Annotated in this window: 409 protein-coding genes, 9 tRNA genes, 6 rRNA genes, 1 other RNA gene, 43 pseudogenes, 1 CRISPR repeat array and 1 riboswitch (2 of these 470 cut by a window edge); of the genes and pseudogenes, 270 read left to right on the top strand and 198 right to left on the bottom strand. The window is 37.6% G+C overall.

All coding sequences use genetic code 11. From position 1 onward, the window contains the following. Positions 1-503, top strand: partial view of a UDP-N-acetylmuramate dehydrogenase gene (murB, locus tag ArsFIN_RS19195; protein WP_026823930.1) — the final stretch only. 538 nt of this gene lie to the left of the window's left edge; the window shows 503 of its 1,041 coding nt (coding positions 539-1,041); its start codon lies beyond the left edge, outside the window; its stop codon occupies positions 501-503. After that, positions 500-1,462 (top strand): bifunctional biotin--[acetyl-CoA-carboxylase] ligase/biotin operon repressor BirA, encoded by a 963-nt coding sequence (birA, locus tag ArsFIN_RS19190; RefSeq protein ID WP_026823929.1) that lies wholly within the window; start codon positions 500-502, stop codon positions 1,460-1,462. Before murB ends, birA begins: the two co-directional genes overlap by 4 nt. Before the next feature lie 41 nt (positions 1,463-1,503). On the opposite strand, the gene coaA is transcribed toward birA, so the two are convergent. Continuing rightward, a complete protein-coding gene (gene coaA, locus ArsFIN_RS19185; protein ID WP_026823928.1) occupies positions 1,504-2,457 on the bottom strand; it encodes a type I pantothenate kinase in 954 nt (317 codons plus the stop codon). A gap of 394 nt (positions 2,458-2,851) precedes the next feature. Here coaA and ArsFIN_RS19180 point away from each other — a divergent pair. The 6 genes from ArsFIN_RS19180 (at position 2,852) to bfd (ending at position 4,973) form a co-directional block, all read left to right on the top strand. Then, positions 2,852-2,927, top strand: a tRNA-Thr gene (locus ArsFIN_RS19180). Positions 2,928-2,951: 24 nt separating this feature from the next. Further along, positions 2,952-3,036 (top strand) — tRNA-Tyr (locus tag ArsFIN_RS19175). A 98-nt stretch (positions 3,037-3,134) separates the two neighbouring features. Next, a tRNA-Gly gene (locus tag ArsFIN_RS19170) sits at positions 3,135-3,209 on the top strand. Between the two features lie 6 nt (positions 3,210-3,215). Further along, positions 3,216-3,291 (top strand) — tRNA-Thr (locus ArsFIN_RS19165). A gap of 128 nt (positions 3,292-3,419) precedes the next feature. Further along, on the top strand, positions 3,420-4,604 hold the full coding sequence (gene tuf / locus ArsFIN_RS19160; protein ID WP_135678127.1) for an elongation factor Tu: 1,185 nt from the start codon (positions 3,420-3,422) through the stop codon (positions 4,602-4,604). A 165-nt stretch (positions 4,605-4,769) separates the two neighbouring features. After that, positions 4,770-4,973, top strand: coding sequence for a bacterioferritin-associated ferredoxin (bfd, locus tag ArsFIN_RS19155; RefSeq protein ID WP_135678125.1), 204 nt, complete (start codon positions 4,770-4,772; stop codon positions 4,971-4,973). Positions 4,974-5,239: 266 nt separating this feature from the next. Here the strand turns inward: bfd and istB (ArsFIN_RS19150) are convergent, their stop codons facing one another. Continuing rightward, positions 5,240-6,001: an IS21-like element helper ATPase IstB gene (gene istB / locus ArsFIN_RS19150; protein WP_135677409.1), complete on the bottom strand. Its 762-nt coding sequence runs from the start codon at positions 5,999-6,001 to the stop codon at positions 5,240-5,242. Beyond that, positions 5,988-7,028: an IS21 family transposase gene (gene istA, locus ArsFIN_RS19145; protein ID WP_135677417.1), complete on the bottom strand. Its 1,041-nt coding sequence runs from the start codon at positions 7,026-7,028 to the stop codon at positions 5,988-5,990. The genes istB (ArsFIN_RS19150) and istA (ArsFIN_RS19145) overlap by 14 nt, the downstream gene beginning before the upstream one ends. 75 nt (positions 7,029-7,103) lie before the next feature. On the opposite strand from istA (ArsFIN_RS19145), the gene bfr reads away from it, so the two are divergent. The 31 genes and pseudogenes from bfr (at position 7,104) to arfA (ending at position 22,312) form a co-directional block, all read left to right on the top strand. After that, positions 7,104-7,547 carry a bacterioferritin gene (gene bfr / locus ArsFIN_RS19140; protein ID WP_034249783.1) on the top strand — a complete coding sequence of 148 codons (444 nt, stop codon included), beginning with the start codon at positions 7,104-7,106 and terminating at the stop codon, positions 7,545-7,547. A gap of 288 nt (positions 7,548-7,835) precedes the next feature. After that, complete coding sequence (rpsJ, locus tag ArsFIN_RS19135) at positions 7,836-8,147, top strand: 30S ribosomal protein S10 (protein WP_001181005.1); 312 nt, start codon at positions 7,836-7,838, stop codon at positions 8,145-8,147. Positions 8,148-8,179: 32 nt separating this feature from the next. After that, complete coding sequence (gene rplC / locus ArsFIN_RS19130; RefSeq protein WP_026823180.1) at positions 8,180-8,809, top strand: 50S ribosomal protein L3; 630 nt, start codon at positions 8,180-8,182, stop codon at positions 8,807-8,809. A 16-nt stretch (positions 8,810-8,825) separates the two neighbouring features. Further along, positions 8,826-9,431, top strand: coding sequence for a 50S ribosomal protein L4 (gene rplD, locus ArsFIN_RS19125; protein ID WP_026823179.1), 606 nt, complete (start codon positions 8,826-8,828; stop codon positions 9,429-9,431). Next, complete coding sequence (rplW, locus tag ArsFIN_RS19120) at positions 9,428-9,730, top strand: 50S ribosomal protein L23 (protein ID WP_026823178.1); 303 nt, start codon at positions 9,428-9,430, stop codon at positions 9,728-9,730. The genes rplD and rplW overlap by 4 nt, the downstream gene beginning before the upstream one ends. Positions 9,731-9,749: 19 nt before the next feature. Continuing rightward, on the top strand, positions 9,750-10,574 hold the full coding sequence (gene rplB / locus ArsFIN_RS19115; protein ID WP_026823177.1) for a 50S ribosomal protein L2: 825 nt from the start codon (positions 9,750-9,752) through the stop codon (positions 10,572-10,574). Positions 10,575-10,588: 14 nt separating this feature from the next. Then, the gene (rpsS, locus tag ArsFIN_RS19110) at positions 10,589-10,867 is read left to right on the top strand and encodes a 30S ribosomal protein S19 (RefSeq protein WP_026823176.1); all 279 of its coding nucleotides are present in this window, start codon (positions 10,589-10,591) and stop codon (positions 10,865-10,867) included. Positions 10,868-10,881: 14 nt separating this feature from the next. Beyond that, positions 10,882-11,214, top strand: coding sequence for a 50S ribosomal protein L22 (rplV, locus tag ArsFIN_RS19105; protein WP_026823175.1), 333 nt, complete (start codon positions 10,882-10,884; stop codon positions 11,212-11,214). Between the two features lie 17 nt (positions 11,215-11,231). Further along, positions 11,232-11,942: a 30S ribosomal protein S3 gene (rpsC, locus tag ArsFIN_RS19100; RefSeq protein ID WP_026823174.1), complete on the top strand. Its 711-nt coding sequence runs from the start codon at positions 11,232-11,234 to the stop codon at positions 11,940-11,942. Further along, positions 11,942-12,352 carry a 50S ribosomal protein L16 gene (gene rplP, locus ArsFIN_RS19095; protein ID WP_026823173.1) on the top strand — a complete coding sequence of 137 codons (411 nt, stop codon included), beginning with the start codon at positions 11,942-11,944 and terminating at the stop codon, positions 12,350-12,352. Before rpsC ends, rplP begins: the two co-directional genes overlap by 1 nt. Then, positions 12,352-12,543 carry a 50S ribosomal protein L29 gene (gene rpmC, locus ArsFIN_RS19090; protein ID WP_026823172.1) on the top strand — a complete coding sequence of 64 codons (192 nt, stop codon included), beginning with the start codon at positions 12,352-12,354 and terminating at the stop codon, positions 12,541-12,543. Before rplP ends, rpmC begins: the two co-directional genes overlap by 1 nt. After that, entirely contained in the window at positions 12,543-12,797 is a 255-nt protein-coding gene (gene rpsQ / locus ArsFIN_RS19085) for a 30S ribosomal protein S17 (protein ID WP_026823171.1), read from the top strand. The genes rpmC and rpsQ overlap by 1 nt, the downstream gene beginning before the upstream one ends. 179 nt (positions 12,798-12,976) lie before the next feature. Further along, positions 12,977-13,348 (top strand): 50S ribosomal protein L14, encoded by a 372-nt coding sequence (gene rplN / locus ArsFIN_RS19080; protein ID WP_026823170.1) that lies wholly within the window; start codon positions 12,977-12,979, stop codon positions 13,346-13,348. A 12-nt stretch (positions 13,349-13,360) separates the two neighbouring features. After that, entirely contained in the window at positions 13,361-13,675 is a 315-nt protein-coding gene (rplX, locus tag ArsFIN_RS19075) for a 50S ribosomal protein L24 (RefSeq protein WP_026823169.1), read from the top strand. Between the two features lie 15 nt (positions 13,676-13,690). After that, complete coding sequence (rplE, locus tag ArsFIN_RS19070; protein WP_026823168.1) at positions 13,691-14,230, top strand: 50S ribosomal protein L5; 540 nt, start codon at positions 13,691-13,693, stop codon at positions 14,228-14,230. 12 nt (positions 14,231-14,242) lie between these two features. Then, positions 14,243-14,548 (top strand): 30S ribosomal protein S14, encoded by a 306-nt coding sequence (gene rpsN, locus ArsFIN_RS19065; protein ID WP_026823167.1) that lies wholly within the window; start codon positions 14,243-14,245, stop codon positions 14,546-14,548. 33 nt (positions 14,549-14,581) lie between these two features. Continuing rightward, positions 14,582-14,974, top strand: a complete 393-nt coding sequence (gene rpsH / locus ArsFIN_RS19060; protein ID WP_026823166.1) for a 30S ribosomal protein S8 — start codon at positions 14,582-14,584, stop codon at positions 14,972-14,974. Between the two features lie 14 nt (positions 14,975-14,988). Next, complete coding sequence (gene rplF / locus ArsFIN_RS19055) at positions 14,989-15,522, top strand: 50S ribosomal protein L6 (RefSeq protein ID WP_026823165.1); 534 nt, start codon at positions 14,989-14,991, stop codon at positions 15,520-15,522. Positions 15,523-15,531: 9 nt separating this feature from the next. Then, positions 15,532-15,885 carry a 50S ribosomal protein L18 gene (rplR, locus tag ArsFIN_RS19050; protein ID WP_026823164.1) on the top strand — a complete coding sequence of 118 codons (354 nt, stop codon included), beginning with the start codon at positions 15,532-15,534 and terminating at the stop codon, positions 15,883-15,885. A gap of 14 nt (positions 15,886-15,899) precedes the next feature. Beyond that, positions 15,900-16,400 carry a 30S ribosomal protein S5 gene (gene rpsE / locus ArsFIN_RS19045; protein WP_026823163.1) on the top strand — a complete coding sequence of 167 codons (501 nt, stop codon included), beginning with the start codon at positions 15,900-15,902 and terminating at the stop codon, positions 16,398-16,400. 6 nt (positions 16,401-16,406) lie between these two features. Next, a complete protein-coding gene (rpmD, locus tag ArsFIN_RS19040; RefSeq protein ID WP_026823162.1) occupies positions 16,407-16,586 on the top strand; it encodes a 50S ribosomal protein L30 in 180 nt (59 codons plus the stop codon). Positions 16,587-16,589: 3 nt separating this feature from the next. Beyond that, positions 16,590-17,024, top strand: coding sequence for a 50S ribosomal protein L15 (gene rplO / locus ArsFIN_RS19035; RefSeq protein ID WP_026823161.1), 435 nt, complete (start codon positions 16,590-16,592; stop codon positions 17,022-17,024). A gap of 7 nt (positions 17,025-17,031) precedes the next feature. Next, positions 17,032-18,357 (top strand): preprotein translocase subunit SecY, encoded by a 1,326-nt coding sequence (gene secY, locus ArsFIN_RS19030; protein ID WP_026823160.1) that lies wholly within the window; start codon positions 17,032-17,034, stop codon positions 18,355-18,357. 43 nt (positions 18,358-18,400) lie between these two features. Beyond that, the gene (rpmJ, locus tag ArsFIN_RS19025; protein WP_026823159.1) at positions 18,401-18,517 is read left to right on the top strand and encodes a 50S ribosomal protein L36; all 117 of its coding nucleotides are present in this window, start codon (positions 18,401-18,403) and stop codon (positions 18,515-18,517) included. Positions 18,518-18,664: 147 nt separating this feature from the next. Beyond that, entirely contained in the window at positions 18,665-19,021 is a 357-nt protein-coding gene (rpsM, locus tag ArsFIN_RS19020) for a 30S ribosomal protein S13 (protein WP_026823158.1), read from the top strand. Positions 19,022-19,037: 16 nt separating this feature from the next. After that, positions 19,038-19,427, top strand: a complete 390-nt coding sequence (gene rpsK, locus ArsFIN_RS19015; protein WP_002919257.1) for a 30S ribosomal protein S11 — start codon at positions 19,038-19,040, stop codon at positions 19,425-19,427. A gap of 35 nt (positions 19,428-19,462) precedes the next feature. After that, a complete protein-coding gene (gene rpsD, locus ArsFIN_RS19010; RefSeq protein ID WP_026823157.1) occupies positions 19,463-20,083 on the top strand; it encodes a 30S ribosomal protein S4 in 621 nt (206 codons plus the stop codon). A gap of 25 nt (positions 20,084-20,108) precedes the next feature. Continuing rightward, complete coding sequence (locus tag ArsFIN_RS19005) at positions 20,109-21,098, top strand: DNA-directed RNA polymerase subunit alpha (RefSeq protein WP_026823156.1); 990 nt, start codon at positions 20,109-20,111, stop codon at positions 21,096-21,098. 37 nt (positions 21,099-21,135) lie between these two features. After that, entirely contained in the window at positions 21,136-21,525 is a 390-nt protein-coding gene (gene rplQ / locus ArsFIN_RS19000) for a 50S ribosomal protein L17 (protein ID WP_026823155.1), read from the top strand. Between the two features lie 122 nt (positions 21,526-21,647). Further along, a complete protein-coding gene (gene zntR, locus ArsFIN_RS18995; protein WP_026823154.1) occupies positions 21,648-22,061 on the top strand; it encodes a Zn(2+)-responsive transcriptional regulator in 414 nt (137 codons plus the stop codon). Between the two features lie 78 nt (positions 22,062-22,139). Next, a pseudogene (gene arfA, locus ArsFIN_RS18990) lies at positions 22,140-22,312 on the top strand (alternative ribosome rescue factor ArfA). A gap of 14 nt (positions 22,313-22,326) precedes the next feature. On the opposite strand, the pseudogene mscL reads toward arfA, so the two are convergent. The 5 genes and pseudogenes from mscL to def form a co-directional block, all read right to left on the bottom strand. Continuing rightward, positions 22,327-22,743 (bottom strand): annotated as a pseudogene (mscL, locus tag ArsFIN_RS18985) (large-conductance mechanosensitive channel protein MscL). Between the two features lie 88 nt (positions 22,744-22,831). Then, a complete protein-coding gene (gene trkA / locus ArsFIN_RS18980) occupies positions 22,832-24,208 on the bottom strand; it encodes a Trk system potassium transporter TrkA (protein WP_026823153.1) in 1,377 nt (458 codons plus the stop codon). A gap of 49 nt (positions 24,209-24,257) precedes the next feature. Further along, complete coding sequence (gene rsmB, locus ArsFIN_RS18975; RefSeq protein ID WP_026823152.1) at positions 24,258-25,538, bottom strand: 16S rRNA (cytosine(967)-C(5))-methyltransferase RsmB; 1,281 nt, start codon at positions 25,536-25,538, stop codon at positions 24,258-24,260. Positions 25,539-25,588: 50 nt separating this feature from the next. Next, complete coding sequence (gene fmt / locus ArsFIN_RS18970) at positions 25,589-26,560, bottom strand: methionyl-tRNA formyltransferase (RefSeq protein WP_026823151.1); 972 nt, start codon at positions 26,558-26,560, stop codon at positions 25,589-25,591. A gap of 32 nt (positions 26,561-26,592) precedes the next feature. Further along, complete coding sequence (def, locus tag ArsFIN_RS18965; RefSeq protein WP_026823150.1) at positions 26,593-27,108, bottom strand: peptide deformylase; 516 nt, start codon at positions 27,106-27,108, stop codon at positions 26,593-26,595. A 125-nt stretch (positions 27,109-27,233) separates the two neighbouring features. Here def and dprA point away from each other — a divergent pair, with 125 nt between their 5' ends. Genes dprA through aroE form a run of 4 tightly spaced genes read left to right on the top strand, consistent with a single transcriptional unit; the run spans position 27,234 to position 30,286 of the window. Beyond that, a complete protein-coding gene (gene dprA, locus ArsFIN_RS18960; RefSeq protein WP_026823149.1) occupies positions 27,234-28,307 on the top strand; it encodes a DNA-processing protein DprA in 1,074 nt (357 codons plus the stop codon). A gap of 10 nt (positions 28,308-28,317) precedes the next feature. Continuing rightward, positions 28,318-28,866 carry a DNA topoisomerase family protein gene (locus tag ArsFIN_RS18955; protein WP_051297049.1) on the top strand — a complete coding sequence of 183 codons (549 nt, stop codon included), beginning with the start codon at positions 28,318-28,320 and terminating at the stop codon, positions 28,864-28,866. Positions 28,867-28,889: 23 nt separating this feature from the next. After that, positions 28,890-29,459: a Sua5/YciO/YrdC/YwlC family protein gene (locus ArsFIN_RS18950; RefSeq protein ID WP_026823147.1), complete on the top strand. Its 570-nt coding sequence runs from the start codon at positions 28,890-28,892 to the stop codon at positions 29,457-29,459. A 5-nt stretch (positions 29,460-29,464) separates the two neighbouring features. After that, entirely contained in the window at positions 29,465-30,286 is an 822-nt protein-coding gene (gene aroE / locus ArsFIN_RS18945; RefSeq protein ID WP_026823146.1) for a shikimate dehydrogenase, read from the top strand. A gap of 70 nt (positions 30,287-30,356) precedes the next feature. On the opposite strand, the gene ArsFIN_RS18940 is transcribed toward aroE, so the two are convergent. Next, on the bottom strand, positions 30,357-30,887 hold the full coding sequence (locus ArsFIN_RS18940) for a gamma carbonic anhydrase family protein (RefSeq protein WP_026823145.1): 531 nt from the start codon (positions 30,885-30,887) through the stop codon (positions 30,357-30,359). Between the two features lie 610 nt (positions 30,888-31,497). On the opposite strand from ArsFIN_RS18940, the gene ArsFIN_RS18935 reads away from it, so the two are divergent. The 14 genes and pseudogenes from ArsFIN_RS18935 to aceK all read left to right on the top strand — a co-directional run bounded on the left by ArsFIN_RS18935 (position 31,498) and on the right by aceK (position 46,114). After that, positions 31,498-33,014 (top strand): 16S ribosomal RNA (locus ArsFIN_RS18935). Between the two features lie 87 nt (positions 33,015-33,101). Continuing rightward, a tRNA-Glu gene (locus ArsFIN_RS18930) sits at positions 33,102-33,174 on the top strand. Between the two features lie 395 nt (positions 33,175-33,569). After that, positions 33,570-36,633 (top strand): 23S ribosomal RNA (locus ArsFIN_RS18925). 189 nt (positions 36,634-36,822) lie between these two features. Further along, positions 36,823-36,938 (top strand): 5S ribosomal RNA (gene rrf, locus ArsFIN_RS18920). Together the 16S, 23S and 5S rRNA genes with 1 tRNA gene alongside form the textbook arrangement of a ribosomal RNA operon. Positions 36,939-37,334: 396 nt before the next feature. Beyond that, on the top strand, positions 37,335-37,643 hold the full coding sequence (locus ArsFIN_RS18915; RefSeq protein WP_135678123.1) for a hypothetical protein: 309 nt from the start codon (positions 37,335-37,337) through the stop codon (positions 37,641-37,643). A gap of 54 nt (positions 37,644-37,697) precedes the next feature. Continuing rightward, a pseudogene (locus ArsFIN_RS18910) lies at positions 37,698-38,098 on the top strand (transposase); the annotation flags it as partial. A gap of 114 nt (positions 38,099-38,212) precedes the next feature. After that, complete coding sequence (gene istA, locus ArsFIN_RS18905; RefSeq protein ID WP_246067295.1) at positions 38,213-38,770, top strand: IS21 family transposase; 558 nt, start codon at positions 38,213-38,215, stop codon at positions 38,768-38,770. 62 nt (positions 38,771-38,832) lie between these two features. Next, positions 38,833-39,992, top strand: a protein-coding gene (locus ArsFIN_RS18900; RefSeq protein WP_135678034.1) for an IS3 family transposase whose coding sequence is annotated in 2 segments (ribosomal slippage) — positions 38,833-39,112 and positions 39,112-39,992 — 1,161 coding nt in all. Because the reading frame shifts where the segments join, the coding sequence is not laid out codon by codon here. A gap of 14 nt (positions 39,993-40,006) precedes the next feature. Further along, positions 40,007-40,441 carry a DDE-type integrase/transposase/recombinase gene (locus ArsFIN_RS18895; protein ID WP_135678120.1) on the top strand — a complete coding sequence of 145 codons (435 nt, stop codon included), beginning with the start codon at positions 40,007-40,009 and terminating at the stop codon, positions 40,439-40,441. 56 nt (positions 40,442-40,497) lie between these two features. Next, positions 40,498-41,256, top strand: a pseudogene (gene istB, locus ArsFIN_RS18890) (IS21-like element helper ATPase IstB). Positions 41,257-41,344: 88 nt separating this feature from the next. Further along, positions 41,345-42,061 (top strand): annotated as a pseudogene (locus ArsFIN_RS18885) (IS3 family transposase); the annotation flags it as partial. Positions 42,062-42,085: 24 nt separating this feature from the next. After that, positions 42,086-42,943, top strand: a pseudogene (locus ArsFIN_RS18880) (malate synthase); the annotation flags it as partial. A 56-nt stretch (positions 42,944-42,999) separates the two neighbouring features. After that, positions 43,000-44,313 carry an isocitrate lyase gene (gene aceA / locus ArsFIN_RS18875; RefSeq protein ID WP_026823064.1) on the top strand — a complete coding sequence of 438 codons (1,314 nt, stop codon included), beginning with the start codon at positions 43,000-43,002 and terminating at the stop codon, positions 44,311-44,313. A gap of 76 nt (positions 44,314-44,389) precedes the next feature. Further along, positions 44,390-46,114: a bifunctional isocitrate dehydrogenase kinase/phosphatase gene (gene aceK / locus ArsFIN_RS18870; RefSeq protein WP_026823063.1), complete on the top strand. Its 1,725-nt coding sequence runs from the start codon at positions 44,390-44,392 to the stop codon at positions 46,112-46,114. A 90-nt stretch (positions 46,115-46,204) separates the two neighbouring features. On the opposite strand, the gene iclR is transcribed toward aceK, so the two are convergent. Continuing rightward, entirely contained in the window at positions 46,205-47,035 is an 831-nt protein-coding gene (iclR, locus tag ArsFIN_RS18865) for a glyoxylate bypass operon transcriptional repressor IclR (protein ID WP_026823062.1), read from the bottom strand. Between the two features lie 390 nt (positions 47,036-47,425). On the opposite strand from iclR, the gene ArsFIN_RS18860 reads away from it, so the two are divergent. The 3 genes from ArsFIN_RS18860 to ArsFIN_RS18850 all read left to right on the top strand — a co-directional run bounded on the left by ArsFIN_RS18860 (position 47,426) and on the right by ArsFIN_RS18850 (position 51,558). Beyond that, a complete protein-coding gene (locus ArsFIN_RS18860; RefSeq protein ID WP_026823061.1) occupies positions 47,426-48,193 on the top strand; it encodes a hypothetical protein in 768 nt (255 codons plus the stop codon). 412 nt (positions 48,194-48,605) lie between these two features. After that, positions 48,606-49,478, top strand: coding sequence for a hypothetical protein (locus ArsFIN_RS18855; RefSeq protein WP_026823060.1), 873 nt, complete (start codon positions 48,606-48,608; stop codon positions 49,476-49,478). 697 nt (positions 49,479-50,175) lie between these two features. Further along, positions 50,176-51,558 carry a tetratricopeptide repeat protein gene (locus ArsFIN_RS18850; RefSeq protein ID WP_167876713.1) on the top strand — a complete coding sequence of 461 codons (1,383 nt, stop codon included), beginning with the start codon at positions 50,176-50,178 and terminating at the stop codon, positions 51,556-51,558. 68 nt (positions 51,559-51,626) lie between these two features. On the opposite strand, the gene lysC is transcribed toward ArsFIN_RS18850, so the two are convergent. Further along, positions 51,627-53,006: a lysine-sensitive aspartokinase 3 gene (lysC, locus tag ArsFIN_RS18845; RefSeq protein WP_026823059.1), complete on the bottom strand. Its 1,380-nt coding sequence runs from the start codon at positions 53,004-53,006 to the stop codon at positions 51,627-51,629. Between the two features lie 269 nt (positions 53,007-53,275). On the opposite strand from lysC, the gene pgi reads away from it, so the two are divergent. The 3 genes from pgi to ubiA all read left to right on the top strand — a co-directional run bounded on the left by pgi (position 53,276) and on the right by ubiA (position 56,559). Continuing rightward, entirely contained in the window at positions 53,276-54,925 is a 1,650-nt protein-coding gene (gene pgi / locus ArsFIN_RS18840) for a glucose-6-phosphate isomerase (RefSeq protein ID WP_026823058.1), read from the top strand. Between the two features lie 211 nt (positions 54,926-55,136). Continuing rightward, complete coding sequence (gene ubiC, locus ArsFIN_RS18835; protein ID WP_034249744.1) at positions 55,137-55,670, top strand: chorismate lyase; 534 nt, start codon at positions 55,137-55,139, stop codon at positions 55,668-55,670. A gap of 28 nt (positions 55,671-55,698) precedes the next feature. Then, positions 55,699-56,559, top strand: coding sequence for a 4-hydroxybenzoate octaprenyltransferase (gene ubiA, locus ArsFIN_RS18830; RefSeq protein ID WP_135678246.1), 861 nt, complete (start codon positions 55,699-55,701; stop codon positions 56,557-56,559). A 96-nt stretch (positions 56,560-56,655) separates the two neighbouring features. Here ubiA and plsB read toward each other — a convergent pair whose 3' ends face one another. Next, on the bottom strand, positions 56,656-59,106 hold the full coding sequence (plsB, locus tag ArsFIN_RS18825; protein ID WP_026823055.1) for a glycerol-3-phosphate 1-O-acyltransferase PlsB: 2,451 nt from the start codon (positions 59,104-59,106) through the stop codon (positions 56,656-56,658). 123 nt (positions 59,107-59,229) lie between these two features. Here plsB and ArsFIN_RS18820 point away from each other — a divergent pair, with 123 nt between their 5' ends. Beyond that, on the top strand, positions 59,230-59,604 hold the full coding sequence (locus ArsFIN_RS18820) for a diacylglycerol kinase (protein WP_026823054.1): 375 nt from the start codon (positions 59,230-59,232) through the stop codon (positions 59,602-59,604). 100 nt (positions 59,605-59,704) lie between these two features. Beyond that, positions 59,705-60,319, top strand: coding sequence for a transcriptional repressor LexA (gene lexA, locus ArsFIN_RS18815; RefSeq protein ID WP_026823053.1), 615 nt, complete (start codon positions 59,705-59,707; stop codon positions 60,317-60,319). A gap of 197 nt (positions 60,320-60,516) precedes the next feature. Here the strand turns inward: lexA and zur are convergent, their stop codons facing one another. After that, positions 60,517-60,981: a zinc uptake transcriptional repressor Zur gene (gene zur / locus ArsFIN_RS18810; protein ID WP_034249745.1), complete on the bottom strand. Its 465-nt coding sequence runs from the start codon at positions 60,979-60,981 to the stop codon at positions 60,517-60,519. Between the two features lie 386 nt (positions 60,982-61,367). On the opposite strand from zur, the pseudogene gntK reads away from it, so the two are divergent. Both gntK and gntU read left to right on the top strand, forming a co-directional pair. Further along, a pseudogene (gene gntK, locus ArsFIN_RS18805) lies at positions 61,368-61,911 on the top strand (gluconokinase). Continuing rightward, positions 61,908-63,269 (top strand): gluconate transporter, encoded by a 1,362-nt coding sequence (gene gntU, locus ArsFIN_RS18800; protein ID WP_026823052.1) that lies wholly within the window; start codon positions 61,908-61,910, stop codon positions 63,267-63,269. Before gntK ends, gntU begins: the two are co-directional and overlap by 4 nt. A gap of 132 nt (positions 63,270-63,401) precedes the next feature. On the opposite strand, the gene ArsFIN_RS18795 is transcribed toward gntU, so the two are convergent. The 4 genes and pseudogenes from ArsFIN_RS18795 to ArsFIN_RS18780 form a co-directional block, all read right to left on the bottom strand. Continuing rightward, positions 63,402-64,199 carry a protein bax gene (locus ArsFIN_RS18795; RefSeq protein WP_026823051.1) on the bottom strand — a complete coding sequence of 266 codons (798 nt, stop codon included), beginning with the start codon at positions 64,197-64,199 and terminating at the stop codon, positions 63,402-63,404. A 241-nt stretch (positions 64,200-64,440) separates the two neighbouring features. Beyond that, positions 64,441-65,583 (bottom strand): annotated as a pseudogene (locus tag ArsFIN_RS18790) (DUF4056 domain-containing protein). A 118-nt stretch (positions 65,584-65,701) separates the two neighbouring features. After that, positions 65,702-66,692, bottom strand: a pseudogene (locus ArsFIN_RS18785) (hypothetical protein). A 967-nt stretch (positions 66,693-67,659) separates the two neighbouring features. After that, a complete protein-coding gene (locus tag ArsFIN_RS18780) occupies positions 67,660-68,442 on the bottom strand; it encodes a DUF1460 domain-containing protein (protein ID WP_026823050.1) in 783 nt (260 codons plus the stop codon). A gap of 960 nt (positions 68,443-69,402) precedes the next feature. Between ArsFIN_RS18780 and ArsFIN_RS18775 the strand changes: the two genes are divergently transcribed. The 12 genes from ArsFIN_RS18775 to ArsFIN_RS18725 all read left to right on the top strand — a co-directional run bounded on the left by ArsFIN_RS18775 (position 69,403) and on the right by ArsFIN_RS18725 (position 83,944). Further along, positions 69,403-69,693: a helix-turn-helix domain-containing protein gene (locus ArsFIN_RS18775; protein ID WP_026823049.1), complete on the top strand. Its 291-nt coding sequence runs from the start codon at positions 69,403-69,405 to the stop codon at positions 69,691-69,693. Between the two features lie 1,024 nt (positions 69,694-70,717). After that, positions 70,718-71,413 carry a hypothetical protein gene (locus ArsFIN_RS18770; protein WP_135678115.1) on the top strand — a complete coding sequence of 232 codons (696 nt, stop codon included), beginning with the start codon at positions 70,718-70,720 and terminating at the stop codon, positions 71,411-71,413. Between the two features lie 45 nt (positions 71,414-71,458). Beyond that, a protein-coding gene (locus ArsFIN_RS18765) for an IS5 family transposase (RefSeq protein WP_135677415.1) occupies positions 71,459-72,303 on the top strand; the annotation gives its coding sequence in 2 pieces (ribosomal slippage) (positions 71,459-71,804 and positions 71,804-72,303; 846 coding nt in all). 702 nt (positions 72,304-73,005) lie between these two features. Then, the gene (locus ArsFIN_RS26570) at positions 73,006-74,160 is read left to right on the top strand and encodes a hypothetical protein (protein ID WP_167876712.1); all 1,155 of its coding nucleotides are present in this window, start codon (positions 73,006-73,008) and stop codon (positions 74,158-74,160) included. A gap of 258 nt (positions 74,161-74,418) precedes the next feature. Beyond that, complete coding sequence (locus tag ArsFIN_RS18755; RefSeq protein ID WP_135678113.1) at positions 74,419-74,757, top strand: hypothetical protein; 339 nt, start codon at positions 74,419-74,421, stop codon at positions 74,755-74,757. Positions 74,758-75,156: 399 nt separating this feature from the next. Further along, positions 75,157-75,303, top strand: coding sequence for a hypothetical protein (locus tag ArsFIN_RS26565; protein ID WP_167876711.1), 147 nt, complete (start codon positions 75,157-75,159; stop codon positions 75,301-75,303). 453 nt (positions 75,304-75,756) lie between these two features. Further along, positions 75,757-76,662, top strand: a complete 906-nt coding sequence (locus ArsFIN_RS26560) for a hypothetical protein (protein WP_026823689.1) — start codon at positions 75,757-75,759, stop codon at positions 76,660-76,662. A gap of 1,132 nt (positions 76,663-77,794) precedes the next feature. Continuing rightward, positions 77,795-78,331, top strand: a complete 537-nt coding sequence (locus ArsFIN_RS18745; RefSeq protein ID WP_026823690.1) for a fimbrial protein — start codon at positions 77,795-77,797, stop codon at positions 78,329-78,331. 110 nt (positions 78,332-78,441) lie between these two features. Next, positions 78,442-79,215 carry a fimbrial biogenesis chaperone gene (locus ArsFIN_RS18740; protein WP_081700696.1) on the top strand — a complete coding sequence of 258 codons (774 nt, stop codon included), beginning with the start codon at positions 78,442-78,444 and terminating at the stop codon, positions 79,213-79,215. Positions 79,216-79,446: 231 nt separating this feature from the next. Further along, positions 79,447-81,855: a fimbria/pilus outer membrane usher protein gene (locus ArsFIN_RS18735; protein ID WP_167876710.1), complete on the top strand. Its 2,409-nt coding sequence runs from the start codon at positions 79,447-79,449 to the stop codon at positions 81,853-81,855. A 20-nt stretch (positions 81,856-81,875) separates the two neighbouring features. Beyond that, the gene (locus ArsFIN_RS18730) at positions 81,876-83,213 is read left to right on the top strand and encodes a fimbrial protein (RefSeq protein ID WP_026823693.1); all 1,338 of its coding nucleotides are present in this window, start codon (positions 81,876-81,878) and stop codon (positions 83,211-83,213) included. Between the two features lie 74 nt (positions 83,214-83,287). Then, on the top strand, positions 83,288-83,944 hold the full coding sequence (locus ArsFIN_RS18725) for a fimbrial biogenesis chaperone (RefSeq protein ID WP_167876709.1): 657 nt from the start codon (positions 83,288-83,290) through the stop codon (positions 83,942-83,944). Positions 83,945-84,007: 63 nt separating this feature from the next. On the opposite strand, the gene ArsFIN_RS18720 is transcribed toward ArsFIN_RS18725, so the two are convergent. From ArsFIN_RS18720 to ArsFIN_RS27730, 3 genes and pseudogenes are all read right to left on the bottom strand, one after another. Beyond that, complete coding sequence (locus ArsFIN_RS18720; protein WP_051297130.1) at positions 84,008-85,381, bottom strand: malate:quinone oxidoreductase; 1,374 nt, start codon at positions 85,379-85,381, stop codon at positions 84,008-84,010. A gap of 154 nt (positions 85,382-85,535) precedes the next feature. Continuing rightward, positions 85,536-86,734 (bottom strand): annotated as a pseudogene (locus tag ArsFIN_RS28915) (IS91 family transposase). An 83-nt stretch (positions 86,735-86,817) separates the two neighbouring features. Continuing rightward, positions 86,818-87,021: pseudogene (locus ArsFIN_RS27730) on the bottom strand (malate:quinone oxidoreductase); the annotation flags it as partial. A gap of 533 nt (positions 87,022-87,554) precedes the next feature. Here ArsFIN_RS27730 and dcuC point away from each other — a divergent pair. Together dcuC and ArsFIN_RS18700 are read left to right on the top strand one after the other, a co-directional pair. Continuing rightward, on the top strand, positions 87,555-88,916 hold the full coding sequence (gene dcuC / locus ArsFIN_RS18705) for an anaerobic C4-dicarboxylate transporter DcuC (RefSeq protein WP_026823801.1): 1,362 nt from the start codon (positions 87,555-87,557) through the stop codon (positions 88,914-88,916). Between the two features lie 175 nt (positions 88,917-89,091). Beyond that, positions 89,092-89,883 (top strand): sulfite exporter TauE/SafE family protein, encoded by a 792-nt coding sequence (locus tag ArsFIN_RS18700; RefSeq protein ID WP_026823800.1) that lies wholly within the window; start codon positions 89,092-89,094, stop codon positions 89,881-89,883. Here ArsFIN_RS18700 and ArsFIN_RS18695 read toward each other — a convergent pair. From ArsFIN_RS18695 to ArsFIN_RS18685, 3 genes are all read right to left on the bottom strand, one after another. Next, the gene (locus tag ArsFIN_RS18695) at positions 89,880-90,884 is read right to left on the bottom strand and encodes a nickel/cobalt transporter (RefSeq protein ID WP_026823799.1); all 1,005 of its coding nucleotides are present in this window, start codon (positions 90,882-90,884) and stop codon (positions 89,880-89,882) included. The genes ArsFIN_RS18700 and ArsFIN_RS18695 overlap by 4 nt on opposite strands. Further along, complete coding sequence (locus ArsFIN_RS18690; protein WP_026823798.1) at positions 90,875-91,540, bottom strand: DUF1007 family protein; 666 nt, start codon at positions 91,538-91,540, stop codon at positions 90,875-90,877. Before ArsFIN_RS18690 ends, ArsFIN_RS18695 begins: the two co-directional genes overlap by 10 nt. Positions 91,541-92,047: 507 nt before the next feature. Beyond that, a complete protein-coding gene (locus ArsFIN_RS18685; RefSeq protein ID WP_026823797.1) occupies positions 92,048-92,506 on the bottom strand; it encodes a nuclear transport factor 2 family protein in 459 nt (152 codons plus the stop codon). Between the two features lie 273 nt (positions 92,507-92,779). Here ArsFIN_RS18685 and ArsFIN_RS18680 point away from each other — a divergent pair, with 273 nt between their 5' ends. After that, on the top strand, positions 92,780-93,991 hold the full coding sequence (locus ArsFIN_RS18680; protein ID WP_135678107.1) for a tyrosine-type recombinase/integrase: 1,212 nt from the start codon (positions 92,780-92,782) through the stop codon (positions 93,989-93,991). Here the strand turns inward: ArsFIN_RS18680 and ArsFIN_RS18675 are convergent. The 13 genes and pseudogenes from ArsFIN_RS18675 to ArsFIN_RS18615 form a co-directional block, all read right to left on the bottom strand. Next, on the bottom strand, positions 93,957-94,151 hold the full coding sequence (locus ArsFIN_RS18675; RefSeq protein WP_135677566.1) for a hypothetical protein: 195 nt from the start codon (positions 94,149-94,151) through the stop codon (positions 93,957-93,959). The two genes, ArsFIN_RS18680 and ArsFIN_RS18675, sit on opposite strands and share 35 nt — an antisense overlap. An 85-nt stretch (positions 94,152-94,236) precedes the next feature. Next, entirely contained in the window at positions 94,237-94,482 is a 246-nt protein-coding gene (locus tag ArsFIN_RS18670; RefSeq protein WP_135678106.1) for a hypothetical protein, read from the bottom strand. Positions 94,483-94,504: 22 nt separating this feature from the next. Continuing rightward, positions 94,505-94,681 (bottom strand): hypothetical protein, encoded by a 177-nt coding sequence (locus tag ArsFIN_RS26555; protein WP_167876708.1) that lies wholly within the window; start codon positions 94,679-94,681, stop codon positions 94,505-94,507. Positions 94,682-94,850: 169 nt separating this feature from the next. Beyond that, positions 94,851-95,243 (bottom strand): annotated as a pseudogene (locus tag ArsFIN_RS18665) (ATP-dependent helicase); the annotation flags it as partial. A 62-nt stretch (positions 95,244-95,305) separates the two neighbouring features. Continuing rightward, positions 95,306-96,067, bottom strand: coding sequence for an IS21-like element helper ATPase IstB (gene istB, locus ArsFIN_RS18660; RefSeq protein ID WP_135677409.1), 762 nt, complete (start codon positions 96,065-96,067; stop codon positions 95,306-95,308). After that, a complete protein-coding gene (gene istA / locus ArsFIN_RS18655) occupies positions 96,054-97,094 on the bottom strand; it encodes an IS21 family transposase (protein ID WP_135677417.1) in 1,041 nt (346 codons plus the stop codon). The genes istB (ArsFIN_RS18660) and istA (ArsFIN_RS18655) overlap by 14 nt, the downstream gene beginning before the upstream one ends. Before the next feature lie 88 nt (positions 97,095-97,182). After that, a pseudogene (locus ArsFIN_RS18650) lies at positions 97,183-98,226 on the bottom strand (SNF2-related protein); the annotation flags it as partial. Then, entirely contained in the window at positions 98,198-99,049 is an 852-nt protein-coding gene (locus ArsFIN_RS18645; protein WP_135678102.1) for an ORF6N domain-containing protein, read from the bottom strand. The gene ArsFIN_RS18645 and the pseudogene ArsFIN_RS18650, both read right to left, overlap by 29 nt. A 66-nt stretch (positions 99,050-99,115) precedes the next feature. Beyond that, positions 99,116-99,892 carry a BRO-N domain-containing protein gene (locus ArsFIN_RS18640; protein WP_135678100.1) on the bottom strand — a complete coding sequence of 259 codons (777 nt, stop codon included), beginning with the start codon at positions 99,890-99,892 and terminating at the stop codon, positions 99,116-99,118. Between the two features lie 291 nt (positions 99,893-100,183). Further along, entirely contained in the window at positions 100,184-100,465 is a 282-nt protein-coding gene (locus ArsFIN_RS18630; RefSeq protein ID WP_026824175.1) for a PDDEXK family nuclease, read from the bottom strand. Further along, positions 100,456-100,677: an ANR family transcriptional regulator gene (locus tag ArsFIN_RS18625; RefSeq protein WP_135678098.1), complete on the bottom strand. Its 222-nt coding sequence runs from the start codon at positions 100,675-100,677 to the stop codon at positions 100,456-100,458. The genes ArsFIN_RS18630 and ArsFIN_RS18625 overlap by 10 nt, the downstream gene beginning before the upstream one ends. 25 nt (positions 100,678-100,702) lie before the next feature. Further along, positions 100,703-100,984 (bottom strand): hypothetical protein, encoded by a 282-nt coding sequence (locus ArsFIN_RS18620; RefSeq protein ID WP_135678096.1) that lies wholly within the window; start codon positions 100,982-100,984, stop codon positions 100,703-100,705. Positions 100,985-101,031: 47 nt separating this feature from the next. Then, positions 101,032-103,093, bottom strand: a pseudogene (locus ArsFIN_RS18615) (DNA polymerase). A 217-nt stretch (positions 103,094-103,310) separates the two neighbouring features. Here ArsFIN_RS18615 and ArsFIN_RS18610 point away from each other — a divergent pair. The 3 genes from ArsFIN_RS18610 to ArsFIN_RS18605 all read left to right on the top strand — a co-directional run bounded on the left by ArsFIN_RS18610 (position 103,311) and on the right by ArsFIN_RS18605 (position 104,071). After that, positions 103,311-103,802 (top strand): PAS domain-containing protein, encoded by a 492-nt coding sequence (locus ArsFIN_RS18610; protein ID WP_135678094.1) that lies wholly within the window; start codon positions 103,311-103,313, stop codon positions 103,800-103,802. 5 nt (positions 103,803-103,807) lie between these two features. Continuing rightward, on the top strand, positions 103,808-103,984 hold the full coding sequence (locus ArsFIN_RS26550; RefSeq protein WP_167876707.1) for a hypothetical protein: 177 nt from the start codon (positions 103,808-103,810) through the stop codon (positions 103,982-103,984). An 11-nt stretch (positions 103,985-103,995) separates the two neighbouring features. Next, positions 103,996-104,071, top strand: a tRNA-Lys gene (locus ArsFIN_RS18605). A gap of 2 nt (positions 104,072-104,073) precedes the next feature. Here ArsFIN_RS18605 and ArsFIN_RS18600 read toward each other — a convergent pair. The 5 genes from ArsFIN_RS18600 to ArsFIN_RS28310 all read right to left on the bottom strand — a co-directional run bounded on the left by ArsFIN_RS18600 (position 104,074) and on the right by ArsFIN_RS28310 (position 107,296). Continuing rightward, positions 104,074-104,268, bottom strand: a complete 195-nt coding sequence (locus ArsFIN_RS18600; protein ID WP_135678092.1) for a hypothetical protein — start codon at positions 104,266-104,268, stop codon at positions 104,074-104,076. A gap of 75 nt (positions 104,269-104,343) precedes the next feature. Continuing rightward, the gene (locus ArsFIN_RS18595) at positions 104,344-104,898 is read right to left on the bottom strand and encodes a DUF2815 family protein (RefSeq protein ID WP_135678090.1); all 555 of its coding nucleotides are present in this window, start codon (positions 104,896-104,898) and stop codon (positions 104,344-104,346) included. 15 nt (positions 104,899-104,913) lie between these two features. Then, positions 104,914-106,233 carry a DUF2800 domain-containing protein gene (locus ArsFIN_RS18590; protein WP_135678088.1) on the bottom strand — a complete coding sequence of 440 codons (1,320 nt, stop codon included), beginning with the start codon at positions 106,231-106,233 and terminating at the stop codon, positions 104,914-104,916. After that, positions 106,205-107,149, bottom strand: coding sequence for a hypothetical protein (locus tag ArsFIN_RS18585; protein ID WP_135677573.1), 945 nt, complete (start codon positions 107,147-107,149; stop codon positions 106,205-106,207). The genes ArsFIN_RS18590 and ArsFIN_RS18585 overlap by 29 nt, the downstream gene beginning before the upstream one ends. A 12-nt stretch (positions 107,150-107,161) precedes the next feature. Then, entirely contained in the window at positions 107,162-107,296 is a 135-nt protein-coding gene (locus ArsFIN_RS28310) for a hypothetical protein (RefSeq protein WP_276489382.1), read from the bottom strand. Between the two features lie 141 nt (positions 107,297-107,437). On the opposite strand from ArsFIN_RS28310, the gene ArsFIN_RS18580 reads away from it, so the two are divergent. Continuing rightward, the gene (locus tag ArsFIN_RS18580) at positions 107,438-107,950 is read left to right on the top strand and encodes a super-infection exclusion protein B (RefSeq protein WP_135678086.1); all 513 of its coding nucleotides are present in this window, start codon (positions 107,438-107,440) and stop codon (positions 107,948-107,950) included. Between the two features lie 126 nt (positions 107,951-108,076). Here the strand turns inward: ArsFIN_RS18580 and ArsFIN_RS28305 are convergent, their stop codons facing one another. From ArsFIN_RS28305 to ArsFIN_RS18570, 3 genes are all read right to left on the bottom strand, one after another. Further along, complete coding sequence (locus ArsFIN_RS28305; RefSeq protein ID WP_276489381.1) at positions 108,077-108,202, bottom strand: hypothetical protein; 126 nt, start codon at positions 108,200-108,202, stop codon at positions 108,077-108,079. Positions 108,203-108,219: 17 nt separating this feature from the next. Further along, the gene (locus ArsFIN_RS18575) at positions 108,220-108,825 is read right to left on the bottom strand and encodes a hypothetical protein (protein WP_135678084.1); all 606 of its coding nucleotides are present in this window, start codon (positions 108,823-108,825) and stop codon (positions 108,220-108,222) included. Positions 108,826-109,046: 221 nt separating this feature from the next. Next, positions 109,047-109,505 carry a helix-turn-helix domain-containing protein gene (locus tag ArsFIN_RS18570; protein ID WP_026824194.1) on the bottom strand — a complete coding sequence of 153 codons (459 nt, stop codon included), beginning with the start codon at positions 109,503-109,505 and terminating at the stop codon, positions 109,047-109,049. A gap of 102 nt (positions 109,506-109,607) precedes the next feature. Between ArsFIN_RS18570 and ArsFIN_RS18565 the strand changes: the two genes are divergently transcribed. The 3 genes from ArsFIN_RS18565 (at position 109,608) to ArsFIN_RS18555 (ending at position 112,975) form a co-directional block, all read left to right on the top strand. Then, positions 109,608-109,838: a helix-turn-helix domain-containing protein gene (locus ArsFIN_RS18565; RefSeq protein ID WP_026824195.1), complete on the top strand. Its 231-nt coding sequence runs from the start codon at positions 109,608-109,610 to the stop codon at positions 109,836-109,838. A gap of 22 nt (positions 109,839-109,860) precedes the next feature. Then, complete coding sequence (locus ArsFIN_RS18560) at positions 109,861-112,218, top strand: DUF5906 domain-containing protein (protein WP_135678082.1); 2,358 nt, start codon at positions 109,861-109,863, stop codon at positions 112,216-112,218. A gap of 328 nt (positions 112,219-112,546) precedes the next feature. Continuing rightward, positions 112,547-112,975: an antiterminator Q family protein gene (locus ArsFIN_RS18555; RefSeq protein ID WP_135677676.1), complete on the top strand. Its 429-nt coding sequence runs from the start codon at positions 112,547-112,549 to the stop codon at positions 112,973-112,975. Positions 112,976-113,326: 351 nt separating this feature from the next. Here the strand turns inward: ArsFIN_RS18555 and ArsFIN_RS18545 are convergent, their stop codons facing one another. Then, entirely contained in the window at positions 113,327-113,578 is a 252-nt protein-coding gene (locus ArsFIN_RS18545; RefSeq protein ID WP_246067171.1) for a DUF1883 domain-containing protein, read from the bottom strand. A gap of 364 nt (positions 113,579-113,942) precedes the next feature. Between ArsFIN_RS18545 and ArsFIN_RS18540 the strand changes: the two genes are divergently transcribed. The 6 genes from ArsFIN_RS18540 (at position 113,943) to ArsFIN_RS18515 (ending at position 116,291) form a co-directional block, all read left to right on the top strand. Beyond that, positions 113,943-114,227 carry a hypothetical protein gene (locus ArsFIN_RS18540; protein WP_135678080.1) on the top strand — a complete coding sequence of 95 codons (285 nt, stop codon included), beginning with the start codon at positions 113,943-113,945 and terminating at the stop codon, positions 114,225-114,227. A gap of 129 nt (positions 114,228-114,356) precedes the next feature. Next, the gene (locus ArsFIN_RS18535) at positions 114,357-114,599 is read left to right on the top strand and encodes a phage holin family protein (RefSeq protein ID WP_135677432.1); all 243 of its coding nucleotides are present in this window, start codon (positions 114,357-114,359) and stop codon (positions 114,597-114,599) included. Continuing rightward, a complete protein-coding gene (locus ArsFIN_RS18530; RefSeq protein ID WP_135678075.1) occupies positions 114,559-115,041 on the top strand; it encodes a lysozyme in 483 nt (160 codons plus the stop codon). Before ArsFIN_RS18535 ends, ArsFIN_RS18530 begins: the two co-directional genes overlap by 41 nt. Next, on the top strand, positions 115,011-115,466 hold the full coding sequence (locus tag ArsFIN_RS18525; protein ID WP_135678069.1) for a lysis protein: 456 nt from the start codon (positions 115,011-115,013) through the stop codon (positions 115,464-115,466). Before ArsFIN_RS18530 ends, ArsFIN_RS18525 begins: the two co-directional genes overlap by 31 nt. A gap of 12 nt (positions 115,467-115,478) precedes the next feature. Beyond that, the gene (locus ArsFIN_RS18520; protein ID WP_026824178.1) at positions 115,479-115,664 is read left to right on the top strand and encodes a hypothetical protein; all 186 of its coding nucleotides are present in this window, start codon (positions 115,479-115,481) and stop codon (positions 115,662-115,664) included. Positions 115,665-115,817: 153 nt separating this feature from the next. After that, positions 115,818-116,291 carry a DUF2280 domain-containing protein gene (locus ArsFIN_RS18515; protein WP_026824179.1) on the top strand — a complete coding sequence of 158 codons (474 nt, stop codon included), beginning with the start codon at positions 115,818-115,820 and terminating at the stop codon, positions 116,289-116,291. 92 nt (positions 116,292-116,383) lie between these two features. Here the strand turns inward: ArsFIN_RS18515 and ArsFIN_RS18510 are convergent. After that, positions 116,384-117,543 (bottom strand): IS3 family transposase gene (locus ArsFIN_RS18510; protein ID WP_135677411.1). Its coding sequence is split into 2 segments (ribosomal slippage): positions 116,384-117,264 and positions 117,264-117,543, totalling 1,161 coding nucleotides; the frame shifts between segments, so codons are not numbered across the junction. A gap of 170 nt (positions 117,544-117,713) precedes the next feature. Here ArsFIN_RS18510 and ArsFIN_RS18505 point away from each other — a divergent pair. After that, a pseudogene (locus tag ArsFIN_RS18505) lies at positions 117,714-117,923 on the top strand (TerL protein); the annotation flags it as partial. 67 nt (positions 117,924-117,990) lie between these two features. Next, positions 117,991-119,157 (top strand): annotated as a pseudogene (locus ArsFIN_RS18500) (IS3 family transposase). Between the two features lie 90 nt (positions 119,158-119,247). Here the strand turns inward: ArsFIN_RS18500 and frdA are convergent. Then, the gene (frdA, locus tag ArsFIN_RS18495) at positions 119,248-121,044 is read right to left on the bottom strand and encodes a fumarate reductase (quinol) flavoprotein subunit (protein WP_026821322.1); all 1,797 of its coding nucleotides are present in this window, start codon (positions 121,042-121,044) and stop codon (positions 119,248-119,250) included. A gap of 929 nt (positions 121,045-121,973) precedes the next feature. Here frdA and epmA point away from each other — a divergent pair. Next, complete coding sequence (gene epmA, locus ArsFIN_RS18490) at positions 121,974-122,954, top strand: elongation factor P--(R)-beta-lysine ligase (RefSeq protein WP_026821323.1); 981 nt, start codon at positions 121,974-121,976, stop codon at positions 122,952-122,954. A 59-nt stretch (positions 122,955-123,013) separates the two neighbouring features. Here the strand turns inward: epmA and glpQ are convergent, their stop codons facing one another. The 3 genes from glpQ to ArsFIN_RS18475 all read right to left on the bottom strand — a co-directional run bounded on the left by glpQ (position 123,014) and on the right by ArsFIN_RS18475 (position 126,750). Then, positions 123,014-124,096, bottom strand: a complete 1,083-nt coding sequence (glpQ, locus tag ArsFIN_RS18485) for a glycerophosphodiester phosphodiesterase (protein ID WP_026821324.1) — start codon at positions 124,094-124,096, stop codon at positions 123,014-123,016. A gap of 100 nt (positions 124,097-124,196) precedes the next feature. After that, positions 124,197-125,549 (bottom strand): glycerol-3-phosphate transporter, encoded by a 1,353-nt coding sequence (glpT, locus tag ArsFIN_RS18480; RefSeq protein ID WP_026821325.1) that lies wholly within the window; start codon positions 125,547-125,549, stop codon positions 124,197-124,199. A 529-nt stretch (positions 125,550-126,078) separates the two neighbouring features. Then, on the bottom strand, positions 126,079-126,750 hold the full coding sequence (locus ArsFIN_RS18475; RefSeq protein WP_026821326.1) for a 7-cyano-7-deazaguanine/7-aminomethyl-7-deazaguanine transporter: 672 nt from the start codon (positions 126,748-126,750) through the stop codon (positions 126,079-126,081). A gap of 198 nt (positions 126,751-126,948) precedes the next feature. Between ArsFIN_RS18475 and tusA the strand changes: the two genes are divergently transcribed. After that, complete coding sequence (tusA, locus tag ArsFIN_RS18470; RefSeq protein WP_026821327.1) at positions 126,949-127,191, top strand: sulfurtransferase TusA; 243 nt, start codon at positions 126,949-126,951, stop codon at positions 127,189-127,191. Between the two features lie 110 nt (positions 127,192-127,301). Here tusA and ArsFIN_RS18465 read toward each other — a convergent pair whose 3' ends face one another. Both ArsFIN_RS18465 and ArsFIN_RS18460 read right to left on the bottom strand, forming a co-directional pair. Beyond that, the gene (locus ArsFIN_RS18465; protein ID WP_026821328.1) at positions 127,302-129,668 is read right to left on the bottom strand and encodes a zinc/cadmium/mercury/lead-transporting ATPase; all 2,367 of its coding nucleotides are present in this window, start codon (positions 129,666-129,668) and stop codon (positions 127,302-127,304) included. Positions 129,669-129,812: 144 nt separating this feature from the next. After that, positions 129,813-130,442 carry a lysoplasmalogenase gene (locus ArsFIN_RS18460; RefSeq protein ID WP_034249106.1) on the bottom strand — a complete coding sequence of 210 codons (630 nt, stop codon included), beginning with the start codon at positions 130,440-130,442 and terminating at the stop codon, positions 129,813-129,815. Between the two features lie 98 nt (positions 130,443-130,540). On the opposite strand from ArsFIN_RS18460, the gene ArsFIN_RS18455 reads away from it, so the two are divergent. Continuing rightward, a complete protein-coding gene (locus tag ArsFIN_RS18455) occupies positions 130,541-130,906 on the top strand; it encodes a DUF2500 domain-containing protein (protein WP_026821330.1) in 366 nt (121 codons plus the stop codon). 47 nt (positions 130,907-130,953) lie between these two features. On the opposite strand, the gene ArsFIN_RS18450 is transcribed toward ArsFIN_RS18455, so the two are convergent. Further along, on the bottom strand, positions 130,954-131,220 hold the full coding sequence (locus tag ArsFIN_RS18450; RefSeq protein ID WP_026821331.1) for a DUF1145 domain-containing protein: 267 nt from the start codon (positions 131,218-131,220) through the stop codon (positions 130,954-130,956). A 16-nt stretch (positions 131,221-131,236) separates the two neighbouring features. After that, on the bottom strand, positions 131,237-131,815 hold the full coding sequence (gene rsmD, locus ArsFIN_RS18445; RefSeq protein ID WP_026821332.1) for a 16S rRNA (guanine(966)-N(2))-methyltransferase: 579 nt from the start codon (positions 131,813-131,815) through the stop codon (positions 131,237-131,239). Between the two features lie 212 nt (positions 131,816-132,027). Between rsmD and ftsY the strand changes: the two genes are divergently transcribed. The 4 genes from ftsY to rpoH all read left to right on the top strand — a co-directional run bounded on the left by ftsY (position 132,028) and on the right by rpoH (position 135,980). Next, the gene (gene ftsY, locus ArsFIN_RS18440) at positions 132,028-133,272 is read left to right on the top strand and encodes a signal recognition particle-docking protein FtsY (RefSeq protein ID WP_026821333.1); all 1,245 of its coding nucleotides are present in this window, start codon (positions 132,028-132,030) and stop codon (positions 133,270-133,272) included. Positions 133,273-133,277: 5 nt separating this feature from the next. Continuing rightward, on the top strand, positions 133,278-133,943 hold the full coding sequence (gene ftsE, locus ArsFIN_RS18435; protein WP_026821334.1) for a cell division ATP-binding protein FtsE: 666 nt from the start codon (positions 133,278-133,280) through the stop codon (positions 133,941-133,943). Continuing rightward, positions 133,936-134,895 (top strand): permease-like cell division protein FtsX, encoded by a 960-nt coding sequence (ftsX, locus tag ArsFIN_RS18430; RefSeq protein WP_026821335.1) that lies wholly within the window; start codon positions 133,936-133,938, stop codon positions 134,893-134,895. Before ftsE ends, ftsX begins: the two co-directional genes overlap by 8 nt. Positions 134,896-135,122: 227 nt before the next feature. After that, the gene (gene rpoH / locus ArsFIN_RS18425) at positions 135,123-135,980 is read left to right on the top strand and encodes an RNA polymerase sigma factor RpoH (RefSeq protein ID WP_026821336.1); all 858 of its coding nucleotides are present in this window, start codon (positions 135,123-135,125) and stop codon (positions 135,978-135,980) included. 177 nt (positions 135,981-136,157) lie between these two features. Here the strand turns inward: rpoH and fis are convergent, their stop codons facing one another. The 9 genes and pseudogenes from fis to acuI form a co-directional block, all read right to left on the bottom strand. After that, positions 136,158-136,454, bottom strand: a complete 297-nt coding sequence (fis, locus tag ArsFIN_RS26545) for a DNA-binding transcriptional regulator Fis (RefSeq protein WP_167876718.1) — start codon at positions 136,452-136,454, stop codon at positions 136,158-136,160. 33 nt (positions 136,455-136,487) lie between these two features. Then, positions 136,488-137,447 (bottom strand): annotated as a pseudogene (dusB, locus tag ArsFIN_RS18420) (tRNA dihydrouridine synthase DusB); the annotation flags it as partial. Between the two features lie 419 nt (positions 137,448-137,866). Further along, positions 137,867-138,754 carry a 50S ribosomal protein L11 methyltransferase gene (gene prmA / locus ArsFIN_RS18415; protein WP_026821337.1) on the bottom strand — a complete coding sequence of 296 codons (888 nt, stop codon included), beginning with the start codon at positions 138,752-138,754 and terminating at the stop codon, positions 137,867-137,869. 26 nt (positions 138,755-138,780) lie between these two features. Then, entirely contained in the window at positions 138,781-140,229 is a 1,449-nt protein-coding gene (gene panF, locus ArsFIN_RS18410; protein WP_026821338.1) for a sodium/pantothenate symporter, read from the bottom strand. Then, positions 140,219-140,461 (bottom strand): YhdT family protein, encoded by a 243-nt coding sequence (locus ArsFIN_RS18405; protein WP_026821339.1) that lies wholly within the window; start codon positions 140,459-140,461, stop codon positions 140,219-140,221. Before ArsFIN_RS18405 ends, panF begins: the two co-directional genes overlap by 11 nt. Positions 140,462-140,587: 126 nt before the next feature. Then, positions 140,588-141,934 carry an acetyl-CoA carboxylase biotin carboxylase subunit gene (gene accC / locus ArsFIN_RS18400; protein ID WP_026821340.1) on the bottom strand — a complete coding sequence of 449 codons (1,347 nt, stop codon included), beginning with the start codon at positions 141,932-141,934 and terminating at the stop codon, positions 140,588-140,590. Positions 141,935-141,945: 11 nt separating this feature from the next. Continuing rightward, the gene (gene accB, locus ArsFIN_RS18395) at positions 141,946-142,416 is read right to left on the bottom strand and encodes an acetyl-CoA carboxylase biotin carboxyl carrier protein (RefSeq protein ID WP_026821341.1); all 471 of its coding nucleotides are present in this window, start codon (positions 142,414-142,416) and stop codon (positions 141,946-141,948) included. A gap of 17 nt (positions 142,417-142,433) precedes the next feature. Next, on the bottom strand, positions 142,434-142,931 hold the full coding sequence (gene aroQ, locus ArsFIN_RS18390) for a type II 3-dehydroquinate dehydratase (protein WP_051296894.1): 498 nt from the start codon (positions 142,929-142,931) through the stop codon (positions 142,434-142,436). Between the two features lie 184 nt (positions 142,932-143,115). Beyond that, the gene (acuI, locus tag ArsFIN_RS18385) at positions 143,116-144,093 is read right to left on the bottom strand and encodes an acrylyl-CoA reductase (NADPH) (protein WP_026821342.1); all 978 of its coding nucleotides are present in this window, start codon (positions 144,091-144,093) and stop codon (positions 143,116-143,118) included. A gap of 621 nt (positions 144,094-144,714) precedes the next feature. Here acuI and mreB point away from each other — a divergent pair. The 10 genes from mreB (at position 144,715) to ArsFIN_RS18335 (ending at position 156,434) form a co-directional block, all read left to right on the top strand. Next, on the top strand, positions 144,715-145,758 hold the full coding sequence (gene mreB, locus ArsFIN_RS18380; RefSeq protein WP_026821343.1) for a rod shape-determining protein MreB: 1,044 nt from the start codon (positions 144,715-144,717) through the stop codon (positions 145,756-145,758). 103 nt (positions 145,759-145,861) lie between these two features. Then, on the top strand, positions 145,862-146,848 hold the full coding sequence (gene mreC / locus ArsFIN_RS18375; RefSeq protein ID WP_026821344.1) for a rod shape-determining protein MreC: 987 nt from the start codon (positions 145,862-145,864) through the stop codon (positions 146,846-146,848). Between the two features lie 42 nt (positions 146,849-146,890). Beyond that, a complete protein-coding gene (gene mreD / locus ArsFIN_RS18370; RefSeq protein WP_026821345.1) occupies positions 146,891-147,379 on the top strand; it encodes a rod shape-determining protein MreD in 489 nt (162 codons plus the stop codon). 42 nt (positions 147,380-147,421) lie between these two features. Beyond that, positions 147,422-148,018 carry a Maf family protein gene (locus ArsFIN_RS18365; RefSeq protein WP_034249109.1) on the top strand — a complete coding sequence of 199 codons (597 nt, stop codon included), beginning with the start codon at positions 147,422-147,424 and terminating at the stop codon, positions 148,016-148,018. Further along, complete coding sequence (gene rng / locus ArsFIN_RS18360) at positions 148,008-149,477, top strand: ribonuclease G (RefSeq protein WP_026821347.1); 1,470 nt, start codon at positions 148,008-148,010, stop codon at positions 149,475-149,477. The genes ArsFIN_RS18365 and rng overlap by 11 nt, the downstream gene beginning before the upstream one ends. A gap of 54 nt (positions 149,478-149,531) precedes the next feature. After that, positions 149,532-153,353 carry an AsmA2 domain-containing protein YhdP gene (yhdP, locus tag ArsFIN_RS18355; protein ID WP_026821348.1) on the top strand — a complete coding sequence of 1,274 codons (3,822 nt, stop codon included), beginning with the start codon at positions 149,532-149,534 and terminating at the stop codon, positions 153,351-153,353. Next, positions 153,343-154,200, top strand: coding sequence for a deaminated glutathione amidase (gene nit1, locus ArsFIN_RS18350; protein WP_026821349.1), 858 nt, complete (start codon positions 153,343-153,345; stop codon positions 154,198-154,200). Before yhdP ends, nit1 begins: the two co-directional genes overlap by 11 nt. A gap of 15 nt (positions 154,201-154,215) precedes the next feature. Then, positions 154,216-155,661, top strand: a complete 1,446-nt coding sequence (gene tldD / locus ArsFIN_RS18345; protein WP_026821350.1) for a metalloprotease TldD — start codon at positions 154,216-154,218, stop codon at positions 155,659-155,661. 20 nt (positions 155,662-155,681) lie between these two features. After that, the gene (locus tag ArsFIN_RS18340; RefSeq protein ID WP_026821351.1) at positions 155,682-156,143 is read left to right on the top strand and encodes a ribonuclease domain-containing protein; all 462 of its coding nucleotides are present in this window, start codon (positions 155,682-155,684) and stop codon (positions 156,141-156,143) included. Beyond that, positions 156,144-156,434, top strand: a complete 291-nt coding sequence (locus ArsFIN_RS18335; protein WP_246067290.1) for a barstar family protein — start codon at positions 156,144-156,146, stop codon at positions 156,432-156,434. On the opposite strand, the gene yjgA is transcribed toward ArsFIN_RS18335, so the two are convergent. Further along, positions 156,431-156,970: a ribosome biogenesis factor YjgA gene (yjgA, locus tag ArsFIN_RS18330; protein ID WP_026821353.1), complete on the bottom strand. Its 540-nt coding sequence runs from the start codon at positions 156,968-156,970 to the stop codon at positions 156,431-156,433. The genes ArsFIN_RS18335 and yjgA overlap by 4 nt on opposite strands. A 182-nt stretch (positions 156,971-157,152) precedes the next feature. On the opposite strand from yjgA, the gene pmbA reads away from it, so the two are divergent. After that, a complete protein-coding gene (gene pmbA, locus ArsFIN_RS18325) occupies positions 157,153-158,493 on the top strand; it encodes a metalloprotease PmbA (protein ID WP_026821354.1) in 1,341 nt (446 codons plus the stop codon). Between the two features lie 297 nt (positions 158,494-158,790). On the opposite strand, the gene npr is transcribed toward pmbA, so the two are convergent. From npr to kdsD, 10 genes are all read right to left on the bottom strand, one after another. After that, positions 158,791-159,063, bottom strand: coding sequence for a PTS phosphocarrier protein NPr (gene npr / locus ArsFIN_RS18320; RefSeq protein WP_026821355.1), 273 nt, complete (start codon positions 159,061-159,063; stop codon positions 158,791-158,793). Next, positions 159,060-159,914, bottom strand: a complete 855-nt coding sequence (rapZ, locus tag ArsFIN_RS18315) for an RNase adapter RapZ (protein WP_026821356.1) — start codon at positions 159,912-159,914, stop codon at positions 159,060-159,062. Before rapZ ends, npr begins: the two co-directional genes overlap by 4 nt. Before the next feature lie 68 nt (positions 159,915-159,982). After that, the gene (ptsN, locus tag ArsFIN_RS18310; RefSeq protein WP_026821357.1) at positions 159,983-160,450 is read right to left on the bottom strand and encodes a PTS IIA-like nitrogen regulatory protein PtsN; all 468 of its coding nucleotides are present in this window, start codon (positions 160,448-160,450) and stop codon (positions 159,983-159,985) included. 112 nt (positions 160,451-160,562) lie between these two features. Continuing rightward, positions 160,563-160,850, bottom strand: a complete 288-nt coding sequence (gene hpf / locus ArsFIN_RS18305) for a ribosome hibernation promoting factor (RefSeq protein WP_026821358.1) — start codon at positions 160,848-160,850, stop codon at positions 160,563-160,565. A 22-nt stretch (positions 160,851-160,872) separates the two neighbouring features. Continuing rightward, positions 160,873-162,312, bottom strand: coding sequence for an RNA polymerase factor sigma-54 (rpoN, locus tag ArsFIN_RS18300; RefSeq protein ID WP_026821359.1), 1,440 nt, complete (start codon positions 162,310-162,312; stop codon positions 160,873-160,875). 63 nt (positions 162,313-162,375) lie between these two features. Then, positions 162,376-163,101: an LPS export ABC transporter ATP-binding protein gene (gene lptB / locus ArsFIN_RS18295; protein WP_026821360.1), complete on the bottom strand. Its 726-nt coding sequence runs from the start codon at positions 163,099-163,101 to the stop codon at positions 162,376-162,378. A gap of 5 nt (positions 163,102-163,106) precedes the next feature. Further along, complete coding sequence (lptA, locus tag ArsFIN_RS18290) at positions 163,107-163,661, bottom strand: lipopolysaccharide ABC transporter substrate-binding protein LptA (RefSeq protein WP_051296895.1); 555 nt, start codon at positions 163,659-163,661, stop codon at positions 163,107-163,109. Between the two features lies 1 nt (position 163,662). Beyond that, complete coding sequence (gene lptC / locus ArsFIN_RS18285; protein WP_026821362.1) at positions 163,663-164,253, bottom strand: LPS export ABC transporter periplasmic protein LptC; 591 nt, start codon at positions 164,251-164,253, stop codon at positions 163,663-163,665. A gap of 18 nt (positions 164,254-164,271) precedes the next feature. After that, complete coding sequence (gene kdsC, locus ArsFIN_RS18280; protein WP_026821363.1) at positions 164,272-164,835, bottom strand: 3-deoxy-manno-octulosonate-8-phosphatase KdsC; 564 nt, start codon at positions 164,833-164,835, stop codon at positions 164,272-164,274. A 16-nt stretch (positions 164,836-164,851) separates the two neighbouring features. Continuing rightward, complete coding sequence (gene kdsD / locus ArsFIN_RS18275) at positions 164,852-165,820, bottom strand: arabinose-5-phosphate isomerase KdsD (RefSeq protein WP_026821364.1); 969 nt, start codon at positions 165,818-165,820, stop codon at positions 164,852-164,854. Between the two features lie 305 nt (positions 165,821-166,125). Here kdsD and mlaF point away from each other — a divergent pair, with 305 nt between their 5' ends. The 7 genes from mlaF to murA all read left to right on the top strand — a co-directional run bounded on the left by mlaF (position 166,126) and on the right by murA (position 170,924). Next, the gene (gene mlaF, locus ArsFIN_RS18270) at positions 166,126-166,929 is read left to right on the top strand and encodes a phospholipid ABC transporter ATP-binding protein MlaF (RefSeq protein ID WP_026821365.1); all 804 of its coding nucleotides are present in this window, start codon (positions 166,126-166,128) and stop codon (positions 166,927-166,929) included. A 4-nt stretch (positions 166,930-166,933) separates the two neighbouring features. Then, positions 166,934-167,719, top strand: a complete 786-nt coding sequence (gene mlaE / locus ArsFIN_RS18265) for a lipid asymmetry maintenance ABC transporter permease subunit MlaE (RefSeq protein WP_407061997.1) — start codon at positions 166,934-166,936, stop codon at positions 167,717-167,719. A gap of 3 nt (positions 167,720-167,722) precedes the next feature. Then, a complete protein-coding gene (mlaD, locus tag ArsFIN_RS18260) occupies positions 167,723-168,256 on the top strand; it encodes an outer membrane lipid asymmetry maintenance protein MlaD (protein WP_026821367.1) in 534 nt (177 codons plus the stop codon). A gap of 34 nt (positions 168,257-168,290) precedes the next feature. Continuing rightward, complete coding sequence (gene mlaC / locus ArsFIN_RS18255) at positions 168,291-168,923, top strand: phospholipid-binding protein MlaC (protein ID WP_026821368.1); 633 nt, start codon at positions 168,291-168,293, stop codon at positions 168,921-168,923. Continuing rightward, positions 168,920-169,204 carry a lipid asymmetry maintenance protein MlaB gene (mlaB, locus tag ArsFIN_RS18250; RefSeq protein WP_026821369.1) on the top strand — a complete coding sequence of 95 codons (285 nt, stop codon included), beginning with the start codon at positions 168,920-168,922 and terminating at the stop codon, positions 169,202-169,204. The genes mlaC and mlaB overlap by 4 nt, the downstream gene beginning before the upstream one ends. Positions 169,205-169,352: 148 nt before the next feature. Next, a complete protein-coding gene (ibaG, locus tag ArsFIN_RS18245) occupies positions 169,353-169,607 on the top strand; it encodes a BolA family iron metabolism protein IbaG (protein WP_026821370.1) in 255 nt (84 codons plus the stop codon). A 51-nt stretch (positions 169,608-169,658) separates the two neighbouring features. Continuing rightward, positions 169,659-170,924 (top strand): UDP-N-acetylglucosamine 1-carboxyvinyltransferase, encoded by a 1,266-nt coding sequence (gene murA / locus ArsFIN_RS18240; protein ID WP_026821371.1) that lies wholly within the window; start codon positions 169,659-169,661, stop codon positions 170,922-170,924. A gap of 55 nt (positions 170,925-170,979) precedes the next feature. Here murA and degS read toward each other — a convergent pair whose 3' ends face one another. The 3 genes from degS to zapG all read right to left on the bottom strand — a co-directional run bounded on the left by degS (position 170,980) and on the right by zapG (position 174,221). Continuing rightward, positions 170,980-172,053, bottom strand: a complete 1,074-nt coding sequence (degS, locus tag ArsFIN_RS18235) for an outer membrane-stress sensor serine endopeptidase DegS (protein WP_026821372.1) — start codon at positions 172,051-172,053, stop codon at positions 170,980-170,982. A gap of 100 nt (positions 172,054-172,153) precedes the next feature. Continuing rightward, positions 172,154-173,572 (bottom strand): Do family serine endopeptidase, encoded by a 1,419-nt coding sequence (locus ArsFIN_RS18230; RefSeq protein WP_026821373.1) that lies wholly within the window; start codon positions 173,570-173,572, stop codon positions 172,154-172,156. Between the two features lie 244 nt (positions 173,573-173,816). Beyond that, positions 173,817-174,221, bottom strand: a complete 405-nt coding sequence (zapG, locus tag ArsFIN_RS18225) for a Z-ring associated protein ZapG (protein WP_026821374.1) — start codon at positions 174,219-174,221, stop codon at positions 173,817-173,819. Positions 174,222-174,444: 223 nt separating this feature from the next. Between zapG and zapE the strand changes: the two are divergent. From zapE to mtgA, 8 genes and pseudogenes are all read left to right on the top strand, one after another. Further along, positions 174,445-175,557, top strand: a pseudogene (gene zapE / locus ArsFIN_RS18220) (cell division protein ZapE). Between the two features lie 251 nt (positions 175,558-175,808). Continuing rightward, positions 175,809-176,237, top strand: coding sequence for a 50S ribosomal protein L13 (gene rplM / locus ArsFIN_RS18215; RefSeq protein WP_026821375.1), 429 nt, complete (start codon positions 175,809-175,811; stop codon positions 176,235-176,237). Positions 176,238-176,255: 18 nt separating this feature from the next. Continuing rightward, positions 176,256-176,648 (top strand): 30S ribosomal protein S9, encoded by a 393-nt coding sequence (gene rpsI / locus ArsFIN_RS18210; RefSeq protein WP_026821376.1) that lies wholly within the window; start codon positions 176,256-176,258, stop codon positions 176,646-176,648. A gap of 387 nt (positions 176,649-177,035) precedes the next feature. After that, positions 177,036-177,677 carry a stringent starvation protein SspA gene (gene sspA, locus ArsFIN_RS18205; protein WP_026821377.1) on the top strand — a complete coding sequence of 214 codons (642 nt, stop codon included), beginning with the start codon at positions 177,036-177,038 and terminating at the stop codon, positions 177,675-177,677. A 6-nt stretch (positions 177,678-177,683) separates the two neighbouring features. Next, a complete protein-coding gene (gene sspB / locus ArsFIN_RS18200; protein ID WP_026821378.1) occupies positions 177,684-178,175 on the top strand; it encodes a ClpXP protease specificity-enhancing factor in 492 nt (163 codons plus the stop codon). Between the two features lie 232 nt (positions 178,176-178,407). Beyond that, positions 178,408-180,741, top strand: coding sequence for an aerobic respiration two-component sensor histidine kinase ArcB (arcB, locus tag ArsFIN_RS18195; protein WP_026821379.1), 2,334 nt, complete (start codon positions 178,408-178,410; stop codon positions 180,739-180,741). A gap of 241 nt (positions 180,742-180,982) precedes the next feature. Continuing rightward, positions 180,983-181,639, top strand: a complete 657-nt coding sequence (gene elbB, locus ArsFIN_RS18190) for an isoprenoid biosynthesis glyoxalase ElbB (RefSeq protein ID WP_026821380.1) — start codon at positions 180,983-180,985, stop codon at positions 181,637-181,639. Positions 181,640-181,641: 2 nt separating this feature from the next. Continuing rightward, positions 181,642-182,358 (top strand): monofunctional biosynthetic peptidoglycan transglycosylase, encoded by a 717-nt coding sequence (mtgA, locus tag ArsFIN_RS18185; protein ID WP_026821381.1) that lies wholly within the window; start codon positions 181,642-181,644, stop codon positions 182,356-182,358. Between the two features lie 651 nt (positions 182,359-183,009). Here mtgA and dolP read toward each other — a convergent pair. The 4 genes from dolP to ArsFIN_RS18165 form a co-directional block, all read right to left on the bottom strand. Beyond that, positions 183,010-183,585, bottom strand: a complete 576-nt coding sequence (dolP, locus tag ArsFIN_RS18180) for a division/outer membrane stress-associated lipid-binding lipoprotein (RefSeq protein ID WP_026821382.1) — start codon at positions 183,583-183,585, stop codon at positions 183,010-183,012. 9 nt (positions 183,586-183,594) lie between these two features. After that, on the bottom strand, positions 183,595-184,185 hold the full coding sequence (gene diaA / locus ArsFIN_RS18175; protein WP_026821383.1) for a DnaA initiator-associating protein DiaA: 591 nt from the start codon (positions 184,183-184,185) through the stop codon (positions 183,595-183,597). Between the two features lie 22 nt (positions 184,186-184,207). Next, entirely contained in the window at positions 184,208-184,588 is a 381-nt protein-coding gene (locus ArsFIN_RS18170) for a YraN family protein (RefSeq protein ID WP_026821384.1), read from the bottom strand. Between the two features lie 112 nt (positions 184,589-184,700). After that, entirely contained in the window at positions 184,701-186,389 is a 1,689-nt protein-coding gene (locus ArsFIN_RS18165) for a penicillin-binding protein activator (RefSeq protein WP_026821385.1), read from the bottom strand. Positions 186,390-186,448: 59 nt separating this feature from the next. On the opposite strand from ArsFIN_RS18165, the gene rsmI reads away from it, so the two are divergent. Both rsmI and rnpB read left to right on the top strand, forming a co-directional pair. After that, on the top strand, positions 186,449-187,345 hold the full coding sequence (gene rsmI / locus ArsFIN_RS18160) for a 16S rRNA (cytidine(1402)-2'-O)-methyltransferase (protein ID WP_026821386.1): 897 nt from the start codon (positions 186,449-186,451) through the stop codon (positions 187,343-187,345). A gap of 67 nt (positions 187,346-187,412) precedes the next feature. Beyond that, positions 187,413-187,788: RNase P RNA component class A (rnpB, locus tag ArsFIN_RS18155), an RNA gene on the top strand. Between the two features lie 103 nt (positions 187,789-187,891). Here the strand turns inward: rnpB and dagF are convergent. The 10 genes from dagF to ArsFIN_RS18105 all read right to left on the bottom strand — a co-directional run bounded on the left by dagF (position 187,892) and on the right by ArsFIN_RS18105 (position 196,711). Next, positions 187,892-188,635 carry a 2-dehydro-3-deoxy-phosphogluconate aldolase gene (gene dagF, locus ArsFIN_RS18150; protein ID WP_034249111.1) on the bottom strand — a complete coding sequence of 248 codons (744 nt, stop codon included), beginning with the start codon at positions 188,633-188,635 and terminating at the stop codon, positions 187,892-187,894. Continuing rightward, entirely contained in the window at positions 188,635-189,750 is a 1,116-nt protein-coding gene (locus ArsFIN_RS18145; RefSeq protein WP_026821388.1) for a DgaE family pyridoxal phosphate-dependent ammonia lyase, read from the bottom strand. Before ArsFIN_RS18145 ends, dagF begins: the two co-directional genes overlap by 1 nt. Beyond that, positions 189,734-190,873, bottom strand: a complete 1,140-nt coding sequence (locus tag ArsFIN_RS18140; RefSeq protein ID WP_026821389.1) for an amidohydrolase/deacetylase family metallohydrolase — start codon at positions 190,871-190,873, stop codon at positions 189,734-189,736. The genes ArsFIN_RS18145 and ArsFIN_RS18140 overlap by 17 nt, the downstream gene beginning before the upstream one ends. 27 nt (positions 190,874-190,900) lie before the next feature. Beyond that, positions 190,901-191,551: a DUF4310 family protein gene (locus tag ArsFIN_RS18135; protein ID WP_026821390.1), complete on the bottom strand. Its 651-nt coding sequence runs from the start codon at positions 191,549-191,551 to the stop codon at positions 190,901-190,903. Positions 191,552-191,553: 2 nt separating this feature from the next. Beyond that, positions 191,554-192,345, bottom strand: coding sequence for a DUF4311 domain-containing protein (locus tag ArsFIN_RS18130; protein WP_026821391.1), 792 nt, complete (start codon positions 192,343-192,345; stop codon positions 191,554-191,556). A 27-nt stretch (positions 192,346-192,372) separates the two neighbouring features. Further along, a complete protein-coding gene (locus ArsFIN_RS18125) occupies positions 192,373-192,669 on the bottom strand; it encodes a DUF4312 family protein (protein WP_026821392.1) in 297 nt (98 codons plus the stop codon). Then, entirely contained in the window at positions 192,669-193,034 is a 366-nt protein-coding gene (locus ArsFIN_RS18120) for an SFCGS family glycine-rich protein (protein ID WP_026821393.1), read from the bottom strand. Before ArsFIN_RS18120 ends, ArsFIN_RS18125 begins: the two co-directional genes overlap by 1 nt. 20 nt (positions 193,035-193,054) lie before the next feature. Then, positions 193,055-193,393: a PRD domain-containing protein gene (locus ArsFIN_RS18115; RefSeq protein WP_026821394.1), complete on the bottom strand. Its 339-nt coding sequence runs from the start codon at positions 193,391-193,393 to the stop codon at positions 193,055-193,057. Between the two features lie 486 nt (positions 193,394-193,879). Then, complete coding sequence (locus ArsFIN_RS18110) at positions 193,880-195,814, bottom strand: BglG family transcription antiterminator (protein ID WP_026821395.1); 1,935 nt, start codon at positions 195,812-195,814, stop codon at positions 193,880-193,882. Between the two features lie 195 nt (positions 195,815-196,009). Continuing rightward, complete coding sequence (locus ArsFIN_RS18105; protein ID WP_026821396.1) at positions 196,010-196,711, bottom strand: pirin family protein; 702 nt, start codon at positions 196,709-196,711, stop codon at positions 196,010-196,012. 112 nt (positions 196,712-196,823) lie between these two features. Between ArsFIN_RS18105 and ArsFIN_RS18100 the strand changes: the two genes are divergently transcribed. Next, entirely contained in the window at positions 196,824-197,741 is a 918-nt protein-coding gene (locus tag ArsFIN_RS18100; protein ID WP_026821397.1) for a LysR family transcriptional regulator, read from the top strand. A 60-nt stretch (positions 197,742-197,801) separates the two neighbouring features. Here ArsFIN_RS18100 and ArsFIN_RS18095 read toward each other — a convergent pair whose 3' ends face one another. From ArsFIN_RS18095 to ArsFIN_RS18075, 5 genes are all read right to left on the bottom strand, one after another. Further along, the gene (locus ArsFIN_RS18095) at positions 197,802-198,197 is read right to left on the bottom strand and encodes a DoxX family protein (protein WP_026821398.1); all 396 of its coding nucleotides are present in this window, start codon (positions 198,195-198,197) and stop codon (positions 197,802-197,804) included. Positions 198,198-198,418: 221 nt separating this feature from the next. Beyond that, positions 198,419-198,715 carry a YqjK-like family protein gene (locus ArsFIN_RS18090; RefSeq protein WP_034249114.1) on the bottom strand — a complete coding sequence of 99 codons (297 nt, stop codon included), beginning with the start codon at positions 198,713-198,715 and terminating at the stop codon, positions 198,419-198,421. Continuing rightward, positions 198,702-199,109 carry a phage holin family protein gene (locus tag ArsFIN_RS18085; RefSeq protein ID WP_026821400.1) on the bottom strand — a complete coding sequence of 136 codons (408 nt, stop codon included), beginning with the start codon at positions 199,107-199,109 and terminating at the stop codon, positions 198,702-198,704. The genes ArsFIN_RS18090 and ArsFIN_RS18085 overlap by 14 nt, the downstream gene beginning before the upstream one ends. Before the next feature lies 1 nt (position 199,110). Next, the gene (locus ArsFIN_RS18080; RefSeq protein ID WP_026821401.1) at positions 199,111-199,407 is read right to left on the bottom strand and encodes a DUF883 family protein; all 297 of its coding nucleotides are present in this window, start codon (positions 199,405-199,407) and stop codon (positions 199,111-199,113) included. Between the two features lie 224 nt (positions 199,408-199,631). Next, positions 199,632-200,297: a DedA family protein gene (locus tag ArsFIN_RS18075; RefSeq protein WP_026821402.1), complete on the bottom strand. Its 666-nt coding sequence runs from the start codon at positions 200,295-200,297 to the stop codon at positions 199,632-199,634. Positions 200,298-200,828: 531 nt separating this feature from the next. Between ArsFIN_RS18075 and ArsFIN_RS18070 the strand changes: the two genes are divergently transcribed. Next, positions 200,829-201,785 carry a TerC family protein gene (locus ArsFIN_RS18070; protein WP_026821403.1) on the top strand — a complete coding sequence of 319 codons (957 nt, stop codon included), beginning with the start codon at positions 200,829-200,831 and terminating at the stop codon, positions 201,783-201,785. A 526-nt stretch (positions 201,786-202,311) separates the two neighbouring features. Here the strand turns inward: ArsFIN_RS18070 and ArsFIN_RS18065 are convergent. Next, positions 202,312-204,332, bottom strand: a pseudogene (locus ArsFIN_RS18065) (oxidoreductase). 1,537 nt (positions 204,333-205,869) lie between these two features. Between ArsFIN_RS18065 and ArsFIN_RS18060 the strand changes: the two are divergent. Then, the gene (locus ArsFIN_RS18060) at positions 205,870-206,796 is read left to right on the top strand and encodes a LysR family transcriptional regulator (RefSeq protein ID WP_081700598.1); all 927 of its coding nucleotides are present in this window, start codon (positions 205,870-205,872) and stop codon (positions 206,794-206,796) included. A gap of 710 nt (positions 206,797-207,506) precedes the next feature. On the opposite strand, the gene ArsFIN_RS18055 is transcribed toward ArsFIN_RS18060, so the two are convergent. The 5 genes from ArsFIN_RS18055 to ArsFIN_RS18040 all read right to left on the bottom strand — a co-directional run bounded on the left by ArsFIN_RS18055 (position 207,507) and on the right by ArsFIN_RS18040 (position 212,561). Then, positions 207,507-208,319, bottom strand: coding sequence for a hypothetical protein (locus ArsFIN_RS18055; protein ID WP_026821405.1), 813 nt, complete (start codon positions 208,317-208,319; stop codon positions 207,507-207,509). A gap of 236 nt (positions 208,320-208,555) precedes the next feature. Continuing rightward, the gene (locus ArsFIN_RS27725) at positions 208,556-209,053 is read right to left on the bottom strand and encodes a hypothetical protein (protein WP_246067287.1); all 498 of its coding nucleotides are present in this window, start codon (positions 209,051-209,053) and stop codon (positions 208,556-208,558) included. Continuing rightward, entirely contained in the window at positions 209,034-209,891 is an 858-nt protein-coding gene (locus ArsFIN_RS27720; protein WP_246067285.1) for a radical SAM protein, read from the bottom strand. Before ArsFIN_RS27720 ends, ArsFIN_RS27725 begins: the two co-directional genes overlap by 20 nt. After that, a complete protein-coding gene (locus tag ArsFIN_RS18045) occupies positions 209,891-211,165 on the bottom strand; it encodes a glycosyltransferase (RefSeq protein ID WP_026821407.1) in 1,275 nt (424 codons plus the stop codon). The genes ArsFIN_RS27720 and ArsFIN_RS18045 overlap by 1 nt, the downstream gene beginning before the upstream one ends. A 40-nt stretch (positions 211,166-211,205) precedes the next feature. Beyond that, on the bottom strand, positions 211,206-212,561 hold the full coding sequence (locus tag ArsFIN_RS18040; protein ID WP_034249116.1) for a glycosyltransferase family protein: 1,356 nt from the start codon (positions 212,559-212,561) through the stop codon (positions 211,206-211,208). A 768-nt stretch (positions 212,562-213,329) separates the two neighbouring features. On the opposite strand from ArsFIN_RS18040, the pseudogene treB reads away from it, so the two are divergent. The 22 genes and pseudogenes from treB to ArsFIN_RS17930 all read left to right on the top strand — a co-directional run bounded on the left by treB (position 213,330) and on the right by ArsFIN_RS17930 (position 244,189). Beyond that, positions 213,330-214,764: pseudogene (gene treB, locus ArsFIN_RS18035) on the top strand (PTS trehalose transporter subunit IIBC). Positions 214,765-214,805: 41 nt separating this feature from the next. Then, on the top strand, positions 214,806-217,535 hold the full coding sequence (locus ArsFIN_RS18030) for a glycoside hydrolase family 65 protein (protein WP_026821409.1): 2,730 nt from the start codon (positions 214,806-214,808) through the stop codon (positions 217,533-217,535). After that, positions 217,532-218,182 (top strand): beta-phosphoglucomutase, encoded by a 651-nt coding sequence (gene pgmB, locus ArsFIN_RS18025; protein WP_026821410.1) that lies wholly within the window; start codon positions 217,532-217,534, stop codon positions 218,180-218,182. The genes ArsFIN_RS18030 and pgmB overlap by 4 nt, the downstream gene beginning before the upstream one ends. Positions 218,183-218,634: 452 nt before the next feature. Beyond that, positions 218,635-220,467: an IucA/IucC family protein gene (locus ArsFIN_RS18020; RefSeq protein WP_026821411.1), complete on the top strand. Its 1,833-nt coding sequence runs from the start codon at positions 218,635-218,637 to the stop codon at positions 220,465-220,467. Positions 220,468-220,561: 94 nt separating this feature from the next. Beyond that, positions 220,562-222,706, top strand: a complete 2,145-nt coding sequence (locus tag ArsFIN_RS18015; protein ID WP_407062042.1) for a TonB-dependent siderophore receptor — start codon at positions 220,562-220,564, stop codon at positions 222,704-222,706. A 29-nt stretch (positions 222,707-222,735) separates the two neighbouring features. Then, entirely contained in the window at positions 222,736-223,779 is a 1,044-nt protein-coding gene (locus ArsFIN_RS18010; protein WP_034249117.1) for an iron-siderophore ABC transporter substrate-binding protein, read from the top strand. Next, positions 223,766-224,776 carry a FecCD family ABC transporter permease gene (locus ArsFIN_RS18005; RefSeq protein ID WP_026821414.1) on the top strand — a complete coding sequence of 337 codons (1,011 nt, stop codon included), beginning with the start codon at positions 223,766-223,768 and terminating at the stop codon, positions 224,774-224,776. Before ArsFIN_RS18010 ends, ArsFIN_RS18005 begins: the two co-directional genes overlap by 14 nt. A 3-nt stretch (positions 224,777-224,779) precedes the next feature. Continuing rightward, complete coding sequence (locus tag ArsFIN_RS18000) at positions 224,780-225,826, top strand: FecCD family ABC transporter permease (protein WP_051296896.1); 1,047 nt, start codon at positions 224,780-224,782, stop codon at positions 225,824-225,826. Beyond that, positions 225,826-226,641, top strand: coding sequence for an ABC transporter ATP-binding protein (locus ArsFIN_RS17995; RefSeq protein WP_034249119.1), 816 nt, complete (start codon positions 225,826-225,828; stop codon positions 226,639-226,641). The genes ArsFIN_RS18000 and ArsFIN_RS17995 overlap by 1 nt, the downstream gene beginning before the upstream one ends. Before the next feature lie 65 nt (positions 226,642-226,706). Then, positions 226,707-227,480 carry a siderophore-iron reductase FhuF gene (fhuF, locus tag ArsFIN_RS17990; protein WP_034249121.1) on the top strand — a complete coding sequence of 258 codons (774 nt, stop codon included), beginning with the start codon at positions 226,707-226,709 and terminating at the stop codon, positions 227,478-227,480. A 170-nt stretch (positions 227,481-227,650) separates the two neighbouring features. After that, positions 227,651-229,183, top strand: a complete 1,533-nt coding sequence (locus ArsFIN_RS17985; RefSeq protein WP_167876717.1) for a pyridoxal phosphate-dependent decarboxylase family protein — start codon at positions 227,651-227,653, stop codon at positions 229,181-229,183. Between the two features lie 76 nt (positions 229,184-229,259). Then, a complete protein-coding gene (locus ArsFIN_RS17980) occupies positions 229,260-230,546 on the top strand; it encodes a lysine N(6)-hydroxylase/L-ornithine N(5)-oxygenase family protein (RefSeq protein ID WP_026821419.1) in 1,287 nt (428 codons plus the stop codon). Between the two features lie 14 nt (positions 230,547-230,560). Next, positions 230,561-232,951, top strand: a complete 2,391-nt coding sequence (locus ArsFIN_RS17975; RefSeq protein ID WP_026821420.1) for a GNAT family N-acetyltransferase — start codon at positions 230,561-230,563, stop codon at positions 232,949-232,951. A 182-nt stretch (positions 232,952-233,133) separates the two neighbouring features. Next, positions 233,134-234,981 carry a glycoside hydrolase family 3 protein gene (locus tag ArsFIN_RS17970; protein ID WP_246067284.1) on the top strand — a complete coding sequence of 616 codons (1,848 nt, stop codon included), beginning with the start codon at positions 233,134-233,136 and terminating at the stop codon, positions 234,979-234,981. A gap of 514 nt (positions 234,982-235,495) precedes the next feature. Further along, entirely contained in the window at positions 235,496-235,693 is a 198-nt protein-coding gene (locus tag ArsFIN_RS17965; protein WP_026821422.1) for a hypothetical protein, read from the top strand. 91 nt (positions 235,694-235,784) lie between these two features. Further along, entirely contained in the window at positions 235,785-236,276 is a 492-nt protein-coding gene (locus ArsFIN_RS17960; RefSeq protein WP_246067283.1) for a DUF5625 family protein, read from the top strand. Positions 236,277-237,264: 988 nt separating this feature from the next. Then, entirely contained in the window at positions 237,265-237,753 is a 489-nt protein-coding gene (locus ArsFIN_RS17955) for a DUF5625 family protein (RefSeq protein WP_246067282.1), read from the top strand. Between the two features lie 31 nt (positions 237,754-237,784). Further along, on the top strand, positions 237,785-238,237 hold the full coding sequence (locus ArsFIN_RS17950) for a hypothetical protein (protein WP_026821425.1): 453 nt from the start codon (positions 237,785-237,787) through the stop codon (positions 238,235-238,237). Then, positions 238,234-238,704: a hypothetical protein gene (locus ArsFIN_RS17945; protein ID WP_026821426.1), complete on the top strand. Its 471-nt coding sequence runs from the start codon at positions 238,234-238,236 to the stop codon at positions 238,702-238,704. Before ArsFIN_RS17950 ends, ArsFIN_RS17945 begins: the two co-directional genes overlap by 4 nt. Positions 238,705-238,761: 57 nt before the next feature. Next, positions 238,762-239,802: an IS21 family transposase gene (istA, locus tag ArsFIN_RS17940; RefSeq protein WP_135678056.1), complete on the top strand. Its 1,041-nt coding sequence runs from the start codon at positions 238,762-238,764 to the stop codon at positions 239,800-239,802. Beyond that, positions 239,789-240,550 carry an IS21-like element helper ATPase IstB gene (gene istB / locus ArsFIN_RS17935; protein ID WP_135677409.1) on the top strand — a complete coding sequence of 254 codons (762 nt, stop codon included), beginning with the start codon at positions 239,789-239,791 and terminating at the stop codon, positions 240,548-240,550. The genes istA (ArsFIN_RS17940) and istB (ArsFIN_RS17935) overlap by 14 nt, the downstream gene beginning before the upstream one ends. Positions 240,551-240,769: 219 nt before the next feature. Then, positions 240,770-244,189, top strand: a complete 3,420-nt coding sequence (locus ArsFIN_RS17930; protein ID WP_246067455.1) for a S8 family serine peptidase — start codon at positions 240,770-240,772, stop codon at positions 244,187-244,189. A gap of 5 nt (positions 244,190-244,194) precedes the next feature. On the opposite strand, the gene ArsFIN_RS17925 is transcribed toward ArsFIN_RS17930, so the two are convergent. Then, positions 244,195-245,357 (bottom strand): IS3 family transposase gene (locus ArsFIN_RS17925; RefSeq protein WP_135678050.1). Its coding sequence is split into 2 segments (ribosomal slippage): positions 244,195-245,076 and positions 245,079-245,357, totalling 1,161 coding nucleotides; the frame shifts between segments, so codons are not numbered across the junction. 92 nt (positions 245,358-245,449) lie between these two features. Between ArsFIN_RS17925 and ArsFIN_RS17920 the strand changes: the two genes are divergently transcribed. Further along, a complete protein-coding gene (locus ArsFIN_RS17920; RefSeq protein ID WP_051297159.1) occupies positions 245,450-246,385 on the top strand; it encodes a hypothetical protein in 936 nt (311 codons plus the stop codon). Between the two features lie 433 nt (positions 246,386-246,818). Here ArsFIN_RS17920 and ArsFIN_RS17915 read toward each other — a convergent pair. From ArsFIN_RS17915 to ArsFIN_RS17900, 4 genes and pseudogenes are all read right to left on the bottom strand, one after another. Continuing rightward, a tRNA-Phe gene (locus tag ArsFIN_RS17915) sits at positions 246,819-246,894 on the bottom strand. A gap of 124 nt (positions 246,895-247,018) precedes the next feature. After that, entirely contained in the window at positions 247,019-247,591 is a 573-nt protein-coding gene (gene dicD, locus ArsFIN_RS17910; protein WP_026823885.1) for a division control transcriptional repressor DicD, read from the bottom strand. A gap of 2 nt (positions 247,592-247,593) precedes the next feature. Beyond that, positions 247,594-249,258 (bottom strand): protein-disulfide reductase DsbD, encoded by a 1,665-nt coding sequence (locus ArsFIN_RS17905; protein ID WP_407061996.1) that lies wholly within the window; start codon positions 249,256-249,258, stop codon positions 247,594-247,596. A gap of 260 nt (positions 249,259-249,518) precedes the next feature. Further along, positions 249,519-249,956: pseudogene (locus ArsFIN_RS17900) on the bottom strand (anaerobic C4-dicarboxylate transporter family protein); the annotation flags it as partial. A 20-nt stretch (positions 249,957-249,976) separates the two neighbouring features. Here ArsFIN_RS17900 and ArsFIN_RS17895 point away from each other — a divergent pair. Both ArsFIN_RS17895 and ArsFIN_RS17890 read left to right on the top strand, forming a co-directional pair. Continuing rightward, positions 249,977-250,396: a helix-turn-helix domain-containing protein gene (locus tag ArsFIN_RS17895; RefSeq protein WP_051296922.1), complete on the top strand. Its 420-nt coding sequence runs from the start codon at positions 249,977-249,979 to the stop codon at positions 250,394-250,396. 5 nt (positions 250,397-250,401) lie between these two features. Continuing rightward, on the top strand, positions 250,402-250,893 hold the full coding sequence (locus ArsFIN_RS17890; protein ID WP_026821750.1) for an IS630 family transposase: 492 nt from the start codon (positions 250,402-250,404) through the stop codon (positions 250,891-250,893). A gap of 13 nt (positions 250,894-250,906) precedes the next feature. On the opposite strand, the pseudogene ArsFIN_RS17885 reads toward ArsFIN_RS17890, so the two are convergent. Further along, positions 250,907-251,785, bottom strand: a pseudogene (locus ArsFIN_RS17885) (anaerobic C4-dicarboxylate transporter family protein); the annotation flags it as partial. 134 nt (positions 251,786-251,919) lie between these two features. Beyond that, on the bottom strand, positions 251,920-253,344 hold the full coding sequence (gene aspA, locus ArsFIN_RS17880; RefSeq protein WP_026823016.1) for an aspartate ammonia-lyase: 1,425 nt from the start codon (positions 253,342-253,344) through the stop codon (positions 251,920-251,922). A 382-nt stretch (positions 253,345-253,726) separates the two neighbouring features. On the opposite strand from aspA, the gene ArsFIN_RS17875 reads away from it, so the two are divergent. The 4 genes from ArsFIN_RS17875 (at position 253,727) to ArsFIN_RS17860 (ending at position 257,102) form a co-directional block, all read left to right on the top strand. Next, positions 253,727-254,230 carry an FxsA family protein gene (locus ArsFIN_RS17875; protein WP_026823015.1) on the top strand — a complete coding sequence of 168 codons (504 nt, stop codon included), beginning with the start codon at positions 253,727-253,729 and terminating at the stop codon, positions 254,228-254,230. 173 nt (positions 254,231-254,403) lie between these two features. Further along, entirely contained in the window at positions 254,404-254,697 is a 294-nt protein-coding gene (locus ArsFIN_RS17870; protein ID WP_026823014.1) for a co-chaperone GroES, read from the top strand. Positions 254,698-254,744: 47 nt separating this feature from the next. After that, complete coding sequence (groL, locus tag ArsFIN_RS17865; protein WP_026823013.1) at positions 254,745-256,391, top strand: chaperonin GroEL; 1,647 nt, start codon at positions 254,745-254,747, stop codon at positions 256,389-256,391. A gap of 369 nt (positions 256,392-256,760) precedes the next feature. Beyond that, positions 256,761-257,102 (top strand): DUF4156 domain-containing protein, encoded by a 342-nt coding sequence (locus ArsFIN_RS17860; RefSeq protein WP_034249724.1) that lies wholly within the window; start codon positions 256,761-256,763, stop codon positions 257,100-257,102. A 61-nt stretch (positions 257,103-257,163) separates the two neighbouring features. On the opposite strand, the gene epmB is transcribed toward ArsFIN_RS17860, so the two are convergent. Next, positions 257,164-258,186 carry an EF-P beta-lysylation protein EpmB gene (gene epmB / locus ArsFIN_RS17855; protein WP_026823011.1) on the bottom strand — a complete coding sequence of 341 codons (1,023 nt, stop codon included), beginning with the start codon at positions 258,184-258,186 and terminating at the stop codon, positions 257,164-257,166. A 45-nt stretch (positions 258,187-258,231) separates the two neighbouring features. Here epmB and efp point away from each other — a divergent pair, with 45 nt between their 5' ends. Next, entirely contained in the window at positions 258,232-258,798 is a 567-nt protein-coding gene (gene efp, locus ArsFIN_RS17850; protein WP_026823010.1) for an elongation factor P, read from the top strand. A 184-nt stretch (positions 258,799-258,982) separates the two neighbouring features. Here the strand turns inward: efp and cstA are convergent, their stop codons facing one another. Continuing rightward, on the bottom strand, positions 258,983-261,094 hold the full coding sequence (cstA, locus tag ArsFIN_RS17845; RefSeq protein ID WP_026823009.1) for a pyruvate/proton symporter CstA: 2,112 nt from the start codon (positions 261,092-261,094) through the stop codon (positions 258,983-258,985). 355 nt (positions 261,095-261,449) lie between these two features. On the opposite strand from cstA, the gene ArsFIN_RS17840 reads away from it, so the two are divergent. The 7 genes from ArsFIN_RS17840 (at position 261,450) to ArsFIN_RS17810 (ending at position 272,384) form a co-directional block, all read left to right on the top strand. After that, positions 261,450-261,854 (top strand): CesT family type III secretion system chaperone, encoded by a 405-nt coding sequence (locus ArsFIN_RS17840; RefSeq protein ID WP_026823008.1) that lies wholly within the window; start codon positions 261,450-261,452, stop codon positions 261,852-261,854. 21 nt (positions 261,855-261,875) lie between these two features. Next, positions 261,876-264,056 (top strand): protein-tyrosine phosphatase family protein, encoded by a 2,181-nt coding sequence (locus ArsFIN_RS17835; protein ID WP_051297038.1) that lies wholly within the window; start codon positions 261,876-261,878, stop codon positions 264,054-264,056. A 548-nt stretch (positions 264,057-264,604) separates the two neighbouring features. Further along, positions 264,605-268,300 (top strand): pentapeptide repeat-containing protein, encoded by a 3,696-nt coding sequence (locus tag ArsFIN_RS17830; RefSeq protein WP_167876706.1) that lies wholly within the window; start codon positions 264,605-264,607, stop codon positions 268,298-268,300. Beyond that, positions 268,237-269,844 carry a hypothetical protein gene (locus ArsFIN_RS17825; protein ID WP_135678043.1) on the top strand — a complete coding sequence of 536 codons (1,608 nt, stop codon included), beginning with the start codon at positions 268,237-268,239 and terminating at the stop codon, positions 269,842-269,844. The genes ArsFIN_RS17830 and ArsFIN_RS17825 overlap by 64 nt, the downstream gene beginning before the upstream one ends. A gap of 374 nt (positions 269,845-270,218) precedes the next feature. Beyond that, positions 270,219-270,533 (top strand): quaternary ammonium compound efflux SMR transporter SugE, encoded by a 315-nt coding sequence (sugE, locus tag ArsFIN_RS17820; protein ID WP_026823006.1) that lies wholly within the window; start codon positions 270,219-270,221, stop codon positions 270,531-270,533. 500 nt (positions 270,534-271,033) lie between these two features. Then, complete coding sequence (locus ArsFIN_RS17815) at positions 271,034-271,546, top strand: Hsp20 family protein (protein ID WP_071846875.1); 513 nt, start codon at positions 271,034-271,036, stop codon at positions 271,544-271,546. Between the two features lie 238 nt (positions 271,547-271,784). Further along, positions 271,785-272,384: an FMN-dependent NADH-azoreductase gene (locus ArsFIN_RS17810; RefSeq protein WP_026823005.1), complete on the top strand. Its 600-nt coding sequence runs from the start codon at positions 271,785-271,787 to the stop codon at positions 272,382-272,384. 51 nt (positions 272,385-272,435) lie between these two features. Here ArsFIN_RS17810 and ArsFIN_RS17805 read toward each other — a convergent pair whose 3' ends face one another. Continuing rightward, positions 272,436-273,356: a LysR family transcriptional regulator gene (locus tag ArsFIN_RS17805; protein WP_026823004.1), complete on the bottom strand. Its 921-nt coding sequence runs from the start codon at positions 273,354-273,356 to the stop codon at positions 272,436-272,438. Positions 273,357-273,684: 328 nt separating this feature from the next. Between ArsFIN_RS17805 and ArsFIN_RS17800 the strand changes: the two genes are divergently transcribed. Both ArsFIN_RS17800 and ArsFIN_RS17795 read left to right on the top strand, forming a co-directional pair. After that, positions 273,685-274,728: a YeeE/YedE family protein gene (locus ArsFIN_RS17800; protein ID WP_051297036.1), complete on the top strand. Its 1,044-nt coding sequence runs from the start codon at positions 273,685-273,687 to the stop codon at positions 274,726-274,728. 12 nt (positions 274,729-274,740) lie between these two features. Continuing rightward, positions 274,741-274,971 carry a sulfurtransferase TusA family protein gene (locus ArsFIN_RS17795; RefSeq protein WP_026823002.1) on the top strand — a complete coding sequence of 77 codons (231 nt, stop codon included), beginning with the start codon at positions 274,741-274,743 and terminating at the stop codon, positions 274,969-274,971. Between the two features lie 143 nt (positions 274,972-275,114). On the opposite strand, the gene ArsFIN_RS17790 is transcribed toward ArsFIN_RS17795, so the two are convergent. From ArsFIN_RS17790 to ArsFIN_RS17780, 3 genes are all read right to left on the bottom strand, one after another. Next, positions 275,115-275,396, bottom strand: a complete 282-nt coding sequence (locus ArsFIN_RS17790; RefSeq protein ID WP_026823001.1) for a hypothetical protein — start codon at positions 275,394-275,396, stop codon at positions 275,115-275,117. A 648-nt stretch (positions 275,397-276,044) separates the two neighbouring features. After that, on the bottom strand, positions 276,045-276,530 hold the full coding sequence (locus ArsFIN_RS17785; protein ID WP_026823000.1) for a hypothetical protein: 486 nt from the start codon (positions 276,528-276,530) through the stop codon (positions 276,045-276,047). A 286-nt stretch (positions 276,531-276,816) separates the two neighbouring features. Continuing rightward, on the bottom strand, positions 276,817-277,053 hold the full coding sequence (locus ArsFIN_RS17780; protein ID WP_026822999.1) for a putative hemolysin: 237 nt from the start codon (positions 277,051-277,053) through the stop codon (positions 276,817-276,819). Between the two features lie 357 nt (positions 277,054-277,410). Between ArsFIN_RS17780 and ArsFIN_RS17775 the strand changes: the two genes are divergently transcribed. After that, complete coding sequence (locus ArsFIN_RS17775) at positions 277,411-278,037, top strand: beta/gamma crystallin domain-containing protein (protein ID WP_026822998.1); 627 nt, start codon at positions 277,411-277,413, stop codon at positions 278,035-278,037. A gap of 152 nt (positions 278,038-278,189) precedes the next feature. Here the strand turns inward: ArsFIN_RS17775 and ArsFIN_RS17770 are convergent, their stop codons facing one another. The 3 genes from ArsFIN_RS17770 to ArsFIN_RS17760 all read right to left on the bottom strand — a co-directional run bounded on the left by ArsFIN_RS17770 (position 278,190) and on the right by ArsFIN_RS17760 (position 280,708). Beyond that, positions 278,190-278,864, bottom strand: a complete 675-nt coding sequence (locus tag ArsFIN_RS17770) for a PipA/GogA/GtgA family type III secretion system effector (protein WP_026822997.1) — start codon at positions 278,862-278,864, stop codon at positions 278,190-278,192. A gap of 248 nt (positions 278,865-279,112) precedes the next feature. Continuing rightward, positions 279,113-279,949: a hypothetical protein gene (locus ArsFIN_RS17765; protein WP_026822996.1), complete on the bottom strand. Its 837-nt coding sequence runs from the start codon at positions 279,947-279,949 to the stop codon at positions 279,113-279,115. 522 nt (positions 279,950-280,471) lie between these two features. Continuing rightward, the gene (locus ArsFIN_RS17760) at positions 280,472-280,708 is read right to left on the bottom strand and encodes a hypothetical protein (protein WP_026822995.1); all 237 of its coding nucleotides are present in this window, start codon (positions 280,706-280,708) and stop codon (positions 280,472-280,474) included. Between the two features lie 306 nt (positions 280,709-281,014). On the opposite strand from ArsFIN_RS17760, the gene ArsFIN_RS27715 reads away from it, so the two are divergent. Further along, positions 281,015-281,500, top strand: a complete 486-nt coding sequence (locus ArsFIN_RS27715) for an LLM class flavin-dependent oxidoreductase (RefSeq protein WP_246067281.1) — start codon at positions 281,015-281,017, stop codon at positions 281,498-281,500. A gap of 79 nt (positions 281,501-281,579) precedes the next feature. After that, positions 281,580-281,831, top strand: a complete 252-nt coding sequence (locus ArsFIN_RS27710) for a hypothetical protein (RefSeq protein ID WP_246067280.1) — start codon at positions 281,580-281,582, stop codon at positions 281,829-281,831. A gap of 479 nt (positions 281,832-282,310) precedes the next feature. Here the strand turns inward: ArsFIN_RS27710 and ArsFIN_RS17750 are convergent, their stop codons facing one another. The 3 genes from ArsFIN_RS17750 to ArsFIN_RS17740 all read right to left on the bottom strand — a co-directional run bounded on the left by ArsFIN_RS17750 (position 282,311) and on the right by ArsFIN_RS17740 (position 284,295). Continuing rightward, entirely contained in the window at positions 282,311-282,559 is a 249-nt protein-coding gene (locus ArsFIN_RS17750) for a hypothetical protein (protein ID WP_026822994.1), read from the bottom strand. A gap of 955 nt (positions 282,560-283,514) precedes the next feature. After that, a complete protein-coding gene (locus ArsFIN_RS17745; RefSeq protein WP_026823550.1) occupies positions 283,515-283,784 on the bottom strand; it encodes a hypothetical protein in 270 nt (89 codons plus the stop codon). 250 nt (positions 283,785-284,034) lie between these two features. Next, entirely contained in the window at positions 284,035-284,295 is a 261-nt protein-coding gene (locus ArsFIN_RS17740; RefSeq protein WP_026823549.1) for a hypothetical protein, read from the bottom strand. 406 nt (positions 284,296-284,701) lie between these two features. On the opposite strand from ArsFIN_RS17740, the gene ArsFIN_RS17735 reads away from it, so the two are divergent. After that, positions 284,702-284,905, top strand: a complete 204-nt coding sequence (locus tag ArsFIN_RS17735; protein WP_026823548.1) for a hypothetical protein — start codon at positions 284,702-284,704, stop codon at positions 284,903-284,905. A gap of 93 nt (positions 284,906-284,998) precedes the next feature. On the opposite strand, the gene ArsFIN_RS17730 is transcribed toward ArsFIN_RS17735, so the two are convergent. Next, positions 284,999-285,613 (bottom strand): alpha/beta fold hydrolase, encoded by a 615-nt coding sequence (locus tag ArsFIN_RS17730; RefSeq protein WP_276324677.1) that lies wholly within the window; start codon positions 285,611-285,613, stop codon positions 284,999-285,001. 102 nt (positions 285,614-285,715) lie between these two features. Between ArsFIN_RS17730 and ArsFIN_RS17725 the strand changes: the two genes are divergently transcribed. After that, positions 285,716-286,150 carry an RloB domain-containing protein gene (locus ArsFIN_RS17725; protein WP_026823547.1) on the top strand — a complete coding sequence of 145 codons (435 nt, stop codon included), beginning with the start codon at positions 285,716-285,718 and terminating at the stop codon, positions 286,148-286,150. A 443-nt stretch (positions 286,151-286,593) separates the two neighbouring features. Here ArsFIN_RS17725 and ArsFIN_RS17720 read toward each other — a convergent pair whose 3' ends face one another. From ArsFIN_RS17720 to ArsFIN_RS17710, 3 genes are all read right to left on the bottom strand, one after another. Then, positions 286,594-286,797 carry a hypothetical protein gene (locus ArsFIN_RS17720; RefSeq protein WP_026823546.1) on the bottom strand — a complete coding sequence of 68 codons (204 nt, stop codon included), beginning with the start codon at positions 286,795-286,797 and terminating at the stop codon, positions 286,594-286,596. A gap of 408 nt (positions 286,798-287,205) precedes the next feature. After that, entirely contained in the window at positions 287,206-287,427 is a 222-nt protein-coding gene (locus ArsFIN_RS17715) for a pentapeptide repeat-containing protein (RefSeq protein WP_162143430.1), read from the bottom strand. Positions 287,428-287,528: 101 nt separating this feature from the next. After that, positions 287,529-287,732 carry a hypothetical protein gene (locus ArsFIN_RS17710; protein ID WP_026823544.1) on the bottom strand — a complete coding sequence of 68 codons (204 nt, stop codon included), beginning with the start codon at positions 287,730-287,732 and terminating at the stop codon, positions 287,529-287,531. A gap of 603 nt (positions 287,733-288,335) precedes the next feature. Between ArsFIN_RS17710 and dusA the strand changes: the two genes are divergently transcribed. Then, the gene (gene dusA, locus ArsFIN_RS17705) at positions 288,336-289,370 is read left to right on the top strand and encodes a tRNA dihydrouridine(20/20a) synthase DusA (protein WP_026823543.1); all 1,035 of its coding nucleotides are present in this window, start codon (positions 288,336-288,338) and stop codon (positions 289,368-289,370) included. 45 nt (positions 289,371-289,415) lie between these two features. Here the strand turns inward: dusA and ArsFIN_RS17700 are convergent, their stop codons facing one another. Next, complete coding sequence (locus ArsFIN_RS17700; RefSeq protein WP_026823542.1) at positions 289,416-289,745, bottom strand: hypothetical protein; 330 nt, start codon at positions 289,743-289,745, stop codon at positions 289,416-289,418. 346 nt (positions 289,746-290,091) lie between these two features. Here ArsFIN_RS17700 and dnaB point away from each other — a divergent pair, with 346 nt between their 5' ends. From dnaB to ArsFIN_RS17675, 5 genes are all read left to right on the top strand, one after another. Further along, a complete protein-coding gene (gene dnaB / locus ArsFIN_RS17695) occupies positions 290,092-291,501 on the top strand; it encodes a replicative DNA helicase (protein ID WP_026823541.1) in 1,410 nt (469 codons plus the stop codon). 31 nt (positions 291,502-291,532) lie between these two features. Continuing rightward, the gene (gene alr, locus ArsFIN_RS17690) at positions 291,533-292,618 is read left to right on the top strand and encodes an alanine racemase (protein WP_026823540.1); all 1,086 of its coding nucleotides are present in this window, start codon (positions 291,533-291,535) and stop codon (positions 292,616-292,618) included. Between the two features lie 58 nt (positions 292,619-292,676). Beyond that, positions 292,677-293,873: an amino acid aminotransferase gene (locus ArsFIN_RS17685; RefSeq protein WP_026823539.1), complete on the top strand. Its 1,197-nt coding sequence runs from the start codon at positions 292,677-292,679 to the stop codon at positions 293,871-293,873. A 297-nt stretch (positions 293,874-294,170) separates the two neighbouring features. Continuing rightward, positions 294,171-294,905, top strand: a complete 735-nt coding sequence (locus tag ArsFIN_RS17680) for a filamentous hemagglutinin N-terminal domain-containing protein (RefSeq protein WP_026823538.1) — start codon at positions 294,171-294,173, stop codon at positions 294,903-294,905. A gap of 116 nt (positions 294,906-295,021) precedes the next feature. Continuing rightward, the gene (locus tag ArsFIN_RS17675; protein ID WP_026823537.1) at positions 295,022-295,204 is read left to right on the top strand and encodes a hypothetical protein; all 183 of its coding nucleotides are present in this window, start codon (positions 295,022-295,024) and stop codon (positions 295,202-295,204) included. Between the two features lie 578 nt (positions 295,205-295,782). Here the strand turns inward: ArsFIN_RS17675 and ArsFIN_RS17670 are convergent. The 8 genes and pseudogenes from ArsFIN_RS17670 to uvrA form a co-directional block, all read right to left on the bottom strand. Next, positions 295,783-296,682, bottom strand: coding sequence for a calcium-binding protein (locus ArsFIN_RS17670; RefSeq protein WP_167876705.1), 900 nt, complete (start codon positions 296,680-296,682; stop codon positions 295,783-295,785). 55 nt (positions 296,683-296,737) lie between these two features. Next, complete coding sequence (gene istB, locus ArsFIN_RS17665; RefSeq protein WP_135677409.1) at positions 296,738-297,499, bottom strand: IS21-like element helper ATPase IstB; 762 nt, start codon at positions 297,497-297,499, stop codon at positions 296,738-296,740. Continuing rightward, positions 297,486-298,527 (bottom strand): annotated as a pseudogene (gene istA, locus ArsFIN_RS17660) (IS21 family transposase). Before istA (ArsFIN_RS17660) ends, istB (ArsFIN_RS17665) begins: the two are co-directional and overlap by 14 nt. 57 nt (positions 298,528-298,584) lie before the next feature. After that, complete coding sequence (locus ArsFIN_RS17655) at positions 298,585-298,743, bottom strand: hypothetical protein (protein WP_081700650.1); 159 nt, start codon at positions 298,741-298,743, stop codon at positions 298,585-298,587. Positions 298,744-299,001: 258 nt separating this feature from the next. Further along, positions 299,002-299,805, bottom strand: a complete 804-nt coding sequence (locus ArsFIN_RS17650) for a hypothetical protein (protein WP_026822909.1) — start codon at positions 299,803-299,805, stop codon at positions 299,002-299,004. Positions 299,806-300,026: 221 nt separating this feature from the next. Beyond that, positions 300,027-300,773, bottom strand: a complete 747-nt coding sequence (locus ArsFIN_RS17645; protein ID WP_026822910.1) for a hypothetical protein — start codon at positions 300,771-300,773, stop codon at positions 300,027-300,029. A 638-nt stretch (positions 300,774-301,411) separates the two neighbouring features. Beyond that, on the bottom strand, positions 301,412-301,897 hold the full coding sequence (locus tag ArsFIN_RS17640; RefSeq protein WP_026822911.1) for a phenolic acid decarboxylase: 486 nt from the start codon (positions 301,895-301,897) through the stop codon (positions 301,412-301,414). Positions 301,898-302,403: 506 nt separating this feature from the next. Further along, positions 302,404-305,238, bottom strand: a complete 2,835-nt coding sequence (gene uvrA / locus ArsFIN_RS17635) for an excinuclease ABC subunit UvrA (RefSeq protein WP_026822912.1) — start codon at positions 305,236-305,238, stop codon at positions 302,404-302,406. A 278-nt stretch (positions 305,239-305,516) separates the two neighbouring features. On the opposite strand from uvrA, the gene ArsFIN_RS17630 reads away from it, so the two are divergent. Next, positions 305,517-306,053, top strand: a complete 537-nt coding sequence (locus tag ArsFIN_RS17630; protein WP_026822913.1) for a single-stranded DNA-binding protein — start codon at positions 305,517-305,519, stop codon at positions 306,051-306,053. Between the two features lie 265 nt (positions 306,054-306,318). Here the strand turns inward: ArsFIN_RS17630 and ArsFIN_RS17625 are convergent, their stop codons facing one another. Continuing rightward, positions 306,319-306,999, bottom strand: coding sequence for a hypothetical protein (locus ArsFIN_RS17625; RefSeq protein WP_026822914.1), 681 nt, complete (start codon positions 306,997-306,999; stop codon positions 306,319-306,321). Positions 307,000-307,521: 522 nt separating this feature from the next. On the opposite strand from ArsFIN_RS17625, the pseudogene ArsFIN_RS17615 reads away from it, so the two are divergent. Then, a pseudogene (locus ArsFIN_RS17615) lies at positions 307,522-308,067 on the top strand (type III toxin-antitoxin system ToxN/AbiQ family toxin). A 461-nt stretch (positions 308,068-308,528) separates the two neighbouring features. Further along, positions 308,529-308,938: pseudogene (locus ArsFIN_RS17610) on the top strand (recombinase family protein); the annotation flags it as partial. A gap of 103 nt (positions 308,939-309,041) precedes the next feature. Here ArsFIN_RS17610 and ArsFIN_RS17605 read toward each other — a convergent pair. Both ArsFIN_RS17605 and ArsFIN_RS17600 read right to left on the bottom strand, forming a co-directional pair. Continuing rightward, a pseudogene (locus ArsFIN_RS17605) lies at positions 309,042-309,530 on the bottom strand (DDE-type integrase/transposase/recombinase). Positions 309,531-309,601: 71 nt separating this feature from the next. Continuing rightward, complete coding sequence (locus tag ArsFIN_RS17600) at positions 309,602-310,171, bottom strand: M10 family metallopeptidase C-terminal domain-containing protein (protein WP_026822915.1); 570 nt, start codon at positions 310,169-310,171, stop codon at positions 309,602-309,604. A gap of 821 nt (positions 310,172-310,992) precedes the next feature. Here ArsFIN_RS17600 and ArsFIN_RS17595 point away from each other — a divergent pair. Then, a pseudogene (locus ArsFIN_RS17595) lies at positions 310,993-311,294 on the top strand (helix-turn-helix domain-containing protein); the annotation flags it as partial. Between the two features lie 103 nt (positions 311,295-311,397). Here the strand turns inward: ArsFIN_RS17595 and ArsFIN_RS17590 are convergent. Further along, on the bottom strand, positions 311,398-311,994 hold the full coding sequence (locus ArsFIN_RS17590) for a TetR/AcrR family transcriptional regulator (protein ID WP_026822916.1): 597 nt from the start codon (positions 311,992-311,994) through the stop codon (positions 311,398-311,400). Between the two features lie 154 nt (positions 311,995-312,148). Between ArsFIN_RS17590 and ArsFIN_RS17585 the strand changes: the two genes are divergently transcribed. After that, positions 312,149-313,156 carry an agmatine deiminase family protein gene (locus tag ArsFIN_RS17585; RefSeq protein WP_051297028.1) on the top strand — a complete coding sequence of 336 codons (1,008 nt, stop codon included), beginning with the start codon at positions 312,149-312,151 and terminating at the stop codon, positions 313,154-313,156. A 31-nt stretch (positions 313,157-313,187) separates the two neighbouring features. Here ArsFIN_RS17585 and ArsFIN_RS17580 read toward each other — a convergent pair whose 3' ends face one another. Then, complete coding sequence (locus ArsFIN_RS17580) at positions 313,188-314,876, bottom strand: ArnT family glycosyltransferase (protein ID WP_034249677.1); 1,689 nt, start codon at positions 314,874-314,876, stop codon at positions 313,188-313,190. A 550-nt stretch (positions 314,877-315,426) separates the two neighbouring features. Between ArsFIN_RS17580 and ArsFIN_RS17575 the strand changes: the two are divergent. From ArsFIN_RS17575 to ArsFIN_RS17565, 3 genes and pseudogenes are all read left to right on the top strand, one after another. Beyond that, positions 315,427-316,675 (top strand): annotated as a pseudogene (locus ArsFIN_RS17575) (NCS2 family permease). 243 nt (positions 316,676-316,918) lie between these two features. Then, entirely contained in the window at positions 316,919-318,568 is a 1,650-nt protein-coding gene (locus tag ArsFIN_RS17570; protein ID WP_026822918.1) for a Na+/H+ antiporter, read from the top strand. Positions 318,569-318,586: 18 nt separating this feature from the next. Beyond that, positions 318,587-319,456 carry a carboxylate/amino acid/amine transporter gene (locus tag ArsFIN_RS17565; RefSeq protein WP_026822919.1) on the top strand — a complete coding sequence of 290 codons (870 nt, stop codon included), beginning with the start codon at positions 318,587-318,589 and terminating at the stop codon, positions 319,454-319,456. An 88-nt stretch (positions 319,457-319,544) separates the two neighbouring features. On the opposite strand, the gene ArsFIN_RS17560 is transcribed toward ArsFIN_RS17565, so the two are convergent. Then, entirely contained in the window at positions 319,545-319,937 is a 393-nt protein-coding gene (locus ArsFIN_RS17560; RefSeq protein ID WP_026822920.1) for a YidB family protein, read from the bottom strand. A 351-nt stretch (positions 319,938-320,288) separates the two neighbouring features. Between ArsFIN_RS17560 and udp the strand changes: the two genes are divergently transcribed. The 9 genes from udp (at position 320,289) to tatC (ending at position 328,259) form a co-directional block, all read left to right on the top strand. Further along, complete coding sequence (gene udp, locus ArsFIN_RS17555) at positions 320,289-321,047, top strand: uridine phosphorylase (RefSeq protein ID WP_026822921.1); 759 nt, start codon at positions 320,289-320,291, stop codon at positions 321,045-321,047. 378 nt (positions 321,048-321,425) lie between these two features. Then, positions 321,426-321,956: a DedA family protein gene (locus ArsFIN_RS17550; RefSeq protein WP_026822922.1), complete on the top strand. Its 531-nt coding sequence runs from the start codon at positions 321,426-321,428 to the stop codon at positions 321,954-321,956. Positions 321,957-322,080: 124 nt separating this feature from the next. After that, positions 322,081-323,418 carry a DNA recombination protein RmuC gene (rmuC, locus tag ArsFIN_RS17545; RefSeq protein WP_071846873.1) on the top strand — a complete coding sequence of 446 codons (1,338 nt, stop codon included), beginning with the start codon at positions 322,081-322,083 and terminating at the stop codon, positions 323,416-323,418. Positions 323,419-323,505: 87 nt separating this feature from the next. After that, complete coding sequence (ubiE, locus tag ArsFIN_RS17540; protein WP_026822923.1) at positions 323,506-324,261, top strand: bifunctional demethylmenaquinone methyltransferase/2-methoxy-6-polyprenyl-1,4-benzoquinol methylase UbiE; 756 nt, start codon at positions 323,506-323,508, stop codon at positions 324,259-324,261. Beyond that, entirely contained in the window at positions 324,224-324,922 is a 699-nt protein-coding gene (locus tag ArsFIN_RS17535; protein ID WP_246067279.1) for a ubiquinone biosynthesis accessory factor UbiJ, read from the top strand. The genes ubiE and ArsFIN_RS17535 overlap by 38 nt, the downstream gene beginning before the upstream one ends. Next, positions 324,903-326,540 (top strand): ubiquinone biosynthesis regulatory protein kinase UbiB, encoded by a 1,638-nt coding sequence (ubiB, locus tag ArsFIN_RS17530; RefSeq protein ID WP_026822925.1) that lies wholly within the window; start codon positions 324,903-324,905, stop codon positions 326,538-326,540. The genes ArsFIN_RS17535 and ubiB overlap by 20 nt, the downstream gene beginning before the upstream one ends. A gap of 111 nt (positions 326,541-326,651) precedes the next feature. Continuing rightward, the gene (gene tatA / locus ArsFIN_RS17525; protein WP_051297029.1) at positions 326,652-326,945 is read left to right on the top strand and encodes a twin-arginine translocase TatA/TatE family subunit; all 294 of its coding nucleotides are present in this window, start codon (positions 326,652-326,654) and stop codon (positions 326,943-326,945) included. 9 nt (positions 326,946-326,954) lie between these two features. Next, a complete protein-coding gene (gene tatB, locus ArsFIN_RS17520) occupies positions 326,955-327,491 on the top strand; it encodes a Sec-independent protein translocase protein TatB (RefSeq protein ID WP_026822927.1) in 537 nt (178 codons plus the stop codon). Positions 327,492-327,494: 3 nt separating this feature from the next. Further along, entirely contained in the window at positions 327,495-328,259 is a 765-nt protein-coding gene (gene tatC / locus ArsFIN_RS17515; protein ID WP_026822928.1) for a Sec-independent protein translocase subunit TatC, read from the top strand. A gap of 22 nt (positions 328,260-328,281) precedes the next feature. On the opposite strand, the gene rfaH is transcribed toward tatC, so the two are convergent. Beyond that, the gene (rfaH, locus tag ArsFIN_RS17510; protein WP_246067452.1) at positions 328,282-328,722 is read right to left on the bottom strand and encodes a transcription/translation regulatory transformer protein RfaH; all 441 of its coding nucleotides are present in this window, start codon (positions 328,720-328,722) and stop codon (positions 328,282-328,284) included. A gap of 190 nt (positions 328,723-328,912) precedes the next feature. Between rfaH and pepE the strand changes: the two genes are divergently transcribed. The 3 genes from pepE (at position 328,913) to fre (ending at position 331,930) form a co-directional block, all read left to right on the top strand. Continuing rightward, a complete protein-coding gene (pepE, locus tag ArsFIN_RS17505) occupies positions 328,913-329,638 on the top strand; it encodes a dipeptidase PepE (RefSeq protein WP_026822929.1) in 726 nt (241 codons plus the stop codon). Between the two features lie 107 nt (positions 329,639-329,745). Further along, a complete protein-coding gene (gene ubiD, locus ArsFIN_RS17500) occupies positions 329,746-331,218 on the top strand; it encodes a 4-hydroxy-3-polyprenylbenzoate decarboxylase (RefSeq protein WP_026822930.1) in 1,473 nt (490 codons plus the stop codon). Between the two features lie 10 nt (positions 331,219-331,228). Then, positions 331,229-331,930 (top strand): NAD(P)H-flavin reductase, encoded by a 702-nt coding sequence (gene fre, locus ArsFIN_RS17495; protein ID WP_026822931.1) that lies wholly within the window; start codon positions 331,229-331,231, stop codon positions 331,928-331,930. A 75-nt stretch (positions 331,931-332,005) separates the two neighbouring features. Here the strand turns inward: fre and fadA are convergent. After that, positions 332,006-332,362, bottom strand: a pseudogene (gene fadA / locus ArsFIN_RS17490) (acetyl-CoA C-acyltransferase); the annotation flags it as partial. A 68-nt stretch (positions 332,363-332,430) separates the two neighbouring features. On the opposite strand from fadA, the gene ArsFIN_RS17485 reads away from it, so the two are divergent. Continuing rightward, positions 332,431-333,590 (top strand): IS3 family transposase gene (locus ArsFIN_RS17485; protein WP_135678034.1). Its coding sequence is split into 2 segments (ribosomal slippage): positions 332,431-332,710 and positions 332,710-333,590, totalling 1,161 coding nucleotides; the frame shifts between segments, so codons are not numbered across the junction. Between the two features lie 22 nt (positions 333,591-333,612). On the opposite strand, the pseudogene ArsFIN_RS17480 reads toward ArsFIN_RS17485, so the two are convergent. Continuing rightward, positions 333,613-334,437 (bottom strand): annotated as a pseudogene (locus ArsFIN_RS17480) (acetyl-CoA C-acyltransferase); the annotation flags it as partial. Between the two features lie 19 nt (positions 334,438-334,456). Continuing rightward, on the bottom strand, positions 334,457-336,643 hold the full coding sequence (fadB, locus tag ArsFIN_RS17475) for a fatty acid oxidation complex subunit alpha FadB (protein ID WP_026823774.1): 2,187 nt from the start codon (positions 336,641-336,643) through the stop codon (positions 334,457-334,459). Between the two features lie 268 nt (positions 336,644-336,911). Here fadB and pepQ point away from each other — a divergent pair. From pepQ to ArsFIN_RS17435, 8 genes and pseudogenes are all read left to right on the top strand, one after another. Continuing rightward, positions 336,912-338,246 (top strand): annotated as a pseudogene (gene pepQ / locus ArsFIN_RS17470) (Xaa-Pro dipeptidase). Continuing rightward, on the top strand, positions 338,246-338,857 hold the full coding sequence (locus ArsFIN_RS17465; protein ID WP_026823773.1) for an IMPACT family protein: 612 nt from the start codon (positions 338,246-338,248) through the stop codon (positions 338,855-338,857). Before pepQ ends, ArsFIN_RS17465 begins: the two are co-directional and overlap by 1 nt. 30 nt (positions 338,858-338,887) lie before the next feature. Further along, positions 338,888-340,339, top strand: a complete 1,452-nt coding sequence (trkH, locus tag ArsFIN_RS17460) for a Trk system potassium transporter TrkH (protein ID WP_026823772.1) — start codon at positions 338,888-338,890, stop codon at positions 340,337-340,339. Between the two features lie 27 nt (positions 340,340-340,366). After that, a complete protein-coding gene (hemG, locus tag ArsFIN_RS17455) occupies positions 340,367-340,894 on the top strand; it encodes a menaquinone-dependent protoporphyrinogen IX dehydrogenase (RefSeq protein WP_026823771.1) in 528 nt (175 codons plus the stop codon). A 458-nt stretch (positions 340,895-341,352) separates the two neighbouring features. After that, positions 341,353-342,895: ribosomal RNA gene (locus ArsFIN_RS17450) — 16S ribosomal RNA — on the top strand. Positions 342,896-343,283: 388 nt separating this feature from the next. Beyond that, positions 343,284-346,210 (top strand): 23S ribosomal RNA (locus ArsFIN_RS17445). A 189-nt stretch (positions 346,211-346,399) separates the two neighbouring features. Continuing rightward, positions 346,400-346,515 (top strand): 5S ribosomal RNA (gene rrf, locus ArsFIN_RS17440). Between the two features lie 47 nt (positions 346,516-346,562). Then, positions 346,563-346,639 (top strand) — tRNA-Asp (locus ArsFIN_RS17435). A gap of 85 nt (positions 346,640-346,724) precedes the next feature. Here ArsFIN_RS17435 and istB (ArsFIN_RS17430) read toward each other — a convergent pair. Then, positions 346,725-347,485 (bottom strand): annotated as a pseudogene (istB, locus tag ArsFIN_RS17430) (IS21-like element helper ATPase IstB). After that, positions 347,472-348,511: pseudogene (istA, locus tag ArsFIN_RS17425) on the bottom strand (IS21 family transposase). Before istA (ArsFIN_RS17425) ends, istB (ArsFIN_RS17430) begins: the two co-directional pseudogenes overlap by 14 nt. A 288-nt stretch (positions 348,512-348,799) precedes the next feature. On the opposite strand from istA (ArsFIN_RS17425), the gene ArsFIN_RS17420 reads away from it, so the two are divergent. Next, positions 348,800-349,588: an endonuclease/exonuclease/phosphatase family protein gene (locus ArsFIN_RS17420; protein WP_026823629.1), complete on the top strand. Its 789-nt coding sequence runs from the start codon at positions 348,800-348,802 to the stop codon at positions 349,586-349,588. A 94-nt stretch (positions 349,589-349,682) separates the two neighbouring features. Here ArsFIN_RS17420 and ArsFIN_RS17415 read toward each other — a convergent pair whose 3' ends face one another. Further along, positions 349,683-351,056: an amino acid permease gene (locus ArsFIN_RS17415; RefSeq protein ID WP_026823628.1), complete on the bottom strand. Its 1,374-nt coding sequence runs from the start codon at positions 351,054-351,056 to the stop codon at positions 349,683-349,685. Positions 351,057-351,226: 170 nt separating this feature from the next. Here ArsFIN_RS17415 and queE point away from each other — a divergent pair, with 170 nt between their 5' ends. Continuing rightward, positions 351,227-351,901 carry a 7-carboxy-7-deazaguanine synthase QueE gene (gene queE, locus ArsFIN_RS17410; protein WP_026823627.1) on the top strand — a complete coding sequence of 225 codons (675 nt, stop codon included), beginning with the start codon at positions 351,227-351,229 and terminating at the stop codon, positions 351,899-351,901. Positions 351,902-351,943: 42 nt separating this feature from the next. On the opposite strand, the gene queD is transcribed toward queE, so the two are convergent. Then, a complete protein-coding gene (gene queD / locus ArsFIN_RS17405) occupies positions 351,944-352,306 on the bottom strand; it encodes a 6-carboxytetrahydropterin synthase QueD (RefSeq protein ID WP_026823626.1) in 363 nt (120 codons plus the stop codon). Between the two features lie 446 nt (positions 352,307-352,752). On the opposite strand from queD, the gene ftsB reads away from it, so the two are divergent. From ftsB to rpoS, 8 genes are all read left to right on the top strand, one after another. Beyond that, positions 352,753-353,046 (top strand): cell division protein FtsB, encoded by a 294-nt coding sequence (ftsB, locus tag ArsFIN_RS17400; RefSeq protein ID WP_026823625.1) that lies wholly within the window; start codon positions 352,753-352,755, stop codon positions 353,044-353,046. A 91-nt stretch (positions 353,047-353,137) separates the two neighbouring features. Further along, positions 353,138-353,866, top strand: a complete 729-nt coding sequence (ispD, locus tag ArsFIN_RS17395; protein WP_026823624.1) for a 2-C-methyl-D-erythritol 4-phosphate cytidylyltransferase — start codon at positions 353,138-353,140, stop codon at positions 353,864-353,866. A 23-nt stretch (positions 353,867-353,889) separates the two neighbouring features. Next, positions 353,890-354,402 carry a 2-C-methyl-D-erythritol 2,4-cyclodiphosphate synthase gene (ispF, locus tag ArsFIN_RS17390; RefSeq protein WP_026823623.1) on the top strand — a complete coding sequence of 171 codons (513 nt, stop codon included), beginning with the start codon at positions 353,890-353,892 and terminating at the stop codon, positions 354,400-354,402. Then, on the top strand, positions 354,368-355,417 hold the full coding sequence (truD, locus tag ArsFIN_RS17385) for a tRNA pseudouridine(13) synthase TruD (protein ID WP_026823622.1): 1,050 nt from the start codon (positions 354,368-354,370) through the stop codon (positions 355,415-355,417). Before ispF ends, truD begins: the two co-directional genes overlap by 35 nt. Before the next feature lie 824 nt (positions 355,418-356,241). Beyond that, positions 356,242-357,003, top strand: coding sequence for a 5'/3'-nucleotidase SurE (gene surE, locus ArsFIN_RS17380; RefSeq protein WP_026823621.1), 762 nt, complete (start codon positions 356,242-356,244; stop codon positions 357,001-357,003). Continuing rightward, positions 356,997-357,623 carry a protein-L-isoaspartate(D-aspartate) O-methyltransferase gene (locus ArsFIN_RS17375; protein WP_034250046.1) on the top strand — a complete coding sequence of 209 codons (627 nt, stop codon included), beginning with the start codon at positions 356,997-356,999 and terminating at the stop codon, positions 357,621-357,623. The genes surE and ArsFIN_RS17375 overlap by 7 nt, the downstream gene beginning before the upstream one ends. Positions 357,624-357,777: 154 nt before the next feature. Continuing rightward, on the top strand, positions 357,778-358,821 hold the full coding sequence (gene nlpD / locus ArsFIN_RS17370; protein ID WP_026823619.1) for a murein hydrolase activator NlpD: 1,044 nt from the start codon (positions 357,778-357,780) through the stop codon (positions 358,819-358,821). Between the two features lie 54 nt (positions 358,822-358,875). Continuing rightward, a complete protein-coding gene (rpoS, locus tag ArsFIN_RS17365) occupies positions 358,876-359,865 on the top strand; it encodes an RNA polymerase sigma factor RpoS (protein ID WP_026823618.1) in 990 nt (329 codons plus the stop codon). 59 nt (positions 359,866-359,924) lie between these two features. On the opposite strand, the pseudogene miaE (ArsFIN_RS17360) reads toward rpoS, so the two are convergent. The 8 genes and pseudogenes from miaE (ArsFIN_RS17360) to aac(6') form a co-directional block, all read right to left on the bottom strand. Continuing rightward, positions 359,925-360,226, bottom strand: a pseudogene (gene miaE / locus ArsFIN_RS17360) (tRNA isopentenyl-2-thiomethyl-A-37 hydroxylase MiaE); the annotation flags it as partial. 57 nt (positions 360,227-360,283) lie between these two features. Further along, positions 360,284-360,699 (bottom strand): annotated as a pseudogene (locus ArsFIN_RS27700) (DDE-type integrase/transposase/recombinase); the annotation flags it as partial. A gap of 61 nt (positions 360,700-360,760) precedes the next feature. After that, positions 360,761-361,522 (bottom strand): IS21-like element helper ATPase IstB, encoded by a 762-nt coding sequence (gene istB / locus ArsFIN_RS17350; RefSeq protein ID WP_135677409.1) that lies wholly within the window; start codon positions 361,520-361,522, stop codon positions 360,761-360,763. Then, positions 361,509-362,549: an IS21 family transposase gene (gene istA / locus ArsFIN_RS17345; protein ID WP_135677417.1), complete on the bottom strand. Its 1,041-nt coding sequence runs from the start codon at positions 362,547-362,549 to the stop codon at positions 361,509-361,511. Before istA (ArsFIN_RS17345) ends, istB (ArsFIN_RS17350) begins: the two co-directional genes overlap by 14 nt. A gap of 187 nt (positions 362,550-362,736) precedes the next feature. After that, a pseudogene (locus ArsFIN_RS29175) lies at positions 362,737-362,893 on the bottom strand (IS6 family transposase); the annotation flags it as partial. Between the two features lie 13 nt (positions 362,894-362,906). Further along, positions 362,907-363,209, bottom strand: a complete 303-nt coding sequence (gene miaE / locus ArsFIN_RS17340) for a tRNA isopentenyl-2-thiomethyl-A-37 hydroxylase MiaE (protein WP_026823273.1) — start codon at positions 363,207-363,209, stop codon at positions 362,907-362,909. Between the two features lie 56 nt (positions 363,210-363,265). After that, the gene (mutS, locus tag ArsFIN_RS17335) at positions 363,266-365,827 is read right to left on the bottom strand and encodes a DNA mismatch repair protein MutS (RefSeq protein WP_026823274.1); all 2,562 of its coding nucleotides are present in this window, start codon (positions 365,825-365,827) and stop codon (positions 363,266-363,268) included. Positions 365,828-366,469: 642 nt separating this feature from the next. Further along, complete coding sequence (aac(6'), locus tag ArsFIN_RS17330; protein WP_034249850.1) at positions 366,470-366,916, bottom strand: aminoglycoside 6'-N-acetyltransferase; 447 nt, start codon at positions 366,914-366,916, stop codon at positions 366,470-366,472. 464 nt (positions 366,917-367,380) lie between these two features. Here aac(6') and ArsFIN_RS27695 point away from each other — a divergent pair, with 464 nt between their 5' ends. Beyond that, positions 367,381-367,560 (top strand): hypothetical protein, encoded by a 180-nt coding sequence (locus tag ArsFIN_RS27695; protein WP_246067278.1) that lies wholly within the window; start codon positions 367,381-367,383, stop codon positions 367,558-367,560. 284 nt (positions 367,561-367,844) lie between these two features. Here ArsFIN_RS27695 and ArsFIN_RS17320 read toward each other — a convergent pair whose 3' ends face one another. The 4 genes from ArsFIN_RS17320 to ArsFIN_RS17310 all read right to left on the bottom strand — a co-directional run bounded on the left by ArsFIN_RS17320 (position 367,845) and on the right by ArsFIN_RS17310 (position 369,734). Beyond that, on the bottom strand, positions 367,845-368,462 hold the full coding sequence (locus ArsFIN_RS17320) for a hypothetical protein (RefSeq protein ID WP_051297068.1): 618 nt from the start codon (positions 368,460-368,462) through the stop codon (positions 367,845-367,847). A 32-nt stretch (positions 368,463-368,494) separates the two neighbouring features. Further along, on the bottom strand, positions 368,495-368,728 hold the full coding sequence (locus ArsFIN_RS17315) for a hypothetical protein (RefSeq protein ID WP_034249852.1): 234 nt from the start codon (positions 368,726-368,728) through the stop codon (positions 368,495-368,497). A 413-nt stretch (positions 368,729-369,141) separates the two neighbouring features. Continuing rightward, positions 369,142-369,297, bottom strand: a complete 156-nt coding sequence (locus ArsFIN_RS26535) for a hypothetical protein (protein ID WP_155846994.1) — start codon at positions 369,295-369,297, stop codon at positions 369,142-369,144. A gap of 59 nt (positions 369,298-369,356) precedes the next feature. Beyond that, on the bottom strand, positions 369,357-369,734 hold the full coding sequence (locus ArsFIN_RS17310) for a CorA family divalent cation transporter (RefSeq protein WP_026823277.1): 378 nt from the start codon (positions 369,732-369,734) through the stop codon (positions 369,357-369,359). Between the two features lie 908 nt (positions 369,735-370,642). On the opposite strand from ArsFIN_RS17310, the gene ArsFIN_RS27690 reads away from it, so the two are divergent. Beyond that, positions 370,643-370,834: a VOC family protein gene (locus ArsFIN_RS27690; RefSeq protein ID WP_246067277.1), complete on the top strand. Its 192-nt coding sequence runs from the start codon at positions 370,643-370,645 to the stop codon at positions 370,832-370,834. Between the two features lie 9 nt (positions 370,835-370,843). Further along, positions 370,844-371,128, top strand: a complete 285-nt coding sequence (locus ArsFIN_RS27685; RefSeq protein ID WP_246067276.1) for a VOC family protein — start codon at positions 370,844-370,846, stop codon at positions 371,126-371,128. A gap of 67 nt (positions 371,129-371,195) precedes the next feature. Here ArsFIN_RS27685 and ArsFIN_RS28300 read toward each other — a convergent pair whose 3' ends face one another. Then, entirely contained in the window at positions 371,196-371,327 is a 132-nt protein-coding gene (locus ArsFIN_RS28300; RefSeq protein WP_276324672.1) for a hypothetical protein, read from the bottom strand. A 572-nt stretch (positions 371,328-371,899) separates the two neighbouring features. On the opposite strand from ArsFIN_RS28300, the gene ArsFIN_RS17300 reads away from it, so the two are divergent. Next, on the top strand, positions 371,900-372,529 hold the full coding sequence (locus ArsFIN_RS17300) for an acyl-homoserine-lactone synthase (protein ID WP_026823279.1): 630 nt from the start codon (positions 371,900-371,902) through the stop codon (positions 372,527-372,529). Here ArsFIN_RS17300 and ArsFIN_RS17295 read toward each other — a convergent pair. After that, positions 372,518-373,237 carry a helix-turn-helix transcriptional regulator gene (locus ArsFIN_RS17295; RefSeq protein ID WP_026823280.1) on the bottom strand — a complete coding sequence of 240 codons (720 nt, stop codon included), beginning with the start codon at positions 373,235-373,237 and terminating at the stop codon, positions 372,518-372,520. The two genes, ArsFIN_RS17300 and ArsFIN_RS17295, sit on opposite strands and share 12 nt — an antisense overlap. Before the next feature lie 1,103 nt (positions 373,238-374,340). Between ArsFIN_RS17295 and ArsFIN_RS17290 the strand changes: the two genes are divergently transcribed. Beyond that, the gene (locus ArsFIN_RS17290) at positions 374,341-375,048 is read left to right on the top strand and encodes a hypothetical protein (RefSeq protein ID WP_026823281.1); all 708 of its coding nucleotides are present in this window, start codon (positions 374,341-374,343) and stop codon (positions 375,046-375,048) included. On the opposite strand, the gene ArsFIN_RS17285 is transcribed toward ArsFIN_RS17290, so the two are convergent. From ArsFIN_RS17285 to cas1f, 10 genes and pseudogenes are all read right to left on the bottom strand, one after another. After that, complete coding sequence (locus ArsFIN_RS17285) at positions 374,931-375,662, bottom strand: helix-turn-helix transcriptional regulator (RefSeq protein ID WP_026823282.1); 732 nt, start codon at positions 375,660-375,662, stop codon at positions 374,931-374,933. The genes ArsFIN_RS17290 and ArsFIN_RS17285 overlap by 118 nt on opposite strands. Before the next feature lie 298 nt (positions 375,663-375,960). Beyond that, a CRISPR array of direct repeats spans positions 375,961-376,589; the repeat unit is 28 nt; unit sequence TTTCTAAGCTGCCTATGTGGCAGTGAAC. Positions 376,590-376,720: 131 nt separating this feature from the next. Next, positions 376,721-377,416, bottom strand: coding sequence for a type I-F CRISPR-associated endoribonuclease Cas6/Csy4 (cas6f, locus tag ArsFIN_RS17280; protein ID WP_026823283.1), 696 nt, complete (start codon positions 377,414-377,416; stop codon positions 376,721-376,723). Between the two features lie 8 nt (positions 377,417-377,424). Continuing rightward, on the bottom strand, positions 377,425-378,510 hold the full coding sequence (csy3, locus tag ArsFIN_RS17275) for a type I-F CRISPR-associated protein Csy3 (RefSeq protein ID WP_026823284.1): 1,086 nt from the start codon (positions 378,508-378,510) through the stop codon (positions 377,425-377,427). A gap of 14 nt (positions 378,511-378,524) precedes the next feature. Continuing rightward, positions 378,525-379,439 (bottom strand): type I-F CRISPR-associated protein Csy2, encoded by a 915-nt coding sequence (gene csy2, locus ArsFIN_RS17270; RefSeq protein ID WP_210409087.1) that lies wholly within the window; start codon positions 379,437-379,439, stop codon positions 378,525-378,527. Beyond that, positions 379,436-380,554 carry a type I-F CRISPR-associated protein Csy1 gene (locus tag ArsFIN_RS17265; RefSeq protein ID WP_246067451.1) on the bottom strand — a complete coding sequence of 373 codons (1,119 nt, stop codon included), beginning with the start codon at positions 380,552-380,554 and terminating at the stop codon, positions 379,436-379,438. The genes csy2 and ArsFIN_RS17265 overlap by 4 nt, the downstream gene beginning before the upstream one ends. 234 nt (positions 380,555-380,788) lie before the next feature. Beyond that, entirely contained in the window at positions 380,789-381,856 is a 1,068-nt protein-coding gene (locus ArsFIN_RS17260; RefSeq protein WP_026823287.1) for a P-loop NTPase family protein, read from the bottom strand. Positions 381,857-381,980: 124 nt separating this feature from the next. Beyond that, positions 381,981-383,185: pseudogene (locus ArsFIN_RS28910) on the bottom strand (IS91 family transposase). 211 nt (positions 383,186-383,396) lie between these two features. Continuing rightward, entirely contained in the window at positions 383,397-383,654 is a 258-nt protein-coding gene (locus tag ArsFIN_RS27030) for a hypothetical protein (protein WP_210409086.1), read from the bottom strand. 59 nt (positions 383,655-383,713) lie between these two features. Continuing rightward, the gene (cas3f, locus tag ArsFIN_RS17245) at positions 383,714-386,182 is read right to left on the bottom strand and encodes a type I-F CRISPR-associated helicase Cas3f (RefSeq protein WP_051296986.1); all 2,469 of its coding nucleotides are present in this window, start codon (positions 386,180-386,182) and stop codon (positions 383,714-383,716) included. Positions 386,183-386,202: 20 nt separating this feature from the next. Further along, on the bottom strand, positions 386,203-387,156 hold the full coding sequence (cas1f, locus tag ArsFIN_RS17240) for a type I-F CRISPR-associated endonuclease Cas1f (RefSeq protein WP_026822504.1): 954 nt from the start codon (positions 387,154-387,156) through the stop codon (positions 386,203-386,205). 663 nt (positions 387,157-387,819) lie between these two features. On the opposite strand from cas1f, the gene ArsFIN_RS17235 reads away from it, so the two are divergent. The 3 genes from ArsFIN_RS17235 to ArsFIN_RS17230 all read left to right on the top strand — a co-directional run bounded on the left by ArsFIN_RS17235 (position 387,820) and on the right by ArsFIN_RS17230 (position 390,398). Next, the gene (locus tag ArsFIN_RS17235; RefSeq protein ID WP_026822505.1) at positions 387,820-388,569 is read left to right on the top strand and encodes a LysR family transcriptional regulator; all 750 of its coding nucleotides are present in this window, start codon (positions 387,820-387,822) and stop codon (positions 388,567-388,569) included. Positions 388,570-388,573: 4 nt separating this feature from the next. Then, positions 388,574-388,741 (top strand): hypothetical protein, encoded by a 168-nt coding sequence (locus tag ArsFIN_RS26530; protein ID WP_155846980.1) that lies wholly within the window; start codon positions 388,574-388,576, stop codon positions 388,739-388,741. Between the two features lie 154 nt (positions 388,742-388,895). Further along, a riboswitch (M-box (ykoK) riboswitch) is annotated at positions 388,896-389,065 on the top strand. Between the two features lie 271 nt (positions 389,066-389,336). Continuing rightward, complete coding sequence (locus ArsFIN_RS17230; RefSeq protein WP_051296987.1) at positions 389,337-390,398, top strand: porin; 1,062 nt, start codon at positions 389,337-389,339, stop codon at positions 390,396-390,398. Between the two features lie 118 nt (positions 390,399-390,516). Here the strand turns inward: ArsFIN_RS17230 and ArsFIN_RS17225 are convergent, their stop codons facing one another. The 4 genes from ArsFIN_RS17225 to speFL all read right to left on the bottom strand — a co-directional run bounded on the left by ArsFIN_RS17225 (position 390,517) and on the right by speFL (position 395,107). After that, a complete protein-coding gene (locus ArsFIN_RS17225; protein WP_026822507.1) occupies positions 390,517-390,933 on the bottom strand; it encodes a lysozyme inhibitor LprI family protein in 417 nt (138 codons plus the stop codon). 233 nt (positions 390,934-391,166) lie between these two features. Then, entirely contained in the window at positions 391,167-392,498 is a 1,332-nt protein-coding gene (potE, locus tag ArsFIN_RS17220) for a putrescine-ornithine antiporter (RefSeq protein WP_026822508.1), read from the bottom strand. A gap of 76 nt (positions 392,499-392,574) precedes the next feature. Then, entirely contained in the window at positions 392,575-394,734 is a 2,160-nt protein-coding gene (speF, locus tag ArsFIN_RS17215; RefSeq protein ID WP_026822509.1) for an ornithine decarboxylase SpeF, read from the bottom strand. Positions 394,735-394,999: 265 nt separating this feature from the next. Next, the gene (speFL, locus tag ArsFIN_RS17210) at positions 395,000-395,107 is read right to left on the bottom strand and encodes a leader peptide SpeFL (protein WP_135678032.1); all 108 of its coding nucleotides are present in this window, start codon (positions 395,105-395,107) and stop codon (positions 395,000-395,002) included. A gap of 402 nt (positions 395,108-395,509) precedes the next feature. Here speFL and ArsFIN_RS27680 point away from each other — a divergent pair, with 402 nt between their 5' ends. The 14 genes and pseudogenes from ArsFIN_RS27680 to yjiA all read left to right on the top strand — a co-directional run bounded on the left by ArsFIN_RS27680 (position 395,510) and on the right by yjiA (position 411,706). Further along, a complete protein-coding gene (locus tag ArsFIN_RS27680; protein ID WP_246067275.1) occupies positions 395,510-396,244 on the top strand; it encodes a hypothetical protein in 735 nt (244 codons plus the stop codon). 222 nt (positions 396,245-396,466) lie between these two features. After that, positions 396,467-398,011 carry an AAA family ATPase gene (locus ArsFIN_RS27675; protein ID WP_246067274.1) on the top strand — a complete coding sequence of 515 codons (1,545 nt, stop codon included), beginning with the start codon at positions 396,467-396,469 and terminating at the stop codon, positions 398,009-398,011. Further along, on the top strand, positions 398,008-398,844 hold the full coding sequence (locus ArsFIN_RS17200) for a DUF2357 domain-containing protein (RefSeq protein ID WP_026822510.1): 837 nt from the start codon (positions 398,008-398,010) through the stop codon (positions 398,842-398,844). The genes ArsFIN_RS27675 and ArsFIN_RS17200 overlap by 4 nt, the downstream gene beginning before the upstream one ends. Before the next feature lie 38 nt (positions 398,845-398,882). Continuing rightward, positions 398,883-399,389 (top strand): hypothetical protein, encoded by a 507-nt coding sequence (locus ArsFIN_RS17195; protein WP_026822511.1) that lies wholly within the window; start codon positions 398,883-398,885, stop codon positions 399,387-399,389. A gap of 137 nt (positions 399,390-399,526) precedes the next feature. Further along, positions 399,527-399,826: a hypothetical protein gene (locus ArsFIN_RS17190; RefSeq protein ID WP_135678030.1), complete on the top strand. Its 300-nt coding sequence runs from the start codon at positions 399,527-399,529 to the stop codon at positions 399,824-399,826. 103 nt (positions 399,827-399,929) lie between these two features. Next, positions 399,930-401,260: pseudogene (gene rimO, locus ArsFIN_RS17185) on the top strand (30S ribosomal protein S12 methylthiotransferase RimO). A 225-nt stretch (positions 401,261-401,485) separates the two neighbouring features. Next, positions 401,486-402,004, top strand: coding sequence for a DUF2165 family protein (locus ArsFIN_RS17180; RefSeq protein WP_026822513.1), 519 nt, complete (start codon positions 401,486-401,488; stop codon positions 402,002-402,004). Positions 402,005-403,007: 1,003 nt separating this feature from the next. Then, entirely contained in the window at positions 403,008-403,571 is a 564-nt protein-coding gene (locus tag ArsFIN_RS17175) for a fimbrial protein (protein ID WP_026822514.1), read from the top strand. 83 nt (positions 403,572-403,654) lie between these two features. Then, positions 403,655-404,341, top strand: coding sequence for a fimbrial biogenesis chaperone (locus ArsFIN_RS17170; protein WP_081700638.1), 687 nt, complete (start codon positions 403,655-403,657; stop codon positions 404,339-404,341). Positions 404,342-404,362: 21 nt separating this feature from the next. Beyond that, positions 404,363-406,894 (top strand): fimbria/pilus outer membrane usher protein, encoded by a 2,532-nt coding sequence (locus tag ArsFIN_RS17165; RefSeq protein WP_246067273.1) that lies wholly within the window; start codon positions 404,363-404,365, stop codon positions 406,892-406,894. A 17-nt stretch (positions 406,895-406,911) separates the two neighbouring features. Further along, entirely contained in the window at positions 406,912-407,820 is a 909-nt protein-coding gene (locus tag ArsFIN_RS17160) for a fimbrial protein (RefSeq protein WP_026822517.1), read from the top strand. 460 nt (positions 407,821-408,280) lie between these two features. Then, entirely contained in the window at positions 408,281-410,434 is a 2,154-nt protein-coding gene (locus tag ArsFIN_RS17155) for a carbon starvation CstA family protein (RefSeq protein ID WP_026822518.1), read from the top strand. Positions 410,435-410,498: 64 nt separating this feature from the next. Then, positions 410,499-410,702: a YbdD/YjiX family protein gene (locus ArsFIN_RS17150; RefSeq protein WP_026822519.1), complete on the top strand. Its 204-nt coding sequence runs from the start codon at positions 410,499-410,501 to the stop codon at positions 410,700-410,702. Positions 410,703-410,737: 35 nt separating this feature from the next. After that, complete coding sequence (gene yjiA, locus ArsFIN_RS17145) at positions 410,738-411,706, top strand: GTPase (RefSeq protein ID WP_026822520.1); 969 nt, start codon at positions 410,738-410,740, stop codon at positions 411,704-411,706. Positions 411,707-411,759: 53 nt separating this feature from the next. Here the strand turns inward: yjiA and ArsFIN_RS17140 are convergent, their stop codons facing one another. From ArsFIN_RS17140 to ArsFIN_RS17130, 3 genes are all read right to left on the bottom strand, one after another. Then, entirely contained in the window at positions 411,760-413,100 is a 1,341-nt protein-coding gene (locus ArsFIN_RS17140; RefSeq protein ID WP_026822521.1) for an MATE family efflux transporter, read from the bottom strand. 388 nt (positions 413,101-413,488) lie between these two features. Further along, on the bottom strand, positions 413,489-414,319 hold the full coding sequence (locus ArsFIN_RS17135) for a phosphoenolpyruvate hydrolase family protein (RefSeq protein WP_026822522.1): 831 nt from the start codon (positions 414,317-414,319) through the stop codon (positions 413,489-413,491). A 15-nt stretch (positions 414,320-414,334) separates the two neighbouring features. Then, positions 414,335-415,552, bottom strand: coding sequence for a Tm-1-like ATP-binding domain-containing protein (locus ArsFIN_RS17130; protein WP_026822523.1), 1,218 nt, complete (start codon positions 415,550-415,552; stop codon positions 414,335-414,337). 217 nt (positions 415,553-415,769) lie between these two features. On the opposite strand from ArsFIN_RS17130, the gene ArsFIN_RS17125 reads away from it, so the two are divergent. Then, positions 415,770-416,396 (top strand): TetR/AcrR family transcriptional regulator, encoded by a 627-nt coding sequence (locus tag ArsFIN_RS17125; protein ID WP_026822524.1) that lies wholly within the window; start codon positions 415,770-415,772, stop codon positions 416,394-416,396. Positions 416,397-416,527: 131 nt separating this feature from the next. On the opposite strand, the gene speD is transcribed toward ArsFIN_RS17125, so the two are convergent. From speD to ArsFIN_RS17110, 3 genes are all read right to left on the bottom strand, one after another. Further along, entirely contained in the window at positions 416,528-417,328 is an 801-nt protein-coding gene (gene speD / locus ArsFIN_RS17120; protein WP_026822525.1) for an adenosylmethionine decarboxylase, read from the bottom strand. A gap of 25 nt (positions 417,329-417,353) precedes the next feature. Continuing rightward, complete coding sequence (gene speE, locus ArsFIN_RS17115; RefSeq protein WP_026822526.1) at positions 417,354-418,217, bottom strand: polyamine aminopropyltransferase; 864 nt, start codon at positions 418,215-418,217, stop codon at positions 417,354-417,356. Between the two features lie 105 nt (positions 418,218-418,322). Next, positions 418,323-418,676, bottom strand: coding sequence for a YacC family pilotin-like protein (locus tag ArsFIN_RS17110; RefSeq protein ID WP_026822527.1), 354 nt, complete (start codon positions 418,674-418,676; stop codon positions 418,323-418,325). 233 nt (positions 418,677-418,909) lie between these two features. Between ArsFIN_RS17110 and cueO the strand changes: the two are divergent. Together cueO and hpt are read left to right on the top strand one after the other, a co-directional pair. Then, a pseudogene (cueO, locus tag ArsFIN_RS17105) lies at positions 418,910-420,489 on the top strand (multicopper oxidase CueO). A 121-nt stretch (positions 420,490-420,610) separates the two neighbouring features. Then, a complete protein-coding gene (gene hpt, locus ArsFIN_RS17100) occupies positions 420,611-421,147 on the top strand; it encodes a hypoxanthine phosphoribosyltransferase (RefSeq protein ID WP_026822528.1) in 537 nt (178 codons plus the stop codon). Between the two features lie 57 nt (positions 421,148-421,204). Here hpt and can read toward each other — a convergent pair whose 3' ends face one another. Next, on the bottom strand, positions 421,205-421,858 hold the full coding sequence (can, locus tag ArsFIN_RS17095; protein WP_026822529.1) for a carbonate dehydratase: 654 nt from the start codon (positions 421,856-421,858) through the stop codon (positions 421,205-421,207). A gap of 164 nt (positions 421,859-422,022) precedes the next feature. Here can and ArsFIN_RS17090 point away from each other — a divergent pair, with 164 nt between their 5' ends. Together ArsFIN_RS17090 and ArsFIN_RS17085 are read left to right on the top strand one after the other, a co-directional pair. After that, complete coding sequence (locus tag ArsFIN_RS17090; RefSeq protein ID WP_026822530.1) at positions 422,023-422,967, top strand: ABC transporter ATP-binding protein; 945 nt, start codon at positions 422,023-422,025, stop codon at positions 422,965-422,967. Continuing rightward, positions 422,964-423,734, top strand: coding sequence for an ABC transporter permease (locus ArsFIN_RS17085; protein ID WP_026822531.1), 771 nt, complete (start codon positions 422,964-422,966; stop codon positions 423,732-423,734). The genes ArsFIN_RS17090 and ArsFIN_RS17085 overlap by 4 nt, the downstream gene beginning before the upstream one ends. 49 nt (positions 423,735-423,783) lie before the next feature. Here ArsFIN_RS17085 and tnpA read toward each other — a convergent pair whose 3' ends face one another. Beyond that, the gene (tnpA, locus tag ArsFIN_RS17080; RefSeq protein ID WP_135678028.1) at positions 423,784-424,209 is read right to left on the bottom strand and encodes an IS200/IS605 family transposase; all 426 of its coding nucleotides are present in this window, start codon (positions 424,207-424,209) and stop codon (positions 423,784-423,786) included. Positions 424,210-424,265: 56 nt separating this feature from the next. Here tnpA and ArsFIN_RS17075 point away from each other — a divergent pair. Continuing rightward, positions 424,266-424,883, top strand: a pseudogene (locus tag ArsFIN_RS17075) (RNA-guided endonuclease InsQ/TnpB family protein); the annotation flags it as partial. Between the two features lie 10 nt (positions 424,884-424,893). Here the strand turns inward: ArsFIN_RS17075 and istB (ArsFIN_RS17070) are convergent. Then, a complete protein-coding gene (gene istB / locus ArsFIN_RS17070; protein WP_135678026.1) occupies positions 424,894-425,649 on the bottom strand; it encodes an IS21-like element helper ATPase IstB in 756 nt (251 codons plus the stop codon). Beyond that, positions 425,636-426,673: pseudogene (gene istA, locus ArsFIN_RS17065) on the bottom strand (IS21 family transposase). Before istA (ArsFIN_RS17065) ends, istB (ArsFIN_RS17070) begins: the two are co-directional and overlap by 14 nt. Positions 426,674-426,762: 89 nt before the next feature. On the opposite strand from istA (ArsFIN_RS17065), the pseudogene ArsFIN_RS17060 reads away from it, so the two are divergent. Next, positions 426,763-427,356 (top strand): annotated as a pseudogene (locus ArsFIN_RS17060) (RNA-guided endonuclease InsQ/TnpB family protein); the annotation flags it as partial. Between the two features lie 312 nt (positions 427,357-427,668). On the opposite strand, the gene folK reads toward ArsFIN_RS17060, so the two are convergent. The 5 genes from folK to sfsA form a co-directional block, all read right to left on the bottom strand. After that, positions 427,669-428,148 carry a 2-amino-4-hydroxy-6-hydroxymethyldihydropteridine diphosphokinase gene (folK, locus tag ArsFIN_RS17055; protein ID WP_026822897.1) on the bottom strand — a complete coding sequence of 160 codons (480 nt, stop codon included), beginning with the start codon at positions 428,146-428,148 and terminating at the stop codon, positions 427,669-427,671. A 2-nt stretch (positions 428,149-428,150) separates the two neighbouring features. Beyond that, entirely contained in the window at positions 428,151-429,506 is a 1,356-nt protein-coding gene (gene pcnB, locus ArsFIN_RS17050) for a polynucleotide adenylyltransferase PcnB (RefSeq protein WP_407062041.1), read from the bottom strand. 299 nt (positions 429,507-429,805) lie between these two features. Beyond that, complete coding sequence (gluQRS, locus tag ArsFIN_RS17045) at positions 429,806-430,708, bottom strand: tRNA glutamyl-Q(34) synthetase GluQRS (protein ID WP_026822895.1); 903 nt, start codon at positions 430,706-430,708, stop codon at positions 429,806-429,808. Positions 430,709-430,770: 62 nt separating this feature from the next. Beyond that, positions 430,771-431,226: an RNA polymerase-binding protein DksA gene (gene dksA, locus ArsFIN_RS17040; protein WP_026822894.1), complete on the bottom strand. Its 456-nt coding sequence runs from the start codon at positions 431,224-431,226 to the stop codon at positions 430,771-430,773. A 195-nt stretch (positions 431,227-431,421) separates the two neighbouring features. Continuing rightward, positions 431,422-432,126 (bottom strand): DNA/RNA nuclease SfsA, encoded by a 705-nt coding sequence (sfsA, locus tag ArsFIN_RS17035; protein ID WP_026822893.1) that lies wholly within the window; start codon positions 432,124-432,126, stop codon positions 431,422-431,424. A 301-nt stretch (positions 432,127-432,427) separates the two neighbouring features. Between sfsA and mrcB the strand changes: the two genes are divergently transcribed. Next, the gene (gene mrcB / locus ArsFIN_RS17030) at positions 432,428-434,911 is read left to right on the top strand and encodes a bifunctional glycosyl transferase/transpeptidase (protein ID WP_026822892.1); all 2,484 of its coding nucleotides are present in this window, start codon (positions 432,428-432,430) and stop codon (positions 434,909-434,911) included. Positions 434,912-434,974: 63 nt separating this feature from the next. Here mrcB and hemL read toward each other — a convergent pair whose 3' ends face one another. After that, on the bottom strand, positions 434,975-436,258 hold the full coding sequence (gene hemL, locus ArsFIN_RS17025) for a glutamate-1-semialdehyde 2,1-aminomutase (protein WP_026822891.1): 1,284 nt from the start codon (positions 436,256-436,258) through the stop codon (positions 434,975-434,977). Between the two features lie 218 nt (positions 436,259-436,476). On the opposite strand from hemL, the gene erpA reads away from it, so the two are divergent. Then, positions 436,477-436,821: an iron-sulfur cluster insertion protein ErpA gene (gene erpA / locus ArsFIN_RS17020; protein WP_026822890.1), complete on the top strand. Its 345-nt coding sequence runs from the start codon at positions 436,477-436,479 to the stop codon at positions 436,819-436,821. Between the two features lie 79 nt (positions 436,822-436,900). Here erpA and mtnN read toward each other — a convergent pair whose 3' ends face one another. Beyond that, positions 436,901-437,614 (bottom strand): 5'-methylthioadenosine/S-adenosylhomocysteine nucleosidase, encoded by a 714-nt coding sequence (gene mtnN, locus ArsFIN_RS17015; protein ID WP_026822889.1) that lies wholly within the window; start codon positions 437,612-437,614, stop codon positions 436,901-436,903. 121 nt (positions 437,615-437,735) lie between these two features. Here mtnN and dgt point away from each other — a divergent pair. From dgt to eno, 6 genes and pseudogenes are all read left to right on the top strand, one after another. After that, positions 437,736-439,261, top strand: a pseudogene (gene dgt, locus ArsFIN_RS17010) (dGTPase). Positions 439,262-439,812: 551 nt separating this feature from the next. Next, positions 439,813-441,153 carry a 23S rRNA (uracil(1939)-C(5))-methyltransferase RlmD gene (rlmD, locus tag ArsFIN_RS17005; RefSeq protein ID WP_026822888.1) on the top strand — a complete coding sequence of 447 codons (1,341 nt, stop codon included), beginning with the start codon at positions 439,813-439,815 and terminating at the stop codon, positions 441,151-441,153. Positions 441,154-441,166: 13 nt separating this feature from the next. Beyond that, the gene (gene relA, locus ArsFIN_RS17000) at positions 441,167-443,401 is read left to right on the top strand and encodes a GTP diphosphokinase (RefSeq protein WP_026822887.1); all 2,235 of its coding nucleotides are present in this window, start codon (positions 441,167-441,169) and stop codon (positions 443,399-443,401) included. Between the two features lie 72 nt (positions 443,402-443,473). Then, on the top strand, positions 443,474-444,265 hold the full coding sequence (mazG, locus tag ArsFIN_RS16995; protein ID WP_026822886.1) for a nucleoside triphosphate pyrophosphohydrolase: 792 nt from the start codon (positions 443,474-443,476) through the stop codon (positions 444,263-444,265). A 223-nt stretch (positions 444,266-444,488) separates the two neighbouring features. Next, on the top strand, positions 444,489-446,126 hold the full coding sequence (pyrG, locus tag ArsFIN_RS16990) for a glutamine hydrolyzing CTP synthase (RefSeq protein WP_026822885.1): 1,638 nt from the start codon (positions 444,489-444,491) through the stop codon (positions 446,124-446,126). A gap of 66 nt (positions 446,127-446,192) precedes the next feature. Next, complete coding sequence (eno, locus tag ArsFIN_RS16985; RefSeq protein ID WP_026822884.1) at positions 446,193-447,494, top strand: phosphopyruvate hydratase; 1,302 nt, start codon at positions 446,193-446,195, stop codon at positions 447,492-447,494. A 144-nt stretch (positions 447,495-447,638) separates the two neighbouring features. Here the strand turns inward: eno and ArsFIN_RS16980 are convergent, their stop codons facing one another. After that, on the bottom strand, positions 447,639-448,553 hold the full coding sequence (locus ArsFIN_RS16980; protein WP_026822883.1) for a two-partner secretion domain-containing protein: 915 nt from the start codon (positions 448,551-448,553) through the stop codon (positions 447,639-447,641). Positions 448,554-448,855: 302 nt separating this feature from the next. Here ArsFIN_RS16980 and ArsFIN_RS16975 point away from each other — a divergent pair, with 302 nt between their 5' ends. Beyond that, a complete protein-coding gene (locus tag ArsFIN_RS16975; protein ID WP_034249652.1) occupies positions 448,856-449,212 on the top strand; it encodes a hypothetical protein in 357 nt (118 codons plus the stop codon). A 105-nt stretch (positions 449,213-449,317) separates the two neighbouring features. Here the strand turns inward: ArsFIN_RS16975 and mltD are convergent, their stop codons facing one another. Both mltD and gloB read right to left on the bottom strand, forming a co-directional pair. Beyond that, complete coding sequence (mltD, locus tag ArsFIN_RS16970; protein ID WP_026822881.1) at positions 449,318-450,682, bottom strand: murein transglycosylase D; 1,365 nt, start codon at positions 450,680-450,682, stop codon at positions 449,318-449,320. A 90-nt stretch (positions 450,683-450,772) separates the two neighbouring features. Beyond that, entirely contained in the window at positions 450,773-451,525 is a 753-nt protein-coding gene (gene gloB / locus ArsFIN_RS16965) for a hydroxyacylglutathione hydrolase (protein WP_026822880.1), read from the bottom strand. Positions 451,526-451,569: 44 nt separating this feature from the next. Here gloB and ArsFIN_RS16960 point away from each other — a divergent pair, with 44 nt between their 5' ends. Further along, positions 451,570-452,286, top strand: coding sequence for a class I SAM-dependent methyltransferase (locus tag ArsFIN_RS16960; protein WP_026822879.1), 717 nt, complete (start codon positions 451,570-451,572; stop codon positions 452,284-452,286). On the opposite strand, the gene rnhA is transcribed toward ArsFIN_RS16960, so the two are convergent. Then, entirely contained in the window at positions 452,283-452,753 is a 471-nt protein-coding gene (gene rnhA, locus ArsFIN_RS16955; protein ID WP_026822878.1) for a ribonuclease HI, read from the bottom strand. The two genes, ArsFIN_RS16960 and rnhA, sit on opposite strands and share 4 nt — an antisense overlap. Positions 452,754-452,813: 60 nt before the next feature. Between rnhA and dnaQ the strand changes: the two genes are divergently transcribed. The 6 genes from dnaQ to fbaA all read left to right on the top strand — a co-directional run bounded on the left by dnaQ (position 452,814) and on the right by fbaA (position 459,779). After that, positions 452,814-453,578, top strand: coding sequence for a DNA polymerase III subunit epsilon (gene dnaQ / locus ArsFIN_RS16950; RefSeq protein ID WP_026822877.1), 765 nt, complete (start codon positions 452,814-452,816; stop codon positions 453,576-453,578). Positions 453,579-453,695: 117 nt separating this feature from the next. Then, a tRNA-Asp gene (locus ArsFIN_RS16945) sits at positions 453,696-453,772 on the top strand. A gap of 329 nt (positions 453,773-454,101) precedes the next feature. Then, positions 454,102-456,096, top strand: a complete 1,995-nt coding sequence (gene tkt / locus ArsFIN_RS16940; RefSeq protein WP_026822876.1) for a transketolase — start codon at positions 454,102-454,104, stop codon at positions 456,094-456,096. A gap of 271 nt (positions 456,097-456,367) precedes the next feature. Next, positions 456,368-457,399: an erythrose-4-phosphate dehydrogenase gene (epd, locus tag ArsFIN_RS16935; protein ID WP_026822875.1), complete on the top strand. Its 1,032-nt coding sequence runs from the start codon at positions 456,368-456,370 to the stop codon at positions 457,397-457,399. Positions 457,400-457,474: 75 nt separating this feature from the next. Then, positions 457,475-458,638, top strand: coding sequence for a phosphoglycerate kinase (pgk, locus tag ArsFIN_RS16930; protein ID WP_026822874.1), 1,164 nt, complete (start codon positions 457,475-457,477; stop codon positions 458,636-458,638). 61 nt (positions 458,639-458,699) lie between these two features. After that, positions 458,700-459,779 (top strand): class II fructose-bisphosphate aldolase, encoded by a 1,080-nt coding sequence (fbaA, locus tag ArsFIN_RS16925; RefSeq protein WP_026822873.1) that lies wholly within the window; start codon positions 458,700-458,702, stop codon positions 459,777-459,779. A 264-nt stretch (positions 459,780-460,043) separates the two neighbouring features. Here the strand turns inward: fbaA and ArsFIN_RS28905 are convergent, their stop codons facing one another. Then, positions 460,044-460,325 carry a hypothetical protein gene (locus tag ArsFIN_RS28905; RefSeq protein ID WP_026822872.1) on the bottom strand — a complete coding sequence of 94 codons (282 nt, stop codon included), beginning with the start codon at positions 460,323-460,325 and terminating at the stop codon, positions 460,044-460,046. Positions 460,326-460,592: 267 nt separating this feature from the next. Between ArsFIN_RS28905 and ArsFIN_RS16915 the strand changes: the two genes are divergently transcribed. Further along, positions 460,593-461,373, top strand: the 5' portion of a protein-coding gene (locus ArsFIN_RS16915; protein ID WP_167876703.1) for a collagenase. The gene runs 566 nt beyond the window's last position; only the first 781 of its 1,347 coding nucleotides appear in the window; the start codon lies at positions 460,593-460,595; the stop codon falls past the right edge of the window.

Here is a 461,373-nt window from a genome sequence, read left to right as displayed (position 1 = left end):
TTGGTTTAAAACTTAATAAACTATGGAAACCAATATTAACATATGCTGGTTTGACTTCTTTAACCGCACAAACAGTAACAGCGCAAACTATCTTTGATGCGGTGTGTAAAATGCGGCAAAGTAAGTTACCTGATCCCTGTTTAGTAGGAAATGCGGGTAGTTTTTTTAAAAACCCCGTTATTTCTCGTATGGCAGCAAATCAAATAAAGGCGCGTTATCCTCGATGTCCAGAATATCCACAAACTAATGGTACAGTAAAACTTGCTGCCGGATGGCTAATTGATCAATGTGATCTGAAAGGTTTTCAGTGTGGTGGTGCAGCGGTACATAGCGATCAGGCATTGGTTTTAATTAATAAAAATAACGCCACTGGAAAAGATATTGTAGATTTAGCGCGTTATATTCAAAAAAAAGTTATAGAAAAATTTGCTATTACGCTAGAACCAGAAGTGCGTTTTATTGGTAAATATGGAGAAGTAAATGCTATGGATGCTATTTCATGAAAGATGTAAAGACACCTTTAAAACTTATCACAATACTTTCTGATGGTAGTATACATTCAGGTGAGCAGTTAGGTGAATTACTTGGCATGACTCGAGCGGGTATTAATAAGCATATTTATACGCTTCGTGAATGGGGTATTGAGGTTAATACTATAACTGGTAAGGGTTATCAGCTTACTAGAAAAATGGATTTATTAGACTACGAGCGCATCTATGGTTTAGTGAGACGCGGAAATATAATTGTTAAACCGGTTATTAATTCTACCAATCAATATCTACTTGAACGTATTGAACAATTAAGTTCTGGTGATGCTTGTGTTGCAGAATATCAAACAGCTGGTAGAGGGCGGCGTGGTCGCTATTGGGCTTCTCCTTTCGGCTGTAATCTTTATTTATCACTATACTGGCATTTAGATCAAGGGCCGGCAGCTGCCATGGGACTAAGTTTGGTTGCTGGAATTGTAATAGCTGAGACCCTTAATAAATTGAGCGGTAGTAATATAAAAGTTAAATGGCCTAATGATCTTTATCTTAATGAAAAAAAGCTTGCTGGTATCTTAATTGAAATGATAGGTAAAACTGGCGATGCGGCGCATATTGTGATTGGTATTGGTCTTAATATTGCAATGAGTTGCAATTATGAAACAAATATTAATCAAGGATGGATTAATCTTGAGCAGGCTGGTATTCAAATAGAAAGAAATGTGATCGCTGGTCAGATTATTTTGGCATTACGCCATGAATTAGTGGAATTTGAGAAATATGGTCTTGTTCCTTTTATTAAACGTTGGCTGGCGTTGGATAATTTTTTACATAAAAAAGTAAAGTTGCATATAGGTGATCATCTTGAGGTCGGTATCGTGAAAGGAATTAATGAACACGGCGCAATTTTGTTAGAACAAAATGGTGAAATTGTTTCCTATATAGGTGGTGAAATTTCATTACGGCCAGATAATTAGCACAATTGAGTCGAAGTTGATCATCGACCCAATATTTGAAATTATTTTCTTAATCTAACATTTGTAATTGAATGATTAGAGCCTTTAGTCATGATCAAACTGGCTCTTTCTTTGGTTGGTATTATATTCTCTTCCAAATTTATTTTATTAATTTCTTCCCATATTGTTTTAGCCGTTTTGATCGCCTCTTCTTGCTCTAATGTAGAATAATGGTAAAAATAGGCGTGAGGATCGGAGAAGGCGCCTTGGCAGAATTTTAAAAATCGACTGATATACCATTTTTTTAATAAATTTTCTGGAGCGTCAACATAAATGGAAAAATCGACAAAGTCAGATACGAAAACATGATGCGGATCATGCGGATAATCCATACCGCTTTGCAAAACATTCAAACCTTCTAAAATAAGAATGTCAGGCTGTTCAATTAGTTGTTTTTTTCCGGGAACAATATCGTAAGTAAAATGGGAATATACCGGGGCAGTGACTTGCTTAACGCCAGATTTGATGTCAGAAACAAATTTTACCAAACGATGCATATCATAGGATTGCGGAAACCCCTTTTTTTTCATTATTCCACGTTCGTTTAAAATCCGATTAGGGTATAAAAAACCATCTGTTGTTATAAGATCAACTTTACGATGTTCAGGCCAACGACTTAATAAAGTTTGTAATAGGCGGGCTGTGGTACTTTTACCAACCGCAACACTGCCTGCAATACCGATGACATAAGGTACTTTAGTACCATTAGTACCTAAAAACTGTTCTAAAACGGTTTGCCTACCTAAATTTGAACTGATATAGAAATTAAGCAGTCTTGAAATAGGAAGATAAATTTTATTTACTTCATCCATTGAAATTTCATCATTAATACCCTTCAGTTCCAGTAGTTCTTTATCCGTTAGTAGCTCTAGTGGAACAGAATCACGTAAAGTCGCCCAATGTTCACGGTCAAATTCTAAATAAGGTGTTATTGAAAAGTTTTGTTGTTGTTTCATAAGTCAACATTTACCTGTGTACAGGTTGTCATAATCATTCATAACCAATAAAAAATAGATTGCATAATAACGATTGAATATCTTTAGGCGTAGCGTTTTTTCTATTTTTTTGTATCAAATAAATAATTGATCACAATTTATCCATTTTTATTTTTAGTAATAAAATAATATTGTATGATTTACGATATGTTTTATTAGTGAGAAAAATTTGATGTTGTTTTTCACTAGAGTAAATAGTAAATAAAAAATTTAGCACTGTTGAGTATTTAAACATTTACTATAGAAAAAAACAGCAAAAATGGCTAAAGTGGATACTTTATAAGCAAAAAAACAATTTTTTTAATTTTTTTGTTGCAACATGCGCGTTCTCTACCTAGAATGCGCAGCACCTGATGCCGGCATAGCTCAGTTGGTAGAGCAACTGACTTGTAATCAGTAGGTTCCGAGTTCGACTCTTGGTGCCGGCACCATTAAAAATTTGGATATAAGTAAAAGGTGGGATTCCCGAGCGGCCAAAGGGAGCAGACTGTAAATCTGCCGTCACAGACTTCGAAGGTTCGAATCCTTCTCCCACCACCATAAAGTTTCATCTTAAGTGTTCAGCTTAAAATGCTACCTCATGCAAAATACTTAAGATAAAATTTGCAGCTGATTAAAGTCAGGTAGCCGAGTTCATCGCGGGCATCGTATAATGGCTATTACCTCAGCCTTCCAAGCTGATGATGCGGGTTCGATTCCCGCTGCCCGCTCCAAGATGTGCTGATATAGCTCAGTTGGTAGAGCACACCCTTGGTAAGGGTGAGGTCGGCAGTTCGAATCTGCCTATCAGCACCACTCCTAGAAAGTGTTCTTAATTGTTCCCTGATTTTTTTCCTGCGATAAAACAAGCAACGAATATATGATTTTCACTGCTTGGTTAATGTGGTGTAACCACCGATTCCGTGTCTTAGAGGGACAATCTAATGTCTAAAGAAAAATTTGAACGTAAAAAACCGCACGTTAACGTTGGTACAATCGGCCACGTTGACCATGGTAAAACAACTTTAACCGCTGCAATCACCACCGTATTAGCGAAAACTTATGGCGGTAATGCGCGTGCATTTGATCAAATTGATAATGCACCAGAAGAAAAAGCGCGCGGGATCACTATTTCTACTTCTCACGTAGAATATGATACACCTACCCGCCATTATGCTCATGTAGATTGCCCAGGCCACGCGGATTATGTGAAAAACATGATCACCGGTGCGGCACAAATGGACGGCGCAATTTTAGTGGTAGCGGCAACCGATGGTCCAATGCCACAAACGCGTGAGCATATTTTATTAGGTCGCCAAGTAGGTGTTCCTTATATCATCGTTTTCCTGAATAAATGTGATATGGTTGATGATGAAGAGTTGCTAGAACTGGTTGAAATGGAAGTGCGTGAGCTGCTTTCTCAGTATGATTTCCCAGGCGACGACACGCCAGTAATCAGAGGTTCAGCGTTGAAAGCGCTGGAAGGTGTTGCTGAGTGGGAAGCGAAAATTATTGAGTTAGCGGAAGCGTTAGATAGCTATATCCCAGAGCCAGAGCGTGCAATAGATAAACCTTTCTTGTTGCCAATCGAAGATGTGTTTTCGATCTCAGGTCGTGGAACGGTAGTAACAGGTCGTGTAGAGCGTGGTATTGTTAAAGTTGGTGAAGAAGTAGAAATCGTTGGCATTAAAGAGACGACGAAGACGACATGTACCGGCGTAGAAATGTTCCGTAAACTGTTAGACGAAGGTCGTGCAGGTGAAAACGTAGGTGTTTTATTACGTGGTACCAAGCGTGAAGACGTCGAGCGTGGTCAAGTATTGGCCAAACCAGGCTCAATCAAACCGCATACTCAATTTGAATCAGAAGTTTATATTTTGAGCAAAGATGAGGGTGGGCGCCACACACCATTCTTTAAAGGTTACCGTCCCCAGTTTTATTTTAGAACGACAGATGTAACGGGCACAATCGAATTGCCAGAAGGCGTCGAGATGGTAATGCCAGGCGATAATATCAACATGAAAGTGACGTTGATAGCGCCAATCGCAATGGATGAAGGGCTGCGTTTTGCGATCCGCGAAGGTGGTCGTACAGTCGGTGCGGGTGTTGTTGCTAAAATTATTGCTTGATTAGATATTAAATTTGAAAAAAGAGGCGAAAGCCTCTTTTTTTATGATAGCCATAAAATTATTACCATTACTCTAATTTTCTGTATATATAATTCAAAACAATATTGAAATGAAAATCATTATCATTTAATATTGCTACGAGAATTTATTTTATCGGTATGAAAAATGTATGTCTGTCTATGTAATCGAATTAGTGATAAAACAATAAAAACTTTAGTTCGGGATAATCGCATCACTTCCATTAGTGGCTTAAAGAAGTGTGTTTCTATTGGTAGCCACTGTGGAAAATGCCTGCCTCAAGCAACCCAGCTAATTAAAAATGAACTAATAAATTTAACTGCTGTTACTGAAATTGACATAGTGCAATGAATTAATAGAATAAATTTAATTGCTATAAAAAACCTTTCTAGCTTTAATCAATAAATTACTCGTCATTTTTCCAATAAAAATATTTTTCTATTCTATGCGTCTAACAATTTATATCTACACTTTAGATACTGGAAGTGGAGGAAAAAAATGAAAGGCGATAAAGAAATGATCACCCATTTAAATAAATTATTGGGTAATTGTCAACGATCACCGAAAACTGATCCACTTTTTATCTAAATCCGATCAATCAAAATTGATCCACTGTTTTACTCAGTTATTGCTCCTGAGCGCCGCTTATCTTTCAATCGGTAGCTTTCACCGCTTAATTGCAGTACATGCGAATGATGAAGTAAACGATCAAGCATAGCGGCAGTTAATGTTGCGTCATCAGCAAAAGCACTTGGCCATTGCCCAAATGATAGGTTACTCGTCAATATGACACTGCCATGCTCATAACGCTTGGCAATCACATTGAAAAACAGGTTTGCTTCTTCTCGCCCAAACGGCAGGTATCCAATCTCATCGATAATCAACAACTTCGGGGCCATCACCGAACGTGATAGATATTGTTTGAGCTTATTTTGTCGTTTGGCAGTTGAGAGTTGCAACATCAGTTCAGCTGCCGTGGTAAAGCGGGTTTTCTTCTTGGCCTGTACTGCTTTTAATCCTAACCCAATAGCTAAATGCGTTTTGCCTACACCGCTTGGGCCAAGCAACACGACATTTTCATTACGTTCAATAAACGTTAATGCGCTTAATTCCTGTATGTGTTGTTTGGGGATCCCCGTTGCAAACTTAAAATCGAACGTATTAAGTTCTTTATGTGCTGGGAATCCTGCCATCCGACTCAAAAGATTACGAGTTCGTTCATCTCGTTGTTGTTGCTCACATTTTAACAGGGACAGTAAAAACTCTCCGTAGCTTTTGTCTTGGGCAATGCATTTTTCGGCAAGTGATGACCAATGAGTCGGAATAGAATTTAATTTCAATGACTCACACAGGTGTTCAATTTGTTCATGCAATAACATGTTCACCTCCCAGTAATGCTTCGTATACGCTGATTGAGTGTTGCAAACTGACAGATTCAAGGGGCGGTACGATAGGGATATTAAGCGTATTAGTCTGTGGGATAGATTGGCAAACCCTTGCTGGTAAGGGTAGAAGAGACTTAACTTCCTTAGCTAATCTATCTGCTGGCTTCTCTAACGTTGTTCCATGAATTCGCTGATGGGCAACGCGTTGTAACCATGGACCCACTTTTGCATTAGCTATTTCAATATCCAGTTCAAGATTATGAGCACGAAGGTCGGTGTTTAATGGCACGATAAAGCTGTTTTTTAAATAGTGGTTAAAGCGCTCTACTTTCCCTTTCGTTTTTGCCCTGTAGGGCTTGCAAGCCTTCAATTTAAACCCGTAATCTTTCGACATTTGAAGCATTTCGACATGTAATTTATGATCACCTTCTGCATAAGCATCCCGTTCGATGATGAGGGATTTTGCGTTATCACACAATACTTCCTGTGGTACACCACCAAAGTAGTCGAAAGCTTCTCTTAAACCTTGCTGCCACGATTCTGCTCGTTCATTATCAAAGAACTTTACATAACTCGCACGCGAATAGCCTAGCGTTGCAACAAACGCTTTCAGCGATTTTTTACCTCGCCGGATGCTGGTGAAGTCGATTTGCATTTGTTGACCTGGCTGTGTTTCAAAACGGACGACTACTTCGGGAACAATGCTTGGTTTAAATTGACAAACAAATCGGCGTAATTGAGCAATACCACCTTGATAGCCGTTTTCAACTACCTCATCAAATAAGACTGTTGCAGGGATCCAATCAGGTTTAGCCAGTTCAATTCGCTGAAGCAAATAAGGTTTAAAGGGGGATAATTTAGTCGGTTGTTGACTTCTTTTAGCATAAGTTGGCATTGTCTGTTGTTGTAAATGATGTTTTACGGTGTTACGGGATATACCCAACTCACTGGCAATTTTTCGAAGGCTTTGTCCTTGTGCAAAGCGAACATGAATATCCACAAATATCTCCTTGGTTAACATAAATTATCCGTACAAAAATGTGCGAATAATACCAAGTGGATCAGTTTTAGATGATCGTTAGTGGATCAGTTTTGCATGATCGGTGACAGTAATGAGCTTGTTGCAATTAATCAATATTTTTTACATGCCCGTATGTTTAAAAATTGGGGTTTATTACGTCTTAACGATATTGAATATGAAGAATCTATCGATGAGATGAAACATGCTGATAAATATATAGAAAGGATTCTCTTTCTTGAAGGGATACCTAATTTGCGGGGTTTAGGTAAATTAAATATTGGTGAGAATGTGGAAGAAATGCTTAAATCTGATTTACTGCTTGAACTGGACGGTGCGAAAGATTTGCGTTCAGCAATCACTTATGCAGATTCAGTTGGTGATTATGTTAGTCGTGATTTAATGATTGAAATACTAACCGATGAAGAAAAACATATTGATTGGCTGGAAACGCAATTGGCCTTGATAGCAAGCATAGGCCTAAAAAATTACCTACAATCTCAGCTCCGAGAAGAGAAATGATTTAACTTGATTTATTAAGATTTTTATAAATATTGTTGCATAAGATTTTATACACAAATTTTATGCAATTTTTTTATCTATGGCTTGCTCTTATTTTGAAATTACGTATAATGCACGGGCTCTTTAATTTAGGAGCCTGGCCGTAAAAGGCTGGCATGCAGTGAAACTGCGTTAAAACAATACCTCCGATTTGGAGGTTATTATGAGAACGATTACACTCCCCCATCAATCGAAATGGGTGCGAGGAGTAATTTTTTACGTTTATAAAATAGTTGGAGCTCTGGTCTCATGCAGAACCAAAGAATCCGTATCCGCCTGAAAGCCTTTGATCATCGTTTAATTGATCAATCAACTGCGGAAATCGTTGAAACTGCTAAGCGCACTGGCGCTCAAGTACGTGGTCCGATCCCGTTACCTACACGTAAAGAACGTTTTACCGTTCTGATTTCGCCGCATGTTAATAAAGATGCACGTGATCAGTACGAAATTCGTACTCATAAGCGTCTGGTTGACATCGTTGAGCCAACTGAGAAAACCGTTGATGCTCTGATGCGTCTGGATCTGGCTGCCGGTGTAGATGTGCAGATCAGCCTGGGTTAATCAGGTCGTTGCGCGATTGAGAGGTTGAAACAATGATTGGTTTAGTCGGGAAGAAAGTAGGAATGACGCGTATCTTCACTGAAGATGGTGTTTCTATTCCTGTAACTGTTATCGAAATTGAAAATAACCGAGTGACTCAGGTTAAGAGCCTGGAAACAGATGGTTATAATGCAATACAGGTTACTACCGGTAGCAAAAAAGCAAACCGTGTAAAAAAACCTGAAGCTGGGCATTTTGCTAAAGCTGGTGTTGAAGCTGGTCGTATCCTACGTGAATTCCGTTTGAGTGAAAATGAAGAATTTACCGTAGGTCAAAGCATTAGTGTTGAAATTTTTGCTGACGTCAAGAAAGTCGACGTTACTGGTACCTCCAAAGGTAAGGGTTTTGCTGGTACGGTTAAACGCTGGAATTTCCGCACTCAGGACGCTACTCATGGTAACTCCTTGTCACACCGTGTTCCGGGTTCTATTGGTCAAAACCAAACTCCGGGTAAGGTATTTAAAGGCAAGAAAATGGCAGGCCAATTGGGTAATGAACGTGTAACTGTTCAAAGTCTGGATGTAGTACGCGTTGACGCTGAGCGTAATCTGCTGTTGGTCAAGGGTGCTGTTCCAGGTGCGACTGGTAGCAACCTGATTGTAAAACCAGCTGTTAAGGCGTAACGTCGAGGAGATAGGAATGGAATTGGTAATGAAAGACGCGCAAAGCGCGCTGACTGTTTCCGAAACTACCTTCGGGCGTGATTTCAATGAAGCGCTTGTGCATCAAGTAGTTGTTGCGTATGCAGCTGGTGCTCGTCAAGGTACTCGTGCTCAGAAAACTCGTGCTGAGGTTTCAGGTTCTGGTAAAAAACCATGGCGTCAGAAAGGCACTGGTCGTGCACGTGCTGGTTCAGTTAAGAGCCCAATTTGGCGCTCTGGTGGTGTCACTTTCGCAGCGAGACCACAGGACCACAGTCAAAAAGTAAATAAAAAGATGTACCGCGGTGCTTTGAAAAGCATCTTGTCTGAATTGGTACGTCAGGATCGTCTAATTGTTGTCGAAAAATTTGCTCTGGAAGCGCCAAAAACTAAGCTTCTAGTGCAAAAATTAAAGGAAATGGCTCTGGATGACGTATTGATCGTCACGAATGAGGTTGATGAAAATTTATTTTTAGCTGCCCGCAACTTATACAAAGTTGATGTTCGTGATGCAATAGGTATCGATCCTGTTAGTCTAATTGCCTTCGACAAAGTAGTTATGACTGCTGACGCTGTGAAGCAAATTGAGGAGATGCTAGCATGATCCGTGAAGAACGTCTGCTAAAAGTACTACGTGCACCGCATGTCTCTGAAAAAGCTTCTACAGCGATGGAAAAAAGTAACACCATCGTGCTTAAAGTTGCGAAAGATGCGACTAAAGCAGAGATTAAGGCTGCCGTACAAAAACTGTTCGAAGTTGAAGTCAAAGGTGTAAATACTTTACTGGTTAAAGGCAAAACCAAACGCCACGGTCAGCGAATTGCTCGTCGTAGCGACTGGAAAAAAGCTTACGTCACTCTGAAAGAAGGCCAGAATCTGGACTTCATCGGTGGTGCAGAGTAAGTCGGAGGAGTAAAGAACAATGGCAGTTGTTAAATGTAAACCTACGTCTCCGGGCCGTCGCCACGTAGTTAAAGTGGTTAACCCTGAGCTGCATAAGGGTAAACCTTATGCCCCGTTGCTAGAAAAAAGCAATAAAACCGGTGGACGTAACAATAATGGCCGTATTACTACGCGTCATATTGGTGGTGGTCACAAGCAGCATTATCGTCTGATTGACTTTAAACGTAATAAAGATGGTATTGCTGCTACTGTTGAGCGTCTGGAATATGATCCAAACCGTTCTGCGAATATTGCATTAGTTCTCTATAAAGATGGAGAACGTCGCTATATTCTGGCACCAAAAGGCTTAAAAGCTGGTGACCAAATTCAGTCTGGTGTAGATGCAGCAATTAAAACAGGTAATGCTTTACCTATGCGTAATATTCCTGTCGGTTCAACAGTTCATAATGTTGAACTTAAGCCAGGTAAAGGCGGTCAGTTGGCTCGTTCAGCTGGTGCTTATGTGCAAATCGTTGCACGTGATGGTAGTTATGTAACTATCCGTCTACGTTCTGGCGAAATGCGCAAAGTACTTTCTGATTGCCGTGCAACATTAGGTGAAGTTGGTAATGCGGAGCATATGCTACGTGTTCTGGGTAAAGCCGGTGCTAGCCGCTGGCGTGGAATTCGCCCTACCGTTCGTGGTACAGCGATGAACCCAGTAGACCATCCACATGGTGGTGGTGAAGGTCGTAACTTTGGTAAACACCCAGTAACACCTTGGGGCGTTCAAACCAAAGGTAAGAAGACCCGTAGCAATAAGCGTACTGATAAATATATCGTACGTCACCGTTCTAAAAAATAATTAGAGGATAAACCATGCCACGTTCTCTCAAGAAAGGTCCTTTTATTGACCTGCACTTGCTGAAGAAGGTAGAGAAAGCGGTGGAAAGCGGAGACAAAAAGCCTCTCAAGACTTGGTCCCGTCGTTCAACGATCTTTCCTAACATGATCGGTTTGACCATCGCTGTCCATAATGGTCGTCAGCATGTTCCAGTTTATGTTACCGACGAAATGGTTGGTCATAAATTGGGTGAATTCGCGCCGACCCGTACTTATCGCGGCCATGCGGCCGATAAAAAGGCCAAGAAACGTTAAGGTAGGAGGAAGAGATGGAAACTATCGCTATGCATCGCCACGCTCGTTCTTCTGCTCAGAAGGTTCGTTTAGTGGCTGATCTGATTCGCGGTAAGAAAGTGTCGCAAGCTCTGGAAATTCTGAACTATACCAACAAGAAAGCTGCTGGTTTAGTGAAGAAAGTACTTGAGTCTGCTATCGCTAACGCCGAGCACAACGATGGTGCTGATATTGATGACTTAAAAGTGACGAAAATTTTCGTTAACGAAGGTCCAACTATGAAACGCATCATGCCTCGCGCGAAAGGCCGTGCAGATCGTATTTTGAAGCGCACCAGCCACATTACTGTGGTTGTGTCCGATCGCTGAGACTCTGGAGACTAGCAATGGGTCAGAAAGTACATCCTAATGGTATTCGCCTGGGTATTGTCAAACCTTGGAACTCTACTTGGTATGCGAATACAAAAGAATTCGCTGACAACCTAGACAGCGATTTTAAAGTACGCCAGTATTTGAATAAAGAACTGGCAAAGGCATCTATTTCACGTATCGTTATCGAACGTCCTGCGAAGAGCATTCGTGTAACTATTCACACCGCTCGCCCTGGTATCGTTATCGGTAAAAAAGGTGAAGATGTCGAGAAACTGCGTAAGATAGTAGCAGATATTGCTGGTGTTCCTGCGCAAATCAATATTGCTGAAGTACGTAAGCCTGAACTAGATGCTAAATTAGTGGCTGATAGTATCGCTTCACAGCTGGAACGTCGTGTTATGTTCCGTCGAGCTATGAAACGTGCGGTACAAAATGCTATGCGTCTAGGTGCAAAAGGCATAAAAGTGGAAGTCAGTGGTCGTTTAGGCGGCGCTGAAATTGCACGTACTGAGTGGTATCGTGAAGGCCGTGTTCCGTTGCACACCTTGCGTGCTGATATCGATTATAACACTGCAGAAGCGCACACCACTTATGGTGTACTCGGCGTTAAGGTATGGATCTTCAAAGGTGAGATTCTAGGTGGTATGGCTGCTGTTGAACAGGTAGAGAAACCGACAGTTCAACCTAAAAAGCAGCAGCGTAAAGGCCGCAAGGAGAGTCGCTGATGTTACAACCAAAGCGTACGAAATTCCGTAAAATGCATAAAGGTCGCAATCGCGGTCTTGCTGCGGGCACGGATGTTAGCTTCGGCACTTTCGGTCTGAAGGCAGTAGGTCGTGGACGTCTGACTGCAAGTCAGATTGAAGCGGCACGTCGTGCCATGACCCGTGCAGTTAAGCGTCAGGGTAAAATCTGGATCCGTGTGTTTCCAGATAAACCTATTACTGAAAAGCCACTTGAAGTGCGTATGGGTAAAGGTAAAGGTAACGTAGAGTATTGGGTTGCCTTGATCCAGCCTGGCAAAGTTCTTTATGAAATGGACGGTGTTCCAGAAGAGCTAGCTCGTGAAGCATTCAAGTTGGCTGCAGCAAAACTGCCTATCAAAACCACCTTTGTAACTAAGACGGTGATGTAATGAAAGCAAAAGAGCTGCGCGAAAAAAGCGTTGAAGAGTTGAACACTGAACTGCTTAATCTGCTACGTGAGCAATTTAACTTGAGTATGCAGGCAGCCAGTGGACAGCTGCAACAGTCTCACCTGTTGAAACAAGTACGTCGTGATATTGCACGCGTTAAGACTTTATTGACTGAAAAGGCGGGTGCGTAATGAGCGATAAAATCCGTACTTTGCAAGGTCGTGTAACTAGCGATAAGATGGAGAAATCTATTGTCGTTGCTATTGAGCGTATGGTAAAACATCCTTTATATGGTAAGTTTATCCGTCGTACGACCAAATTGCATGTACATGACGAGAACAATGAATGTGGTATCGGTGATCTAGTGGAAATCCGTGAAACCCGCCCACTGTCCAAAACAAAGTCATGGACACTTGTTCGCGTTGTAGAAAAAGCTGTTCTGTAATAGGATAGCCATTTCATAATAGAATAAGCGGCTCTTAATAAAGCGGCCGTTTATTTTTTCTGTCCATATTGATGATGTGGTGTTATAATGCTGCGCCCTCATGTATGGGTAATTGTACTGCCTCTTCAATTTATATAAGAAGCGGCTTAGTTGTAGTTAACATTTAGCGGAGCACTAAAATGATCCAAGAACAGACTATGCTGAACGTAGCCGACAACTCCGGCGCACGTCGCGTAATGTGTATCAAGGTTCTAGGTGGCTCGCACCGTCGCTACGCAGATGTAGGTGATATCATCAAAATTACTGTTAAAGAAGCAATTCCACGCGGTAAGGTGAAAAAAGGTGATGTCCTGAAAGCGGTAGTGGTGCGCACCAAGAAGGGTGTTCGTCGCCCTGACGGTTCTGTCATTCGCTTCGATGGCAATGCTTGTGTGTTGTTAAACAATACAAGTGAGCAAGTTATCGGTACGCGTATTTTTGGGCCGGTAACTCGTGAACTTCGTACTGAGAAGTTTATGAAAATTATCTCTCTGGCACCAGAAGTACTCTAAGGAGCGGGCACAATGGCAGCGAAAATCCGTCGTGATGACGAAGTTATCGTGTTAGCTGGCAAAGATAAAGGCAAACGCGGTAAAGTAAAACAGGTTCTTTCTTCTGGTAAAGTCATTGTTGAAGGGATTAATCTGGTTAAGAAACATCAGAAGCCTGTTCCGGCTCTGAATCAACCAGGTGGCATCGTCGAAAAAGAAGCAGCAATTGATGTTTCTAACGTTGCAATCTTTAATGTGACAACTGGCAAGGCTGACCGAGTAGGTTTTAGAATTGAAGATGGCAAAAAAGTGCGTTTCTTCAAATCTAACAGTGAAACTATTAAGTAATTTTTGGAGTATACGATGGCGAAACTGCATGATTACTACAAAGACGAGGTAGTCCAAAAGCTGATGACTCAGTTTGGCTACAATTCTGTCATGCAAGTCCCTCGGGTCGAGAAGATCACCCTGAACATGGGTGTTGGTGAAGCTGTTGCTGATAAAAAGCTGCTTGATAATGCAGCTGCTGATTTAGCGGCAATAACAGGGCAAAAACCATTTATCACCAAAGCGCGCAAATCTGTTGCAGGCTTCAAAATCCGTCAGGGCTATCCAATCGGCTGTAAAGTGACCCTGCGTGGCGAACGTATGTGGGAATTCTTTGAGCGTCTGATTTTTATTGCTGTACCACGTATCCGTGATTTCCGTGGTTTATCCACAAAATCATTTGATGGTCGTGGTAACTACAGCATGGGTGTACGTGAACAAATCATCTTTCCTGAAATCGATTATGATAAAGTGGATCGTGTGCGTGGTTTAGATATTACTATCACCACTACTGCGAAATCAGATGATGAAGGTCTTGCACTGTTGATGGCGTTTAACTTTCCGTTCCGTAAGTAAGGCAGGGTATTCATGGCTAAACAATCAATGAAAGCACGTGATGTGAAACGTGCAAAATTAGCTGAAAAATTCTTTGCAAAGCGCACAGAATTGAAAGCTATTATTTCTGATGTGAATACATCTGATGAAGATCGTTGGAATGCTGTTCTGAAGCTGCAAACGCTGCCACGTGATTCCAGCCCTTCTCGTCGACGCAACCGCTGTCGTCAAACTGGGCGTCCGCATGGTTTTCTGCGGAAATTTGGTCTAAGCCGTATTAAAGTCCGTGAATCCGCCATGCGCGGTGAAATCCCGGGTCTTAAAAAGGCTAGCTGGTAATTATCACCAATTGAATCACGGGAGTAAAGACAGATGAGCATGCAAGATCCCATCGCGGATATGCTAACCCGTATCCGTAACGGTCAGGCCGCTAATAAAGCTGCGGTCAACATGCCTTCCGCTAAGTTGAAAGTGGCGATTGCTACAGTGCTTAAGGAAGAAGGTTATATTGAAGATTATAAAATTGAAGGCGACATCAAGCCAACATTGGAAATTACATTGAAATATTTCCAAGGTAAGGCTGTTGTAGAAAGCATTCAGCGTGTAAGCCGCCCAAGTTTGCGCATCTATAAGAAAAAAGATGAGCTACCACAGGTTATGGCTGGTTTAGGCATTGCTATTATTTCTACTTCTAAAGGTGTCATGACTGATCGTGCAGCTCGCCAAGCAGGTTTAGGTGGCGAAATTCTCTGCTACGTAGCTTAATTCGGGAGAAAAGAATGTCTCGTGTGGCAAAAGCACCTGTCGTCATTCCTGCCGGCGTAGAAGTTAAACTGGACGGTCAGGATATAGCGATTAAAGGTAAAAATGGCGAGCTTACTCGTACAATCCATAAAGCTGTTGAAGTCAAACATGCTGATAATCAATTAACGTTTGCACCTCGCGAAGGTTTCGCTGATGCATGGGCACAAGCGGGTACGGCGCGTTCTTTGTTGAATGCAATGGTTATTGGTGTTACCGAAGGCTTCACTAAGAAACTTCAGCTGGTTGGTGTCGGTTATCGTGCAGCTATTAAAGGCAATACTGTAAGTTTGTCTTTAGGTTTCTCTCATCCGGTTGAGCATGCGTTGCCAGCAGGTATTACTGCAAAATGTCCTTCACAGACTGAAATTGTGTTGGAAGGTGCAGATAAACAGGCAATTGGCCAAGTTGCAGCAGAATTGCGTGCTTACCGTCGTCCTGAACCTTATAAAGGTAAAGGTGTTCGTTACGCCGATGAAATCGTGCGTACTAAAGAGGCTAAGAAGAAGTAAGGTAACACTATGGATAAGAAAGTAGCTCGTATCCGTCGTGCGACCCGCGCACGCCGCAAACTCCATGAACTGGGTGCAACGCGCTTGGTGGTACATCGTACCCCTCGTCATATTTATGCGCAGGTTATTGCATCAAACGGTTCTGAAACTTTGGTGGTTGCTTCTACTATAGAAAAAACTATCAATGAGCAAGTAAAATACACAGGAAACAAAGAAGCAGCAGCAGTAGTTGGCAAATTAATTGCCGAGCGCGCGCTGGAAAAAGGCATCAAAGAAGTTGCTTTTGACCGCTCTGGTTTCCAATATCATGGTCGAGTCCAGGCACTGGCAGATGCTGCCCGTGAAGCTGGCCTTCAGTTCTAAGGTAGAGGTGTAAGATGGCTCACATCGAAAAACAAGCTGGCGAACTGCAGGAAAAGCTGATCGCGGTAAATCGTGTAGCTAAAACCGTTAAAGGTGGCCGTATTTTTAGTTTTACTGCACTAACTGTTGTTGGTGATGGTAACGGTCGTGTTGGTTTTGGCTATGGTAAGGCACGCGAAGTTCCGGCAGCAATCCAGAAAGCGATGGAAAAAGCCCGTCGCAATATGAAAAACGTCGCTCTCAATAACGGTACTTTGTATCATCCTGTAAAAGGTGCTCACACGGGTTCTCGTGTGTTTATGCAACCTGCTCATGAAGGTACGGGTATTATCGCAGGCGGTGCAATGCGCGCTGTATTGGAAGTTGCCGGTGTTCATAACGTACTGGCTAAAACCTATGGTTCCACGAACCCAATTAATGTTGTTCGTGCAACGCTGGATGCTTTAGACAGTATGAAGTCTCCAGAAATGGTCGCAGCCAAGCGTGGTAAATCCGTCGAAGAAATTCTGGGGTAATGAACCATGGCTAAGACTATTAAAATTACACAAGTTCGCAGTTCTATTGGTCGTTTGCCAAAACATAAGGCAACATTGACCGGTTTAGGTCTGCGTCGTATCGGTCATACTGTAGAACGTGAAGATACACCAGCGATCCGCGGCATGATCAATTTGGTTTCCTACATGGTTAAAGTTGAGGAGTAACAGATGCGCTTAAATACTCTGTCTCCAGCTGAAGGTGCTAAACATGCACCTAAACGCGTAGGTCGCGGTATTGGTTCCGGTTTAGGTAAAACTGGCGGACGTGGTCACAAAGGTCAGAAGTCTCGTTCTGGCGGTGGCGTACGTCGTGGTTTTGAAGGCGGTCAAATGCCTTTGTATCGTCGTTTACCAAAATTTGGTTTTACTTCACGTAAAGCAATGATTACTGCAGAAGTTCGTTTGTCAGACTTTGCTAAAGTTGAAGGCGATGTCATTGATCTAAATACGCTGAAAGCTGCTAATATAGTTGGCATTCAAATAGAATATGCGAAAGTTATTCTTTCTGGTGAAGTTAATCGTCCAGTTACTGTGCGTGGTCTTCGTGTAACAAAAGGTGCACGGACTGCAATTGAAGCCGCTGGCGGTAAAATCGAGGAATAAGTTACAGATGGCGAAACAACCAGGTTTAGATTTTCAAAGTGCTAAAGGTGGCATAGGCGAACTTAAACGCAGGCTTTTGTTTGTTATTGGGGCGCTGATTGTTTTCCGTATTGGTTCTTTTATTCCTATTCCTGGTATTGATGCCACTGTGCTTGCCAAATTGCTTGAACAGCAAAGAGGCACCATCATCGAAATGTTTAATATGTTTTCTGGTGGTGCGCTTAGTCGTGCTTCTATTTTTGCTTTGGGAATTATGCCGTATATTTCGGCATCAATTATTGTCCAATTACTGACAGTAGTTAACCCACGGTTAGCAGAGATTAAGAAGGAAGGGGAAGCCGGTCGTCGTAAAATTAGTCAATATACCCGTTATGGTACTTTGGTATTAGCGATATTCCAATCTATTGGTATTGCGACAGGTTTACCCAATATGGCCGGAATGCAGGGGCTAGTAATCAATCCTGGATTTCCGTTTTATTTCACGGCTGTTGTTAGTTTAGTGACAGGAACAATGTTTTTGATGTGGCTAGGCGAGCAAATTACTGAAAGAGGTATTGGAAACGGTATCTCTATCATTATCTTTGCAGGTATCGTTGCGGGGCTCCCGCCGGCTATCGGCCATACCATTGAACAAGCTCGGCAAGGCGATTTGCACTTCCTCCTGTTGTTGTTGATTGCAGTTTTAGTATTTGCTGTGACTTATTTTGTTGTTTTTATGGAGCGTGGTCAGCGTCGTATAGTGGTTAACTACGCAAAACGTCAACAAGGTCGTCGCATTTATGCTGCACAAAGCACACATTTACCATTAAAAGTAAATATGGCCGGCGTTATTCCTGCAATTTTTGCTTCCAGTATTATACTGTTCCCAGGTACAATAGCTTCCTGGTTTGGTGATGGAACAGGTTGGGGTTGGCTGACAGCTATTGCAATGTATTTGCAGCCAGGACAACCGCTTTATGTGTTACTTTATGCATCTGCAATCATCTTCTTCTGTTTCTTTTATACGGCATTAGTTTTTAATCCGAGAGAAACAGCAGATAACCTGAAGAAGTCCGGTGCATTTGTACCAGGAATTCGTCCGGGAGAGCAAACGGCCAAGTATATTGACAAAGTAATGACGCGCCTAACACTAGTAGGTGCATTGTACATTACTTTTATTTGCTTAATCCCGGAGTTCATGCGTGACGCAATGAAAGTTCCATTCTATTTTGGTGGTACTTCACTTCTCATAGTCGTCGTCGTTATTATGGACTTTATGGCTCAAGTGCAAACTCTTATGATGTCTAGTCAATATGAGTCTGCATTGAAAAAAGCAAATCTTAAAGGTAAATAATTGCTTTTAAATTAATTTGCTTTAGAAGTTACGGAGAGTAAAAATGAAAGTTCGTGCTTCAGTCAAGAAATTATGCCGTAACTGTAAAATCATTAAACGTAATGGTAGTGTTCGTGTGATTTGCAGCGTTGAACCAAGACATAAACAGCGTCAAGGTTGAGAAAAAGCATTTTTTTCTTGCAAAGTTGAGTTGAGCTGGCTAAATTAGCCAGCCAAACTTTTTATCTAAAAAATGTATAACTGTTTGAGTATCCTGAAAGCGGGCTTTTCAGCACAGTTATGCAGTATTTAACTTTAGGAGTGCATAGTGGCCCGTATAGCAGGCATTAACATTCCTGATCATAAACATACCGTAATCGCATTAACATCGATTTACGGCATTGGCAAAACTCGCTCGCAGTCAATCTGTGCAGCAAGTGGTATTGCTGAGCATGTTAAGATCAGTGAGCTGTCTGAAGAGCAAATCGACAAGTTACGTGACGAAGTTGCTAAATACATTGTTGAAGGTGATTTGCGTCGTGAAGTTACCCTAAGCATCAAGCGCCTAATGGATCTTGGTTGCTATCGTGGTTTACGTCACCGCCGTGGTCTTCCTGTGCGTGGTCAGCGTACTAAGACTAATGCGCGTACCCGCAAGGGTCCACGTAAGCCGATCAAGAAATAAGTCGGGGTATTAAATAATGGCAAAAGCACCTATTCGTGCACGTAAGCGTGTAAGAAAACAAGTTTCAGACGGTGTGGCTCATATCCATGCTTCTTTTAACAACACAATTGTTACTATTACTGATCGTCAAGGTAATGCATTGGGTTGGGCAACCGCAGGTGGTTCTGGTTTTCGTGGTTCTCGTAAGTCTACTCCGTTTGCCGCTCAAGTTGCAGCAGAACGCTGTGCTGAGGCAGTGAAAGAGTACGGAATCAAAAACTTAGAAGTTATGGTTAAAGGACCTGGTCCTGGCCGTGAGTCAACTATCCGTGCGTTAAATGCGGCTGGTTTCCGCATTACTAACATTACTGATGTGACTCCGATCCCTCATAACGGTTGTCGTCCACCGAAGAAACGTCGTGTTTAATTACGTTACGTTTTTAGGATTGTTGGAGAAAGAAAATGGCTAGATATTTGGGTCCTAAGCTCAAGCTGAGCCGTCGCGAGGGTACAGATCTTTTTCTTAAGTCTGGCGTTCGCGCGATTGACACCAAGTGTAAATTAGAACAGGCACCTGGACAGCATGGCGCACGTAAACCGCGTCTATCTGATTATGGTGTTCAGTTACGTGAGAAACAAAAAGTTCGTCGTATTTACGGTGTTCTAGAACGTCAATTCCGTAACTATTATAAAGAAGCAACGCGATTGAAAGGCAATACGGGCGAAAATCTGTTGAATTTGCTTGAAGGTCGTTTAGATAATACTGTTTATCGTATGGGCTTTGGCGCAACACGCGCGGAAGCACGTCAGATGGTTAGCCATAAAGCTATCATGGTAAATGGTCAAGTTGTTAATATTGCTTCTTATCAGGTTTCCCCGAATGACGTTATCAGCGTTCGTGAAAAAGCAAAAAAACAGTCTCGTATTAAGGCTGCTTTAGAGCTTGCTGAACAGCGTGAGAAGCCAAGTTGGCTGGAAGTTGATGCTGCTAAGATGGAAGGTGTGTTCAAACGTATTCCTGAACGTGCTGATCTGTCTGCTGACATTAACGAACACCTGATCGTCGAGCTTTACTCTAAGTAAAGCTTAGTACCAAAGAGAGGACACAATGCAGGGTTCTGTGACAGAGTTTCTTAAACCGCGCCTGGTTGATATCGAGCAAATTAGTTCGACTCACGCCAAGGTAACCCTTGAACCGTTAGAACGTGGCTTTGGCCATACTCTTGGTAACGCACTACGCCGTATTTTGCTTTCGTCTATGCCGGGTTGTGCTGTGACCGAGGTTGAAATTGATGGTGTACTGCATGAGTACAGCACTAAAGAAGGTGTGCAAGAAGATATCCTAGAGATTCTCCTTAACCTGAAAGGGCTGGCGGTAAAAGTTCACGGTAAAGATGAAGTTATTCTGACCTTGAATAAATCTGGAATTGGCCCTGTGACTGCCGCCGATATCACCCCTAATGATGATATCGAAATCGTCAAGCCGCAACATGTTATCTGCCATCTAACTGATGAAAGCGCTGCTATTAATATGCGTATTAAAGTACAGCGTGGTCGTGGGTATGTACCGGCTTCTGCCCGTATTCATTCGGAAGAAGATGAGCGCCCAATCGGTCGTTTATTAGTTGACGCATGCTATAGCCCTGTGGAGCGTATTGCCTACAATGTTGAAGCGACGCGTGTAGAACAACGCACTGATTTGGATAAACTGGTTATCGAGATGGAGACTAACGGCACAATCGATCCAGAAGAGGCGATTCGTCGAGCAGCAACTATCTTGGCTGAACAACTCGAAGCTTTCGTTGATTTGCGCGATGTTGCTAAGGTTGAAGTCAAAGATGAGAAGCCAGAGTTCGATCCGATTCTGCTGCGTGCAGTTGACGATCTGGAATTGACTGTCCGCTCTGCTAACTGTTTAAAAGCAGAAGCTATCCACTACATCGGTGATTTGGTTCAGCGCACTGAAGTTGAGTTGCTTAAAACGCCTAATCTTGGTAAAAAATCACTTACTGAAATTAAGGATGTTTTGGCATCAAGAGGTTTATCGCTAGGCATGCGTCTAGAAAATTGGCCTCCAGCAAGTATTGCTGATGAATGAGATCACAGGTTAAGGTTTTACTGAGAAGGATAAGGTCATGCGCCATCGTAAGAGTGGTCGTCAATTGAACCGCAATAGTAGCCACCGCCAAGCTATGTTTCGTAATATGGCTGGTTCTTTAGTTCGTCATGAGATTATCAAGACAACTTTACCAAAGGCGAAAGAGTTGCGCCGTGTCGTTGAGCCACTGATTACTCTTGCCAAGACCGACAGCGTAGCTAATCGTCGTCTGGCATTTGCCCGTACTCGTGATAATGAGATCGTGGCAAAATTATTTAATGAACTTGGACCGCGTTTCGCGAGCCGTGCAGGTGGTTATACTCGTATTATGAAGTGTGGCTTCCGTGCCGGTGACAATGCGCCGATGGCTTACATCGAGCTTGTTGATCGTACTGTTGAGTCTCAAGCAGAAGTAGCTGCAGAGTAAATTTGCAATTACATGAAAAACCGGGATTAATCCCGGTTTTTTATTATCTAAAAATTAACTTTTTGTCGTTTCATATTTTGCTATCATAGTGAATGATATTTATAAATATATAAGAGGTATTTATGTATCATATAGGTAAATTAGCTAAGTTAGCAGATGTTACTACAGACACAATTCGTTTCTATGAAAAACAAGGATTAATGGAGCGTCCTAATCGTACAGAAAGCGGCTATCGTCTTTATGGCAAAAAAGATTTACAACGTTTACGTTTTATTCGTTATGCTAAGCAGTTAGGCTTTACTTTGGAATCAATTTCAGAATTATTGTCTATTCGCATTGATCCTGCTCATCATACGTGCCAGGAGTCGAAGAATATTGTAGATGCTCGCTTGCGGGAGCTCGAAATTAAAATTATAGAGATGGAGAGAATGAAGGATTCATTAAAAATGCTTAGTGCCGCTTGTTGTGGTAGTAAACATGTTAGTACTGGATGTTCAATTTTAGAGATTCTAGAACAAGGCGCCAATAAACGTTAAATGGCATATCAGTTTTAGATAAAATCAAATTTTATAGGTAATCTATTAATAGAAATAATTGATATTGGCGCATTTGATATGGCAAATTATCAGCATCAACGAGGCATTATAAAGAAGAGAGCAGTAGAAGCTATATTGCATCATCCTTTATATAGGCAACGGATTGAAAAAATAAAAAAGGAAAAGGGAGTTATCAGCGAAAGATCAAACATAATAAAGAGCTAACTAGTGGGTTAGTGATGATTAATTAAAAAATTTATTATCACTAACCCACTCGTTTTATTATTTTTGTTATTTTTAATAAATCACGTATTTCAGTTAATAATGTGACTTCTTTAGTTGGTGCTGCTGCAGGTGCTTCTTCTTTTTCGCGACGCAATTTGTTTATAAGTTTTATCGCAACAAAAATTGCTATAGCGATGATAAGAAAATCAAAAATATTCTGAATAAAGACACCATAATTCATAATAACAGCGGGTATATTATCGTGAGCTTCTCTTAAGACAAAATGAAATTGCTAAAAATCAATACCTCCGATAAGTAATCCGAGTGGCGGCATAATAATATCTGCAACAAGCGAAGAAACAATTTTGCCAAATGCTGCACCAATAATAACACCTACAGCCAGATCAATAACGTTGCCTTTCATTGCAAATTCACGGAACTCTTTTATAAAGCTCATAGTCTCCTCACCATTAATCAAAATAGAACGTAAAATTTATAAGAATGTTTAAATTATAATATCTATTGATATATTTCTATCAAAATTTTTACAAAAAGAATGGGCTAGGTTGGAAGATCTTTTCTACTTCAGGAACATGTTTTTTATCAGTAATGAACATAATGATGTGATCATCTTGTTCAATAATATGATAACTATTGGCAACAATGACTTCATCATCACGAACAATAGCACCAATAATTGTACCAGGAGGCAGTTTTATTTCTGAAATTTTTCTACCGACAACTTTGGATGTGTTTTCATCACCGTGAGCAATGGCTTCGATCGCTTCAGCAACACCTTTACGCAAGGATGAAACATTGATTATATCCGCTTTACGAACATGTCCTAGTAAAGCTGAAATTGTTGCTTGTTGAGGTGATATAGCGATATCAATGACTCCTCCTTGTACAAGATCAACATAAGCAGAACGCTGAATAAGAACCATTACTTTCTTGGCACCCATTTTTTTAGCTAACATAGCTGACATAATATTGGCTTCATCATCATTAGTCAGTGCTATAAATACATCTGTTTGTTCAATATGTTCTTCTGCTAACAGTTCTTGATCTGAAGCATCACCATAAAACACGATTGTATCATGTAATAGTTCTGCTAATTCAGTTGCTCTTTCTTGATCACGTTCTATTAATTTTACACTGTAATCTTTTTCTAGCTGTTTTGCTAAACCTGCACCAACATTACCGCCACCAACTATCATGATTCGCTTATAGGGTTTTTCCAGACGTTGCAGTTCACTCATGACAGCACGGATATGCTCAGTGGCGACAACAAAAAAGATTTCATCACCTGCTTCAATAATTGTGGATCCCTGTGGTCGAATGGGTCTATCTTGACGAAATATTGCAGCAATTCTGGTATCAATATGGGGTAAATGTTCGCGGAGATTTGAAAGGGAATTACCTACTAATGAACCTCCATAGTAGGCTTTTGCAGCAACAATACTAACTTTGCCACTTGCGAAATTAACAACCTGAAGTGCACCAGGATATTGAATTAATTTATAAATATAATCAATGACAAGCTGCTCAGGTGAAATAAGGTAATCAATTGGTATGTGATCAGGGGTAAAAAGTTTTTCAGTTTCTTTGATATATTCAGATGCACGTATTCTAGCAACTTTATTTGGCGTGTTAAAAAGAGAATAAGCGATTTGACATGCAATCATATTAGTTTCATCTGAATTTGTCACAGCAACAAGCATATCAGCATCTTCAGCTCCGGCTTCCCTTAGGATCCTAGGGTATGAGCCATGCCCACTGACAACTCTTAGATCAAATTTATCTTGTAACTGGCGTAAACGTTCAGTATTAGTATCTACGATGGTGATATCGTTATTTTCATCAACTAAATTTTCTGCGAGTGTTCCACCAACTTGTCCTGCACCTAATATGATAATTTTCATTATATTTTAATCTCACTGCCAGATTGAGTATTTATTCAAAATAGTAGTGTTAATTTTTTATTAGAGAAGCATAAAAGAAACCATCTCCTCCCCGTTGAGTGGGTAATATTTGTTGGCCTAGTTCCATATTATTATTTAAAGATGCTTCTGGATGATGAAAAAGAAATTTCTTTATTTGTTCTTTGTTTTCATCCGGTAAAATAGAGCAAGTAGCGTAAACTAGGGTGCCATTGGTTTTTAAGTAAGGCCAGATAGCCTCAAGAATTTTATATTGTAATTTGACCAATTGCGGGATATCTATCGGTTTTCTAAGCCATTTTATATCTGGATGCCTACGAATGACACCTGTTGCTGAGCAAGGTGCATCTAGCAATATACGATCAAATTTCGCACCTGATATCCATTCGAGTGGTTTACGCCCATCACCAACAATAACTCTTGCATGTAATTTTACTCGATTAAGATTTTCTTGGATACGTTTTATTCGTAGTTGATCAATATCAACCGCTAAAACATCAGCTTTTGGCGCAAGTTCGAGTATATAAGTTGTCTTACCACCAGGAGCTGCGCAAAGATCAAGAATATATTCACCGTTTTTAGGCGCTAATAATTCAACGCATCGTTGAGCAGATAGATCTTGAATTGTTACCCAACCTTGGTCAAATCCTGGTAATTTGTTAATCGCACATGGTTTTTGTAATTTGATAGCAAATTTACTGTCATTGCTTAAACTGGCCTCTATACCCGCTTGTTGTAATAGCATTAGATAATCATTAGTAGAATGATATAATTGATTTACTCTTAACCACATAGGTGGTTTTTGGTTATTGGCCTCAAGAATCTCTTTCCATTGAGCAGGATAAACTTGCTGAATTTTTTCTAAAAGCCATTTAGGATGTAAATAATTGTTTTCATTATTATTGGCTTTTTCATTTAATATTTGTTCTTGCCGTTGAAATTGTCTTAATACAGCATTAATTAAGCCTTTTAATTGAGGGAGTTTCAGGGCGTTAGCTCCATCAACAGTTTCTGCTAGTGAGGCATGGGGGGGAATGCGAGTAAAACGAAGTTGGTAAATTCCTACCATAATAAGATAATGAATAATTCGTTGTTTTCCTTTTAATGGCTTAGTTATTAATTGTTGAATAAACCATTCCAATAAAGGTAACACTCTAAGTACACCAAAACTGAGTTCTTGTAAAAGTGATTTATCTTTATCTGATATATTTTTCTGCCATTCGGGAAGTACAGTGCTTAATGATTGTTTTTGATCAATAACCTGGGCAATAACTTGGGCACAAATGCTTCTAAGGTTATATTTTTTATTCATGTTGAATATAATTACCTACTAATTATAAATGCAAGCAAGAAATTTATTTTTTAATTTTGTTGCAATGGTGAATTTATTATTGTGCCAGGAATAAACAATCCGTGGCGAGAGTTTAGAAAATCACAAACTAACATGATCTTTTTACCGGCCGGTTGTATTTTTAAAATGTTTAAAATACCTTTCCCGGTTGCCACCTTAATTCCTGTTTTATCGGCACTTAAAATTGTTCCTGGTGATGAGTCAATCTGATGATAAATGACTTCGGCATACCATACTTTAATGGGGTTATCTGCAAAAATAAAATAACTTACTGGCCAAGGATTAAATGCCCGGATACATCGTTCAATTTGTTCAGCCGAAAGTGTCCAATCAATTAATGCTTCATCTTTACTCAATTTTTCAGCATAGGTAGCAAATGTATTATTTTGCTTTTCTGGTTTTGCTTGAGCTGATGCTACTAAATCAAGAGTATGTAAGAGTGCAGTAGGGCCAATTTTTGCAAGTTTTTGATACAGTGTTGCGCTGGTATCTTTTAGTTCAATGGGGCAACTTACTTTATAGAGCATATCCCCGGTATCTAGACCACTATCCATTTGCATAATTGTAATACCGGTTTCTTTATCACCAGCCCAAATTGAGCGTTGAATTGGCGCTGCACCTCTCCAGCGAGGTAGTAGTGATCCATGAACATTCAAACAACCGATTGGTAGCATATTTAATACAACTTCAGGTAAAATTAGGCCATAAGCGACGACAACCATAACATCAGCATGTTTATTTTCAATCCAGCGCTGACTTTCTGCTGTTTTTAGTGTTGTTGGCTGGAAAACAGCAATATTCGCTTTTTCGGCTAGTATTTTTACTGGGCTTGATGCGAGTTTTCGCCCTCTTCCAGCTGGTTTATCTGGTTGTGTCAAAACGCCAACTATTTGGTACTTATCCTTGAAACTGAGTAATGCAGCTAAATGTTGTGCTGCAAAATCAGGGGTGCCGGCAAAAATGATTCGTAGACAGTCTGACACGTAAAGATCCCTATATTAAAATATGAAAAATATCATTTCTTTGTTTTAGCTTTTAGACGTTCAAGCTTTTCAATTTTTTGCCTAATGCGTTGGCGTTTTAATGCAGAAAGATAGTCAATAAATAATTTGCCATTAAGATGGTCTATTTCATGTTGAATACAGATAGCAAGTAGATCATCTGTTTCTAATTCAAACTCTTTACCATTGACATCTAAGGCTTTAATTTTGACCCATTTAGCACGAGGTACGAATGCACGTTGTTCCGGTACAGAAAGACAACCTTCTTCTATTCCCGTTTCACCAGATGTTTCTAAGATAACGGGATTTATAAGTACCAATCTTTCATTACGAGATTCTGAAACATCAATAACAATAATTCTTTGATGAATATTAACCTGTGTTGCGGCTAAACCAATACCTTCTTCTTCATACATCGTTTCAAACATATCATTCACGATACGTTGTATTTCTGCATCAACTTTTTTTACCGGTTCTGCAATTTTGCGAAGACGTTCATCTGGGTAATGTAATATATTTAATACTGACATAAATGTTTAAAGCTATATCCAAAAAGTGAAAGTTATTTAATACCTATTCTAGACATTTCTCGTTATGATTGACAGTATTGGTTATAAATGAAACACACTTATTGCCAATGAAGTCTGGAAAGTATATGGATCCAATGGAAATATGGCTACGAATGAGGATGGTTTCTCATCTTTCAACTGTTAAGATTACTGCAATTGTAGAGAAACTCATTGAAATCAATAATGTTAAAGTCGCTTCTCTTCGAGCATGTGGGTTATCACCCCATCAATGTGTACAATTTACTCATGCAAATTCAAAAGCCATTTATGCTGCAATGAAATGGCTAGATGTAAGCGAGCATAAACTCATTACGTTATCAGATCCCAATTATCCATATTTATTAAAACAGATATATTCGCCACCAATTATACTCTTCGTTGCTGGTAAAGAGAAAGCGCTTTCTTCCACTCAAATTGCGATGGTAGGCAGTCGTTATAATGATTTCTATGGTGAAAAATGGGCACAAATATTTAGTCAGGAACTGGTGATGCATAAATTTACAATTACCAGTGGTTTAGCAATAGGTATAGATGGGATTAGCCATAAAACTGCATTAAGGAATAATGGCATAACCCTTGCTGTATTAGGTAGTGGTTTAAATAAATTATACCCAACCCAACATACTAGTTTAGCCAATAAAATCAAGGAAAAAGGGGCGTTAGTATCAGAATATCTACCAGATACTCCTCCGTTAGCCAAGAATTTTCCTCGTCGTAATCGTATAATTAGTGGCTTAAGTAAAGCAGTAATTGTGATTGCGGCTGGATTAAAAAGTGGTTCATTAATAACAGCTAAATGTGCATTGGAACAAGGTAAAGATATTTTTGCTTTACCTGGTGCGTTAGGTAATAGCTTATATGAAGGTAATCACTGGTTAATACAACAGGGGGCTTATTTAGCCTCTTCGCCGCAAGATATTATTGAACATTTAAACAGTGGACTAAAATGGTTACCAGAAAATAAAATCCTATCTGATAATCTACATATCGATAATTCTATGAACAATATATTGCGTTATATTAATTTTGAACCAACGCCTATAGATTTAATTGCTGAAAGAAGTGGCTTATCGGTTATTGAGGTATCTGCTCAATTATTGGAATTTGAATTAATGGGTAAAGTTATCTTTGTGTCTGGTGGATATATTAGAGTCGAGTAATTAAAGTGAGATGAGAATGCAAAAGCCAATTATTATTAGAAAAATGGCAAATGAAGATAAGGAGTATTGTCCTAAATGTCATAGTGAACTTATTATTCGAAATGGGGGATATGGGCCTTTTGTTGCTTGCTCTAATTATCCTAAATGTGATTATATTCGGCCATTAAAACAAGCAGCAGACAGCCAAATAATTAAAGAATTATTGGATTATTTTTGTCCCAAATGTGGGCATAATTTGGTGTTGAAGCGAGGGCGTTTCGGTATGTTTGTTGGTTGCAGTCATTATCCTCAATGTGAACATACAGAGTTAATTGATAAACCCGATGAAACGTTAATTGGATGTCCACAGTGTCAAGATGGCGAATTACTGCAAAGAACGTCACGTTTTGGCAAAGTATTTTATGGTTGTAATTGTTATCCTAAGTGTCAATTTGTGGTTAATGCTAAACCAATTTCTGGTAAATGTTCTTTTTGTCAGTATCCATTATTAATAGAAAAAAAGGTTTCACAAGATATGAAAATATTTTGTGCAAATAAATTATGTAATAGACAACAGTAATAAAAGTTTATGGAATAATTGGCATGTTTGATGAAATACCCCCTTCTTTTCGGAATATTATTGCAGCGTTAAATGAAGGCAAAATTATCGCATATCCGACAGAAGCTGTTTTTGGCCTCGGATGTGATCCTGATAATGAGAAAACAGTTCGACAGTTATTATTATTAAAACAGCGTTCATGGAAAAAAGGATTAATTTTAATAGCTGGAGACTATGAACAACTAATACCTTATATCGATGATAATAAATTAACTAATTTACAAAAAGAAATGATGCTTTCAACAGGGTCTAAATCTATCACCTGGGTAGTACCCGCTAGAAAAAACACACCAAAATGGTTAACAGGAAAATTTGATTCAATTGCGGTGCGTATTACAAATTTTGAGTTAATTAAAAAGCTTTGTTTTTTATATGGCAAACCCTTGATTTCTACTAGTGCTAATTTAAATGGATTATCACCATGCAGAACAAAAGAAGAAGTTATTGCCCAGTTTAATGGTCAAGTATCCGTTTTAGACGGTTCTGTTGGGGGACGTAAAAATCCCTCTGAAATTCGAGATATAATAACAGGTCATTTGTATCGAAAAGGTTAATGTGAATGGAAGAATTCGCCGTCTTTGGAAATCCAGTGGTACATAGTAAATCACCACTTATTCATAAATTATTCGCTGAGCAAACAGGTATTAAATATGATTATGGAAAAGTATTAGTTCCTTTAAATAAATTTGAAGAAAAATTAGATGATTTTTTTTCTCGAGGAGGAAAGGGGGCAAATATTACTTTACCTTTTAAGGAGTTAGCTTACCATAAAGTTGATGAATTAACTGAACAAGCTCAAATATGTGGTTCAGTTAATACTATCAAGAGGTTAGATGATCAAAGATTACTTGGTGATAATACCGATGGAATAGGCTTAATTTTAGATCTTGAGCGTTTGCGCTTTATTGAAAAGGGAAGACATATATTAGTAATTGGTGCTGGTGGTGCAGCACGTGGTGTTATAGCGCCTATTTTAAATTATGGCTGTCGAATAACGATTACGAATCGAACATTTAGTAAAGCTGATGAACTGGCAAAACAATTTTCTGCTATAGGACATATCAATTCATTGATGTTGGAGTCTATTGATTCTGCTGAGTATGATTTAGTTATCAACGCGACATCTTCTGGGGTTGTAGGTGAAGTTCCTACTATTTCACCTACTATATTCAAGCAAAATGTTTTTTGTTATGACATGTTCTATCGATTAAACGAAACACCATTTTTAACATTAGCAAAAAACTATGGGGTATTAAAATATGCTGATGGTATTGGTATGTTAGTTGGTCAGGCCGCTTTTGCTTTTAAATTATGGCATGGTAAATTACCTGATATTTCATCTGTATTACAGCGATTAAAAGAAAATACTGATATAAATTAGTTGGTCTATTTTTACGGAAAAATGATAAAGATATCAGGTAAAATTTGTGGATAGTATTTTTATAATAAACTTATAAATAATTATTTTTCCAATTGTTATAATTTGCTGCAGACAGGATTAAGCCTTTTAACTCTTCAGATGTTAATTTTCTAATTTGTTTTACAGGGCTGCCAATATATAAATAACCACTTTCTAATTTTTTACCTTGTGTGACTAAACTACCTGCACCGATAACGACATCATCATCAACTTTTGCGCCATCTAAAATAATTGAACCCATACCAACTAAAATTCGGTTACCAATAGTACATCCATGCAACATAACTTTATGCCCTATGGTAACGTCTTCTCCAATAATGAGAGGATATCCCTGGGGGTTAAGTTTATTTTCATGTGTAACATGAAGTACTGAACCATCTTGAATATTAGTTCTTGCTCCAATAGAAATGTAATTGACATCACCGCGTATAACAGTTAGTGGCCAAACACTTACATTGTCAGAAATGTGTACATCACCAATTACCACCGCAGTTGGATCGATAAATACACTATTACCAATAATGGGTTTTAGGTGTAAATAAGGTCTTATATTAGAAATCATTGCTATGTTTATCCTAATTAAACTATTTGAATTGGTTATCAAAGAGTGAATAGATAAATTTGTATTTTATATTATTAAACATTCTTTTAATCAAATATTATATAGGCCTATCTTTGTATTTTTTTAAATCAAAAAATTGCATGGATACTACAAAAGCGAGCTAAATTTGTAGAATTTTAATTCATTATGGCGAAAAAATGTTCATATAAATAAAAAAACACAAAAAATAGTTGAGTAAATTTTTAGGCGTCCTATAATGCGCCCCCACTGAGTCAGTATAGAACCAATCACTTGAAGTGGATTTTAGCGACGCAGGGTAAAGAAAAGTAGAAATAACTACTTGACTTTACAGGTGAAAAGCGTAGTATACGCCCCCTCGCGACTCCAGTCGCACGCTCTTTAACAATTAATCAGACAATCTGTGTGGCACTCGCAAGACATCATCAAAACTATTTGAAGATTAAAGTGCTTAAAGAGTGACAAACAGTTAATTCATATATGAACTAATAAGCAGTAACGTTATTTTAGCCGACGGAGAAGGCGATAAAAGCCGACAAAGTGGCAAAAAAAGCGTTACGGCCAGTAAAACATTCTTTGAGCATCAAACTTTTAATTGAAGAGTTTGATCATGGCTCAGATTGAACGCTGGCGGCAGGCCTAACATGCAAGTCGAGCGGCAGCGGAGAAAGCTGCTTTCTTGCCGGCGAGCGGCGGACGGAGTAGTAGGTATGGGATCTGGCCGAAGGCGAGGGATAACCACTGAAACGGTGGCTAATACCGCATAATCTCTAAGGAGCAAAGTGGGGACCTTCTGGCCTCACACCTTCGGATGAACCCATATGAGATTAGCTAGTAGGTGGGGTAAAAGGCTCACCTAGGCGACGATCTCTAGCTGGTCTGAGAGGATGATCAACCACACTGGGACTGAGACACACGGCCCAGACTCCTACAGGAGGCAGCAGTGGGGAATATTGCACAATGGGCGCAAGCCTGATGCAGCCATGCCGCGTGTATGAAGAAGGCCTTCGGGTTGTAAAGTACTTTCAGTGTGAGGAAGGTGTTAATAAGCAGCAATTGACGTTAGCGACAGAAGAAGCACCGGCTAACTCCGTGCCAGCAGCCTTGGTAATACGGAGGTGCGAGCGTTAATCAGATTACTGGGCGTAAAAGGGCACGCAGGCGGTTAATTAAGTTGGATGTGAAATCCCCGGGCTTAACCTGGGAATGGCATTCAAGACTGGTTAGCTAGAGTCTTGTAGAGGGGGGTAGAATTCCATGTGTAGCGGTGAAATGCGTAGAGATGTGGAGGAATACCGGTGGCGAAGGCGGCCCCTGGACAAAGACTGACGCTCATGTGCGAAAGCGTGGGGAGCAAACAGAGTTAGATACCCTGGTAGTCCACGCTGTAAACGATGTCGATTTGGAGGTTGTGGTCAAGAACTGCTTGGCCTCCGGAGCTAACGCGTTAAATCGACCGCCTGGGATACGGCCGCAGGTTAAAACTCAAATGAATTGACGGGGGCCCACAAGCGGTGGAGCATGTGGTTTAATTCGATGCAACGCGAAAGAACCTTACCTACTCTTGACATCCAGAGAAGCTTTTAGAGATAGAGGCGTGCCTGGGAACTTTGAGACAGGTGCTGCATGGCTGTCGTCAGCTCGTGTTGTGAAATGTTGGGTTAAGTCCCGCAACAGGCAACCCTTATCCTTTATTTGCCAGCGATACGGTCGGGAACTCAAAGGAGACTGCCGGTGATAAACCGGAGGAAGGTGGGGATGACGTCAAGTCATCATGGCCCTTACGAGTAGGGCTACACACGTGCTACAATGGCGTATACAGAGAGGCGAGCCTGCGAGGGAAGCGGAACTCAGAAAGTACGTCGAAGTCCGGATTGAGTCTGCAACTCGACTCCATGAAGTCGGAATCGCTAGTAATCGCGGATCAGCATGTCGCGGTGAATACGTTCCCGGGCCTTGTACACACCGCCCGTCACACCATGGGAGTGGGGTGCAAAAGAAGTAGGTAGCTTAACCTTCGGGATGGCGCTTACCACTTTGTGATTCATGACTGGGGTGAAGTCGTAACAAGGTAACCGTAGGGGAACCTGCGGTTGGATCACCTCCTTACCGAGATAGATGGAATGTGAGTGTTCACACAGATTGTCTGATGAAATCGAGCGTAAAGCCAATTTAAGATTGACTGAAGACCTTGAAGTCCCCTTCGTCTAGAGGCCTAGGACATCGCCCTTTCACGGCGGTAACAGGGTTCGAATCCCTAGGGACGCCACTTCAGTGATGAGAAAGGCGGCGCATCAATATTTTGGTGTGGTGTTTGAAGCTCAGGCTAGCGGGCTGTGCACTTTACTCAATAATGATTAAGTCAATCCAACGAGTTGATTTAACAATTATGCTCTTTAACAATCTGGAACAAGCTAAAATTGAAACACACATTATTAAGAAAATAATGTGGAGAACTCTCAAAACTCCAACGCGAAGTGTATTCGCTGTCAGGAAGGCAGGCGTTATGAGTGAGCAGTCAGGAATTCGAGGCGGCCAGCGCGCAGTCAGCGCAGCGTACAAAAAGTACGTGAGCATGGTGAGCACTGCCCAACAAAGAATTGCTGCACGCGCAGCCATAACCTATCAGAACGACAGTGAAATAAAGACACCTTCGGGTTGTGAGGTTAAGCGAATGAAGCGTACACGGTGGATGCCTAGGCAGTCAGAGGCGATGAAGGACGTGCTAATCTGCGAAAAGCGTCGGTAAGCTGATATGAAGCGTTATAGCCGGCGATGTCCGAATGGGAAAACCCAGTGCATTAATGCACTATCGTTTGATGAATTCATAGTCAAACGAGGCGAACCGGGGGGAACTGAAACATCTCAGTACCCCGAGGAAAAGAAATCAACCGAGATTCCCCTAGTAGCGGCGAGCGAACGGGGAGTAGCCCAGAGTCAGCATCGATATTAGCATCAGGAGAAGGGTCTGGAAAGGCCAGCCATAAAGGGTGATAGCCCCGTATCCGAAGGTGTTAGTATCGTGAGCTCGAAGAGTAGGGCGGGACACGTGTTATCCTGTCTGAATAAGGGGGGACCATCCTCCAAGGCTAAATACTCCTGACTGACCGATAGTGAACCAGTACCGTGAGGGAAAGGCGAAAAGAACCCCGGCGAGGGGGAGTGAAAGAGAACCTGAAACCGTGTACGTACAAGCAGTGGGAGCCCCATCACTCAAGTGCCTCGGCAGTTGGGTGATGGTATACCATCACAATAACAGCGCAGGCTTTGCCAACAAGGTTGTTCGGTTTTCAAGCCGCAGCGCAGTGTAGCTAGAAGTACACGAGCAGCGGAAGTTAAAAGCGGGCAAGATTGGCCGCAAAGACAAGCGGGACATTTGAGGATGGGGTGACTGCGTACCTTTTGTATAATGGGTCAGCGACTTATGATTTGTAGCAAGGTTAACCAGCTATAGTGGGAGCCGTAGGGAAACCGAGTCTTAACTGGGCGTCAAGTTGCAGGGTATAGACCCGAAACCCGGTGATCTAGCCATGGGCAGGTTGAAGGTTGGGTAACACTAACTGGAGGACCGAACCGACTAATGTTGAAAAATTAGCGGATGACTTGTGGCTGGCGGGTGAAAGGCCAATCAAACCGGGAGATAGCTGGTTCTCTCCCGAAATAGCTTTAGGGCTAGCCTCAAGTGATGATTATTCGGGGTAGAGCACTGTTTCGGCTAGGGGGTCATCCTCGACTTACCGAACCCAGACAAACTCCGAATACCGAAGAATGTCATCACGGGAGACACACGGCGGGTGCTAACGTCCGTCGTGAAGAGGGAAACAACCCAGACCGCCAGCTAAGGTCCCCAAGTCATGGTTAAGTGGGAAACGAAGTGGGAAGGCTTAGACAGCCAGGATGTTGGCTTAGAAGCAGCCATCATTTAAAGAAAGCGTAATAGCTCACTGGTCGAGTCGGCCTGCGCGGAAGATGTAACGGGGCTAAACCATGCACCGAAGCTGCGGCAGCAACAGCAATGTTGTTGGGTAGGGGAGCGTTCTGTAAGCCGTTGAAGGTGGACTGAGAGGTCTGCTGGAGGTATCAGAAGTGCGAATGCTGACATAAGTAACGATAAAGCGGGTGAAAAACCCGCTCGCCGAAAGACCAAGGGTTCCTGTCCAACGTTAATCGGGGCAGGGTAAGTCGACCCCTAAGGCGAGGCTGAAAAGCGTAGTCGATGGGAAACGGGTTAATATTCCCGTACTAAGGGTTACTGCGAAGTGGGGACGGAGAAGGCTAGGCTATCCGGGCGACGGTTGTCCCGGTTTAAGCGTGTAGGTGGGTCGTGCAGGCAAATCCGTACGACTATAACACTGAGGCGTGATGACGAGCCACCAAGGTGGTGAAGTAGTTGATGCCCAGCTTCCAGGAAAAGCCGCTAAGCGATAGGTAATCCTTAATCGTACCCCAAACCGACACAGGTGGTTAGGTAGAGAATACTCAGGCGCTTGAGAGAACTCGGGTGAAGGAACTAGGCAAAATAGTGCCGTAACTTCGGGAGAAGGCACGCTCGTTAGGGTTAACGCCCTGAAGAGTCGCAGTGAATAGGCTCAAGCAACTGTTTATTAAAAACACAGCACTGTGCAAACACGAAAGTGGACGTATACGGTGTGACGCCTGCCCGGTGCTGGAAGGTTAATTGATTGGGTAAGCAGTAAGGCGAAGCTCTTGATCGAAGCCCCAGTAAACGGCGGCCGTAACTATAACGGTCCTAAGGTAGCGAAATTCCTTGTCGGGTAAGTTCCGACCTGCACGAATGGCGTAATGATGGCTAGGCTGTCTCCACCCGAGACTCAGTGAAATTGAACTCGCTGTGAAGATGCAGTGTACCCGCGGCAAGACGGAAAGACCCCGTGAACCTTTACTATAGCTTGACACTGAACATTGAGCCTTGATGTGTAGGATAGGTGGGAGGCTAAGAAGTGTGGACGCCAGTTCGCATGGAGCCAACGTTGAAATACCACCCTTTAATGTTTGATGTTCTAACTTAGGTCCGTTATCCGGGCTGAGGACAGTGTCTGGTGGGTAGTTTGACTGGGGCGGTCTCCTCCCAAAGTGTAACGGAGGAGCACGAAGGTTGGCTAATCACGGTCGGACATCGTGAGGTTAGTGCAAAGGCATAAGCCAGCTTGACTGCGAGCGTGACGGCGCGAGCAGGTACGAAAGTAGGTCTTAGTGATCCGGTGGTTCTGAATGGAAGGGCCATCGCTCAACGGATAAAAGGTACTCCGGGGATAACAGGCTGATACCGCCCAAGAGTTCATATCGACGGCGGTGTTTGGCACCTCGATGTCGGCTCATCACATCCTGGGGCTGAAGTAGGTCCCAAGGGTATGGCTGTTCGCCATTTAAAGTGGTACGCGAGCTGGGTTTAGAACGTCGTGAGACAGTTCGGTCCCTATCTGTCGTGGGCGAAGGAAGATTGAGGGGGGCTGCTCCTAGTACGAGAGGACCGGAGTGGACGCACCACTGGTGTACAGGTTGTCATGCCAATGGCATCGCCTGGTAGCTAAGTGCGGAAGAGATAACCGCTGAAAGCATCTAAGCGGGAAACTTGCCTCAAGATGAGTCTTCCCTGACAGTAATGTCCTATAAGGGGTGTTCGAGACGAGGACGTAGATAGGCTGGGTGTGTAAGCGTAGCGATACGTTGAGCTAACCAGTACTAATGACCCGAGAGGCTTAACCTGACAACACCGAAGGTGTTTTGAGAAGAGAGAAGAATTTTAGCTTGTTCAAGAGTCTATCCTGACGAGATATTACGCGAAGGAGCGTGAACTGGCGCTGTTGATGGTGAGCACCTACTGAGGTAGGCGAGTGAGCCGAAAGGCTAGCCGAGATGGCAGCGTACTGAAACGGGATAGGTAAAAAAGAATTTGTCTGGCGGCAATAGCGCGGTGGTCCCACCTGACCCCATGCCGAACTCAGAAGTGAAATGCCGTAGCGCCGATGGTAGTGTGGGGTCTCCCCATGTGAGAGTAGGGAGCTGCCAGACTTTAATTATGTTAAGAAAGCCACCTAAGGGTGGCTTTTTTGCGTTTGGCTCGTTATATCGTAAAACGGTTTAGTTTGTTTTTTTATTATAAAATTTTATTTGTAAATTTTTTCATTTACTATGAATCGAGAAAAAATTAAAAAAACTAGGCTAAACTGTTTTTTCGCTTATTTCTGCTTGTAATATTACATTTAATCCCTTAAATGCACATTTATATAATAAATATGCAACATTTTTATTGCCTTAACTTAAGTTAATTATCGTTATTATATTTAAAATAAATCCTTTATTTTCAATTAAATAGATGTTTTTTTTGAAAATGGAAAGGGTTTTTGATTTTTGCTGATTTTGAGATAGTCTTTAGCAAGTGTACCTTATATTAAAGGAGATACTCCTATGGATCAGCAGGCAGCGATCAATGAATTAACTTTTTTGCAACCATTTGGCGCACCAGAAAAGCAACTTTTGACACCAGCCGCGGTGGATTTTTTAACAGCGTTAGTTGAGCAGTTTGCTGAATATTGTGATGTTTTACTCAATGCTAGGGTTGAGCGCCAGTGTCAGATCGATCAAGGTATTTTACCTAATTTTATGACGGAAACTATTTCAATCAGGAAGGATGATTGGAAAATACAAGGTATTCCTGCGGATTTACTTGATCGCCGAGTCGAAATAACCGGCCCGGTAGAACGTGTAGTGGTCTAATAAAACTGTAGAGATTTATAGCTTATAATTAAGCAAAATCTTATAGGTATAAATATGACCCGAAAAGTAAAAGTAACCTTTAGCGGAAAGCAAAAACTGGAATATGCAAAACTCATGGTTGAAGGTGGATATAGCAATATCCAAGTTGAAAAAATATCCGGTGCGGGTAAATCTGCCGTATCACGATGGAAGCAACAATATCTTGCCGAGTTAAATGGGAATACGCCTGTAAAATCAAAAGCGTTAACACCCGAGCAACAGCGCATACAAGAATTAGAAGTTCAACTTAAGCGTGCTCAGAGGGATAATGACATATTAAAAAAAGCCGCGGCTTACTTCATCCTCGACAATCAAAACTCAAAATCGTGAAGCAACTGAAAATCATGTACCCCAATTTTACGGTCACTGAGTTATGCCATCTTTTTGAAGTAAGCAGCAGTAGTTTTTATTATGAAACGAAAATACCGACAGTTGAAAATGATGTCACCGATCATGCAAAACTGATCCACTAACGATCATCTAAAACTGATCCACTTGGTATTATTCGCACATTTTTGTACGGATAATTTATGTTAACCAAGGAGATATTTGTGGATATTCATGTTCGCTTTGCACAAGGACAAAGCCTTCGAAAAATTGCCAGTGAGTTGGGTATATCCCGTAACACCGTAAAACATCATTTACAACAACAGACAATGCCAACTTATGCTAAAAGAAGTCAACAACCGACTAAATTATCCCCCTTTAAACCTTATTTGCTTCAGCGAATTGAACTGGCTAAACCTGATTGGATCCCTGCAACAGTCTTATTTGATGAGGTAGTTGAAAACGGCTATCAAGGTGGTATTGCTCAATTACGCCGATTTGTTTGTCAATTTAAACCAAGCATTGTTCCCGAAGTAGTCGTCCGTTTTGAAACACAGCCAGGTCAACAAATGCAAATCGACTTCACCAGCATCCGGCGAGGTAAAAAATCGCTGAAAGCGTTTGTTGCAACGCTAGGCTATTCGCGTGCGAGTTATGTAAAGTTCTTTGATAATGAACGAGCAGAATCGTGGCAGCAAGGTTTAAGAGAAGCTTTCGACTACTTTGGTGGTGTACCACAGGAAGTATTGTGTGATATGTAGTGGTCTAATAAAACTGTAGAGATTTATAGCTTATAATTAAGCAAAATCTTATAGGTATAAATATGACCCGAAAAGTAAAAGTAACCTTTAGCGGAAAGCAAAAACTGGAATATGCAAAACTCATGGTTGAAGGTGGATATAGCAATATCCAAGTTGAAAAAATATCCGGTGCGGGTAAATCTGCCGTATCACGATGGAAGCAACAATATCTTGCCGAGTTAAATGGGAATACGCCTGTAAAATCAAAAGCGTTAACACCCGAGCAACAGCGCATACAAGAATTAGAAGTTCAACTTAAGCGTGCTCAGAGGGATAATGACATATTAAAAAAAGCCGCGGCTTACTTCATCCTCGACAATCAAAACTCAAAATCGTGAAGCAACTGAAAATCATGTACCCCAATTTTACGGTCACTGAGTTATGCCATCTTTTTGAAGTAAGCAGCAGTAGTTTTTATTATGAAACGAAAATACCGACAGTTGAAAATGAAAGACTGTGTGGCGAAATCAAACGTATTTTTTATACATCGGGTCAAATTTATGGCAAAAGACGTATTCAAGTCGAGTTAAAGGGTTTAGGGCACCAAATTGGCACTTATAAAATATCGAACATCATGAAATTAAATCAATTAGTTGCAATTAGACCAACGAAAAAGCACTACTATCACTCATCGGGTAACGAACATCGATATGCCCCTAATTTGCTTAAACGACAATTTTCCCCTGAACAGCATAATCACTATTATGTCGGGGATATCACGTATATTAGACATCACTATGGGTGGAGCTATTTAGCCTGTGTGTTGGATTTAGCCACCAAAGAAATTATTGGTTATGCCTTATCAACAAAACCGGATTCGAAATTAGTGAAAGAAGCCTTAGATAACGCAATTGAACGGCAATTACCGGATACGACAAGTTTGATGTTCCATTCAGATCAAGGTTGCCAATATTCATCGGAGGAGTTTAGGGCGCACCTCTTTGAACGGAAAATAACTCAAAGCATGAGTCGGCGAGGTAATTGCCTCGATAATGCCGTGATGGAAAGATTTTTTAGGAGTTTAAAGACAGAAAGACTTAACCGTTTATCGTTTATGAATCATCAATCTGTTGTCTGTGAAGTTGAAAATTATATTCAGTTTTACAATTATTATCGACGCCATTCAACGATTGGTTATTTAACGCCACATCAAAAATATCATGAACTAAAAAATGCCGCTTAGATCTTCTACAGAATTTGTTGACCATTACAGATAACGCAAAATCCCTCATCATCGAACGGGATGCTTATGCAGAAGGTGATCATAAATTACATGTCGAAATGCTTCAAATGTCGAAAGATTACGGGTTTAAATTGAAGGCTTGCAAGCCCTACAGGGCAAAAACGAAAGGGAAAGTAGAGCGCTTTAACCACTATTTAAAAAACAGCTTTATCGTGCCATTAAACACCGACCTTCGTGCTCATAATCTTGAACTGGATATTGAAATAGCTAATGCAAAAGTGGGTCCATGGTTACAACGCGTTGCCCATCAGCGAATTCATGGAACAACGTTAGAGAAGCCAGCAGATAGATTAGCTAAGGAAGTTAAGTCTCTTCTACCCTTACCAGCAAGGGTTTGCCAATCTATCCCACAGACTAATACGCTTAATATCCTATCGTACCGCCCTTGAATCTGTCAGTTTGCAACACTCAATCAGCGTATACGAAGCATTACTGGGAGGTGAACATGTTATTGCATGAACAAATTGAACACCTGTGTGAGTCATTGAAATTAAATTCTATTCCGACTCATTGGTCATCACTTGCCGAAAATGCATTGCCCAAGACAAAAGCTACGGAGAGTTTTACTGTCCCTGTTAAAATGTGAGCAACAACAACGAGATGAACGAACTCGTAATCTTTTGAGTCGGATGGCAGGATTCCCAGCACATAAAGAACTTAATACGTTCGATTTTAAGTTTGCAACGGGGATCCCAAACAACACATACAGGAATTAAGCGCATTAACGTTTATTGAACGTAATTAAAATGTCGTGTTGCTTGGCCCAAGCGGTGTAGGCAAAACGCATTTAGCTATTGGGTTAGGATTAAAAGCAGTACAGGCCAAGAAGAAAACCCGCTTTACCACGGCAGCTGAACTGATGTTGCAACTCTCAACTGCCAAACGACAAAATAAGCTCAAACAATATCTATCACGTTCGGTGATGGCCCCGAAGTTGTTGATTATCGATGAAATTGGATACCTGCCGTTTGGGCGAGAAGAAGCAAACCTGTTTTTCAATGTGATTGCCAAGCGTTATGAGCATGGCAGTGTCATATTGACGAGTAACCTATCATTTGGGCAATGGCCAAGTGCTTTTGCTGATGACGCAACATTAACTGCCGCTATGCTTGATCGTTTACTTCATCATTCGCATGTACTGCAATTAAGCGGTGAAAGCTACCGATTGAAAGATAAGCGGCGCTCAGGAGCAATAACTGAGTAAAACAGTGGATCAATTTTGATTGATCGGATTTAGATAAAAAGTGGATCAGTTTTCGGTGATCGTTGACAATGAAAGACTGTGTGGCGAAATCAAACGTATTTTTTATACATCGGGTCAAATTTATGGCAAAAGACGTATTCAAGCCGAGTTAAAGGGTTTAGGGCACCAAATTGGCACTTATAAAATATCGAACATCATGAAATTAAATCAATTAGTTGCAATTAGACCAACGAAAAAGCACTACTATCACTCATCGGGTAACGAACATCGATATGCCCCTAATTTGCTTAAACGACAATTTTCCCCTGAACAGCATAATCACTATTATGTCGGGGATATCACGTATATTAGACATCACTATGGGTGGAGCTATTTAGCCTGTGTGTTGGATTTAGCCACCAAAGAAATTATTGGTTATGCCTTATCAACAAAACCGGATTCGAAATTAGTGAAAGAAGCCTTAGATAACGCAATTGAACGGCAATTACCGGATACGACAAGTTTGATGTTCCATTCAGATCAAGGTTGCCAATATTCATCGGAGGAGTTTAGGGCGCACCTCTTTGAACGGAAAATAACTCAAAGCATGAGTCGGCGAGGTAATTGCCTCGATAATGCCGTGATGGAAAGATTTTTTAGGAGTTTAAAGACAGAAAGACTTAACCGTTTATCGTTTATGAATCATCAATCTGTTGTCTGTGAAGTTGAAAATTATATTCAGTTTTACAATTATTATCGACGCCATTCAACGATTGGTTATTTAACGCCACATCAAAAATATCATGAACTAAAAAATGCCGCTTAGATCTTCTACAGAATTTGTTGACCATTACAGACACTCCCAGCCGTCTTTCAAATGGACGAAATTCTTTATCATATGCGTCATCACATTGTTGGACTTAACTGTGGTCGTTGGGATTATATTTTTAGTTATATCAAAACGCTAAAAGAATACAGTGATCGTGTGCTACCGGATCGGCAGGTAGTAACAATGACACAACCTTTTTTAAATGCTTATTCTCGTTTACTGATTAGGACTTGCCATCGTCGTGGTGCCTTCGCTATGGGAGGAATGTCGGCTTTTATTCCATCTAAAGATCTAAAACAGAATGAAGAAGTTTGGGCGAAGGTTAAAGCAGATAAAGAATTAGAGGCTAAAAATGGTCATGATGGAACTTGGATTGCTCACCCTGCTTTAGCGGATATTGCAATCTCTGTTTTTAATGCAGAATTAGCGGGAAGAAAAAATCAACTAGATGTCATGCGTGAGAATGATGAATCTATTACAGCTGAACAGTTATTACAGCCTTGCTGTGGTGAGCGTACTGAAGAAGGGATGAGAGCAAATATTCGTATTGCGGTTCAATATATTGAAGCTTGGATTTCTGGTAATGGCTGCGTGCCTATCTATGGATTAATGGAAGATGCTGCAACGGCAGAAATTTCGCGTATTTCTATTTGGCAATGGATCCGTCATGAAAAACGATTATCTAATGGACAAAAAGTAACAAAAGAATTGTTCTTAGAGATGCTAGATGAAGAGTTACAGACTATTCAGCAAGAACTCGGTGATGTCCGTTTTCAACATGGCCGTTTTCGGGAAGCAGTGGAATTGATGATCTATATTACCACTCAGGATGAGTTGATCGAATTTTTGACCTTGGCGGGTTACCAACAACTTGACTGAAAGAAAAATATTTTGGCTATTTAATATCTAATTAACTCGTATGAGGGGAGATAAAAATGGTAACGACCAGATCACAACAGATTGCTCAACTGGAGGAAGAATGGCGCTCTTCTTCGCGTTGGAGAGGAATTATTCGCACTTATAATGCAGAAGATGTTGTCAAATTACGTGGTTCAATAAATCCCGATTATTTATTCGCGCGCAATGGTGCTGATAAGTTTTGGCAACTAATTAATGGGAAATCAAAAAAAGATTATGTCAATGCGCTAGGTGCATTAACAGGTGGTCAGGCGTTGCAGCAAGCTAAGGCTGGTATAGAGGCAGTTTACTTATCAGGTTGGCAAGTAGCAGCCGATGCCAATACGGCTGCGAATATGTATCCAGATCAATCGCTTTATCCTGTTGATTCAGTTCCTGAAGTTGTCAAACGAATTAATAATAGCTTTCGTCGAGCCGATCAAATTCAATGGGCAAATAATATAAATCCAGGTGATGCTAAATATATTGATTTTTTTCTACCAATTATTGCTGATGCGGAAGCGGGTTTTGGTGGCATATTGAATGCTTTTGAACTTATGAAAGCATTGATTGAGGCAGGCGCTGCGGCTGTGCATTTTGAAGATCAGCTCGCTGCTGCCAAAAAATGCGGCCATATGGGCGGCAAGGTATTGGTGCCGACACAAGAAGCTATACAAAAGTTAATTGCAGCACGTTTGGCCGCTGATGTTTGTGGTATTCCGACCGTTTTGATTGCTCGTACCGATGCTGAAGCGGCAGATTTACTGACCTCAAATAGCGATCCTTATGATGAAAAATTCATCATTAATGAACAGCGGACACCAGAGGGATTTTTTCGCACCCAGGCAGGAATTGAACAGGCTATTAGTCGCGGCTTAGCTTATGCGCTTTATGCTGATTTGATTTGGTGTGAGACATCAACCCCGGATTTAGATGCAGCTAAAATATTTGCCGAAGCTATTCATGCTAAATATCCTAATAAGTTGTTGGCTTATAACTGTTCTCCATCTTTCAATTGGAAGAAAAACTTAGACGATAAAACCATTGCCTGTTTTCAAAAAAAATTATCTGAAATGGGATATAAATTTCAATTTATTACCTTGGCTGGTATTCATAGTATGTGGTTTAACATGTTTGATTTAGCTTATGCATATGCTAAAGGTGAAGGAATGAGACATTATGTTGAGAAAATTCAGGAAAAGGAGTTTGCTGCTGCTAAGCAGGGTTACTCGTTTTCTTCCCATCAGCAGGAAGTTGGCACGGGTTATTTTGATCAAGTCACAACTATTATTCAAGGTGGAACTTCTTCTGTTACGGCACTGACCGGCTCAACTGAAGAACAGCAGTTTTAAACATATTGCTTATGTTACTTAGCCTGATGGATTTGATGCTAATAAAGCTTAATTTGTCGAAATGAGGGCGCTATTTATGACCTTAAGCTCAGCGGAGTTAATTGCCGAGACAATTTTACAAGGCTTTGATGCGCAGTATGGCCGTTTTTTGGAAGTAACATCAAGTGCCCAGCAACGTTTTGAGGATGCTGATTGGCACGGTATACAAGAAGCGATGAAAAAGCGAATTAATCTTTATGATCATCATGTTGATCTGGTTGTTAAACAACTTAGCCAGATGAATTTAACCGCTGAATTTACTAAGCAATTATTAGCTGAAATTAAGCAGCTATATATTAGACTATTAGAAGATTACCCACGTTTTGAAATTGCGGAAAGTTTTTTTAATTCAGTTTATTGTCGATTATTTCAGCATTGTGATCTGACACCAGATAATTTATTTATTTTTACTTCACAGCCAGTAAATCGTTTTTGTGATACCCCACGCCCACTATCCCGCTGTTTTTCTATTCATATGGGGCTTAAAAAAACAATAGAAAATATTTTAATAGATATTCCATTTCGTCTAGCTTGGGAAGATTTACCGAGAGATGTGAATTATATAGTTAACTATCTTAAAAGGACGTTTTCTGCTGAACAATTAGCTGGCGTCAAATTTGAGATAGCAAATGAATTATTTTATCGTAATAAAGCGGCTTGGGTAGTAGGTAAAATAATGATTGGCAAAATCGTTTATCCATTTTTATTGCCAATTCATAATAATGAGCAAGGTGGTATTTATGTTGATACTTGTCTGACTAATTATAACAATGCCAGTATTATATTTGGTTTTGCCCGTTCCTATTTTATGGTCTATGTTCCATTTCCTGCTGCCTTGGTTTTTTGGTTAAGGGATATTTTACCAGGGAAGTCGATTGCCGAATTGTATATGTCAATAGGTTGTCAGAAACATGGAAAAACTGAGTATTATCGAGAATATCTGGCTTTTATAAACTTTTCACAAGAGCAGTTTATTATTGCTCCTGGCATTAAAGGGATGGTAATGCTAGTTTTTACTTCACCTTCTTTTGGGCGAGTTTTTAAAGTGATTAAAGATCACTTTTTGCCACCAAAGCAAGTTACGCAGGAACGTGTAAGAGCATGCTATCGGATAGTTAAAGAGCATGATCGGGTTGGTAGAATGGCGGATACCCAAGAGTTTGAAAATTTTGTGATCGCTAAAAAACATATCAGTGAAGAATTGATGGCGGAACTATGGCGTGAAATACCCTCCAAACTTCAAGATTTAGGCGATAAGATTTTGATCCGTCATCTCTATATGGAACGAAAGATGATCCCGCTGAATATTTACACCGATCAAGTTAGGGGTGAAGAATTAAAATGGATCATTGAAGATTATGGTAATGCTATCAAACAATTAGCGGCGGCAAATATTTTTCCAGGTGATATGTTGTTTAAAAACTTTGGTGTTACTCGTCATAGACGAGTGGTTTTTTACGATTATGATGAAATTTGCTATATGACTGAAATGAATTTTCGTAAAATACCAGAACCGCTTTATCCGGAGCAGGAGATGGCTGACGAACCATGGTATAGTGTTGCTGAACATGATGTATTTCCAGAAGAGTTTCGCCATTTTCTTTGTAATGATCCTGTTATTAGAAAATATTTTGAAATGTACCATGCTGATCTATTTAGTACAGAATATTGGCAATCTTTACAAGAAAAAATATGTCAGGGGTACATAGCCGATGTTTTTGCTTACCCGGTAAAGCAAAGGTTTTGTCAACGCACATTTTAAGATCGGCAAGTATAGTTACCTATGTAATATAAATAGTATATCTAATTAATTGTTCAACATTAATTAACAAATTGGTAATTTAAGAAATTTTTAATGAATAGCGCCATATTCATGACTGATCTGTTTTGCTGCTTGTAAAATAGTACTACCTAATTCGTTAATGCGATCATTTGTAATCCGAGAACTCGGGCCTGAGATGGAAACGGCAGCAAAAACTTCTTGATATTCATCATAAATACAGGCACCAATACAACGTAGGCCTAAAGCATGTTCCTGATTATCATATGCAAATCCTTTTGTCCGGATATCGCTAAAATTTTCTTCGAGCGCTGAAGGTGAAGTTAGTGTATAAGGCGTGTATGCGTGTAATTTCTGTTTTTCTAGTAAAGGAAGTCGTTGTGATTTAGGTAAAGCAGCTAATAATGCTTTGCCTGCTCCAGAAGCATGCATAGGTAATTTGCCGCCAATGGGTGCAGACATTCTCATCAAAGCATTACATTGCACTTGATCGACAATCACTGCGTCATATTTTGTCCGATCTAAGATAGCAAGATTTACTGTTTCACCAGATTCTTCCATTAATTTCCGCAAGATTGGATGCACAGTCGCTAAGAAATTACGATTTTTTAGGAAACCACTACCAATAATGAATGCGTTTGCAGCAATTACCCATAACCCGAGCTCACCGATTTGACGTATGAAACCATGCTGTTTCAATGTTTCTAATAAGCGATGGGTTGTTGAGTTCGCAAACCCTGCTTGAGTCGCTAAATCAGTCAGTGATACCCCACCTACTGAGGTAGAAATGTATTTTAATAGAGTCAAGCCTCGACTTAATGATTGAACTTGCGAGGCTGATGACAAGTTATTATTAGAGGTTTTAATTTTGTTTTTGTTGTTATTTATTGTTGTTTTGTTCATCGTATTAGCGTTCCCAATTAGAATAAATTTCTATTTATTATGAACGAAATAGGAATAAATTCTCATCGGAGGAGTTGGTTTTTTGTTAGACAAAAATTTTTTACTGAATCATATCTATTCGAAAATCCTATTTTTTAGCTAAATATAATTATTGTTGAATAATAATTAGCTAAATTTTTTTATTGATCTATTAATAATGTTAGTCAGACATAAAATAAAATATTTATAATTTTAATATAATCATTTAATTAAATTTTTTTACTAAATTAGTGGACTTGAGCAGATTATTAAATAGTCGTTTTCTAGTATTATTCGTATTTTAATAAGTTATTATTCTTATTAGGGAAAATATAATATATTTTATTGAAATTAATTTCTAAGAAGATGTAAATGAGTAATATAAATATCATTGATGGTATTAAAAGTTTTTTTAGTTCTACAGCTAATGTGAAAAATAAAGCAGAACAGTCAGCAACAGCAAATAAATTTGATAAGTTATCTATAGCCATGGAAAAATGGCGTGATCCGTCTGATAAAGATGAAATTGAGCAACATTTGCAAACTTTGTCCCATCAACAATCTATTGATAATACCGAAACGGTTTATGCTAAACTATCAGCATTTATTAGGCTTGCTACATTGGCAGGTGAAACACATCGGCATGATTTTAAAATACAACTTTCTCCATATTTGGATATGTCAAGCCTTGACACCTATAATGGTTTTAGTCAAATAACTATATCGGTAAAAGATGTATTGAATAAGGAATCTATTTGGTTTGGTGATCCGATGTATGAGTTATTTTGTGCAATGAAGGTGCCTTTAACCAATTCTTCTGAATACTTGGCTACCAAAAGTAGTATGTCAGAAGACGAGCTCCATTCTTTTATGCAGAAAGAGTTGGCATTGGTTATCGATAATAATGATCCGCAAAGTTTTAGGCTGCACGGAATTGAAGACAAAAATCAAGAACGTTTAGATATCGCTAAATTTTCTTTAGAGGTGCGGCAAAAAATGATGAAAAATAAGCCGTTCTTGCAATCTTTTATTATGGCAAAAATGAAATGTTTTGATTATTTTTCTGCTACTGCTTCATCTTTATCATCATTTTTTCTGAACTGGCTTGTCATAATTCTCTTGAAATGGCACAAAATTTGAAGGGTGAATTTGATAAAGTTAGGGAGAATACCGAGCAAACCTTATTTAATTTATTTAATCAGAAAAATATAGATACAGAAAATATTATTGAACATTGTAATACTCTAATGAAGAAAATATAGTATTTTTATTGATGATTTAAATTTTTTACCAAAAAGAGCATTCATTTATGAATGTTCTTTTTAGTTTATATTTTAGGTTATTGAACATAGCATTAGCTCCATATCGTGCAAATTTATTTTCATTTTAAATGAATCAGCGTAAAACAATAATTTGTGATTATTTATTACTGTGAAATTTGTTTTTTATAAAAATTTGGCTTTTAAATGTAAATGCCATTTTATTTATATCTGTAAAATAGTTAGGCCGAGTATTTTTATTTACAGGGACAACTATTTTTAAGGATATATTTATGAACATTTTTTCTGTCCGTTTTAGAAATTTTTTGCATACTCAATCTACACATATAGATAAAGCATCACAAGATTTGATGCATAATAATGATGAATTATCACAATTGTTAAAAAATTGGTTTTCATTGAACAATCAATGCATTATTGATAAAAAAATACAAGAAAAAATAGAACAAGAGATTAAACAAGAAAAATTACATTTATATCAATCAAACTGGGATAATTCTATACCAGCGCCTAGAGTCGTTTATGAGAAGATTTTTGCCTTAATAGAGTTTGTCAAAGAAAAGAAGGTAAAATTTCAGTTAGAAATAATTAATAATAATGAAGTGATTTTTTCAGTAGGTAATCTATTTAGCCATAAATTTACTATCTTTTCTGATCCGATGGTTGAATTACATAATGCATTAAAGATACCTTTAATTAATGGTTCTCAATATTTAGATATCGGGAGTAATGTAGGAAAAGAGCAGATTTTGCAATTTATGCAGGATAATGTTAAGTTGACTATTAATAATGAAAAAAAAAGAGGATTTGATATTACAGGTGTTACAGAAGGTAATCAAGAACGTTTAGGGATAGAAGAATTTTCTTCAGAAATACTAAATAACTTATCTGAAGATAAAGAATTATTGCATACCTATATTAGGGCTAAAATGAAGTGTTTTGATTATTTTAGTAATATAATTTCATCTTTAACTGAATTCCAGCAGCAATCATTTATAGCTAATGAAGAAGAACAAGATATAGCTATGAAATTAAAACTACATTTTAATAACATGAGAAATGAAACAGAAAATTTTTTATCTTATCAGTTAAAACAAAATCCAACCATATTTGCAGAATACTATAATATTATTATGGATAAATAATTATTTATTTCTTAGCCCTCTGTAAAAAGAGGGTTTTTATATTTCATTGATTATGATTAACTAGAGCGATCTAATATTTCAATTGCTCTACCAATCTTAAGAATTTTTTTAATAAATTTTTCTAATTATTTACTAATAAAAACTCTTTTAGTAACAGAATAGTATTATATTACCATTGAATTTAATTAAGATTTGAATATATTTAACGATGTCATTAAGACTATTTAAATCGCCAGATATATTAACTAAAAAAATCAAATATTAGCATATAATAAAAAATATTTTGCTTAATTTTTGCCATTCTCTCATTATTATTAATTGTTAGTAGCTTATCAATTTCTGATTTGATTGCATAATGTTTGAATTATTTAGAAAATTAAATGAAATCAATGGAAGGAAAGAAAAATTTCCTTTTTTATTGAGTTAGCCAGTTTATCAGCAAAAATCCAGTAAATAGTTTAGTAAATTTGGGCATGATAATGAGTATTAGTAAATAAGGGATGTAAAAGGGATAAAATATATTTAATCCAATTGTGTTGAATGTGATTTTGTTTTAAAAATGTAAAAATATTATTAACGTTTTCTATTTTGTAATATAGTTTCTATCCTCGAGTTTTTGGTTCAAATCAATATTTGGATAGTGAACTTAATGAAAAAAGAATTATTTATAACTTGCTTGATATTATTCAATTTTTCGTTGGCAAAGAGTGATGTCTTGCCACAAATTGACATGAATATAGCAAATAATACGCAATCCGTTGAACAAGAGAAAAACGACTCATTTGGGCAACAATTAAAAAAAGCTTCTCAAGGTGAGATGAACGCCATAATGAATGTTGCAATAACTTATCTTTATGGCTCCAAAGATATACAAGAAGACATTGGCAAAGCTAGTTTTTGGTTCGAAAAAGCAATTAAAGAAGGCAATAGTGATGCTTTTTATTATATGGGAGTGATTAATCAAAGAAAAAAAGATTATAAAGCTGCCATAACCTGGTTGCAGCGAGGCGCAAACAAAGGTGATCCTTATGCTCAATCTGGTTTAGGTTATATGTATACTGTCGGATTAGGCGTAGATAAAGATTATAAACAAGCTAAAAACTGGTATGAAAAAGCCGCTTTGCAGCAGGATGCTTATGCGCAATTTGTTCTGGGATATTTATACCAGAATGGATTTGGTGTTAGTCAAAATTATAACAAAGCCAAAGAGTGGTATGAGAAAAGCGCTGATTTAGGTGATTTAGGCGCATTGAATAATTTAGCCCAGATTTATGAGAAAGGCTATGGGGTCAAAAAAAATCCGGCTTATGCCATTGAATTGTATCGGCGCGCAGCATATAGCGGTGATGCTATTGCTCAATATAATATGGGATTTATTTATGATGATGGAGAGTATTTAGAAAAAAATAATTATCAGGCTTTTTATTGGTATAAGCGAGCCGCAGAACAAGGACATATCGATGCTCAGTATCATCTTGCCGAATTTTATCAACATGGCTACGGAGTAGAGCAGAATGCTATTTTAGCTAGGCAGTGGTATGAGGTATTAGCGAATGCTGGCTATGCTGATGCAAGTATGAAAGTTGCTTATTATTATGAAAAAGGTATTGGTATAAAGAAAGATCTTATTAAAGCGGCGGAATTGTATCAGATCATGGCAAATAGTGGTGAAGCTGAAGCGCAATACCGATTGGCGCAACTTTATTTAGTTGGGCAAGGTATTAATAAGCAGCCTAAAAATGCATTTAGCTTAATGCAAAAAGCGGCACAAAAAATACCACAGGCAAAAAATCAGCTGGGACTTTTTTATTTATATGGCATAGGTACTGAAAAAAACCCACAAAAAGCCAGTGAACTGTTTTTATCTGCTGCCTATAGACAAGAGAGCGATGCACAAAATAATTTAGCGGTATTATACGCTACCGGTCAGGGAATAAGAAAAAATATTTTTCGCGCTATTATGTGGTTTGCAACTGCGGCAAAGCTTAATAATGCCACTGCGAAAGAAAATCTTAAACAACTACAAACGAGTTCAGTTATGAAGTCAACAGATTTGAAATTATCAGAAAAATATGACTAAGTAACTTTTGATTGGCAAAGTCAATCTCACCGTTCCGTTTGTCATTTTAAGCAGTGATGATATCTCGGTTATTCAAAAAGATTTTTATGCAATTTTTGAATAATCGTCTCTGCTTCTTTATCGGATACCAGAAGACAAATATTATGACTACTCGCCCCATAACAGATCATACGAATATTATATGTTGCTAGTGCGCTAAAAATTTTACTTCCTAAACCATTTATTTGCGATAAGCTGTTACCAATAATGGCAACGAGTGCTAATCCTTCCTCAACATCTACACGGCATAATTTGGCTAATTCTGTCATTAAAGTCTCAGTTAATAGGTTGCCATTGGTGGAGGTAGAGCCGGTAGTATCCAGGGTTAAAGCGATACTAACTTCAGATGTAGTAATGAGATCAACAGAAATATGATGTTGCGACAATAGCGTGAATATCTCAGCAAGAAACCCGCGAGCGTGGAGCATTTTCAGGCTATGCAAAGTAAGGAGCGTCTGTTTTCGCCGTATCGTTAACGCTCGAAATTGAGGCAGTTTCTCAGTACTGGTGCAGATATAAGTGCCACCTTTTTCCGGCATTTGGCTTGAGCCAACAAAGACGGGTATTTCTGCTCGAATAGCGGGTAATAATGTTGATGGATGTAAGATTTTAGCGCCAAATATAGCCATTTCTGCTGCTTCGTTAAAAGTGATAGCGCTAATTGATTTGGCACTAGCAACAATACGCGGATCGGTCGTATAGATACCGGCTACATCCGTCCAGATATCAACCTGGGAAAAGGATAGCGCTTCTGCAATTAGTGCGGCAGTGTAATCGCTACCTCCGCGCCCTAATGTTGTTGTCCGGCCTGCCATATCTTGGCCAATAAAACCTTGAGTCACAATCAGGCTTTCATGCAGCTTAGGTTGTAAATATTTATCTGCTAGTCGTTTTAATAGTTGCTGATTAGGTTCGGCTTTACCAAATTTATCATTGGTCTTCATAATATTACGAACATCAAACCAGGTTGCGTTTACGCCATTCTGACGTAGAATTTCAACAAATAGGTAGCTTGACATCAGTTCACCATAGCTAACAATTTCATCAATCTGTCGGGCAATAAGTGGATATTGTGTCGTGACTTCAGATAAACTAGTGAGTCTTGCTAATAAATTGTCAATGATTGGCTGAATATTAGAGGGGTTACCTAGACGATTAATTATCGTATATTGGCGCTGACGAATTTGTTTTAATAGTGCTTTACGTCTATTGTCATTACACGCTTCAGTAAGTTTGAGCAATAGATTGGTAATATTTGCTGAAGCTGAAAGCACAACAATCCGCACATTTTTATTGGTAATAACGATATCCGCACTTTTACACATGGTATCAAAATTAGCGACACTGGTACCACCAAACTTGGCAACAATAAATTTTTTATTTGCGGAGGCGGTGGAAACTGCGCACATAATGCTATCTCCATGTATTTGAATAGCGAACAATTAATCTACCAGTATCGGGTTATTGCCTGAAGGTCAATTTATTTTTAGCAAAATCAATAATTTTTATAATGCCAAGAAGATTATCAATTTTATCAATATTCTATTAATGATGCGTGGCTGCAATTAAATTAACCAGCGGATGGCATTAAAAGAAGTGAAATTGCTAGAGCGAATGAGTTACTATCCAATCATTGGTAGTTGTAAATCTGATTTGAAGAAAGATAGAGAGTATTTCAATGGAAAACATTAATCCAAGTCTAACAGCAGCATGGCGCGAATTAGAACAACATTATCAAACAGTAAAAGATATCCATCTGCGTGATCTTTTTGTTAATGATGCTGACCGTTTTGCTAAGTTTTCACTAACTTTTAATAACCAGATCTTGGTTGATTTTTCTAAAAATCGTATAACTGATGATACATTGCGTAAATTACTGGATTTAGCAAAAGAAACAAAATTAAGCATCGCAATTAACAGCATGTTCTCTGGAGAGAAAATTAATAGAACAGAAGATAGAGCCGTTTTGCATATTGCTTTACGTAATCGTAGCAATAGCCCGATAAAGCTTGATGGTTTTGATATTATGCCACAAGTTAATGCTGTGTTAGATAAAATGCGTTGTTTCAGTGAGCGTGTTATTAATGGTGACTGGAAAGGTTATACTGGTCAAGCAATAACAGATGTCGTTAATATCGGTATTGGTGGTTCTGATCTAGGCCCATATATGGTGACAGAAGCACTCAAGCCTTACAAAAATCATTTAAATATGCATTTTGTTTCCAATGTAGATGCCAGTCATATTGCTGAAACACTGCAAAAAATTAAACCTGAAACAACATTATTTTTGATTGCCTCTAAAACTTTTACCACCCAAGAGACAATGACTAATGCCCTGACTGCCCGAAAATGGTTTTTAGATGTTGCAGAGGATGAGAGTCAGATCGCAAAACATTTTGTGGCTTTATCAACCAATGAACAACAGGTGGCCAAATTTGGCATCGATACCCAAAATATGTTTGAATTCTGGGATTGGGTTGGTGGCCGTTATTCATTGTGGTCTGCTATTGGCCTCTCGATTGTTCTTTCCATCGGATTTAATAATTTTGAGCAATTACTAAGCGGTGCTCATGCAATGGATCGTCATTTTGCTGAGACGACTTTTGAGCATAATATTCCGGTAATATTAGCGTTAATCGGTATTTGGTATAATAATTTTTTCGCTACTGAGACTGAGGCCATTTTACCTTATGATCAATATTTACATCGTTTTGCGGCTTATTTTCAACAAGGCAATATGGAATCAAATGGTAAATATGTTGATCGTAATGGCGAAAAAGTGAATTATCAAACGGGGCCTATCATTTGGGGTGAACCAGGAACTAATGGTCAGCATGCTTTTTATCAGTTGATCCATCAAGGTACCAAACTTATTCCTTGTGATTTCATTGCGCCTGCGATTAGTCATAATCCATTAAGTGATCACCATAACAAATTAATGTCTAATTTTTTTGCTCAAACAGAAGCGTTAGCATTTGGCAAAAATCGGCTTGAAGTGGACGAAGAATTTAAAGCTGCCGGCCAAGATCCGGCTAAAATGGCCAATGTTGCACTTTATAAAGTTTTCCAAGGTAATCGCCCAACTAACTCTATTCTTGTTAATCAAATTACGCCATATACGTTAGGCGCTTTGATTGCGATGTATGAACACAAGATCTTTGTGCAAGGTGCTATATTGAATATTTTTAGTTTTGACCAATGGGGCGTCGAACTAGGTAAGCAATTAGCCGGTCGTATTCTACCTGAGTTGGCAACTCAGGCTGAAATTGATAGTCATGACACCTCTACCAATGGATTGATTAATTGTTTTAAAGCTTGGCGCCAATAATTTTTTAACAAAGCTAGTAACAGCAGGTTTTGGTTATAGTAAATAAACTGCCAGATAGATCACTTCTTGCTAATATAAAGATTGCAAAATTAATAAAAATTTTGCAATCAGGGATAACTTTTTATATAAATTAGCAGATTCTATCATTTCATTCATTATCAGCATGATATCTTCTATTTTTAATTTCCAGATAGAATGAGAGAAGTATTCTATGGGCGTAGCTGTAAAAATAAACCATATAAATAATAAGTCACTTTTTTGCAATCAACCGATTAAGTGGCTTGCGGCGCAAGAAATTAATGTACCGGATCCAATATATAATTGGTTAACCGAATTAGATTCAATGACTCAACGTCTGGCACGCTATTGTCAGCAAGTCACTGTAAAACCTTATCAAGAAGGTTTTATTCTATTAGATAGTCAGAACGAAGAAGCTCAACTTTTGCCTAATAGTCAACGCTATTGGTTACGTGAAGTTGTGCTTTTTGGTGATGGTTGCCCATGGTTATATGGGCGGACAGTGATCCCAGAAGAGACATTAACGGGTCCAGAACGCAAATTAATAAATTTAGGCAATGTGCCATTAGGGCACCATCTATTTAGTGGAAATAATTTAACTCGTGATTATATTAATTTAGGTATACAGAATAATTGTTGGGTAAGGCGTTCGTTGTTAAGGTTATCGGCTAAACCTTTACTATTAACAGAGCTTTTTTTGCCAGATTCACCTATCTATACGAAATAATAAGGAGACAAATAGATTGGCAGGGCAAATGACGTTGAAATTGAATAAATGGCGCGCCTATTTTCGCTTAATGCGTCTTGATAAACCGATAGGTATTTTACTATTACTATGGCCTACTTATTGGGCATTATGGATAGCAAGCCGAGGGTTACCAGATCTTTTTATTTTGTTAATTTTTACTGTGGGTGTCTTTTTGATGCGTGCGGCTGGTTGTGTTATTAATGATTTTGCAGATAGAAAATTTGATGGTTATGTTGCAAGAACCAGAGAGCGTCCTCTGCCAAATGGTGATGTAACAGAAAAAGAAGCTAAGACACTATTTTTATCATTGATCATTATTGCATTTATATTGGTCTTGACCTTAAATAAGATGGCAATTTGGTTATCGGTGATTGGGTTGTTATTAGCTTGGATTTATCCATTTATCAAACGATTTAGCCATTTTCCCCAGATTGTGCTGGGTGCTGCGTTTGGTTGGTCAATTCCAATGGCGTATGCAGCAGTTAGTAAGTCCTTACCTTTGGAGTGCTGGTTATTATTTCTGGTTAATATCATTTGGTCTGTTGTTTATGATACCCAGTATGCGATGGTTGATCGCAATGATGATATAAAAATTGGGATAAAATCAACCGCAATTATTTTTGCTCATTTTGATAAATTGATTATTGGTATTTTACAATTAGCTATGATTCTGGTGTTATTTTATATAGGGCAACAGCTAGATTTAGGGGTGCCTTATTATGCCAGTTTGATATTTGTGTTAGTCTTATTTATCCATCAACAAAAACTCATTGCCAGTCGTCAACCTGCATTATGTTTTAAAGCATTTATGAATAACAATTATGTGGGGTTGGTTTTATTTATTGGCATCCTATTAAATTATTTTTAATTATAAAAAAGGATAATCTAGAGTGATTATCCTAAATGATTTTGGTCGATTTCAATCTAAATTCTTTTTACGTTACTATATTGATATGAAAATAATTTATTTAGACAATGGCTCATGAGTAACGTGTTTGACTCCTTCAATGGTTAAACAAACCTCAGGAGATATTAACTTAGCGATAATTCGATAAAGTCGTTGTACATTCGCGCTGATAATCGCATCGCCTTCTCTATTAATATAACCTTCCTGTTTTAATGTATTTACCAGAGTGGAGAAAACTGCTTTATCAAAGAATTCAGGTGCGTTGATACCATGGAGTACCGATAGACGCTGAGCGAGAATACGGCTCTCTTTTTCTAGTATTCCTCGACTAATTGCAGGGATTGTACTAAGTAGCGAAAGTGTAATTGCATAGCGCTGTAGCGTTTCTTTAATACCAGCTGCTAAAAGCTGAAGAGGGCGAATACGAGCTGGATTGATAGTTACAAAACCTTCTGCTGTTAATAGTATTAGTTGCTGGCGTGCCAATTCATCCAACAGAATATCGATCGATTCAGGCAATTCTTGCATGCTATATCGCATGAAGAGTTCTGCTCTTAGGAATGGATAGATAAGTGCAACTTGATAACCAATCTCCTGACGTTGAACATTTTCATTATGTAATACGATATTGGCTACCAAAGAAGGCAAAACCAATAAATGCATAATATTATTTCGATAATAAGTCATCAATACTGCATTTTCACGTGGTAATACCACAATATCGCCCATACTGTCATGCTCAACTTCAAACTTATCCAATTCCAATGCGTCTGCTAACAATTGATCGGCAGTTTTATTAGGTGTTGTGCTATCATCACTATAAGGCACATTCCTTAATAGTTGCAGGTAACATTCTATTTGTTCAATCAGTTGTTCTCGGGTTAATGCACGCTGGCGTGAAGCTAATAAAGCTGTTGAACATAGATTGACCGCATTGGCAGCAGCGGCATTGTTAATTCTAACCATGATTTTATTAGCTAGCCGAGTCACGGTTGAATTTAACCATGTTGGACGTTGAGGCTCAATATCATCGATAGATTGGCGCCACTCTGGGACATGTTTATTTAAATATTGCGTTAGTGCAATCGGTTGACCAAAATTAACATAACCCTGTCCTAGTCTACGTAACTTGCGTAGACCTCTTAACATGGAAAAAAAGCCTTCTTTCTCTTTTGCTGCACCTTTTAGTTCCTTAGCGTAGGTAGCAACTTCCAATACATGCTCATAACCGATGTAAATAGGGACAATAGTAATTGGACGGGAATCACCTCGTAGCATTGCTTGTAGGGTCATTGACAGCGTGCCAGTCTTTGGTTCCAGTAGTCGGCCTGTGCGAGAGCGGCCGCCTTCAACAAAATATTCAATTGAATAACCACGAGCAAACAGTTCACTGAGATACTCACGAAATATGGTGGAGTAAAGTTTATTGCCCTTGAAAGAGCGGCGAATGAAAAAAGCCCCTAAGTGACGAAAAATTGGACCTGCAGGCCAGAAATTAAGATTGATACCTGCGGCAATATGAGGAGGAACTAAGCCTTGATGATAAAGTACGTAAGAAAGTAATAGGTAATCCATGTGACTACGATGAGAAGGAATATAGACAATTTCATGGCCATCTTGCGCTAATTGGCGCACACGCTCGGCATGTTGCACATTAATTCCTTGATAGAGCCGATTCCAAGTCCAACTCAGTACGCGGTCAGTAATACGGATCGCTTCATAGGAAAAATTAGCGGCAATTTCTTCCATCATGGCAATCGCATTATGTTTTGCCTTCTCAAGAGAGATTTTTTTTGCTTTAACCTCATCTTCAACTGCTTTTTCAATCGCTTTTGAAGTTAACAGCTTCTTGAATAGATCGTGGCGAACAGGTAGCTTGGGGCCAACTGCTGCTAATCGTTGCCGTGAATAGTGAATGCGGGCGACTCGAGCAAGTTTGTTGGCAATAGTTTTATCAGTACCATATTCGCTAGCCATTTGGCGTAAAGAGACAGTAGGTGAAAAACGAACAAAACTGTCACGTCCTAACCAGATAACGGCAAAGAATTTTTGGATACCATTAAGTAGACGTAATGGTGGTGCTGGTGAGTGGCCTTCTCGACCAGGCGCTCGACCGAACATCACTGATACGGGTAGCATCTGAATGTTTAGTTCGGGATTATGGCAATGAAGATCAAGATAAGCAGTAAATGTTTTTACTGAGTCTTTACGTGGATCTGGCGAATAATAACGAAAGACACGCGGGCCATCATCGATAAAGACATAAGCAGGTAATTTAATTTCGTCTATTTCAATCGGATCGAGTGGATCAGGTAAGCCAATAGAACAACATTGTTGACGTAACGTCAATAAGTCCGTTTTAGAATGATAAGGTAATACATATAGAAAAGGACGTGTCGTATCAAGATGCAATTCCTTCATTGGATCTGCTGGTATGAGCTTACTTTTTACCAATAATTTCATTGGTAAATCTAATAGATTATAGTAAATTTTACGCCAAAATGACATAGGTGAGCGATAGCCTCTTATTAGAATCCTACCCAAGCATATCAGAAATAGTAATTAATATCTGTTTAAAAGATAATAATTATACTAAATCCCATATATAACTGTATTTAGAGAGTAAATTTTATGGCAAACCAAACAACGGGACTAACCCGAATTATTAAAGCAACCGGTTATTCGCTGAAAGGGTTAAAATCAGCTTGGAAGAGTGAAGCTGCTTTTAGACAAGAAGCAATTATTGTGGTTATCGCTATTATTGTGGCTTTTTTCCTTGATGTGCAATGGATCGAACGGTTATTACTTATAAGTTCAGTGGTATTAATAGCCATTGTTGAATTATTAAATAGTGCGATTGAAGCAGTGGTTGATAGGATTGGTACAGAATTACATGAACTTTCCGGTAAAGCAAAAGATATAGGCTCAGCGGCTGTTTTTGTTTCAATTTGGTTAGCTATTTTTATTTGGGCAGTTGTGATTGGTAATCATTATTTCGTGAGCTAGTTATAAAAAATAGGGTTTTACACATTTATCAGTTTAAAATCTTCATATAACTGTATATACTTACAGTGACAATGTGCGAATGCCAATAATAGGGGGCGAAATGAAAGAATTAACATTGAGGCAGCAGCGGGTCTATGATCTGGTGCGTGAACACATTTCGCAAACGGGTATGCCTCCCACACGCGCTGAAATTGCTTCAAGTTTAGGTTTTCGTTCACCAAATGCAGCAGAGGAACATTTAAAGGCATTGGCGCGTAAAGGCGTGATTGAAATTGTTTCTGGCGCTTCTCGCGGTATCCGGCTACTACAAGAAGAAAATGAGGATGAAGGATTACCACTTATTGGTCGGGTTGCGGCAGGAGAACCATTACTTGCCCAAGAGCATATCGAAAGCCATTATCGGATTGATGCCACTATTTTTAGACCTAGTGCTGATTTTTTATTACGTGTTAATGGTATGTCCATGAAAAATATTGGAATTATCGATGGTGATTTACTAGCTGTACATAAAACACAGCAGGTCCATAATGGGCAAATTGTTGTTGCACGTATTGATGATGAAGTAACGGTTAAACGCTTTAAGCAAGCGGGTAGTAAAGTCGAATTAATTGCTGAAAATCCTGAATTTGAGCCAATTATTGTGGATTTGCGCACACAAAACTTAACTATTGAAGGACTCGCTGTTGGTATTATTCGTAATAGTAATTCATTTTAGTCATTTCACATCTAATTAATTTTTAAGTAAATTCAGTTTAATTTATTGAGAACAATATTATTATTTTCTAAATTTGTTTGATTTGTAATTAATTGGTATTAAGTAAGTTATTTTAAATTTTATTGATTATTTAATAAAGGCCGATTGTATAAACAACTGGCCTTTGTATCTCTATTTAACTCTAGTAATGCAGAGCTTTAACACGATTTTTTCTCGATTTTGTAGCAAGGCGAGCATAGTCCATGGCTTTCAACAACGGTATGGGATAACTGGAAACCAGTCTTTTTGGCTAATTTTATAATAGCGGTTTCTACTGTTTGACCATTACTCTCGGCAACACTGCCGCAACTGTCACAAATTAGCATAACTGAGGTATGTTTAGGATCCTCAAAATGATGACAAATAACATAGCTATTTGTTGATTCTATTTTGTGAATAAATCCTTGTTCTAAAAGAAATTCTAGACCACGATATATGGTAGGTGGTTTAGCTTGAGGTTCAGAAATTCTAAGTAGGTCAAGCAAATCATAAGCACTAATAGCACAAGGTTGGGCTGCTATAAGGCGCAATACCTCTTCTCTTTGTGGCGTTAAACGTACATTACGCGCTTGGCATATTTTCTTTGCTTGGGACAATATTTTTTCCTGATCTTGCTTTGTCATGAATTATCCTAATGTGAAGATCATTATAATAATGATATTATCATATTTATACTTTTTGATATCTACCATAGTTCTAAAATAAATAATATCTTTTACTATTTTCTAATAATGTTTTTTTATTTTCTAATGTTAGAAACGGATACTTAATTGGAAAATGGGATATATTGTGAGTAGTAATTAAGATGATTAATTTCAACTAGCTAGTGGAATTAATATAAATTATTTCTGCTTATATTGAGAGCTATAAAATTGATAACGAGTTTTACTTGCGATCAGATCTTCCGCTTTACTGAGATTCCTATCACAAATCTATTATATTATTTTTTTATAACTGATAATTATCAGTAACATTTTATATATTGCCTGATTTTTTAACGGAGTTTTTAATGAGTGATACCAAAAAAATACACCATGTTTTTATACTTATGGGGGTATCTGGTAGTGGTAAATCTGCAGTTGCGAGAGGGATCGCTCAGAAAACAGGAGCAGCGTTTTTAGATGGTGATTTTTTGCATCCTCGCGCCAATATTAACAAGATGTCGGATGGCCATGCTTTGAATGATTCTGATCGACTGCCTTGGCTTAAGGCATTGAGTGATGCTATTTTTGCTATGCAAAGAACAAACAGTGTTTCTTTGATTGTTTGTTCCGCTTTGAAAAAAAAATATCGAGATATTTTAAGAAATGGAAACCAGCATTCTGTCATTTTTTTATCTTGAAGGAGATTTTAAATTAATAGAAGGCCGATTAAAAAAGCGTAAAAATCATTTTTTCAAACCAAATATGTTGGTCTCACAGTTTGACACTTTAGAAGTACCTAGTAATGATGAAAAAGATGTGTATGTCATCGATATTAAGCCACCATTAGTTGAGGTTATTGATAATACAGTAAAATTAATTGATGAAATTATTACTAAGGAAAATAGATGAACACGCCTATACCTGAAACATTAAATATGCTGATGTTGACATTGACTGCTGCAGGCGCTGTCTTTTTATTGTTGTTTCTGGTTATGTATGCAAGATTACATGCTTTCATTGCATTGATGGTGGTTTCTATTTTAGCGGGACTGTTTTCTGGCATGCCGGTTAAAAAAATTATAGAAACAATGCAAGAAGGTATGGCAGGAACATTAGGGTTCTTGGCAATTGTCGTGGCTTTAGGCGCAATGTTTGGCCGAATACTTCATGAAACGGGCGCATTAGAGCAAATTGCCATCAAATTAATCACTTGTTTTGGTGAAAAACGAACTAATTTAGCCATTGGTATTACAGGATTGGTTTGTGCATTGCCACTTTTTTTTGATGTCGCAATCGTATTATTAATTGGTATTGTTTTCACCATTACTAACCGTTTAGGTGGCAATGTTGTTAAAACAGCTATACCACTCTTTGCCGGTGTAGCTGCTGCCGCTGCATTTTTACTTCCAGGTCCAACGCCTATGTTAGTTGCATCTCAGATGAATGCTGATTTTGGTTGGATGATTTTGATTGGCATATGCGCAGCTATTCCTGCAATGCTTATCGCCGGGCCATTATTTGGTAATTTTATTAGCCAGCATGTTTTTATTGCGTTACCTGAAAATTATCAAGGAAATGAGAGCAAAAAAGGCAAAATGCCGAGTTTTATGTTCAGCTTATTAATCGTACTATTTCCTTTAGCATTGGTAGGATTGAAAACATTAAGTAATTATTTTTTGGTAAAAGATTCTATTGCAGAGCAATGGTTAGAATTTATTGGCCACCCATTTATAGCATTGCTGTTAGCTTGTTTATTGGCTATCTATAGTTTAGGGTTTCGCTATGGTATGAATAGAGAAAAAGTGATGGAGATCTGCTCAGCAGCGATTCAACCGGCAGGAATTATTTTACTCATCACAGGCGCCGGAGGCGTTTTTAAGCAAATTTTAATAAATTCAGGGGTTGGGCCAGTATTGGGTAATGCGTTAATGAATACAGGTTTACCAATCGTATTGGCCTGTTTTGTCTTAGCGGGGGCTGTACGTATTATTCAAGGTTCAGCAACAGTAGCTTGTTTAACAACTATTGGACTTATATTGCCCGTTATTAGTGAGTTTGGCTATTCTGGCGCTCAATTAGCTGCTTTGGCTGTTTGTATTTCTGGCGGATCAATTGTATTAAGTCATGTAAATGACTCTGGATTTTGGTTATTTAGTAAATTTACTGGTGCTACTGAGGCCCAAACATTAAAAACTTGGACTTTAATGGAAACCATTTTAGGCACAGTTGGTGCGATTGTAGGGATGCTATTTTTTGTTTTTCTTTGAAGTTAGCAAATAAAATGGATTTTAAATGATGCTATTCTGGTAGCGATCAGTGTGTTTATGTTAAAAAATAATAAAATCCATACACGATAAATGTATGGATTTTATTTTTAGTAATTATTACAGCAAAGTTGATCAAATATGCTTTGGCATATTCTGTTGAACTTGGGTGATTAATTCTTCGTTACTTGAGAACATCTGTTGTAAATAACGATTATATTCTCTTCCAAGTTGTGAGTAATTTTTCAGATGGTCAATTAATACACTGGTATTTAATGAATTCTGAGTTCTACGTTGCTGTGCGCGTGAATTGCGTAATAATTGATATGCGTTATTGGTATTCAAATTTCTTAAGTATGCATTGACAGATGCATCGATAGATGAATATACCGCATAGCCTTTGATGGTACCTTTGCTATAGGTACACTTACGACCGCATTTCATGCCAAACAAGTTATTATTTTTCTGTGCTAATCCAGAAGCCCCCCAACCTGATTCTGTTGCTGCTTGGGTAACAACAAAATGGGTAGGAATAATATCCACACGACTTAGTAGATTGTTCCAGTTTAAGCTAGCAGGTGAACTGCATTGTATATTATAACTGGTGCAAATCTGATTTAGTCGTTGTTTGTCAGCGGCGTTCCAATTTTTATTGTAACGCTTGGATAATAACCACTGGCGATCTTGCATGATCTTGTAGTTATATTTTTCAATAATTGGGACAATTGCTTTTAAAAACGCTTTCTTGCGAGCCGCTCCTGATGGATATTTTCGCATATCAGGCAGACGGGTTAGTTCTTTTGTCTGCACAGGTTTGTGATAATACTCATTTAGAGACAAACTCGTACTGGTTGATGAATAACTAAAACTAGTTGATAACAATAACATCAAGAAAGCGAAGACGGCGTTAGTCCTCATCGTTCGAGAGGGCATGGCGCTTCTCCTCGTTTCAAGTTGAACAAAAATTGCACAAATCCTAGCAGATAAATTTAACAAGTGCTACTTATTATTAGCCATTTATTAGTTATACTTTAGTTTTAATTTGTTAATTTTAATGAAAAATAATTTTATTGTTATTTTACAATAAGTTAAATTTTAATGAGATTTAATATAGTTAAAGTTATTTAATCAATTACATGGGGAACTACTCTATTTTTAGCCAAAATTAATGATTTTATTGCTGCTCTAATTCCAAATTATCGCGAATTTCAGTAAATTTCGCTATTTGTGGAAAGTCTTCACGCGTCCAATAACCTTTTTTAGCGGGTAATACAGTAGAAAATTTTGTTGGCCACAGCTGTAGTTGCGCAAATTGGGCTAATTTATAGTGCTTATAATTCTGCGGAAGTGACAGTTTGTGCCCGTATTGGATATTTTTTAGTGGCATGACTGGCATACGGGTACTACTGGTTTCATAATCTCGTTTTAGGAGCAAAAATTTATCAGGGACATGCATTTTGCTATTCCACCATAGACTATCGACTTGATCGAACATTTGTTGAGTTTCGTTTTTAGCGTATGCGCCTAATTCTTTTAATGCTGATGGTAATGTTTTAGTCATACCAGCACTAAATTGTGACACTGAACTTGCTTGACCTTGTAAAATCAGTGTAAGGGCAATACGAGCACCTAACAGGTTGGAATAGAGATCTTCAGGTGAAAAAGCGGAAATGCCTTCAGAAAAACCAGGTACCGATTCATAGCCATAACTTTGAGCAATTTCATGCCAGGCAGCTAATTCAAACGCTAATTCAGCAGCGAGATAAGCACTTAATGTATAACGTTCAATATAGGAGATTGATAGTTTAGACACAAAAAGTTGTATTTTTCTGGCAGCTAATTCATCATCCAGTTGAATTTGATAATTTTCTCCCAGATGAGCAAAAATTTCAGTAAAAAGATATAAGGTATAATCTGCGGTATCTTTTACATGGGCAATGTCAATAAAGCCGCCTTTTTCAGTATAAATAAGGCCTAATTTTTCTTTACTAAGTCCGCTAAGTGCTGTCAAAGTTCCCCAAAAGCTATCATTGTAATGATGTTCACCTAGTTTGTTTGCTTCAACAATATTATCAATTCGATAAAAAGGGATTGGTATTTGCCACAGTTTAACTTTAAGGTTATAGCCAAAAGCACAACAAGGTCTTAAGCCTTACGGTGGTGCTATTGATTGCATAACAGGCCAAACCCTATGTGCTTCTTCGTCAGTTTCTGTTTTTAGTACTGGCTGTATGGTTATTGAAGTTGTCGTATTTTCTTTACAACTGATTAAGAAAATGCAAAAACTGATGACCTGAATAAATAATTTCAAATTCAACCTCCAATTTTTCACATACAGTAATCCATTCTGTTTAGCTGAATTATCTTTTTTGAAGATTGATGGTATCGGCCAGAAGTACATAAAGCAATCAACTTAATTAGTAATGTTATTTTATTTAAAAACGTAATTCGCCCGAGATATAAAAACTATTGCGATTATTAAATCCTACTTCAGATAAGATATTAAAGTGACGAGTAATTTCTATTCTCGCACCAATCGTGCTATTCCATTTGTGTGCTAGATGTTGTTTAACATCAAATTTCATATTAGGATCATCGAGCAATTTAACTAAGCTAGCGAATTCCTCGGGTAGATTCAGGTTACTAATATTACCTTTAAAGCGTTGAGTTATATCCTGGTACATTGCACCTAACCAAACTTGTACTTTGGTATTACCTTGACCTGATAATAAAGGTTGAAAAGTGAACTCGTAGCCGATGCGCGGCGTGATAACTAACGCACTGATATCGCCGTCTAAAATATCAAGGTTAGTGCGCGTATAATTTGCATCTAAGGTAGCAAAGAATTGCTTATACCCACCGGCAAGAACAACGCCACCACCGTAGGTTTTCCCTTCAAAATCTAATACGAAAGGCATATTTCGTGCAAAATCTAGTTCTGCCCCCGCCAAATAAACGCCAGCCAATCTGGTTTTCGAGGAACCTTTGGTTTTGCCGTAAACGCCATATATATTTAAAAAAGGTAATATCCAAGTATCTAATTTTAACATATGGGATTCATTTTTCTCGCGGGTATGGCCGGCATTTATTGTTATTAAATCAGAAAATCCTGGGTATTTTGGTGAGATAAAATTAATTTTATCTACGACTACGTCCTGCCGTAGGTTCATATAGCCATAACCAATACCAAATGGTTCAGGTAGAACATAACCGCTAGCTCGTGCTTCATTACCCATTACCCCAAATTGGCAAAATACGGGACTCACTTTGTACCGCTGGCCGGGATAGATCATCATCTCGTTGCTGCTGATAAGAGGACTCATTTACCGTGATTGACAATAATGGCCGCTCTTGTGCAAAACTGGAGTATGGGAGAGTAAAAGTCGTTATTAGTAACAATATTTTATAAAGGTGAATAGATTTCATTGATTTAAGGACACCATTTAATATGTAAAATGTTTAAAAAGTAGAGTAGCAAACCGGAATAGCTGACTTTGATTAAGCAGAGTGACCCAGCTATATTGTTATTTATTAAATATTTTTGTTAGTCACATTGCATATCCTATAAATTTGTAGAAATATAAATTATTGTCGAATATTTTTTTAATTATGGTCAGTTTTTGTAGTTAAAAGCATTCAGATTATATTTTCAATATAGAAAATCAAATTATTCTATTTCTTCATGAAAATCCTATAAATTTTTTTTTATGAAAAATATAACTCTGATTGATGGGCTATAGTCATATCAAAATTAACTTGTATTTATGATTATCTATTTTTTAAATTTTAATTAACTAAAACATATAAAACTTGTTTAAATGTGCCATGATAATGTGAATAAATCCTATGATGATTAGTTTCATCAGATGATTGTAGTAGAAATTGGGTTTTTTAGTGGTGAATATGTAAATATATTTTGAAATTATTTTAATAAATGTTATTTAAATGTTTTTTGATTAGACTCAAGGTAGACAATCATTTGAGTTCATTAAAAAATAACAGAAACAGCAGTGTATTAATTTTATCGATTGCTTAATTAGTTATCTATTTGATAATTACTATGGTTACTTTTTTTGATGGGGGCATTTTTTCAATATAAGATGTCTTTAACTTATCTAATATTGGATGCGTTATTTTGCTCTTAATAGTAGAAATTTTATCGTGTTAGTGCTTTTTACTATAAAAATAGTAGCTTTTTTATTTTAAATTTTCTTATTTGTATTATTGTTAATTTATTTGTCTAATTTTAAATTATTGAGAGTGAGTGTTGAAGTGGCTGACTAGAATAAATGCATTTATTTATTTTGATGAGTGGTTTTTTACTATTATTTTTAAAAAGATAGATACTCTTTGAACTTATTATATCAAAGAGTATGAATCAAAATTTAAACTGTTAAATAGAACGCAAAACAATAATGCCTGGCCGTGAGCGAATATAATCTAGTAGAGGTATATCAACAACTTTCATATTTTTTGTGAGGGATGAAGCGTTCCGAAAATAAATTTGTTCTCCTTTTTTAATAACCATGCCGACATGAGAAACATCTAAGCCATCCAGTTTTGAATAAATTCCTATGTAATCTCCAGTTTGTAATTTTTGTAATGTGTGTGAGTTTACTTTTTCTGATGGAATATAATTAATTTTGCGCTCGATGATGTTTAAATTAGGAATAAATTTGCCCCCATCGGATTTAAGATTAAGATGTTTGGTTACGGTGATATAGTTATCACTTATTTTATTCGTAATATCATTAGCATTTTGTGGAGAATTAGCAAACCAATCAGAGAAGAAATGCTTTCTTTTTAAGTAACTAACATTGCTATCTATATAGCGTGTATTTTTCAGATTTTCTAAAAATGTTTGTTTGCTGGTTGAATGACTAATGGCTTGTATGTAATCAAGTAAAGTGAAACAGTCAACACCATTGAAATTGACAACGAGATCTTCTGGTATAATAGGTGAGCCGATAAGTGTATTAGCCTGATAAGGTGTATCTAGGAAAGATGCTGATATTTCATTTAATAGAAAGCTTCTTTCAGCATGTTGATTAGGAATAACTTTGGTCGAGATTATTTTATCCAATTCTTGTTCCGTTTTTTTATCAATTTCTATGTTATAGGCTACAGCGTGACTGGATAAAATTAATGTTAAGAACAAAACAATGGATTTGAGCATACAAACTTCCTTATCGCCATACTATTGATCGTAAATGATATCAGGTTTTTATAAAATTGATAAATATATTGTTTTATTTGATTAATAACTTTTAGTTTTATTATATAACTTTATGATATAAATAATAATGAAATAATATAAATTTTTATTTATATAAAATTAATTAACAATATGATTTTATTTGAAATGATATATTGTTATAACCAATCTTAGTTGCTTTTATATGTAAGTTATTTTATATATATTTTCATTATTGTTAGTTGGTTGAAAGAGATGAAAATAATAAATAGTATCAATTTAAAAAATATTGATTATTGGCGATAGATAAGATTGAGTTTGTATTTAGCTATGATTTTATATTACTATATGGATTTTTTATAGTTAATGGTTCATTTTATAAAACTTAAGAATGTTAGAAAAAAATAATTTTATATTAATTTAATAAATAATGATGTAATTATTGTTTATATAATGTGATGATTGTGCAATTAATAGCATATCGATAGTTATTAATGTAATTTGGTATAGTTTTTTAGAAAACCATCGCACTGCTGTTTAATAGATAAGTCATTAAAAAAAATCACTTTTTATGATTATAAGTGACGATATTATAGGTTAAGTATTGTTAAGGTATGTTTATTAATGATTTATTAAATAATAATAATCTTAGCTATACTATAGGTTAGGTGAAAAATTTTATTATGATACGAAAACTGTATACTAAATATCATATTTTTTATATTACTGGTTGTTTATTGAAAATGATTGGATAAAATTTCATATTAACACATTGAAAATAGAATAACTATTATACTATTAAGGTTGATCATTTGTTAGTCAAGAGGTGGTAAGTTGTAGTTGATTTTTCTATATTAAGAAGAGTAAATAATGACGTTATTTATTATTTAGACTAAGTCTTGTTTACTAGTAATAATTTTTATCTCTGAATAAGGATAATATATGAGTATTAGTATAAATATTGGTAAGATGATTAAATTTAAACGAAAAGAAAAAGGATTATCTGGAGAATTATTAGCTAAAAAAATCGGGGTTAGCCAACAACCACTCTCACGTTATGAACGTGGTGTCAATGACATTAAAGTAAATACATTATATTCAATTACTCAAGCGTTAAATATACCAATTGATTCATTTTTTGCTGAACTAATAGAAAACGAATCAAAAAAGAAGCAGAGTAATGCCCAATCTGATGAATTTTCCTTGTTAGCAGAAAGTATTATTTTAGAATGATTAAATACAGATTATATTTAGCTTTGTATTTTATTTAAGATATTTTATTTTTAAAATTACTATATTTTGTCAATTAATTTTTACAATAGTCAATAGTACTATTATTTGATAATATAGATTTGGCTATAATGCAATATTGAATAACTATGTGTTAATATAAATATTCATGCAATTAATCATATTAAATCTTTAAAAAATTAAAATTTTAATTTAATAAATTTTGTCCTGTATAAATGTTTTTATTCTATTTTGATTATGATTTAATATAAAAAAATAATAAATTCAGTCTTGTATGCTAAAAACCATATAATATATTTTTTACTATATTTTTTACTATATTTATTTCTATAAAAATTGAAAAATAAAATAATCATAGAATATAAATATTGAGTTGTTAGGATTTTATATACATGGAATAAATAAATCTATTCTCTCGGTAGAAATATCTGGCTGATAAAGATAAAAAATAAAACTATTATTAACCGTTAATTATAATAATATAATACTATGATTTAAAAGTAAATTTGTATAATTTATTGTTACATATAATATTTTTAGGTAATTGTCAGATAGTGCTTTTGTTACTAGTATAAATAAGATATCTTAGTCCACAGTTATAATGAGAATGATGTTAATAAGTAATAAGGTTTCTAATTGAATATATTTTTATTTTTTTACTAACATAAGAATTTATTTTTGTATAAATATATTGAATAGGAAATTAATTATTATTGAAAAATAGTTAAGGTCATTCTGATTACTTTCTTAATACCTTTAATTATAACAAAGCTAAATTAATTTAGCTGTTTTGATAATCGAATAACATTTTCATTATATTTAATATTTTATATATAGATATATAATATTTAGTGCGTTTAATCTAATGGCATATGAATTAATAGATTAGTTTTTAATATAATAGTTGATTTGAAATGTATAATTTAATTTATAAATTGTGGTGAATTTATTTATTATTATTAATAATTTTAATATTATTTAAAAAAGGAAAACACATATGAGGATCATGTTATTAATTAATTTTATTATCTGTAATTTTTATTGTATGAATTTAGCCTTTGCGAAATGTAGCGCTGTTGCTGGACTACTAACAATAAGTGGAAGAGATATTATTGTAAAAAATGAAACGCCTGTTTCAACTCTATTAGATACTTTTTCATTAGGTTCTTTTCAAACTTATCGTTGTGATGATAATAATACAGCAAATATGCGAACAGGGGGAAAAGCTTATGGTGAATTTGCTACCTATATAGATGGAATTAGAGTATATAAAACTAATATAGAGGATATCGGTTATTCGTTTGGGGTCCAATCGATGTGTGGTGATTTATCATTTCCTACTGAAGGTTGGAGAGGAGATTTAGATAATATCGCGACTTGTTGGAATGAAGATATTTGGAATCAGATAACACATAATTTTGATGTTCGGATCTATAAAATAGGCCCTACTACAGGAAGTGGTATTGTCGAAAAGAAAAAAATTGGAGCCACTATTTTAGCATTTAATAACCAAAATACATTGGCCCATGAAAATTCAATTTTTTTAAGTAATTTTAGAGTGGTGACGTTGAATAATAATGATAGTAAGCCGAATAACAATGGTTCAATTGATAATAGTGGTGGCCAAAATGGAAATAGTGGGCAGGAAGGTAATAGTAGTGGGCAAGATAATAATAATGGCTCACTAGGCTGTGTCCCTTAATTGCTTGAGCTATAGTATCCATCTGTTTCTACGATACTTTGAATTATGGCTCGCTACGATCTTTCTGATGAAGCATGGGCAATCATTGAGCCCTTGTTGCCAACCGTTTTGACATCTTCGCGGGTCGGTCGGCCGTGGGCAGAACATCGCAAAATCGTCAACGGCATGTTCTGGATACTGTGTTCAGGCGCCCCATGGCGTGATTTACCTGAACGTTACGGCCCATGGAAAACCGTTTATAACCGTTTCAACAGATGGTCAAAGGATGGAACTATTAACATTATTTTCAATAAGTTGCTTTCATTTCTTGATGCTCATGAACTGGTTGACTGGTCAGCCATTGCGCTGGATGGCAGTAATATTCGTGCTCTCAAATGTGCGGCTGGTGCTCAAAAAAACATCCCGATATTACCGACGATAACAGCTTGGGTCGCTCACGAGGTGGTTATGGCACCAAAATCCACATGGCGACTGACGGAAGCGGCATCCCGCTAAACATCGTACTGAGTGCTGGGCAGGCTCACGAAAGCCTGTTCGCGCTACGACTCCTGGACGGCATTGGCGTGCAACGCCAGAACGGCAGCATGAAGCGTCGTGGTCATACGGTACTGGCTGACAAAGCCTACTCTGGGAATGCGCTACGTAACGAGTTGAAAAGAAAAGGGATGAAAACGGTTATTCCCCGAAAATCAAATGAAAAACTGGCTTCAGATGGACGCTCGCAACTTGATCGTGATGCTTATCGCCATCGCAACGTTGTGGAAAGGTGTTTTGGCCGTTTAAAGGAATATCGCCGGATCGCTACACGTTATGAAAAAACGGCAAGAAACTATCTAGCAATGGTGAAACTGGGCTGCATTCGCTTGTTTTACCGCCGATTACGCAATTAAGGGACACAGCCTAGATAATAGTGATGGTCAAAATGGAAATAGTGGGCAGGAAGGTAATAACAATACCAATAATAGTACTAATACCAATGAGAGTACTAACACCAATGAGAGTACTAACACCAATGAGAGTGCTAATACTAATGAGAGTACGAATGCTAATGAAAGTACTAATGCCAATGAAAGTACTAATGCCAATGAAAGTACTAATATAAATAGTAGTAGTAACACGAATAGTAGTAATAATACTAATCGCAGTACCAATACCAATAGTAGTATTAACACGAATAACAGTACTAATACTAATAGAAGTAGTAATACAAATAGAAGCAGTAATATAAATAAAAGTGGTAATACCAATAATATTAGGTTTCACTATCATTATAGTCATTAAAAATAATATCACTATTTTGGTAAATAGATATCTATGAAAGCTTACAATAGTAATTTATAAAATCTAAGGTAGAGTCAATTGATTTAACTCTACCTCTATTGAATATATGGTTTAAAATAACATTAACTTAGTTGAATGTATAATTAATTGATATTTTTAACATTTCTATTATTATTTGTAAATTGTTTTAAATTTTTCTATTTTGATAAACCCTACTTTAATAAAATTATTAATTAAAAATTGAGTTATATTATAATTTTTTTATTTTAAATATTAATAATTATAACTCTATTTTAATGAAGGGAAAATTTATGAGGATTATATTGATAATTATTTTTATTATTACTTGTCTTGGTTATACAGCTTTTGGTTTAGCTAATTTTAATGGTTTTTTTAGTTTCAATCGCTTCATTGGTTTTGGTGCCTGTAATGCTATTAGTGGACCGCTGACAATAAATGGAAGAGATATTATTGTTCAAAATGATACACCTAATGGTACTTTGTTAGCCACTTTCACATCAGGTTCATTTAAGACTTATCGTTGTGATAATAATACTAAAAATATGATTAGTGGTGGCAAACTCTATGGTGAATTTGCGACCCTGTTAAAGGGGATTAGAGTATATAAGACAAATATCCCAGGAATTGGTTATACGCTGGGTGTTCAAACAATGTGCCCAGATATGGTTTTCCCAACTAAAGGTTGGAGAGATAATGTAAATAATATCGACGTTTGTTGGTCGAATAAGGTTTGGAATCAGATAACTCATAATTTTGAGGTCAGGATCTATAAAATAGCAGCTACCGCAAGTGGAATTGTTGAAAAAAAACAAATTGGCGCAACTATTTTGGCATACAAAGAGACCAGTATCTGGGCTGAGGAAAATCCAGTATTTTTAAATAGTTTTAGAGTAACAACGATAAATAATAGCAATAAGCCAAATGATAATAAATCAAATGACAATAAACTAAATGGCAATATTCAACATCATCATCAACACTATCATCGACATTATCACCAACATATTTGGCCTAATAATAACAGTATAGATATTAATAAAGATACAAATAACAATGCTAATAATAATACCAATAATAACATCAATAATAATGCTAATAACAACACCAATAATAATATCAATAACAACACCAATAATAATATCAATAACAACACCAATGATAATACCAATAACAACACCAATGATAATACCAATAACAACACCAATGATAATGCCAATAACAACACCAATGATAATACCAATAACAACACTAATGATAATACCAATAACAACACCAATGATAATACCAATAACAACACCAATGATAATACCAATAATAACACCAATGATAATACCAATAACAACACCAATGATAATACCAATAATAACACCAATGATAATACCAATAACAACACCAATGATAATACCAATAACAACACCAATGATAAAATAAATAATGATTTATAGTTCAGATAGCAATATATTTTTAGTATAATAGTTTATGATTTTCATCAAAATAGTCAGGTAAAATATTTTTATTAATATTTTAAATAATCTAAGTATTTTATTTCTATATCTATTCATAAAGTAACTAATACAATTAATGTTATTTTTCAATAAAATTTTAAATACTAAAATTTTTATATAAAATATATATTTTTATTAAATTTATTTACAAATGTTAAGATTTAATTACGGAAAATATACTTAATAAAAGGGGTGCTTATGAGAAAAGTGTTATTGATTCTTTTAGCTGTATTCAGTTTTGATTATTGTGCTTTATCTTTTGCTGGATGTCTTGCTGTTGGTGGGCCATTAACAATAAATGGCAGAGATATAGTTGTACATGATGATACTCCTTTCGATACTTTATTAGACACTTTTACCATCGGTTCACTACAAACTTACCATTGTGATAACAACAATACCAAAAATATGACTACCAGAGGAAAGATATATGGTGAGTTTGCAACGACTATAGATGGTATCAGAGTGTATAAAACCAATATTGCTGGGATTGGTTATTCGCTTGGCGTTCAAACAATGTATCGTGGTGATATGTAATTTCCAGCTAAAGATTGGCAAGATAATATAGATAATATAGATAATATAGATAATATAGATAATATAGATAATATAGATAATATAGATAATATAGATAATATAGATAATATAGATAATATAGATAATATAGATAATATAGATAATATAGATAATATAGATAATATAGATAATATAGATAATATAGATAATATAGATAATATAGATAATATAGATAATATAGATAATATAGATAATATAGATAATATAGATAATATAGATAATATAGATAATATAGATAATATAGATAATATAGATAATATAGATAATATAGCTGCTTATTGGTTTAGTCATACTTGGAATCGGATAACTCATAATTTTGAGGTCAGGATCTATAAAATAGGGCCAACAGCAAATGGAACTGTGACGAAGAAAGAAATCGGTGCCACTATTTTGTCATATAATAACCATAATAATTGGGCAGAAGAAAATCCAGTATTTTTAAATGCCTTTAACATTACTACAGTAGGCAAAAATAGTAATCAAGACAATCACCATAATCATATTTAGCCTAATAATGGAAATAATGACATGGTTCATAACACCAACATCAATAATAATAATTTTTAATCTAGTATAAAAGGTTATTAAAGTATATGTGTAGTAAGTTATTCTTGTTATAGTGTTTTATATTTTTTAATGCTTGCCTAAATTATAAAATAAAAATTTTTTATATTGAAATATTAAGTAAATTATGTGTGATTTATTATTATGTTGATAATAATGAATATATTAAGCCAGTAATATAAAGCAAATAAGCTGTTTTTCCTTAAATAATATCTTGCTGTGGTAGCTAGCTATTTATGTTTCATCGCAAGTTGTAAAATTTAATGTTATTTAATTTAATGAAGTTTTAATTAATAAATTAAATTATATGATGTTTGTTTCTATTTATTTATTAGTAAATCTAGTTATAGCTTTAAATAATCATCATTTGAAATCTATTTTAATAAGGAACATGTTATGAAAAAATTATCTTTAATTATGCTGCTTACTTATACTTTTGGTTATACCACATCTGTATTTGCTCAATGTATAGAGATTGGTGGACAGATAAAGGTTAATGGCAGAGATATTATTGTGACAGATGATATGCCTGTAGGTACATTATTAGATACATTCACGACCGATTCAATTAAAACTTATCAGTGTTCTAACGTAAAAAATATGACTACTGGTGGAAGAGCATATGGTGAATTCGCTACAGATATTGATGGTATGAGAGTATATAAGACAAATATTGCCGGGATTGGTTATGCATTGGGTATTAATTCAATGTGTGGAAAAATGCTTTTTCCGTCAAAGGGCTGGATTAATAATTTAGATGCTACGTCTACTTGCTGGACTAGTGGACGCTGGGATCCGATAACACACAAATTTGCTATAAGAATTTATAAAATAGGCCCGACAGGCAATGGCGAAGTTGCTATGAGAAGGGTTGGAGCAAGCAATCTTTTCTACGATGATACAAAAAGCTGGGCAAAAGAAAATTTGGTTTTCTTAAATTCTTTTAAGGTTACGACAATTGGTAATAACAATAGCGGCGGCCAAGGTAGTAACAATGGTGGTGGACAAGCTAATAACAATAGCGGCGGCCAAGGTAGTAACAATGGTGGTGGACAAGCTAATAACAATAGCGGTGGCCATGGTAGTAACAATGGTGGTGAGCAAGGTAATAATAACTGGAATGGGCAGGATAATAGGAATAGAGGTAGCCAGGGTAATAACAATGGTGGTGGACAGGGAGGTAACCAGAATAATAATAACTCCGTTTGGCCTAATGGCGATTTAAATAACAACTCTGTTTGGCCTAACGGTAGTGTAAATAATAATGTAAATAATAACTCGCATAGAAATGATCACAATTAAAAAGGCAATAATTGAATTTGCTCGTTTATATGTTTATAAATTTTTATATTTGAAACGATAGTTTTTCTTTATAGGTAGAATTTATTATGGTAATTCTGCCTATATTATACCTATTGTAAACTGATAAATAGATTTAATAATTCTTAAAGTTATCTAAATTTTTATTGTATTGACTATGTTACATAATGTTTATGTCTGAGTATGTGAGCCATTTTATTTCGGTTTGCTCTTTGAAATATTAAAAATAAAGTTACTTAATTGAACTATTACTTATAGTGATAATTATAATTGAATTTTATTTTTAATCTGTGAACATTAATTAGCATTTTGTGCTGTTTATTAAAAAGTAACAAAATGTATTTTTTTATTAGAATATATTTTTTTATTCTTTGTCGAATTAATCAAAAATAATAATTATTGCTTAATATAAAAAATTACAGACAATTCCGATAGTTATCATTTATTTTATTTTTCTATTAATAATATCAAAAAGTTAAACTGTTTAGAAAGTTATATTATTGAATATATTATTAATTTATTTTATTAACAAATGATGGGAATTGTATTTTTCTACTAGCAAAAACGATTTTGTAAATTACTGAAAATGTAAAATTTATCTTAGATATTAAATTGTTATGGTCAATTACTGTGTTATAAAAGAAAAATATTTTGCTAATTTTAATGAGTATTTTGTTATTTATAAGTGAAATTTTAAAAAATATAGGTGTAATAAACTAAATCCATTGATTTTGTTGGGTTATATGGTTGTTGTTAAATAGTTTTATGGGATTTAATATTAATGAATAAAATAAACATTTATTTCTTTTTTATTCAGTATGATTGATATTGACGACTGAAAATTGCATAATTCAAAAAACTTACAGATAGTGATTTAGCATTCATTAACTGTAAGTATTTTTTTATCGATAAATTTATTTAAAACTATATTTATCAAAACCACTTTAATAGCAAATATAAAATAAGGTGTTTATTTACAGCTACTGTGTTTTCACCTATTTATTCTTATTTAATAAAATTAAATATTACCGTTAAGAAATTATTTCATAATAGTATATTTTATTTTTTATAAATAATACTAGATTGAAGTTGTATTAATAATATTGAGGTATTTATGAAATTCCCATTAGTGCTGCTAGTTATTAGTGTTATTCCTGTTGCTGTTAATGCTGCTCCGACAATTACTTTCCAAGGTGAAGTAAGTGCACAAACATGTGAAACCGAGGTTAATAAAGAGACTAATTCGATAGTCCTTTTAAATAATGTTTCTGTAGCTCAGTTATCAGGTGCAGGTAGTAAAGCAGGTTTAACACCATTTACGGTCACAATAAAAAATTGCACGGCTCCTACAACTGATCTGCAAGTAAATACAAAATTTCTAGGTCATAATGTAACTACTGCGGGTAATTTAGCTAATCTCATCGCGCCTGCAGATAATGGGGCAGAGAATGTTGCAATTCAGATTACTACCAATGAAAGTGGGACAACGCCGGTGGTATTAAATGGTGTGACTCGTGTTCCAGGTTTAGTACTTAAAAAAGATGAAACGACAGCTTCTCATACATTTGGGGTGCAATATATTTCTGAAAATGGTAATGCAAAGGCCGGCCAGGTAAAAGCCATGGTTGAGTATACTGTAGGTTATTTATAATTTCTGCTGATCGTTTTATTTTAAGCTGAAAATAGCAATGTTTTCAGCAATTATTAATTTTAGAGAAATTATTAATTACTAATTATTTAATAAATATAACTTTGTCACTGATGTTTATTGACTATAAAGGTAATGATTATTTGGATTTTAAAATGAGTAATATATTAATTTCATTTATAGCTATTATCACACTGTTTTTTACTAGTTTAATGCCTTATGGCTATGCGAGTGTGGTAATGACAGGAACGCGCATTATTTATTATGAAGGAATGAAAGATAAAACCATACAATTATCTAATAATGATATTCATCCGAATATTATTCAAGTTTGGTTGGAGAATAGTGATAAAAATTCAACCACTGAAATGACAGAAACGCCTTTTATTGTTAATCCGCAAATTTTTCGGATAGAAGCTAAATCAGGACAAATAATACGATTAATGTGGGTAGATGATAACCTTCCTAAGGATAGGGAGTCTCTTTTTTATTTTAACTTTAGCCAGGTTCCGGCTTTTAATGAACAACAGCATCAGGCTAATAAATTAGTATTATTATTTAATACACGAATAAAAATTTTTTATCGGCCTAAAAATCTATTAGGTGATATAAATCAACTAGCGGATAAACTAATATTTAGACAGAATAATGAGCAAATAATTGTTGAAAACCCTACCGGATATTATGCCGTTGTTCACTCTGCAACATTAATTTCCAATAGCCAGTCATTTAAATTAGCTGATTCTATTATGTTATCACCTAAAACAACGACACAATGGAAATTACCAAGAGCCATAAACCGTAACGCAAAAAATACTATACGCCTTACTCTATTAAACGATTATGGTGTGGATGTTGTTACTGAATTACCTTTATCAGCTCAATAATAATCAAAGATAAATATATTTTATTTTGCTATTTTATTTGTTAGTAGGAAATTAAGTATGAATTGCCCTATTGGATTACTAATGATTTATAAGTCTATATTAATAGGGCGAATGGTATTTTGTCATTTCAGGCCGGTAAGGTATGTATTATTATTAACATTTATTCCTAGCTTAGTTTATTCAACAAATGAGACTTATACTTTTGATCCAACCTTATTTCGTGGTGGGGCAGTGAGCCCGACAATGTTAGCTCAATTTAATCAGGCTAATTCAATCATTCCTGGTAAATATAAAGTTGATATTTATATTAATAATCATTTTTTTCAATCTAAAGAAATAACTTTTATTGAAAATAAAAATCACACAGTCGGCCCATGTTTTAATTTAGAGACGATCAAGCAAGCAGATATAATAGTAAAATCAACTAATAAAATATCTGATCAAAATTGTATTTTTTTGCCTGAATATATTGCTGGTAGTAGAGTCAAATTAACTTTGTCAGATTTACGACTTGACTTAACCATCCCTGACGATGGATTACAGAATATTCCAAGAGGTTATATTGATCCTAATTTATTGGATGCTGGGAGTTCTATTCTTTTTCTTAACTATATTGGAAATTATTATCATATTAATAATGATAACAATGTCAAAGATCAAGATACTGCTTATCTCTCTTTTAATGGCGACATGAATTTTGGTATATGGCAATATCGGCAACAATCGAATTACACTTATTCGCGACAGTCTGGTGCTAAATGGAATAATATCCGTAGCTATTTGCAACGGCCTCTTCCCGTTATCACTGGGATGCTGTCATTAGGTCAACTTGTTACCCAAGGAAAATTCTTTTCTGGTTTGAATTTTAATGGGCTAGCCCTTGCTAGTGATGAGCGGACTTTACCTGATTCTTTGCGTGGTTATGCACCGGTTGTACAAGGGGTTGCTAATACAACAGCAACCGTTACTATTAAACAAAATGGTAATCAAATTTATCAAAAAACAGTTTCACCGGGTGCTTTTTCGATTACCGATCTCTACCCTACCAGTTATAACGGTGATCTTGATGTGGAAATTAGCGAGGCAGACGGCTCAGTCCGTCGTTTTAGTGTGCCATTTTCAGCGGTTCCTGAATCGCTTCGTCCCGGTAGTTATCGTTATAATTTTTCTGTTGGGCGAACACGTAATATTGGCCAAGATTCGGTTTTTGCAGATGCTATTTATCAGTATGGTTTGAGTAATAGTTTCTCTGTTAGTTCAGGTTTGCGGATTGCTGATAAATATCAGGCGATTATGCTAGGTGGTGTATATGGCAGTCGATTTGGTGCACTAGGGTTTAATACCACTTATTCTAATTCAGTCGTTCTTATCGATCATCAATCTGCTGATCGTTCTGAACGCCTTCAAGGTTGGATGGCTAATCTGTCTTATAGCCGCACTTTTAATATCACCAATACCACAATTTCATTGGCTGGTTATCGTTATTCGACAGACGGTTATCGTGAACTTTCAGATGTTTTAGGCATCCGTGAAGCCATTACTCGTGGCACACCATGGAGTTCTTCCACTTATAGACAACTTAATCGGCTTGAACTGACCCTAAGTCAGCAATTAGGTGAATTTGGTAATCTATTTCTTTCCGGTTCAATTCAAAATTATCGTGATAACCGACCACGCGATAGTCAGTTGCAATTAGGTTACAATAAAGCGTTTGATAATGGTTTAACAATGAATGTTGTCGTTGCTAGGCAGCAGTTGGCCGAATCAAGTGAACATTCAGGCAAAGAAGAGACCTCGACCTCCGTTTCTTTCTCTTTTCCATTGGGTAGCCAATATTCTAGTTATACGCCGACAGTAAGTAGTAGCTATACCCATGGTGGAAATATCGGTGATCAATATCAAGTAATGTTGTCAGGAACAGCAAATGAACAACAAAACCTAAATTATAGTGTTGGCGCTAGTTATGTAAGGCAGTATAACCAATCTACCGTTAATGGTAGCTTACAGAAACGTTTTTCTAATACTAATTTGAGTATTAATGCCTCTAAGGGCAAAAACTATTGGCAGATTGGCGCTAATGCTCAGGGTGCTTTAGCGCTTCATAGTGGCGGGCTCACTTTTGGCCCCTATCTAGGAGATACTTTTGCTTTAGTTGAAGCTAAGGGCGCATCGGGTGCAGCTGTATTGAATGCACAAGGAACGATAATCGATGACAATGGTTACGCATTAGTCCCATCGATAACCCCCTATCGTTACAATAAAATTATTCTCGATCCACAAGGAATGGCGGAAAATTTTGAATTAAACGAGAATGAAAAACAAGTTGCCCCGTATGCTGGCGCTGCAGTTAAAGTCATGTTTAAAACTCGCGCAGGTTATGCCTTATTGATAAAAGCACAGCTAGCTGATCATTCTCTTTTGCCGATTGGTAGGGAAGTTTTTGACCAAGAAAATAATGTGATTGGCATGGTGGGTCAAAATAATCAAATGTATGTCAGAACTGAACAAGCTTCAGGTACGTTACTATTAAAATGGGGAGAAACGATCTCTGAACGCTGTTATCTAGATTACTCGCGTACGGGTCAGGCATTAGCTAAACAGCCTATTACAAAATTAACGGCTATGTGCGTTCAACGCTAACCCGCAAGTGGAGAGAGATAATGAAATATACCTCTGATTGGTTAAGAACAAGTTTATTAATCATAACCCTTTTTACCATATCGTTCGCTGTGAGCGCAAATTGTAGAATAACGGGTGTTTCTCAGACTGAAGATAATCGTTCAGCCCAGATGCTCTTTGGGCGGGTTAATCTAACGGATACTTATTTTCAGCCGGTTGGTTCTTTACTTGCTTCTATCGTTGTGCCACCAACCGCTTATACTTTTGGTGGCGCTAATGCCTCTTCGGTATTATGGATCTGTGATGAGGCTGATCTGCCTCAGCTTTATTTTCTGGTAGCAACCAATGGTGATGATAGAGTCGGTGGATTTCATGAAACCGGCCTTATTGATGGATTGCCTGGTGTATATGCATCTTGGCTTGCTTATGTTGGTATAAAACAAACCATGGCTGGTGTTGTGGTGCAACGTAGTTGGAAAAGGGTTCCGCTTACAACTTATTTACTGGTTGAAGGAAGCCAACCAGGAAAAGGTAAAATACATATTCGATTACAAGATATCCCGCCAATGCAAGTGGAGCTCTATCGTGTTAGTACAATTCCACCCAATAATGCGGCTTCAAATTATTGTGCTGGGCTAGGTACACGCGGATTAGGTTATGCCAGTGCAACAGGTACAAATTATCAATGTACTCAGCCTAATGCTTATATTCAATTTGTTGGACCGGGAATTGTACATGACAATGAAGGCGAAGATTCCGCCTATAATTTTCGTTTTTGGGGAGTAGATAATGGTTTTGGCTATGGTTTGCGTCAGTCTATTACACTGAGTAACAACGCTACTTGTGTGGCGAGAAATGCGACACCATTAGTGCTTTTTCCAACTATTTCTAGCCAAGAGTTATTGGTAGGTGGTACCAGAGAAGCTGATATCTCTGTCCAAATCGAATGTAGTGATGATGTGAACTCAGGTACGACAGGCGGGCAAACAGCGATTGGTATTCAGGTGTCACCCGGTGCTTATCGCGCTGCACAAGGATTAAATTTAATTAATTCCCAAGGTGGTGTAATGGCGCTAGTTTCAGATAATTATGGCGTTGATCCTACATTAGCAACCGGAGTGGGTATTACCTTACGTAATAGCGTTACACAACAACCGATGGTATTTGTATCTCAACCCGGTATTACTGGTATAGGCCCAAGTGGAGAAAATGCCGGTTGGTATCCTGTGCTTAGAGATGCTAAAAATTTGGGGCCTTCCGTTTCTGGTTATACACATTACTTACACTCATACACAGCGGTATTGCAGCAATTGCCAGGTCAAGTTATTAAACCAGGAAAAATATATGCTACAGCATATGTATTAGTAAAAGTACAATGAAGCGATTAACGATTGTTGTAGCATACTTATCACTATTTTGGCTGATAACCGGAAAAGCCGGCATCATGGCCAATATGACCCGAGTAATTTACCATCAGGGTGATAAAGAACGTTCTGTATTGTTAGCTAATACTAATAGCTATCCGGTTATTGTCCAAAATTGGGTTGATCATGGTGAAGCTAATCCACAGACAGAAACACCTTTTGTGGTACTTGCTCCGATTTTTCATCTACCGGCGCAAAAGATCCAAGCTATTAGGATTATTTATAATGGTGATCATTTGCCGGCTGATAGAGAGTCAGTTTTTTGGTTAAATTTGTATGAAATACCGCCTAATTTGCATGATCAAGCGCTAAATCAGGATAATCCTAAAGTAAGCTTGGCCATGAATACTCAATTAAAATTATTTTACCGCCCAACAACATTGGCTGATTTTCCTGCCAAGTTAGCAGATAAAATTACCTTCAAACTGCAACAAAAAGGCGAAGAATGGGTATTAGTCTGCAAAAATCCATTACCTTTTCATATTTCTTTCTCACAAATCTTTTTTGAGAGTCCGCATAAGCGCTATTTAATTAAACGACAGATGGATATGATGATCCCGCCATTCTCAGAGCGTATATATCATTTTGAACAATCCTTTTCTCAGCAGGCAGGACGGATAGTTTTTTCCTATCTGAATGACGCAGGTTTTTCTATGCGAGAAGTAGCCATTTTTCAAACACCTTAGTTTGCTTGCCTATATCAATAGTTAAAAACTATAAATCTAAACTTTACTTTGGGTAATTACCTATTATTTAACAAAAGAATATCTTGTATTTGCTTGCTGTTGTTTGGGTATCATTGGTTGATTAGTTTGTTCCTGTTGCGGAACAATATAATTGAGGCCTAATATTTCACTGGTGTATCGACGGATCTGATTAAGTAATGTTGGATTTTGTTCTAAATGCTGGCCATAGGATGGAATGATTTCATGTAATTTGGCATTCCACTGATTTTTTACTCTATCGGGAAATACTCTCTCTAGTAAATTTAACATAATATAAGGGGAGGTTGATGCGCCGGGGGATGCGCCAAGCAAACCAAAGACGGTTTTATCATTAGAGATAAAAGTTTCCGTACCAAACTGTAACGTAACGGGTTTATTTTTGGCATTCTTTATGATTTGTACTCGTTGACCGGCGATAACTAATTTCCAATCTTCTTTTTTGGCGTTGGGATAATATTCTAGCAAAGACTGATAACGTTCTTCATCATTTAACATTAATTGACTGACTAAATATCTCACTAAATCTAAGTGCTTGATGCCAATAGCAATGATGGAAATTATATTACTATCATTGGTAGCAGCAAAAAGATCGAGTTGGCTACCATATTTGAGAAATTTATTTGAGTAAGTGGCAAAAGGGCCAAATAGCACATATTTTTTACCCTCTAAATAGCGCGTATCAATATGAGGAACTGACATAGGGGGAGCGCCAAGTGCCGGTTTTCCATAAACTTTTGCGGTATGTCTATCGATCACCTCAGGATTATCGGTAACCAGGAATTCACCACCGACCGGAAATCCGGCATACTGTTTTGCTTCTTGCAGCCCTGTGTATTGTAATAATTTAATCGTTGCACCACCTGCACCAATAAAGACTAAACGTGTTTTTATGTGACTCTCTTCACCGGTTGTGTGATTTTTAAAACCGACACTCCAAGTGCCATCATCATTACGACTAATTGCGTTCACTTCGGTTCTAGTTTGTAATTTGAAGTTTGGATGTTTAAGCAGATTGGCAACTAACTGACGAGTTATTTCACCATAGTTTACATCAGCGCCAATATCCATACGCGTTGCTGCAACAGGTTGTTTTTCATCTCTCCCTTCTATGATTAATGGTGCCCACGATTTAATTTCGTCCGCTGAGGTAGAATATTTCATGCCATAAAACATAGGGTTTTTGATCATAGTTGCATAGCGTTTTGCTAAGAAATTAACGTCATCTTTTCCCCACACAAAGGCAATATGTGGAACAGGATTTATAAAAGTTTGAGATTGGTGAAGAACGCGATGTTTTAGTTGATAAGCCCAGAATTGTTTAGAAATTTCGAATTGATTGGCAATTTCTATCGCTTGAGTGATATCGATTTGCCCATTTTTTTCTGGCGTATAGTTCATGGTTAGGAATCTCAATCAATACAGTAAGGCATTAATGGAGGTGTTTTGAACTTAATATTTCTATTAAATTCTGACAGTTTTCTCGTTGATTAACCATGAGAACAGTAATTCGGTTAAATTATCATCTAAAAGCCTAATAATAGGCACACTGCTCCTAGGCTGCGGTTTGTAACCATCGTTTTTTGACCATTTTATCCCGCCTTTCTGACAGTAAAGTGACGGCGTGTATTCCTTTTTCCGCACTCATAAACCGCAATCGGTTTCCACATAAAATACATTGGTACGGGTCAGTATTTAAAAAACCTTTGATAAGGGCTCCAAACCCAGGTTTTTCAGGCACATTAGGAGATATCATGTCTAACGCCTCATACACCTTCGGTAATAAGCACCCGCGTTTGCGATTGGCTAAAAAACCGTAATAACGGATCATCTTAAAATGTCGCGCAGGGATATGACTGACATAACGCCGTATCATTTCTTCTTGGGATAAGGTCTGTCGTCTGTATTGTTGGCTGTGGTGGTCATAGTAATGATGAACCACGGTGCCGCCGCTGTAGTGTTTCAATTGAGAAGCGGAGATAGGGGGACGTTTAAGATAACGGCCCAGATATTTCACATTATGCCAGGCCCCGCGTGTCTTTTTGGCAAAATGTACTTTCCAATAACGTTGAAACTGGGCATTGAGGTAACGGCCCCAGGTCTGATAATTGCGAATGTGCCCGAAGCCAGGCAATTTATTGGGTTGTAACTGAAAATAGTTATCCCTAAGGAGTCGAATGACCGCACTGCGCCAGACCTTTTCAACGTCTTTCTTTTTAAAGAAAATCGGTTTCCAGGTGTCATATTGAGTGAGTCCCCCACGCGTGACGGATAAATGAATATGCGGATGTTGATTGAGTTGGCGACCGTAAGTATGCAGCGCACAAAAAATGCCAATTTCGAGGCCTTGGCGCTTGGCGTTTTGAGCATGGCGCGGGTTGCACAGCGAAAGAGTTGGTTGAGCAAGTACCAGTTATTGTTAAAAAAAGGCCAAAGTAGGTGAGGCATAGTGAGGGTAATATGTTGCCATTCGCAATCCGGCAAAATATGGCGCTGCTGGGCAATCCACTGTTCGGTGCCTTTGAGGCCACACGCACTGCAGGCTTTGGATTTACAGGTTTGACAAAAGAAGCGTGAATGAGAGCATTCAGGTGAAGAACAGCAATAACGGCGAACGCCCATAGCGCAGGTGCTGCAGGCGAGCATCTTTTCGACAGAGAGTAGTTGCCATTCATCCACGTGATTATTTTCGATGAAAAGGTTCCATCCGTCATCGTATTGAAATAGCAGTTTTGCAGGTCTGGGGATGTACATAGAGCAGAGTATAAAAGACGAGAAGGGAATTGCCTAGAAATAGAGCGCCTTTGCCGCGATGCTCACGCCAAAGGCGTGCTTATGTTCATTTCCATAAAGCCTGAATGACCGGTACCGGCATTATTCCAGCCATTAGAGGTGTCACCGGCAATACTGTCTAGTCGCTCATACATGCGAATTTGCCAATCTGGTTGCAATTCTGCTAAGTATGTCGCTAATGTAGCACTCATGATCCCAGCGCCGATAAGTACAATATTAACAGTAGGTTCATTGATTGAAGTTTTGATCGGGTATGAAGCTGTCGGCCTAAATAAATAAATTAATAAAATAATTATTAATAAACCAATAATCACAGCTGTATATTTTAATGATCTCTTCATATGAAAATGTACCTTAATTAGCGATGATCACATCAAACATAAAAATTAATTATGGTATTCTGTTGCACGCTGCGCAATAATTATATATTTAATGTTCTAATTTATTGTTTTATATTAATTATTTTTATATTTTTGATTGTTAAATAGTAGTGAAAGTTTAATTTTTTATAAAAAATACTTATAATTAGGTATAAATAAAGCGCTTTTAGTGTCCTAAAAATAAATAAAAGAAGATAAAAAAGTGATAATACTGCTTAAATGCAAGTATTTTATGCTGATAAAATAGGCGAAGTGGAGGTGTAATACTGTTATTAATCAAACTTTAATCGGTAAATTGTTTTTTCATCGTTACTTTATTATTAAAATAAATAATATTCATAATGATTAAATAAATTTTTATTACTATTTTGACGGCCTTGGGGTAGATGTAGAGGAATAAAATGATGGAACTCTTGATTGGTGTATTGGTTACGATTGGAATAGGTCGTTATATTATTAAAGGCTATTCAGCCACAGGTGTTTTAATGATAGGCGGGATATTGCTGCTAATCATCAGCGCGATCATGGGTAAAAATATATTACCTAATGATGTACCAGTGACAGGTTGGAAAACCACTGATATTTTAGAATACATTAAATATCTGCTGATGAGCCGTGGTGGTGATTTAGGCATGATGATTATGATCTTATGTGGTTTTGCTGCCTATATGACCCATATTGGGGCTAATGATGTTGTGGTCAAAATAGGATCTAAGCCATTACAAATGATCAATTCACCCTATGCATTAATGGTTGCAGCGTATCTTGTTGCTTGCTTAATGTCACTGGCTGTGTCTTCAGCAGCGGGACTGGGTGTTTTATTGATGGCGACCCTATTTCCGATTATGGTTAATGTCGGTATTAGCCGTGGAGCTGCAGCAGCAATTTGTGCCTCACCTGCTGCAATAATTTTGGCTCCTACATCAGGGGATGTAGTATTAGCAGCGAAAGCATCAGGTATGCCACTAATCGATTTTGCTTTTAAAACCACGCTGCCTATTTCGATTATTGCTATTATTGCGATGGCCATTAGCCACTTTTTTTGGCAACGCTATCTTGATAAACGGGAACAAGTAAAAATAGAAAAACTTGATGTTAATGAAATTAAAACCAAAGCGCCTGACTATTATGCTATTTTACCTTTTACGCCCATTATTGGGGTATTAATTTTTGATGGTAAATGGGCACCTCAATTACATATCATAACTATTATTGTTGGCTGTATTATTCTAACGAGCTTGATTGAATTTGTGCGCTATTTTAGGGTAAAAACGGTATTTGATGGGTTAGATGTTTGTTATCGTGGTATGGCTGATGCATTTGTCTCCGTTGTCGTACTACTGGTGGCTGCCGGGGTATTTGCCCAAGGGTTAAGTACTATCGGATTTATTACCTCTTTGATTAATTTATCACAATCTTTTGGCTCTGGCGCTATTGTGATGATGATTGTGCTGGTGGTTATTACTATGTTGGCGGCCATGACAACGGGTTCCGGTAATGCGCCATTTTACTCTTTTGTTGAATTGATCCCACGTTTAGCCGCACAAATGGGAATTAATCCAACTTACCTAGTGATCCCTATGTTACAAGCCTCTAACCTTGGTCGAACAATGTCGCCGGTGTCAGGTGTGGTGGTTGCTGTGTCAGGAATGGCGAAAATTTCACCTTTTGAAGTGGTTAAACGTACTTCTATTCCAGTTTTAGTTGGATTATTGGTTGTCATTATTGCAACTGAAGTTTTGGTTCCAGTTCATCCTGTATAAATTTTTTTGGTTACATCAAATCCGGCTCATGTTTATCATTATGTTCCGGCTTTGATGATCGGGTGTTTAGCGATATTCTAATCTCATAGCCAGGGTTGATATTTATCATTAACTATCCACTGCCGAATGACCTGTTTGATAGCTAATGTAAATTTTCCATGCAAGGTAATTAATCATGTTTTTCGTAACAGAATTGATAATTGGCGCAATTTTGGGATTAATTATTAGCTTAACGGGCGTTGGCGGGGGAGTTGTTGTATTACCGGTTTTAACCTATTTTTTTGGTCTGGATGCCTTGTCTGCAGTTGCAACCGCCAATTTTCTCTCTATGCTGATGAAAATCTCATCTTCTTATATGCATTTTCGTTTAGGCAATGTTCCAATTAAAAGTGCTGTGGTTGTGTTAGCTATTATGATACCAGCCACAGTATTGACAAGTTTTCTAGTAAGTTATTTTAGTCAATGGCCAGGTTATCAACCGCAAGTTGAATTAGCCATTAATATCCTTATTGTAGTCGCGATTATTTATTCCCTTTTTCTGTTTATCTATCGTATATTTTTTGCATTTTCTTTAAATCAATTTGAAGAGAATAACACTATTGATATAAGGTCTTTATTGTTGCCGGCCATCAGTGCTGGGGTAGTGCTAGGTGCTACTGGCGTAGGTGGTGGGGTTGTTGTATTGCCACTATTATTACGTTATTTAAAATTATCTGTCAAACAAGCAATTGGTACCGCAATTTTTGTCACCACTATTTTGTCAGGTTCATCAGCAATTGCCTATATGCGTGATGGGCATACTCATATTGTTCTGGCATTTACCCTATGCATAGGGTCATTGATGACTATCCCATTGGCCAAATATTTAATGTTAAATTTATCCGATCGTGTTTTGCAGTATCTAACACTATTATTTATTTTATCTAGTGCCATAATGATGAGTATAAAATTATGGCACTATTTTTAACGACCAAAAATGTAAGAACCCATCGTTTTTGGAATTTCAACACTTTGATACATAAGTAATCCCACAATGGTTAACACTATTCCGCCTATTAACATTATCCCTAAAGTCCAGTAAGCACTGATGTTAAATCCTTGCCATTTTGAATAGAGAATTGCTATATGACGAGCACTATGGACCAGTAATGCAATTCCACTAATGGTTATTGCCGTTCCTAAGGCCATCATTAGTGCGGCAATAATCCCCCAAAAATAAACACCAATTACATAGGAAAAAAGTAGAACAATTAGTGCGCCTGAGCAGGGACGTGCTCCCATTGCGGCAATGACTGCAAGTTGAGTTCGCCAATTGCTTTGTAATTCTTCATCAGACAATACGTGTTTGTGGCCACAATTGCAGCCAGGAGAATGTTGCTGTTGGGTGGGCGAATGAATTTTAGTAAATTGATAAGGAGCATGCCGAGATTTTTTAAATATCTTTCTTAGTCGAGAAATTGCTTTTAGACATAGTAGCAGACCAAGGAAAAAGACGAAGCCGTAACTTAATTTTTCTAACCAAAAACGACTTAGATGTAAGTGTCGGCTAGATAGCTGGAGTAATCCTAGGACAATGGATGTTAAAAGAATAGCAATAGATCCCTGTAATAAGGATGCTAATAGTGTAAGGGTAAGACTTTTTTTTAGCCTTGAAGAGTGGGTGGCAATATAAGTAGTAATAATGATTTTGCCATGTCCTGGTCCCAAAGCATGCAATAAACCATATAAAAAGCTAAAAGCAACCAGTAATAATCCGGCTTCAGTTGGCGAGTTTGCGACTCGAATCAGAAGAGAAGAGAGATGTTGATTAAGTTCTCGCTGCCAAGTGATCGCTAGTTGTAACCCAAGATGCCAATATTTGTACAGATAAAATGATAATCCGACAAAAACGAAACTAAATAATCCGATTACTATAGAGTATTTTTTATTAAGTAGATTGATTGCACGCTTATTGGGCATTATTGACATATTATGTTTACCTTTTGCGCAAATTGTTGGCCGAGACTAAGGTCTTCTTGTGGTGTTTCTCCTTTATCAAGAGAAAGGGCGTAGTCAATCATTGATGCGCTAGGCTTAGGTGTTATTAGTTGAATTTTGCATTGAGATAAGGTGTCAGTTAGCGTTGAAATTTGCTTTTTGCTGCGATAAGTCATATCAACATAATAACTTGGATCATAAGTCATTACGGTTAATGTCTTACTCGTTAAAGGTTCTGGTTTAGCTAACTCTAACGTAAAAGAGAGCACGGCTTGGTTACCTTTGCGCGATAGGTGATATTCTTTAGGGTAAAAGCGAAATTTTATTAACTTATTCTTATTATACAGAGAAGTAAAATAGTGTTGCTTGATAACATTAGCCATGACTTCAGCACTTAATTGCTTCCACACTTCATCACTTTCTTTTGCCTGTTGTGCATCATAAAGTAAATCTGCTGATGTCATGGGATCCATGACCCAAGTCATTTTCATCGCAATGAGGTTACCCTCTTTTATTTGTAATTGGTTTTGCATATCAATAAAACTGTGGGGATGAGCAAAAACAGTTATCGAATAGCATAATGTCAACGCAGCTAGCAAACGTTGTAGAAAAATCTTCACTATGATTACTAATTTGTAATAACACATTTGAGCCATTAAGTAGGATAATTTGATTAACCGAAAATAGCATATTTTATACTATCAATTTTCTTTGATAATTAAATGTTACTTTGCTATTTAATCGGTTAAAAGGTTTATTACTTATATTTACTTAACTTTTTTGCGCAATATTGAATTATATTTCTTTTAATAATAAATATATTGTTGTTTAAACCATACAGTTCACTCATAAGTTGATTAATCAATCGCTTTATTCGATCGATATTTGTACATCAATAGTTTTTGCAAATCATAAATGTTTATATCGAACGTTTTAAACGATTGGAAGTCATTTAAATTATTAGGTTAAAAATAGAAGAACAAGGAAGTTTAATGATACAAGGATGTATTTATAAAATGCTAGTTAGCAAGAGCAAATGAAGCGATGAAAAAAGGGGATTTATTTTTTTAGGCTGATTTTAATTCAAATTGGTGACTATCTAATTAGTCACCTTGGAATAGCGTTACTTAAAGTGGTTGGCTAATTAAAAAATTTTACTTATTTGCCGGTACTTCAGATGAATGATGGGTTGATATTTTCCACTCTTTACCATCCCAAACGTAGGTAAATGTGTAACGAGCGGAAACGGTGGATTTATCTTTAAAGGTAAAAGTATAAGTACCGATATCTATAGCTTTATTACAACCAATACGAATGGTACGGTTATCAATTTTTCCTACCGGTTCTTTGGCTAAAAAGTGTTTGAAATAGTCGATACGTTCAGCATCTGTTAAACGAACCTGATTTGATATAGTTGGTAATAAGACTGCATCCGCGAGATAGTTTGCCGAAACTTTTTTTGCATCGCCACTTTTTAATGAATCATTCCAGCGATCAAATAAACTAGCAATTTGTTGTTGATCTACATTGATACATTTGGGCGTTGTCTCTAGAGCAGATGCATAGCTAGAAAGTAAAATTAATGGAATAGTTAAAAAATTCAGTTTTCTCATAAACGTCTCGCTAGTAAGTATGATTTTTTGTGATATTTTAGTGTGATTATTATTTCATATGGAAATAAAATGAATCAATCGATAACAGTCGTCAATAGTCACCGATAGCTAATGTTTTGAAATTAATATACTGTTTTATATGATTTTTATTTTTTATCTCAGTATAGAATGGCTGTTTTTAGTCACCTATTATAATCCTTGTGTCATGAAATTTATGTACATATTGGTGTACATGAAATATCATAAAAAGACTAGACGTAAGGAGAAATAAAGATGGCGGTAAGTGATTCATGGTTAAGAGCGGTAAATGGTAAACCACAAGCTAAAATGGTGACGAAATCAGACAGAGAGGGTTTATCAGTTCGTGTGACTCCAAAAGGTAAAGTCATTTTTCAATATCGCTATCGTTGGCAGGGGAAAGGTGATCGGATAGACATTGGAACGTATCCGGCAATCAGTTTAAAAGATGCGCGTGATAGTGCGCTTTTTTACCGTGGTGAACTGGGACAGCACAGAAACCCGAAAGTGGTCAAACGTACACGTAAACAAAAGTCAGTTGAAGCGCGCACCGTTGAGTCGGTTATCAGGGACTGGTGGGGAAAATCGCTTAAAAATGCACAGGTAAAAGCGGGTGAAATATTACGGTCATTTGAAATTTATGTTTTTCCCAAGATAGGCAATTTGCCCCATGACGAAACCCACTTGCATGTCTGGCTATCGTTAATCGAAGAGGTGGTAAAAGTAAAATCGGCGATAGGAGCACGGATTTTACTTTATGCAAAAACCGCCCATCGGTGGGGGATACGCAGGGGGATTATTTCTTTAAATCCGCTTATCGATGTGACTGCCCAAGACTTAGGGGTGGTAAAGCACCAAGGCGAGAGAGTGTTGAGTAACAACGAACTCAGGGTATTATTTGCGTTAATTGATGCGCCAAACTATAACCCTAGAAACGCCTTGATAATCAAACTGGCGTTGTTGTTTGGCTGCCGGATAGGGGAATTGCTAAAAGCGAAAATGGCCGATTTCGATTTCACTAAAGGAATATGGACAGTGCCACCTGAAAATCATAAAACAGGGCGAAAAAGCAAAAAGCCCATTATCCGGCCTATTATTCCAGCGGCAGAGGAATTGATAAAAACGGCTAAAAAATTAAGTCATGGCAGCGATTATTTGTTTATTGTATCGGAAGGGAAACCTTTGTGTGTCAGTGGGCATATTAGTTTTATTAGCAATCTCAACAAAAAAATGGCGTTAAAATTTGAAAGCTATACTCACTGGTCAATTCACGATTTACGTAAAACCATGCGTACGGGGGTTGCGGAGTTAACTCAACCCCATGTTGCTGAAATCATGTTAGGACATAAATTACCGGGGGTTTGGCAGGTATACGATAAGCACACCTACCTAGAGGAACAGCGAGAGGCTTATGAGCGCTGGTGGAATAAAGTTAATCAAATCGTTTACCCATCTCCCAATCCATAATATCCTGCCGGGCAAAATTAAGCTCATCAGACCTAAACCGAGGGCGTGGAAAACCTTCCCGCCGTTGGTATCCGTTACCCGCCCACAGTCTGATAGTGTGAGTTGACACTCTATACCTTTTTGCCAGTTCACTGGTTTTGACAAAAGGGGATTCATTCATAGGATTTTCTCCTTTATTACATCTTTTCGATATGGATAATTTAAATGGGGTAAATTCAGGTGGGATAATAACTATTCGCTCTAGACTATTTCTTCAAGGTATCGATAAATATTCCTATATAAATCAAGAGTGCTGGCACTATCATGATACCAATAACCAGTAGTTCTTGCCTACCTAAATGAATATTGCCTAATTCACCACGTTTGAACCTGATTTGTGGATCTATGACGGCATCGGCGTGCGCGAGATGTCCAACAATGAGTTCGAAGGCAAACGCTGCACTGATAAAAAGTAATGTTGTGATTAATAATTTGATGATGTTAAGTTTCATGGTTGAACCTTTTAAAATGGGCTTATTTCTTAACGCAAATCGCTTTGGCGTTAATATCCTTGAAAGTTTCCAATTCACGCTCAAACTGTTTAGCGGCGAATTGGCACATATTTTCAGTGTCAAATTCCTGAGTATGAACACTTGCAAAGTTACTCGATGCATAAGGGCTGGCGTACATGGCTAAAATTAAAATCCACATGGTGAGTTCTCCGTTGTTAATACGAATGAGAATGATAACTATTTGATTTTAAAATATAAATATTTGTAAGTTTAAGGTTGATTCTTTATTTCTCTGCTATATTTACTTGGTTGTGTGTTTGCTATTCACAATTTTTCCCTGGTGTTGACCAGCCTAGCGCTGGTCTTTTTTATTTCCTTTTCATCGCTTCCAGTAATAAATCCTGTATTGCCCGTTTTGAATTGCGCCTTTCCACGACCACTTCATCGAGTGTATCTTTAGCGACGATATGGTGAATAAAGACAGGGCGGTTATGCCCGGCTTGCGCTTGACGAGTAGGGCCGATACGTTCGATAATTTGCTGGTACTGCTCCAAGTCCCACCAGTGGGAGAAAAAAACCAGAATATTACCCCCGTCCTGTAAATTTAAGCCGTGTCCACAGCTTGCAGGATGGGCAAAGAGCATCGGAATTTTGCCATTATTCCAGTCCGTAAGGGTTTGTGGGTTAGCGTCTAACATTTTGCCTTTTGGAAATGCTTTTAACAGTCTTTCAAGGTCATGTTTCCAGTGGTAAGCTGTCAACGATCACCGAAAACTGATCCACTTTTTATCTAAATCCGATCAATCAAAATTGATCCACTGTTTTACTCAGTTATTGCTCCTGAGCGCCGCTTATCTTTCAATCGGTAGCTTTCACCGCTTAATTGCAGTACATGCGAATGATGAAGTAAACGATCAAGCATAGCGGCAGTTAATGTTGCGTCATCAGCAAAAGCACTTGGCCATTGCCCAAATGATAGGTTACTCGTCAATATGACACTGCCATGCTCATAACGCTTGGCAATCACATTGAAAAACAGGTTTGCTTCTTCTCGCCCAAACGGCAGGTATCCAATCTCATCGATAATCAACAACTTCGGGGCCATCACCGAACGTGATAGATATTGTTTGAGCTTATTTTGTCGTTTGGCAGTTGAGAGTTGCAACATCAGTTCAGCTGCCGTGGTAAAGCGGGTTTTCTTCTTGGCCTGTACTGCTTTTAATCCTAACCCAATAGCTAAATGCGTTTTGCCTACACCGCTTGGGCCAAGCAACACGACATTTTCATTACGTTCAATAAACGTTAATGCGCTTAATTCCTGTATGTGTTGTTTGGGGATCCCCGTTGCAAACTTAAAATCGAACGTATTAAGTTCTTTATGTGCTGGGAATCCTGCCATCCGACTCAAAAGATTACGAGTTCGTTCATCTCGTTGTTGTTGCTCACATTTTAACAGGGACAGTAAAAACTCTCCGTAGCTTTTGTCTTGGGCAATGCATTTTTCGGCAAGTGATGACCAATGAGTCGGAATAGAATTTAATTTCAATGACTCACACAGGTGTTCAATTTGTTCATGCAATAACATGTTCACCTCCCAGTAATGCTTCGTATACGCTGATTGAGTGTTGCAAACTGACAGATTCAAGGGGCGGTACGATAGGGATATTAAGCGTATTAGTCTGTGGGATAGATTGGCAAACCCTTGCTGGTAAGGGTAGAAGAGACTTAACTTCCTTAGCTAATCTATCTGCTGGCTTCTCTAACGTTGTTCCATGAATTCGCTGATGGGCAACGCGTTGTAACCATGGACCCACTTTTGCATTAGCTATTTCAATATCCAGTTCAAGATTATGAGCACGAAGGTCGGTGTTTAATGGCACGATAAAGCTGTTTTTTAAATAGTGGTTAAAGCGCTCTACTTTCCCTTTCGTTTTTGCCCTGTAGGGCTTGCAAGCCTTCAATTTAAACCCGTAATCTTTCGACATTTGAAGCATTTCGACATGTAATTTATGATCACCTTCTGCATAAGCATCCCGTTCGATGATGAGGGATTTTGCGTTATCACACAATACTTCCTGTGGTACACCACCAAAGTAGTCGAAAGCTTCTCTTAAACCTTGCTGCCACGATTCTGCTCGTTCATTATCAAAGAACTTTACATAACTCGCACGCGAATAGCCTAGCGTTGCAACAAACGCTTTCAGCGATTTTTTACCTCGCCGGATGCTGGTGAAGTCGATTTGCATTTGTTGACCTGGCTGTGTTTCAAAACGGACGACTACTTCGGGAACAATGCTTGGTTTAAATTGACAAACAAATCGGCGTAATTGAGCAATACCACCTTGATAGCCGTTTTCAACTACCTCATCAAATAAGACTGTTGCAGGGATCCAATCAGGTTTAGCCAGTTCAATTCGCTGAAGCAAATAAGGTTTAAAGGGGGATAATTTAGTCGGTTGTTGACTTCTTTTAGCATAAGTTGGCATTGTCTGTTGTTGTAAATGATGTTTTACGGTGTTACGGGATATACCCAACTCACTGGCAATTTTTCGAAGGCTTTGTCCTTGTGCAAAGCGAACATGAATATCCACAAATATCTCCTTGGTTAACATAAATTATCCGTACAAAAATGTGCGAATAATACCAAGTGGATCAGTTTTAGATGATCGTTAGTGGATCAGTTTTGCATGATCGGTGACAGTAAGCAACCAGTACAGGCATTCCTCCGGCTTCATTGACAATACTTTCCAGCGCCTGGATTTTGGCATCGTGTATTTCTGTCCAGTTGTGATTGTCATCGCTATAAATAGCGCCTGCTGCAATTTGCAAACATTTTATTGTTTTGGCAGCAGTATTTAACGCTTCGATAGCGCTATCGCCCAACTCAAGAAACAGTTCTTTTTCCATCGCCTGATAGTGCGCTCGTGCTTTTGCAGATAGTTCAACATTGATAACGTTGTGTATCGGTTCATCGATATCAAACCAGTCAGCGGCGTTAAGGGATAACGTGACATCCCTGAGAGCTGCCTGAATTTGAAGATGTGCAAACCCCAAAGGCTCAAATTTACTCCACTGCTGTCCGGGGAACTGGATACGATTAAACCAGCGAGACGTAAACGCATTATGCGTTCTGCCTAGCCGTTCGCCCTGGTCAACAAACCACGCTTGCCCCCATAAGTCCATCAGGCCATTGGGTGAAGGTGTGCCTGTTAGGTTTACCCATCGATGAACCGATTTATGGGCGATTTTGGCAAGGGCTGCGGTGCGTTTACCCCCTTTGCGTAGCCGGAATGATTTTAACCGAGTGCTCTCATCGGCAATAATCGTACCAAAAGGCCAATTTTCTCCGAGGATGTCAACCAGCCAGACGAGATTGTCATAATTGATAGTAAATACGCTGGCATGGGTATTTTTGAGTGCTGCCATTCGTGATTTGGTGGGGCCAATGATGGGTTGCACTTCGATATTATGGAGATGGTTCCATTTAAGCACTTCATCCGGCCAGGTGGATTGGGCTACCCGTAAAGGGGCTAATACCAATGTGGGTTTGGTTTCACTGCCTGCAAGATAGAGATTTTCTAACGCCGTCAGCGTTGCTGCCGTTTTACCCATTCCCATTCCCGCCCAGACATTTGAGCGTTTTATATCGAGTAGGTGATTGATAATGAGATCTTGGTAAGGGCGAGGGGTGAAGGTTTTAGCGATTGTCTTTTGTTCAGGCGACAATCTGGATAGTTTTGTCATGGGTATGTAATCCGTTCCAGTTCTTTTTCATGGGGAGTTTGTCAGCCAGATACTGGTCATAAAGTCGCTGTGCGCCTTTTCTAAGTAAAACAGGGCGATAGCTAATGAAACTATTTGCACCATGTGGGCTTATTTCGTTTTGTTTTTCGGTTAAATATTTATCCCGAGCGGTAGCGGCAACACGCCAGCGTAAATTGTTACCGGACTTACTTTCGTTGTAGAGCCATTTAAGTCCTGCCAGAAAATGATTTATCTGCTGACTGTTTACCCCGTTAAGCATTTTGCTAAATTGGGTAGGGGTCATACCTTCTTTGAAGAGATTTTTAAGACAATCGTTTTCGGTTTCAAGTTGTTGAACCTGTACACCTAATAATTGAACTTTTTTATGCTGAGCAGCCCATGCAATTGCGGATTCAGCAGGGTCAAGGAAATTAGGTAAGCCTAAATTTGTAGGGTCATTCGGTAATGATTTTTGATTAAAGTAAGCAGATTCCATTTTTTCAAAGAAAGACCAGGCTTCATCGGTATCAACAATTTTTGACATGCGAGCGGCACCTTTTTCTGTATATAAGGTAATAGCCCGTGCTTTGTTCGAAATTTGTGCGTAAATATTATTTACTCGCAAATGTGCTAGCGCTTCCCCCGTAACATTGAAATAGTGAATACCTTCAATAAAACGAGATTTATTATTAGATAAATTCATTCTGATATTTGAGGCTTCGGTGCCATAACCAGAAGCGAGAGTTTCAGTCGTCACAACACGAACATTTTGCCACTCAATAACGGGTAATTGATTTGAATCGATAGTAATTAAATTTTGCATAAGGGTATCTCACAATAGTTAAATTGATGAAAAATTGCCCCTATAAAAAGGGGCGTTAAGATTAAATTAGTGACGTTCTAAGAAGTGGGTTAGTTCACCTTCATACCACTGATCGGTGCGAGCAGTGATTATCGCGATTTGTTGATGGTGGAATTGTTCAAAAAGCTGCTTTATTTCCGCTAAAACAGTATCGATATTTTCACGCTTACGTAAAATTCGCTTAATCGTCTGCTTTTCAGCGTCATTGATAATTTGTCGCAGTGCCTCAGTGATGTAGTAAATACGTCGACATTCGTCAGCCATTAACGGTATATGCTCTACCTGAAAACGCTCCGGTGATGGCGTGCCAGTTACTTCGCGTAACGCTAGCCACACCGCATTACTCAATGAACGCTCAAACCGGAAGCCATTTGTCATACACCAAACTAAATGCGTCAGATTACGGGTGTCTGAATGACTAAAACGCTCTACGGCTTTTGGTTGATATTTTGAGGTAAAGTTACTGGTCTGATTAACTGTTTGCTTATCGAGAATATCCAGCACCCATTTTCTGAATTCTTTTGCTACTGGCGTATTAGCGAACATGGCGATCAGATGTGCGCCTCTTAGGGAGAAAATTCGTACCGTTTTTTCACGTAAGCTATTGTTTATTCCATTGAACGTCAAATTGACGGTCATTGACATGCCAGGTGTAAATTCGTCTTTATTGCGATCATAAATTCTTGTAACAGAGTCGATGCGTGAGTATTCCAATGCTTTAGCAAGCACAGCAGAAGTAAACCAGATTTCTCCATTATGGGAAATAGTTTCAAGAATAGTATTGCGGAAAATTAAAGTAGTCATAGTAATGATTTCCTTTCTAGGATTAGGATAATCACCACCTTTGAGGTCAATCTTGGGTGGCGAACTGGACGAGGTTGACCTTACCGGCTAGAAAGGACCCGGCGAGCCTTTCGGCTCCCCCATCCAGCCCACCATTGATTCTTGATATGGTAGGCTGACGCATAAAAAAACACGCTATCGGCGTGCTATGCGCCTTTCTAGTTACAACGAGAGGTCAATCCCGACATCTGATTTTGCAGATGCAAATAAACTATAGCGCATGATTTCTTCTTTCGTCAACTAAGTTAATTTTTAACTGATAGCGGGTAAAATGCTGCTTAGATCCTGACTGTCCAGTAGGATAACCTGATGGCCTAGGGCAAAAAGCCGTGCGTGTTCGCGTAATTGGTAGGGGGTAGGTTTTTCGCCCAGTGCTTTACATTCCACAAAAATAATCTTGCCATTGGGCAGGGCGACTAATCGGTCAGGTACACCCCGCCGCCCGGGTGAAACAAATTTATAGGCAATACCGCCGATTTTTTGCACTTCACGCACCAAATGTTTTTCGATACTCTCTTCCCTGATTAACCGCATGAATACATCCTTTTAATATTTTCCCGTTTTATTTGCATAATGCAAAAATCGGCGCGGTTCTCACTCCAGATACGGTTATTGCGATTGCGTGCCAATCGGTTTGCCTGTGCCCATGCGCGTGCGGCTTCATGGTATTGCCCTGACTGTTCAAGGTGAACTGCATCCTGCGCCGCCTTGAAATAAAGGGGGCTGTCGTTTTTTCTAAAGGCCATGCTAACTCCAAAAATAAACGCCTTCCTAGTCGGCTGGGGGGCTATCGTTCTTAGGTGGCGAATAGTGGGGTAAATGTGTTTTAAGTATTTTTTCAATAACCGAGGTTGCTGAGGGGTTACCTTGTAGTTGAATGGTATTATTGCGGTACAGGTTAATATACACCCCACAGGCTAATTCATAGCATATAAAATTCCCTTTCATTTTTGGCATAATTTTGCCTAATCCGCATTTTTCTAGAAAACTGGAAAACGTAGCTATCTGGTAAGGGTATTTTTTCAGCGGTAATATATTTAGTTGGTCTTGCATAGTGGATAAACCTTATTGTTTCCCTGTTAATCGTGACGAATACTTTTTTATTCTTTTCGATAGCGATAGGTCTCAAAGCCATTGGCACTAAGCGGTAAATCAAAAGCCCAGTCAGGCTTGGCACTTAACAGTGCGCTTAACCCCTCAGCGGAAAATTGTGGGGTATCGGGCGCTTCGCTGATAATCTCATCATGGACGGTTAAGACAATCTCATAACCCGCCTTTTCAATAGACGGCATGTTACAGGCTAATACATCCCGAGCGGCAGCCTGACAGATATTTTCAGTAATTTTCCCCCCGTAGGTTTTTAGCCTTTCCCATTTACGGCTGTAGGGGTTAGTCCCCATGTAGGTAATTTGTCCATTCTCTATTCGCGCAGAAGGGTAGCAAAGACTACGACCTGACGGTAGACAAATTCTGAGCCAGCTTTTATCGCGCCGGACGCTAAGTTTACGGCACTTAAACGCTTTCCCCGGTGACTGAATCGCTTGTTTTACGGCGTCTTCAATGTCGTACCAGAATGATACGGTTTGTGGATGGGCATTGCGCCACATGCGCTTAAGGGAATCGCAGGTAACAAAGACTTTTTCGCTGAGGCCATAAGTTTTATCTGTTTCAACAGATTTTTGATACCAGCTTATTGCCTCTCGCTTAACGTTATGCGGTATATTAGGTAATGCGGCTTCCGCCAATTCATCTAAATCCAGGCCATAGGCGAGGGCAAATGTCAAAAATGCCGCAACCCCACCGCCATAGCCTAATCCAAGCTCCATCACCTTACCGATTTGTCGTTGAGCTTTAGTGACGTTTTTAGGTAATAGATTAAACGCGCGCGCATAGGCGAGTTTATAGAGGTCATCACCTTTGTCGTTATCAAACTCGCTAAAAGCGTTGACTTTCCAGTTTTCGCCCGCCAGCCATGCCAACATGCGACCTTCAATATTGGATAAATCGGAAATAACCAGCTTCTTACCCTGCGGGGCAATAATACATCCTCTAAGCGCAGAACTGGTCAGTTGCATAATGTCATCGCAAATCAGCTCGGCGCAACCCGCTTTTAACGCTTCAACCCCCTCATCAATCGTCTTTTGGTCGAGCGTGGGTCTAGGGAGATTATCCGGCTGAAAAATACGTCCCGCCCATCGTCCAGTACGTGAAGCGCCACAAAACTGTTTGGTTCCTCGAAGTCGTCCATCTGCACTCACCGATTTCAACAGCGCTTTATATTTACTGGTGCTGGTTGTGCACGATTGCAGACGGACTGACAGCAGTTCACGTAAAGCCCGTGGAATATCAGGGTCATTAACGCGTCGCTGTAGCGTGCTGGCCTGCATATCCGGTAATGTGATGCCAAATGACGCGGTGATATGCTGTAGCAGAGCATCGCGTTGGGTCGCAGCCTGTACAGCGTTACCTGTTAATTGCTGTGTGACGGTTGATAACCGTTTCTGCTCGCTTTCAACCGCGGTCAAAGCGCTTTTCGCCAGTTCAACATCCATACACATCCCCCGGAGATTAATTCTTTGGTCTAACTGCCATAACGTTGTTTCATTAAAATTCATATTCCAACGCGGTAAATGTTGATAAATCTCGCGCATGGCTAAAATATCAGAACCTGCGTATTTTAAAACGTTGCCATTCTTCGAAATGTGTTAACGCCGTGGCGCGTTGTATTTTGCTGTTTTTAGGGCGTGGTTTGCAAAATAACTGTATGAGCGCTTTACCTTCTTTATCTTTGGTTTTATCGCTGTTGACGTTGAAGATATCGCAAAGCGAACCAAGCGCACCGGGTAAGCCATGTGCCAGTGCTTGTACAAGCGTGTCGTGAACACGGGATAAGGGTAAGTCAATATTTAACACGTGTTTTAAAATTACCGTATCAAACATACCGCCATTGTGCCAGACGGTTAAGATCGCAGGGTCGTCAAGACAGGTTTTTAAATCTGTGGGCATCGTTTTATCTTGCGTCACATCCCAGACCTTGACAGAGCCATGATTATAAGCGTAGGCAAAAAGTAATATTTCTGCATTTTCAGCATAGCGATGCGTACCACAATTAATCGGAATATCGCTATAGGTTTCTAAATCGCAAAACAGTAAATTTTGCATGTAAAAATTCCTCAATACTTAAATTGATGAATGATTACCCCTGTAAAAAGGAGCTTTAAGATTAAATAAAGGGCGTTCTAGGAAGTGGGTCAGTTTACCTTCGTATCAGGAGTTATCAGTACACGAGATGCTTTAATAAGAAAGCGGTTTTTATTTTTGTTTTTTTTATTAAAAAACTAAACTTAATTATAAAAATTAAATTATAATAGGGATCTTTATGAAAACTCGCGATGTACTAACAAGTCATTTGATTTCGTTTATGGAAAAACAGGAACATGATTGTTGGAATATAAAAGATATTGAATTTCGTTATATTTACGCCAACAAAGCTATGTTTTTTAATTCCTGTTTACCCATGAACTTTAATATCGAAGGTCGTCGCCCTTCTGAATGCCCTGCATCGTGGAGTGAAAATAGTGGTATACTTGAAAGAGAGGCCGAAATTATTCAGAAATTAGGTAAGCCAATATATTCTATTGTCACACACATCTCAGGAAAAGAGCAGACATTTCGTTCTTTTTTTGTTGAAAAATTTCCTTACTTCCATCAGAATGAAATTATAGGTACCTTAAGCCATTCAAAAAAAATATCCCCTCGATTACTATCAGAAGCTTTCTTTAAGAATCCCACGACACCTTCTTTTTTAACCAATCACCCACCGAATAATTTATTTACGACTGAAGAGCTTAATGTGTTTTTTTTGTTATGAAACTTATGAGCAATCAAGAAATAGCATTGCGGTTAGGTACATACTCTTGTGTTGTAGAGCAAATAATACAACAGATATATAAAAAGATTGATATTTACACACGAAAACAACTGAGAGATTATGGTATCGCTGAAGGTTTTGATAATTACTTTCCACCATTTTTGTTAAAAGGATTGTTATAAATTACTATCATGGGTTATTAGCTCAGTTGGTAGAGCAGTGGACTCTTAATCCATCGGTCGCAGGTTCGAACCCTGCATAGCTCACCATTTTACTGATGGCTTTTTGCCAATCGTTTATTCTCTTTTCTCAGGTACTGGTTTTCTTCTGCCAGTAGTTGGATCATATTGATTAATGTTCTGGTTTCCTCATCAGCGTAAACGGGTTGTTCCAGGTTAAGCAGATAATGGTGGTTGTTACTGGGATTAGTAAGTGCAATGGTTTCACTCATATTATCTAATTTCATGTTTAACTCTCCTCAAGGAATATAGCGCGATGCCTGATTATTTCACCACCTCAGGCGGCGGTAGTTTCCCTGGTGTTAACTTGCCAATAACTCTTCTTCCTCAGCCATGCTCAGGTCGTCAAATTCGTCAACAGAAGCCACACTTCCACCGCTAAATGCATCACCATCCCGGAAAAACTGAACGCCTCTTAATGATGCTGAAACGCCTTTACCGTTATTGTCATAGGCGTAAAACTCAATGGTGGCGTTAACGTAGCAGCCTGAGTAGGGGCGTCCGTCCTGTGCAGTTAATGGTGAGGTATTACGGTCAATGACTAATGGGCGGGATTTATTACTGGCGCTGATATACAGGTTTCCGGCGTAGCCGTCGTATTCTTTATTGTCGCCATCGCGTAAGCAAAAACGGTTAGGATTATTGCAGATGTTATTATAGATTTTTTCGATATCCTTGGCGCCCCATTTTTCCCCAATCACACGTTTGATACCGGTTTTAATTTCCGCAATCAGGTCAGTACGACTTTTAGCGATAAGGAAAGTGGCGCGGTATTTAAATTCACTCTGACCACTAAATTGAGAGGGTTCAAACAAATCAGGAAAAGCCAGACGTACGTTGTTTAATTTGATTTTCATAGTGTTACCTTTTAATTAAATGGATTTATCAGCGAGTGACGCTTCGGTCACATCGTCGAAGTCGTTTAAGGGGTTAGTAATAATGGCAGGTCTTGGGTCTGATTCCGGTGCGATGACGGGTTTACCGTCTGCTCGTTCAATAAGTGCTTCCAGTTTTGCCCAGCGACTCGGTTTGTCTTTTTTAAGCAATTTTTCAGCCTGTGGTGGACTGATAATTTTCTTGTGGTAGATTTGTTCCTGTTTAAGTTTGGCATTTTTTAACAGTGCTTCGGCTTCACGCTCATCACCCCAGGTGCGATTACCCTGTTTGCCAGTCACCAGTTTAAAGCCTGGTACCGACTGCCCGTTGTGTAATGTTTCGGCGACCCGATTTCGCAGGGCTTTACAAAAGCTCTCTATCAAATCAACATGCTGGTAGAGTTTTGCCATTTGTGCAGGGGTTAGCAGCGTAATGCGTTTGATAGCATCACTTAGTTGGGGGTTCAAAGGCCGAGTTAAATCGACAAAATCGCCTCTGACTTCATTATGGACAAACTGCGCCTGAGCAAAACACAATCCGCCTTTTGCTTTGCAGAACTGGCATTGCTTGATACCCGGTGAAAAGGCACTATCCGGTAGCGCATCAAGCCCGTCGCGCTCGGCGAGGATTGCCATCTCCATGGCTTTTTGCGCCCGCAATCGGGCCAGGTCACCAAAGTCTTTTAAGTCCTCAACCGATAGCGCCCATTCAGACAGGTGGTTAAGTCTGGGCTGATGAATAAAAAGACGAACCGTTTTGAAATCATAAACAAGGTCAAACTGCTGTAACGCCCCTAGCGCGTAGAGCATGAGCTGCTCGTTGTTCGGGGCATATACTTTAACGCCTTTACCGTATTTTAGGTCATGGATTTGTAGCTCATCCTCGCTGATAATAATCGCATCGGCGGTACCAAAAGAATTCTCTACGCCAATGACCGCTGAAAAATCCACCCGTTCTTCAACCTGTAAGATTTTTCCGTCCGCTAGTTGCCAGACGGTATCAACATAGGTCTGGACGTGTTCAATCATCTCTTCATCCACTTGTGGCGAATTAGCTTTCAACAAGGGATACGTGCCGATATAATCCTTTGCATCAAAACCGTAGGTTCGTCTACACCCTTCGCTAAACGGGTTTTGACGCATTGTTAGGATACTTTCCGCTAACGCATGCGCCGCGCTGCCTTCTTCCGCAAACGGCGATGTTTTATCGGGTAAGGTGGCTTCTACTGCGAGACTGGCGCTACATCTCATCCATCTATGCGCTGAGGAGGGGGAAAGTTTTGCATGTTCAGCCATCACTACCCTCTGCGTTATCATCGGCTAAAACGCGTTGGGCTTTCTTGATAAACTGAACCAGATTGTCATCAGGAATATCACCTAGCCTTTTAGCGTTGAATTCATCGAGTATTTTAACGACTTCATTCCGATAGCCTTTTTTTGCCAATTCAGTGATCAGTTTTGAAGACTTAGTTCGTGGGTCTTCAGCTTCTACCAATTTCACTTCCGCCGGTGTAGGCAATTCACGCACTAATGACAAGGCAAATTCGCGACGATCGGTAATGCCAAAGAGATTATCCCAATTAGCCAACGTTTTTAGGCATATCGTAAAAATTTTAACTTTGGGAAGAAATGTCACCTTAGGTAATCCATTTAAGGCGCAATAAAGTGCATCAATTTGTCCGGTAACACTATTTGCTTTCTCAGATGCAAGCGTTGCGGTGGCTTTAGCGACTTGCGTACTGTCAGGTTTAAGCGCTTTGTCACCAAACAAGACGGATAGGGCGACGACGTGACGCAAATCAAGCGATTCAATATCAACCGGTTCGGGCTTAGGTTCAGGTTCAGGCGCTACTTTAGGGGTTTCAACAATCGGTTTAACGGCTTTAGCAGGTTTGGTTTCTGCCCGAAGGGTTTTAACCTTTTTCTCGGCGACAACCGGTGTTGGTTTGTCTTCAGCGCTAGCGGGCACTTCGATAGTAATTTTAGGCTCAATCACTTCTTGAGGCTCAACCATAGCTGATGGCACGACAGGTTGAGGCTTAACGTCCGGTGTGAAGGGTTTTGGTTTGTTCGCCCTTGTCGGTTCATTTGGGTCACTCGGGTCATGTTCAGTATGTGCGACCAACTGACTAATTAACATTTTATGGGCTTCGGCCAGTTGATTGTGTGCCATGATCATTTGCGTGTGGTTTTCTGCCAGTCTTGCCAGCAGGGGGCTATTTGCGGTAAGCATAATGCGTTGACCTCAACGGTATATAGTGACAGGGAACTGGTGATTGCCATTGCGTTTTAACGCTTCTAATTTTTGTAAATAGCGTAAACGCCGGACGTTGTTGTTCATCGGAAATCGCTCCGATGAAAGGATTTTTGCTTTTTGCATGGTGGTTTTTCCGATGGAATGGGCTAGATAGGGTATGCCTGATTATTTAGCCACTTCAGGCAGCAGTGGTTTCTCTTGTACCCCTACAGAGAGAAATAAGCTAAAATAATCTCACCCTTACAGAGTGAGAAAATTAAGCCTATGAACAACACTTGGTGGCAGGAATTTGTTCGTTTCTTCCTGCAAGGAATAACCCTAAATCGGCTGATTTATATGCTTATTATTTTTGTGTTGTTAATATTCATCACGCCCGCATCAATAAAAGACTGGATTAATTCCAGTAGTCCAGAGATTTTTTCATCTTACTGGCTTTATTTTGTTTTCTTTCTTGTGAGTTATGTTATTGCACAATTAATTAGTTTTCTGACAGTGTTTACTAAACGAAGGTTCAGGAATTTGATTGAATGTCCAAACAGGGCTGCAATATTAAATACATTAACACACGATGAAATTGATTTACTTAAGCATATTGTTAGGTCTGGCGAGATTGTTGAATTGCCAACGCAAAACGAAACTGTCAAAGGGTTAATAAGAAAAGGCATAATCGCTTATTATGATTATCCTGATGCTCCGATGGTTTTTACTGGGGATGAGAAACAGCTTTTCAAACTAACTAACTATTACAAAAATATTTTAAAGTTTGTAGATATTTAAGTTATTTTATTGAGGGAAAAGTCCGCCATTCAATCTCCTGAAGCCGATGAGCACTAACTAAAAACACAGTGCTAACCGATTCTCTATCAAAAAACCTAATTGATAGGTGCTTATTTTTAGCAACCATTATCGGTTACTCCAAAATATTAATAGGTTGTTGTAATGCGCTAAGGCGGTTTTTTGCGTAGCCAGCCAATCCTCAAGTTCTTCACTGCTTAAATTCGGGTTGAAAAAATAAGGTTTTTTATTCATGAATTTATATCCTCGGCTTAACTGTCATCACCGTCTGTAAGTGGCTTCTCAGAAATACCTAACCCCTGAAAATCTTCCGGATTAAGCCCGGAACTACGTAAATGGAATAACATTGAACAAAGCTGCGACTGGTATTGATTGGCGCTTGAAAATAAACTGGACATTGGGCTTTGGCGAAGTGATCTTGGAAGGCGCTCATTAACCCCCCCTAAACGCATAATTTGTTGTTCAAAATGTTCTGCACATCCTGAAATATAAAATAGTCGCTCTTTTAAGTCAGAAAGGGTGGCTAATTCTGTTTTCAGCCACTTAATTAACGCTTCAAGACTTAAGCTAGCTGTGTAAATAAAGGGTTCATTGCCATAGTCCTGTGTTTGATCCTCTTCACTTTTCAGCTTGAAGTCATCATCATCATAATGATTATTTGAACGGGTTGATTGCATTTTCTTAACCTCAGATGGTAGAGATAGATTACTGTCGTCACTCACCATAGGCCACTTCGCAAAATGACCTATAATTAGTGTTTTTGCGTTTGTACAGTCTGGTATGGCTGCCTGTCCCTTGACATTGCTGTCTTGCAAAGAGCGGATCGCACTCAATGCAACGTGCACCGCTGCACTCATACAGACATAACGCGCTGTACATTCCGACTTTCTAAATTGTTAAAGAGCGTTGATTACTTAATATTAGCTATGCTGATTTATTTGTCAATAGCAAAGCTAATATATTTGAGTGAAATAATGCTAATGGGGTAGTTAAAGTTTTTTTATTTAAAGAGGGGGTAATAAAAAAGTCGGAATAAACCGACTTAATAACTAAATTTGTAAGCCTAAAGAGTTATGTGTCAACCTACTTTCAATCCTTTCGCCTTAGCAATTTCTTCAAATAAACGGTCATAATACCGTTTTTTTTCTTGAAGGGATTCATGAAGTGAAGTTTGTTCACTTTCAGGTAATTGATTTATAAGCTTTAATAAAGCTAATTCCCTGTTAGTGATTGAAATTTCTGGTTGTTGAGTAGGTGTGTTTGAGTCTGAGTCTGTTTCCCTGACATATTTGAGAAGTGATGATAGCTCAGGTTTTATAGCCTCAGGTGAAACATGAAGGATCTTGGCAAATTTAATTATTGTATCTGTGTTTAGAGGAACTTTTCCGTTTAAATACTGGCTAACAGCGCCCTGAGTGTTAAATCCAAGCTCTTCCGCCGCTTTTTCTTGAGTTAGAGAAAGCGCTTCTTTTTTTTCATTCCATAGTTTTTTTAAACGCGCCGCAGCTTGTTTATCTTCAGGAGTTATTCGTCTCATATATATATACCTTATTTGCGTTACTAATATTTTTCAAATAGTAACGCTATTGACTAAGGTTATCAGCAATACTAATATTATTGGATTTTAATAGGAGGCAATATGACACTCAATGAATATCTTCTGCATAAGAAAATTAGTCAAACATCGTTTGCTACAATTGTTGGCGTATCACAAGGTTTTATCAGTCAAGTTATAGCGGGTAAATATAAACCTAAAGGATGTAAAGCCATTGAATGGTCACGAGCTACTGAATGGCTCGTAACGCCACACGAATTAAACAGTGACGATTACCCTAATGTAACTGATGGGCTTCCAAAAACTAATTCATAAAACCTTAAAGGCAAAATAACCCATGCAAATAAATTATTCTGTCGGGCGTAGTGTTACTGATCAGCGCCCGAGTCCTGCTGTTGCTGGCTCATATGACGAGCGTGATCACCTAAAAACATGGGGTGCGTTGCCTGATGAATGGGTGCACTTCGATTTAGTCCTTGGCTATACCGATAGATTATTACCTGTGGTCTGTAATGCTGAGGCTACGATTTCGCCTTCTAGTAAAATGAAAGCACTAGGTAAAACGCCTTCAATCTATAATTCTCAGCGACAGGTTATTGGTATAACCGAATGGACTAGCAAATCTTCCTCAGGGGCAGATATTGAAAAATGGATGATGGAGCCTGATTACGGTATATGTGTCAAAACGGGCTCTGGCATAGTAGCACTGGATTGTGATAGTGACGATGTTGATGTCCAAGCACGTATCCAGGCCTTTATGCTACAGTCCTTTGGTCAAATCCCACCACGCCGTTTTCGAAATAACAGTAACAAATGCCTTTACCTCATCGCAGTAGAAGGTGAGTTTTCTAAACGTGTACATCGATTAAAAAACATTTTGGGGATCATTGAGCTTCTCGCTAAAGGGCAACAATTTGTTGCCATCGGCGCGCATCCTACTGGTGCCCGGCTTCAATGGGATAATGATTTACCGTCTGAACCTTTTATGATCACTGAAAAACAATTGAATGGTTTTTGGAAGGACTTAGCGGATGAATTGCCCGTTGTGTCGTCGTCAGAGTCTGATCGCGTAGGTAAAGTAAGAGACCGTTCGATCGTAACGCCTAATGCAACCGATGAAGTCGCTGAGTTCTTGGATAGCCAGGGGCTAACACTAGACTATGGGCGTAATGGTGAACGCTATATCACTTGCCCTTTTGAAAGCGGACATAGCACTGATAGTGGGGTCACCAGTACGGCGTATTTCCCTAAAAATACAGCGGGGTTTGAAGTAGGGCATTTCAAATGTCTTCATGCCAGTTGTGCACATCGAAACGATGGCGATTTCTTGCACGCTATTGGGTTTGGTAAAGATGATTTTGATGATCTGTCGGATAATAAAACTGAAGAGGGTTTTACCGATATCAATATGGATATGACAAGCCATTTCCTTGAACGTTTTATTTATGTAGTCAAAGGTGATCAGGTGTGTGATTTATCACGGCCCCCTTATAATTGTGTTATTGAGATGAAATCATTTAAAAATCTGATGGCGCCTTTTCAAATACCATCAATAAGTAAAAAAGGTCAACCAACTTCTGCAACGAAACGCTGGATAGAGCATCCTAAAAAACAAGTGGCTGAAAGTATTGGATACCAACCCGGCAAAGGACGTTTAATTAAACGACATGATGGGCGCTTTGATATTAATGAGTTTTATCTACCTGACCATGCGAAGGTTTCGAATTTTGATAAATCAGATAACATCTTTCTTAAACACATGGAATACCTTTTGCCTAAAAAAGAGCAAAGGGACTTTTTCATTGCGCGTTTAGCCTGGATAGTCCAACGCCCCGATCGTCGATGCCCTATTACTATTCTTCATATATCGTTGTTACATGGAACGGGCAGAGGATGGGTGATTCAACTGATGGAAAAAATTCTAGGCTCCTGGAATTGTACAAGGGCGAAAATGGATGTTATCTGTAAAAATCAATACCATGACTATTTACATCATTCTCTACTATGTACCGTGGATGAAGTAAGAGAAAACACGGATAAGCGGTATTCAATTAGCGATCAACTACGTGACATTCTTACCGAGCCTAGATTTGAAGTTAATAATAAATATGGAAAGAAAATAACTGAAGACATTTTTACCAGCTTTCTGTTTTTATCAAACCATATAGATGCCATTATTATCCCCGAAGAAGACAGACGTATTGCAGTCTTTGGGGGGCCTGATCACTTACAAGATGTCAAGTATTATGAAACCCTTTATCGTCATTTACAAGACGCTAATTTTATATCACAGGTATTTTGGTACTTAAAATCCATTGATTTGAATCAATTAAATTGGCAAAGAGCGCCTGATACTGAAGAACGGCAAATTATGATAGAAAGTAGCCGTTCAGATGTTGCCAAAACCTTGCACGATTTGATTGATGCGCCTATTTCTCCCGTTATGACCTATCAGCAGATAGTTAATTTTATTATTGGTGATATGGGTTCAGCAGTGGAGATCAACGCTAAACAAATTACGGCGATTTTAAGAGCAAAAGGGTTGACGCAATATGCAAAATTAAAATTTAAAGGCGACACAGTTCGTCCTTGGATACTTGTTAAAAAAAGAAAGTTAACAAACGAAGAAGTACGTACCGAATTAGAAAAATGCGAAAATTTACAAGAGAAGGTGGTAGGTGGCACTTACTTTTAAAACTTTTATTTTTTTTAAGAGCGAGAAAAGTGGCAGGTGGTGGCATATAAAAGAATAACTGCCACCTTAAAAAAATCAATAAAATCAAAGCATAAACCCTAAAAGGTGGTAGGTGGCATGTGTTTTAACATATTACGTGCGAGATAGTGTAATATTATGTTACATAATATACGTGTTTTATATATATGTTTAAAGTATCTGCCACCTCCCCCCTTTTTTGTAAAGATGTAGATACGGTAAGGCTTAGTACAGGGGGCTGATAGGTATTTTAAGCACCACCCTGTGCCACCTCTACGTTTTTCACACTTCTAGGAGGAGCGAAAAGATCATGAGCAGAGACATTGAGAAAATACTACTCCACTGGGGCGGTTGGTGTGCGGGTAATCCGTATGCCTCGGTGAGCTGGTTGCCTGTGGCATCAGGTTTTAATCGCTTCATGCCATTTTCCACCTCCCGATTATCGTGCAGTGATGCGGATGGGCTGGTGATTGATGTATGCGTCAGTCGCCTTAACACGGTGGGGATGGCGAGAGAGTTGAGTTACATTGAGGATTATTATATCCGTGGCATCTCCAAGCGCGCCATCGCGCGAAAGTTTGCGGTACGCGAGGATGAGGTGCGAAAAAGAATGCAAATTGCGGAAGGATTTGTTTTGGGATGCTTAGAAACCCTTGATATTCAATTAGATATCGACACATTGTACAAATATCGTACAAATAGTTATCAAACACTGGTGCGACCGCAAAAGGTATGCTAAAGTGCCCACAATGATTTTTTGCGTCCAGCAGAAATGTACGCTGATAAATAAAACCTCGATTAATTATTTTTTTGCTCACCTCGCTTTTTGCGGGGTTTTCTTTTTTAGTTTTGTTGTTACCCAAATAGTTATATCTTGTTTGTGCACTACTTTTTATAAGCTCGTAGGGTACATATAAGGTAATGTCACAGGTATCGTATGCGGATTATTATAAAAAATAAAAATGAAGTTGTTTGGTATAGAAACATTGAAAAAGGTGAAGGCATGGCATCAAAGGGATATACGAAGGACGGAACGCAACATGAAATTATATCCGCCCTGGAATATGCACTAGAACAGTCTAGAGCGGAGTTAATGTGCTGGAATGACAGATATAGAATGTCTGAGGGTAGCTGAGCCTCCACCAAGATCTAGTGTTATGTTCCAATATCCATTATGCGGAACAGTAAGTTGAGCAGGTAGTCTTTTAAAAAATCCGCCACCGCCATGATGATGAAATGTTCTTCCATTACGATAATTATTAAATTCAGAGTCTGTTGTCATAAGTATGTTGCATTGATGGGTACAATTTATAACAACAGTGTCACCTGTGTTTAATTGCATTCTTTTGTGTAAGAAATTCATTAATAATTAGTCCTGTATATAAACAGGGCTTTACACAGATCATCAAGTGGAATAAACTAAATGCGTGATCACATGTAAAACCTTGTCGTTTTATCTTCTGTCCCTGATAGTTATCGCTATCAGGGATTCCTATATATAGTGTCTACTACTCAAAATATACACTATATGTCGTTATTATATTCTTGAGCAAAAAAAGATCAACGAAAAGATCGACTTACGAATTTTTAACATCTGCTTGATGGTGGGCTTTTTCATTTACGCCACCGCAATACTCACAAAAACAATAATGAAAATGAGTAAGGCGGCTGGCTTCCTGTTCAATTGTTAAACATGAGGTTAAAGTATGGACGAACGTATAGAAGTATTAGAAAGTAGAATAGGTAAATTGGAAAAACAGTTCACAGAGATGAATAAAGTGAACTACTGTACTAAATTAGAACATAGTGTTAATGCTATTCTTCAAAATGCTTTAGATTTAACCCATGTAAAAAAGGCTACATCCAATTTTAAAACAAATTGTAAAGTTACTTATCAACAAGCAGTCATAGACAAAGTCTTGGTAAAAGATAATTTTATATTAGAAGCTATTATAAATCAGCCATCCCTTAGATTGGTTACTCTGGGCTGAATTGAAAGTTTATCTCAAATATCTATTTGATGCTTTGAATTCTTTTTTGGAAAATTATCATGAAAAATTTATGCCCTCCTCTTTTTTAACAAATAATTCAAAGCAATGGAACCCTCAGTGGGAGGGTATATGCGCATGTCAGAAAAATATTCAACACCTGCTGCCTATTTATGGGGCATCATGACCACCATCGGTGGCGTTATAACAACGATTTTTGATTTTTTAACCCTTGACCAGTGGGTTGCGGTGATGGGTATCGGCTGCACGATAGGGACATTTTTAATCAACGTGTACTACCGCAAAAAGGAGTACAAACTCAAAGAGCGTCAGTATGAAGATACCGAAAAAAATATTGATGGCAACAGGCGGTAGCGCGTTGTTTCTGGCATCAAGCATGATAACGCATTTCGAAGGGTTGAGACTTAAGCCCTATTTTGACGGTGGCGGTGTGCTTTCTGTCTGTTATGGGCACACAGGTAACGATATTGAGCGTAACCGGACGTACACGCAAAAAGACTGCGATAAATGGCTTGATGACGATTTAAAAGCGGTAAAACGTTACGTTGACCCGCTGGTTAAGGTCAATATCAATGCGTTGACACAAGCCGCGATTTACTCATTTGCCTACAACGTGGGCGTGGGCAATTTCACTAAATCCACGTTACTCAAAAAGCTCAACGCTGATGACCGAAAAGGCGCTTGTGATGAAATGAGACGATGGGTTCATGTTGATGGTAGAAAATGGAAAGGATTAATGAACCGCAGGGAAATTGAGAGCGTAATATGTTATGGAGACCTGTCACACCCATCTTGATAATCATTGTTGGATTGATGATTTATCTCAGCGTTGTCTTATCAAACTACAAAAATCTGAAAACACAATACCACACGCTAAAACAGGAATATCACGCACAAATTGAAGCGGTGAAATTACAGCAGCAAAAAATCGATGCTTTGCACCAACTCGACATTCAACAGACTGAGAAACTCAATAATGCCAAAGCTGAAATTGCTAAGCTGCATGATGCTGTTCGCGCTGGCACTAAGCGGTTGCGCGTCAAAACCTTGCGTGAAACACCCCAAACCGCTACCACCGAGAGCCGATATGATGAAGCCACCCCACAACTTGGTGAGGAAGCTCGACAAGATTATTTCCGTCTCAGAGCGATGATAGTTGAGAACGAAAAGCAAACGGAATACTTACAGCAGTACATTAAATCACAGTGTCAATTCCATTAAAGGAAAAGCAATATGTTCAAACATGAATTAGGTCAGGTAGTTCAAGTTACTATCAGTGGTGAAGAAGGTCATATCAAAGGGCGGGCTGAATACGCCAATATGAATAATCAATATTATGTTCATTATCTTGCCGCTGATGGCCGTGGTGTTGATGGCTGGTTTGATGAAGGTGAGTTGTCGCCAGCGAAACCGGTATGACTGAACTGTAGCTATCAAGAAATTGAAGAAAAAGATTTCACGACAAAGCGGGTATTCATTTCCTGTCCTTAATTCAAAGTAACGACTTTTTTCCGCATCAAATAACCATAATGATCTCAATAATTATATTAACTTAGCAGGAGGACGACACCAATGGCGGCATTATCTCCAGAGGTTAAAGCCTTCATCGTGCAGTCGTTAGCGTGTTTCGATAGCCCAACTCAGGTGCTCAAACAGGTGAAACAGGAATTTGAATTAACGCTTACCGTACAACAGGTCTCTTCCTATGACCCCACAAAAGCGATTGGAAAAAGCCTTGGTCAAAAATGGGTTGATCTCTTTCACTTTACTCGAGAGCGATTCAAAAAAGAGATTAGCGATATTCCGATTGCCAATAAAGCGTATCGACTGCGGGTGTTAAACCGCATGGCGATTCGAACAGAGTCAATGGATAATTTTTTACTCACGGCGCAAATGATAGAGCAAGCAGCTAAAGAATGTGGTGACGCGTATACCAATAAACAGAAAATAGAACATTCAGGAACTTCACAGAGCCAGGTTGAATTAATCACCCATGACATGACCCCCGAACAGGCGGCAGAAGCCTATAAAAAATTGATGGGTTGAAGGGCTAAAATAGCTAACCTATTTTGTGCAAGAATAATATTTATATAAATATAATACATTAATTGTAATGGTCAACAAATTCTGTAGAAGATCTAAGCGGCATTTTTTAGTTCATGATATTTTTGATGTGGCGTTAAATAACCAATCGTTGAATGGCGTCGATAATAATTGTAAAACTGAATATAATTTTCAACTTCACAGACAACAGATTGATGATTCATAAACGATAAACGGTTAAGTCTTTCTGTCTTTAAACTCCTAAAAAATCTTTCCATCACGGCATTATCGAGGCAATTACCTCGCCGACTCATGCTTTGAGTTATTTTCCGTTCAAAGAGGTGCGCCCTAAACTCCTCCGATGAATATTGGCAACCTTGATCTGAATGGAACATCAAACTTGTCGTATCCGGTAATTGCCGTTCAATTGCGTTATCTAAGGCTTCTTTCACTAATTTCGAATCCGGTTTTGTTGATAAGGCATAACCAATAATTTCTTTGGTGGCTAAATCCAACACACAGGCTAAATAGCTCCACCCATAGTGATGTCTAATATACGTGATATCCCCGACATAATAGTGATTATGCTGTTCAGGGGAAAATTGTCGTTTAAGCAAATTAGGGGCATATCGATGTTCGTTACCCGATGAGTGATAGTAGTGCTTTTTCGTTGGTCTAATTGCAACTAATTGATTTAATTTCATGATGTTCGATATTTTATAAGTGCCAATTTGGTGCCCTAAACCCTTTAACTCGGCTTGAATACGTCTTTTGCCATAAATTTGACCCGATGTATAAAAAATACGTTTGATTTCGCCACACAGTCTTTCATTTTCAACTGTCGGTATTTTCGTTTCATAATAAAAACTACTGCTGCTTACTTCAAAAAGATGGCATAACTCAGTGACCGTAAAATTGGGGTACATGATTTTCAGTTGCTTCACGATTTTGAGTTTTGATTGTCGAGGATGAAGTAAGCCGCGGCTTTTTTTAATATGTCATTATCCCTCTGAGCACGCTTAAGTTGAACTTCTAATTCTTGTATGCGCTGTTGCTCGGGTGTTAACGCTTTTGATTTTACAGGCGTATTCCCATTTAACTCGGCAAGATATTGTTGCTTCCATCGTGATACGGCAGATTTACCCGCACCGGATATTTTTTCAACTTGGATATTGCTATATCCACCTTCAACCATGAGTTTTGCATATTCCAGTTTTTGCTTTCCGCTAAAGGTTACTTTTACTTTTCGGGTCATATTTATACCTATAAGATTTTGCTTAATTATAAGCTATAAATCTCTACAGTTTTATTAGACCACTACAAATATCAATATCTTATGTAAATTAAATTCCTGTTTTATATTTTTTATGTACGCAGTTATGTGCGATATATTTTTTTAACTCGCTTTTTTCTGGACAAATCTCTATGCCATTACCGTTCCCTTTTGACTTTAAAAAGCCGGATTATGTCCAGGTGTTTGAGTGGCGCGCTGAAAGATTAAAGCGTCTTCGTGATCAGCCGGAAAGTCTTAAACCGTTAACCCGATTTTATAAGGAAAATCCCGCGCAGTTTATTATTGACTGGGGTATGACCACAGACCCACGCAATATCGATTATGGGCTACCGGTCACGATCTGTAGTGGTCTAATAAAACTGTAGAGATTTATAGCTTATAATTAAGCAAAATCTTATAGGTATAAATATGACCCGAAAAGTAAAAGTAACCTTTAGCGGAAAGCAAAAACTGGAATATGCAAAACTCATGGTTGAAGGTGGATATAGCAATATCCAAGTTGAAAAAATATCCGGTGCGGGTAAATCTGCCGTATCACGATGGAAGCAACAATATCTTGCCGAGTTAAATGGGAATACGCCTGTAAAATCAAAAGCGTTAACACCCGAGCAACAGCGCATACAAGAATTAGAAGTTCAACTTAAGCGTGCTCAGAGGGATAATGACATATTAAAAAAAGCCGCGGCTTACTTCATCCTCGACAATCAAAACTCAAAATCGTGAAGCAACTGAAAATCATGTACCCCAATTTTACGGTCACTGAGTTATGCCATCTTTTTGAAGTAAGCAGCAGTAGTTTTTATTATGAAACGAAAATACCGACAGTTGAAAATGAAAGACTGTGTGGCGAAATCAAACGTATTTTTTATACATCGGGTCAAATTTATGGCAAAAGACGTATTCAAGCCGAGTTAAAGGGTTTAGGGCACCAAATTGGCACTTATAAAATATCGAACATCATGAAATTAAATCAATTAGTTGCAATTAGACCAACGAAAAAGCACTACTATCACTCATCGGGTAACGAACATCGATATGCCCCTAATTTGCTTAAACGACAATTTTCCCCTGAACAGCATAATCACTATTATGTCGGGGATATCACGTATATTAGACATCACTATGGGTGGAGCTATTTAGCCTGTGTGTTGGATTTAGCCACCAAAGAAATTATTGGTTATGCCTTATCAACAAAACCGGATTCGAAATTAGTGAAAGAAGCCTTAGATAACGCAATTGAACGGCAATTACCGGATACGACAAGTTTGATGTTCCATTCAGATCAAGGTTGCCAATATTCATCGGAGGAGTTTAGGGCGCACCTCTTTGAACGGAAAATAACTCAAAGCATGAGTCGGCGAGGTAATTGCCTCGATAATGCCGTGATGGAAAGATTTTTTAGGAGTTTAAAGACAGAAAGACTTAACCGTTTATCGTTTATCGTTTATGAATCATCAATCTGTTGTCTGTGAAGTTGAAAATTATATTCAGTTTTACAATTATTATCGACGCCATTCAACGATTGGTTATTTAACGCCACATCAAAAATATCATGAACTAAAAAATGCCGCTTAGATCTTCTACAGAATTTGTTGACCATTACAGTAAGGGACATCGTCAGTTTCAGGATTATAGCGCATGATCTGCATTTTCAGTTTTTTCATCTTAGCCATTAGCCTGCTCCTTATTTGCTTGCTCTTGTGCCGTTGCTTCACCACCATATACGCGTTTAGCTGGCGCTAATTTGGTAATTTTCACATCACGATAAGCTATATGCGGTGCGCCTTGTGAATTATAATAGGCAAGAGAATGTTTTAAGAAATTAGCATCATCACGATCAGTACAGTCTTCATCCAGACGCTGATGGGCACCACGAGATTCTTTGCGATAGAAAGCAGAGTGAGCCATGCATTCCGCTACATCAAGACTAAATCCTAATTCGATAGTATAGAGCAGAGCGGTATTAAAGACGCTGCTATGATCGGTAATTTCAATATGTTTAAAACGTTCTTTAAGTTCGGCTAATTTATTTATGGTTTTTTGCATTAATTCTGGTGTTCGATAGATACCACAACCTTCCTCCATTGCTATTCCCATTTCATCTCGGATGTTAGCCCAATTCTCTTTACCTTTTTGGTTGAATAGTTTGGTTAAATTGGTTTCAATTTCACGCACTTTTAATTCAATGGCATTTTTATTTGCTGGAGAGGCTTCAGTGGCGTATTTTGCTGCTTCTATGCCAGCTAATCGCCCAAAAACGACTAATTCTGCTAATGAGTTAGAACCTAGGCGGTTTGCACCATGTAAGCCAACCGATGAACATTCGCCCACAGCAAATAGACCTTTAATTGATGTTTCACATTTCTGATCCGTTTCAATACCCCCCATTGTATAGTGCGCGGTTGGGCGAACAGGGATAGGATCGGTAACGGGATCGACGCCGACATAAGCTTTGGCTAATTCACAAATAAAGGGCAGGCGCTCATGTAGTTTCTCTGCTCCCAGATGGCGTAAGTCAAGATGTACGACATCACCGCGAGATGATTTTATTGTGCGGCCTGCTCGCCACTCATGCCAAAAAGCTTGAGAAACCTTGTCTCGTGGACCTAATTCCATATATTTATTTTCTGGTTTACCGAGTGGGGTTTCAGGGCCTAAACCATAATCTTGCAGATAACGATAGCCATCTTTGTTGATGAGGATCCCGCCTTCGCCTCTACAGCCTTCAGTCATCAGTATTCCAGAGCCTGGCAAGCCAGTTGGATGGTATTGGACAAACTCCATATCACGTAATGGAATACCATGACGCAACGCAATACCCATGCCGTCACCGGTAACAATTCCACCGTTAGTATTATAACGGTAAACACGACCCGCGCCGCCGGTGGCCATAATAACGGCATTTGCGTTAATTTGAACATGTGTACCCTCCATCATATGAAGAGCGACTAGGCCATGTACGCGTCCTTCATCAACAAGAATGTCTAACACAAAATGTTCATCAAAGCGTTGGATTTGTGGGTATTTGAGTGAGGTTTGAAATAAAGTATGTAACATATGGAAGCCGGTTTTATCAGCAGCAAACCAAGTGCGCTCGATCTTCATTCCTCCAAAGCGACGAACGTTCACTGTACCATCTTTTTTACGACTCCATGGGCATCCCCATAATTCCAGTTGTGTCATTTCGGTTGGGCAATGTTTGACAAAATATTCAACCACATCTTGTTCACATAACCAATCTCCCCCTGAAACCGTATCATTAAAGTGATAATCATAAGTATCATGGGATTGAGCGATTGCAGCTGCGCCACCTTCTGCAGCAACTGTATGACTGCGCATGGGGTAGACTTTTGAAATTAAAGCAATTTTCAGATGGGGATGAGCTTCTGCAGCAGCAATTGCTGCCCTTAAACCCGCCCCGCCTGCTCCTATTATGGCTAAATCTGCATTAAAGGTTTGCACACTATGCTTCTCCATTACTATTTGAAATAAACTTCATGTTGTTATGGCATTGTTATCTAATTATGATTAATAATTAACAATAAATTATTATTAAGCAATTTATAACAAATTGTTACGGACAGAGATTTGATTCAGGTACTAGTTTTCTAGGATTTTGCTTATAAAAAGTGAGAGCTAATAGACTTGTTTTAAAAATTAGCTATTTTTGATCATAAAATGAGTATAATTAAGTTTATATGTTATCTTATTAAGTTAATGGATTTCGAATGGGTTTTTATTTTTTTATTGTTAAAGATTTTTAAATAAATTTTAAACAAGCATTAGTAGGCAGTTTTTGTTACTAACTTAATAAATAATATGAATTTTATTTAATGAAAATAGTATAATTATATGCTTATTTATTGATATATAACGTTATTTCTTTTTGGTATTTTTATAATTAATAAAATATATTCATTGATAATATTTTCATAAGCAATAAGGTAATTTTAGTCATATTTTATAATATTTTTGTGTTTATAAAATTATTATAAATGAATGTATTTTCAATAATAAAAATTTGTATTAATTCATTAAAATGATTATTTTTAGTTTTTTTATTAATTTTATAGCTGAAAATAACTTCTAAATTCTTTTAAGGTATTGATATTATTTGAATTTGTTTTTTATGGCTTGATGATTTTCAGTTGAAATATTTTCTTTGTTCAGCTAAATTGGAGATCATATAGAAAATAGTTATATTAACTTATAACTAATATTAATTATTTCTTTCAACTAATTAATATTTTCAGGTTCTCTTACTATTCAACTAAGGGTTAGTTTATTTTTTGTTAAAAAACCTAGTGATGAGATTAACGATATGAAACATTTGTTTATTTGTTTACAGGCGAGTAAACTAGCGCGCTTTATTCTTTTTTGGAGTTTTTACAATGAGTGAGGTCGTGAATTGGCAACCGAGCGCGTCTATCAATAACTTACTGAAAAGAGCCAAAATTATTGCTGAAATCAGGCGTTTTTTCATCGATCGAGGAGTAGTAGAAGTAGAGACGCCTATATTAAGCAAATTCACGGTAACAGATATTCATCTCTCGCCGTTTGAAACCCAATTTATAGCTCCGGTCATCGCTGATAGCACCAAACTGTATATGATAACGAGTCCAGAATATCATATGAAACGTTTGCTAGCGGCCGGCAGTGGGCCTATATATCAGATAATTAAAGCTTTTCGTAATGAAGAAGAGGGACGTTACCATAATCCAGAGTTTACTATGCTGGAATGGTATCGACCACATTATGATATGTACCGACTTATTGATGAAGTGGATGATTTGCTGCAACAGATTTTGGACTGCCAACCAACTGAGCGGATATCATATCAACAGGCCTTTCAGCGTTATCTAAATATTGATCCATTAGCACTGGAATCAGAAAGAAAACAATTACGTGATGCAGCAGTGAAATTGGGTTTAAATAACGCAGAAACTGAAGAAGACAAAGATGTATTGTTACAATTTTTGTTTACTATGGGAGTTGAACCTAATCTAGGTAAAGATAAACCCACTGTTATCTATCATTTCCCCGCTTCACAAGCAGCATTAGCCGAAATTAGTAAAGAAGATCACCGCGTCGCTGAGCGTTTTGAAGTTTATTTTAAGGGTATTGAGTTGGCTAATGGTTTTCGTGAGTTGACGGATGCACAAGAACAAAGAGAACGTTTTGAGCATGATAACCAAATTCGTGAAAAGATGGGTTTACCAGAGCAGCCCATTGATGAGTGTCTCCTTGCGGCATTAGATAAAGTCATCCCTGATTGTTCGGGCGTTGCTTTAGGCATTGATCGTTTAGTTATGTTGGCGTTGAATGCAGAAAAAATCAGTGATGTTATCTCTTTTTCTATCGAGCGGGCTTAATATTAGTAAGCTAAAAGTAATCAGCGGTAAATTATTACCGCTGAGTTTATTGGTGGTTGTTATTGATGTTGATGCTGTTTTTGCAAAAATTTTACCCCAAGATCAGGAAAATCGGTAAAGGCACCATCGACGTTAGCTTTGTTATAGATAATATCAAACAGTTGTTCGCCGTTTTTCACGTAATTTGGTAGCTTATCAATCCGAATGGTATAAGGATAAGGATGAACAACTAACTTATTTTTGTGTGCATCCTTAACCATTGTAGTCAGCTTTATTTTACCAGGCTTGGAGTTTTCACTAATAAGCATGTGATAATCTGGCCCTATCCCATCAGCATATTTAGCCACTTCTTTCATTGCACCTGGTTTAAACATCCAATCATAGCTATAATTAGTCCAGCTACCGTTAGGCTGCTCTTCATAAGTTTCATGCCAGTCAGTATAAGCAATTAATTGAACCAGTTTTAAATCCATACCTAATTTAGGGAAAAGCTTATTTTTAATACGTTTTAATTCATTAGCATCAAAACACTGGAGATAGACATTATCGTTTTTGTTGCTATAGCCATATTGCTTTAGTATTTCTAACACCCTAGTTGAAATATCTTTACCTTCCTGCTTGTGAAACCAAGGTGCTTTAATTTCAGGATAAATGCCTATGTTTTTGCCGGTTGATTTATTTAAACCTTGGACAAATTCAATTTCTTCTTGAAAAGTATGAATATGAAAGCTGGATTTTTCCATTGGGAAACGGTTAGGATAGGTTTGCACTTTTTTACCATCTTTCATTTCAAAGGCTTCAGTAAATTTAAGTGAACGAATTTCTGGTAAGGTAAAATCAATGGCATAAAAGCGACCATCTTTGCGAGCACGGCCTGGAAAGCGGTCAGCAACGTCTGTTACGCTATCAAGATAGTGATCATGTAACACAATCAGCTCATTATCTTTTGTCATTACCAAATCTTGCTCAAGAAAATCGGCACCTTGCGCATAAGCCATTGCTTTGGCGGGTAATGTATGTTCAGGCAAATAGCCACTTGCCCCGCGATAAGCAATAACAACTTTTGCATTAGATTGTGCAATTGTTGACATCGACATAACTAATAACATACTAGCAACCAAGGTATTTAATTTTATATTCATTAGTATAATTCTCTTTATTATGATCGGGGAAATCAGCGATAAAGTGAGTTCCCCTTTTGGCCGAGTTTATTAATTAAAGATAGTAGATCTATGACAAAAATTAGCTATGTTGCTCCATCATTTGGCGCTTATGTTTATTTTCACTTAGCATCACAATAAACAATAAAATAACAGAAAGAAAGCTACCGCCAATCATTACCATAAAGCCGCCATTCCAGCCGAAATAGTCAACGGTATAACCCACAATAGCACTTGCCGCTACTGAACCACCAAGATAGCCAAATAAACCGGTAAAACCAGCTGCAGTACCTGCGGCTTTTTTGGGAGCTAATTCAAGTGCATGTAAACCAATCAACATAACAGGGCCATAGATTAAGAATCCAATAATTAGCATACAAGCGATATCAATATGAGGATTCCCTGGAGGATTGAGCCAGAAGGCAATGGTTGCAATGGTGACTAATGCCATGAAGAATACGCCGGTGGCACCACGGTTTCCTTTGAAAACTTTATCTGACATCCAACCGCAAAGTAGTGTGCCGGGAATACCTGCATATTCATATAAGAAATAAGCCCATGACGATTTATCCATAGCAAAGTGTTTAACTTCACGTAAGTAAGTCGGTGACCAGTCAAGCACGCCGTAGCGTAGTAAGTAAACGAAAACGTTAGCAAAAGCGATCATCCAAAGCAGTTTATTAGGCAAAATATATTGCATAAAGATCTGTTTTGCGGTCAGCTCTTTTTCGTCTTTGTCGGTATAATCAGGGGGATAGTCATTTTTATATTCTTCAATCGGTGGTAAACCACATGATTGTGGTGTATCACGCATTAAAGCAAAAGCAATGATAGCGACTAAAATGGCGGCAAGAGCTGGCATGTATAGCGCTGCTTTCCAGTCGTGGAACCATGCCATACCTAATATAAATAATAAAGGCGGGATGCCGCCACCAACATTATGCGCGCAGTTCCAAATCGAAACGATACCACCACGTTCTTTTTGTGACCACCAGTGAACCATTGTGCGGCCACAGGGGGGCCATCCCATACCTTGAAACCAACCGCATAGGAAGAGTAAAACAAACATGATCATAATGCTTGAGGTTGCCCAAGGTACAAAGCCCATAATCAGCATCACTGAAGCGGATAAAATTAGCCCAGCAGGTAAAAATACTCTCGGATTTGAACGATCAGAGACTGAGCCCATAATAAATTTTGAGATACCATAAGCAATTGAGATACCTGATAGCGCAAAACCAAGATCACCTTTGGAAAAGCCTTGTTCAATTAAATAAGGCATTGCTAAGGCAAAATTCTTTCTAACTAGATAGTAAGCAGCATAACCAAAGAAAATACCGAAGAAAATTTGCCAACGTAGGCGGCGATAAAGTGGATCAATTTGATTTGCCGGAACTCTTTTGTCATGTGGTGCTGGCTTAAAAATACTTAACATAATTCCCCTCCGATAGCATTTAAATTATTGCTATCAAGTAATAAGCAATTGCTAAAACGAAAAATGTGAGACGTTATTATTCGGTCTTCTTTCTTAATCGCGCGCTAAGATAACTCATGTTAATGCATATGTCTGCATATGAATGCGAAAATGTTATAAATTTGTGCGTAAACAGACAAAATATATATCGGCGATAGAAATAATTTTTTAATTATTCAAGCATAAATGTGAACTTCGTCATAAATTTGTTAGTTCTGCTATCAAAAGTCACTATGAATGCTCGTTTTTGTTTCTTAATAAACATTGTTGATTAAAAATTGTTTATATTGTGATAGATGACCGCTTATTTAGTTGATATCAAATATCATATTAAAGTCTACAACTACCCTATAACGAAAATAATTGCTAAGTGTTCTGTGGTTTATACATTATTACACTGAGTGGATATCGTTATTCTCCACTCAATGGATGGTTTTATTGTTAAACAGATATTCAATTAGGCATATTTAGACTTGATTCAACTTAATTATTATCTGCTAGCTAGATAACAATTCTTTTCGTGTTGACCCTGGAAAAAGTAGCTTAAAATGAAGTTCAACATCAATCCATAAGCTGGAAGGAAAAATAGCATACAAATAAATAACTTAAAGCTATAATCGACTAAAGCAATTTCCACCCAGTTTGTCGCCATAAAAGGGTCAGTGCTGCGATAAAATGCAATGAAAAAGAAAGCAATCGTATCCAGTAGATTACCGAAAAACATTGCAGCCGTCGGCGCAATCCACCAACGACGATAATTACGTAATTTATTAAACACGAAAATATCCATAATTTGGCCCAAAACGTAAGCCATGAAGCTTGCTAGCGCAATACGGGCAACAAATAAATTAAATTCATTTAGGGTAATAAATCCTTGCCATTGTCCTTGGTAAAAAAGTGCCGATAGAATGTAGGAGATAGAAAGCGCCGGCAGCATAGCCGCAGCAATAATCCGTCGAGCGAGAGCAGCACCATAAATACGTACAGTTAGATCAGTTGTTAAGAAAATGAAAGGAAAAGTGAACGCTCCCCATGTGGTATGAAGGCCGAAAATGGTAATCGGCAGTTGTACCAGATAATTGCTAGAGGTAATTATCAAAATATGAAAAAAGGAAAGCCAGATGAGTGCCTTAATTCGCTGTTGTGGCGTTAATTCGAACATATTATACCTTTTTGATTAAATGGGGTGAGGGAACCCATGATAATGTCATTTACGCAGCGCATCATACTCCTGGGATAAGATAAAAGCAAAATGAATAATAAAGTTTTCTTATCTATTTTATTTAATAAATGGCAGGAGAATTTATTTGATTTGTAATATAATTCCAAGCTATTGAATAGGCTTTAAAACGAAATACCTATGCCAGATATTTTTACTAACCCAAATCGAACTCTTGATACACAAGGATTACGTTGTCCTGAACCAATTATGATGATAAGAAAAATGGTTCGTCAGATGGCTGAAGGTGATACATTATTAATTATTGCTGATGATCCGGCTACAATCCGTGATATTCCAGCCTTTTGTCGTTTTATGCAACATCAACTTTTAGCTGAAGAGACCCAGCAACCTCCTTACCGTTATTTGATCCGCAAAAAGTGAATTAATACTTAAAATGAAACGGTGTTAAAGAAAATAATATATTGAAAAAGAGAGGCTATTGAACCATGCCTCTCTTTTCTTCAATATATAAATAATATTTAATAAAATGTTTATTCTGTCTGATGCGCCTTCAATAAGCGGAGTGCATTTGCGGTCACTAATGCAGTGGCACCCGAATCCGCTAAAACAGCTATCCATAAGCCGGTTATGCCTAATAAACTAGTCACTAGGAAGATGGCTTTTAGTCCTAAGGCAATAGTAATGTTTTGACGAATATTGGCTCTGGTTGCTCGTGACAACATAATGATCTCAGCTAATCCAGTTAGCCGATTATGAGTTAATGCTGCATCAGCGGTTTCAAGCGCGACATCCGTTCCATTACCCATGGCTATACCGACGTTAGCCGCTTTCATTGCCGGAGCATCATTAATACCATCACCAACCATCAGTGTATGATCGGTTTTACTGAGGGTTATAATTGCATTGACTTTATCTTCAGGTAACAGTCCTGCCCGATAATCTAAACCAATTTTTTTGGCAATTGATTTAGCTGCCAGTGGGTTATCCCCCGTTAGCATGACGGTTTTAATACCAAGTTTTCCCAGCTTATTAACAGCATCAAACGCATCTGAGCGTAGTGTATCTTGCATCGCAATAATGCCAAGTAGCTTATTATCAACTAAGATCACCACCACGGTTTTACCTTGCTTTTCAAGTTTTTTTACCGTTTGTTGCCATTTTAGAGTTAATATGTCGTCAGAGATTTTATTCGGTGCTGCTACTAGAATATGTTTACCTGCCAAATAACCCTCCACCCCAATACCGGCCAATGCTTTATGATTTTGGGCGGGTTCAATATTAATTTCTAGTGCTTGAGCTTTGGCCAAAATCGCTTTTGCTAAAGGATGATGTGAACCGTTTTCGACTGAAGCGCTAAATTGCAAGAGTGTTTCCTGGGCCACGGTTTCAGCCGTTATGATGTCAGTAACTTGCGGTTTTCCTTCGGTAAGTGTACCTGTCTTATCTAAGGCTACTTGGGTGACTGAACTTAATTGCTCTAAAGCTGCGCCCCCTTTAATCAGTGCTCCTCGACGGGTCGCTGCGGCTAGGGCAGAAGTAATTGCCGCTGGCGTAGAGATCACCAAGGCGCAAGGGCAGCCAATTAACAGCAAAGTTAGACCACGATAGAGCCATATATCCCAAAGTTGAGCAAAAAATAGCGGTGGAATAATAATAACCAATATAGCGATTAACATAATAATGGGCGTGTAAATTTGGCTAAAACGATCAATAAATCGTTCAATCGGTGCGCGGCGCTCTTCAGCCTCCTCGATTAATATCATAATCCGATCGATGGCATTTTGACCCTGTTCGGACACGACTTTCATTTGTATAGCGCGATCGATAGAAAGTGCGCCTGCAAGTACTTTTTCGCCTTTTTTTCGTTCAACAGGCATCGATTCACCCGTTAGTGCGCTTTCATCAAAACTGGCAAATTCATTCAGTAATTCGGCATCAGTTGGTAAACGGCCACCGGGAGCGATTTCAATGATATTGCCTGGTTGTAGTGTTGAGACAGGAACAATGGTCTTGACACCATTTTTAATTAGCGCCGCTTGTTCAGGGATCAAGGCCATTAAACTACTGATGCCTCGGCGTGCGCGTCCAGCGGCATATGATTCTAATCTTTCCCCTAACATAAATAACAACAGCACCATCGCGGCTTCTTCGCTGGCATTAATGAATAATGCGCCTATTGCTGCAACACTCATTAGTGTTTCTATCGCAAAAAAAGTACCTGAGCGTATCAACTGTATTGCTCTAACTGTAATCGGATAGAGTCCGTATAGTGTGGTGAGAATAAAAGCAATTTGTCCTATTTTTGCATCAATGAAAGAAATTCCCCAACTGATGAGCATTAAAAATAGTAAAATAATGATAGGCTTAGATTCACTAAATGGATTATTTTGTCTATTTTTTACTACTGATTCGGCGGTGTTCAGGCTATATAATTTGAAGCCAGTCTGTTGCACCGCTTTGATAACATCATCACGAACATCTTCATCCGCATCGACAATTAATTTTTCGGTTGTAAATAGCACTTTTACGTGTTTGACATGCTTGACCTTACCAACGGCTATTTCAATTTTACGCGCGCAGCTTGCACAGTCCATACCCCCTACAATCCAATGAAAACGCTGCTTTCCTCTTGAACTAAAGGTATTATTCTCTTCAGATATAAGTGAATGTTCACTTACGCAGTTATGTTTTTTGCTATTATTGCATACAGATGGATCAATAAGATTAGCGCTACTCTTGGCGGGATGATGCTCTTCATCATCTGTATTTTTTGCCGATAGCGCTACAGTTTTTTTGTTATGTTTGTGACCACTAACTTTCTTTTTATCGCTACAGCGACCACTAATTGTGCAACATTGTGCAGTATGTTTATGTTGTTTATGGGTATGTGCACACATAGTATCCCCTTTTAATGCACTCAATCTAAAATTTCGTTTCTGTGATCTACTTTACACTTTAGAGTTAACTCTAAAGTCAAACATAAAAAGAGGGGATTTTTGATAAAAAATGCTATTTAACGGAAAAATTGTTGTCAATCAAACTTATAAGTAAAGCGAGCGTACAATTAAAAACTGACCAATAAAATAGCAAGCGGTAATTGTCGCTTTAGATGCTTTAAAGGGATAACGAAAATTGGCGATCAGCCAGATACTGTTGGCAAGAAAAAGTAAAAATGCACCTATCATAATGGAGAAATTATGTTCTCTTGCTAGACCAAAATATTGTTCACCTGCTATCCATGCCATAATAAATGACATTGCTAGTAGAAAAAAAACAGGTGCACGTAATGACCCAACCGGTGTCCAAATTATAATTAATACAATGACACTAAGGATCAGCAAGATAGCCAGTAGTGGCAAGTAGAAAGAGAAGTTCATTTGCAGGGCAAAACTAATGGTATAAAGCAGAAAGCTGAGAGATAACAAGAAAATAGCGGGTAATAAACGTTCACTAGAAAGCATTTGCCAGCCATCAGCCATCAGCATCACGAATAGCCCCGCCATGATCAGGTAGCCGGAAGCATCAGTAATATCGGCACTCCAGGCCCAAAATACTAGCAGTAATAACGTAACTGGCCGAAACAACCAGCATTGCCATTGTGGACCGCGATAGGCAGCATCAATATAGAGCCAACCAGAAAATAACACAGCAAGAAATGGCCAACTAATCATTGTTTCCCCACTAGCTAAAAAGATTAATTAGAAATTATTGATCCTATTAGAGGATAGACAATAATAATTACATCAATGATAAAAGCTTTGAAAATATTGTGAATAAATCAGTTATATTCGTTATTACCATTATTATCATTATTATGCTAGCGACGAAACGTTTTTTTGATCAACGTCGACAAAATGTAATTAATGACAATTCGCCGATTTTCAGTTATCCAGTTGAGGTCATTGATAAGAAAGATTATCCCTATCCTAATATGCGTTCTCGTCAACGAGAGGTTGTTACCCCTGAAACTTTCCGTTATGAAATTTATTTTCAGCGACTATCAACTAGTGATGTGATAAAGATTTTTGTTAAAGAGCAAAGGGAATACAATGCGATCAAAAAGGGAGATAGAGGTACACTTTATATGCAGGGAACAGAATTTGTTCGCTTTGAAGTTAAAGCCAATGCAAAATAACTAATTTTATCAGCTGATAATGCACGGCTCTTGTAATCACTTCTGGTTTATTGTTGCAATTTATCCGTTTTTTGTCTTTTCTGCCAGGCTAAGAGTTCAAAAACGCCGAATATAAAAATTTTTATTTGCAGCCAACGAGGATGTTTTTCTGTTTTTGCAAAAGCGGCTTGCAAAAAAATGGCTTGCATAGCATGCATAAAAATCATTGCCACATCGATAAAATATTTTAATGGTTTAGGGAACGGATGGATTAAATTAAAAATCATGAATCCCCAAACAAAAACCATTAATAATTTTCCAGCATTTATTAACATGATATTTTCCAATTAATCATTGATAGCGAATATAAAGACAGTAAGCGACTTGTCCTGCAACTTTTTTACGATGAAGCTGCCAATTTTTAGGTAACATGGCTAAATTAGCCTCTGTTTCTGCCTCAACATAAATCCAACAGTTTTCGGTTAACCAACCATTTTGTTCTAATAGCAAGGCTGTTTTTTGCAATAGTTCTTTACGAAAAGGCGGATCAAGAAAAATGACATCATAGGCTGTGCCTGCCTGTGCCAGATAGTTCAATGCATCGCTATTAATCACTTGTGCATTTTTTGCCTCTAATTTAGCTAGATTGGTCGCAAGTTGTGTTGCGACAGGGCGCTCTAATTCAATTAAGGTAGCGGAAGCGGCATTGCGAGAAAGTGCTTCAATAGCTAAAGCGCCACTACCTGCAAAACAATCAAGGCAGCGAGCCTCTTGAATAACAGGTATTAACCAATTAAATAAAGTTTCTCTGATTCTATCTGTTGTGGGGCGTAAGCCCTCACTATCAAAAACAGGTAGTTTTCGTCCCCGCCATTTCCCGCCAATGATACGAATTTGGCCACGTGATGCAGATTGTATTTTTCTTGCCATAATTTACATAGTTTAGTCATTACAGTTTGTTAATATAGGTGATAATAATACCAATGTTTATCGACAGTATGTACAACATGAAAATTATCGCTAATTTAACATGAAATAGGTGTCAGATATGTGTTGCAATCAAATCAAATGATACACTGCCAACATATTTTATTATTTACATTAGTAACACCACATTTTTACCGCTAGGAGTGTAATGGCAGATGGCTAAAAAGAGAAAAAAAAGTTTTTTTTCCTGGCTAGGGTTAGGATCTGAAAATGAAGTGCAACAAAAAGAGACAGAGCAACAACCTGAATCAAGAGTACAAGACAATGCGGAAGGGTTGACGGATGTCATAGAGACATCACAGCAATCGGAAAAAGCAGAAAAGGTGCCGTCTCAATCAGCGGAAAAAGAAAATAGTCAATATCAAACAGTCGACGTAAAAGCCGCAGAAATTGTTACACTTAGTGAACAGACAGTCACTGTGCAAGAAATAGATGAACAGAAAAAAACACCGCCGATACAACAGCAAAAAAAACCGGCAAAAGAGAATTTTTTTTCACGGTTAAGGCGGGGTTTATTAAAAACGCGGCAGAATATGGGCATCGGTTTTGTTAGTTTTTTTCGCGGTAAAAAAATTGATGATGATTTATTCGATGAATTGGAAGAACAACTTTTAATCGCTGATGTGGGTCTAGAAACAACACGCAAGATTATAGATAGTTTAACTAATCATGCTAATCGTAAAGAGTTGAATGATGCTGCGATGCTTTACAGCAAATTGCGCGAAGAAATGGCCAATATCTTATCTGGTGTTGAGAAGCCCTTGGTTATAGAAAATAAACTACCTTATGTAATATTGATGGTTGGGGTTAATGGGGTGGGTAAAACCACTACAATCGGTAAGTTAGCCCGTCAATATCAGGCAGAAGGTAAATCGGTAATGTTAGCGGCTGGAGATACATTTAGGGCAGCGGCGGTTGAACAATTGCAAGTTTGGGGAGAGCGTAACAATATCCCAGTTGTTGCTCAGCAGACTGGCGCCGATCCTGCATCAGTTATTTTTGATGCCATTCAATCGGCGAAAGCGAAAGGGATTGACATATTGATTGCAGATACTGCCGGACGATTGCAAAACAAAACGCATTTGATGGAAGAGCTGAAAAAAATTGTCAGAGTTATGCAAAAACTTGATCAACACGCACCTCATGAAGTGATGCTAACGTTAGATGCGAGTACTGGTCAAAATGCAATTAATCAGGCTAAAATTTTTCATGAGGCAGTTGGTTTAACCGGTATTATTTTAACTAAACTTGATGGTACAGCTAAAGGTGGCGTAATTTTTGCTATTGCTGATCAGTTTAAGATCCCAATACGTTATATCGGGATTGGTGAAGGGATTGATGATCTCCGGCCATTTGTAGCTCATGATTTCATCGAGGCGCTTTTTGTCCGAGAGGATTAATATCAATGATTCGCTTTGAACATGTTAGTAAAGCTTATCGTGGTGGTAAGCAAGCACTCCAGGGTGTTGATTTTCATCTTCATCCTGGAGAAATGGCATTTCTTACCGGTCATTCGGGGGCGGGGAAAAGTACCTTATTAAAGTTAATTTGTGGTATTGAACGCCCCAGTACTGGCCATATTTGGTTTGGTGGTCACCACATTAGTCGGTTAAAAAAAAGGGAAGTTCCTTTTTTACGTCGACAGATAGGCATGATTTTTCAAGATCACCATTTGTTATTTGATAGAAACGTTTACGACAATGTTTCTATGCCGCTAATTATTGCCGGTGCCAGCTCTGAGGATATTCGTCGTCGGGTTTCCGCTGCACTAGATAAAGTGGGATTACTTAATAGAGCGAAAAGTTATCCAATTCAATTATCAGGTGGGGAACAGCAACGGATAGGTATAGCTCGTGCAATCGTTAATAAGCCTAGTGTATTGTTAGCAGATGAACCAACGGGTAATTTGGATGATGAATTATCTGAAGGTATCATGCGATTGTTTGAAGAATTCAATCGCGTTGGTGTAACAGTTTTAGTTGCCACTCATGATCTTGAGCTTATTGCGCGTCGTCATTATGCTATTTTGACATTAAACGAAGGAAGAATGATAGGAGGTCAGAATGGCTAAAAAACCTATCCATAAAACAGCCAAAGCCAAGGCATTAAAAGGAGGGTGGCGAGAGCAATGGCGCTATGCTTGGCTAAATACATTAGCAGATATGTTACGTCAGCCTTTGGCTACGTTTTTAACGGTGGCTGTTATTGCGATCTCAATAACGTTGCCCAGTCTTTGTTATATTGTTTGGAAAAATGTTTCACAAGCAGCGCAACAATGGTACCCCACACCCCAATTAACCGTTTATTTGGATAAATCTTTGGATGAAAAAGGTGCTGAACAGACAGTCGCTGGGCTTAGGCAATTAGACGGTGTTAAAAGTGTGAATTATTTGTCACGGGAAGAAGCCATGATTGAGTTTCGCAACTGGTCAGGATTTAGCACAGCATTAGACCTATTGGAAGAAAATCCTTTACCCGCAGTAGCAATTATCACGCCTAAAATTGATTTTCAAAATTCACAATCATTGATAAACCTGCGTAATAAAGTAGGTCAGTTAGCTGGAATTGAAGATGTTCGCATGGACGATAGTTGGTTTACCCGTTTAGCCGCATTAACGGGGCTGATAGGACAGATTGCATTGGTGATTGGTATTTTAATGATTATGGCGGTGTTTTTAGTGATAGGCAATAGCATAAGATTAAATATTTTTGCCCGTAGGGATACAATTAATGTCATGAAGTTGATTGGAGCGACAGATGGTTTCATTATGCGTCCTTTTTTAAATGGTGGTATTATACTGGGATTTTTGGGTGCTTTACTCTCATTAATACTTTCTGCATTATTGGTATGGCAACTAACCGATATCGTTACACAAGTAGCGGGTGTGTTTGGTACAACATTTCATATACAAGGGCTTTTATGGGATGAAGTGCTATTAATTATCCTGGTTGCCGCGATGATTGGCTGGTTAGCAGCTTGGCTTGCTACTGCTCAACACTTAAGCCGTTTCACGCCAGAGTGATCATTTTCAGCAGAAAAAGTGATTGGATAATCAATATTGAACTTTTATGCTGTCATTATGTCGAAGTTAAAAGTTCAATGTAATTTAAGTCAAGGCAATTTTCTTCGATACCAAGCAGTGGTAAACTACTCGATATCAGATTAATCGCTGAGCAATGGAATTCTGCTCAAATATAAAATTTTTATTTAGAACTAACTCTTAGTTTATTGAATTCAAAGAGGATATCAATGACCAAAGATATGCAATCATTAGCATTAATTCCACAAGGTAGCATTGAAGCTTATGTGCGATCAGCTAATGCTTATCCGATGCTAACAGCAGAGGAAGAACAAGAATATGCAAAGCGGCTGCATTATCATGGTGATTTAAATGCGGCTAAACAGCTTATACTTTCTCATTTACGTTTTGTTATTCATATCGCGCGTAATTATTCAGGTTATGGATTGCCACAAGCGGATCTCATCCAAGAAGGTAATATTGGCCTAATGAAGGCTGTTCGCCGTTTTAATCCTGAAGTTGGCGTACGTTTAGTTTCATTTGCCGTCCATTGGATCAAAGCTGAAATTCATGAATATGTATTGCGTAATTGGCGGATAGTTAAAGTTGCAACCACCAAAGCTCAACGTAAACTTTTTTTCAATTTGCGTAAGAATAAGAAACGTATCGGTTGGTTTAATCAAAATGAAGTTGATATGGTTGCCAAGGAGCTAGGTGTAACCAGCAAGGATGTTCGTGAGATGGAATCGCGAATGGCAGCACAAGATATGGCATTCGACATGAATGACGATGATGATAGTGGTGAAAATACGACTATTGCACCGGTTTTATATCTACAGGATAAATCTTCTGATTTTGCCGATAGCATTGAGGAAGATAATTGGGAAAACCATGCTACTGATAAATTGACGCAAGCACTGTCCACCTTGGATGAGCGTAGTCAGGATATCATTCGTGCGCGCTGGCTTGATGATGAGAATAAAACCACTTTACAGGATTTAGCCGATAAATATAGTGTATCTGCTGAACGTGTTCGACAATTAGAAAAAAATGCCATGAAAAAACTGCGCTTAGTGATGGAGGCTTAGGATAAGCCACGCTAGCATGATATAAAAATCTAGCTGAAATTTGGCCGATTTAAAGCTTGGCAATAACTTTATAAAAGGTTGTTGAAAGTTAATGGCAAATTTATTTTGATTTTTTACCTGTTAAATAAAAAGGCGTTTACCAGTAAGGTAAGCGCCTTTTTTGCATGTATGAGTATATCAATTCATACCATATTTTTTCAATTTCTTACGTAGAGTTCCACGATTGATACTTAGCATTAATGCAGCACGGGTCTGATTTCCACGGGTATATTGCATTACCATATCTAATAATGGTTTTTCCACCTCAGCCAGTACTAATTCATATAAGTCATTGACATCCTGGTTATTAAGTTGGGCAAAGTAGTTTTTCAGTGCTTGTTTAACTGAATCACGTAGTGGCTTTTGAGTTATTTGATCTTGTGAATTTATAGTAGCAACGGTTAGTACGTCAGAATTTCCGCGTTGTTCGAACATAGTTCTGTCAGCTCTTTTCTTTTGATTTACGCAAAATTTTTCGAAATATGCCTCCAACACCTCCAGTTGTTCACTGGCATCCTCTATGGTGTTGAATGTGCGCCGAAACTGGTCATCAGGTGCATGTTCTCTTAAGTACCAAGAGACATGCTTGCGTGCGATGCGGATTCCTTTGCCTTGACCGTAAAAGTCGTGCAGCTCCTTAACATGCGCTTGCATTAAGCACTGCACCTCAGCAATAGGCATAGGTGGCAGTAACTCGCCTGTTTCCAGGTAATGCTGGATTTCCCGAAAGATCCAGGGTCTCCCCTGAGCAGCTCTACCAATCATTAAGGCATCAGCCCCAGTGTAGTCAAGCACTGCTCTGGCTTTAAGCGGGTCAGTAATATCGCCATTAGCGATAATAGGAATAGTAACATTTTGCTTAGCTGCTCGAATACTGTCATATTCAGCTGCACCATTAAATAAACAGGCACGCGTTCTACCATGAATAGTTACAGCTTGAATACCACAACGTTCGGCCAGTTGGGCTATTTTTATACAGTTCCGTTCTTCAGGTGACCAACCAGTGCGAACCTTTAATGTAACAGGAACATCAACCGCATTCACAACAGCTAATAGAATTTTCTCAATCAGCTCTGGATAGCGCAATAATGCTGAACCTGCTAACTTACGGTTCACTTTTTTGGCAGGGCAACCCATATTGATATCGATGATCTGAGCACCATTTGCAACATTAATTCGTGCAGCTGTTGCCATTTCATCGGGATCACTACCTGCAATTTGCACAGAACGGATGCCTAATTCATCACTATGGATCATTCTCAATCTGGATTTGTCTGTTTTCCAAACCTGAGGATTGGAAGACAGCATCTCCGAAACTGTCATACCCGCACCCATTGAGTAACACAATGACCGAAAAGGCCTATCGGTGATACCTGCCATTGGTGCTGCAACGAGGCAGTTTTTTATCTGATATTGACCAATATACATAGGCGATAAAAGAAGACCATCCTGTGACTGCAAGGGCGCGTATATTACGCATTTTTTACGAGAGATGAAAGGACAAACTTTGAGCAAATTGATATTTCTTTGAAAAATTTTAGCTTGATTTTTTCTGATTACAAATAATATTCATAAAAATCAAGATAATGAAAATTTCTGATTTGTTTTCAAATTTTGTTATTCTTTATCGTAAATTCCTTGTTAGGTTAGATTATCTCTGTTGATTGTATAAAAATCAACCTCAATAATTATTTTTATTATGGTTATTCAAAAGATACTATTTCACTTAAACAATAAACATTATTAGATTGGTGGTCGTTATCATTTTGTGATTTTTCCAAAAGAGATTACTCGTAAAAATTTTATTACAGGGATTAACGCATGTATTACGCTAATCCTGCTTGAGTTTAATCCGCTTTTTTTATCCCTGTTATTCTACACCAGCCTTCTTTTTCTATTATCGGCTCAATATTAAACTTTTGTTGGTAAGCAGTTATAACTGTTCCAGCCTGGTTGCTTAATATTCCAGATAGTCCAAGTAGACCATTGGGATTGGTTAACGCCCCTATTGCGCCCGCTAATTCGCGTAAGGGGCCCGCTAAGATATTAGCAATAACAATATCCGCCTTTAAATCTTTCGGTTGATCTTTTGCTAAATAAAGAACTAATTTATCGGCGACATTATTTTGGTCAGCATTGTTATGGCTAGCAAGGATAGCTTGTGGATCGATATCAATACCAATGGCTTTCTTTGCGCCTAGCTTAAGTGCGGCAATGGCCAGTATGCCTGAGCCACAACCAAAATCGATAACCGTTTTATCTTTCAAATTTAAGCTATCTAGCCATTCTAAACAGAGCGATGTGGTAGGGTGTGTACCGGTACCAAATGCCAAACCAGGATCCAAAATGACATTAACAGCATTGGGATCCGGCGTATCACGCCAGCTAGGACAGATCCATAATTTATGTCCAAAACGCATGGGATGGAAATTATCCATCCATTCACGCGACCAATCTTTATCTTCTATTTGTTCAATTTTATGCACAAAATCTTTACCTAATAAAGAGTGACTTGCAAGTTGATTAATAACCTGCTCCATATCGCTTTTTGCATCAAATAAACTAATAACATCCGTATCTCCCCAAAGACGAGTTTCACCCGGTAGGGGTTCAAAAACAGGGTTGTCATAGCTATCCTGAAAGGTGACAGAAACCGCTCCGGCTTCCGTTAATATATCACTTAAGGCTTCTGCATGATCGGCTGTTGAATTCAGACGTATTTGTATCCAGGGCATAAATATTCTCTTCAGATCGTGGGTTATTAGCTAATTTTTATCGATGTAGATAATAATTTTTTCTCACCTACAAAATTACCAATTAAAAAAGCAATCAAACTCAATAATAGTGATGGTACGATGTGATGAAAATTTAAAATTTTAACATCAAACGCGGTAAATAATGTGTAAGAGAGGGCACCAATAATCATTGAACTTAATGCACCAAAACGATTTGCTCTTTCCCAATAAAGTCCGAGTATTAATGGCCAAAGAAAAACAGCTTGTAATCCACCAAAAGCCAGTAAATTTAACCAAATAATCATTTGCGGTGGGTGCCAGGCGGCTAATAGTAATAAAGCACCAAGAATGAGGGTAGAAGCACTTGAGATCCAGGTTAATTTTTTCTCTTTTTTTATCTCATTTGGTGCAATATTTAAATATAGATCTTTTATGATAGTTGCTGAAGATTGAAGCAATTGTGAATTAATTGTTGACATAATGGCAGCCATTGGGGCTGCAAGGAAAATTCCTGCGGCGAATGGAGGTAAAACCGTGATCATTAATGTTGGGATCACCTGATCCGGAATAGTTAAGTTCGGTAAAATGGCTCGACCCAATGCTCCTGCTAAATGCATTCCTAACATTAAAATAACCATTACAATGGTGCCGATAATGATCCCACGGTGCATCGCTTGGCTATTTTTATAGGAAATGCAGCGGACAGCAGTATGTGGTAAGCCAATAACCCCAAAACAGACTAAAACCCAGAAAGACACCATAAATGGCATGCTAAAGATATCATCAGCCCCTTGTGGCGTAATCAGTTTGGGATCAATCGCTTTTAGGGTCTCTGTTGCTGTGGCCAGGCCTCCCGCCTTGTGAACTGTAGCAACCAGCAGAATAATTGTTCCTAGTAACATAACAAAGCCTTGTAAGGTGTCATTAAGGACACTGGCTCTAAAGCCACCAAAGGCAGTGTAAAGTGCAATCGAGATACCAAATATTAATAATCCTATTTCATACGGAATATTTGCCGCTGTTTCTAGCAGACGAGCGCCACCAATAAATTGAACCGTCATAGCACCGAAGAAAGCGACCAGCAAACTAATACTCGCGATCCATACCAGTAAACGGCTTTGAAAACGAGCATACAGCATGTCATTAAGTGTTACCGCATGATAGCGACGCGCTAAGATGGCGAATTTTTTACCTAAAACGCCAAGCGAGAGCCAAATAGTAGGCACCTGAATTAAGGCAAGTAGCACCCAGCCAAGGCCATATTTATAGGCTGCTCCAGGACCACCTATGAAAGAACTTGCACTGATATAGGTTGCGGTGATAGTCATCGCTAAAACAACCCCACCCATAGAGCGATTACCTAGAAAGTGTTCATGCAAAAATTCGCCTTTTTGGCGTCGTAGATAGGCATAAATAGACAGTAAAAAAACCAATAATAAATAACCGATAAGTGGTAAGAGGATTTCAATTTGCATCTTTATCTTCCAACGACATTTGTTTAAAAATAAATTTAACCATTAAGATACAAAGTAAAATAAAAATCAGCGGTAAATATAAACATGAAAGTTCAAACCATAATGGCATCCCTGTTATACCCACTTTTTCACCCGGGAGGTAGGCAGCCATAATCCAACTACATAAATAAGCAACGGTAAGAAAAGCTGACCAACGAGCTTCTTTGTTGGATTGCAGAAAACGTTTGTCCATTGTTTCTCCTGGTAGTAAAAATTTAATCTGAGGATTTGTATGTTGGTTAACGATTATATGCAGAAAAATTATCAAAAATAAGGGTACATTCAGTACCCTATTGCAATGAAAGGTAAATAGAAAAGTTTATTCCTGTGATCCCAGTTTTTTTTCCAGGTAATGGATATTGGTACCACCTTTGAAAAAATTGCTGTCATCCATAATTTTTTGTTGTAATTCTATGTTAGTTTTAATGCCATCAATGATTAATTCGGATAAGGCATTTTTCATCCGAAGAATGGCAATTTCGCGGGTTTCACCATAAGTAATTAGCTTACCAATCATAGAGTCATAGTAAGGTGGAACTGTGTAACCGGCATAAATGTGTGATTCCCAGCGTATACCAAAACCACCAGGAATATGGAGGCGAGTAATTTTACCCGGACTTGGTAAAAAGGTATTGGCATCTTCGGCATTAATTCGGCATTCTATTGCATGCCCATGAATTTTGACATCTTTTTGTTTAATAGATAGGGGTAAGCCGGAAGCGATCCTTAACTGTTCTTTAATCAGATCAACCCCAGTGATCATTTCTGTCACAGGGTGTTCGACTTGAATACGCGTATTCATTTCAATAAAGTAGAACTCGCCATTTTCATAAAGAAATTCAAAGGTACCGGCTCCACGATAATCGATATCAAGACAAGCTTTTGCACAGCGTTCACCAATGCTCTTACGCATATCCGCTTTTATACCTGGCGCAGGTGCTTCTTCAACGACTTTTTGGTGACGACGCTGCATTGAACAGTCACGTTCGGCTAAATAAATCGCATTGCCTTGACCATCAGCAAGTACTTGAATTTCAATATGGCGAGGATTTTCTAGAAACTTCTCCATATAAACCATACTATTATTAAAAGCCGCTTTCGCTTCGGCGCGCGTCAAAGTAATAGCTTGTTCTAGATCACTTTCATTACGAACAACGCGCATACCGCGGCCACCACCACCACCAGAGGCTTTAATAATAACCGGGTAGCCAATTCGATTAGCAATCGTTTTATTGGTTTTAATATCATTTCCTAAAGGTCCATCTGAGCCTGGAACACAAGGAACACCGGCTTTTTTCATGGCTTCAATGGCAGAAACTTTATCGCCCATAAGACGAATGGTTTCTGGTTTAGGGCCAATAAATATAAAACCAGAGCGTTCCACTTTTTCGGCAAAGTCGGCATTTTCAGATAGAAAACCGTAACCAGGATGAATAGCTTCTGCAGCAGTAATTTCTGCTGCTGAGATAATTGCTGGAATATTAAGATAACTTTCAGCTGAAGCGGCAGGCCCGATGCAGACGGTTTCATCAGCAAGTAATACATGTTTTAAGTCGCGATCAGCGGCAGAATGCACGGCAACAGTTTGTATTTTTAGTTCTTTACAGGCACGTAAGATGCGTAAAGCGATTTCGCCACGATTGGCGATAACAATTTTTTTAAGCATAGGATGCCTCGTTATTCGATGATAACCAATGGCTCGTCAAATTCAACCGCTTCTCCATTTTCCAGGAGAATTGCTTTAACTACACCTGCTTTGTCAGCTTCGATCTGATTCATCATTTTCATCGCTTCGACAATACATAGAGGATCCCCTACCTTAACCGTTTGTCCGACTTCAACAAATGGCTTTGCTTCTGGACTAGGCGCTCGGTAGAAGGTACCAACCATTGGTGAACGAACAGTATAACCACTGATCTCGGCTTTTTTCTCATTGGTTGTTTCAGGTAAAATTTGAGAAGGCGCTATGGCGTTTGCTAAAGCTGGTTGATGTGTGGTGGGTGCTGCCATATACTGTTGTAAAGTTGGTAAATTCTGCACGATTGTACGGCTAATACGCACTGATTCTTCACCTTCCGAAATTTCTAGTTCAGAAATGCCAGATTCTTCAACAAGCTCAATTAATTTTTTAATTTTACGAATATCCATAAGTTAATTCCGTATTTTTATTCTTTACATTTATTAGATTTAGGTTCACCGTCGGCATCTAATTCTTCAACACGTATTAAGAATTTAACCGCAGCTTCTAATGCAAAAATATAACTGTCAGCTCGAAAGCCACAAATGACGCCGTTTGCAATATCAGAGAGATAAGAGTGATGCCTAAATGGTTCACGTGCATAAATATTAGTAAGGTGGATCTCATAAAAAGGAATGGCAACGCTTAATATTGCATCTCGTAATGCCACACTAGTATGCGTTAATGCTGCTGGGTTAATCAATATAAAGTCTACTTTCCCTTGAGCTTGATGGATTTTATTAATCAGCTCATGTTCCGCATTAGATTGAAAATGACTTAATTTAACTCCTAATTGTTTTGCTTTTTGGCTCGTTTGGTTAACAATATCCTGAAGTGTAAGACCACCATAGAATGATGGTTCTCTTGTTCCCAACATATTTAAATTTTGGCCATTTAGCAGCAAAATGTGGAAATCTTTTGTCATTTTGCGGGTATCTCCGACTGATAATTGATAATTTGACAAGATAACTCGATGCTAATAGTTTGTCATCTTTTTCTCATAATGGAAACGTTTATTTTGACGACAAAGAACGATATTATCAACATTTCATAGCAATTAGCAGCAAAATTTTAGTTTAATCAGCAAAGTTGTCTCGAATATTAACCAGTTAACGTATTTTTACCAGTATTCGGCCAGTGATTTGGTTGTTGATTAATTTATCAGCATAATCAATCACTTTTTCTAACGGGATCTCGGTTGTTGTTAATTGATAAAAACTGTCGGGTAATAAATTGGCTAACCGTTGCCAAACCTGTGGGCGTTTTATCGTTGGAACCATTACAGAGTCGATCCCTTGCAGTCTTACATTACGCAGAATAAAAGGCATCACTGTTGTTGATAACCTAATATCAGCGACCAGACCACAGGCTGCTACCGTCCCTGCATAGCACATTTGTGAAATAACCGTGGCTAAAATATTGCCACCAACGGTATCAATAGCACCTGCCCAGCGCTGTTTTTCTAAAGGATGAGGTATTGTAGTAAACTCTTTACGAAGCAGCACTTGCTGAGCGCCAAGCGCTTTTAAATAATCGATATTACTTTCTCGACCAGTTACTGCTGTGACGGAATAACCAAGTTTAGCAAGAAGTTGTATTGCGGTACTACCTACACCACCACTGGCGCCAGTCACAAGAATGTTGCCTTTATCATATGTTACTCCGTTTTCTTCCAAAGCCATTATACAAAGCATGGCGGTAAAACCAGCGGTACCGATTATCATGGCTTGTCGCAACGTCATTTTTTCAGGAATAGCGGTTAACCATTTGGCTGGCACTCGGGCTTGTTCTGCTAATCCCCCCCAATGGTTTTCACCAACTCCCCAACCCGTCAGTAAAACTTGCTGGCCGGCTTGAAATTTTGGATTTGTTGAAGACTTAACAATCCCGGCAAAATCGATACCTGGTATCATCGGGAATTGGCGGATAATTTTTCCTTTACCTGTAATAGCTAAAGCATCTTTGTAGTTTAGTGTAGACCAATAAATATCTACAGTAACGTCTTCCGAAGGCAAAAGTGTGTCGTCGATCGATTTTATATTGGCTTTTAATACTTGATTTTCTTGTTCTAACAGCAGGGCTTTCATAAATTGTGGCCTTTGAATTTGCATAAGGATGCTTCAGTATAAAGTTATTTCCGTTATTTCGGTGGGGGATAAAAGTCTCAATGATAAATAAATTGTAAATATGTTTTTTTACTAGCGCCAATAGGGAGTTATCAGGCAGAATACGGGTTTATTATATTTAGTTGAAAAGAAATTTTTTCTTCTATAAATAATTACGTACAGAATTAATATTTACATTTAAATTATTTTTTATTGTTACTTAGATAAAGTATTAATATGGAAGACTTTTATACTTTAAGGTAATATTAAAAAGTGAATTGACCTTGCTTTGAAGCATATGTCAACTAATAATTATGTAGCGTCATATAAACTTAATATAGTGATCTATTTTAATGTAAAATAGTTAAATTTCTTGTTAGAAAATTTTATATTAAGTGCATTAAGTGATTTTTATGATGGTATTGTTTACTTTATACTGTAATCGATTATAGAAAATAAGCAGTAATAACGGTTTTTTGTATTGTAAAAAAATTGGCCACTTTTTATTGAAGCGATTTAATTAACTCCTTGTCGTTGCTTCATGTGGTTGGTAAAGTAGACGGATTTTCATTCGTTTCCAGCTTGCAGGATTATCCTTTCGTTATGTTTAAAAAAATTCGTGGCATGTTTTCCAACGACTTGTCTATTGATTTGGGTACCGCCAATACTCTCATCTATGTCAAAGGACAAGGTATTGTGTTAGACGAACCGTCAGTTGTGGCTATTCGTCAAGATCGCGCAGGCTCACCTAAGAGCGTTGCTGCAGTAGGTCATGAAGCAAAACAGATGCTAGGTCGGACGCCGGGTAATATCGCGGCTATTCGTCCAATGAAAGATGGCGTGATTGCGGACTTTTATGTTACTGAAAAAATGTTACAGTATTTTATCAAACAAGTTCATAGCAATAGCTTTATGCGTCCAAGTCCACGCGTCTTAGTTTGTGTGCCTGTAGGTGCGACCCAGGTAGAACGTCGTGCAATCAGGGAGTCGGCACTGAGTGCTGGCGCTCGCGAGGTTTTCTTAATTGAAGAACCTATGTCAGCTGCAATTGGGGCTGGTTTGCCGGTTTCCGAAGCAACAGGTTCTATGGTGGTTGACATTGGTGGTGGAACGACAGAAGTTGCTGTTATTTCATTGAATGGTGTTGTTTATTCATCATCGGTACGTATCGGCGGTGACCGGTTTGATGAGGCGATCATTAATTATGTTCGTCGTAATTATGGTTCATTAATTGGTGAAGCAACTGCTGAGCGGATTAAACACGAAATCGGTTCAGCCTATCCTACAGATCAAGTTTACGAAATTGAAGTGCGCGGTCGTAATTTGGCTGAAGGAGTACCACGTGGCTTTACCCTTAATTCGAATGAGATACTTGAGGCGCTGCAGGAACCTTTAACCGGTATTGTTAGTGCCGTTATGTTAGCTTTGGAACAATGTCCACCAGAATTAGCTTCTGATATCTCTGAACGAGGTATGGTTTTAACCGGTGGTGGTGCGTTATTGCGTAATTTAGATCGTCTTTTAATGGAAGAAACAGGCATTCCTGTCATTGTTGCTGAAGATCCATTAACTTGCGTTGCACGTGGTGGTGGTAAGGCATTGGAAATGATCGACATGCATGGTGGTGATCTGTTTAGTGATGACTAGACGTTAGCCAATAGAAGGAGGAACTTAAGGATGGCGCTCCTCCTTACTTTATGTAAAGTGATGTTAATGTTTAACGTTTATTTATTTTTTATTAAAGTAACTCATGAAGCCGATCTTTAGTCGAGGGCCATCCCTACAATTGCGTATTATTATTGCGATCGTTGTTGCAATCGCGCTGGTTGCTTTTGATCGTCAATTTGATACTTTTAATAAAATACGTAGTTATTTAGATACGGCTGTTAGTCCTTTTTATTTTTTGGCAAATGGCCCGCGAGAACTGCTTGATAATATTTCAGATACATTGGCGAGAAGAGATCAACTTCTTTTTGAAAATAAGGCATTGAAGAAAGAGGTTTTATTAAAAAAAGCAGATAATTTATTACTTGGACAACTTAAACAGGAAAACGCTAGATTACGTGAGCTATTGGGGTCACCTCTACGTCAGGATGAACACATGATGGTTACTCAAGTGCTCTCAGGTGCAAATACGCCTTATCGAGATCAAATTGTCATTGATAAAGGTTTACATGATGGTGTTTATGAAGGTCAGCCTGTTATTAGTGATAAGGGTGTTGTTGGACAGGTTATCGCAGTGAGCCAGTTTAATAGCCGTGTTTTACTGATTTGTGATACAACGCATGCATTACCTATACAAGTATTACGTAATGATATTCGGGTGATTGCAGTGGGTACAGGATGTAGTGATGATCTTCAACTTGAACCTTTACCCGATAATATTGATATACGTATTGGTGATGTGATAGTCACTTCTGGTTTAGGCGGACGTTTTCCCGAAGGGTATCCCGTTGCGATTGTCTCTTCCGTAAAGCATGATACCCAACGCGCTTATACGATTATTCATGCACGACCTACCGCAGATTTACAAAGACTACGCTATCTTTTATTGCTATGGGGAAACTCTAGCGATCCTTCTCATCCTTTACCTCCATCAGAAGTATATCGAGCAGCAAATGAGCGTTTAATGAAGATTCTGCCCCAGGTGCTTCCTAGCCCAAACGAGCTTCAAGGGCCACCACTACCAGCAACAGAAATGAAAAATGTCGAGCAACCTCCTTTGGTCGCTCAATAGGAATTGTTACCGTGAAATCAAGGCAACTAAAGGAAACATAGAATGGATCAATACCGTGGTAATGGGCGGTGGATCATCTGGCTGTCCTTTTTAATTGCAATAATTCTGGAACAAATGCCCTGGCCTGAGCAGTTTATTTATTATCGGCCCACATGGTTAGCATTAATTTTAATTTATTGGGTTATGGCTTTACCGCATCGAGTTAGTGTCGGCACCGGATTTTTTTTAGGGATCTTAATGGATTTGATCCAAGGCTCAGCACTTGGTGTACATGCATTAGCTTATAGCTTGATTTGTTATTTAGTATCGTATAAACATCAGCTTCTTCGAAATATGGCACTGTGGCAACAATCGCTTGTTATTGCTGGATTATCAGTGGTTATGAATTTTACAATATTCTGGGCGGAATTTCTCTCTTCCCTTGTTTTATTTCATCCTGAAATATTCTGGAATTGTTTGATTAATGCCATCTTGTGGCCTTGGATGTTTTTATTATTGCGCAAAGTTCGACGTCAGTTTTTAGTTCGTTAAAAATGGGCAGCCAATTGTCTATTTTTTCTGAGAGTTTTTTCTATGGTAAATAGGATTTATTTAGCGTCAGCTTCGCCAAGAAGGCGTAAGTTAATTGAACAGCTAGGATGGCTATTTGACATTATTCTTCCTGACATATCTGAATTATGGTGTGAAGGAGAGACACCCAGTAAGTATGTTATTCGTTTAGCATGTGAAAAATCACAAGCGGGTGTTGATATGGCGACCAAACCGTATCCAGTATTGGGGGCGGATACTATTGTTGTAAATGACGGAACTATTTTGGGTAAGCCTAAAGATGAAAACCATGCTGCGCAGATATTAAGACAACTTTCAGGTAGAACACGCCAAGTGATGACTGCAATTGCGTTCTCAGATAAACAGAAGACATTGTATGATTTGGTTGTCACCGAAGTAACATTGCGACGATTAACAAATAAAGAAATCGATCAATATATCTTGTCAGGTGAGCCTATGGATAAGGCAGGAGCTTATGCTATCCAGGGTAAAGGTGGCTGTTTTGTTAGGCGGATTGTCGGAAGTTATCACGCTGTAGTGGGGTTACCGTTAGTTGAAACAGATGAATTATTGACTAAATTTCTAGCGTTAAATAATAGGAAGAAGAGCTATGGTAGCTGAACTATTAGTCAATGTAACCCCCTCTGAAACACGGGTGGCTTATATTGACGGTGGCGTGTTACAAGAAATTCACATTGAGCGTGAAGCTAAAAGAGGAATTGTAGGTAATATTTACAAAGGTCGTGTGAGTCGAGTTTTGCCCGGTATGCAGGCGGCCTTTGTTGATATTGGCTTGGAAAAATCTGCTTTTCTTCATGCCTCTGATATTATGCCGCATACTGAATGCATTGCTGGTGATGAACAAAAAAACTTTCATGTACGTGATATTGGCGAATTGGTTCGGCAAGGGCAAGATATTATGGTACAGGTGGTTAAAGATCCGCTTGGAACAAAAGGCGCTCGTCTAACAACGGATATCACATTACCATCCCGTTATTTAGTTTTTATGCTGGGCGCTTCTCATGTTGGTGTTTCCCAACGTATTGAAAGTGAAGAAGAACGACAACGTTTGAAAAGTATTGTTGAACTATTTTGTGATGAAAATGGTGGCTTCATTATTCGTACTGCGGCAGAAGGAGTAGGTGATGATGAATTGGCTCAAGATGCCGCCTTTTTGAAGCGTTTATGGTCTAAAATTGTTGAACGTAAAAAACGTCATAAGTCTCGTATGCAGATCTACGGCGAACTGGCTTTAGCCCATCGTATTATTCGTGATTTTGCCGGTGCATCATTAGACCGTATCCGGGTTGATTCAAAACTGACTTTTGTTTCATTAAAAGAGTTCATTGATGAATATGTGCCTGAAATGACAGTAAAGCTTGAACTGTATCAAGGGCCATTACCAATATTAGATCTGTATGATGTTGAGAAAGAAATTCAGCGAGCTTTAGAACGTAAGGTTGAATTAAAATCTGGTGGCTATCTGATTATTGATCAAACTGAAGCCATGACCACCATTGATATTAATACTGGTGCTTTTGTTGGTCATCGTAACCTGGAAGAGACCATTTTTAATACCAATATTGAAGCGTCACAAGCTATAGCGAGACAGTTAAGGTTACGCAACTTGGGTGGTATTATTATTATCGATTTTATTGATATGCTTGATCCTGAACATCGTCGCCGTGTTTTGGCATCGCTGGAGCAATCTTTATTAAAAGATCGGGTCAAAACCACTATTAATGAATTTTCGCAATTAGGATTGGTAGAGATGACTCGCAAAAGAACGCGTGAAAGTCTTGAACATGTTCTATGTGATGAATGCCCAACTTGCCAGGGTAGAGGAACGGTAAAATCGGTAGAAACTGTCTGTTATGAAATTTTACGTGAAATTGTTCGTATAAATCGTACTATCGATGCTAATCGTTTCTTAGTTTATGCTTCACCCGCGGTTGTCGAGGCATTAAATGGTGATGAATCTCATGTATTGGCGGAAGTAGAAATTTTTGTTGGCAAGTCGGTCAAAGTTCAAATTGAGTCACTGTATAGTCAGGAACAGTTTGATGTCGTTATGATGTAGTTATGTTAGCGGCTAGATTGCCATTGTAGTAACTTCTTTTGGAAGGAGAGATGGGTGAAACGACTACCTAAGGTATTGGTAGCCATAAGCACAGTAATCATACTTATTATGGCATTAGCCATTATTGGATTACGTCTTTTTCTTCCTCAAATTAATGAATACCGAAATCAACTTGAAGGACAAATTCAAGCGTTAACGGGGATACCGTTTAAAATTGGTCATATTGAAGGTGAGTGGGTCTCTTTTGGGCCAGTATTGACGATTTCTGATGTCAGTGTTACCACTGAAAAAGTCAATATCAAGGTAAAGAAAGTAAAGTTTTCATTTGATATATGGCGTTCACTATTTTCTTTACATCTACGTTTTCGCGATATTATTTTCTATCAATTAAATGCAGATTGTTATAAACCTCTAGAATTCGGCAGTGAAGGTGATTTTAGTCATATTGATTTAGATGCCTTAGATGAACTGTTTTTAAAGCAATTTGATTATTTTACGCTGAAAGAAAGTCGAATCACTTTTTTGACGCCATCAGCAGAAAAAAGAACATTAAAGATCCCGGAGCTAACCTGGTTAAATCAAAATGAATATCATCGAGCACAAGGATTTGTCAATCTTGATAGTGTGCAACAGCAACAAGATCAGGATGCCATTCAAATTAAACTCAACCTTCGTAATAAAAATGGTGTGATTAATGAAGGAACGGTTTACTTACAGGCAGATAATGTTAATTTGCGCCCTTGGTTAAGTCGTTGGTTACGGGATAGTACTGGACTACAGAATGCAGTGTTTAGTCTTTCTAGCTGGATTACTATCAAAGATAGCCGTATCGAAGGTGGGCAACTACAGCTACATCAGGGGCAGGCAAATTGGCAGGTTGATGAACAAGAGCATCAGCTGGCTGTTGATGATTTATTGCTAACCCTGCAGCGCCAAGAAAATGGTTGGTTATTTAATATTCCACAATTACAGCAATTAAAAACCGATCAACAACAATGGCTTGAAGGCCAAATTTCTCTACTCTATTTACCCCAATCAACAGCAGATGAAAATCTTTGGCGTATACGGGTTAATAATATTCAATTAGAACGATTAAGATCTATTTTGCCTATTTTCTCTTTTTTCACGCCTGAATTTATCAGTGATTGGCAAAAACGTCAGCCAAAAGGGCAACTCATCGCATTGGCATTGGATATTACTCCTGATAAGCCAGAAAAGGCGTTAATTGATGTAACTTGGCAAGATATTAGCTGGATACGTTGGAAAGATTTGCCATCAGTTAGCCATTTTAGTGGTTCATTGCGCGGGAGTCAGCAAGGAGGGGTATTTTCATTTAACTTAAATAACAGTGTTATTGAATATGCGCCGATGTTTAAAGCACCATTAGAAATTTCTACCGGACAGGGAACGATTTCTTGGTCAGAAGAAGACAATTCACGCCAGATTTGGAGTGAGAATTTGCAGTTGCAAGCAAAATCACTATCGACAACCGGTGATTTTCGTTATCTAGCAATAAAAGATCAGCCACCGATATTAAGTATTTTGATTGGCGCACAATTGACCGATGCGGGTGAAGCATGGCGTTATTTTCCAGCAACCTTAATGGGCAAAGATTTAACTGATTATCTAACAAAAGCAATTATTGCTGGCCATGTTGATGCTGCCACTATGATTTTTCATGGTGATCCGGCTGATTTTCCTTTTAAAAAGAATAACGGGCAATTTCAAGTTTTTGTGCCACTACGAAACGCAACTTTTAAATATCAACCTGATTGGCCGACAATTTTTGATTTAGATATCGATCTTAATTTTGAACGTAATGGACTTTGGATGTCGGCGTCTAATGTAAAATTAGGCGAAGCTACAGCGTTGGATCTTAGTGCAAGTATTGCTGATTATAGTCAGTCGAAATTATTAATAAAATCAAATATTAGCGGCGATGGAAAAGCGATCCGTAATTATTTTAACCATAGCCCAATGGAGGGTTCGATTGGTAAGGCATTAGATGCAGTGAAAATAGGCGGTAATATTAATGGTAAATTGGTGCTTGATATTCCGTTGGAGGAGAATAGTGGCAGTGTGATTGCCAGTGGTCAAGTTGATCTTAATAATAATCAGGTCGATATTACAGCTATTGATAGTCAGTTGAAACAGCTAACAGGACGTTTTTATTTTCGTAATGGTGATTTGAAGAGTGAAAAATTGCAAGCTTTATGGTTTGGCCAACCGATAAATTTAACATTCAATACCACTAATCAGCGGCAGAATTACCAGATCAATGTTAATGTTGACGGTAATTGGCAAGCTAAACAAATAGCCATTTTGCCTAAATCGATTACACGTCATCTGGCAGGTAGCACAGCTTGGCAAGGACAGATTAATATTGAATTGCCCAATCAACTAAAGCGAAATCCAACCTTATCTATTGCGCTCAATAGCAAATTAGGCCAGCTTCGCAGCCAACTTCCTGCTTTGGATTCTCAGCAACTGAGGCAATTAGGTGATATGCAAATTCGTGCTAGTGGTGATACCCGGCAGTTGCAAATTTATGGTGATGTTGGTCAGCAAGTTAGCTTTAATACTGAATGGCAATTTACTGACAAGCAAGTCCGTTTACTAAAAGGTGCTATTCAGCCTTACATACCCAAACGGGTTGTTCTGCCCAATAGCCCGTTAATTATGATCAATTTACCTGAAATTAGTGATCCAAAATGGCTTTCATGGTTGGCTTTATTTTCTTCAGTAAACTTAGCGCCACAAAATTATGGTAAATCATTTGTGCTACCGGATATCACTATTGTTAACTTACCAAAGATCACATTTGCCAAACAGCAATGGAATAATATGGTATTTACCATTAATAAAACGGCGGAATTGACGAAAATTGTTGCACAGAGTGATATGTTAAAGGGAAACTTGACTATTCCGAAGCAGGGCAACTGGCAAGCTAAGATCAACTATCTTTATTTCAATCCAGAAATTTCATCCCAACAGCAGAATGACGTGACAACAAATAACATTGCGCAAAAATATGATATTTCTGCTTGGCCCAATATAGATATTTATTGCTCAGAATGCTGGATTGCCGGCTATAAACTTGGTGAGCTTAAAGCGCAAATTATGCGGAATAGACAGACACTTATTTTAAAAGAGGGATCGTTAAAAAATAGTGCCACTAATTTGAAAATCTCTGGTATATGGCAGGCAGATCAACAAAACCGTACCAGCATAAGAGGGATATTAAAAGGTAATCGCTTTGATGATTTGGCCGCTTATTACGGCATACTAGTACCTATTAAACAGGCACCCTTTAAAATTGATTTTGATTTAAATTGGGCAACAGTACCATGGCAACCTGATGTTAATAGTTTGAACGGTAATCTGAGTTTTCATTTAACTAAGGGAGCAATTGCTCAGATGGGAGGTGGTGGTGCCGGTCAGTTGTTGCGTTTTGTTAGTTTCGACGCACTGCTGCGTAAATTGCAGCTAGATTTTAGTGATACTTTTAGTAATGACTTTGAGTTCGATTCCATTCGTAGCAGAGCCAATATAAAAAATGGTATCTTAAACACCGATGATTTTTATATTGATGGTTTAATGGCTGATATTGCAATACATGGCAAAATTAATTTAATTCGTCGTGATATGAATTTAGAAGCTATTATTACCCCTGAAATTTCAGCCACTGTAGGTGTTGCAACGGCGTTTGCTGTTAATCCACTGGCCGGTGCAGCCGTGTTTGCTGCAACTAGAGTATTGGGGCCATTATGGAGTAAAATATCGGTTATTCGTTATCGAATTACCGGTAGTCTGGAACAACCAAAAATTGATGAAACTTTGCGTCAATTGAAGGAGAATCAACAGGATGACAAGTGACAATATTGCACTCTTACAATTGTGTAGTGGTAAAAATACTAAACATAACCTTGCTCAGATAGAGCAACAAATTAAACAATTGCCGAATAGTGTGAAATTGGTTTTAACACCGGAAAATGCACTGTTGTTTAGTGATAATGTCAGTTACCGTAATTTTGCTGAATTACAGGGAGAAGGTCCTTTACAAGGTGCAATTGCTGAAATGGCTCGCCATTATCAAGTATGGATATTGGTGGGTTCTATGCCACTAATTAGTCGAGAAGATCCTGAACTTATTACGAGTAGTAGTCTGTTATTTGATGATAAAGGTGAAATTCGCGCTCGCTATGACAAAATTCACATGTTTGATGTGAATATTATTGAAGATGAACAAGGTATTTATAATGAATCTTCAATTTATCAACGTGGTGAACATATTACCGTTGTTGATACACCGGTTGGCCGTTTGGGAATGACAATTTGTTACGATTTACGTTTTCCCAGTCTGTTTCAGGCTTTAAGAAAGCAAGGGGCGGATCTGATAGCTGTGCCCGCTGCTTTTACCCGTTTAACTGGTGAAGCACACTGGGAGCCACTTTTAAAAGCCCGTGCGATTGAAAATCAATGTATTATCATAGCGCCGGCACAAATAGGTGTGCATGGTCAACGTCGTACTTGGGGTCACTCAATGGTGATTGATAGCTGGGGCAATATTCTCCAAGAAAATACAGATGCAGTTAGCGCATTAACCCTTAATATTGATAAAGCTAAAGAAAGCCTAATTGGTGTCCGTGAACAGATGAAAGTCGTAAAACATAATCGCTTCCGTACGAGTTTGATGCCATTGATTCAGCACGAAACAAAATAGAAAGAGTAAATAAATATGAGTTTAACCTCTGTTAGTGAATATTTGCTGACATCCAACGATCTCAATCATCAACATCTGCAAGAGGTTTTAGGATCACTCGCAGAGCGACATTTAGATTATGCTGATCTCTATTTTCAGTCGAGTTGTCATGAAGCATGGGGGTTGGAAGACGGAATTATTAAAAGAGGATCCTACAATATTGATCAGGGTGTAGGTATTCGTGCTATTCGTGATGATAAAACCGGGTTTGCTTATGCTGATCAGATTACTTTACAGGCATTACAGCAAAGTGCGAAAGCAGCACGAAGCATTGTAAATCAAGGTGGAAAGGGTAAAGTAGGTCTAATCAATCCGGTCGATTTTGAACATTTATATTCTGCGATTGATCCTCTGCAAACAATGAGCCCGGAAGAGAAAATAGCCTTGTTGCGGCGTGTTGATCAGGTTGCCCGGGCCGAAGATCATCGAGTGCAAGAGGTTGATGTAACGCTATCTGGTGTTTATGAACATGTACTTATCGTAGCAACAGATGGTACATTAGCGGCTGATATTCGCCCACTAGTACGCTTATCTGTTAGTGTGTTAGTTGAACATGATGGCAAGCGTGAGCGGGCAGGCAGTGGCGGTGGTGGTCGTTATGGTTACCAATATTTTCTTGCAACAGAGCAGGGTGAAGTTCGGGCGGAACATTATGCCCGAGAGGCTGTACGTATAGCATTGGTTAATCTTGCCGCAATTGCTGCACCGGCAGGAACAATGCCTGTGGTACTAGGGGCTGGTTGGCCAGGAGTTTTACTACATGAGGCAGTTGGCCACGGTCTTGAAGGCGATTTTAATCGTCGTGGAACATCTATCTTTAGTGGCAAAATAGGTCAACAAGTTGCTTCACCACTTTGTACCGTAGTTGATGATGCGACGTTAGTCGGGTGTAGAGGATCTTTAGCCATTGATGATGAAGGGGTGCCAGGTCAATATAATGTCTTGATTGAAAACGGTATTTTAAAAGGTTATATGCAAGACAAAATGAACGCACGCTTGATGGGGGTTTTACCAACTGGCAATGGTCGCCGTGAGTCTTATGCGCATTTGCCGATGCCGCGGATGACAAATACCTATATGTTAGCGGGACAGTCAACTCCTGAAGAGATAATAGCCAGTGTAGATCGTGGAATTTATGCCCCTAATTTTGCGGGTGGACAAGTTGATATTACCTCTGGCAAATTTGTGTTTTCGACCGCAGAAGCCTATTTGATCGAAAAAGGGAAGATCGCGCAGCCGATAAAAGGAGCAACATTAATCGGTGCGGGGAAAGAGGCAATGCAGCAGATTTCCATGGTTGGCAATGATCTCAAACTTGATAGCGGTATTGGTGTTTGTGGTAAAGAAGGCCAAAGTGTTCCTGTTGGTGTTGGCCAACCAACATTAAAGCTTGATAGTATTACAGTTGGTGGAACTGCATAATAAAATTTTTGGATTATTGGATGAATAAAAAAATTGTTATCTTGGTAATATTAGCCATATTAATAGGTGCAGGTATTTACTTCAAATGGAATAGTCTGCACCAGGCAGAAGTTATCGGGCAAAAGGTAAAGCCAACAGCTGTTCACAATATTGACCAGTTAACTGCACAGGAAAATGTGGTTAATTATCTACGGCAATATCATAGATTACCTGATTTTTATATCACGAAAAGAAAAGCGCAACAAAATGGTTGGAGCCCAAGAGAAGGTAATTTATGTCAGGTTGTGCCGGGTAAAGCGATTGGTGGCGATAGATATAATAATCGAGAAAAATTGCTACTCTCTGCGCCAGATCGGCAATGGTATGAAGCTGATATCAATTATCACTGTGGTCATCGAGGGAGTGATCGGTTGCTTTACTCATCAGATGGATTGATTTATGTAACTTTAGATCATTATAAAACCTTTTCAAGAGTGAATTAAATGATGCATTGTGTTGAGTTTGATTTTCGTGAAATAGACAATCTGACTGATTTTTATCAAAAAGCGATATCAGTTTTTGAATTGCCAAAATGGTTTGGCCAAAATTTAGATGCTTTGTGGGATGTGTTGACTGGGGAAATTGCTTTACCGATAGTGGTTATTTTTTCTCATATAAATCAACATCAGTTAACAAAATTTGCTGAAGTAATAACGGTTTTTAGAGAAGCGGAACAAACATTGGGAGGGCAATTAATATTTCATTGCCGCGCCTCCCAATCTGATCCAGTTTAGGCACTTTCAGATAGTGTTTTTAGATACTGAAAGAGTTGACGATAGGCTTTAGCCGGTTTATTTGCCTCTCTTTCTTTTTTACAATTACGTATTAATGTACGTAGCTGTTGACGGTCAGCTAAGGGAAATAAAAGTATTACATCTTCAATCGCATTATCGCCATTCTCTAGTAATTGATTACGTAAAGCTTCAAGCTTATGTAATATAGCGATTTGTTGATTGTGCCGATTTTTTAGTTTATCCAACGCGTCATAAATAGGTTGAGGATCTTGCGCTCTGAGTAATTTACCAATAAATTGTAACTGGCGTCGACGTCCTTCACGCTTAATTTTTTGCGCTAATTCAACGGCTGCTAGTAGTTCATCATCAAGGGGGATTCGTTCTAGTTCATGTTTACTAAGTTCAACCAGTTCAGCTCCCAGCTTTTTTAGCGCTTCGGCATCACGCTTGATTTCGCTTTTACTGACCCAGATGATTTCATCCTTATCGAGATTATCGGCGTTATCATCGAACCAGTTATCGGGCTGTTTTGCCATTGCGGCTTTCCTCTTAGCAAGACGTAGGATTATTTTATTTCAGAATGATCTGTCGTCGGGTATGTTAATATCTTATCTCTATTGTAACTGGGAAAATAGATTTAATGCTATAGAGGATTTATTTTCCGCTGAGGATAGGTATTGGTTGAGTTGATTTTATTTTCTATTTTTGGATGATATCAATGAGTTTGACGGAACAGGTTTTATTACAACGTAAACAATTAGAAGAAACGGTTGAATATGCATTATCATACGCTAAAGAGCGTTGTGATGCGGCTGAAGTAGCTATTAATAAATCAACAGGTATCAGTGTAAGTACCCGTTTTGGTGAAACTGAAAATATTGAATTTAATAGTGATGGTGCTCTCGGTATCACAGTTTATCATAAGCAACGTAAAGGCAGTGCATCATCCACTAATTTACATCCAGAAGCTATAAAGCGTACTGTACAAGCCGCTATTAATATTGCTCAGTATACCTCAGAAGATCCTTTTGCGGGTTTGGCAGATGCTGAACTTTTGACTTATCAATCGCCTGATTTAAAACTCTTTTATCCCTTTGATATTGATGCCGAAAAGGCAATCCAATTAGCAAGTCAAGCGGAAATATCTGCTTTAAATGCCGATAAAAGGATCAAAAATACCGAAGGTGGAAGCTTTAATAGTCATTATGGTATCAGAGTGTATGGTAATACTCACGGAATGTTACAGAGCTATTGCTCCAGTCGCCATTCAATGTCAAGTTGCGTGATTGCGCAGGCGGATGGTGGTATGGAACGTGATTATGCTTATACCATTGCCCGCCGATTAGAGGATTTGCAATCACCACAATGGGTTGGACAGGAGGCTGCTCGCCGAACGGTAGCCCGGCTTTCGCCGCATAAATTATCGACTATGAAGACACCGGTCATTTTTGCTGCTGAAGTCGCAACCGGTTTATTTGGTCACCTGGTTGGCGCGATTAGTGGTACAAATATTTATCGAAGATCCTCTTTTTTATTAGACAGCCTGGGTAAGCAAATTTTTCCTGCTTGGTTAACCATTCAGGAGAACCCGCATCGGATTGGTGGGCTTGCGTCATCGCCTTTTGATAGTGAAGGAGTCAATACAATTCAACGTAATATTATTGAGCAAGGAATATTACAAACTTGGTTACTGACTACTTATTCAGCACGTAAACTTGGCTTGCGGAGTACGGGTCATGCGGGTGGTATTCATAACTGGCATATTGCCGGCCAAGGATTAGATTTTGCTGCTCTGTTAAAAGAAATGGGGACAGGATTGGTTGTCACTGAATTGATGGGGCAGGGAGTTAGTTCGGTAACGGGCGATTATTCGCGAGGAGCAGCTGGATTTTGGGTCGAAAACGGAGTAATACAATATCCTGTCAGTGAAATTACAATTGCCGGTAATTTAAAACAGATGTGGGCTAATATTGTAACAATAGGCAATGATATTGAAACGCGAAGCAATATTCAATGCGGTTCAGTATTATTGTCAGAAATGCATGTGGCTGGTCAATAATTCAATTATTACTAACAAATTGCTGTTTAAGGCTGAAAAATTGGTTGAAAACCAGTCGATTAAAGTAACGTGCATCTTATCGCAACAGCCAACATTGGCTGCTACGATAGAGTCAGTCATTTTGTTGTAATTAGCCCACTAGCATTCATGTTGTGGCAGAATGATTTTAGCTACAATTTGCCACAGCATTTTATACTAGCTTTTAAAAATAGAGTTAGCTGATAGAGCTTAATAACCATGAAAGGTGATTTTGCTGACGAATGGCCTTGATGTCGTGAAATTTAGGCAGAAAATTTATTAGTCTTCTTCAAGTTTATGATGAAAAAGTTGAATAATTGCTGCCAGTGCCTGTTCTTCATCTGGACCCGTTACTTCAACATCGATATAACTTCCTTGCTCAGAGTCTAGCATCAGCATTGCTATAACACTATCTGCTTGAGCTTCTATATTATGACAGTTGCGTAAGCGCACTGTAGATTCAAACTGTTGGATCAGTTCACAAAGCATTATTGCTGGCCTAGCATGCATACCCTGCTGGTTTTTTATAATAATGCGATGATAGACGGTCATGACTTTCTTTTTTCCAACGTTCGATGACGGGATTGAACATTTTTACCTCTAGAGCGAAAGTAATCAGCCAGTTGTTCAGCAACATAAACTGAACGGTGTTTACCTCCGGTACAACCGATAGCGATGGTCAAATAGCTACGGTTATTCGACTCTAACATGGGTAACCATAATTCAAGATAACTACGTGTTTGATAAATAAAATTATGTACTTCTGTATGTCGGTCAAGGAAGGCAGCAACTGGACGATCGAGACCTGTCATAGGGCGTAATTTGGGATCCCAGTGTGGATTAGGTAAAAAACGTACATCGAATACATAATCTGCATCGATCGGAATACCATGTTTAAAGCCAAAGGACTCGAATACCATAGTCAATTCACGTTCGCGTTTACCTAATAAACGTGCTCTTAGCATTTCAGCCAGTTCATGCACCGACATTTCAGAGGTATCGATGACTAAATCAGCTCGTGAACGTAAAGGCTCTAATAAATCATTTTCCTCATCAATCGCATTTTCTAATGATAACTTTTTGCTGGAAAGTGGGTGTAGACGGCGTGTATCACTATATCTTCGGATCAACGTGTTACGATCTGCATCAAGAAAAAGTAATTGCGGGGAAAAACTAGTAGGTAAATTTTTTAACGCTTTTTCAAAAATTGCTGGGTCGTCGGGCATATTGCGAACATCAATACTCACAGCAGCTGAAATTTGTCGTTCAGCCAGCGTATTGGCTAATTCTGGCAGTAAAATAACGGGCAAATTGTCAACACAATAAAAACCCATATCCTCCAGCGCTCGTAGAGCAACAGATTTACCTGAACCAGAACGGCCACTGATTATCATCAGCACCATGAGTAATACCCCTTAAGTTTCTTCACAATAAAAAAATCATTATTTTTAGTACAGATTTTTTTAAGTTGTTATTCAGTAATGATTTCATAGAGTTCTTCATTACTTTGCGCAGCGCGTAAACGACGACACAAGTTCTTGTCAGCCAACCGTTTGGCAATTAAAGAGAGCGTATGTAAATGTGTTTTACATTGCTCCGAAGGAACTAATAGTGCAAACAGCAAATCAACAGACTGATTATCAATGGCATCAAAAGCGATCGGTTCATTCAAATGAAGAAATACACCCACTGCGTCGGATGAATTACTGTCATTTAATTTGCCATGAGGGATTGCAATACCCCCACCAATACCGGTTGTGCCGACTTTTTCACGGGTAAGTAATGAATCAAAAACGACATTTTCAGGCACATTCAGTTCAATAGCAGCAACTTCACTAATAATCTCTAGTGCTCTTTTTTTACTCGTACAATGTACATTATTTAGTGTACATGATGGTGTTAATACCGAGCTTAATGATAATTTTTTTTCACTGTTCATTGGATTTATTCACTTAGGGCAATTATACCAGATATCGATAATCAATATCTGGTATGAACGATACTCGCATCAATAATTTATATTTAGTGCCCTTGTTGTTTAATAACACAAATTAATGTTGTTTCAATTTTTCTTTATATTTAGTAAGCTGACGTGCCATTTTTTCTACCATGGCATCAATAGCAGCATACATATCATCTTCTTGAGCAGAAGCATGGAGTTCTGCTCCATTCACTTTCGCTGTTGCTTCAGCAATCTGATTAAATTTCTGTACTTTTAAAATTACATGAATACCATTAATATGGTCAAAATATTGTTCAAATTTTGAACATTTTTCTTCAACGGTATGTCGTAATGCTTCGGTAATTTTAATATTTTGTCCAGTAATTTGAAATTCCATAGTATCTTCCTTCTCAGTTAATTCAAATCAGTTTTTTACGCTGATTAGAGGGTGGAATGGATAGAGACTCTCGATATTTAGCAACTGTACGACGAGCAATTTGAATCCCCTGTTCTGCTAGTATGCTCGTTAATTTGTTATCACTCAAGGGTTTTACAGGGTTCTCTGCCGCAATGAGTTTTTTTACTAGCGCGCGTATAGCGATAGAAGACGCTTCTCCTCCTGTATCGGTGTTAACATGGCTAGAAAAAAAGTATTTCAGTTCAAAAATGCCTCTTGGACTATGGAGGTATTTTTGCGATGTGACACGGGAAATTGTTGATTCGTGCATATCAACCTGATAAGCAATATCCGCTAATACCATAGGTTTCATATGCTCTTCACCATATTCAAAAAATTCTTGCTGATTTTCAACAATACATTGGGCAACTTTTAATAAAGTTTCATTACGACTTTCTAAACTTTTTATTAACCATTTTGCTTCTTGTAAGTTGTTACGGATGAATTGGTTATCTTCTTCATTACCAGAATATTTGCCTAGAGAAGCATAATGTTGATTGATTTTTAAACGTGGAATGTTTTCAGTATTTAGTGCTACTTGCCAGTCATTATCTATTTTACGAACCAAAGCATCTGGGACAATGTATTGTGGCTCTTTAGTTTGAATGACTTGCCCAGGTTTAGGATCTAATCGTTGTATCATAGCGATAACTTCTTTCAAGGCCGCTTCTTTTAATTTAGTTTTCCGGCTAAGTTGCCGAAAATCACGATTGCCAAGTAATTCTAGATGGTCATTAATTATCAGTTTAGCTTCTTTTAGAAAAGGAGTCTCGTTAGGTAATGCTGATAACTGAATAAGTAAGCAGTCTTTCAAATTTTTTGCTGCAACGCCAATTGGATCGAAGTGTTGGATCCGTTTTAATACAATTTCAACTTCTTCCAGGGTAATATCGGTTAGTGCCAAACCGGTGTAAATATCTTCAATAGTAGTGCTTAAATAGCCGGAATCGTCGACAGCATCAATAATGGCGGTGGCAATTGCTGCATCTATTTCAGTAAAGGGTGTCAATGATGCTTGCCAGGATAAATAATCTTGTAGTGTTTGCAATGTTTCCCCTTGGTAGAGAGGAAAATCATTGTCGCTAAAATTATTGCTTAAGCTTGGATAGCTATCTGAAGTATAAATTTCTTCCCAATTAGTATCTAAGGGTAATTCGTCAGGCATATCATTTTGTTCAATTGCTTCAAAACTATCTAGTGTCGCTGGCTCGTTATCATTAATATCTGATGTTTCGATTTCCTGATAGAGGTCATCTTGTTCAAGTAAAGGATTGGTTTCAAGCGCTTGCTGAATTTCGTGCTGAAGTTCTAATGTTGAAAGTTGCAACAAACGAATCGCTTGTTGTAGCTGTGGTGTCATCGCCAACTGCTGACTGAGTCGGAGTTGCAAACTCTGTTTCATAAAATTGGCTTAACCTCTTGGGAATAACATAATAAAAAAACTTACAACTTTAATGAGTTAGGGTTAGAGGCGAAAACCTTCTCCCAAATAGACACGTTTGACTTGCTCATTTTCTAAAATCGCTTTAGGGGTTCCATGAGCGATAAGATGACCTTGACTGACAATGTAAGCACGTTCACAGACATCTAATGTTTCTCTCACATTATGATCGGTTATTAATACACCTAAACCATAATCTCTCAAGTGTTGGATTATTTTTTTTATATCTAATACTGAAATTGGATCAACACCAGCAAAAGGTTCATCTAAAAGAATAAATTTAGGATTAGCCGCCAATGCCCGGGCTATTTCCACTCGGCGGCGCTCCCCACCCGAAAGTGATTGACCGAGATTATTTCTCAAATGAGTAATACTAAATTCTTCCATCAATTCTTCGGCACGTTGTTGTTTTTCTTCGGAGGTTAGATCTTTACGAATTTCTAATACAGCCATCAGATTATCGTAAACGTTTAGCCGGCGAAATATTGAGGCTTCTTGTGGTAAATAACCTATTCCTCTACGAGCACGTTCATGCAGAGGCAATAAACTAATATCTTCATCATCGATAGCAATTTTTCCAGTATCACGAGGAACGATCCCAACTACCATATAGAAGGTTGTCGTTTTACCGGCACCATTTGGCCCTAGTAAACCAACGATTTCACCTGAACTGACTTCTAGGCTAACATCTTCAACAACCTTACGGTTTTTGTATGTTTTTGCCAAATGCTTCGCAGTTAATTTAGCCATTTTTATTATTTACTCTTACTATTATTTGTGCTTTTCACACCAGGGCCTTTTTCTTGTAATTGGGAAGGTAACAATATGGTCGTTACTCGTTTCCCTTTATCGCTAAACGCTTCCATTTGCTGGGTTGGGACTAAATAGGTAATTTTGTCACCTTTAATATTACTATCTAGTTGTTCAAGATAAGCATTACCCGTTAGGATAACCAGTTCTTTTTCCATTTCATAACGTATTTTATCACTGTGACCTTTGATAGGTTTACCATCATCTTGTAATTGATAGAAGGTTGCTGGCGTACCATAGGCTTCGACAACCATCTTTTTTGCATCGCCGTTCGGACGAGTAACAACGACTTTATCAGCTCGAACATCTATAGAACCTTGTTTTATAACAACATTTCCTGTAAATGTGGTAATGTTTTTTTCTAAATCAAGCGACTGTTTGACTGAATCAATCTGAATGGGTTGTTGTGAGTCACTTTTCAGCGCTACTGCTGGCAAGCTTAATATGAATATTGAGCTAGTCAGTGCTACATTAATGAAGATCTTTTTTGCCAATATCATTTTAATGGTTTCCTTCGGGAGCTGGTTGCTTATTGGGGATTTCGTAATAGGTCTTAACATCTTCAATTAACTCTGCGGTATGGGTTCGCATATTACCGCGCATTTCCATACCCACTGAACGTAAACCGATACCAATTAACGTGACTTTATTATTGGATGAAACATCCTGGGTAATTAAGTTAACGATGGCATTTTCTGTCAAAATTTGTTGTAAATCTGAAGTTGGATTTAAGCTATTTACCTGAACATTACCATATAAATAGAGCATATTGTCGCTCGTTAATTTGGCTTTATTGGCGCGTATGGCCCAAGTAGGAATACTTTTGGTATCGTAGGTTGTTAATACTGGATTAATAAACCAACTAATTTTACTACTCGAAAAGTGGTGTGTCTCATCCGTTATCAACTTATAAGCTAATTTGCCCATTGGGTCATAGACATGCGTAACGGCATTGGCAGTTTGATAATTTGGTTGACTATTTTCAATCATAGCAGGTGCTTTTGATTGATTAAAATCAGCTAAGTTCCAGCCGATAAGCGCTAAAACAATCAGTGTTAATATAATGTTAAGCCAAAAGTTAAATTTGCTCATTTGTCTTTTCATTTTTGCCTATATTGATAAACCGTGGGCATTTTCTATTTTGTCTTGAGCGAGCAGGATCAAATCACATATTTCACGTACAGCACCTTTGCCTCCTGCTCGATATGTAACATAATGGGCTTTACTTAACAACATTGGATGAGCATCAGCGACGGCGACCGAAAGCCCTACCTGCGACATGATAGGCCAGTCAATTAAATCATCACCAATATAAGCAATCTGTTGAGGTTGGAGTTTTAATCGGATTATCAGATCATTATAAGCCAAATTTTTTTCACTTTGCCCTTGGTAAAGATAATTAATACCGAGTGTTTTGGCACGATTTTCCAATAATTTAGCTTTACGTCCGGTAATAATGGCGACTTCAATCGCAGAGGTTAATAAACAACGGATACCGTAACCATCCTTTACATTGAATGCTTTTAGCTCTTCACCATTATTTCCCATATAAACTAAGCCATCTGTCATGACACCATCAACATCGCAAATGAGTAATTTTATCAGACGTGCTTTTTCAATGATATGTTGTTCTACTGGGCCATAATAGCTTGTTATTTTATTATGCTCATTCATGTATTAGTTCCAATAATTATATAATGCCTGCTTGCAAAAGATCATGCAGATGAATAACACCAATAAGTGTATCTGCTTTTGCTATCAGTAATGAAGTAATATGGTGTTGTTGCATCAAATTTAAGGCATCAATCGCTAGCATATCAGGTTTTACTCTAATACCCCCGGTTGTCATCACATCAGCAATTTTGGCATTATTTAAATCAATATTCATTGCAAAGACACGTCGTAAGTCACCATCGGTGAAAATACCTTCTATCTGCATTTCTTCGTTACAAATCACTACCATGCCAAGTTTTTTGCGTGTAATTTCCACTAATGCTTGCTGTAATGTTGCCTGTTTTGGGACATTGGGAATATTTTTCCCTGTGTGCATTAAGTCACTCACTCTTAATAAGAGTTTGCGCCCTAATGTGCCACCTGGATGAGAAAGTGCAAAATCTTCAGCAGTAAAACCACGCGCTTCAAGTAAAGCGACAGCAATGGCATCCCCCATGACGAGCATCGCCGTTGTGCTTGTTGTTGGCGCTAAACCTAATGGGCAAGCTTCTTGTGGTACCTTGATACAAAGGTGAATATCTGCCGCTTTACCCATGCTGCTATCAGGGTTTTTTGTCATACAAATTAGCGCAATATGTTGGCGTTTTAACACAGGAATGAGTGCTAATATTTCATTTGACTCCCCAGAGTTAGATATAGCCAGAACAATATCTTTACTGCTAATCATGCCTAAGTCACCATGACTGGCTTCTCCAGGATGGACAAAAAATGCAGGTGTTCCTGTACTAGCTAATGTGGCCGCAATTTTACGGCCAATATGGCCTGATTTCCCCATCCCCATCACCACCACTTTGCCAGTACATTTGAAAATCAGTTCACATGCTTGGTTAAAATCATCATTGATATATTGCTCCAGATTGGCAAGTCCACTACGTTCAATTTCCAATACCTTTTTTGCTGTTTTTTGAAAATCAATTTCCGACATTTTTATTTACCAATTTGATATAAGTAATTTAATTATATGGGTTAATGGCTCTTTAGTAAGGCTGTTTTTTCATATCATTCGTTTTATGTTACAGCCAACATTGTATTATCCGTCTATCGTATTATTAAAAAAATAGCATTTTTCACTATGATGACATTTGAGAATTTGTTTATTGTGACCATGTAATGAGCAAAAGTAAAATTGGCAACAATATTGATAGCGAATATATGGTAGTTTTTAGGTAATATGTTCCATACTGAGTAAATATACTTAAATGATAGTTAGACAGAAAGGCTATTATCGTCATGAAGAAGTCTGTAGATAATATCATAGAAATCAAAGAGATGTCTTTTATTCGGGGTCAACGGCCGATTTTTACCGATATGAGCTTGACGATCCCTAGGGGAAAAATTACGGCAATTATGGGGCCATCAGGTATTGGAAAAACCACTTTGCTACGTTTGATTGGTGGACAATTACGGCCAGATAAGGGAGAAATTTGGTTTGATGGTGTGAATATTCCAACACTATCAAGCACAGAACTTTATGCCGCTCGAAAGAAAATGAGTATGTTGTTTCAGTCTGGTGCCTTGTTTACTGATATCAATGTTTTTGACAATGTTGCTTTTCCTTTACGTGAACATACTGTTTTAGCAGCAGAAATTATTCGAACGGTCGTCATGATGAAGCTAGAAGCTGTTGGGCTCAGAGGCGCAGCCAATCTTATGCCAGCTGAATTATCAGGGGGTATGGCACGACGAGCTGCGTTAGCACGCGCGATTGCCCTGGATCCACAATTAATTTTATTTGATGAGCCTTTTGTTGGGCAAGATCCGATAACTATGGGAGTTTTGGTTAAACTTATTGATGAACTTAATCATGCATTAGGTATTACTTGTGTTATTGTTTCTCACGATGTACCAGAAGTGTTGAGTATAGCGGATAAAGCTTATATTGTGGCAGAACAACATGTCATTGCTGAAGGTACTGCGAAAGAATTGCAACAAAATAAGGATGCGCGGGTTAGGCAATTTCTTGATGGTATAGCAGATGGTCCAGTACCATTTAAGTTTCCCGCAGGAAATTATGCAGCAGATTTATTAGGGTAATGGGATGATACTAATTGATACACTAACCGCATTAGGTCGTCGTTCACTGGCTGTGGTGGCGACATTCGGTCGTGCAGGTTATTTGTTATTTCGGGCTCTATTTGGTAAACCTGAATTTGCAAAACAATGGCCATTATTAATAAAACAGCTCTACAATGTAGGAATCTTATCTTTATTAATAATTGCTGTATCGGGATTATTTATTGGCATGGTACTTGGCTTACAAGGATATTTAGTCTTAACCATGTTTAGTGCTGAATCCAGTCTTGGCATGATGGTAGCCCTTTCTTTATTAAGGGAATTAGGGCCGGTAGTAACTGCGCTTTTATTTGCTGGCAGAGCGGGTTCTGCATTAACAGCAGAAATAGGATTAATGAAAGCAACAGAGCAGATCTCTAGTTTGGAAATGATGGCGGTTGATCCGCTACGTCGTGTGATTGCGCCGCGTTTTTGGGCAGGGCTAATTAGTATGCCATTACTGGCATTAATTTTTGTCGCAGTGGGTATATTAGGTGGTGCGCTAGTCGGTGTCGATTGGAAAGGAATTGATGAAGGCTTTTTTTGGTCATCGATGCAATCTGCCATTGAGTGGAAAAAGGATATTCTCAACTGTTTTATTAAAAGTGTGGTATTTGCTTTTACGGTCAGTTGGATCGCTTTATTTAATGGTTATGATGCAATCCCAACATCGGAAGGGATCAGTCGCGCAACAACCAGAACTGTTGTTCATTCGTCATTAGCTGTGTTGGGTTTAGATTTTGTGCTTACTGCACTGATGTTTGGGAATTAATTCATGCAAAGTAAGAAAAGTGAAATTCTAGTTGGACTATTTGTTTTGATTGCATTAGCTGCGATTGTCTTTTTATGTTTAAAAGTTGCAGATATTAAATCATTTGGAAATCAACCGACTTATAAAGTTACCGCTTCTTTTACCAATGTGGGTGGATTGAAAGTAAATTCACCGGTAAAGATAGGTGGTGTGGTAGTTGGCCGAATAGTCGATATTATGTTGGATAAGAAAACTTATACTCCACGCGTTACCTTAGCGATTTTTAGTCAATATGACAATATTCCTGATAACAGCTCATTGTCAATACTTACCGCTGGATTATTAGGTGAACAGTTTTTAGCACTTAATGTGGGTTTTTATGATCCAGATATGGGCATTACCTTTCTTAAGGACGGTGGACGCATTGAAGATACTAAACCGGCGATAATATTGGAAGATTTAATTGGGCAATTCTTATATAGAAGTGGCGATCCTAATCGTTCAAATAGAGCAAGCCCAGTTTCCGGCAATAACGAAAAATCTTCCACGACACCCTAATGAATAATCTAATATGATGAGAAGGAACCTATTTATGCTTAAACGTTTCTTAATAGTGGCTTTGTTAGTGGTTGCTCCGTTTGCGATGGCGATAGATCAATCGAATCCATATAAACTGATGCAAGAAGCCGCCGCCAGAACCTTTACACGCTTAAAAAATGAGCAGCCCATGATCCGGCAAAATCCAGATTACTTACGCGAGATTGTTTCTGAAGAGCTTTTGCCTTATGTACAGATTAAGTATGCTGGCGCGTTAGTATTAGGTTCTTATTATAATAGCGCAACACCTTCTCAACGAGATAGCTATTTTACAGCGTTTGCAGCCTACTTGAAACAAGCTTATGGCCAAGCTTTGGCCATGTATCATGGTCAACAATATCAAATAGCGCCAGAGCAACCATTAGGCGATAAGAGTGTGGTTGCTATTCGGGTAACGATCACCGATCCACAGGGACGACCACCTGTGCGGCTTGATTTTCAATGGCGTAAAAATAGTAAAACAGGCTATTGGCAAGCTTATGATATGATTACGGAAGGTGTTAGTTTAATTACCACGAAACAAAATGAGTGGGCTAATATTTTACGTACTAAAGGTATTGATGGTTTGACGCAAGAATTAGAGCGTAGCTCAAATATTCCCATTACTTTGGAAAAGAAAAAATCATGATACCCATGTTAACTTGGCAGCAGAATGGGCAAACGTTGATTTTAACCGGTGAGCTTGATCGTGATACTTTACCTGCTTTTTGGCAACAGAGACAGCAACTGTTAAAAGGTATTAATGTGATTAATGTTTCCCAGTTATCTCATATCGATTCTACCGGACTTGCTATGTTTGTCAGGTTAAAATCAGAACAGCAGTCAGGTAATAAATGGGTACTTGAAGGTATTAGTGAGCGTTTTAAGACCCTTATTAGGCTTTATAAAGTTGAGAATTTCATGAACTAATAGGGTTATAAATTTTAAAAATAGCTTATATATAAAGCAGTCGCTCTTGCGCATTTTTTATGCCAAGAGCGTTTGCTTTGATTTGCAGCAGATAATAGATCGCTTAGAATAGATGCATTATCTTTTAATGTTAGAATTGAGTTTAATTATGGATACAAATAAAATAAAGCAAGTATTAATAGAACAATTGAAACTTGATGAAGTGATTGTCAATGGTGATGGCAGCCATTTTCAAATAATTGCTGTTGGTGAAATGTTTAACGGCATGAGTCGGATTAAGCAGCAGCAAGTGATTTATGCGCCGCTAATGGAATATATTGCAGATAATCGGATCCATGCATTATCAATTAAAGCTTATACCCCCGCAGAATGGACAAGAGATCGTAAGCTTAATGGTTTTTAAGACTATATTTTTGCATTAATAATATCAATATTACTCATAGAGAATTTTTTGATGGATAAGTTTCGATTAAAAGGCCCAACGCGTTTGATGGGAGAGGTCTCGATTTCTGGTGCAAAAAATGCGGCATTACCGATATTGTTTGCATCGTTATTAGCAGAAGAACCAGTTGAATTACAAAATGTTCCAAAGCTAAAAGATATTGACACAACAATTGAATTGCTTAATCAGTTAGGTACCAAAGTTGAGCGTAATGGTGCTATTTTTGTTGATGCACGTGGCATTAATAAATTTTGTGCTCCCTATGAATTAGTCAAGACGATGCGTGCATCTATTTGGGCTTTGGCGCCATTAGTTGCTCGTTTCGGTCAAGGTCAGGTGTCATTACCGGGAGGATGTGCAATAGGTGCGCGTCCAGTTGATTTGCATATTGCCGGACTTGAGCAACTTGGGGCTAAAATTACCTTAGATGAGGGTTATGTTAAAGCCTCAGTTGATGGTCGTTTGCAAGGCGCCAATATTGTCATGGATAAGGTTAGTGTTGGTGCCACCGTGTCTATTATGACGGCTGCAACCCTAGCAGAGGGAAAAACCGTCATTGAAAACGCTGCTCGTGAACCTGAAGTTGAAGATACCGCCAACTTTTTAAATTCATTGGGAGCAAAGATCACAGGTGCGGGCACAGACAGCATCATTATTGAAGGGGTAGCTCGCTTAGGTGGTGGTATTTATCGAATTTTACCTGATCGCATTGAAACGGGAACTTTTCTGGTAGCCGCAGCTATTTCTGGCGGAAAAGTTATTTGCCGCAATACTAAACCGGCTACATTGGATGCAGTACTAGCTAAATTACGTGAGGCGGGTGCAGAAATTCACGTTGGTGAGGATTGGATCCAACTGGATATGCATGGTAAGCGACCAAAAGCAGTGACTATCAGAACGGAACCGCATCCCGGCTTTCCAACAGATATGCAGGCGCAATTTAGCTTACTTAATTTAGTGGCTGAAGGTGTTAGTACTATAACGGAAACTATTTTTGAAAATCGTTTTATGCATATCCCTGAGTTAATTCGTATGGGAGCCCATGCGGAAATAGAAGGGAATACCGTTGTTTGTCATGGTGTTAAACAACTTATGGGTGCTCAAGTAATGGCAACGGATTTGCGGGCATCTGCTAGTTTAGTGCTGGCAGGTTGCGTTGCGAAAGGAAAAACAATTGTTGATCGGATTTATCATATCGATCGTGGATATGAAAGAATAGAAGAGAAACTACGTGGTTTAGGGGCAAATATAGAGCGTATTAGCGCAGATAAAAAATAACCCGCTATTTTACAAAGGTAAAAATCAGTAGCTTAGTTAGATTACTGGTTCTTACTTATTGTAGTAGTGATTTTCCTTCATTGTATTCTTCAATTTTAACGTGGACAGTGATTGTTTTGTCGTTGCGTATTAGTACGACAGGGACGATACTGCCAGGATTAATTTCAGCAACTTGATCCATTGTTTCAGCAGCAGAGATAACTGGCTGGCCATTAACAGAAATGATAATATTACCGACTTGAATACCGGCATTTTCTGCTGGGCCATTTGGCGCGACTTGAAAAATACGTAACCCTTTAATTTGATTAATATCGTTATTGTTAGAACGAATACGAGGTAAGTCCCGCGCAGTGATACCGATAAAGCCACGGATCACTCGTCCATCGCGAATAAGTTTTTCCATAATTTTAGTTGCTAATTCAGTTGGAATAGCAAAACCTAGCCCCTCAGGCGTGAAACCATTTTCTGAATGATCGAATGAGAGTGTATTAATTCCCATTAATTCACCTTCAGTATTAATTAGTGCTCCGCCTGAATTCCCATGATTAATAGACGCATCTGTCTGAAGAAAATTCTGTCGGCGGGTAGGGCTTAGCCCTACACGTCCGGTGGCGCTAATAATTCCTTGTGTTACCGTTTGTCCTAAATTATAGGGGTTACCGATGGCTAACACGATATCACCGACGTGTGCTTTACGATGTGGATTAATCGGTATCACCGGAAGATTTTCGGCGTCTATTTTTAAAACAGCCAGATCTGTTAAACTATCTGAGCCAACAATTAATGCGTCAAAAATTAACCCATCAGGTAGTGCAATCTGAATTTGATCTGCATTATTAACGACATGTCTGTTTGTAATAATATAACCGTTACTACTCATAATGACACCAGAACCTAGTGCGGTTAATTCGCGCCCATTCTGGGAAAAACTACCGGTACCACTGCTATAAACATAAACCACAGCGGGTGCTGCTCTACGTACTGCTTTACTAAAACTAATAGGTTGATCATCTTTTTTACCGTCGAGAAGATCGGTGAGTCCTTTTGGACGGATAGAGGGAATAGCTATTAGCAAAATAGCAGCAATAACAAGCCCTACAATGACGGCACGAAAAAGCTTGATCAACATAGTAAGTATTCTGTAATAAGCGATGAACGAGATAATAAAATAGCAGGATACCATAAATACAAACAGGTACGGTAGTTAACCGTACCTGTTTATTGGATGATTAATTGAATATATTATTACCACGAAGTAATAAGATGATATTTTGATCACCACGTAAAATATTTAATACTAAAGCGGTAGGCTTAGTTTCAATAATTTTACGAAGTTGATTAATATTTTCTATCTGTTGTTTGTTGGCTCTAACAATCAGATCACCTTTTGCCAGACCAAGCATTGCTGCAGGTGAATTAGACGAAACGCTATCGACCTTGACACCTTTAGTGCCCTTAATCGTACTATTGCTTAAAGTGGCATCCATTAGTGAAGTGGTTAAAACTTCGGCTTTCGTACTGGTTGACTCACTATCTTCTAAAGTAACCTTCACTTCCATTGGCTTACCTTTACGTAGTAGCCCGATGGTGATCTGTTTACCAATTTCACTGGTGCCAATTTTAGCTCTCAACTCGGCAAAACTATTGATATATTTATTATTAATTGAAACCAAAACATCCCCAGGTTTAATACCTGCTTTGGCTGCTGCAGACTTTGGGATTACTTCACTGACAAATGCCCCTTTTTGCGCATCAATATTCAATGCTTTTGCAACATCAGAGGTCATTTTAGTGCCTTTGATCCCCAATAATCCACGTTTTACTTCACCATGTTTGATAATTTGATCGCTAAGGGATTTAGCCATATTGGATGGAATCGCAAAGCCAATACCAATATTACCCCCGCCAGGTGCTAAAATGGCGGTATTAATACCAATTAGTTCACCATTGAGATTAACCAATGCGCCACCTGAGTTACCTCTATTAATAGAAGCGTCAGTTTGAATAAAATTTTCTAGACCCTCTACATTTAAACCACTACGGCCCAATGCAGAAATAATGCCGGATGTTGCCGTTTGGCCTAAGCCAAAAGGGTTACCAACAGCAACAACAAAATCGCCAACCCGCAGTTTATCGGAGTCAGCTATTTTTATCGCCATTAAGTTCAATTTTTTCAGATTTGCTGTACTCGAATCTTTGATTTGTAACAAAGCGATATCTGTTTGAGGATCACGGCCGATAAGTTTAACATCAATTTCTTTGCCATCATTTAGCTGAATCTGAATGTTATCAGCATTATCAATGACATGGTTATTAGTTAGGATATAACCTTTTTCAGCATCAATAATTACTCCAGAGCCTAATCCTTTAAAAGGGCGAATACTCTGTTGCTGTGAGGGAAAATTGGGCCCAAAAAAGAATTTAAATTCTTCGGGTAGCTGTTGATTTTGAACACGTGTTCCAGATACACGAATACTAACTACGGCAGGAAGTACTTTTTCTAGCATCGGCGCTAGGCGAGGTAATTCTTGACCAGATGATAAAGCAATTGGTGGCATTGATGCAGAATAACTTACTGCAGGTATACCTATGAGTGAAAGACTGATACTCATAGCTAATATAGTTAAAAAATGTTTCTCTTTTTTCATCATGAATTCAATTCTCTTACATACCTAATTTATTTTAAGGTAATTTGCTTCCTGGATAGAAAAGGCCTTCAGCAGGCTAAGACTATAAATTATGCAAAAAAGTTCAGCCAACAGATAGTGGTAATCGTTTTTTTACATGTATTTACATGATATTGATTTTTTTTAACAAAATGAATCTATCAGATGGATGCGCTACCATCGAAATTAGGTAAAGATGCAATTTTATTGATATCGGTAACCTAATTTACCTTTTTTTTTCTTTCATTGAACGAAATAAGCCAGAGGAGCCTTCAGAGTAGTCTTTGGGCGGTAAATTAACGGCAGTTTGATCATTGTCTGACTCTGATTCAGTTAAACGATAGTTAAAAGGGTTGTTTTGTATTGGCATATCAGGCATGAGTTCATGAGAACTTTTCGCCATATGCTGATAGAGTTGGCGATAATCTTGCGCCATGTTATCGAGTAACTCTGCACTACGGGCAAAATGGCTGACCAATTCTTTACGATATTCTTCTAATTCATGGTTTTTCTTTTCAAGTTCAGCTTGCAAAGCTTGTTGGTTACGTAGCTTGGTATTGCCAAAGCGAACTACCAGTGCACCAATAATGAAACCTACAATTAGACCGATTAGTGCATATTCCCAAGTCATGGTGACTCCTTCATTAACAAAACAACATTTATTTTCATAGAAATAAATTCACATTATAGCAGTCACTATACCTGTTAAAAGGAGATAAGTGAAAGCGGGAAAAGTTATTGCTAATGATTTCATATTATTTTGAGGTATTAAAGTAAGAAAGAGTATCGATATAATGTTTATGCTAGGTTTCATTGGCCAATAAAATTATGACCTTTTAAGGAGTATCGCGTTGATGACATTGTTGACTCCCTCTAAACTTTACCAACAGTTTTTGGCTACCGGTGATTATCAATTTGATGAGGTGCAAAGTAAAGCAATAGCACGTTTAGATATTATTCATTATCAATTGCTTAATAGAACATCTCGCTTATCTTTAAGAAATAAAATTGGCCAATTATTTGCTAAAAAACTACATACAAATTGTGAGCCTGTCCAGGGATTATATATGTGGGGTGGTGTTGGCCGAGGTAAAACCTGGCTGATGGATCTTTTTTATCAGAGTTTACCGGATGGTTGAAAATTACGTTTACATTTTCATCGCTTCATGTGGCGAGTGCAGAATGAAATGATTGAGCTACAAGGGCAGCAAGATCCACTAGAAATTATTGCCGATAGATTTAAAAAACAGACCGATGTTTTATGCTTTGATGAGTTTTTTGTCTCTGATATCACTGATGCAATGATTTTGGCAACGCTATTAAAAGCTTTATTTGCCAGAAAATTTTGTTTAATCGCAACTTCTAATATTCCACCCGATGAACTCTATCGCAATGGATTGCAACGAACACGTTTTCTACCTGCGATCGAACAAATTAAAAAATACTGTGACATCATCAATGTTGATGCGGGTATTGATTATCGTTTACGTACCTTGAAACAGGCGGGTCTTTATCTTACGCCAATTGATGAAAAGAGCTGCCATCGGATGGATGAGATATTTATTAAATTAGCTGGCAAACCTGGAGATAGATTCCCTATCCTTGAGATTAATCATCGTACTATGCCGGCAATCCTTACTGCAGAAGGTATCTTATCGATTGAATTTAAAGTGTTATGTGAAGATGCACGTAGCCAAAATGACTATATCGTTTTAGCAAAAGATTATCATACGGTATTACTGTATAATGTTTCGATAATGTCAGAAATTCATGAAGATGTAGCTAGGCGTTTTATCGCTCTGATCGATGAATTTTATGAGCGAAAAGTTAAGTTGATTATAAATGCAGAGGTCGCAATGGATAAACTTTACCAAGGGCATTTATTACGTTTTGAATATCAACGTTGTTTATCAAGATTGCAAGAAATGCAGAGTGAAGAATACCTAAAATTACGTCATATAGCTTGATTAGCGAGTAATAATACAATAAATTAGCGAGAAAATTTATTTTTTGGGTCGATTTTTAGTAAAAACTTCTCTATAATCTCGCCACCCCACGTTACAGCAAGTTTTTTATTTCCCAAAAATCTTGCATTAATGTCAGTTTGACTACTCGAAGGGGTAGGATTCACTGGACACAACTTAGTGTGAACATATTGAAATATTTTTATAAAATATGAGTGTTCGCCAACATGTAACTTATATATGGGTAAGCTTTAATGAAAACTTTTACAGCTAAACCAGAAACCGTAAAACGCGACTGGTACGTTGTTGATGCAGATGGAAAAACTTTAGGCCGTCTTGCAACTGAAATTGCTCGTCGTTTGCGCGGCAAGCATAAAGCGGAATATACTCCGCATGTCGATACTGGTGATTACATCATTGTTGTTAATGCAGAAAAAGTTGCTGTTACTGGTAACAAGCGTGAAGACAAAATCTACTATCGCCATACTGGTTATATCGGTGGTATCAAACAAGCGACCTTCGAAGAAATGATTGCCCGTCACCCTGAGCGTGTAATTGAAATTGCGGTTAAAGGTATGCTACCTAAAGGACCTCTTGGTCGTGCGATGTACCGTAAAATGAAAGTTTATGCGGGTAGTGATCACAACCACGCGGCACAGCAGCCGCAAGTTCTTGACATTTAATCGGGATGGATATAGGCAATGGCTGAAAATCAATACTACGGCACTGGTCGCCGCAAAAGCTCTTCCGCACGTGTCTTCATTAAGCCAGGTAGCGGTAATATTACTATCAATCAACGCAGCCTTGAGGAGTATTTTGGCCGCGAAACGGCGCGAATGGTTGTTCGCCAACCGTTAGAATTGGTTGATATGTTACAGAAACTGGATTTATACATTACCGTTAAAGGTGGTGGCATTTCTGGTCAAGCAGGTGCAATCCGTCATGGTATTACACGTGCATTGATGGGATATGACGAGACACTACGTTCTGAACTACGCAAAGCTGGATTTGTTACCCGTGATGCGCGTTCTGTTGAGCGTAAGAAAGTGGGGCTGCGTAAAGCACGTCGTCGTCCACAATACTCTAAACGTTAATTTTTTGTTTTTGCAACAAATTATTAATATAAGACCCGCCTTTAGGCGGGTTTTTAGTATGTTATAAATTTATATTATCTTGCGAATATTAATTTAAATTTTTTTGCTATTAATTTTTTCAATAAAAAAATGTTCTAATTTTGTACATTTATCATAAAATCTTGTCAAACTTTCCCCCATATTGACCAAAATCTGATAGACTATAGGCCATTAATTTCTTATCTATTTCCACCAAATTTGGTGGAAATAACATGTATTAATTGCAGTTCAATGAATAGATGCCTGTTAACTGAGTGATTGGTTTACAAGTGTTTTAAACATGTGAGAATGGCCTTATTTATTATATTATGGCTGTTTGGTCTTTTTTAATAAAACTTGGAGGTTTTCATGGCTGTCGCTGCCAACAAACGTTCGGTAATGACACTGTTTTCCGGCCCGACCGACATATTTAGCCATCAAGTGCGGATCGTATTGGCAGAAAAGGGCGTGAGCGTTGAGATTGAGAATGTTGAAGCAGGCAATTTGCCTCAAGATTTGATTGATCTAAATCCTTACCAAACAGTACCAACGCTGGTCGATAGAGAATTAACATTGTATGATTCCCGCGTTGTTATGGAATATCTTGATGAACGCTTTCCGCATCCACCATTGATGCCGGTTTATCCAGTGGCTCGTGGTAGTAGTCGTTTGATGATGCATCGGATAGATAAAGATTGGTATTCTTTGATGTATAAGATTGAAAATAAAGATCCTCAAGCTGATGCTGCCCGTAAGCAGTTAAGAGAGGAGCTGATATCAATCTCGCCAATTTTTAAAGAGATGCCGTTTTTTATGAGCGAAGAATTTAGTCTGGTTGACTGCTATTTAGCTCCACTTTTATGGCGTTTACCTTTTTGGAATATCGAAATCCCCAAAGGAAAAGAAACCGAGGGCATTCGTTCTTATATGGAACGTGTATTTGAACGAGACTCTTTCCTTGCTTCATTAACTGAAGCTGAACGTGAGATGCGTTTATCTACCACAGGTTAATTTATTATGGAGTTGTTAGGAATGTCGCCACGTCGTCCTTACCTTCTTAGGGCTCATTATGAATGGCTTCTCGACAATAATATGACACCCCATTTAGTTGTGGATGTTAATATTTTTGGTGTAAATGTACCGATGGAATATGCCCATAAAGGACAGATTATTTTAAATATTACTCCTTCTGCTGTCGGTAATTTAGAGTTGACGAATGAAATCGTCAGTTTCAGTGCCCGTTTTGGTGGTGTTCCTCGCCGTGTTGAAGTACCCATGTGTGCTATTATTGCTATCTATGGGCGCGAAAATGGAGCAGGAATGATGTTTGAACCCGAACCAGAATATGAGAGTGGCTCAGGTGATTCTGTTGCTAAAAGTGAAAATTTAGTGCTTATTAGTGATACTGAATTGTCAAACGAAGCACAAGAAATAACGTCAATTTCATCTTCTGATGATGAGCCGCCGACGCCACCAAAAGGACGCCCGACGCTACGTGTTATTAAATAAGGTATATTATAATTGAGGGGAGTATAAAATACTGCCCTTTTTTTATTTCTAAATCTCTACTTTTTGTTTATTAAATTTATATTTATCTGATAATTATAAAACTTCGTTTATAAGTTAATTCATTGTTTATGAAAATCTAAATGTAATTTATCCCTCATAATGTATGTTAGATCCCTCTGCTTTTTATCTATATAAGTTATGATTTAAGCTGATTTTCGGTATTGGAGTGTGTATGAAGCTGCTTAAAGGACTTGCTCAGTATTATGTTGATTTAATGATGAAGCTTGGCTTAATTGGATTTTCCTTACTATTAGCCACAGCACTGGTTGTATTAGCTATGGTATTACAGATAGCGGTTGATATTTTATTGTATGGCAATGTTCATAATATTGATTTGGTTCGCTCTATCTTTTTTGGATTGATTATCACGCCTTGGGCGGTCTATTTTCTTTCTGTGGTTGTTGAGCAACTTGAAGAGTCTCGTCGTCGCTTATCAGGTATGGTTGATAAATTAGAAGTTATGCGGAAGCGTGATGCCGAGCTTACTGACAAACTTAAAGGAAATATTGCTCAGCTAAATTTGGAAATTGCAGAGCGTGAAAAAGTACAAAAAGCGCATTTAGAATTATTAGAAAAATTGCAAAAAGAGATGAAGCGTCGAGAGCAGACACAACTTGAGTTCGAACAGCAGTCTATATTATTACAATCATTTTTAGATGCATCTCCTGATCTTGTTTATTATCGTGATGAAAATAATGATTTTTCTTGTTGTAATAGAGCAATGGAATTATTGACAGGTCGTAGTGAAAAGCAGCTTATTGGACTAACCTATCGTGAAATTTATGGTGAGGAGGTTGCAGAGAAAGAGCTTGAAACTGATGAAAAAGTATTTCGTCATAATGTGTCATTAACCTATGAACAATGGTTGGTATACCCAGATGGACGAAAAGCATGTTTTGAAATACGTAAAGTCCCGTTTTATGACCGGGTGGGGAAACGTCATGGGCTAGTAGGGTTTGGGCGCGATATTACCGAGCGTAAGCATTATCAAGAAGCGTTAGAAAATGCCAGTAGGGATAAAACAACATTTATCTCAACCATTAGCCATGAGCTTCGTACGCCGCTTAATGGGATTGTTGGACTGAGTCGTATATTACTCGATACAGAATTAACTAATGAACAAACAAATTATTTGAAAACTATCCATGTCAGCGCCATCACTTTAGGTAATATTTTCAATGACATTATTGAGATGGATAAGATTGAACGTCGCAAAGTTAGTTTAGATAGTCAACAAATTGATTTTAATGAATTCATTTCTGATATTGAAAACTTATCGAGACTTTTAGTACAACCTAAAGATTTAAAATTTATCCTAGAAGTAAAAGAAAATTTACCGAGTAAGATCATTACCGATGCAACACGGTTACGGCAAATACTATGGAATTTAATTGGTAATGCTGTGAGATTTACTCAACAAGGTGAGATCAAGGTTCGTATTTGGTACGAAGGACATGAGCAGCTTTTTATTCAGGTTATTGATAGTGGTATTGGGATCCCAAAAGAAGAGCAAAAAAAAATTTTTGCGATGTACTATCAGGTAAAGGGTAGTGCTGGTGGCCGGCCAGAAACGGGTACTGGGATTGGTCTTGCTGTTTCTAAGCGATTAGCGCAAAGCATGGGAGGAGATATACAGGTAGCTAGTACATTAGGAGTAGGTTCTTGCTTTACTGTATCCGTTATAGCGCCAATTGTCGCCAAAACGGTTGACATGCCAATACCAGAAGCTGTTTTACTACCTAAATTGCATATCCTTTTGGTGGAAGATATTGAATTAAATGTTATCGTCGCGCGATCTGTATTAGAAAAATTAGGTCATACCGTTGATGTTGCGATGAATGGTAAAGAAGCATTAAAAATGTTCAAAATTGGCAGTTATGATCTGGTTTTATTGGATATCCAACTACCTGATATGACCGGTCTCGATATAGCTCGTCAGCTTCGTCAAACCTATGCTAATGATGAACTTCCACCGTTAATTGCTTTAACTGCTAATGTATTGAAAGATAAAAAAGAGTATCTTGTGGCAGGTATGGATGATGTATTGAGTAAACCACTCTCGGTAAGCGCATTAATAAAGATTATTGAAAAATATTTAACTGATTGTAAAAATAAATCCATCAACATTCCGCTAAAACAATTTGTTAATCATGATGACATATTAGATATCAACATGCTCAACCAATATTTCGAACTAGTTGGCCCAAAACTTATTGAAGACAGTATAAAGATCTTTGAAAATATGATGCCAGGATATCTATCTTTATTAGAGTCTAATATTGTGGCTAAAGATCGTAATGGGATTATTGCCCAAGCCCACAAAATTAAAGGTGCAGCAGGAGCAGTTGGTTTACGCCATCTCCAGCAGTTAGCTCAACAGATACAATCTCCTGATTTACCTGCCTGGTGGGATAATATTCAAGAATGGTTTGATGAATTAAAAGTCGATTGGCAAAAAGATGTTGAGGTTTTGAAGCGATGGTTAGTGGTAGCTGAAAAAAAATAACCCCAACCGAAGTTGGGGTGCGCGAATATTGCGCCAACACCAGGGAAATCGTTTTTTACTCGCCAATTATGATATGAATGAATGCAGATGGTGAGTAAAATAGAAATCTTGATTTTTTTGTCAGCCAATCAACATAACAAATATAATCGTTTTTGTTACAAGATTCATTAAAATTTGTGACCAAGTTCCATGTTATCACATTAAATGAATTAGTAACAATCTACTACAAATGGAGTCAAATATGAAACCTATTGCAGTAATTTTAAGTGGTTGTGGTGTATTGGATGGTAGCGAAATCCATGAGTCAGTACTTACTATATTATCTTTGAGTCAAAATAATGTTGAAATGTGTTTTTTTGCGCCTGATCGAGAGCAACTAGATGTTATTAATCATATAAGTGAAAAAGAAAAACAAGAAAAACGAAACATAATGGTCGAATCTGCACGTATTTCACGTGGAAAAATAGCGCCTTTAGCATCTGCAGATGCCAATAAGTTTAGTGCAGTCATCATTCCTGGTGGATTTGGGGTTGCAAAGAATTTATCTAATTTTGTTATTAAAGGAAGTGATTGTGAAATAGATAAAGATTTATTAACATTTTGTCGCAAAATTCACCAACAAGGAAAACCCATGGGGTTGATGTGTATTGCACCTGTTATGTTACCAAAAATTTTAAATAAAACGGTAACGTTAACAATAGGCAATGATAAAGAAACCATTGCTCAAATAGAACAAATGGGCGGGAAACATATTATTTGTTCCTTTGATGATATTGTAGTTGATGAAGAGAATAGAGTAATCACAACACCCGCTTATATGTTAGCATCATCACCTAATGAGGCATGGCAAGGGATTAATAAATTAGTTAAAAAAGTTATCGAGATGGCTAGCCGTTAGTTATGTTAGCTTACTTATTATGGCATTGGTTAAAAAGGACATTATTAATCTTATCTTCTTGTTGGTTAATAACGATTTTGATTTTTAAATTTTTGCCTGTTCCTTTTTCGATGGTAATGTTAGAAAGAGAAATTAACGCTTGGTTATCATTAAATTTTTCTTATATTTCTCGTTCCTCTTGGGTAGAAATTAATGCCATCTTGCCGAACATGTTAATTGCAGCTATTGCTGCAGAAGATCAAAATTTCCCAAATCATTGGGGATTTGATTTTCAGGCAATAGAAAGCGCCATCAACCAAAATCCGGCTAGTAAAAAACCTGTCAGAGGGGCTTCAACTATCACTCAACAAGTTGTAAAAAATCTTTGGCTATGGGATGGACGAAGCTGGTTACGTAAAGGCGTTGAAGCTATTATGACGCCAATAATTGAAGTTATGTGGTCTAAAAAGCGGATTTTGACGATTTATTTGAATATAGCTGAGTTTGGTGAAGGTATTTTTGGCGTAGAAGAGGCGGCAAAATATTATTTTAAAAAACAGGCAAATCAATTAAATGAAGCGGAAGCTGCCCTATTAGCGGCAGTTTTACCAAATCCGTTAGTTTATCAAGTAAAAAGACCATCTAATGATTTATTAATAAGACAAGCATGGATACTGCGGCAAATGCAGCAATTAGGTGGTAAGAATTTTCTGAAAAAATATGGCTTCATTGCTAATTAATTTTAGTGCTAGTATAAAATATTGAAAATTTAATTTTTATGGATTTTTATTATTTACATAAGAGAATTATTTCTTTTGTTTATTATTTTTATTAAATTATAAATTTTGTTATTTTAGACGTCAAATAACTAACTGAGTTTCAGTAAAAAAACCGATAAATCAGTGCATAAACCAGCAAAATAGCTACTGGCACGGTTAAACAAATTCAGATGTTATAGTTTTTTTACTTTCCAATTAAATATTCCCTTACCTAAAAATAGAGTTATACAGAAACTCCACTGCTAACTATTCTCCTAACAGCCCTTGGAGGGAGTATTGTTGCATGAGTAATATTTACATTGAGTGATATTATTTAACATGAATCGTTGTTCGAAAAAAAGTGATCGTAATTCCAGATTGAGAAATTTAAACACGTTACACAACTGATGGCATTTCCATACAAAGTGCTTATATTGAAGAGAAGTAGTTACTTTAATCTACTTAATTTTTTTAAAATTATTGTGAAATTAGTTATGATAACCAAATATTGAGCTGCCTTTAATAAAAGACAAAATGCGGCTAGTAAGTATGCTAAGGGTTGTTACCCGACATCATAGCTGCCAGGTAACACAGTTAGCAAGGTAATTACTTTTTATATTGAGTGAGAAAATATTAATTAAGATAGGTAAATGCCGTAGTCACACGTTTAACGCCATCTGTCTCACTAGCAATTTTTGCTGCGGCAGCGCCTTCTTGTTGGGTGAGAATACCAAGTAAAAACACCTCTCCATTTTCTGTAATAACTTTGACGGTAGATGATTTAACCGAATCACTGGTTAGAATTTGCGATTTTATTTTGGTTGTTATCCAGGTATCTTTAGAAGCCGTACCAAGATCAACGGGTGTTGCCTGGCGGATTTCGTTATAAACTGCTTCAACACCTTCTACTTTGGTTGCTATCTGTTTCGCTCTTTCAGCTAACGCCAGATCAGGCGCTTGGCCGGTAAGTAGTATCTTACCTTCATAAGCCGTAGTAATAATACGTGCATCACGGATAATTGCATGATCTTTGTTAATAGCAGCGCTAACGCGGGCTTCTAATGTTCCATCGTCGACCTGGCGACCTACACTTCGCGGATCCGTCGCACTTTTTGTGGCGACCGCCGCTGAACCTATTACAGCAGCACCAAGGCATCCTTGTAACAAAAGGCTACTGCATATTATGGTAATTAGAGGAAAAAGTCTCATTATTATTCCTTAGTCATCTTGATGCGGAAAAAGTGTATTATCGATTAGATCACATAAACAGTTAACTGTTAATAGGTGAACTTCTTGAATTCTAATGCTTCTTTGCGAAGGTATGCGAATTTCTACGTCCTGAGTGCCTAATAAACCGGCTAATTCTCCGCCATCATGCCCGGTTAAGGCCACTATAGTCATATCACGAGCTAGTGAAGCTTCAACCGCTTTTATCACAACGCGGCTATCACCCTTGGTAGCAATTGCCAGGAGTACGTCACCAGATTGGCCTAATGCACGCACTTGTTTAGCATACACTTCTTCCGGTTTTTGGCCATTCGCAATCGAGGTTATAATCGCATTATCTGTGTTAAGACATAAAGCGGGAAGGCTTGGACGTTCAGCTTCAAATTGATTGATCATACTGGTTGCAAAGCGTTGTGCAATAACTGCCGAGCCGCCACTGCCGCAACATAAAATTTTATTACCATTTAGTAAGGCGTGAACGATCATAATCGCTGCACGAGAAATAGCATCGGGTAATGCTTCAGCTGCGGCAATTTGTGTTTGAATACTTTCGGTAAAACAGGCTTTGATTTTCTCCAACACGTTAAGACCTACTTACATATAATTAGTGGATGGTATCATAGTCACTAAAGGCATTTGGTAACCATTCAAACTGATTCCCTGTCGTAGCACAAATATCAAAACGACATAAAGCGGTTTCTATGTTTTCATTATGTTTAAGCAGCCATAATTTTGCGGCCGCAAGTAATTTTTTTCGTTTGCTTAGAGTTACTGACATTAATGCATTACCGAACTTATCATGGCGGCGAAAGCGTACTTCAACAAATACCCAGATGTTTCGATCTTTCATAACTAAATCGATTTCTCCAACTGAGAAACTCACATTGCGGCTAATAAATTGCAGCCCTTGCTGTTGTAAGAATTGTTTGGCTTTGTATTCGAAATGGCGTCCTTGTATCCAAGATAAATTTGGCGATTTTAGCATAGTGGATATCCTTATCTGTCAGGTGAAGATGCCGTTAAGATGACACTTTAATCACTATTTTACTCTATTTTTGTCTATTGGCTGATAAATTTTACTTTTAACTGACAATTTATTAAAGCAATTGAACTTTCCCTTGTTGAAATTTTAACCAAGGTAGGGAACGAAAAATAACGCAATTGTCACTATTAACGCTTAATTTGCCTGTGGCACCATTTAATTCAATATTATTTTGGTGTAGTTGGTTGAAATGATTGGCTAAAAGCCAAGCATCAATCCCCATGGCGTAAAGACGAATCAAGGAGTAATCAGCCGAAAGCCGTTGATTAGCTTGTGTTAGTAAAGCGGAATTAGCAGCAGCAAGTAAAGGGATTTCGCTGAATTGCAGATTTTCCATTTCCAGATAATAATCGGTACTTAAACCCGTTTGATGACTACGAGAACTGGCATAAAGTGTTGGCCGTGTGCGACTATCGGTTGCCATATCTATCATCGGTTTAATCAATGATAATTCATCACTTGTGGCCACAATATACACGGCATCAATAGCCTCTGCCATATCGTTGGTATTTGATGCTGGCTGTTCGGCAAGCATGATTGGTGTGCCTATCATACGTATTCCAGTACTCTGAGCCGTTCGGGCTTTTAGGCTATTAATATCACCAAAAGTTTGTTTACGTACCGAGGTTTGTTTCAATTTTAACCATTCTTGAGCAAATACATTTGCAATACGTTCCCCAAAAGGTGAAGCAGGGATCAAGAGCAATGGTGCTTGTTTACCTTGTTTTGCAATATGGCGAGCCGCATTGATGGCTTCATCTTCAGGCGATAGAGAAAAGTAACAGACATTATTTTTAAGTGGCATTTTATCAGGATCTAATTCATTTAATGTCAATAAATTTAATGGAGTATCTATTTGGATAGCTTTAAGAACATCCGGTTTTAATAATGGCCCGACAACCAAAGTAATGCCATCCTGCTCGGCTTGGCGAAGTAGTGTCTCAATCGATTGAGTATTGGTATCGTATACTTTAACCTGTTGATTATTAATTGGCGCATTGTCAATAACAAGCGATGGAGTTTGTAGATTGTTTTCTTGCGCTATATTATTGCTACTGTTAGTAATTGAATCAATAATACTTTGGACAGTATCACTATTCTGGTTGTTTTGCTCAGATGAGTTGGTTGTTGTGGTCTGATTAATAGGTAATCCTTTTTGGGCGTCAAGAAAACCTTGTAAAATGGCTTCAGCAAATATTTTGCCATTATTACTTAAAGGCAAGAATAGACCAATTTTAGGGTTGCTATTGATTGAAGAGTGATGAATGATTTGTATTAGTGCTGTTGGGGAAGTTTTAACACCTGGGTTAGCTGGATAGCGTATTTTCCAATCGTTAAATGCATTATTTAATGCCGCAGGATCTTGGTAGTTATTATGGTAGAGATCAAGCAGATCAACCCATCCCTGTAAGACATTTTCATCCGCCCTCACATCGAGTTTTTGAATTTGTTCAGCAGGCATATTGATTAACATTTGCCAAAAATCATCAATATTCTTTTGGTGACTAACCTGATCTTTTAAGAGTGGTTCTTGCGCAATATAGGCGCGTAAAGCTTTAGCTGATGGTGTACCATTAGCAGCATCAATAATTGATTGATAATGGCTGATTTCAGAGCTTGTCTGTATGGTTGCATCAGCGGTCGGTTTACTTTGATCTACTGAGGAATGACATCCCACTAAGATAAGTGAGGATAGCATTGCTATACAGATCAAACTTTTTTTAACAAAAATTGAAGAACGCATACTTTGTCCAGTGGTGTAATTATCATTGCTCAATTTTAATCGGTTATTCGGAAGAAACAATGAATGAACCTAATCAAGCTAAAGAGGTAGAGATGGTATCAACGCTATATATTGTACCAACTCCTATTGGTAATTTGGACGATATCACTCTGCGTGCATTGCAGATCCTTAAGCAGGTGGATCTTATTGCCGCGGAAGATACCCGGCGTACGGGTTTATTATTGCAGCACTTTTCTATTAATACCCGCATGATGTCCTTACATGATCATAATGAACAGCAGAAAACAGATCAATTAATTCCGCAATTAAAACAGGGACTAAGTATAGCGTTAGTTTCTGATGCAGGAACACCATTAATTAATGATCCAGGTTATCATTTGGTAAAAAATTGTCGTCAAGCAGGTATTCGGGTAGTTCCTTTGCCTGGGCCATGTGCCGCAATTACGGCGCTATCTGCTGCCGGTATCGCTTCAGATCGCTTTTGTTATGAAGGTTTTTTGCCGGCAAAACGTAAGAATCGGCAAGAGGTATTGCAGGGGTTAATGGATGAGTCTAGAACCCTTATTTTTTATGAATCACCTCATCGTTTGTTAGACACATTAGCAGATATGGTCGCTATTTGGGGCGCTGAACGTTATGTCATCTTGGCACGAGAACTGACAAAAACCTGGGAATCTATTCATGGTTTGCCGGTTAGAGAATTACTTGAATGGGTAAATGTTGATGAAAATCGTTATCGTGGCGAAATGGTATTGGTGGTTGAGGGGTATAGAGCACCAAAGGAGGCTAGTGCAGCCATTTCCTCTGAGGTGAAGAAAACATTAGCATTATTACAACAATCATTACCGTTAAAAAAAGCGGCGGCCATTACCGCAGAAATTTATGGTTTAAAGAAGAATGCATTATATAAGCATGCCCTTGAACAACAAGTTAACTCTGATAGTGCAATCAAGTAGGTTAGCAATTGGCCAGCTATTATAAATAACTATACAACTTAATGTTAAATCTCTATAATTTGGCGTTGGAGTTAGCTAGACGACCGCTGCTTTGTTGTTGGTTACCAGTGGTAATTGATAATTTAGGGGAGGAAAGTCCGGGCTCCATAGGGCAGGGTGCCAGATAACGTCTGGGAGGCGAAAGCCTACGACTAGTGCAACAGAGAGTAAACCGCCGATGGCTATTAAAAGCACAGGTAAGGGTGAAAGGGTGCGGTAAGAGCGCACCGCGCAGCTGGCAACAGCTTGTGGCACGGTAAACTCCACCCGGAGCAAGGCCAAATAGGGGTTCATTAGATGCGGCCCGCATCGAACCCGGGTAGGCTGCTTGAGTCAGTGCGCAAGTGCTGACCTAGATGAATGGTTGTCCACGACAGAACCCGGCTTATCGGCTGACTCTAAACCATTAAAAAACCCCATTGTGAGTAAACTTACAATGGGGTTTTACTTTTTAACTATTTAAAGTGCAATAGAATTGATAAACCGATTATTTATTATCAATAGCGTCTATAAGCACTGCTTTGTCATTTCAAGTAATTTTTTGACGTCCTCAGGGCGGGTATTACCGGTTGTTTTATCGATAATAGAGCTGTAAATATGCGGAATAATTTTCTTTACACCAGCAGTTAATGCAATTTTAAGAATTTCCGTGTAATTGTCTAAGTCGATACCGCCGGTTGGCTCAAGATAAAAATCACAATTAGCACAAGCCTCGGCAACAACTTGATACTCTTCGCGATATTTTAATCCTGCCATATTAAAAAATTTCACTGAGCTTGCGCCCATATCTTTTAACATTGCAATTGCTGTTTCAACAGGAACAATCGCATCTGGATAATTTGAGCTTAGCGGTCCAGTAGAAATTTTCACTTTACCAACTTCACCAGTGGGTGAAATAAGCGCATTAACGATAGTCTGTTCTTGGCCCAATAGTGCACGACTGGTTGCTGCACCAGTGAATACTTGGTTTACATGTTGAGGTTGAATGACTTTAGCAATTTGTGAAACCATATTAGATTGATTGGGATCGCCTGCACCTAAACCGACAGAAAGCGCATTATCAATTTCATCAGCATATTTAGCCATATCTTCGATAGCACTATTTAAGTCAGCATAGTTTTTCGACAGCACGCCAACCACGACATAAGTTTCAGCAGCTTGATAAATATCTTTAGCATTTTGGTGAGAGCCTGCTAGAACATTCAGACAAACACGATCATGATAGAAATTAGGGGTTAATTGTTTTCCCATTATTTGACTCCAGTAACAACTTGGCGTATGCGTGAGACAATTGTTTTCATTTGTTCGTTAGTAACACTACGGATATCAGCCTCAACTTTCCCTTCGTTGGCTTTATATTCGCGAAAATAGATAGCGGTATCGCCTTGTTTTAATTCTGCCATCATGGCGAAAGTGGTTTTACCAATGGCTTTTTGATCGAAGCTTATTTCTGCTCGAGCAATATCACGGCCAGCTGCATCCCAAACAATTTGGGCTTTAACCCCTTTAATTTTGTTGAGATCATTAATAAAGTCAGACATCCGCTCAACCATTTGTTTGCCGGTTTCTTTTTTGGCAGTTAGGTAGAGTTCAATCGCTAATGTTAGTCCTAAAATACCTTCTTTACCGACTTTCATTGCGCGACCTATGCCGCTACTTTGTTGTTTAACCCACTCAACATATTGGTGTTTACCAATGACTAGCCCGCTAGTTGGACCTTCAATTGCTTTAGCACCACTGTAGATCACCAAATCAGCCCCGTCTTGATAATAAGCCATTAGATCTTCTTCTGCGGCTGCATCGACTATTAACGGGATTTTATGTTTTTTAGCAACTTGCGCCGCTTCTTTTACCGTTAACATACTTTTTTGTACGCAGTGGTGCGATTTAACATAAAGAATGGCTGCGGTTTGATCGGTAATTTTAGCAGCAACTTGGGCTGCACTACACTCATTAGCATAACCGGCTTCGACAACTTCACCCCCACCAAGCGCGACCATGGTATCAACTGGTGCACCATAATTAACGTTATGCCCTTTCGGTATAACAATTTCACGGGCAACAGGTTGATGAGAAGTGTGAAGATTATAAAGTAAATCAGCATTATCTTTTACTATCACGGCCGCGATGGATTGCGCAATTCCTGCTGAGGCACAAGACACAACCACCGCATTTTCCACCTCAAGTAGTTTGGCAATATATTGCCCGGTTTTATTTACCAGATCTTTGATTTCAAAGTAATGATTAAGTCCATAGCCGACGCGCTCTGTAACTTCCGCTTTGGGCGTAGAAACGCCTAGCATTGTCATGCGACCGGAGGCATTAATCACATTTTTGAGTTGATATTGTTCATAAATCGATTGCATATTCAGACTCACTTTCTGTGGAAATGATTTCTTTACCGCCAACAATGGCAACAACAGGCACAAACTTATGGCTACCATAGCGTACCTCACCTTCTGCATCAGAAAGTTGAGTGCGCTCTTCTTTGAGATCAAAGATAGTGAAGTCTGCGTCCATACCGATGTCTAGATAGCCTTTACCTTGCAAATGGAGCAGGTCAGCGGCTTTTTTCGTGACACAATCAATGATTTGTTGTATGGAGAATCCCATACAAAGAAATTTAGTCATCACGAAAGCCAAACTATAAACTGGACCATTGATACGATTTTTGTGGTAAATATCGGAACTGATGATATCAGGATAAGTACCAATACGCATAGCTTGTTCCGCAACTTTAAAGCTGAAACTTTCACCACCGTGACCCACATCCAAGATCACTCCACGAGCAAGTGCACGTTGAATTGATGGCTTTAAATTGCCATTATCATCCAGAATACGATTAGGTTTACCATTAAAACAGTGGGTAATGATATCACCTTTGGTTAACAAATCTGCGATATCATCAAGATTGGGTGGATTATTACCAATATGTACCATTAATGGTAACCCACTTTTTTTCTGCATTGCTTTTGCTTTGACAAGCGGAGTTATACCATTTTCACCAACCACGCTCTTACTCATGCGTGCTTTTATCCCGACGACAAAGTCTGGATGATCATCGATAGCTTTTTGTAAACTAGCTTCGTCAATTTGCTGCATATCGGCTAATTCATTTTGGGCAATAATACCTGTTTTAGCGATATTAAGCAGTGAATAGACATTGGTTTTGACTTTACGTGTAATAGCAAAAAAGTGATCAATATCATCTGCGCCAACACTACCAGCATCTACTAGTGTGGTAACCCCGCAGGATGCGCCGGCTAAGTCGGGTTCATCGAAGTAAATCGGTGATTCTGGGTAACAATGGGTATGGGCATCGATCCAGCCGGCACTAATATAAAGTTCGCCTTTTAAATCAATCGTTTTAGTTGCTTGTTGTCCTTTGGCAGCATCAGAGCCAATGGCAACAATTTTGCTATCACGTACTAAGATATCAACGATCTGGTCGTTGATAAGTTTCCCTTGTTTGATAATGAGATCGTTCATAATAGCCTTCTTTATTTTCTTGCAAATTTAGGCGGCGATAGGGAAAAAATAACCCAGAATCATCGCACCGAGTATGGCTCCGCCGGCAATCGGTTTTTTCCAAATATAAAAAAGTAATGAACCAATAAGCGAACCAATACCAATTGGAATCGAGGCTGCCATCGCGGCTAAAATGATCAATGGGCCTAAAAACCGACCAGAGGTGTTACCTGCACCCATCATGACATCAGCCCCGAAGGTGGAATTAGTTTGTCCCACGGTAAATTTGCGAGCGAAGATAATGATACAACCAATAACGATACCTAATACTAGGCCGGTCATCAGCGATGCCCAGAAATTGGTGACTAAAAAGTCCATACCACTAGCCAGTAATAACGCTGGTACGCCTAAACCAAGTCCCGTTTGTAAAGCACCACCTATATCCAAGATCCCTACCAGCGAGCCTTCAATGATACGGGCAAAGAGGAAACTAGCACCAAATGCCGCCACTGCACCAAAAACACCGGTATCAAGACCGGAACGTAGCATAGCCACGAAGGCAACTTCATTGAAAGCACCGAAGCCATAAACGACATACATATGAGTTCCAGCAAAGATGCCGGCAGACAGTAGTCCAACAAACAGAGGAAATGACCACTCTGCGTACCAAAAGTCTTTTTTATTGATTTCCGTTGTCATAATTATTCTCCACTCATGATTTGGTGGATATGTTGCAGCCAGTTAGGTGCACCAAGATGGAAAGATTCGAGTATTTTGACATCAAATCCGCGGAAGAAGGCGCTGAGTACGAACAATAAGATTACTGCCACCATCATAGTGCGGGTGATTTTTGTCCAGCCACTATCGTCGACGCCTTTACCAATCAAGATCCCAAGCACAAGGCCTGGAATAGCATTGCCCATAATAAGTTGTGCACAACCACCAAGCAGGGTTGCCCAAAAACCTGAACGACGACCAGCATCCATGGCGGCTAACCAGAAGATGACCGGCATGACAATTTCGACTAATAAATTTGCCGCAGGAACTAAGACATTAATTGCTGTAGTTTGTAGCGCAGCAGGCACGGCAGAAGCCGTTGTATTTAAGAAAGCAACCACTATGGCACCGATAATGCTACAGGCAATGGCCATTTTCTTCGGATTATGCATTGTTTCCGCGACATTGCGGTTTTTTATCATTAAGACGGCAGTACCCCAGTTGGGTATAATTCGGTGATCAACGTCTTGCGTAAAAGCACCAGCAGCAACGGATGATGCCCAAGCATTGAAGAAAAAACCTAAGCCGAATGAAAAGTGAGAAGCAGGATCGCCTTCACAGGAATTTAATTCACCTAATGTACGGAAAGCTCCCATACCTTGAACAGTGGGTGCGTGAAACATACGCGCAGCACCTGCACCGAGGCCAAAACCACATAAGCCACCAATAATTAGGGACATGCCGAGTATTTCTAAAAAAGACGTTGTCTCGCCCATGACATTTTCTCCAAATCAAGATACCGATTATTCATCGGTAAATGTGATTTCTTTAACATTTAGCAAGGTGATATCTAGTGAAACATCTAAAACAACAGAGAAATATTCACGCTTGCGGGGTAAGAATAAAAAAAGAAACCTTTCTGTTGTCGTTTTTACTTTAGCGCTGATAACGGTGATGTCTTTCGGTTCGATACGTAGCAGAATGTTATCAGTGTTTTTTAGTACGGTACGTTGAATTGAACTTAGTGCATCAGCAAGTGCTTTTTGTCGGGAATTCCCGTGACCATTAACACGTACAGATGTTTCCATTTTCTGTTTCATCATGCATTGCCATGTTTCTTATTAAATGCTTTGACTAAACGTTCGCCCAACTCTTCTTTATCCATAAAACCAAACCCAAGGACATTACAGCCATCTGCAATCGCCGTTTCGCCTTCTTCAATCGAACGCATACCATAACGTGCTTTATAGCCATACTTAGTTTGAGCAGTGATGGCACCTGCACCGCCACTACCACAAAATGAGATCCCTAAATCTGCATTATGTTCTTTCATTACGTCGCCTAACTTCATATCAGCAGCAACGCCAGGAATAACAGTTGCTTTACCACCGGCAGCTTCAACACCGGCAGCCACTTTTTGTCCTTTGCCTAAACGATCACCAATAACGACATGGATCTGTTTCATATTTAATTCTCCTATTATCTTTAAGAGTTAGAACGCGCTACTTCAAAATGAACTGAGAGCAGATAAGCCTCTTCCTGAGCCAAGCCAGGCAAGGTGTGAACAACTTTCTCGGCCAAGGCAATGGATTCAGGGGATATTTCTTCAAACAGTGAGACATCCACTTCAGGCAGAGACTCACCTGTTTTTGCTCTCTCTACCATTGCTTTAACGTGAGAACGTAGCATCTGCTGTTGAACATCAGTTGTATGGGCCCCTTCAGTTTTTAGCCAGCCATCAATAATAGAAATTAATTTATTGGTGACAGTCTCTACATCCAGGTTGTCTTTTGCGACATTAAAAACAATTGAGGATTCACTCATAAATTTTCGCTATCCCATTTGGAAATTAAAATAAAACTGGTCTTTTGCTATTGTTAATAACTTTAGTCCTTTCCAGTATGGTTTTGGAGAGGAAACATTTCCACTTTCAACTGGCAAATATCTGGAAAAATAAAGACAAAAATAACGATTTAATTTTAATCAAATTGGAAATGTAACTAAATCAGGGACTGATTTTTTATTATTTCTGTTGTTATTCAATACATTGGGATATTATTATTTTTGTTATATTTCAGTTGATTAGCTAATTTAAAGTTGGTTAATTATTTGTTTCTTTAGTAAGCTTATTAAGTGGAAATAGCCTACTAAATCATAATAGGTTTCTGGAAGTTTGGCTTGCCAATTTAAAGTAGCTCAAAGTATGTGGTGAGCAAAAAGATAAAAAAATTGCCTGTCTTATGATAATGATCACTAAAAATGGCACTTTTAGCTTATTATTTCCACTTTTCCACTATTTAGTGGAAATTATTAATTAATACGACTTAGACTATCCTTAGCAATAACCTGAAAATCATTGAAATTTCTACTATTAATTAGTCTCTTGGTTGCTTTTTCTTTGACGAAAGTAACAAATAACTCATAAATAGCGATTGCTTCTTCATAATCAGCTTTACTAATGGCTAGCAGAAAAATGACATTAGCCACTTCCTTGGTTTCTGCATTCCACTCGATCCCTTGTGGTGAAATTATCGTAACAACCACCGTTTTATTTGCCAATAAACCTAATGAGTGAGGTAAGGCAATACCTTCGCCTAGTAAGGTTGACACAATGGATTCTCGTTCGATCAGCGATGGATAAAAATCGCTAGTGACATAACCATCGGCTTGAAGTTTTTTACAGATTTTTTTAAATAGCGCTTCTTGGCTAATTTTTTCATTAAGTATGATGAAATAACGTTCATCAAAGAATCGTTCAATAATATAAGGTTTGGTTTGGTTGATCATCGCTAACCGCCCAACCTGCTCCAGTTGATAAGGAGTCGGAAAGGGAGCGATTTTCACCACTGGTTTATTTTTTTCCGCTAATCGAATGGTGGTAATGACAAAATCTTCATCGATGTTTTTTAAGGCTTCATATTCTTGTAATGATAGTGCACGATTAAATTTCAGTTGAGGAAATTCACGCATAATTTTGGTTTCTATAACCCGTACTGTTGAGTTGCCTGAATCAGTAACGACTAAAACCTGAGTTGGACGATGTTGGCTGGTACCATAATTACATTCCAAACTTACTCCAATATGGACTGCTAGATAACCAAGCTCGTCTTCACTAATTGGGTAAGGAAGCAGGGTACTAGCACTGCGTAGGGCATCGAGGGTGACATCATAAGCAAAAGGATAATATTGTTTGATATCGTTAAGTAACGGATTCGGGGTATTAATATTAAATTGTAAACGAGTCAATAAGGTGGCGAGATGGGTGGTCAAGTCACGTTTTAGTTTCTCATCATTGCGTAAATCGTAATTATATGAATCGTTTATATATTGCAAAATATGATCAAGTAATTTGGTATGTAAACCTGTTTTTTGCGTGGGCGGTTCATTACCAATAATACGTTGAGCAGCTAGCTGTGTGCATAAGTAAGCTTGTTCTGCTTTTGATAGATCACCACCGAGAAAGTAAATCAGTCCGTTAGAAATCTCTTTGACCGCGTTTTGAATAACAGGATCCATTTCATTATTAATAAAAGTGGTTAATTCACGGCCACGAGTAATACGCAAGATAGTGGTAGCACAATTAAAGATAAGATATTGGTGGCCTTCGTTAGTTAGTCGAATATCAAAGCGGCTAAGGCTATTTTGCAATACTTTATCAATATAGGTTAAATCAATATTATCAAGATAGGTCATACTAAATTTAGCGATGTCTTTATTTATTTCCTGGGAGAAACGCCGCCATAATATTTCGGTAATACAAGTACGAATGGCCCATTCATTACCACTTAATCGTATCCCTTGATGTGGAATACCTTCCAACTGAATGTCATGTTTATGCAAATATTCTCTGACAATACTCATATCCTGCTGTATGGTACCGCGACTGATAAACCATTTTTCTGCAATATCATCAAGTTTAACGGGTAATGGCAACATTAAAAGCTTTAATAATAATGCATCAACTCGATCTTTCGCTGTACGCGGAATATTTTCATCATCCGCTATTTTTTCCGTTTTGATGGTAGCAAAAAGGGCTTCGTTATTAATTTTTAAATGGTATCCGTTGCCGCGCTCATAAACGATGCACGCATCATAATCCTGCAAATATTCATTTAATTCGTTGATGTCTGAACGTATGGTGCGCGTTGAAACACCAAAACGTTTAGCAAGTTCTTCTTGCGATACAATTTCGGTCTGAATATTAGTAAAAATTTGATGGATACGTTGATTTGTAAAAACAGCCACGAGTTATACCTTTCAATTAATAAAATAGAAAAGTTGTTTGTGATTGAAGATGATATCCTAGTTAAAAACTTGATGAAAAGGTTATCACTGACATCCAAATAAATTATATCTATTAAAAACTCTATTTATTCTATCACTTTTATTTGCTGTCGATCTTTTTATTAAATACTTTATTGAAAGTTATCAATTTTATGTTTAATTTAAATAAATCAATATGCCACGAAAATCTGTTTGGGCAGTTAATTTTACCTTTTGTTCCTGCATCAAAAATGCACCATCACTATAGTCAATATAAGCTATTTTGTGAATATTGTTTTCTAATTTGATTATTCCTGTAATTGAATATAGATAACTATTTTTCTCTTTCAGGTTAAGCGTTATATTTTGTTCCATTTTTAAATAAATATGGCTAATCCAAGTTTGTTGTCGAATTTTTAAGCTCTTCTCCGAACCATTTGGTGAAGCAAGTAATGTCAATGCATTATTATTAACCAGTTTACGTTTTTGGGGTGGGTGGCAGAAATATTCAACGCAGGCATTAATCCATAACTGTAATTGTATTAACGGTTTTTCGTGATTAATATTGTGTTCGCTATAACTTATATTATGTAACGGAGATATAAGTAAGCACTCATTTTCAGATTGATAAATGCGATTTCCTTCACTATCGTGGAATTCAGCCTCACCCTGTAAAACCAAATTAATGATATCGATATTGGGATAGGTTTTGGCCCGGCAGGCCGCCTTTGGCGCGATAGTTTCTCGATTTAATACTCGCAAAGCACCGTAATGGGTAAAATTAGGATCAAAATAGTGACCAAAAGAGAAGGTATACTGTGCTTGTAACCAACCAAAATCAGCATGACCACACTCTTTTTCTATTCTAGGAATTATCATAGTAATTTTACCTTTCAGATAATTTATGATGAAAAATAATAATTAACTAGACGAAAAATTGTTAGCTAGTTAATCTGAGTTAAACATTCAAATTTCTTGATTGAGATCCTTTATGAGTAAAGAGCGTGCACTAACATTAGATGCGTTACGCGTAATGAATGCCATTGACCGACGCGGAAGTTTTGCAGCAGCAGCTGATGAATTGGGTAAAGTCCCTTCTGCATTAAGTTATACGATGCAAAAATTAGAAGAAGAGCTTGATGTGGTACTCTTTGATCGTTCTGGCCATCGAACTCGTTTTACGGATGTTGGTCGAATGTTATTGGAACGAGGGCGATTATTACTAGAAGCAGCAGATAAACTTGTGGTTGATGCTGAAGCATTAGCGCGTGGTTGGGAACCCTATCTTACTATTGTTTGTGAAGTCTTAATTCCCGTCTCAACACTTTTTCCTTTAGTCGATAAATTGGCACAAAAATCGGAAACACAACTCTCTTTATTAACTGAAGTATTAGCCGGTGCATGGGAATGTTTAGAAACCGGTAAAGCTGATATTGTGATTGCCCCTGATTTGCATTTTCGCTCCTCACCTGAAATTAATAGTCGTCGACTTTGTACTATTAATAATGTTTATGTTGCCAGTCCTGAGCATCCTATTCATCAAGAACCAGAGCCACTTTCCGATATGACACGGATTAAATATCGTGGGATTGCCATTGCCGATACCGCCAAAGAACGGCCAGTCTTAACGGTACAGTTATTAGATAAACAGCAGAGATTAACAGTCAGTTCGATCGATGAAAAACGTCGCGCTTTATTAGCTGGGTTAGGTGTAGCAACTATGCCTTATACGTTGGTTGAAAAAGATATTAAAGAGGGGCGATTACGTGTCGTGGGATCAGAACATAGCCATGAGACGAATATTATTATGGCTTGGCATCGTGGCAAAATTGGTGAAGCCAAATTTTGGTGCTTGCGTCAAATTCCTCAATTATTTAATAGTGAACACTATATCGATCATTTTTGCTAAAAATATTGGGTTAAATTTTACTTATGGACGATGGTGAAATTATCGCCCAAACTTTAAGTATTACCATTTTTTATTTAACCAGTGATCAATACTGAATTTGCCTGGTCCGAGAATGGCTAATAGCATATAGCCGCCAGCTATAGAGAGATCTTTTAAAAACATCAATTGGTTATCGCCTTCGGCAAAGTTGAAGTGAAAAATAAAAGCGGTTAACAAACTAAAAGCAACGGTAAAAATAGCTGTGGTTCGAGTTAAAAACCCAAATAGGATCGCTATGCCACCGCCAAACTCTAATAAAATCGTCAATGGGAGTAAAAATGCGGGGACACCCATAGCTTGCATATATTGCTGGGTTTCAATATAACCACTACCAAGCTTACCGTAGCCGGCAAAAATAAATAACAGTGGCATTAAAATACGCGCCACTAAAATTGTGATATTTTCTATGTTTTTCATATTGATCCTTCTTAAAGCATAATATTTAAAGTAAAGGGTTTTAATCTATAGTGGGCGTTTGGCCGCCAAGCAAGAACAGTTAATTGCTGTTTTATTTATAGTAAAGCCTAGATTATTAAAAATACTAGCTAGGAAAATTCAATCTCTTATGCAAAAAAATTGAATGAATTAATGCAGGTAATTTTTGGCGAAAGGGAGTATTTTACAAATTTACGACTAGATTAGGCTTTTTTTGCTATAAATGTTTGTAAAGTTTTAGCTATCCCCCAGACACCAATAGCGCGTCGACTGAGGCGATAAAGTTTTTTAGGATGACGAATATTATAGAGTGCAATTAATGAAAAACTTGCAATGACCAGTGGTTTGAAAGCGAGTATCTTTTGCCAAGTACGATCATAGGGTGCAGTAATTGCTAACCAATGTTCAGAGGTTGCTGACAGCGCATTACGCTGCTGCTGAATATTGGTTAACAATTGCTGCTTTTTTAATACCAATTGTTTCGCTTTACTCAGTTTCATGTTCATCCTGTTTTAACTGTTTGATATCCTGCTTTAATTGTTCACGTGTAGCCGCTAATAGAGACGTGCGATGGGCTATTTTTAATGTCCAGCAAGTACCTAATAATGCTAGGATAAGTAAAACAGCCGTTGTAATAGCAACCACTTGTATACGATAGGCGGGATCAACCATGAGAAAAACTAATACCAGCAAACTCATCAGGCCAAATGCGATTAATAGTAATGTGGTACCGGCTAATAAAATCAGTTGAACAAAGGTTTGCTTTTCTTGCTCGAGTTCGACTGCAACAAGTTGCAGTCGTGTCTCAACCATATTAATAAGAATAGAACCTATCCGTTGTAAGGTAGTTAGCAAGCCTTTAGCCGGCCCATCTGGATGTTGATTTTCTCGCATATTAACGTCTAGCCAGTAAAATGCCTAATACCAGCCCGACAGCGGCACCTACGCCAACACCGGTCCATGGTTTTTCATGTACATAATCATCTGCCCGGCCAGCAACTTCCTTAGTTTGATCAATAATTTTACCACTGACATCACTCAGTTTTTGGCGAGAATCGTTTAACGCTTTTTCTGCTTTACGGCGAATTTTATCAATTTCTGCTTTGGACTTATTTTCTGTATTGTTCAAAACTTCTTCCAAAGAATCAGCTAATGATTTTAATTCTGTACGTAGGTTTTCGGTATTTTTCATAACGTTAACCTCTTTTCAATAAAGATCGTTAATTTTTATCACTCTTGTTCTTTGAGAATAGTAAAAGATCCAATAAAATCAATCTATATCTCATTAAAGGTAATTTAAAATTTGTTATATTGAAATATAAAAATAACTATATTGGTATGACAATTTGATAAACAGTTTGACTGAAAGGAATGCTGTTACTAGGGAAGTAGGCAACAGCATAAATTAAGTTGGATTTAGGGATTACGGCGATTAAATTTTTTCTTTAATACTACGGCTATACTGCCTATTAGACCAATAAAAAGCAAGACAACCGGGATCAGCATCAAGATGCTCATAATTTGGCGTTCATAGTATTGAAAGAGTGGACTTTTACCGAATACATAACCAATAGTGGTTAAAATCAATACCCAAAGTAACCCACTAAGCCAATTAAAAAACTGGAAGCGTCCATTAGGTAAACCGGATAGGCCGGCGATGGTAGGGAGAACTGTCCTGATAAAAGCAAGAAAACGGCCAATAAGCAGTGCTGCCAAACCATGGCGATGGAAAAGGCCATAAGCTCGCTGGTGATAATGTTCAGGTAGATGAGAGAGCCAGCTTTGCACAATTTTATTGTTTTCTAGCCATTTACCTTGCAGATATCCTATCCAGCAACCCAAACTGGCACCTGCAGTTAAGATAAAGATTGTTAATGGATAATTGATAGTGTCTTTGGCTATTAGGACACCGACTAGGATAAGCAAACTGTCACCAGGTAAAAAAGCGGCAGGTAATATTCCATTTTCCAAAAATAATATTGCAAACAATATAATGTAGATAGCCCATACCAATGAAGGATTCATTAGCATATTGTAATCTTGATGCCAGAGTGCAAAAAAAAGTTCTTTAACTAATTCCATCAAGTGTTTCCTAAATACCGTTATCTTTAAACCTAATTGGCAGTTATTACCTATTATCCCTTATTAGAGATAATGTGATTCTAGTTAAAAAGGTTGTAATATGAGCTTAAATATTAAATTCAGATATAAGCATAATATATTAGACTAATCAGATACTCTAACAAAATCATAAATAACTAAATAGTAAATTTTCGGTGAAATTGACTTTCTATTTAATATTTTATTTTTTTACAATTCATGAAATACATTTACCAATATCTTGTGTTTCGCTAGCAAATCTTTTATTTTATTAGCTAGCAAAGGGGAGTAACTTCTTTAGCCGGTTTGTCGTCATTACGGTGTTATGCACCCGGTAGCCGGGCATCACAGGTGAATATCAACGTCGCTTTTGTGTTGTAAGTGAGACCTTGCCAGTAGGCAAGGTTTACTTATAATTTAAATTAGTGGAATAGAAACCTATGAAGACTAAAATGGATTATAACGGCTGAGCCTTCTGTGGGGTTCGGCCGTTTTTCGTTTCTAGGAGCTAATATGCATTCTGTTGGTACTCCCGTATTATGGGTAATTTTTACTATTGTTATTGCGGTTATGTTACTTATTGATATTTCTTTACAGAGTAAGCATAAGGGAAGAGAAATAACAGTAAGACAGGCTATTACATGGAGTTTAATTTGGATTAGTTTGGCATTATTGTTTGCCTTAGGTCTATGGTTTTATTTTAAACAGACAACTAGCCTAACGATTGCTAACCGTCAAACAATGGCTTTTTTAACCGGTTATTTACTGGAAAAAGCATTGGCTGTTGATAATGTATTTGTTTGGTTAATGTTATTTAATTATTTTTCAATACCGGTGAATTTACAGCGCCGAGTACTTATCTATGGCGTGTTGGGTGCGATAGTATTGCGTACTATTATGATCTTTACAGGCAGTTGGCTAGTCTCACAATTTCATTGGATTTTGTATCTTTTTGGCATTTTTCTACTCTTCACTGGTATTAAAATGTTCTTCGTTAAAGAAAATGATCAATCAATTGATAAAAAACCCTTAGTAAAATGGCTAGGTTCTCATTTACGCATGACAAATACCTTACATGGGAAGTGTTTTTTTATTCGTCAACAAGGCATTTTATTAGCGACTCCGTTGATTATGGTATTAATTTTAGTTGAGATTAGTGACATTATTTTCGCGGTGGATAGCATACCGGCTATTTTTGCAGTAACAACAGATCCATTTATTGTATTAACTTCAAATCTATTTGCGATTTTAGGTTTGCGGGCGATGTATTTTGTTTTATCGGGTATTGCTGAAAAATTCTCTATGCTAAAATATGGGCTATCTATTATCTTAATTTTTATTGGCATAAAAATGTTATTAATGGATATATTTCATATTCCGACCGCTGTTTCACTGAGTATTGTTGCCGGTATTTTAACATTAACGATGCTCATTAATCTTATTGTTAATAAATATAAAAAATATATTTAATCATTAAATAATATCTTTAAATATTATAATACTGTATCCCTTTATATTGATTAATAATGGTAAAAAGGGATATGGCTATTTTTTCTATTAGTTAAATTAGTTCTACGGGTTAATTCATTAATAAAACAGTTAGTTGTTTATCTAATCAATCTGTTTTTATATACGATGGTATCTTTTTATCCAGACTAGAGTAAATACAATATTTTTATAGCCATAAAACAATTGTCATGACTATAGAAAAAGCATGTTGGCTGATTGTCTTATATCGTACATGAAGTTTAATAAAGTAAAGACTATTTAATTTAAATGCTGTATTACTTTTGCGAAGCTTGGGGTTAATGGCATGCAGAATGATAATTTTTTTAACGACAGTTTATTAGTTTCTTGGGAGTGGTTACGCTTATTTAAGTATGAATATTGGTTATTTCTTCGATTGTTAACCATAAAAGAGGCCAGAAAACCTATAGTCGGCCTATTCAATTGCTGCCTTTCTGATGGCTATATCAACGATTATTGGTGTTTTTCTTTATATTGTATATGCAAGGCGCATTCCTTGATCAATCGCGCGCCGTGCATCAAGCTCTACGGCAATATCAGCACCACCAATAATATGGGGTCTCTTGCCTAATTTATATAATGCGTCGGCTAAAGTGCGAAGGGATTCTTGGCCAGCACAGATGATGATGTTATCAACAGGCAAACACTTTTTTGCTTATTATGATAAATGTGCAGCCCCTGATCATCAATTTTATGGTAGCTAACACCATTCATCATAATAACGCCATGGCGTAGTAAGTTTAAGCGATGGATCCAGCCGGTTGTTTTGCCAAGTTGTTCACCAACACGCGCTAATTTTCATTGCAGCAGATAAATTTTACGAGGAGAACTTAGGTGCTGTTCACCTTTAAGATTAATACCACCTGGTTGAGATATCGTTGTATCAATGTTCCATTGATGTGTAAAAGCATCAATGTCTTGGCTACTATTATCTATTTCTTGACAAAGATGTTGTGCTATATCAAAACCAATCCCGCCAGCGCCAATAATTGCTACTTGAGAACCAATGGAAATATGATGTTTTAATACATCGTAATAATTTACGACACTAGCGTGCTCGATACCTTCAATGTGGATTTTTTTGGGTAGGACGCCTGTAGCAATGATGATTTCATCAAAGTTTACCAATTGTTCAGCTGAGGCTTTTTTAGTTAAATGAACAGTAACATTTTTTAGTATCAGTTGACGTTGAAAGTAACGAATAGTTTCTTGAAATTCTATTTTCCCAGGGATTTGTTTAGCAAGATTGAGTTGGCCGCCGATCTGACATTCTTGTTCAAATAAAGTAATATGGTGACCACGCTCTGCCGCTGTGATAGCAAATGATAATCCAGCTGGACCGGCGCCGATAACCGCAATGTTTTTTGGTTTTAATACGGGTCGAAAAGGAAAGTCTAATTCATGGCAAGCGCGTGGGTTAACTAAACATGATGCTTGTTTACCAACAAATATCTGATCTAAACAGGCTTGATTGCAAGCTATACAGGTATTAATTTCATCCGCACGATTTTCCGCCGCTTTAGTCATAAACTCAGAATCAGCAAGAAATGGTCGTGCCATAGAAACTAAATCAGCACAGCCATCAGATAAAATCTGCTCAGCGACTTCGGGTGAATTGATGCGATTAGTACAAATTAAAGGGATTGATATTTTTCCCATCAATTTTTTAGTGACCCAAGTAAAGCCTGCCCTTGGTACCATCATTGCAATAGTCGGGATCCTCGATTCATGCCAGCCAATACCGGTACTGATCATCGATGCACCTGCAATTTCGATTGCTTGTGCTAAGTGCTCAATTTCACACCAGATGGATCCTTTTTCAATTAAATCAAGCATAGATAGTCGGTAAATAATAATAAAATTATCTCCTACTCGTTGTCGAACAGTTTTGATGACTTCAATCGGAAATCGGATCCGATTTTGATAACTACCGCCCCATAAATCATCACGATGATTTGTATATTGAGTAATAAATTGGTTAATTAAATAACCCTCTGAACCCATAATTTCTATACCATCATAGCCCGCGAGCAAAGCAAGTTCAGCACAATTAGCGTAGTCTTCAATTGTTTGTAAAATTGCAGTATGACCGAGTGGTTTAGGCAAAAAGGGATTAATACTCGCTTGTAGTGCACTAGGTGCAACTAGATCAGGATGATAGCTATAACGGCCAGCGTGAAGGATTTGTAAGGCGATTTTCCCCCCTGCTTGATGCACTGCATTAGTAATCTTTTGATGATGGAAAATTTGTTTCTTGCTAATTAAGGTTGCTCCATCTTTGGTTAGGCTGCCAGGGTGATTAGGGGCGATGCCGCCAGTGATGATTAATCCAATATTATTTTTTGCCCTTTCAGCATAGAATTTGGCTAACCTAACACTAGCTTGAGGATGCTCTTCTAGTCCAGTATGCATAGAGCCCATAATAACTCTGTTTTTTAATTGCGTATAACCTAAGTCTAAGGGCTTAAATAAATGAGGAAAGAGATGCATATCCATTTTCCTTATGATGGGTTTTTAGTATTGGATTATTGTTATTACTTAATAGCTAATTGCAACGCAAATTTTAGAAACATTATCTTAATTTAACCCATATAAATAGTTGAAAAACGATATTGTTATTAATAAATTGTGATTTTTATCATATTTACTGAAATATATTTGCTGATTAATAAATACCTATAAAATCCTATACTAATCATAGTTAGGATAAAAATGACGTTGTAAAAGCCTAAAATTGCAATTTTCATTCTTTTGGTAGTTAAATGTTATTAATTTTAGTGTAGAGTCACATTTGAATGATAGGAGATTTGATAGAATTGTGCTTCTTCATAGATCTATTTTCACCTTACGATAACAACCGAATTTTTACAGGACTGTTATAAACCACATATTTGGTAAGTATGATTGTACAATTTTAACTTATTGATTTAGAAAATTATTTATAATAATTAACCGTTTTTTGTATTCATTTTACTTTTGGTCATTGGGCGTAGACTAAAAAATTGTTATGTTATCACTTTTATTTATATGTATAAGATTTTTTTGATACTTAGCTAAAATTTAAGTAGACAAAAGTTAGTTAATTAGAATTAATCAAAATAGATTTAGAAGGTATTCGGGAGTTCTTTATTATTTTGTTGTAGTGATAATATTTTTAACTATTAAGATCAATCTGATTATGTTGAAGTATTGCTGGATTTAGGATGAGTAAGATAAAACTAAAAAGTTTTGATCTTTTATAAATATATAGGTAGTTATAAAAAGGCAAATGGCTTTAACCGGAAAATAAAGAATAATAATGTTAAAATAAGAAGCGTATCTATAGAAATATAATCCAGATGAGTAATTGTTCATTTTTCATATGAAATTAATTATATTCTATATTAACAATAAAGTTTTTATCTTTAATTAACTCTATAATATAAACATTAATATTATAATACCTAGTATTTGGTGTTTAATCAATAAATCAAAGAAGGTAATGTTATAACAAAAAACTTATTTCATAATCTTTTGTTACAAATTTTATTAAATTTAAAAATCTTGTGATGTACTGTAGTAAAATAAAATATACATTACAATTTGTTAATTGTAATGTATATATTCTAGTTATTTATTTTTTTATTTAAATGCACTAAGAATTATTAATTTTACAATGTCATAATTACTATTTTTTAAAAATACAAAATATATGTATTTTTATACAGTTTATTATAAGTTGTTAAATATGATAAATTTTAAAAATTTCATTATTATTCTTATAAATGATTACAAATTTATGATAAGTAAACAATAAATGAAAAAAAGGTATGTGACATTTTATTATTTATAAGTTATAAGAAGTAATAACAAATGATAGGGAGAAGTTATATGTAGCTATATTAGGATGAAATAAAAGCTTACACTATATATTATTACATTGAGAATTCTAAAAATATAAAAATTATTGAACTGATTATTTATAGGTTTTGAGTTGTTTTTCTAATAAAATTTTGCTTCTATCTAATTTTTTTATAGAGAAGATAATATGTTTTTCGTAAAAAATTTATTTTTATCAGATTTTCATATAGGAGATAATATGTTTTTCTCAAAAAGAGTTGAGCAATTTATAACTATTGCCCAAAAAGGAACTTTTAAAGAAGCGGCAGATGAGTTATGTATATCTCCTTCTGCCCTTAGTAAGGGAATGAAGGAAATAGAGGGGCAGTTAGGTGTTCAACTTTTTCGACACTCAGGAAGAGGAGCAAGATTAACTTCTAATGGGGAAAAATTATATCAAGAATTATTTCCACATTATCAAGATGTAAGTGCTACAACAAAAAAATTAATGTTAGGTTTTTCTAGTAAAAAAGAGTCTGTTATTAATATAGCGACAGATGATGCATATTTTCCTGATCTGGCATCAATAATATCAAAAATAGACTCAATTGAATCGGGAATTCTTGTTGATATTAAGAAGTATTCTAATCATTTAATATCAGATATTATATGTCGTATTCAGGCAGATATTTTTATTGGTTCAAGAGAAGAGGAGAATTTACCTGCTAATATTGAAAGCTTAGCACTATCTTCTAAGTTAGAGTTAGGTGCGGCTGAAGATATTATAAATAGCTATAAAGATAAAATGGAATTACTGCTTAATAATAATATTATACAAACAGAAAGTATGTTGTTATCGAAAGGTTTTGAAAGAATAAAAAATCTATTAATGGATAAGCATAAAAAAAATATAATTTCAGTTCCAAGTATTGATGATGTTTTTCAGATATTAGGCGATGGAAAAGGTATTTCGTTTATTCCTAAATCCAATAAAAATATATCATTAGGTAAGCAACATAAAGTGAATTTTGCTATTCCTCCCGCACCTTTCAATATTGAAGTTCGTGGCAAATTATATTATAAGGCTGAAAAAAAAGAATCTTTACAATGGCTTATCGATTTAATATGTGATTAATATGATGTAATAAACACCAGGGAATCTAATATTAAACCAAAAATATATAATATAGCAGTTTTTCTGTATGAACTTTCTATTTGAAATTTATCTTCTGGTTTTTATTTATTACATGATATTTATTGTTTTCTTGAGCGATAATTATTGAATTTTAATTATTGTCAGTTTTTATTTAATTATGATTTTAATAAATTATTATAATTTATTTTGTTATTTTAATGATTCATAGATATATTAATTTAAATAAAATAATAAATTAACTCTTTAATTAAAAGACTGTTTTTTAGTAATTACAATTCATATAATCCTTTATTCAATAATCTTAAAATTTTGTAAGATAAATGTTTTTTAATAATGAAATGTAAAAATTATTTTAAAATAATTTAATTTTTATATAATGATTAATTAAGTATGGTAATTTAGATAATTATTATTTTTATAACGAATCACATTATTGATGTTATAAAAAACAAAACTTTAGCTAGCAAAAATATATTTTTTAAATAGCTTATACAAATATTAATTTTCATGTGATAAGTAATTAACAGTTTAAATAATTTTTATACTTTAAGATATTAATAAATTTATTATTTAGCACTTTTAAATCGACTATCTTTCATCATTGATAATGATATTGCCAAGCAGCGATAAGCAGGGATGGTTTGATTATAGAGCTTGATCACTGCGAGTCGAACTTCTGGTTTATTAATTTAACCTAAACTTTCCGCTACTGACAAATAATCAGTATAAATTTGGGGAGAGCCGGAGAAAGAGGCAAATTGTTTCCACTCTTTATACATAAGTTTAGTGTCCTGATGTGCCCGTGCAAAATGAAAAGCGTTATCAGTGGCTATATCTGGTTTGGGATAAAATAGATTAAGAGCTGCAAGACTTTCAATCTCCATCATTACCACGTATTGATCTAGACGGTTTCCGCGCTCACCTTTTAATAAGCGAAATTTCCATCCTGGATAATCCTCTATTCGATGATGGTTTTCAGCAATAAAAGTTTCAAAAGTTTCTGCCTTAACTCCAGGCCGTAGCGCTAAGTTGTGGATCCCTATTATTCTGGCAATAGTCTCTTGGTTAGGTCGCTCCATATAGCGTGGGCCATAACAGACGGTACTTTTTTTATTTTCAGCCAGTAGTTGATAATCAGTATAAATAGTTGGAATTTCACTAAAAGTACCATAACGTTGCCATTCGGCAAGGATTTGATGGATTTTTTGTGGTTGTTCTTGCCAGAATTGATTCGCTAATTCTGTTTTGTTGCCGTCATTGGATTGATAGCGATTACGATGTTCAACACTGTCTATTTCAAACAGCATCAGGTATTGTCCAACTCGCTTGCCGCGCAGACCTCGCAATAGCGTCCAGCGCCAACCTGGATAACATGGAAGATAGACACCTTTTTGGCGAACGAATGTTTCGAATTGCTCTGTTGTAATACCTGCCTCGGTATCGATTGCAACGTAATACAGACTGAAAACGGGTAAGGGCGAGTTATATTTTTTTCCATGAATAATTTCCTTACATTTTGCCGTAGATAACGGGCTATGGCCTCGTGCCAAACATTATGTCATTAGGCATCCAGTATAATGTTCGCTGCCAATGAGATAGGGTGTCATGGTAGAGTATTGGCTGCTACTTATTAATAACGAGTTATAAATCTGTTGCCATAATAACGTTATTATGATTACAGATATGCCAGAAAAATACGGCATCAAAAAATAGTGTTGATTTTTTTAATTAAATAATGTTAACAAAATTGGGTATTAATAATGGACTCAATTAATATTGCCGCTTCTTTAGTTAAAAAAAACCTGTTATTATCAATGAAAATAAGTTTTCTAAGCTGTAATTTTGTTAGAGCATGATTAATAGTTTTATTGGTAAAAAAACTTTCTCCATCAAATTTTGCTTTATAAACATTATCATCGACCGGGATCAAGCTAGATAATGCCATTTTAAAAGCATTTATTCTTTTTTGATCGTTTGAAAAACCTCTAATGGAGTGACAAGGTAGTTGGCTTTTAATAATAGATTCTTTGTATTGTTTATAGTTTGTTATATTTATCATTTCAGAGGAGATAGATTTTGAACTTCCACCTAATCCGATCGCTATCTCAGGGTATTGCTTATTAAGATCAGTAATAAGGCTTTTCCATTTTTCAGGATAAGTATTTTTCTTATAAAAATACATTGTCGGGTGTTCGTTATATTCCCTAGCTAGATATTTATCTATTAAATCTCGCATTTGATACTGTTTCCATAAACTCTTTCATATGTAATTTAGTGCAAACAACATGAGAAATATTCAGTTTTTTTATTATTTCCATATCGTTTTTTACATCATCAACAGTTTGGCCGAATAAACCATAAATGAGGTCAACACTAATTAATTCAAAACCTAATGTATTAGCATCTGCAATGGTTTTAAAAAACTCTTCAGCAGTGTGTTTTCTGCCACAGGCTTTAATTAAATGATCCTGAAATGATTGAGTACCAAAGGATAATTTAGAAAAACCAAGTTCTTTTAACAACGACAAATATTCTTTATTTAGACTACCAGGCTCTCCTTCAAATCGCATAGTTGTGGATGAGAAGTTAAAATTATTTTTATAAAAATTTATTAATCTTTTTAATTCTCTATCAGGCAGAAGAGAGGGAGTACCGCCAAATATATTAAATTCGCCAATACTCACATTAGTTAGATTTGGCACCTGCTTTAACCAAAACGTAGCTTCTTTAATATTAAGGTCAACAATTTCTTTAAATAAACTATCAGCTTTTGCAGTGTTAGGGTTCACTATAACGGTTGGAAACTGACAAAAGTGGCATCGATAACGACAAGTTGGAATATAAACCCAGAGATGAATATTTTCTGCCTTTTTTATTTCCTTATTCATATCATTATAAAATGAGGTTAAGGGATAATTATCGATATCGCCGGGGAAAATATGACAGCCAAAAGGATCCTTAACTACATATTCAAGTAAATCTGTATTTTCTTGTTTACTTAAAATATTGCATATATTTGGTTTAGGATATTTTTCATCAATATCATTAAGAGAGGCAATATAGGTATCTCGCATTAGAACACTCCACCATTAGCAAAATAGTTGTGTGCTTCTCCAGATTCTCTATCCTCGCAAAAATAATAAACAAATCTATTAAAATCTTTATTATCAATAGCATTAAAGCACTCAGGGATTGGTGGCGGATAGCCGATGTCTTCACCTACATAACGGCGAAGTGAGTTAAATATCTCTTCTTTAAATTCAAAATAGAGTCGGAAGGCGGGGGTTTTGTAAGAATGTATGGGTTTGAAATCAGTAATACTGGTTTCATTTTTGATCTCATTAATTCTATTATAGAGATCCTTAGCAACCTCAGGTGTGAAAAAATTAATAACTTCTTGGTTATTAATCAAAATATTAGGATTTAATAACGCCGGTAATATAATGTTTTTCGGGATATAATCTTTTATTGAATAAAACCAAGCTTGTTGTGCATCATTAAGGCTTAAATCTTGATAATGATTTAATTGATTATCTAATGGCCTTACGTCTTTCATCGTAATAACGCCATTTTCACCATAGGCGATGCCATTAATAACATCATATAATAAGGTATCTACTCTTCTACTATTAATTTTTACATATGATTTTGGTGAATATACTGGTTTTCCACCATAAGCAATAACTTTTATGCCAAAATCCCAATCGTCAGATAAATGTTCGACAAATTTACCATTTTGTAATTGGTAAAATATTTCAATGCCATCAACAAGATCATACATTTTTTTTTCAACAGCAAATCCTTTTCCATCGGGAAAGCCACCAAACAAGGAGAATGAAAAATCACGGCAGCGTAATGTTTTATTTATTTCTTTATATAAATTAGGCCGCTCGATAAAATCATTTTTCTCATAAAAATAATTACAGGTACCTAAATCACCATCTTCGGTGATCATGGTATAGATAAGTTCGTCAAGCCAATATTGGTCTACAGTACAATCAGCATCAGCTGAAACTATATAATGTTTTTGCCAGTTGTTAAATTGAACCCGTCGTTTTTCAGCTCGTAGGGATGCATAATCCATTCCTTTTTTTCTTGCTGAAGAAACGCCTTGAATTTTTTCATTAATAATATGAATATCAAGATTATTATATCTGTTTTGACAAGCAATAATTTTATTAACAGAATCATCGGTTGAATTATTATCAACAAAAATTAATTCAGCATTACTCAGATCAAATAGTTTATATTTAAATTTTTGATTATAGATTGATTCTATGACACTTTCTAATCGTTCACTTTCATTATAAAAAGGGAATACAATAGATATAAAGGTTTCTTTACGCATAAATTATCCATATTAAAGGTTAAATATCTCATTTTTAATACTAGATATTAAATATTTTATTTATTACCTGATTAGATAATAAATTTTTTCCTATATTAAAATTATGTTTTACCAAAGCTGCTGTCTTATTTTGATCATTAATTAAATTATAAACTCGCTGGATAAAGTCGTCGTCCGGTAGTCCATCTTCTTTTGGCGAAATATTCATTAATTCAGTTTTAAAGCCATGTTGTCCATAAACTTCATGATAGTATTCGTAACTTGTAGATATATAACAACGATTATGACTAATTGCTTCTCCTATGGGATTACCATAACTATCATAATCATAGGATGTTAAGAATGAAACCATATCGCTAGAATAATAGAGGTCTTGAATAGTGGGTTTATTGTTTTCATTTTCTATAAAATCATGTTGTAGTGGCCCAGAAAATCTTATAAAATTCTCTAGTTCTAATTCTTTTATATATTTCCTTAAATAATGTGAATAATCACTATTTTCTTTTTCATCACCAGCAATAATTAAATATATAGAGCATGATTTATTATTTTTTGTATATAAATCGTTAAGCTTTTTGACTAGGTAAATATCCCTTTCTAATTTTTTTTCAGGAATAATTCTAGTGGTTCTAGCGATTAAAAAATCATTTTTTGTTATATTAAATCTATCTCTTATATTTATTCTATCATGATTATTATTATTAAATAAATAAGTGTTACGCATAACATCAATATTGATATCCTGCTTACTCCAATCTTTTAGTTTTTTAGCTAATGAATTGTTTAACGTAACGTATTTTATATATTTTGATTTAATAGGTTTTATTGCATAATGCCAAGGTTCTTGGCCGTATTTTTTTGATAATGTTTCACTGTTCCACATTAGGTCATGATCTCGCCATAATACAAAACAGGCTAGATTTTTTTGTGAGCCATATTTTTCTATACTTTTATATAGCGCTTTAGTATAAATAATATTTTCAGGTAATGTTCCATTTTCAATGACCAGATGAGTAATCTGCAGTTTATTCCATATCTTAAAAATTATTTCAGATAACTCATTGGCAACAATATCTATTTGTTCAAGTAGTTTATTTTTCTCTATTAAATTTATTTTTGTCGTACATTTAATTAAAGAGTTATTTACTTTATCAATAAATTCAGGAGTATAATTTTTTAACAAATGTATATCATTAATTCTTACTAATTTAAAATGTTTATCAAAAATTGATTTTTCATAACAAGAATAGGGTTTAGCAAAATTTCCTTTATCAATTTTTATGTCATAGCCTAATTCAATAAAGGATTCAAATCCTTTATTATTTAAATAACATGCTAATTTTGCTGCTTCAACTGTAATTCCTGAAACAGCTATAGCATCAAATGAAATAAACATAACTTTTTTTATAAGGCATATTAATTCCCTATCTTTTATTTTTTTGCTTTGAATAAAAAAATATTTATCATGTATAATATAAATATTTTCTTATTTTTTAATGATTATTAATATATTTTGTGATAAGCATCGAATAAAAATATTTGCAACAAGGATAAAAGTAATTTTTGCTATAATTGAGATACAAATAAAAATCTTTCAAATAACACTTGTCATTTAACTTTAAATATATTTCAACTTTTTAACACATTAAAGTTTATATTAATTAGATATCTATAAACAGTTTATTAAAAATATTAAATAAAAACAAAAAAATGATTAATCCTAAATGTTATTAAAATAATTGAAACTAAGTAATAACATCTCTGAATAGAATTTTAGTAAAATTTCAATTTTTATATTTAAAGTTAATGGCTAATATAAATATTATTTTAATTTAATAAATATTTCTTTTAGAAATTTATGTTGATAATTGAATGACATAAAATCATTATCTGTTGTTTTATTCTAAATAATTAGAATAATAAAAAATTATTCTCAAGATAAATTGACATAAGTAAGTTATATTTATTTAAAAAAGAAAAATTCTCATACCGATGCTTATTAAAATTATAAAATTATCATTATATTATTCAAAATAAATAATAGTTTTTCAAAAAATTACAGTCATTTTGTTTTATATCTATTTTGTGATTGATCTCTATGAAATATGATTATTGATGAGATATTTTATATTTTATTATGTAAAAATATAAAATTATTGAAATTATGTTAAAAAATATCACAATAAGTCATGTTAATATTAACAAGATTATTTCTACGATTGGTGGTAGAAATAATGTTAATAGTTTTACCCACTGTTTGACTCGATTACGTTTTATTTTACATGAACCAGAAAAGGTAAATATAGAGGATTTAAAAAAACTACCCGATGTTAAAGGTTGTTTTAATCAAGCAGGACAACTACAAATTGTTATTGGTACCAATGTAGATAAATATTATAAAGCCATTCAAGAACAATTTGATATAACAAACTGTGACGACAATAAAAGAGAGTCCAAAAGAGCGATTAAAAAAAAGACAAAAATTTGGACACGTTTAATTACCAATCTTGCTGAAATTTTTTTTTCCATTGCTGCCAGCGCTTATTTGTGGCGGCTTGCTGTTGGGCTTGAGAAATGTTTTAGGCGAAATGCCAGTAGTAAATAATCAACCATTAATGGCATTTTATCCTACACTAAAACCGATTTATGATTTCCTTTGGCTGCCTTGTGAGGCTATTTTTCATTTTTTACCGGTTGCAATTTGCTGGTCAACAGTAAAAAAAATAGGTGGAACGCCGATATTAGGTATTATTCTTGGAATTACATTAGTTTCACCACAATTAATGAATGCCTATAATTTAGGCAGTCAGTTACCTGCTGTTTGGGATTTTGGTCTATTTACTATTCAAAAAGTAGGTTATCAGGCCCAAGTTATTCCCGCTATTTTTGCTGGCTTATTTTTAGGTTGGTTTGAAATATTCATACGCCGTTATGTTCCTGGTTATTTAAAATTTGTGGTTGTTCCTATTGTTACTTTGAGTATTTCTGTTTTTGTTGCTCATGCAATACTCGGCCCAATAGGGCGAATGATTGGTAACGAAATTGCAGAAGTAGTCAGATTTGTCATGTTCGGTGGTTTTGCACCAATTGGCTCTGCTATTTTTGGTTTTACCTATCCTCTATTAGTAATCAGTGGCGTTCATCATACGACGTTGGCCATTGATCTCCAGATAATGCAATCGCAGGGTGGAACGCCAATTTGGCCAATTATTGCACTTTCTAATATTGCACAAGCCTCTGCTGTGGTGGGCATTATTATTGTCAGTCGTAAAGAAAATGAACGTGAAGTCACTATTCCGGCCGCCATTTCTGCTTATCTCGGGGTTACTGAGCCGGCGCTTTATAGTGTCAATCTTTATTATCGTTTTCCCTTGCTCTGCGCTATGGTAGGTTCTGCCGTTGCCGGTTTTATTTGTGGTGTCTTTGGCGTACTTTCGAACGGTATTGGTGTGGGGGGACTGCCTGGTATTCTTTCTATCCAACCGATTTATTGGCTAGTTTATTCTTTTGCAACAATCATTGCGATTGTCGTTCCAATCATATTGACGATAGTGATTTACCGTTACCAACAACGAAAAGGCACACTTATTTCTGATTAAAGGATTATTTGACTAATACATTTTTAATAGTGAATTTGAATATGAATTATTTGCATGTTGTTTTTAAACCACAAGAATTAGTGGTTTACCAAGCCCAAATGAATAATAAATCTTATCCGATAACCTATCAGAAAATTAAAAAATTAGATTTATTAGCGTTAATTAAGCAAATTAAATTAGATTTTCCCCATAATCAAGGGGGAATATTAAAAGGAGATGCGTTAGCGTTTTATTCGCCATTTTGTATAAAAATTGCTGATGAAGATGTCGTTGACATGGAGAAATGTTTTGCTGAAATATTTAATGTTCCTTTCGTTCGAGCAGAGGCTTTGGTTGATAATGGTGAAGAAACATTAAAAAAGACTTTGGCAGAGAAACAACAAACAATAGGTTGGAGCATTGATTATTGCGGATATAATCCAGGTAAAGCGGAATATACCACTGAGTCTTTATTGACCGTAGCGAATGGATATTTAGGATTAAGGGGTACATTACCTGAAATGGTAATCAGTGATGATACCTATCCGGCAACTTATCTTGCCGGGCTTTATAATCAAGCTATTTCGGTAATAGATGACCACCAAGTGCATAATGAAGATTTCGTTAATGCACCCAATGCACAATATATCTCGTTACGTATTGGCCAGGGTAAGTTTGTTAATCTTACTGATTTTAAGGTCATTTCTCTTTATCGTCGATTAGACTTTCTGACAGGGATTTTATCGAGTGAATTACAAATTGAAGATGAAGAAGGGCGTCGCTTAAAAATAGATTGCCGAAAATTTACTAATATGGCAAGAATGACACACTACAGTATTGAGTATCAATTTTGTCCGTTAAACTTTTCTGATCAAATAACTATTTGTACCAAAACAGATGGCGGAACGTTTAATTATGGTGTTGAACGTTATCGTTCGCTCAATTCTTATCATTATGAGATAAAAGATTTAATTGCTGATAAACATAAAACCTATTTATTAGCGCGAACCTATCAAAGTAAAATAGGTATTGGTATTTCGACAGAAATTAGCGGTGATTTCTTTGCGCCAGATAGTGTCGAAAATAGGATAAATGAAAATAGTATTGTTCAACAAGTCGTTTTTTCTGCGGAGCAAGGCAACTGTTATCGGTTAGAGAAAAATGTAGCTATCGCAATTTCCACTGTTTTTAAACAAGATTGGCAGCAGGTAGATACATGGCAACTACCTAACTTTGCCGCTCAGTTAGCAGAAAGTCAGCTTGCCTGGCAAACGCTTTGGCGGGAAAGTGATATTGTCATTGCTGGTGATATGATGGCGCAAAAACTGCTGCGTTTACATACCTATCATCTATTAGCCTCTTGTTCTCCTTTAACAAATGGCAAACATAAATTAGATGTTTCTGTTACTGCTAGAGGTTTACATGGAGAAGCTTACCGAGGGCATATTTTTTGGGATGAGATATTCATTCTGCCATTTTATATTATGCATTTTCCAACAACTGCTCGCCAATTACTGATGTACCGTTATCGGCGATTACCTGCCGCAAAACAGGCCGCTTCACAAGCGGGTTACCAAGGAGCTATGTTTCCCTGGCAATCGGGTCACGATGGTAGTGAGCAGACGCAAACCTTACATATCAATCCGCTGACAGGACAATGGGATCCTGATCATAGCCACTTACAGTGTCATATTTCTTTAAGCATTGCTTATAATGTATGGTTATATTGGCTAAATACGGGTGATAAGCCATTTATGATCGACTATGGGCTGGAATTATTAATCGAGATAGCCAAGTTTTGGCTGAGTAAAACAGCCTGGGATGCGACGAGCAATCGATATCATATTGCTGGTGTGATGGGACCAGATGAATTTCATGAATATAGTTTAGGTAATAAAGAAGCTGGTTTGCAGGATAATGCTTATACTAATTTAATGGTGGCATGGTTATTTAATCAAATTGATATAATTGTTTTGTCTCTATCGAAACAAGACTTAAATAATATTTTAAATCGAGTTGATATTGATACTGACTTCTGGCAGCAATTAACAACCATTAAAGAAAACTTAGCCTTGTCGATTAATGAGCAAAATATCATAGGTCAATTTGATGGTTATTTTGCCCTTAAAGAAATTGATTGGCAAAAATATCGCAATAAATACGGTAATATTTATCGGTTGGACAGAATACTGCGTGCTGAAGGGAAATCAGCTGATAATTACAAAGTGGCTAAACAAGCAGATTTGCTAATGATATTTCATAACCTGAGTCAAGACGTTGTAAAAAATTTATTAAAAAAAATGAATTATGCTACCTCTGATAATTATGTTGAAAAAAATTTCAATTATTATTTTTCTCGTACTTCCCACGGCTCGACATTATCTCGGGTTGTTCATGCTTCTTTGGCTGAAAATATTAAATTGTCAGCTTTATCATGGCAATTATATAAAGAGGCGCTATTTTCTGATTATCAGGATATTCAAGGTGGAACCACGTCAGAAGGGATTCATACTGGCGTAATGGCCGCTACCCTTAATATGACAATTATGACATATGGTGGGGTAGATATTCGTCAACCGTTATTAGAGATCAATCCTTCATTACCTAGTCATTGGCGACATCTCCAGTTTAAACTGTGCCATTTAGGTGTTAATTACCAATTTTTTATTACTCAAGAGAAGTTATTTGTGAGTTGTGATCGCGATACTGAAATACTGGTGAATAAGCAGGGATATCGGATTTCTGCCGGTAAAATTGCCAATATTGATTATAAAAATGAGGTAGTTGCATGAAGAAGGGAATGATCTTCGATCTTGACGGTGTTATTGTCGATACCGCTTTTTATCATTTTAAAGCTTGGCAATATCTGGCTAAACAAATCGATATTGATTTTGATGCAACGTTTAATGAAACCTTAAAAGGAATAAGCAGAGTTGAGTCATTGGAAAAAATTTTGCTTTATGGTGATAAAGTCGATGATTTTAGTGTGGCAGAAAAAAATATTCTGATGAACCGTAAAAATGATCACTATGTACAATCACTCAGGAAACTGACAGAGAAAAGTATTTTACTCGGAGTATTGCCTTTTATTCAGCAAGCAAAAAAAAAACAAATTCCTTGTGCGATTGCCTCTGCATCTAAAAATGCTACCATGATTCTTGAGCAACTTAATATTAAAGATTATTTTGATGCCATTGTTGATCCTCACTCTTTGTCTAAAGGCAAGCCGGATCCCGAGATTTTTTTAACCGCTGCTAATTTAATCGATGTATTGCCGAGTGAAGCAATTGGTTTTGAAGATTCACAAGCTGGCATTGAAGCATTAAATAGAGCGAATATTTTTTCTGTCGGCATATCGCCGCAAGACAATTTAGTCGGTGCTGATTTACGCGTCGACTGTTTTGAAAACATTAATTTTGAGCAGCTATTGAATATGTAAGTAACCATATTCAATATATGATAAAAATTATGAGTATTTAATAAAATAACCAATCCTGCCATCTTTCGGCTAGGCAACAAAATTGTTGATATTATTTAAAATATCATTGATATATATGTTGCCTACCTGCCATTACTTAGTTGTTTCTCTATTCATAATAACAATGATTAATAAACTTAATATTTTTCTGGTTGATAATGAGAATGATTCTCTATATCATTTGCATAAGTAAACAAATGTCAATTTATTATAATTTAATGTAACTATTAGTCTAAATAATTAAATTTTAGTGAGCAAAATTTAAAACTAAAATTGGATGGTTGTATCCAAATTTCTATATTCAGAGGTTTCAATTATCACCTTATAAATCAATCAAATATTAAGCTTTAGCACCATTGCTTATGTTGATACATGAATGTTGAAAGGGATAGTAAATAAAAGGGCTTTATTAAATGAACTCACTATTTACAAAAGTAAAATCACAAACTTCACATCTGACTAAAAAGAATTGGTTATATGCAAACCAGCACCTAGTCGCCAAAATATTGCGTGAACTTTTTCACGAAAAAATAATTCAGCCACTAAATTGTGGTGATAGTTATTCGATTGAGATTGGCCAATCACACTATCGTTTTCAAGCGCAAAGCTATCAACTTGATCATTTAGATATTAATCCTACCTCGATAAGTAGAAGTAAAAATGGCCAACCACAAGTTATTGATGCCATCGCCCTTATTATTGAATTATCGCCCTTATTGGATATTTCTGCTTCAATGCTACCTATCTATCTTGATGAAATATCCAGCACACTTTATGGTTATGCGTTTAAGTATCAAAATAATCGATTAACGGCACATGATCTGGTGCGAGCAGATTACCAAATAGTAGAAACTGCGATGACCGAGGGCCACCCAGTATTTATCGCAAATAATGGCAGGATCGGTTTTGATGCTGATGATTATTTACATTACGCACCAGAAAGCGCCAATCCAATCAAATTGGTCTGGATTGCAGCCCATCGTAATAAAACCGTTTTCTCCTCATTATCGTCATTCTCGTATTCGGCATTAATGGAACAAGAATTAGAGAAGTATTTGCTCACGCAATTTGCCCAATATATGCAGACATTAGATTTAGATTTAGCGGATTATTATTTAATGCCGCTACATCCCTGGCAATGGAAACATCGAATTGCAATTAGTTTTGCTGCTGATATTGCTAATCAAGATATTGTTTATTTGGGCGAAGGTCATCATGATTATCTGGCTCAACAATCTATTCGTACCTTTTTTAATATTAGCCAGCCGCAAAAAAATTATGTCAAAACGGCACTATCAGTGCTGAATATGGGATTTATGCGTGGGTTAGATCCACATAGCATGGTTACGACACCCAGTGTAAATGAATGGCTTAATCATCTAGTTCAGTCTGATAATTTTTTACAGCAAAAAGGGTTCACGATCCTGCGTGAGCATGCAGCAATAGGTTATTTTAATCCCTATTTTGAAATAGCGATTAAAAACAATAATCCGCATAAAAAAATGTTATCAGCATTGTGGCGAGAAAGCCCAATGACCATGTTAAACAGCGATCAACGTTTGATGACTATGGCTTCATTATTACATCTTGATAATCAAGGTAAAGCTGTTGTTGCTGCACTGATTGAAGATTCTGCTATTACCGTAGCAGATTGGATCTCACGTTATTTAGATGTTTATTTATCACCATTACTCCATACTTTTTTTGCCTATGATTTGGTCTTTATGCCGCATGGTGAAAATTTGATGTTGGTGTTAGAAAACAATCAACCGGTAAAAATGTTAATGAAGGATATTGGTGAAGAGATCGCTATTTTAAATAGTGATATTCAATTACCCAAAGAAATTGATTTTCTTCATGTTAAAGTCAAAGATGAGATGAAAATTAACTATATTCTGCTGGATATTTTTGACTGTTTTTTCCGTTATCTCGTCCCCCTACTGCAAAAACATCTTTCTTTCGCGGAAAGTCATTTTTGGCAATTAGTGGCTCAGTGTATCTATAACTACCAATCACAACATTTAGAACAAATAGAAAAATTCGAGAAGTTTGATCTGTTTCAGCCGGATTTTGTACGTATTTGTTTGAATCGGTTACAAATGGCGAATAATCAGCAGATGATCGATCTTGATGATCGAGAAAAAAATCTGAAATTCGCCGAAAAATTGCGTAATCCACTCTATGCATTCCGTGATAACTATGCAGTTACGGTGCAGATGAACAAGACAATAACAATATCGAACTGATTATAACAATAAATAATTTTAGGGATGGGATGAGAAAATGGTTAACCCACATTTGTATCATGATAGGGTGACATTGAAGAAGATATTATCTTTGATGGTGCCACTATTTATATCAGGGAACAATTCTGCTTTAGCCGCAGAAAAGTCGGCTATAAATGACGATATTATTATTATAACCGGCAAAGCAGAAGCAACAGGCATCACTGAAGACAGCAAAATGTATAATACTTCATCGATGTCAACCGCCACCGGATTAAATCTTTCGGCGCGTGAAACACCGCAAAGTGTGAGTGTGCTTACCAAGCAACGAATGCTAGATCAGGATCTTAAGAATGTTACCAGTGCAGTGGATAATATTACTGGCATCAGTGTGCGGCAATCAGATAGCGATCGTTTTAGTTTTACATCGCGGGGAATGCGGATTAAAAATATTCTGCGTGATGGTGTAGCGACCTATTATGATACGCGCTTTAATTATGGCGATAACTTATTGGATACAATCTTATTTGATCGGATTGAAGTTGTTCGCGGTGCGGCCGGTTTAATGGTCGGGCCAGGCCAGCCTTCAGCAGTAATAAATTTGATCCGTAAGCGACCAACTCGCGATTTCCGTGGCGAAGTGATGATGGCAGTCGGTTCCTGGGATAAGTGGAGAACCGGGCTTGATTTGTCTGGGCCTTTAAATGCGGCAGGTACGGTGAGAGGGCGATTTATTACCGCTTACCAACGCAACAATGCTTTTATTGATCGTGAACAACATGAACGATATCCATTTTATGGCATTGTCGAGATAGACTTAACTGCTAATACCTTGTTAACAATAGGTGCTGATTACCAATTTAATCACACTCGCCAGGGTATGTTTGGCGGCTTACCGATTTTCTTCTCCGACGGAAGTAAAACCGATTATAAGCGTCATACCAGTTATGCGCCGGATTGGGCATTTTCCAAGGTTCGTTCATTCTCAATGTTTACCAGCTTACAGCATCAATTTGCTAATAATTGGAGTATGAAAGGAACGTTTACTTACGATAATAATACCCTCGATCAAAAAGTATTATGGGCCACCGGATACCCCAATCCTAACAATAATCAGGGTATGTATCCAGGGAGTATGACCTTGATTGATGGTAGTCGCCGTCAAACTAGTTTTGATTTACAACTGAATGGTGATTATGGCTTATTCAGTCGTACCCATCATGCGAGTTTTGGGATTAATTATCAAAAACAGCATTTTCAAAACGATTATTACAGTGCGTTATGTATGCTGAAGAAAACTTGTAAATCCTTAGGCGATTTTCGCGAATCTAACTGGAATTATCCGCAACCCTCTTGGTCAAAGTCTCGTACCTATGGTTCAAAAGGCTATATTGAACAAACGGCGGGTTATGCAGTGACTCAACTCTCATTAATGGATCCTGTAACCCTCATTCTTGGTGGCCGGCTAACCAGTTGGAAAACCCGCGGTGATGATTTCAATCAGCCCAAAAATGGCAGTTATAGCGATCAATTTGTGCCGTATGGTGGATTAATTTACGATATTGCGCCAGATATCTCTATATATGGTAGTTATACCCAAATCTTTGATCCAGAAAGCCGGGTTGATCGCAATGGGCAACTACTTAAACCGGTTAGCGGAGAAAATTTTGAGCTAGGAATAAAGGGTATTGCGATGGATAATAGTGTCGATTATTCATTAGCGCTATTTGAGATCCGGCAGAATAACTTTACCCAATTAGATAGTAATGCGCCGCCACGCCCGGATGGCTCAAGAGTTTATTACGCTATTGATGGCGTTAAAACCCGAGGCTTTGAAGTTGAAGTCAGCGGTCAGCTCACTGATGATTGGAAAATTTATGCCGGTTATACTCAGTTCCGCGGCACAGATAGGGATGGAAAACGGATCAATAGAGAAATACCAAATAGATTATTTAAACTGTTTACCACTTATACGTTGCCGGGTGCAATGAGCAATCTGACAATTGGCGGTGGTGTTAACTGGCAAGGTAGTACTTGGCAACTGCTCGATGGGCCGGTTAAGAAGCAAGTGAAGGTTGAACAAGCGAGCTTTGCTGTTGTTAATTTAATGGGACGTTATCAATTTACACCGGCGCTTTCGCTAACGGTTAATTTGAATAATTTGTTTGATAAGACTTATTACACGCAATTTGGTGATTACAAACAATATTATTATGGTGCTCCGCGTAATATTGAAGCGACGCTAAATTATCAGTTTTAATTAAATAATAGATTTAAAGGTTATCAATAATGGTACTGCTGCGACAACGATTAGCATCTTATAAAATGGGGTTCACAGTACCATTAATATTGCTGATAATTTTATTAACCGCTTGTGATAAACCGCCGGTAGTAACAAATTTACCGCCAGATACTATTGGCTATCCCAAAACGATTATTACCGCGCTAGGGAAAGCAGAAATTAACCAACAGCCGCAACGGATTGTGGCCTTGGGAAGTGGTAGTGAGGATATCTTATTAGCACTCGGGATCGTGCCTATAGCGATTGAATCTCATTACTGGGGGGGCGATGCACAAGGATATTTACCCTGGTTTAAGGAAGAGGTTGAACGGCGTGGCGCTCGATTACCCGTGATCATTGAAATGTATCCTGAATTGGATATAGAAAAAATTATAAAATTAAAACCTGATTTAATTCTGGCAACCCAATCTGGCATCACCCAAGCGGATTTTAACTCTTTATCTTATTTTGCGCCTGTGGTGACCTATCCAGCTAAACCATGGCAAACAACACCACAACAGCAAATTAAATTAATTGCTAATGCCTTGGATAAACAACCGCAGGGAAAGAAATTATGTGCTGAACTTGATGCGATGTTAGCCGCAGCCGGTCATCGTATTCCTAATATACAAGACTATCAGTTTGCCTATATTAAGGCAGGGACAACCGCCAATAGTTTATCCATTTATGTAAAAAATGATCCGCGGGTTGACACCTTGGTTCATATAGGCTTGTCATTATTGCCATTGGCAAAAACAGTCACCGCTGCCTTTGGTAATTTTGCTGTCAATATTGGTCTAGAAAATGCCGACTTACTGAATGATGCTGATATTTTGTTAACCTGGTATAACAGCGAAAAAGAGCGACAAGAGACCGAATCTTTACCGCTATTCCAATCGATACGCGCAGTTCGTCAGGGAGTCTATATGCCATTAACGGATCAAACGCTGGTCATGTCGATGTCGTATGGCTCACCACTGAGTTTACGCTGGGGATTACCAAAATTTATGTCATTACTGCAGCAGGAGTTAGCTAAATATGATAAACCCTAAACGACGAATTTCCCGCCTGCTGGGATTAATATTAATGTTGCTATTAACCTGCCTTTGTATTTTGGCCAGTTTAAGTTTTGGTTCAAAACCCTTGCCATTATCAGCCGTTTGGCAACATTATTGCTATAACAGTCAAATTAATTATTATGATTTAGTCATTAACGCTCGAGAATCACGCACCTTTATTGGGTTAATGGCCGGCGCTGCATTAGCATTAGCAGGCGCAGTGGCGCAAGGATTGCTACGTAATCCGCTTGGTGATCCCGGTTTATTAGGCATTAACGCCGGCGCCGCGACCGCAGTGGTTTTTTGTTCTTTTGTACCTGCATTAACCAATGTCTCACATTTTTGGGCCGCTTTTATTGGTGCCAGTTTATCAACTTTACTGTTTTATTTTATCAGTGGTAGTAGTCGTAATACCAATCCGGTAAGGCTAATCTTAACTGGCGTTGCTATCAATGCTTGTTTATTAGCGCTAGTGCAGGGCGTTATTCTAATCAACCCCCAAGCGATGGATAATTATCGTTTTTGGAGTATGGGCGCTTTAAATTCAATGTCATTAACTGAAGCTGGCTGGCTAATCCCCTATTTATTAGTGGCTATTAGTTTAACATTTTCACTGAGTGCGGCATTAAATATTATGGTTTTTGGTGATGGCATTGTGCATTCGCTCGGCGGCAATGTTGCGCGTACCCGTCTATTGGCGCTATTAAGTGTCAGCATGCTAGCCGCTGTAGCAACCGCAATGGCAGGTCCAATTGCTTTTATCGGTTTGGCCGCGCCCCATTTAATGCGCACCTGGATAGGCAGTGATTTCCGTTGGCTGTTACCTTATAGCATGTTTGCCGGTTCATGTTTGTTGTTAATCTCTGATGTGATAGCACGGTTAGTCATTGCACCAGAAGAATTGATGGTCGGTATTATCACCGCAGCAATTGGTGCTCCTTTGCTTTATTGGGTAGCTAAAAAACCAACCGCTAGCAGAATGATAGAGTAAAATATGATGCAGATCGATTTGTCAGCGAAAAAAGTGAGCACTAAAACATTTGGTGTCGCCAATATACGATTTATTACTCCGTCATGGCAGACATCTAGTAGAATTTTATTCTTACTTCTGTTGTTAGTATTGTTTTTGTATCTCACTTTAGCCATTGGGCGAGAAGGGTTGGATAATCCTTGGTTAGAGATAAAAACCCGCTATCAGCAATTTATTCTATTGCAGATCCGTTTACCTAGAGCTTTAGTTGCCATCGGTGCCGGTATGACGCTGGCGCTTTCCGGTGCGCTTTTTCAGATCACCACCCGTAACGCATTAGCAAGTCCAGATATTATTGGGATTAATGCCGGCGCCGCTGTTGGCATTATGGCGGCACTATTATTCTGGCCAGATGTCGTACCTGTTTCTATTGGCGCATTGAGCGGCGCCGTGGTTGCCGTATTATTGGTTTATCTTGCTAATGGTGCCGTAAGTGGCGAGATCCAAACGACTAAAATTGTGCTTTCAGGTATTGCTGTTGCGGCTTTATCTATGGCTTTAGTTGATTTTGCTATTTCGAATACGCGTATTGAGCAGGCACAACAAATTCGGTCACTGTTAAGTGGTAGTTTGGCTAATCGGGGTTGGCAGGATGTGGTGCTAATTAGCGGTATGTTGGTTTTTATACCTATTCTGTTTTGGTTGGGTAAGCAGTTGAACTATATCAGTTTAGGTAATGATATTGCGATTACACTCGGTGTTCCTGTTCGTTTGGTGCAAATCATCAGCATACTGATAGCGATTATTTTTGCCACCCTGTCCGTATTAGTTGTTGGGCCGGTTGCTTTTGTGGCACTAGCAGCACCGCAAATTGCCAGGCGGATCATTTTGCATAAAGGTGTTGCGCTATTTTGTTCGATGCTAGTGGGCGCTTTATTAATGCTGTGCGCTGATTTTATTACGTTAATATTGCCAACGCCTGGGCGTTTAACGGTAGGTTTAGTCACGGCAGCAATGGGTGGGATTTATTTAATGTATTTATTGCATATGGAATTTAGGAGAATAAGCTAATGGTATCATCCACTCATTCTCCCTTGGTTGCTTCACGGCTGACAGCCCGTGATGTCTCTGTTGGATATGGCAAAAAAAGCATCATTAAAGAGGTAAATATAGCTATTTATGATAATGAATTTAGTGTCATTATCGGACCTAATGGCTGTGGTAAATCAACCTTATTAAAAACCTTTAGCCGTATTATGCAACCGCAGTGTGGTGAAATTCGATTGGATGGTAAGGATGTTTTCCACGCTAAACCTAAATGGGTTGCCCGGCAGCTCTCATTATTAGCGCAAGGCGCGATTATCACTGAACCGTTAACTATCTATGAACTCGTTTCCCGCGGTCGTTATCCTTATCAATCTTTTTTATTTCAGTGGTCAACTGAAGATGAACGGGCGGTGCAAGATGCGTTAAAGGCGGTTGATCTTTGGCCTATGGCACAAAAATTAGTCAGTGAATTATCAGGCGGTCAACGTCAGCGTGTCTGGTTTGCGATGACACTTGCTCAGCAAACTCCGATCATTTTATTAGATGAGCCAACAACCTATTTAGATATCGCTCATCAAATTGAAATGCTTGATCTTTGCCAACGTTTGCATCAGCAAGGAAAAACGTTAGTTTTGGTACTGCATGACATTAATCTGGCTTTACGCTATGCCTCGCGTCTAATTATGATGAAAGAGGGGCAGATTTATGCTGAAGGTAAACCTGAAAAAATTATTACCGAACAGAATATTAAAAATGTATTTGGTTTACCTTGTCGCATTATTTCAGATCCTGAATCGGGTAAACCACTAATTATTCCAAAATATAAAATCAATAAATAACCAACAAGATATTTTATTATATTTTAGTATTGGCAATATAAAATTGGAAAATCGGAGAATATGGCATGGGAAATAAAAATAATCAAAGTTCCATAGCTATTATACCTAAAATTGAAATAGCAGATATTACTAAGTTATTTGATAGTAAATTCAGCCATTTTAATTCTTCATTTAAAGTGAATGCAGAAAATATAACTACCAATAGTATGGAATTTTATCAATGGTCAAAGGAAAAACAGTTTTTGTCATTAATGGATCGCTATCAATATGAATACTATGGTAATAGTAGTCAACATGTTAATCAGAAGGGTCTCTATTCTTTATGGGCTCAATGGTATTTTGGCTTAGTGATTCCGCCTATGATGTTGATGCTATTAGAGTATCCGCAGGCGATTAATACCAGTTATCATCGTTTCCGCGTTGAATTTCATGCCAGTGGTCGGCCTAATATTGTTCATTATCAGCTAGCATGGATGGCTAAACCTTTATCTTTATTAGAGCGTTATCATGATCTATTACAGCAGCATATTATTCCAGTCTCTAACAAAATAGAATTTTATCGTGGTATCAATGGCCGTTTATTATGGAATAATATTGGCTACATTATGTATTGGTATTTAATGAATTTCAAAGAAAAACTAGACGCGGATCAGTATAATAATTTAATTAATATGCTTTTTTTTGAAAAAAAAATGTTAAATAAGCAAGATAACCCGCTTTATCGTACCATTATTGTTAGAAATAATGTCATACAACGGCGTAGCTGCTGTCAGAGAAACAAATTACCCGGTGTCGGTAATTGCCATGATTGCCCTCTTGAGGTGATGGCATCAATTTAATTTATTAAATTTACTGCTTATTTAAAATAAAAATAATTATTTGTTAGTTTTGTACCGCTTTATTAAATGATTAATGTAAGGCATTTAATCTATTTAAAAATAATGTTGAGCAATTATTTTAGCAAATTACTATACAAGAGTAAGGATATACAATGCCTATTGAAGTAAAAATGTGTGCTGAATTGCCATCAGCAACAACTTCTTTTATAAAGGAAGATTATTTTAAAGATAGCCTTTTTTATTCCTATTTCTTTAATCGTGATAATGCACAATGTTATTTTGATAATGCTCATGACGTTATAATTAAGATAAAAGAAATATTACAACAGACGCAAATTCCGTTTAGTGGAATATTGCCCCATGAGTTATCTCAATTATTTTCAAAAGTAAATTTAGATAATTCATTATCTTCTTGGTCATCAGTTTTAGCAGAATTAAATCAGCTTTATATTAAAGATGCAGTTTATTTTCATCATCCCAAATATGTTGCTCATCTAAATTGCCCATTAGTATTACCCGCTGTGATCGCCGAAATGTTGATTGGTGCCATTAATTCATCGATGGATACTTGGGATCAAAGTGCCGGCGCAACCTTAATTGAGCAAAAAGTGCTTGCTTGGACCGTGGATAAGCTAGGTTTAGGTAAAGATGCTGATGGTATTTTTACCAGTGGTGGTACGCAATCCAATTTTATGGCGATGCTACTGGCTCGTGATTGGTTTTGTTGTCAGCGTGATCGACAACATAAAAATTTGATCCATGGCTTACCGGACGATTTTCGTAAGCTACGCATATTAACCTCATCAGTCAGTCACTTTAGTACCCAAAAAGCAGCGGCTATGTTAGGGCTCGGTTATCAAGCTATTATTTCAGTGCCTCATGATGATAAATTCTGTATGTCTATTGAGGCGTTAGAAACGAGTATTCAACAATGCCTTGCTGAAGGAAATATTCCATTTGCTGTGGTAGCCACGGCGGGAACTACCGATTTTGGCAGTATTGATCCGCTCCCCGCTATTGCCGATTTAGCCAAACAATATGGTTTGTGGATGCATGTTGATGCGGCTTATGGTTGTGGATTATTAGTCTCATCGCGTCATTCTCATTTACTTCAGGGAATAGAGCAGGCAGATTCTGTTACAATCGATTATCACAAAGCATTTTTCCAGCCAGTCAGTTGTGGTGCCTTTTTTATTAAGGATCGGCAGCATTTTTGTCACTTAACCTATCATGCAGATTATTTGAATCCGTTAAGTGCTGAACAAGAAAAAATTCCCAATTTGGTAAATAAAAGTATACAGACAACCCGCCGTTTTGATGCTTTAAAAATGTGGCTGACCCTGAGAATGATGGGAGCGGAACAATTGGGTTTGGCATTTGACAAAGTGTTGGATACTGCACAAATCGCCTACCACTTAATGGTAGCAAATTCCCATTTTGAAGTTGTTCATCAACCCGTGCTCAGCACGTTAGTTTTTCGTTTCATACCGCCGCAATCTCTGTCACAAGAACAAATTGATGATCTTAACGCTAATATTCGTAAGGCCTTATTCCGAGAAGGCGAAAGCATTATTGCTGCTACCAAAATTAACGGGCGACAATACTTGAAATTTACTTTTCTTAATCCATTAACAGAACGAAAACATCTGGTAGAAATAATGAATAACATTATTCAGCAAGGCAATTTCTTATTGACATCGTAAGCGTTTACTAACAAGACATCATGTAAATAAATAATTATTCCCGTTTTTAAACGGAGCAATTTTGTTAGGAGTTATTATGACAACCAGGACTTATGATTTTATCGCGATTGGTATTGGCCCATTTAATCTGGGATTAGCCTGTCTGGTTCAACCAATAAAAGAGATCAATAGCCTGTTTATTGATCAGAATGCAGCTTTCGATTGGCATCCTGGAATGATGTTGGAAAACTCCTCGATGCAGACGCCATTTATTGCCGATTTAGTTACTTTAGCATCACCCAGTCATCCATTAAGTTTTCTCAATTATATCAAACAAAAAGGACGTATTTACTCATTTTATATTCGGGAAAATTTCTTTTTATTGCGCAAAGAATATAACCAATATTGCCAATGGGCAGCAGAGCAATTATCCAATTTGCGTTTTAATACGCGGGTAGAAAATATCAATTATGATCCCTCGCTGGATTGCTATACCTTGCATTGTGTTGATACGGTAACCGGACAGTGTCATCAGTTTTGCTGCAAAAAACTCATATTAGGAACCGGCCCTTCACTTTATATACCGAAATGTTGCCAGCCATTTGCTGAGCAAATAGTACGAACTGATAACTATTTGGCTAATAAAGCCAGTTTACAGCAAAAGAAATCAATTACTATCATCGGTAGCGGCCAGAGTGCAGCAGAAATTTTTTATGATTTGCTTAGTCAGATTGATATCTATGGTTATCAACTGAATTGGGTAACGCGCTCGCCGCGTTTCTTCCCGTTAGAATATAGCAAATTAACGTTAGAAATGACTTCACCGGAGTATATCGATTATTTCCATAACCTATCAGACACCATACGTGATGAACTGAATCGTAGCCAAAAATCCCTCTACAAAGGAATTAATAGTTCACTTATCAATGACATTTTTGATCTGCTGTATTGCAAACGGTTGAATGGCAAGCTGCCTGTGGCATTACATACCAACAGTGAATTAAAACACCTACAGTATGATCATGAAAAACAACAACTGCGATTAGATTTATGTCAACATGAGCAACAAGCGGCATTTTCACTGGCAACGGAAGCTGTTGTGTTAGCAACAGGTTATCAATACCAAATACCTAAATGTATTGATGGTATCCGTGACCAGATCTGTTGGGATAAGTACGGACGCTATGACGTACGGCGTAATTACAGTATTGATGAGCATAATCGCATTTTTGTGCAAAATGCCGAACTCCATACTCATGGATTTATTACGCCAGATCTTGGCATGGCCTGTTATCGTAATTCTTATTTAATTAAACAAATTACCGGCAAAGAACACTATGCAATAGAAAATAGTATTGCATTCCAGCAGTTTGGTGTAGCGTAAGAAGGAGTCAATTGATGTCTGTTGCAACTATGGCGCCGTTTAAAAAAACAGTCACTGATGTCGGCACATTTTCAGTACAGCCACTGAATCTAAATGAAGATATTGCCATTATTAGCCAATGGGTTAATCGCAATTATGCGCATTATTGGGGAATGCAAAATTATACTTCGCAACAAGTAAAAAATTTTTATCAAGATCTATTGATCCGTCAGCCTAATTCGGTCTTTACTGGCAGTTACCAGGGAAAAATAGTATTTTTACTCGAGTGTTATTGGGCACAAGATGATGTTATCAGCCAGCACTATCGTGCTGACCCAGGTGACATGGGAATGCATATTTTGGTTGCGCCATCGGAGCAAAAAATCAAGCAGTTTACCTGGGGGGTTTTTCAAACCATTATCGCCTTCATTTTCAATAACCCTGCGGTTAAGCGGATTGTTGTTGAGCCTGATATTCGCAATACGAAAATTCATCGGCTAAATATAAAGGCGGGTTTTGTGTATGAAAAAACCGTGCAATTAGCAAATAAAATGGCTGGCTTAGCATTCTGTACCAGAGAGCAGCATCAAATAGCTTTGCAATCAGCGCCATTAATTAAATTTTCACAGCCCGATAATCCTTTGGTACATCATTTATATCCGCAGGTTTGGCAAAAAGTACATCGATTACAGCTGAGAAAAGCCATTTCCGAGTTTGCTCATGAGTGTTTATTATCGCCAAAACAATTAACAGAAAAAATCGATCGAGATGGTTATCATTATTATCGTTTGGATAATGATGAGTATGGCGTACAGTATTATTTCCGTGCGCGACGATTGGCATTAGATCATTGGTTGATTGATGCTGACTCGCTGCAAAAAATGCACACAGAGAATTGGGCTGAACTCGACTTTATCCGTTTCATTATTGAATTTAAACATCAGCTTGGGATCAGTGACAGTGTTATGCCAACTTATGTGGAAGAATTAATGAGTACACTACATAGTAGCGCATTTAAATACCATCGTACTGGTATTACCGTTGATAGTTTGTTGCATGCTGATTTTCAGACCATTGAGGCTGAAATGATGGAAGGGCACCCAATTTTTATCGCTAACAATGGCAGAATTGGCTTTGATGCACAGGATTTTCAATGTTTCAGTCCTGAATCAGCGGCAGGTATCCATTTAATATGGTTAGCGGCACATAAAAGTCAGGCCCAGTTTGCCTGTATAGAGCAGCTTAGTTATCAACAGCTAATCGAGCAAGAATTGAGTCAACAGGAGATAATTGATTTTAACCACCAATTAATTTTGCTTGGACTGGATCCACAGGAGTACCTATTGATGCCATTTCATCCATGGCAGTGGCAAAATAAGTTACCATCCATCTTTGCTCATGAGCTTGCTAGTCAAAAACTAATCTATCTAGGCGTAGGCAAAGATTGCTATCAAGCCCAACAATCAATACGGACGTTATTTAATCGCAGCCAACCACAGCGCTATTATGTGAAAACTGCGTTATCTATCTTGAACATGGGATTTATGCGCGGTTTGTCGCCCTATTACATGGTAACCACACCAGCGATTAATGATTGGCTATATGATCTGGTACAACAAGATGATGTTTTACGTCGTTGTGGTTTTCGGTTATTACGGGAAGTTGCCAGTATTGGTTTTAGAAATCATTACTATGAGCAAGCGATCCAAGGCGATACCCCTTATAAAAAAATGATGGCGGCACTGTGGCGGGAAAATCCCTTACAATTAATTGGCAGCAAACAAAAATTGATGACGATGGCGGCATTATTACACCATGATCAACAAGGTAACGCATTCTTACCTGCTCTAATTGCCGCATCAGGTATCTGTGCTGATGAATGGATTAAACGCTATCTGGACTGTTACTTACTACCACTCTTACACTGTTTATATGCTTATGATTTAATGTTTATGCCACATGGAGAGAATATTATTCTAGTGCTAGAAAATCATATTCCACAATCTATTTTTATGAAAGATTTGGCAGAAGAAGTGTTGGTGATGGATCCACAGGCGGATTTGCCAGCAGAAGCGAGTCGGGTAAAAGTTAGTATGCCAGAACAGATGAAAACACTGACTATTTTATCGGACGTGTTTGATGGTGTCTTTCGCTATATAGCCGCAATTCTTGATGAAAAAGCGGGTTATGCCCAACAACAGTTCTGGCAGTCAGTGGCGAATTGTATTTTAGATTATCAATCGACCCATCCACAATTTGCTCAGCAATTTAAACGTTATCCTCTATTTACGCCTACAATCAAACGTTGCTGTTTAAATCGATTACAAATTGCTAACAATCGTCAGATGCTGGATTTATTGGATCCCATGCAAAGTTTGCAATTTGCTGAAGATTTGATTAATCCTATCGCTGAGTTTGCTCAATAGATTGCTGATTTTAGCCAGTTAAGCGAGTAACCACCTCACTAATTGAAGTGAGGTTTTTTGTTAAGATTATGCTAAGTTAGTGCAGTTTGTTGATATTAGTTTATTTTTTCCTAAGCACAACAGTTAATTAATAAAACTTTTTTACTCACCAGTAATATAGGAATAAAAATGAAAAAATAGCTTTGTCATTGTGTCTGTTAAGTTTTTTTTGTTCCGCGAAAGTGATTACCCATCAACAATTAGCTGATCTATGGCAATCCCCAGAGGCGGAAGCCAAACAGCTCGTTGAAAACATGAGTTTTGCAGAAAAGTTAGGGCAGATGTTAATGTTGGGTTTTCCCCATTGGGGAATTGACGCGGAAAAAAATGCGTTGGCAATGACCAAACTCAAACCAGAAATCGCCAATATTATTCACCATTATCATTTAGGTTCAGTGATCTTATTTCGAGATAATTTAATTGACACGCCACAAACTGTAAACCTGATTAATGCGTTGCAACAGGCACGTAGCAATTTACCACTATTTATAAGTATTGACCAGGAAGGTGGTTATGTCACACGACTGCGGATAGGGACTGAGATGCCGGGTAATATGGCATTAGGTGCAACGCGTTCTAAACAACTGAGTGAATTGGTTGGTATGATCCATGGTTATGAACTTATGCATTTAGGATTTAATTTTAATTTTGCGCCCGTGGTTGATATTAATAATAATCAAGATAATCCTATTATTGGTGTCCGTTCTTATTCAGACAGGCCACAGCTGGTGGCGGAAATGGCCAACAGTTATATTCAAGGCATTCATCGCTATGCTGTTTTAACGGCAATTAAACATTTTCCAGGCCATGGTAATGTCACTGCTGATAGCCATTTATCCTTGCCAACGATTAATATTAGTCAGCAACAATGGCGCAAATTTGAGTTACTCCCATTCAGGCATACCATGCCAAATACCGATGCTATCATCACAGCACATATCGTTATACCGGCATTAGATAACCATAAACTAACTACTATAGATAAAAGGCAAGTCGGTGTGCCGGCAACCCTTTCTAAGCCAATATTAAGCGGGATATTACGCAATAAATTGAACTATCAAGGTTTAATTATCACCGATGCCATGGATATGGGCGCTATTGCCAAAAACTTTGACGCTAACTGGGTGGTTAAACAAGCCATATTGGCGGGCAATGACATCATTTTAATGCCAGTAAAAATTACCGCTATTGAGGATGTCACTAAACTGGAACAGCTCTATCACTATCTAAAAACGGAAGCGCAAAGCAATCCAGAATTAGACCGTCGCATTGGTGAATCTGCTTATCGGGTCGTACTGAGTAAGTTAAAAAATAGAATTTCCGCCCAAGATAAGTCTGCTCAGCAAGCACAACAAGTTGTTGCAGCAAAAATAGATAAAGATATTGAGAATATGGTTGCAGACAATGCCATCACATTAATAAAAAACAGTAACGTACTACCGTTTCAGTTAAAAAATAATAATAAAATTGTCATTTTTTCCGATGAAAAAGCACGTAATCAATTAATTAAAAAACATTTACTCGCTCTTGCTGATGAGTTAAATATTAATATGACTACCCAAGATGATGTGGTTACCATGATGGCGGATGATAAAACTGAGCAGCAATTAACGACAAAAATGCAAAATTCCGATCTCATTATTTTAGCCACTTATAATCTTAAAAAAGCCCCCATTAATGCCCAGCGAATACTCAATGTTGCTAATCGTAATGCTATTCCAGTGGTCGTGATAGCGACCAATAATCCTTATGATATTGCTTACTTGCGTGGCGTGAAAGCCAATATTGCCATTTATGGCATTACGGGCTTTGATGCGATAAATAATAATAGAAATAACTTGGAAACCAACATCCGTAGTGGGCTAAGAACGCTATTTCTCACCCCCAATAAGCGCTTAATCAACTCCCCGACAGGTAAATTGCCGGTGGATATTAAAACGCCTGATTTAGACCGTACTCTCTATCCCTATGGATATGGTTTAGTTTATTAAAAATATTTCCGCAACGCACACCTTGATAAGTGTGAGTCAAAACCGCGTCAGGAATTGGGCCGGGTTTTTATATTGGACCATTAAGAAAATACATTATCAAACTCGCTGAAAATATTCCGTTATTCTAATTACAAAGCGCGGTAGCCAGACTGGAAATAGGCAAAAATGGTCATGCGCAAGGATAACCGCTGTAAAGCGGTTATCTGCTGTCGCTGTCGCTATCGCTTTGTCTTCTAAACTAGGCGATTACCCTTTCGCCGTTTAACCACTAAGCCCAATTATGCCTGTCAATTTCTGACCTAATTTTTTTCCAATCTGTCGCGGCTATTTAAGCTGGAGGCATTGCTTTAGCAAAATATCTGAATTTTATCCAGTACAGCAGTTTCGGAGTTTAAAGCTATCAAGAGTTTTGTTGAGTTGGCTTATTATGATCAAAAAATTAGCATTAGCTGGGTAAAAGTAACTAATAATCTGCCGGTAAAATAAATATGCCATCACTTATAAAGTAGCGCCGATGGGGGCAAATCTGTTTATCAGACCGATAAAAGCAAGCAGCAAGTGGGCGATGTTGATTGCTGATTTGGCGGACATAGCTGTTAAGTGGCGGAGAAGATTGAGAAGCGAAGTTAGGGTTTTGCAATTAAAGGGTGGTGAACCTTTTGCCGCAGGGAAAGTAACGGATAATGCCAAACCCGCCAGCAAGCCAGCGTAGAATTAATAAATTAACAATCACTATTTTCTCATCATTTGCTTTTGCTGGGAGTAACAAGATGAAGGTATTCGCGAGACAGGTAAGAATTAGCATGTGGCGCACAGTAATGCTTTTGTTCAGCAGTCTCTGGCTGGTGGCCTGTACTGAACATATTAGTATCTACCGGCCGATTGATATAACCCGCGCCGGCCAATCGGTTAAGGTTGAGTTTGAAATTAAAAAGGAAGGGGGCTATCTGTTTGCCTTATTATTTGAGACTGGCGAGGGGCATGATGAAATGGAAAGGCGTTTTGAGTTGTTCGAGGGTATTAATAAGACTGGGGTGATAATTCCCATTTCGCTGCGTATCGTTAAGGATGGTCAGGTTTTTTTTGACGAGACAATCAATACGCAGGGAACTGATGGCGGGCAAGCTTTTTATTACCAGGGGAGAAGAATAGATACCACAGCAGTACGGGATATTAAATCATTTTTGCTTTTCCTGGGACATTACTCGGTGGTGATTAGCACGCTGGAAGATGTTCCGCTGTTTAACGGGATCGAGAGTTTTGTTCAAGTTACCTATTCTGATCCTAAAATTTAACTGTAATTTTCTGTCAACAAGGAAGTAAAATATGGATAAAAAATATACTGTGACCTATAAAGTAGCACCAATGGGCGCCAAATATATTTATCAGGTCGATAAAGCAGGCAAAATCGATTGCTCATCGGGCAGAAAAATCTGTTAAGTGATTGGTTTTAAAGCGCTTAGACACTCATAGGTGATAATGGGTTATTTGCGGTGTAAATGGATTCAGTTGTAGTAACCAAGGCAATCCAATATCTGTTGTTTCATTTCCTCTTGATTAGCATAATATTTCTTGTACAACCAATGATACATTCAGTTGCTAAAAATCATTATCCTAGCCAGCATCTAAACCAACTTGGCGCTTTCTTCTCTTATCGCTTTTCAGTCAAGATGGATATTGCCCACGTATATATTGGTTTCTTTAGCCACTGAAAAAACACTCTCCTTTAACCTTTTCGCCGTTTAACCACTAAGCCTAACAACACTTGCCTATTTCTAAGCTAATTTTTGTTTCTATCTGTCGCGGCTATTTAAGCTGGAGGCATTGCTTTAACAAAATGTCTGAATTTTATCCAGTACAGCAGTTTCGGAGTTTAAAGCTATCGAGAGTTTTGTTGAGTTGGCTTATTATGATCAAAAAATTAACATTAGCTGGGTAAAAGTAACCAATAATCTGTCTGTAAAATAAATATGCCATCACTTATAAAGTAGCGCCGATGGGGTCAAATCTGTTTATCAGGCCGATAAGGTGAAGCAACAAATGGGCGATATTGATTGCTGATTTGGCGGACATAGCTGTTAAGTGGCGGAGAAGATTGAGAAGCGAAGTTAGGGTTTTGCAATCAAAGGGTGGTGGATTTTTGGCGCAGGGAAAGTAACGGCTAAAGCCAAACCCGCTAGTAAGCCAGCGTAGAATTAATAAATTAACAATCACTATTTTCTGATCATCTGCTTTTGCTGGAGTAACAAGATGAAGGTATTCGCGAGACAGGTAAGAGTTAGCATGTGGCGCACAGTAATGCTTTTGTTCAGCAGTGTCTGGCTGGTGGCCTGTACTGAACATATTAGTATCTACCGGCCGCTTGATATAACCCGCGCCGGTCAATCGGTTGCAGTTGAGTTTGAAATTAAAAAGGAAGGGGGCTATCTGTTTGCTCTGTTATTTGATAAAGGAGGAGATTATGAAGAAGTACTTAGGCGGCTTGAGTTATTCCGAGGCGTTAATGATACCGGGGTGATAATCCCCATTTCGCTGCGTATCGTTAAGGATGGTCAGGTTTTTTTTGACGAGATAATCAACACGAAGGGAACTGATGGCGGGCAGGCTTTCTATTACCAGAAGAGAAGGCTAAATACCGCGGTACGGAAAATGAAAATATTATCGCTTTTACCCGGACATTACTCGGTGGTCATTACTACGCTGGAAGATGTTGCGCTATTTAACGGGATCGAAAGTTTTGCTCACGTTAGCTATTTTGATCCTAAAATTTAACTGTAGCATTTTGTCAATAAGGAAGTAAAATATGGATAAAAAATATACTGTTACCTATAAAGTGGCGCCGATGGGAGCCAAATATATTTATCAGGTCGATAAGAATGAACACAAGGCCGGGGAGATACATTCTTCATCGGGCGGCCATATGTGGTATGTGTTAAGTGACGGCCAAGGCGAGGAGCTAAGTTATGGTTTTGAATCAAAACGTGGTGAGCCGTTTGGCGAAGGGTGGGTAACGGATACGGATAATGCCGCCTACCAACAGACTTCCTATGAGGTCACCCTGGCCTTAAGCCAGGCGCAGTATAATAAATTGAAAAATTTTTCAGAAACACCGGCATCGGGCGGATTTGATGATAGCAAATATAGCGTGCATGCCAACAGTTGTGTCGATTTTGTCTATTACTCCTTAAACTCCATTGGCTACAACGGTAAGCGTTTTGAAGGCAATCTGTTTCCTAATCTAACCCGGAAACCTTGAAAGCGATGTTAATATCGAAAGGAGCATCTATTATTCGGGATGACCTGATCCGCAATGGGGATAAATACGAAAAAAGAATTCCTAATATCACGATGAATACGCCACCCTGGCTTACGCCAATAAGGGGTAACGGCCCGCTGCCTAGCCCGCCGAAAAGTATGATTAAGATTAATATTAACCCGGCTCCCAAACCACAGCAACAGATCCAGGCGGAAAACCAGGCGCAGCTGGATGTGAGCAATGGCTATATTCACAATAGCCCGACCCACAAGATATCTGCCAATGGCGATATCCTTAGTAAAAGCGACTTCACCGCTACTCAGATGGCCAGCTTGGCGACCGGCGGCATTCGACCCGGTGCGGTGCAACTGGATACCAATGTCCGACCGAATGCTTATCTGGCCGAGTTCTATAAACCATCCCACTTTAGCTCCGGTGTCACCGATCATGCAAAACTGATCCACTAACGATCATCTAAAACTGATCCACTTGGTATTATTCGCACATTTTTGTACGGATAATTTATGTTAACCAAGGAGATATTTGTGGATATTCATGTTCGCTTTGCACAAGGACAAAGCCTTCGAAAAATTGCCAGTGAGTTGGGTATATCCCGTAACACCGTAAAACATCATTTACAACAACAGACAATGCCAACTTATGCTAAAAGAAGTCAACAACCGACTAAATTATCCCCCTTTAAACCTTATTTGCTTCAGCGAATTGAACTGGCTAAACCTGATTGGATCCCTGCAACAGTCTTATTTGATGAGGTAGTTGAAAACGGCTATCAAGGTGGTATTGCTCAATTACGCCGATTTGTTTGTCAATTTAAACCAAGCATTGTTCCCGAAGTAGTCGTCCGTTTTGAAACACAGCCAGGTCAACAAATGCAAATCGACTTCACCAGCATCCGGCGAGGTAAAAAATCGCTGAAAGCGTTTGTTGCAACGCTAGGCTATTCGCGTGCGAGTTATGTAAAGTTCTTTGATAATGAACGAGCAGAATCGTGGCAGCAAGGTTTAAGAGAAGCTTTCGACTACTTTGGTGGTGTACCACAGGAAGTATTGTGTGATAACGCAAAATCCCTCATCATCGAACGGGATGCTTATGCAGAAGGTGATCATAAATTACATGTCGAAATGCTTCAAATGTCGAAAGATTACGGGTTTAAAATGAAGGCTTGCAAGCCCTACAGGGCAAAAACGAAAGGGAAAGTAGAGCGCTTTAACCACTATTTAAAAAACAGCTTTATCGTGCCATTAAACACCGACCTTCGTGCTCATAATCTTGAACTGGATATTGAAATAGCTAATGCAAAAGTGGGTCCATGGTTACAACGCGTTGCCCATCAGCGAATTCATGGAACAACGTTAGAGAAGCCAGCAGATAGATTAGCTAAGGAAGTTAAGTCTCTTCTACCCTTACCAGCAAGGGTTTGCCAATCTATCCCACAGACTAATACGCTTAATATCCCTATCGTACCGCCCCTTGAATCTGTCAGTTTGCAACACTCAATCAGCGTATACGAAGCATTACTGGGAGGTGAACATGTTATTGCATGAACAAATTGAACACCTGTGTGAGTCATTGAAATTAAATTCTATTCCGACTCATTGGTCATCACTTGCCGAAAAATGCATTGCCCAAGACAAAAGCTACGGAGAGTTTTTACTGTCCCTGTTAAAATGTGAGCAACAACAACGAGATGAACGAACTCGTAATCTTTTGAGTCGGATGGCAGGATTCCCAGCACATAAAGAACTTAATACGTTCGATTTTAAGTTTGCAACGGGGATCCCCAAACAACACATACAGGAATTAAGCGCATTAACGTTTATTGAACGTAATGAAAATGTCGTGTTGCTTGGCCCAAGCGGTGTAGGCAAAACGCATTTAGCTATTGGGTTAGGATTAAAAGCAGTACAGGCCAAGAAGAAAACCCGCTTTACCACGGCAGCTGAACTGATGTTGCAACTCTCAACTGCCAAACGACAAAATAAGCTCAAACAATATCTATCACGTTCGGTGATGGCCCCGAAGTTGTTGATTATCGATGAGATTGGATACCTGCCGTTTGGGCGAGAAGAAGCAAACCTGTTTTTCAATGTGATTGCCAAGCGTTATGAGCATGGCAGTGTCATATTGACGAGTAACCTATCATTTGGGCAATGGCCAAGTGCTTTTGCTGATGACGCAACATTAACTGCCGCTATGCTTGATCGTTTACTTCATCATTCGCATGTACTGCAATTAAGCGGTGAAAGCTACCGATTGAAAGATAAGCGGCGCTCAGGAGCAATAACTGAGTAAAACAGTGGATCAATTTTGATTGATCGGATTTAGATAAAAAGTGGATCAGTTTTCGGTGATCGTTGACACTCCGGCAAACCCTACTTCCGCCCCGGCGATACCTGTCAACTGGACGTCGGTCTAAAAAACGCTGCCATGTTGAACGGTTTATCGGCGCGGACAACTTTCAATACCTATGTTGACCCACTGTTACTGGATTTGAGTGGCCATGGCGTGCACATGAGCGACATGCGCGACGCGGTGTTATTCGATATGGATCACAGTGGCACGCTTAAACGTACCGGTTGGGCAGACCGGCAAACCGGCATACTGGTAATTGACGATGGCAGCGGTCAGATAAAAAATGTCAGCCAAATGTTCTCTGAGTACTATGGTGGTCGGGTCGGTGGCAACGGCGTGGCGGGCGAAAAAATATTTGCCGATGGTTTTGCCGCCTTGGGCAGTGAAGATAGCAATCAAGATGGCGTGATTGATAAGCGTGATCCTATCTGGGGTCAATTACGGGTTTGGCTGGACGTGAGCCACGATGCGAAAGTGGATGCGGGCGAGCTCAAAACATTGACGGAACTGGGGATCACTCAGATTAATGTCCAGTCAGCCAATAAAAATGAAGTGCGTGATGGTAACAGGGTGGTTGCCAGTGGATCGTTTATGATGCAAGGTCAGACGCGGGAAATATTAGCGGTTAACTTTGTCGCTGATCCGGTCAGTAACACACTAACGACTCAGGGGACGGGAACACGCGTTACTTCGACTTTTAACCATATCACGACCACGGCTTACGCTAGTCATAGTGACAGCGCGCAAACGCTGGATGCAGATAAATTGGGTGTCAGCAACCTGTATGGTGGCAGTGGTGATGACCAGTTAATTGCCGCTAAAACAGGCAGTTGGCTGGTGGGTGGTGCAGGCAGCAATACCTATGTTGGTGGTGCCGGTAACGATGTTTTTGTTATCAGCGCTTCTGACGATAGCAAAAATATTCATGGTAACGGTGGACAGGATATGGCCATTATCACCGGTAACCAAGGTATGATATTGGATATGGATCAAGCCGGTTTAACGATTGCTGAAGGTGGCAGTGGCAATGATACCATCATCAGTGGCGGGCCTAATGGTGTGTTTATGAAAGGCGGCTCGGGTTATTCGACTTTGATAGGTGGCATGGGTGATGATGTGCTGGTCGGTGGCAGCGGGCACAATACCCTGATTGGTGGGAGTGGTAAATCGGTTATCTATGCCGGACCTAATGGGGATAAAATTTATGCCTCCAAAGGTGGCAGCATCATATATGCTGGTGGCGGCGCGGATATGATTTTCGGCAGTGTCGGCGATGATGTTATTGAGGTTGGCCATGGGAATGCCATGATCGATGGCGATGGGGGGATTAATATCGTCAGCCTGCATGGTAATCACGGCGATTATCAGATTACTCGAACCGACAGTGGCTATCAAATCGCTGATAAGGTTGCCGGGCGAGATGGCACGGTAACGCTGAAAAACATTCAAAAACTCAATTTTGCCGATATTTCAGCGGTTGACTTACAAACGCCGAATGCAATGCCGGTCGAGGATGTTCTCACCCATGACCAGCAGGGTAAGGTTTTTTCTCGTACTCGCACCCATCTGATTGCTGCTGCCACTCTATTGGCCAATGATCAGCGCCTCAACAGTCAGGGTAACTTACGTATTAGCCAAGTTGGTGATGCGATGGGCGGCAACGTCACCCTGACCGCTCAGGGCGATGTTGCGTTTACGCCGGATGCGACTTACACCGGTCTGATGAGTTTTAAATATGGCGTCACTGATGCCGCGGGTAACCCTTCGGCCTCTGTGATGGATTTAGCGAGCGGGAAAAGCGCCCCGATGAGGGCGGTTGCTACATTACTGACGCCAGAGGTGCCGCGTGACCCATTGGCGGCGCAGCAATGGTATCTGAGTGATGCCAATATTTTACCGGTATGGCAGGACTACACGGGCAAAGGAGTGCGCATCGGTCAGTTCGAGCCCGGCGGTCAGTTTGCGACTGCGCCGGAAATTTTTGATATTGCTCATCCTGATCTGGTCGCCAATGTCGATAAAAGCTGGCAGAAGACTCAGCAGACGCACGGAACCATGCCGGACAAGGTCTCCAATCATGCAACAATGGTGGCCGGTGTGATGGTGGCAACGAAAAACAATAAAGGTGGCGTCGGGGTTGCCCATGGAGCGACGTTAGGCGGCTATTATCTGGCCAATGACGGTGCCGACCTGGCAGGGCTGGGACATATGTCCAATTTTGACATTGCCAACAATAGTTGGGGATTTGCCAACGATTTCGCCCTCAGTAATTTTTCGGATGGCAGTATAAACACAGCGGCGTCGTTGAGTATAAATGCGCAATATGCGGCGGCTAATGGCCGTGGTGGATTGGGGACGGTTATTGTGACCTCCGGTGGTAATAATCGGGCAGCAGGTGGCAGTGCGCAGGGATCATTGACCAACAATAATCGTTTTTCTGTCCAGATGGGGGCTATCAATGCTCAAGCTGATTTGTCGACATTACACATTGGCTCCTCGCCGTTCTCGAATCCGGGCGCCAGTTTACTGATCTCAGCCCCTGGAAGCAACGTGGTGTCGACCAGCCATATGCTGAAAACGGAACGGGGTTCCACTTTTGGCAATGATTATACCAGCATGCAAGGTACCAGTTTTGCGACGCCGATAGTCTCCGGCATTGTGGCGTTGATGCTAGAGGCTAATCCGAACCTTGGTTATCGGGATGTGCAGCAGATCCTTGCTCTGTCCGCGCGTAAAATCAACGACCCCACGACCGAATGGCGTGACAATAAAGCGCATCACTGGAATGGTGGCGGCATGCATACCAGTCATGATTATGGCTTCGGTGCCGTTGATGCCCGCGCAGCGGTTCGCCTCGCTGAGTCTTGGATGACGCAAAGCACTGCCGCTAACGAGTATGTTTACAGTGCCTCCAGTGGTAAGCTTGGAAAAACCTTGGCCGCCGGCAAAACGCTGACGTCATCGATTGCTATGCAAGCGGGACTAAATATTGAACATGTTGAAATTGATTTTGATGCCGATGTGGGTCGTCTTGGCGATCTGACGCTCAAACTGATCTCGCCTGATGGCACGCAGAGTGTATTGCTGGATAGGCAGGGTAAAATCCCAGCGGGTATGCCGGGCGCCAGTACTAGCGATAAGGGCAGCAGTCAATCGGGCCGGTTCAGATATCGTTTTATGTCAACCCATGATTTTGGTGAAAAATCAGCCGGTAACTGGACGTTGCAGATAAGCAGTGACAGCTCAGCTTTACCGGTCACCTTAACATCCTGGTCGTTACGTTTGTACGGTAGTAAAAGCACGCCAGATAATACTTACTTTTACACCGATGAGTATGCTCAATTGCTCAGCGGCCAAGCTAGCCGCGCTATACTAGATGATGCTGTCAATGGTGTCGTCGGGGGACGCAATACCCTTAATGCGGCAGCGGTTGCGAAAGATACGTCAGTTAACTTACTGACAGGCGTTGCCAGTATTGGTGGACGCGGGTTGAATATTAACCGTCCGGCAGAAATCCAGAATATCATTACCGGTGATGGCAATGATACCCTGGTGTGTAATGGTCAACAAATTCTGTAGAAGATCTAAGCGGCATTTTTTAGTTCATGATATTTTTGATGTGGCGTTAAATAACCAATCGTTGAATGGCGTCGATAATAATTGTAAAACTGAATATAATTTTCAACTTCACAGACAACAGATTGATGATTCATAAACGATAAACGGTTAAGTCTTTCTGTCTTTAAACTCCTAAAAAATCTTTCCATCACGGCATTATCGAGGCAATTACCTCGCCGACTCATGCTTTGAGTTATTTTCCGTTCAAAGAGGTGCGCCCTAAACTCCTCCGATGAATATTGGCAACCTTGATCTGAATGGAACATCAAACTTGTCGTATCCGGGAATTGCCGTTCAATTGCGTTATCTAAGGCTTCTTTCACTAATTTCGAATCCGGTTTTGTTGATAAGGCATAACCAATAATTTCTTTGGTGGCTAAATCCAACACACAGGCTAAATAGCTCCACCCATAGTGATGTCTAATATACGTGATATCCCCGACATAATAGTGATTATGCTGTTCAGGGGAAAATTGTCGTTTAAGCAAATTAGGGGCATATCGATGTTCGTTACCCGATGAGTGATAGTAGTGCTTTTTCGTTGGTCTAATTGCAACTAATTGATTTAATTTCATGATGTTCGATATTTTATAAGTGCCAATTTGGTGCCCTAAACCCTTTAACTCGGCTTGAATACGTCTTTTGCCATAAATTTGACCCGATGTATAAAAAATACGTTTGATTTCGCCACACAGTCTTTCATTTTCAACTGTCGGTATTTTCGTTTCATAATAAAAACTACTGCTGCTTACTTCAAAAAGATGGCATAACTCAGTGACCGTAAAATTGGGGTACATGATTTTCAGTTGCTTCACGATTTTGAGTTTTGATTGTCGAGGATGAAGTAAGCCGCGGCTTTTTTTTTTAATATGTCATTATCCCTCTGAGCACGCTTAAGTTGAACTTCTAATTCTTGTATGCGCTGTTGCTCGGGTGTTAACGCTTTTGATTTTACAGGCGTATTCCCATTTAACTCGGCAAGATATTGTTGCTTCCATCGTGATACGGCAGATTTACCCGCACCGGATATTTTTTCAACTTGGATATTGCTATATCCACCTTCAACCATGAGTTTTGCATATTCCAGTTTTTGCTTTCCGCTAAAGGTTACTTTTACTTTTCGGGTCATATTTATACCTATAAGATTTTGCTTAATTATAAGCTATAAATCTCTACAGTTTTATTAGACCACTACAAGAAGGGGAGGATGTTAAAGTTGACTTGGGTGATAGACAGAGTGTTACCTTAAAAAAACAGACTGTTGCAGGGCTCAGTGCCAAGAATTTCAATTTCCAGCCCACTTTTGTTGCGCCAGCCGCTTATACCAGTAGCCATACTACCATGACCCAAGCACAAACGGGTCTGGGAACGGTGATCCTCAAAGGCGGTGGTGATGGGATCCATTTTAATCTTGATGCGCAGGGGCAAATGAAATTTAGTCTGGCTGGAACTATCTATAGTCGTGATAGTGCAGCATCAGATGTGTTTGTGGTAGAAGCCCAGCGGGGCGTTAATGATTACCAGAATGCATTAAGAGGATTTCGGCACGGTATTGATAAAATTGACTTGCGCCAAGTCGGTATCAGTGATTTTAGCCAACTGACTATTGTTAAGAATAATCGTGCGACCATTAATGGCTTATCACAGATCCATGGTGTTGACGTGATGTTAAAAAGCGCCGATGGGGCGGACGCTGATGTCAAGCTACTGTATCTTGATACGCTGGATGTTTCTCAGCTTGACGCGAACGATTTCCTTTTTGCTAAGCCGGCACCGGCTCTGGTGTCGACGGTTAAACCAGTGGTGGTGCTATCACCTGATAAGTTGACGGTGATTGTGCAAGATCCATTGACAGCAAACACGCCTGAGGTGGATCTCACAGATAGCGCGCGCAGGCGTAGAAGCATTGAGCTGCCTGCAACGTTTAACAAACCGGAAAATGATTTTGCTGTGCAACCCATATCGCTACCCACTGACCTCTCGAGCAATCGTTATCATCAGTTGAAGGATAGTGATGTTGAACATCTTGTTGATTCCATGTCCTCATTTGAATCCTCAGAGCCTGATAGCGTTATGCTCAGTGTTGCTGGTGGACAATATAGGTTGCCACCAGTGCTGTTTGCTAATGGATCATCGTCAATAAACATAAGAATGTAGCGCCATCGTCGTTTTTGGCATAGGTTTTTAGGACTTAATGGAGCACCTGATTGGGCTTTTCCACTAGCAATATTTTAAATATTATTGTCGGTAATAGCGGTAAATTACTTTCAGCGTACGCAATATATAAAAGGATATAACATGCAGATAAAAGGTTTAATATTATTAGGAATGATAGCTGATTTTTTAATGGGTTGTGTAACCAAAGATGCAGTATATGGTACGCTCCTGGCTAACTTGACTAAGCTCACGAGCAAGAAGCAAATATAGATAGTGATTGAGAAGGGTGTTTGTTAACTTTAGCCCCTCTTACTTAGTAACTTAAATGCACCTGTAAGTTACAAGGTGGTAAGATTATTCAAAGATGAACTGGGCACTTAAGTTTCTAACCCATCACTGGCGTAGACAGCTTCAAGCTACCTTGTTAGGAACTTGGTGCCCGGAGGCGGAATCGAACCACCGACACGAGGATTTTCAATCCTCTGCTCTACCGACTGAGCTATCCGGGCAACCGAGCGCATTAAACCTTATTCCACCCAAGTCGTCAATGTATTTCCGGTAAAAAACGCGAAATTAGGCTTATTTGCTGTTTTTTTGTACCAAAATAATGGCTATCTTTTTTGGGCTTATTTTTTAATTTAAAGCATCATTCTTTCTGCATTTAGCTATGGTTAATATATCTTCTGCCAATAGCTTGGCGATCAAAACATCTGCAATATTTCGCTTAACCAGTAATTTGCTTAGGCAACCTTCTAAAATCAGTTCCATTTGCTTAGCCACTTGTTCGCTGTCGTCTATATCTAGTTGCCTTAGTAGCTCGAGGCTAAAATTAAATGACAATTGTTTTTGCTGTTCACTTAGTTGATGAATAGGATGCTCTGGATTGGGAAAAATACTACATGCCGCGATAAATAGGCAGCCAGGAAAGCGATTATCGGTAACTTTTTGGGCTAACTGGTTATAACGGGCTAATAATTTTTCTTCTGGCGAAAGTTCGTCATTCAGTTGCAGCTGGCGTTGCCAGGTTGCAATCTGTTGACTATGGTAGCGTAAACAGTCATACAGGAGCGCTTCATCATCTGGCCAAAATTGACGCGACTGATTAACGTCAACGTTAAGTTTTTTTAGTAGAATCTCTATATTACCGCTAAGGCCGTGTTGTTCTAACAGTTGTAGTACCGAGTTCAGGACTTGCTCACGTTGCATGTTTATTTCTCTTGCCGTTGCGTAACTTGTTCTAAATGCTGATAGAACATTTTGCTATTCATAAAACCATAAACCCGGGAATTGGGTAATTCGCTGCCCTTCTCATCATAGAAAATAATAGTGGGTAATCCATAGACATCCAGATATTGTAGAAGGGATTTTTGTTCAGCACTATTTTCTGTCACATTGGCTTGTAGTAATAACATATTATCCAGCTTACTTTTTACTTTAGGATCACTAAAGGTGTATTTTTCAAACGCCTTACAGGCGACACACCAGTCAGCATAAAAATCAAGCATAACAATTTTGCCACTATTATTACTGATTGCTTGTTTGATTTGCTGCCAATTTTTTACCTGGTTAAATTTTAAAGCTAATGGCTCTTGGGGGAGTGGTATGGCAAACATTTGCCAAACCCCATTTTGTAGTGGTTGGGCTGCTATGATGGCTAATAGTAAAAATAACATCTGCCCAATCCGCGCCCAGCCGCCATGTTTCTTAAGTAATAGAATCAGAGCCCATAGGCAGAATGAAGTAATTAATAAACTGGTTAACCGCAGACTCCAAATTTCGCCAAAAATTCTTTCGAGTAAGAAAATGGGTAATGCTAAGATGACAAAGCCAAAAGCTTCTTTGATATACTGCATCCAGGGACCGCTACGTGGAAGTAGTCGATGGCCAAATAATATTATGCCAATCAGTGGCAGCCCCATACCTAATGCATAGAGGTAAAGTGTTAAACCCCCGATTAATATATCTCCGCTTTGGGCAATGTAAAGCAAAATAGCACTGAGTGGCGCAGTGGTACAGGGAGAACAGATAAGTCCGGCCAAGGCGCCCATAATAAATACACCAAAATAAGATCCTCCTTTTTGGTGGTCGCTCCAATTAATCAGTTTTGTTTGCAGTGAAGAAGGTAGCTGTAGGTTATAGAAACCAAACATGGAAAATGCCAGTAGAATAAATAGAGCTGAAATTATGATCAAAACATAAGGGTGCTGTAGTGCTGCTTGCAATGATAAACCAGCCGCTGCCACAATTAGCCCCAACAGCGTATAAGTGAGAGCCATTCCTTGCACATAACTAAAAGCTAACCAAAAGATTTTTATTACACTTTTCGGCCGTTGCTTGCCTAATATAATACTTGAAATCAAAGGGTACATTGGTAAAACGCAGGGCGTAAATGCAACACCAATGCCGAATAGGAGTGCCCATAAAGGTGAGAAGGGCTGTTCAGTTTTTTCGTGAGTCGTTTTTTTCGCTGACGTGTTAGTGTTTGATTGAACAAATTGACTGCTGGCTGGCAATTTTTTTGTTGCAATGACCGTGCTAAGGGGAATAATTTTGGTTTCTGGTGGATAACAGTAGCCGGCAGCCGCACACCCCTGATATTTCACTTCAATACTGGCCTGGTCTGTGGCACGGATAATAGGAATGTTAATAACTAAATTATTAAAATAAACCACAGTTTTACCAAAAAATTCATCTTGATGATATTTTCCTTTTGGTAATTGATATTTACCCAGTTTGGCATGACTGGGCTGAAATTTAATCTGTTTTTGATAGAGATAATAGCCAGGCTGTATTTGCCAATTCAATATCAATTTGTTTTCTTTTTGTTCAAAATCAAACAAGAAAGCTTGATCAGCAGAGAGCAACCGATTCATCCTCCGTTTTCAAAAATAGCATGTGCTGCGGTTGATAAAAGGAATGTTCCACAAAGTAATAGTAAGTAGCCTAAAACATAAAGACGTCTCTGCATAATAGATTTTAAAATAGGTGTTAAGTTTAAAATAAGATAATTATTGAACTATAACCTACTGTTTATGGATTGGAAAAGTTTTAGTGTCTAATTTTGCTTAAAGAATATTGATTAATACGATAAAAATTCAAGGACTTTAGGCCCTTGAATCATATTTTAGTTAAGTTAAAGGATGATGCTACCAAACAAAAAGCCGAAAAGGACCGATAAGGAAACACCTATTGTGCCAGGAATAAAAAATGGATGATTAAACACAAAACGACCAATGCGCGTCGTATGGGTATCATCCATTTGAACGGCAGCCACTAAGGTTGGATAGGTTGGTAAAACGAAGAGACCAGAAACCGCAGAAAAAGAGGCAATGGCGGTTAATGGGCTGACGTTTAACGCTAATGCCATTGGCATTAACGCCTTGGCCGTTGCAGCTTGAGAATAGAGTAACGCAGAACAGATAAAAAATATCACCGCTAACATCCATGAATGATTATGAATAAGCTGGCCGGCAGTGGCTTTGATCCAATCAATATTTGCTTGGACAAACGTGTCGCCTAACCATGCTACGCCTAAAATACAGATACAGGCACTCATACCGGCTTTAAAGGTATAGCGCTACCCATTAACAAATGGTCAAAATTATTGTTAAAATAAAATACTTTAATAAGTATAAAACAATGTCATATAGCGTAGATCTAAGAGAACGTGCAGTGAAAGCGGTTCATGAAGGAATGAACAAAATAAAAGTATGCAAAATTTTTAATATAGCAAGACAAACGCTGTATAACTGGCTTTATTTAGAAAAAATTCAAGGTCATTTAAACCCACAAACAGGTTTTCAAAAAGGACATAGCCATGGAATAAAAGATTTAAATGAATTTCGTGAATTTGTTGCCCACCATGGAGATTATACGCAAGTAGAAATGGCCGAAATTTATCGTGTAGGCTCATCAACGATAGGAAGAGCGATGAAAAAAATAGGTTATTCTAGAAAAAAAAGAGCCAAACTTATGCCGAAAGAAGCGAAGAAAAACGCGCGGCCTATTTAGCTGAAATAAAAGCTGTTTGCCTTGAGCAAAGGGTCTTTGTCGATGAATCAGGGATGAATGATAATGATTTTTATCCCTATGGTTACAGCGCTATTGGTAAAAGATATTATGAAGCACAGCCAGGCCATTATAAAAAAAGAATTAGCATGATAGGCGCGTTATGCAATCAAGATTTTATGGCGCCCTTCATGTTTCAAGGTCACTGTAATACACAGGTATTTGAACTATATATTGAAAATATTTTGATCCCTAAATTAACGAAAGGAAAAACGGTTATCATTGATAATGCCTCTTTCCATAAATCAGAAAAAATTAAAAACTTAATGCAAGCAGCTGGAATAAAGCTTATTTACTTGCCTCCCTATTCTCCCGATTTAAATCCTATAGAACATTATTGGCATAAAATTAAAAATTCAATTAGAAAATTAATGCGTAATTCTAAATTATTATTAGAAAATGCTATGGAGCAGACTCTTAAAGAAACGTCTATTTTTTAGTGGTCATAGCTATACTTGAATTTAAAATCGCATCTGTTTTAACTTGGCAACTTAGGGTAATTAGGGTCGCTACACTTAACATAATAATCAGAATTGCATTGGTCGTATTCATTAGTGGTGTTTCAATTAGACCAAGGCTGGGGCTGTTAATCATGGCAAAAATAACTACACATATCACACCTAGCAGAAAAAATAATACCGACTTCTTCGCGCCAGCTTTAATTTTTTTAGCCTGACAGCCTCTTAATTCTATTAATCCGGCGGCTAAACGTTGTTGATAAGTTTGATCATCAGCAAGTTTAGAATCAAAGCACCAAGAAATAATGAATGATATCATTACAATAGCTAAAAAAGTTGCCGGTAATAGAATGGCTAGTAAGCTAATATAGCTAGTAGTATGACTAACCATAGCTGGATTTTCCATAATTGAAGCGATATAGACCACCGCAGCAGAAATAGGTGATGCGGTGATCCCAATTTGCGCCGCGACAACCGCTGTTGATAAGGGCCGACATGGTTTAATCCCATTTTCTTTAGCAACTTCAGCAATAACCGGTAATGTTGCTAATGAAATATTACCGGTACCGGCAAATAATGTCAGAAAATAGGTAACGATTGGCGCTAAGATGGTAATGTATTTGGGATTTTTACGCAGTAGTTTTTCTGTCTGATCAACTAAATAATCTAGTCCACCCGCAATTTGCATGGCAGAGATAGCCGCGATAACTGCCATAATAATTGAAATAACATCATAGGGTATTGTTCCTGGTTTTACGCCTAACATTGCCAGCATCAAAACACCAAGACCGCCAGCAAAGCCTATACCGATACTTCCTAGTCGTGCTCCCAGAAAGATGGCCAGCAGAACAATAATAAATTCTACGGCTAACATAATGTTTACTCCTTAATATAATTGATAATATTTTGTTTATTTTTTGTATAAACCTAAAGTAAAAGGCACGCTTCTTTAGAGAGAGCGTGCCTTAAAAATTAAGACGAATTAATTTTTATAATTAACATGCTAATTTAATCATCATAGCGTTTCGCTTTATATTGAGGATTTTTTAGATTTTCAACAGAGAAAATATCGTCTAATTGTTCTTCTGTTAGTAAACCTCGCTCTAATACCACTTCTTTAACATTTTTACCTGTTTCAGCGCATATTTTTCCGACGATATCACCATTATGATGACCGATAAATGGATTAAGATAAGTAACAATGCCAATAGAATTAAAAACATATTTTTCGCAAATTTCTTTATTGACGGTAATACCGGTAATACATTTTTCCAGTAAATTACGGCAAGAATTATTCATTAATGATATAGATTCAAAAATTGCTTGGCCGATTGCCGGCTCCATCACATTCAATTGCAATTGTCCTGCTTCTGCCGCGATAGTAACACACGTATCGTTGCCGATAACTTTGAAACAGGCTTGATTCACAACTTCGGGGATAACCGGATTGACCTTAGCGGGCATAATAGATGAACCCGCTTGCAGCTCAGGTAGATTTATTTCTTTTAGACCAGCACGCGGGCCGGAAGAGAGCAGACGAAGATCATTACAAATTTTTGATAGCTTCACGGCTAAGCGTTTTAGTCCAGCATGTACTGTAATATAAGCACCACAGTCGGAAGTTGCTTCAATTAAATCTTCTGCCGGAATGCAGGGCAATTCGGTTACTTCAGCTAATTTTTTTACCACCAATTCTTGATAACCAGCAGCGGTATTGACTCTGGTTCCGATTGCGGTGGCACCAAGATTAACTTCAAGTAATAATTCACTAGCGCGATGTAAATTTTTTATTTCTTCTTTTAATAATGTGGCAAATGCATGAAATTCTTGTCCTACAGTCATTGGAACTGCATCTTGTAATTGGGAGCGACCCATTTTAAGAATATCTTTAAATTGGTTGGCTTTTTGTTCAAAACCCTCTTGAAGTAGGGTAATTGATTTAATTAAATTAGTAATAGAATTGTAAACGGCAATGCGAAAAGCGGTTGGATAGGCATCATTGGTTGATTGACTTTTATTTAAGTGATCATTGGGATCTAGATATTGGTAGTCACCTTTTTTATGCCCCATTAATTCAAGACCAATATTAGCCAGAGCTTCGTTAGTATTCATATTTAAAGAGGTACCGGCTCCCCCTTGAAAGACATCTACTGGAAACTGATCCATGCATCTGCCTTTATTTAAAATTTCGTCACAGGCATTAATAATCGCATCTGCTTGTTTTTGTGGAATGGTCTTTAATTCTTTATTTGCCATTGCCGCTGCTTTTTTTACCATTACCATTCCACGAATAAACTCGGGTACATGATTAATAGTTTGGTCGCTAATATAGAAATTCTCGATCGCACGCAATGTATGAATACCATAATAGGCTTCAGCAGGCACATCTCGTTTACCTAATAGGTCTTCTTCAGAACGGATACTTTTAGACATACAAACCTTCTTAAAAATTAAATAGCGATTTACTAACTGAATAGGTAATGTAATAGTAAAAATGAGTTATATTAACGTCAGATTTGAAATTAATAACTAAGATTTTAATTATAACCGTGATATATATTCCGAAATAGTGTTACAGTCAAAATATGGAATACTATATATGCATCTTAGTGAATTAAATATGATATGTGTGATCATATTTACATAACCTATTAAAAACATTAAAATTTTTTATCATTGAAAAACATATGATAGATCTGCATCATATAAGTATTATCGGTTTAAAAAGCAAATATTGTAATATTGCTTTTTTGAAGACAATTTATCTTGCTAAGTCAAGAGGCTAGCGTTTTTTAGCAAATATTAGGAGAATTGTATGCGTTGGTTTCCATTCATACTTTTATGCCTGTTAATTTATATAGAAGCAGTTATTTTTGTTAGGGTTGCTGAGAGCATCGGTGTATTAACCACCTTAATATTAGTCGTTTTAACTTCATGCATTGGAATTTCTTTAGTAAAAAGCCAGGGGATTAAGAACTTATTGTTAATACGTCAAAAACTAGCTGATGGTGAAAATCCGGCCGAGGAAATGATTAAGAATGTGGCCTTAGTGATTGCTGGTATTCTGTTAATTTTACCCGGTTTTTTTACTGATTTTTTAGGTTTATTATTACTATTTTCTCCAATTCAAAAACTGATAGTCATGAAGCTTATGCCGCATATTCATTTTTATTCTACCGGGGCCGCGAATGATAATTTTAATCGTTCTGCAAAAGGGCGGACTTATGAAGGCGAGTTTGATAGAAAATCTGATTCTCCACCAAACAGCATTAAACATGAAGACAAATTTTCTAAAAAAGAAGATCATGATGATAAATGATACTTACGACTTTGTTTTTTTAGCTAGAAAGAAAAAATGAAAAATTTTTTGTATACCCCCTTGAACTGATTTTAATTGACCCCATTTCGTCAAACAGGGTACTGGTTTAATAAGACATACTAGTATCATCCTTATTTACCTTATATGGATTTTATTTATAGGAGATCTATTTAATGAAGATACGTCCATTGCATGATCGGGTTATCATCAAACGCGAAGAAGTTGAAGCTAAATCTGCAGGTGGCATTGTGCTGACTGGCTCTGCTGCTGGTAAATCAACTCGAGGCAAAGTGCTGGCTGTTGGTAACGGTCGCATCTTAGAAAACGGTGAAAATAAACCATTAGATGTGAAAGTTGGCGATATTGTTATTTTTAACGACGGCTATGGCGTGAAGACAGAAAAGATTGATAACGACGAAGTATTGATTATGTCAGAAAGCGATATTCTGGCAATTGTTGAAAAATAATTTCTCGCTTAGATCTTTAGAATGAATGAATTTAAAGGAAAGAAACAATGGCAGCTAAAGACGTAAAATTTGGTATTGACGCACGCACAAAAATGCTTCGTGGAGTGAACATTCTTGCTGATGCAGTTAAAGTTACTTTAGGCCCGAAAGGCCGGAATGTTGTTCTGGATAAATCTTTCGGCGCCCCAGCGATTACTAAAGATGGTGTATCTGTTGCGCGTGAAATCGAATTAGAAGATAAATTCGAAAATATGGGCGCCCAGATGGTAAAAGAAGTTGCTTCTAAGGCGAATGATGCGGCCGGTGATGGCACAACAACTGCAACAGTACTAGCTCAATCTATTGTTAGCGAAGGTTTAAAAGCGGTTGCTGCGGGTATGAACCCAATGGATTTAAAACGCGGTATTGATAAAGCGGTTTCTGCGGCAGTTGAAGAATTGAAAAAATTATCTAAACCTTGTGCAGATAATAAAGAGATTGAACAAGTTGGTACGATTTCCGCTAACTCTGATAAAACCGTCGGTGAATTAATTGCTAAAGCAATGAAAGCAGTTGGCAAAGAAGGGGTTATTACCGTTGAAGAAGGTTCCGGTTTAGAAGACGAACTGGCTACTGTTGAAGGTATGCAATTTGATCGCGGTTATCTGTCTCCTTATTTTATTAATAAGCCAGATATGGGTTCTGCCGAATTAGAAAATCCCTATATCCTATTAGTAGATAAGAAAGTTTCTAATATTCGTGAATTATTACCTGTATTGGAAGCTGTTGCTAAAGCTGGTAAACCGCTGTTGATTATTGCTGAAGATGTTGAAGGTGAAGCCCTGGCAACATTGGTAGTAAACAATCTACGTGGTATTGTAAAAGTTGCTGCGGTAAAAGCCCCCGGTTTTGGTGATCGCCGTAAAGCCATGTTGCAGGATATTGCTATTCTAACCAAGGCGACGGTTATCTCTGAAGAGATCGGTATGGAGCTGGAGAAAGCGACGCTAGAAAATTTAGGTCAAGCGAAACGCATCGTCATTAACAAAGATACCACCACTATCATTGATGGTGTTGGTGAAAAAAGCGAGATTGATGCTCGTGCTAAACAAATAGCACAACAACGTGATGAAGCAACTTCTGATTACGATCGGGAAAAATTGCAAGAGCGTATTGCCAAGCTGTCAGGCGGTGTTGCCGTGATTAAAGTGGGTGCCGCAACTGAAGTTGCAATGAAAGAGAAGCGTGCTCGCGTTGATGATGCGTTGCATGCAACTCGTGCCGCAGTAGAGGAAGGTGTTGTTGCTGGTGGCGGTGTTGCTCTAGTTCGTGTTGCCGCTGCATTAGATAAGTTAAAAGGTGACAACGAAGATCAAAAAGTTGGTATTGATATCGCACTACGCGCGATGGAAGCACCAATGCGCCAAATTGTTGAGAATGCGGGTGAAGAGCCAGCTGTAGTTGTTAATAATGTTAAACAAGGTAAAGATAACTACGGTTATAATGCTTCAACGGAAGAGTATGGCGATATGCTAGACATGGGTATCCTCGATCCAACTAAGGTTACTCGTTCGGCTTTACAATTTGCTGCGTCGATTGCCGGCCTTATGATCACAACTGAAGCTATGGTGACTGATTTACCAAAAGAAGATAAAGCTGATCTAGGTGCTGCTGCAGGTATGGGTGGTATGGGTGGTATGGGCGGTATGATGTAAGGTGTTAAGAGCCTAACATCGTCATCCTTATCACGAAAAAAACCCTGAGTTTAACTTTTGACTCAGGGTTTTTTATTATCAAATTTTTATCGGTTTGCTATTTAATTCCTTAAGGGTTTGCTATCGGTTGATTACTTGCTTTAAGTCTATTTTTCACATAAGTTGATTTAATTTTGCGATAATATGATTTAACCGAATATATTTACTAGAATAGGGTAAAATGTTGTTAACACGGTGGTAGAGAAGATTGATGGTCAAACTATTTGGCTGAATATTGGGTTGTTATTGATAATAAACTTAATTTGGCAGAAAAATTCGGTAATGTAAGCGTTGATATTAATATATGGCTAAAAGTAAATGAGGAACAACATGCGAATTAAAGTATTGCTCGGTGTCGCAGTATTAGTCTTGGCTGGCTGTTCAACAACCAATAAAATTACCACTGCGGGTGAAAAAGTTCGTTTTGTTAATGCCCAGCCTGGCAGTGAATGCCAGCATTTAGGATTGGTTACAGGCACACAAAGTAATTGGCTTAGTGGCGTAAATAATGAGTCCAGTTCACTGCGTGGTGCAGCAAATGATTTACGTAATAAAGCGGCTGAGATGGGAGGAAATGTTATTTATGGCGCTAACAGCCCAACGGAAACGTTACTCTCAAGTTTTATTCCTACTGATAGTAAAATGATTGGACAAGTTTATAAGTGTCCATAACGTATGCTAAGCATGATCCTGAATAATATAGGGTCATGCGTTTAAGCATTTAGCTAAATCGTTATTGTAATTGTAAATCAATCGGTGTTTTACTCAGTTTTCCACCTATTTCTCTGGTTAATCTCGGTACCAGATAACCTGAAATACGAGTAAGCAATTCTTTCATTATGATGCGAGCCTCTTCATCCGTTACCATAAAATGGGCAGCGCCTTGGACTTTATCTAATAAATGTAAATAATAAGGTAGTATTCCATTTTCAAACAGTTTATTGCTTAATTTAGCTAGACTGTCAGCATTATCATTAATGCCGCGTAAAAGTACACTTTGGTTTAATAAGGTGACATTTACCTGTTTTAACTGTTCCATTGCATGGCTAAACTCGTTGTCAATTTCGTTGGCGTGATTGATATGAGTAACCATAATAACCTGTAGTCGAGAAATATTGAAACGCTGGCAAAGTGTTGTGGTAATACGTGCAGGAATAACCACCGGTAATCGGCTATGGATCCTAAGCCGTTTGATATGGGGGATAGTTTCTAACCGTGACATCAACCAATCTAACTCATGATCTTTTGCCATCAAAGGGTCGCCACCTGAAAAGATAACTTCATTAAGCTCAGTATGCCGTTGAATGTAATTTAATGCCGTCTGCCAGTTTTGTTTGTTGCCTTTATTTTCTTCATACGGAAAGTGACGTCGGAAGCAGTAACGGCAATTAACGGCACAGCCTCCTTTCACTAATAGTAGGACGCGATCCTGATATTTGTGCAATAGTCCAGGAATTGGACTATGGTGTTCATTTAATGGGTCAGCTGAAAATGTTGGTGTAAGATTAAATTCAGATTTTAAAGTAATAACTTGCCGTAAAAGAGGATCATTAGCATCACCGATCCGCATTTTTGCGATGAAAGGGTGGGGCACACGTAGTGGAAATAAAGCACGAGCGGCACTGCCGGCACGCAATTCCGGGTTATTTTGTAGTGACAGTAATCGTAGCAATTCGTCAGGATCAGTGACAGCTTCTGCAAGTTGTTGTAGCCAGACTTCTCTGGCGGGGCTTTTTTGAGTTACAATATTAAACATTTTTTGGCTATGCCATTTTTACTTAAAAAAATTTAGAGGATTTCCATGGCTACCTATAGTACCAATGAATTTCGCTCAGGTCTTAAAATCATGTTAGATGGCGAGCCTTGTGCAATTGTTGAAAGCGAATTTGTCAAACCAGGCAAAGGGCAAGCGTTTGCTCGCGTACGGATCCGTAAATTAATTTCTAATAAGTTATTAGAAAAAACATTTAAGTCAACTGATTCTGTCGAAAGTGCTGATGTTATGGATCTGAACTTGACCTATCTATACAATGATGGCGAGTTTTGGCATTTTATGAATAATGAGACATTTGAGCAACTAGCTGCTGATGAAAAAGCGGTCGGTGACAATGCAAAATGGTTAATTGATCAAGCCGATTGCGTTGTTACATTATGGAATGGACAGCCTATTACTATCACGCCACCGAATTTTGTTGAACTGGCAGTGGTTGATACCGATCCAGGTTTAAAGGGGGATACAGCAGGTACGGGCGGAAAACCGGCAACATTAAGTACAGGCGCAGTGGTAAAAGTTCCGCTATTTGTGCAAATTGGTGAGGTAATTAAAGTTGATACCCGCTCCGGTGAATATGTTTCCCGTGTGAAATAATATTTAGCTCATCTCCCACTTTTAGTTGTAGGGTGTTTGTTAACAACCAATAGAGTGATAGAACCGTTATTTTTTATTGCTAATAATAGCCTGAAATTTTCAGGCTATTATTGTTTTAGCGTTATTTTCTATTATCTTAATTATTGGTTTGTCTATTTGCTATTAGCCATTAATAAGCATGAGTTTAGATATTAATAATTCGCTGTGAATTAACGACTACATTCTCATTATTTATTGTTAATGCTAGGTAGGGCGTTTCACAGCTGGTTGGGGTAGCTGATTTTAGTGCGGTTAAAATCGTTCTGATTGAAAACAATGCTAATATCACCACCGTGATCATAAAGAAAATAGTCAATCCTGCATCCACGCGATTATTAAAAACCAATTGCACTAACTGGGATTGGCTGTAGTGGGGCGGAATATTGCCGCTATTGATTAGCGACTGAAATTTGTTGGCAATAGCCAAAAAACCGATCTTACTGTTTTTACTAAATATTTTTTCCCAACCAGCTGTCATGGTACAAATGATCAGCCAACATGTAGGTAATAGAGTTACCCAAGCATAGATGTGTCGTTTCATTTTAAATAAAACGACGGTGCAGAGCATTAACGCCATACTTGCTAATATTTGATTGGCAATACCGAACAGTGGCCATAATGTATTAATACCGCCTAATGGATCGACTATGCCTTGGTAAAGGAAATACCCCCACGCCAATACACAAAGTAGGGTGGCAATAATATTGGCAGGTAATGAATCTGTTCTTTTCAGTGCTGGTGATATAACACCTAATAAATCTTGCAGCATAAAGCGCGCCGCTCTTGTTCCTGCATCGACAGCGGTTAAAATGAATAACGCTTCGAATAGAATCGCGAAATGGTACCAGAAGGAGACATTAAGTAAACCGCTAAATGCACTATGTAGTATATAAGCCATTCCGACAGCCAGGGTTGGAGCACCGCCTGCCCGTGAAATAATCGATTGTTCTCCAACTTCATTGGCAATGTTGGTTAAGGTTTCTGGTGTAATATGAAATCCCCAGCTACTGATGATTTGCGCTGCGGAAGCCACTACGTCCGTGGTACCAACAGGCGCTAACATTAACATTGGGCTATTCATCGCAAAATAGACAGCTGGATCGATGATACAAGCCGCGATTAATGCCATGATAGCTACAAACGACTCCATTAGCATACCCCCATATCCAATTAAACAAGCCTGATTTTCATTGGCTAACATTTTTGGTGTGGTACCTGATGCAATCAAAGCATGAAAGCCTGAAACGGCGCCACAGGCAATGGTAATAAAGAGGAAAGGAAATAGTTCACCAGACCATACTGGCCCATTGCCATCAATAAACTGGGTTAATGCGGGCATTTGTAACGTAGGGCCAGTAATGATAATACTGATAGCCAGCCCAATAATGGTACCAATTTTTAAGAAAGTTGATAAATAATCTCGCGGCGCCAATAGTAACCAGATTGGTAATACTGACGCGATAAAGCCGTAAATGATCAATAACCAGGTTAGCTGAATACCATCGAAATCGAAATAATAGGCCCAATTTTCACTTTTAGTCAGCCATTCACCTGAAAGAATAGCAAAGATTAAGAAAGTAAAACCAATAATTGAAATTTCACCAATATGCCTAGGACGAATATAACGGTTGTATACCCCCATAAAAATGGCTAGTGGGATGGTAAAGGCCACAGTGTAAGTTCCCCATGGGCTATGGGTTAAGGCTTTTACGACAATCATCGCTAGAACAGCAAGAATAATCACCATAATCATGAAGCAGGCAATAAGAACTGTTATCCCTGCGATATTGCCCATTTCTGTTTTTACCAGTTCGCCAAGTGAACGCCCATCACGGCGAGCAGAAACAAACAGCACCATGAAATCCTGTACGGCACCAGCAAAGACAACGCCAGCCAATATCCATAGCATACCAGGCAAGTAGCCCATTTGTGCAGCAAGTACGGGTCCAACTAACGGGCCAGCTCCGGCAATGGCGGCGAAATGATGACCAAATAAGATTTTTTTATCTGTAGGCACATAATCTAAGCCATCATTATAACGCAGAGCGGGTGTCATACGCGTTGGATCGATGCGAAGAACGTGATTGGCGATATAGCGCCCATAGTAACGATAGGCAATTATGTAGATACAAACTGCGGCAACAACAATCCATAAGGCATTAATTTGCTCACCTCGATTAAGGGCAATATAACCCAATGAAAAGGCACCCAGCAGAGCAAAAATAATCAAGCTCAGCGGTTTAATAACGTTATTCATATTAGCTCCATCTAATGGTGTTATTAGTAAAAAAGCGGTGATCGCCATTTTTATAATCTATTTTGCTTGATGTAACAATTATTTTGCATAATTGTTAATTTGATCACTTTCTATTAGCTATAAAACAGGCGAGTTGTATCGTTTTTTATTTGTAACTAATAATTATTTTCTGTAAAAGGGGATGATTAATAATAATTAATTTTTTAATGTATAAATGGACTATTTATTCTGCTTTATTAATTTAGATTGAGCGGAATTAATTAGCACTTTTTTATTTTATTTAATAAATAATGAGAATAACGCTAAATAAAAGCGGTGAGTAAAGAAGTTATTTATCGATAAGAGGTATTGTTTAGTGCATCAACTTGCTATTTTCCACCAAAAAGTATCATCACTTTTTAATCATATTGGCCTTGAGCCAATAGAAAAAACATCCAAACAGGAAGCGTTTAGTTTAACTATTGATAATAATTTTCGTTTTTATCTAGGGTTAATCAACCAGTTTGATTGGTATATTTTTACTGATTTAGGTCATATAAATGAATTAACGCAAAAAAATATTACCCTGTTATCTTTATTGCATTTTAATAATTTGACCCAGCTACGTTGGCAACCCGTTGCCGTACTTAATCAAGAACAACATCTTATATTATGGGTAAGACTGCCTTTATATGAGATCAACGAGTATGAACTTGTTGATATTTTTGAATTATTACTTGAAAAATCAGAACAATGTGTAGCTGAAAAAATAATAGTTTAACTTAAAGTAAGGGGTTTTATCATGCCTAATATTTCACCGATTTATAGTAATATAACACCAAATATCAATTATGCCTCAGATGAGGCATCGAGCGGCCAAGCTGGGACACAAAAAACTAATTATCAAGGACGTAATATTGTAAAAGACAGCGAATCGACGTCTGTTTTATTACGGAACAAGCCTCATCTTAATACTGAAACGGATCCAGACAGTAATAAAACTCGACGTCATGGTGGTCTTAATTTTCAGATTGATGAAACACCACCTGAACTTGCACCAAAACCTACTGTGGTGAAAAATAAGTTAATCGAGCCTCCGCAGCTTTCTCGTCAACCAACGTTAGGCACAAAAGACACTCTGGATATACCAGCACAAAATAAATTGCGACCTGGTGAAGTTAATACATTAATGTCATCGACGTCGGTAAGCACAATTAACAATGATACTGGCAATCTCGCTAGCAAAAAAAATGATAAACCTTTGTTGGCTAAAGCAACTCGAGTTGAAGCGCCGGATGGTAAGATAATACCCGCTAATCGTGTGCAAATTGGCAACAAAAATGTGGCAATGATTAGTGAATATCCTAAAGCAGAATATTTAGAAAGTTATTTTAAAATGCTAGCTGATAATCAAACGCCAATACTGGTTGTATTGGCATCAAATAAGGGCATTGCGGCGGAAGGTTTACCTGAATATTTTAAGCAAAATGGCCAGTATGGCAGTGTATCAGTTCAGGTGGAACAGAATAAGAAAGATCAATCTGTAAGTAAATTTTGCTGTGATATGTATCAAATAAAAATTACCCAAGGTAACCATGCATATGAACTGCCTGTTATGCATATTAATAATTGGCTAGGAAAAAATAGTATCGATAATGAAGGTTTAAAAACTATCGCTGATTGTATTAATCTAGCCAGTCAAGAACATTCGACCGAGCTTTACCAAAAAAATAGTCAAGCAATATATGATCCCAATAAAGTATTACCTGTAATACACGGTAATAAAGGATATGAGCGCTCCGCTTTTTTGGTTGCTGCAACTGAAGTAGCTAAACCTAATAATAAATTGAGTGTAGAAGAAATTGTCAGTGAAATAAAAAATTCCACTAGCGCAAAAATATTAAATCAAGAAACACAGCTACAGTTACTCAAGCAATTTGAAAAAGTAGCGGGCAATTACACTAGAGAGAAAAGATCCTCGGCTAGGATGGATGAAGATACCGTTAAATCAGAAAATACGATTGATACAGATACGCTACCGGCAAAATTAAAACGTATGTTAAGTGACCCAGAGGTACCTGCCGTGGCATTACCGCTACGTACATTGTCGGTAGAGGAGCAACAACAAGCCGCTATATTAGCTAAAGATTTATTTCAACGCTTAAAGGACGAATTTAGTGATGCCAATATAGACAAATCACAATATATTCAGAAGATTGAGAATCAACGATTTGGCAATATCTGGACCGCACAAGAAACGGCGGTGACCGCCCCAAATGGTCAGCTGCTAGCCGCTAATCGGGTACAAATAGCGGGTCAAAATGTTGCTATTACTTGCCAATATCCAAAACCTGCATCACTGCAGGATTATTTTAAGATGTTGGTGGCTAATCGGACACCTGCATTAGTTGTATTGGCATCAGACAAAGATATTAATCCAGAAAAAGGCGTGGGATTACCCGAATATTTTAGACAAGACAACCAATATGGTGATGTTTCCGTGACGGTAATTGATAAAGGTGAGGGTAAACTGGCTGACGAATTGGATTATCATGACTATTTATTGCATGTCACCGATCAAAGTCAAAATATTAAAGTCACTATCCCTGTTATTCATGTTTCTAATTGGCCGGATCTAACGGCTTCAGGTAATGAAGGATTAAAAGAATTAGCAGAGCATGTTAATGTAGTTGTCGATAAAAAAATTAATTTTTATAAGGAAAAGGGAAGCAGCGCGATAAATGATGAAAATAAATTATTACCAGTAATGCATTGTCGAGCTGGCGTTGGGCGTACCGGTCAACTACTTGCCACCATGGAATTATTAAAATCAGAAAGTCAACAAAGTTTAGAGAGTATTGTTAGAGATATGCGTACGACACGTGATGGGAAAATGGTTCAAATATCTGCGCAAATGCAAACACTGGCTGTGTTAGCTGAACAATTAAATAAACCAATAACCGATAATAAGTTGCAAGCATGATTTTAGGTTATTGATTTAATTTATTAAAGCAATAATAGTTGCCTGTACATATGCTGTTGCTGGTTTTTTACTCTCCTCCAATAGCGGTTAAGTACAGGCCTATTTTTTGTTGCCAACTGCATTTTCTGTATAAATTAAATGTGGTAATTTATTGATAATATTATGGTAAAGATGTTCGATAAAATAAATCGTTCTATTCTAATAAACTCAACGTCTATTTCATCCACGCTTTTTGTGCTTTAGTGGTCTAAAATTCATTATCCTAACCAACCTTGTCGTTGTTATTGACCATGTGACAGGCCATTTTTAACTTCCCTCAAGCCATCACGGTAGGTTATGGTCATTAATTTTATGTAAATAAAATATTAAACCATGCTAAAACAACCAATTAACATCAAGTAATTGATTGATGAAATATTATTTTGTTAATTAATATGATCGTTTTTTGTTTTTATCTGTAAATTGTTTCAAATATGATTTATTTGTTAAATTTTTACATGGAATTAATAATGATAATCATAAATCACGCTTTCACATCGCCAATCTGGATGACATCGACATTAGACAATAAAAAAGAGATCGAAACGAAATTAAATCAAGCAAATGCAGCGGGGTATCCGGTACATTTAATAGATAATGAGCAAGAAGAGAAAGGAAAATCATTAACTTGGTGGCCAAATAATAATGATAGCGCTATTTTTAATAATCAATCTTTTGATAATCAAAAAATCAACTTATCAATAACAATTAACGAATTTTATAATATTGCCCATGATGAACAAAATCGACTTTTACGTTTACTGTTAATTAAAGAGGGCATAATCAATCATGATAAAAAGGCTATACCAGCAGGTGAACTTGTTAATCATGTTATTAATTATGTTGCACGCTGTAAAAATGATAATAGCAAAATATCTGAACTTGCCCGATTACTGTTAAAACCGCTTGGTCAATATGGATCTGGTCAGAACGAGCAAATCACAGCTATCCATAGCCAAACCGTTATTGCTAATTGGTTACAGCAAGCGGTATTTAATACGTCTGCTGATAGTTGGTTGTTAAAAAAAATTTGTGATATCAAATTACAGCAGCATTCTCTATTCCATCATGACAATTTGAAACAAGGAGTATTCAATCAACTCAATAGCCACATTGAAGTTAACCAACTGTCTGCTAATGTTGGTGATTATTATCAACAACAGGTATTAAGCCACATTATGCCAACATTGTTTTTGCAGCCGAAAAATTCTTATGATCAGCAAAGATTGCAAAACATGGTGATTAATCAGCCGGAATGGGGATATCTGCATGCAGGAACAGCATTATTAAGCGAAAGTGGTGCTGATTTTAATAGCATGAGCCTGGATCAGATTATTAATATCGGTATGTGGCTAGAAACTATGTTGTTAGAGGAAAAACTACCTGTTGAATATATTCAATATTTCAAATTACCCGCCTTGATCCATAGTGTATTAAAAAATAACTATCAACAAATCACACATGAGATTGATAAAGTGAAAATGCTCTCGATTTATCATATTTACTTTGACCATCTAACGCAGCATAGTAAAAATAACCCTTTTGTCCAATGGGTTCAACGTGTTAATAATTGGAAAAGTCGGCAGGAATTGGCTCGCCAACAATTAATAGAGCATAACGTTGAGCAGACATGGTTAAATAACTATTTGTATAAAAATAGCGATGTTAAATATCATGACAGACAGGGTAACGCAGTAGTATTACCCAATATAGATAAGGTTTTTAATAATCAAAATCAACAGCTGGCAGATATTTTTAAGCAAACGGAGTTGACACTTTTACCTCAGGTTTTTAACGCTTTCAGTGAAGCAGAACAGCAATTTATTCAACAAGCTCAAATTTATCTAGTAAAAGCTGAATTTAATGCTCAGGGCAGTGTAAGGAGCGCACCACTTCCGCCACCAGCAAGGCTAGGAATGGTGGCTTCTGGTGCATTAATTACCCGTGTTCCTGATTCAATTGATATGCTTAAATGTATTTTTAATGGAGAAGAACGTATTTATGCATTGCAAAAGCAAGCCAATACCGAAATAGGGCGTTATCAGCTATATCGGGTCGATTATGATAAAAAAGCCATCCTGGATCTGTTTCCTCACGATCATAAAATTCGTGACGATGATGATTACCAATTAAGACTGCATGTTGATTCTTTGCTAAAACAGGCGGATGAGAAACCACAAGTTTTACTCAGTAGCTTATCGACATTACATCGCAATAGGCTAGCTGAAAAATTGCAACAGGAAGGTTATCAGCCCACTATCCAGCAAAAAGTTGACACTTTTTTCTTACATCTTATTCCTTTCTATACCACAATCACTGAAGTGCGAAAAGGTAATACCGGCCAAGCGGTTGGCGCTGCCTTATTTGATGTTAGCGGTTTTTTCCCTTTTCTCGCCAAAGCGGCTCATATTAGCAATCGATTTAGTATTGCGGTAGGGGAAGCAGCCGTTAATGGTCTTCAAACCGCATTAAAGCAGGCGACACTCCGCCAGGCATTACATCAAGGTGCTAAGCAATTACTTAAATCGGGTATTCCTCATGTAACAAATAGTTTGCCTGCCAATCTTTTTGCTGAATTAGGCACTGCTTTTTTGCGTAGTGCCGATCCAGGATTTGAGTTGTTGGCATCGGGTGGCTTAAAAGGGATTCATGCTTTAAAAAAAGTGGCAAAGCAGAGCCAACAGCAATTGAGTGGATTAACTCAATTAGTCGAAGCGCTGGAAAAAAAAGCAAATGATTTCCCAGTGGCTCATAGTGAGCGATTTAAAATAGAAACCGCTTACCACCCTGCACAGTTAAAAGAAGTACCAGTCACAAAGATTGGTCGGCAATCGGGTAAAGATATTTACGTACAGGTCTATCCAGAAACTGGGCAGCCATTTGGCAGGAAGTATTTGCGTGATACTGCAGGTAATTTGGCGTTAGCACCGGTTCCAATAGGAGAAAGACTCTATCAACTAAAAATCCAAGGGTTGGGGGGTAAGGGCGCAAAAATGGGTGCTAAAAAATTAGCAGCTCAATCAAATACAGTTCAGTTAGAGCAAATATCTTTGAATGAATTGAAAGAGTTATTACTAATACAACAAGAAAATACGATTATCGATTTATCCAGCAAGAATTTGCATAATATCGATTTTTCCACGCTTTTTGCTGAAAAAATCGATCTCACTTTCGTTAATTTTTCCGATGCTAACTTATCCGGCAGCAACCTATCAAACCTTAATCTAACTAACGCGACGCTACATAAAGCTTCTTTAAATGGCGCTATTTTGCATCGCGTCAACTTAAATAATGCTAATTTAATAAGCGTTGATCTCTATAGGGCGATTTTAAATGATGCGAAGTTAAATAATGCAAACTTGTTAAGAGCGAATTTAAAAGAAACTAATCTGGTGAATGCTGATTTAATCAATGCTGACTTAACTCAAGCGACTTTGAGCCATACTAATTTGATGCATGCTAATTTGGCCCATGCAGATTTGACTCAAACTGATTTAAGCCATGCTAATTTGCAACAAGTATCTATTCATGGTACTAACTTCTCTGGCGCTATTTTAGATAATACGATTGATAATTTTACCCTTTCTTTGCCTAGTAAATGGAATGAGCATAATCTAGAGTTTGAGCTTAATCATTTTAATCCTCAAGGGAGAAGCATTCTAACCAGTATCGATAGTATTGATGATAAATATAGCCAACTAAAAACCAAATTGGCGTTGCAAGTCATTCATTCTCTAGAGCACTCTACCGTTAATCTTACCAATGTGACGCCATCACTATTGGATATTTTTAGCAAAGCGCTATTTATAAAAAATCCAGAAATCAATAATTTTGTCGATAAACTAATAGAAAATTATTTAAAAAAACCTTCATTGCAATTAATTAATAAGCTAGAAGCGCATCCAACAATGATCCCTGCGTTTCTCAATTATTTTGATCGGCAACCCTATCTGATGGAGTTAGCTAAATATAATGATGCTTTTATTCAAACGCTCATAGCGACCAGAACGCAAGGTGCGGATTCTATTAAGATCACCGCAAACAGCTTATATAAAAAATATTTGCATTTGCCTTACATTCAACAACAACTCCAACATGCGGAAATTAAAAGGCTGTTCGATGATCAGGCCGGTAATGGAGATTGGACAAAAAAGAGACTGCTAATTATCTGTTATTGTCGCCAACAAAAGCAGGAAGAGTATTAATTGTTTCTGAGAAGGAGCTCACTCAAATGTTACATCCCAATTTGCACACTAATTGGAATAATATTGCTCTTTTTCAGCATGGTAAGCGTTTATCTCCGACAGAATACAGTTTAAGCCAATGTTATAAGCAAGACTTTCCACTATTTTCCCATCTATTCCCCCATAATGGTTCTGACGCGTTAATGAAGAAAAGACCGATTAGTTTCAAGTCAGGGAAAATTGTACAAAAAGAAACGAATGGCGCTTTATATACTCGAGCCGCCCAATATATTGAATATAACAATGAATTATTTCGAGTAAAAAATCCTTTTTATAGTAATTATGTGGCAGCCGAAGAAGTGATTATGGGGGGGATTTTTAGTATGACAGGATTAGATGCTCCCAGAATGCTTTTGTGTAATGATTGCGATGATTTTTTTATTTTTAATAAGAAAACAAGAGGCGATTTTCAAGATGGCAAAAATTTATCCAGCTTTGCTTGTGTTGCCTCTCAAGTTGAACCAAGTTTCAAAGACTTAGGTGATTTTTTGCTAGATGAAAAAATGATGATTGAGATAATTAAAAAATCAGCAATAGAAGAACTTTTGTTAGATAGTTATATAAAAAAAAGCGTTGTTAAATATCAGTCTTTAAGAGAAATATTTAATAAGGCCGATTGTGAATTAACAAATATCCTGCAAAAATATCCTAATAAAAGCTATTTAGCTAAGCCTGATGTATTAGCTCAAATAAAAAATAAAAATTTAATAAAATTTACTATGTTAGAGGAAATGAATAAACTGCTACCGCAAAAATTGCGCGATGAACAACTAAAACATTTTTTCGTATCACGATTATTAAATAATTGGGATTATTTAAATTTTGCATTCTGTAATTTTGGCTATTTTATTGATAAGCGTATTCATCCGACAGAATTTAAAGGTATGACGGTAGATTTCGGTGGTTCTGGAACTTTGGGTTTTGGAGGGCTTGCTAAAAATGAAAGCTATCAACGAGCTATGCAGGGTGCTCGCCCAGAAAATCCATTGGCTTCGACTAGCCTATTTACGGAAAAAGATGCTAATTTTTCCAATAATCTGCCCGATTCATTAACAGGTATTAGCTCAGTTCCTCGTAGTCGTCCTTTATTATCAACAATTAGAGGACAAGTTGCGGTAGAAAATAATATTTTTGAAGCGAAAGATTTCAATAATTTCAACAAAGAGTTAATGCCTGCTTTAGAGGTGGCGTATCGGCTCCAGGTATTACCAGATCACGCAATAGAAGACTATCTTCATGAAAACTGGTTGATGGGAGAAAAGGATTTTCCTTATCGTGGTAAAGATAGCAAATACAATATCGATACTGCAAAAATCATAGCAATAATAAAAGATAGAAAACGATCTTTTATTCAATACTTTGGGCAAGATACAATTAAGCATTGGGAACAAAATAATATATTGCAAGCTGCAAAAATAAGAATTGAGATTGCTGATAGTCTGAAGCGTTTAATGAATAAAATATATACTATTCAACCCGTATCAGCGGCTAGCCAGACGGTTTAATCAACATGCATTAATTATAGCCAGTTTTAGTTCCCGACGGTTATAGACTTCTATAGAGTTTAACAAAAATGACAAGCTGCCAGGGGCAGTGCTGTGATTGCCCTGGTGGATAAATAAGGATAATTTATTATCCAGAATGCGACAAAACTAAGCAAGTTGGCTAAGATTTATGACACCTTTGCAGAAAATAGTAACAGAAATAGAACATCAAATTTTAATTAAATAAACTAATCTTCAATGGCAATTAAGTAATCATACATAATGTTGAAGTTATAATACTGCCTGGTTATAATTTTTTCAGTTTCATCTGTTGCTCAGGACGACCTGAGAAATAGCATTTTATTGGGGACGACCCCGAGTGATTAGGAGGAATGATGGCCTGGTTAGTTTTATTGATAGCCGGTTTACTTGAAATTGTTTGGGCAATAGGATTGAAATATACCCAAGGATTTACCCGATTAACCCCCAGTATTATCACTTTAGTAGCCATGTTGTTTAGTATAGGGTTATTAGCTTATGCAATGAAAACGCTGCCTGCCGGTACGGCATATGCTATTTGGACAGGTATTGGAGCGCTTGGCACGGCGACAATTGGGATTATTTTTCTTGGTGAATCGGCAAGTTTATTCCGCTTATTAAGCCTGGGACTAATTTTTGCTGGGATAATTGGTTTAAAACTGGCAAATTAAATTTTAAGCTATTCATTATAGATAAATTTCTATTTTGTTATGGCGGATTGATAAGGGGCGTGGATATTTATTTATGCCCCTATTATTTAGTGCTAAATTTCATTAGTTGTGGTCAATATTTCATTTTTTTTTAAATAAAAAATGAGCTTCATCAGCACAGATAAATTTATTCTATTTTAGGATCACTGAAAAGAAGGGCAATAAACGCTGTGTTTCCTCTGGAAAAAAAGCAAGTGGATTTTTTGTAATTTGTGGCAACCAAATTTTGTTAGCGTCAGGATTAATTGCTAATTTCTTAATTGAATCTTTGATTGATGATGATATTAAATTAAAAACTAGTGAATAAAACCCTACTGAATAACTAACTGTTTATTCTGTGTTTTTATTTACCAGTGGATTTAAATTGTAATAAATAAGTGGAAAAATCCGCAGTAACTCCTATAAGAATAATAGAGAACAACGTTCTCCACGCTTAATTAAGTTATATTAGGAGGTCTATTATGATTCGTCCATTAAGTTTATTTCCAGCTTTAACAAATGATTTGTATTCTGACAGATTTGATAAGATAGATAAGTTATTTAGTCACTTAACGGGTGTTAAGCCACTAGCATTGCCAAGTGAATCCTATAATTTAAAGAAAATTGATGATAGACATTATGAACTAATAATCAGTGTGCCAGGTTTCACTGAAAATGAATTAGATGTTTCGTTTTCTAATGGACAATTGTTTGTTGTTGGTGATCATAAAGAAGAAACACCAAAAAAAGGCGAATGGCTGCATCAAGGTATTTCTCATAGATCGTTCTCTGCCCAATATTCGTTAGGTAAAAATGCTAAAATTCAAAGTGCTGAATTATGTGATGGCTTACTTAAAATTCTTCTTGAATATGAGATCCCAAAAGATGAGAAGGTAAAAAAAATTGCGATTAAAAAAGCTAAGAAAAATGAGCCTAAAAAATTAAAAGCAACAAAAAAACCTTCAGTGCCTAAAAAAACAAAAACAGCTAAATAATTTGCTTAAAATTACACATTACTTAATTAACTTAAGCTGGAACAAATAAAAGCCTCGCTAATATTATGTTGAGGCTTTTATTTTTTTAATTGTTGCATTATTGGAATCAATATAAATTCTTTCTTTCAACACTAACAATTTTTTTTAGTAGTAAAATCTAATGTATTGTAAGTTACAAGCTTGTAATGAAAAATTCAGCGCTGAAATAATAAAATAAAAGTTTAGTAGGAAGTATATTATGAATAAAATTCTTGTTTTAAAATCCAGCATCATGGGAAATAATTCTCAAACAAATTCCTTGATTGATACTTTTCTGACGAAAAGACAATTAAAAGGATTACAAGATGAAGTTACAATCCGTGACTTAGCCACGCTTAATCTTCCGGTATTGGATAATGAACTGTTTAATTCGATGCGAGGAGCGACTAATTTCAGTGAAAAAGCCTTTAACGCTGTCGCCCTATCAGATAAATTGATAGCTGAATTAAAAGGGAGTGACATGGTTGTTATCGGAGCACCCATGTATAATTTGAATGTGCCAACCCAACTGAAAAATTGGTTTGATCTTGTTACTCGTGCAGGTGTTACATTTAAATATACTGAAACTTATCCGATGGGATTAGTTGAAGGTGTGCGTGCAGTTGTTGTCAGTTCTCGCGGTGGTATTCATTTGGGACAACCGACGGATGCAGTAACACCTTATCTGAAATCGGTTTTAGGATTGATTGGTATCACTGATGTGGAGTTTATTTATGCCGAAGGGATGGATATGAAACCGCATGGAAAAGAACAGGGAATTGCTAATGCTAATGCAAAAATGGCTAGTCTTATAGCCTAAGTATGATGATGTACTTACTGGCATGTAAAATACGAGTAAGTACAAATCTACTCAGTTTGGCGCCGCTATTTTTTCCATATAAGCGGGTAAATCATTAACTAGAGTATCAACAATGAGCCGAACTTTACGCGAAAGGTAAGGCGTTTTTGGCCATACCGCATAAATAGAAAAAGTTATTTCGCCTGCACGAGGCATAATTTCTTTCAGACGCCCATCGATCAGTTCTTTTCTAACTAACCAATCAGGGAGCCAGGCAATACCTGCATCTGAAATAATCGCGTCTTTTATTGCTTGCATATCATCCATCATTAATCTTGTTTTCGGTCTGAATTCGTATATACCACCGTTATCGTCTTTGAGTCGCCATTTTTGTATTCGATTTGAATGGCTATAAGCGACAGCGAAATGTTGCGCCAATTCTATAATTGTTTGTGGTTCACCCATCTGAGCAAGATATGAGGGAGAAGCGCAAATTGTCATACGGTGTTTGCCAATTTTTCTAGCGACAAGATTACTGCTATCAGGCAGTGTGCCAATATAAATTGATAAATCAATTCCTTCTTCGATAAGATCAATAATACGATCGTTAAATGACATTTCTAGTTCTAGTTTGGGGTACTGTTTTATTAAAGAAATGAGTAGTGGAGCGATACATAAATGACCAAATAAAACCGGCATGGAGAGTCTAAATTTGCCACAAGTTTCAAGCTTACCGCTATTGAGGATGTCTTCTATCTTTTCTATCTCATCGAGAGCACGTCGACAATATTCATAATATAGTGTTCCTTCCTCAGTTAAACTTTGTGTGCGGGTTGTCCTATGAAATAGGGTAATACCCAGTCTTGCTTCTAATTGAGCAATTTTTTTTGCTACCGATGAGCGCGTTAAATGTAATTTTTCTGCTGTTTGAGAGAAGCTGTTAGCTTCAGCAGCAGCAACAAATACCGGAAGACTATTTAGTACACTTTTCATTGGATTATTGCCATTCAAACATAAAATTATCTTTATAAATAATAGACAGAAACATTAATTGTTAGAAATAAAATAAGATTTAGTAAATTTAATGATGCTTAAAGCAGGATAAGATTTTTATTATGCTTAATTTGAATTAAATATTGTGGTAAATAGTGTTAAATATATTTAAACAGAAATAAAAAACTAATCCTTTGATTTAACAATTTATTTTAGCTAATAAAAAGTAATCCCCAACAACTAGACTATATTTAAAACTGTGCTTTTTATCAAGAATTCAAAAAGTTCGATTTTATAAAATGTTATTTTAATTTTAGGAATGATATTAATGATAAGTTTATCTCATATATCGGGTTTAGTATTAGGTGGATTGCTTGGTTTTATTATGCAACGAGGGCGTTTTTGTTTAGCCGGCGGATTAAGAGATTTCTATTTATTTCGTGATGGTGAAATGATAATTGCTATTTTAATCGTTATTTCTATTCAGAGTTTTGGGTTATTTGGCTTGCAAAGTCTAGGATTAGTCATACTCCCTTATGCCAAATTTTTATGGTTAGCAACCATTGTTGGTGGCATTCTATTTGGTAGTGGCATGGCATTAGCCGGATCTTGTTCTACGGGCGCCTATTATCGAACAGCTGAAGGTTTAGTTGGCAGTATCATTGCTGTTATTGGCTTTATCCTAGCCAGTTGGTTTGTCCGTTTACCGGTCAGTAAATCTTTTTTTTCACCGATTACTTCCCAGATATTAGATAGCGGAACAATTACGCAAACTTTTCATGTATCACCCTATGTTATTATGCTTATTTTAATATCACTAACAATCTATTTAACCATTAGACATATCAAACAGTGGAAACCTATCAATGCAGCAAAAATAACAGCAAAAAAGACAGGAATTAGCCATCTATTATTTGAAGCGCGTTGGCATCCATTTATTACGGCAATGTTAGTAGGAATCATTGCGTTATTAGCCTGGCCGGCAAGTTTATCTGCTGGTCGGATTGGCGGGCTTGGTATTAGCGGACCCAGCGCGCAATTATTTTCATTGTTGATTCACGGGAATTTAAAATTTTTTGACTGGGCCGGCTATTTATTAATCGGGATTTTGTTGGGTTCGTTTATTGCCGCAAAGGGAAGTCAAGAGTTCAGATTTAGAAATCCAGGTTTGGCCACAATGGTAAAAAATTTTATTGGTGGTTTATTAATGGGCATGGGTAGCGGTTTGGCGGGTGGCTGCATGTTAGGTAATACATTGGTTAATACCGCTTGGTTTGCATGGCAAGGTTGGGTGTTTATTCCTTGTATTATTTTTGGTAGTTGGCTCACTAGCTATTTTACTATCATCCGTCCATGGCAAATAAAATCATAGAGGTTATCACATATGAGTGAAATTCAATTAGATACCAGGGGAAAGTTATGCCCATATCCATTGATTCAAGTGCAAAAAGCGATAGAGTTAATGATAAACGGTGATATTTTAATTATTAAATACGATTGTGCCCAAGCGACAGAAAATATTCCGAAGTGGGCTGCTAAGTCAGGTCATGAAGTGATTGATTTTCAACAAACTGGCAACGCCCAATGGCAAATTAGCATTAAAAAAGGTAAATAAGTTAATTCGATTGAATGAATAGGGGTATTCAATACAAACTTCAGGTTGGCAAGATAGAAAGCTTAGTAAGTTAAGTCATGCTATTGATTAACAATCCGCCTAGGAACGAACGAACTCCTTCCCTGGCATGGATTTCCCTACACTCAATTTTGGGGATTTCGGTTTATAGTAACCCGCTTAATTGTCCCCTTTATTGAGACAGAGTCTGTCGCATTGGAGCTGGGATAACATTTTTTATTATGGGGCAGGCTGCAATCAGGAACAGCAGTTGTTGGTGATATTGGATTTGAACTTTCAGTCGCGTTACTCTGCTCTTCTGTTGGCTCTACATCGGTAATTTGGCTGGATATTGACACTGTGCTCATTGAGATAGCACTGGTGCCAAGCAGAATTATGAAAATAAATAATTTAGATAATAGTTTCATTACGGTTTTCTCCTCATTTAATAAGAATGATAATTATTATTAAATAATAGGTCAATATTTGACCATTGCAATGAATTATCTAAGTGATTTTTTAATAATAATATTTTATAGCTTGATTGCTATTATATCGGCTTATTTTGCTGTACCGACAATAAAAATGTAAAATATCTCACTGTAAAAATTATCTTCTAATAATTTTGTGTTGAATTAAGAGTATTTGCATTGCTTGGTTGAATTATATTTTCATCTAATTTAATCATGATATTATTTGTTTTTTTCATTTAAAAATTAGATAGTTAAACATAAGTATTTGTATATTAATTATAACTATATAAAGTTAAGCAGCGTTTTCTAATTAATCTAAAATGAGATTTATTTTACTAGTAGATTGTAATTTTAAGATACTTATATAATTTATGAGCAGTGGGTTAAGTATGATAACAGGCTAAGTACTTTATGATTTTAATCCAAAAACTATTAATAACAAAAAAGTAATTATGCTTTAACAATGATCTGTTGCATCAAATTGAGATCATTAATATTTATTTTTGCTTTTATTAATTATTATTGAAAAAAATACCTCTTTATTAATTTTAATGAAGAGGTATTAATTAATTAAACGCTTTATTTGTATTGCAAGATTATGCCTTACAATAAGCCTTTTGCAACATCTGCTTTTTCTAACTCTTCTGTTATTTCTGCATGATCAGTTACTGTTGAAGCGGTACTTGTAGCCGCTCCTATAGCGGTCTTGGCAGTCTCTACACCTGTCTTAATAACATCAGCGCCAGTATCAGCGGCTTTATTCACAACATCAGCACCAGTATCAGTAGCTTTCTTCACAAAATCAGCGCCAGTATCAGCGGCTTTATTCACAACATCAGCGCCAGTATCAGTAGCTTTATTGACAAAATCAGCACCAGTATCAGTGGCTTTATTGACAAAATCAGCACCAGTATTAGTAGCTGTATTTACAGCATCAGCACCAGTATTAGCCACATTTTCTGATGTTTCTAAAACTTTATCTAAGCCAGAGATAGGGAGACCTAAACCGCCTATTGGGCTAGCCATAGCTGACATATAACCAAATGTTAATACAGAAGCGATAGCAACGAGTTTTGTAAATGATTTCATTAGTCACCTCAATTAATAGTTATGTAACGATATTAATAATAGATGCTTATTTTAACCTTTCAATAACATTTTTTTAACTTAAGCTGATTTCTACGCAGTAGTGTCATTAATAAAGTAACTACAACTATTATAAAAAAGTGTTTTTTATCGATACATTTTGGATGACAGTATTATTTTTCTAAAAGATACAATCATATTTGTAATAATCTGATTTTTAGCTTTACGATAGCAAGTTGCATATGAAAAAAGTTTAGTCAGTAGCAATTGCTATATAAGGAACAATAACTTATTGATGATCTTGATGATATAGTGTCCACTCTTCGATACTAACACCGTTAGCGAGGTGGCAATAACCGACTTCGCCTTTAGTTGTCTTGACAATGTTAATTTTTCCCCCTTTTTTAATACAATAAACTGAGGCAGGATTTGCCATGCCGATGGTTTTAGTGGGGGGCAATGATTCTGTTTGACTAGTACATCCGACAACATAAACATAGGTTATTAGTAATAGCATCTTTTTCATAGATTTTTTCTCAACCAGGTAGTGAACAAACAGACTAATTATAGTATATAAATTATTTTATTATTTTTAAATATAAAATATATTGATATTTTTTATGGTAAAAATAATTTAAATCGCTAGATTAAAGAATCAATTTTATATTTGTGTTAATTGTTTTTCTTATAAATTATTTTTATTTAATTGAAAAATAAATTAATTTTAGATAAAGTTTTGTTTTTTTATTAAAAGTAACTTGCGCATCACTACACGAAATATAATATAAAATTTACATTAAATTTTTATATTGCTGTATATGACTTTAAATTTTTGTATATTATTAAATAAACTTAATCAACATTATAAAATAAAAGGATATTTATGAATAATAATCAATTATTTTCAACAGGTGTTATTTTTTATAAAGGAAAAAATTATACTGGTGATGGTTTTTTATATAGAGAATCTAATCAAGAGTATCGCCTTTCTACAGAACTGAATGATAAATTTAATTCTGTCAGAGTTGGTAGACTTTCACAAGTTCAAGGATGGAAGGATTATGCAGCTAATAACGCCCCTGGTAACATAACAAAAACTTGGCAATACGATACACCAGATCTATCAGAGATAGCAGGCTTATCAAGATTTACCGTATTTCCTAAGTATACCGATATATTAGCGATACAACTTAACAATAATACAGGTAACAATAATATATTTTATCAGCTTGTATTTAATATTTCTTTTGTATGTAATCCAATATATATTAAAGCAAATACAGATTATGAATGTATTGGTACCTTTCCACAAGATGGCAATTTGTATAATGCTAATATTTCTATTATTAGTAACCAGAATAGACCAGCTATTCGTGGGCAAGTAAGTTTTAAATATAATATGTCGACTAGTGAAATTGAGATAATGACATGTAATCAAAATTTTCCACCAATTCTGTCATTTCAAAAAGCGGAAAGAAATAGATTTCAACTAAATATTAATAACAATTAATGTGATTTTTTCTCACGATAAATGAAATTATTTTGATCTGACAGAAATATTAATTGGTTATATAATATCTGTCAGATTAAATTTAATTTCTCAAAGCGAAAAAAGCTAACATAAAGATATATTAAAATTTATTAATGTTAACCTGCATTATATTAATACTTAAACCTGGCAGGTTCTTTATTGCCCATTTCTTTAAGAATAATATTGGTATATTCTACAACTGCACCTCTGGCATGATTATTATCCTCGTCAGGAAGCATTGTTAACGCATGAACGATTTCATGCATAAATGCGCGGATCAAACTAAACAGAGCATAATTACCATTTTCTTGTTGGTAATCCTCATTAAATTGCGAACAATTTGCAGGATCAGTAGTAAGGGATATAATTTTTTTACCATTTTCCGCTTTTATCTCTTCTGCAGTGACAGTGGTGCTAAAGGCATCTTGAGTTGATAGATACCATTTGTCACCATCGCAAAGATTGGTATCATAAGCATAATTAAATAATCGCCGAAAAGTTAGACTTTTTTCATAGGCTGAGGTCATGATAGTGGATAGTTCTTTGTGACATAACTGGTATTGGTTTTCATCGGATTCTGATTCAATTTTTTTATTTGATAAAAATAGTGATATGACCTGCTCCGATGGATGTAGTTTATCGCTATTGGTCGCAATCTTGTCATGCGATTTTCTTGCTGGGGAGGGATCCGTTGATTGTATTTTTAAATCGGGATATTTATCAGCTAAATCTTCATCGTTATTATTAGATGCTTGAGTATAGAGTGGAGAATAGGATATTTTATTATTAAAATCAATTGGTAACATATTTAAAATTAACTCTCTAACGTCAATTATGATTATTTCTCATTATTCTAATTCTATTAAGATTATTTTTTTTTGCTAATAAATTTCAATTTTTATTATAGTTGCGTAGGGTTTATAAATAAAAATATAACGCGCAATAATCAATAAACAGAGAGTTTATTTTCAAAGCTCTCTGTTTGTTTAATAAACTATAAAGTGATCGAAAATTTATTGGATGTACTTTACTGAAATAATTTTTTGTCAATTAATTAAATATAACAAGAGTGTACTTCTTTTATGGGCTTAGTATCATATCCTATATGCTGGATATAAATTATGGTTATATTATTTTTAGTTAATTTTTGCCTTAACTTGTTAAAAAAATTATTTTTAGATTTTATCGGTGGTTCAATAACCTTAAAATAGTTACCAGGTAGTGCGATAATTTCTTTTAACCCATTAAAGTCTTTTTTGTTAAATTTATTATTTTTGTCTTGAACAATAAGAGTATAAGCAGCAAAATTAACCTTACCAATGCGAAATTGTAGTTCTTCGCCAGCTTTATTAGCGATTGTTAATTGAAATATAATTTTCTTATCGTTTTGGCTACCACTTTGCATAGCGAAGTATTGTGCAATATTTCTATTTGAAGAAAAAAAAGCAAATGCATAATTTTGTAGGTAACCAGTATCTTGTATTTTTTGAAATTCGGCGCTGGGTATAGATAATCCTCTATATAATATAGACGCTGTTGTTGGGGAAAATTTTTCCATTTTTGTGGCGACAATACGAATTTCATTTTTAGCAATCGCTTCTTGTCTTTGCCAACCATTGTTTTTCGCCTGTTCAGGGTAGAGTGATGTGTTGCGTAAGGTACCATTAAGATCGTCCGGTGATTGAAATAATATTCTAATATTTTCTTGGTTGTAATTTCCGGTTGAAATATCTTTTTTTACTTGTCTATCTATTCGATTATCAGTCGAACTTTCAATAATAGGTTTTTCTTCTGATACAAAGTACTTAGGTAGAATATGGGTTTGCTCATCGGGATCTTTCGATGTTGCTGGGTTATTTTTAACTATGTTAAATGAATTTAGTCTGTCCATTATTTCTCCTGTGTCAGTATGTCATTTATGGTTTACTCTGTAGAGGGGATAGTACAATGCTGTAGTAACAGATCTCTTGGTAAAAGTAGGATTAGCTTTGTGACTTATGCTGTTGGTATAATTTATTACTAGCGGTAAAATAGATTATGTAATCGACAAATTTCTCGTTTGCGTAATAACTATTATTAAATGTTTCCGTCTGATTTATCTATTTTTCCATTTAAGCATTAAAAAGTGATTTGATAATTAAGTAGGAAAAGATGAAATAGATTTTATTTACTGTGACTAACAAAATAATTTAATAACACTTAATTTTGACAATTTATAAATAAAATAGTATGTGATTAAGTCATGGATATTAATAATATTACTACTTCATATAAAATATATCGATTTTTATTTTCTAGTGTTTTTATCAGCAAATGTAATAAAATTTCATTATATATATTTGCCTGATAATTAGGATATAAGGAAATAAACTTCTTTATATCCTTCAAACGAGTAATTTTAGATAAAATAGTTTTATTGTATAGTCTCCTCCCAGTACTGTTCAATACTATTTTCATCGGAATTAGCGCTTTTGACTAGAATTGTTTTATTATTTTCAGATAAGTAGCATTTAGTAAAATCGATATCAACCGAACAGGGTAAACCATTTTCTTTATTTATCCAATGTTTAATATCAACTTGAGCTTCAATTGTGTTCGAGATAAATATAATAAAAGAAAAGATAGTAAATTTTACAAGTAACTGTTTCATAATTTATCCTGTTCATTGTTATAGAAAACGATATTTAATAGTAGATCATTTTTAACTAAAGTAATAATATAATTATCCTGTAAATAAAATAATAATTTTTGATTTGATGATTGGAATAAAATAAAGCAAAATGAGCAATAATTAGTTTCGAAATAACAAATTTACTATAATGTTAAAATTATTTAGTAGATTATATCATTTTTAGCATAAAGAAATTATATAAGATATATTTGATTTGAATTTTTACGAATATTTTATCAAAAACACTAAATATTAATATATCTTTCTTATTAAAAAGGATTTTTTATGCAGAATAACACTAACCCTATGTTTAATAATAATAAATTTAAATTGGGTCTTTTTTCTATTAATTGCTCTGGTGGCCTAGCCATGACAACAGTAAAAGAAAGTTGGCTAAATTCCTGGGAAAATAATCTTAAAATAGCCCCACTTGCTGATGAGGCCGGGCTTGAATATTTATTAACATTAAGTCGCTGGATGGGATATGATGGAGAAACGCATTTTCATAGTAATGTTTTAGAATCAGTAAGTTGGCCTTCTACATTATTAGCTGCTACGCGGCGAATCGGGGTGATTTCCACTATCCATACTTCTTTGCATAATCCTGTTATTCTCGCAAAGCAGTTAGCGACGATGGATCATATAAGTGTTGGTCATGTTGGGTTAAATATGGTATGTGGCTGGAATAGACAGGAATATGAAGCATTAGGCGGAGAGTTATTTTTAGTCATCAAGATTGTTATCAACATGTTCAAGAATGGCTTGATATAATAAAAAAATTATGGCGAACCGAAACCGCTTTTGCTTGAAATAGGAAATTTTTTAAATTTAAAAAGTATATAGCGTTCCATTGCCATTACAAAAGAATATTCCTATTTTTAATAGGGCAGGTGCTACCTTTGGTAAAGATTTTGCTATTCGAAAGGTAAATTATTTATTTATGTTAACACTAGATTTAAATCAATTTGACAAGATATTATATCAATACAAAAGCAAGAAAAATTACAAAAGAGAAAAAAACCGTTTAATTTTATATCTTGATTCTTATGTTGTTTGTCGGCCAACGTATAAAGAAGCAGAAGAGTATCTTCATTATTATTAACAGCAAAATACAGATTGGGAAGCGGTAGATCATATTATTAAATTATTAGCAAACAATTCGAAAGTTGTTTTAATAGAAGAATTTAATTTGTATCGTTCTAAATTTCCAACCGATCATGGGGGTTATCCTTTGGTCGGGACACCGAATGACATTGTTAATGGAATAGAACAACTCTACAATCCAAGTTTATCAGGTACAGCTTTAACATTTGTTAATTATCGCGATGAATTTTCTTATTTTAGAGATTAAGTACTGCTACATTTAGAAAAATGTGGCTTAAGAGAACTTTTTGATTTGTAATGGAAAAATTTTTTATCTAAAACTGATATCATTTGTATCAAAAAATTAATAAATTTTTAATTCTAAATTTTATATATCTTTAATTAATAACTGCGTATTTTACTTTTTAGCTTTAAATTGTTTTTAATAAATGCTGGAGCACATCATAGATATGATTAATGCTACCAGCAAAATATTATTTAAACATTGACAAGTGTATCTTTCCAGTTTTTACTATCTAAAGTAATTCTTGCTATAGGATGCGGAGTATATTCTTGTGACGGCTGCCAGGTATTATGCTTATCATCTATTACTGGTTTAAAGATATATCCATAAATAAAACCATCTAGGTCAGTAGCCAAATAATTAATATCTGCATTAACAACTAATTCGACATCAAAGTAATTAACCTGCTTTGTCTCTTGTTCACATATTTCAATTAACTTCATTGTAATTCTCCTTAGATATATTATGCATAGGGTTTTATAAAAATTTTATTTTGGCTAAATAGGTTGTTTTGTATCTACCTTTATTGAACAGTAACTCTTTTTTATTACCAATATCACATTTATATATTATGTTTCTTGTTAGTTTTTTTTGTATAGTTTGAATTTGTTAACATAAAAAATAATCCATTTACTCAGTTTGATTTTGTAATGTTATTACATCGTAATGCCAATCAATATGATATTGATTCCATAATTTTTTAATTATATAAATCTTTTATTATTATTATATTCTATATTTATTAAAAGTTATTTTATAAGTTAATTTTTGAAAAAAATTATGATAAATATAATTTATTTTGTTAATAAATAATAGAAACTATCTTAGCGAAACAATAAAATTGCATGATTTTTGTGTTTATCTGTTTACTTTTATTCTATGTAGATATAACATTATTGTTGATAATAATTAACCAATTCTATATGTTATTATAAAATGATACTAGCGGGTTTTTCTTATTTACCAATTTATTATTGATTTAAATTAACTTTTTCGCTACTGCTATTAGTTTTGGCCCGTTTAACCGTTTTAATTGTCATAGTTTGTCAGAGATATTAATGTTTTTACATTTTGTATCCTAGTTAATCTAACAATATTTCATTTTGTCATTAGATCAGCTAAACGCGCAATTAGTACTCTTTAAATTGCAATCTAGTAACAAACACGCCTTTTTACTTTCAACCATCTTATCACTATCTAGAAATACATTCATTTAGCTGGGTACATCAATGTTTTAACCTTTAAAGTTGATCTTAAACCCCATCCTTTAGCGCAGATCATTTGCATAGTTGCCTGTATCGCTCGCCGTGGCTTTGATGAAACAATCGAAATATTAGTAGATTACAGCGCTCGGGGATGAGCTTCTCTATCCTTTTAAAGGCTAAAACAGATATATCTTTAGTCAGATTTTTTTGTTTTTTCAGGATTGGGATATACTTCTCTTGTATCACCATTAAAGCAACTTGGGCCTTTGAGAGGATCTTCCCAGCAAATATCAACAGCATTTTTTACGTTTGGCCTATTGATAGTTGTGGATGATACTCTTACATATTCTCCGTTACCCTTTGGGACAAGAATAGTGTTTTTAAGCGAGGAATCTTTAGCTACAGCAATAAAACTAAATCCTAGAAGAGCAGTAGTAGAAAGGATCTTACATAATGGTTTCATAATTTATCCTCCAACAATAAATGAAAATCACAATTAACAACATACAATAAATTAATATTTAATGAACATTCTTTAATAAATGGATTAAAATTAAATTGATAACATTTCTAATCATAATGGATGAGATAAAATTCATAGGATTAATGGCTAGCTACGAGCACAATTATCTTTGGTTCAGAGGCTAGCTTAACACCGTAGAAATATGGTATTTGCACCTATATAACAGTCAAAAGAATTTAATAATTGAAAATTAATTTGCTTGGCTGATGGTTTTATCCTCTGCGCCATTTATCATACCATTTAAAATTTTTAAACGATTATTTACTGCTTCACTTCTTTGGAGTTCGCAATTCTCTATTAACCAATCGATTTTGGCTTTTTCTTCTGCAGGCGATAAATTATCCACCTTCGTGTCGTAGCACTCCGCTGGTTTATTACCGGCATTAGCCTCAGAAACTAAGTTGAACCCTAAAATCAAAATGTTAGCAAATAAGTAGCATAATGATTTCATAAATTATTCTCCAAAGTAAAATGCAACTTGGAATATATATTAGCTCATAATTTTAACATTTCAATAACATTGGCAAGAAAATAATTTCAAGTTAATTATTGGTATTTGTAAAAGGGGATGAAAGTAACATGTAAAATGATGGTTTCTGTCTATTTGCTAAGCGCATTAGCTATTTAATTACAACTAGTTATTTTTAAACATTATTTTCAGCCTAGTAGAAAAAACAACTAGGCTATCTTGTTATATCAATATTTTTAAATAGAAAATAAATCTAATAAATTTTAGTGTTTTTTACCCGCTTAGGAACAATCTTATACAATGTAAAATTATTGTTAAATTTATTATTTGCCTTTTATAATAATGTTTTCCTGTAATCACATTTGTAACTCTAATTTAAGGGGCAAATATGTTAAAAATTAAATTATTTATTTTATTTTCGTTTGTTTTTATCAATATACCAGGTTTTGCTGATCCTCCTCAAAATAAACTACCTACTGGTAGAGACTGTACTGCGCTTCTTTCACCTGATACTAGATCACAGGTAAATCCTAATGTAGATTTAAGCTTATGTGATCCACTTAATGCACGTAAATCGAACTTACCTCATTAAGTTTAATTTAACTTACTTTATTAAAATCATTTTAAATAATACATATTTTATTATATGTATTATTTTTAGTTTTATTTTCAATGAATAAAAAAATTAGGGTCTACTTGCGTGAATAATACATTTAGCTAGTTTTTGTGGATTATTAAATAATATCTCATGGCTGCCTGGCAAACTAATAAAACGATAAAACTTAAGACGATCACTAAATTTAGGGTGCCAACCATATTCACCCGCTGGCAGTGCATTGTCTGTTGATGCATATATTATGCTACTAGGAATAATAAGAGATGCAAATGTTTTCAACGGAACCTTATCATAATGGCTGGCAGCGCAACTTGATGTTAAAAAATTATCATAAACTTGTTTTGCTTTTTTTAATTCTGCGTCACCAATAAATAATTCTCTAAAAATAGCAAAAGGTAGCATTATTTTTTTATCAATTGTAATTTTTTGCCAAATCTTATGGTAGCGAGGAGGAAGTGTATCGAAAAGCGATTCTCCATCACCTAAAATAAATGCATTATGAAAAACCAAATGTTTTATACGGGGTGCTTCTATTTCGGCTAGGCGTTGAACATTAGTGCCACCAAAACTGTGACCTAACACAACAAGATCTTTCAAATCATGTTGCCTTACATATTCAACAATAGAATCGACACAATCAGCATGGCTGGTACTAAACTCTGCCTGTAAACTATGGCCTGCGATGGTTAGAGTATGAACATCTAAACCTTGATTAAGTAATATTTTGGCAACATCATCCTATGCATGTCCATCATGCCAGGAACCATGTATTAAAAGGTAAGTATATTGCATAATATATTGATCTTATATTCTACGGCTGCCGGACCCAGTATTAGACTGATTTCAGCAGGTGGAAAAGCTCCAAATGGTCCTATCGACGAAGCGATATCATATAAGAAACAACGTGAATACGATGAAATTGTTGTTTTGCTCGATACAGATATAGCGTGGACAGAAGAAAAAATAAACGAAGCAAAAGACAATAATATAGAATTAGTAGGTTCAGAGCCATGTCTTGAAGGTTTGTTATTAAAGATTCTTGACAAATCTGTACCCGATAAAAGTAAAAAATGTAAAACACAATTGCAGAATATGTTACCTGGTAAATCGACAGAAAGTAGAAGCTATGCCTCTTTATTTCCGAAAGAATTATTAGATAAAGTCAGAAATAAAGTTAAACCTTTGGGTACTTTAATAAGTTATATAAGTGGTGAAAAATAAAGATTTATTCTTAACAAAATAAAATTTATTTTTGTCTTTGTTAATCAATTTTACCAATAATTACTCTACACCATTTGGGGTGCTTTTTAATCATTCATGGTATTGAGAAAATTTTAAACGCTAATAATTAGCAACTAAAGTAATATTTAAAAATATAGAAGATTTTATTAAATAATGTTAAATAAGTAGATTGCTTTTGAGTAACTCGCCTGCTCTTATTTATTTTGTTATATCTTAAACTTTTATCTCCTATATATTTTTTAAGTATAATTGATATAAATTTTGTTCGGATGATTTTAATAAATGCTGAGTTCAATAAGTTAAACATAATAAAAATCAACATATCGATAATAAAATAGAAATAGGTTTATTATTTAACTCTTTCATCATTGGTGAAAGAGGTATATCTATTTTTATTGGTTATAAATTTAACGGGATATAGCTTATTTATCTAGAGTTGACAAATTAATTTCCATTTTTGAGCAAGGTATATAACGATTTTTATCACATAATTCAATACAGGGATCAGGAAGATTTAATGGAAGATCATTGAGATCTGGAGCAATTAAATCAGTTGGATTTGCAAATGTAAAGTCACTGGCCGCGATAAAAAATAGAGTCATTAATACCTTACCTAATTTGTTCATCTTTTTTCCTTATAAATGAAAATTTTCACTTATATTAGATAAGTTAATATTAAAATCAATTTAATTTACTAAAAATCAACTTGATTAATATTTTTATTAAATTTTAACAATGTAAAATCATTTAAATTAACATTTAGCACGAAGCGAATTTAATTTTGTCTTAAATATCAACCTAAAATTTTAGCAGCACAGTATTGGCAAGAGAAACGGTTAAGATAGGTTTATAAATAAAAAGATAGATTAGTATCTTTGTAGTTACCATTAACTCTATAGCAGTTATTATTTTAATTGACACGCAATAAAAACAGCCAATAATCTAAATAACCTCTTTTTTAACTGAAGAGGTAGGTTTAGTTTAGCTAAGTGGTGCGCAAAAAGCAGGGAGCAAAACTTGTTTGGTTATTTCTGTTAGTCGATACAAAAGGGGGTAAAATTATATTCAGCGGACTTACATAAATTCTTTTTTGCCTCAGCCAAATTCGCTTGAGTCAAATTTGCTTGAGCTAAATTTGCATCAGTTAAATTTTCTCCATGTAAAACTGTATTATTCATATCGCTATTCTTAGCTAAAGAAAAAAAGCTGAGTCCGAAAAGGGAGATAATTGTCAATGTTTTGAAAAACGATTTCATAATTTTTTCTCTGATGATTATATTAAAAAACATTTTCAGTCTTAATTAAATTAACCTCTTCGAATTAAGAAGAGGTGGAATAAGCTTGGTTAGGGGCTATTTTAATGAGGAATAGTGATTTCTCCTGCACTTGTATCAGCTTTGCAATAAAATTTTCCATCGTCAGCTAAGACACATAGTTTTAGTTTTCCGTCAGATCTATCGGAGTAATATGTTACCAAATTACCTTGCTGATAGGTTGCTAAAGAAAAAAAGCTGAGTCCGAAAAGTGAGATAATAGTTAATGTTTTGAATAATAATTTCATCATTTATCCTCTGATGATTAAATAAAAAAAACATTTTCATCATTAATTTTTAACAATTCAATGGTATTTATGTAAATGCAACAAAATGTCATAAATAAAATTTTTTTAATTTTTTATATAAGTTTTCACACCAGATGATGTTTAGAAACTTCCCGCTATGCAGGGAACCGAAGTTCTATGATTTCCTCTGAATGTATGAATGGATAATCTAATATTTTGCGGTGAGCGCAATTGAGAATAGAGTAATTATTAATTCATTGCAGAATGAGGGTTTTATTCCAGATTTATAATATAAAAAACTTCTTTATTCAGCTAGCCATCGCCAACGGGTATTTTAAATGTCACCTAAACAACTTTCTCGCTACTAAAGCTAGTTTTGAATAATTAGCTTGCGCTTTTTTCTCAAAACATAATAACCTAAACCTCGGTAGCTAAGAACTTTCTAATAGGTTGCAAGTCTGAAATGGCAATGCTTGTATAGCGCCATCCCACATATAGATGTTTCTCTATGGTATAATCAGCGAGACCCTCTCTATAATGGTTGTTAGAAGCCAGTGATGCCATTTAGAGGCAAGAAAAAACAACATACCAAAACAGCGAAAAATGCACGATAACACAACTAACCCAAAATTAACGCCAGACAACGAATTTACGGCCTCAACAGGCTATTCTAACCACCACCGTTTTAGCGTGGCACCGATGCTTGATTGGACAGATCGCCATTGCCGTTATTTTCACCGTTTATTGACTAAAGAAGCGTTACTTTATACCGAAATGGTGACAACGGGCGCGCTTATTTATGGTAAAGGTGATTATCTGGCTTATAGTGAAGAGGAACATCCAGTTGCTTTGCAGTTGGGTGGTAATGAGCCCACGGCTTTGGCCTATTGTGCAAAAATGGCTCAGCAAAGTGGTTATGATGAGATTAATTTAAATATTGGTTGTCCTTCGGATCGCGTTCAAAATGGCCGTTTTGGTGCTTGTTTGATGCGTGAAGGCGGGCTAGTAGCGGATTGTATAAAAGCAATGCAGGATGCTGCGACGATCCCGATAACAGTTAAAACCCGCATTGGCGTTGATGATGATGATAGTTATGCTTTTTTAACCGATTTTATTGATAAAATTGTGACAGATAGTCAATGTCGTTTATTTATCATTCACGCGCGCAAAGCTTGGTTATCAGGTCTAAGTCCGAAACAAAATCGGGAAATACCGCCGTTAGACTATTTACGTGTCTATCAATTAAAAAAAGATTTTCCTCAGTTAACCATTGTGGTTAATGGTGGTATTAAAAACATTGATGAGGCTAAACAACATTTACACCATCTTGATGGTGTTATGATAGGACGAGAAGCTTATCAAAATCCGGCATTATTAACTCAGGTTGATGTTGAATTTTTTGACCAAAGGAGCCTAGTTATTGATCCCATTATCGCAGTACAAACCATGTATCCTTATATTGAACGCGAATTGAAACAGGGAACTTATTTAGGTCATATCACTCGTCATATGTTGGGCATATTTCAAGCTATTCCTGGTGCCCGCCAGTGGCGCCGTCATTTGAGTGAAAATGCCCATAAAAAAGGTGCCGATGTGACTGTGGTTAAGCAGGCACTTGAGTTTATTACTGGTAACTAAATAATTAACTCAGGTCATTTTATTTATGCCAGACCTGGTGAAGCTTTAATTAAAGGGAACTAGGGAACTGAAAGCGCGATCAAAATTAGCGAACATATAGAGCATTTGACTAATGAAACCAGCCTTTATTTTATTTTTTTGTTCGCATTTCCCCGTTTTGGCCGTATTTTTTTGCAAACTATTTTCCATCATTTGTATAGCGAGATTAATTAATTGCTGAAAATCAGCTAATTCATCATTGTTACCATACTGTTCCAGAAGGGTGTCAAATTTTTGCTTGGCATAATGACAAATAGTTTGAAACTCATCACTAGAAAAGCGATTTTTGCTATAAACATGATTAATAAATGGATTGATCTCTGGAGAGCTATTCATAACAATTGAACTCCGCTCAATTACAAAGATTTGCTTATTAAAAAATTAATAAACTATATAATCGTTCGCGAATAAACAATCTGAAAGTACAATTTGTTAATGGTTATGTTTAACTAGTCGATCATGAGCAATGATTGGAATATTTTTCAGAAAGTTCAGATTTATTGCCAATATTTTGCTATGTTTGATTGAGGAACATTGCAACATTTTCAGATTTTCTGTAAAAGATAACAGTGAATAATCCTGAAGGTTCAATCTCACATTAAATGATCAAATTGTCACGAAATAGCAGTAAATAGCATATACTGATGAGCGACTCTATTGATTAATGGGTAAAGAAAGTGTTATGGCGAAGAAGTATTCCGCAGAAACCGTATTTATTGGTCAGAAAGATCGTCAAATAGAGGGGCTAAAAATGCCCCCTCACTCCTTAGAAGCTGAGCAATCTGTACTTGGTGGATTAATGTTGGATAATGAGCGTTGGGATCATGTCTCAGAACGCGTAACCAACGCAGATTTTTTTAGTCGACCACACCGCACCATTTTTGCTGAAATGCAACGTCTGCTTGAGCAGAGTAGACCAATTGATCTAATTACTTTGTCTGAATCGTTAGAGCAGCAAGGCGAATTGGATAGTGTCGGTGGCTTTGCTTATTTAGCGGAATTAGCTAAAAATACCCCAAGTGCAGCCAATATTAACGCTTATGCCGATATAGTGCGCGAGCGGGCTGTTGTCCGTGATATGATTGCGGTGGCAAATGAGATCGCCGATGCCGGTTATGATCCTCAAGGTCGAACTAGCGAAGAGTTACTGGATTTAGCTGAATCACGTGTTTTCCAAATTGCAGAAACGCGAGCCAATAAAGATGACGGTCCGAAAGGGATTGAAGAGATCTTATCAGAAACGGTGGAAAAAATTGAACAACTCTATCAGAAGCCTCATGATGGTGTGACAGGCATATCTACCGGTTACCAGGATCTGGATAGAAAAACCGCAGGATTACAAAACTCTGATCTGATTATTGTGGCTGCTCGCCCTTCGATGGGTAAAACGACTTTTGCGATGAATTTATGTGAACATGCAGCAATGACGGAAGAAAAACCGGTCTTAATTTTTAGTTTGGAAATGCCAGCTAATCAAATCATGATGCGTATGTTAGCTTCGCTGTCGCGCGTTGATCAGACGCGTATTCGTACTGGCCAACTTGATGATGAAGATTGGGCTCGTATTTCCAGTACTATGGGACTGTTGATGGAAAAGCGTAATATGTACATTGATGACTCTGCCGGATTAACGCCGACAGAAGTTCGTTCTCGTGCTCGTCGCGTATACCGTGAACATGGTGGTTTAAGTTTAATTATGATCGATTACCTTCAGCTGATGCGTGTTCCTTCCCTGTCTGATAATCGTACACTTGAGATTGCCGAAATTTCTCGTTCCCTTAAATCATTGGCGAAAGAGTTACAAGTGCCGGTGATCGCATTATCACAGCTTAACCGTAGCTTAGAACAACGAGCGGATAAAAAACCGGTCAATTCCGATTTGCGTGAATCCGGCTCCATTGAGCAGGATGCTGATTTAATTATGTTTATTTATCGCGATGAGGTTTATAACGATAATTCAGATCTTAAAGGTGTAGCAGAAATTATTATCGGTAAGCAACGTAATGGTCCAATTGGGACAATACGTCTGACTTTCAATGGACAATGGTCCCGTTTTGATAACTATGCCGGGCCAATCTACCACGACGAATAATCTATCGATTTAATTTAATACGGAGAGTAAAATGAAAGCGGCAACCGCTGTCATTCACCGCCGCGCTTTGCGTCACAATTTACAACGAGTTCGGGAAATTGCGTCTCATAGTCGCATCATTGCTGTCGTTAAAGCTAATGCTTATGGGCATGGTTTATTGGAAACAGCGCATACAGTTAAAGATTTAGCTGATAGTTTTGGGGTTGCTCGTATTAGCGAAGCAATCGCATTACGTGAAAATGGGATCAGTAACCCCATCTTATTGTTAGAAGGTTTTTTTGATCTAGCGGAATTACCTATTATCACTAGGCATGCAATTGATATTGTTGTACAGAGTATTGAACAACTTGAAACTTTAGAACAGATTAAATTAGAAAAACCGATAAAAGTTTGGATGAAACTTGATACCGGTATGCACCGTTTGGGGTTTAGACCTGAAGAGGCGGCAATATCTTATGCTCGCTTGGTGGCATGCCAAAATATCCAAAAGCCGATTAATATCATGAGTCATTTTAGCCGTGCAGATGAACCAGGGCTACCGGCTGCTACCAATCAGCAATTGACTTGTTTTAATGTTTTTATAAAAGATAAACCCGGTGAAAAATCGATCGCTGCATCGGCCGGTATTCTATTATGGCCAGCATCCTATTTTGATTGGGTGCGCCCAGGCATTATGATGTATGGTGCTTCACCACAAGAAGGTAAACAAGGCAAAGATTTTGGTCTTCTACCAGTGATGACACTCAAATCTAATTTAATTGCTATTCGTCAACATAAAGCTGGAGAGCCGGTTGGTTATGGTGGAGTTTGGGTTAGTGAGCAGGATACCAATCTTGGTGTAGTCGCAATTGGTTATGGTGATGGTTATCCGCGTAATGCGCCATCAGGCACACCAATACTAATAAATGGGCGCAAAGTGCCGATTGTTGGTAGAGTTTCTATGGATATGATCTCAGTAGATTTAGGTGTTGGAACCAATGATAAGGTCGGTGATGAAGCAATTATGTGGGGAGATCTATTGCCTGTTGAAGAAGTGGCGGCATATACTGGCGTCAGTGATTATGAATTACTGACAAAGCTAACCTCACGGGTGGCAATGGAATATTTGGACGAATAAATTTGTCGTAGGTTTTTTAATAAAAAAATGGCTATCATGATAGTGGGGAGAATTTTAAGTGTTTCAGAATGTTGATGCTTTTGCAGGCGATCCTATCCTATCATTGATGGATGAATTTAATAAAGATCCCCGTGAAAATAAAATTAACCTTAGCATTGGCCTTTATTATGACGGCAAAGGTAATACTCCCCAACTTGGAACTGTTGGTAAAGCGAAGACAAAGCTTAATCAAGTACCCGCTATAGCCTCTCTCTATTTGCCCATGGAAGGATTACATAACTATCGGTTAGCGATTCAAAAGCTACTTTTTGGGGCAGATAATCCACTCATAAATGAGCAACGAATTGCAACAGTACAGACTATTGGTGGCTCAGGAGCCTTAAAGCTGGGAGCCGATTTTTTACATCGTTATTTTCCTGCTTCAGAGGTCTGGTGTAGTGATCCGACATGGGAAAATCATGCTTCTATTTTTATGGGATCAGGTATTAATGTCCATTATTACCCCTATTTTGATGCCAAAACTAAAGGGGTAAAATTTGCAGAAATGCTGGCAACATTTAAACAGCTGCCAGCAAAAAGCATCATCTTATTGCATCCATGTTGTCATAATCCGACCGGTTCGGATTTAACGCCGCAACAGTGGGATCAAATAACCGAAGTGGCAAAAGCGCGCCGTCTTATTCCTTTTCTTGATATCGCTTATCAAGGATTTGCTAAAAGTATGGATGACGACGTTTATGCTATTCGCACTATGGCTCAGGCTGGATTACCGGTATTTGTCAGTAATTCATTTTCCAAAATTTTTGGTTTATATGGTGATCGGGTTGGCGGTCTATCCATTATTTGTCAAAATCAACAAGAGTGTGAACGGGTATTTGGCCAACTAAAGGCGGGTGTACGTCGTCTCTATTCGAGTCCACCGTCAAATGGCGCTAAAATTGTCGAACATGTGCTAACCAATGATACATTACGCACTGAATGGTTAAGTGAAGTAGAATCGATGCGCCAGCGCATCTTTGCTATGCGTAGAATGTTAGTTAGCAATTTGAAAAATGTGTTACCTGAAAAAAACTTCGACCACCTACTTAAGCAGCATGGTATGTTTAGTTACACCGGCTTTAGCCCAGAGCAGGTTGCGCGTTTACGTGAAGAGTTCGCGGTATATTTGGTTAGCACAGGGCGTATTTGCATGGCGGGTGTTAATCAACATAATGTTCAGCGTATTGCTCAGGCTTTTGCCGCAGTGAGTCGTTAACTGAATTTAATTACCATCAATAATTTTATTAAAACCATTAATGATTTAATTACTGGTTTTTATTTATTAAACATAAAATTATAAAAATCATATTTAATTTTAAGAATAAAAACAAAATAGCATTAATTAAATTTAACATATTGAATTATAAATAAAAATAATGATTTTTATTAGAATAAATAATTAAATTATTGATTATTATATATTGCCTATTAAATTTTTCCTTTCTATTTTGAGGCGATAATGTTCATCCTCATATTTATGTATTTATGCCAAAATAGAATAGTAGGTAATGTAATGAAAAATAAAATTATTCGTTATCGTACAAAAATAGCTTATCTTATTGCCAGTTATCCTCTATTGCCGGTTTTCAGTTCCACTATCCAACCGATGAATGACAAAACTCAGCTAACGGTTGAAAATCAAATTCCTATCATCAATATAGCGGCTGCTAATCAGGCGAGTATTTCGTATAATCGCTATCAGCAATTTAATATACCGCCACAAGGTGCGGTTTTGAACAATGCGATCCGACCTGCCAATAGTCAACTAGTCGGCCAACTGGCTAAAAATGACCAGCTGGCTGAACGGGCGGCAAGCTTGATCATTAATGAAGTAACCGGTTCATCTTCTTCACAACTTAATGGCAAATTGGAAATTGCAGGCAAGAAAGCGGATGTGATCATCGCCAATCCAAATGGCATCAGCTGTGATGGCTGTCATTTCAGTAATATTGGTGGATTAACCTTAACGACTGGCCAGCCAATACTGAATCAACAAGGCGAATTTGCCCATTTAAAGGTAAAAAAAGGTGATATCACGATCCTTAATAAAGGATTCTATAGTGGTAGTCAAGATTATGCTGAGATGATCAGCCGCACTGTTACTATCAATGCCAGTATTCTTGGCAAAAATATTAGCTTATTGTCAGGTACTAATGCGATTAATTATCAGACTGGAACGGTTTCTCAAATCGCAAATCTGAGCCTAAAACCACAATTTGCTGTTAGCATTACAGAATCGGGCATTTAACTGCTAAAGCGCCAGCCGTTATAATTCCTGCAAACAGTGAAATTTTATCTCAGCAAGATCTTTTAGTTGAAAGCGATAGCCTAATTAATCAAGGTAAAGTAACCGCTAAACAAAATATGCATCTATTTAGTAATATCATCAGCAATCAAGGTGAAAGTGCTAAAATTGAAGCCTATAATAATCTTTGGCTACAGAAAAATGCCCAAGGTGAGCCAAGTGAAAGGATTGAAAGTAACGCGGAAGCTATCTCGACCCAAACCGGTAATTTGATCCTAAAAGCCAAACAAGTGATTAACTAAAACAATAACGCTAGCATCGTGGCACAATTAATAACGCCGGATAAGTAACAACGTTAAAGCATATGTTGTCAGGGCAAGTAGCGCTAGCATAAGTATTCGTGTTGGCAAAAATATAAAATTTCATTTTCAGATCAAATGAAAACAGCGCTGGTTTGCTGCAATCGCTCCAGCGCTATTGTAATTTGTTTAATCGGAAAAAACGGTTACATATTAGTTTTCCGACTAGTAGTTAGTCGGATTTCTGCCGGTAACAATCTCTATATTAAATGCCCTAAGGGCGCAAACCCGCAAACAATTTAAGCCTCGCTGCTAGATTTAGCACAGTTTGCGCTAAAAGGTAAGGAAGTTCTTGATAGTTTAGGTGCCAGAAGATTTGCTAGGATTTCGACCCTAGCGATTAAAAGTTACAGACCACCATATCAAGCTAATCAGGGCGCTTGGTGATAAGAGAGTGTGCTTTAGACAAGAAGATTTTGCTAACCAATTAATATATAGTAACAAGATGCAGTGCTGAGTAAAGCAACCCTATCAACCAGTAATGAGTCGGTGGGCTGCTGACTGAATTAATTTTTTGTAGGTTAAATGATAATATCCTTTATTGGATCAACAGTGCCGATGATGTCGATTTGAAATTCTGCTTGTCCATCACCATCATGATCAAGCAATAATTTGGTTAAATTTTCTGTTTTATTATAATTAATCATCATTTCATTTTTTTGCTTGGAAAACTTATTTACCAACTTAATCATAACATCACAATTATTAATTTTTTTTAAAGAAGAGATATCTATTTTATCGCTACCCGTTTCAAAATCAGTTATTTTATCGGGTGATGCGGATAGAGAATCATTGATGGATAGATACTGAAAAGTATCATTTCCCCTGTTTCCCTCTAAGTGTTTATCACTAAAATCGCCTGTTAGTGTATCGCGTCCTAAGCCACCTGATATTATATCATTGCCTGCATCACCTGATATTTTATCGTCTCCAGAACCGCCTAATAGGGTATCATTACCTAAACCACCTGATAGCATATCGTTTCCAGAGTCTCCTGACATAATATCATTTCCAGCATCACCATACATTGTATCATCGCCAGAACCGCCTAATATTCTATCATTTCCAGAGTCACCTCTTAGCGTATCATCACCGGAGCCACCTGATAGCATATCGTCGCCAGAACCACCTGATATGTTATCGTTTCCTGATCCGCCTGATATTTGATCGTTTCCTGCATCACCTAATATTTCATCATCTCCGGCATCACCTAATATGATATCATTTCCAGCATTACCTTTTAGTATATCATCACCTTCATCACCTAATATGGTATCATCTCCGGCATTACCTGATAGGTTATCATCACCTGTATCACCTAATATGGTATCGTTGCCCGCATTACCTGATAGGTTATCGTCTCCTGCATCGCCTAATATGGTATCATCTCCGGCATTACCTGATATGGTGTCAACGATCACCGAAAACTGATCCACTTTTTATCTAAATCCGATCAATCAAAATTGATCCACTGTTTTACTCAGTTATTGCTCCTGAGCGCCGCTTATCTTTCAATCGGTAGCTTTCACCGCTTAATTGCAGTACATGCGAATGATGAAGTAAACGATCAAGCATAGCGGCAGTTAATGTTGCGTCATCAGCAAAAGCACTTGGCCATTGCCCAAATGATAGGTTACTCGTCAATATGACACTGCCATGCTCATAACGCTTGGCAATCACATTGAAAAACAGGTTTGCTTCTTCTCGCCCAAACGGCAGGTATCCAATCTCATCGATAATCAACAACTTCGGGGCCATCACCGAACGTGATAGATATTGTTTGAGCTTATTTTGTCGTTTGGCAGTTGAGAGTTGCAACATCAGTTCAGCTGCCGTGGTAAAGCGGGTTTTCTTCTTGGCCTGTACTGCTTTTAATCCTAACCCAATAGCTAAATGCGTTTTGCCTACACCGCTTGGGCCAAGCAACACGACATTTTCATTACGTTCAATAAACGTTAATGCGCTTAATTCCTGTATGTGTTGTTTGGGGATCCCCGTTGCAAACTTAAAATCGAACGTATTAAGTTCTTTATGTGCTGGGAATCCTGCCATCCGACTCAAAAGATTACGAGTTCGTTCATCTCGTTGTTGTTGCTCACATTTTAACAGGGACAGTAAAAACTCTCCGTAGCTTTTGTCTTGGGCAATGCATTTTTCGGCAAGTGATGACCAATGAGTCGGAATAGAATTTAATTTCAATGACTCACACAGGTGTTCAATTTGTTCATGCAATAACATGTTCACCTCCCAGTAATGCTTCGTATACGCTGATTGAGTGTTGCAAACTGACAGATTCAAGGGGCGGTACGATAGGGATATTAAGCGTATTAGTCTGTGGGATAGATTGGCAAACCCTTGCTGGTAAGGGTAGAAGAGACTTCACTTCCTTAGCTAATCTATCTGCTGGCTTCTCTAACGTTGTTCCATGAATTCGCTGATGGGCAACGCGTTGTAACCATGGACCCACTTTTGCATTAGCTATTTCAATATCCAGTTCAAGATTATGAGCACGAAGGTCGGTGTTTAATGGCACGATAAAGCTGTTTTTTAAATAGTGGTTAAAGCGCTCTACTTTCCCTTTCGTTTTTGCCCTGTAGGGCTTGCAAGCCTTCAATTTAAACCCGTAATCTTTCGACATTTGAAGCATTTCGACATGTAATTTATGCTCACCTTCTGCATAAGCATCCCGTTCGATGATGAGGGATTTTGCGTTATCACACAATACTTCCTGTGGTACACCACCAAAGTAGTCGAAAGCTTCTCTTAAACCTTGCTGCCACGATTCTGCTCGTTCATTATCAAAGAACTTTACATAACTCGCACGCGAATAGCCTAGCGTTGCAACAAACGCTTTCAGCGATTTTTTACCTCGCCGGATGCTGGTGAAGTCGATTTGCATTTGTTGACCTGGCTGTGTTTCAAAACGGACGACTACTTCGGGAACAATGCTTGGTTTAAATTGACAAACAAATCGGCGTAATTGAGCAATACCACCTTGATAGCCGTTTTCAACTACCTCATCAAATAAGACTGTTGCAGGGATCCAATCAGGTTTAGCCAGTTCAATTCGCTGAAGCAAATAAGGTTTAAAGGGGGGATAATTTAGTCGGTTGTTGACTTCTTTTAGCATAAGTTGGCATTGTCTGTTGTTGTAAATGATGTTTTACGGTGTTACGGGATATACCCAACTCACTGGCAATTTTTCGAAGGCTTTGTCCTTGTGCAAAGCGAACATGAATATCCACAAATATCTCCTTGGTTAACATAAATTATCCGTACAAAAATGTGCGAATAATACCAAGTGGATCAGTTTTAGATGATCGTTAGTGGATCAGTTTTGCATGATCGGTGACAATGGTATCATCTCCGGCATTACCAGATATTATATCATTGCCTGCATCACCTGAGATGGCATCATTCCCTTGATTACCTATTAATATATCATCATTATTAGTACCGTTTATTTCCTTAGTCGATGCCATTTAGTACCTCCTCTTTTATTTACAGTTATTTAACATTAATGCCAATCAACTCTATGGCCATAAAACTCATATTTAATATAATTAAATGAATTAACTGTAGTTTAAGATTAGGAATCTATTAGCAAGACCTTTTCTATTTTATGATTATTTTCACATTTTTTTAACAAAAAGAGGTCGGGACTTTGTTATTACAAACGTAATTTATTCTAAGCTGATACCAACTTAATTTTTCTTAAGGTCATTAGACGAAAAGATGATTTAAACAGATCCGTCCTCATCGGTCCAAGAGCCTCGATTTACATCCAAATTTTGTAGTTCAATCATTGTTGATGATTGACTATTTTCATTAATGGTGTTTAGTTGTTTTTCTATTAATCCAGAAAGGTGTTCTTCTATCGCAGCTAAAGGCACATCGACTCCCTTTAGCTCTGTAATACTGGCATTGATCACTTTTATAGATTGAGAAATTGAGTGATTAATATTGGCTGCTTTGGCTAGTTTGTAGCGAGATTTACAGCCTTCGTGAATCGCTTTCTGCAGTTTATCGCGTTTAATTTTTCCAACCACCGAACCGATAGCAAGAACAACCCCGATAGTCGCTCCTCCAGATGCTGCCATAGAAGCGATTTCGAAGGAGGCTGGTAAACCAACTAACTCAACAAGTGCTGCTGCGCCGATTTCTCCTGTAGAAACTAAGTAACTTGTTGCACCGACGGTTATCGACTCTGATACAATGTTCGCGGTAATAATAGGGGCGATCATAGTTGGTATTTCAAAATTTAATGTATTAAAGGAGAATTTCTCAAATTTGATTTTTTCATCATTTATTTCTTTCTCGTACATTCCCTTAAGATAATTATTCAACTCGACAACATTGTCTTCGATCGCCTTAATCGATAACGCATTTTTACTGGCATAGGTTTGGCAATCTACTGCTATTTCATGCGCTCTGGCTTCTCTAACCGGGTTATCTGGGAAATAGGTATCGCCAGTAAATAATCCAGGAAGATATTTTGTGTAGACACTGGTAAAGCCATCAGCAAAATCACTCCAAAAGCTCATTTTCGCCTCATTCAATTAATTAGTTTTAATTTAAAAACGCCAAGGATTGCCATTATGTTGGCAATAGCAGCTTAAGCCTTAGCAAAATTACATTGTGATTATCTTTCGGTTTTGTTAAGGCAATAAGTATCGCAAGCCACTCAACATCTGTCTCAGGCGATAAAATGGCGTGACTAGATTTGTTATTTAATAAGATCTATTTAACACAGATTAAGCAGCCATTAATCCTCATTGGTCCAAGACCCTCTGGATTTGTCAAGAGCATCCAGGGTGGTTTTGGTCAAAGAATCAATATTCTTAAGTTCAACCTGATTTCGTTTTATCGAATTATCAATGATTTTATTTATCTGCTCTTTAGATACATTAGGCCCTAAGGCGTCTAAGACGACGGAAACTGATGTCGTGACAACATTCAATTTACTGATAGTAATCTCATTGGTCAGTTCAGCTTTTTTTAATTGGAACCTAGGGTCGACCGACTCTTTAATTTTGTCTTGCAAATTTTTCCGTTGTACTGCTCCAGTCACTGAATCAATGATGCTTTGAACCAGGACAACTGCGGTGATACTTCCGAATACAGTGCCCACTTTAAACCACTTTGGTAGACCAACCAATTTAATAAAGGCCGCTTCCCCGATACGCCCTTGTTGCAGAAGATAGGATTTTGCTGCGAACGATAGTGCTTTATTAGCAATACCATAGGTAAGCATCGGTGTAATGACGTCAGCAACACTAATTAAAATTTTATGGGTTTTTGACTCGGGAACAAAATCAATATCATGAAACTTTACCGGTGTTCCAACAACTTTGTAAGCTTGGCGTATCGCTTCATTTGCGTTATTTATTGCGATTTCGTATTTAGTCTGTTGTTGTGAAATATTACCTACTGCCGTGGAATTGTCCGAGACAAGTTCGGTTAGTCTTACCGCTCTTTTTTCATTATCGGGATAAAAAAGATTATCAAACATAATTGATGGCTCTCGTAAATTTTATTTATGTTAGAATATTTATTGGGATAATTAACCCAGCTCATTGATTTTTCGTATAATTTTTTAGAAAGTAAACGCTAACAAACACGATTATTTTATTTGCTAAATCGGTTCTATTACCATCCAAAAACAGTTGTAATTTAAGTCATCAAGCAAAGTATTTTACATTTACCCTTTACTGATAAAGAGTTGGGTATGTTAAGCATGTAAATTATCCTTAAATAACTATTTGCAACTGTTTTCAGCATTTCCACGAACTGCGTAAAGAGGAAGATGGCATAAGAAGCAAAAGCTGACATCTTCTTTCTTAATAATTAGCGAACTAATAGTATAGAACTGATCGAAAGAAATATAACAAATAATTAACAATTTTATGATATTAGCGCTGTGTATAAAAAAGTCGGCAAGTAACACGTTATTGTGCATTGCTGCTTTAATATGAGCCATTAATTGATTTAATAGTTTTTATTTATTAAATTCTTCATCACCATCCTTGGTGTCAAATTTTTGCGATAGCCTTTGGTTTACAAAATAGTTGTCATACTGATGAACTTAACTATCAATATTCTATTCTGCCATATCAGTTGGTTGATGGCCTATCGAGGCTTTTAGTCGCGTTATTTTGCATGTTTGCTAGTGGCACAGGAAATTACGCTGTCATCATTTAATTCACAATTATGCACAGCAGTAATAGTGGCAAATTCATCCATTATTTCGATCGGGTAGGTTGGACCAGCTTTACGGTAGGCTTCCATTTCATTTAGATAGTCATTTTGACAACAGGCGGTTTTTTCCGGTTCATCGATAACCCAGCGCGGAAAGAAGGCGGTACAGTGCAGCAATTGGATGCGAAGATTTAAAACTACACTAATGCTCGTGCCAGTTGGTTCTGTCCAGGATGCTTTATAAATGTTTAGTCCGATCTGTACGATATAGGCAGATTGATCTTTTACACATCGGTTACTGGCGGAACCACTACAGACCCGATAATCCACCGTGTTGTCATTTTTTATGTAAATTTCATGCTGCCAACCGTTTTCATAAGTATATACGAGGTGTTTGCCAACCAAATTAGTTAAATCATGCTTTTCAAAATTGCTCATTTTTCACTCTTTTTTTGTGGGTGTTAACTATGGTATTTATTAATTTTTTAAACAGATAATGCAATTACTCAATAATGTAATTTTTGTATTAATACAATCTAATAGCCGGTTAATTAAATATAAAGTAATACTGTAACGATAAGTTGTTTACTAAAATTGAGTAGAAAAGGGCTGTTTATATGTGACACTTGAAACTCAGATAAAAAGTAAGATAAATAAAAATGATGAACTTAACGTTATACTTGCTGATAAATGCGTTCTCATTGTTAATTTTTTGTTAATGATAGAATAGATGAAAAATTTTGCGTTTATGCGATCAATCAAAAATGACATTCAAGCAGTTTAAGAGCGTGGAAAGGGCCGGGCTGGTATTAGCACTACAAAGCGTTTTTATTATAGCTAATATTCCGTTTTGTTTGTTATTGGTTACGATATTGTTGCGCAATATCGCTCCCGGCAGCGGAGCCGGGCGATTGTTCAATATCTATAGCGGAAATTATTCCTTATTAATAACCACGTTTTAGGATCGGTTTTAAAAACTGACCGGTATGTGATTGTTTACATTTTACGATCTGCTCGGGTGTACCGGCGAATAAGATTTCACCACCACCACTACCCCCTTCTGGACCCAAATCAACAATCCAGTCGGCTGTTTTTATCACGTCTAAATTGTGTTCAATAATCACAATAGTATTGCCCTGATCACGGAGTTGATGTAATACATGCAATAGTTGTTGAATATCAGCAAAATGTAAACCGGTGGTCGGTTCATCCAAAATATAGAGCGTTTGGCCAGTACCGCGTTTGGAAAGTTCGCGCGATAACTTAACTCGTTGTGCTTCACCACCGGATAAGGTGGTTGCCGATTGACCTAAACGGATATAGGAAAGTCCAACGTCGATCAATGTTTGCAATTTTCGCGCTAGCGCCGGGACAGCCGAAAAATATTCACGCGCTTCCTCAATGGTCATTTCTAACACTTCGTGAATATTTTTGCCTTTATATTTGATCTCTAACGTTTCACGATTATAGCGTTTGCCCTTGCAATGATCACAGGGAACATAGACATCGGGCAGAAAATGCATTTCTACTTTGATAACGCCATCCCCTTGACAAGCCTCGCACCGACCACCCTTAACATTAAAACTGAACCGTCCAGGGGTATAACCTCGCGCCCGAGATTCAGGTACGCCAGCAAATAATTCCCGTACCGGTGTAAATACGCCCGTATAGGTGGCTGGATTTGAGCGGGGGGTTCGGCCGATTGGGCTTTGGTCAATATCAATCACTTTATCGAAAAATTGTAATCCTTCAATATCGGTATATGGCGCCGGGGTGGCATTGGTGGCTTTATTTAATTGCCGCTGGGCAATAGGAAACAAAGTATCATTGATTAGGGTTGATTTACCTGAACCGGAAACGCCAGTGATACAGGTAAATAAGCCAACGGGTAGTTTCAGTGTGACATTTTTTAGATTATTACCTTGGGCACCAATCAACTTTAGGATTTTTTCTGCATCGAGAGGTACACGTTTGGGCGGGATAGCGATTTTATGTTCACCGCTAAGGTACTTACCGGTTAATGAATCTGGATTGCTAATAATATCGTCCAGGCTGCCTTGAGCAACAATGCGTCCTCCATGTATACCTGCTCCCGGGCCGATATCGATAATATGATCGGCGGCGCGGATCGCATCTTCATCATGCTCGACCACAATAACTGTATTACCTAAATTTCGTAAATGTAGCAAGGTCTGTAACAGCCGGTCATTATCTCGTTGATGTAAACCGATTGAAGGCTCGTCCAATACATACATGACACCAACTAAACCGGCACCAATTTGACTTGCCAATCGAATACGTTGCGCTTCGCCACCAGATAAGGTCTCAGCTGAGCGAGAGAGAGTCAGGTAATTTAACCCTACATTGACCAAGAATTTTAATCGATCATTAATTTCTTTCAGAATCTTTTCCGCAATTTGTGCACGTTGCCCACTGAGCTGCAATGTTTGGAAAAATGCCATCGCGTGGCCAATACTAAAATCTGAAATTTCAGGCAAGGTGGTATTTTCAATAAACACGTAACGGGCTTCCTGCCGTAAGCGGGTGCCATGACAGGCAATACATGGCCGATTATTGATATATTTTGCCAGTTCCTCGCGCACGGCCATTGACTCAGTTTCTTTATAACGGCGCTCCATATTATGGATCACCCCTTCAAAGGGATGGCTCCTGACGGTAACATCGCCGCGATCATTTTGATATTTAAATTCAATTGCTTCTTTGCCGGAGCCATATAAGATCACTTGCTTGATCGCCGGATCTAACGAACTAAACGTGGCTTCGACATCAAATTTATAGTGTTTAGCTAACGACTGTAGCATCTGGAAGTAATAAAAATTACGTCGATCCCAACCGCGTATTGCCCCGCCAGCTAAAGAAATTCCCTTGTTTTGGATCACGCGTTCAGGATCGAAAAATTGTTGTACACCGAGTCCATCACAAGAGCTACAAGCTCCTGCCGGATTATTAAAGGAAAACAGGCGCGGCTCTAATTCACTCATGCTATAACCGCAAACCGGGCAGGCAAAATTAGCGGAGAAAACGAGTTCAGCCGCTTGGCTGTCATCCATATCAGCGATAACTGCAGTACCGCCTGATAACTCAAGCGTAGTTTCAAACGATTCTGCCAGCCGTTGCGCCAGCTCGGCACGCACTTTAAAACGGTCAACGACCACTTCAATTGTATGCTTTTTATGCAGTTCTAATTTAGGTGGATCGGAGAGATCGCAAACTTCGCCATCAATGCGAGCGCGAATATAACCTTGTGCGGCCAGATTATCCAATAGCTTAATATGTTCACCTTTACGCTCTTTAACTACCGGTGCTAGCAACATTAACCGCTTGCCTTCTGGCAGTGCCAGAACATTATCAACCATCTGGCTAACTGTCTGCGCCGCTAACGGCGTATCGTGATCAGGACAGCGAGGTTCACCAACCCGGGCAAACAGCAACCGCAAATAATCGTGGATTTCGGTGATCGTACCTACCGTTGAGCGTGGGTTGTGTGAGGTGGATTTCTGCTCAATCGAAATAGCTGGTGACAGCCCTTCAATATGGTCAACATCCGGTTTTTCCATTAAGGATAAAAACTGCCGGGCATAGGCAGACAGTGACTCAACATAGCGGCGCTGACCTTCTGCATACAGGGTATCAAATGCCAGGGAAGATTTTCCTGAGCCTGATAATCCAGTAATAACAATCAATTTATCGCGAGGAATAATTAAATTGATATTTTTTAAATTATGGGTGCGCGCACCTCTGACTTCAATGTTATCCATATACCACATCCCGGATGAGAACGCATTCAAACAGTAAATAAAACGTTTTATTATTACACAATTTTGGCTGAATGAATATACAGTACAGTATAGGCGGTCATATTCTGCAATTTAATCGCCAAACTTAAAAAAATTTAGCAATATTGCAGTATAATTTTCTAAGGCGTTTCGCAAACCATAATCGCAACGGTTGGGTTTCCATATTCAATAGCGTGTTCGCATGTTAAACTAGCGACACATGAATTTAAGCAAAAATATTAATACATCAGGAGTATCGAATGGCCAGCAGAGGCGTTAACAAAGTCATACTTATCGGCAACTTGGGACAAGATCCTGAAATTCGTTATATGCCAAATGGTGGTGCGGTTGCGAATCTTACGCTGGCCACCTCTGAAAGTTGGCGTGATAAGCAAAGTGGTGAAATGCGCGAAAAAACAGAATGGCACCGTGTTGTGATCTTTGGCAAGCTGGCTGAAGTGGCAGGTGAATATTTGCGTAAAGGTTCACAAGTTTATATTGAAGGCTCACTACAAACCCGTAAATGGCAAGATCAAAGTGGCCAGGATCGCTACTCAACTGAAGTGGTAGTAAATATTGGTGGTACCATGCAAATGTTAGGCGCGCGTGGCGGCTCACAGGAGGGTATGCCACAAAATAATCCAGCCAGTGGCTGGGGACAACCACAACAGCCACAACAAACTCAGCAGTTTAGTGGTAACGCACCAGCATCAGCGCCAGCCGCCCATTCCGGTAAAACCGCTCCCGCGACACCGGCTGAGCCACCCATGGATTTCGATGATGATATTCCGTTTTAAAAAATATCTAGAATTTAATATAAATTATATTTTTTTCAGCCCCGTGATCCGGGGTTTTGCTTTTTTTAAGAAAAAAGGAAGTTGGTCATTTGACCAGAAAGGATATGTCACCAAGCAGGGCGGAGTTCGTAGTGAATAGGACTTGCGGTGATCTGAGTAAAGCACACCTGATTGTCGTCTATGTGCCATAAGTAACCCTTTAGCTGATTCCAGTATGAAACTGCGTTATGAAAAAAATTTGTCCAATAGCACTCTGTTATATCTTTTACCAATGTGGTAGCTGTAAAATTGCCTCAACCAAACGTCTCTCATCATGAGCTGGGTCGCCATTAGAAAGGCTTAAAATTGTTGAAATGCACATTGTTGAAGCTGTCAAACCATCATCAGAAGGATTTCCGGTATTGCTTAGATGGTGGAAGGTAGCTGTGTTTACGGCATTGCTGTAATTTTCTTTGAGTTTTTTAAGTAGTGGCCGAACCACATCAAGAATTGCCTGCCCATAGTCAATAGACTGATCTTTACTAGGTATTTTTCCCTTATGAATAACCTCATTACGGAGTTTGATTTTATTGTTGCAAAGTAAGATGGGTTTATTACCAGTTTCCTGAAGATGAAGAAATATGAAAGCACCTAGCTGCCTTTCTGATTGATTAGAGACCTCTTTCCACGCTTCAAGCGTTTTTATCCAATCAATATTCTTTGAAATACATACTACTTTTATGAAAAACTCGTAGAATCTTTCTAAAGCAGAAGTAAATGACGAAACCGCTTCTCGATAATACCCATCAACGATTGCGTAAGCGCCAATATCAAAAAGTATTTCAAACTTTTGTTGTTGCAAAAAAGTAATCGAAGAATGCCCTTTTCGGCATGTTATCTCATATCGGCCATCATCCTTGAGTTCAACTATTGCGGTGATCCTCGGTTTTACGATGTTTTCTTGCATGCATTTTGCACATATGAGTGGTAATTTCATGGTTCAGTCACTATAGGTATAACAGTTTTTTACTATGCTAGTGTAATTTCCTGATAACCAATAAGCTAGCAATATATAGAGGTAAGTATGTTGAATGAGCTTTTTGAAATAATACTATTTAGCGGGAGTTGTGTACTAAACTTAATAAACACTTGATTAAAAATCTGAGCAGCTTGAAAAGAATATTTATTTCCTGATTCCAGGTACTGATTAAGTATTGATAAAGAAATCAGTGTTATATTTAATTGTAGAGGCAGCTCAATTGTGTAGTGCGTAACCTATAAAAAAGACTTTTATTGATTGTGATGTTTGTCATTGGATATGCTAAATATTTGTTTCGCTTTTTAACAAGGGGCAATTGTAAGATATTGCTTGACTAATGCTTTAGTCGGATTATAATCAAATCGAAGGTGAGTCACTACCGTTAAGTGTGAAGTTAAAAAATTATAAGCCTCGCTTTTGCGAGGCTTTTTGCTATCAAGGAGTTGATTGGTGAAGTTTTACGTTATTGATGATGTTTACATACAGTATTTGCAATGTTCCGATGAAAAAGTGCGTGAAATCAAAGGAACCAGGCCGTATATTGGTGTTGTATTTGAGTAAATGGAATAGAATTTTTAGCTCCGCTAACTTCATATAAACCAAAACAGGACAATATCCCAAATGCTTCCCCTCTAATTTTCAAAATGCATGAGCTTGGCAATGAAGAGAACAAAACTTGGAATGGTACAGCTAAACAATATGATTCCTGTATTAAGTTCTGAGAAAACATTATTGGATCTATCAACACAAGCGCCAAAGTATCAAAATATGCTGAACTTACAGCAGCAGTATTTGCGTAAGAATAAAGAAAAGCTCCAGAAAAAAGCGGAGAAGCTATATAAAATTGTCTCAAAAGGTTATGCAAAAGGCTTAATTAACCAGTGTTGTGACTTTAGAACTCTTGAAGCTGCGATGAAAACTTATTCATCACAGGTAAATCAATTTGCTTCACAAGATAAGCTGGTTACTTTGACAAAGATGCTTGCCAAAAATTAGACGCGTTGGGTTTCCCATACCTATCAATCCCGATGGAATCTCAGACTTCAATTTTAAAAGAAGTGAGTTTCCTCTTAGCTAATGTGCTAAATTCTAATAAAAGTAGTAGCTACTATTTTTCATATCTGAAATCTGTTATCAACAAATGAATCCTATCAAGTTTATAATAGAACTTGTTCATGTAACGAAAGCCTTTGAGCTAATAGATACATCTTTAAGAAATAGCATTGACTGTAATGTAAATTATTTTCTTGATAGTCCCGCTAGCCAGGGCTTTTTTTTATAGAAAGGCAGATTGGTTATTAACCGTTGCAGGTAAGAAACGCAGTGATTATCTTCAATATCTACTATAAAGCATAAATTTTTAGACAGTTAAACATATCTACTCTTTAATGTGTATTAAATCGTTATATAAAAATAAAAGACATTCATTGTCTTTAAGGCGATTAAGGAGATACTTAATACGATTTTTTGGCTATGCCAAAGTTTCAACCAGTCAACAATCGCTCGATATTCAAGTTAAAGCGCTTAAAGAAGCTGGCGTAAGAGCAAATCGAATTTTTACTGATGAAGACTCAGGTAGCCATACTAATCGGGATGGGCTCAATCTATTGCCTTTAAAAGTTGAAGAGGGTGATATTATTTTGATTAAAAAACTAGATCGCCTGGGCCGTGATACCGCTGATATGATCCAATTGATAAAAGAGTTCGACCAGGAAGGCGTGCGATACGATTTTTAGATGATGGTATCAGTACCGAAGGTACGATGGGCAAAATGGTAGTAACTATTTTGTTGGCTGTAGCTCAGGCTGAACGCCAACGCATTTTAGAGTGTACAAATGAAAGCCGACTGGAAGCGAAATTAAAAGGCACTGTTGCAAAGAGCGGGTCGGATTACTGATAATCTTTCTGCCTATTTAATCGGCACTGTTGCAAATATCGTGATGCGGTCGCCTTATTTGTTGGTGAAGGTCTTAGATTGCAAAGACGCTACTCACCAGACACATTCTGCCCAAGGATGGCCGAAGTAAAACGACTTTGCCTGGCCTTTACACGGCGCCCGCATCACCTTAATCCCTTTTATCGTGGCAAAAGCCATCTTCATCGATTTAAAACCCAGCGTGGCGCTGGTTATCTGTTTCAGTTTGCCATGATCGCATTCGATAACATTATTTCAGTACTTAAGTTATCGGTGCCCGACGTCAGACGGACATTGACCTTCACGCTTGAGCTGAGTGTGCGCACGAGCATATGTCGGAGATTTATCTGTATTGATAACGCGTGGGAGCTGCCCCTATAGGCGCATAACGCTGAACCCTGCGATAGAGGGGGTGGCCAACATGCACGCCGTATTCGGCCGGCATCGCTTGCAGCTCACGATAACTAATGCCGTATTTGCAGTATCAGCTACTACCGACAGAATAATGTCGCAGGCAAAGTGATCGGCCTTTAAAAACATTCATGTTGTACACCCTTGATTAAATCGTCAGGAAAGATTAGCCGCAATCCGACCTGATCTTTGCAACAGTGCTATTTAAAATAGTATGAGATCCGTTTCAGGATTGATTATCCCGAAGGCATTGATTTGAAAGTCTGCTTGTCCATCTCCATCATGATCAAGCATTAAGTATGATGAAGTTAAATTTTGGGATTCATTATAATTACAATGAACGATCAATTCATTTTTATGTTGAGAAAAACAATTGACTTGTTTAATTTCGATAGTATTACCATTAATTTTGCTAAGGGCAGAAATATCGATTTTATCGCGACCAGTCTCAAAATCCATTATAGTATCTGGTGAAGAATATAATGAATCATTGATTGATTGATATATAAAAAGATCTTTTCCTTTGCCACCAATCAGGGTGTCCTTTCCCCCGTAACTATATATTTTATCGTTGCCATCACCACCTGCTATGACATCAAATTTGTTGCCACCATATATTGTATCGTCCCCTTTACCGCCACTTAAATAATTGATTTCTTCTTCTCTACCACATAGGATATCGTTTCCATCGCCACCGAGTGTTTTATATTCTTTTTTGCCATATGACTGGCTGATAGGCGTATTAGTATCACTGTTCTTGGAATTAAATGTCATTAAATATTCCTTCTATTTTTTACCAAAAGTTAACGTAAACACCATAAATTAATTTACATAAAAAACCAAAATGTAACATGATGAGATAATTTTTCCTGATTTATTATTCAACAGATTGATTCTATTACATTAATTTTTACATTTGAGCCTGTGACAAATCATGATGTCATCTACCCACCCGCCTTATGCCGCGATAATTAAAATTTAGTAGTTTGGGCTGATATACATCATGATATAAGTAAGCTTTTATCTATTCTATTCTATTCTATTCTGTTTATTATTATCACCTTTTATAATTCATTATTTTGTCATTTTTGGATGAATAAAACTCATCAAACTTAATAATCTTTCTCTCTGTTACTTGACAAAATCAGCACTATTATTAGCAAAAGAAGTTCATTGTGGATTAACAAGCTAGTATGGATTTATAAAGCAAAATAAATGTTGATTGCATGGTCACTGTTGCAAAGATCAGGTCGGATTGCGGCTAATCTTTCCTGACGATTTAATCAAGGGTGTACAACATGAATGTTTTTAAAGGCCGATACATTGCCTGCGACATTATCCTGTCGGTAGTAGCTGGTACTGCAAATACGGCATTAGTTATCGTGAGCTGCAAGCGATGCTGGCCGAACACGACGCGCATGTTGGCCAGCCCCTCTATCGCAGGGTTCAGCGTTGTGCGCCTATAGTGGCAGCTCCCACGCGTTATCAATACAGATAAATCTTCGACATACGCTCATGTGCACACTCAGCTAAAATATGAAAGTCTGGACTTCGGTTGACAATGAGTTTTTTCTAATTGTAGCCTGAGGTAAGATATGATGAATATTAAAACTAAACCAGATATTGCGCCTAAAACAAAGATCTTAAATCATGCTCGTGAGAGCAAAAACGTTGCTCAAACTTGTTGCTATTTTGGGATAAGTAGAGAGACCTATTACACGGGGAAAAGAGCTTACGAACGAGAAGACGAGAAAGGCTTAAGCAACATAAACCTTGCCCTGAAAAACCGACAGGAAGAGTTGCAAAAATATATTGAAGGACTCGTTATTTACTTGCGTACAACTATCATTTTGGCCCACAACGGATAGCTTGCTATTTTCTCCGGTTTCACAACATATGTCACTTAGAACCTCGGCTGCCATTTGATCTTATCAATCTGGTTTATTTTTTAACACTTCATTATTAGGTTTTAACCAACACACTGATTATCCTATTAACCCCTACTTAATTGGCATCAATATCTTCTTGATCATATAGATAAATGACTCTAAACGATTGGCCAAATCAAACTCTGGCTCCATAAGATCACGTCCGATTGCACCGTCAGCGATGGTCATTAACCAGGAAGCGGTATTTTCAATCGATAATTTTGGATCAATTTCGCTATTACTGACGCCATGCTTTAGAACATCAACCAGTTGTTGTCTGACAATTTTTTCATTTTCAATAAAAGTGCTATTAATTACTGGGTTTCTACTGGCTTCGGCAATAATTTCCAGACTTAAGCGGGCATAGGTTGGCTCATTATAAAGTTGTAATAGCCTGGTCATCATAGTAATAACAGTTTCAATGGCCGAACCGTTGGTCTGTTCTATCTGTAGTAGCATGGCTAAATCGGCCTGATCTTGTAAAGCAATAGCTTCAATAATGGCATTTTTAGTTGGATAGTAATGGAATAAATTTCCGGGACTCATGCCAGCGGCTTTGCATATTTCCGCTGTTGAAGTGGCATGAAACCCTTTTTGAACAAAACAGTGAATGGCGGCGGTAATGATCTGTTTTTTCTTAGCACGTTGTTTTTCCGTTTGGTCAGCCATATTGATCTCCAAAACAGTAGACAATAATTTTTAGACTGATTAATCTATCTATTTTTAAACTAGAAATAAAGGGCTTTTCACCGATTAGTGTTAAACAACGGTGAATTTTGATTATTTAGTTGTTTGTTAAATTATTTTAGTGGGATAGGACAAAATGTATTACTTTCCGCACGAATCGCAGGCACATACTTGCACCTGGATGGCATTTGGTATGTCTGCAACCATTTGGCCAAAACACTTAATTGCTAGCCTACAGCAAAATTTAGCCGATATTGCCTTAGCGATTGCACAATTTGAACCGGTTAATTTGTTGGTTACGCCTGAAAATTATCCCGTTGCTTGGAATTTACTTGGTAGTTCGGTGAACTATGTGGAAGTGCCACTTAACGATATTTGGATCAGGGATAGCGGTGCTAATTTTGTGTTGGATAAAAGCTCGGGGCAACTGGTGGCTATCGATTTTAATTTTAATGGTTGGGGCAATAAACAGCGGCATAATTTTGATCGTCATGTAGCAAAAATTATGGCGGACTATACAAACAGCCAACTAATTAAAGCAAATATTAACATTGAAGGTGGCAGTATTGAAGTTAATGGTTCAGGAGTCGGGATATTTACCGAAAGCTCTATCTTAAATAGTGCTCGTAATCCTAATTGCACGCGCCAGCAAATAGAAGAAAAATTAAAAACCTATTTAGGATTGACGGAGATTATTTGGTTAAAAGGTATTAAAGGTTATGATATTACCGATGGCTATATCGATTTTTATGCTCGTTTTATTGATGATAACGGTATTATTATTAGTTTGGAAAACGATACTTATTCTTTTGATTATCGAGTTACCAGAGAGCATCAAGATCGCTTAATAGCGATGAATAAAATTAAAAATATAACTATATTAAATACGCCGCAAAATGTCAGAGTTAACCGTCAGCGTTATCCTGAATTTGCTGCCAGTTATGTTAATTATTATCTCTGTCAACAGGCAGTGATAATGCCAGAATTTGGTGATCAAAAGGCAGATAAAGCCGCTATAGAAATATTAACAGACTGTTTTCCCAAGCGTAACATTGTCAGTGTTAATATTGATACCATCGCTATCGGCGGCGGTGGTATTCATTGTGTGACGCAACAACAACCAAAAACCGCTATTAATCCATAGCGGTTCTCCATTATCACCATTACTGGCGTAGTTAACGCTCGATCTTTTTATATAACACCAAATTCTCTTCTGTTTCATCGGGGCGGTGGCCGATCCAGAATATTTCCATGCCTGGTGGCGGTTCTCTAACCTGTTTGGAAAGATCAAGCAGCCAACGGCAATTAGGCGGAGTTTCGTAGTAATATTGTGATTGATGTAAAATTCCGGTGTAGTAATAAAGCATTGGCGCTTCTGATTCACCCACTTCATGGGAGACCATACAGTCGGTAGGGAGATATTCGCTGGCAATATGCTGTTTTAGATCGGCAAACACATTTTGATAACCTTTTGCATAATCTATCCAGCCAATAAAGAGGGAAAAGACTAATCCCCAGATAACAGTCAGTCCTAAACACCATATTTGAGCCGCTTTTAAAGCTAGTTGGTTGGCTAAAAAACGTTTTTTAAATAGCCAGATTAACGTGATAGCTAACGCAAATAAAAAGGCTAACCAAGAAAAGTGAGGCTGATAGCCGCTTGGCAACCATTGACGAAAGATTGCTAGTAATTGATGGTGTTCAGCGGATAAAGATAACCCATAGCCAATCCATATTAACGGGATAAGTAGGGAAAACAAAATTAGACTAAAGTAATAACCAATTTTATATATTAGTGAGGGTAATAGACAAAAACAGTGGGTCGCCAATAATGCCATCGGTGCAATAAAAGGTAATAAATATAACGCGCGACCCGAGGCTGAAATTTGTAATAAAATAACGCCTAATAATACAAAGCAAGTCGGTAAAAAAAACCTATTGTCGGTAAGATTTTTTATTGGTTGTTTTAAGATAAAAATAAAAGCTAAGATGCCTGATGGTAGGGCAAAAAGAAGTATTGCTTCAGGAATACGGAAAACTTTTGCTTTTGCACCTAAATATTCAACTGAAAAACCCAAAAAACGGCCAATATTATTATCCCAAAACCAAACTTTAAACAGTTCAGGGTTATCACGAAAAAGCAAAATTGGCCAGGGTAAAATTAAACATAAAGATAGCAGCCCAGCAATAATTGCCAGAGAGTAATAGCATTTATTGCGACAAGTTTTTAAACAAATTGGCGCTAGAATTAAACAGATCCAAATTAAGCCGGGAACAAAAACGCCCTTTGAGAGCATAGTAATGACGGTACCGGCCGTTAACCAAACGGTGGAAAAGAGATTGTTTTCCTGTTTAATGAGACCTAATAAGCCATATAAACCAATAATAGTTCCTGCGATCAATGCGGTATCGGTAAACATATCGTGGCTATGGCGTAATATACCCGGCGCTGATGCGAATAGCGCTAGTGCTATCCAGATGCGATGATCAGAAAAGCTATCTGCAGAGAAGAAACGACGGGCTAAAAAAACAAAAAAAGATAAGCTCAAAGCAGAAAAAAATAACGTGGCAGTTCTGGCTGCATCATGCATCGGTAACCAAGCGGAAAAAAGATGGACACCCATGGTTGCAACCCAATAATAGAGCGGGGGTTTTTCCATGAACGGTTGGCCAGCGTTAGTTGGGATCAGCCAATTATCTGTTTCATACATGGTTTGTATAATACCAAAACTATAATTTTCATCTTGTTTCCAGGGATTGTGTCCAAAGATACCAGGCAGCAGGTAAATCAACAGAAACAGTAAGAAACCGAATAGCGTTTTTATATCTGCTTTAGATAAAGGGTTGTTATTTATTATTGCCATGAAATTAGATTAGTTTAATTAAGATAAATATTGTTGTCATTAAGTCCAGCAATGACTTATGGTTATAACATACTAAAATGGTTTACATAATATAATAATCATTAATAAATTATATTAGCATAAATGTTAATAACATTGTTGGTTTAAAAATGGCAACGCTTACTCATGTAGGCAATAAAAATAAATATTTTACATTTAATTAATATTTGACAGAAATTATCAGATCAAACAATCAGTTTATGGGGGAATTTATTTGCCTGGCAAAATGATATCATTATTTTATCGAGTGATAGAGTGCTACTTTTGGCTAGCATAACATAAAAATAAATAGAAAAATTTCCTTTTTTTTCATAACGATAAAATGATGATAATCATTTTTATAGTGAAAAATCCTTGATTATTTCCTTAGGATCACCAGATAATTGCATCTTTAAAATTTCTTTTTTCTTTTTATGAAGCCAAACGATTGCGTATAATTGGAATAGTTTATTTTTTTGACGCAATCGTTTTCTTCTATAGCTAAAAGTTACCTTGAATTTCTAAACAGAGGATCAACATGTCTGTTAGGCAAACTCCTTCGAATTGCAAACTAAATCATTTTTTTAAGATACAGCAACGAGGCTCGACAATTCGTCGCGAGATTATTGCGGGGCTGACCACATTTTTAGCCATGGTCTACTCTGTTATTGTAGTGCCAGGTATGCTCGGTCAAGCGGGTTTTCCACCCACGGCAATTTTTATTGCTACCTGCCTGGTAGCAGGATTTGGCTCATTATTAATGGGCTTATGGGCTAATTTACCGATGGCCATCGGTTGTGCTATTTCATTAACCGCATTTACCGCATTTAGCCTGGTTCTTAGTCAGCAGGTGAGCATTCCTGTTGCTTTAGGTGCCGTTTTTTTGATGGGATGTTTATTTACTTTTATTTCCATTACCGGTGTTCGTAGCTTTATTCTACGTAGTATGCCAAAGGGGATTGCTCAAGGTACAGGCATTGGTATCGGATTGTTTTTGCTATTGATAGCCGCTAATGGTATTGGTTTGGTAGTAAAAAATTGAGCAGGCTGGTTTGCCGGTTGCGCTTGGGCAATTTACTTCTTTTCCTGTCATTATGTCGCTGATTGGTTTGGCTGTCATCTTTGGTTTGGAAAAAAGAAAAACGCCGGGCGGGGTATTAATCGTGATCATTGCGATTTCTATTATTGGCTTAATTTTTGATCCACAAGTGAAATATCAAGGTTTGTTTAAATTGCCAACCTTGGGTGAAGACGGTTTATCGTTATTGTTTAGTATGGATATTGTTGGTGCATTACAGCCAGTTGTTTTACCAAGTTTATTTGCACTAGTTATGACAGCTATTTTTGATGCCACTGGGACAATCCGTGCGGTAGCCGGTCAAGCTAATTTGTTGGACAAAAATGGTCAAATTATTGATGGTGGTAAAACCGGATTAACGGCGGTAGTGGTTGGCTTGCTGTTTTTGTTAATTTTATTTTTATCCCCCTTATCTTATTTAGTGCCGTCTTATGCGACAGCCCCAGCATTGATGTATGTCGGTTTATTAATGCTGAGTAATGTTGCCCAACTGGATTTTAATGACTTTATTGATGCTGTCGCTGGTTTACTTTGTGCAGTATTCATTGTTTTAACTTGCAATATTGTTACTGGCATCATGATTGGCTTTGCCGGCTTAGTAATTGGCCGTGTTTGTGCCGGCGAGTGGCGTAAATTAAATATTGGTACCGTTCTGATCGCAATAATATTAGTCGCTTTTTACATTAGTGGTTTAGCTATTTAAGTTTATAGACGTTGATGTTAATTTCTAAGTGAAATGGAACATAAAGTTCACTAATACGATTAATCTTAAAGTCAAAAATATTGCCAATGATAGTTTGTTGTTAAGGATAGAATATGGCGAAATGTAGGAGTTTTGCGGTGGGCTAGTTCTTTTTTGATAGCATAGTCTTATTTTCTATTAATATCTGTTAAGCATAATAATACTTTGCTCGGCTTATAACTCAGACTTATCAGTAAGGATAATATGGAAATATTTTTTACCATCCTCATTTTGATTTTGATGGTTTCAGTATCAGGCGTCATTACAAAAGTTATTCCGTTTCGTATACCGCTGCCGATTATGCAAATTGCGATAGGCGCATTGTTAGCATGGCCGCATTTTGGTTTGCATGTTGATTTTGATCCAGAGCTTTTTCTTGTTTTGTTGATCCCGCCGTTATTATTTGTTGATGGTTGGAAAACCCCAACGCGTGAATTTTTTCAAAATGGACGTGAAATTTTTATCTTGGTATTAGGATTAGTTTTAGTAACAGTCGTTGGAATCGGTTATGTGATCTATTGGTTGTTACCTAGCATCCCGCTTATTGCGGCTTTTGCTTTGGCAGCTGTTCTTTCGCCAACTGATGCGGTGGCACTCTCCTCGATTGTGGGTAGAGGTCGAATACCGAAGCGGATGATGAGTGTGTTAGAGGGGGAAGCACTGATGAATGATGCTTCCGGCTTGGTGGCACTCAAATTTGCTGTCGCCATTGCGATGGGAACCATGATCTTTACTGTGTCTGGTGTCACCCTTGAATTTTTTAAAGTAGCGGTGGGCGGTTTGTTGATCGGTATTGCAGTGACTTGGATTTATAGCAAATCACTACGCATTATGAGTCGCTGGAGTGGTGATGATCCGGCAACCCAGATGATCTTAATGTTACTATTACCTTTTGCCGCATATCTTATCGCTGAGCATATTGGTTTTTCCGGTATTTTATCAGCCGTAGCTTCGGGTATGACAATCAGTAAAGCCGGTGTTATTCGCAATGCACCACTAGCGATGCGGTTAAGATCGGATAATGTCTGGTCGATGCTGGAGTTTGTTTTTAATGGCTTAGTTTTTATCATGCTTGGCTTACAGTTACCCGGTATATGGGAAACCTCTGTTATTCAAGCTGAACTTGATCCCAGTGTAGAAACATGGATGTTATTTGTTGCCGTTTTCATTATTTATACTGCTTTATTATTGTTAAGGTTTAGTTGGTTATGGTTGATGAAGCGTTTCAGTCGGCTGCTATTAAAAAAACGGCCGTTACAATTTGCTTCTTATACCTATCGTGAATTGTGGTTAGCTTCATTTGCTGGAGTACGTGGTGCGATCACCTTGGCAGGTGTTCTTTCCATACCGTCATTTCTGACCGATGGTACCCCTTTCCCTGCTCGTTATCAGTTAGTTTTTATTGCAGCAGGGGTGATCATGCTATCGATTTTTATTGGCGTGCTTGCTCTGCCGCTTTTACTGCATAATTTTAAAGTGGGTGACAAACTGGCAGATATTAATGAGATGCGGATGGCAAAAGCGGCGATGGCAGAAGTGGCTATTGTGAGCTTAAATAAAATGGAAGAGCGCCTTTCCGCCGATGCTCAAGAAGCGCTAGATCCTGAAGTTATTAGTGAAGTTGCTTCTCGCGTTACTGGCTATCTACGCCGTCGAACCGCGGGCCAGGATGAGATGGAGCATAATTTACTAATAGAAGATTTAGAGCGTCGTTTTCGTTTAACGGCATTACGCGCCGAGCGGGCAGAGTTATATCACTTACGTGCAACGAAAGAAATCAGCAATGAAACCATGCGAACGCTATTATTAGATCTTGATTTGATGGAAGCTTTATTGATTGATAAAGAACATTAATCTACCAAGAGACAAACTATGGGATTGCTAGTTATTACGACGCTGCTATGGGCAGCGTCTTTTAGTTTAATCGGTGAATATATAGCCGGTCAGGTTGATAGTTGGTTTGCCGTTTTAGTTCGTGTTGCGCTGGCGGCGGTGGTTTTTTTACCTTTTCTACGCTGGCGTGGGTTGTCGTTGAAAATTATTTTACTTTATATGCTAGTGGGTGCTTTTCAGTTAGGCATTATGTATTTATTTGTTTTCCAAGCATATAACTATCTTACTGTAGTCGAATTTTTACTCTTTACCGTGTTAACGCCGCTTTATATAACGTTATTTTATGATCTATTGGAAAGGCAGCATTTACGCTGGGGATATTTGTTTAGTGCAATGTTGGCGGTGATTGGTGCCGCTATCATTCGCTATGATCATTTGAGTGGATCTTTTTGGTTAGGTTTGCTTTATGTCCAGTTGGCGAATATCTCCTTTGCGATTGGCCAAGTTGGTTACAAAAGAATGATGGAAGTTTATCCAATCCCACAGCGGCTAGCCTTTTCATGGTTCTATATCGGCGCCTGTACGGTGGCATTACTCGGTTGGATGATATTTGGTGATGTAAGTAAATTACCCATGACAAAAATACAGTGGGGCGTTTTAATTTGGTTGGGAGTGGGTGCTTCCGGTATTGGTTATTTTATGTGGAATTATGGCGCGACACAGGTAGATGCTGGCACGTTGGCCATTATGAATAATATGTTGGTGCCAGCGGGATTATTGGTCAATTTTGTTGTTTGGCAGCAGCATCCCGATTGGCTTAGCTTTATTTTAGGTAGCAGTTTACTATTGTTATCACTTTGGGTACATCGACATTGGCTCAATCGATCGACTTTGCGCAAGGTAGATTGAGCGCCAACGTTTGGATTCAGCCAGGAAGAAATTGGCACCAGTAGCTTAAACGAAATATGCCCATCTTAACAGCGATGGGCAATGATGATTAACCACCAAAAAATTTATCTTTAAGTAATTTCATACCAATCGACGTTAAATCTAATTTTTCTGGTATTTTGCCATCTGGGGTTGCGGTATTAACTAATTTAGGCAAGTACTCTGCAATTAAGGCAGAAGTTTGTTCTGAATTTAAACCGACTTTACTGGCTAGGCCAGAAATATTACTTGCGCCAAATATTGAGCTAATTTGCTCCATACTTACGGGTAAATTTTCACCTGAGCCTATCCAGGATTGAATAATTCCACCAAATCCTTGTTGTTCAAATTTATCAATTAAACCACGTATGCCACCTTGTGTTTCAATCCAGCTTAAAATATTTTTATATTGATTAAATTTTTCACCACCAACCATACTGGTAAGTTGATCTAAAAATCCCATGATAACCCCTTGTACATAAAAATTGGTTAAACGATTCGTATCTTCCAACCTTTAAATTCAACAAGGTTAGAAATTATTAAAATTTTTGCTAGTCGTACGTTAATAATAGTGAGTGATAAGCTAAAAATACAATAAAAGCCTAAAAAGATTTACCGGATCCTTTTAATTAATCAAGTGATTTTTATTTATTAAAAATACGATATGATCAAATTAGGATAAATAATTTGATCATATTTTTGTGCAAAAGCAGCTTTTCATTTTTGTTTTAAATGATCCCTATCATTAAAAAGTGATCATTTTATTATTAGATTAATGGATTAAATAAATTAAAAAAAACAATATGGTGTAATTATGTCTGCTGTTTTTCATTTGGGACTAACTAAAAATGATCTACAAGGTGCAACAATTGCGATTGTGCCCGGCGATCCAAATCGGGTAGAAAAAATTGCCAAATTAATGGATAACCCGGTATATCTGGCTTCATTACGTGAATTTACTTCCTGGCGAGCTGAACTTAATGGTAAACCAATTATTATTTGTTCGACCGGCATAGGCGGCCCTTCTACTTCTATTGCTGTTGAAGAATTGGCACAATTAGGAATACGTACTTTTCTTCGTATTGGCACTACCGGCGCCATACAAAAAAATATCAATATCGGTGATGTACTAATTACCACTGGCGCGGTACGTCTAGATGGAGCCAGCTTACATTTTGCGCCTTTAGAATATCCTGCAGTAGCTGATTTTAGTTGTACCAATGCGTTATATGAAGCTGCTAAAGCAGCTGGGATCACAACCCATGTTGGTATTACTGCTTCTTCGGATACCTTTTATCCTGGCCAGGAGCGTTACGATACTTATAGTGGTCGGGTTGTTCGTCGTTTTCGCGGATCGATGGAAGAATGGCAAAAGATGGGAGTGATTAATTATGAAATGGAATCAGCCACCTTACTGACAATGTGTTCTAGCCAGGAATTATCAGCAGGTATGATAGCCGGTGTGATTGTTAACCGTACCCAACAAGAAACACCAGATGAAACATTATTACGCCAAACTGAAGGGAATGTTTTAGGAATTGTTGTTGATGCGGCTCGCCGGTTATTGAATTAATAAATGCTCCATGCTTGGCTACTTTATTCGATAAAACGGGTATAACTGTTTGTCAGTTTGATAAAATAGCGATAAATTTATTTTATTATATCTTTTTATTTAATCGCGGTTTTTTATTTGCCTTAAGTAATGCTCGTTTTATTTTTTATTATCGAAGGTATTCAATAATCTCTATTTTGATCAATTAACGGCTAATTTTCTTATTTCGTTTTTTTAGTAAACCAATTAATGTTATCTGCCCGATAATAGCATAAAATTAAATAACTTAAATTTATCATTTTATAAGTTGAACTTATCGTATTATATATTTTAAACTGACAATAATTTACATGACTGACGACATCATAACGAAAATTTAACTGTAATAGGAATAATAAGTTGACATGGTCTGAAATTATTAATGTTATTACCGAATTTGCTCGCAATCATCAAATATTAGCTATCTTTATTGTTTTTATATTAGCTTTTGGCGAATCGTTAGCCTTTATTTCCTTATTATTACCTGCCACAGTAATTTTGCTTGGTTTAGGCGCATTAATTGGTGATAATGGGCTCGCTTTTTTACCAATATGGTTAGCTGCCGCAAGTGGTGCTTTTTTGGGTGATTGGTTGTCTTATTGGTTTGGTTTTCATTATAAGAACCGTGTACGCCATATGTGGCCAATTTCTCGTCGTCCTCAAGTGCTTGATCGGGGGCATCGTTTTTTTGACCGTTGGGGAGTATGGAGTGTTTTTCTTGGCCGTTTTTTGGGCCCCTTAAGGGCGATTATTCCCTTAGTAGCAGGGATTTGTGCTATGCCTAAACATTATTTTCAGCTGGCTAATTTACTTTCTGCCATGATCTGGGCATTTGCTATTTTAACGCCAGGGGCATTTGGTTTATCTTGGCTTGCACAGTGGATGGGGTAAAGCAGTCGTTAAATTTCAGTCTCGTGCTGTTTGTTGACCAAGGTAAGCAAATTTTATTCTGGACATTTATACAGTATGCCACTAAGTTACTTTATAAAATAAAGACTATTTTAAGGAAACCTAGGTGGATATTCAGTTATTATATGCAATTATTGGATTTCTTACCGGCACACTCTTTGGTGGTAGTTTAATCTGGCTAGTTATTGCGCAAAAGATGAATAAAAAAGAGTCGGAATTGCGCGACTTTTATAGTATTCAGGCTAGCTATGAGGAGAAAATTGCTCATCTCGAATATTGGAAAATTGAGTGTGAGCACCGTGACCAAGAATTAAGGTCACAAAGGGAAATTAATCGTAATCAAGAAGTTGAACTACGTGAAGTGATGACACGGCTTGAAGAGACACGGCTGGCTTTTGAAGAGAAACAGCGGCTATTACTAAATAGTGAGCAGCGGTTAAATGTTCAATTTGAGAATTTAGCCAATCGTATTTTTGAACAAAACGAGCGTCGCGCTTCTGAGCAGAACCGTCAAAGTTTAATTGCATTATTAACACCTTTCCGTGAACAATTGGACGGTTTTCGCCGTCAGGTACATGAGAGTTTTAGTCAGGAAGCGCGTGAGCGTCATACCCTAGCGCATGAAATTCGTCAGCTTCAGCAGTTAAATGCAGAGATGGCAAAAGAAACGATTAATTTGACTAAAGCACTAAAAGGGGATACTAAAATTCAGGGCAATTGGGGTGAAACAATTCTTTCTCGCATATTGGAGGCTTCTGGGCTAAGGCAGGGGCATGAATTTGAAACTCAAGTCAGTATCAATACCTCCAATAGTCGTTATCAGCCGGATGTGATTATTCGTCTACCCCAAGGTAAAGATGTTGTAATCGACGCTAAAATGTCACTGACAGCTTATGAGCACTATTTTAATAGTGAAGATGAGCAGCAACGAGCTACGGCATTGCGGGGGCATGTTAATTCTGTACGTAACCATATTAAAGAGCTTGGACGAAAAGATTATCATCAATTAAATGGATTAAGATCGCTAGATTACGTACTAATGTTTATTCCACTCGAACCGGCTTATTTGATTGCTTTACGTGAAGCGCCTGAACTTATTGACGAAGGATTGCGAAATAACATTTTACTCGTTTGCCCATCAACGTTATTGGTGGCAGTACGTACTATTAATAATTTGTGGCGCTATGAACGCCAGAGTCAAAATGCACAAGTTATTGCCGAGCGTGCTGCTAGAATGTATGACAAAATGCGGTTATTTGTTGATGATATCCAGGTTTTAGGTCAGAGTTTGAGCAAAGCCCAGCTGAATTATCAATCGGCAATCAAAAAATTAGCGGAAGGAAAAGGTAATTTGATTAGTCAGGCGGAAAGTTTAAAAGAATTGGGAATAGAAGTGAAACGACCGATTGATACTGAATTTAGCAAACAGACCGCTAAATCATAATTAAAAAAAATCGGTAGATCATAAATAAGATCTTGCGATAAACATGATTGCACTTTCGATTATTTTAATGATTAAATGAGCGTAAATATGGTAGATCCAATTAAAGAAACCACTGATTTTGGCTTTCGTAAAGTAGCCAAGGATGAAAAAGCGAATTTGGTTGCTGCTGTTTTTCATTCGGTGGCCGCGAAATATGATCTTATGAACGATCTTATGTCATTAGGGATCCATCGAATCTGGAAACGTTTTACGATAGAAGCCAGTGGCGCGCGCCGCGGGCAAACTATTTTAGATCTGGCGGGTGGCACTGGCGACTTGACAGCTAAATTTGCCAAAATAGTTGGCGAAAAAGGCGAGGTTGTTCTGGCTGATATCAATGATTCGATGCTGAAAATGGGGCGCGAAAAGCTCCGCGATCGTGGTATTATTGGTAATGTTAATTATGTCCAGGCTAATGCTGAAGAGCTGCCTTTTCCTGATAACTACTTCGATTGTATTAGCATTTCTTTTGGTCTGCGAAATGTTACTGATAAAGATAAAGCACTAAAATCAATGTTTAGGGTGTTAAAACTTGGTGGTCGTTTATTGGTATTAGAGTTTTCAAAACCCATTTTACCAGTATTAACTAAAGCTTATGATGCTTACTCTTTTCATATTTTGCCGCGCGTTGGTCAAATGATAGTCAATGATGCCGATAGCTATCGCTATTTAGCTGAATCTATTCGCATGCATCCGGATCAGGACACGTTAAAAACAATGATGGAGTTAGTTGGTTTTGAACAAGTTTCCTATACCAATATGACGGGTGGAATTGTTGCCCTACATAGAGGGTTCAAATTTTAAAATGGCTACCTCGTCAATGAAAAGCGATTCAACAGTACCTGTATTACATGCTGCAGCAGCTTCCCTTTTACAGCCTATGTTGAATAAATTTTTCTATCAGGAAGTGGCGTTGAAATCAGCCAGAGTAAGGTTAGTTGGCAAAGTGCTGGAGATTAATTTAAAAGAATTATCTCAACCATTAGTACTTGTCTTCTCCGAGCAACGAGTTGATGTCGTAAATCAGTGGCCTACACCGGCAGATTGTGTGATAAAAACTGCATTAGCAACGCTAGTGCAGCTTAAAGATAAACAACAACTTTCAACGTTGATCAAAGATGGCAGGATTGTTATCGAAGGGGATATGCAAATTGTGCAGCATTGGTCAGCTTTACTTGATGCTGCGCAATGGGATCCCGCTCATTATCTTGCTCCTTATGTTGGTGATGTTGTTGCCGAAGGGATGAGCCGTTGGATTAAAAAAAGTTTAATTGGAATAAATGAGTTGTTAAATCAACAAAAAAATCATTTTAAAGATGTATTGGTGGAAGAATGGCGAATGTCTCCTAATACATTAGAAGTGCTAAGTTTTGCTGATAAGGTTGAGAAGGTGGCAGCGGATATTGCAAAACTGGAACAGCGTTTGGCTAAATTGGAGGAAAAATATGAGACCGGGAGAAATTAAACGGCTCTATTTTATCGTTCGAGTATTTCTAAATTATGGTTTAGATGAACTCATTCCCAAAATTAAATTTACTTTACCATTAAGGATTGGTCGCCATTGTCTATTTTGGTTATCAAATAAGCATAAAGACAAAGCCCTTGGTGAACGTTTACGTTTAGCTTTACAAGATTTAGGTCCGGTTTGGATTAAATTTGGTCAGATGCTCTCTACTCGTCGCGATCTATTTCCCACTATAATTTCTGACCAGTTAGCATTATTGCAAGATAAAGTTGCTAGTTTTGATGGCCAATTGGCGCGTCAACACATTGAACAGTCATTAGGTGGCTCTCTTGAAACCTGGTTCGATGATTTTGATGAGGTGCCCTTAGCCTCGGCCTCAATTGCCCAAGTACATACGGCAAAATTAAAACAAAATAATAAACAAATCGTAATTAAAGTTATTCGCCCAGATATACTGCCTATTATTAAAGCCGATATAGGCTTGATGTATCGGCTGGCTAATTGGATCCCACTGTTACCAGATGGACGTCGTTTACGCCCGCGGGAAGTTGTTCGAGAGTATGAAAAAACATTAATTGATGAATTAAATTTGTTGCGTGAGGCGGCAAATACAATCCAATTAAGACGTAATTTTGAAAATAGTTCCATGCTTTATATTCCCGAAGTCTATTCAGACTACTGTCGGGAGAATGTGATGGTTATGGAGCGTATCTATGGTATTCCTGTTTCTGATATTGACGCGTTAAAGAAGCAAGGAATTAATATGAAGTTATTAGCTGAGCGTGGGGTAAAAGTCTTTTTTACCCAAGTTTTTCGCGATAGCTTTTTTCATGCTGATATGCATCCTGGTAATATATTTATTAGTCGAGAGCATCCTCAAGATCCACAATATATCGGTATTGATTGTGGTATCGTCGGTTCATTAAATAAAGAAGATAAACGTTATTTGGCAGAGAATTTTATTGCCTTTTTTAATCGTGACTACCGTAAGGTAGCTGAATTACATGTCGATTCGGGCTGGGTACCAGCCGATACAAATGTTGAAGATTTTGAATTTGCCATTCGAACCGTGTGTGAGCCAATTTTTGAGAAACCCCTAGCAGAAATTTCTTTTGGTCATGTTTTATTCAATTTATTCAATACTGCGCGTCGTTTTAATATGGAAGTTCAGCCACAATTGGTGTTACTGCAAAAAACCTTGCTCTATATTGAAGGTTTGGGAAGGCAGCTTTATCCACAACTAGATTTGTGGAAGACAGCTAAACCTTTTCTTGAAGATTGGCTACATCGGCAAATGGGGTTCGCGGCGATTATTAGTGCATTTAAGGAAAAAGCACCCTATTGGGCAGAAAAAATGCCAGAAATTCCCGATCTTATTTATGGAGCACTTAAGCAATATAAATATTTACAAGATAGTATTGATAAATTCGCTGTCCAGTTACAAGGGCAGCAAGTAAAGCAAAGACAAGGCCAATATTTACTAGGAATTGGCGCGACTTGCTTGTTATGTGGTACTTTATTGCAGATTTTCGATGCAAAAATTGCTGCTATTGGGTTTATCTTTTTCGGTATAATTTCATGGGGTGTGGGATGGTATCGAACAGGTAAAATTGGCTAAAGTTTGTCTTTAAACAAATTTATCTTAGGATCTGTAGGTATCTTACATAAAATTAGTTGTATATAATGGAATCATACATAGTTGAACCTAATTTCGTAGAGGTATATATCAATGGGAACAACAATAGCTATGGCTACATTTGGTAGTCCCGGTCAGCTTCTTATTATTGCTTTACTGGTTGTTTTAATTTTCGGTACTAAGAAGTTACGCTCACTTGGCTCAGATTTGGGGGAGTCATTGAAAAACTTCAAAAAAGCGATGAGTGATGATCACAGTAAAACTGATGATAGTAAAAAAGCAGAAAAACAACAGGCTGATGCTGACTTTGAAGCGAAAAATCTTACTGAGAAAACAACCATAAGTCAGACAAAAGAAACGGCTGAAAATAAAAAAAATAAACAGTAGGTATGAAGCGTGCTTGATATTGGTTTTAGTGAACTGCTATTGGTTATGATTATTGGCCTGGTAGTTCTTGGTCCAGAGCGTTTGCCAATAGCCGTTAAAACGGTTGCTGGTTGGATACGTGCATTGCGCTCATTGGCAGCTAACGTTCAACATGAGCTGTCACAAGAATTAAAATTGCAAGAATTGCAGGAAACATTGAAGAAGGCAGAAGAAAAAGCACAATTACAAACCCTTTCGCCGGAACTTAAGCAATCAATGGAAGAATTGCGCGAATCGACCGAGTTACTAAAGAAAAATTATCAATCATCGAACAGTCGTATCGAAGAAGAATTGGCAAAAGTAAAAGCATTTACCAGTGATCTGGCTGAAAATAGCACAGCTAAAATAGATGAAGAAATACCTATAACCGCCCATAAACAGCACAAACCAGCACAGACTGAGCAGTTGGTAACCGAGTCAGGTCGTCCTACTAAAAATAAAAAAGCACCGCAATCCCCTGCCGAGAAAGTAAAAAAGCATTCTGATCAAACTAACGGTGAAAATTAGTCTATGTCTATTGATGATCCACAACCACTTATTAGCCATTTAATTGAATTACGTAGACGTATTCTTTATAGCTTATTTACTGTTGCAGTGGTTTTTCTTGCCCTAGTCTATTTTTCCAATGATATTTATCATTTGGTTGCGGCACCGTTGATTGAGCAGCTGCCGGTTGGTTCTCGCATGAGTGCAACCGATGTGGCATCAACTTTTTTTACTCCGATTAAACTTACGTTTATGGTGGCAGTATTTATTTCTATTCCAGTTATCTTATATCAGTTATGGGCTTTTATCGCGCCAGCACTTTATAAGCACGAGCGGCGCTTAATGTTACCTTTACTGGTTTCCAGTAGTGTACTCTTTTACTTAGGGATGCTTTTTGCCTATTTTGTTGTTTTTCCTTTAGCATTTGGTTTTTTTGTAAAAACTACACCAGAAAGTGTTAATTTCATTCCTGATATCAGCAAATATCTCAGCTTTGTCATGACACTTTTCATGGCATTTGGTGCGGCCTTTGAAGTTCCTGTTGCCATTATTCTACTTTGTTGGACAGGTGTTACAACCCCAGATTCCTTAAAACGTAAGCGCCCTTATATTATTGTCGGTGCTTTTATTGTAGGTATGTTTTTGACTCCACCAGATGTGTTTTCTCAGACACTATTGGCGGTACCAATGTATTTATTATTTGAATTGGGTTTGTTGTTATCACGATTCTATGTTGGTAAGGGACGCAAGACGGTTGATGATAAAAATTACGATCAAAATATAGAATAAAATGCTATTTTCTTAATCACAATTAATTACTTTTCTTAAATTGTTTATTATCTATTAGCTTAGCTATATTTTGGTTGAGAATATTAAGTAGAATAACTGAACGATTTTCACCGTCAGGTTCGGAGAAAATTGCTTTTAGGCCTTCAAAAATACCTTCAGTAATAATAACAGTATCACCTGAAACCGGTGTCTTTGCTGCGACAATTTCTGGTTTAGAAGCGGACTTGAACTCATCAATAATATTATCTGGTACGATCACAGGATAGAGACCAAATCGAATAAAATGGCTAACACCTCTGGTTGAGCGTATCGTTGTGGTATGGATCTCTTCAGGATCAAATTTTACGAAAAGATAGTTGGGAAATAATGCTTCTGTGACGGTGATGCGCTTGCCGCGCACCATTTTTTCTATTTGAGCTTCTGGCGTTAAGCAGATAACATGCTGTCTTTTTAGATTTTTTATTGCTCACTCTATTTGCCCACGCTTACAGTAAATAAGATACCAATTTTCCATGTGATGGCTCAAAAATAAAATTACACTTTATTACTATATCAAATTATAACTTATTATGTAGTAAAAACTAACAGCGTTAATTCTCTGTAATTTGGGTAACATAGTTTTACATGATGATTAAAATACAAGGTAAGGATAGATGGATATATTTCTTCTCAGTAATGGTCGACTAACCACCAGTTCTCAATGGCTAAATTATGCTACGACACGATTACAAGAGATGTTTCAACGCCGACAGATCCGCAAAGCAGTATTAGTCCCCTATGCTGTTTTACGCGGTGATCATGATCAACGTGCATTGGAGCTTAGTCAATCATTAGGTATCGAAGTGGTTTCGATTGCACATTTTGCGTCGCCAGTAAAAGCGATTGAATCAGCAGAATGCATTTTAGTTAGTGGTGGCAATACCTGGTGGTTGAATAAATGCCTGCATGAAAATGGACTGATTGTGGCTATACAACGTGCTGTTTTTGAACGCAATATTCCCTATATTGGCTGGAGTGCTGGCTGTAATGTCGCTACGCCCAGTATAAGAACAACCAATGATATGCCGGTTTCTAATGCGGTTGTAATGCCCTCGTTGGGGCTATTCCCAATACAAATTAATCCGCATTATATTGATACACGTATTAGTGGACATATGGGAGAAACTCGAGATGATCGTATTGCTGAGTTCTGTGTCATTAATCCCGATGAGATTGTTATAGCTTTACGTGAAGGCAGTGGCTTACAGATTAAAGATAAGGAACTACATTATTTTAGTGGCAAAAATGAAGGATTTAAGATTTTTCAGTACAACCAACATTTTCCAGAACAATATGATACAAAAATATTAAAAAAATGGGTTCCTTATCGCTGTGTCTAGGTTTACAGAAAAGACTCACTAATCTTAACGAATTGAACCTTTATTGGTAACCTGCATAGAACAATTTATAATGAAGTTCCAACAAATTAAAAAGTAGAAAATATATAATGAAATACCGTGATCTCAAAGATTTCATATCATTATTAGAACAAAAAAAAGAGCTGAAGCGAATCAGCCGTGAAGTCGATCCTTATTTAGAAATGACAGAAATAGCGGATAGAACTCTGCGAGCGGGCGGGCCGGCACTATTATTTGAAAACCCTAAGGCTTTTAGTATGCCAGTGCTGTGCAATTTGTTTGGTACCGTTGAACGCGTTGCGATGGGCATGGGACAAGAAAATGTCCAAGCATTGCATGAAGTTGGCAAATTATTGGCTTTTCTTAAGGAGCCGGATCCCCCGAAAGGATTCACTGATTTAATTAATAAACTACCAAAATTTAAACAGATCCTTAATATGCCAACTAAAAGACTCAAGTCGGCCGCCTGCCAAGAACAGATTTGGCAAGGGGAAGATGTTGATCTGTTTCGTCTACCTATAATGCATTGTTGGCCAGAAGATGTTGCACCATTAATTACATGGGGATTAACGGTTACTCAGGGACCTTTTAAGGCGCGGCAAAATTTAGGTATTTATCGACAGCAACTATTAACTAAAAATAAGCTGATTATGCGTTGGTTATCTCATCGGGGTGGAGCATTGGATTTTCAAGAGTGGTGTGATAAATATCCAGCTACACCTTTTCCGGTAGCGGTGGCTTTAGGGGCTGATCCTGCCACAATTCTAGCCGCGGTGACACCTATTCCAGATACACTTTCCGAATATGCATTTGCTGGATTATTACGCGGACATCGTTCATCAGTGGTAAAATGTATTTCTAATGAGCTTGAAGTGCCGGCAGGGGCAGAAATTATTCTAGAAGGTTATATTGATCCTGAAGAATTTGCATCTGAAGGGCCTTACGGAGATCATACTGGCTATTATAATGAAGTAGATAAATTTCCAGTCTTTACCGTCACTCATATAACTCAACGTAGTGATGCTATTTATCATTCAACCTATACCGGTCGTCCTCCTGATGAACCTGCCATTTTAGGTGCTGCGTTAAATGAGGTTTTAGTCCCTATATTACAAAAACAGTTTCCAGAAATTGTTGACTTTTATTTACCCCCGGAGGGTTGCTCTTATCGACTTGCCGTAGTGACTATCAAGAAACAATATGCTGGGCATGCTAAGCGCATTATGATGGGAGTTTGGTCTTATTTACGGCAATTTATGTATACAAAATTTGTTATTGTCTGTGATGAAGATATTAATGCTCGTGACTGGAATGATGTTATTTGGGCAATCACAACCAGGATGGATCCTGCACGTGATACCGTTATGATGGAAAATACCCCGATCGATTATCTTGATTTTGCGTCACCTATTTCAGGTTTAGGTTCAAAAATGGGTCTTGATGCAACCAATAAATGGCCGGGTGAAACACAAAGAGAGTGGGGTCGTCCAATAGTTATGACAGAAAAAATAAAAAAACGGATAGATGAAATTTGGCATGAATTGGATATTTTAAAATTATGAGAGGATGTGAATGACGACATTAAGTTGTAAGGTGGTTTCTATTGAATCTATCACTGATACGGTCTATCGCGTTCGCTTATTACCGGAAGGTCAATTTTCCTTTCGTGCCGGTCAATATCTAATGGTCATTATGGATGAGCGTGATAAACGCCCATTTTCTTTGGCTTCAATTCCTTCAGAAAAAAAACTCATTGAGCTCCATATTGGTGCGTCAGAGTTTAATCTTTATGCCATGGCGGTAATGGAACGTATATTTGCGCAAAATAGTATTAATATTGATATTCCTCATGGTAAAGCTTGGTTTCGTGAGGGAAGTAAAAAACCAATAATCCTTATTGCCGGGGGAACAGGATTTTCTTATACCCGCGCAATTTTATATGCTGCATTAGAAGAAAATCCTGACAGAGATATTACCTTTTATTGGGGCGGACGAAGATTAGAACACCTATATGATTTAGGTGAATTGCAGTCGCTTTCAGAGCAATATCGCAACATAAAGATTATTCCTGTTGTTGAACAACCTGAATCTGATTGGCGAGGACGAACAGGTACGGTTTTGAGTGCTGTGCTCGATGACTTTGGTTCTCTTACAAACTATGAAATTTACATTGCTGGGCGTTTTGAAATGGCAAAAATCGCGAGGGAACGTTTTTGTAGTGAAAGAGACGTTAGCCCTGAATATCTTTATGGTGATGCGTTCGAATTTATTTAAATGAGATCACAAAACAAAAAAAACCGCCCTTCTGGGCGGTAAAATAGCAACAACATACAATAAAGCGTAGACCAGTTATTTAATCCGCTCAATAAGAGTAGCAATGCCTTGCCCAAAACCAATACACATGGTGGCTAAGCCAAACTGAGCATCTTTCCTTTCCATAACATTTAGTAAAGAAGTAATGATCCGCGCACCCGAACATCCTAAAGGGTGACCTAAGGCAATTGCTCCACCATGCAGGTTAACTTTTTCGTCTATCTTATCAATAAGGTGTAAATCTTTTAAACAGGCTAGAGCTTGGGCAGCAAAAGCTTCGTTAATTTCAAAAACATCTATATCTTGCAGCGTTAACTTAGCACGTTTTAATGCCATTGTAGTTGCCGGGACAGGTCCATATCCCATAATGGCGGGATCGCAACCAATAACGGACTGTAGTGGTCTAATAAAACTGTAGAGATTTATAGCTTATAATTAAGCAAAATCTTATAGGTATAAATATGACCCGAAAAGTAAAAGTAACCTTTAGCGGAAAGCAAAAACTGGAATATGCAAAACTCATGGTTGAAGGTGGATATAGCAATATCCAAGTTGAAAAAATATCCGGTGCGGGTAAATCTGCCGTATCACGATGGAAGCAACAATATCTTGCCGAGTTAAATGGGAATACGCCTGTAAAATCAAAAGCGTTAACACCCGAGCAACAGCGCATACAAGAATTAGAAGTTCAACTTAAGCGTGCTCAGAGGGATAATGACATATTAAAAAAAGCCGCGGCTTACTTCATCCTCGACAATCAAAACTCAAAATCGTGAAGCAACTGAAAATCATGTACCCCAATTTTACGGTCACTGAGTTATGCCATCTTTTTGAAGTAAGCAGCAGTAGTTTTTATTATGAAACGAAAATACCGACAGTTGAAAATGAAAGACTGTGTGGCGAAATCAAACGTATTTTTTATACATCGGGTCAAATTTATGGCAAAAGACGTATTCAAGTCGAGTTAAAGGGTTTAGGGCACCAAATTGGCACTTATAAAATATCGAACATCATGAAATTAAATCAATTAGTTGCAATTAGACCAACGAAAAAGCACTACTATCACTCATCGGGTAACGAACATCGATATGCCCCTAATTTGCTTAAACGACAATTTTCCCCTGAACAGCATAATCACTATTATGTCGGGGATATCACGTATATTAGACATCACTATGGGTGGAGCTATTTAGCCTGTGTGTTGGATTTAGCCACCAAAGAAATTATTGGTTATGCCTTATCAACAAAACCGGATTCGAAATTAGTGAAAGAAGCCTTAGATAACGCAATTGAACGGCAATTACCGGATACGACAAGTTTGATGTTCCATTCAGATCAAGGTTGCCAATATTCATCGGAGGAGTTTAGGGCGCACCTCTTTGAACGGAAAATAACTCAAAGCATGAGTCGGCGAGGTAATTGCCTCGATAATGCCGTGATGGAAAGATTTTTTAGGAGTTTAAAGACAGAAAGACTTAACCGTTTATCGTTTATGAATCATCAATCTGTTGTCTGTGAAGTTGAAAATTATATTCAGTTTTACAATTATTATCGACGCCATTCAACGATTGGTTATTTAACGCCACATCAAAAATATCATGAACTAAAAAATGCCGCTTAGATCTTCTACAGAATTTGTTGACCATTACAGACATGGATCGAATTTTAGCTCTTATTCTTAGTTCTCGTGTTTTAGCATATTTTTCACTGGTAACGAGTATGGATGATGCTCCATCTGACAATGCTGAGGAATTTCCTGCTGTGATTGAGCCGCAAACAGGATCAAAGACCGGCGATAAAGTGGCTAGACTGGCTAAATTTGCATCAAATCGAATGACTTCATCTTGTTTGATAGCAACTAGGTTACCGTCAATATCATGGCCCACAGTTGCTACGATTTCATCATTAAACCATCCCTGTTTAGTTGCTTCAGCCGCCCTTTGGTGAGAACGTAATGCAAATTCATCTTGTTCAACACGACTGATTTGGTACTGTCTGGTGAGCATCTCAGCGGTTAATCCCATTGAAGCCGAAGCGGTAGAAACATGAACAGCAATTTTACTATTGAGATCGATACCATGCGTCATTGGAACATGTCCCATATGTTCAACACCACCAACAAGCACAACATTTGCATCACCTGACATAATAAAGCGAGCGGCATCATGTAATGCTTGCATGGAGGAACCGCACAGTCGATTAACCGTTACTGCAGGTACCGTATGGGGAATATCTGTTAATAGCGCCGCATTGCGAGCAATATTAAATCCTTGCTCTAAAGTTTGTTGTACACATCCCCAGATAATATCGTCAATATCATTTTTATTGTTATTCAGGGCCGGATTACGGCTTAATAATTGTGTCATTAAATGGGCAGATAGCTCTTCTGCTCTGACCTGGCGAAAAGCGCCACCTTTGGAACGTCCCATTGGTGTGCGTATACTATCAATAATTACAATATTTTCCATGATCACGACCTTAAGCCTATTATTTGCTGTTAAAGGTGATTTTTTCTGGTGTAGGATAATAACTCGCTTGTTTTTCTGCTTTGGTTTTTAAACTGGCAGGAATGGCATATAAAGGGCCTAAAGAGGCATATTTTTCAGCCAGTGCGATATAATTTTCGAGACCGAGACTATCAAGATAGCAAATAGCACCGCCTCTGAATGGTGGAAAACCTAAGCCGTATACCAGAGCAATGTCGGCTTCAGCAGGACTGGCGATAATATGTTCATCTAAGCAACGAACCACTTCATTGATCATCGGTATCATCATACGCATGATAATGTCTTGCTCGGTGAACTGTTTGTTGCTAGCGCCAAATTTGCCTAATAAGTCGTTAATTATAGGATCGCGTTGTTTCTCTATTTTTCCTTTTTTATTGGTAACGTATTGATAAAAGCCAACGCCATTTTTCTGGCCATAACGTTGATGATTGAATATAACGGCTATAGCATCTTGCTCATTTTTTGTCAGTCGGGCTGGAAAACTGTCTGCCATGACTTGTTTAGCATGTTGTACGGTATCAATACCAATAACATCTATTAAATAAGCAGGCCCCATCGGCCAGCCAAATTGACTTTCCATGATCTTATCAATTTGATAAAAATCAGCGCCATCTTGTAATAGTAAATTAAAGCCAGACAAATAAGGGAACAGCACTCGATTAACAAAAAAACCTGGACAATCATTGACAACGATAGCCGTTTTACCCATTTTATTGGCATAGGCGGTTATCGTATCGATAGTTTTCTCGCTAGTTTTTTCGCCCTTGATAATTTCCACCAATGGCATGCGATGAACTGGATTAAAAAAATGCATACCACAGAAATTTTCCGGCCGCTGCAAAACATTGGCTAATTTTGTGATGGGGATGGTTGAAGTATTTGAGGCTAGTATGGCATGTTCATTCAATAATTTTTCTGTTTCCGCTAAAACTATTGCTTTAACCTTTGGATCTTCAACCACCGCTTCGACAATAATTTGCGCATTTTCAATTCCGGCGTAATTGAGCGTTGGAGTAATTGAAGATAATATCTTCGCCATCTCCAACGCTGATATTTGCTTACGTTCAAACTGTTTATTTAGTAATTGAGCGGCTTCATTCATACCTAATTGAAGAGATTTTTCACTAATATCTTTCATTATAATAGGCACACCCTTACGTGCTGATTGATAAGCGATGCCGCCGCCCATGATGCCAGCGCCAATCACAGCGGTTTTTATAGGAGCTTCGATTGATTGGCTTCTCTGTTTAGTTAAATTTTTAACATATTGATCATTGAGGAAAACGCTAATTAAGGCATGAGCTACAGACGTTTGCGTCAATGGAATGAAGGCTTCAGTTTCAAATAATAACGCTTCTTTACGCCCATAATTGGCCGCTTTTTCGATGGTTTTTAACGCGGTCAATGGTGCAGGATAATGTGAACCTGCCGCTTTCTTGACCAAACCTTTTGCGACATTAAAACTCATCGTTTGTTCTATTTTATTCAGTTTTAACGGTTGGATTTTTAGTTGACGTACTTGCTGCCAATCTAATTTGTTTGCAATGGCGTTTTCTAGTAGTAAGAGTGCTGAATTTAGTAACTGTTCTTTGGCGACAATGGCGTTAATCAGGCCATTTTTTAAAGCAGTTGTGGCATCAATATCTTTTCCTGTAGTAATCATCTGTAGGGCGTTATCTAAACCGATTAAACGTGGTAGGCGTACTGAACCGCCAAATCCAGGCATAATCCCCAGTTTAACCTCCGGTAAACCAATTCTAAGATCGGGTGCAGCGATACGGTAATCGGTTGCTAATGCGCATTCACAGCCTCCACCTAAAGCATAACCATTAATAGCGGTTACTGTTGGAATGGGTAGATCTTCGATACGATTAAAGATACTGTTAGCAAAATTAAGCCATTGCTGAAGTTGTGACTTTGGTGCATTAAATAGTGATAGAAATTGTTTAATATCTGCCCCAACAATAAAAGTGGATTTTTGTGAAATCAGAATAAGCCCTTTTAATTGGCTCAAGGTATTTTTGTTTTCCAGAGAATCAATGGCTTGATTTAACGAGTTAATGGTTTCTATATCAAATTTATTAATGGCATTGGGTGAGTTAAAAATCAGTTTTGCGATACCGGGTTTTATCCAATCAACCTGAATAGTATTACTTTGATAGAGTATACTGTTCTCCTATGATTTCCGTCTGGTACGACCAGGTGTTAGCAGTGTGATTTTATTGTTAATAAAATGCAAATTAAGTATAAAAAATATGCTAACTTGATCACAACAAATTATCTGGGTTATTGAAAACCGCGCTAATAGTTACTTATTTGTTTTTATTAATAAAAAGAAGACACTTTAATTGGGAAAACGCATTCATTAAATTAATGATAATATTTAATGTGGTATTTTGCTGGATATTAGAGATAAAAAAACAGGTGAACTAAAAATGGAAAATCTTGCTAGTCAATATCAAGAACATATTAAAATATTACAGCAACGTACACAGAATGCATTGAAAAATAATAAATTGAATGCCTTACTTATCCATTCTGGAGAGCCACAAGGCGTTTTTCTTGATGATTATCATTATCCATTTAGAGCTAATCCACATTTCAAGGCTTGGTTACCTATTACTCAAGTTGCCCATTGTTGGTTATTAGTTGATGGAGTGAGCAAGCCTAAATTATGGTTTTATTCGCCAATTGATTATTGGCATAGTATTGACTCCTTACCGGACAGCTTTTGGGTAAAAGAGTTTGAGTTGTTTCATTTAAAACAGGCTAATGATATTAAACAAGGATTGTTATAATTAGATAAAAAGCATATTGGTTATATTGGTGAATCTATTGTTCAAGCTAAGGAATTAGGTATTTCAGCGGTTAATATTAATCATAAATCGGTGTTAGATTATTTTCATTACCATCGTGCTTATAAGACAAACTATGAAATAAGTTGCTTACAGCAAGCGCAGAAAATGGCAATAGCGGGTCATCATGCTGCGCGCGAGGCTTTTTATCAAGGAGCGAGTGAATTTGATATTAATATTAGTTACTTGCAGGCAACGGGTCAGCGAAATATCGACGTTCCATACAGTAATATCATTGCTCTCAATGAAAATTGTTCAGTACTCCACTACACTAAATTGAAATATCAACCACCCAAAAAAATGTATAGTTTTTTAATTGATGCGGGTTCTGAATACCATGGTTATGCCGCAGATATTACGCGTACATATGCGGGCAAAAATAATAATGAATTTGCTAATTTGATTAACGACCTGGATAGTAAACAACAGATATTGATCGATACAATTAAATCGGGTATTCGCTATACTGAATATCATTATCGGATGCATCAACATATTGCATCTTTACTGCTAGATCATGGCATTATTTGCAATATCAGTGAAGAGGCAATGATAAAAGAGGGGCTTACAACCCCCTTTTTTCCCCATGGCTTAGGTCATCTTTTGGGATTACAAGTTCATGATGTTGGTGGATTTATGCAGGATGAAACAGGAGCTGTTTTGGCTGCACCAGACTGTTATCCTTTCTTACGTTGCACACGGATCTTGCAACCTGGTATGGTATTAACTATTGAACCTGGTCTCTACTTCATAGAGACATTATTGGCTCCTTGGCGTGAAGGATCGTTTAGTAAATTTTTTAACTGGCATAAAATTGCGTCCCTTATGCCAAATGGTGGTATTCGTATCGAAGATAATATCATCATATATGAAAATAAAGTTGAAAATATGACGCGTAATTTACATTTAAAATAATGAATGCCTATTTGATACCTGCAGAATCGGTTGTGGTTACCGAAGAGATTAAAAAAAGCCGTTTTATTACTTATTTGGAACATACTGATGGTGTTGTTGAAGCGAAAAATTTTATCCAAACTATCAAGCATAAATACCCGGATGCCCGACATCATTGTTGGGCTTATGTCGCAGGTAGACCTGATGATTGTCAACAGTTAGGTTTTTCTGATGATGGCGAGCCAACAGGAACAGCAGGTAAGCCGATGATCACCCAGTTATTAGCTAGCCATATTGGTGAAATTAGCGTGGTTGTGGTTCGTTATTTTGGTGGTATCAAATTGGGAACTGGGGGATTGGTTAGAGCTTATGGTAATAGTGTTCAACAAGCATTGAGTCTTTTAAACACGCAGCAAAAAGTACTACAAAAATATTATTTAATATATTGTGAATATGCGCATATAAAAATGGTTGAGCAACTAATACAACAATCAGCAGGGCAGATCCTTGTGCGGGAATATAGTGAAAATGTGATATTAGAAATTTCCCTTCCTGCCAATGCTGAACAAAAGTTTGCTGATAAATTACGTAATTTGAGTAGAGGCGCGTTAAATTTAATCCCTAAATCTTAATGTTATAACTTGATTTTCAAGGAACCATTCATGCATTTTCGAGCAATAACCCGAATTGTTGGGCTACTTGTTATCTTATTTTCTGTCACTATGATTATTCCAGGCATAGTGGCATTGATTTATCGAGATGGAGCAGGGCGTGCTTTTAGCCAGACCTTTGTCGCGGCGTTAATTATCGGTTTGCTCCTATGGATCCCAAACCGAAATAATCGACATGATCTAAAACCTAAAGAAGGTTTTCTGATCGTTGCCCTTTTTTGGACCGTGTTAGGTAGTGTTGGGGCATTACCTTTTATCTTTGCTGATCGGCCTCATCTTTCGGTTACTGATGCTTTTTTTGAGTCATTTTCCGGTTTAACAACAACTGGAGCAACCACATTGGTCGGGTTAGATGCTTTACCTAAAGCAATACTTTTTTATCGACAGATGCTACAGTGGCTAGGTGGTATGGGGATCATTGTTTTAGCGGTAGCCATATTACCTTTATTAGGCGTAGGGGGAATGCAGCTTTATCGGGCAGAAATGCCTGGCCCACTTAAAGATAATAAAATGCGTCCAAGGATTGCGGAAACGGCAAAAACACTTTGGTTAATCTATGTTTTACTCACTATAGTATGCGTGATCGCATTATGGGGAGCTGGCATGGACGTCTTTGATGCTATCTCCCATAGTTTTTCTACTGTTGCTATTGGTGGATTTTCTACTCATGACCAAAGTATTGGCTACTTTAATAGCCCTGCTATCAACACCATTATTGCTATTTTTTTGCTGATTTCTGGCTGTAACTTTGGTCTTCATTTTGCCGTTTTATCCGGTCGTAGTTTGACAATTTACTGGCGTGATCCCGAATTTAGAGTATTTATCGGTTTTCAGTTAGTATTGATCGTCATTTGTACGTTAGTACTTCTATATCACTCAGTTTACGACTCACTTTTTCAAACATTTGATCAAGCCTTTTTTCAGGTTGTCTCTGTGGCAACAACAGCCGGTTTTAGTACCGATGGGTTTGCAAATTGGCCACTTTTCCTACCAATATTATTACTTTGTGCAGCTTTTGTCGGCGGATGTGCAGGCTCAACTGGAGGTGGATTAAAAGTTATTCGAATTTTGTTATTATTCTTGCAGGGTTCTCGCGAGTTAAAACGTTTGGTACATCCAAATGCTGTTTACACGATAAAATTAGGCGCTAGAGCATTACCTGAACGTATTATTGAAGCCGTTTGGGGTTTCTTTTCTGCTTATGCTTTAGTTTTTCTTATCAGTTTATTATTGTTAATCGCTACCGGTGTAGATGAGTTTTCTGCTTTTGCCTCAATTGCAGCAACACTCAATAATTTAGGGCCAGGATTAGGCTCGGTAGCTGAAAATTTTACCACCATGAATCCAACGGGAAAATGGATCCTAATCGTTACTATGTTATTTGGCCGATTGGAAGTTTTCACCTTACTGGTTCTTTTCACACCAACCTTTTGGCGGGAATAATTCTTTATATAATTTTATAGGTAACTCATGAGCTATTTGCTACTTTATTCTGGTGAAAATGGACAGACTAAAAAGATAATACTTAAAATTACTGAATATTTACGTAAAGAGGGTAAACAATGTGATGTCAGAGATTTAAATATGGATAAAAATTTTAATCTTTCTGTTTACCAAAAAGTATTAGTTGGAGCCTCAATACGTTATGGTCATTTTAATCCTGCCGTATTAAATTTTGCGCAAAATCACCAAAAAGAGTTGAATACCATGCCAAGTGCATTTTTTGGCGTTAATCTAACGGCCAGGAAAAAAGGTAAAGATACACCTGAAACAAATGTTTATGTACGTAAATTTTTAGCTAAAACTCCGTGGCGACCGACTATCACTAGTGTGTTTGCCGGCGCACTATGTTATCCCCAATATAACTGGTTTGATCGTATTATGATCCAATTTATTATGAAAATAACGGGCGGAGAAACGAATATAAATAAAGAAATTGAATATACTGATTGGCAAAAAGTTGAATACTTTGCGCGTGAATTTAATGCGCTTAAATAAAAATTGCATTAAAAATGGCTACTTCTTCGCATTTTTGTCGAAAAAAAGAGCAAACAGCTAAAGTTTACAAATTATTACTTGCCAGCCGCGTAAAACTCCCTATAATGCGCCCCCACTGAGTCAGTATAGAACCAATCACTTGAAGTGGATTTTAGCGACGCAGGGTAAAGAAAAGTAGAAATAACTACTTGACTTTACAGGTGAAAAGCGTAGTATACGCCACCTCGCGACTCCAGTCGCACGCTCTTTAACAATTAATCAGACAATCTGTGTGGGCACTCGCAAGACATCATCAAAAACTATTTGAAGATTAAGTCTTAAAGAGTGACAAACAGTTAATTCATATATGAACTAATAAGCAGTAACGTTATTTTGGCCAACAGCGAAGGCGATAGAAGGCCGACAAAGTGGCAAAAAAGCGTTACGGCCAGTAAAACATTCTTTGAGCATCAAACTTTTAATTGAAGAGTTTGATCATGGCTCAGATTGAACGCTGGCGGCAGGCCTAACACATGCAAGTCGAGCGGCAGCGGGAGAAAGCTTGCTTTCTTGCCGGCGAGCGGCGGACGGGTGAGTAAGGTATGGGGATCTGGCCGAAGGCGGGGGATAACCACTGGAAACGGTGGCTAATACCGCATAATCTCTAAGGAGCAAAGTGGGGGACCTTCTGGCCTCACACCTTCGGATGAACCCATATGAGATTAGCTAGTAGGTGGGGTAAAGGCTCACCTAGGCGACGATCTCTAGCTGGTCTGAGAGGATGATCAGCCACACTGGGACTGAGACACGGCCCAGACTCCTACGGGAGGCAGCAGTGGGGAATATTGCACAATGGGCGCAAGCCTGATGCAGCCATGCCGCGTGTATGAAGAAGGCCTTCGGGTTGTAAAGTACTTTCAGTCGTGAGGAAGGTGTTAAGGTTAATAAGCTTAGCAATTGACGTTAGCGACAGAAGAAGCACCGGCTAACTCCGTGCCAGCAGCCGCGGTAATACGGAGGGTGCGAGCGTTAATCGGAATTACTGGGCGTAAAGGGCACGCAGGCGGTTAATTAAGTTGGATGTGAAATCCCCGGGCTTAACCTGGGAATGGCATTCAAGACTGGTTAGCTAGAGTCTTGTAGAGGGGGGTAGAATTCCATGTGTAGCGGTGAAATGCGTAGAGATGTGGAGGAATACCGGTGGCGAAGGCGGCCCCCTGGACAAAGACTGACGCTCATGTGCGAAAGCGTGGGGAGCAAACAGGATTAGATACCCTGGTAGTCCACGCTGTAAACGATGTCGAAGTGTTTGGAGGTTGTGGTCACTTAGTGCTCCAGCTAACGCGTTAAATCGACCGCCTGGGGAGTACGGCCGCAAGGTTAAAACTCAAATGAATTGACGGGGGCCCGCACAAGCGGTGGAGCATGTGGTTTAATTCGATGCAACGCGAAGAACCTTACCTACTCTTGACATCCAGAGAACGCTTTTAGAGATAGAGGCGTGCCCTTCGGGAACTTTGAGACAGGTGCTGCATGGCTGTCGTCAGCTCGTGTTGTGAAATGTTGGGTTAAGTCCCGCAACGAGCGCAACCCTTATCCTTTGTTGCCAGCGATACGGTCGGGAACTCAAAGGAGACTGCCGGTGATAAACCGGAGGAAGGTGGGGATGACGTCAAGTCATCATGGCCCTTACGAGTAGGGCTACACACGTGCTACAATGGCGTATACAGAGAGAGGCGAGCCTGCGAGGGGAAGCGGAACTCAGAAAGTACGTCGAAGTCCGGATTGGAGTCTGCAACTCGACTCCATGAAGTCGGAATCGCTAGTAATCGCGGATCAGCATGTCGCGGTGAATACGTTCCCGGGCCTTGTACACACCGCCCGTCACACCATGGGAGTGGGTTGCAAAAGAAGTAGGTAGCTTAACCTTCATGGCGCTTACCGTCGACTTTGTGATTCATGACTGGGGTGAAGTCGTAACAAGGTAACCGTAGGGGAACCTGCGGTTGGATCACCTCCTTACCGAGGATAGATTCGGAATATGTTCACACAAGATGAAGGAATAACATTGACATATTGTATTCAGTTTTGAATGTTTCTATAACATTCAACATATCTTCTTTTTCAAAGAAAGCGGTTCGCATACAATGCGTTGGGTTGTTTTAAAGCGGAGTTTACTATAATGATTAAGTATCCAACGAGTAATGATAACAATGCAGTATGCTAACAATTGACTGGAACAAGAACTTGTAAATTGAAAACTACATTATTAAGAAAAATAGATGTGGAGAACCAAAACCGAGTGTATTAGGAGTTATGAAGCAGTGAATTCGAGGAAGTCAGCGCAGCGTACAAAAGAGCACTCACAAGATTGCTGACGCGTAACCTATAGAACGGAAATAAAGATTCGGGTTAGGTTAAGCGGCGTACACGGTGGATGCCTAGGCAGTCAGAGGCCGATGAAGGACGTGCTAATCTGCGAAAAGCGTCGGTAAGCTGATATGAAGCGTTATAGCCGGCGATGTCCGAATGGGAAAACCCAGTGCATTAATGCACTATCGTTTGATGAATTCATAGTCAAACGAGGCGAACCGGGGGAACTGAAACATCTCAGTACCCCGAGGAAAAGAAATCAACCGAGATTCCCCTAGTAGCGGCGAGCGAACGGGGAGTAGCCCAAACCAACAAGCTTGCTTGTTGGGGTTGTAGGACACTCTATACGGAGTCAGCATCGATATTAGCATCAGGAGAAGGGTCTGGAAAGGCCAGCCATAAAGGGTGATAGCCCCGTATCCGAAGGTGTTAGTATCGTGAGCTCGAAGAGTAGGGCGGGACACGTGTTATCCTGTCTGAATAAGGGGGGACCATCCTCCAAGGCTAAATACTCCTGACTGACCGATAGTGAACCAGTACCGTGAGGGAAAGGCGAAAAGAACCCCGGCGGAAGGGGAGTGAAAGAGAACCTGAAACCGTGTACGTACAAGCAGTGGGAGCCCCATAATGGGTGATGGCGTGCCTTTTGTATAATGGGTCAGCGAGTTATGATTTGATGCAAGGTTAAGCAGCTAATGTGGAGCCGTAGCGAAAGCGAGTCTGAATAGGGCGTTTAGTATTTGGTCGTAGACCCGAAACCAGGTGATCTACCCTTGGTCAGGTTGAAGTTCAGGTAACACTGAATGGAGGACCGAACCGACTTACGTTGAAAAGTGAGCGGATGAACTGAGGGTAGCGGAGAAATTCCAATCGAACTTGGAGATAGCTGGTTCTCTCCGAAATAGCTTTAGGGCTAGCCTCAAGTGATGATTATTGGAGGTAGAGCACTGTTTGGACGAGGGGCCCTTCTCGGGTTACCGAATTCAGACAAACTCCGAATGCCAATCAATTTAACTTGGGAGTCAGAACATGGGTGATAAGGTCCGTGTTCGAAAGGGAAACAGCCCAGACCACCAGCTAAGGTCCCAAAATCTATGTTAAGTGGAAAAGGATGTGGCGTTGCCCAGACAACTAGGATGTTGGCTTAGAAGCAGCCATCATTTAAAGAGTGCGTAATAGCTCACTAGTCGAGTGACACTGCGCCGAAAATGTACCGGGGCTAAACCTATTACCGAAGCTGTGGATTGTCCGTAGGACAATGGTAGGAGAGCGTTCTAAGCGCGTCGAAGCATGATCGCAAGGACATGTGGAGCGCTTAGAAGTGAGAATGCCGGTGTGAGTAGCGAAAGACGGGTGAGAATCCCGTCCACCGATTGACTAAGGTTTCCAGAGGAAGGCTCGTCCGCTCTGGGTTAGTCGGCTCCTAAGCTGAGGCCGACAGGCGTAGGCGATGGATAACAGGTTGATATTCCTGTACCACCTAGGATCGTTTTACTCGAAGTGGGGACGGAGAAGGCTAGGCTATCCGGGCGACTGGATTGCCCGTTTAAGCGGTAGGACTGGGTGTGAGGCAAATCCGTCACTCATAACATGAGGCTGTGATGACGAGACCAAGGTGGTTCCTCGAGTAGTTGATGCCACACTTCCAGGAAAAGCCGCTAGATAGGTAATCCTTAATCGTACCCCAAACCGACACAGGTGGTTAGGTAGAGAATACTCAGGCGCTTGAGAGAACTCGGGTGAAGGAACTAGGCAAAATGGTGCCGTAACTTCGGGAGAAGGCACGCTCGTTAGGGTTAACGCCCAGAAGAGCCGCAGTGAATAGGCTCAAGCGACTGTTTATCAAAAACACAGGTCTCTGCTAAACCGTAAGGTGATGTATAGGGGGTGACGCCTGCCCGGTGCTGGAAGGTTAAGAGGGGTAGTAAGCTTCTGCGAAGCTCTTGATCGAAGCCCCAGTAAACGGCGGCCGTAACTATAACGGTCCTAAGGTAGCGAAATTCCTTGTCGGGTAAGTTCCGACCTGCACGAATGGCGTAATGATTTGGGCACTGTCTCCACCCGAGACTCAGTGAAATCATAGAACCTGTGAAGATGCAGTGTACCCGCGGCAAGACGGAAAGACCCCGTGAACCTTTACTATAGCTTGACACTGAAATTGAGCCTTGATTGTACAGGATAGGTGGGAGGCTAAGAAGTGTGGACGCCAGCTTACGTGGAGCCAACGTTGAAATACCACCCTAGCTGTGTTTGATTTCTAACCCGCACCACTTATCCGGGTGAGAGACAGTGTCTGGTGGGTAGTTTGACTGGGGCGGTCTCCTCCCAAAGTGTAACGGAGGAGCACGAAGGTTGGCTAATCACGGTCGGACATCGTGCATAGAGTGCAAAGGCATAAGCCAGCTTGACTGCGAGCGTGACGGCGCGAGCAGGTACGAAAGTAGGTCTTAGTGATCCGGTGGTTCTGAATGGAAGGGCCATCGCTCAACGGATAAAAGGTACTCCGGGGATAACAGGCTGATACCGCCCAAGAGTTCATATCGACGGCGGTGTTTGGCACCTCGATGTCGGCTCATCACATCCTGGGGCTGAAGTAGGTCCCAAGGGTATGGCTGTTCGCCATTTAAAGTGGTACGCGAGCTGGGTTTAGAACGTCGTGAGACAGTTCGGTCCCTATCCGTCGTGGGCGTAGGAAATTTGAGAGGAGCTGTCCTTAGTACGAGAGGACCGGAGTGGACGCACCACTGGTGTACAGGTTGTCATGCCAATGGCATCGCCTGGTAGCTAAGTGCGGAAGAGATAACCGCTGAAAGCATCTAAGCGGGAAACTTGCCTCAAGATGAGTCTTCCCTGACAGTAATGTCCTATAAGGGGTGTTCGAGACGAGGACGTAGATAGGCTGGGTGTGTAAGCGTAGCGATACGTTGAGCTAACCAGTACTAATGACCCGAGAGGCTTAACCTGACAACACCGAAGGTGTTTTGAGAAGAGAGAAGAATTTTAGCTTGTTCAAGAGTCTATCCTGACGAGATATTACGCGAAGGAGCGTGAACTGGCGCTGTTGATGGTGAGCACCTACTGAGGTAGGCGAGTGAGCCGAAAGGCTAGCCGAGATGGCAGCGTACTGAAACGGGATAGGTAAAAAAGAATTTGTCTGGCGGCAATAGCGCGGTGGTCCCACCTGACCCCATGCCGAACTCAGAAGTGAAATGCCGTAGCGCCGATGGTAGTGTGGGGTCTCCCCATGTGAGAGTAGGGAGCTGCCAGACTTTAATTTAATGCTAATGGCTAAGGCCATTAGTGAAATAAATCGGGTGGTGCGGTAGTTCAGTTGGTTAGAATACCGGCCTGTCACGCCGGGGGTCGCGGGTTCGAGTCCCGTCCGCACCGCCAATAATATCAGAAGTAAGTGTCAACGATCACCGAAAACTGATCCACTTTTTATCTAAATCCGATCAATCAAAATTGATCCACTGTTTTACTCAGTTATTGCTCCTGAGCGCCGCTTATCTTTCAATCGGTAGCTTTCACCGCTTAATTGCAGTACATGCGAATGATGAAGTAAACGATCAAGCATAGCGGCAGTTAATGTTGCGTCATCAGCAAAAGCACTTGGCCATTGCCCAAATGATAGGTTACTCGTCAATATGACACTGCCATGCTCATAACGCTTGGCAATCACATTGAAAAACAGGTTTGCTTCTTCTCGCCCAAACGGCAGGTATCCAATCTCATCGATAATCAACAACTTCGGGGCCATCACCGAACGTGATAGATATTGTTTGAGCTTATTTTGTCGTTTGGCAGTTGAGAGTTGCAACATCAGTTCAGCTGCCGTGGTAAAGCGGGTTTTCTTCTTGGCCTGTACTGCTTTTAATCCTAACCCAATAGCTAAATGCGTTTTGCCTACACCGCTTGGGCCAAGCAACACGACATTTTCATTACGTTCAATAAACGTTAATGCGCTTAATTCCTGTATGTGTTGTTTGGGGATCCCCGTTGCAAACTTAAAATCGAACGTATTAAGTTCTTTATGTGCTGGGAATCCTGCCATCCGACTCAAAAGATTACGAGTTCGTTCATCTCGTTGTTGTTGCTCACATTTTAACAGGGACAGTAAAACTCTCCGTAGCTTTTGTCTTGGGCAATGCATTTTTCGGCAAGTGATGACCAATGAGTCGGAATAGAATTTAATTTCAATGACTCACACAGGTGTTCAATTTGTTCATGCAATAACATGTTCACCTCCCAGTAATGCTTCGTATACGCTGATTGAGTGTTGCAAACTGACAGATTCAAGGGGCGGTACGATAGGGATATTAAGCGTATTAGTCTGTGGGATAGATTGGCAAACCCTTGCTGGTAAGGGTAGAAGAGACTTAACTTCCTTAGCTAATCTATCTGCTGGCTTCTCTAACGTTGTTCCATGAATTCGCTGATGGGCAACGCGTTGTAACCATGGACCCACTTTTGCATTAGCTATTTCAATATCCAGTTCAAGATTATGAGCACGAAGGTCGGTGTTTAATGGCACGATAAAGCTGTTTTTTAAATAGTGGTTAAAGCGCTCTACTTTCCCTTTCGTTTTTGCCCTGTAGGGCTTGCAAGCCTTCAATTTAAACCCGTAATCTTTCGACATTTGAAGCATTTCGACATGTAATTTATGATCACCTTCTGCATAAGCATCCCGTTCGATGATGAGGATTTTGCGTTATCACACAATACTTCCTGTGGTACACCACCAAAGTAGTCGAAAGCTTCTCTTAAACCTTGCTGCCACGATTCTGCTCGTTCATTATCAAAGAACTTTACATAACTCGCACGCGAATAGCCTAGCGTTGCAACAAACGCTTTCAGCGATTTTTTACCTCGCCGGATGCTGGTGAAGTCGATTTGCATTTGTTGACCTGGCTGTGTTTCAAAACGGACGACTACTTCGGGAACAATGCTTGGTTTAAATTGACAAACAAATCGGCGTAATTGAGCAATACCACCTTGATAGCCGTTTTCAACTACCTCATCAAATAAGACTGTTGCAGGGATCCAATCAGGTTTAGCCAGTTCAATTCGCTGAAGCAAATAAGGTTTAAAGGGGGATAATTTAGTCGGTTGTTGACTTCTTTTAGCATAAGTTGGCATTGTCTGTTGTTGTAAATGATGTTTTACGGTGTTACGGGATATACCCAACTCACTGGCAATTTTTCGAAGGCTTTGTCCTTGTGCAAAGCGAACATGAATATCCACAAATATCTCCTTGGTTAACATAAATTATCCGTACAAAATGTGCGAATAATACCAAGTGGATCAGTTTTAGATGATCGTTAGTGGATCAGTTTTGCATGATCGGTGACAGTAAGCCCTGTGAAAATATCACAGGGCTTTTGTCGTTTATTAAAAACAACTTGTTAAATATATAAATAGTTTTTTATAAAGTATTTTGTTTTTATTTTTCTTGAACTTTAGGATGTAATTATGCTTCTAAATGATGAGTTTTATCTATTATCTATGTATTAGCTAGGTTCATAAATATTCGATTTTTAAGGGCTATTTGAGGTGGCAAAAAAAATTTATTCTGTGCGCTATATTGCAGGCCAACCGGCAAAGCGTATTTTACCTGTATCTGAATATACGCTCGACGATGATTTACCTATAGGGATGCCACTATTCTCAGAAAGTGATGAGTTAAGCATTGTTTCATGGAATATTTATAAACAGCAACGTCCAAACTGGTATTCAGTTTTAAATAAATTAGTCATAGATAAACATTTAATTTTATTACAAGAAGCGCAAACCTCACCTCAACTTATTGATTTTGTCGTCTCTCAACATTTAGTCGCTGATCAAGTACCGGCAATTGTTTTCCCTCAACACGCTTCTGGAGTAATGACGCTAGCAACATCCCATCCCATTTATTGTTGTCCTTTGCGCGAAAAAGAACCGTTACTTCGTTTACCGAAATCAGCGTTAATTACCGTTTATCCGCTACATAATGGCCAAAATTTGATGATTATTAATATTCATGCGGTTAATTTTAGTTTTGGTGTAGATATTTATAGTCGGCAGTTACACAATATCGGGGAGCATATTAAAAGACATCAAGGGCCAGTGGTTTTTGCTGGAGATTTTAATACTTGGAGTCGCCAACGTATTAATGCACTTAAACGTTTCACGCGCAGTTTACGAATGAAAGAGGTCAATTTTGATCCCGATGTGCGCACTATAATTTTTGGTTACCCATTAGATTATGTTTTTTATCGTAGTCTGACTCTTCTCGATGCAGAAGTGATTAAAACGGAATCTTCTGATCATAATCCCATTTGTGTCAAATTTAGTATCAAATAGTTTTAATAAGAGAACAAAAAAATAGAAATACTGATTCAGCACTTCTATTTTCAACATTATGTTCGCGATCTGATTATGATAGAAGCTATTAATGTTATTTTGTTGATATATTCTCTTTTTTAACAAATAAGTAGTAAGTCATTGACAAGCATACGATCCAAATCATTCCTACGATCAGTGCAACGCGTGTATCTTTAAAAAAGCCTAACAGCACGATGACAAACATCATAAATAAGATGGTGATGAGTGGACCAATCGGCCAAAATGGAACTTTAAATTTCAGTTTGCTTGCTGTTTCAGCGCTCATTTTTCGGCGCATAGCAACTTGAGAAAGTAATATCATTAACCAAACCCAAACGGTAGCGAATGTCGCTAAAGAGGCAATTATTACAAAAATATCTTGTGGAATAATATAATTGAGATAAACGCCAATTAGCATGATGACCGACATAACAACCACGGTCATCCAGGGGACACCAGTGCGGCTAACTTTCATAAATGAGCGAGGAGCTTGTCCTTCTTGAGCCATACCATACATCATTCGTCCCGCTCCAAAGATATCACTATTAATAGCAGATATGGCAGCCGTAATGACAACAATATTTAACATATTCGCAGCAGAAGTGATATTTAAATTGGCAAAAATTTGCACAAATGGGCTACCATTCTGCCCAATTTGGTTCCAAGGAAAAATGCACATTAAGATAAAAAGCGTTAAACCATAAAATAGTAATATACGCAATGGTACAGCATTAATGGCCTTAGGGATGGTTTTTTCTGGTTCCTTAGCTTCGCTGGCCGTAATGCCGATTACTTCAATACCACCAAAGGCGAACATAACGATTGCTAACGAAGCAATAATTCCTTCTATGCCATTTGGCATAAAACCACCATGTTGCCAAAGGTTAAATAAACCTGTTTCATGATGTTCGGTACCTTGACCGAAACCGAATAACATAATTGCACCGCCGCCAATGATCATTGCAATAATGGCAATTACCTTAATAATTGATAACCAGAATTCCATTTCGCCAAAAATTTTCACATGACACAAATTCAATGCGCCAATAAAAAGAACAATACTTAATACCCATATCCATTGATCAACATGCGGAAACCAAAAACGCATATAAGTTCCAAAAGCGGTTATGTCGGCTAGACAGACAATTAACATCTCAAAAATATAATTCCATCCAGTTAGAAAACCGGCTAATGGTCCCATATAGTGGCTGGCGTATTGTGAAAAAGACCCAGGTACTGGATGATGAACCGCCATTTCACCGAGAGCTCGCATGACCATGAAAACTGCGGCTCCACCGATCATATAGGCAAGCAGTACTGCAGGTCCTGCAGCCTGAATCGCTGAGGCTGAACCATAAAAAAGCCCTGTACCAATTGCGGAGCCTAACGCCATAAAGCGAATATGCCTGCCAGTTAATCCCCGTTTAAGTTGATTTGTATTGTTCATGTGTTGTCTTTCCATCTTACTTTTAATGTGCTGGATATGCTCCCAGTTCACAACCTAAAGGGTTTTGATAACTACAAAGCACAAGTTGTTTACCATAACATAAAGAAAGGTGTTCTAGGGATAGATATCTGCAATAATAGGCAAATTATTAAGTTATTTTAGAGAACGTTATGGATTATCCAATTAATCAGATTTTTCAAACAATACAGGGAGAGGGCTATTTTACTGGAGTAGCAGCAATTTTTGTTCGTTTACAAGGTTGTCCAGTCGGATGTAGTTGGTGTGATACTAAGCATACTTGGGCTAAAAATAAGCAACAGCAACGGCCATTATCGATAATTTTAGCTAAAAAGAGCGACAATGAGGAATGGGCAACGTGTAGCTCAGAACAAATTATTGATTTATTTGAACAGAATCATTACACCGCACGTCATATCGTAATTACGGGTGGAGAGCCTTGTTTATATGATCTCACTGAATTAACTACTAACTTAGAAAAAAAAGGTTATCAGTGTCAAATTGAAACAAGTGGAACACATAATATTTATTGTTCTGAAAAAACGTGGGTAACCGTATCGCCAAAAGTGGCGATGCGTGGGGGTTATAAGATATTACCGGCAGCGTTAAATCGGGCCAATGAAATTAAACATCCTGTCGGTCGCCAAAGAGATATTGATGCATTAGAATATTTGATTAACCAGCTTGCGCCCAATCACCCTGCACCGCATATTTGTTTGCAACCGATTAGTCAAAACGCAAATGCAACTAACCTTTGTATTGAAACCTGTATTAAGCGTAATTGGCGCTTGTCAGTTCAAATGCATAAATATTTAGATATCGCTTAATAATATTCAGCACCAAATGGTGCTGAAAATAAAGAGTTGCGTTTATTTACCGCGATAAATACAACCTGCATTACACGTTTCTTTAATCATAATCGAACTTAATTGTGGCAACATCGGTTTCATTTTATGCCAAATCCAACGTGCAATAACTTCACTGGTAGGATTCTCTAACCCTTCTATATCATTAAGATAATGATGATCTAATTGTTGCCATAAAGGTTTAAAAGCTTTAGAAATATCGCTGAAGTCAACGACCCAGCCTGTTTGTGGATCAATTTCACCGGTTAATTCTAATCTGACCATAAATGAGTGCCCATGTAAACGTCCACATTTATGTCCTGCGGGAACATGGGGTAGTCGATGGGCAGCCTCAAATTGAAAGTCTTTAAAAATTGTTGCGCTCATTATGGCACCTATCAATTGGATTAATGCAAACATTTTATCTGGATGAATGCATTTTTTATATTAGAAACTTTTGATTAATTAGTCTCATTATGTGAATTAAAGATAATTTAATCATTTTAAAAATGAGATAGGGTTATATTATCTTATTATCTTGGTGTTGTGTTATAACTTAATGAATATAAAATAAAATGAAAAGATTTTTCAGCACAATTTTTACTCCAAATTAGAAAAACATTTGCCCAACAAAATATTTTAAATTAATTAACTTGTTAGTCGGTAAAAACAAACTTTTTTTTGACATATAGCTAAGCTATACTTTGTCAATAAAAATACCCGTTTGACTCTATTTCAGGTTTATTTGTCAATTTTTATTAATAACTTATCTGTGATCGGTAGCCTCATGGGATAAGTTGTGGGATGATGAGTGAGTCTTGCAGAGGGCTTCGATGCGGAAATTAGCGTTGATATTGTTGGCGGTGCTTTGCTGGTTACAGTATTCACTGTGGTTTGGTAAGAATGGTGTCCATGACTATTTGCGTGTGAAAAATGAAGTTGCAGCGCTAGAGACGTTGAACATGACATTTAAAGTACGCAATGAACGTTTATTTGCTGAAATAGATGATTTGAATGAGGGACGTGAAGCGATTGAGGAGCGAGCTCGAACTGAACTTGGTATGATTAGACCTGGAGAGTCTTTTTACCGTATAGTGAATGAGAATTCTTTTCCCAAACATAAATAAAATTTTTAATTAATGATATTTTGTCGGGCCACCAAAATATTTAAAAACATTATGACGAAAAAGTAGTGATTCATAAAAATAGTCTACAACAATGAATAAATTCATATCTAATCATAAAATGCAGGTTGCTGCTTTAATACCTGCCGCTGGTATTGGCAGTCGTATGAAAGCTGATTGTCCCAAGCAATATTTGAAAGTAGCGGGGAAAACAATTATTGAGCATAGTATATCTGCTTTACTTAAGCAGCCAAGAATTTGCCAAATTATTGTTTCGTTGAATAAAGATGATATTTTTTTTCATCAATTAGCTATTGCGAAAAATCCAAAAATTAAAACCATCACTGGGGGTTGTCAAAGGGCTGATTCAGTTTTGGCTGGACTGAATTATTTATCAGACAATTTACAGCTAGATCCTTGTTGGGTTTTAGTTCATGATGCAGCTCGACCTTGCTTACATCAAGCTGATTTAGATAGTATTATTCATTTTATTGATAGTCAGCAATCTTCTTATGGTGGTATTTTGGCTGCGCCAGTAAGAGATACCATGAAACGTTCAATTCAAGGAAAAATAGATATTAGTCATACTGTTGAACGAAGTGAACTTTGGCATGCGCTGACGCCACAATTTTTTCCTTTAGCGTTAATCAAAAACTGTTTGACTCAAGCATTAGCGCAAAAAGCAGTAATTACCGATGAGGCTTCTGCGCTTGAATATTGCGGTTACCATCCTCAATTGCTGGAAGGTAGAGTTGATAATTTGAAGGTTACTCAACCAGAAGATTTGATGTTAGCAGAGTTTTACCTTTCCCGCGCTTTATAAGACTATTGTTAGGAGTATCGTTCATGCGGATTGGACATGGATTTGATGTGCATAAATTTGGTGGAGATGGCCCAATTACAATTTGTGGAGTGAAAATTCCCTATGAACAAGGATTAATAGCGCATTCCGATGGCGATGTCGCCTTACATGCATTAACAGATGCTATTCTTGGTGCAGCAGCATTAGGTGATATCGGTAAACACTTTCCTGATACCAGTCCCGCTTTTAAAGATGCAGATAGCCGCAATTTGTTACGCGAGGCGTATTCGCAGGTGTTAAAAAAAGGATATTGTATAAGTAATCTTGATATCACAATTATTGCTCAAGCACCTAAAATGCTGCCATATATTGCTGATATGCGCAAAAATATAGCAGATGCTCTTGGTTGCCATATTGATGATGTCAATGTTAAAGCCACCACGACGGAAAAACTTGGATTTATTGGTAGAAAAGAAGGCATTGCTTGTGAAGCGGTGGCTTTATTAGTAAAGGATAATAGTCATGACGGTGACAGCACTTCAGTGGCTGCATGGTAAACCAGTAGCAAGCGGAGCAATAAAATTAACCGCTGAAGATTTTATTGTGCGTGAAAATCTCGGATTTTTGCCTGAAGGTGAGGGTGAGCACCTCATGGTTTATGTTAGAAAAAAGGGTTGTAATACTCAATTTGTAGCCGAACAGCTGGCTCGTTTTGTTGGTATCTCTTCACGTAGTGTCAGCTATGCTGGGTTAAAAGATCGGCAAGCAGTGACTGAACAGTGGTTTTGTCTCCATTTGCCAGGTAAGGAAGACCCCGATATTAATCAGTTTTCACTAGCAGGATGTGAAATTTTGCTAGCGAAACGACAAAAACGTAAATTACGTATCGGTTCATTAAAAGGCAATGATTTTGAGATAACTCTTCGACAAATTAGTGATCAGCGAGCGGTGGAAACACGTTTGCAACAAATCAAAATATTGGGTGTAGCTAACTATTTTGGTGAACAGCGTTTTGGTCGAGCGGGTAATAATCTTGTGCAAGCTGAGCGTTGGGCAAAAGGTGAAATTGAAGTTAAGCAGCGAAACAAACGTAGTTTTTATCTCTCTGCTGTTCGGAGTGTTATATTTAATTTTATCGTCAGCGAACGGATACTCAATAATAAAATACATCAGATAATAGACGGTGATGTTATGCAATTAACCGGTAGTGGCAGTTGGTTTGTTGCTAAGCGTGAAGAATTACCTCAATTACAAGAGAGATTGCAGGCTGGTGCAATCCAAATCACAGCTCCGCTTTATGGTGAAAAAGAATTAGGAACTCAATCAGTAGCGAAACTGTTTGAACAACAATGTTTAACCCATTTTTCTGTTTTATTGCCATTGCTGCAAGCAGAACGAACAAATTTGATCCGGCGAGCGATCATTGTTGTTCCACAAAATATGCATTGGGAATGGTTAGAAAAGCAAACCCTAAAACTGTCTTTTTCATTACCTAAAGGTAGTTTTGCCACCAGTGTAATAAGAGAATTGATTAATCAATCTACTAAAAATATTATTGATATTGACGAATAGTATTCAATTAAAAAATAATGTTGCCAATGATAATTCTTATTATATTTATATAATAAGATTTGAAATTTAATAATTATATTAACTGGTTGTTTTTTTAAAGATATTGCATTTTTTTGCAATAAGCTGCATTAAGGTAAAAATTCTATTTTGACATTATCAGTTAGATGCTACGGCTTGCTTACAACGCTTAATTAGATAATGTTGTTATTAACTGAAGTCAAAACAAAATTGACTGAAAATAGGTGATCAAATTTGCACAATAGGCATTAAGAGCAAGTGAAAATATTAAAATTTAATCAATAAGTTTAATAAAAAATTAGCGGTTAATAGCTCGGATGATGGTATTCCTGTTTTTATAAAAGTTAATTTACTTATTTTGTCCATTATTGACTGGTCTTGTTAATAGTATTTAATCAACCATCCTTTATACTTTTTTAATATTTATTATAAATTTTTATTGATTACTGTATTGCTAGTTAGATATTTGGTTAGGATAGGATATTCACTGGATATTATTTTGACTTCTCGTGTTGATGTTATTTAAAAACAATAATTGTAATTAGATATTTTATTATTTTTCAGTCAGTTGTTAAAAGAAACAAAATTATATTGTTATTTTATTACATTCACTTACGCTAATATTAGACCTTCATTTTTCTATCATAATTTGATGTATTTTTATTGTTACTTAATGATATTCTTGCTGTAATCTATTATTGACGCTATTTTCAACCCATAATCTTTTTTTATCATAGATGATAATAGTTGGATAAAATAGCCTGGTTCTTAATATATCGTTCAATATAAATCAATGGGATACAATAATGCTAAGGATATTGCTAAGTAATGATGATGGTGTAACAGCAACTGGCATCCAAACGCTCGCAACTGCGTTACGTAAATATTATTTCGTTCAGGTTGTTGCACCTGATAGAAATCGAAGTGGAGCATCAAATGCATTAACACTTCATAAACCATTACGAATAGCCAAGTTAGCCAATGGAGATATCTCAGTACAAGGAACACCAACGGATTGCGTTTATTTAGGCGTTAATCAGCTTATTCGCCCCTCTCCTGAAATCGTCGTTTCGGGTATTAATCATGGACCTAACTTGGGTGATGATGTTATTTATTCTGGTACCGTTGCAGCAGCGACAGAAGGTCGTCATCTTGGATTACCGGCACTTGCGGTCTCATTGAACGGCGAAACACATTTCCAAACAGCGGCAGAGGTAACTTGTCATTTATTAAAATTATTACAAAAAACGCCATTAAAAGCTGGTAATATTCTTAATATTAATGTTCCTGATATTCCTATGGCGGAAATTAAAGGTTACAAAGTAACACGGTGTGGTAGTCGTCACGCTGCTCAGAAAGTTTACTCATCTGAAGATCCAAGGGGAGATATGGTGTATTGGTTAGGGCCTGTCGGAGAAATATGTGATGCTGGCCCAGATACTGATTTTGCTGCAGTAGCAGCGGGATATGTTGCTATCACACCGTTACAAGTGGACTTAACCGCTTATAAGGATCAGCAAGTTGTTAAAGATTGGTTACTAAAAGCAGAGGCAAGTGAGGAATGCTAAAACGGTCAATGAGAGATTTATTGACACAACTACGCCATCAAGGGATTAAAGATGAAGCGCTATTGGCAGCTATTGCAAAAGTTCCTCGTGAGCGTTTTGTCGATGAAGCACTTTCACATAAAGCTTATGAAAATATTCCTTTACCTATCGGTTTTTCTCAGACCATTTCGCAACCTTATATTGTTGCTCGTATGACGGAATTACTTGCGCTTTCTCCCACGGACCATGTATTAGAGATTGGTACTGGTTCGGGTTATCAAACCGCCATTTTAGCGCATCTTGTCGCGCGGGTTTTTTCGGTAGAACGTATCAAGGGATTACAATGGAATGCGATACGTAGATTAAAACAACTTGATCTACATAATATTTCAACACGTCATGGAGATGGTTGGCTGGGATGGGCTTCTAAGGGGCCTTTTGATGGTATCATTGTCACAGCGGCGCCAGCAGAACTCCCTCTTGTGTTGCTTGAACAGTTGAAAGATGGTGGCCGAATGGTATTGCCTGTCGGTGAGAAAAAACAGATGTTAAAAGTAATTAAACGCCAGGGTAATGATTTTCATGCTACAACAGTAGAACCGGTGCGATTTGTTCCTTTAATCCCTGGAAGTTTGGCATGAAATAGGTAATATTTTAGCGATAGATAATTTAAGGTTTTACTAATCTCTGCTTTAATAAACATAATAATTTATTATTTAGCTAGCGCAATAAATTGTCGATTATGACTTACATTATCGATTTTTATTCAAGATTTGTCTTCATGGGAGAAGAAGTATGAATTTTAACAGCCCAAAATTTGCGATTCGCTGGGCAACTATCAGTATAATAACAGGCATAATGTTAATAGGGTGCTCGACACCATATCATCCAGCCGCACCAATTAGTAGTGTCCATGATAGTAGCCGCCCGACTAATACTTATCCTGCTGTCAATGCATCATCCAAAAGTACGCCAACACCCTCTTCTCCTAAAAATATTTCTGTTAGTAATCAAAATAGTAGTATATATCAGCCAGTGATGCCAGCACCTAAGACTAATACCGATGGTCGAATAATTTATAACCGAAATTATGATAATATCCAAAAAGGAAGCTATAGTGGTAACACTTACACCGTTAAAAGAGGTGATACCCTGTTTTATATTGCTTGGATAACAGGCAATGATTATCGTGATCTAGCGCAACGTAATAAAATTACAGAACCTTATAGTTTAAATGTTGGACAAGTACTTAATATTGATAACAGTTCTACCGATGCAGAAATAGTGGTTGCTAATCGTACTCCGAATACAAATGTTGATTCTCAGCCAACTAATGCGTATGCTTCATCTGTCAGTGAACAAAATTCAGGTAAGATGTTACCGAGAGCAACCAAGCCATTAACACCTTCTACGCCGCCTGCAACAACAGCATCTTCGGGCTTAAATAGTAATAGCGTAGTGAATTCCGTAGGTAAGTGGCGCTGGCCGGCCGAAGGGAAAGTGATTGAATCTTTCTCTGATGTGCAAGGCGGTAATAAAGGCGTTGATATTGCTGGATCGCGTGGTCAGCCTGTTTTTGCAACTGCAGCAGGAAGAGTGGTTTATTCTGGAAATGCATTACGTGGATATGGAAATCTTATAATAATAAAACATAACGATGACTATCTGAGTGCCTATGCTCACAATGATACTATATTAGTTCGTGATCAACAGGAGGTTCAGGCAGGGCAAAAGATTGCCACTATGGGTAGCAGCGGTACAAGTTCGGTAAGATTACATTTTGAAATTCGTTACAAGGGAAAATCAGTAAACCCGTTGCGTTATCTTTCGCAGCGATAACTTGGACAGATTGCTTGTCAATGCTGTCTGCATTATCAAGGGTAGGAGTGACTGATGAGCCAAAATTCGCTAAAAGTTAACGAGTTATATGACGATTTAGACGAAACTAGCATGGATGCGGAAGCTTTCGATGAAAGCTTGCTAAAAGAAGAGGACTTAAATCTAGAGCAAGATGATGATTTAGATTTATTTCAAAATATTAATCAACGCGTTCTAGATGCAACTCAGCTTTATCTTGGTGAAATTGGATATTCACCTCTTCTGACAGCGGAAGAAGAAGTATTTTATGCAAGGCGCGCTTTACGTGGAGATGCAGCATCACTTCAGCGTATGATTGAGAGTAATTTACGTTTGGTTGTAAAAATTTCTCGTCGCTATAGTAATCGTGGTCTTGCCCTACTGGATTTAATTGAAGAAGGCAATCTTGGATTAATTCGGGCGGTTGAAAAATTTGATCCGGAAAAAGGTTTTCGTTTTTCAACTTATGCAACATGGTGGATCCGCCAAACTATTGAACGAGCAATCATGAATCAGACGCGAACTATCCGCTTACCGATTCATATCGTTAAAGAGTTAAATGTTTATTTGCGTATTGCAAGAGAATTGGCTCAGAAACTTGATCATGAGCCAAGTGCTGAAGAAATTGCAGAACGCTTAGACAAACCGGTAGATGATGTTAGTCGGATGTTACGACTAAACGAGCGTATTTCTTCTGTTGATACGCCAATCGGCGGTGATTCAGATAAAGCGTTACTTGATGTGTTATCTGATGATAACGATTCAGGGCCAGAAGGAACTATCCAGGCTAACAATATGAAAGAGAGTATTGTTAAATGGCTGTTTGAACTTAATGCAAAACAGCGTGAAGTATTAGCGCGACGCTTTGGTTTATTGGGCTATGAATCGGAAACGTTAGAAGAAGTAGGGCGAGAGATTGGCCTTACTCGAGAGCGTGTTCGTCAGATACAGGTTGAAGGTTTGCGCCGATTAAAAGATATTCTGCATAATCAAGGCCTTAGTATGGAATCTTTATTTAAGACCTAATATCTTTTTCAATATCGCTAATATTAATAAGGTGGGAGGAAAACCCACCTTTTTGTTTGTCAACAGATAGGCACGCCGCCATGAAATTTAAAATCGCTATCCGGCGTTTGGATTAATTCAGCCTCGATGTTAGCAATATATGGGATCTTTTGCTGAATGTTTTCATTAGAAATAGCTTGCGCTAAAACTAAATAATCTTGATAGTGGCGAAATTCTGATCTGAGTAGTGAAATATAGAATTTAGCTAAGGGTGTTTCGAGATGGGGGCAAGTTTAGCAAAACGCTTGCAAGAGCGCGCTTCGATATAAGCGCCAATGATCAGTTTATCAATTAATGTATTTGGTTCATGATGACTAATATGGCACTGTTGCAAACATGGGTATGTACAGCGCTTTTATATAATAACAGAGAATTACATTTAAAAAAGTCTGTTCACCAGATGTACCTCATCTAAGGGATGGCCATAGTAAAAGGGTTCTGCTTGACCTCTATGCAGCGCCCTAATCACTTTAATTCCTTTTATCGTCGCGCAAGCCGTGTTCATCGATTTGAACCCTAAATGGCATTGTTTATCTGTTTCAGTTTGCCATGATCGCATTCGATCACGTTGTTTCGATATTTTATCTGTCAGTACTCAACGTCTGGCGGGCATTTGCCCGCTTGCTTCAGTAATGCCAGAGCATGTCTATATGCAGGCGCTTTGTCCATATTAATAAATTGGGGAAGCTGCTACTTTTTCACGTTATTGAGGATTTTATCAAAAAACCGATAAACCGCTTTAGTTTTACGACGTGATAAAAGATAAAAATCAATGGAGTGACCTCTGTTGTCAACGATCACCGAAAACTGATCCACTTTTTATCTAAATCCGATCAATCAAAATTGATCCACTGTTTTACTCAGTTATTGCTCCTGAGCGCCGCTTATCTTTCAATCGGTAGCTTTCACCGCTTAATTGCAGTACATGCGAATGATGAAGTAAACGATCAAGCATAGCGGCAGTTAATGTTGCGTCATCAGCAAAAGCACTTGGCCATTGCCCAAATGATAGGTTACTCGTCAATATGACACTGCCATGCTCATAACGCTTGGCAATCACATTGAAAAACAGGTTTGCTTCTTCTCGCCCAAACGGCAGGTATCCAATCTCATCGATAATCAACAACTTCGGGGCCATCACCGAACGTGATAGATATTGTTTGAGCTTATTTTGTCGTTTGGCAGTTGAGAGTTGCAACATCAGTTCAGCTGCCGTGGTAAAGCGGGTTTTCTTCTTGGCCTGTACTGCTTTTAATCCTAACCCAATAGCTAAATGCGTTTTGCCTACACCGCTTGGGCCAAGCAACACGACATTTTCATTACGTTCAATAAACGTTAATGCGCTTAATTCCTGTATGTGTTGTTTGGGGATCCCCGTTGCAAACTTAAAATCGAACGTATTAAGTTCTTTATGTGCTGGGAATCCTGCCATCCGACTCAAAAGATTACGAGTTCGTTCATCTCGTTGTTGTTGCTCACATTTTAACAGGGACAGTAAAAACTCTCCGTAGCTTTTGTCTTGGGCAATGCATTTTTCGGCAAGTGATGACCAATGAGTCGGAATAGAATTTAATTTCAATGACTCACACAGGTGTTCAATTTGTTCATGCAATAACATGTTCACCTCCCAGTAATGCTTCGTATACGCTGATTGAGTGTTGCAAACTGACAGATTCAAGGGGCGGTACGATAGGGATATTAAGCGTATTAGTCTGTGGGATAGATTGGCAAACCCTTGCTGGTAAGGGTAGAAGAGACTTAACTTCCTTAGCTAATCTATCTGCTGGCTTCTCTAACGTTGTTCCATGAATTCGCTGATGGGCAACGCGTTGTAACCATGGACCCACTTTTGCATTAGCTATTTCAATATCCAGTTCAAGATTATGAGCACGAAGGTCGGTGTTTAATGGCACGATAAAGCTGTTTTTTAAATAGTGGTTAAAGCGCTCTACTTTCCCTTTCGTTTTTGCCCTGTAGGGCTTGCAAGCCTTCAATTTAAACCCGTAATCTTTCGACATTTGAAGCATTTCGACATGTAATTTATGATCACCTTCTGCATAAGCATCCCGTTCGATGATGAGGGATTTTGCGTTATCACACAATACTTCCTGTGGTACACCACCAAAGTAGTCGAAAGCTTCTCTTAAACCTTGCTGCCACGATTCTGCTCGTTCATTATCAAAGAACTTTACATAACTCGCACGCGAATAGCCTAGCGTTGCAACAAACGCTTTCAGCGATTTTTTACCTCGCCGGATGCTGGTGAAGTCGATTTGCATTTGTTGACCTGGCTGTGTTTCAAAACGGACGACTACTTCGGGAACAATGCTTGGTTTAAATTGACAAACAAATCGGCGTAATTGAGCAATACCACCTTGATAGCCGTTTTCAACTACCTCATCAAATAAGACTGTTGCAGGGATCCAATCAGGTTTAGCCAGTTCAATTCGCTGAAGCAAATAAGGTTTAAAGGGGGATAATTTAGTCGGTTGTTGACTTCTTTTAGCATAAGTTGGCATTGTCTGTTGTTGTAAATGATGTTTTACGGTGTTACGGGATATACCCAACTCACTGGCAATTTTTCGAAGGCTTTGTCCTTGTGCAAAGCGAACATGAATATCCACAAATATCTCCTTGGTTAACATAAATTATCCGTACAAAAATGTGCGAATAATACCAAGTGGATCAGTTTTAGATGATCGTTAGTGGATCAGTTTTGCATGATCGGTGACATCTGTTATTGACAGCGCGGAACAGACAGGGTCAGTGAACATTAATCCTCACATAGGTTTCATTGATATACCATGGAGTGAAACAGGAGGAATTATGCTAGTACCAATGCACATCTCAGGGTGTAGTGTTAAACCCAACGATAAAGGGTAGCGGGATCGACATTTACACCACGTTCGGCTAGCAACGCTTAAAGTTGGCGATAACTGATGCCATATTTGCAGTATCAGTATACCGCCCAAAGGATGATGTCATGGATAAAGTGTCAGTCTTTAAAAACATTCATATTGGCGAGCATTGATTAAGTCGTTAGGAAAGATTATCAGCGCTCTGATCTTTGCAACAGTGTCGATTTGTCCTTTTAGGGTATCAATATTGGTAATTTTCTTATAAGCAAAATTTTCGAAAAGTTGTAGCCATTGTAATAATGTATCACTGCTCTGTTCATCAACGGCATATTTTCGCAACAGCAGCATAGCACTTTGTGCAGCTTTTAGTTCACATAACAGATGATCGCATAAAATAATGGCTAAGTTTTCAGGCTGACTTGCTTTGTCTATCCCTGCTTGTGACATTTCACAGGCTAAAAAATGGTGAATTGGATCAAGTATTTTTGCATCATATAACCTAACTATTTCACCATCTCTTTTAACCGATAAATCAATTCTAGCGCCTGACGAGGTGTTAATGCGTCAGGATTTAACTCTTCCAATGTCTTAATAGCGGGTGGAATGGTCTTTTCCACGACTTTTGCTCGTTGTGAATTATCAATAGATTTATTCGCAGGCAGCGTGGAGAGCATTTCTAGCTCGATTAATTTCTGTTTTGCTCGTTGAATAACTTTAGCGGGGACTCCAGCCAATGAAGCCACGGCTAAACCATAGCTTTTACTGGCAGCACCTTCTTGCACGTTATGCATAAAAGCGATAGTGTCGTCATGCTCTATCGCATCCAGATGGATATTAACCGCACCTTCCTGTTTTTCTGCCAAATTAGTTAATTCAAAATAATGTGTAGCAAATAGCGTCATGGCTTTAATTTGGCTAACCAGATTTTCCGCACAGGCCCAGGCAAGTGAAAGACCATCATAGGTTGAAGTACCGCGACCAATTTCATCCATCAATACTAGACTTTGTTCAGTTGCATTATGCAGGATATTAGCGGTTTCTATCATTTCCACCATAAAAGTTGACCGACCGGCAGCAAGATCATCAGACGCCCCAACCCGCGTAAAGATCCGATCAATTGGGCCAATAATCGCTTTTTCGGCCGGCACAAAGCTACCTATATAAGCAAGCAAGGTAATTAATGCTGCTTGACGCATATAAGTACTTTTACCGCCCATATTAGGGCCGGTAATAATCAACAAACGACGTTGTGGCGACAGATCCAATGGATTAGAAATAAATGGCTCACTCAGTACCTGTTCTACAACGGGATGGCGTCCAGCAACAATTTCTATCCCAGGTCTCTCATTTAATATTGGGCAGCGATAGTCTAAAGTCTCGGCGCGCTCTGCCAAATTATTGAGTACATCTAATTCAGCTAAAGCTTCGGCGCTAGTTTGTAACGCTGACAGATGGGGTAGTAACAAATCAAATAGTTCTTCATAAAGCTTTTTCTCAATCGCTAATGCTTTACTTTTAGATGTTAATACCTTGTCTTCATATTCTTTCAACTCAGGGATAATATAGCGTTCGGCATTTTTTAGAGTTTGGCGACGAACATAATGGATAGGTACCCGATGACTCTGCCCGCGACTGACTTGCAGATAATAGCCATGTACCGCATTAAAACCGACTTTTAGGCTATCGATGCCTAATTTTTCTTTTTCCCGTAATTCAAGTTTTTCTAAATAATCATTGGCACCAGCGGCCAGTGCACGCCATTCATCCAGTTCACTATGATATCCGGTGGCAATCACGCCCCCATCTCGCACTAACACCGGTGGCGTATCAACAATGGCCTCTTCTAACAATGTTTGCAGTGATGTAAAAGTGCTAACACGGGATTGCAGGTTTTTCACATAGGGTGATTCTATCTTATCTAATATCGCGTGAATATCGGCAAATTGTTGGAAAGCGTGCCGCATACGAACTAGATCTCGAGGTCGCGCGGAACGGAGTGCTAAACGCGCAAGTATCCGTTCTAAGTCACCGATTTGGCGTAGAAAAGGTTGTAATTCAAAATGATAAGCTTGCAGGCCTGCTATTGCCTGTTGGCGATTTAATAAGCTATCTAGATTGCGCAACGGAGTGTGGAGCCAACGTTTTAGCATACGGCTACCCATAGGTGTAACACATTGATCCAATATGGCCGCCACCGTATTCTCGCTACCACCCGATAAATTTTGCGTCAATTCAAGATTCCGACGCGTCGCTGCATCTAGGATAATGGTCTCTTTTTGCTGCTCCATAGTAATGCTACGAATATGGGGTAACGCCGTGCGCTGAGTATCTTTGACATATTGCAGCAAGCAACCGGCTGCTCGCAATGCTAATGTTGCTTTTTCAACGCCAAAACCCATTAGATCTTGTGTCCCAAATTGCAGATTCAATTGTTGTTTGGCGGTATCTAATTCGAACTCCCATAACGGACGACGACGTAATCCTTTATTATTTTCAAATAGCGCAACATTGACAAAATTCTCTGGATAGAGCAGTTCTGCCGGGCGGGTTCGTTGTAATTCAGCGCTAATAGTAGTGATATCAGCCATTTCACTAATAATAAAACGGCCAGAAGTAATATCTAACGTGGCATAGCCATAACGATGATCTTCTTGCCAAATCGCGGCTAATAGATTGTCTTGACGCTCTTGTAGTAATGCTTCATCAGTCACGGTGCCTGGCGTTACGATGCGAACAACTTTACGTTCAACCGGGCCTTTGCTGGTAGCGGGATCACCGACTTGTTCACAGATAGCCACCGATTCGCCTAACTGAACTAATTTGGCTAAATAGCTCTCTACGGCATGGTGAGGTACCCCAGCCATCGGAATCGGTTGCCCGGCCGATTGTCCACGCTTAGTTAATGAAATATCGAGTAATTGTGCGGCTTTCTTGGCATCATCAAAGAATAACTCATAAAAATCACCCATCCGATAAAATAACAAAATATCAGCATGTTGTGCTTTAAGCCGCAAATACTGCTGCATCATTGGGGTATGGGAAGCGAAGTTTTGGGGATTAGTCATAGTTTTTATATTTAACTCTTTGAGTTGTAATGTTGCCGGTAAAATTTGCTTGCTTAATGCTATTTAAATTAAATCCTAGACAATTTTCAGTATAAGGAATTAGTTTTAAAAATGCATTGGCAGCTTGTTAGCTAAATCTACCCACTGATAAAAAATTGGCTTTACTATACTATGGAAAGTCAATAACCAGAAGTCAGCGTGTTGAAAAATAGTGCTCGATAAATTAGCGCAAGTGTAGGATCTATAGCAGATTTATTGGCTAAATTACGAGCGGAGTGGAAAAAACAGCGCTAACGGTTATTGAGTTACTTGCCTCACTGTGGTGAGTACTCAATTAACAGGGGTAACACGGTGCAAAATTATTCTGCCGGCTAACGGAAAGCATGAGTCAATAAATGAGATTATTAATGGTCAGAATCTACTCTTTGGCCAAGCCATTGTTGAGATAGCAAAAGTAAAAACAATTTGTTATGCCATTTGTTTAAGAGCAGTGGCAGCGAGTTAAATTAATTTCTGCTTATGTTAGCACACTGGGTAATAATTTAACTTGCGCTCAAAAAACCTTCGCAATGGCGGTTTTCTGATTATTTATGACGGATGAATTAGGCAAAACCCGCCTAACAAAATGCTATAACAATCAGATCAGATAAGTTTTTTGCGAAAACAGATAACGCGTTCTATTTCATCAAAGCCCCAATTTTGATGCGCTTTATAGGAGAGTGTATTGCCAATTTCGGCATCGGAACAGAGTTCATCAAATCCCTTTGCAATGAGGTCGGTGGTTATTTGACTGATCAACGCCTGAGCAATACCTTGTTGACGATATTCAGGCTTAACCCAGATACCTTCCAAAAATGGAACCGTTTGTTTGCTACAACCATTGGCATATTCGCGTAGTGAAATTTCGGCAAAACCGACTGCCTGATGATTAGCCAACAGAGCAATATATGCCGCGTTCTGTTTGTTACTTAATATGTTATCGATGTCATTAAGGTGGCTAGCGCGGGCTTGTTTATCCCACAATTGCAGACGCATAGTTGCCCAAACCATACGGTCGGTTTTTTCCATCTTTCTAATTATTATTGACATATTGTTTCCTATTTGCTTAACAGCGGCAATATTATCTTTTTAGTTATTAAGAAATAAAATTAAATAATTTAGTTATGACAAATTTTGAATGGTTTTATTGATTCATTATTTTATAAGAATACCATTTAATCGTCACATTTTGCTCAATAAATTTGGTTTATTCGATTTATAAAAAAAATAATCGTATATCTATTTTACCTCTTGTTTTAGTTAAAATTATTTAACATTAATTATGACAAGGATGATAATGAAAAAGTTAGTTTTAGCTTTAATTACAATCGGAATGATGAGTGGTTGTGCAACGATAGTGAGCGAAAAAACTTAGCGCGTAGCAATCCGTCTGGCGCTGAATATTCTGTCAAAGATCAAAAGGGCACAATCATTGCTCAAGGAAGAACGCCTCAGGGAATTATATTAGAAAAATCTGAGGGTAGTTATTTTGGTAAAAAAATTATGAAATTACGTTGACCAAGGAAGAATTAAAACCGGTTACCTTACCGTTAAAAGGGAGTGTAAATGGCTGGTATGTCGCTGGTAATCTATTTTTTGGTGGATTAATAGGTTGGTTAATTATCGATCCATTTAATGGTGGTATTTATACCCTGCGGCCGGAAAAAATTGATGCTACTTTATCGGCAAATTAATTTTAGTCAGCATGCATAAAATGATTATCGCTATTTTCATTGTCCTTAAGCCCTGTAGGGGCTTATTTTATGCAGAAAATTGTTTAATGAGTGGCGCTAACGAACGGCATGCCATGTTTGCTAAACGAGTATCGGTTATTTGTCATAAACACTATTTCTCTATTATTAAAACTTATGGGTTTGTCGCATTAATCATTATTACATTTTTATCTTTAACTAACCGAGCAGCTTATTTTGTTATTAAGTAAATTTAATTGCTATTAATGCGACAAATACGGTTAATTTTAGGATGTTTTTTTAAAATTTTGTTCAAAGAAAGCTCGGGCATCTACAGCATTTGCCTTCGATAAATCATTATCAATAATTTTTTTGTCATAATAAGCGCTAAAGCGTCCGCAATCATTACCATTCAATAAAGATTGATCGCTATGATGTTCGCTAGTGACAGCAAAATTTTTGTCTAAACCTAAATTTTCATCTGCTAGTAGCTGCTTGGTTAAATGCTTTGCGCCACGATAAAAAGTATCAAGTAAACCACCTTTAGAATCATGAATTTTAGCCGATTGAATTTTACCCGCATTTATATCGACTTCGAGTAACACAAAATGGCCGCGAGTACTAAAGACTAATTTATTACTTTGCGCAATGGGAATTAAGGCTTTTACTTGCTGGTGGGGATAAGAATTTTTGATATAACTAAGTGCCTCTGCAACAGAGCGACCACCAGATTGTTGATGTTGTATTGGAGTCGGGTTAGCCATATCATGGCAGGCAGAAGAGACAATATAAGTAGTGCCTTCTTTTTCCATGCTTCTAAAGCTAACTTGTTTTTGGCTTCCAATGTGAAGCTCTATTTCTCGATTGTTAAAGTAGATGGGATCATCATGTTTCCATTCATTCATTCATTCATTCATTCATTCATTCATTCATTCATTCATTCATTCATTGAATTGAAAATATTATCCAAAGCAGAATTTAATTTTGAAGGGGCTAGTTTCTCACCAAAAGTCCCGGTTAAATAATTGAAAAAATCACGCATCCAGGCACAAAAACCGGACTTTTCTGGTGAAGGTGGATTGCTAAACTCAGTTGGCATGCTGGGTTCAGCACCAGAGATATTATCCCAATCACTAGATAGATGGAGATGACTGTTTGAGATTATGGTCATAATTTGGACTCCTAAATTATTAATAGGAAAAGTATTTCATTTTAACGCTATTGCAAAACAGCAGTGACTTAACTCTTAACCGCGATAAGTTTGCGCTTCTACAATAATTTTCCCAAGGAAACTTATTTATTACTATCAGGATTAAACCTTATTATTATGAATATCTTTTATTATTTGCCGTTATCGACAATACGGCTTTTATACTATTTAATACTAAAATAATTAGCGATTATTATATAAAGATTAATTAACCTAACTTTGTTATAAAAATATCGATTAAACAAGATTAAGAATAAAAACCGCGTTAAATAGTATTTTTCTTTCCGTTATTGGCCAAAATCGAAAAAAAATAAATATTTTTTTAAAAAAACATGACGACAAGATATGTAATGCTATCTGTTAGTGTATAAAGATTATCTAGAGATAATTTCTGCCAAGGCATAACTTAACGAGACTGTTAGTGCTTTTTTATCAACAGCAAATAAGTTAGTTATCGATGGTGAAGAAGTAACGGAACAATTTTCTGGCCAGGTATGAAGTTTCAGCAAGGTTGGTGGTGTATCACTCAATGATTTTACTGTAATTAATCAGGCGGCGTTTCTTGAGTGTAATAAAGACAGGATTAAACTTAGATATAAATTTTTTTGATCCATAAATAGATGATTGCTAATAATGTTGTTAGTAGAGAAATGGTTAATACAATAATAAAGCCTATCACTTGGCCTTCAAAAGGGATTTTAACATTCATTCCCCAAAAACTAGAAAAGATCATTGGTATAGTTAATAGTATGGTAATGGTTGCCAGAAACTTAAAAAATTTATTTTGATTATTGGCTACCATTGAAGCAACCGTGTTCATCATATCGGTAATTATTTTTGAGTAGGTTACGACGACTTCAATTGACTGTTTATTTTCAGGGTATATATTATCGAATAACTCCTCATCGATTTCAGCAAAATAAGAAGTTTTATAACAAGCACTGCCTTTTATTTTAATAATTCGCATAACAGCCAGATCATTGAAATGGCATGGAAAAAAAGACCCAACTAGGTTGTAAAGCCATTATGCTGATAACATCTTCATTTTTCGTGCTAGTTAATAATTCCAATTTCTAACCTTTCAAATTTACTGGTGATTAATTTTGTAATGATATTAAATTCACTTGCAATGCCATACATCAAAGCCAACAATACATTTATGCCAGACATATTTTTACAGTCAATATTCTCAATATATTTCAAGGCATTCACTTTATCATATGAAAGAATAGTCATATTTTTTAGTTAAAAAAATACAAATTGGGCTAATTCAAAATGCGTTATCACCGATTTTTATTGGCGAATTAATAATAGCAAAAATAAAATTATCCCATAAATCAATTCTCGCGCTCTCTTTATTAGCTAATGTTTTATTTATATTTTGTGTCGAGATAGCTGTTTTTTTGCTATCGAAGTAATATTTTGTTCAGTTGGATTTGTAATATGAATAATATAGCTATCATTATAATATAATGTATTAGCCGTATCAGAGTCTTTATTATCCAAATGATAATTAGCCACAAACAATTAATCACTTTGATATCTTACTATTTTATTATGTAATTATTTCTCACAATATTGAATTTATCCATGTGTGTTTTGCAGGTAAGTCTATTCGATATTATTTCCCAGTACTCACTGGCTAAGCGTTGCCAATTATGTTTGTAAAAGATCTAAAGTCTGAGAAGCTATGCCTAAAGTGTTATAAAAAATAATAGTAATATCACAAATTAGTTATAATCTTAGTACTAGTATGCAGATTTAATGAATTAAGTTATCGATTGTTGGTGAGAAAATCGCTCTAGCAACAATAGCTAATAATATAGACGCTTATAATGCAAGACTATAAATAAAAATCGAGTTAATGGGGTTGATATGAAAGAGTTAACAGCAGGCTTTTCTAGAGCTAACCATGTTGGCATTACTGTCAGTAATTTGGCTAAATCTATTGCTTTTTATGAAACGTTAACGGGTACTAAAGCGGTAAACGTTGATGAGATAAGTGGCAAGAGAATGGCGCAGACGCAAGGTTTAGATAATATTCGAATTAAGTTTGCTAATTTTTAGCTTGATAATTTGAATATCGATATCCTGGAATATGTCGTACCTGAACCTACCCGAGCTTCTTATTCCAATAACCAAATTAGCGCCATGCATCTTTGTTTTGAAGTTGATGACCTAGATGCTGCCATTGAGCGAATGAAATCGATAGGTATTGAGCCTGATGGGGAGCCCATATTTTTTATGCCAGAAGATGGATTAAAATCAGGCTTTGGTACAGGCGTTGCGTACTTCCGTGATCCTGACGGTACTAATTTAGAAATTATTGCCCCTAAAGGACCATTTGTACGTAAAACATAATATTAATAGAGACATTGTGGCGGTTAGTCGTTTCATTTCATGCTTTCGCTCCACGACCGTTCATTCCTTAGCCTTTGAACCGATTGGTTATTTCAGCGCGGGTTAACTGGGTATCTTTAATCGCTGATGGTCTGTTTATACCACTATCAAGCATCCAGCGGGCTAACGACTGTAATTTCAAACATTGCAGAATTTGCACGTGATTTGCTCAATCAACAAGTAAAATCAGCGCTTGCTGTAGTTAAAGATTTGTGAGCTGATATGAAATATATGCATTTTTACTTATTTTATTTTGCTATTATTTTCTACTCAAACATCAGCAGAAGTGATTGTTGCGGTGGGTGCTGAACCCATCTACCTATAAAGTTATTATGATTATCCAGTTTATTACTGTGCGCACTATGGCTATTATGATGCCGAATGGTTTGTCGAACTGTCAGTATACGTAATGTTAGTTACCTAGTTGTATGTAAAAATAAACCAGTAACTTATCACTTAGCAAAAGTCTTCTCCATGACCAGAGATGCTTACATCTGCAGAAGACTTTTACTTGATAATATGCGTTAAATTATCGATTATATATTTTCATTTTTTACTTATTAACTTAATTCTGACTGTTATCATTTTTGTATAAAAAATAGTTGAGTGATTATTAAATCACCGCATCAATATTTATGGATTCAGTCGATTTTTATTAATAGTTTTTATCATAAAATTAAGGGGTATGTTAATATAGTTTCTCATGAAATAATACCTCAAATGATGATTTGAATGTTAAACTTTTTTAATGCAAAATATATTCAGTTATCTGAAAAAAATAAAAATGATTTATTTTTTTTAAGAAAAAGATCATTTAAAGATAGACTTAACTGGTCAGTCATATGTAAAAATAACAAAGAATTTGATGAATATGACAATAAAAATGTTGATTATCTTTTAGGCTCATATCAAGACCGGATTGTATGTGGTGTAAGATTTATTGATATAAAAAATAATAATATGATTACCGGAACATTTTATAAATATTTTAAACAAATAAATTTACCGAAAGGGAATTATTTTGAGGCTAGTCGATTATTTGTAGATAAAGAAAGGATTGTAAAATTTGAGTTAAATAAATATTCTATCAGTTTAATGCTTTTTTTATCAATGATTTATTATGTCAGGAATCATAACTATGATGGCATATGTGCAATAATTAGTTATCAGATGCTGATTATTTTCAGACGTGCAGGGTGGAATGTTGATATTGTTAATAAAGGTATTTCCGAAAAAAATGAAGTTATCTATTTAATCACTATGCCTATAGATGGTAAAAATACTTATTTATTAGAGAAAAATGTTAAATCTAAATATAAAGTTAATGATCGCTGGCCTTTAAATTTTCTATCAAGATGGTAATTGGATCATTTTTAATTCAGTGGCTAATTTTATAGCATGCTTGGTGCTGGAAACCCCTAGTTTTTTGACTACATTGCCCATATGAAATTTTATGGTACCTTGTTTAATCCCCAGCATTTTTGCAATGTCTTGATACGTTCTGCCTATGCTGACCCAGTACAAAATTTCATTTTCTCTGGAAGAAAGCCCTGAAGGTTTGTACTGATTGCGGCCTTTTTCAATTTCATCATAAAGAGATAAAAGTTTCTGGTGTGTTTTGATCAATAATTGTTGAAATTTTTCTTTATTGCTATTAATAGTATATTTATTATTATCATCTGATCCTGTTTCAAAAATAGATAATACCGCCAGGTTAGTTAGATAATCATGAAGAACGAAAGTATGACCTTTATTTATATTATATTTTTTTGAGTGTTTGAATATTTTAGGTAGTTTCATCTCTGAATAAATCATTATTTTTTCATCCCAGTGAAAATCGTCTACTCTTTCCATGGCGTTTATAATTACAGGATCAATAAGTTGATAACTTCCTTTAATATATAGCTCAAACCATTCAGTATGGTTATTTATTATTATCACATCCATAGGATTAATTTTATTCATCACCAGGTAGGCATATTTTATATCACCATACTTTATGATTTGCTCATCTAAAAAGTTTTTTATCTTTTCGTTTATTAAACTATTTTTAAAGAAACCTTTAGTCATTTATTTCGCTCTAAAGTGAATTGTTATTAACCATATTTTATAATAACTCTAATATATTTTTAATCCCTTATACTCTTTTTCTTTCTTTTGACAACTCATGATGCAAATATTGACTTTACCATGGCCTAATTGTTTAGTCTCCTTATTAATATCGGTCTTATTCTTTGATAAATTATTTTATCTGAAAGGAATAATTCCTTACACTCTGCTTGCAGCAGCTCTAGGTTATTTTATTGAATATTTTTCCTGCATTGTTGTTATCTGAATTGCTATGAATTTCAATCACAGTAGTTTGCTCTGGCAATGCTTGTTGTAACAAACATTGCCGTTGGTCGGTTGGATAGATTTTTGGTTCGCGATTTACATCACCTTTCTACTGGATACTATATTTGCCCTGATTAACGGTATCAAGATTAAATTCTATTACTGACAGATAACATACCTGAAATTTAGGTGGTATTAGCGCAGTTTGCTAGCCAAAATTTTGTTATTTGCAGCTCGGCACTTAGATGGTCAATAATAGAATTGAATTTGGCAGTGAACTATTTCGGTCAGATTATGATACAGATTGATATCTTCTAAGCGACTTGTGAGGCAGTGAACGAGACAATAGAATTATCGGACTTTGCACACATTTTTTAAGCTGTCTATATGGCAGTGGAATAGCTATGCAATCTTTTACCCTTATTTAGCAGCGAAAGAAAAATTAGCATATAAAAAATGGTGAACGAAATAAGAGAAACAACAAAAGAATAAGTTAAAATATTTTTTTTAGATAATTAATGTTAATTATGTAAATTATACGCCGTCATTTTGACGATGTTTTAAATTATTTATAAAAAAAACTTATCCAATGATAATATAATCTGTGCCAAAAATAACTTAATGGAAAATGTTTTTTTGACATCTGAATAATTTATGTGGATATTTGATATTGGTTTAAGTTAAATATATTTAATTAAATTTTAATCTCTTAACAAATTAAGTTGCATGTTGATGCTTCTATTCCTTTAATATAATTTCTGCTTTTTTAATATTATTATTATTTAAATAATAATAAGCTAAAACTGCTTTTTTATTATATTTAATGATGAGGAACAACAATGAAATGTAGACTTGCAAAAAATACTGATTTGGAAAACGTTAGTGATATTCTGGCGACAGCATTTTCTGAAGAACCGGTACACAAGCTGATATTTCCAGGCCGTGACCGTGATAGTCTTATTGATGTATTACGGAATTTTTTCCGTATTTACGTCAATCTTGCAAGCAAATATGGCGGTATATTGCTTACAGAAAATGATGCTGGCGTTTTGGTCTATTTCCGCCCTGAATCGATGGCAATGCCCAAAGAAGAGCTGACTAAAATTGATAGTCAGCTACGCAAGGTATGTGGATCAGACTATGCAAAAGCCATCGCGTTTATAGATGGGCTTGAGCAACATCATCCACAAACCTTTCATCATTACTATATATCGCTTCTTGCAGTAAAACCTTCTTGCCGAGGTAGAGGCTTAGTTGATGATTTATTCAGCGAATTTAATACTATTCTTGATAAAGCCAACTTACCCTGCTACGCCGAATGCACAAGGTTTAGCACACGAACCCTAATTAGACGCTGGGGGTATACTGATGCTGGTTCCCCCATAAGTATCGATGGCTTCCCCAAACTATACCCGGTTGTGCGTTATCCTCAGGTCAAACCTGCTTTTTTACCCGCTGGGCGAGAAATAAGATTAAGTTTTACACTTAAGCTGATGGCATGTTTTGCGTTAATAACGCCAAGCTTTTTTACAACATTTCCAATGTGAAATTTGACAGTATAAGTACTTATATTAAGTATGGTGCCTATTTCTGAATAGGTTTTTCCAATACTGCACCAGTAAAGTACTTCTGATTCACGGGGTGAAAATATAATTTTTTCGGTTGTATTTTCATTCTGATAGAGTGAAAGTAACATTTCATGAGTATGAATTAACAGACCCTGAAGCTCACCTTTATTGCTTTTAATAAAAAATTCAATATCTTTTATTAAAAATTTATCCATGTATAGCGATAACAGGGCTAAGTTATTAAGGTGATCATGCAAAACAAAAGCATAACCGCTAATATTAAGCATTTTCATTGGTTCAAAGACTTTTTTAACTGGCCATATGGAGTTAATTTTAATATTTTCATCCCATGAAAAAGGAGCAAGCTGATTTAATGCCTTAATAATGACAGGATCAATATTTTGCGTTTTCTGGTTAAGGTAATTATTAACAAGCTCATCAGATAAATCACTAATAATTATCATGTCATCGGTGTTTTTTTTATTCATTACAGCGTAGACGTAGTTTACCTTGTCATATTTAGCTAATTGTTTATCCAGATGCTGCTTGATATAATTATTTTTTTCTGTATTTGAAAAAAAATTTTTAGGCATTAAATTTTTTCCTATTGCAAGTAATGGTAATATGTTTTTCCTAAAATTCCTTAAATGATTTGTGGTATCGCTGACTTCGTCTGACAGAGCATTTGATTGCTAATCACACAGGATTTTTCTGCAATAATGTCACCTAGTCTATTCCGTTCCATTTGTTGCCGTTGTCTGGTTAAGCGATTGTCATTGGCAACTTTTTGATTATGTCATCGATATTCTGTTTTTGTTAATAATCTTCCAACTTCTAAGCTGGCTATGGGGTAATAAGCCAATTAATTTATATCTTTATGTTATAACAAAACTTCTAAACTGCCTATGTGGCAGTGAACTCTTTTTGTGTTCCACACTCAAAGATGTTGATTTTCTAAGCTGCCTATGTGGCAGTGAACACTGCTTGAATACCGCATCGTGGGGCGTTGGGTTTCTAAGCTGCCTATGTGGCAGTGAACTTGGTGTAGATGTTATTCATGGTTTGTAATTCTTTCTAAGCTGCCTATGTGGCAGTGAACAGCCTGTCATTGGCGAATTCCACGTTTTTGGTTTTCTAAGCTGCCTATGTGGCAGTGAACTCATTTACCGTCACATTGGTACCGTTGCTTAATTTCTAAGCTGCCTATGTGGCAGTGAACTTTCGGGTGGGAGAGAGATCATAAAACGTTTCTTTCTAAGCTGCCTATGTGGCAGTGAACCAGAAATTGTCAGATTCGTCAGCCCAGTTATCTTTCTAAGCTGCCTATGTGGCAGTGAACCACAGTACTTAAATCATGAACACCCCCGAAGCATTTCTAAGCTGCCTATGTGGCAGTGAACGTCTGGCGCAGTGCGGTCATTCGACTCCTTAGTTTCTAAGCTGCCTATGTGGCAGTGAACACCTTTCGTATTACGCCAGAAATTGATGAACGTTTCTAAGCTGCCTATGTGGCAGTGAACCAATAGCATAAATCAAAATAAATAAGTTGCAACAAGTAGTTAGCTAAAAAATGGTATTTTACCCTTCTATTTTTACTACAATTGCAACTTATTGTTTTATAATTATATTTTTAAAGAGCGAAAATTAAAGGTCAAAAATGGGGTACGGTAGCAATTAATTCCTGGTTGGACATAGACTGGCTTAGTCCATAGCAGGTAAATGGGCCATTTTTCGCTTCTTTTTTTTCTGTCTGTTTAATAAATAAGGGAAATTTATTATGCTTTCCTATCTGTTGTTTAGTTTGCTGGCTCTCTAACCAAATAAAAGGTAAGTCACATTGCTTTTGTGGTCGGGTGTTCTCCAGTTGTTTTAAACACTCTATTAACGGTTTGCCGGTTTTAGCAGACCAGCGTTGTGCTTTACTGAGCATCGCCTGTCTAATGCGATTTTCACCTTTAATATGTTGACGGATATAGCTAACAGGTTTTACTCGCGATGGTACAGTTTTACCGTTTGAGAACTGCCATTGAATGTTGCTAACAGGTTTTACTCGCGATGGTACAGCTTGAATCGATTTAATATGAACATAGTCAGAAAATCGGGCTAACCATTGCTCAATATGCAACTGGCTTAGTTGCTCTCTTTCTACCGCCAATAAACGTAATTTTTTGCCTAAGTGGAAATTGGAACAAGCGTACTCAGGAAAGGCAACCGCGATTGCGCTTTGAGTCTGATTAACTTTATTATCCACTAATGCAATATGCAGTTGTTGATAGATTTTCTGCCATAAGAAACCAAGGGTAATATCCGGATCGGGCAATAAAGTGATTTCCTGATAGTAGTTCATAGCCCACCTTATTTTTCACTTTCACCAAAAACACCACCACGGATTAATACGGCCATGACATAATGCTCATCTTCAATATTGTCTAATTTGCTGCTGCGCGCCCATTTATCAAAATGGCTGTAAAAGTCCTGTTTCTCTTTTGGGGTTCTAAAAGCAATACCTAAATTGGTAACTGCACCATAGGGCTCGATAGTAATTGCGCCGGCGCTACGTTCAGGATCCTGGTAGGCGGGATACCAGGTGTCGATCGAGCGCAATGCGTTACCGATTTTTTGTGAGTGCATAGCCGCGTGCCTAATAACATTGGGTTCAACTTCCGAACTTGCGCTAAAGCCTTCGTGCCTAGCCGCAGGCCTATTGACATGATAAAGGATTTTACTTTTTTTACTTTTACCTTTGTCGAGTACCAGTTCTTCACTAGGATAAACTTCTTGTGCGTTGCCTAATAATGCATAAGTGGTGATATTTAATAGCAGGGCCCCATCTTTACTAGCCAGGGTAGCGGCAATTTTATTACCTAACTCATTGATGGCTGCATCTTGTTGATCAAAATCACGGATACTGTATTGAGTAGCATCAAATGTCCACTCTTGTTCCTGCCCTTGGTTTAATACGCTAACCTGGACTTCTATTTTTTCAGCGCCCACCCGATTGCGCCACAGAAAACGGGCATTGGCAATATTATGTGCATAACGGCGGCCAAGTTCTTGGCATCCTTCCCGCTCAATATAGTCGGTTGCCGCCTGTTCATAGCTTTGTTTAAAATTGGCATTATTGCAGGCTGAAGGATATTGTACGCCACCTAGTATCTTGAGGGTAAAGTGATGTTTTAAGGTGTCCTGCTCGGTGCCGAGTGCACAGGCATCTACAGTTTGTAAATTGGCCTTTTCAACCTCAGCATTAAGCTTCATCGGGTCATTTTGTACCGCATTTTTTAAACGATTTGAAATTGTGCCACGTACCGATTTTTCCTGTAATGCTAAAGGGAAAGCCTCTTTTTTATTGTTCCAGCAGGTGCCGTAGAAATAACCGTCAGAGGGGACTAATTTTTTTTCAAATGCTAATACGGAAGCCAAGTCATTAATTTTCGCCATTTTATGTTTCTCCATTAATTAAATTCGTTATGCTTGTTTTGCTGACATAAATAGAGGTTATTTTCTGCATCAGTGGCGTAATACCACAAGCTGTCAGCTAGCTGTTCCAAACGATGTACCATTTTGAATTCTCCCAATGTGACGATACTTTCAGCAAAACGATGGGGCGTATTAGGGTCACGTTGATTTAGTGCTTTGGCTAAGCTGGATATGCCGTGGAAACCGGTCGCAATCGGTACAATCCATCCTGTTGTTTTACGTTTACTGTGCCATTCAATTTGGCCATTTTGCTGTTTTTCACACTGGTGATCTACCGTCAAATAATCAAGTAGGGCATCAATAGCATCTTTCCCGGCCTCCATAGCTTCTTTCATCAATTCACGGCGTTCAATCAGGACGTAGCCGGGCATCAAACTACTTTTTAATTGACGTTTTTCTTTATCGTTATCGTCGTCGTCGTTAACAGCCCATATTTTCGGATTTGCAAAGGCTAAAATATCGCCACCGGCAATTTTCATGGTGAGCAGTAATTGGCTGATTTTATCTAGCTGTTGCTGGTTTAATGGCTGTTGTTCCCCTTGTTCCATATTTTCATATTCAATTAATAAAGAGACGTCCAGATGGCAGCGTGCTTCTTCAATAAATGAAGCGCGTGAGCCATCTTTTTGCAGCGGATTAGCAGTACCGATAATCGATTGAACGAAATCACCAGGGCCTTTATAGGTTTGCAGATCACATGCATGGCTAATAACCGCAGTTGACCAAAATTTCAGGGTTGGATAGCCATGCTGATTGAGTTTGCGTTGTAAAGCGTGACTGAAACCCAGCCAGGCGGTCATAGCCGGGAAACCGATAGTAAATGGGCTGGATAGCGCATTAGCATTATGGATCCGAATATGAGGTAGATGTGACAAGCTAATTGTACTCACCTTAGTGACTCCTTATTATTTTCAACGACCAATTGGATTATTTTCTTTAACTCGGCGTCACCTAATTGAATGTACTTTTTGCCGACTACTTTTTTGTAGCTAGCAATAAACTGACGAGCCAGCTTTTCAATCAGGTGAGTTAGCCAATCATTAGTTTGATCGCGTTCATCTTGCCGGTCAGGAAAAAGCCAGATTTTTTGGTAAGAGGGTAGGTTTTCCGGTAATTTGATATCATTTTCGCTAAATTTTTGACGAATATGATACATGATTAAAATAATATGCTCGATATACTCTTGTATATAACTATCTCGTTTGGTGCGTAAATTTATATTGTTTTTATCTATATGCAGAAAACAATGAAAAGCCTGAAAAGTTTCCTTTAAACTAAAAGGATTGAAGGTATCAGAAAAAAAATTGTGTTGTGGCATGCGCAGCGTGCGAGTTTGCAAGGTGGGTGGCAGGGATAACAGTAAGCGGGCTTTACCGCCGTTTTGGCTATTTAACCTTGAGGCATTTTGTGCATTTTTTCCACCAAAACTCATGGTAGTAATACCATAGATTTCCCTAAAGCCATGTTCACTGAATTCGTTTTTGCTTTTTAACAGTCGTGCTGCTTTATTTTGTTCTGTAAAGGGCAGTAATTTGCCAATACGTTGACGTAATTCAAATAAGTAACACGATGGTGTCAATAGTGATAATTGGTGATATCCATCAGCAATTGGAAAATAGACCTGTTTGATTTTGGAACTGGTTGCTGGCTCTTGTTGTTGAGCTTTGATGGCTAATAGGTCAGCTCTAAGGGTATTATAATCATGGCCATTGATTGATAACAGTGATTTAGCTAAATCCGTTTCATTTTCAATATGTTCAAGTAATGAAGCCCCATCAGCTAATTTAAGGTGAAGAAAGTTTTCATTACCCAGTTGTGCTGCATTACCGACCGAATCAATGATTTCACATATCACATTACCTGAGCGTAAAAAACCGTCATTCCGCCTGTCTCCCTGGTAGATAATTGGAGTGACAAAGGTTTGGCGTTTTTTATTTTCTTCAGCTATTCCAGTAGCTGTGTGAGTAAATGTACTGGGGTGAGTTGTTAAGGCCCGCTGATGTATTTGTGATGCAACATCTAGTAAGTGGTTTACTAAACTGTATTTTCTTTCACATTCTTGCCGTTTTTTATTGATTTGTTCTTCATTATCGGAGGATTTAAGTTCTTTTTTAAGCCATTTCTCCTTGCGTTTGACAAGGAAGTCTTCGATTGCCGGATCAAGCGTGTGATTATCCTTATTTTATTCGATAAATATTGATATGTTCTTATGGGGTTATTGCCACACAAAACCAGTCAGTCATCCATGCACTTTCTTTAATTTCTCCAATCCCAATTGATCGTTGTAATGATAAATACAGTCTTCATTATCCCAATGAGTAAAAGTAATTTCGCCAAAAATATATGAGTCATGAGACATCTGCTCGTTTTCCTGTTGTCGTTGATTGATTAATTCGACGTAATCTCGTACCAGCCATAATTTTTGCAAAAAATGTTCTGCCAAAGGTTGCGGTTTGATGCCAAATGATTGCTCAACTGTCACCCAACCACTCTGTTTGTCATACAGCTGAAACACCGGTCGTTGATTTTCTTTAATCTCTATTAGGTATAGTTGGGTTGAAGGCGCGCTACTACGAAATCGGTTCCAGTATTGTGGTAGTCCGGTCATCCACCAACAACCACTGGTGTAACCCCATAGCTGATCAGACGTTTTTCCTGTTGTTGGCTGATTTATTAATCTACCTCTGAGCATAACCGGTGCCACATTTTTTTTCGCTGGAAAGATATATTGGCAGCCAAGTGTTTGAGAAATAACATGGTGCTCCAAATCAGCCAGCCTATTTTTAGGCTGTAACTCGGTTGGCTTTTGGATGCGCAGTGTGGCATCGACTGTGGCGCGTAATTGGTTTTCGTCGACTAATTGCGTTAGATCATGAGTTGCTAAAGTATATTTTGCGGCGGTTTCATAACCCGGCTGCGAAAATACTTGCTGATTTTTACCCTGATAGCCTTTCCAGTTGTATTGTAGTAGGGTTATATTGGGTTGTTCAACCGCGGTTTCACGATGGCGGCGCACCCGTCCGGCTAATTGGATCAGCGAACGGTAGGAGGAAGGTTCAATCACTGCCCAATCAAAATCATGATCGCGGCCGACTTCTTCTACTGGTGTGGCGACTAGAATAAAGATCAACTGTTTTGCTTCGGTCTGATTAAGGTGGTTACGGATCACTGGGTCATTCAGTGCGGCGGGTGCTTCTCCCGGCTCTTCCTTGCGTTTAAGTACCGCATCAAGATGTTTTTCCTGTGCATGGCGCAATAACAGTACTTGATGGTTAGGAAATTGAATCGCTTTTAAAGTGAGTAGCAAAAGCCATCCCTTATTGCAAAAAGGAGATGGGGATCGATTTATTGTGTTTAGTGCCAGTTAACATTTCCTCAGAGAGTGTAATTTCTAACCTGATTTCCTTATTTTAGACACATTAATCCTGCGTTTAGCTGCGTAACCATCGCTTTTTCTCCAGGTTATGCAGTCTTTCTGACAACAATTCCGTTGCTTTTTTACCCATTTGCGCCCCGGTGAAAAGCAGCCTGTCGCCACACAGAATACATTTGTACGGATCGGTACGCAGAAATCCTTTCATCAGCACAGAAAAACCTGGGTTCTCCGGTTTTTTACGTGCCGTCATCTCAAGTGCCTTATACACTTTCGGCAATAGTTTTCCCCGTTTACGATTCGACAAAAAACCAGAGTAACGCACCATTTTAAAATGCCTGGCCGGAATATGGCTTATATAGCGTCTAATCATCTCTTCCTGCGGCAGAGTCTGCTGCCGATGCTGGCCAGTTCGGTGGTCATGGTAGTGATGAACAACGGCACCCCCTCGGTAATGCCGCAGTTTTGACGCAGATACCGGTGGGCGTTTAAGGTAGCGACCGAGGTACTTAACACTATGCCATGCCCCTTTCGTTTTTTTAGCAAAGTGCACTTTCCAATAACGTCCGTACTGCGCCCTCAAGTAACGCCGCCAATGTTTTTTTTGTCACGGATATGGCCAAGACCGGGAAGAAGGCCAGGGTTAATTAAATCATAACTGTGACGCAGTAGTCGGATAACAGCCCCTCGCCAGATTTCTTCGACATCCTTTTTTTTGAAAAACAGCTTTCGCCATACACTATGTTTACTATCCAAACCCCCTCGAGTGACGGAAACATGAACATGCGGATGTTGATTGAGTTGCCGGCCATAAGTATGCAAGGCACAGAAAATACCAATTTCGATACCCTGTTTGCGAGCCAACTGCAGCATAGCTCGAGTGGCTGCCCGAAACAGAGCATTAAGTAGCGGCCAGTTATTGTTAAAAAAAGGCCAAAGGAGATGTGGCATGGTGAAAGTAATGTGTTGCCAGTCGCAGTCGGGTAAAATATGAACCTGCTGTGCTAACCACTGCTCGGTGGCTTTAAAGCCACATGAACTGCAGGCTTTTGACTTACAGCTTTGGCAGAAAAAACGGCTGTGAGAACAATCAGACGAAGCGCAACAATAGCGCCGGACACCCATGGCACAAGTGCCGCAGGCAAGCATGCGCTCCACAGATAAACTCGTCCACGAACTAACGCTATCGCCGTATTTTTCGAGGAATTTATTCCAACCGTCATCAATGGTGAAAAGTAGTTTAGCAGGACGAGGGATATACATCTGACTCAATTACCTTATGGGCATCTTGCCAAAGAAACAGAAATTGTCAGATTCGTCAGCCCAGTTATCGGTGTGTTTATCCCAGGGTTCAAAGGAAACAGGGATTATTCCTAGCTCCGTATAGGTGATGAATTCATCGGCAGGCAGACTTTCAGTTATTCCCCCCTCAGTGTAGTCGTATCCAGCGTCATCAGCTTGGTCTTGGCGTTGTTCAAAACCCCCTGATAATCGTGACTAGCGGCGGGTAATACTGCGTGTCGAGAAAAAATTGGGGGCCGAGTCGGACGCAGTGGCGTATGGCTTCTTTTAGGGTGTCATAAAAAAATTCAGGCGGTCTGTCATCATCATTTTCGGGTGGGAGAGAGATCATAAAACGTTTCGGATAAACAGGCGCTGTGGCACGTGAAGTGACGGGCAGCCTGCCTGATTTAACCGGTTTACGCTTTCTGGGAGATTTATTGCGAGCCATCGAGATGAATCCCTGAAAAAAATTAACCTACTGCAGAGTATAAAACAGTACTCAACTCATTAACATCCCCGAAGCAGCACCGCTGCGCCGCTCACGCGTAGCGTGCTACGTTCTCGGCTGTGATAGGCCATGGCCCGAATATCGACCTCTTGCGGCCAAATGGCTTCCAATAAGAAACGGGTTAACTGAATACATGGCTGAATATTTGCCATCCGTACAACACCAAAAGAGACATTAATACCGGTGAGCTTGTCAGGGAAACTGTGCTGTTGGTGTTGAGCAATAATTGCTTGCTGAATAGCCTGAAAGTAGCTTTTTTGCTGATCAGTATCATTTTTATCACGTGGCAATGGCAAAATTGTTGCTTTGCGTCTTGCTGGTTTTTCCGCCAGCCGCTCAGTTCGTTTTTGGATAAATGTCTGATGTTCAGCTTGATAGTATTGCGCAGTTTGTTCACTGTTATTGAGGGTGGCAAGGTGGGCGGTAAATTCATCGACCCAGACGCAACCAACCTGATGATTAAGATGTCGGCTAGTGGCATGCAGATGCCAGCCTTGCTGGTAGGCATGGAAAAAACTTAATGCCAGATCCGGTGGTATAGTGGCTGATGAGATCATCACTTTGCGCCCCAACATACCGGCCAGATGAATTAATCGGCCAATGGCGACCAGATCCTCGCCCATAAAATCATCAACCTCATCGATCACTAAATCGGAGGACATTAACCTTAGACAAGGCAGGATATAGCGTCCACCCCGTGTGGTCTCGGTCGCAGCCATGATATGGTCGATGGTACAAGCTAATACGGGCGCATAGAGTAAAGCGCGATCTTTTGCGCGTTTTAACACAGTGATCAGCTCTTCTTCTGGCAGAATTCCTTGCCAAGCTTCATCTTGCCAGCGTAATTCGTCGTCACCATCAAACAAATTTTCCACAGATGCTGAGCCCGTTGCCTCATACTCCGTTTCTGGCTCTTCATTTTTCGGCGACAGTTCATCTTGATGCAATTGTTGGATCGCTTGCGAGCCGATTAAGACTGCTAATTGGCTATCATCGAGCCCGATCCGAGCACGGTATTCATCCCCAGTTTGCAATGTCAATGTACGCAATCCCAATGCGAGTATGTAACGGAGACTCTGTTTATCATCCGATAAGGCTTGCATAATTTTGGCGTTGGCCAGTGTTTTACCACAGCCGGTACTCGCCATATTGACGATAAAAAAACCGCTAATATTGTCGTTATTTTCATCACGGTAATGGCTAATCGCCGTTACTGCCTTGTCTTGCCATTGAAATCCTTGCTTGGGATTTTTCTGTGGTTTTAGCTTCTTGATATCACAGGCGACTGGCGGTTCACTCTCAAAAAAAGGCAAATATTCCACTACATTTCTCGCCGCTTCTGTAACATTGAGTAGATGTTCATCCAGTTTTTGCTTTAATTTTTTACCGCCGTTATTTGGTTCAAGTGCAGTGTTAGCATATAAATTAATATTGGTTTGCCAGTTAGGATCGTTATTTTGTGATGAGTAATGATGATCGCCCAACATTAGACATAAGCGAGCATGATGAGCAATTAGGCGCCAGCTGCCATTTTGCATTGCTTCCATAAATAGGGGTAACTGTTGTTTTAAATGGTTGGCCGCTGAACTTAGCGCTGTAAGCCAAACCAGCGATTGACTGAGTAATCCCTGGGGAAATTCGAAGCACTGACTCACTCGTTGTTGATATTCTTTTTCATCTTGCCGATTTTCGTATCCCCAGTTTTGTTTCAGCCGCTGCAATAATAGTGTTATTGTGTCACAGGTATGATCTTTTAAATTGTTAATTTCCTTATCAACCCGTAATGAAGGTAACCGGTGATGGGAAACAATTAACCAACTTAGTAGTGATGCAGCATCAGGTAGGTGGGTTAACGGTTTTATTTCCTGCTGATGACTTTGTTGTTCTGTTAGCCAATTTTGTAGCTTTGCTTCATCAATGCGCTGAGTAATTAAGGTGTCAAGCCAGCTTAGATCATGCTGAGGTTGGTCACTGGTTTTGACTAACGCACTAAATAGTAATACCGAGATCCATTCATGCCTAATTGGATCACCCTTAGCTGAAGTTTTACATTGTGGATCTAATTTTGTTTGAAATAAGCGAGAGGCTTTTCCCCAATCATGTAATAAGCCGGCTAGACGAGTGAAAGCATCAATTAACGGCAGGTACTTCCAGTTATTTTCATACTGGCTGCCAAGTAGTGATTTTTCCGTGCGGTTGACAGGAACATGGCCTTCGTTATTAAATTTATTTTTATTACCAACCACCCATAATAATTGAAAACGAGAACGAGATCGTATCCAGTGGCAACTGATGGCACTATTTCTGCTAGCACTTTGGCGTAACATTTTATGTACGGTTTTTAATCCATTTTCAGTGATCACCGTTTGCCAGGTGTTATCGCCGATCCGATTGGCAAAGGCATCTAATATTCGACGTGTTCTTTTCAAGGCATTTTTCTCACACTGAGAAACAAACGTTACCATCATAGATTTTGTTCCTTAATCTGTTATTCAGAATGGTTTTGTAATGCGATTGCTTTTACGGTATTAAACATAAAATCGAGTGCTTGATGCTCAACAAATTGTTGTAATACTTGTTGGCGAAACTCCTGTTCGCTGGCATTGTCCTTGGCGCAGATAAAGGCCCATGGCAGAACTATCGCATCTTTAATTAAGTCAGCTACATCAAATACCAGTGCGCCACGGCGGGTTTTGCCATGCATAACAGCAAAACTGTGGGGGATGCCTAATACCCATAGGCAACTGGCGGCTAAACCGTAAGCTAAGTAATTACCGTGATTAAGAAACTCATTAGTTTTATTGAGTGATTTATGTTGTCGGATAAAATTTTTCTGGTTGGTATTATTTGCAGCATATTTATATAAAGTTTTCGTCAATTGCGCTTCTGTTACTAAGAGTTCTATGGGATCCTTAGCCACTTTGGTGCGCGCATGAAATGTTTCCAGAGCCTTTTGAATTATTTTATTTTGGTAAACAAATTCTTCATTTTTCAATTCACGATCTTTTTCCCATACTTGTTGTAAATAGTTGATCCGCGCCTGCTGAAACTGCTTAGCGGCGGCTAAACGCTTATCTTGATCAAACCAGAACTGCATCCAGCCTTGTAAATATTCTGTTGGTCGATACTCATTTTGTGGTGTTAGCCACTCGATTTCGGCACCCATAAATAAAGGGGTACCGCCGCCGCCACAGAAACCTACCAGTACGCCGGCGGTGGCTAGCATTCGCATAGCAGCTTGAGTGATAGAGGTTCCTGTGCCTAATAGAATTACGGTCGTATTTGCAATGGGAATATTGTAATAGCAGTTTTCATTCTTGGCTTCCGTTAGATATAAAACTCGGCCATCTTTTTGCATAACGCGACAATGTTCTAGATAGTAGAGGTTAGCTCTTTTGGAATGTAATATTGTTTTTAGGTCTGAAGGCGGCAATTGTTCCATTTTTATTTTAAAACTCCATTTTAATGATTTTTTGACGCTAAATGGCGCTAGCGAATTAATTGATTGCTAAGTGGCATTTGGGGTTGTTATTTAGTGTTCTATATTAATGAAAATTTATTTTATATTTCATGATATAGCACATAAAAATCAGATAAATTTAGGTTAAGTGAAACATTGTTCTATGGTATGGCTTATTGGGCTTAATTTTAATTTCCCCTAATTAGGCGTAAAATTTTATTGCTTAGTTGCTAGCAACTTTTTTATTAACTAATAATTTATGTAAATATAGTTAATATAAGTTATAGAAATATTTTATTAATTTAAAGAACTATATATTAATTAAATGCTGCTAATCTTTTATTATTTTCATTTATTATAAAATTAAAAATTTCTAGTGATTATTGAAGAGTTAAATAAATAGAGTTTAAACAGAAATAAATTGAATTTGATTTTGCATTGCTATTTAGTTGAAATACTAAGGTATTGCTATCAGCGATACCTAACGTTTTACAAAAATGAAATTTATATATATTAAATATACTATTAAAAATTTAGTTGCAGAAAAATATTTGTTAATGTCTGATTATCATAATATTTTATTATAAATTGTTAGAAATTGATTTCAGGTAATATATATTCAATAAAACAGACAGCGGAGCAGTAATGAAAAAATTTTTACCTCAATTAGAAAATAAAATGCTGATGGCGTTTGTCGCTGCTGCTGAGTCAGGTAATTTTTTACAGGCAGGGATATTATTAAATAAGTCTAAAACGACAATTAGTCGTTGGATAAATGAACTTGAGATTATATTAGGCTATACGTTATTTGATAAACGCGCGAATGGCTCTGTTTTGGATATAAATAGTAATGGTAAACTTTTATTGCCAAAGGTGAAAATGTTTTTGTTATCTTTACAAAAATTAGAAAAATTTTCTTTCGCGTTAAATAACAATAAAGAGCCTGCGGCCATTAGATTAGCATTTAATCAACTGATTCCTGAAGAGGCGATTGCTGATGTAGTATTAAAATTAAAGAAAGAATTTCCCGCTGTTGAAATACATATTGTTCATGCGGATTTATTTGATGTTGAATTTACCCTTAATAGTAATAAAGCGGATTTTGTTTTAGGTTTGCAATGTGTTGAGATATATAACAATATTAATGCGCAAGTTGTTGGTGATATTCAAATGATGTTAGTGGCAGATCCAGCCCACCCTTTGGCGAAAGAACAACAGGTCAATAGTTTGTCTTTATCTTCTGAAACAGTCATTTATCCTTCATTGCAAGGTAAAGTCGATGATGAGCGATATCATTTCCTGCCTTATTCAGAAATGATGTTAACCACTGATTATTATTCGTGTGTGAAATTGGCAGAAAAAGGATTAGGTATTACTTATTACTTATATTCCTGACCATATGGCTATTAATTCTATTTTGACAAAAAAATTAAAAGAGGTAAAAGTTGATAAAAATGAAGTCAATAATATCCATTCATTAATGCTATATTACCGTGCAGATTATCGTTATTTTGCCATATCTGCCATTTTAAGTTCAGGATTAAAAGAGTGGTTTGGTTATCATTAAGTGATGAGCACCGTTTGGTATTCAATTGATCTAACGACTCGTTGCTGGGTTTTATCGTAAAGTGGCTAACATAATTAAATAAAACATAAACAAACTAGCAATGGGATATTTTTTCCCCATTCTTTACGCATATAATACGCGCTCATTCGAAAGTGTTATATCTCGTTAGGCGAGGCTCCTATACAAACACAAGTTGCTGATCTCACGACGTCGAGAGACGCCCAAGGTTAGGACAAGGCAGATCGGATTAAGGTTTGCCTCAAAGTAACTTCCTATCATAGGATACGTTGTATAGTGCTAAAACTAAGACGATTGGGATAGTGTTCTATGCTCTTTCATCTGGTTGCCCCTATATATGAGATTTATTATAGGGTATCTATATGTTGCTATTTTTGACATTCAGCGAGCAAAGTATTTTCTTAGCTAGATTTAGCTATATCTCTCTTCTTTCTCCCATACCGATAAATTAATTGTTTATTTTATTGGGTTAAAACAGCATTAAGTGATTATCTAACATCACTAATCAGCTGTGTATATTTAAAATATTTTTATGATGACCAGTTCATCAATTTTACTATGTCTTGAGATAAGTATTATGTTTTCTTTTATTAAAAATAAATCGACCAGTTTAATTTTTTTCTGTTTTTATATTCCCGGGGCTATGGCAGCAGACGTTTATGATAAGCAAGGTAATCGAATAGCGGTTAATGGTGAGATTGAATCTAAACTAATGAATTCAAAAGATAAGGATCAAGATGGTAATGAAATAAAGGTAAAACTGGGTTTAGAGTTAGATAGTCAGTTTACCAATTCTGCTAGTGGTTTTGCCAAATTTGAACATGAGATAGAACTGCATGGCGCAGAAGGGGACAAAAGTAATGAATCAAAGAATAATTTAGCTTTTGCTGGCTTAAAATATGTTACTCACCATATCGATTATGGTCGTAATTATGGTGTTATTTATGATGTCGCTGCTTATACCGATGGATTATCGCTTTTTGACGGTGATTTCTTTTCTGATAGTGATATTTCAACCACCAAAGAGGCGAGTAATTTGCTGACTTATCGGCAAACTGATTTTTTTAATTTAGTAAAGGGACTCAATTTTGCTTTGCAGTATCAAGGCAAAAATAGTCATGATGAGGTTCAGCATCAAAATGGTGAGGGGTGGGGAGCCAGTGTTAGTTATCACTTTACGGATAATTTGCAAGCAACCCTGGCCTATTTTTATTCCAACCGAACCCAACAGCAACAGCAGATCCGGCCGGGTAAATCGGCGGAAATATGGGCGATGGGTTTCAATTATGACGCTGAACCGGTCAAATTTGCTGGTTTATATTCCGAAAGCCGCAATATTCATTTCCACGAAGTCGATGATAATGTGGTGATCTTTGGTAAAGTTAGTACCCTCGAGTTGCTTTCTTCCTATACTTTTGCATCTGGTTTAGAGCCGGGAGTGGCTTATTTTTATTCACGGGCTAATAAGCAAGTGGATGTGGTTAACTATTTTAATATTTTTACTAACTATAATTTTAACGATAATTTCAAAGCTTACGCTGCTTATAAGGTTAATTTATTGAGAAATAGCCAACGGGGTAACGAATTAGAGATAGCGCGCGATAATGTTATTGGGGTAGGGATGACTTATAGTTTCTAAACTTTATCACTATTGGGAGCGGATTTTCTATTATCTTGCATCTTAATTGTTAGTTATGTGTGTCGTTAGCTATTTAATGACACACATAACTAAATTTATTTTTATTAACCAATGGTTATTAATTACCGATTTCAGTGCTTGTTCTTAATTTGGTTAATTCCAACGCTTTATTTTTCGTTAACTCAATTTTGTTGGCCATCGCGGCGATCCCCCAATAGGTTCCTTGCTGAGTATCATAAAAGCGGTTAATCGCTTCTAAGTTAAGATCGCGATATTTTATCCATGCCAATTGTGATTTTTTCAATGCAGTTTTGAATCTTGAGCTCAACTTTTTATCGGCGATTAATAATTGATATTGCTTGTTCAATTCGTTATCCCATAACTTTAATGCATTTTGGTAACAATCAACGCTATCAAGCGTTGATACCGTTGTTGGTTTCGCTAAACATTGTTCCAACGTTTGATCGATATTAATGCTATCGGCTAGCACCAATTTACTGATAAATAACATGATAACTATGGTTAATTTTTTCATGGCATCAACTCAAATGGTTTATCGGCATTAATAATATATAAGTATATAGGACAAGGTTGCTGGTTGAGATATAAATGTCGGTCGATTATCAATATTACGATTTAGTCTGAATAAAAGAATAATTATTCTTCATTAGGTAAATTATTGTCCTCATGTTAGGTTGCTAATTTAGGCTGCCTCAACTAGCTCCTCATCGAGTGACGATGAGGAGAAAGCGAGTCAATAATATTGAGCTAGTATTTGCTACTTATGTTTTGATTATTTTCCATTTCGAAACGTGGTGAAACGAAGCCATAGAGTGTCCAGCCTAGGAATGTTGCTAGTGCGCCCCACATAACGGCATCTTCTCCAGAGGAGTACAAGGCATAGAAACTATAGGCGGCACCAATAAAAGCAATAATATTAGCCATTTTTGCTTTCTGTGGCTCAACATTAGCCACTTTTTGTAAGATGATCATGGTGGCCATAGAAAGAATATAAGGGATAATATTAGTGACAACCGCTAGGTTAACTAATACATTAAATTGTTTATTTAATGATGGACTAATGGTCATTAGTGCTAAACCAGATTGGATAATGACAATAGTCAGCATACCTTTAATCGGTGCTTCTGCTTTATTGACAGCGGAGAAAAGTTTTGGAAAGTAGCCAGCATCCGATGATGATTTAAATACTTGCGCAATCGTAAACTGCCAACCCAGTAGGGAGCCACAACATGACATGATCATTAGCGCCATGATGACTTTACCGATAGTGGGATTAAATATTTGTGCGAAGGCTAAACCAAAAGGGGCTGTGGAGTTAGCTAAGTCTATATTTGGCACAATACCGGCTATGACATTGGTGGAAACAATATAGATTACCGCTGCGCCTAGTGTGCCGCCTAATACGGCAATAGGAACATTTTTCTCTGGGTTATCAACGGCTTCACTATTTGCACAAGCCGATTCCATGCCGAGAAATGCCCATAGTGTCATAGCAATTGAGGAGCCAACGGCCTGAAAAAATGGAAAATTGTGTGGGTTCCAGGAGTGGATATATAGGTCGGCTTTGAACCAGTACCAGCCAATAATGGAGATGCCCATAACGGGAATAATAACCCCCCAAACGGTAATACTACTTATCTGACCCGAGATGTGTGCCCCACCAAAGTTAGCAATGGTACATATCCATAATACGGCGATGGTAGCGATACAGATAACCAATGGACTTAAGTTTACCCCAAATAATTCTGCTCCATACCCAACCGCAGAGATAGCAATTGCTACGTTAGCAATTAATAGTGAGATCCCATAGGTATAGTTAGCCATAAAGTTGCCGGATTTACCAAAGGTATATTCAGCGTAACCACCCATTCCGCCACTGCGGCGGCTGTACATGCCACACTTTGAGAAAGCGTAAGCCAGTGCCATCGAGCCGATGGCTGTAACGATCCATGAAAGAATCGATATGGTGCCAACTTCTGCTAACTTGGTCGGTAACATAATAATACCTGAGCCCATCATATTCACCGTAGTCAATATGGTTAGCTGTAGCACACTCATTTTATTTTTAGATACCTGCATTTTTTTCTCTCTTTACTTATGAGAAATTTAAGTTATTTAATCGGTAAAAATTTACTGATTGTAGAGTTGTGCATAACTATTTAATCGCATAGCCATAAGCACGTTTGCGGCCATCAGCATCGGTTTGCAGATATACGCCTTGTAGTTCAGGTGAAAAACCTGGGAACTGATTGATCCCTTCTTCTAACGCCAGAAAATAATTTTGCACCGCCCCGCCCCAGACTTCTCCTGGCACAACACACAGTACGCCTGGTGGGTAAGGTAGCGCGCCTTCGGCTGCAATTCGACCGGCGATGTTTTCAATCGCAATCAATTCGACCTGGCCGCGTACAAACTGGATATTGGCTGCTTGCGGTAACATGTTGACGGCTGGAAAATGCGCTTGACGAAACATCTCTTTTTGGAGCTGCTTTACGTTCAATTTGGCATATAAGTTATGCATCTCTTGGCATAGCTGACGCAGGGTATAGTGCTGATAGCGTTGTTGGTTGCTACGGTAGAGTGTCGGTAAAACGTCAGCTAATGGGGCGTCGATTTCTAGTAAATGTTCAAAACGGGCAATTTGAGCCACCAGATGTTGCATTTTTGCTATCGATTCTGCCGGTGTGAGCAAAAATAGAATTGAATTTAGATCGCATTTTTCCGGGATAATGCCCTGTTCACGTAGGTAATTTGCCAGAATGGTGGCTGGTACACCAAAGCTTTCATAATCGCCAGTTTGGCTATTAATGCCGGGTGTGGTTAACATCAATTTACACGGGTCAACGAAGTACTGATTTTCGGCGTAACCATCAAACGAGTGCCAACGTTCACCGGGGGTAAATTTAAAGAAGCGTAAGTCATTAGCGATTTCATCAGTGTCGTAGTCACTCCAGGGGCGATTATCGACCATTGCAGGAATAAATGGGCGGATGAGTTTACAGCAACTTAGTAATAATTTGCGCGTTTCGATACCGGTTTTTACGCAGTCTATCCATAGCCGTTTGCCACTTTCGCCGGCATGCATTTTGGCATTAACATCTAAAGCGGCAAATAGCGGGTAGAACGGGCTGGTGGAAGCGTGCATCATAAAGGCGTTATTCAAGCGTTTGTGATTGACATAACGTAGTTGCCCTTTGATATGACGGTCTTTTTTATGGATTTGGGAAGTCTGTGAGAAACCTGCTTGTTGTTTGTGAACCGATTGGGTGACCAAAATACCGGGATCATTTTCATTGAGTTCCAGCAGTAATGGTGAACAGTCCTTCATCATTGGAATGAATTGTTCGTAACCTACCCAGGCAGAATCAAATAAAATATAGTCACAAAGATGGCCGATTTTATCGACAATTTGGCGTGCATTGTAAATTGTTCCGTCATAGGTACCAAGTTGGATCACCGCTAGGCGGAAAGGTCGTTTTTGCTCTGCGTGCTCAGGGGAAGTTTTTTTGATCAGATCAAGCAGATAATCTTCATTAAAACAGTGAGCGTCGATGCCACCAATAAAGCCAAATGTATTGCGAGCTGTTTCTAAATAGATTGGTGTTGCACCTGCTTGGATCAGCGCACCATGATGATTGGATTTATGATTATTGCGATCAAATAACACTAAATCCCCGGGTGCCAGTAAGGCGTTTAATACCACTTTGTTGGCAGAAGAGGTACCGTTTAAAACAAAGTAGGTTTTATCGGCATTAAACACTTTTGCGGCGTATTGCTGTGCCGTACAAGGTACACCTTCATGGATCAAGAGATCGCCCATTGAAACGTCCGCATTACAGAGATCTGAACGGAATAGATTTTCACCAAAATAGTCGACGAATAAGTTACCTAGCGGATGACGCCGAAAGAATGCTCCCCCTTGATGACCCGGACAATCGAAAGCGCTATAGCCTTGTTCGACATATTTTTTCAATTGGCCAAAAAAAGGTGACAGTAAATTTTGCTCATATTTTTGTGCCGCTGTTTCTAATTGCTTGGCATATAACTGGCTATTATCTTTGTTGAGATCGATAACACCCGCCAGACAAGAAAGTGTGTCGGCCGGAATAACTTGATTGCGATGAATTAGCGCAAAGATCGGCTGACCAAAACTATGTTGTTTAATGGTGTCGAGCGCACCTTGTTGAATATCTTCCAGTGAGATAATAATCGCAGCTACATCAGTGAAGTCAGTAGCAAAGATATTAACCAAGTTACGCTGGCTATCAATATAGTCACTGATATCAAAACTGGTAGCGAGTTTATATTGTTGCATTTTATTTCCTGTGAATTAAGACAATAGAATTGCAGCCAAAATGGATAAGAAAATATTTTGGCGTATTGTTTATTGCAAATTTAATTAAGCTAAATTTAATTTGGCTTAAAGCAATAAATAATTTTGTTAGATTAATTAACCTAAATGCGCTAATTGACAAGTATGAATAGTTAATGCCATAGACATGATTTATTTAAATCAATAACATGGCTATTTGGGAATGACGATCCATACAGTAAAACAGCAGCATGGATGTCGAAAAGGATCACCTGTGGGGATAGAAACGTTCAAAACTGAAACATGAGCGATGGCAGAACATCATTAAATGGGTTGTTCGTCTTATATGTGGCCAAAGTCGGTTATTATTTTCCATTTTGCACTTCTAAAAAAGCAGTTTGTTATATAGCGTCTCTTTATCAATATAAATTAATAAAAGAATTAAATAATGATGTTAATCAAAATTAGTATAAGAAGTTTTTTTAATTATTATCAAATTAACAATAATGTTAGTAATAATGATGTTAATTATATTGTTTTTGTTAAATATAAATTTATTGTTGGTGTTTGTTTTATTACAGAATAATAATCTTATATTTTTGTTTTTAATTTATTAATTTATTAATTTATTAATTTATTAATTTATTAATTTATTAATTTATTAATTTTAATGTTTTTTATTATGATAAATTATTCTTGATAATAGAATATGAAATTACAAGTTGTTATAATAATTATGAAATAAATATTATTTTTTATACTAATGTGAGATTAATAGATGCAAGCTTTAGAACGTAGGGTTATTTGCACTTTAGAGAAAAAATATTCTTTCGAGAAAGAAGAAAAGATCGGAAGATTGAATGTTTTATTTGAAGTATTACCAGATGGTAATGTTAGTCCAGTGAATCAATTAGAAATTTTTTGTGAAACAGGACAGGTATTTGTTACATCAGGTTTTAATGAAATAAGAGAAAGATTTAACGATGCTATTTTTGAAACCAAATGTAAACCCACAAGTTTTGAGCATAGAGATGGTGAATGTCGATACGTTAGTAATTCAAGTTCATGTGAGGATATACGAGGGATAATGGTTGCACAATTATTTAAAATGCCTCTACCTAACATACTACATCCTGTAATAATTTTATCAGAGGCACCTCAAACAAAAATAATTTTTCTTGAAGATGATAAATTTATATATGGTCCATTTAGCTATGAATTAAATGATAAAAATATTGGTAAGCAACATATATTAACCCTGGCTAGTATAACTACTCCCATTAATAAAATTCCTCCATTTCATATTGCAAAAATAAACAAAGAAAAAGTAAATAATCACATTTCAGTAAATATAAGACAGGGAACATTTTTTTTGGGTAATGTTAAATATATTATAGAAAATAACGATGATATTATTGATTTTATTTCTAATGAGCAAATAATTTCAACTTATGGAAATAAAATAGCTCAAAATTCAAATATAAGAAATTTTAGTAAGGGAACAATTACTTAAATAAGAAAACATTATTCTTCTACTATAGAATATAAAACATTTCCGCAGAGATTTAAACGTTTATTTCAATGTTTAGAAGATGCTGAGACATGGGATAATAGTAGAAAAGAATTATTTGATAATTTTCTGTCGAGTGAAAAAGGTAAAAATATACTAAAAAAATATATTGAAGATAATAAAGAACATTATTTTAAGGATGAGAAGAAATTATATATTGAGAAATTGAAAAAAGATACACTAGATAAGGAAAAATATCTCAAACAGCTACAGCTTGATAATAAAAAATTAGAACAAGAAATAAGAAAAAAAATCAGAGAAAGAGATCAATTTGAAGATGGAAGCAATTTTTTAACAAAAAAAGAAAGGAATGAATTAGAACAAAGTTTTTTTAAAAAGGAAAAAGAGTTAGAAGAGCTTAACAAAAAACTATCTTCTCTTGAATTTAAATATTATCATTTGAATACTATTTATAAGTTAAAAAAAGAAATTAATAATTTAGAACGGGATAGGGATAATTATCGCGATAGAAAAAAAGATATGAATGCGCAACTGAACGATGTAGAAAAGCGTTTAAAGGAAAATAATGAATCACTTATTGGTAAACTGTTAGAATTTAAACCTTATGTTGATACTTTATGCGGAATCAGGCCAAAATCTCCAGTCAAGTCTCTAGACTATAAAGTCAATATAAGAAAGTTAGATTCTGACGCAAATATCGAAGACTTAAGAGAAAAACTGATTGATACGGTACTAGATTCTCTAGATAGTCAGGGGCGAAAGATTGATTATTATACTGCGGCTAATTTGTTAACCACGATAGCACAATCTCAGTTTACGCTTTTTAGTGGCTTGCCTGGAACAGGTAAAACATCGTTAGCAAAAATGCTGGGAATTAGTTTAGGGTTAAAAAACAGATTTCTTAATATACCTATAGCACGAGGCTGGACTTCTTATCGCGATATTTTAGGTTTTTACAATGCTTTGTCACAAAGTTATGTTAGTGTATCATCTGGTTTATTTGAGTTATTAAAATATTTACATATGGAACAAAAAGAGCAAATTGATGGGGCTTTATCGATAATTTTACTAGATGAATTTAACTTATCTCAACCTGAACATTATTTTAGTCAATTTATGGAAATGGCAGATCCTGAGTCTAAAAGAGAACTTTCAACTGGTGATCCAGATGAGCCATATTTCATTATTCCTGAATATCTGAGGTTTTTAGGCACACTCAATCAAGATGAATCAGTACAAATTTTAACACCACGTCTGCTTGATAGAGCAGCTATCATTAATTTTGATGAGTTTGAGTCTGATTATGAATTTTTGGAGTTTGGTACTAAGAAAGAATATTCGGTAGAGCCGATTAGTGGGAAAAAATTTATTGAGCTTTTTCAACCAAGCTCTTTAGATATGCCGTCAGATATTGAAAATACATTAAAAAATATCATTGATATCTTAAAAAAAGATAGTCCTGATTTAGGGATTCCCATAAATATTTCTTATAGAAAAATAAAATCAATTCGTTCATATCATAATGTAGTAGGGCCAATGATGTCTACTCAGAGCCGCTATACTGCTTTTGATTATGCGGTATCTCAGCACCTTATTCCATTATTGAATGGCTATGGTTCTCAGTTTGGTAAAAGATTGGAAAATCTTGAGAAAGAATTGCCCGATGATATGGAAAAATCTAGAAAGTATCTTAATAAATTGATTAATTATGGTAATCAAAATATGTTTAATTATGGAATTTCTTTATGATTAGTTGGTTTTTATATATTAATAATAATAAAGAGGCTATTGAACTAAAGACAGATGAATTGATAGAAATAAAAGAGACTGATAGGCTTTTTTTTGTTGTTAAAATTAAAAGAAATATATTGGATGAAGTTGGATATCCAATATTATTGTTAGGAGATATACCGGTCGTTTTTGATGATGAAGATTATATTGATAATGATGCGATTTTTAAGTCACAAAAAAGTGAAGATATAAATCAATTAAGATATTTTTATAATTTTTTTGGTGAAAGCGAAGCTAAACTTTCATTTCAAAAAGATGATGAAAAATCTATTAAATTAAAGTTTAATATATTGGCAAGAAAGGAAAATGCTATATTGGCAAAACAAATGTTAGATTATCTGACTGATAGAATAGATGATGCTATTTTTATTTGTTTTTCCAGAAGCTCTATTCACGGCACGTCTTCTGATAGAGAAAATTTTAATTTTAATAAATTCAATTTAATTGAAAAAGTTGTTGATTTTTTGAGGGAAAATATTTGTTTATTTGTAAGAGAAAATAAGCATACTTGGCAAACAGATATTATTCTTTCTAAAGTAGGTCAACCAACAGGAGCTGATTCAGTATATTGGGTTTTGTCTAACTTAGATAAAATCACATTAAATAATGGAGATAATGTTAATGTTTTTTATAATAATAGAGGATATAGTTTATCTTTGATCCCTAAAGAGATAATAAAAAAGCAAACAGATACTTATGAAAATCGAGTTATAAAATCTTTTTTATATCATGCTGAAGATTTTTTAAATAAACTAAAAAACAATATTCTAATTTTGATTGTAGTATTTTAAATAATATTAATAATGATTATGTACGATTTGATCATACTATGTCACAATATATAAATATAGTATTAGAACATAAAATAAAGAATATACACTTATTGCAAAAAAAGTTGAAAGATATACATTACATTTTTGATAAAATTTTACCTGCTAAATTAATAAAAAATATTTACCCTAAATTTACACCATATGTAAATAGACATTATCATTACCGTGAAGTTTTCACGTTAATTACAAAATGTTTAAAATCGCCTAGTCCAAAATTATTAGAAAGAGATTTATTATTTGGTATTAAAAATTTAGCTATTATTTATGAGCTAACAATATTAATGAGTTTACATGATATATTTATAAATGATTTTAATGTTAAAATAAAAAGTAAAGAGTATCGACAATATTTAGCTGAACTGCCTTTCGGAGGGAAAAAAGTGAAGCATCTGATGGTGTCATTAATAATTTTTTTTCTTATTATAATGACGATTTTTACGTTGATATTTATTATGAACCAAAGATATTTTCATTTAAAGAATTTAATAAATCTGGAGATTTAATTAATATATCGAATAATTATGGTTCAAAAAAATATGGTGAATATTATATTTGCCCAGATTTCATTGTAAAAATTTCCTCAGAATTATGGAAGGAACCTATTATATTAATTTTGGATGCAAAATATAAAAATTCACAGATGGTGAAAAAATATGATTTTGATAAATTAACTTTAAAATATCTTATTAACATTCATCAAGTAAATGAAGTAGAAGGTTTGAGTAATTCATTTAATAAAATACTTTTTATACTTTTTTCCCACCAAAATAAAGGTATTTTTATTAAGAATGTATCAAAAGAACATTTAATTACAGGAAAATATCCCGCTTTACCTCAAACGATTGGGTTGCATTTTAATCCAATGGATAATGATACACTTGTTAAGTATATTCAGGCGTCTATTAACTATATGAATGTGAAGAAAAGAAATGTTTTTTGAAAGTATCTACTTGAACAGCAAACCCAATTGTACAATTTCGTTTTTTCAATGTTAAAATAACTTTTTTATCCAATCACTATTACAACATAGATCCTATCCTTTTATGAGCAATAAACAACATGTCCCTACAATAGGATTTTTATCATTAGGCTGCCCGAAAAATTTAGTTGATTCTGAGAGAATTTTGACTGAATTGCGGACGGATGGTTATCAAATTGTGGCCAGTTATCATGATGCAGATCTGGTTATTGTTAATACCTGCGGTTTTATTGATAGCGCAGTACAAGAATCATTGGAAGCCATTGGTGAGGCATTAAATGAAAATGGTAAAGTGATCGTAACCGGTTGTCTGGGAGCGAAAGAAGATCAGATCCGTGAAGTACATCCGAAAGTATTAGCTATCACGGGTCCACATAGCTATGAACAAATGTTAGCCCATGTTCACCATTATGTTCCTAAACCGCAACATAATCCTTTTTTTAGTTTAGTGCCGCAGCAAGGGATCAAATTAACACCTAAGCATTATGCTTATTTGAAAATTTCTGAAGGCTGCAATCACCGCTGTACATTTTGTATTATTCCATCGATGCGCGGTGATTTAGAAAGTCGGCCTATTGGTGAGGTATTAAGTGAAGCCAAACGTTTAGTCGCTGCGGGCGTAAAAGAGTTGCTTATTATTTCACAGGACACTTCAGCCTATGGTGTAGATATAAGCATCGCGTAGGTTTTTGGGATGGTCAGCCAGTTAAAACTAGTATGGTCAGCTTGTGTGAACAGCTTGCCGCTTTAGGCATTTGGATCCGATTGCATTACGTTTATCCCTATCCTCATGTTGATGACGTGATCCCACTAATGGCGCAGGGTAAAATTCTACCTTACTTAGATATACCCCTGCAACACGCGAGTCCAACGGTGTTAAAGCGGATGAAACGGCCGGGAGCAGTGGAGAAAACCTTAGAACGTATTCGCCGTTGGCGTGAAATTTGTCCAGCATTAACCTTACGTTCAACTTTTATTGTTGGTTTTCCAGGGGAGACTGAAGCGGATTTCCAGCTATTACTGGATTTTCTCCAACAGGCTCGTTTGGATCGGGTTGGTTGTTTTAAATATAGCCCCGTTGATGGTGCACAAGCCAATGCGTTACCCGATCAAGTTCCAGAAGAAATAAAAGAGACACGTTATCACCGTTTTATGCAGGTTCAGCAGCAAATTTCTCCGCAGCGATTGCAGGAGAAAGTTGGCTCTAAGATCTGGGTAATCATCGATGAGCTCGATGATCAAGGAGCGGTAGGGCGTAGTATGGCAGATGCGCCTGAAATTGATGGTGTAGTTTATCTTAATGGCGAATTTAATGTTAAACCGGGTGATATCGTTCAGGTATTCGTTGAACATGCTGACGAATATGATCTATGGGCCACGAGACATATCCATTAATGTAAATCAAATCTATAAGGTATGATAGGGCTTTTATTTTTGCCTACTAATATGACTTATTAACAAAATTACGGCATTTTTTGAATTTTGTCCTATTTTAAATTCTTGTGTTAAAATTAATCTGTTCATTGTTTAGTTAATCATCCTAAACAGTGAACATTTTTATTTTTGAGCCTGCATCTTGTATCGAAGATTATCTTATTGTATTTCTAAGGACAATAAATCATGATTATTCGTTTATCTAAAGCGTTGGCTGTATGTGCGGTGGCGTTATATACAACGTTAGTGGTTATCGGTAATATTACCGATTATGACACCAATTTTGCCTTAATTCGTCATGTTCTTTTGATGGATACTATCTTTCCTGAGGCCACCATTAAGTACCGCGCGATTGAGTCTCCAACTGCCCATCATGCTAGTTATATCATTCTCATTATTCTGCAAACATTAACAGCAATACTTTGCTGGATTGGCGGCATTAGGTTATTAGCTAATTTGAAAAATACCGCGGCTAATTTTAATAGAAAGAAAAAAATTGCCATTGCTGGCTTAACCTTAGGTTTTTTGACCTGGCAAGTTCTATTTATGTCATTAGGCCGAGAGTGGTTTGGCATGTGGATGTCTGAATGGAATAGCGGGGCAGAAGCGTTTCAAGTTTATACCACTATTTTGCTGGTGCTTATTTATCTTGTTCATCGCGATAGAGACCGTAATCGTGAGCGTGAGCATAATGAGATGAAGTAACCTTTTTTGTATGCCGTGAGTTGCAGCTCATCTTATTGGCAAAGTTCATTAGCATTTATAAACTTATAAATGCTAATGAACCGCTAAGTTATGGTTAGTTAAAAAATGCGTTATTCTATTTCTAAACTGAACAATAACGGCTTTTACCACCATCACAGACTATATTTAATTAAATATTTTTAAAATAATTTATTAAATCTTTCGATGCTATCAGACTATCAGACTATCAGACTATCAGACTATCAGACTATCAGATATATAATAAAATATAGTTTAATTTTAAAATGATTTTTCGACGATATTAAAGGATATTTGGTTAAGTGAACAGCTATTTATTGCCTAACAATAGGCATAATTAAAGTTTTAGTCGTACGCTCTTTTTATAAAAAATTAACATGGTTTGTAGTTAATGTTGATAAATTATATCCATTATTAAAATAATTAAATATTAAATTAAATAAGTAGGCTGAAATTAGAATTGAATTTTTGCGGTAAAATTTATTGTAACTTTTGAGATATGCAAAATATTAATAAGTTGATGCTGATTTTTGTTTGTATAATTCGCTTTCATGAAAATAACAATAGGTATATTCTTAAAGTAATGCTTTTATGATGTCTGAATTATCTTAAATAATATATTTACGTATAGATGTTAAAATATGTGTTAAATTGTGTATTTTTTTGATTGCAATTTGATTATTTTTAGGTAATATATTGCTTATTACAATGATTATTAATCAACATGATAGGGCTCTATAATTAAAATGGAATAATTATTTGGCGGCGAATTTATTAGCGATAATTTTATTACTCAAGATTGAGCTTTTTTGTTTTACCTATATTTTATACCCGTCTGTTTAGGTATTATTTTTTGCATATCATAAATTACAACTCCAGTTTTTAATTTTTATTATAAATTAATGTATCTAAGTATACTGCTGCGCCGTTTAAATATTTCATTATGAATTTGAAATATATCATTTGTTTTATTAGGAATATATACATGAAAAATAATCTTACCAGCTATTTTATTGGCTTATTGTTAATTTTATTTTGTAATACTGCTTTGGCTGCAACTGGTGGAACTGTGAAGTTTAGTGGAGCAATTATCGACACGCCTTGTAGCTTAACTTTAGCCTCTGAATCATCTAGTTCTTCTTCTTCTTTAGCTATCGATATGGGAGTTTATATGAAAGATAAGGTACCGAATGCTTCAGGTCAAAAAGTTGTTGGTAGTGAGAAGGAATTGTCAATTAAGCTACAAGATTGTCCTCATTATGATGGTTACGATATTATGCCTAAAATAGTATTTAGAGCAAATCATGATGATCATAATTCGAAATTAATTAAGTTAGATGGTACAGGTGCTGAAGGAATTGGTATAGGTCTTTATGATTCTTCAGGCAGATTATTAGATATTAAAGACGTATATGAATCAAAAGTGGCCACTTCAAAGGATAATCGTATGTTAACCTTTCTTTTTAAAGCGGCATATGTATCTAATGGCCAGAAAGTTAAATCTGGTAAAGCAAATGCTTCGATAAATTTTGAAGTTTCTTATAAATAAAAATTGATAATTGAATTTCTAGATATTTTTTCTAGTCATAGAAAGGATTCTTTATATTTATGACTAATGTTTGAGTAATAATAATGAGAAACAGAATAATAAAACTTTTAATACCTTATATACTATTATTTTTTATATTTGAAGCTTATGCAAATGTGACAATTAATGGAACCCGGGTTATTTATAATGGCAATAAAAGAGAAGCTTCAATTCTAGTAACAAATCATGATGAGAATAGGCCTTATTTAATTCAATCCTTTATCAGTGTTGATGCAAATGGCAAAAAAGCACCGTTTATTGTTACTCCACCTTTATTTCGTTTAGATGGCGGCAAAGAAAATATTTTACGAATTATGCGAACAGGCGGTGATTTGCCTTTGAATAGAGAATCTATTTTTTATCTCAACGTGAAAGCGATTCCCTCAGCCCCGGATAATAGGCAGAATATTTTATTTATTACAGTAAAAACGCGCATAAAATTATTTTATCGGCCCGAAAAAATTCAAGGTGATGCAGAAGAAAGTTATAAATTATTAACCTTTCGCTGGCTTGGTAAACAATTAGAAGTTAAAAATCCAAGTAATTATTATGTGACTATTAATCAACTTAAAATTGGCAATCAAATCGTTAATTTAAATGATACAGATATGATTGCCCCGCAAGAAATAGCTTATTTTAATATATCTGCTAACTCATCTAATTTAATTAGTTGGAATAGTATAAATAGTTATGGTGGTATTAGTGCAGAGATGAAAAAAAATCTACCTTAGATGAGATGGAAGGCCTTTAATGTGATTTTTTTTAATAACCAATTAGAAAAAAAACAACTATGCTCATTTGTATTTTTTCTAGTCACTTTAAGTTCATTGATATTTTTACCCGAAATTATTGCTCAAGATTATTTTCCATTATCTGCGTTAGAAATAAGTAACGCTGAGCAGGCGGTTATTGACTTGAGTACGTTTTCTTCACCTGGCGGCCAGTTGCTAGGAACGTACCGAGTCACTGTTTTGTTTAATGGAACAGAGAAGGAGAACAAGGATATTAACTTTGTTCAGAAGAATGGAAAATTATTTGCGGCGTTAACTGTTGATGATTTAAGGCGATTCGGGGTTAAAATCACGGCTTTTCCTGCATTGATGAAGCTTCCAGCCAACCAGATTTTGTATAATATTGAGGATTATATTCCCTACGCCACAATATTATTCGATTTTCATCAACAACGCCTGGAAATTAATATTCCACAAGCCGTGATGGATAATCAGGCCAGAGATACTGTTCCAACCGATTTATGGCAACAAGGGGAATCGGCTTTTTTAATCAGTTATGACTTTAGTGGTTCGCATAATCATAATCACAATATAACGAGTCAAAATTATTATTTAAATTTACACAATGGAATTAATATCGGCGCTTGGCGCTTTCGAAATCAATTAGTTTATAACTATGATTCGCAAGCAGGTAAGAATAATTTATCTTCTGTTAATAGTTATATTCAACGAGATATTCATAAATTAAAAAGCCAAATTATTTTGGGTGAAACATTTACTACTAATGAGGTTTTTGAAAGTATAAAATTTATTGGGGCATCAATTATCTCAGATGACTTAATGTTACCAAGTAGTCAACATGATTTTGCGCCAGTTATTAGAGGAATAGCGCAAACACACGCGCGAGTTACGGTGCGGCAAAATAATTATGTTATTTATGAAAATTATGTTCCGCCTGGTCCTTTTGAGATTTCCGATCTTTATGCAATATATGGTTCGGGTAATTTGCATGTTACCATTACTGAAGATAATGGCAAACAAACAAAATTTATCCAGCCATTTTCTTCAGTGCCCATTATGCAACGAGAAGGTAAATTAAAGTATCAATTTACTTTGGGGCGTTTTGCTGGTTCAAAAAAAAATTCTTATCAACCCTATTTTAGCGAATTAGTTTCAATATATGGGGTTTCTAATCGATTAAGTTTATTATCGGGTATTCAAGCTGCGGAAAATTATTTATCGCTTTCTCTAGGGCTAGGGCTAGGGTTAGGTTTAGATAATTTTGGTGCTATTTTTTTTAATGCCATATTTGCTGATGCGAAGCTGGCGAATAATAGACGTAAAAAAGGGCAGTCTTATAAAATTCAATATGAGAAAAGTATTGATGAAATAGGAACATCCTTTAATTTTTCCGGAAATTTTTATACTAGTCCTGAATATTATTCTTTTCTAGAAGTAAATAGACCTTTAAAAAAACAGGATACTGCAAACGGACAAAATAAACTGAGCCAATTTCAGTTTACGCTCAATCAAAATATGTATGATTTTGGTAATTTTTATTTTTCTGCTTATTGGCAGAATTATCGCCGAACAAAAGGTACGACTCAATCATTATCTGCCGGTTATAATATTAATATTGCTGATATTACTTTTGGCATAAATTTATTTTTTAATAATAATGATGAATCGACTGAAAATAAAGATAAACAAATAGCATTTAATGTTTCTGTACCCTTCAGTAAATGGTTACCTAGTGGTTGGATCACTTATAATATTAATAATAATACAATAAATGGGCAGCAATTAGCTGTTAATGGCACTTTATTAGATAATGATGAATTATTATATAATGTTCGGCTAGATAATAATTATACTAGTTTAAAAGAATTGGGTGGTGGTATTTCTGTGAATTATACCAATAGCCTGGCTCGGATGAATGTAGGGTATAATTATAATAATAACGAGTGTTCTTTTAATTATGGGCTTTCTGGTGGCGTGATCGTTCATCGAAATGGGATTGTTTTTTCTCAACCATTAGGGGAAACGATCATATTAGTTAAAGCTGATGGTGCGATGCAAACCAAAATATTGAATCATCGAGGTATTAAAACTGATGCACGCGGTTATGCAGTGATACCCTATAGCGAACCGTATAATTATAACTATATTACCATTGATACTGAATCATTAGCCAATGGAGTAGATATTGATAATCCGGTGCAAAAAGTGGTACCAACCAGAGGGGCGGTAGCAACCGTTAATTTTAATGTGCGTCGTGGTAATCGTATATTAGTCAAATTATCGCAAAATAATAAGCCAGTCCCTTTTGGTGCTATTGCCACATTAATTGATGGTGATAGCCATGGCATTGTTGGTGATGATGGAGAATTATATTTAAATGCAGTCCCTGATTTAGCCAACATAAAGGTTCAATGGGGAAAAGATGAACAGCAACAGTGTTACGTCAAATTAGATCTTTCTAAACTAGCAAAAGAATTAGATATATTAGAAATCGATGCTGATTGTTATATAGATAAACATTTTTCCGTATAAAATATAATAGGAATTATATGTCATTTAAATTTAAGATATATTTATTGATAATTTTTATTTTAATTCAAAGTTATATATCATTTGCTGTTGCCGGAAAATGTTCAGCTTATATCACAGAACAAAATATTGTATTTGATGAGTTATCAGTTCATTATGATAATACCCATTTCCCCTATAAAGTAAGAAAAATTGGTAGTGAAATTAAGATTAATTGCCAGAAGAAAGGTGATAACTATGTCTATGTTAAATCTATTGAAGGAATAAAATCAGTCAGTGGGTATTATTTTAATACTAATCTTAATGGTGTGAAATTGCGCTGGCAGCTTGAACGAAAAGGATTTGGAGCAAAAAAAATGGGATTGAATGGATATAGAAGGATTGATGAAGGTAATAAAAAAATATTTATTGGTCGTTTTACTATAATTATTTATTCTGATTTTCAAGCTGGAGAAGTGAATCCTATAAAAATAACGCTTGCTCACCGCGATGGAAACCGAGATACAGGAGAAACATTATTTACTTATCATATCCCTAAATTTAAAATTAAGGAACAGTCATGCAAAATAAAAACACCGAAATTAAATGTTCAGATGGGGACAGTATTTAAAAATAATTTTAAAGGTAAAGGAAGTACCACGGGAGAGCGAACTTTTAACATCGATGTAAACTGTAAAGGTGTTAATCAGGCCTATATTACCTGGCAAGGAGGTGACTCAAATGGTGTTATACCAGCGGATAAAGATTCGTCAGCGACCGGGGTTGGGATTCAGATTTTTGCTAATAATACACCCATTATTTTTAATAAAAAACTCGATATCGATTTTTTTAAACAATTAACTTACAGTGCAAAATATTATCAGACTGGGAATAGTGTTTCTGCCGGAACGGTTAATGCAACAGCAACATTTACTATTGATTATAAGTAAAATAAATTTCTTATCACGGATATTAATATATCAATAAGATATACTGATTATTTAATTTATTTTCCTTTTCTCTATTGGTTTATTCATTTAACTAGCATACTAACTTCACGTTAATTTGATTAAACAGTAACATTTTTATTTTTACCCATATTAATAATGTTTATTATTTTACAATAATAACATTTTTAACCTATCATTAACGCGCGACCTATTAATAGTTTAATAATTGTATTGTTAACGCTGTCACAAAAAAATATTTCTTTTTTATTTTTAACCACTCATTGGATTTATTTAAGCGCTTACTTAGAAAAAAATCAACGACTACCTCTTCCGCTTTATTATAATCATCATGGCAAAGGATGTTTTTAAACTGCCATGAATTAAAAAATAGATGCTAAAAATAGTCAATAAAAGTTATTCCCATTTGACATGTTTATTTTAACTAGGAAGAGTTTCTTAAATGAATAAGAATAATATATTAAGGCATATCCCTTGGTTAATATTAGGGATCATTGGTGCTATTTGTTTAGGTGTGGTTGCCCTTAGACGTGGAGAGCACATTAGTGCTTTATGGATCATTATTGCTTCCATTGCCGTTTATTTAATTTCGTACCGCTATTACAGTTTATATATTGCCAAAAAAGTATTGCAGCTTGACCCAACCCGTTCAACACCCGCCGTTCTTAATAATGATGGATTAAATTATGTACCCACAAATCGCAATGTTTTATTTGGTCATCATTTTGCCGCTATTGCTGGCGCAGGCCCATTAGTCGGGCCGGTATTGGCGGCACAGGTTGGTTATTTGCCAGGTACACTATGGCTGTTGGCAGGTGTTGTGCTTGCCGGTGCGGTACAGGATTTTATGGTGTTATTTATTTCATCGCGCCGCAATGCGATTTCTTTAGGCGAAATCGTAAAAAAAGAGATGGGGGTCGTGCCCGGTTCAATTGCGTTATTCGGCTGCTTTTTGATTATGATTATCATCTTAGCCGTATTAGCGTTAATTGTTGTAAAAGCATTGGCCGAAAGTCCATGGGGTGTTTTTACCGTTTGTTCAACCGTACCGATTGCGCTATTTATGGGTATTTACATGCGCTATATTCGGCCAGGATGTGTCGCTGAGGTCTCGATTATCGGAGTTATTCTATTGATTGCGGCTATTTGGTTTGGTGGTGTTATTGCTCATGATCCTTATTGGGGACCCGCGTTAACCTTTAAAGATACGACTATTACTTATGTCTTAATTGGCTATGCTTTTGTTTCCGCACTATTGCCAGTATGGTTGATTTTAGCACCACGAGATTATTTGGCGACCTTTTTGAAAATAGGTGTCATCGTTGGTTTAGCAATTGGGATTGTTATTCTAAACCCAGATTTAAAAATGCCGGCTGTAACCCAATTTGTTGATGGAAGCGGGCCGGTTTGGAAAGGGTCATTATTTCCCTTTCTGTTTATTACTATTGCTTGTGGTGCCGTGTCTGGTTTTCATGCGTTAATTGCGTCAGGAACAACGCCTAAATTATTGGCCAATGAGACTGATGCGGGCTACATCGGTTATGGCGCTATGCTAATGGAGTCATTTGTGGCTATCATGGCGCTAGTTGCTGCTTCTATTATTGAACCGGGTCTCTATTTTGCGATGAATACGCCGCCGGCAGCATTAGGCTTTAGCATGCCTAATTTGCATCAATTAGGCGGCTCCGATGCAGCTATGATTATGGCGCAATTGAAAGCAGTTACCGTACATGCTGCGGCAACAGTTAGTTCTTGGGGATTTATTATTTCGCCAGAGGAAATCTTGCAAACGGCTAAAGATATCGGTGAACCTTCTGTTTTGAATCGTGCCGGTGGTGCGCCTACGCTTGCGGTAGGTATTGCTTATGTATTTCAGCAAATTATCCCTGCTGCTGATATGGGATTTTGGTATCACTTTGGTATTCTTTTCGAAGCTTTATTTATTTTGACCGCTTTGGATGCCGGCACACGTTCTGGTCGATTTATGTTACAAGATCTTTTGGCTAATTTTATCCCGGCGCTGAAAAAAACAGATTCATTAGTCGCTGGTATTATTGCTACTGCCGGTTGTGTTGGTTTATGGGGTTACCTGCTTTATCAAGGGGTTGTTGATCCTTTAGGTGGTGTTAAAAGTTTATGGCCATTATTTGGTATCTCCAATCAGATGTTGGCAGCCGTTGCGTTAGTTTTAAGCAGTGTTATTTTGATTAAAATGAAGCGTACTAAGTTTATTTGGGTAACACTTGTTCCAGCAATATGGTTATTAATATGTACTACATGGGCGTTGGGTTTGAAGTTATTTAGCGCTGATCCTCAGTTGGAAGGCTTTATCTATTTGGCTCATTCATACCAAGCAAAAGTAGCAACAGCAACCACTGCTACAACGGCGCAAAAACTGTCTGATATGCATCATATTGTGATCAATAATTATACTAATGCAGGATTAAGTATTTTATTCTTGCTCGTGGTGTATAGCATTATTTTTTATGGGCTTAAAATAGCAATAAAAGCAGGAAAAACAGCTAGACGTTCAGATAGGGAAACACCTTATGTTTCTGTCGCTGAAAGCGATATTAAAATTTCCTCCTCACGTTAATTAGTATTATTTTTCTCCACAAAGTAGGTTATTACTTAGGTGGGCGTTTTTTGAGGTAATAAATATGTTTAATAATCTTGCACGAGCAGGCAAATATTTGGGACAGGCGGCACTTATGCTAATCGGTATTCCTGACTATGATAATTATGTTCAGCATATGCAGAATAATCATCCTGAGCAGCCTATTATGAGCTATGAAGAATTTTTTCGGCAACGTCAGGCAGCGCGTTATGCTAGTAGTGATAAAGGGGGTTTTCGCTGTTGCTAGCGATTATTCAATGGATGGGATAACTGAGGCTTAGCATGACACCAATATCAGTAACAATATTGACAGGATTTTTAGGGGCAGGCAAAACGACATTACTTCGTCATATTCTCAATGTAAAGCATGGCTATAAGATTGCCGTTATTGAAAATGAATTTGGGGCAGAATCGATTGATAGTGAGCTTATCGGTGATAATGCCACTCAGATAACAACCTTAAGTAATGGTTGTATTTGTTGTAATCGCTCGAATGAATTGGAAAATACGCTATTAGATTTACTGGATGGTAGAGATAAAAAACAATTAGTTTTTGATCGCCTGATTATTGAATGTACTGGAATGGCTGATCCAGGCCCTATTACGCAAACTTTTTTTTCACATAACGTTTTTTGTCAACGTTTTGTTTTAGATGGTATTATTGCTGTTGTGGATGCAGTACATGCTGAGAAACAACTGAATCAGTTTATTATTGCTCAAGTACAGATTGGTTATGCAGATTGTATTTTGTTGACTAAAACTGATGTTCAATCAAATAATAGCGCGTTGATAGCACGTTTACAGCGTATTAATGCCCGAGCAGCTATTTATCCAGTCATCCATGGTGATATAGCTATAGCACCCTTATTTAATTTAAATGGATTTATGCTTAGTGATAAGTTAACCATTGCAAAACCAGTTTTTCGCTTTATGTCGAGCACACAAAATGCTATTCAATCGATTGTAATCTATCTTGATCAATGGGTTGAATTGGCCGAATTATCAAAAATGATGGAGACCTTATTATGTCGTCATGCTGATAATCTTTTACGTTATAAAGGAATATTAGCGATTAAAGATCAGCCTTGTCGATTAATATTTCAAGGCGTGCAGCGTTTATATAGTGCAGATTGGGATCGTGAATGGCAAGCAGGTGAGGTGCGTCAAGGTGTAATGGTTTTTATTGGTTTACATTTACCGGAAGAGGAAATACGGCAACAATTTGCATTATTAACTGAAAGCGTTAATTGATCGGTTATTTTTGGCTACCTTAATTGCTTAAAGACAACTAAGGTAGCAGTATATTAGATATCTAGCCGCTTGGTTTGCCAACGCTTAGAACGCCAACGCCAGGCATTGGTTAGACCGCGTAGCCATTCATCACAGAGGAATCCAAGCCAGATCCCTAATAACCCCATTCCCATTTTTAAACCTAAAAAATAGCTAATTGGCAGCGCAATACCCCACATAGAAATAAGTGCGGTGCAGAAGGGAAAACGGGCATCACCAGCCGCACGTAAGGCATTCACCATGACAATATTCAGTGTTCTGCCGGGCTCTAGGAAAACAGAGAGTAAGAACAGCGGAAGTAATAATTTTATAATGTTTTGATCTTCAGTAATTGCATCCAATAGCGGTATACGAAATAACCAGAAACAAAATACAATACCAATGGTAATAAAAAATCCCCATTGCAAGCTTTTCAATCCTCTCTGGTAGGCCTCCTCAAAGCGCTTGGCGCCGACTAAATGACCAACCATAATCTCATTACCAATACTAAGGGAAATACCAAACAACATAATAAATAGTGAAAGTTGGAAATAGAGGGTTTGAGCTGCAAGGGAGGTTTCTCCCATCAAACCAATGAAAGCAGAAGCAACCATATAGTGTAAAATCCAAACTAAATTTTCGCCTGCTGATGGTAGTCCGATATGTAATATTTTATTCAACATACTTTTTGACCAGCGGAACAGTAAAGTAGGAACAAATGTGATCCTCAGTCCACTAAACAGTAAGAAGAAAAGTAATATAATCGCGATTATACGACCGATAGCCGTTGACCAGGCAACGCCGGTTAAGCCATATTGTGGTAAGCCAAAAAAACCATATAAAACAATCATATTACCTAAAATGGTGATTAGATTAGCAATAAATGTTACCCACATTGCCGGCTGTGATCTGCCATATACGCGTAAGCAAGCCGCTAATATAATAGAAATTGCTTCTGGTATTAAACATAAACCAAGAATATGTAAGTAAGCGTAACCATAATCCAGTAAATGTGCTGGTGTATTCATGATCCCAAGGATCTTATAGCCAAACAGGAGAATAATGGCAGCACTCAGAAAACCTAATAGGAAGTTAAAAGCAATCGAGATATGAATGGCTTGACTGGCCTTTTCTTTTTTACCAGCACCTAAATATTGGGCGATAACTACGCTGCATCCTACACTGATAAAGTTAAATATGGTGATAAAAAGATCAAAAACTTGGTTGCCTACTCCCATTGCGGCTAGATAAGCGGTGGAGACGTGACTAACCATATAAGTGTTGATAAGTAATGTCGCAAAATGGAGCAGAACATCAATAAAGATGGGCCAACTTAGCGAGTAGAGCGAACGCTCAGTAACATCAGATGAATGCATTATGCACCTTTTTAAGTAAGCAAGAAGCTTTTTGGCAAATCAAACAAAAAACGACTAAATATTTTACACATTTTATATATGTATGATAGATGATTAACTATTTATTATTTATTAATGTTTTTTTATTTAAATTTTATTGGTTAAATTAATAGAAAAGTTAAGCGTTTTTTCTATTTTGATAATCTCTGATTCTATGTTAATTAAATTAGATGATAAGCTTCTATTGGTAAGGTTATTCTAATGCATTGTTAATTATTATTAATTTATTGCAACATTTTTTATTGGTTAGTTATTAATTAAATAAAATAAGCCTGTGGCAAATACCACAGGCTCCTGGTGCTAGCGATTAATAGTTTGGTTGATTTAACAACCTAAAATAGATTAAAGATTATTTTCGTTTTATCGTTTTAAATATTTTTGTCGTTTCAGTTATGGCCGTTTCGGCCGGTAAACGTTCCATAGAACTTGCCCCATAAAAACCGTGGCAATCAGGACAGTTTTGTAAAATATATTTGGCATCTTCAGGTGTTGCAATCGGACCGCCATGGCAAAGTACAATAATATCTTTACGAACAGATTTTGCCGCTGCCGCCCAATCGTTAATAAGCTTTACGCAATCCTCTAATGCGTGAGTTGTTTTTGCGCCAATATCACCACCTGTTGTTAATCCCATATGCGTAACGATAATATCAGCGCCAGCTTCTGTCATGTTTTTAGCATCAATAGCACTAAAAACGTAAGGTGTTGTTAATAAATCTTTTTCATGCGCTTGCCGGATCAAATCAACTTCTAACGCATATCCCATGCCTGTTTCTTCAAGGTTAGCTCGGAAATTACCATCGATCAAACCAACCGTAGGAAAATTTTGTATACCAGCAAATCCCATTATTTTTAGGGAATCAAGGTATTGATCGAATTGGCAAAATGGGTCGGTACCATTAACACCAGCTAATACAGGAGTATTTTTAACCACAGGCAAAACTTCTTTTGCCATCTCTATAACAATATCGTTGGCATTGCCATAAGCGAGTAAACCTGCCAATGAACCTCTGCCAGCCATGCGATAGCGACCAGAGTTATAAATTACAATAAGATCAATTCCTCCTCTTTCTTCACATCTTGCTGATAAACCCGTGCCGGCACCGCCCCCGATAATGGGTTGACCTTGCGAGATCATCATTTGAAATTTTTCTAATAATGATGCGCGTGTTTGTTTCATATCAATAACTCCATATTAATGCATTAATTCTTGCTGCAATTGTATCACTTGCTGACAAAATTCTGCTGAGTTGATATGGTGAGGACTGACTATTAATTTTCTGTTAGTTGTGATGTGGTAGTTTGATTTAAACGCATCAATAAAAGCTTGGTTAGCTTGAGGTGACCAAAAAACACCACCCTCAATATCTAATGCGGAAAATCCCCCTGTTGGAATAATAAAAGTAACAGCGCCTTGACATTGATTAAGTTTCTGTGCGATCCAAACTCCGATCTGATAATTTTCCTCGGCAGTGGTACGCATTAAGGTAACTTGACTGTTATGATGATAAAAATGGCGATCTTTATACTTGTCAGGGATTGTTGTCGGACGGCCAAAGTTAACCATATCTAATGCACCGCAAGAGATGATACAGGGTGTTTGGGTACGCATGATTGCGCCAAAGCGATCCTCATCACAGGCAAGTATGCCGTCAAAAAGGTAATCACAAACTTCAGTAGTTGTGATATCAAGCACGCAATCTACTAATTGGCTATCAACCAGTTTTTCCATTGCTTTGCCACCACTTCCTGTGGCATGAAAAACTAAACAATCATAATGATCAGCTAATTTTTTGGTTAATTGTTGGACACACGGCGTGGTTACACCAAACATGGTTAGTGCCAATATTGGTTTATTATTGTCTTCAGTTTCATCAGCAGAATTAAAAAGTACCGCACCTGCGATTTGAGCAGCGGCATTTTTTAGAATTTTACGGGAGATGACATTAAGACCAGAAATATCTGTGACTGAGTACATCATGGCAATATCACTGGCACCGATATAGCCTGAAACATCACCGGATGCCATCGTTGAAAGCATTAATTTGGGCACACCGACGGCAAGAGATTGCATTGCAGGTGTAATAAGTGCTGTTCCGCCTGATCCACCTAATCCAAGAATAGCTAAAACATCTTTTTGTTGTAACAGATATTTCTCAAATGCGATTGCCATCGCTGCGATAGCTTTCCCTCTATCTTGGCCAAAGATAGCTTCTCTTCCGGTAGGATGATAGCTAGCAACAGTTTCAGCAGTAATATCAGCTTTATTATCCAAATTGTCAGCTTTCGTACTCAAATCAACAATACGTACTGCTAAGCCAGTTTTTTTTATAAGTTGACCAACATAAAAAGTTTCGATGCCTTTGGTATCGAGCGTCGCTGCAATATAGATATATCCATGCTGTTCCTTCATCATAAATCCTTGATTGTTTGCTGACTTGGATGGGAGTATTATAGGCACAATATGAGTAAGCTATCATTTGTGCTTTTATAAATTGAGATATTAGTCTCAATTTATTTTTAAATCTTTAGCGTTATATTGGTTCTTAATGCAAGTACATTCTAATTATAAAAGTTATCGTAAAGGTGACGTTTAAATCCATTTTGGTTAAAAATAAAGGATAAATTTTATGACGTCAATTGATCTTATTTCACAATACACAGGTACTAGAAAGCGGACTTTTAACCGATTAATTTCTACTGCATTAAGCTTGTTTGAAGACGGGAAATTGCCTTCTGTTTCTGAAGTTGCATCTCATGCTCATGTTTCGAGAGCGACCGCTTATCGTTATTTTCCAACGCATAGTGATCTGGTTTCCGCCATTGTGAGTGAAAGCTTAGGACCTATTTTAACCTGGTTGCCTGATAGCAAAAAAACGGAAGAACGGATTCAAGAATTATTGTTATTTGCCTATCCGCGTATGTTCCAATATGAAGGAGCGCTTAGAGCAGCATTACAAGTTTCTTTGCAGCAATGGGCGGCAGCTCGTTCATCGACAATCCAGGCAGAAAAACGGTTAGTTCGTGGACATCGGAAAGATACTTTGGCGATGATAGTTGAACCGATGAAGGATGAGTTTTCGCCAGAAATTATTGAGCGAGTGAAACGAGCATTTTCGCTTATTTATGGTTCTGAGGTCTTTTTGGTAATGAAAGATATCTGGCATATGGAAAATGCAGAAGTAATTGAAATTAACCAATGGATAGCAAAAGCCATTTATAATCAAGCCATAAAAGATAATGAAAAAAGCCAATAGGTCTGTTTGTTATCTAATATATTTAGATTTAGTCTGCAACGGCTTAAAAGTAAAAATTAATATCAATAGTAAAATGGAGTTCTGTGATTAGTGGATAAGATATCTATTCTCGATCCACTAATCGATATAAATTACAGTTCTGGCAAATTACGGCCGTAATAAATTTCTTGCATCTCTTTTTTTAACAGATAAGTAATCCGTTTTTTTTCCTCAAAGGCAAGTTGATCTGCGGTCGTATTAAATAAATAGTTATTCAAATTTAGCTCAAAGTCTTTTAGCATCATTTTAGTATGGAAAAGATTTTCCTGATAAATGTTAACATCTATCATATGATACTGAGACTGGAATTCTTCCGGCATATAATTTTGAATGGAATTGATTTCGTGATCAATATAGAGTTTGATGCCATTAACATCGCGGGTAAATCCACGAACCCGATAATCAATAGTAACAATATCTGATTCAAGTTGATGAATAAGATAGTTAAGCGTTTTTAATGGCGAAATCACACCACAAGTGGAGACTTCGATATCTGCTCTAAAAGTGCATATACCATCATCTGGATGACTTTCTGGGTAGGTGTGAACACAAATATGACTTTTATCGAGATGAGCAACAATAGAATCAGGTAAGGGGCCTGGATTTTCCGTGTTGTCTACATTTTGGGGATTTATTGAGTTTTCGCTAATCAAAATAGTAACGCTGGCACCTTGAGGGTCATAATCTTGTCGAGCAATATTCAAGATATTGGCATCAATAATAGAGCAGGTTTCAGTTAGAATTTCAGTCAAGCGTGTTGCATTATATTGCTCATCAATATAAGCCAGATAACTATGTCGATCTGCTGCTGTTTTGGCATAACAGATATCATATATACAAAAACTTAAACTTTTAGTTAAATTATTAAAGCCATGTAATTTCAATTTTTGCAATTTTTTCACCTCCTATTGAGTAAAACTAAGCTTTTTTAGCTAGTAAATCCAGTAAATACTGTGGTAAAGCGAAGCTGGCAAGATGTAATTCGGGTGTATAATAGCGACAAATAATATCTGCTTTTTTAAAACGAGTTTCCAATATTTTCAAGGGTATTTGACGTAATTTTGCTGTTTGGCTTGCCCAGGCAAAGGTCATCATTCCGCCATAGTAAGACGGTATAGCGGCTTGATAAAAGCTGCAATCTTTAAAGTAATTAGATAGTTTTTGGTGACTATTAATTACCTCATCTTGTTGCAGGAAACAAACACCATTTTGGGCAACTAAAATGCCATTTTCATTCAGACAGTTGACACATCCTTGGTAAAAATCTGAGGTAAATAGCCCTTCTCCTGGTCCGATAGGATCGGTGCAATCAGAAATAATCAGATCAAATTTTTGCTGGGTGGTTTTAACAAAATTGACACCATCATCAATGACCAATTTAAAACGGGGATCGTTATAAGCGCCTGCATTATGATTGGGTAGATATTGGTGGCAAAATTCCACTACACTGGCATCAATTTCAACCATAGTGATGTTTTCTAAATATTGATGGCGACATACTTCACGTAACATTCCGCCATCACCACCTCCAATAATTAGTACTTTTTTAGCGTGGCCATGGGCAAATAAAGGGACATGAGTCATCATTTCGTGATAAATAAATTCATCTCGTTCAGTTGTTTGTACTACGCCATCAAGGGCCATTATGCGCCCCATTTCAGCATTCTCAAAAATAATCAGATCTTGGTGAGTGGTTTTATTATGGTACAGTATATTATCGACAGTAAAATATTGACCGACATTGTGGTGGAGTGTTTCGAGCCAAATCTCTTTTTTTGACATACTTATCTTTTCCTTTCTAACAGAGTTAAAAAAGCGCAGCTAATAATTTGTTTCGTTTCAATGATAAGTTAGAAATTGCTTATCTGAGTGCATGAAAGAAAGTATTTATTTTACATAGGCAAATAATGCTAAAGCATCATCGGCAAGCACCCGGCATTTCTTTTTACGGGGGATAGGAATTTTTTTTAAGTCATCATAACGCTCTTCATTTAATTTTGCCATGGTAGGTTTGTCATAATTACTTAGATCCCAATGATTACTCTGGGCAAAATAGAGGATTGCTCTTTCAATTTCACGATCAGGAATTTGTGAGTAACCACAATCATGCTTTAGAAATATATAAACTGCAGTTAAATCAGCAAGATTTTCTGTTTCATTGCTTGATAGAGCAGATGCTTTGGTTGAAAAAATAAACCAAAAAATCAGAGCGATATGTGAAATAAAAATAATTTTACGCATTTAGTTAGTTGTATAATTTAAATGTCAATTTATTCTATTAATACCAATAGAACGATGAAGTATACCTATTTTTCAGAAGACCAGATAAATATATCGTCATATTACATAAAAAAATATTGGCTTGACCTTCCAGTAAGTGGAACCTCTATATTTTAGTGAAATTATCTATTTTCTACCATTTTACATTATACCTTACCTTATCTTATTAGGATTTAATTATAAAGGAGCAAGCTATGTTGCGTCGGGATTTTATGAAATTGGCAGCGGCAATGGGATCGGTAAGCTTATTACCAACTTGGAGTCGCGCTGCATTATCTGCAACGCAATATCCTTGTTTACCTATTCCAGCATTATTATGGCCGGATAAGCATGGCAAAATTACCATCCGGGTTACTCAAGGTAAAACGCAATTTTTACCAGCAAAATCCGCTGTAACATGGGGGTACAACGGATCCTTATTGGGTCCAGCTATCAAGCTTAAATCAGGCCAACGTGTTTCTATTGATATTTACAATCAGTTAGCCGAGGCTACCGCATTGCATTGGCACGGACTGAAGATCCCCGGTGAGGTTGATGGTGGTCCTCATGCGGTAATTAAACCTAATGCGGTAAGAAGGGTTAATTTTGCCGTTAATCAGCCCGAGGCAACTTGTTGGTTTCATCCGCACCCTCATGGCAAAACCGGTTATCAAGTTGCCATGGGGTTGGCGGGTTTAGTATTAATTGAAGATGAACATAGCCAATTACAAAAATTGCCAAACCAATGGGGTATCGATGATATTCCCGTTATTTTGCAGGATAAACGTTTAAATCGCGCAGGGCAGATAGATTATCAACTTAATGTAATGAGTGCTGCTGTTGGTTGGTTTGGTAACACAATGTTAACTAATGGCGTAGTATTACCTAAACATATAGCACCTAAGGGTTGGTTACGTTTACGATTTCTTAATGGCTGTAATGCCAGAAGTTTAAACCTGGCAACTAGTGATGGGCGAAAAATGTATGTTATTGCGAGTGATGGTGGACTATTAAAGGAACCTGTTGCAGTCGATCAATTACCGATGATAAGTGCTGAACGTTTTGAGGTACTCATTGATGCCTCAAATGGTAAAGCGTTTGATATTGTTACCTTGCCAGTCAAACAAATGGGGATGACAATAGCGCCTTTTGATCAACCCGTAGCTGTATTGCACATTGAGCCAGGATTAAACGCAAGAGCGACTTTTTTACCTGACAGTTTAGCTTCTATTGCATCATTGCCTGATTTGACTGGCATTAAACAGCGTCAATTGCATTTAATGATGGATGCACGTTTAGATATGCAAGGTATGATGGCGCTTAGAAAAGAGTATGGTGAACAGGCTTTGGCGGGGATGAATATGCATGGTCATAGCAATATGATGAAGCAAAATGGGGGCATGCGATGCATAATCATCAGCAAGCGCCGATGAGGAATCAATCATTCGATCTTCTCCATGCCAATAGTATTAATGGTCGACCTTTTTCCATGACGGAAGTGGCATTTAATGTTGCAAAAGGTCAGTATGAACGCTGGATCATATCCGGTCGTGGTGACATGATGTTACATCCTTTCCATATACATGGAACTCAATTTAGGATCTTGACAGAGAATGGACAACCAGTGGCTGCTCACCGACAAGGTTGGAAAGATACTGTGCGAGTTGATGGTGATATCAGTGAGGTATTGGTAAAGTTTGATCATATCGCAACTCAGGCGCATCCCTATATGGCGCATTGTCATTTGTTAGAGCATGAAGATACGGGCATGATGGCTAGTTTCTCGGTTAGCTAAGATATTAACTCTTATCTTTATGTTGTTAATCAATATTGGATGAGGGCATTTTATCGCGTCTTTATTGCCCTTATGTTAAAATCTACGGTTTTACTTCCATGAATACCTAAAGCCTAAAGTTATGAAACAAATTATAGAAGTCATGATCTCAGAAGCGGATGTTAAACAACGTATTGATGAGATGGCAAAAGAGATTGTTAAACATTATAAATCATTGCCAGAAGAGTTAGTGTTGGTTGGTCTGTTAAAAGGTTCTTTTATTTTTATGGCTGATTTATGTCGTAAAATTGATATCCCTCATGAAGTCGATTTTATGACGGTATCAAGTTATGGCAATGGCATGACTTCAACTCGCGATGTGAAAATTATTAAGGATCTAGATGAAGATATTCGTGGCAAGCATGTTCTGATTGTTGAAGATATCATTGATTCTGGTAATACATTGAAAAAAGTGCGTAAAATCCTAAAATTACGTGGCCCCAAGTCTGTGGCAATTTGTACGTTATTGGACAAACCTTCTCGACGTGAAGTAGAGGTGCCTGTTGAATGGATAGGTTTTGCTATAGAAGATGAATTTGTTGTGGGTTATGGTATCGACTATGCACAGCAATATCGACATTTATCCTATATTGGGCATGTTATTTTACTAGACGATTAAGCCTAGTGTTATTTATTGAATGAAAAAATCGAACGTTAGTTCGATTTTTTGTGGTGCTTATTTTTGCTCGCTTAATTTAGCAATAGCTTGCCGATAGGTGATTTCAAGCTGTTCACGGCTATTAGCCGTAACATCAAGATCATTGAGTCTGCCATTCTGTATACCATAGACCCAGCCATGAATAATGACGTTTTGGCTGCGCCGCCAGGCAGATTGTATTATTGTCGAATGACCGAGATTATATACTTGCTCAATAACATTGAGTTCACATAAGCGATTTGCCCGTTCTTGCGGTGCAAGCTCACCTAAGATGGCACTATGTTTAAACAAAATATCACGGACATGCAGTAGCCAGTTATTAATCAGCCCTCGTTCTGTGTTATCAATTGCGGCTTCAATACCACCACAACCATAGTGACCACAGATGATAATGTGTTCAACTTTTAGTACGTCAACAGCATATTGGATGACTGACAGGCAATTTAAATCAGTATGGATCACCAAATTAGCGACATTTCGGTGGACAAATAGATCGCCTGGCGCTGCTTTAGTTAATTTTTCAGCTGGTACGCGGCTGTCAGAGCAGCCTATCCACAGAAAATGTGGATTTTGAAATTTTGCTAATTCTTTAAAAAAAGAGGGATTTTCTTTGGTTACTGATTCTGACCACTGTAGATTGTTTTCAAACAGCTGTTTAATTTTTTTCATCATAATTCACGTGGATTAGTTATGGTTAACTGCAATAATAATCATATACAACATAAATTTATTTTTTAATATTTACTCGCTGTTAGTTATAGTTTAATTGAAAAAAGATGACTAATGGTGTGATTTATTATCATATGTGGAATAAAAATAGATAAGAAAGGTTTTTTATGACTTATGCTTTAGAGCTGCTCCAGCTTACAAAAACCTATCCCGGTGGTGTGAAAGCATTAACCGGAATTGATTTACAGGTTGAGGTGGGAGATTTCTATGCCTTATTAGGACCTAATGGTGCAGGTAAATCAACGACAATTGGTATTATCAGTTCATTAGTCAATAAAACGAGCGGTAAAGTGAGAGTATTTGGCTACGATCTTGATAAAGATGTGGTGAATGTAAAACGCCAGTTGGGTTTAGTACCTCAAGAATTCAATTTTAATCCATTTGAAACAGTCATACAGATAGTGCTGAATCAAGCGGGTTATTATGGCGTTCCACGTTCGTTAGCCTTATCTAGAGCAGAAATGTATCTTTCTCAACTGGCTTTGTGGAATAAACGCGACGAGCCTGCACGAGACCTCTCCGGAGGCATGAAACGGCGTTTGATGATTGCTCGTGCATTAATGCATCAACCTAAGCTGCTAATTTTGGACGAACCAACCGCAGGGGTCGATATTGAATTGCGTCGTTCAATGTGGAGTTTTTTGAAGACCTTAAACGCGCAAGGCACCACCATTATTTTAACGACTCATTATTTGGAAGAAGCGGAAATGCTGTGTCGAAATATTGGTATTATTCAATATGGAGAATTGATTGAGAATACCAGTATGAAAAAACTACTTAATCAATTGGAGTCAGAGACGTTTATTTTTGATCTGGCGCCAAAGAGTCCTATTCCTACATTAGATGGTTATAAATTCAGGCTAGTGGATACTTCAACCTTAGAAGTTGATGTACTTCGCAATCAAGGTTTGAATGGTTTATTTAGCCAATTTGCTGAGCAAGGGATACAGATAATCAGCATGCGTAATAAAGTCAATCGTTTGGAGGAGTTATTTGTTGGTTTAATGAATAAACAACATCCACTATCGATAAAACAAGGAGAAAATAGATGATTCAGCTCTACTGGGTGGCGATGAAAACCATCTGGATCAAAGAAATAACACGTTTTGCGCGTATTTGGGTACAAACTTTACTACCGCCGGTGATCACCATGTCACTCTATTTTATTATCTTTGGTAATTTAATTGGTGCAAGAATTGGCAATATGGATGGTGTGAATTACATGCAGTTTATTGTTCCAGGCTTGATTATGATGTCGGTGATCACAAACGCTTATGCGAATGTTTGCTCCTCTTTTTTTGGGGCAAAATTCCAAAAAAGCATTGAAGAATTGTTGGTTGCACCCGTTCCTACCCATATTGTCATAATTGGTTTTGTTGGCGGTGGGGTTGCTCGAGGTATATTGGTGGGTCTATTGGTTACCCTAGTTTCGCTTTTTTTTGTTCCATTACATATTTATTCATGGTGGATGGTCATTATTACCGTATTAATGACGGCAATTTTATTCTCATTAGCGGGATTAGTGAATGCGATATTTGCCAAAACCTTTGATGATATTAGTATTATTCCTACCTTTGTTTTAACACCATTAACTTATTTAGGTGGTGTTTTTTATTCTTTGTCTCTGTTGCCAGAGTTTTGGCAAATGGTATCGAAGCTTAATCCGATCGTCTATATGATCAGCGGGTTACGTTATGGATTTCTTGGTATTAGTTATGTCGCAATATCGATTACTTTATCAGTATTAGTGATTTTTATTGTTATCTTATATGCGATAACTTGGTACTTAATTGAAAAAGGACAAGGTTTAAGAACTTAACAATTGCCCCGTAAATCCTCGCCCAATGCGGGCCGGGATATAAGGGATGCTAATCAGGTGTTTTCTGCGATTCTACATACGTTTTCAGTGTTTCGATTGTTGCACCGCCAGAACTACAGGCGAAGTAAGAACGTGACCAGAGAACGCCAGTATTAGACTGCTTTATCAGGTGACTATTTTGTTGTCGTACCATTCTGCTGCTGATCGATTTCAGGTTATTTACCAGAACACTAACCGATAACTTTGGCGGATATCCCACCAGAACATGAATGCGATCCGCTTCTCCATCCACTTCAAGAATATCTATCTCAAGCCGTTTGGCGGCATGGTGCATTGCTTCCCGTATCTGGGCGATCATTGCACCGTCTAACAATTTACGTCGGTACTTAGTACAGAAAATCAGGTGTACAACAAGTTTCGTTACCGAATGACGGCGGCGAAGGTAATCGGGAAAAGTTTTATCTTGAGCACTCATTTACAAAACCTTCTTGGAAGATTATTTTATATTGATTGTATATAAGAGCACTTATTATGTATAGAGCAACAAAAGTACGCATTTATCCAACGCAAGAACAGGCTGAATTGCTGGAAAAACAGTTCGGCGTGGTGCGTTTTGTGTACAATAAAGCTCTGCATATCCGTACTCACTGGTATAAGCGATACGGCGTTTCTCTGAGTAACATCAAACACATTCAGCCTTTGTTGCCTATTGCAAAAAAATCCCGTCGCTATGGATGGATAAAACAGGCTGACAGCAATGCGTTACAGGTGGCATTACAGAATCTGGATCAGGCTTTCAAAAACTTCTTTGATAAGCGGGCAAAATACCCGAAATTCAAACGGAAACACGGGGCGCAATCCAGCTACCATTGCAGTAATCTGAAAATCACCAACGACACTATCAAGATCCCTAAAATCCCGGCTATCAGAGCGAATATTCACCGAGAGATTACCGGTAAGGTGAAAAGCATCACACTGAGTCGAAGCGCAACAGGGAAATACTATGCGTCACTACTGTGTGATGACGGGGTAGAAGTACCCGCAAAGCCAGTATTGATATCAAATATCACGGGGCTTGATGTAGTGCTGAGTGTCAACGATCACCGAAAACTGATCCACTTTTTATCTAAATCCGATCAATCAAAATTGATCCACTGTTTTACTCAGTTATTGCTCCTGAGCGCCGCTTATCTTTCAATCGGTAGCTTTCACCGCTTAATTGCAGTACATGCGAATGATGAAGTAAACGATCAAGCATAGCGGCAGTTAATGTTGCGTCATCAGCAAAAGCACTTGGCCATTGCCCAAATGATAGGTTACTCGTCAATATGACACTGCCATGCTCATAACGCTTGGCAATCACATTGAAAAACAGGTTTGCTTCTTCTCGCCCAAACGGCAGGTATCCAATCTCATCGATAATCAACAACTTCGGGGCCATCACCGAACGTGATAGATATTGTTTGAGCTTATTTTGTCGTTTGGCAGTTGAGAGTTGCAACATCAGTTCAGCTGCCGTGGTAAAGCGGGTTTTCTTCTTGGCCTGTACTGCTTTTAATCCTAACCCAATAGCTAAATGCGTTTTGCCTACACCGCTTGGGCCAAGCAACACGACATTTTCATTACGTTCAATAAACGTTAATGCGCTTAATTCTGTATGTTGTTTGGGGATCCCCGTTGCAAACTTAAAATCGAACGTATTAAGTTCTTTATGTGCTGGGAATCCTGCCATCCGACTCAAAAGATTACGAGTTCGTTCATCTCGTTGTTGTTGCTCACATTTTAACAGGGACAGTAAAACCTCCGTAGCTTTTGTCTTGGGCAATGCATTTTCGGCAAGTGATGACCAATGAGTCGGAATAGAATTTAATTTCAATGACTCACCCAGGTGTTCAATTTTTTTATGCACTAACATGTTCACCTCCCAGTAATGCTTCGTATACGCTGATTGAGTGTTGCAAACTGACAGATTCAAGGGGCGGTACGATAGGGATATTAAGCGTATTAGTCTGTGGGATAGATTGGCAAACCCTTGCTGGTAAGGGTAGAAGAGACTTAACTTCCTTAGCTAATCTATCTGCTGGCTTCTCTAACGTTGTTCCATGAATTCGCTGATGGGCAACGCGTTGTAACCATGGACCCACTTTTGCATTAGCTATTTCAATATCCAGTTCAAGATTATGAGCACGAAGGTCGGTGTTTAATGGCACGATAAAGCTGTTTTTTAAATAGTGGTTAAAGCGCTCTACTTTCCTTTCGTTTTGCCCTGTAGGGCTTGCAAGCCTTCAATTTAAACCCGTAATCTTTCGACATTTGAAGCATTTCGACATGTAATTTATGCTCACCTTCTGCATAAGCATCCCGTTCGATGATGAGGGATTTTGCGTTATCACACAATACTTCCTGTGGTACACCACCAAAGTAGTCGAAAGCTTCTCTTAAACCTTGCTGCCACGATTCTGCTCGTTCATTATCAAAGAACTTTACATAACTCGCACGCGAATAGCCTAGCGTTGCAACAAACGCTTTCAGCGATTTTTACCTCGCCGGATGCTGGTGAAGTCGATTTGCATTTGTTGACCTGGCTGTGTTTCAAAACGGACGACTACTTCGGGAACAATGCTTGGTTTAAATTGACAAACAAATCGGCGTAATTGAGCAATACCACCTTGATAGCCGTTTTCAACTACCTCATCAAATAAGACTGTTGCAGGGATCCAATCAGGTTTAGCCAGTTCAATTCGCTGAAGCAAATAAGGTTTAAAGGGGGATAATTTAGTCGGTTGTTGACTTCTTTTAGCATAAGTTGGCATTGTCTGTTGTTGTAAATGATGTTTTACGGTGTTACGGGATATACCCAACTCACTGGCAATTTTTCGAAGGCTTTGTCCTTGTGCAAAGCGAACATGAATATCCACAAATATCTCCTTGGTTAACATAAATTATCCGTACAAAAATGTGCGAATAATACCAAGTGGATCAGTTTTAGATGATCGTTAGTGGATCAGTTTTGCATGATCGGTGACAGCTGAGTCATTACGCCATCAAATCAGACGGCAATAAGATTGCTAATCCGCACCACCTTATCAATGCCAGCCATAACCTACGTCGAAAACAAAAAGCCTTATCTCGCAAGCAAAAAGGGAGTACTAATCGCCGTAAAGCCCGAATACAGCTTGCAGGTGTACACGAACGGGTAGCGAATGCCCGTGCTGATTTTCAACACAAACTCTCTCGTGCAATTGTTGACGAAAACCAAGCGGTAATAGTAGAGACACTGAAATCGGCGAACATGATGAAAAACCGCTGTCTGGCACGCGCTATCGGTGATGCAAGCTGGCATGGTTTTATCACAAAACTGGAATATAAAGCCGCAGAAAAAGGCATACATCTGGTAAAACTGGATCAATGGTTTGCCAGTACGAAAACCTGTCATTGCTGTGGTCACAAAATGTCAGAAATGCCACTACATAAGCGTATCTGGCAATGCCCTGAATGTGGAGTTGAACATGACCGCGATATCAATGCGGCAATCAATATCCGACACAAGGGTATATTGGAATTACAAGCGGCGGGACACGTCGTTTCAGCCCATGGAGACCAGCGTAAATCCGTCGTAAGACGGTTGCGGTCTGAGAAGTGGGAAGCCTCGCCGTTTACGGCGGGGAGCAGTCACTTACTCGTATACAGTGCGCTAAAAATACCAGGAATTGCGCTATTTTTTAGCGCTTCTGCTGTATTATTTCTATGTTGCTGGGATAAGTTTTTGTTATTTTCTGATAATACTTGTTAGTTTTGGCTGATGGTTAGCGCAATTGATGGCGGAGCGTGTGGTCAACATCTATTGTTCTCGCTGCTAACTTATTGAGGCTTAAAGCGTAAGCCAAATTCCAGCATTAACAAATTCATATCGCCAATTGAATTATTGGCTAAGTTACCATAAAGTCAGTCCATTTTTAGCAACCAGCTGCAACCTATCGCTGAGCAATTCTCCATCTGGAAAGTGTAGCTTAGGGGCAATTTCAGCTAAAGGATAAAGCATAAACTCCCGTTCTTTAAGGCCATAATGGGGGATAGTTAAATGTGCTGTCTGAATAATTTGTTGGCCATATAACATAATATCCAAATCAAGCGTTCTTGGGCCCCAACGATCAGCTTTACGTGTTCTACCATGCATTGCTTCAATCGATTGGGTATGTTCAAGCAGGGTTGCGGGCAATAACTCAGTATCTAACGCGATAACGGCATTCAGATAGTCAGGTTGCCCTTGTGGCCCCATAGGTTTAGAATGATAGAAAGAAGAAACGGTAACCGGCTTGGTATTGGGTAATTGATGCAACTCTTTAATAGCACTTTGTACTTGTTGTAAAGGATTATTTAGATTGCTGCCAATGGCGATATAAACACGCTCCATCTTTAATTAACTCGGTTATTTTTTATCGGTTTACGGTTAGTATGATTTCGGCGATGCGACCAATTACGACGATGAGTTGGTATATTACCTAACTCCGAGATCATTTCATGTTGTAGGCTATTACTGGCTTGTTGAAATTCAGCCCACCAATGAGCCAGTTCTTCTAATTCACGCCGCTTTTCTACGTTGGCGCGTAGCTCTAGCAGATCAAACGCAGCGCGAAATTTTGGATGTTCAAGTAGTTTATCTGCTTTTTTCCCTTGGCGCCTTGGTAGTCGCAATTGTAGCTGCCAAATATCGCGCATTATTGAAGTAAGCCGTTTAGGGATAGCGATAGAGCGGCATTGCTCATCAAGGATATCATTCATTGCGATAGCAAAGGCTTCGTAATAGGGTAAACCACTTTCCTGAGAAAGTCTTTCTGCATGTTCTACCAGTGGGTACCACAACATGGTAGCAAATAAGAATGCCGGATTAACACGTTTATTATTCTTTATTCGATAATCAGTATTTTGCAGCACCTGATTAATGATAAGCTCCATCGGTGAATCATTATTGGCGGTGAAGTGGCGTTCAACTAGCGGAAATAATGATTGAAAGAGATTATAACGTTTTAATTGTTGATAGGTTTGATAACCTTGACCAGTCTGAAGTAATTTGAGCGACTCTTCAAATAGACGTGCCGATGGAATGTCTTTTAACAAATATGCCAGTTGTGGAATAGGCTTGGCAGTTTCGGCATCGATTTGCATATTTAGTTTACAAGCAAATCGAATAGCGCGTAGCATCCTAACGGGATCTTCTCGATAACGAATTTTGGGATCACCAATTAAGCGGATCATACCGTTATTTAAATCTTCAAATCCACCCACATAATCACGTAGGGTAAAATCGTTAATTCTGTAGTATAGGCTATTGATGGTAAAGTCGCGTCGAATGGCATCGTCTTCAATGTTACCGAAAATATTATCTCTCAGTAACATACCACTTTGTGCTTTGTGAGCCATGTCCTTATTATTAGTATCAGTTTGTTCATGAGAACCACGAAAAGTAGCGACTTCGATGATTTCATAACCAAACATGATATGTGCTAAACGAAAACGGCGTCCGACTAAACGACAGTTACGAAATAATTTGCGAATTTGTTCCGGTGTCGCATTTGTAGTAACGTCGAAGTCTTTAGGTTTTTTACCTAATAGTAAATCTCTGACACTACCACCGACCAGATAGGCTTCATAGCCAGCATTATTGAGACGATAAAGAACTTTCAGTGCATTGTCACTGATGTCTCTGCGCGAGATAGGATGCTTATCTCGTGGAATTATGGATATTGAAGTATTTATAGCAGAGGCAGGTATAGATTTATCTGCTAATTGAGTACTTTTAATGGTTTTCGTACCCCGATATCTTTTTGTTAGTAAAGCTTTTACCTTAGTCTTGGACTTAGTGTTGGTCGCAGAACTATCATAAGATTTCTGTTTACTTCGATTGTTTTTTTCTTCTCGTATCAATAAATTACGACAGAAATTGGCTACCCGGGTAAAAATAATACACCTCGATATCTAATGCGATTCTAGTTAAAAAAATAAATACTAATAATTAATCATATCTTATAGGATTTTTTTTGAGAATGCCTAAGTAGGATAAAAATTGCTGATTAATCATAATTTGTAACAATTCTGCCGTTTGGTTGAATGCTATTAAGTTGCCAATTTTGTACAGCTTGGTTCAGTAATTGTTCAGTAGTAAGGTCTTGCCAATTAATAATAGTTGGTTGCGATAAAAAATTTAGTGCATCAATTAAAATAGGCCGCGGATCGTTTATCGGCAGCGGCGGGGTATGATTTTGTTTAGAAAGTTTATTATGAAAACGATTTAATACTAAAGGTAAATGCATATAATCGGGTACCGGAAAAGCGAGAAGGTGATGAAGAGAAATTTGTCTAACGCTTGGCGCAATCAGATCAGCGCCACGAACAACTTCGGTAATAGCTTGGTCATGATCGTCAATAACGACAACAAGATTATAAGCAAATAGATTATCTTTTCGCACAATAATGAAGTCTTCTTCAGCCAAAGAGCGAGGCGCTACATAATCACCTTGTAATTGATCATAAAAACCATAAACCGGTTTTGACTGTATGATTCTCAAAGCTGCTGCTGTAGAAGATAAACCAAGATTGCGACAATGTGCGTCGTAATAACCACCGATAGCATTAATACGTTGGCGTGTACAACGGCAATAGTAGCAGTCATAGCACTGCTTTAGCTGCGCTAAAGTGTCATGGTAAAGATCATGCCGTTGTGACTGATAGATGATTTTACCATCCCAATGTAAGCCATAATGCGCTAACGTTTTTAAAATGCGCGAAGCCGCCCCTGGCACTTCTCTAGCAGTATCGATGTCATCAATCCTGACATACCATTTTCCTTGTTTTTTTTTGGCTTGTAGGTAGCTACCAAGCGCTGTAACTAACGAGCCAAAATGCAGATCACCTGTTGGGGACGGCGCAAAGCGTCCAATATAGGGTGAAACGTTAGTAATTATTGAATTACTCATTGATTATCAAAAGGATAAGGTACACTTCTGTGTACCTTATTTTATTGGTGTAAGATTATTGGCTAACCCGCCATCTGTTTTTCACGTAATTCAGCTAATGTTTTGCAATCAATACATAAATCAGCTGTTGGGCGAGCTTCTAAGCGGCGGATACCAATTTCAACCCCACAGCTTTCACAATAACCAAAATCTTCATCATCAATTTTTTTTATTGTCTTCTCGATTTTTTTAATCAACTTACGTTCGCGATCGCGATTACGTAACTCAAGGCTAAATTCCTCTTCCTGTGCCGCTCTATCAACGGGATCAGGGAAATTGGCTGCTTCATCTTGCATATGAGTTACAGTGCGGTCGACTTCATCTCTGAGTTGATTGCGCCATGCTTCGAGAATAACCCTAAAATGTTTGAGTTGGGCTTCGTTCATGTACTCTTCGCCTGGCTTTTCTTGGTAGGGCTCTACCCCAGCGATGGCGAGAATGCTTAAGGACGAGGTTTTAGGTTTTTGCCCTTCTTGCATAATGCTTCTCCTACACACGCAATTTTCATAAAGAACCCCTCAATGGGGAAAAACTAAGGTCGCTATAAATAACAGAACACTTCATACTTAGCAATGGTTCTTACAATTCGTTTTACTGTATCAGGGTGATGCGCGTGTTCTCTGCCTTTTTTGTAAGTAAAACGAATTTTGCCTAAAAGAATATAATAGCTTGGTTTATTGAATAAAGGATATTTTTTTATCCATTGATAGCCCTTTTTCTGATATTTTAATCTGATAGCAGAGTATTTCAACACCAAAATTCGTTGCTTGCTTTAAGAGCGCAGCATAATGAGAATCAATATGGCTTGCAACAGACATTTTCTTTATACCACTATGAAGTACGGCAAAGAACAAAACGGCTCTTTCACCTCGTTCAGCTATCAAGGATAGTTCACGTAAATGTTTTTGCCCTCTGATTGTAACAGCGTCAGGAAAATAACCGATATTGTTTTCTAGTAAGGTGACTGATTTGACTTCAATATAGCAATTAACATGCTGTTTTTTGGTTAGTAGAAGATCGATGCGACTATTTTCGTCGCCATATTTCACCTCTCGGCTAATGTTATCATAATCGGATAATTCCGGAATTTTATTTTCTACTACAAATTGACAAATAACATCATTTGCTCGATGAGTATTAACACAAATCCAATCGCCAGTTTGTGTTTGTGTCAGTTCCCAACTATAGGGATATTTTCGCTTAAAATTATTTGATGTTGAGTACCAAACCGTATCTCCAGGTGTTGCACAGCCGATCATAGCGCCTGTATTGGCACAATGAATAGTTAGTAATTTACCTGATGGTGTAATAACATCAGCGAGAAAACGTTTATAACGCTTTACTAATTGTGCTGATTTTAGTGGCGGAAACCGATACATTGGTAATTACTCCAGTAGTGATAGATGCGCCCAAAGACAACAATAATGCTACAATGTTTGGCATTAAAAGTTAATAATTGTTGCTTTTATATATAAATTGGTGAATAGATAGTGTTCATTAAATGGGATAGCGATAATAACAGTCACCATCAGGATATAAAGCTACTATGTAGCGGATATTGATTATTTAATTATGATAAAATCTTGTTTTAATGAGATATATGAAAAAAGTATCTGTAAGTTATGATTAAGATCTTGGGCTAATAATAAATTACTAGTAAATAAAAATTAATTTTATACCATGTTTGACAAAGATAATTATGAACCTATTGGGCGCAAATCTAAGAAAAAGTCCACTGGTAAAAAATCAAAATCTCAGCAAAATAATCGCTTAGACAACTATGATTATGAGTATGAAGATATTGATGACAGCGAGGAAGAAGAACTAATGGCAAATAAAGACAATAAGTCTCGGCCAGCTAAAAATAACAGATGGCGTTGGTTTTGGTTGTTTGTCAAAATTGCCATCGTCTTGGCACTATTAATTGGTGTTTATGGTATCTATTTATATCAGAAAATCAGTGAACGTCTTGATGGAAAAGTTTGGGATCTACCGGCAGCTGTTTATGGTCGAATGGTTAATCTTGAACCAGGGATGAATTACAGTAAAGAAGAGATGATCCGATTATTAGATGGCATGCAATATCGTCAGGTAAATAAAATCACTTTACCTGGTGAGTATATTGTTAAAAATAATACGATTGAGATGTTACGCCGGCCATTTTCCTTTCCTGATCAAAGAGAAGAACAGATTTTGGCTAAATTAAGTTTTGAACAAGCTCGCCTCACTAATATTACTAATATGGAAAATGGCCGTTCATTTGGTTTTTTTCGGCTTGATCCAAAACTTATCACGATGATGCAATCGGCTAACAATGAGCAACGCTTAGTCTTGCCGAGAGAAGATTTTCCTGATTCTTTAGTCAAAATATTGCTTGAAACGGAAGACCGGCATTTTTATGAGCATGATGGCGTCAGTATTTATTCTATTGGACGTGCGGTTATTGCTAATTTAATGGCCGGTAAGACTGTTCAGGGTGGTAGTACGTTAACCCAGCAATTAGTTAAAAACTTATTTTTGAGTAATGAAAGAACGTTAATACGTAAAGCCAATGAAGCTTATATGGCGATTTTAATGGACTCTCGCTATAGCAAAGAACGTATTCTTGAACTTTATCTAAATGAAGTTTATTTAGGCCAAAGTGGCGATGAGCAAATTCGGGGCTTTCCTCTTGCTAGTCTCTATTATTTTGGTCGTCCAATCGATGAGCTGAGTATTGATCAACAAGCATTATTAGTTGGTATGGTGAAGGGGGCATCACTATATAACCCATGGCGTAACCCTAAACTGGCCCTTGAGCGTCGCAATTTAGTGTTAAAGCTGTTGGAAACGCGCCAAATTATCGATCATGAAATGTATAATATATTGAGTGCTCGTCCTTTGGGCGTGAAATCTAGAAGTGGTGTTTTAACACCTCAACCCGCTTTTATGCAGCTCGTTCGGCAAGAATTAGCTGAAAAATTAGGGGATAAAGTAAATAATCTTTCCGGTGCTAAGATCTTTACTACCTTAGATCCGGTCTCACAACAAGCGGCTGAAAATGCCGTCGAGCAGGGAATAGCTGATTTACGTAAAACACGTAAGTTGCCTGATCTTGAAGGTGCGATGGTCGTCGTTGACCGTATTAATGGTGAAGTTCGCGCTATGGTCGGCGGCTCGCAACCACAATATTCTGGTTTTAACCGAGCGTTAAATGCTCGCCGCTCAATTGGTTCATTGGCTAAACCCTCGACTTATCTTACCGCATTAAGTGAACCGGATCGTTTTCGTTTAAATACCTGGGTACCTGACGAACCAATTAGTGTCAAATTTGATAACCAAATATGGGAACCGAAAAATTATGATCGCCGCTTTCGGGGGCAGGTCATGTTGATTGATGCCTTGGCCAGTTCGTTGAATATCCCGGCGGTAAATATTGGCTTAAGCGTTGGCTTGGATCAAGTTAGTAAAGTACTAGTAAGTCTTGGCGTGCCAAGCGACGCGATAGAAAAAGTGCCCGCTATGTTATTAGGGGCGTTGAACTTAACGCCAGTAGAAACAGCGCAAATGTTTCAAACCATTAGTGGTGGTGGCAATCGAGCGTCCTTATCGGCATTGCGCTCTGTGATTGATGGTGATGGCAATGAGCTTTATCAAAGTTATCCATCTGCCGAGCGGGCAGTCTCTCCGCAAGCCGCTTATCTAACACTTTATGGTATGCAACAAGTGGTTGAGCGCGGAACATCTCGTTCATTAATGAATAAATTTGCTCAATATCATTTAGCCGGTAAAACGGGAACAACGAATGATCTACGCGATAGTTGGTTTGCTGGTATCGATGGTAAGGAAGTGGCAATCGCTTGGGCCGGTCGTGATAATAATGGACCGACAAATCTTACTGGTGCAAGTGGGGCATTGCAACTATATCGTCGTTATTTAGAAAACCAAACCCCATTGGCATTGGATAATCGCCCACCAGAAGGAATTACTGAGATGCGCGTGAATAGCGATGGTAGTTTTAACTGCGCAGGTGGTGGATATCGCATTTTGCCAGTATGGACCGAGGATCCCCAAGCATTATGTCAGCTAGGGATACAATTGTTGAAGCCAAACTTGAATTTAAATGAACAGCAGACAAATAGTAATGATGCGCCCGCTTGGGTAAAAGAGATGTTTGGGCAGTAAAAAAAGCGAGTAAACCGGCGCTGTATTAAAAAAATTGGCGCCGGTTTTTATGTTTAAAAATGATTATTGCATCTTGTTAAACGCATTTTCTGCCGCTTTGATTGTGCGATCAATATCTTCATGACTGTGCGCAATGGACATGAAACCCGCCTCAAATGCTGAAGGGGCTAAATAAACGCCTTGGTCTAACATTAAATGAAAGAATTGCTTAAATTTCTCAATATCACATCGCATAACATCTTGGTAGCAATTAACTTGGGTTGCTTGGGTAAAAAATAGACCAAACATGCCGCCAACATGATTAACAATGAACGGAATACCCGCTTGTTGCGCTTTTTCTTGCAAACCGTTAGCAAGTTTTGTCGTCAGTTCTGTTAAGCGTTTATGGGTATTGGGTTTAGCGACTTCAGTTAAGCAAGCCAGGCCTGCAGCCATGGCTAATGGGTTGCCTGATAATGTGCCAGCTTGATAAATTGGCCCTATTGGTGCGAGTTTTTCCATCAGTTCACGGCGGCCACCGAATGCGCCAACAGGCATACCACCGCCGATTATTTTGCCTAGACAGGTCAAATCAGGTTTGACTTGATAATGTGCTTGCGCACCACCTAAGGCAACTCGAAAACCGGTCATGACTTCGTCAATAATCAGTAGTGCGCCAAATTGATCACATAATGTGCGTAGCCCGGGCAAAAATTCAGCTTCCGGTAGAATACAATTCATATTGCCAGCTACTGGCTCAACAATGATACAAGCGATTTCGTGCGGATATTGGGCAAAAGTTTGCCGTACAGAATCTAAATCATTAAATGTACAGGTCAGCGTATGTTTAGCAATATCCGCAGGGACGCCAGGAGAATTAGGCTGACCGATAGTTAAAGCACCTGAGCCAGCTTTAACTAAAAGGCAGTCGGCATGTCCATGATAACAGCCTTCAAATTTAATAATCTTATCCCGTTCTGTATAGCCGCGAGCGAGCCTTATGGCACTCATTGTGGCTTCTGTGCCTGAATTCACCATACGAACCATTTCGATGGATGGAATAAGTTGACTTATCATTTCTGCCATTACGACTTCAATAGCGGTTGGGGCACCAAAACTCAGGCCATTTTCTGCCGCTTGAATGACTGCTTGCTGGATAATAGGGTGGTTATGACCTAAAATCATTGGCCCCCAAGAACCGACGTAATCAATATAAGCTTTGCCATCAACATCATAAATATAAGCGCCGTTAGCTCGCTGAATAAATAATGGAGAGCCGCCAACACCATTAAACGCCCGCACGGGTGAATTGACACCGCCAGGAATAAATTTTTTAGCTTTTAGGTAAAGTGTTTCAGATTGACTCATTAAATAACTCCAAGCATTTGTCCAGCAGAAATTTTTGCCATATCTTAAAGCAGTATTGCGAGTAAACCAAATAGCAAATTTAGGGGGAATTTTTTAAAATCAGTTAATTTAGGCTGGATCTTGAATCAATTGGCCGGCTGTTAGATAATTGCCCCTTGTCCAGTGAAGTATTGATGCTTCCTGTGTCTATTGATTGGCATGTCGGCCTGGAGTTAGAAATGAGTAATGATACTGCATTGCCTATACAGTTTACTGATGCTGCAGCAAATAAAGTTAAAGCGCTGATTGCGGATGAAGAAAATCCCAATTTGCGTTTGCGCGTCTATATTACTGGCGGGGGCTGTAGTGGTTTTCAATATGGTTTCACCTTTGATGATAAAATGAATGAAGGTGATTTAACGATTGAAAAGCAAGGCGTGGAATTAATCGTTGATCCGATGAGTTTACAGTATTTGGTTGGTGGTTGTGTTGATTATATTGAAGGATTAGAAGGGGCACGGTTTGTGGTAACCAATCCGAATGCCAAAACAACTTGCGGTTGTGGTTCTTCATTTAGTATTTAATCACTTAACCTTACTAAGGGTAATTAATAACCCTTAGTATGGGGCTCTATTTTAGCTTGCCGAAATGGCTGTTAATAGCTCATCTACTACTTTGGCTTGAGTTAGCTAAATTTGCCAACATTGTTTGCACCATTAGGCTTGATTGACGAGCAGCGACAGGCAAAAATTCTTCAAAAGAGAGATGAGACTCTTTATCAGCGACATCAGAAATTGCACGCACAACAACGAATGGGATACCAAATTGATGACATACATGACCAATTGCAGCGCCTTCCATTTCAACCGCGATGGCAGCAGGGAAAGTTTGGCGAATATAGGTTAACGCTTTAGCGCCATTAATAAAGCTATCACCACTACAAATCAAACCGCGAATCGCCTGTAAATCCAATTTTTCAATACATTTTTCGGCCAGTTCTATCAATTTTTTATTCGCATTGAATGTAGCCGGACATTGTGCCATTTGGCCTGGTTGGTAACCAAAAGCAGTGACATTGACATCATGATAGCAAACTTGGCTGGAAACCACGATATCGCCAACCTGCAAAGTAGGCACTAATCCGCCGGCGGAGCCAGTGTTAATAATAATTTCAGGCGCAAAATGTTCTATTAGTAAGGTTGTTCCTATTGCCGCCGAAACTTTACCAATGCCTGATTTTAATAATGCGATATCAAGATCATTAAATTTTCCGCAATAGATTTCGCAGCCACCTCGTGACAATGCAGACTGAGCATCAATTAGCTCACGCAATAATGCCACTTCTTGCTCCATTGCACCTATTATCGCAACTTTCATTGTGTCATACTCACTGTTGATTAATTAGACATGTTGTCAGATCCGTGCCATTGTAACATTGAAAACCAAAAAAAGTTAACTGTGCCCATTAGCTGGGGATATTTCATCATCAGGAGGAGAAATGTCCAAGATTGATTTTAGGCAAAAGCTCAATTTTCTGCGTAAATATAGTGATTACAATGTTGATACAAAGAATGAAGAACAAGTTAATCGTCAATTTGAAAGTGATCGAGGACGCATTATTAATTCTGCAGCCATACGTCGATTACAACAGAAGACTCAAGTCTTTCCTTTAGAACAAAATGCTGCAGTTCGCAGTCGTCTAACTCATTCATTAGAAGTGCAGCAAATTGGCCGTTTTATTTCAAAGACCGTGATCAGTCAATTGAAAAAAAAGAAATTACTGGCAACTTATGGTCTTTCTGAGCGTCTTGATGCGTTTGAAAGTTTGATAGAAATGGCGTGTTTGATGTATGATATAGGTAACCCACCTTTTGGTCATTTTGGTGAAGCTGCCATTAAGAGCTGGTTTTCAACATTACTTGACGCTGAATTTATTTCTAATAAATCAAAGGCTAGCGATCAATACCAGATTAATTTTCTCCAGTTAAAAAACGAACCTAATAAAGATTTGCTTCGTTGCCAATTGCGTAAAGATCTTTGTCAATTTGAAGGTAATGCCCAGGGACTTAGGATGATCCATCAATTATTAAAATTGAACCTGACTTATGCTCAAATTGGCTCAATCTTAAAATATACTAAAGGTGCTTATCAACTGGATGAAATTCCTAAAGATTTTGATTATTTGACTAAAAAACCGGGTTATTTTTGGTCAGAAGATAGTTTTATTAAAGAGTTGTTCGTCAATTGGATATGGAACCCTATTGCCGTTTCCCGCTTTGCTATATTATGGAAGCCGCAGATGATATCTCTTACTGTATTGCTGATTTAGATGATGCGGTTGAAAAAGGTATTTTTAGTGTTGATCAGTTGTTGGAATATTTACGACAAGGTTGGTTGGAAACAGGTAAAAAAGCCAAAGGTGACTTATTTGAACAGACGGTAGAAAAAGCTTATAAAAGCATTAATCACAATGAAACAAGGCGTAGTAAGCAAGATCAATTTTTTATGTATCTTAGAGTTAATATTATTAGTAAATTGGCGTCCTATAGTGCTCATCGTTTTATTAAAAATTTAGCTGAAATTTATGCAGGAAGTTTTAATAGTGCCTTATTGGAAGATAAAAGTGATGAACATCATCTATTAGAGGTGTTGAAAGGCGTTGCCCATAAACATGTATTTACCCATCCTGAAGTTGAACAATTAGAATTACAAGGTTATCGAATAATTAGTGGCTTACTAAACTTTTATCGCCCTTTATTATTAATGCCACGCGCTGATTTTATTCAGCTTTATCAAGATAAGTATCACAAGAAATATTTCATCGAAACACGCTTATTGCATAAATTATCAACTAAACATTGTTTGGCTTATGGTGAAGCCATTGAAGGAATTTGTACTACTGATGAGACAGAAAAAGATATATTAGAATTTTATTATCGTGCTCGTCTTATACAAGACTATATTAGTGGTATGACCGATCATTATGCTTATCAAGAATATCGAAAATTTACGGTGAAAAATTAAAAAATGAAAATAAGCATTGTTTGAATATATACATTGGGAAATATTTTAAGCAATGCTTTAGACTATGCGTATTAATTAAATACACAGCTAAAATCAGTTAAGTGAAAACATTTTGACTTTAAAGACCATCGTCACTTAAATTTTTCTATTTATATAATTAAAGCGATTTTGTTAATATTTATTATTAGAAATTAGTAACAAATTAGTTATAACATAATTCAGAAAGTGAGATCTTAATAAACTTTATTATGTTATAAATTTATAACATTATTTTACAATATTATATTGGTTTATTTTATTTTTGAGAATTTACTCCATTGTTTTTATTTTTATACAAAAATAAAAAAGATCTCTTATTTTATTCCATAAAATTACAAACAACGAACATTTAATGATAGATAATTTACATCAATTGCTTTGAGATGTGATACTATTCTTCATCCTCATTGAGAAAATGAATAAAATGAACTTAATTTTCCACAATATATGAGATGACAGTTTCTTTATTAATAGACATTAATAGACCAACAAAATTTTACACCTTTAATGATATGGTACAATTTTATTCTTGCCGGCAGCGTAAAGTTAAGCCCGATAATTTGACAGTAATAGCTGAAAGTCTTGATGCTCAGGGCCAAGGTGTCGCCCATTATCAAGGAAAAACAATCTTTATTACTAATTTACTTCCAGGTGAGCAAGCACAAATTCAACTTACGGAAGAGAAAAGACAATTTGCCAAAGCAAAAGTGAGCAAACGATTGACTGATAGCCTTGATCGGGTGGCACCTTTTTGTCGTCATTTTGGTATCTGTGGCGGTTGTCAACAACAACATGTGACGCCAACTCTTCAACGTGCGGCTAAGGTCAGTAGGTTAGAATATTTATTTCAATGTGAAACCGGAAGAGCAGTAAAATCATTGCCAGTTATCGCAGGCAGTGAGTATGGATATCGTCGTAGAGCGAGGTTTGGTCTTCATTACCAACATGCAGAACGTCGTTTACGGATGGGATTTCGTCAGAACCAATCAAATGTGTTGGTAGAGCTGAAAATGTGTCCTGTACTACAACCAGAACTAGAAAAATTATTACTGCCTGTGGCTGACTGCTTAAACAAATTGGCTGCAGTTAAACATTTAGGTCATGTTGAGCTTGTTAATGCGGATAACGGTGTGAGTGTTATCTTGCGTCACCTTAAACCATTAGCTACTGATGATAAAATGTTATTAACTGCCTTTGCCAGAAGCTATAATCTGAATGTTTATTTGGTCGACAACAGTGCCAAACAGCTTAAACTTGTTAGTTCAGCAAGTAATGATAGTGATCCTTATTATTCTATTGAGAATGTGAAATTGACATTTGATCCGCAGAATTTTATTCAAGTAAATCCCGAAATTAATAAAAAAATGGTTGCGCAAGCGTTGGATTGGTTAGCGCTTGAGCCGAAAGATAGGGTTTTGGATCTATTTTGTGGCATGGGTAATTTTACCTTGCCCATCGCATGTCATGTTCATTCGGTTGTTGGTGTTGAAGGAGTTACTGAATTGGTAGCGCAAGGACGCTACAACGCAAGTCTAAATCGATTAACTAATGCGGAGTTTTATCAAGCTGATCTTGAGCTTGCCATAGATTGCCAACCTTGGGCAAAAATGGGCTTTAACAAAATCTTACTAGATCCTGCACGCGCAGGTGCTATAGGCGTAATGTCACATATTATCAAGCTTAAGCCAGAACGGGTTGTTTATATCTCATGCAACCCAACGACATTAGTGAAAGATAGTAAACAATTACTTACAGCCAGTTATCAACTTATGAGTGTCAGGATGTTAGATATGTTCCCGCATACTAGTCATCTAGAGTCTATGGCACTTTTTTGTCGCGATTCAAGCAAATAGGCAAGGAAAGATTATGGTTGCAATTAGAAGCGCTCATTTGACATCTGCAGGCGAATTTGCCGTTGATAAATGGGTTGCTAGTCTCAAACTTACCACTAATGACTCAGAACAAAAATTAATTGAAGTTTGGCATTACTGCGATAGTAAAGTTGAGCACTATGAAAATGGTCAATTACTGCTTTGGCGTGGGATCGAGATGGCAGAAATCCTGTCCACATTAAGTATGGATCTCGATAGTTTGCGTGCAGCAATGCTATTTCCCCTAGTTGATGCCAAAATTGTCACTGAAGAAATTATCGATATTGAGTTTGGTAAATCGATTCACGCTTTGGTTAAAGGTGTAATGGAGATGGACGCCATTCGCCAACTGAATGCTAACCAATTAGGCGAAAAAAGTTCTAGCCAGGTAGATAATATTCGCCGGATGTTGCTCGCCATGGTGGAAGATTTTCGTTGCGTGGTGATTAAGATAGCGGAACGTATTGCCTACTTACGTGAGGTCAGGGAACGCTCCGAAGATGAAAGAGTCTTAACAGCAAAAGAGTGCTTAAATATATATGCTCCTTTAGCCAACCGTTTAGGCATTGGGCAATTGAAATGGGAGCTAGAAGATTTCTGTTTTCATTATTTACACCCGGATGAATATAAAAAGATTGCTGAATTACTTCATGAACGACGTATCGATCGTGAACGATATATTGATGATTTTGTTTCGTCACTGCGACATTTTATGTTAAAGGAAAGCATTACAGCAGATATTTATGGCCGCCCGAAGCATATATATAGCATCTGGCGAAAGATGCAAAAAAAATATCTGGCTTTTGATGAACTTTTTGATGTTCGCGCTGTGCGTATTGTCGTTGAACGTTTACAAGACTGTTACGCTGCATTAGGTATTGTGCATACCCATTTTCGTCATTTACCTGATGAGTTTGATGATTATGTTGCTAACCCTAAACCGAATGGCTATCAATCTATTCATACTGTGGTATTAGGGCCCAATGGTAAAACAATTGAAATACAAATCCGGACTCGGCAAATGCACGAAGATGCTGAATTAGGCATTGCAGCTCACTGGAAATATAAAGAAGGAGCGGTAATAACGGGCAAAGAGAGTAGCTATGAAAATCGTATTGTCTGGTTAAGAAAATTGATAGCCTGGCAGGAAGAGATGGCTGATTCAGGGGAAATGCTTGATGAAGTTCGTAGTCAGGTTTTCGATGATCGCGTCTATGTTTTTACCCCTAAAGGTGATGTTATTGATTTACCTGCTGGCTCAACGCCACTTGATTTTGCCTACCATATTCATAGTGATGTTGGCCATCGCTGTATTGGCGCTAAGATCAGCGGCCGAATTGTTCCTTTTAGTTATCATTTACAGATGGGAGATCAAGTTGAAATTATCACGCAAAAGTATCCAAACCCTAGCCGTGACTGGCTCAATCCAAATTTAGGCTACGTTACCACAAGCCGTGGTCGCGCTAAGATCCACAATTGGTTTCGTAAGCAGGATCGTGACAAGAATATCCAGGCAGGGCGACAAATATTAGATAATGAACTTAATCATCTGGCGGTAAGTTTAAAAGAGGCTGAAAAGTTGTTATTAACGCGCTACAACGTTAATTCGTTGGATGAAGTTCTAGCGGGTATTGGCGTTGGTGATATTCGTATTAATCAACTGGTAAATTTTTTACAGAATAAGTTTAGCCAAACCACAGCCGAAGAAGCCGATCGCGCTGCTTTAAAGACGTTGGAAGATAAAATATCTGCTATCCGCTTGCCAATGAAGGAGAGTGGAAGCATCGTTGTAGAAGGTGTTGGCAACTTAATGCACCATATTGCTCGTTGTTGTCAGCCAATTCCTGGTGATGATATTGTTGGTTTTATTACCAAAGGTCGAGGTATCTCGATCCATCGCATCGATTGTGAGCAACTGATTGAACTACAATTGCATGCTCCAGAAAGAATAGTCGATGCTATTTGGGGGGAAAACTACTCTAGTGGTTACTCATTAGGCCTGCGAATTATTGCTAATGATCGCAGTGGATTATTAAGAGATATCACGACTATTCTTGCTAATGAAAAAGTAAATGTTTTAAGTGTTAGTAGTCGTAGTGATGTTAAACAACAGTTGGCGACTATTGATATGAATATTGAAATCTATAATTTACCGGTTTTAGCTCGTATTTTAGCGAAATTAAATCAACTTCCTGATGTATTCGAGGCTAAACGTTGCATTAAGTCGTAAGTATTACATTATGTTTTAGCAAGCGGTGCGTTAATTGGTTTTTGATCTTTATTAACTTCGGATGGAAATAACATGCAAACGGATTCAGGTACAATAGAACGATTGTTATTGATGATGACTCAGTTACGTGATCCTGAGCATGGTTGTGCATGGGATAAAATGCAATCTTTTGCCACAATAGCGCCTTATACGCTGGAGGAAACTTATGAAGTTCTGGATGCGATTGAACGTCAAGATTTTGCTGCTTTAAAAGAAGAATTGGGTGATTTACTGTTTCATATTGTCTTTTATGCTCAAATTGCAAAAGAACAAGCATTATTTGATTTTAATGAAATCTGCCAAATCGTGAGTCAAAAGTTAATATCACGTCATCCCCATATTTTTGCTGGGCAATCATTCGCAAAGAGCGATAAGGCAAACTATGACTGGGAAAAAAATAAAGTCAAAGAACGAGCAGCAAAAAACCAACATTCTATTTTAGATGATATTCCACCAGTACTGCCGGCATTAATGAAAGCCAATAAAATGCAAAAACGCTGTGCAACGGTGGGTTTTGATTGGGATAAATTTGCTCCAGTATTGGCCAAAGTACATGAAGAAATTGAAGAAGTTTTGGCAGAAATAAATAAGCCTACACCGATCCCGTCGCGTATTGAAGAAGAAATTGGTGATTTACTTTTTGCGGTGGTTAATTTATCGCGCCATCTTGGCCATGAGCCAGAATTAGCATTACAAAAAGCGTGTGGTAAATTTGAAGGCCGTTTTCGCCAAGTAGAAAAACTGATCTTAAACAAAGGCGGTTCATTAGAAAATGCTACACTAGATGAAATGGAAAAACTTTGGCAACAAATTAAAAAAGAGTGATTATTGTTTTAGCTGAATGGATTAAATATTAGTTAGGATGTTATAATCGAACAGCTATTTTTTACAAGGAATTGACGAAAGCTAATTCTTGATATTAAAAGATTATTGATGAAAATTAACCTTAAAAAGTTTAGAACATTTGTAGCAGATTTAAGGTTAGGGTATACTGCTTTCCCGTCCTGTTATATTCATCGTCTTTTACACCTAAATTTTCAGGTTCAGCATGAAAACAAATTATATTTTTGTAACCGGCGGGGTAGTTTCCTCTCTGGGCAAAGGCATTGCCGCAGCCTCTTTGGCTGCTATACTTGAGGCCCGTGGACTGAATGTTACCATAATGAAACTGGATCCTTATATTAATGTTGATCCAGGCACGATGAGCCCAATCCAACATGGAGAAGTTTTTGTTACCGAAGATGGTGCAGAAACTGATCTTGATCTAGGGCATTATGAACGTTTTATTCGTACTAAAATGACACGTCGTAATAATTTCACAACGGGTCGCGTATATTCTGAAGTATTACGTAAAGAGCGTCGTGGTGATTATTTAGGCAAAACTATTCAAGTTATTCCTCATATTACCGATGAGATTAAAAATCGGATAATTCGTGGCGGAGAAGGTCACGATATCGTTTTGGTTGAAGTTGGTGGCACAGTGGGCGATATTGAATCTTTACCTTTTTTGGAAGCGATTCGCCAATTAGCTGTTGATGTTGGTCGTAAACACACGCTTTTCTTGCATCTTACTTTAGTACCTTATTTACCTGCTGCGGGTGAAGTTAAAACCAAACCGACTCAACATTCGGTAAAAGAACTTCTTTCTATTGGTATTCAGCCGGACGTGTTAATTTGCCGTTCTGATCGCGTTATTCCTGTTAATGAACGGGCAAAAATTGCGCTTTTCTGCAATGTACCGGAAAAAGCGGTTATTTCATTAGAGGATGTTGATTCAATTTATAAAATTCCTGCATTATTGAAATCTCAGCAGTTAGATGATTATATTTGTGAAAAATTTGAACTTGCATGCCCAGCCGCTGATTTGTCCGAATGGGAACAGGTTATTGATGCGCAAGCCAACCCGGTAGGTAAGGTAACTATTGGCATGGTGGGCAAATATATCGAGTTACCTGATGCTTATAAATCGGTTATTGAAGCGTTAAAACATGGCGGTTTAAAAAATCGTTTAACAGTAAATATTAAACTGATTGATTCGGAAGATATTGAAGCACGTGGTAGCGAGCTACTAAAAGGGCTAGATGCTATCCTAGTTCCAGGTGGTTTTGGTGAACGAGGTGTCGAAGGAAAAATTCTGGCAGCACGTTACGCACGTGAAAATAATATTCCATATTTGGGTATTTGCCTGGGAATGCAGGTTGCCCTGATTGAATATGCTCGTCATGTTGCGGGTATGGAAGGGGCAAACTCGACAGAATTTGCGCCAGATTGTCCCTATCCGGTAGTTGCTTTAATTACAGAATGGTCTGATGACAGTGGTAATATTAAAGTTCGCAATGAGAAGAGTGATCTTGGTGGAACGATGCGTGTAGGTGGCCAATTATGCCATTTAGTGAAAGGTAGTAAAGTCCGCCAGTTATACAATAGTGACACAATTATGGAGCGGCATCGCCACCGTTATGAAGTCAATAATATGCTTTTAGCGCGGATTGAAGAAGCGGGTTTATGTATTGCAGGACGCTCGGCGGACAATAAGCTGGTGGAAATTATTGAGGATCCTAACCATCCTTGGTTTGTAGCTTGTCAGTTTCATCCTGAATTTACTTCGACACCAAGAGATGGTCATCCTTTATTTGCTGGTTTTATTAAAGCTGCGAAGGAATATCAGCAAGGCCAACTGAAATGAGATATGGGTTAATGGTATTAATTTGTTACCATTGGCTGAAATTTAACTTGTACTGAGGAAAATTTAATGTCCAAAATCGTTAAAGTCATCGGGCGTGAAATCATCGACTCCCGTGGTAATCCGACTGTTGAAGCAGAGGTTCATTTAGAAGGAGGATTTGTTGGTTTAGCAGCGGCACCCTCTGGTGCATCAACCGGTTCACGAGAAGCATTGGAATTACGTGATGGTGATAAAGCTCGCTTTTTAGGGAAAGGTGTCCTGAAAGCAGTTGCCGCAGTGAATGGCCCGATTGCTGATGCGTTGATCGGCCAAGATGCCAAAGATCAGGCTAATATCGATAAAATCATGATCGACTTAGACGGTACAGAAAATAAATCTAAATTCGGTGCTAATGCGATTTTGGCCGTTTCACTGGCTAATGCTAAAGCAGCGGCAGCGGCGAAAGGCATGCCTTTATACGAGCATATTGCTGAATTGAATGGCACGCCGGGTAAATTCTCTATGCCCTTACCGATGATGAATATTATCAATGGTGGCGAACATGCGGATAACAATGTTGATATTCAAGAGTTTATGATCCAGCCAGTCGGTGCAAAAAGCTTGAAAGAAGCAGTCCGGATGGGTTCGGAAGTTTTTCATCACTTGGCAAAAGTGTTAAAAGCCAAAGGGATGAATACCGCAGTGGGGGATGAAGGTGGTTATGCGCCTAATTTAGAATCTAATGCTGCCGCTTTAGCCGCAATTAAGGATGCCGTTGAAGCAGCAGGTTATGTGCTAGGTAAAGATATTACCTTAGCCATGGATTGTGCTGCCTCAGAATTCTACAACCAGGAAACCGGTAATTATGAGCTGAAAGGTGAAGGTAAAACTTTTACTTCACAAGAGTTTACCCATTATCTGGAAGAATTAACCAAACAATATCCTATCGTTTCTATTGAAGATGGGCTTAATGAGTCAGATTGGGATGGTTTTGCTTATCAGACTAAGGTGTTGGGTGACAAAATTCAGTTAGTGGGTGATGATTTATTTGTTACTAATACCAAAATCTTGCGAGAAGGTATCGAAAAAGGTATTGCTAATTCTATTTTAATTAAATTTAATCAGATTGGTAGCTTAACCGAAACTTTAGCGGCAATTAAGATGGCGAAAGATGCGGGTTACACGGCGGTTATTTCACATCGTTCAGGTGAAACTGAAGACGCAACAATTGCAGATTTGGCAGTAGGAACAGCAGCCGGCCAGATCAAAACAGGTTCAATGAGCCGCTCTGATCGGGTAGCTAAATATAACCAATTAATTCGTATTGAAGAAGCATTAGGTGAAAAAGTTCCTTTTAATGGTCTAAAAGAAGTGAAAGGCCAGGCTTAAATTTACCGTTGTTGATTCAACAGATACTCAAGGCGAGAGACTTATTGTTATCTCGCCTTTTTGTTAATTATCACTTGGAGCTCGTTTACCCTTTGTCTATGGCTTAATCAGGGCAAAGGTTTATTGATGTTATCAATTTATTTATTATGGTTGCCGGCCAAAAATTAGTAATCCTGAATTTTCAAATAGACTATCACCACGTAGAGAAAAATTTTGCGCGATGAGCGTACCGTTTAATTGAATATGTTTATTTTTGCATGAATAACTATTACTACATTGATAAGGATGGCTTTCCAGAAAAATATTTTGTCCTTTGATAATAGCTTGTTGCTCAAGTTTGAGTTGACTATGGTGTAAATAAGTTAGATTAGGCTCCGGCTTGATTAGGTGCTTAAGTTTAATATTAGCTCGCTGAAGGCTATAGGATATCGCGCCAGTTGCAGCAAGGTAATGTTGCTGCCCAGCGTTAAGCGTAATGTTATCATTGATGATAATTTTATCGGCGAAAAGATTAAGTTTGGCAACATTTATTTTAGCCTCTATATTCACCAGATTATTAATCGGCAAAGTATTTTCCCTATCTTCAGTTAAATTAATATTGCTACCTATTGTGGTAATGAATTTTAGACTTTTCAGCTGTTGTAACGTTTTCTCTGCTGGGATTTCCAGTTTACCTGCGATAAGCGACAGATTTTTGACATTGTCTGTTTTACCATTTTTCCAACTGATCCCATTAGGATTGGCAATAATCAGATCAGCAATAGTTCCTTTAATGCCGATTGTACCTTCTAGATTAGAGTGTTTATCACTAGTAATTTCTGCGATAATAATCTTAGCTGCTGTATTGTCCAGTTTTGGATTTGATAATATATCGTTATTAAAGCTAATGCTATTTTGACTGGAAGGAAGTTCAGAAAAAGTATTATATGAAATTCCATTTTCCAGTGGTTTTGCAATTTCAATAGTAGAAGTATTGGCATAAATAAATTTATTAGCACTAATTAAAATAAATAATATAAAATTTAAACTTAATTTGGATAAAATTGAGTAATAGTCCATTATAACTCCCTTTAATATTAATATATTTATGAAAAATTTTAGGTCAGGTTTATTATATATGAAATGCTAGATTTTGATTTCACCAATACTCTTATTTAAAATTGCTTTAAATAATTAATATAAAATTATTTTTACTAATAAATATGGTTTAATGAACTAATATTCTATTTTTTAAGTTAATTAAATGGTTATTTATTTTTTTATTTATAATAAATATTAAATACAATAAAAAAGAAAATTTGCTTTGATATTAAAATCGTCTATATTTCAGTTGCTTTTACTTGTGATTTTAGGAGCTAATTATGGAAAATCAAATCCAGAAAAAAATGATGCCAGGAGAAGTTAAAGGGTGGAATTGGGGCGCTTTTATGTTCAGTATTTTTTGGGGGTTTGGAAATCGAACTTATTGGCCACTACTTTGTATTATTCCATTATTTAATTTTATTTGGATGTTTGTATGTGGTTTTAAGGGGAATGAATGGGCATGGAGTAATGGTAACTATAGTGATGTAAGAACATTTAAACTGGTACAGGAAACTTGGAATAGAGCTGGATTGGCAGCATTTATTATTAGTCTAATTTTTATTATTCTCTATTTTTTATTTTTTTCAGTATTTGCTCTTTTTTATTTTACCAGTCCAGATTACGGACAAGTTTAGGTGGAATAGATATTATCTCAATGCCTAATAAAAAGAAATAATCGCCAAATTTTTATTAATCCGCAAAATAACCCTTCTACGAAGGGTTGTTTTGCCATAATTTTATTATAGGTGAATAGTTAATGTTATACCTGGTTTTAAATCAGCTATTTTAACACCAGCATTCCAATTCATCAGATCTTTAAGATTGATGCCATGACGTTTAGCAATACTGTAGTAGGAATCACCTTGACGGACTTTGTAGGTCTTGATATTAGCTTTCCCTTTCTTGCTTAATGCAGCGCTATTCTTTGCAATCATAGTTGCTGTATGATAACTATTTTTACCACTAATTTTTAAAGTTTGTCCAATCCTCAAGTTAGCCGTTTTCATACCATTTAGCGACTTAAGTTTATCGGTTGTCATGTTAAAACGTTTGGCGATAATTGATAAGGAATCACCGCGTTTAACTTTATAACTATTAATAGTGCGTTGTTTAGCTAATAGCTGTTTATTATTTTTGGCAACAGCAAGACGAATACTATTTAATACTGCTTGATCAGAAAGCGCGTCTTTAAGCAGCTCAGCTTTATCTGTTGGTAACATAATAGTATAGGGGCCGGCTGGTGGTGTTATATTATGCTTTAAATTAGGATTATAGGCTTTTAGAGCGGTTAACGACAGCCCAGAAAGTCTAGCTGCTTGGGGTAAAGTAATTTGTTCGCCGATATTCACCTGGGTAAGCGCATTATTTTTATTAGTCGTTGGTAATGGCAACGCATATTGATCGCTGTTGCGTAATATATTACTAAGCGCCAAAATTTTTGGCACATAGTTCATTGTTTCTTTGGGTAGTGATAATGACCAATAATCAGTAGGTAACCCAAGGACTTCATTTTTCTTGATGGCATTAAGTACACAGCCTTCACCACAATTATAAGCAGCCAATGTTAATGGCCAATCACCGTCAAATAGATTATTTAATCGTTCTAGTAAATTTAGTGCTGCAGTAGTAGAGGCAGCGACATCTCTACGTTCATCAACCCATTTATTTTGTTTTAATCCATATGATTGACCAGTCAATGGAATAATTTGCCATAAACCTGTTGCCTGTGCCTGTGAAGTCGCATGGGAATTAAAAGCACTTTCAACAATCGGAACCAAGGCAAGCTCCATTGGCAAGTTGCGCTGATCAATTTTTTCAACAATCCAGTACATGTAAGGCTCTGCCCGTAATGTCACATTTTGCAGATAGCTTTCTTTGGCTAAATAAGATTTGATTTGATTTGCGATCCTGGCATTATCAGGAATATCCATTTTCAGCTCATTACTAATATAACCCCACAAATCATTTTCTATTAAATAGGTTGATTCCCAAGCGGTGGTTTCAATATCTTGATTGGCTGAAGACGGATCTGGTGTTTGCTTATTGGGTGTCATTTGACAGCCAATAAGCAAAACAGAGGCGAATAATATCGCTTTTGTCTTCATTTATGTAACCTATCCTAGGCTGTTATTTATTCAATTGCTTAATAAAGAGGCCAATGATACTGATCTCGTTAGTTAATGACAACTATCAATTTAAAAGCGATCTTTTAGTTTGCGAATTTTGGCAAATACATCACAATTTGAAGCAGTGGCAGGCGAAAATCCCAATACTTTTTGTAAATAGGGATCGTCAGATCTTAAGAAAATATTGATCTCTTTTTCAATTTTAAGTGATGATGGCAGTGTGGGTTGTTTTTGGGCTCGTTTTTGATTGACGGCTAAAGTATAGGCTTTTATCGCCTTATCATGGGGTAACAAATAACTGGCAAATGCCATATTTGCAGCGGTGTACTCATGTGCGCAACAGACTAACGTCTCATCAGGTAAAGCTTTCAGTGTTTCAATCGACTGGTACATTTGTTCAGCTGTTCCTTCAAAAATACGTCCACAACCACCAGAAAACAGCGTATCACCGCAAAATAGATAGGGTTTTTGATAGTAAGCAACATGTCCTAGTGTATGTCCTGGTACAGCAAAAATTTGCCATGAAAACCCAGCAAAGTTTAGCTGTTCTCCGCCTTTTATGACACATGTTGTTCCCTTACTACTGGTTTCCATTGGGCCATAAACAACTAATTCTGGATAATATCTTGTTAATTCTTTGACACCATCGACGTGATCATGGTGGTGGTGAGTAAGTAAAATAGCGACTGGGTGTATGGCATTTTGTTGTAAAAATTGCTGTACTGGCTTAGCGGTACCAGGATCAACAATAATACAATTACCTTGATAGATTAATAGCCATATATAATTATCAACTAGGGAAGGAATTCTGATAAGCTCCATAATATAATAATGCCTCATAGCTAATGGGTTAGAAGGATATTACAATGAAGTCAGCTCGTATTGCTCAACTATCTAAAATGCCTGACTCCTGGGAAGATATCCCATGGGGCAAGTATTATCGTATTGCATTAAACCAGCAGCTACAACCATGGTGGCCAAAAATATTTGGTTTCCATTTGTTAAAAATTGGTCAATTGAGTTTACAAATTGACACTCAATCATCGCTGATTACTCATCAATTTAGCATGAATATAACTGGAAATAACTTTCAATTATTAGGTGCTCCTAATGAGATGCCTTTTGAGGACAAATCGATTGATGCCTGTCTCTTAATACAGCAATTATCTTACAGTACTAATCCACATTGGTTATTGCGTGAAGCCGATAGAATTTTGGTTGATGATGGTTGGCTAATTTTATCTAATTTTAATCCTTTTAGTTTGTTAGGGATAGGGAAATGCATTCCTTTTTTACGTAAGCGGCAACCCTTTCCTAGTCATATGTTTTCAATCTGGCGTCAACTTGATTGGTTGAGCTTATTGAATTACGAAGTACTGCATCAGCAAAGTTTTCAAATTATACCTTGGATAAGTCCTGACCATTTTATCAATAGAAATTTGCAATTTGCCGGTTGTATCAATGTTATCATTGCCCGTAAAAGAACGTTACCGTTGACGCCAACACCAATAAAACTTATGCGAACCCGCATGAAAATAGGGAATACAGTCGGGGTTGCTAAGTGTTGGCGTAAACGTCATTAATTTTGCGCCGTCTGGTAGCCGCTATCCTCATCTGTTGGTGAATTTGCCGCATTTCTTGCTAATTCATCGCATCGCTCATTTTCTGGATGTCCTGCATGGCCTTTGACCCAGTGCCATTCTACTTGGTGCCGCGAAATTGCTGCGTCTAATCGTTGCCATAAATCAACATTTAAAACAGGCGATTTATCTGCCCGTCGCCATTGGCGACTTTTCCAATTATGTATCCATTGGGTGATTCCTTGACGTACATATTGACTATCTGTGGTTAGAATAACCTGGCAGGGTTGTTTGAGCGTTTCTAAACCAATAATGGCAGCCATTAACTCCATACGATTATTGGTGGTACGAAAATAGCCTTTGCTTAATGTTTTTTCATGTTTATGATAACGGAGTAAAATACCATAACCGCCTGGGCCTGGATTACCTAAGCAAGAACCATCGGTGAAAATTTCTACCTGTTTCGTCATTTCTGATAAACTCATTTTATTCGTGATTTATAACCCCTAAGTCTGACATAAAAAGGCACTATGAGCACAGTGATTACACGACAAATTGTTCTTGATACGGAAACTACTGGTATGAATAAGCTAGGGATCCATTATGAAGGACACAATATTATTGAAATTGGCGCGGTAGAAGTAATTAATCGCCGTCTTACCGGCCGTCATTTTCATGTTTATATAAAACCAGCACGCTTAGTTGATCCTGAAGCTTTCGAAGTTCATGGCATTAGTGATGAGTTTTTACAAGATAAACCAACTTTTGCCCAAATCGCGGATGAATTTTTAGACTTTATTCGCGGTGCTGAGTTAGTCATCCATAATGCCCCTTTTGATATTGGCTTTATGGACTATGAATTTTCTAAACTGAATAGAGATATTCCTCCAACAGCCAACTTTTGTCAGATCACGGATAGTTTAGTGCTGGCCAGAAAGTTGTTTCCGGGAAAACGAAATAATCTTGATGCTTTATGTGATCGTTATCATATTGATAACTCAAAGCGCACATTACACGGCGCATTGCTCGATGCTGAGATCCTGGCTGAAGTTTATATGGCAATGACCGGGGGACAAACCTCTTTAGCTTTTTCAGTTGATTCAGAGCCGGGTAGCGAGGTCTATAGAGGTGACGTTAAACGAATAAAGAGACAGGCGACGGGATTAAGTGTAGTTTATGCTAATCAGGAAGAAATTGCAGCCCATGAAGCAAGACTGGATTTGATTGAAAAGAAAGGTGGCAAGATTTCACTTTGGCGGTTGAGTAATAAAGAAACAGATCAGGTTAAACATTAACCATAGTTACATTTTTAGCTGAAAAAATGTGCAAACAGTGATTTTTTTTCTAAAAGATATTGACGTATAGGGAGCCGATTCGTAATATCATCGCCGTTCTTAACTCGATTATACCAAGGTGCGGTAGTTCAGTTGGTTAGAATACCGGCCTGTCACGCCGGGGGTCGCGGGTTCGAGTCCCGTCCGCACCGCCAATTTTATGAAACCCTGAGCAATAAGTCTCGGGGTTTTTTGTCTCTTTAAGATAATTGGCATCCTTTTTCCATTAAAATCATATCCAATCTCACAGCCTTTTTGCTTAGAAAAAATTAGGATGTTAGTGTTTTGATTTTCAATGTAGCACAAACTGTGTTGTTATTATTTTTTCATTGACTTATTTTTGATTTCTTTGTGTTTAATGAATGTTTTGTTACCGTTGGTTATTTAGGCTAGGTATCTAGATTAAATTTTAACTGTTAAAATGAGAAAGTAGCATTGAAAAAATCAGTGTGAAATTTGCTATTTATTCGAGATGGAGTAAACAATGATCACTCGTAAAATCCTTGCTAATGCTATTCGTTTCCTCAGTATGGATGCGGTACAGAAAGCAAAGTCAGGGCATCCAGGAGCGCCAATGGGAATGGCGGATATTGCTGAAGTACTCTGGCGTGACTATCTGGATCACAATCCTGCTGATCCTAGCTGGGTAGATCGTGACCGTTTTGTATTATCTAATGGCCATGGCTCTATGTTACTTTATAGTTTGCTACATCTTACTGGTTATGATTTACCGATCGAAGAGTTAAAAAATTTTCGCCAACTTCATTCCAAAACACCGGGACATCCAGAATATGGTTATACTCCAGGTGTTGAAACCACGACAGGCCCGCTCGGACAAGGGATCGCAAATGCTGTTGGGTTTGCTATTGCCGAGCGAACGTTAGCCGCGCAATTTAATCGTCCAGACCATAATATCGTTGATCACTTTACTTATGTATTTATGGGAGATGGCTGCATGATGGAAGGCATTTCACATGAAGCTTGCTCACTGGCCGGAACACTAAAATTAGGTAAACTGATTGCCTTTTATGATGATAATGGCATTTCAATCGATGGTGAAGTAGAAGGTTGGTTTACGGATAATACTGCTGAACGTTTTGCCGCTTATCATTGGCATGTTATCAAGGGTATTGATGGACATGATCCTGAACAAATCAAGCTAGCAATAGAACAAGCCCGTAAAGTTACCGATAAACCTTCTTTATTAATATGCAAAACAATAATTGGTTATGGCTCGCCACATAAGGCGGGATCCGAAGAAGCGCATGGATCACCATTAGGTGAAACGGAGATTGCTGAAACTCGTACAGCATTAAATTGGCCTTATCCCGCTTTTGAGATACCGGCAGATATTTATCAAGCCTGGAATGCTCGCGAAATAGGCCAGAAAAAACAGAGCACCTGGAATAAAAAATTTGCCGCTTATCAACAAGCTTTTCCGCAACTTGCCGATGAATTTATACGACGTACCCAAGGTGAATTACCGCTTAATTGGCAAGCTGTGGCAAATGATTTCGTCAGTGAATTGCAACGCAACCCTGCCAATATTGCCAGCCGTAAAGCTTCACAAAATACGTTAGAAGTTTTCGGTAAGGTATTGCCTGAACTTTTAGGTGGCTCTGCTGATTTAGCACCCAGTAATTTGACTATGTGGTCGGCTTCTAAATCAATAAAAGACTCTCCAGCAGGCAATTATATTCACTATGGTGTACGTGAATTTGGTATGTCGGCGATTATGAATGGCATCGCATTACATGGTGGTTTTATACCCTATGGTGCAACCTTTTTAATGTTTGTTGAGTATGCCCGTAATGCAGTGCGTATGGCTGCGTTAATGAAAATTCGTAGTATTTTTGTTTATACTCATGATTCTATCGGTTTGGGTGAAGATGGTCCAACCCATCAACCTGTTGAGCAATTAGCCAGTTTGCGTATGACGCCTAATATAAGTACTTGGCGTCCTTGTGATCAGGTTGAATCGGCTATTGCTTGGCAATATGCGATTGAGCGTAAAGAGGGGCCAAGTGCGTTGATTTTTTCCCGTCAAAATCTTGAGCAGCAGCCACGTGATGCTAAGCAGTTAGTCAACATTATTAAAGGGGCTTATGTGCTGAAAGATTGTGAAGGAACACCAGCCCTTATTTTGATAGCAACAGGCTCTGAAGTTGGATTAGCTATTAAGGCTTACGAAAAGTTAACTGCGGAAGGTTATAAAGTACGGGTGGTTTCTATGCCATCAACGGATACTTTTGATAAGCAGGATGCTGCTTATCGTGAGTCTGTATTACCCTGTTCGGTGACAGCACGACTCGCTGTTGAGGCGGGCATTGCAGATTATTGGTACAAATATGTTGGCACAACTGGTGCGGTTGTTGGTATGCATACTTTTGGTGAATCAGCGCCAGCAGAAGTTTTATTTAAAGAATTTGGTTTTAGCGTAGAAAATGTGATTGCTAAGGCTAAATCTTTATTGTCGTAATTGACAAAATGGCGTGAGCGTACTGATCAGTTTTTTATATGATTAGATACGCTTTTTTTATTTAAGCCGATGATCTAGATCTATTGCGAACTTTTTTTTAATGTCGTAACCTGTTTACATTTGGCTGAAACGTTTCAGTTTTTTGAAGTTGATAGATTTATTGATCAAAAGCACACTTTTTATGATTGACAACAAAAATCCTCAGTACAAAAGCTGTAATTATCAGTATTCTTAGCCGTTAATAAATTAGTTGTTAAATTGAAGGAATAGTATGGTAGTTAGAGTAGCAATTAACGGTTTTGGGCGAATAGGGCGTAGTGTATTAAGAGCGCTTTATGAATCAGATCACCGTGCTAAAATTGCTGTTGTTGCGATTAATGAAATTGCTACTGCACAAGGGATTGCGCATTTATTGAAGTATGACTCTAGTCATGGTCGATTTGCCTGGGATGTGCGCCTGGATAATGATTTGCTAGTGGTAGGTAATGACAATATTCATCTCTTTCATCAACCTGAGATTGAAAAACTGCCATGGCGGACTTTGGATATCGACATAGTACTCGATTGCACGGGTATTTATGGTTCAAAGGCCGATGGCTATGCGCATTTAGCTAGTGGCGCAAAAAAAGTGCTATTTTCCCATCCGGGGAGTGCTGATCTGGATGCAACTATTGTCTATGGTGTTAATGAAACCAGTTTGAAAAATAGTGATCAAGTGGTGTCAAACGCATCATGTACCACAAATTGTATTATTCCTGTAATAAAAATATTAGATGATACTTTGGATATTGAATCTGGTACAGTGACAACAATTCACGCTGCAATGAATGATCAGCCGGTTATTGATGCTTATCATCTAGACTTACGTCGAACACGTGCGGCTTGCCAATCTATTATTCCTGTTGATACCAAATTAGCTGCTGGGATCACACGAATATTGCCTAAATTCAAAGATCATTTTGAAGCTATATCGGTTCGCGTACCAACTATCAATGTAACGGCAATTGATCTCAGTGTGATAGTAAGGTCAAAAGTAACAGTAAGGAAAGTCAATCAGCTATTGCAACAGGCAGCAAAGGATTCATTTCGTGGTATAGTTGATTATACTGAATTGCCGTTAGTATCAACTGATTTTAATCATGATCCACATAGTGCAATTGTCGATGGTACGCAAACACGAGTTAGTGGACAACACCTGATTAAGATTTTAGTTTGGTGTGATAATGAGTGGGGTTTTGCCAATCGTATGCTTGATACGACATTAGCAATGGCTGCTACTGGTTTCAACAAATCTATCTGTTGACAGACAGTATGGGCATATTGTGCCCCATACACAGCAGAAGATTAATAATTTAGAGAATCAACGAGAGGATTCACCATGTCTGTAATTAAGATGACCGATTTAGATCTAGCGGGTAAAAAAATATTCATCCGGGCTGACCTAAACGTTCCTGTCAAAGATGGCAAAGTTACCTCTGATGCACGGATCCGTGCTTCTTTACCGACGATTGAAACCGCTTTGAAACAGGGCGCAAAGGTAATGGTAACGTCTCATTTAGGTCGCCCCATTGAAGGTGAGTATAATGAGGAATTTTCACTGAAACCCGTTGTAGACTATTTAGCAGATAAGCTGGATTACCCTGTTCGTTTGGTAAAAGATTATTTAAATGGGGTGGAAGTTGCTAATGGTGAACTGGTGGTTCTTGAGAATGTTCGCTTCAATAGAGGGGAAAAAAAGGATGATGAAACTCTATCTAAGCAATATGCTGCACTTTGTGACATCTATGTAATGGATGCATTTGGTACTGCTCACCGAGCTCAAGCATCAACTCATGGTGTGGCAAAATTTGCAACTATAGCATGCGCAGGGCCGCTGTTATCTGCTGAGTTGGACGCATTAGGCAAAGCATTAAAAGAGCCTGCTCGCCCAATGGTCGCAATCGTTGGCGGTTCAAAAGTTTCTACTAAATTAACAGTCTTGGATTCTTTAGCCAAAATTGCCGATCAGATTATTGTCGGAGGGGGTATTGCCAATACTTTTATTGCTGCTGAAGGTCATAAAGTCGGCCGTTCTTTATATGAAGATGATTTGATACCAGAAGCAGAAAAATTATTATCAACTTGCGATATTCCTGTTCCAACCGATGTTCGTGTGGCGACCGAATTTTCTGAAACGGCAGAAGCGGTGATGAAGTCGGTTAATGATGTTAAAGACGATGAACAAATTTTGGACTTAGGTGATGAAACTGCTGAGCGTTTGGCTGACATCCTTAAAAAGGCAAAAACGATTTTATGGAATGGCCCGGTTGGGGTTTTCGAATTCCCTAATTTTCGTCATGGCACTGCAGTGATTGCACAAGCGATTGCCGAGAGCAACGCTTTTTCTATTGCTGGTGGTGGTGATACGTTAGCCGCTATTGATCTGTTTGGTATTGCGGATAAAATCTCTTATATTTCTACTGGTGGTGGTGCTTTTCTTGAATTTGTGGAAGGGAAAAAATTACCTGCAGTTGTCGTGTTAGAAGAACGCGCAAAACAGTAATCATATCTGAAAAAAATGACAGGTAGCATTGATCACCTGTCCAATAATAGGACTTTATCTCATGTCTAAGATTTTTGATTTTGTAAAACCAGGTGTTATTACCGGCGATGATGTGCAAAAAGTTTTTGCCATTGCAAAAGAGCATAAATTTGCGTTGCCAGCTGTTAATTGTGTAGGTACAGATTCGATTAATGCTGTTTTGGAAACTGCCGCTAAAGTTCGTTCTCCGGTCATTGTCCAATTTTCTAACGGTGGAGCCGCGTTTATCGCTGGTAAAGGTTTAAAAGCAGAAGGCCAGCAAGCTGCGATTTTAGGGGCCATTTCAGGTGCTCATCATGTACATCAAATGGCAAAACATTATGGTATACCTGTGATCTTACATACAGATCATTGTGCACGTAAACTACTGCCTTGGATTGACGGCTTACTCGATGCTGGTGAGGAATATTATAAAACCACCGGTAAACCGCTGTTTTCATCTCATATGATCGATTTGTCGGAAGAGTCATTGGCGGAAAATATTGCTATTTGCTCCCAATATTTGCAACGGATGAGCAAAATGGGCATGACGTTAGAAATTGAGTTAGGTTGCACCGGTGGTGAGGAAGATGGTGTCGATAACACGGGCTTAGATAGCTCATCACTTTATACCCAACCAGAAGATGTCGCCTATGCCTATGAGCAATTGAGTAAAATTAGTCATCGTTTTACGATTGCCGCCTCTTTCGGTAATGTACATGGTGTTTATAAGCCAGGTAATGTTCAATTAACACCAATGATTCTTAAGAATTCACAAGAATACGTTGCGCAGAAATTTAATTTGCCAGCGGAAAATAATCTAAATTTTGTTTTCCATGGTGGTTCAGGTTCTACTGCTGAAGAGATTAAAGAAGCAGTCAGTTATGGTGTGGTAAAAATGAATATTGATACTGACACCCAATGGGCGACTTGGGAAGGCATTTTGAATTATTATAAGAAAAATGAAGGTTATCTACAAAGCCAATTGGGTAATCCAGAAGGTGAAGATAAACCTAATAAAAAATATTATGACCCTCGTGTTTGGCTGCGTGCGGGTCAGACTTCTATGATTGCGCGTTTAGAACTTGCATATAAAGAGTTAAATTCTATTAATGTGCTGTAACTAATCGCTATTCTATTTCCTGGTTTCTAACCCTATCATTCAGCATAGGGTTTTTTATTACCTAACGTAAGCTCATTTTTCATCTGTTGTTTATTTTGCTAGCAAAAAGCAGCGTTGCACAGATCAGTTCGCTGATAATCGCTGCTAACGATTATCTAATGGTGCCCAGAATGAACTGATTCGAAGGTTGCCAGTTAACCGGCGACAGAACGCTGATAATGCAAATATGGCATCCATTATAGCCAATGGCAGGCGAACTTAATGTTAGTGCATATCATACAACCCGTTATTGTGGAGTTCAGCCTTATACGCCGGTGATGGAAAAGCAGTGGCGATAGTATTCCTGTCTGCTGTGATTACCTGAGGTCTTATTAATAAAAATTTATTTGTTCTTACAGCGGCTTCTTTAAAGGATTTAATTTGAATATCGAGGAATTGTTGACGGGTTGAAACTTTGGCATAACCAAAAAGCCGTATTGATTGTTTGCTTGATCGATTTAAAGTTAGCGAATCTCTTTTATTTTTATAAAATGATTTAATAAACATTTTAAAGCTGATGTTTATAGCTAGATAAAAATTTATAATTTAATATAAATAGTAATTTATATAATAGTATCATTACCAAAAAATTAAAAATAAGTGAAGTATCTTTCAAAAGATGATATGGTATGTAAGTTATCCATGATAAGTTTGTTATTTTATTTGAATTTTAAAAGTAAAAGTAAAAGTAAAAGTAAATGGAATTAACCTATTATGTCAATAAACTTAAACGCTGTTAATGTTAATTATGAATCTAACATTTATTACGAAAATGTGAATAACGTTGAAGATGTTAATATTTCGGAAAAACTATCAACGAAAGAAAAACATTTAAATGCTGTTAATAACTATGAACAAAAAAATATCCCAAAATACTTAACACATATTCCATCTAATATAGAGCTTACCTCTATGGAAAAGAGGTTGATGGAAGATCTTTATGATGAAAAAGAATTATTTTTAAAGACAAGTTATCCGCATAGCCAACAAACATTAATTACAGCTATTAAAGTAATCGATAAGCTAATTGACGATCCAGCAAAAAATATAAAAAATCTTAGTTTGTTATCAAAATATATTGAAAGTTTATATCGTAGAATTAATACATCAGCTCCATCTTGGAACGCAGCAAATACTATTGCCTCAAAATCCTTACAAAAAATAGGAAACTATTTATCTCAAACTTATAAGAGTTTGCCACAATTATCATCAGAACCAAATAAGGATTTGTTAAAATTAACAGAATGTTGGGTTGCAGCAACAACTGAAATGAGTCGAAAGAATGGAACAGGAAATAATTTAATTATAAATTATTCTGATATTGATACGATATTACGGTATTATGTTTTAAATCAAGAAAAGCTATTAAAAAATTACGATTTTTCAGTAAATTTAGGTAGGATTTTAAATCTACTTTGTTACATAAGGCCAGGAACACTAGATAGCCAACTATTATCTAAAAATAAGGAAATAATAGAATCCACTTTATTTAAAACAATTAGCCAATCTTTAGAAATTGTTGATGAAAAAAAAGATACTTTCCCCTTGTATCATT

Origin of the sequence: Arsenophonus nasoniae, assembly GCF_004768525.1 — a bacterium.
GTDB classification, from domain to species: domain Bacteria; phylum Pseudomonadota; class Gammaproteobacteria; order Enterobacterales; family Enterobacteriaceae; genus Arsenophonus; species Arsenophonus nasoniae.
The sequence above is the reverse complement of the archived record's forward strand: the minus strand, read 5'-3'. Positions and strand labels throughout refer to the sequence as shown.

Coding starts and splice junctions, on each gene's coding strand:
- istA (WP_135677417.1), bottom strand. CDS start 7,028: ATGTTAACCAAGGAGATATTTGTGGATATTCATGTTCGCTTTGCACAA.
- tatC (WP_026822928.1), top strand. CDS start 327,495: ATGTCTATTGATGATCCACAACCACTTATTAGCCATTTAATTGAATTA.
- ArsFIN_RS17225 (WP_026822507.1), bottom strand. CDS start 390,933: ATGAAAAAATTAACCATAGTTATCATGTTATTTATCAGTAAATTGGTG.
- ArsFIN_RS18230 (WP_026821373.1), bottom strand. CDS start 173,572: ATGAAAAAAGAGAAACATTTTTTAACTATATTAGCTATGAGTATCAGT.
- ArsFIN_RS17310 (WP_026823277.1), bottom strand. CDS start 369,734: ATGCGAATTATTAAAATAAAAGGCAGTGCTTGTTATAAAACTTCTTAT.
- dnaB (WP_026823541.1), top strand. CDS start 290,092: ATGGCGAAGAAGTATTCCGCAGAAACCGTATTTATTGGTCAGAAAGAT.
- rpsK (WP_002919257.1), top strand. CDS start 19,038: ATGGCAAAAGCACCTATTCGTGCACGTAAGCGTGTAAGAAAACAAGTT.
- ftsE (WP_026821334.1), top strand. CDS start 133,278: ATGATTCGCTTTGAACATGTTAGTAAAGCTTATCGTGGTGGTAAGCAA.
- ArsFIN_RS17965 (WP_026821422.1), top strand. CDS start 235,496: ATGGGGGCAAATCTGTTTATCAGACCGATAAAAGCAAGCAGCAAGTGG.
- ArsFIN_RS16975 (WP_034249652.1), top strand. CDS start 448,856: ATGGAAAATCAAATCCAGAAAAAAATGATGCCAGGAGAAGTTAAAGGG.
- ArsFIN_RS27715 (WP_246067281.1), top strand. CDS start 281,015: ATGCAGAATAACACTAACCCTATGTTTAATAATAATAAATTTAAATTG.
- lptC (WP_026821362.1), bottom strand. CDS start 164,253: ATGAGCAAATTTAACTTTTGGCTTAACATTATATTAACACTGATTGTT.
- ArsFIN_RS17415 (WP_026823628.1), bottom strand. CDS start 351,056: ATGAACAATACAAATCAACTTAAACGGGGATTAACTGGCAGGCATATT.
- ArsFIN_RS18950 (WP_026823147.1), top strand. CDS start 28,890: ATGTTTGATGAAATACCCCCTTCTTTTCGGAATATTATTGCAGCGTTA.
- ArsFIN_RS17235 (WP_026822505.1), top strand. CDS start 387,820: ATGAAAAAATTTTTACCTCAATTAGAAAATAAAATGCTGATGGCGTTT.
- ArsFIN_RS17200 (WP_026822510.1), top strand. CDS start 398,008: ATGATTAGTTGGTTTTTATATATTAATAATAATAAAGAGGCTATTGAA.
- ArsFIN_RS18780 (WP_026823050.1), bottom strand. CDS start 68,442: ATGCTCAAATCCATTGTTTTGTTCTTAACATTAATTTTATCCAGTCAC.
- hpt (WP_026822528.1), top strand. CDS start 420,611: ATGAAACAAATTATAGAAGTCATGATCTCAGAAGCGGATGTTAAACAA.
- ArsFIN_RS18115 (WP_026821394.1), bottom strand. CDS start 193,393: ATGAGTGAATCCTCAATTGTTTTTAATGTCGCAAAAGACAACCTGGAT.
- miaE (WP_026823273.1), bottom strand. CDS start 363,209: ATGTCACAAGCAGGGATAGACAAAGCAAGTCAGCCTGAAAACTTAGCC.
- ArsFIN_RS18725 (WP_167876709.1), top strand. CDS start 83,288: ATGACCCGAGTAATTTACCATCAGGGTGATAAAGAACGTTCTGTATTG.
- ArsFIN_RS18530 (WP_135678075.1), top strand. CDS start 114,559: ATGAAGATACCGAAAAAAATATTGATGGCAACAGGCGGTAGCGCGTTG.
- tuf (WP_135678127.1), top strand. CDS start 3,420: ATGTCTAAAGAAAAATTTGAACGTAAAAAACCGCACGTTAACGTTGGT.
- ArsFIN_RS17285 (WP_026823282.1), bottom strand. CDS start 375,662: ATGCCTAAAAATTTTTTTTCAAATACAGAAAAAAATAATTATATCAAG.
- rnhA (WP_026822878.1), bottom strand. CDS start 452,753: ATGACGAAACAGGTAGAAATTTTCACCGATGGTTCTTGCTTAGGTAAT.
- ftsB (WP_026823625.1), top strand. CDS start 352,753: ATGCGGAAATTAGCGTTGATATTGTTGGCGGTGCTTTGCTGGTTACAG.
- rplD (WP_026823179.1), top strand. CDS start 8,826: ATGGAATTGGTAATGAAAGACGCGCAAAGCGCGCTGACTGTTTCCGAA.
- sspB (WP_026821378.1), top strand. CDS start 177,684: ATGGAGTTGTTAGGAATGTCGCCACGTCGTCCTTACCTTCTTAGGGCT.
- ArsFIN_RS17465 (WP_026823773.1), top strand. CDS start 338,246: ATGAATGCCTATTTGATACCTGCAGAATCGGTTGTGGTTACCGAAGAG.
- ArsFIN_RS18080 (WP_026821401.1), bottom strand. CDS start 199,407: ATGAAAAATACCGAAAACCTACGTACAGAATTAAAATCATTAGCTGAT.
- ArsFIN_RS17140 (WP_026822521.1), bottom strand. CDS start 413,100: ATGCATTCATCTGATGTTACTGAGCGTTCGCTCTACTCGCTAAGTTGG.
- ArsFIN_RS27690 (WP_246067277.1), top strand. CDS start 370,643: ATGAAAGAGTTAACAGCAGGCTTTTCTAGAGCTAACCATGTTGGCATT.
- ubiC (WP_034249744.1), top strand. CDS start 55,137: ATGGGCGTAGCTGTAAAAATAAACCATATAAATAATAAGTCACTTTTT.
- ArsFIN_RS17905 (WP_407061996.1), bottom strand. CDS start 249,258: ATGAATCGGTTGCTCTCTGCTGATCAAGCTTTCTTGTTTGATTTTGAA.
- bfd (WP_135678125.1), top strand. CDS start 4,770: ATGTATGTCTGTCTATGTAATCGAATTAGTGATAAAACAATAAAAACT.
- rsmB (WP_026823152.1), bottom strand. CDS start 25,538: ATGAATAAAAAATATAACCTTAGAAGCATTTGTGCCCAAGTTATTGCC.
- alr (WP_026823540.1), top strand. CDS start 291,533: ATGAAAGCGGCAACCGCTGTCATTCACCGCCGCGCTTTGCGTCACAAT.
- ArsFIN_RS19005 (WP_026823156.1), top strand. CDS start 20,109: ATGCAGGGTTCTGTGACAGAGTTTCTTAAACCGCGCCTGGTTGATATC.
- ArsFIN_RS17750 (WP_026822994.1), bottom strand. CDS start 282,559: ATGAAGTTAATTGAAATATGTGAACAAGAGACAAAGCAGGTTAATTAC.
- zapG (WP_026821374.1), bottom strand. CDS start 174,221: ATGACTTGGGAATATGCACTAATCGGTCTAATTGTAGGTTTCATTATT.
- rplO (WP_026823161.1), top strand. CDS start 16,590: ATGCGCTTAAATACTCTGTCTCCAGCTGAAGGTGCTAAACATGCACCT.
- sfsA (WP_026822893.1), bottom strand. CDS start 432,126: ATGTATCGGTTTCCGCCACTAAAATCAGCACAATTAGTAAAGCGTTAT.
- aceK (WP_026823063.1), top strand. CDS start 44,390: ATGACCTTAAGCTCAGCGGAGTTAATTGCCGAGACAATTTTACAAGGC.
- ArsFIN_RS17315 (WP_034249852.1), bottom strand. CDS start 368,728: ATGACCATAATCTCAAACAGTCATCTCCATCTATCTAGTGATTGGGAT.
- ArsFIN_RS17995 (WP_034249119.1), top strand. CDS start 225,826: ATGGTATCATCCACTCATTCTCCCTTGGTTGCTTCACGGCTGACAGCC.
- ArsFIN_RS18090 (WP_034249114.1), bottom strand. CDS start 198,715: ATGAAACTGAGTAAAGCGAAACAATTGGTATTAAAAAAGCAGCAATTG.
- ArsFIN_RS17565 (WP_026822919.1), top strand. CDS start 318,587: ATGGGATTGCTAGTTATTACGACGCTGCTATGGGCAGCGTCTTTTAGT.
- pepE (WP_026822929.1), top strand. CDS start 328,913: ATGGATATATTTCTTCTCAGTAATGGTCGACTAACCACCAGTTCTCAA.
- ArsFIN_RS17645 (WP_026822910.1), bottom strand. CDS start 300,773: ATGTTTGATAATCTTTTTTATCCCGATAATGAAAAAAGAGCGGTAAGA.
- potE (WP_026822508.1), bottom strand. CDS start 392,498: ATGCAGGTATCTAAAAATAAAATGAGTGTGCTACAGCTAACCATATTG.
- rpoS (WP_026823618.1), top strand. CDS start 358,876: ATGAGCCAAAATTCGCTAAAAGTTAACGAGTTATATGACGATTTAGAC.
- kdsD (WP_026821364.1), bottom strand. CDS start 165,820: ATGTCGGAAATTGATTTTCAAAAAACAGCAAAAAAGGTATTGGAAATT.
- ArsFIN_RS18675 (WP_135677566.1), bottom strand. CDS start 94,151: ATGAATGAATCCCCTTTTGTCAAAACCAGTGAACTGGCAAAAAGGTAT.
- istA (WP_135678056.1), top strand. CDS start 238,762: ATGTTAACCAAGGAGATATTTGTGGATATTCATGTTCGCTTTGCACAA.
- mreB (WP_026821343.1), top strand. CDS start 144,715: ATGTTTAAAAAAATTCGTGGCATGTTTTCCAACGACTTGTCTATTGAT.
- ArsFIN_RS18820 (WP_026823054.1), top strand. CDS start 59,230: ATGGCAAACCAAACAACGGGACTAACCCGAATTATTAAAGCAACCGGT.
- ArsFIN_RS17930 (WP_246067455.1), top strand. CDS start 240,770: ATGAGCGACATGCGCGACGCGGTGTTATTCGATATGGATCACAGTGGC.
- nlpD (WP_026823619.1), top strand. CDS start 357,778: ATGAATTTTAACAGCCCAAAATTTGCGATTCGCTGGGCAACTATCAGT.
- queE (WP_026823627.1), top strand. CDS start 351,227: ATGGATTATCCAATTAATCAGATTTTTCAAACAATACAGGGAGAGGGC.
- ArsFIN_RS17085 (WP_026822531.1), top strand. CDS start 422,964: ATGATTCAGCTCTACTGGGTGGCGATGAAAACCATCTGGATCAAAGAA.
- ubiD (WP_026822930.1), top strand. CDS start 329,746: ATGAAATACCGTGATCTCAAAGATTTCATATCATTATTAGAACAAAAA.
- ArsFIN_RS17775 (WP_026822998.1), top strand. CDS start 277,411: ATGAATAATAATCAATTATTTTCAACAGGTGTTATTTTTTATAAAGGA.
- efp (WP_026823010.1), top strand. CDS start 258,232: ATGGCTACCTATAGTACCAATGAATTTCGCTCAGGTCTTAAAATCATG.
- mtgA (WP_026821381.1), top strand. CDS start 181,642: ATGTTAGCTTACTTATTATGGCATTGGTTAAAAAGGACATTATTAATC.
- ArsFIN_RS18630 (WP_026824175.1), bottom strand. CDS start 100,465: ATGCGGTTAATCAGGGAAGAGAGTATCGAAAAACATTTGGTGCGTGAA.
- epmB (WP_026823011.1), bottom strand. CDS start 258,186: ATGTTTAATATTGTAACTCAAAAAAGCCCCGCCAGAGAAGTCTGGCTA.
- ArsFIN_RS17710 (WP_026823544.1), bottom strand. CDS start 287,732: ATGAAATTATTATTCAAAACATTAACTATTATCTCACTTTTCGGACTC.
- ArsFIN_RS18755 (WP_135678113.1), top strand. CDS start 74,419: ATGAGAAAAGTGTTATTGATTCTTTTAGCTGTATTCAGTTTTGATTAT.
- acuI (WP_026821342.1), bottom strand. CDS start 144,093: ATGAAAGCCCTGCTGTTAGAACAAGAAAATCAAGTATTAAAAGCCAAT.
- dicD (WP_026823885.1), bottom strand. CDS start 247,591: ATGCAACGTGAGCAAGTCCTGAACTCGGTACTACAACTGTTAGAACAA.
- ArsFIN_RS18100 (WP_026821397.1), top strand. CDS start 196,824: ATGAGTAAAGAGCGTGCACTAACATTAGATGCGTTACGCGTAATGAAT.
- ArsFIN_RS17295 (WP_026823280.1), bottom strand. CDS start 373,237: ATGACTAAAGGTTTCTTTAAAAATAGTTTAATAAACGAAAAGATAAAA.
- ArsFIN_RS17630 (WP_026822913.1), top strand. CDS start 305,517: ATGGCCAGCAGAGGCGTTAACAAAGTCATACTTATCGGCAACTTGGGA.
- mazG (WP_026822886.1), top strand. CDS start 443,474: ATGCAAACGGATTCAGGTACAATAGAACGATTGTTATTGATGATGACT.
- mlaC (WP_026821368.1), top strand. CDS start 168,291: ATGCTTAAACGTTTCTTAATAGTGGCTTTGTTAGTGGTTGCTCCGTTT.
- ArsFIN_RS18000 (WP_051296896.1), top strand. CDS start 224,780: ATGATGCAGATCGATTTGTCAGCGAAAAAAGTGAGCACTAAAACATTT.
- rpoH (WP_026821336.1), top strand. CDS start 135,123: ATGACCAAAGATATGCAATCATTAGCATTAATTCCACAAGGTAGCATT.
- ArsFIN_RS18450 (WP_026821331.1), bottom strand. CDS start 131,220: ATGTTAATAAATGCTGGAAAATTATTAATGGTTTTTGTTTGGGGATTC.
- pmbA (WP_026821354.1), top strand. CDS start 157,153: ATGAGTTTGACGGAACAGGTTTTATTACAACGTAAACAATTAGAAGAA.
- rplB (WP_026823177.1), top strand. CDS start 9,750: ATGGCAGTTGTTAAATGTAAACCTACGTCTCCGGGCCGTCGCCACGTA.
- lptB (WP_026821360.1), bottom strand. CDS start 163,101: ATGGCTAAATTAACTGCGAAGCATTTGGCAAAAACATACAAAAACCGT.
- murA (WP_026821371.1), top strand. CDS start 169,659: ATGGATAAGTTTCGATTAAAAGGCCCAACGCGTTTGATGGGAGAGGTC.
- npr (WP_026821355.1), bottom strand. CDS start 159,063: ATGACCGTCTATCATCGCATTATTATAAAAAACCAGCAGGGTATGCAT.
- fis (WP_167876718.1), bottom strand. CDS start 136,454: ATGTTCGAACAACGCGGAAATTCTGACGTACTAACCGTTGCTACTATA.
- mlaF (WP_026821365.1), top strand. CDS start 166,126: ATGAAGAAGTCTGTAGATAATATCATAGAAATCAAAGAGATGTCTTTT.
- queD (WP_026823626.1), bottom strand. CDS start 352,306: ATGAGCGCAACAATTTTTAAAGACTTTCAATTTGAGGCTGCCCATCGA.
- ArsFIN_RS18040 (WP_034249116.1), bottom strand. CDS start 212,561: ATGTTTATTTCATTTGATGCTATAGCTGTTTCAGGAATTACAGTTGAA.
- ArsFIN_RS17980 (WP_026821419.1), top strand. CDS start 229,260: ATGACAACCAGGACTTATGATTTTATCGCGATTGGTATTGGCCCATTT.
- ArsFIN_RS18105 (WP_026821396.1), bottom strand. CDS start 196,711: ATGATAATTCCTAGAATAGAAAAAGAGTGTGGTCATGCTGATTTTGGT.
- aroE (WP_026823146.1), top strand. CDS start 29,465: ATGGAAGAATTCGCCGTCTTTGGAAATCCAGTGGTACATAGTAAATCA.
- lptA (WP_051296895.1), bottom strand. CDS start 163,661: ATGATATTGGCAAAAAAGATCTTCATTAATGTAGCACTGACTAGCTCA.
- glpT (WP_026821325.1), bottom strand. CDS start 125,549: ATGTTAAGTATTTTTAAGCCAGCACCACATGACAAAAGAGTTCCGGCA.
- istA (WP_246067295.1), top strand. CDS start 38,213: ATGTTAACCAAGGAGATATTTGTGGATATTCATGTTCGCTTTGCACAA.
- ArsFIN_RS18610 (WP_135678094.1), top strand. CDS start 103,311: ATGAAAACTCGCGATGTACTAACAAGTCATTTGATTTCGTTTATGGAA.
- ArsFIN_RS18915 (WP_135678123.1), top strand. CDS start 37,335: ATGGATCAGCAGGCAGCGATCAATGAATTAACTTTTTTGCAACCATTT.
- ArsFIN_RS18740 (WP_081700696.1), top strand. CDS start 78,442: ATGTTTATTGACTATAAAGGTAATGATTATTTGGATTTTAAAATGAGT.
- ArsFIN_RS17950 (WP_026821425.1), top strand. CDS start 237,785: ATGGATAAAAAATATACTGTTACCTATAAAGTGGCGCCGATGGGAGCC.
- pgi (WP_026823058.1), top strand. CDS start 53,276: ATGGAAAACATTAATCCAAGTCTAACAGCAGCATGGCGCGAATTAGAA.
- ArsFIN_RS18700 (WP_026823800.1), top strand. CDS start 89,092: ATGTTTTTCGTAACAGAATTGATAATTGGCGCAATTTTGGGATTAATT.
- arcB (WP_026821379.1), top strand. CDS start 178,408: ATGAAGCTGCTTAAAGGACTTGCTCAGTATTATGTTGATTTAATGATG.
- cstA (WP_026823009.1), bottom strand. CDS start 261,094: ATGAATAACGTTATTAAACCGCTGAGCTTGATTATTTTTGCTCTGCTG.
- ArsFIN_RS17735 (WP_026823548.1), top strand. CDS start 284,702: ATGTTAAAAATTAAATTATTTATTTTATTTTCGTTTGTTTTTATCAAT.
- rplQ (WP_026823155.1), top strand. CDS start 21,136: ATGCGCCATCGTAAGAGTGGTCGTCAATTGAACCGCAATAGTAGCCAC.
- rpmD (WP_026823162.1), top strand. CDS start 16,407: ATGGCTAAGACTATTAAAATTACACAAGTTCGCAGTTCTATTGGTCGT.
- gloB (WP_026822880.1), bottom strand. CDS start 451,525: ATGGAGCTTATCAGAATTCCTTCCCTAGTTGATAATTATATATGGCTA.
- ArsFIN_RS18685 (WP_026823797.1), bottom strand. CDS start 92,506: ATGAGAAAACTGAATTTTTTAACTATTCCATTAATTTTACTTTCTAGC.
- rplC (WP_026823180.1), top strand. CDS start 8,180: ATGATTGGTTTAGTCGGGAAGAAAGTAGGAATGACGCGTATCTTCACT.
- ArsFIN_RS18770 (WP_135678115.1), top strand. CDS start 70,718: ATGTTATTAATTAATTTTATTATCTGTAATTTTTATTGTATGAATTTA.
- ArsFIN_RS18680 (WP_135678107.1), top strand. CDS start 92,780: ATGGCGGTAAGTGATTCATGGTTAAGAGCGGTAAATGGTAAACCACAA.
- accC (WP_026821340.1), bottom strand. CDS start 141,934: ATGCTTAAAAAAATTGTTATCGCCAATCGTGGCGAAATCGCTTTACGC.
- ArsFIN_RS17815 (WP_071846875.1), top strand. CDS start 271,034: ATGATTCGTCCATTAAGTTTATTTCCAGCTTTAACAAATGATTTGTAT.
- ubiB (WP_026822925.1), top strand. CDS start 324,903: ATGAGACCGGGAGAAATTAAACGGCTCTATTTTATCGTTCGAGTATTT.
- ArsFIN_RS18130 (WP_026821391.1), bottom strand. CDS start 192,345: ATGGGCGAGACAACGTCTTTTTTAGAAATACTCGGCATGTCCCTAATT.
- epmA (WP_026821323.1), top strand. CDS start 121,974: ATGAGTGAGGTCGTGAATTGGCAACCGAGCGCGTCTATCAATAACTTA.
- ArsFIN_RS18545 (WP_246067171.1), bottom strand. CDS start 113,578: ATGCAATTAAACACAGGTGACACTGTTGTTATAAATTGTACCCATCAA.
- ArsFIN_RS17300 (WP_026823279.1), top strand. CDS start 371,900: ATGTTAAACTTTTTTAATGCAAAATATATTCAGTTATCTGAAAAAAAT.
- ArsFIN_RS17760 (WP_026822995.1), bottom strand. CDS start 280,708: ATGAAACAGTTACTTGTAAAATTTACTATCTTTTCTTTTATTATATTT.
- fhuF (WP_034249121.1), top strand. CDS start 226,707: ATGGGAAATAAAAATAATCAAAGTTCCATAGCTATTATACCTAAAATT.
- ArsFIN_RS18575 (WP_135678084.1), bottom strand. CDS start 108,825: ATGAGTGCAGCGGTGCACGTTGCATTGAGTGCGATCCGCTCTTTGCAA.
- ArsFIN_RS17895 (WP_051296922.1), top strand. CDS start 249,977: ATGGTCAAAATTATTGTTAAAATAAAATACTTTAATAAGTATAAAACA.
- rpmC (WP_026823172.1), top strand. CDS start 12,352: ATGAAAGCAAAAGAGCTGCGCGAAAAAAGCGTTGAAGAGTTGAACACT.
- rpsN (WP_026823167.1), top strand. CDS start 14,243: ATGGCTAAACAATCAATGAAAGCACGTGATGTGAAACGTGCAAAATTA.
- ArsFIN_RS17800 (WP_051297036.1), top strand. CDS start 273,685: ATGATAAGTTTATCTCATATATCGGGTTTAGTATTAGGTGGATTGCTT.
- rpsS (WP_026823176.1), top strand. CDS start 10,589: ATGCCACGTTCTCTCAAGAAAGGTCCTTTTATTGACCTGCACTTGCTG.
- ArsFIN_RS18855 (WP_026823060.1), top strand. CDS start 48,606: ATGAACATTTTTTCTGTCCGTTTTAGAAATTTTTTGCATACTCAATCT.
- ArsFIN_RS18860 (WP_026823061.1), top strand. CDS start 47,426: ATGAGTAATATAAATATCATTGATGGTATTAAAAGTTTTTTTAGTTCT.
- hemL (WP_026822891.1), bottom strand. CDS start 436,258: ATGAGTCAATCTGAAACACTTTACCTAAAAGCTAAAAAATTTATTCCT.
- ArsFIN_RS17700 (WP_026823542.1), bottom strand. CDS start 289,745: ATGAATAGCTCTCCAGAGATCAATCCATTTATTAATCATGTTTATAGC.
- ArsFIN_RS18460 (WP_034249106.1), bottom strand. CDS start 130,442: ATGATTAGTTGGCCATTTCTTGCTGTGTTATTTTCTGGTTGGCTCTAT.
- ArsFIN_RS18005 (WP_026821414.1), top strand. CDS start 223,766: ATGATAAACCCTAAACGACGAATTTCCCGCCTGCTGGGATTAATATTA.
- ArsFIN_RS17590 (WP_026822916.1), bottom strand. CDS start 311,994: ATGGCTGACCAAACGGAAAAACAACGTGCTAAGAAAAAACAGATCATT.
- ArsFIN_RS18620 (WP_135678096.1), bottom strand. CDS start 100,984: ATGCAAGACCAACTAAATATATTACCGCTGAAAAAATACCCTTACCAG.
- aceA (WP_026823064.1), top strand. CDS start 43,000: ATGGTAACGACCAGATCACAACAGATTGCTCAACTGGAGGAAGAATGG.
- ArsFIN_RS18560 (WP_135678082.1), top strand. CDS start 109,861: ATGCAAATAAATTATTCTGTCGGGCGTAGTGTTACTGATCAGCGCCCG.
- mltD (WP_026822881.1), bottom strand. CDS start 450,682: ATGAAGACAAAAGCGATATTATTCGCCTCTGTTTTGCTTATTGGCTGT.
- ArsFIN_RS18585 (WP_135677573.1), bottom strand. CDS start 107,149: ATGCTTACCGCAAATAGCCCCCTGCTGGCAAGACTGGCAGAAAACCAC.
- speE (WP_026822526.1), bottom strand. CDS start 418,217: ATGTCAAAAAAAGAGATTTGGCTCGAAACACTCCACCACAATGTCGGT.
- lysC (WP_026823059.1), bottom strand. CDS start 53,006: ATGTGCGCAGTTTCCACCGCCTCCGCAAATAAAAAATTTATTGTTGCC.
- secY (WP_026823160.1), top strand. CDS start 17,032: ATGGCGAAACAACCAGGTTTAGATTTTCAAAGTGCTAAAGGTGGCATA.
- rpsD (WP_026823157.1), top strand. CDS start 19,463: ATGGCTAGATATTTGGGTCCTAAGCTCAAGCTGAGCCGTCGCGAGGGT.
- udp (WP_026822921.1), top strand. CDS start 320,289: ATGTCTGCTGTTTTTCATTTGGGACTAACTAAAAATGATCTACAAGGT.
- ArsFIN_RS17650 (WP_026822909.1), bottom strand. CDS start 299,805: ATGAGCTTTTGGAGTGATTTTGCTGATGGCTTTACCAGTGTCTACACA.
- ArsFIN_RS17765 (WP_026822996.1), bottom strand. CDS start 279,949: ATGGACAGACTAAATTCATTTAACATAGTTAAAAATAACCCAGCAACA.
- ArsFIN_RS18405 (WP_026821339.1), bottom strand. CDS start 140,461: ATGGACAAACGTTTTCTGCAATCCAACAAAGAAGCTCGTTGGTCAGCT.
- ArsFIN_RS18075 (WP_026821402.1), bottom strand. CDS start 200,297: ATGGAATTAGTTAAAGAACTTTTTTTTGCACTCTGGCATCAAGATTAC.
- ArsFIN_RS17570 (WP_026822918.1), top strand. CDS start 316,919: ATGGAAATATTTTTTACCATCCTCATTTTGATTTTGATGGTTTCAGTA.
- ArsFIN_RS17585 (WP_051297028.1), top strand. CDS start 312,149: ATGTATTACTTTCCGCACGAATCGCAGGCACATACTTGCACCTGGATG.
- rplM (WP_026821375.1), top strand. CDS start 175,809: ATGAAAACTTTTACAGCTAAACCAGAAACCGTAAAACGCGACTGGTAC.
- hemG (WP_026823771.1), top strand. CDS start 340,367: ATGAGCTATTTGCTACTTTATTCTGGTGAAAATGGACAGACTAAAAAG.
- ArsFIN_RS17715 (WP_162143430.1), bottom strand. CDS start 287,427: ATGAAATCGTTTTTCAAAACATTGACAATTATCTCCCTTTTCGGACTC.
- istB (WP_135677409.1), top strand. CDS start 239,789: ATGTTATTGCATGAACAAATTGAACACCTGTGTGAGTCATTGAAATTA.
- ArsFIN_RS18775 (WP_026823049.1), top strand. CDS start 69,403: ATGAGTATTAGTATAAATATTGGTAAGATGATTAAATTTAAACGAAAA.
- mreC (WP_026821344.1), top strand. CDS start 145,862: ATGAAGCCGATCTTTAGTCGAGGGCCATCCCTACAATTGCGTATTATT.
- ArsFIN_RS17580 (WP_034249677.1), bottom strand. CDS start 314,876: ATGGCAATAATAAATAACAACCCTTTATCTAAAGCAGATATAAAAACG.
- istB (WP_135677409.1), bottom strand. CDS start 361,522: ATGTTATTGCATGAACAAATTGAACACCTGTGTGAGTCATTGAAATTA.
- iclR (WP_026823062.1), bottom strand. CDS start 47,035: ATGAACAAAACAACAATAAATAACAACAAAAACAAAATTAAAACCTCT.
- truD (WP_026823622.1), top strand. CDS start 354,368: ATGACGGTGACAGCACTTCAGTGGCTGCATGGTAAACCAGTAGCAAGC.
- ArsFIN_RS28905 (WP_026822872.1), bottom strand. CDS start 460,325: ATGTTTATTAAATCATTTTATAAAAATAAAAGAGATTCGCTAACTTTA.
- mutS (WP_026823274.1), bottom strand. CDS start 365,827: ATGACTAATCCCCAAAACTTCGCTTCCCATACCCCAATGATGCAGCAG.
- ArsFIN_RS17175 (WP_026822514.1), top strand. CDS start 403,008: ATGAAAAATAATCTTACCAGCTATTTTATTGGCTTATTGTTAATTTTA.
- ArsFIN_RS18640 (WP_135678100.1), bottom strand. CDS start 99,892: ATGACTACTTTAATTTTCCGCAATACTATTCTTGAAACTATTTCCCAT.
- csy3 (WP_026823284.1), bottom strand. CDS start 378,510: ATGGCGAAAATTAATGACTTGGCTTCCGTATTAGCATTTGAAAAAAAA.
- ArsFIN_RS17740 (WP_026823549.1), bottom strand. CDS start 284,295: ATGAAATCATTATGCTACTTATTTGCTAACATTTTGATTTTAGGGTTC.
- dnaQ (WP_026822877.1), top strand. CDS start 452,814: ATGAGCACAGTGATTACACGACAAATTGTTCTTGATACGGAAACTACT.
- ArsFIN_RS17830 (WP_167876706.1), top strand. CDS start 264,605: ATGACATCGACATTAGACAATAAAAAAGAGATCGAAACGAAATTAAAT.
- ArsFIN_RS18540 (WP_135678080.1), top strand. CDS start 113,943: ATGGACGAACGTATAGAAGTATTAGAAAGTAGAATAGGTAAATTGGAA.
- ArsFIN_RS17675 (WP_026823537.1), top strand. CDS start 295,022: ATGCATCTATTTAGTAATATCATCAGCAATCAAGGTGAAAGTGCTAAA.
- mlaB (WP_026821369.1), top strand. CDS start 168,920: ATGATACCCATGTTAACTTGGCAGCAGAATGGGCAAACGTTGATTTTA.
- ArsFIN_RS17625 (WP_026822914.1), bottom strand. CDS start 306,999: ATGCAAGAAAACATCGTAAAACCGAGGATCACCGCAATAGTTGAACTC.
- dusA (WP_026823543.1), top strand. CDS start 288,336: ATGCACGATAACACAACTAACCCAAAATTAACGCCAGACAACGAATTT.
- ArsFIN_RS17745 (WP_026823550.1), bottom strand. CDS start 283,784: ATGAAACCATTATGTAAGATCCTTTCTACTACTGCTCTTCTAGGATTT.
- ArsFIN_RS18670 (WP_135678106.1), bottom strand. CDS start 94,482: ATGAAACTTAACATCATCAAATTATTAATCACAACATTACTTTTTATC.
- yjiA (WP_026822520.1), top strand. CDS start 410,738: ATGACACCAATATCAGTAACAATATTGACAGGATTTTTAGGGGCAGGC.
- istB (WP_135677409.1), bottom strand. CDS start 6,001: ATGTTATTGCATGAACAAATTGAACACCTGTGTGAGTCATTGAAATTA.
- rlmD (WP_026822888.1), top strand. CDS start 439,813: ATGGTACAATTTTATTCTTGCCGGCAGCGTAAAGTTAAGCCCGATAAT.
- rpmJ (WP_026823159.1), top strand. CDS start 18,401: ATGAAAGTTCGTGCTTCAGTCAAGAAATTATGCCGTAACTGTAAAATC.
- rng (WP_026821347.1), top strand. CDS start 148,008: ATGGTAGCTGAACTATTAGTCAATGTAACCCCCTCTGAAACACGGGTG.
- rplR (WP_026823164.1), top strand. CDS start 15,532: ATGGATAAGAAAGTAGCTCGTATCCGTCGTGCGACCCGCGCACGCCGC.
- ArsFIN_RS28310 (WP_276489382.1), bottom strand. CDS start 107,296: ATGCAAAAAGCAAAAATCCTTTCATCGGAGCGATTTCCGATGAACAAC.
- ArsFIN_RS18745 (WP_026823690.1), top strand. CDS start 77,795: ATGAAATTCCCATTAGTGCTGCTAGTTATTAGTGTTATTCCTGTTGCT.
- ArsFIN_RS18720 (WP_051297130.1), bottom strand. CDS start 85,381: ATGAACTATACGCCAGAAAAAAATGGGCAAATCGATATCACTCAAGCG.
- relA (WP_026822887.1), top strand. CDS start 441,167: ATGGTTGCAATTAGAAGCGCTCATTTGACATCTGCAGGCGAATTTGCC.
- ArsFIN_RS18165 (WP_026821385.1), bottom strand. CDS start 186,389: ATGCGTTCTTCAATTTTTGTTAAAAAAAGTTTGATCTGTATAGCAATG.
- ArsFIN_RS18340 (WP_026821351.1), top strand. CDS start 155,682: ATGAATAAAAAAATTGTTATCTTGGTAATATTAGCCATATTAATAGGT.
- mlaE (WP_407061997.1), top strand. CDS start 166,934: ATGATACTAATTGATACACTAACCGCATTAGGTCGTCGTTCACTGGCT.
- ArsFIN_RS18060 (WP_081700598.1), top strand. CDS start 205,870: ATGTTTTTCGTAAAAAATTTATTTTTATCAGATTTTCATATAGGAGAT.
- plsB (WP_026823055.1), bottom strand. CDS start 59,106: ATGTCATTTTGGCGTAAAATTTACTATAATCTATTAGATTTACCAATG.
- speF (WP_026822509.1), bottom strand. CDS start 394,734: ATGCAACAATATAAACTCGCTACCAGTTTTGATATCAGTGACTATATT.
- rplV (WP_026823175.1), top strand. CDS start 10,882: ATGGAAACTATCGCTATGCATCGCCACGCTCGTTCTTCTGCTCAGAAG.
- ArsFIN_RS18730 (WP_026823693.1), top strand. CDS start 81,876: ATGAAATATACCTCTGATTGGTTAAGAACAAGTTTATTAATCATAACC.
- rpsE (WP_026823163.1), top strand. CDS start 15,900: ATGGCTCACATCGAAAAACAAGCTGGCGAACTGCAGGAAAAGCTGATC.
- ArsFIN_RS17640 (WP_026822911.1), bottom strand. CDS start 301,897: ATGAGCAATTTTGAAAAGCATGATTTAACTAATTTGGTTGGCAAACAC.
- ispD (WP_026823624.1), top strand. CDS start 353,138: ATGAATAAATTCATATCTAATCATAAAATGCAGGTTGCTGCTTTAATA.
- pyrG (WP_026822885.1), top strand. CDS start 444,489: ATGAAAACAAATTATATTTTTGTAACCGGCGGGGTAGTTTCCTCTCTG.
- ArsFIN_RS17375 (WP_034250046.1), top strand. CDS start 356,997: ATGCTAAAACGGTCAATGAGAGATTTATTGACACAACTACGCCATCAA.
- ArsFIN_RS18045 (WP_026821407.1), bottom strand. CDS start 211,165: ATGCGTAAAGAAACCTTTATATCTATTGTATTCCCTTTTTATAATGAA.
- degS (WP_026821372.1), bottom strand. CDS start 172,053: ATGTTGATCAAGCTTTTTCGTGCCGTCATTGTAGGGCTTGTTATTGCT.
- rpoN (WP_026821359.1), bottom strand. CDS start 162,312: ATGAAACAGAGTTTGCAACTCCGACTCAGTCAGCAGTTGGCGATGACA.
- ArsFIN_RS18555 (WP_135677676.1), top strand. CDS start 112,547: ATGAGCAGAGACATTGAGAAAATACTACTCCACTGGGGCGGTTGGTGT.
- pgmB (WP_026821410.1), top strand. CDS start 217,532: ATGAAGAAGGGAATGATCTTCGATCTTGACGGTGTTATTGTCGATACC.
- tnpA (WP_135678028.1), bottom strand. CDS start 424,209: ATGAGTGCTCAAGATAAAACTTTTCCCGATTACCTTCGCCGCCGTCAT.
- yjgA (WP_026821353.1), bottom strand. CDS start 156,970: ATGGCAAAACAGCCCGATAACTGGTTCGATGATAACGCCGATAATCTC.
- ArsFIN_RS18525 (WP_135678069.1), top strand. CDS start 115,011: ATGTTATGGAGACCTGTCACACCCATCTTGATAATCATTGTTGGATTG.
- mreD (WP_026821345.1), top strand. CDS start 146,891: ATGGATCAATACCGTGGTAATGGGCGGTGGATCATCTGGCTGTCCTTT.
- ArsFIN_RS18335 (WP_246067290.1), top strand. CDS start 156,144: ATGATGCATTGTGTTGAGTTTGATTTTCGTGAAATAGACAATCTGACT.
- pgk (WP_026822874.1), top strand. CDS start 457,475: ATGTCTGTAATTAAGATGACCGATTTAGATCTAGCGGGTAAAAAAATA.
- ArsFIN_RS17090 (WP_026822530.1), top strand. CDS start 422,023: ATGACTTATGCTTTAGAGCTGCTCCAGCTTACAAAAACCTATCCCGGT.
- ArsFIN_RS17190 (WP_135678030.1), top strand. CDS start 399,527: ATGGTGAAAAAATATGATTTTGATAAATTAACTTTAAAATATCTTATT.
- ArsFIN_RS17130 (WP_026822523.1), bottom strand. CDS start 415,552: ATGAAGGAACAGCATGGATATATCTATATTGCAGCGACGCTCGATACC.
- ArsFIN_RS27725 (WP_246067287.1), bottom strand. CDS start 209,053: ATGCGAGATTTAATAGATAAATATCTAGCTAGGGAATATAACGAACAC.
- rsmI (WP_026821386.1), top strand. CDS start 186,449: ATGAATGAACCTAATCAAGCTAAAGAGGTAGAGATGGTATCAACGCTA.
- ArsFIN_RS17195 (WP_026822511.1), top strand. CDS start 398,883: ATGTCACAATATATAAATATAGTATTAGAACATAAAATAAAGAATATA.
- sugE (WP_026823006.1), top strand. CDS start 270,219: ATGGCCTGGTTAGTTTTATTGATAGCCGGTTTACTTGAAATTGTTTGG.
- eno (WP_026822884.1), top strand. CDS start 446,193: ATGTCCAAAATCGTTAAAGTCATCGGGCGTGAAATCATCGACTCCCGT.
- groL (WP_026823013.1), top strand. CDS start 254,745: ATGGCAGCTAAAGACGTAAAATTTGGTATTGACGCACGCACAAAAATG.
- istB (WP_135677409.1), bottom strand. CDS start 297,499: ATGTTATTGCATGAACAAATTGAACACCTGTGTGAGTCATTGAAATTA.
- ArsFIN_RS18030 (WP_026821409.1), top strand. CDS start 214,806: ATGAATTATTTGCATGTTGTTTTTAAACCACAAGAATTAGTGGTTTAC.
- ArsFIN_RS17795 (WP_026823002.1), top strand. CDS start 274,741: ATGAGTGAAATTCAATTAGATACCAGGGGAAAGTTATGCCCATATCCA.
- ArsFIN_RS17560 (WP_026822920.1), bottom strand. CDS start 319,937: ATGGGATTTTTAGATCAACTTACCAGTATGGTTGGTGGTGAAAAATTT.
- ftsY (WP_026821333.1), top strand. CDS start 132,028: ATGGCTAAAAAGAGAAAAAAAAGTTTTTTTTCCTGGCTAGGGTTAGGA.
- ArsFIN_RS18140 (WP_026821389.1), bottom strand. CDS start 190,873: ATGAACGATCTCATTATCAAACAAGGGAAACTTATCAACGACCAGATC.
- rpsI (WP_026821376.1), top strand. CDS start 176,256: ATGGCTGAAAATCAATACTACGGCACTGGTCGCCGCAAAAGCTCTTCC.
- istA (WP_135677417.1), bottom strand. CDS start 362,549: ATGTTAACCAAGGAGATATTTGTGGATATTCATGTTCGCTTTGCACAA.
- aroQ (WP_051296894.1), bottom strand. CDS start 142,931: ATGACAAAAGATTTCCACATTTTGCTGCTAAATGGCCAAAATTTAAAT.
- ArsFIN_RS17955 (WP_246067282.1), top strand. CDS start 237,265: ATGTGGCGCACAGTAATGCTTTTGTTCAGCAGTGTCTGGCTGGTGGCC.
- fre (WP_026822931.1), top strand. CDS start 331,229: ATGACGACATTAAGTTGTAAGGTGGTTTCTATTGAATCTATCACTGAT.
- lexA (WP_026823053.1), top strand. CDS start 59,705: ATGAAAGAATTAACATTGAGGCAGCAGCGGGTCTATGATCTGGTGCGT.
- ArsFIN_RS18695 (WP_026823799.1), bottom strand. CDS start 90,884: ATGTCAATAATGCCCAATAAGCGTGCAATCAATCTACTTAATAAAAAA.
- ArsFIN_RS18570 (WP_026824194.1), bottom strand. CDS start 109,505: ATGAGACGAATAACTCCTGAAGATAAACAAGCTGCGGCGCGTTTAAAA.
- ArsFIN_RS17770 (WP_026822997.1), bottom strand. CDS start 278,864: ATGTTACCAATTGATTTTAATAATAAAATATCCTATTCTCCACTCTAT.
- istB (WP_135678026.1), bottom strand. CDS start 425,649: ATGTTAGTGCATAAAAAAATTGAACACCTGGGTGAGTCATTGAAATTA.
- dcuC (WP_026823801.1), top strand. CDS start 87,555: ATGATGGAACTCTTGATTGGTGTATTGGTTACGATTGGAATAGGTCGT.
- ArsFIN_RS18070 (WP_026821403.1), top strand. CDS start 200,829: ATGCATTCTGTTGGTACTCCCGTATTATGGGTAATTTTTACTATTGTT.
- rplN (WP_026823170.1), top strand. CDS start 12,977: ATGATCCAAGAACAGACTATGCTGAACGTAGCCGACAACTCCGGCGCA.
- rplE (WP_026823168.1), top strand. CDS start 13,691: ATGGCGAAACTGCATGATTACTACAAAGACGAGGTAGTCCAAAAGCTG.
- rapZ (WP_026821356.1), bottom strand. CDS start 159,914: ATGGTGCTGATGATAATCAGTGGCCGTTCTGGTTCAGGTAAATCTGTT.
- ArsFIN_RS17780 (WP_026822999.1), bottom strand. CDS start 277,053: ATGAAAAAGATGCTATTACTAATAACCTATGTTTATGTTGTCGGATGT.
- ArsFIN_RS17960 (WP_246067283.1), top strand. CDS start 235,785: ATGTGGCGCACAGTAATGCTTTTGTTCAGCAGTCTCTGGCTGGTGGCC.
- ArsFIN_RS17720 (WP_026823546.1), bottom strand. CDS start 286,797: ATGAACAAATTAGGTAAGGTATTAATGACTCTATTTTTTATCGCGGCC.
- tatA (WP_051297029.1), top strand. CDS start 326,652: ATGGGAACAACAATAGCTATGGCTACATTTGGTAGTCCCGGTCAGCTT.
- ArsFIN_RS18120 (WP_026821393.1), bottom strand. CDS start 193,034: ATGAAACAGATCCATGTCGTTATTGGTGATCGTTTAGGCAAAGGACAA.
- speFL (WP_135678032.1), bottom strand. CDS start 395,107: ATGGAAAATAATAACCGACTTTGGCCACATATAAGACGAACAACCCAT.
- mtnN (WP_026822889.1), bottom strand. CDS start 437,614: ATGAAAGTTGCGATAATAGGTGCAATGGAGCAAGAAGTGGCATTATTG.
- ArsFIN_RS17155 (WP_026822518.1), top strand. CDS start 408,281: ATGAATAAGAATAATATATTAAGGCATATCCCTTGGTTAATATTAGGG.
- ArsFIN_RS18170 (WP_026821384.1), bottom strand. CDS start 184,588: ATGCTAAAATCGCCAAATTTATCTTGGATACAAGGACGCCATTTCGAA.
- gntU (WP_026823052.1), top strand. CDS start 61,908: ATGAACACGCCTATACCTGAAACATTAAATATGCTGATGTTGACATTG.
- ArsFIN_RS17785 (WP_026823000.1), bottom strand. CDS start 276,530: ATGAAATCATTTACAAAACTCGTTGCTATCGCTTCTGTATTAACATTT.
- fbaA (WP_026822873.1), top strand. CDS start 458,700: ATGTCTAAGATTTTTGATTTTGTAAAACCAGGTGTTATTACCGGCGAT.
- ArsFIN_RS18795 (WP_026823051.1), bottom strand. CDS start 64,199: ATGCCCTCTCGAACGATGAGGACTAACGCCGTCTTCGCTTTCTTGATG.
- ArsFIN_RS17600 (WP_026822915.1), bottom strand. CDS start 310,171: ATGACATTTAATTCCAAGAACAGTGATACTAATACGCCTATCAGCCAG.
- ArsFIN_RS17230 (WP_051296987.1), top strand. CDS start 389,337: ATGTTTTCTTTTATTAAAAATAAATCGACCAGTTTAATTTTTTTCTGT.
- ArsFIN_RS18645 (WP_135678102.1), bottom strand. CDS start 99,049: ATGCAAAATTTAATTACTATCGATTCAAATCAATTACCCGTTATTGAG.
- ArsFIN_RS17870 (WP_026823014.1), top strand. CDS start 254,404: ATGAAGATACGTCCATTGCATGATCGGGTTATCATCAAACGCGAAGAA.
- ArsFIN_RS17135 (WP_026822522.1), bottom strand. CDS start 414,319: ATGAAACAAACACGCGCATCATTATTAGAAAAATTTCAAATGATGATC.
- ArsFIN_RS17125 (WP_026822524.1), top strand. CDS start 415,770: ATGACGTCAATTGATCTTATTTCACAATACACAGGTACTAGAAAGCGG.
- ArsFIN_RS16960 (WP_026822879.1), top strand. CDS start 451,570: ATGAAGTCAGCTCGTATTGCTCAACTATCTAAAATGCCTGACTCCTGG.
- ArsFIN_RS17180 (WP_026822513.1), top strand. CDS start 401,486: ATGATTATTCGTTTATCTAAAGCGTTGGCTGTATGTGCGGTGGCGTTA.
- ArsFIN_RS16980 (WP_026822883.1), bottom strand. CDS start 448,553: ATGGACTATTACTCAATTTTATCCAAATTAAGTTTAAATTTTATATTA.
- nit1 (WP_026821349.1), top strand. CDS start 153,343: ATGACAAGTGACAATATTGCACTCTTACAATTGTGTAGTGGTAAAAAT.
- erpA (WP_026822890.1), top strand. CDS start 436,477: ATGAGTAATGATACTGCATTGCCTATACAGTTTACTGATGCTGCAGCA.
- glpQ (WP_026821324.1), bottom strand. CDS start 124,096: ATGAATATAAAATTAAATACCTTGGTTGCTAGTATGTTATTAGTTATG.
- ArsFIN_RS18535 (WP_135677432.1), top strand. CDS start 114,357: ATGCGCATGTCAGAAAAATATTCAACACCTGCTGCCTATTTATGGGGC.
- ArsFIN_RS18590 (WP_135678088.1), bottom strand. CDS start 106,233: ATGATAACGCAGAGGGTAGTGATGGCTGAACATGCAAAACTTTCCCCC.
- bfr (WP_034249783.1), top strand. CDS start 7,104: ATGATCGGTGACAGTAATGAGCTTGTTGCAATTAATCAATATTTTTTA.
- ArsFIN_RS17860 (WP_034249724.1), top strand. CDS start 256,761: ATGCGAATTAAAGTATTGCTCGGTGTCGCAGTATTAGTCTTGGCTGGC.
- epd (WP_026822875.1), top strand. CDS start 456,368: ATGGTAGTTAGAGTAGCAATTAACGGTTTTGGGCGAATAGGGCGTAGT.
- dprA (WP_026823149.1), top strand. CDS start 27,234: ATGGATCCAATGGAAATATGGCTACGAATGAGGATGGTTTCTCATCTT.
- folK (WP_026822897.1), bottom strand. CDS start 428,148: ATGGAGCGTGTTTATATCGCCATTGGCAGCAATCTAAATAATCCTTTA.
- ibaG (WP_026821370.1), top strand. CDS start 169,353: ATGGATACAAATAAAATAAAGCAAGTATTAATAGAACAATTGAAACTT.
- ArsFIN_RS17110 (WP_026822527.1), bottom strand. CDS start 418,676: ATGCGTAAAATTATTTTTATTTCACATATCGCTCTGATTTTTTGGTTT.
- panF (WP_026821338.1), bottom strand. CDS start 140,229: ATGCAAATTGAAATCCTCTTACCACTTATCGGTTATTTATTATTGGTT.
- ArsFIN_RS17790 (WP_026823001.1), bottom strand. CDS start 275,396: ATGAAACTATTATCTAAATTATTTATTTTCATAATTCTGCTTGGCACC.
- birA (WP_026823929.1), top strand. CDS start 500: ATGAAAGATGTAAAGACACCTTTAAAACTTATCACAATACTTTCTGAT.
- trkA (WP_026823153.1), bottom strand. CDS start 24,208: ATGAAAATTATCATATTAGGTGCAGGACAAGTTGGTGGAACACTCGCA.
- elbB (WP_026821380.1), top strand. CDS start 180,983: ATGAAACCTATTGCAGTAATTTTAAGTGGTTGTGGTGTATTGGATGGT.
- ArsFIN_RS17810 (WP_026823005.1), top strand. CDS start 271,785: ATGAATAAAATTCTTGTTTTAAAATCCAGCATCATGGGAAATAATTCT.
- rsmD (WP_026821332.1), bottom strand. CDS start 131,815: ATGGCAAGAAAAATACAATCTGCATCACGTGGCCAAATTCGTATCATT.
- istA (WP_135677417.1), bottom strand. CDS start 97,094: ATGTTAACCAAGGAGATATTTGTGGATATTCATGTTCGCTTTGCACAA.
- ArsFIN_RS26530 (WP_155846980.1), top strand. CDS start 388,574: ATGGCTATTAATTCTATTTTGACAAAAAAATTAAAAGAGGTAAAAGTT.
- rpsQ (WP_026823171.1), top strand. CDS start 12,543: ATGAGCGATAAAATCCGTACTTTGCAAGGTCGTGTAACTAGCGATAAG.
- ftsX (WP_026821335.1), top strand. CDS start 133,936: ATGGCTAAAAAACCTATCCATAAAACAGCCAAAGCCAAGGCATTAAAA.
- ArsFIN_RS26555 (WP_167876708.1), bottom strand. CDS start 94,681: ATGTGGATTTTAATTTTAGCCATGTACGCCAGCCCTTATGCATCGAGT.
- sspA (WP_026821377.1), top strand. CDS start 177,036: ATGGCTGTCGCTGCCAACAAACGTTCGGTAATGACACTGTTTTCCGGC.
- tkt (WP_026822876.1), top strand. CDS start 454,102: ATGATCACTCGTAAAATCCTTGCTAATGCTATTCGTTTCCTCAGTATG.
- rplP (WP_026823173.1), top strand. CDS start 11,942: ATGTTACAACCAAAGCGTACGAAATTCCGTAAAATGCATAAAGGTCGC.
- cas3f (WP_051296986.1), bottom strand. CDS start 386,182: ATGATGGTAACGTTTGTTTCTCAGTGTGAGAAAAATGCCTTGAAAAGA.
- ArsFIN_RS17160 (WP_026822517.1), top strand. CDS start 406,912: ATGTCATTTAAATTTAAGATATATTTATTGATAATTTTTATTTTAATT.
- ubiA (WP_135678246.1), top strand. CDS start 55,699: ATGACGTTGAAATTGAATAAATGGCGCGCCTATTTTCGCTTAATGCGT.
- ptsN (WP_026821357.1), bottom strand. CDS start 160,450: ATGAACAGTGAAAAAAAATTATCATTAAGCTCGGTATTAACACCATCA.
- trkH (WP_026823772.1), top strand. CDS start 338,888: ATGCATTTTCGAGCAATAACCCGAATTGTTGGGCTACTTGTTATCTTA.
- coaA (WP_026823928.1), bottom strand. CDS start 2,457: ATGAAACAACAACAAAACTTTTCAATAACACCTTATTTAGAATTTGAC.
- ArsFIN_RS17985 (WP_167876717.1), top strand. CDS start 227,651: ATGTGTGCTGAATTGCCATCAGCAACAACTTCTTTTATAAAGGAAGAT.
- ArsFIN_RS18475 (WP_026821326.1), bottom strand. CDS start 126,750: ATGTTCGAATTAACGCCACAACAGCGAATTAAGGCACTCATCTGGCTT.
- uvrA (WP_026822912.1), bottom strand. CDS start 305,238: ATGGATAACATTGAAGTCAGAGGTGCGCGCACCCATAATTTAAAAAAT.
- ArsFIN_RS18015 (WP_407062042.1), top strand. CDS start 220,562: ATGGTGCCACTATTTATATCAGGGAACAATTCTGCTTTAGCCGCAGAA.
- aspA (WP_026823016.1), bottom strand. CDS start 253,344: ATGTCTAAAAGTATCCGTTCTGAAGAAGACCTATTAGGTAAACGAGAT.
- rplX (WP_026823169.1), top strand. CDS start 13,361: ATGGCAGCGAAAATCCGTCGTGATGACGAAGTTATCGTGTTAGCTGGC.
- gluQRS (WP_026822895.1), bottom strand. CDS start 430,708: ATGAGTAATTCAATAATTACTAACGTTTCACCCTATATTGGACGCTTT.
- zur (WP_034249745.1), bottom strand. CDS start 60,981: ATGACAAAGCAAGATCAGGAAAAAATATTGTCCCAAGCAAAGAAAATA.
- can (WP_026822529.1), bottom strand. CDS start 421,858: ATGATGAAAAAAATTAAACAGCTGTTTGAAAACAATCTACAGTGGTCA.
- ArsFIN_RS18580 (WP_135678086.1), top strand. CDS start 107,438: ATGAACAACACTTGGTGGCAGGAATTTGTTCGTTTCTTCCTGCAAGGA.
- ArsFIN_RS18955 (WP_051297049.1), top strand. CDS start 28,318: ATGAGAATGCAAAAGCCAATTATTATTAGAAAAATGGCAAATGAAGAT.
- ubiE (WP_026822923.1), top strand. CDS start 323,506: ATGGTAGATCCAATTAAAGAAACCACTGATTTTGGCTTTCGTAAAGTA.
- surE (WP_026823621.1), top strand. CDS start 356,242: ATGCTAAGGATATTGCTAAGTAATGATGATGGTGTAACAGCAACTGGC.
- zntR (WP_026823154.1), top strand. CDS start 21,648: ATGTATCATATAGGTAAATTAGCTAAGTTAGCAGATGTTACTACAGAC.
- rpsH (WP_026823166.1), top strand. CDS start 14,582: ATGAGCATGCAAGATCCCATCGCGGATATGCTAACCCGTATCCGTAAC.
- ArsFIN_RS27030 (WP_210409086.1), bottom strand. CDS start 383,654: ATGGCTCGCAATAAATCTCCCAGAAAGCGTAAACCGGTTAAATCAGGC.
- mrcB (WP_026822892.1), top strand. CDS start 432,428: ATGTTTGACAAAGATAATTATGAACCTATTGGGCGCAAATCTAAGAAA.
- ArsFIN_RS18125 (WP_026821392.1), bottom strand. CDS start 192,669: ATGAAACAGAAAATGGAAACATCTGTACGTGTTAATGGTCACGGGAAT.
- cas6f (WP_026823283.1), bottom strand. CDS start 377,416: ATGAACTACTATCAGGAAATCACTTTATTGCCCGATCCGGATATTACC.
- ArsFIN_RS28305 (WP_276489381.1), bottom strand. CDS start 108,202: ATGAATAAAAAACCTTATTTTTTCAACCCGAATTTAAGCAGTGAAGAA.
- mlaD (WP_026821367.1), top strand. CDS start 167,723: ATGCAAAGTAAGAAAAGTGAAATTCTAGTTGGACTATTTGTTTTGATT.
- ArsFIN_RS18085 (WP_026821400.1), bottom strand. CDS start 199,109: ATGCGAGAAAATCAACATCCAGATGGGCCGGCTAAAGGCTTGCTAACT.
- def (WP_026823150.1), bottom strand. CDS start 27,108: ATGTCAGTATTAAATATATTACATTACCCAGATGAACGTCTTCGCAAA.
- ArsFIN_RS18465 (WP_026821328.1), bottom strand. CDS start 129,668: ATGTGTGCACATACCCATAAACAACATAAACATACTGCACAATGTTGC.
- ArsFIN_RS27680 (WP_246067275.1), top strand. CDS start 395,510: ATGCAAGCTTTAGAACGTAGGGTTATTTGCACTTTAGAGAAAAAATAT.
- ArsFIN_RS17655 (WP_081700650.1), bottom strand. CDS start 298,743: ATGGCATCGACTAAGGAAATAAACGGTACTAATAATGATGATATATTA.
- tusA (WP_026821327.1), top strand. CDS start 126,949: ATGCCAGATATTTTTACTAACCCAAATCGAACTCTTGATACACAAGGA.
- dksA (WP_026822894.1), bottom strand. CDS start 431,226: ATGCAAGAAGGGCAAAAACCTAAAACCTCGTCCTTAAGCATTCTCGCC.
- ArsFIN_RS18940 (WP_026823145.1), bottom strand. CDS start 30,887: ATGATTTCTAATATAAGACCTTATTTACACCTAAAACCCATTATTGGT.
- ArsFIN_RS17290 (WP_026823281.1), top strand. CDS start 374,341: ATGAAATGTAGACTTGCAAAAAATACTGATTTGGAAAACGTTAGTGAT.
- ArsFIN_RS26560 (WP_026823689.1), top strand. CDS start 75,757: ATGAAAAAATTATCTTTAATTATGCTGCTTACTTATACTTTTGGTTAT.
- ArsFIN_RS17875 (WP_026823015.1), top strand. CDS start 253,727: ATGCGTTGGTTTCCATTCATACTTTTATGCCTGTTAATTTATATAGAA.
- rplF (WP_026823165.1), top strand. CDS start 14,989: ATGTCTCGTGTGGCAAAAGCACCTGTCGTCATTCCTGCCGGCGTAGAA.
- dagF (WP_034249111.1), bottom strand. CDS start 188,635: ATGGGAAAACAATTAACCCCTAATTTCTATCATGATCGTGTTTGTCTG.
- ArsFIN_RS18515 (WP_026824179.1), top strand. CDS start 115,818: ATGGCGGCATTATCTCCAGAGGTTAAAGCCTTCATCGTGCAGTCGTTA.
- ArsFIN_RS17835 (WP_051297038.1), top strand. CDS start 261,876: ATGCCTAATATTTCACCGATTTATAGTAATATAACACCAAATATCAAT.
- ArsFIN_RS18135 (WP_026821390.1), bottom strand. CDS start 191,551: ATGACAACGGAAATCAATAAAAAAGACTTTTGGTACGCAGAGTGGTCA.
- hpf (WP_026821358.1), bottom strand. CDS start 160,850: ATGGAATTTCAAATTACTGGACAAAATATTAAAATTACCGAAGCATTA.
- ArsFIN_RS18020 (WP_026821411.1), top strand. CDS start 218,635: ATGAACTCACTATTTACAAAAGTAAAATCACAAACTTCACATCTGACT.
- ArsFIN_RS17680 (WP_026823538.1), top strand. CDS start 294,171: ATGAAAAATAAAATTATTCGTTATCGTACAAAAATAGCTTATCTTATT.
- rpsC (WP_026823174.1), top strand. CDS start 11,232: ATGGGTCAGAAAGTACATCCTAATGGTATTCGCCTGGGTATTGTCAAA.
- cas1f (WP_026822504.1), bottom strand. CDS start 387,156: ATGGAACAATTGCCGCCTTCAGACCTAAAAACAATATTACATTCCAAA.
- rplW (WP_026823178.1), top strand. CDS start 9,428: ATGATCCGTGAAGAACGTCTGCTAAAAGTACTACGTGCACCGCATGTC.
- ArsFIN_RS18520 (WP_026824178.1), top strand. CDS start 115,479: ATGTTCAAACATGAATTAGGTCAGGTAGTTCAAGTTACTATCAGTGGT.
- kdsC (WP_026821363.1), bottom strand. CDS start 164,835: ATGAATGAGCATAATAAAATAACAAGCTATTATGGCCCAGTAGAACAA.
- prmA (WP_026821337.1), bottom strand. CDS start 138,754: ATGCCCTGGATACAAATACGTCTGAATTCAACAGCCGATCATGCAGAA.
- ArsFIN_RS18595 (WP_135678090.1), bottom strand. CDS start 104,898: ATGAAAATCAAATTAAACAACGTACGTCTGGCTTTTCCTGATTTGTTT.
- ArsFIN_RS27720 (WP_246067285.1), bottom strand. CDS start 209,891: ATGCGAGATACCTATATTGCCTCTCTTAATGATATTGATGAAAAATAT.
- ArsFIN_RS17170 (WP_081700638.1), top strand. CDS start 403,655: ATGAGAAACAGAATAATAAAACTTTTAATACCTTATATACTATTATTT.
- ispF (WP_026823623.1), top strand. CDS start 353,890: ATGCGGATTGGACATGGATTTGATGTGCATAAATTTGGTGGAGATGGC.
- ArsFIN_RS18365 (WP_034249109.1), top strand. CDS start 147,422: ATGGTAAATAGGATTTATTTAGCGTCAGCTTCGCCAAGAAGGCGTAAG.
- ArsFIN_RS17805 (WP_026823004.1), bottom strand. CDS start 273,356: ATGAAAAGTGTACTAAATAGTCTTCCGGTATTTGTTGCTGCTGCTGAA.
- ArsFIN_RS17150 (WP_026822519.1), top strand. CDS start 410,499: ATGTTTAATAATCTTGCACGAGCAGGCAAATATTTGGGACAGGCGGCA.
- ArsFIN_RS18565 (WP_026824195.1), top strand. CDS start 109,608: ATGACACTCAATGAATATCTTCTGCATAAGAAAATTAGTCAAACATCG.
- ArsFIN_RS18600 (WP_135678092.1), bottom strand. CDS start 104,268: ATGAAATTAGATAATATGAGTGAAACCATTGCACTTACTAATCCCAGT.
- istB (WP_135677409.1), bottom strand. CDS start 96,067: ATGTTATTGCATGAACAAATTGAACACCTGTGTGAGTCATTGAAATTA.
- dolP (WP_026821382.1), bottom strand. CDS start 183,585: ATGAGACTTTTTCCTCTAATTACCATAATATGCAGTAGCCTTTTGTTA.
- tldD (WP_026821350.1), top strand. CDS start 154,216: ATGAGTTTAACCTCTGTTAGTGAATATTTGCTGACATCCAACGATCTC.
- ArsFIN_RS18625 (WP_135678098.1), bottom strand. CDS start 100,677: ATGGCCTTTAGAAAAAACGACAGCCCCCTTTATTTCAAGGCGGCGCAG.
- ArsFIN_RS26550 (WP_167876707.1), top strand. CDS start 103,808: ATGAGCAATCAAGAAATAGCATTGCGGTTAGGTACATACTCTTGTGTT.
- ArsFIN_RS18010 (WP_034249117.1), top strand. CDS start 222,736: ATGGTACTGCTGCGACAACGATTAGCATCTTATAAAATGGGGTTCACA.
- ArsFIN_RS17320 (WP_051297068.1), bottom strand. CDS start 368,462: ATGAATGAATGGAAACATGATGATCCCATCTACTTTAACAATCGAGAA.
- ArsFIN_RS26570 (WP_167876712.1), top strand. CDS start 73,006: ATGAGGATTATATTGATAATTATTTTTATTATTACTTGTCTTGGTTAT.
- ArsFIN_RS18095 (WP_026821398.1), bottom strand. CDS start 198,197: ATGAAAAACATAGAAAATATCACAATTTTAGTGGCGCGTATTTTAATG.
- ArsFIN_RS18690 (WP_026823798.1), bottom strand. CDS start 91,540: ATGTGTTATTACAAATTAGTAATCATAGTGAAGATTTTTCTACAACGT.
- accB (WP_026821341.1), bottom strand. CDS start 142,416: ATGGATATTCGTAAAATTAAAAAATTAATTGAGCTTGTTGAAGAATCT.
- rpsJ (WP_001181005.1), top strand. CDS start 7,836: ATGCAGAACCAAAGAATCCGTATCCGCCTGAAAGCCTTTGATCATCGT.
- ArsFIN_RS18145 (WP_026821388.1), bottom strand. CDS start 189,750: ATGCAATCGATTTATGAACAATATCAACTCAAAAATGTGATTAATGCC.
- ArsFIN_RS17975 (WP_026821420.1), top strand. CDS start 230,561: ATGTCTGTTGCAACTATGGCGCCGTTTAAAAAAACAGTCACTGATGTC.